Source organism: Pseudomonas sp. S2_F03, assembly GCF_054668335.1.
In genome coordinates this window covers 574,502-1,022,500 of record NZ_CP162759.1, presented here as the reverse complement: position 1 = coordinate 1,022,500, position 447,999 = coordinate 574,502, and the positions used below count along the sequence as shown (strand labels likewise).

Below are 447,999 nucleotides of genomic sequence, written 5' to 3'. Positions count from 1 at the left end.
TAACGGGGCTCAAACCATACACCGAAGCTACGGGTATCACTTAGGTGATGCGGTAGAGGAGCGTTCTGTAAGCCTGTGAAGGTGAGTTGAGAAGCTTGCTGGAGGTATCAGAAGTGCGAATGCTGACATGAGTAACGACAATGGGTGTGAAAAACACCCACGCCGAAAGACCAAGGTTTCCTGCGCAACGTTAATCGACGCAGGGTTAGTCGGTCCCTAAGGCGAGGCTGAAAAGCGTAGTCGATGGAAAACAGGTTAATATTCCTGTACTTCTGGTTATTGCGATGGAGGGACGGAGAAGGCTAGGCCAGCTTGGCGTTGGTTGTCCAAGTTTAAGGTGGTAGGCTGGAATCTTAGGTAAATCCGGGATTCTAAGGCCGAGAGCTGATGACGAGTGTACTTTTAGTACACGAAGTGGTTGATGCCATGCTTCCAAGAAAAGCTTCTAAGCTTCAGGTAACCAGGAACCGTACCCCAAACCGACACAGGTGGTTGGGTAGAGAATACCAAGGCGCTTGAGAGAACTCGGGTGAAGGAACTAGGCAAAATGGCACCGTAACTTCGGGAGAAGGTGCGCCGGTGAGGGTGAAGCATTTACTGCGTAAGCCCATGCCGGTCGAAGATACCAGGCCGCTGCGACTGTTTATTAAAAACACAGCACTCTGCAAACACGAAAGTGGACGTATAGGGTGTGACGCCTGCCCGGTGCCGGAAGGTTAATTGATGGGGTTAGCTAACGCGAAGCTCTTGATCGAAGCCCCGGTAAACGGCGGCCGTAACTATAACGGTCCTAAGGTAGCGAAATTCCTTGTCGGGTAAGTTCCGACCTGCACGAATGGCGTAACGATGGCGGCGCTGTCTCCACCCGAGACTCAGTGAAATTGAAATCGCTGTGAAGATGCAGTGTATCCGCGGCTAGACGGAAAGACCCCGTGAACCTTTACTATAGCTTTGCACTGGACTTTGAATTTGCTTGTGTAGGATAGGTGGGAGGCTTTGAAGCGTGGACGCCAGTTCGCGTGGAGCCAACCTTGAAATACCACCCTGGCAACTTTGAGGTTCTAACTCAGGTCCGTTATCCGGATCGAGGACAGTGTATGGTGGGTAGTTTGACTGGGGCGGTCTCCTCCTAAAGAGTAACGGAGGAGTACGAAGGTGCGCTCAGACCGGTCGGAAATCGGTCGTAGAGTATAAAGGCAAAAGCGCGCTTGACTGCGAGACAGACACGTCGAGCAGGTACGAAAGTAGGTCTTAGTGATCCGGTGGTTCTGTATGGAAGGGCCATCGCTCAACGGATAAAAGGTACTCCGGGGATAACAGGCTGATACCGCCCAAGAGTTCATATCGACGGCGGTGTTTGGCACCTCGATGTCGGCTCATCACATCCTGGGGCTGAAGCCGGTCCCAAGGGTATGGCTGTTCGCCATTTAAAGTGGTACGCGAGCTGGGTTTAGAACGTCGTGAGACAGTTCGGTCCCTATCTGCCGTGGACGTTTGAGATTTGAGAGGGGCTGCTCCTAGTACGAGAGGACCGGAGTGGACGAACCTCTGGTGTTCCGGTTGTCACGCCAGTGGCATTGCCGGGTAGCTATGTTCGGAATAGATAACCGCTGAAAGCATCTAAGCGGGAAACTAGCCTCAAGATGAGATCTCACTGGGACCTTGAGTCCCCTGAAGGGCCGTCGAAGACTACGACGTTGATAGGTTGGGTGTGTAAGCGCTGTGAGGCGTTGAGCTAACCAATACTAATTGCCCGTGAGGCTTGACCATATAACACCCAAGCAATTTGCGTCGAAAGGCCAGATTGCGGTGTGTGAAGACGAAACGAACCGAAAGTTCGAGATACTCACAAAACACCAAACTATCGCATACCCAATTTGCTGAAGCGCGGCCGACTGGCCACGATTCGGTACCCGAATTTCTTGACGACCATAGAGCATTGGAACCACCTGATCCCATCCCGAACTCAGCAGTGAAACGATGCATCGCCGATGGTAGTGTGGGGTTTCCCCATGTGAGAGTAGGTCATCGTCAAGATTAAATTCCGAAACCCCAATTGCGAAAGCAGTTGGGGTTTTGTTTTGTCTGCAGAAAGTCGGTATTGTCCTTTTGACGCTCAAGAACAACCGTTCGAGGAAATCGCACTCAAGTGACCGGGCAGTTTTTGGTATGGTGCAGCTCGTTTTTTAACGGACTGATTTCACGCCTACGGATCGGCACCCTTTTTTAGTCAAAGAGTTGCCGCAGAAATGCCCGAACCGATTCCGATCAAAGACCACGAAAAAGAAACGCGCCTGGTTAAGAAAAGGCTGATGGCTTGCGGCTTGTTCGTCGCCGCCATTACCTGCGCGCTGGTGGTGCGCATGTATGTCCTGCAGGTGGTCGAATTCGACTATCACTCAACCATCTCCGAAAACAACCGCGTCCACGTCCTGCCAATTACTCCCACCCGTGGACTGATCTACGACCGCAACGGCGTGGTGCTGGCAGACAACCGGCCAAGCTTCAACCTGACGATCACCCGTGAACGCGCTTCCGACGTGAAAGAAGAACTGGATGAGGTGGTAGACCTCCTGCATCTGCCGACAGAAGATCGAACACTCTTCGACAAGGCGATGAAGCAGGCCCGTCATCCGTTCGTGCCGGTCACCCTGTTCTATGAACTGAGCGAAGAGCAGATCGCGATACTGGCGGTCAATGAGTTCCGCCTGCCGGGAATCGATGTCGAGCCTCAATTCGTTCGCCATTACCCGATGGGCGCGCACTTCGCGCATTCGATCGGCTACGTCGGTCGCATCAACGAGAAAGAATCCAAAGCCCTGGATAACGTGGAGTACCGTGGCACTCAATCGATCGGTAAAACCGGCATCGAAAAATTCTACGAGTCCGAGTTGCATGGCCACGTCGGTTACGAAGAAGTCGAAACCAATGCCCAGGGCCGCGTTCTGCGTGTACTCAAGCACACCGACCCTATCCCCGGTAAAAACATTGTCCTGAGCCTGGACGTTAAACTCCAGGAAGCCGCCGAAGAAGCCCTGGGTGATCGTCGAGGTTCAGTCGTTGCGCTTGACCCCTCCACCGGTGAAGTGCTGGCAATGGTCAGCAAGCCAAGCTTCGACCCGAACCTGTTCGTTACCGGGATCAGTTTCAAAGAATACGCGGCGTTGCACGACTCCATCGACCGCCCACTGTTTAACCGCGTGCTGCGCGGTCTCTACGCGCCGGGTTCGACCATCAAGCCGGAAGTGGCCATTGCCGGCCTCGATGCGGGCGTCGTCACGCCCCAGACCCGTGTCTTCGATCCGGGTTACTACCAGCTCCCGGATTTCGATCACAAATACCGTAACTGGAACCACAGCGGCGACGGTTGGGTCGACATGGACGCCGCGATCATGCGCTCCAACGACACCTACTTCTACGACCTGGCGCACAAGCTGGGCATCGATCGGCTCCACGACTACATGGCGATGTTCGGCCTCGGAGAGAAGGTCTCGATGGACATGTTCGAAGAGTCTGCCGGCTTGATGCCGTCCCAGGCCTGGAAACGGGCTACGCGCCGACAGGCCTGGTTTCCTGGCGAGACGGTAATCCTCGGTATTGGTCAGGGCTACATGCAGGTCACACCGCTGCAGCTGGCCCAGGCCACTGCGCTGATTGCCAACAAGGGTGTCTGGAATCGTCCGCATCTGGCCAAGTCAGTGGACGGTGTTGCGCCAGTAGATGAGCATCCGATGCCCAACATCCTGCTTAAGGATCCACGTGACTGGGAACAGGTCAACCACGGCATGCAGATGGTGATGCATGACGCTCGCGGGATTGCCCGGGCGGCAGCGCTCGGGGCGCAATACCGCATTGCTGGCAAGAGCGGTACTGCGCAAGTCGTTGCGATCAAGCAGGGCGAGCGCTACAACCGGGCGAAAACCCTGGAACGTAACCGCGACAACGCCTTGTTCGTCGGATTTGCCCCGGCTGAGCACCCGAAGATTGTCATCTCGGTGATGATTGAAAACGGCGAGGCGGGTGGTCGCGTCGCAGGTCCCGTGGTGCGACAGATCATGGACGCCTGGCTGCTCGATCAGGAAGGTCACCTCAAGCCGCAATACGCCGCGCCGAGCAAAGCCCCGGGTGATCCACACGTTTAAGTGGTCGTTCTGAAACCACAGGTGCTGTAAGGCACTTGCCATCGCCCTGACGTTAACGTAAAGATTGCGGCAGGGCGCTGATTTTAAAAATAGCGCAGGGCGGACCGACTCGGAGCGCTTGATGACGCTAATAAAAACAACACCACCCAAACTGCACCGTGAAGCTCGCCTGGCCCGGGAAAAACTCCATCTCGAGGGCGAAGTTCCCGACGGCGTGTTGCGCGCAGAAATCGACGCCTCGTGGCGACGCAGTCTCAGCCACGGTGTGCATTTCAATGGCAAACACGAATTGGCGCTGGAATCGAGCGCGAGCCTCGACGTGTTGCTGGCGAGCAACCGACTGCTGATCGACGCAGCATTGCCAGCCATCGATTACCTGGCCGAACGTCAGGGCAAGGAAGGCCTGGTTATCCTCGCCAACTCCGATGCCACCATCCTCGCCGTCGAAGGGCGCGCCGATCGCCTCAAAGGCAGCGGCCTGCAAGACATCACCTTGGGTGCCTGCTGGAGCGAAGCCGCTCGCGGCACCAACGCGCTAGGCACCGCCCTGGTCGAAGCCCGGCCAACGATGATCGATTGCGGCGAGCATTATCTCGATCGCCTGACTGATTTCTCCTGTACCTCGGTGCCGATTTATTGCCCTCAGGGCGACATCCTCGGCGTGCTCGACCTGACCCGTGAAGGCCCGCTAGGCCGCGTCCATGACAGCACCGCGTTGTTAGCCATGGCGGTCAGCCAGATTGAAAGCCGCGTCTTCAACGCCAGCTACCCGGACGAAATCGTCCTGGCGTTCCACAGCCGTCGCCAATACCTCGAATCTCCATGGCAAGGCCTGCTGGCAGTGAGCCTTGGGGGCCAGATCCTTGCGGTCAGTGCCCAGGCCTGTCAGTTGCTTCACGCCGAACGCTCGGCGTTGGTGGGCCGACGTTGCGAAGAGTTTTTGGGCGTCGATGGCCTGCAATTGCTGGCTCGCCTGCACCAGGGCGGTGTCGGCAGCCTGCAAACTGCCAAAGGCGAATTCTTCTACAAAACCCTGCGTGCACCGCAACGCTCGATCAGCGTCAGCAGCCCTCCACGCAGCACCGTCAAAACCGCCAAACCGCAACCGGACCTGGAGTCCCTGGCCGGCAGTAACGTGCGATATGCCCGAGCGTTGCGCATGGCTCGTCAAGGCCTGGCCAATGAATTGCCGGTGTTGCTGCTCGGTGAAACTGGCACCGGCAAAGAAGTCATCGCCCGCGCTTTGCACCTGGCCGGTGCTCGCTGCGACAAACCCTTTGTGGCGGTGAATTGCGCCGCCATTCCCGAAGGCCTGATCGAGTCGGAACTGTTCGGTTACCGCGAGGGCGCGTTCACCGGTTCCCGTCGTGGTGGCATGGTCGGTCGCTTGCAACAGGCCCATGGCGGCACCTTGTTTCTCGATGAAATCGGCGACATGCCGCTGGCCCTGCAAGCGCGTTTGCTGCGGGTGCTGCAAGACCGCAAAGTCGCGCCATTGGGTGCTGGCGAAGAGCAGGACATCGACGTCGCGCTGATTTGCGCCACCCATCGTGACCTCAAGCGCCTGGTGGATGAAAAGCACTTCCGAGAGGACCTGTTCTACCGGGTCAACGGCATCAGCGTGATGCTTCCGGCCCTGCGCGAACGTGAGGACTTCAGTGGTCTGGTCGGGCGATTGCTGGCCAAGCTCGATGCGCCGGCCGTCGTGCTGCATGACGATTTGAGCCGCTTGCTCGGCGGTTATCACTGGCCCGGCAACATCCGCCAACTGGAGATGGTATTACGCACCGCGCTGGCCATGCGCGAACCGGGAGAGACCGTCCTCACGCTCGATCACTTGCCCGACAGCATGCTCGACGAGTTGAGCGCGAGCGAACGACCACAGGCTGGCAGCATCCGCGAGAACGAACTGGAGCTGATTCGGCAGTCCCTGGACACTCACCAGGGCAATGTCTCGGCGGCCGCCGACGCGTTGGGCATCAGCCGCGCGACGTTGTATCGCAAGCTCAAACAGTTGCGTTCGTGATGCAGCGCCTGATCGTCCGGCTGATCGACAGCCAGCACCCCGAAGCCTTGCAAGCGGCATTGCGCTGGCTCTACAGCTTCGTGCGTCCGCATCGTTTGGCCATTGTCGGGCTGCTCGGTTTATCGGTGTGCGCCTCGCTGCTGGTGTTGGTGCAACCGTGGCTGACCAAGCTGCTGATCGACGATGGCCTGCTAGCCCGCAATTTCCCGATGCTGGTGTTGATTGCCGGGTTGATGATCGTTGCCGGGCTGCTCGGCACGGCACTGTCGGGCATCAATCGCTACCTGCACACGCGGTTGTCCGGGCGGATTCTTTTTGCTTTGCGCGATGATCTCTACCGGCATTTGCAGACACTCTCACCGAGCTTCTACGGTCAACGGCGTATCGGAGACTTGATGTCGCGCCTGGATGGCGACGTCGCGGAGATCCAGCGTTTTGCCGTGGATTCATTATTCTCGGCCGTGTCGAGCGTGATCGGTCTGGTCTGCGCGGTGGCGATGTTGTTGACCCTGTCATGGAAGCTGTCGTTGCTGGCCCTGGTGCTGATTCCCCTCGACGTGCTCTGGCTGCGCTGGATGCGGCGCAAAGTCGAGCGCGACGTACGGCAATTACGCGAGCGCTCGGCGGACATGTCCTCGTTCATGGTCGAGACCTTGCCGGTGATGAAATTCATCCAGTCCGCCGGCCAGCAACAACGTGAATCGCGGCGTCTGCAGACGCTGGGCCAAGGCTACATGAGCCAATTGCTGCGCCTGCAAGTCACCGAGTTTTTCACCCAGGCCGTACCGGGCACATTGACCTCATTGTCCCGCGCCTGTGCGTTTTTGATCGGCGGTTACTGGGTGGTGCAGGGCACTTGGCAATTGGGTGCCTTGATTGCGTTTTCGACCTACCTGGGCATGGCCGTCGGACCGGTCCAGAGCCTGCTCGGCCTCTACGTCGCCATTCAACGGATGACCGTCAGTCTCGGACGCGTGATGGAGCTGCGCGGTGAAGAGCCCACAGTTTTGACGCCGGTCCAACCGCAACCGATGCCGATCTGCGGCGACCTGCGATTCGACGATGTGCACTTCAGCCATCCCGGCCGCCCGACGACTTTGCGGGGTATCGAAGCGCGAATTCCCTACGGCTTGAAAGTCGCCCTCAGCGGCGGCTCCGGGGTCGGCAAATCTACCCTTATCGATCTGCTGCAGCGTCATCACGATCCGCAGTCCGGTCGGGTGTTGCTGGGGGAGGTTGATCTTCGGGAGCTGGACCTGTTCCAGTTGCGGCAGCGGATTGCCGTTGTCAGCCAGGACATCGTGCTGTTTCGCGGCAGCCTCGCCGATAACCTCGCTTACGCGGTGCCGGACGCCAGTCGCGAGGCCATTGCCGACGTCGCGCGCCTGGCACAACTCGACAGCCTGATCGAGTCGTTGCCCGAGGGGCTCGACAGTCCGTTGGGCGAGCGTGGCCAGCAGTTGTCCGGCGGCCAGAAACAGCGCATCGCCATTGCCCGTGCACTGCTGCAGGATCCGTTGATTCTGGTGCTGGACGAGGCCACTTCGGCGGTGGATGAAGCCACCGAGCGCGAGGTCATCGAGGCCATCGACCGACTGTTTGCCGGGCGCACACGCATCTTGATCAGCCATCGTCCCTCAACCCTGGCCGATGCCGACCTGCGCTTTGAATTGCTCGACGGCGTACTCACTTCGAAAACGGTGCTGCATGAAGCCTGAACTACGCATCGGGGTGGTCGACAGCGGGCATTCGGCGGCGCAACGGGTGGAGGTCGTGGCCGGGCGACGATTTTCGTTGTTGGAGGATGGGCTGGCCGAAAGCGACTTGCGTGATGATCCATTGGGTCACGGTAGCGCAGTCATCGAAGCCATCGGACGTCGGGCACCCTCAGCGGTATTTTGCGTGGGGCAGGTGTTTGACCAGCGCGGCGTCACCAGCGCCTTGCAGATTGCCAGCGCCATCGACTGGCTGGTGGCACAGGACGTCCGGTTGATCAATTTGAGCCTCGGTTTGCGTCAGGACCGCAGCCTGTTGCGCGAAGCCTGCGCGGCGGCGGTGAGCCAGGGCGTTTTGCTCTGCGCCTCCAGCCCGGCGCAAGGTGAAGGTGTGTTCCCGGCGAATTATCCACAGGTGTTGCGCGTCACCGGCGACGCGCGATGCGCTGAGCAGGAGTGGTCATGGCTCAACAGCGCTCAAGCGGATTTCGCCGCGTGTGTGCATGGGACTTATCCGGGGCAGTCCGGCGCCAGTCTTGGCTGCGCAGCGTTGAGTGGACACATTGCCGGTTTCCTGGTGGCACACCCTGAGGCGAGCAACGAGCAGGTCATCGAGTGGCTGCGCGAAAACGCTCGTTATCGCGGTCCTGAACGGCGCGTTGGCCCATGATTGTGATTCTCGGCGCAGGACCGGCGGGGGCCGCAGTCGCCCTGGGTTTGCGCCGACTCGGCTATCCCGTCACGCTGGTCAGCGAGTGGCGCCGATTTGCGGCGCTGGAAGGCGTTTCGGTCCGTGTGCTGGAGGCCTTGCGCGGTGCGGGTGTGCATCAGGCGCTGGCGGACGCGGCGTTGCCTTCCCAGCGGCAGGTGTCGTGGAACGGCCAGCAGCACGCGCAGAACATTGAGTTTTTACTCGATCGCCCATGCTTCGACCGAGGCCTGCGCGAGGACCTGCGCCTGGCTGGCGTCGAGCTGATCGAAGGTCGAGTGTTGACCGTTGAGACCGACGCGACGGGCCATCGGATCGACATTGATGGGCGCGAAACGCTGCTCGCAGACTTTTTAGTGGAAGCCCGCGGTCGCCAGGCCCCGGCGCTCGGCAAAGGCCTGCGCGGGCCCGAGACGGTCAGCTTGCTCAATCGCTGGCAAGGCCCTCCGGGCACCACCGCCAGCGCCGTGGAAAGCCTTGAAGACGGCTGGGCCTGGATGGCGCGGCGGGCTGACGGCCAGTGTTACTGGCAATGGACGGTGGACGTGGCGAGCGCCGACCTGCCGGGCAAGGCGCAGTTGCTCGACTATTGTCGTCAGCGGCGCCAGGGTTCGGCGTTGGCTCAGGCGTTTTTCGCTGACCAGGCCGAAGTCGATCTGCAATTGCATGCCCGCAGCAGCACCGCGATTCTATGCCCGCAGGTGTGCGGCGATCACTGGATTCGGGTTGGCGATGCCGCCATGGCGGTGGACCCGCTGTCGGGCAACGGGATTTTTCAATCACTGTCTTCGGCGCTTCAGGCGCCGGCAGTAATCAACACGTTGTTGCGCAAACCCGAACGAGCGGCGTTGGCCCAGCGCTTTCATCAGCAGCGGGTCGAGCAGTTGTTTTTGCGCTTTGCACGAATCGGTCGGGATTTTTACGCCGATGAACTGCGTTGGCTGGATCAGCCATTCTGGCAAGCGCGGCGGCGTTGGCCGGATGCTGAAGTCGCCCATGCCGAGGCTGATTTTTCAGCATTGAGGATCGAGCGAGCACCGGTGCTCAAGGACGGATTTGTCGATGAGGCCGAGGTGGTGATCACGACGGATCAACCGTTGGGCATCTGGCATGTGCAGGGGGTTGAATTGGCGCCGCTTGTGCGGCGGTTGCGCACCGAGCCGGCGGAACGGGTATTGGCGGGGTTGACGGTGGAGCAGGGGCGGGTGGTTCGGGGGTGGTTGTTGGCTCAGGGTTTCAAACCTTGAGATTTGTAGTGGCCGGTCTGGCCCCTTCGCGAGCAAGCCCGCTCCCACATTGATTCTGTGTCGAGCACAAATTAAATGTGGGAGCGGGCTTGCTCGCGAAGGCGGCCTAACCAACGCAGACAATCACAGCTTGATCAACACCGACTTCAACTCGGTGTAATGCTCAATCGCCGCATACCCCATTTCACGCCCGACCCCCGACATTTTGTACCCGCCAAACGGCAGGGCCGGGTCCAGTGCGCTGTGGCAGTTGACCCACACCGAACCCGACTTGATCCGCGGAATCATCCGGTGCACCGCCGCCAGGTCATTCGACCAGATGCTCGCTCCAAGCCCATAAGGGCTGTCATTGGCCATGCGCAACGCATCGGCCTCGTCATCGAACGGAATCGCTACCAGTACCGGGCCAAAAATCTCTTCCTGCACCAGCGAGTGTTTTTGATCGACGTCGACAATCACGGTCGGCTTGACGAAAAATCCCGGTCCGAACTGCTCACCACCGCAGGCGATGGTCGCACCACTTTCCCGGCCCTTTTCGATATACCCGTAAACCCGTTCCTGTTGGCGCCGGGAGATCAATGGCCCCATTTCAACACTGGGGTCCAGCCCGTTGCCGAGCTTCATGGCATTGGCGATATCGCTGATGTCCGCCACCACATTGTCGAAATGTTTGCGCTGCACATACAGCCGCGAACCGGCGCAGCACACCTGTCCCTGATTGAAGAAAATTGCACTGGCGGCACCGGCCGCGGCGGTTTTCAGGTCGGCGTCGGCCATGACAATGGTCGGTGATTTGCCGCCCAGCTCCAGGGTTACGCGGGTCATCGAATCCATGGCGATCTTGCCGATCTCCTTGCCCACGGCAGTGGAGCCCGTGAAGGTCAGCTTGTCCACCAACGGGTTGTGCGTCAGGGCTGAGCCGGCGGTAATACCGGTGCCAGTGACCACGTTGAACACGCCTTCGGGGTAACCGGCTTCCAGCACCAGTTCGGCAAGTTTCAGCGCGGTCAGCGGGGTTTCATCGGCGGGTTTGAGCACCACGGTGCAGCCAGTGGCCAGGGCCGGGCCGAGCTTCCAGCAAGCCAGCAGCAGCGGGAAGTTCCAGGCGACGATGGCGCCGACCACACCCACCGCTTCGCGACGGATGAAACTGTGGAACTGATCGTTGGGCATCAACGGCAGCGACACTTCGACACTGGAGCCTTCAATCTTGGTCGCCCAGCCGGCCATGTAGCGCAGGAAATCGATGGCCAGTTGCACGTCCATCACTTGCGCCACCACCGCGCTTTTACCGTTGTTGAGGCATTCCAGCTGCGCCAGCAGTTCGGCGTCGCGCTCCATCAGGTCGGCGAGTTTCCACAACAGGTTCTGCCGCTCGCGTGGGCGGGTGCTGGTCCAGGTCGAATCATCAAAAGCCTGGCGGGCCGCGAGCACGGCGCGGTCGACATCCTCGGGCGTGGCCCGTGGCACCACACACAACACTTCGCCGGTGGCGGGGTTGTGCAGGGGCATGGTCTGGCCATCGGCGGCCTCGACCCAGTCACCGCCGATCAGCATGCGCGGGGCGCGCTGGATAAACGCGGAAGTGGCGGGAAGCAAATTAGGGAGCGACATGGCGAGGCCTCTTATTATTCGTGAGAACAGGGCTTTCGCAATGGCTGTGCCAAGTCGCCGCAAGGTCAGGCGAACCGTTGATTGGCCGGGGTTCGCCAGGTGAAAAGGGTTGGTAACGCCGGTGATTTTTTTCGCAAATTGCGACAACGGCTGAGACGACGAGCAACCCGGTTGCGCCCTTGAGACCCCTCGTGTTGAGGAATAGAATTTTCTGGCTCGGTGGGTGAAGTGATGGAGCACTCTCCCGGCCACACATCTCGCGCAAGGGAGGTACTGATGAACCTTTCAACCCTGGAGATTCAAAGCATCATTGAGCAGAGTTTTCTGCCTTCGGTATGCACCTGCAGTATGGCGCCGGATCAGTCGATGACGATTCGGGTCTGCGATTGCACCACCGGCAAAGTGGACCTGGTGAGCCACGTTGCAGTCTGGGAACTGGACACTGCCCATGCGATCACGGCGTTGGTGACGCAGATGCAGCAAGAGATCAGCGCACACAAAGGCCTCCTCCCTCCGACGTTTCCAGGCTGAACCGGCTAAGCCGCACCACCGCGCGTGGTGCGGCTCGCGTTGACACACTCATGACGGTACTTTTCGGTAAATTTCCTCGAACGTGTCGCTATCAACGGCAGCGAGTAGCTTTTTGTCATCCTTGAGCGTGGCCAGGAAGGTCACTTCGGTTTCCTTGCCTGCCAGCATGAACCCCGCAATCGCGCCGATTGGGCCCAGCAGCATGGCGCCGGCCACGCCGAACCCGATGGCGTCCTTGAAGTTGTTGATCGACTCCTCGTTAGCCACTTCCACACGCTTGAACGATGAGAGCGGAAGACTGAGACCGGGCCACGGGTGAAGCGGCGTCCTGAGGGTAAAAACGCCGTCCCTGTACTCTCCATCACCCTGCAGGAAGTCCCCCGCCAAGACAGTGATGTTTGCCATTTTTGATCCCCTGTCGGCAATCGGTGAACAACCATTTCGCCCCTTGATCCCGATGCCGTCAATCGTCGAGCGATGAGCTGTTCCGTGCGGGCATCTATGCTTGTCGCAGATTGCAACAACTGTCGCGATATTAGACGCAGGTGATCTGGTCGACAGCGCTTCGAACGCCATCTTTTTAACGCAACTGATTGATAGGAAAGGATATCGGCAAGCTGGCACGCTCCGTGTATTGCTCATCGCAGACGTTTCTCTTGCCTGCGTCGGTGGTTCGCCGCTGACGCTAGAAACCATAAAAACGATAAGCCACAAAAATAAGAAAGCACCGTGCGAGGTTCGACGTTGATGAAGAGAAAACTCCGATCAGGCCTGAGCGCCAGCCTGCTGGCCGTAGCCGCTTGTGTGGCGCTGCATGCGCCGGACAGCCAGGCAGCCCGAGACGCCCAGACCATCCTCAAGGAAACCTGTCAGGGCTGTCACACGCCCGAAGCCGGTAACGCCCTCAGTCGTATCAGCCACCAGCGCAAGACCCCGGAAGGCTGGCTGATGAGCATCGCCCGAATGCAGACCATGCATGGTTTGCAGATCAGCGATGAGGACCGCCGCACGCTGGTCAAGTACCTGGCCGACACCCAGGGCCTGGCGCCGAGCGAAACCGACGGTGTGCGTTATGCCCTTGAGCGCCGGCTCAATACCGTCGAAAAATTCGACGACCAGACCAGCCAGATGTGTGGCCGCTGCCACTCCGGTGCACGGGTTGCACTGCAACGCCGTCCGGCCCAGGAATGGGAGCGTCTGGTGAACTTCCACCTCGGCCAGTGGCCGTCGCTGGAATACCAGGCCCTGGCCCGCGACCGTGACTGGTTCGACATCGCCCGCAAAGACATGGTGCCGTTGCTGGCCAAGCGTTATCCGCTGGATAACCCGGCCTGGAAAAAATGGCAAAGCGTCGCGCCCAAATCCGATGCACTGGTGGGGGACTGGAGCTTCAGCGGTCACTTGCCAGGCAAGGGCGAACTGGCCGGCGTGATGACCGTCAGCGCCGATGGCAGCGACACCTTCAAGGTCAGCATCAAAGGCCAATACGCCGACGGCAGCCCGTTCAACGGCGACGGCAGCGCGATTCTCTACACCGGCTATGAATGGCGCGGCAACGTGACCATCGATGGCGTGACCCTGCGCCAGGTATTCGCCGCCCAAGGCAATGCCATGCAAGGCCGCATGTTCGAGGCCGAGCATGACGAGCGTGGCCTGGACTTCGTCGCCGCCAAGCAAGGCTCCAGTCGTTTGTTGGCGGTGCAACCGGGTTACGTGAAAGCCGGCAGCGAAACCGAAGTGACCCTGATCGGCAGTGGTCTCACCGGCAAACCGAACTTCGGCAAAGGTGTGGAAGTGCTCGAAGTCGTCGAACAGAGCCCGGACCGGATCAAGGTCAAACTCAAGGCCGCCGCCAATGCCCAACCGGGCCTGCGCACGGTGACGGTGGGCACGTTGAAAGGCCCGAGCCTGTCGGTCTACAACTCCATCGCCGAAGTCAAAGTCGTGCCGGAGTTTTCGGTCTCGCGGATCGGCGAGGGTGGTGGTTCGACGCCGAAAGTCCAGGGGCGTTTCGACGCCGAGGCATGGGGCAAAGGCGCCGACGGCAAGCCTTATCGCATCGGTGTATTCCCGGCGCAATGGAAAGTCGAAGCCTTCGATGATCGCGCCAAGGAAGACGAAGACGTCAAGTTCGCCGGCACCATGCAGGCTGACAGCGGCGTGTTCACGCCGGGCGATGCCGGGCCGAACCCGCAACGCAAAATGTCCACCAACAATGCTGGCAACCTCAAGGTGATCGCCGCCGTCGACGACGCAGGGAAATCCCTGACCGGCGAAGGCCACATGATCGTCACCGTGCAACGCTGGAACAATCCACCCATTCCGTGATTTGCCCTGAAACCCAAGGCTTCAGACACTTTCGGAATGACCGCAGGCCCCGTCGAACGGGGTTTGCACAGGAGGTTGCAATGGGCGCTATTTTGAATCTGGTCGAACGGAACCTGCACGAAGTGCACGTCGATGCCGACCGCATGCTGTTTCACATCCCCAGCAGTTCGCTGTTCGCCAGCGATGAGTTGACGGGCACCATCATCGATACCTTGCGCGGTCCGGGCTGTTCGTCCGATGACCTGATCCAGCGTCTGGCCGCGCGCTTCAACGGCGAAGAAATCACCGAGACGCTGCGTGAATTGATCTCGCTGGAACTGGTCAGCGACGGTTCGCCGCTGACCCCGGACATCGGCACCAAACGGGTCGAACGCACGGCGATCAATACCGTGGTGCTGAACGTCAACACCGGCTGCAATTTGAGCTGCACCTACTGCTACAAGGAAGACCTCGACAAGCCTTCGGCCGGAAAGAAAATGGACGTGGAAACGGCGATTGCCTCGGTAGAAATGCTGCTGCGCGAATCCCCCGACGAAGAGCGTTTCACCGTGGTGTTCTTCGGTGGCGAACCGCTGAGCAATCGCAAGCTGATCGAGTACATGGTCGACTACTGTGAGAAACGTTTTCGCGAGGCCGGCAAGTTCGTCGAATTCGTGATGACCACCAACGCCACGCTGCTCACCGAAGAAACCGTCGACTACCTGAATGCCCACCGCTTCGGGCTCTCGGTGAGTATCGACGGGCCGAAGACCGTGCACGACCGCAACCGCATCACCGTGGGCGGGCAGGGCACGTACGACGTGGTGCGGCGCAAGGCCGAGATGCTGCTGTCGCGCTACAACAGCCGCCCGGTCGGTGCCCGTGTGACGTTGACCACCGGCGTCACCGATGTCGAAACCATCTGGGACCACCTGTTCAACGAGCTAGGGTTTGCCGAAGTCGGTTTCGCTCCCGTGACCTCCGGCGATATCAGCACGTTCAACCTGACCAGCGACGAGCTGATCGAAGTGTTCGCCAACATGAAAAAACTCGGTCGTCGTTACCTGGAAGCCGCGCTGGAGCACCGCAACATCGGTTTCTCCAACCTGCACCAGTTGATCACCGATATCCACGAAGGCCACAAAAAAGCCCTGCCGTGCGGCGCGGGCCTGAAGATGCTGGCGGTGGATCACAAGGGCGAGCTGAACCTGTGCCATCGCTTTACCGGTTCCAGCCTGCCGACGTTCGGCAACGTCCACAGCGGTGTGAAGCAAGTCGAGTTGAACGACTTCTTGTCCCAGCGCCTGGACCGCACCAACACCGGTTGCGAAGACTGCCAGATCCGCAACCTGTGTTCCGGCGGCTGCTATCACGAGAGCTACGCCCGGTATGGCGACCCGACCCATCCGACCTATCACTACTGCGAACTGATGCGTGACTGGGTCGACTTCGGTATCGAGGTCTACACCCGGATCATGGCCAATAACCCTGCGTTCATCAGCAGCTACATCACTCCGCGCAAGGCTCACTGATATGAAACATCTCAAGGCAATCAATAACAAAGCGCTGAAAATGGATCAGGCCGCGGCCGAAAACCGCATCGAAGAAGTGGTCGCGATGAGTTCCGTGGCGGGCTGCGCCTCGACCACCGACCCGGGCTGGGAAATCGACGCGTTTGGTGGTGTGTCGTCGCTCTGCCAACCGATGGAAGCCGACCTGTATGGCTGCTCCGACCCGTGCTGGTGGCCGGCCCAGGTGCCCGACATGATGAGTACCTACCCGGACTGGAACAAGGATGCCCAGGCGTCCAACGAAAACTGGCGCAACCTCGGCACTGTCTTCCCGAAAGACAAGTGATCAGATAAGAAGAAGGATTCCAGCATGCACAGCATCAAAGCCTGCGGCCTGGCCGCATTCGCCGCCCTGAGCACGTGTTCGTTCACTGTTCTGGCCGATGAAAACACTGCATTGCAAGACGGTCACGAGTACATGTTGACCACCAATTACCCGAACAACCTGAACGTGATCGACCTGGCCACCGACACCTTGCTCAAGACCTGCAAGATGCCTGACGCCTTTGGCCCCGGCACCGTGCAATTGTCACCGGACCGCAAGACCGCCTACGTGTTGAACAATCACTATGCGGATGTCTACGGCGTCGAACTGGACAACTGCAAGCAGGTGTTCCACGCCAGCATCACGCAAAAAACGGGGGAGAAAGCGCGCTCGATGTTCGCCTTCACCCTTAGCCACGACGGCAAGGAACTGTACACCGTCGCCAACCCGACACTGATGCTCAACGACCGCTACGAAGTGCAGCAACCGCGGCTCGATGTGTATGCCACCGATGCCGGGATGGACGCCAAACCGGTGCGCAGTTTCCCGGCACCACGGCAACTGACCATCATGCAGAGTGGCGATGACGGCACGCTGTATGTGGCGGGGGCGGACGTTTACAAGGTCAATGTGAAAACCGGCAAGTTCGACGTGCTGATCCCCAGCCGTCACTGGAAACGCGAGAACTACAGCGCGCCGGACGTGCTCTACGTGTGGAACCAGCAGACCTATCGTCATGACTTCTCGCTGCTCTACACCGCCGCGAAATTCAAGGACAAGAAGCAGGACCCGGCCACTGCCGAGTACCTTTACGGACTGTTCAGCATCGACCTGAAAACCGGCAAGACCGAAACCACTGACTTCGGTCCTTTGACGGAAATCTACTTCAGCGGCATGCGCTCGCCGAAGGATCCGAACCTGATGTTCGGCGTGCTGAACCGCTTGGCCAAGTACGACATCAAGGAAAAGAAAATGCTGCAGGCGGCGACGCTGGATCATTCCTACTACTGCATTTCCTTCAACAAGGACGGCAGCAAGATCTACCTGGCCGGGACGTTTAACGACGTGGCGATTTTTGATGCCGACAGCCTGAAGCAGATCGGCAGCATCAAGATGCCGGGCGGGGACATGGCGATTACCACGGCACAGGTGTTTGTCCGGTAATCATTTTTGCCTGATCAGACGCCATCGCGAGCAGGCTCGCTCCTACGCACATCCAATGTAGGAGCGAGCCTGCTCGCGATGAGGCCCTTGAGAACGCTGGAAACCTTACTGTCCCGGCACCGGGCAGCCCAAATCCCCCTCCTGACACTTCAAGTAAGTCTTGAAGGTCTCGGCTCGCGCCTTGGTCAATTCAGTCACGCAATTGCTGTAGATCAGTGGATAAACACTCCCGCCTTCCACCCCGGACGCCGAAAAATTGCATTCGGCATCCCGAAACGCAATCCACGCACGCTGCGCACCCACTAGCGACTTCTTGCGCTCGGGCTCACTTTGAGTCGCGTGGTGATTTGCTGATACAGCGCATTCAACTCCTTGTCAGCCGCCGCATGCTGCTGCGCCGCGCACTGGTTCATCGTGGCCTGGTCGGCGGCATTGTCGCAGTCCAGAGCGAAGGCCATCGAGGTAAACAGCACGGGTGTCAGTGCCAGGAGAACGCGTGAGTACATGGAGGAAAACTCGCTGTGACAGAGGAGATTGAGGTGCAGTGTAGCGAATCGTTTTTGCCTTGCGCCGACAGAAGACCTGCCACCTGTGAGGCCCCGCCAGCCAACAGTCTCGTCCGTCTGTCAGAACTTATGCATGCAAATGCGGCCGAATATTGCGGGCAAGGTTGATCGCGGCAAGCGATTGATACATTTTAGGGTTGGTCTTGTGGTCTTACTGACCTACTGTTCAATACAGGAGGTGACTTATGAACGCAGCATCTGATCGCATCGAAAGGAAAGTCCTGCTCAAGGTCAAGCGTTCGCACGTCTGGCGCGTGCTGGCCAACGCAGAGGCATTCGGGCAGTGGTTTGGCGTGGCACTGGAAGGCAAGCGTTTCATCGCCGGTGAGTGGACTCAGGGGCAGATAACCTATCCCGGTTATGAACACTTGCGGTGGAATGTCCTGGTGGAGAGCGTTGAGCCGGAGCGGCTGTTTTCGTTTCGCTGGCACCCTTATGCCGTCAACCCGGACGTCGACTACTCCCAGGAGCCGACCACACTGGTGAAATTCGAGCTTGAAGACGGGGACGACGGCACGTGGCTCAAAGTGTCCGAGTCCGGTTTCGATCACGTCCCCCAAGCTCGTCGTGAAAAGGCTTTCCGTATGGACAGCCGCGGTTGGGAAGAGCAGATGAACAACATCGAACAGTATCTGATCGAAAACGCCAAGGCCCATGAGCGTGAGGGTGGCTGATTGGCTGGAAGTCTCTGTACCGAAGCTCTCCGGCGAGATGCCTGAGGCGTCTAGGGGTTTTCGGAAGGGTGGCTATAGCGAATGTCTTACACGCGGTGGTAGCTATGTCGACTATTGCAGATTGGATCCGACGCGTAATCTAGCTCCATCAACTGAAGCACAGGAAGCGCTTCAGGATCACGGATGATCGACCATCAGCAAGGATTGGCTACCGACAGGGAGTCGATAATGGTCTTGGGGAAAACCCGCTTCGGCGGGTTTTTTTTTGCCTGTCGAAAAGTCTGGCAGTGCTTAGAGCCTGGCCGCTGCCCGTTGGGTGATCAGTGCCCGTTGCTCAATCGAGGCGGCGGCACGGCGATGCGCTTCAGCCAGAACACTCTGCGGCGCGGTGTCAGGGCTGCCCGACTGGAACGGCGGTGCCGGGGCATATTCAAGCTGCAACTGCAGCAGTTGCGCCGTGTCCTTGTCGAACAACTCTGCCGCCAGGGTCAGGGCAAAATCGATCCCCGCGGTGATCCCGCCACCGGTCAGCAGATTGCCGTCGCGCACCACCCGGTCCTTGACCGGGATCGCGCCCAGCGGCTTGAGCAATTCGTGATAGGCCCAGTGCGTGGTCGCCCGTTTGCCCTGGAGTAAACCCGCTGCGCCGAGCACCAGCGCCCCGGTGCAGACCGACGTGACATACCGCGCGTTGACGGCTTGAGCCTTGAGGAAAGACAGGGTTTGCTCATCCTCCATCAACGGCCCGACGCCGCTGCCGCCGGGAACGCAAATCACGTCCAGCGCCGGGCAATCGTCGAACGTCGTGGTCGGTTTGAGCATCAGGCCGGTGCTCGCGGTCACCGGCACCAGGTCCTTCCAGATCAAATGCACCTTCACGTCCGACAATGAGGCCAACACATCGTAAGGGCCGGTCAGGTCGAGTTGCTGAACCTGGGGAAACAACAGAAAACCGATCTGCAACGTCATGGCTTATTTCTCCTGAAGTGGGTGGACGTCTTCACTGTAGGCTCGTAGGATTTGGCGTATCCGCCAATTACCCCACGAATTACGCCAACCATGCCGAAATCCATTCACGTGCTCGCGTTTGCCAATGTGCAACTGCTCGACGTCACCGGGCCGTTGCAAGTGTTTGCCTCGGCCAACGACATCTGCCGTCAGAAAGGGCTGCCACCGCCGTATGCACCCTCGGTGATTGTCAGCGGCGGCGGGGCGGTGATGTCGTCGTCGGGGTTGGCGTTGTTGGCTGAACCGTTACCCGAAAACGGCAGTGACACGTTGATCATTGCCGGTGGCAGGGGTGTTTATGCGGCGGCGGAAGACGCGTCGCTGGTGGCCTGGGTGCGTGAGCATGCGTCGGGTTGTCGGCGCGTCTCGTCGGTGTGTACCGGGGCCTTTTTGTTGGCGGCCAGCGGCTGGCTCGATGGTCGTCGAGTGGTCACGCACTGGACGCGTTGCGAGCAGTTGGCGCAAAAACATCCGCGCCTTCAAGTCGAACCCAATCCGATTTTCATCAATGACGGCCCGGTCTGGACCTCGGCGGGCGTCACGGCTGGCATCGACCTGGCGCTGGCCATGGTCGAAGAGGACCTGGGCCGCAACACCGCGTTGGAAGTCGCCCAGCAACTGGTGGTGTTCCTCAAGCGTCCGGGCGGCCAGTCACAGTTCAGCGTGACCTTGTCTTTGCAGAAGCACGGTGACCGTTTCGACGAGCTTCACGCCTGGATCAGTGAAAACCTCACCCAAGACCTCGGCATCCCGACCCTGGCGTTGCAGGCGGGCATGAGCGAACGCAGCTTCGTGCGCCACTACCGCGCCGACACCGGCCAAACCCCGGCACGCGCCATTGAGTTGATTCGGGTCGAAACGGCGCGACGGTTGCTCAGCGACACCGGCGTGCCGATCAAGCGGGTGGCGGTGCAGTGCGGGTTTGGCAGCGAAGAGACGCTGCGCCGTAGTTTTCTGCGAGCGATGGGGGTGACACCGCAGGCTTATCGCGAGCGTTTCAGCGTCAGTCCCCAAGCCGAGCCGGTCATGCTCTGATGTCAGGTTGGGGCGATTGGCCGCCAAGTAGTGGACGAAGCTCGTGATGCAAGTCGACCGTATGCCTCTCCCTAAGCGTCCACTTCCGCCATCTGATTAAAGTACTTCGACCGATCCGGTGTAAACGTCACCACCATTCCGGTCCTGGAGCAGGCCAACGCCCGCTCTTCGCCCAAATCAACATCCAGATCCTCCCCGCGCAACCCTTGCCATTGGGCGAGGTATTTGAGAGATCCGTATTTTTCGAGTTTTTTCAGGCTACGACTGACGCCACCCTTCCAGCCGAGCACCGGCAGTTCACCGGCTAGGCTGCGTCGGGCGAGTTCAGGGAAGCGGGTGGCGCGTTGACGGCCGATTTCCCAGCATTTGATCAGGCCCTTGTCCGGACCTTCCCACAATTCATCGCGGTTCAGGCCGGACCGGAGGGGGGGCGTCGATGCTGCGGTGGATGCGCTGGTTCATTCTGGTTCCTTGAATTCGGGTTTTGTTGGACAGCTCCGCTGTACCCGTTGACGCTGGATGTTAGGGGGCGATGTAACGACTGGCAACAAGGTATTTCCGAGTGTAGGAATGTGCTGTGCCGGAGGAGGACGGGGCTCATTGTTTGGGTTTTGTCGGCTACAAGACCACAGCGCCCGCCAGCATTAGGGTGTTATGCCTTTGGGGGATGTTTAAGTTCCTTGTAGGTAGGTCTCATTCCTACAATTGGCGGCGTAAAACGGGAAATTTCCTACGGGTTTTGTCGGTTGCAGGGGCCCCTGCAGCAAAGGATCTCCCACAGGGTTATCGGTACGCCTAATTCCAGGTGTGCTTCATCCGTTCTTCTATACAGACTAATTTTTTGAGGAAAGCCCGGTGACCCAGCTGACATTGCTGTGCTTGCCCTATTCGGGCGCCAGCGCCATGGTTTTCAGCCGCTGGCGGCGCAAACTGCCGCAGTGGCTGGCGCTGCAACCGGTGGAGCTGCCCGGCCGCGGCGCGCGGTTTGGCGAGCCGTTGCACACCGACATGCGGCGGCTGGCGCTGCAACTCGCACACGAACAAAAAGCCACGCTCAAAGCCCCTTATGCACTGTTCGGCCATAGCCTTGGGGCATTGCTGGCTTGTGAAATGGCCCATGCGTTGCGCTCGCTGGGCTGTCCGGAGCCCGTGGCGCTGTTCGCTTCAGGCACGGCCGCGCCGACAATGCGTGCTGACTATGATCGCGGTTTTGCCGAAGCGAAAACCGATACCGAGTTGATCGAGCAACTACGCACGTTCAATGGCTCCCGCGAAGAGGTGTCGGCCAACGAAGAGCTGATGAGCCTGACGCTGCCGGTCTTGCGCGCCGACTTTTTGTTGTGTGGACGCTTCGAGCCGCAGCAGCGCCCCTTGCTTAAATGCCCGGTGCACGTGCTGGGTGGCAAGGCCGACCGCGCCACCACTGAACAGTTGATCGGCTGGAGCAAGGAAACCCACGGCAGTTTCTCCGTGGACATGCTGGCGGGTGGTCACTTCTTTATTCATGAGCAAGAGGCCAAGGTGTTGCGCGTGATCAAGGACCATCTCGATGTTCACCATCGCCGACATGCCCTGGCCGCCAGCGCCTGAGCCTGCAAAAAAATCGGGCGCTTGCTCCGGCGGCGCTCCGACGAATAAGCCCTGAAGAACACGCCCCAACCTCAATGCTGAACCCTTCCTGAAGAACCCTGCGATTCCCCCGTCTCACGCCGTTCCTTCGTTTACTCTGAAAAAATCGGGGCGTAAGCTTCGCGCGTTTTCATCAATAGCGGAGACCCACAGTGGGTACGTGTTCGAGTGACAGTAGTCGGCCGGTTTCAGTAACCGGCACCTTCTCGGCAAGCTAACGCGCAGCTTTTTTTGTGCCGTTGTCTCGCCGTACAGCGAGTAGCGGCCTCCCGGTCGAGCCAGTCCTGGCCCGGCTCCCGATGTCCTCTCATCGACACACTATCGTGTGATGGCGACTGCCCTGTCGTCATCGCCGCGACTCGACACGCCTGCTCGAAGGTTTCCCGGCTGACCCTGGGGCAACGCCATGAACCTGACCCTGCTAAAGGAATTCTTCGCCGGATTCCTGCGCACCCGCCACATCGCCCGGCACTTCCGTCGCCTGGCATTGCTTGAATCCTTGACCGACACCACGGTCAGCCGTGAAGTGCCGCCGGCGCTGGCGCAAACCCTGGTAAGCGCGGCCAACAGCGACACCGGTCAACTGCTGGAAAAATTGGGTACGCACACCGATGGCTTGAGCGAACTCGAAGCCGACACCCAGCGCGAGCGTTTCGGCCTCAACGAGGTTGAGCATGAGCAGCCGCTGCCCTGGTGGACCCACCTGTGGCACTGCTATAAAAACCCGTTCAACCTGTTGCTGACGCTGCTCGCGGTCATCTCCTGGCTGACCGAAGACATGAAAGCCGCCATTGTGATTTTCTCCATGGTGGTGCTCTCGACCTTGCTGCGGTTCTGGCAGGAAGCCAAGTCCAACCAGGCCGCCGATGCGCTGAAAGCGATGGTCAGTAACACCGCGACGGTACTGCGTCGCGATGCACTGCGCACCGAGTTGCCGATCAAACAATTGGTACCGGGCGACCTGATCGTGTTGTCGGCCGGCGACATGATCCCGGCCGATTGCCGGGTTCTGAGTGCCAAAGACCTGTTCGTCAGTCAGGCCGCGATGACCGGTGAATCGATGCCGGTGGAGAAGTTTCCCGCCAGCAAGACAGCGACACTTACAATCCGCTGGACCTCGACAACATCCTGTTCATGGGCACCAACGTAGTGTCCGGCACGGCGATGGCGGTGATTCTCGCCACCGGCAACAACACTTATTTCGGTGCCTTGGCCCAACGGGTCGGTGCCACCGATCGCGCACCGACGTCGTTCCAGACCGGGGTCAACAAAGTCAGTTGGTTGCTGATCCGCTTCATGTTCGTGATGGCGCCGCTGGTGCTGTTCATCAACGGTTTCACCAAAGGCGACTGGTCCGAAGCATTGCTGTTCGCGCTGTCGATTGCCGTGGGCCTGACCCCGGAAATGCTGCCAATGATCGTCACCTCGACCCTGGCCAAGGGCGCGGTATTCCTGTCACGTAAAAAAGTCATCGTCAAACGCCTGGATGCGATCCAGAACTTCGGCGCCATGGACGTGCTGTGCACCGACAAGACTGGCACCCTGACCCAGGACAAAATCTTCCTCGCGCGCAATGTCGATGTCTGGGGCAACGACTCCGACGACGTGCTGGAAATGGCCTACCTCAACAGCTATTACCAGACCGGTCTGAAAAATCTGCTGGACGTGGCCGTGCTGGAACACGTGGAAATCCACCGTGAGCTCAAGGTCGGCACGGCGTTTCGCAAGATCGACGAGATCCCGTTCGACTTCACCCGCCGGCGTATGTCAGTGGTGGTCGCCGAGCGCGAGCATGCGCATCTGCTGATCTGCAAGGGCGCGGTAGAAGAAGTGCTGGCGGTGTGTACGCGCGTGCGTCACGGCGTTGTCGATGAAGCGCTGAGTGATGAACTGCTGGCGCGGATCCGTCAGGTGACTGCTGCCTTCAACGCCGAAGGGCTGCGGGTCGTGGCCGTGGCCGCGCGTCCCATGATCGAAGGGCGTGACACTTACAGCCTGGCCGATGAACAGGCGCTGACGCTGATCGGTTACGTGGCATTCCTCGACCCTCCCAAGGAAAGCACCGCACCGGCTCTAAAAGCGCTGGCGGCTCACGGCGTGGCCGTGAAAGTGCTGACCGGCGACAACGAGCTGGTGACCGCGAAAATCTGTCGCGAAGTCGGTCTTGAGCAGCAAGGCCTGCTGATGGGCAACGACATTGAGCGCATGAGCGACGCTCAATTGTCCGTGGCGGTCGAGACCACCAACGTCTTCGCCAAACTCACGCCGTCGCACAAGGAGCGTATTGTCCGGTTGCTCAAAGGGAACGGCCATGTGGTCGGCTTCATGGGCGATGGCATCAACGACGCCCCGGCGCTGCGTACCGCCGACATTGGTATTTCGGTGGACAGCGCCGTCGACATCGCCAAGGAAGCCGCCGACATTATCTTGCTGGAGAAAAGCCTGATGGTGCTGGAGGAGGGCGTGCTGGAAGGGCGCCGCACCTTCGCCAACATGCTCAAGTACATCAAGATGACTGCCAGTTCGAACTTCGGCAACGTGTTCTCGGTGCTGGTGGCCAGCGCGTTCATCCCGTTCCTGCCGATGCTGCCGATGCACCTGTTGGTGCAAAATCTGCTCTACGACATTTCGCAGATTGTCATCCCGTTCGATAACGTCGATGAAGAAATGCTCAAGCAGCCCCAGCGCTGGCAACCGGCGGACGTCGGGCGCTTCATGTTGTTCTTCGGGCCGATCAGCTCGATCTTCGACATCAGCACGTTTGCGCTGATGTGGTACGTGTTCGACGCCAATACCCCGGATCACCAGACCTTGTTCCAGTCCGGCTGGTTCGTGGTCGGGCTGCTGACCCAGACGCTGATCGTGCACATGATCCGTACCCCGAAAATCCCGTTCCTGCAAAGCCGTGCAGCGATGCCATTGATGGTGATGACCGGGATCATCATGGCCGTGGGCATTTTTCTGCCGATGGGGCCGTTGGCGCATTACTTCAAATTGCAGGCGCTGCCTTCGATGTACTTTGTGTTTCTGCCGGTCATCCTGTTGGCGTACATGGCGCTGACACAGGCTGTGAAGGGGTTCTACATTCGGCGGTTTGGCTGGTAGTAGTACCTGTCGTTGTGTTGCCCAGCGTCAGCAATTGCTGGCGCTGGGGTGCACGCCAGGGCAGGGCAGACCGGTATGCGCGGCCGATGAGCGGTGAGGATTTCATATGCTGGCTGCAACGACGCGATGATCCCGTGACTGAGCATTGAGCTCACGTTTACATCAGATTGAATGACGTGACATTTAGGAAAAGTCCTACATCAACCGTTATGGGTCTTCCGTAGTCTTTGCGCCTCACGAATACATCAGCCTACGCAGGCTTTATCATGAAGAACAAAGCTTTACGTATCCTGATCGCCGACGAACAACACTTTAACCGAATGAAAATCGAACGCCTGTTCAATCAGCTCGGTTACTACGGGGTGGCACCGGTTCAACACCTTGAAGAACTGCTGAGCCTGGTCGAGTACGGCTGTTTGCCATTCGATCTGGTGGTCATCAATGCTTCACTTACGCAGGGAGCCTTGGACCTGCCAGGTCTGTTTCTCGACAACCCGCAGGTTCGTCATACCCTGATCTTCAATGTGCCACGCGAGCCATCAGCGCCGATGCCTGCCCGCGGGCGACAGACGATTCATGTGAGCCACGCAGGGTATCCCGACCTGATGTGCATCCAGCAATTGATGTCCTCCCTCGACTCGTTGGTGCCTGCCGGTCAGCAAAAGGCCGGTTGATCGGGGGGTGACCATTCGTCGGAACTGTCATTTATGACAGGTAGTTTTCATCTGCCCGCCATGCAAGAGTTTTCTCGCACCTGCTGCGTGTATTCGGCCTTTTGTAGCGGGCATTCGTGGCGTCATCGTCGATTTTTGCACAGGGAGTTTCCATGAAGTCAGTGCTGATTGTGGACGATCATCCGGTGGTTCGCGCCGCAGTCAAACTGGTACTTGAGCAGGAAGGTTTCAAACAGATACAAGAAGCCTCCAACGCGGGCGAGGCGTGGTCGATACTGCGTGAGCACAGCATTGATCTGGTGATTCTGGATCTGGTGATGCCCGGCGGTAACGGGCTGGATGTGCTGGAGCGAATCCGGGTCGGCAACCTGTCGTGTGTGGTGCTGGTATTCACGTCGCTTGAACCGTTGTTTTTTCAAGAGCGCTGCATGCGTACCGGCGCCTTGGCCTATGTCGCCAAGACCAACGAGCTAAGTCAACTGCACAAGGCCGTACACGCCTTGAAGGCCGGATATACCTATTTCACGCAGCTGCCCAGCGGATCAATGAACACGCTGCAGCGCAGCGAAAAACAATTGATCGATCATCTCTCCAACCGCGAGTTGACCATCCTCCAGTACCTCGCCCGGGGAACTCCAAACAAGGAGATCGCCACGGCGATGCACTTGAGCCATAAGACGGTCAGCACCTACAAGATCCGGTTGATCGAAAAACTCGGCGTAAACGCGGCCGTGCATCTACGTGATTTCGCCAAGCGCAACCAATTGATCTGAGGGTGCCAGAACGTGCGTGTCCTGTTATGCGCCTTGATGTTGTGCCTGATGCCACCGGCGCAGGCGGCCTGGGGGGACGGGCCGAAGTCCTTGCAATTGCTGGGGCGTTCCACCGTGGAGGGTTACGAGGCCGCTCTGGATGACAAGCGACCGGCAATGGCTGCGCAGCAAGCGTGTCTTGCGCCTCGGAGTCAGTGGCGCGGACTACCCGCCCTTCGAAGTGACGCGCAGCATGGATGAGCTGGAAGGCATCACCGCCGATTACGCTCAACTGATCGCGCAACTGCTGAGCGTTCCGATTGAAGTGCAGCGTTATGCGACGCGGGAAGCAGCCATGGAGGCCCTGAAGTTCGGCGAGCTTGATCTTTGGGGACCTCGAACAGTTTCGAAGCGGCCGACCCTGAACTGACCCTGTCCAGCCCCTACGCTGAAGATCAACCCATGCTGGTGACCCGACTGGACGAGCGCATGCCCGAAGATCTGGCGGGTAAACGCATCGCCATGGTCGATGACTATCTGCCGGCGAAAACCGTTGAAACGTTTTATCCCAAGGCCAGCCTGCAGCGTTATCCATCGGCGCTCGATGCGCTGGGAGCGGTGGCCTATGGGCAAGATGACGTGTACCTCGGGGACCTCATCAGCGCCAATTACCTGATCAACAATAACTACCTCAATAACGTTCAACTGATGGGACCGTCCGGTCTCGACGCCAACCCGTTCGGCTTTGCTTTGGCGCGGGACAACCTGGTGCTCAAGGACATCATCGACAAGGCGCTGGCAGCGATCCCCATGGATCAGCGCGCAACCATCGACCTGCGCTGGAGCGCCGGCAGGGTCAACAGGCTGGGGCAGTCACGGGTCAATCTGAGCGCCGGCGAACAGGAGTGGCTGGACCGTCATCCACAGGTGAAAGTCGGGGTGGTCGAGAACTTTGCACCTCTGACATTCTTCAATGCCGAAGGGCAATTCAATGGCTTGACCGCGCAATTGCTGACACTGATCAGCCAGCGCAGCGGATTGAATTTCAATGTGCTGCGGGGCCGCTCTCTTGACCAGCAGATCGAGCGACTCAGGGCCGGCGAGATCGACCTCATACCCGCCATCATCCCGGCGACTGAAGGTGTAGCAGACCTGCATTTCACCAGCCCCTATGTGACCAATCCGTACACACTGGTCAGCGCCGACACCCCCGATAGCCCGAAGACACTGGGCGAGCTGACCGGTAAACGTCTGGCGATTTATCACAGCCACCCGGCGCGCGCGTTCATTCTTGCGCAGGTGCCAGGCGTGCGGACGGTGGATGTTGACAACCCGGCGCAAGGCCTGGAGTTGGTCATGAACGGACAGGCGGACGCGGCCGTCAGCTCATTATTCATGACCCGTTACCTGATTGCCCGGTACTACCCGGGACGTTTGCGCATCCGCAGTACCGTGGGCGATGAACCGGCGCGCATCGCCATGGCCTCCGATCGCGGTGCCGTGGAATTGCATTCGATTTTGAACAAAGCGTTGCTGAGCATTTCGCCTGAAGAAATGGACGGTCTGGTCCTCCGTTGGGGCAATGATGTGGTGGAGGATGACAACTATTGGCTGCGTTATCGCCCCACCATTTTGCGGGCGTTTGCCGCTGCTGCTGTATTGCTCACGCTGGCCCTGAGCTGGATCGCCTGGCAGCGCCGGCAGATCCGCCAGCGCCAACAATGGTTACAGCAATTGCAGGACGCCAAGGACGCCGCCGACGACGCCAATCGTGCGAAAACCACCTTCCTGGCCACCATGAGCCACGAAATCCGTACGCCGATGAATGCCCTGATCGGCATGCTTGAATTGGCCGAAATGCGGGCGAAAGAAGGGGTGGCGGACCGTTCCGCCCTGGAGGTGGCGTCCACGGCCGCGCAGCAGCTACTGGCATTGATCGGCGATATCCTGGACATCGCCCGCATCGAATCCGGACATTTATCCCTGACCCCCGAACGTGTCAATTTGCAGGCTCTGGTGGCATCGGTATGCCGGGTGTTCGAAGGCTTGGCCCGGGAGAAAAACCTGGTATGGCGTGTTGATCTGGACGCACGCAGTGACCGTGACGTGTTGATCGACCCCACGCGTTTCAAGCAAGTGTTGTCCAACCTCTTGAGCAACGCGGTCAAATTTACCGATGAAGGTGAAGTGAGCCTGACACTGCGGGTGGTACCAGGGATTTCAGGTCATCTGGCGGTGAACATACACATCGAAGACAGCGGCATCGGCATCAGCGCGGTTGATCTGCAGCGCTTGTTCAACCCGTTCGTCCAGGCTGGCAACAACCAGCAGTCGGGCCGCAAGGGCTCCGGGCTGGGGTTGGTGATCAGTCGTACCCTGTGCGAAATGATGGGTGGGCGGCTGGTGCTTGGCAGCGTCCTTGGACGGGGCACAGAGGCTGAAATCAGCCTGTCGCTGGTGGTGTTGAAAGCCTTGCCTGCCAGTGACGTGGCGGACACTGGGCTGGCGGTTTCCACCCGTCCCCTGACGATTTTGGTGGTCGATGACTATCCGGCCAATCGCTTGTTGCTGACGCGTCAGCTGAGCTATCTGGGGCACTATGTCCTGGAAGCCGAGGATGGCGAGCAAGGGCTCGAACAGTGGCGCGCGCAGACGTTTGATGTCGTCATCAGCGACTGCAACATGCCCCGGTTCAGCGGTTATGAACTGGCAGGTGCGATTCGTGATGAAGAGCGCGCCTACGGCATGCCGCCGACTCTGATACTGGGCTTTACCGCCAATGCGCAGCCTGAGGAAAGGGTTCGATGCCTGGAAGCGGGCATGGACGATTGCCTGTTCAAACCCATCCTGCTGGCGGATTTGAGTGCCTGGCTGGCATCGCGATTTACCGGTGAATTGCCGGCACCGCTTGAGCCGGTTGAAGCGCCACCAACAAGCGAAATCGACTTGAGCGGCCTGGAGCTATACGTCGGTGAAGACCGGACCCTAATCAATCAATTGTTGCGCGAACTGGCCGAGTCCAACCGTGAGGACCGAATTGAGTTGCTGCAAGCGCACGTTGGCGACAACCGCTTTCGTCTTGAAGAGTTGGCGCACCGCATCAAGCGGCAGTGCGCGGATGGTCCGCGCAGCGCGATTGATCGAGTGTTGCGAGGATCTGGAGCGAGCCTGCGCCGAAGGCTGTGCGGCACTGATCGATGAAGCGGTCGACCGGTTGCAGCGCGCCATGAAAAGTCTTGGGCAGCACCTTAAGCGCGACTGACGCTTAGTCCCAATGCGGTGCAATGCCTTTTGGGTTGGTCAGCCGTTGGTTGCGATCAAGACCGGCGATCAACGCCATGTCGGCCTCGCTCAAGATCAAGGTGCAGGCCTTCAAATTGCTTTGCAGGTTCGCGTGTTTGGTCGAGGAGGGGATCACCGAGTAACCCGACTGCATGGCCCACGCCAACGCGACTTGCGCTGCGCTAGCCTGAAGGCGTTCGGCGATCTGCTGGATGATGGGGTCCTTGAGCACTTCGCCATAAGCCAGGGTCATGTACGACGTGATGTGGATGCCCTGGCTTTGCGCGAACTCGACCACCTTGCGGTTTTGCAGGTACGGGTGCAGTTCGATCTGGTGGGTGGCGATGTGTTCGGCACCGACGGCGGCGATGGCTTGTTGCATCAGGTCGACGGTGAAGTTGGAGACACCGATCAGCCGGGTCAGGCCCAGTTGTTTGGCTTCGAGCAGGGCCCCCATGAATTCTTCAACCGGCACCTGGTTTTCCGGGGACGGCCAGTGGATCAGCGTCAGGTCCAGGTAGTCGGTTTGCAGTTTGCGCAGGCTCTCTTTGAGGCTGTCGATCAACCGCTCTTTGGCAAAGTTGGCGACCCAGATTTTGCTGGTGATGAACAGTTCGTCGCGGGCAATACCACTCGCGGCAATGGCCTCGCCGACCTCGGCTTCGTTTTCGTAGATTTGCGCGGTGTCGATCACCCGGTAGCCCAACGCCAGGCCTGTGCTCACCGAATCGATGAGCACCTGGCCTTGCAGGCGAAACGTACCGAGACCGAAGGCGGGAATAGACATCTATGACTCCAGGGGTTGCTGTAGGAATGGGCACGAGTATCCGCGCCTGCATCCGTGAGAAAAACCGCTGGAGCGGCAAAGCAATGTTTACCGGAAGTCATGAATCCGCGGAACCTACCCCCGCGCCTCAAGAATCATGCAAGTCGTCGACCCCGTGGCATACAACCGTCCATCCACATCATAAATGCGCCCTTCGGCCAACGCCGTGGAGCGTCCCAGATGCACAATTTTCCCCTCGGCCCGCACCGGTCCACTGGCGCCCGTCAGCGCACGAACATAGCTGATGCGCAGATCCAGCGTCGTATAGCCCTGGCCCTTCTTCAGCTGGGTATGAATCGCACACCCCATGCACGAATCCAGCAACGTCGCCGCATACCCGCCATGCACACTGCCCAACGGGTTGTAATGCCGTGCGTCCGGTGTGCCCTGAAAGATAAACAGCCCGGCCGACCATTCGATGGGGATGAAATCCATCAGCGCACCAATCGGCGGTGAGGGCAGTTCACCGCTGCCAATGCCTTCGAAGAATTCGGTCGGCGACAATGCGCTGACATCAGCCATGGACAGGCTGCCAGGGCCAGCGAGGCGGGCACGCATGGCCTGTTCCTGAGCGATCCATTGAGCGAGCGTGGCTTCGCGGGTGGGACTTTGCATGATCGTGTCCTCGGACGGGGCGGATATTATGGTTGTAATTCCGATCGATATTATGTCCGAAATAAAAACTCCGCCAGCCCCGCGTGTCGCGTCATTCAGGCAATGTCTGCGTGATTGAATTCCTCGCCCAGAAAATCGATCAATGCCCGCACCGAGGGCAGCAGCCCACGGCGAGACGGGAAGATTGCATGGATGATTCCGCACTTTGGCGCCCAGCCCGGCACCAGATCCACCAGCTTGCCGGCCGCAACGTCATCACGTACCACCACGCTGGGCAGGTGCACGACGCCAATCCCCGCGACGGCTGCGTGACGCAACGCGAGCAGATCGTCCGTCACCATGCGGGGCGCATGCCGAATCAGCGCGCTGGCGTCATCGGGGCCGAACAATTCCCACTGATATTCACGCTGCGCCGCGCCCCAATGCAGGCTGGGCAAACCGCTGAGATCAGCCGGGGAGGCGGGTGACGACAGGCGTTCGGCAAAGCTCGGGCTGCCCACCAGGCATTGAGTGCTGTTGCCCAGCACTTTCATCACCATGTCGGTGTTTTCCAGCGGTGGAAAGCGCACGCGCAAGGCGATATCAAACCCTTCGTGTATCAGGTCGACCCTTCGGTTGGTGCTTTCGATGAAGAGCTCCACCCGCGGGTACTTGAGCATGTACCGCGTCAACATCGGCCCTACCCAGGAGTTGAGCAGTGCCGTCGGACAACTGATGCGCACCAGGCCTTGGGGTTCGGAGCGATTGCGCTCGATCAGTTCGGCGGCGCTTTCCGCTTCCACGCGCATGGCCAGGCAGCGCTGGTAGTAGGCCTGGCCGATTTCGGTCAGTGAACAATGTCGGCTGGTGCGATGCAGCAGCCGGACCCCGAGGCGTTCTTCAAGCTCGGCAATTCGCCGGCTGAGCTTCGATTTAGGCATGTCCAGCGCGCGTCCGGCCGGGGCGAAACCGCCGTGTTCCACCACTTGGGTGAAGTAGTAGAGGGTGTTGAGGTCTTCCACCATCGTTCTCCAGATAGAACGCTAAGACTGATTTTTGCAGTCTAGTGCACTAATGGTTGCGGTTTTAAGCTTTGTCCATGGCTTCACTCACCTCATCAGGAGACACCATGAAAAACATCATCGGTATCTACACCAGCCCACGTGCCCATTGGGTCGGCGACGGTTTTCCGGTTCGCACGCTGTTTTCCTACGACAACCTGGGCAAGCACATCAGCCCGTTCCTGCTGCTGGATCATGCCGGCCCTGCAGAGTTCACCCCGACCACCGAGCGGCGTGGCGTTGGTCAGCATCCGCACCGTGGGTTCGAAACCGTGACTATCGTTTATAAGGGCGAACTGGAGCACCGCGACTCCACTGGCAGCGGTGGCAAGATCGGCCCTGGCGACGTGCAATGGATGACCGCCGCCTCAGGGATCCTGCATGAGGAGTTCCACTCCGAAGGTTTCGCCAAGCGCGGCGGCACCCTGGAAATGGTGCAGCTGTGGGTCAACCTGCCGGCCAAGGACAAAATGGCCGACGCCGGTTACCAGACGATTCTCGATGGCGACATCCCGAGCATCCCGCTCAAGGACAAGGCTGGCAGCCTGCGCCTGATTGCCGGTGAGTTCGATGGCTACACCGGCCCGGCGCGCACGTTCACCCCGATTGATGTCTGGGACCTGCGTCTTAATGGCGGCAAATTGCTGACTCTGGACCTGCACGAAGGTCGCAACACCGCATTGGTGGTGTTGCGCGGTACGGTTCAGGTCAATGGTCTGGAGTCGGTGCGTGAAGGGCAGTTGGCCCTGTTCGATCGCAAGGGTGACAGGCTGACGCTGCAAGCCAGCCAGGACGCCGTGGTGCTGTTGCTCAGCGGTGAGCCGATCGACGAGCCGATTGTCGGTCACGGCCCGTTCGTGATGAACACCGAGCAAGAAATTCACCAGGCGTTCGCCGACTTCCAGTCCGGTCGCTTCGGCCAGATGCACGGTTAACCCGTAGCGCCTCAACAACCCGCTCTACACAGGATGCGTAGGCCGGTTCTCAGGCCAGGGATGGCTGTTGCCCAAACGAAAGAGGAAACGCACATGAATACCGTCAACGCGGCTAACTTCAACGGCCTGAAACCGACCATCGACCCCAATGACAGCGCCATGCTGTTGATCGACCACCAGAGCGGACTGTTCCAGATCGTCAAGGACATGGATGTACCGCAATTGCGCGCCAACGCGATTGCCCTGGCCAAGGCCGCGACCCTGTTGAACATGCCGGTGATCACCACCGCCTCCGTCCCGCAAGGACCGAACGGACCGTTGATCCCCGAGATTCATGAAGCCGCACCGCATGCCCAATACGTGGCACGCAAAGGTGAAATCAATGCCTGGGACAACGCCGAGTTTCATGCAGCAGTCAAAGCCACCGGCAAGAAAACCCTGGTGATCGCCGGCACGCTGACCAGTGTTTGCCTGGCGTTTCCTTCCATTGCGGCGGTGCATGAAGGCTACAAAGTGTTTGCTGTGGTCGATGCCTCGGGCAATCACTCGAAACTGGCCACTGATCTGACTGTGGCCCGTTTGACGCAAGCCGGGGTGGTGCCGATCGACATCATGGCTACGCTCTCTGAGCTGCAAGGCTCGTGGAACCGTCCGGATGCCGAGCAGTGGGCCGCTGTCTACGCCCAGGCCATGCCGCATTATCAATTGCTGATCGAAAGCTACCTCAAGGCTCAGCAAGTGGCGAATGAACACGAAGTGCTGGACTCCCAGCGCTGAACGGCAACCCCACGCCGATTTCCACTCGGCATCGATAACACGCGAGGACTATTGCAATGACCACTTCCTACAAGCGTCTCGACAAGAACAACGCCGCCGTTTTGTTGGTTGATCACCAGGCGGGGCTGCTGTCACTGGTGCGCGACATCGAACCGGACCGTTTCAAGAACAACGTGCTGGCCCTGGCTGACCTGGCCAAGTACTTCAAGCTGCCGACCATCCTCACCACCAGTTTCGAGACCGGCCCCAACGGCCCGCTGGTGCCTGAGCTCAAGGCGCTGTTTCCGGATGCGCCGTACATCGCCCGTCCTGGCCAGATCAACGCCTGGGACAACGAAGACTTCGTCAAGGCGATCAAGGCCACCGGCAAAAAACAACTGATCATCGCCGGCGTGGTGACCGAAGTCTGCGTGGCATTCCCGGCACTCTCGGCGCTGGCCGAAGGCTTTGAGGTGTTCGTGGTGACGGACGCTTCCGGCACCTTCAACGAGCTGACCCGGCAATCGGCCTGGGACCGCATGTCGGCCTCGGGCGCGCAGTTGATGACCTGGTTCGGCCTGGCCTGTGAACTGCACCGCGACTGGCGCAATGATGTGGAAGGGTTGGGCACTTTGTTCTCCAACCACATCCCGGACTACCGCAACCTGTTTACCAGCTACAACGCGCTGACCAACAGCAAGTAAATCCGGCAACACCTATTCAATGTGGGAGGGGGCAAGCCCGCTCCCACATTGATTTTTGGTGTTTAGAAAATTGCATTCATCTTGCAGAATCAAACACTCCTACACTGTGGCCAATGTGTGCGATCTTTGCGCCATCGGTCCTTGATGGAGTTGCTCGATGCTGTCTTTTTCACCGATCATCCGTTGGTCTGCGCTCTGGTCCTGATCCTGATAGACCTTGGGCTGTGGCGTTTGATTACCGCCAGCGGCAGCAACTGGAAGCTGCTGGTCCGGCTGGTGATTTTCTCGTTGTTCAGCGTTCTGCTGTTCAACGAAGGCTTGAACCCACTCGAGATAGCCCCCTGGCCCGACAATGTGCCGTTGCACCTGGCGGCCACCGGTTTGCAGATCGGTTGGTGGCTGTTCGGCGCGCGGACCCTGACGGTGCTGATCGGTGCGGTAATGATGCAACGGGTCGGACACACCGGGCGCTTGCTTCAGGACTTGCTCGGGGCGGTGATCTTCCTGATCGCGATCATCGCGGCGTTGGCGTACGTGCTCGATCTGCCCGTCAAAGGCGTGCTGGCAACCTCCGGCGCCGTTGCGATCATCGTCGGCCTGGCCTTGCAAAGTACCCTTAGCGACGTGTTCTCCGGGATTGTCCTCAACACCACCAAACCGTATCTGCTGGATGACTGGATCTCCATAGACGGCACCGAAGGCCGGGTCACTGACATCGACTGGCGCGCCACGCGCATGCAAACCGCCCAAGGCAGCATGGCGGTGATCCCCAACTCGTTGGCGGCCAAGGCCAAGATCATCAACTTCAGCCGGCCGAGCGACATTTTCGGCGTGTCGATCAGCCTGCAACTGAGCCCGCACGCGCGCCCGCAAACGGTGATCGACGCGCTGGAACGAGCGATGCAGGGCTGTCGTTATTTTTTGAGTCATCCGGCACCGTGCGTAGCCCTCAAGGGCTCCAGCGCCGCGGGCGTGGAATATGAAATCAGTGGTTTCGTGGTCTCGATGGATCAAAAGCGCATGGTGCGCAATCTGCTGTATGACCTGGCCTACCGGCATTTGCAGGCGTCTGGTATCAACCTGTTGTCGAGCGTTGAGCCCAATGCGCCGGCGAACCTGTCGCGGGCACGCGCTTTGCTGGACAGCTCGAACATTTTTTCGACCCTGCGCCAGGATGAGAAAGAGACTTTCAGCCAGCACATGACCCTGCAAAACTTTCGTGCCGGGGACATGATTCTGCCGGCGGGGGAGATCAGCGACCATTTGTTCATCATCGAATCCGGGGTGGTTTCGGTGGAGATGAGCCGTGGCGGGGTCAAGTTCGAGCCGGGACGCATGGGGCCGGGCGAGGTGATCGGCGAGGGCGGGATTTTACTGGATGCCGCGATGCCGGCAGACTTCGTCGCCAAAACGGCCTGCAGCTTGTACCGGATCGAGAAGGAGTACCTCAAACCCTGCCTGGAGGCGCGGCATGACATCGGCGAGTCGATGAAGGCGCTGCTGGATTTCCGCTTGAACAAGGCGCAGACGTTGACTCAGGAAGTGCCGAAGGTGGTGGCGAGGAAGGGGTTTTGCAGTGGCTGCGTAACAGGGCTTAGAGGACTGCGGAGGATGGCAATTTCAGACCCGGCTAATTTCTCATTGGTCTCCAATGGCCTCCTCGACTTCTGGAATATTGGCTATTTGTCAGAAGGGCGGGTGGGATTAACTTAGCTCCACGCCCACTTGCTATTGGAGTCCACCATGAAACCTCGTATCGATTTCTACACCGCTTCCCCAGATGCGCTCAAAGCCATGATCGCCCTGGAGACCGCTGTTTCGAAGCTGCCGCTGGAAAAAAACCTGATCGAACTGGTCAAGCTGCGGACCTCGCAGATCAACGGCTGCGCCTTCTGCCTCGACATGCACAGCGCCGATGCCCGCAAGGGCGGGGAAGACGAGCGCCGTCTGTTCACGTTGTCGGCCTGGCGCGAAACGCCGTTCTTCACCCCGCGTGAACGCGCGGCACTGGCCTGGACTGAGTCCATGACGCTGGTGAGCCAGACTCACGCTCCAGATGAAGACTATGAACTGGCCGTGTCCGAGTTCAGCCCGAAAGAAATGGTCGACCTGACCGTGGCCATCACCACCATCAACGCCTGGAACCGCCTGGCGATCGGCTTTCGCAAAATGCCTCAAGCCTGATCAGTGAGCATCCGCTGACGGCGCGGCCGGTGGTTGCACCTTGCGCATCAAGGGCACCATCGCCGTGGCGATGATGAAGCAGACCATGATCATCAAGAACGCGTCGCCATAGGTTTGGGTCTGGGCTTCGCGGTAGGTCAACAGCCATAGCTGATGCAGGCTGGCGGTGACGCCCGTGTCGCCGCTTTGGCCGAGGGCAGTGAAGTTGTTGCCGACCTGTGACAGCCACTGGTTGAGCGCTTCGTTGCTGCTGTTCAGGTGTTCCGCCAGCCTTGTGAAATGCAGGTTGGTGCGGTCGTTGAGGATGGTTGCGCAGGCGGCGATGCCGATGGCGCCTCCCAGGTTGCGCATCAGATTGAACAACCCCGACGCATGCTTGAGCCGTGCTGGCGCCAGACCACCCAGGGTCAACGTCACGGCCGGCGGCACCGCCAGTTGCTGGGCAATCCCGCGCAATGCTTGCGGCAGCATCAATTCCCTGGCCCCCCAGTCATGGGTGATCGGGCTGAAATCCCACATCGATAACGCGAACAACCCAAGGCCGGTCATCATGATCCAGCGCAGATCGACGCGGTTGGCCAGAAAGGCATACAGCGGAATCGCCATGATCTGGAACACTCCGGTGGAGAAAACCGCCAGGCCAATGTCCAGCGCGCTGTAGCCACGCACCCGTCCGAGAAACAGCGGCGTCAGGTAAATGGTGGCGAACAGGCCGATGCCGGTGACGAACGAAAAGAAGCAGCCGAGGGCGAAGTTGCGGTCCTTGAGGGCGCGTAAATCGACGATCGGGTTGGCCACGTGCAAGGTCCGGCCGATGAAAGCGAGGCCGGCGAGGCCGCTGATCCATGCGGTGATAAGAATGGTGCTGTCGCTGAACCAGTTCCAGCGCGGGCCCTCTTCGAGGGTGTATTCCAGGCAGCCGAGAAACAGCGCCATAAACACCATGCTGAGGTAATCGGCGCCCTTGAGCAGCGACAGTTCTGGCTGGTCGATTTTCACCAGCATCGGCACTGCCACGGCAACGAAAATCCCCGGCACCAGGTTGATGTAGAACAGCCAGTGCCAGGACGAAATATCGGTAATCCAGCCGCCGATCACCGGCCCCAGGGTCGGCGCCAGCGAAGCCACGGCGCCAATGGTGGCGGCGGCAATGACGCGTTGTTTGCCGGTGAAGAAAAAGAACGCCGTGGTGAACACCAGCGGGATCATCGAACCGCCGATAAAGCCTTGCAGGGCGCGGAAGGCGATCATGCTCTGGATGTTCCAGGCCGCGCCGCACAACAGGCTGGCCAGGGTAAAACCTACCGCCGAAGCGCAGAACAGCCAGCGGGTGGAAAACACCCGCGACAGCCAGCCTGAAAGCGGAATCACGATGATTTCGGCAATCAGGTAGCTGGTCTGCACCCACGCCGTTTCGTCGGTGCCGGCCGAGAGCCCGCCGCCGATGTCACGCAATGAGGCTGAAACGATCTGAATGTCCAGCAGCGCAATGAACATGCCGATACACATGCTGGCGAAGGCGAACACCTTGGTCGCCGTCGCCATGTTGGCCGGGTTGAACGGTTGCGCCGGGACGGCGAGGGCGCGGCTCATGGTGCGCTGGCCACGTCTGGGGTTTCAGCGCTTTTGCGGGTGTCGACTTCAGCGGTTACGGACAGGCCGGGGCGCAAGTGGCCGAGCACACCGTCGGCCGGATCGAGGACGATACGCACCGGTACACGCTGGACGATCTTGGTGAAGTTGCCCGTGGCGTTTTCCGGTGGCAGCACGCTGAACTGCGAACCGCTGGCCGGCGCGAGGCTGCCCAGATGACCGTGGAATTCCTGCCCGGACAGCACGTCGGCATGAATGATCACGCGTTGGCCCGGAATCATCCGCGCCAGTTGATCTTCCTTGAAGTTGGCGTCCACCCACAAGCCACTGGAAGGCACCACTGAGAGTAATTGCGAACCCGCCTGCGCATACGCGCCGACCCGCGCCCGGCGATTGCCGATCACACCATCCACCGGGGCTTTCAGTTCGGTGTAACCGACATTCAATTGCGCCAGGTCCCGTTCGGCCCGTGCCTGCATCAGTGCGGCGCGGGCTTGCTGTTTCTGGGTTTCGATCACGTTCAACTGGCGCTGCGCCGCCAGCAACTCGGCCTGGGCTCGCGAGCTGAGCGCCTGAGCGGTCTTGAAGGTGGCATCGGCGCGCTGTGCACTTTCGACCGAGACGGCGTTGGTGCTTACCAGTTTTTTGTAGCGGGCATTGTCATCCCGCGAGCGCGCGGTTTCGGCACCAGCGGCCTCGATTCCGGCGCGGGCCTGGCCGATGACCGCGTACTGCAATTGTTCAGTGGCGTCGAGATTGGCCAGCAGGGCTTCTTCGGCGGCAACCGCGCCTTCGGCTTTGGCGAGATTAGCGCGATAGTCGCGGGAATCGAGGCGAATCAGCACATCGCCGGCCTTCACTGGCTGGTTGTCGGTGACCAGCACTTCTTCGATATACCCGGCCACTTTCGGGCCGATTACCGTGACGTCGCCGCCAATGTACGCATCGTCGGTTTCTTCGATGAAACGACCGGCCGTCCACCAGTGACTCGCATACAGCCCGGCAAACACCAGGGCTGCAATAACCGCCGTCAGCAGGATCAACCGTTTGAGCAGGGGAGGCTTGGGTGTGCTCACCGGGACTGCAAGGTCGGATTCAAGGCTGGGCATGCTGGTCATGGGGTTTACCTGTAGGAAACGGGTGTTTATTACGTAGGTAATATGACGTATGTAATATTTGGTGGCAATTGATTTTTGCTGCCGGTCGTCAGGATGTTCGCCGACCGGGCATCCACCATCGCCAACCCATCCTGCGCGTCCCGATTACCTCCCCTGTCAGTCAGTCCTGCAATATTGCTGGCTTTGTCATATCGACTATGTTGTTGTCATAAAGACTCCTTTATACGGAGTCCTTATGACAACGTTGTTTTGTAATCTGTTGATTTATAAGTATTAATAAGTTGGCATGCTTCATGAAATGACGAGAGCAACGTAATCGAAACAAGGAAGATGTCATGCCTCGTTCAATCCCGCTCAGCTTCACATTGTGTTTGTTGATCTCACCCTTTGCATGGCCGATCAGGTCGTGCGCGAAGTCCCTGATACCACCGCTGGCAAAGGTTTCGGTGCGCTCACTGGAATGATGGTCGGCGCGGTGGGCGGTCCTGCGGGCGCGCTGGTCGGCCTTGGGGCTGGATTCTTTGCCGGCAGCGCTGTGCAGCAAGCGTCCGGCCATACGGAAACCGCCTACGAAGTAAAAAACGCCCAAGGCGAAATCAGCACCGTGCGCTCGCCCAATGCGCGCTTCGAGGTGGGGCAGCAGGTCACGCGTAAAGGTCCGCGTCTGGTGGCTCAGGACAACTGAGTCGCCACTCCATAAAAAATAGAAATGCATAGACCGTGGGCTGGCCCGATTTGAATTTGATGTACCAACTTTTGATCCTTTAAGGGGGCAACACAATGCAAGCCATCAACGCCAAAGTATTGGGCGCGCTGGAAAACGTCATGGTGATTTCCACCACCGACTTGCAAGGCAACATCACCTACGTCAACGACCTGTTCTGCAAACTGACCGGCTACAACAAGGAAGAACTGCTGGGCCAACCCCACAGCATCGTCCGCCATGCCTCCGTGCCAAAAAGCACCTACAAGCAGATGTGGGACACCATCAAAAAAGGTGAAATCTGGACCGGCGTTATCCCAAATGTCGGCAAGGGTGGGGGTTCTACGTGGTCGACACCACGGTGCAACCGCTGTTCGACGAGCAGGGCAACATCGTTGAGTACATCAGCATTCGTCGTGTGATTAACGACTTGATGGGGGACTTCGAAGCACTGGAATTTTCCAAGGAGCAATTCGACGAACACTACGACAGGTAATCGGCCATGCCAGGGTTAATCGAACGCATCGTGATCGGTTATGGCTCTGAGTCCGGCAATGCACGCGGGTTGACGCAACGGTTGTTGCGTCTGCCCTGTGTGCAGCCGTATGCATTGGCCGTGCAGGATCTGAATGCACTTGAGCTTGAAACGCTGACCACTCGGGATCTGTTGATCGTTGTGTGCAGCTCGTTCGGCGACGGCGAACCGCCGGGCAACGCCGATCGTTTTCTGGATCAACTGATCCAGTGCGAACACCTCAGTAGTGTGCCTTACGCGATCTTTGGTCTGGGTGACACTGCTTACCCGACTTTTTGCGGTTTCACCAAAAGCCTGGACGCTGCACTGCTGCAAAAGGGCGCCGCGCCCTGGATCAATCGCGTGGACGCCGACACCGATTTCGAGGGCTTTTTCGAGACCTGGTGCGCCACCCTCGAAGCGGTCTTGAAGGGCGACCGCCGGGCCGGCACCACGTTGCAATTGCAAGTCACCGCCTACGGCGAAAACGCCGCGTGGCCAGCGCGGGTGATCTCCCGTACGCGGCTCAATGCGACGGCGCCTTATGCCTGGCAGGTGCGCCTCGATATCGAAGGCAGCGGCATCAAATACCGCGCAGGGGACAATCTTTATGTGCTGGCGCAAAACGATCCACAACTGCTGGCGCAGATCGGTCAATGGTTCGGTCGCGACGATGCCCATACGCTGCTGGCGACCAAGGAGCTGCGACAACTGGGCAAATCGCTGTTGCGCGACATGGCTCGGGTCAGTCAGCACGACACCTTGAAAACCTTGCTCAAAGTCAGCAACCGTAAAGAGCTCGAAGGTTATTTGTACGGCAAGGACTTGCTCGATGTGGTCAGCGACTTCTGTGAGCCAGGGCAAATGAGTCTGGAAGAATTGGCCGAGTGGCTGCCGGATGTTTTGCCGCGTGCCTATTCCATTGCCTCTCACGACCAGCCGCACTACGTCGACCTGTGCATTCGGGAAATCGCCTATCAATTGGCCGACCGCCCGCGTATCGGCACCGCGACCGGCCATCTGGCGGGCAAGCTTGCCCAGGTTCAAGTGTTTGCCCGCAGCAACGTGCGTTTTCACCTGCCACGACAGGCCGATCATCCCGTCGTGTTGATTGGCACGGGGACTGGCATTGCACCGTTGATCGCATTGCTGGAGCAGATAGAGCAACAAAGCAGCCCTGCACAAACGTGCCTGATCTTCGGTGATCGACGCCGGGCATCGGACTTTCTCTACCAGCCGCGCCTCGAAAAATGGCAGGAAACGGGCGTGCTGGATCAGCTCATCACCGCGTTTTCACGAGACGCTGACCGTCGCTATTACGTGCAGGATGCCATGCTCGAACACGGTGCCTATCTGTGGGCCTTACTCAGTCAGGGCGCGCATGTGTATGTGTGCGGCAATAAAAGCCACCTGGAGCGAGCCATCGATGAGGCGCTGGTGAACATTGCCATGAGGTACGGCCATTTGGCCGAAGAAGACGCGCAGCAGTTTGTGGCCGACCTGTCGAGCTCGGACCGGGTACACAAAGAGCTGTATTGAGGGCGTGGGGTTTGAAATGAACGAAGGCCGGTGATCTACCCGATCACCGGCCTTCGTTGTTTTAACGCTTAAACCCGCTCAAAAATCGCCGCAATCCCCTGGCCGCCACCGATGCACATGGTCACCAGCGCATAACGGCCGTTGGTGCGGTGCAGTTCGTGGATGGCTTTGGTGGCGATGATTGCGCCAGTCGCGCCGACCGGGTGGCCCAGGGAAATACCCGAACCGTTCGGGTTGACCTTGGCCGGGTCGAGGTCCAGTTCCTGGCTGACCGCACAGGCCTGGGCGGCGAAGGCGATGTTGGCTTCGATCACGTCCATGTCGGCGACGGTCAGGCCGGCACGCTTGAGCGCCAGGCGGGTGGCAGGCACCGGACCGAGGCCCATCAATTCCGGTTCAACACCGGCGTGGGCGTAGCTGACCAGACGGGCCAGCGGGCGCAGGTTGTTGCTCTGTACAGCGGCACCGGTGGCCATGACCAGCGCAGCGGCGCCGTCGTTCAGGCCAGAAGCGTTGCCGGCCGTCACCGAGCCATCTTTCTTGAACGCTGGCTTCATGCCCGCCAGTTGTTCCAGCGTGGTAGCGCGAGGGTGTTCGTCGACGCTGAACAGCTTGGTTTCCTTGCGATCACGGATTTCCACGCCAACGATTTGCTCGCTGAAGTAGCCATTGGCGATGGCGAAGGCCGCGCGCTTCTGGTCTTCCAGGGCCAGGGCGTCTTGCATTTCACGGGTGATGCCGTTGCGTTCGGCAACGTTCTCGGCGGTGATGCCCATGTGGATGCCGTGGAACGGGTCATGCAGGATGCCCAGCATGTAGTCGATGGCCTGGATGTTGCCCATGCGCGCACCCCAGCGGGCGGCTGGCATGATGTACGGCCCGCGGCTCATGGATTCGGCGCCGGCACCGACGACGATGTCGGCATCGCCCAGCATCAGGGTTTGCGCGGCATTGATGATCGCTTGCAGGCCGGAACCGCACAGGCGGTTGACGTTGTAGGCCGGGGTTTCTTTCGGGATGCCGGCGTTCATGGCGGCAACGCGGGAGATGTACGCGTCGCGGGTTTCGGTCGGGATCACGCTACCCATCACCAGATGGCCGACTTGCGCCGGGTCTACGCCGGAGCGTTGCAGGGCGGCCTTGACGGCCGTGGTCGCCAGGTCGGCCAGCGGAACGTCTTTGAGCGAACCACCAAAGGTGCCAATGGCGGTACGTGCGGCGCTGACAACAAAAATATCCGGGGTGTTCATTACGGCTTTCCTCTTGGTGAATGCTTTTCTGTACTGCGATTGAGTAGGGCGGTCAACGCTGTTTGCGCTTCAGGCGTGTTGACGCGCTCGATGAACAACAGGTTTTCCTGACGAATGGTGGCTTTGAGCTCCGGCAATGACGCCTGTTTGAGCAGTTGCCGGGTCTGGCGCAGGGATTCTTGTGGCAATGCCAGCAGGCGCCGGGCCAGAAATTGTGCGGCGGCGAGGCATTGTTGGCCGTCGTCGAACAGTTCGTTGGCCAGTCCACACGCGACCGCCGCAGCGCCGTCGAGGCTGTCGCCCCATAACAATAGACGCGCGGCGCGAGCGTGGCCGAGCAGGCGCGGCAACAACAGACTCGCGCCGAATTCCGGGCACAGCCCCAGGTTTACAAACGGCGTGCGCAGCTTGGCGTTACGCGTGACCAGCACCTGATCGCAATGCATCAGCAACGTGGTGCCAATGCCGATGGCCGCGCCGCAAACAGCAGCGATCAGCGGCTTTTGCAGATGAATGACGACATTCATCAAGCGAAACGCCGGGCTGTCCAGATGCGTCGGCGGATGTTCGAGAAAGTCCGCCAGGTCATTGCCGCTGGTAAAGCACGTAGGGCCACCGGTGAGCACAATCACGCCGACGTCGTCGTCTTCATCAGCGGCCAGCAAGCGGTCGGCCAACTGCGTGTACAGGCTGTTGTTCAGTGCATTGAGCTTGTCGGGGCGGTCAAGGGTGAGCGTCAAAACGCCTTCGTTTCGATCGTGTTTGATCAGCTCGCTCATGAAATGCCCCCGCCTGTTTTGTCCGGCAGCCACTCTAAGCGCCCGGCCCGCGCGGGAGCTATGACAAAACGAGTCAACGAATCTGCTGCTTTTTGCCATGTTGCACCACGGCGCCAGCGGTCAAACGGTTCACACACCCATTCGGGGTATGGTGCCGATTGCCCAATCGCTCAATAGTGGCGTCAACCGGTCATCCAGAACCGACTTCGCTTGATAAGGTGAATTTGCTATGCGCAAGGCCCTCATGGTGATTTCCAGTCTGTTGCTTGTTCCGCTGACATTGAATGCCCACGCCGACGACGTGAACGAGAGCAATACCCTGCGGCTTTATAATTGGGCCGATTACATTGGCGAAAAAACCATTGCCAATTTCGAGAAAGCCTCCGGCATCAAAGTGATCTACGACACGTTTGATGCCTATGAAACGGTGCAGGCGAAGTTGCTGACCGGGCACTCCGGTTACGATCTTGTGGTGTTGAATGCCTCCCTTGCGCCACCGCTGATCAAGGCCAAAGTGTTCCAGCCGCTAGACAAGAAGTTGCTGCCGGGCTGGACCAATCTTGACCCGAAAGTCTTGCAGGACTTGCAGGGTTTTGATGCCGGAACGGTGTACTCCGCGCCTTACACCTGGGGCAGCAACGGCATCACTTACAACGTCGACAAGATCAAGGAGCGCATGCCGGATGCGCCAATCGGTTCGCTGGCGATGATTTTCGATCCAAAAATCGTCTCACGCTTTGCTGACTGCGGCGTCACCCTGGTCGATGCGCCCACTGAAGTCATTCCCCTGGCCTTGAAGTACCTGGGACGCGATCCGCGAAGTGCGGCCCCGGAAGATCTGAAAGCCGCGCAAGAGTTGCTGTTGACGGTCAGGCCTTACATCAAGAAGTTCGATTCGGTGAACTACCTGACCAGCCTGCCCAATGGCGATGTCTGCATGGCCATGACCTGGTCTGGCGACTACGCGACGGCCATGGCCCGCGCCGAAGAAGCCAAGTTGAAGATCAAACTGGCCTATTTCATTCCCAAGGAAGGTTCGCTGATCTGGTTCGACAACATGTACATCCCCGCCGATGCCCCGCATGTCGCCAATGCCCACAAGTTCCTCGAGTACTTGATGCAGCCGCAGGTGATGGCCGACGTCACCGACTTCATTCATTACGCCAACAGTAACGCGGCGGCCACCCCGTTAGTGGATGCCGACGTGCGCAACAACCTGGCAATTTATCCCGATGAAGAAACCCGCCAGCGCCTGTTTCCGCAAAAGACTCAGGACGCCAAGGAAATGCGCGCCATCACCCGCGTCTGGAGCACGGTGAAGAGCGGGATTTGATCGTTTAACCCTTCGGTTTGAGGTTTTTGTATGGTTACTCCAACGTTGAAAGTACTGCCGACCGTGAATGACGCCCATTTGATCAAGGCTGATAAAGCCCATTACATGCACGGCTATCACATGTTCGACGAGCACGCCGAACAGGGGGCGCTGAACATTGTGGCCGGTGACGGTGCCTACATCTACGACGCTCAGGGCAACCGTTTTCTCGATGCGGTGGGTGGCATGTGGTGCACCAACATCGGTTTGGGCCGTGAGGAAATGGCCCTGGCGATTGCCGATCAGGTGCGGCAACTGGCGTATTCGAATCCGTTTTCCGACATGTCCAACAACGTCGCCATTCAGTTGTGCGAAAAACTCGCCAGCCTGGCGCCGGGCGATCTCGACCACGTGTTCCTGACCACTGGCGGCTCCACCGCTGTGGACACCGCGTACCGCCTGATTCAGTACTACCAGAACTGCCGTGGCAAACCGGAAAAGAAGCACGTCATCGCCCGTTTTAACGCGTATCACGGCTCCACCACGCTGACGATGTCGATCGGCAACAAGGCCGCCGACCGCGTGCCGGAGTTCGATTACGCCAACGACAAGATTCACCACGTGTCCAACCCCAACCCGTACCGCGCACCGGACGGCATGGACGAGGCGCAGTTTCTCGAATTTCTGATCAAGGAGTTCGAAGACAAGATTCTTTCCATCGGCGCGGACAAGGTGGCGGGCTTCTTTGCCGAGCCGATCATGGGTTCCGGCGGGGTGATCATTCCGCCCAAGGGTTACCTCAAGCGCATGTGGGAAGTCTGTCAGCGCTACGACATTCTGTTTGTGGCCGATGAAGTGGTGACCTCGTTCGGTCGCCTGGGCAAGTTCTTCGCGTCTTATGATCTGTTCGACGTGCAGCCCGACATCATCACCACGGCCAAGGGCCTGACCTCGGCCTACCTGCCGCTGGGTGCGTGCATTTTTTCCGACCGTATCTGGAAGGTTATCGCCGAGCCCGGCAAGGGCCGCTGCTTTACCCACGGTTTTACCTACAGCGGTCACCCGGTGTGCTGCACGGCGGCGCTGAAGAACATCGAAATCATCGAGCGCGAACAGTTGCTGGCGCATGTCGATGTGGTCGGCGCTTATCTGGAGGAACGGCTGGCGACGCTCAGCGACTTGCCGCTGGTGGGCGATGTGCGCTGCCAGAAGTTCATGGCGTGCGTGGAGTTCGTGGCCGACAAACGCACCAAGGCGTTGTTTGCCGACGAGGTGAATATTGGCGAAATGATTCACTCCCGTGCCCAGTCTCGCGGCTTGCTGGTGCGGCCGATCATGCACCTCAACGTCATGTCGCCGCCGCCTGATTCTGACGTGTGCCCAGGTCGATGAAATCGTCGAGATTCTGCGGGTGTGCATTCTTGAAGTGGCGACCGAACTTGAGAAAAACGGCCAGTACTTCGGGCAATGAATTCGCTCAATCTGCGGTTACCCGGTGCCGGTTCTCCCGCTAGACTGCGGGGCATGAGCAAACCCAACGACGAAACGCTGATCGCATTGCCCTTCGGGGCGTTGCACAAATGGCACGGCGACATGCGCGAAGCATTCGCCCATGTCGACAAGCCTGATGCGCTGCAATACCTGGCGTCGGCGTTCGGGCACCTGGTGTCCATCGAGTCGGTGATGATCAGCCTCGAACACAAGGACCGGCCGCCGCAGTTGCTGTATCAGCGCGGCATCCCGGAGGAGTATCGGGAGTCGATCATCGACCGTTATTTTTCCGGTGGTTACCTGCTCGACCCGTTTTGCCTGGCGGTGGAGCAGGGCTTGGCCGAAGGGTTTTATCACCTGGAGGAAATAGCCCCGGACAACTTCTTCGACAGCGAGTACTACAAGACTTATTACGTGAAGGCCGGGTGTTCGGAGGACAGTTTTTACCTGATCGATACCGGCCATGACAGCCAAGTCTCGGTCAGCCTGTTTCAGGGTTTTGGTGGGGAAAGCCTGCGGGCGGAACAACTGAACCTGTTGCGGGCGGTCGAGCCGTTGGTTCGCGAGTTCATCAGCGAGTTCGGCCGTCGAGGCCTGGCGCGCAGCACGGTGATTGAAAGTGTGCGTGATGATCTGAAGCAGCGCGTGCAGTGCGCCTTCGAAAACTTTGGCTGCGAGGTGCTGACCGAACGCGAGCGGGAAGTGGCGCACATGGTGCTCAGGGGGCACTCGGTGAAATCCACCGCGAGCCAACTGAGCATTTCCCCGGAAACCGTGCGCATGCACCGCAAGAACCTGTACCTGAAACTGCAGGTCGGGTCGCAGTCGGAGTTGTTTGCACTGTTTATCGAGTGGTTGCGCCAGCACTGACCCAAATCTACAACCCACCCGAAAAAACCTGTGGGAGATTCTATGTTGCAGGGGAACCCTGCAGCCTTAAATTTGGCTGGTATTCGCTCTGGTTTTTCATGAGAGCGAATGCCACCCGGCATAGCTTGCGGGCGAGGATCACCAGGGCTTGGGTTTTTGCCAAGCCTCTGACGAGATAGGACTCATAGTACGGTTTCCAGGTGGCAGACCGACAAGCCGCCATCGCCGCGTTGTGAGCCAGGCGCCGCAGCTCCGTATCGCCTTTTTTGGACAGGTGGCGAGGGCTGTTCTTCTTGCCTGAATCCTTTGCTCGCAAGTCCATCCCCAAAAAAGCAATGAATGCATCGCCGTTGGCGAAGTGACCGCGCATGAATGCGGTCGCCAAGCCCATAGCCGTAAGCTCACCGATCCCCTCAATGGCTTTGCAGCGCTTGATGTTTTCGGTGATGCCTGCCTTTTTGCTGACTTTGTGCAGTAATTTCTGGATGGCTTGCTCCGCTTGTTTGAAGGACTTCAATTGCCGGGCCAATTCATCCTTCAGAAGCGGTTCACCTGACCAACTCAGCGTCATGCCCACACGCACATTGATAAGCTCTGCGCGTCTATGAAGCAGACTTTTCAACACCTTGTAGGCCTGCGGAGGTGGACTCCAGAGGCGCAGTCGATCCTGCTCGCTAGACAGGTAACGCGCGAGCAGGCGCGCATCACAAGGGTCGGTTTTCGCCCGTTGGCCAATGCTTTCGCGGTAGTGGCTCAGACGATAAGCATCCACAACGTAAACCCGGTGTCCCATTTCATGGGCCAGTTCGACCGTGTCCAAGTGGTAAATGCTGGTGGCTTCCAAAGCAATTGAGCTTTGCGCAGGCAGAGCTTTGAGCCAACGCCCAAGAGTCTCTCGGTCGTTGTTGATGTGTTGAGTGGTTTGCATGTCTTCGCGGTAAGCGACGATTTCGGCCTTGGCTACATCGATACCGATTACCGTTGGCGAGGTAAGGATTGTCATGACGAATCCTCGGAGCTAGGGTTTAAGGGCTTGTCGGGGTTTACCCTTGCGCTGGCTTGCCTCTATCGTCGGTTTTACCGATGAATTCCTTATCGGCGCTTCGGGTAGAAGGGGCGGGACGAGAAGTCTCCCACGGTCCGTACTGGCTAGAGTCGGAATCGAGCTTTAGTCCCGCCCACCCCTTCAAGTCTAAACATACAAGCGAGCTTGCTCGCGATGAGGCCATGACATTCAACATCAATGCTGAATGTAAGTCCGCTATCGCGAGCAAGCTCGCTCCCACAGGGAGAGGGGTTGACCACAATATTTGTGGTCAGTCCTCGCGTTTAACGACAAGGGTCAGAATGTCGTAACTGGCCACCAGCTCTCCCAGCTGGTTAGTCACCTCAACATCCCACGCCACCACCCCTTGCGGAATGCCTTGCGGGCTCTTCTTCCCTTGGTCGATTTTGCGTTTGCAGGTCAATCGCGCCTGAATCGTGTCGCCAATCCCCACCGGATTGATAAAGCGCAATGTATCCAGGCCATAGTTGGCCAGCACCGGCCCCGGCGCTGGGGAAACGAAAAGCCCGGCCGCCGCCGACAACACGAAGTAGCCGTGGGCGATGCGTTTGCCGAATTGCGATTCCTTGGCGGCGATGTCATCGAAGTGCATGTAGAAGTGATCGCCGGACAGGCAACCGAAGTTCACCAGATCGGCTTCGGTCACGGTGCGACGGTGCGTCAGCAGCGACTCACCAATCTGCAGATCCTGGAAGAACCGGCGGAATGGATGCACCTCGGTTTCGATGACCTGGGCGCCGCGTACGTATTCACCGGTGACGGCGGCCAGCATGGTCGGCGAGCCTTGTACCGCTGCGCGTTGCAGGTAGTGTTTCACCGCGCGCAGACCGCCGAGTTCCTCACCGCCACCGGCACGACCCGGGCCACCGTGCTTGAGTTGCGGCAGTGGCGAGCCGTGGCCGGTGGACTCGGCGGCGCAATTGCGATCCAGCACCAGCAAGCGACCGTGCCACGCCGCTGCGACAGGGATGGCCTTGGCGGCGATCTGCGGATCCTTGGTGATCAGACTCGCCACCAGGCTGCCTTTGCCGCGTGCCGCCAGTACCAGCGCTTCGTCGAGATCGTCGTACGCCATCAGGGTGCTGACCGGGCCGAACGCTTCGATATCGTGCGCGCCACCTTCGGCGTGCGGATCGCGAGCTTGCAGCAAGGTCGGGGCGAAGAACGCGCCCTGGCTGACGTTCTCGCCGCGCGGTTCGAAACCGTCACGGGCGCCGAACAGCATGTCGCTGCTCTGCAACAGGCTTTCCAGGCGCTCGGCCACGTCTTTCTGCTGATCGTGGGACGCCAGCGCACCCATGCGCACGCCTTCCACTCGACGGGTCTCCGACCACGACTTTGGCCAGGCGATCACGCAAGCGGGTCGCGACCGCGTCAATGTGTTTGGCCGGCACGATGGCGCGGCGGATGGCGGTGCATTTCTGCCCGGCCTTGGTGGTCATCTCCCGGGCGACTTCCTTGATGAACAGCTCGAATTCTTCGTCGTCCGGGGTCACGTCCGGGGCGAGGATCGCGCAGTTCAGCGAGTCGGCTTCGGCATTGAACGGCACCGAGTTGCGGATCAGGTTCGGATTGACCCGCAGCTTGGCGGCGGTGTCGGCGGAACCGGTGAAGGTCACCACGTCCTGGCCCTGCAAGCGGTCGAGCAAGTCACCGGTACTGCCGATGATCAACTGCAAGCTGCCCGGTGGCAGCAAGCCGGATTCGTCCATCAGGCGCACCACGGCTTCGGTCAGGTAGCTGGTGGCGCTGGCCGGTTTGACGATGCACGGCATGCCGGCGAGAAAGCTCGGTGCAAACTTTTCCAACATGCCCCAGATCGGGAAGTTGAAGGCGTTGATGTGCACGGCCAGGCCACCCCGTGGCACCAGAATGTGCGTGCCGGCGAAGGTCCCGAGTTTGCTCAGCTGCATCGCCGGGCCTTCATGGACGATGTTGCCCGATGGCAATTCCCGCGAGCCCAGGCTGGCGTAGGTGAAGAGGGTGCTGTTGCCGCCTTCGATGTCGATCCAGCTGTCGGCACGGGTCGCGCCGCTGTGGTGGGAAATCGCGTACAGCTGTTCCTTGCGCTCGCTCAGGTACAAGGCCAGTGCCTTGAGACGCTGGGCGCGTTGCTGGAAGTCCAGCGCCATCAGGCCGCTGACGCCCTGGCGGCGGCCGTGCTCGATGGCTTCGGCGAAATCCGGGCGCTCTTCGTGAGTGCGGGCGATTTCATGGCCGTCGATGGCGCTGCGCAGGATCTGTGCGCCTTGTTGACCGATCCAGCGACCGGCGATGAAACTCTGCAGAGTAGGGGCATGCAGTGTAGGTGAAGAGGACATCACGATTGCTCCTGATTGTGAACGGTTGTGGCGCGGTCGCAACCGCGCCCTTTCGGAATTACCAAAGCGCCAAGGTGTAACCGACGATCAAGCGGTTCTCATCGATGTCGGTCGTCAAGCCATTGCCGGAACGGAATGTCACGTTGCGCCAGCGCAGGCTGACGTTTTTGAACGCACCGCTCTGGATCACGTAACTGATATCGGTGTCGCGCTCCCATTCGCTTCCGTTGTCGACCCCGCCCGCGTTGACATGGCTGCCGTCGGTGTAGCGGGTCATGAAGGTCAGGCCGGGAATGCCTTGCGCGGCGAAGTCATAGTCATAACGCAGCTGCCAGGAATCCTCGTCGGCGCGGGTAAAGGTGTTGAAGGTCACCAGGTTGACCACGTACGGATCGCCACCGTTGAGGAACGGAAAGGCGCTGTCGCCGGACAACTGCTGGAAGGCGGCGCTGACCTTGTGGGCACCGTGGGACACGGTGAACATGCTGTTGAAGTTACGGTTGTCGATACGTCCGGCCTTTTCGGCACCGTCGCCGCGGCTGTCGAAATAACGCAGGTCGCTGCGCAGGTTGAAACCGTTGCCCAGCGGCAGGGTATGCACTAGCCCGACGAATTGCTGACGATAAATCTGGTCGAGCTTGCCGTAGTAGTAGCTCACATTCAGTTGCGGACTGAACGCGTAGCCGCCGCCACCGAAGTCGAAGTGATCGCTGGTGGCGGCGGCGTAGCCGATGTCATCGTTGCTGGAGGAGTCCCGCAGGTTGGCCTTGGTCAGGCGCCCGGCATTCACCGTCAGGCCGTCGATTTCCTGGCTGGTCAGCAAGCCACCTTCGAAGGTAGAACCCAGAAGGCGTGTGTCGTTGTAGGTCACCACCGGTAGCAAGGGTTGCAGGGTGCCGAGCTTCAACAGGCTTTTGGACACGCGCAGTTTGCCGGTCAGGCCCAGCTCGCTGTACTCGTCGTCGGGCTCGTGGCTCTGCGGGCCGAAGGGCAGCAGCCCGGTGCCACGGCGATCCGGGCTGGAGTCGAGCTTCAATCCAAGCTCTCCCAAGGCGTCGAGACCGAAACCGAAGGTGCCGTCGGTGAACCCGGACTCGATGCGCGCAGTAAATCCCTGGGCCCATTCCTCGGCTTTGGATTGCGGCGCGTTGTTCTGCCGGAAATCACGATTGATGTAATGGTTGCGCATTTCAATCCGGGCCTTGCTGTCGTCGATGAAGTCGGCCATGGCGCAGGGCGCGACCATGGGCAGACTTAATGCGGCGGCGAGCGAAAACAGTGACTCGTAAGGTGCAGTACGTGCGGGTTGCATTATTTTTATTCCCTGCCAACTGATCGGTCGTTATTTAGTGTTTGCTGGCGCCGGAGGCACCAATGCCAGTCATCGATCGGATGAACTGCGCCAGATAACGGCCACGCTCAAGGGCTGCACGAGGTGACGTGTCGGTGACAGAAAATGCCCAGGCACTGAAGAACGCCAGGCTCATGGAAAACAGCGCCGGGTTGGAGTAGGGGAACAGTGCCTTGTCGTGATGCAACACGTTGACCCATACCGCCGGGCTCAGCACCAGCAACACAATCGCCGAGACCAGCCCGGACAAGCTGCCGAGGACGGCGCCACGGGTGGTCAGGCCTTTCCAGTACATCGAAAGGAACAGCACCGGGAAATTCACCGACGCGGCGATGGCCAGTACCAGGCCAGAGAGGAAGGCAATGTTCTGTGATTCGAACAACAGGCCGAGAATGATCGCCAGCACCCCGATGCACAGCGTGGCGATTCGCGAGACGCGGATTTCCTGCTGCTCGGTTGCCTGACCTTTGCGCATCACACAGGCATACAAATCGTGGGAAACCGCCGAGGCGCCGGACAGCGCCAATCCGGCAACCACCGCCAGAATGGTCGCGAAGGCAACCGCCGAAATGAAGCCGAGGAACAGGTTGCCACCCACGGCCTGAGCCAGGTGCACGGCAATCATGTTGCCGCCGCCGATGATCGCGCCGCTGGCATCGCGGAAGGCAGGATCAGTGCCGACCATGACGATGGCGCCGAAGCCGACGATGATCAGCAACAAGTAGAAGTAGCCGATGAAGCCGGTGGCGTAGAACACGCTTTTGCGCGCTTCCTTGGCATCGCTGACGGTGAAGAAACGCATCAGGATATGGGGCAGGCCAGCGGTGCCGAACATCATGCCCAGTCCCAGGGAAATCGCATCGATCGGGTTGGACAGCAAGCCGCCTGGCGCCATGATCGCACTGCCCTTGGCATGCACCGCGGTGGCGCCGGCAAACATCGCTTCGGTGCTGAAACCGAAATGCTTGAGCACCATGAAGGCCATGAACGTGGTGCCGAACAGCAACATCACGGCTTTGATGATCTGCACCCAAGTGGTGGCGAGCATGCCGCCGAAGGTCACGTAGAACACCATCAACACGCCGACCAGCATGACGGCGTAGAGGTAATCGATACCGAACAGCAATTCGATCAGCTTGCCGGCCCCGACCATTTGCGCCACCAGGTACATCAGGGCGACAGTCAGGGTGCCGAAGGCCGAAGTCAGGCGTACCGGGGTTTGTTCCAGTCGATAGGAGACTACGTCGGCAAAGGTGTATTTGCCCAGGTTGCGCAGGCGTTCGGCAATCAGGAACAGGATGATTGGCCAGCCGGCCAATACGCCCAATGCGTACAGCAAACCGTCGTAGCCATTGAGGAACATCATCGCGGAAATGCCGAGGAACGAGGCTGCCGAAATCATGTCGCCAGCAATCGCCAAACCATTCTGGAACCCGGTCATGCCACCGCCCGCGGTGTAGAAGTCGCTGGCGGATCGGGTTCGCAGTGCTGCCCAGCGAGTGACGCCGAGGGTGAACAGGACGAACACCAGGAACATGCCGATGGCGTTCCAGTTCAGAGGACGGGACACACCGTCGGCGGCTGCCGCAAAGTCAGCAACAAAAGCCAGGGGCAACAGGAGTAATCCAGGAAGACGGCTCATCGGGCGCACTCCTGCTTGAGTTTTTCATTCAGCGGATCGATCACGTTGTTGGCGCGATAGACATAGAAACCGGTCAGCGCGAACGCCAGCACGACAATCACCACGCCCACCAGCATGCCTACGGTGGTCACGCCACCACTGAGGGATTGACCGAGGGTGCTGGGAGAGAACGCAACCAGCAGGACGAAACCGAAATAAATCGCCAGCATGATCATCGACAGCGGCCAGTACAGGTTCTGTTTACGTCGTACCAACTGGATGAAGTCGGGATTCTGGCGAATGAGTTCTATGTCTTGGGGTGTCATGGCACGCTCTCTTTTGTTGTTTTTGTTGTGGGGTAAACGGTGTATCCGGGATTGATCACTGAAACTGTGGGCGCGGGCTTGCCCGCGATGAGGCCATCACCTTCAACATTGCCGGTGGTTGACCCATCGCTATCGCGGGCAAGCCCGCTCCCACAGGGGTTGGGTAGTTCCTGCAAACGGGGTTTCAGAGTTGATCGAAATCCAGCACCACTTTGTCGCTGATCGGGAACGCCTGGCACGACAGCACATAGCCGGCGGCCACTTCGTAGTCTTCCAGGGCGTGGTTGCTGTCCATTTCTACTTCGCCTTCGATGACCTTGCACTTGCAGGTCGAGCACACGCCGGCCTTGCACGAGTAGGGCAGTTCGGCACCCTGGGCGTTGCCGGCATCGAGGATGCTCTGGCTGTTGCGCGGCAGATCGAAGGCCAGCGCGCGGCCATCGCTGATGACGGTGATCTGGCTGACCGCCGCATCCACCTGGCGGGCCGCCTCGCGGGCTTCACGTTTCTGCTGGCTGCCAGCGGCGGCGAACAGTTCGAAATGGATACGCTCAGGCGCCATGCCTTTGGCCTTGAGGCTGTCGCGCACGGTTTCAGTCATCTCTTGCGGGCCGCAGATAAACGCGGCGTCGAGGGCTTTGACGTCGAGCCAGCGGGAGAACAACTGTTCGCATTTCTCGGCGTTGATCCGGCCGTTGTACAGGTCGACATCCTGCTGCTCGCGGCTGAACACGAAAATCAGGTTCAGACGCTGCAAGTAGCGGTTTTTCAGGTCCTCCAGTTGCTCGCGAAACAGCGCGCCGGAGCTGGAACGGTTGCCATACAGCAGGGTGACGCGGCTGTGCGGCTCGGTTTCCAGGGTGGTCTTGATGATCGACAGGATCGGCGTGATGCCGCTGCCCGCTGCTACGGCCAGGTACTGGCCGTGGCGCGCCGGGTCGAGTTCGACACTGAAGTGCCCGGCGGGCGGCATGACGTCCAGCGTGTGCCCTGCCTTGAGTTGCTCGTTGGCAAACGCCGAGAAGCGCCCACCCGTCACCCGCTTGACCGCGATGCGCAGCTCACCGTCATTCACGCCGGTGCAGATCGAGTAAGAACGGCGGACTTCTTCGCCGTCCAACTGGGTGCGCATCACCAGGTGCTGGCCCTGGGTGAAGTGAAAACTGTCCTGCAGGTGTTGCGGAATCTCGAAGGCGATGGACACCGCGTCACGGGTCTCGGTGCGCACGTCCTTGATGGTCAGGCTGTGAAATTTACTCATTATTGTTCTCCAGCTGGGACGGCCGATTGCCGCTCAGATGCACTTGAAATAGTCGAACGGTTCCCGGCAATCGATGCAGCGATACAGGGCCTTGCAGGCGGTGGAACCGAACTCGCTGAGCACTTCGGTGTGGGCGCTGCCGCATTGCGGGCAGACGACCACCGGGCTTTCGCCGAGCAGGCTGCGCTTGCTGGTGCTGCCCTCCGGCGGGGCGATGCCGTAGGCGCGCAAGCGTTCACGGCCACTGGCGCTGATCCAGTCGGTGGTCCACGCCGGGGTCAACTTGCGCTCAAGTTGCGGCGCCTTGAACCCGGCCAGTTCCAGTGCCTCGCGGATGTCGCTTTCGATCACTTCGGTGGCGGGGCAACCGGAATAGGTCGGCGTGACCACCACGTGCAAGTGACCGGCCTGCCAATCCAGGTCGCGGACGATGCCGAGGTCGACCACGCTGACCACCGGCACTTCCGGGTCCATGACCTGCGCCAGGGTTGCCCACGCAGCGGCCAGGTCGGTCGGTTGTACCGCCCGGGCGCCCAGGTCGCTGGCGATCAGCTCACCAGGTTGCATCGGGGTACGCTCGTGGCAGGCATTGCATCTCTGCCAGCAGGATGCCGAGGTGTTCGGTGTGCAGCCCTTTGCGTGCGTTCAGGTAGAAATAATTTGACGCGGCGGGTACGGGCAGGGTAGCGCTGGCGAAGATCGCGCTGACCCTGGCTTGCCACTGCGCGGCAACGCTGGCGATGTCCGGGGTGATGCCGGCTTCGCACAGGCGCTGCTCGCTGTCATCGGCGGCAATCAGTTCGACGGTGAAGCGCCAGACCTCAGGGATCGCCGCCAGCATGCGCCGATGGCTTTCCTCAGTGCCGTCACCCAGGCGCTCGACCCACTCGCCGGAGCGGCGCAGGTGATAGGTCACTTCCTTGACCGCTTTGGCGGCGATCCCGGCAATGCGCTCGTCGCTGGACTGGCTCAGGCCCTGCAACACCGGCAAATGCCAGGCGTCATAGAGGAACTGCTTGAGCATGGTCACCGCGAAGTCGCCGTTGGGTTGCTCCACCAGCAGCAGGTTGCGATAAGCGCGCTCGTCACGGCGGAACGCCAGGTCATCGGCGCTGCGGCCGTCGTTCAGCAGTTCGGCGGCGTATTCCAGCCAGTTACGCGCCTGGCCCACGAGGTCGAGGCCGACGTTCATCAACGCCAATTCTTCTTCCAGCGCCGGGGCCTTGCCGCACCATTGGCACAGGCGCTGGCCCTGGATCAGGGCGCTGTCGCCGAGGCGCAGCAGGTATTCGATCAGATCAGTCTGGTTGTTCATGGTCGACCTCACATGTGCCCGACTTCGGCCGGCAGCTCGTAGAAGCTGGCGTGGCGATACACCTTGTCGTCCGACGGATCGAACAGCGGGTCTTTTTCATCCGGCGACGAAGCGGTAATCAGTGCCGACGGCACCACCCACAGGCTCACGCCTTCGCTGCGACGGGTGTAGAGCTCGCGCGCGTTCTCGATGGCCATGGTGGTGTCGGCGGCGTGCACGCTGCCGACGTGCTTGTGGTTGAGGCCGTGCTTGCTGCGCACGAAGACTTCAAAAAGGGTCCATTCAGACATTTCAATGACTCCACATCAGGTGGCCGGATCAGGCGGCGTTCTTGTTTTGTTTTTTGCGGGCGTGGGCGACGGCGGCTTCGCGAACCCAGGCACCGTCTTCAATCGCCTTGCGGCGGGTGGCGACGCGTTCCTGGTTGCACGGGCCGTTGCCCTTGAGCACTTCGTAGAATTCGCTCCACTGGATCTCGCCGAAGTCGTAGTGGCCGGTTTCGGCGTTCCACTTCAAATCCGGGTCCGGGCAAGTGCAGCCCAGCAGTTCCAGTTGCGGGATGGTCTGGTCGATGAAGCGCTGGCGCAGTTCGTCGTTGCTTTGGCGCTTGATTTTCCAGGCCATGGACTGAGCGCTGTTCGGCGAGTGTTCGTCGCTTGGGCCGAACATCATCAGCGATGGCCACCACAGGCGGTTGATCGCGTCCTGGACCATGTCTTTTTGCGCCTGATTGCCGTGGCGCATCATGGTCAGGAGGATTTCGTAACCCTGGCGCTGGTGGAAACTTTCTTCCTTGCAGATCCGCACCATGGCCCGGGAGTAGGGGCCATAAGAGGTGCGCTGCAACACCACCTGATTGACGATTGCCGCGCCGTCCACCAGCCAGCCCACCGCGCCCATGTCGGCCCAGTTCAGCGTCGGGTAATTGAAGATGCTCGAATACTTGGCCTTGCCGCTGTGTAGCTTGGCGATTTCTTCATCGCGGTCGGCGCTCAGGGTTTCCATGGCGCTGTAGAGGTACAGGCCATGGCCGGCTTCATCCTGAATCTTCGCCATCAATTGCAGTTTGCGTTTCAGCGTCGGCGCGCGGGTGACCCAGTTGCCTTCGGGCAGCATGCCGACGATTTCAGAGTGAGCGTGCTGGGAAATCTGCCGAATCAGGGTTTGCCGGTAAGCATCTGGCATCCACTCTTGGCTTCGATCTTGATTTCTGAATCGATTTTTTCCTGGAAGGCGCGTTCCTTCTCGGACATCTCCGAGAGGTCTTTGATGCGCTTTACGCCGGTTTCTACGAGCTGTGCGTACATTTTTGGTCTCCCCCGCCGTGAATCTGTTTGATGGCATGGAGAACTTTATAAGCGATACAGAAATTAATATCAAACATAAAATGGTGTGTCGTATGTGTTTTTGTATCGCTTTGGGATGGGTGGTTGGTTTGGTCGGGGGCATATCCGTTTTTTTTGTGATGGCTTCTATTGGTTCCGCTCTTACAGCGGGTCACTTTGGAAGAGCGCCAAAGTAACCAAAGCGCGTTTGCCCCTTTCGTTCGGTGCCTCGCCTAGGCTCGGCATACCCTCGCTCCGGTCCTGCTCCGTGGGCCCGCCGCCATCGGCCATCCATGGCCGGGGGCGGCTAACCCGGCATCCTTGCCGGGTTGCCCACTGCGCAGAACCTGCGCTCGGCCTCTCGAGGGGGCGGTGCGTCAAGATCAAAGGCTGCAGGCGAGCTAACGCTCGGCCTTGAGTGGTGAGAAGCGAAAGCCTTGCGCCGATTTTTTGTAGGAGTGAGCCTGCTCGCGATGCTTTTGCTTGATCGTTCCCACGCTCTGCGTGGGAATGCATCCCCTGACGCTCCGCGTCACAGAGGCTCCGATTTCTGGACAGCCTGATGGCTACCTAGTAGCATCCGCCGCATACGGATTTTCTCCTGCGCGTCGACTGACGTGGGTCTATCAAGGAATCGAAATGCACACTTTCACCCATGGCGATAAATCGGTTGTTTTCACTGTCCTGAGCGGTGAAGTGGTGGGCAGCGAAAAGCTCAGCGAAACCCGCGTGACATCCACTGGCGGCGTTCATGTGAACGGCAAGGACAGTGAAGTGACGCCGGTGCGTGTCAGTTCGGTTTCGATCATTAATCATGAGTTCTGGGTCAAAACCCCGGACGGCGTCGAGCACGACGTGAAGTTGCGCGGTGTGGATATTCCGTTGCGCACCGGCCAGGACATCTCGTTGATCAGCGCTTTGAAAAGGATGGTTCGCCGCTGCATGCCATTTTGCAGAACCACACCGCCTCCAAACGCTGGGTGTTGCGCGACGGCAACGCGCTGCACACCGAGCTGGAGTTGGCGCCCTTCAACTGGAATACCGTGCTGATCGTGTCTGGATTGTGTGTCGCCGGTATTGCGACCGCAGGTCTGGGGCTTTTAGCGGCAGCGGGCTATTTGTTCTATGCGATTTATCAGGGCTCTCAGCGCAAGAAGCTGCTGGTCAGCGATTTGAACGCCTACCTCGAGAAGCTGGAAAATCAGGTCGCCAGTCGCATTCAGGGCACCAAGCCCTGCACAGGTTATGCAACCGGCCCAGACCGATCTTTTTGCCCTGGCAGAAGTCATTGTTCAGGAAGAAGAGGTTGTACAGGCAAGCGTCGAGGCTCCCGCAGAAAACGCAGTGCTCAACAGCGACAGCGTACGCCGGGCGCTGTCACGCAAACTCTGAGCAATAGGCCTTTGAGGGTTCTTGCGCAGACCCAAACCTCGCATCGATAACGGGACGCAGAGCATCCTCGGCGGCGTCTCCACGCGGAGCGTGGGAACGATCAAAGCAAAAGCATCGCGAGCAAGCTCACTCCTACAAAAATCGGGGTACGGCTTTGGCTTCTCACCACTCAACAGGCCGAGTGTTAGCTCGCCTGCCGCTTTTGATCTTGACGCACCGCCCCCTCGAGAGGCCGAGCGCAGGTTCTGCGCAGTGGGCAACCCGGCATGGATGCCGGGTTAGCCGCCCCCGGCCATGGATGGCCGATGGCGGCGGGCCCACGGAGCAGGACCGGAGCGAGGGCATGCCGAGCCTTAGCGAGGCACCGAACGAAAGGGGCAAAAGCGCTTTGGTTACTTTCGCGCTTTTCGAAAGTGACCCGCCGTAAGGGCGGAACCAATAGCCGCCGTAACCGCAAAAATGGATATGTACACCCGATAGAAAATGGCCGGCTGCCAGAAAGCTATCGCGAGCAGGCTCACTCCTACAGAGGGCGTACGCGTTCCAGCTAAAAAAAGCCCCGCAATTGCGGGGCCATAAAGGGTGCAGCAGTCATGCTTTAGGGCGTTTGTCCAGAACGTGGCAAGCCTTGCCCTCAGATCGCTTGATCGAGTGAAACGGCTGCAAGACGATCCGCGAACTGATCCCGATATACGTCTTGATGTGTTTGCTCAATTCACCGCAAACAGCCTTCTGCTGATCATCGGTCAGGTGCTGGTGCTCAGCCTTCAACTCGACATGCACATCAACACTGTCCATGTTGCCATTGCGATACAAATGGATCTCGTAACACTCGGCCAGTTGTTTAACTTTTAAAACCTGCTCCTCAATCTGCGTCGGGAACACGTTGACCCCACGAATGATCAGCATGTCATCGCTGCGTCCGGTGATCTTGTCGATACGACGCATTGGCCGCGCGGTGCCGGGCAGCAAGCGCGTCAGGTCGCGGGTGCGGTAGCGGATCATCGGCAAGGCTTCTTTGCTCAGCGAGGTGAACACCAGTTCGCCCATTTGACCATCCGGCAGCACTTCGCCGGTCACCGGGTCGATGATTTCCGGGTAGAAATGGTCTTCCCAGATCGTCGGTCCGTCCTTGGTCTCAGCGCATTCCATGGCGACACCCGGCCCCATGATTTCCGACAGGCCATAAATATCCAGTGCAGTAATGCCCAAGCGGTTCTCGATGGCGCTGCGCAGCTCGCCGGTCCACGGCTCTGCGCCGAAGATGCCCAGGCGCAGGGCCAGTTTGTGCGGGTCGATGCCCTGGCGCTCGATTTCATCGGCGATGTTGAGCATGTACGACGGCGTGACCATGATGATGTCCGGCTGGAAATCCTTGATCAGCTGCACTTGTTTTTCAGTCTGCCCACCGGACATCGGAATCACCGTGCAACCCAGGCGTTCGGCGCCGTAGTGGGCACCGAGACCGCCGGTGAACAGGCCGTAGCCATAGGAAATATGCACCTTGTCACCACGACGCCCGCCCGCCGCACGGATCGAACGGGCGACCACGTTGGCCCAGGTGTCGATGTCGTTCTGGGTGTAACCGACCACGGTCGGCTTGCCGGTGGTGCCGCTGGAGGCGTGCAGGCGCACCACCTCGTTCATTGGCACGGCGAACATGCCGTAGGGGTAGTTATCGCGCAGGTCGGATTTGGTGGTGAACGGGAACTTCGCCAGGTCGTCCAGTGATTTGATGTCGTCCGGGTGCACACCCAGCGCATCGAAACGCTGACGGTACAGCGGCACATTGTTGTAGGCGTGAGTCAGGCTCCAGCGCAGGCGATCCAGCTGATGTTGACGCAATTCGTCGATGCTGGCGGTTTCCAGCGGGTCCAGCACAGGATCAAGCACGGCTTTGGCAATTGGCATGTTCATGAGTTCACTCGAATTGTTTTTGTGTTCCGGCCCGGCCGCGGCAGGGCTTTGAGTGCATGCCCCAAGGATACCTCTGGGCGCCTTGGGAATCGCGGTTCTTTAGTCGGATATACGCTCAATGATCAGCGCGATTCCCTGGCCGACGCCGATGCACATGGTGCACAAAGCGTAGCGGCCCTGACGTTCTTCCAGTTCATGCAGGGCGGTGGTCACCAGGCGCGCGCCACTCATGCCCAGCGGATGGCCAAGGGCAATCGCGCCACCGTTCGGGTTGACCCGAGGATCGTTGTCGCCAAGGCCCAGTTCACGCAGCACCGCCAGGCCTTGCGCAGCGAAGGCTTCGTTGAGTTCGATCACGTCCATGTCGGCCAGGCTCAGGTTGGTCAGTTCCAGCACTTTGCGGGTCGCCGGCACCGGGCCGATGCCCATGATGCGTGGCTCGACACCGGCGGTGGCCATGGCGACCACCCGGCCGCGCGCTTTCAAACCGTGGCGTTTGGCGACTTCCGGGCTGGCCAGCAGCAGCGCACACGCGCCATCGTTGACCCCGGACGCATTGCCAGCGGTGACGCTACCGCCTTCGCGAAACGGCGTACCGAGTTTCTGCAGTTGCGCAAGCGTGGTATCGCCGCGCGGGTGCTCATCGTGCTCGACGATTTTGGCCGGGCCTTTGCGTTGCGGGATGTCGACCGCGACGATTTCCTTGGCCAGACGGCCACTGGCTTGAGCGGCACCAGCGCGCTGCTGGCTGCGCAGGGCGAAGGCGTCCTGGTCGGCGCGGGAGACATTGAACTGCTCGGCGACGTTCTCGGCCGTCTCCGGCATGGAGTCGATGCCAAAGGTTTTCTTCATCAGTGGATTGACGAAGCGCCAGCCGATGGTGGTGTCGTAAATCTGCGCATCGCGGGAAAACGCCTGTTCGGCCTTGCCCATCACCAGTGGCGCGCGGGACATCGATTCAACACCGCCGACCAGCATCAGGCCAGCCTCGCCACAACGAATCGCTCGCGCCGCGGTGCCGATGGCATCCAGCCCGGAGCCGCACAAGCGGTTGAGCGTGGTACCGGGCACGCTGACCGGCAAGCCGGCCAACAGCGCTGACATGCGGGCGACGTTGCGGTTGTCTTCGCCGGCCTGGTTGGCGCACCCGTAAATCACGTCATCCACGGCATTCCAGTCGACCTGCGGGTGACGGCGCAGCAGTTCACGCAGTGGCACCGCGCCGAGGTCGTCGGCACGTACGCTGCTCAAGGCTCCGGCGTAGCGACCGATCGGGGTCCGCACCGCGTCGATGATCAAGGCGTCATTCATTCGGGGTCTCCTGCGCCAGCACCGAGCCGCGCACTTTGTAGGATTTGCCATGGAACAGGGCGATCAACTGGCCCTGTTGGTTTTCGATACGTACGTCGTAGTTGCCGGTGCGCCCGGAACGGCTTTGCTCGGTGCACTCGGCAGTCAGGGTGTCGCCCAGGCGGGCTGGGGCGATGTAGTCGATGCTGCAACCGATGGCCACCGTGGCGTCGTTGTAGCTGTTGCAGGCAAAGGCAAACGCCGAGTCGGCCAGCGCAAACAGGTAGCCGCCGTGGCAGGTGCCGTGGCCTTGAAGCATGTCGGCGCGCACGCTCATGCCCACGCGGGCACAGCCGGGGGCCGCCGAGAGCAGGCGCATGCCCATCGCCTGGCTGGCGGCGTCGCGGTTGAACAGGGTTTTTGCGCAGTCGCTGGCCAGGTTCATCGCTTCGTGATTAGTCATGGAAAGTCCTCCCTTCGGCGACCCGACGGCGCAACAGCAGCGAGGGCCGATAACGCTCTTCGCCGTAACTGGCTTGCAGGTTTTCCAGCACCTTGAGCACGTGCGACAGGCCGACGGCATCCGCCCAGGCCAGCGGGCCTTGCGGGTAATTGACCCCGGCGCGCATTGCCAGATCGATGTCGGCGGCCGACGCCACGCTTTGCAGCACAGCGTCGGCGGCTTCGTTGGCGAGCATGGCGACAGTGCGCAGCACGGCGAGGGCCGGGCTGTCGCTGAGCAGGCTTACGTTGAAACCGGCCCGTTGCAGCAGGGCAACGCCTTGTTCGAGGGCCACCGGCTCAATGTCCGCTGTGCAACTGATCGCGATTCGGCTGGCGTTGCCGTAATCGAGCACGAGGTCGAGCAGGATCAGATTGCGCAACCCGTCTTCCCTGGCGCGCTGACAGGCCATGCGCCCATCGCTCAACGCCAGCACCGCGTCGCCCACCCGCAACAGGCCTTGGCCGTCGCGTTGAATGACTTCGATGTTGTGTGTGCGCAGGCGCGGGATCAGCGCATTGGCAGCGCCGAGATCACCTTCGATCACGCAGCTTTCAACGGTCTGCTCGCTGCTGATGGTGGTCGGCTGCGGGCGTTCGGCGTTCTCGGCGTAGCTGTAGAAACCGTGACCGCTTTTGCGCCCCAGACGCCCGGCGTCCACCAGGTCTTTCTGGATCAGCGAAGGCTGGAAGCGGGTGTCGGCGTAATAGGCGTCGAACACTGAGCAGGTCACCGCATAGTTGACGTCATGGCCAATCAGGTCGGTCAGTTCGAAAGCACCCATCGCAAAGCCACCGGCATCGCGCATCAGCGCATCCAGCGTCGAGCAATCGGCAACGCCTTCCTGCAGCAGGCGCAGGCTCTCGGCGTAAAACGGCCGGGCCACGCGGTTGACGATGAACCCCGGCGTTGAACGGGTGTGCACCGGTTTTTTGCCCCAGGCCTTGGCGGTGTCGTACAGGCAATCGGCCAAGGCTGGATCGCTGGCCAGCCCCGAGACGATTTCCACCAGCGCCATGATCGGCGCGGGGTTGAAAAAGTGCAGGCCCAGCAGGCGTTCTGGGTGATCCAGTTGTGCGGCGATGCTGGTGATCGACAGCGACGAGGTGTTGCTCGCCAGAATGCAGCGCTCGCCGCAGATACCTTCCAGTTGGCGGAAGAGGGCGCGCTTGACCTCAAGGTTCTCGACGATGGCTTCGATGACCAGTTCGCAATCGGCCAGCGCTTCGATGGCTTCCACAGGCAGCAAACGAGCGATGGTCGCGGTGCGGGCGTCGGCCGAGAGCTTGCCTTTCTCGACGCGTTTGCCCAGTTGGCGGTCAATGCCGTCGATGGCTTGAGCCGCGGCGCCGGGGCGATTGTCCAGCAGCAGCACGGTGTGGCCGGCCTGTGCCGCGACCTGTGCAATCCCGGCACCCATGGCGCCGGCGCCGATCACTGCGATGGGTGCGTTGGTGTTCAGTGCGGTCATGACTCAGCGCCCCTTGAAGCTTGGGCTGCGTTTTTCCATGAAGGCGCTGACGCCTTCACGGTAGTCCTCGCTGCGCCCGGCCAGGCGTTGCAAGTCTTTTTCCAGCTCGAGCTGCTCGTCGAAGGTGTTGCTCAGGCTGGCATTGAGGCTGCGTTTGATCAGTGCCAGGCCGTAGGTCGGTTGCGTGGCGAGGTGACGGGCCAGTGTCAGCGCTTCACTACGCAGTTCGGCGTCGTCCACGCAGCGGTAGATCAGGCCCCATTGCTCGGCCTGTTCGGCGCTCAATCGATTGCCGAGCAAGGTCAGGGCTTTGGCGCGGGCCATGCCGACCAGGCGCGGCAAGGTCCAGGTGCCACCGGAATCGGGGATCAGGCCAAGTTTGCAGAAGGCCTGGATGAAGCTCGCCGAACGCGCCGCCAACACCAGGTCGCAGGCCAGCGGGATGTTGGCGCCAGCGCCAGCGGCCACACCGTTGACCGCGCAGATCACCGGCATTGGCAGGTCGCGCAATTGGCGGATCAGCGGGTTGTAGAACTTCTCGATGGACTCGCCCAAGTCCGGCGCGGCATTGCCCGGCGCCACATTGCGATCGCCCAGGTCTTGCCCGGCACAGAAGCCGCGACCTTCACCGGTCAGCAGCAAAACGCGTACGTCCGGGTTTTGCCGAACCTGCTTCAGGGCTTCTTTGACTTCACCGTGCATCTGCGCGTTGAAGCTGTTCAGTTGCTCGGGGCGATTGAGGCTGAGCAGGGCGACACCGGCCTCGATGGAAAACAGGATGTGTTCGAAGTTCATGGTCATGGCGCTCTCTGGAGGTCGTTCGCTTTTTTGTAAAAAGGGCGGGGTGATTACTGGCCCGTGAAGTTCGGTGTGCGCTTTTCCTGAAAGGCCTGAATGCCTTCGTCGCGGTCGCGGGTGCCGGCCAGCACGGTGAAGGCATGGCGCTCGAAACGCAGGCCGCTGGCCAGGTCGGTGTCCATGGCCTTGAGCAGCGCTTCCTTGGCCAGGCGCACCGCCAGCGGTGCTTTGCCGGCAATGTTGTGGGCGATCTGCAAGGCGCGTTCGACGGTGAATTCCGGCTGGGTCACTTCGCTGACCAGGCCGGCGCGTTGCGCCTGGCGGGCGTCGATCGGCTCGCCGGTCAGGACCATTTGCATGGCCATGGATTTGCCGACGGCCCGCAGCAGGCGTTGGGTGCCGCCGGCGCCCGGCATGATCCCGAGGTTGATTTCCGGTTGGCCGAAACGCGCGTCTTCCCCGGCAATGATGATGTCGGCGTGCATCGCCAATTCACAGCCACCGCCGAGGGCGAAGCCGTTGACGGCGGCGATCAGCGGTTTGTTGAAGCGGGTAATGGTTTGCCACGACGCCTGGCGCGGGTCGTCGAGGATGCCGACCAGATTGCGCTCGGCCATTTCCTTGATATCGGCGCCGGCCGCGAAGGCTTTGCGGCTGCCGGTCAGGACCACGGCGCGGGTGTTGGCGTCGGTTTGCGCGGCGTTCAGTTCATCGGCCAGCTCACCGAGCAATTCGGTGGTCAGGGCGTTCAGCGCTTGCGGGCGCTGCAACGTAATCAGGCGAACGCCCGGTTCGATGATCTCGACAACAAGGGTTAGAGGCATGGCGGATGCCCTCACGGTGCACGCTCGGCTGTACTGCCGGCTCATTATTGGATCGGCGCGGTGGGCCGGTTTTGCCTGAGTATACCTACAACGTGATACGCAACAGCAACATAAAAGTTCATTTAATGTGTCTTATTGATGAGCGGTCGGTTTCTTTCAGTCCGCGGCTTAGGGAGCCTTGTGAACGAGTAATCACTGGTTTTTCTGGCTTTAATGCCCGGTTTACAGCGCGTGAGGTGCGGTTATTCGGCGCCTTGACTAAGTGATACGGATTTTTGTCTTTGTGCTGTTAAAAGTGATGTGATACAAAATGAGCCTCTATCGGCATCGCTTTGCGAAGATGCCCGGCACTGCGCTTGAAGGAATGTCCAATGACCTGCTACAGCCTCGATGGCTTGACCCCGGTGGTTGATCCCACCGCTTACGTTCATCCGTCAGCCGTACTGATCGGCGATGTGATCGTCGGTGCCCATTGCTACGTCGGGCCGCTGGCGAGTTTGCGCGGGGACTTCGGCCGGATCGTGCTGGAGGAGGGCGCCAATGTGCAGGACACCTGCGTGATGCATGGTTTCCCCGAGAGCGACACGGTGGTCGAGCGCAATGGCCACATCGGGCATGGCGCGGTGCTGCACGGTTGCCGCATCGGCGCCGATGCGCTGGTGGGCATGAACGCCGTGGTGATGGACAACGCACGGATCGGCCCGCGCTCATTCGTGTCGGCGGCGGCGTTCGTCAAGGCCGGGTTCGAATGCCCCGACCAGTCACTGGTGATGGGCGCACCGGCCAGCGTCAAGCGCGGCCTCAGCGACGAAGAAGTGGCGTGGAAGCAGGCGGGCACCCGCGAATATCAACAACTGGCCAAGCGTTGCCTTGAGCGGATGCAAGTTTGCGAGCCACTGACCGAGCCGGAAGCGGATCGACCGCGCATCAATGACAGCGGCTTTCGCCCAAAAGGCAATACCCTGTGAATGCCTCTGTAGCCGCTGCCGAAGGCTGCGTCCGGCTGCGAAGCAGTCGCCATCGGGTCGATACGATCTTCCTGAAACACCGCATGTTCAGGCTTTACGACTGCTTCGCAGCCGGACGCAGCCTTCGGCAGCTGCTACACGGGTACGTGTGAGTCATATGAAACCGGTATATTCCTTTTCTTTTTTCAGCCCGGTACGCCCATGTCGTCCCTGACACCCTTGAACCAATTGATCACCCGCTTCCAGGAGCAGACGCCAATCCGCGCCAGCTCGCTGATCATTACCTTGTACGGCGACGCCATCGAACCCCATGGCGGAACGGTCTGGCTGGGCAGCCTGATTCAATTGCTCGAGCCCATCGGCATCAACGAGCGGCTGATCCGCACGTCGATTTTCCGCCTGACCAAAGAAGGCTGGCTGACCGCCGAGAAAGTCGGGCGCCGCAGCTATTACAGCCTCACCGGCACCGGTCGCCGGCGATTCGACAAGGCGTTCAAACGCGTCTACAGCTCCACTGTTCCTGCGTGGGACGGTTCCTGGTGCCTGGTGATGCTCACGCAACTGACTCAGGACAAGCGCAAACAGGTGCGCGAAGAACTGGAGTGGCAAGGTTTTGGTGCGATTTCGCCGGCGGTGCTGGCGTGTCCGCGCAGTGACCGCAACGATCTCAACGCCACGTTGCTCGACCTCGGCGTTCAGGAAGAGACCATCGTCTTCGAAACCACCGTGCAGGACGTCCTGGCCTCCAAGGCCTTGCGTTTGCAGGTGCGCGAAAGCTGGAACATCGAAGAACTGGCGACCCATTACAGCGAGTTCATTCAACTGTTCCGACCGCTCTGGCAAGCGCTTCGCGAGCAAGAGAACCTGCAACCGAGTGACTGCTTCCTGGCACGCGTCCTGCTTATTCATGAATACCGCAAGCTGCTGTTGCGCGACCCGCAACTGCCGGACGAGTTACTGCCCGGCGATTGGGAAGGTCGGGCCGCTCGCCAGTTGTGCCGCAACATTTACCGGCTGATCTACGCCAAAGCCGAAGAATGGTTGAACAGTGCACTGGAAACCGCCGATGGTCCGTTGCCGGACGTGGGCGAAAGTTTCTATCGACGGTTTGGCGGGCTGAAGTAGCCCGTCATTGTGGTGGGAGTGTGTTGGTTAGGGAGGACCTGTGGATTGGCGTAGATAATAAAAATAAGCCTGCGTGAGGCCCGACATGATTTCTGCAAATGCACAGCGCCGTGATGGATTTGATCAGTGGATTCATCAGATCAACCAGATCTGCGGCGCCTTCAATGCGCAAACCCTGGGCGATGAGTTTTCCGGCCAGATTCGCGAATACCAAAGCGGCGCGCTGAAACTCAGTTTTGTCGACGCCTGCCAGGCGCGGTTGTACCGCACACCTGCCGAAGTCGCGGTGGGCGAGGGCGGTAAATACTTTGCGGTGTTCCAACTCGACGGTACGGCAGGCATGGCTCAGGGCGACGACAAGGTGTTGCTGTCGGCCGGTGACATCACCCTGATCGACGCCTCGCGCCCCAGCGACTTCACCTACAGCGAAAACTCCCGGCAGTTGTCGCTGATTTTGCCTGCGCCGTTGATTGAGCAATCCTTGCGCTTCAACCAGATCAAGTGCGGTCACCGGATCGCCGCAACGTCACCGATGGCGATGCTCTCTCACCATCTGATTCTCGATGCCTCGCGCCAGAGCAGCCTCAGCCTGCCCGAAAGTGAGGCGACGCTGGAGGCGATTGTCAGTCTGCTGCGCCCGGCCATCAGCCAAGCCGAAGACAGCAACGATTTGCACGAGCGCATCTTTCGCAAGACGCTGGAATGCATCGACGAGCACATTCGCTCCGAAGAGCTGTGTCCGGAATGGCTGGCGCGGGAAGTTGGCATGTCGGTTCGAGGGTTGTACCGGATCTTTGCCAAGAAGGGCCTGGTGGTCGCGAAATACATCAAGAATCGTCGGCTGGACTTGTGCGCCCAATCCCTGCGCCAATCGCGCACCGAACAGAAACTGTCCGTGCTGGGCTACTCCTGGGGCTTCTCCGATTCGAGTCACTTCTCCACGGCATTCAAATCGCGGTTTGGCATTTCCCCCGGTGAGTACCGAAAAAACCGCGCCTGAGATCTGCCTGAATCAACGCATACCCCCTGTGGGAGCGGGCTTGCTCGCGAAGGCGGAGTGTCAGTCGACATCACTGTTATCTGACACTCCGCCTTCGCGAGCAAGCCCGCTCCCACAGGCGATAAGTGTGTGTTCAAGGTTTGAGCATCTGGCTGAACGCCTCCAGCTCGCTTTTCTCCAGATCGGATACCAGCACAAACCGCATGTGATTCGCTTGCCAGGACACCACGTTAAAACCACGAATGGACTGACTCTGTAGTGGCTTGTCCACCTCCGGCGTGGGCAGGATAAACACGTTGATAATGTGTTTGGCCCGTCCATAACTCAGGGCCGCCGTGGTCTGGTGCTGCAAGTAATCCAGCCGTCCGCCCAACAGCACAAACCCTTGTGCCGAGTAATCGACGACCGGTGGCGAGAAGTCGAGTTTGCCGGTGAACCAAGGCTTCACGGTGTGACGGTCGGACGACACCACATCATTCAAATGCTCACCCATCAACGAGCGGACATGACTGGAGACAGCTTCGTCCATCAACGGCTGCTCGCTGGCCGGCGTAGCCACATAAAGCACCACCGCCAGGCCCAACGCTGCCGCAGAAAAGGCCGGTGCGAACCATGTTCGCCAGCGCCTCGACAATGTTTGGGCGCGGGGCAGCAGCGGCGAACACACTGGCGGTCAACGATGCCGGGGCCGTGTAATACGGCGCCTGGCGTTTAACGCCGAGCATCAGCAGCCTCGCCTGATCGTGCAAGCGCGCGCATTCGGCGCACTCGGCCAAATGCCCGGCTACCGTTGCCGTCGTCGGCGGGTCAAGTTCCTTGTCCAGATAGCCGTGCATCAACGTCTGGCAAACCGTGCAGTCGAGTTCATTCATGATCGTGCAACTTCAGTATTTCGAGCTTGAGCATGGCGCGCGCCCGAGCCAGTCTCGACATGACGGTGCCGATGGGGATATCGACCACCAGGGCGATGTCCTTGTAGGGCAGGTCTTCGAGTTCTTTCAGAACAATCACCTCACGAAATGCCGGCGGCAGGGCGCACAGGGCTTGCTGGATCAGCGCCGCATTTTCCGTATGAATGGCCAGCAGTTCCGGGGTTTGGCCATGACCCAGCGCGGCGTCCTCTTCGGACAATTCATCGCCGATCGCGACCCAATGGCGCCCGGCCGACGCCTTGAGCCAGGTGTAGCTTTCGTTGCGCACGATGGTCAGGAACCACGCCTTGGCGTTGCCATCGGCGAAGCGGTGTAAAAAGCGGAATGCGCGCAGGGCACTTTCCTGGACGACATCGCGCGCGGCGCTGTCGTTGCCGGTGAGCCAGCGCGCGAGGTTGTAGGCCGCGTCCAGGTGGGGCGCAAACAGTTCCTCAAATCGCTTCATAGTGGTTCCCGCACTGTCCCACCTCTATAACCGCGCTACTCCGCATTTTATTCCCGAAAAAAACAACTTTTCCAACACACAACTCAATTCCCCCCCCCCCCCCCCCTGTAGCCGCTGTCGAGGCACGAGGCTGCGTTGGGCTGCGTAGCGGCCCCCGAAGGGCGGTCCTGCGGACACGCAACGCAGCCTCGTGCCTCGACAGCGGCTACAGACGTTCAATGTCGTGGAATAAAACGCCGTCCTGATGGGTTGTACCTTGTGTCAGCACCATCACTGTAGTTCGCCAGCGAGGGAAAACCGATGGACATTCAATCAAGACACCCGCTTCGCACCGACGGCCCGCTCAACCCCGACCGCCGGACACTGCTGAAATGCTCGGCGTGGGCCGGAGCGGGGGTCATCTGGGCCTTGAGCGGCGGCATTCCCCGGGCCTTTGCCCTAGATGCGACGGGCAACGTTTCCGACCCCAAGGCACTGGCCAGCACCTTCCACTTCGTGCAGATCAGCGACTCGCACATCGGCTTCAACAAGGAGGCCAACCCGGAACCGGTGAAGACCTTGCAGGTGGCGATCGACAAGGTCATCGCGCTGCCAAAACCACCGTCGCTGATTCTGCATACCGGCGATATCACCCACCTGTCCAAACCCGAGGAATTTGACACGGCCGCGCAACTGCTCAAGGGCCTGCCGTCCACCGTGCACTACGTCCCGGGGGAGCATGACACCCTCGACGAGGGCGGCGGCAAGCTCTACCTGGAGCGTTACGGCAAGGGCACCAAAGGCAATGGCTGGTACAGCTTCGACGACCACGGCGTGCATTTTATTGCGCTGGTGAATGTCTTCAATTTCCAGGCGGGCCGTGAAGCGACCCTCGGCGCCGATCAACTGGCCTGGCTGGCCGATGATTTGCGCGCCGTGACCAGCAGCACGCCCATTGTGGTGTTTACCCATATCCCGTTGTGGACGGTTTATCAGCCGTGGGGCTGGGGCACCGAGGATGGCGATCAGGCGATTGCCATGCTGCGCAAGTACGGTTCGGTGACGGTGTTGAACGGGCATATCCACCAGGTCATCCAGAAAGTCGAAGGCAATATCACCTTCCACACCGCCCGTGGCACCGCTTATCCACAACCCGCACCGGGTGCGGCACCGACACCTGGGCCGATGACGGTGGCGGCTGATCAGCTGCGCAATTACCTGGGGATCACCGATGTGCGAGCGACGCAGGGTGATCATCCGCTGGCGCTGATCGATTCGACACTGGTTTAGGGGGAGGATACTCGGATGAAAAAGCGACTGTTGGCTGCGGCCTGCCTGATGCTGTCGATGCCGGTGTGGGCTCAGGAGGTGAAAATCGATATCAAGGAGTTCATGTTCGGGCCCAAGGATTTGAACGTGGCCGTGGGCACCAAAGTGACGTGGGTGAACGACGACCAGATTCCGCACACGGTGGCGGAAACCCACAAGGTGTTTCGCTCAGGGGCGCTGGACACCAATGACAGCTTTTCCTGGGTGTTCAATACGCCGGGAGAGTTTGAATATTTTTGTGCGCTGCATCCGCAGATGATTGGGAAGATTGTGGTTAGCCAGTGATGCTGCAAATACCTTGAACAACCCCGGACCCCTGTGGAGCGAGCTTGCTCGCGATAGCGGTGTGTCAGATTACGTAGATGTTGACTGACACTCAGCCATCGCGAGCAAGCTCGCTCCCACAAGTTCTGTGTGTGTAGTTACTGCGGGGCGTTGAGGTTCAACGTTGGCGTCTCGTCAAAGAAGTTCCACGGCTTCAACAGCACGTGAACCCACTCGGTCGGCATGATCGGCCATTCCTCGGCCCGCGCAATGTGCGTGGTGCCGGTGGTCAGCCAGACCACATCGTCCGAGTTTTCGATGGACTGGTTATCCGCGGTGAACTGCCCGAGCCCGGAGTCTTTATCCGAACGGTTCGGGTATTTGCCTTCCGGGTACTTCTCCTGCGGATCGTAGCGCGTCACCCACAGTTGTTTGTCCATGAAGCTGAGGCGGTGATAGAGCCATTCGTCCTTGCCGAAGTTGGCGCCCTTGGCCACCGGGTGCGTGCCGCCGGCATACGGAATCAACTGATAGGAAACCGGGTTGCCGACTTTGTTTTCCTTGCTGAAGTTGGTCATCAGGCGAACGGTCGAAGGGTCGAATTTCTGTGCAGCTTGTTGTTCGTTGCTGACCACGTTGTGCTCGGTCTGCATCGTGCTGGTGCGCGGGCCGCCACGGTCGTTGGGCAGCACCACCGGGTTCACCTCAACCAGCGAGTTGTTTTCGCCGTCGACGTCCATGTCCAGGCGGAAGTTGTAGATGTGCTGGTGCGTGGTGCCGACGATGTTGTGGTCCAGCAGGGTGCCGTAGCGCGTGTCTTCCTTGGCCGTGGCTTCGTGCATGGTCTTGGACTGCACGCCCTTGACCGCTTCGATCCCGGTGGCGCCGGCATCGATGCCGATGGTGCCGTTTTGCTGGAAGACCCAATCGACGATGTAGTCGTAGTTGCCCACGGTGCTGATCCAGCGCACCACCAGTTCACGCCGCTCGGTGCTGAGGTTGGGCTGGCCCATTTCCTGGTGTTTGTATTCCGGGCCGGCGTAGCGTTCGAACACCGCTATGGCGCGGGGAATCGACTGCGGCGCGCCGGTGTAGTCGGCGATTGTGGCGTCGAGCAGCACGGCGTTTTGCGGGGCGTCTTTGCCGCGGGCAATCGGCGAAGTCAGGGTACCCATGCCGTATTCGCCTGAGTCCAGGTAAGCCTTGAAGTACCAGCCGGCGTCGGGGTCGCCGTAAGGCACGATCATCCCGCCCAGCGAGCCTTCGTACATGATTTTGCGTTTCTTGCCCTTATCGTCGTACGTGACGGTGGACAGGATCGGGCCGACCCGCGAATCGAGGCGAACATGGAAGTCCCAGTTCTGCCAGTGAATGCTGTTGCCGGTGATGGTGTAGTTTTTCCCTTCCGGCTCGATGATTTCCAGCGGCTTGACCTGCACACCCTTGCGGCCACGGCCGTCGTACGGCGTCGGCTTCATCGGTACAGGAATCAGTGCCTCGTCTTCGATCTTGATCAGCTTCTTTTGCTCAAGGTCGACAATCGCCACCAGGCCCTCGATCGGGTGCGCCCAGTAGTTGCCGTCATCGGTGTTGAGGTAGCTGACGATTTTCAGCAGGCGTTTGTCCTGCGTCAGCCCGTCCTTGCCATCGAAGTAACCGACCGTCAGCGGCGTGGCGACGACCTTCTTCACATCATTGATGCCACGCTTGGCCAAGGCTTGCGCGTACTCGGGGCTGTTCTCGACGGCCGACTGCACGGTGGCGAAATCGTCCAGCAGGACCATGCCGTGGGCACCTTCGATCGGCTTCCAGGACTTGAGCGCCTTGGCGTCGAGATCGACCAAGGCTTCAATCACGTGCTTGCCGTCCAGCACCACGATGTTGGCCTGGCGCGGTTGCGTGACATTCTGGCCAGTGAAGACGAAGTTCCAGACCTGATCCTTGGGCGGCTCATTGACGGAGACTTCGGTGAAACGAAAACCGGGTTGGTAATGCTCGGACTGCTTGACGATGTCCACCGCTGCCTTGATTTCGTCCGCGCTCAACGGGTTGAGCGGGTTAGGGCGGGTTTCGACGACAAAGGTTTTATCCAGGCCGGACTGGAACACCTGATTGATGAAGTCCTTCGACATGTACGCGGTGTCGTGTTTGAACACCACCGGGACCGACAGCTCCATGCGCTTGCCGTTGAGCATGGCGACTTTGCTGTCCGGTTTGACCTTGAGGTAGACACCGTCCTTGGCAATCACGAACAGGTTGGCGTAACTGTCCCATTTGACCGTGGCGCCAAACTCTTCAAGCGTCGATTGCAGCGGCACCATCTCGGCAGCCCCGCCGTGGGCCTGTGCGCTAGACATCAAACCCGGCAAGCCGAAGGTACTCAGGGAAATGGCCAGCGCGAGCCGGGCCAATGGTTTTCTTTTTAACGAGACAATAGAGGTGAACATTTCTGAGTTCCTTGGTAAACCGGTGTCAGCACAGCACACTTTGCTACAGCCAGTGGATGGCTTCTTGTGAATTCCTGCCAGATTTCTGTTTCTGCGTGCCTAAATGAGCGGTTGACCAAGGTTAATCCACAAACAACAACGTGGCGTCGGCCAGCTTCCAGTTGGCCTGATCTGTCGCATAATGAATATGCGTGTCTTGGCTTCCAACGTTAACGTAATCAAGTGGGTCGAACATTGATCGAACGACGGCAATTCAGCGGCGGCATGAAAGGCAAAAATCTCCGCTACCTCAATGAGCATTCCAACGCGCCGGTGCAACTGACGCGAACCGGTTTTTTGCTGCTCGAACACTTTTCGCTGCCGGCGTTCACGCAAGCGCTGGACACGATTGTCACGTCCAACCTGCTACGCCCCGGATTGTTCTCGTCCCGCACGTTTGGCTTGAATGACGGGGAGGTGGTCAGCGATCTGGGGTTGGTCATTCGACCCGATGCCCGATTCAATGCGGGGGCGCTTCAACAGCTGGATCTGCTGGTCATTTGTGGCGGCTACCGGACTGAACTGAAGGCAAGCGATGAACTGATCAGCGTGCTCAAGGCTGCGGCAGAGCAGGGCATCACCCTGGCCGGGCTGTGGAACGGCGCGTGGTTTCTGGGCAGCGCCGGCCTGCTGGACGGCTACCGTTGCGCCATTCATCCAGAGCATCGGCCCGCGCTGGCGGAGGTTTCCAAGGCTGCTCATGTCACCAGCGAGCCCTTTGTGATTGACCGGGACCGACTCACGGCGTCCAGCCCTGCGGGGGCTTTCCATATGGCGCTGGACTGGATCAAGGGGCTGCACGATAAAGCGCTGGTCGAGGGTATCGAGGACATTCTGGCTTTCGAAGAATCTCGCTACCGGCGCATCAAACCGGCGGAAAACATCTGCGTGAGCGCGCCGTTGCGTGAGGTGGTCAAGCTGATGGACGCCAACCTCGAAGAACCTTTGGAGCTGGAACAACTGGCGGTCTACGCCGGGCGTTCACGTCGCCAGCTCGAGCGCTTGTTCAAGGAGCAACTGGGCACCACGCCGCAGCGCTATTACATGGAGCTGCGCATCACCGAAGCGCGTCGACTGCTTCAGCACACGGAGTTGTCCCAGGTGGACGTGTTGGTGGCGTGCGGGTTTGTTTCGCCGAGCCATTTCAGCAAGTGCTACAGCTCGTATTTTGGCTACCGGCCGTCCAAGGAAACACGGCTCGTCAAATAAACAGCCATGCCCTCTCCCCGGCAGGAGAGGGCGGTTGTTCACCTTAAGTGTGATGAATCTCGCGGTCCTTGGTTTCCGGCAGGAAGAACGTGCCGAGTACGGCCGTCATCACCGCGATCACGATCGGATACCACAGCCCGTAATAGATATCCCCCGTGGCCGCGACCATGGCGAAGGCCACCGTGGGCAGAAAACCGCCGAACCAGCCGTTGCCGATGTGGTACGGCAGCGACATCGAGGTGTAGCGGATGCGCGCCGGGAACAGTTCCACCAGCCAGGCGGCAATCGGGCCGTAGACCATGGTCACGTAGATCACCAGGATGGTCAGCAGCAGCAACACCATCGGGTAGTTGGTCTTCGCCGGGTCAGCCTTTTCAGGGTAACCGGCGTCCTTGAGGGCGGTGCCGAGGGTGGCGACAAAGGCATCGTTCCTGGCCTTGAAGTCGGCGGCCGGCAGGCTGGTGCCCTCGAAGCTCGGCAACACCTTGTCGCCGATGCGGACCTGCGCGACGGTGCCCGGTTCGGCCTTCTCGTTTTTGTAGGGGATGGCTTTCTTCGCCAGCACGCTCTTGGCGAGGTCGCAGGAACTGGTGAATCTGGCCTTGCCCACCGGGTCGAACTGGAACGAGCACTGGCCGGGATCGGCGATCACCGTCACCGGGTTCTTTTCCTGCGCGGCGAACACGTCGGGGTTACCGTATTGGGTCAACGCATGGAAGATCGGGAAGTAGGTCACTGCCGCGAGGATGCAGCCGGCCATGATGATGCCTTTGCGGCCGATGCGGTCGGACAGGCTGCCGAATATGACGAAGAACGGCGTGCCGATCAGCAGCGAACCGGCGATCAACAGGTTGGCGGTTTGTGGGTCGATCTTGAGCATCTGCAATAGAAAAAACAGTGCATAGAACTGCCCGGTGTACCAGACCACCGCCTGGCCGGCGGTACCGCCGAGCAAGGCCATGATGACGATTTTCAGGTTGCCCCAGCGGGCGAAGGATTCGGTCAGCGGTGCCTTGGAGGCTTTGCCTTCCGCCTTCATTTTCTTGAACACCGGCGACTCGCTCAGTTGCAGGCGGATGTACACCGAGACGATCAGCAGCAGGATCGAGAGCAGGAATGGAATCCGCCAGCCCCAGGCCTCGAACGCTTCGGTGCCGAGCAGGGTGCGGCAGGCGAGAATCACCAGCAGCGAAAGAAACAGGCCCAGGGTCGCCGTGGTCTGGATCCACGACGTAAAGTAACCGCGCTTGCCGGGCGGCGCATGTTCAGCCACGTACGTCGCGGCGCCGCCGTACTCACCGCCCAGGGCCAGGCCTTGCAGCAGGCGCAGGCTGATCAGGATGACCGGCGCTGCCACGCCGATGGTGGCGTAGCCCGGTAGAAAACCGACGATGGCGGTGGAAATACCCATGATGACAATGGTGATCAGGAAGGTGTGCTTACGTCCGATCATGTCACCCAGCCGACCGAACACGATGGCGCCGAAAGGCCTTACGGCGAAGCCTGCGGCGAACGCGAGCAGTGCGAAGATGAAGGCCGTGGTCTCATTGACCCCCGCGAAGAAGTGCTTGGCGATGATGGCGGCGAGGGAGCCGTAAAGGTAGAAGTCGTACCATTCGAAAACGGTGCCCAGGGAAGAGGCAAAAATGACCTTGCGCTCCTCCTTGGTGATCCCGCGTTTGGGCGTGCTGCCCGTGGTTGTGCTGTCGATTACGGCCATGAGTGTTCTCCGTCTTGCTCTTGTTATAGGCCGGAGTACCTCACACCATTTACCGCACCCAGGCCCTGGGGCTGATGTCGTCGGATTGCAAATTGCACGAAGTCTGGATGCAGCTGACCGCCTCGGATAGGTGCCGGGTTAGTTGAAGCATAATCACCTTCGCGCAGATATCCACTCGCCATCACGCAGACTACAAATCAGTGCCCCAAAAAAACCGAAAACCTTCGTAATGCTCAAGCCAAAGCGAACCCTGTAGCAGCTGGCGAAGCCTGCGTTCGGCTGCGCAGCAGTCGTAAAATCAGACGATGCAGTGTTTCAGGAAGTCCGCGCGCTCAGGATTTACGACTGCTTCGCCCGAGCGCGGACCGGCCGACGCAAGCTTCGCCAGCTGCTACAGATCGTGGGTTCCTTAAAGGGCGGTGCTTACAGCAGCGAAATCGTGTAATTGACGATAAAGCGATTCTGGTCGACGTTGCGCCCGGCGTCCGTATTGGACTTGGCGTTACGCACGGTAAAGCCCAGGCCCTTGAACGTGCCCGATTGCAGTACGTAGTCCAGGGTCATGTCGCGCTCCCACTCGGACTGGTCACTGGCGTTGCGGGCCTTGATGTCCGTGCCTTTGAGGTACGCCACAGAGGCTTTCAATCCTGGAATGCCCAGGGGCGCGAAGTCATAGGTGTACTGACCGAAATTAGTCTGCTCACCGGCGCGGGCAAAGTTCTGGATCATCTTGTCCGTGGGCAGGTAAACGCTGCCGCCACCGGCGCCCTTGTCCACCAGGCTGCCCTGGTTGGGCTGGACGAAGTTGCTGCCGTCGCTCACGCGTTGATGCCCCAAAGACACCGCATGACCCCCGTTCACATAGGTGATCATCGCGGACCAGGTGTTGTTGTCGATCTCACCGTTGTTGTTCTCGGTGAAACCGGACATGCCATAACCTTGCGCCCGGCCGGCGGCGGTGCTGTTGGCGCCGGTCGAGGTCGTGTTGAAGTAGCGCAGGTCGGTGGTGAGCGAGCTTTTGCTGTCAATCGGCAGGACGTGGACCAGCCCCAGGAAGTTCTGGTTGTAGAAGTCTTCCAGTTGCGCGAAGTAGTACTGGGCCTTCAAGTCTTTGGTGATGCTGTAGTCGCCACCGGCGTAGTAGAACGTGTTGCTGTCCTGAGTCGAGCCAGGCACTGACAAGCCGGTACGGTCGGTGGAGGCTCGGCCGACCGCGTGTTCAATCACGCCACTGGTCAGGGTCAGGCCATCGATGTCGTTCGAGGTGACTTGGGCACCGGTGAATGACTGCGGCAATACCCGGGCATCGTTGGCAATGAGGATCGGCAACTTTGGCAGCAGGGTGCCGTAGCGAAATTCTGTTTTCGAAATGCGCATCTTCGCCGTCGGGCCGAAGCTGCTCCAGGCGTCAGCCGCACCGTCGCCGTCAGTCGGGATCATGCCGCTGCCGACATGCCGGCCTGCGCCACTGTCCAGCGTGATGCCCTGCAGCGCCTGCGCATCCAGCCCGAACCCGACCGCGCCTTGCGTAAACCCGGATTCATAGCGCAGCACCAAACCCTGGGCCGCTTCTTCGGTTTTCGAGGGGGCGGCGGTGCCGTCGCGGTAGTCGCTGTTGAAATACAAAGTGCGCATCGAGAGGGTGGCTTTACTGTCTTCCAGAAAGCCGTGCGCGGCGGTGTCTGCTGCCTGCGCGCACATGGAACTGGCGGCCAGCAAGAGGGCGGTGGGGACTGCTCGTTGGTACATACGGTGCTCCTGGTGAATTCTTATGATTGTTCTGGAGGTTCACCGCCAACCCGAAACCGGCGCGCAACAGGGCGCATCCGATGAGCGACCCTGAACATCAGGCCGTCGGGATGACGTGTTTTTTGGTTCGACCGGAATACGGTTAAATCAGGCAGGAAAGTCCGAAGGACAGGGTCATGCGGTACTCCTCGAAAGGGTCACGTCGAATGGGTTGTGAAACTCTTTAAAACATTTCGAGAGGTGATTTTCAAACGAGGCGAAAGTAATTTTCGTGGAGGGATAAGGCTTGTCGTACAGAGGTATGGGGCGTCGGTGTTTTTGAAACTCGGCCGGGCGGATTTTCATCCATCTGCGCCTGCTGGCGTTCAGTCAGATGGGGAGGCCAACTGAACAGGAACGTTGCAGGCGATCGAGTGGGCCTCGGCGTAATCGGAGACTGAAATCGGCAGACCTGGATTGCTTCGCAGCGCTGTCTTCAAGCGCTCCTGACCCATTTATAGAGTCGTTTCAGGTTGTCCAGATAGTTCCAGGCCAAGGTAGACCCAATGACAACGCCAGCCAGGCCAAACTTGAACACGGTTTGCTGCCAGTCATGGGACTCGTCGAGTACCAAATGGCCAAGCCAGTAAGCGTCCAACGAATGGTGTGTTCTGTAAGTAATCAAAAAGGCGATCAGGCAAAGCCCTAAAGACAAACAGAACAGAATGAATCCAAACCTGTTGACCGGTTTTTCAAGTTTTTTCAGGTTCATGCGCGGGACTTCCTTATCGAAAAGCCCAGCATTCAATCAATCTCGACCCGCAAAATCAATCCGTTGCGAGAACAATGGCATTCACACTCCTTGATGGTAGTGTTTGCGTGATTTTATGGATTGCTACTCAACTGATGGAGTTGTCGCGATGGCCGAAAAGATTCTGAAGTCCAAGCTGGTCAATTTTCTGGTGGCCGACGTCGAGGTGAATTACGCCAACGTCAGCGATGTGTACGCCGTCGCCGAGAGTGGTGATGTGGACGTGTTGGCCGGGGTGCTGGAAGCATTCAAGGAAGCATACGGTGGGTTGTGGGTGGGCGGGAAACTGGAGGTGACCCCAACCGTGGTTCGCTTGAACGCCAATGCCATGAACCGCCTCGTTCAGGATGGCACGCTGGACATTGAGCTCCCGCTGGCATGGGTCCGAAAAGTCAGCGTTGAAGGCGGGTTTGTGACGAAGATCGTCCGTCTGGACACCGATGCCGGCAGCGTCAAATTTCGCTGTTTTGGAGCGAAGGACGTCGCCTCGCTGATAGAGAAGCTGACGTTTCAGTGAATGACGAGCCAAACCGGGCAGTTGGAAAAAGCAGGGACGAGCCGTCTCGATGCTTGAAGGGGTTTTATCAACGACAAGGAGTCCGTTCATGAAGATGAACATGTTGGTGCCAGAGATGATCGTCTCTGACTTGCAACGAAGCCTGGCGTTTTACTGCCAGGTTCTGGGTTTCCAGGTTGAATACGAAAGGCCTGAAGACAAATTCACCTTTTTGTCTTTTCAAGGCAGCCAATTGATGCTGGAACAAGATGATCTGCAAGCATCTCCATGGCGCGTTGGCCCTCTAATGGCACCCTATGGCCGAGGAATGAATCTGTCGATTCAGTGTTCTGACTCCAAAGCGTTGGCTAGAGCCCTCGAAGAGGCCGGTATTGAATTGCGCAGACCCATTCAAGAGTGCTGGTACCGAGATAACGAGCGCCTGCACGGTGAGCTTAATTTCCTGGTACTTGATCCAGATGGCTATCTATTGCGGTTCACTCAAAGCTTGGGAATCAGGGCGGTCGAGCATCATGTAACAGCCTGAGAGCATGATGTCGCGTAGCGTGAGGGCTGAGGATTTTAATGTTCATTTCTGGTCGTTTTCTGCCTGTCGTGACGGGCAGCAAACAACCCGAAGCGGCCAGTGGAAAAACGACTACTAGCTCCTCCTTGAGCTGCAGTAGCGATGGTGCGGCCTCTTGGCTAGCCCCGAATTACTTTACGCGGACCGTCCCCCATGCAGAAACGCCCCGCGCGATTTGCCAGCGAGAGACAGGGACTACCGCGCCGCGCTCTTGACCTGTTGCATTTTTTGATCGAAAAGCACCCCATTCTTCAGCAATCAGCTTAGGCGTCTCCAGCGTGATGGTCAGCTTGTCGAGCGTGCCGGTAAAGCGGAACGGCGGCAGCTTGGCGTCTCGGATGGTCTTGCTGTTGTCTTTTCCGAAGTTGGCGAATGGTTTAAACAGCCGGTGGGCCACATCAGCTCGACATTGCGTTGTGATTTTTGTTCCAACCGCCGACTCAATTGAATGCGGTTGAGCCAGTCGTAGATGTAGATCTTCATCAGGATCGCGAGAGGGTAAGCAGGTCGGCCAGTATCTGCTGGAATGACCCTTTCAAAACCCGACGAAGACGTCGACTACGCGCACAGGATTGGTATCGCTGATGTACTAACACTCGAATAGATGTACTACGCTGCATCATAGGCTGCAATTCTAGATACAAGCAGCGAGGCAAGATTCGGTGCCCTCCAACACATTCGAGCCTTGAGGAAGGCAACGCCAGGTTTCTGTTTCCGTTGCCAACGATGGAGAGGGAGACGCGTTGCCGGAGGAGTTGAGGGTGAAACGGGGCTCGACGGAGCTCAATGGTGAACGACATGCTGAGGTAACAGCAAATGCTCTCGCCCGTCCGCCCGTCCCGCTTCGCGTGTACATCGCGATGGCTACCCACTGTTGCAATAAGCATGCTGGCTGTTCTTGCGCAGAAGACGGCGTACGCCCAGCCAGTCGTGATCGATGGCGGCGAGACGGTCACGGTGCCGAGCACCACCCAACCGAGCCCCTGGATCGTAGGGGAGCAACTCATCATCGGTTTCGCCGGCCAGGGCAACCTGATCATCCAAAACGGCGGAAACGTGGTGAGTAGGACTCCTGGCAGCACGCCGGCCGGAAGCCTGGGAGCATTGCTGGGCAGCGTGGGGTCGGCCACGGTTACTGGCGTGGATTCCGCTGGCGTCCGTTCCACTTGGGACAACCTCAATGGCGAATTCCAGGTCGGTCAGTCGGGCCATGGAACCCTGCTGATTTCCGATGGCGGCCTGGTGAGAATGTTTGCCATCTTCGGCACCCGCATCGGCACCAATACACGGGGTGTGGGTGAGGTGACGGTCACGGGCTCCGGGACCAGCATGCAAATGCCCGGTGAGATGGATGTGGGCTTCAGCGGTCAAGGCCACTTGACTATTAGTGCTGGTGCCACCGTCAACAACGACGGCGGCCGCATTGCGCGCAACCCGAATTCGATCGGTGATGTAGTGGTAACCGGTTCGGGCTCGACCTGGACCAACACCGATACCTTGACGGTCGGCATCGGCGGCGCCGGCAGCCTCACGTTGGCCGACGGCGGTCGGGCCATCGCACCGCGTGTAGCCATTGCACAGGACGCGGGCTCCAGTGGCGTGCTCACCATCGGCGCTGCCCAAGGTGCGTCCCCCGTCGCGCCGGGCACCTTGTCGACGATAGGGCCCGTGACCTTTGGTGCCGGCGCGGGGCGTATCGTGTTCAACCATACCGATACCAGCGGCGCCTATACTTTTGCTCCCCTGATTGCAGGTGCTGGCCAGGTCGTCGCCTTAAGCGGCACCACCGTGCTCAGCGCCAACAACTCTTACTCAGGCGGTACCACCCTTGGTGGCGGCGTGCTGCAGATCGCCAGTGATGCGAACCTTGGGGCTACTTCGGGAGCACTGTCCTTTGACTCAGGCGCCTTGAGCACCACAGCTGACATTTCGACCACCCGGCAAGCGAATCTCGGTGCGGGTGGAGGCACATTCGAGACGCAGTCCGGCACAACGTTGAACTATGGCGGCGTGATCTCCGGCAACGGCGCATTGACCAAGGCAGGTGACGGCACGCTTGTATTGAGTGAGGTCAACACCTATGGCGGGGGCACCACCATCAACGCCGGCACTGTCTCAGTCGACAGCGACAGCAATCTTGGGGCCCCAGGCGGGTCGTTGACCATTGGTAACGGCACACTCATCACCAAGCAGACGTTCGCGACAAATCGCCCAGTAACCCTGACCGCAAACGCCACACTCATACAAGCTGTCGATACCGGTTTCACCTTGAATGGTGTGATCAGTGGCTCCGGCTCTTTGGCCCTGGACGGTGATGGCGGTTCCGGCGGGCTTGTCACCCTGAATGCCGGCAACACCTACACGGGGGCGACAAACCTGAACCGCGGATTCCTGTTCATCAATGGCTCAATCGCAACCTCCAGTCAGTTGATAACCAACCCGGGAACCTTCCTCGGTGGCACGGGTACGCTGCCGCAAACCACTGTCGGCGGTATCGTTTCACCGGGACCGGCCCGCGACACAACCGGCACCCTCAATATTGCCGGGAGCCTGACCACCGCCCCCACGGCCAATTACATCGTGGACTTCAACCTCCGGCGCGCATGACCTGATTCACGCCACCGGCGTCGCTACGCTGAACAATGCCGACGCCACCACCTTACTCAACGGCTTTATCCCGGTGGTGAACCAGCGGTACGCGATCCTCACCGCTGACGGTGGCGTCAACGGCACGTTCAATTACCCGACCCGAGAGCTGCCGCTGTCGACCGTCAGCCTCACCTACGACCAGAACAATGCCTACTTCCTCGTCGCCCGCAATCAGGTACCTATTGGCGGCACACCCGAACACCCGATCATCATCCCGCCACCGGGGGGCACACCAGACCCCCCGATAGCGATCACCCCACCTCAAGAATCAACAGGGGGCGCCGTGGATGAGTTACCGCCGGACAACCCGATCCTCGGCGGGATCATCCTGTTGCCCACCGTGGGTGAAATCCGGGTTGCTCTCGATCAATTGTCGGGTCAGATCAACCCATCGCTCATGACCGTGATGCTGGAGGACAGCCACTTCGTGCGGGACGCGGTCTTTGACCGTCTCGACACGCCATTGGGGGCGCCGGTCACCCCCCACCATGCAGCGGACAATACGGTGCAACTGGCTTCGAACCTGACCGCATGGATACAAGGTGTCGGCGCACACCGCGAACAAGGTGACCTATCGGTTGACACCGGCGGGACGTTCCTGGGGTTTGACTCGCGCATCACTGATACGACAACACTGGGCGTTTTGTTCGGCTACACGCGGTCCAATGCAGACGCGCGCTACGGCTCGGCCGATGGCGACAATTACACCGTGGGCGCGTACGTCGGGACGCTGCTCGGGCCGTGGTCGCTCAAGGCCGGCACCAGCTACACATTCAACGAGATCGATACGCGCCGGACCGTGAACTTCGGCGATTTCAGTGACTCCCCTCACGCCGATTACTCAGCCAATACCACTCAGGTTTTCAGCGATGTCGGGTACAGATTGAACGCGGGGCCCGTGGTGCTGGAGCCCTATGCCGACCTCGCATGGGTGAAGGTGAACGCCGATGGGTTTACCGAACACGGTGGGCCTGCCGCTCTCACAGTGGACAGCAGCGACAACGACGTGACGTACAGCACATTGGGAATACGGCCCAGCTACACATTTGTCGCCAACGAGATGCCCATGAGAGTGAAGGGCGGGTTGGGCTGGCGCCACACGTTCGGTGACCTCGAACCCTCCGACAAAAACGCATTCGCCCGGACCACAAATACATTCGCGATCCCCGGTTTACCGCTGGCCGAGGACGTGACGGTCGTCAATTTGGGGGTAGAAGCCGCCCTGACACCGAGTACCAACCTGAGCCTGATCTACAGTGGCCAGTTAGCCAGCGACGCGCATGAGAACGGTCTCGTGGGGTTGTTGCGGGTAACGTTCTAATTAGCCTCCCAAGTGTGCAGGTTGGCCGGCAGGTGGAGCGAGTGATCGACAACGGCTGATGAGCGCTCAACGTCTGGCCTCGTCACGTAGCGTTCATTGCGAGCCTCAATTACCACCACATGAAAATCTTCGACGGGCTGCTATTGGCCGATGGCGGTCTGTCACGAATGGCAGCTAATGGCTGTGACAGCCTCGGGCAAAGAGCTGCAAACAAACAGTCAGGACAGTGGCCATAAGTGTTGAATCGACCGGTTGAATCCACCCCCATCGCTACCACTGACCGGCGGTAAAACATCGTTCCGTCAAACTCACCCCACGGCGATATGAGCACTCTGATGTGCTCATATCGCCTGGCGGTGTCTCTCGTTACTTTTTCTGCAAATCGCCAGGTTTCCAGGCTTTATCGAAGAACGCCTTGGTCGGGCCGTACAAACGCAGGATGACGAAGAAGCCCTTGTCAGGCAGAGTCCGAATCCAGCTTTTTCCAGCCCCCGGTGACTCGGGGCCGAAGTGGACGTCGATCGAGCCGTCGGCGTTGGCCACTGGTTTGTCCATGGTGTTCAGCGATGGGAAGGGTTGCCCGTTATCCAGACCGGAGGCGGTCACCGAGTCATAGGCCGTGACCGACCAGAACAACGCCGCCGGAATGCCTTTTTGGCAAGTTCAGCGTGTAAACGTTGCTGCCCGACAGGAATTCCCCTTTGGCATCGACGAACGTCGCCGGGTACTTGGCCCCGACGTTCTCCATGTTCACCGCCATGCCTGGGCTCGCCGAATAGGCGTTGGTGAAGAAGCCTGTGCGCGGGTCGATGTAGTTGAAAGTGTCGGCAGTAAAAGTGGCGTTGCCGGGGAATACATTCAGCCACTTGCGATCCGGATACCAGGTGCCACCGGTGACAATGGTCTGCGGGGTATAGGAAATGGCGTGGCCGATCTTGCTGGCGGTTTTCGCGGCCTTGTCGAGCAGCTCCCGCGTTGCCGAGTCAGGCTGGAACGGTTTGCCCTTGACGATGCCCAGGGCGGCGAGCATGCCGCGCATTTCCATGTCTTGCGGGTCGACGTATTCGTGGTCGATAAAGCGCGAGAGCATGTCGAATGCGCTGCCATCGGTAGGGTAGAGCATGTTGACCGGAGTTTTCGAAGCGTTCGGGAACACCATTGCCTTGGCCGTGGCTTTTTTACCCAGCGGATAGATGCGCGTCTGTTCCATGACCTTCACTGGCCCCTCAAGCTGCTTCGGATCCTTGAAGAACCCGCGCCAGAACACGAACACGCCATAGGTGCGCGAGCGGTAAGTCAGGTAACCGGGCGGCACTTCACCTTTGAAGTCCGGTGGCAATACCAGGTACTTGGCGCCCTTGCCCTTGTCCGGTCCGGGCAAGCCGACATCGCCGCACCACTGGCGACCTTCAATCGGGCCCTCGGAGCAAATCGGGCGCTGGAAAAAATCGTCGAGAATGCCCTGCAAGCCCGGCGGAACCTCGATCACCATCGGACCTTCCTGCTTCAGGTCGAGATAGCCCATGGCATAGATCACGTCGGAGTTCGGCGTGGTCACGAGTGTCCTGGCATTGAGTCGGTCTTTCCAGATCGGCAACACGTTGTAGCCCGCGCCGAAGGTTTTCTCCGAGCCTTCTTTCATGGCGTACATGTTCAGCGCGGGCAAGGCCCAGATGTAAGACTGCACGGCGCGCTGGAACAACAGCTCGTTTTTCAGTTGCGCCACACCGTCGAGTGTTGGATAGCCGCCGGCAAACGGCAAACGGCAAACGGCAAACGGCAAACGGCAAACGGCAAACGGCAAACGGCAGATCGGCCAGTTGCTCGTAGTGCGTGGCGGCCTGGGCGCTGATGCTGATTGCAATGCCCAGGGTCAAGGCAGTCAGGGTTTTACCTGAGGTACTCATGATTGACGTCCTGTTCTGATTAATCGGCTTTGACTACGGCTGGCGGAACCCACTGGCCATTCAGTGCGGCGGGCTCTGGCCAATAGGCACGGATATACAACGAGTAGTCCGCATCTTTGGGCGAAGGCAGCCAGTTGCTTTCCTTGTCCTTGCCCGGCGATTCGCTCTGCACATAAATCGTCAGCGAGCCGTCGGCGTTGGCTTGCAGGGATTTGTTCTTGGTGCCGATGGAATAACGCTTCAGGTCATTGGGCGCGAAAAAGTGTTGTTCGTTGTACAGCGTCAGCGACCAGAAGCCTTTGACCGGGGGCAGCTTGTCTTTGGCGAAGGTCACGCTGTAGCCGTTCTGACCATTGAGACGCGCGCCTGCCTGATCCAGATCCTGATAGAAGTATTTGGTCTCTTTCTGCTGGTTAACGAAAATGTTCGAGCGTGCCACGGCCGTGCGGGTGAAATAGTCGGTACCGAACGCCGCGCCGTTACTGACGGTACTCCAGTGATCCGGCAATTGCAGGCCGTAGTTGCGGAACTGCAACAGCGGATCGATTACTTCGCTGTCGGCTTTTTTCGCCTCGTCGATCATCGCTGCCTTGAGCTGCGGATCTGCGTTGGCGATAGCACTCAGGGCGGCCATTTGCGCATAACGGGCTTCTTCACCCGGCAATGGCTTGGCATCTTTGAGAAGGGCAGGCAGTTCGTCGAAGAACTTCTCTGGCATCACCCACTTGGTTTCGGCGTTGCCTTGCGCTTGGGCGGGAAATTTCGGCAGCTTGGCCCAGTCACGTTTTTTGACCTTGCCGTCGTACTTGGACAACGGGTACATGTCGATCCCGGCCAGCGCCGGTTGCACGGTCTGGCGGTCGGCGGCGGTGTCGTCCTGGAACACGCGGGGAATCACGAAACCGGTGTTGGTGCGCGCACGAAACACTTTGGTAATGCCGGCCGGGACCTTGCCATTCCAGTCCGGCCCGACCAGCAAGTAGAAGCCAGGTTGAGTGCCGTACATTTTGCCCAGCTCGGCGAAGCTGTCCGAGCGCAGATCAACCACCTGATACACCCAAAACCGACTGCCGAAATCCGGCACTTGCAGCACCACGGGCTCAAGGTCCAGGGCAATGCTGCCGGCGCCGTACACGACGTCTTGATTGGGACACGCCACCAGCCGCTCGGCGGGGTCGATGTAGTCGCTCAACAGCGACAGCTGATTGATCGGTGCCACTGGCACAATGCCGCCCATCAAACCCGGCTCGGGAAGGTCTTTGAAGGCCTGGCGACGGTTGAAGATATTGGCCATCGGCCAACCCCAGAAGTACGCCTCACGCGCCATCATGCGCACGTACGGCTCAGTCACCTTGGTGCCGGCTACAGGCCCGACGAAGGTAGGCCTCGGCGGCGTAGCTCTGAGTGGCCAACAAAGCTGCAGTGGAGAGTGTCGTGATGAACCCAGTGCAAAGAGGGCGTGGCGATAGGGGGGGCGATTCATAAAGCATCCTTACTTGATGGCGATCACCTGATGGCGGTGAGTCGCCGACAAGATAGCTCATCTTTACCGAGTCATGATTTGGGTCTGTTTACATGCCTGCTATTGGCTGGATTCAACCGGCACCTCAATAGCTGAATGCTCGCTATGTCGCGATTTGTCATAGCGCTGGCGCGATTTTAAAAGTCCATTGCGGACGTAGCGAGCGACAGTGGCCTGCGAATGCCGTTACTCCGGCGTCATCATCAACGCGAGCGTTATCTTGATGAACTCTTCATTCTTGTCGATGGCTTCAAGAGCGCAGCGCACGTTGTCGGCGACATCAGCCGCACCCTGTAGCTCGACCCAGTTTGAAAGCTCCATGATGGCGGCTTCGAGTGCAAAGTTGGTTTTCGTTGATCTTGAACAGCAGGGAAGGGAGCAGGTCTGAGTTTGGCATCGCGATTTTTCCATGAAGACATCAGCTTGGCAGGAGAGATATTGGAAGGAACGAGGTGTCCCCGCCGGGTGAATTCTGTCACTCAAGAGTGCCTTCAGGGCGCGTCCTGTGTTTCTTTACTACGTTAGTTCAAGTCGCTCTAACGCATAGTCCTTGCCTGCCAAGGTAAGTTCAAAAATGGTGGCGCCGAACGTACCCCGTGTCACTTTTTGCTTAACAAGACGTTTGACCTGGAGTTGCTTAAGCCCTTCTTCAACTTCCAACTTGCTGAGTGACACAAGTTTGCAAACCGAGTCTAAGTTTGCAATTTTTCTGAAGTTTGCATGATAGGCCAACGCTTCCATCAACAGTGTTTGGTTCTCTGTCAGCTGTGGAAACTGAGGGTTGTTCGCTTTGTAAATTTTTCGCTCTATCTCATGTAGCTCGCCACAAGCTCCGTCAGTGGTGCGGTAGTAGTAAATTGCTACAGCCAGAGTGCTGATCAGCGCCGCGATAAACATCAGCAGCGACCAGTTCGGCATGGGCGTTTCTAACAGAAGCCAGTTCCACGCACGTAGCAGCCAGCCCTTGATAACGGCCAGCAACGTCAGCTCGAAGTAAGTGTCGAGCAGCTTTGTGGCAGCCCAAGCGACAAGGACGCCTCCAGCCGAGCCGGCCATAACCTTGAAAGTGAGCAGGGAATGCTTGCCTTCTGCTGCCATGCTGCTCGTCTCTAGTGAAGGAAAAAGATGCTATCAGCATAGCAGTGGAAAAGTGGCACTCCGGCATTGGCCTTTGCATTTGCATTTGCATTTGCATTGGGAAGTTATCCTGGGCGCGAATTTCGACCAGGTACTTTTGCGGTTCCAGGCATCGCCTAAGGATCCGGCTCGTGAATTCGGGAAACCTTGTCTAATCTCTTCACTGCCTTCTCGTCAAGGAGGCCGACGCGACTAACTGGCGACTTACTGCACTGCGGATGACGCAATCAGCCGCCCTGTCCCAGAGGTGAGCAGCGTGACACGATACCTCACCTATCCTGGTGCTCACGGTCGGATTGACGCAGGTGTCACCGGTACTCGCCGAGACGTTCACTTGGGCGGGGGCTAGTTGTTATACGTGCCCGGAGTCCTGGACGCCGCAAGGGGTCCCTGAAAATCAGGGTGACATCGCATCATTCACCAACGTCGGCAATGACAGTATTTCCGTGGACCTCCCAGTCAACCCCTCATCCTGGGAATTCGTAGACAGCGGCAACAAAGGCCACGATTACGCGATATCCGGGCTTCCGGTTGCTTTCGACGGCCCCGGCCTGATCGTCAATTCCCCCGAGCTGATCACTATCAATAACAACCTCGGCGGGATCGGGGGTGTCATTCAGAACGGCGCCGGCGGGACGCTGGTGCTGACCGGGGACAACACGTACACGGGTGGCACCACCATCAACGCCGGCACTCTCTCAATCAACACCGACAGTAATCTTGGGGCCCCTGGCGGGACGTTGACCATTGGTAACGGCACACTGAGAACCAAGCAGACTTTCGCGACAAATCGCCCAGTAACCCTGACCGGAAACGCCACACTCATACAAGCTGTCGATACCGGTTTCACCTTGAATGGTGTGATCAGTGGCTCCGGCTCTTTTGCCCTGGACGGTGACGGCGGTTCCGGCGGGCTTGTCACGCTCAATGCCAGTAATACCTACACAGGGGCGACAAACCTGAACGCCGGATTCCTGTTCATCAATGGCTCAATCGCAACCTCCAGTCAGTTGATAACCAACCAGGGAACCTTCCTCGGCGGCACCGGCATACTGCCGCAAACCACCGTCGGCGGTTTTGTTTCACCGGGCCCCGCCCGCGACACAACCGGCACCCTCAATATTGCCGGGGAGCCTGACCACCGCCCCCACGGCCAATTACATCGTGGACTTCAACCCCTCCGGCGCGCATGACCTGATTCACGCCACCGGCGTCGCTACGCTGAACAATGCCGACGCCACCACCTTACTCAACGGCTTTATCCCGGTGGTGAACCAGCGGTACGCGATCCTCACCGCTGACGGTGGCGTCAACGGCACGTTCAATTACCCGACCCGACAGCTGCCGCTGTCGACCGTCAGCCTCACCTACGACCAGAACAATGCCTACTTCCTCGTCGCCCGCAATCAGGTACCTATTGGCGGCACACCTGAACACCCGATCGTCATCCCGCCACCGGGGGGCACACCAGACCCCCCGATAGCGATCACCCCACCTCAAGAATCAACAGGGGGCGCCGTGGATGAGTTACCGCCAGACAACCCGATCCTCGGCGGGATAATCCTGTTGCCCACCGTGGGCGAAATCCGGGTCGCTCTCGATCAATTGTCGGGTCAGATCAACCCATCGCTCATGACCGTGATGCTGGAGGACAGCCACTTCGTGCGGGACGCGGTCTTTGACCGTCTCGACACGCCATTGGGGGCGCCGGTCACCCCCCACCATGCTGCGGACAATACGGTGCAACTGGCTTCGAACCTGACCGCATGGATACAAGGTGTCGGCGCACACCGCGAACAAGGTGACCTATCGGTTGATACCGGCGGGACGTTTCTGGGGATCGACTCGCGCATCACCGACACCACCACACTGGGCGTTTTGTTCGGCTACACACGGTCCAATGTGGACGCGCGCTACAGTTCGGCCGATGGCGATAATTACACCGTTGGCGCGTACGTCGGTACGCTGCTCGGGCCGTGGTCGCTCAAGGCGGGCACCAGCTACACGTTCAACGAAATCGATACGCGCCGGACCGTGAACTTCGGCGATTTCAGTGACTCCCCTCACGCCGACTACTCGGCCAATACCGGCCAGGTCTTCAGCGATGTCGGATACAGGTTCAATGTGGGGCCGATGATACTCGAGCCCTATGCCGACCTCGCGTGGGTGAAGGTGAGCGCCGATGGGTTCACCGAACACGGTGGGCCTGCTGCACTCTCCGTGGACAGCAGCGACAACGATGTGACGTACAGCACATTGGGAATACGGCCCAGCTACGCCTTCCTCGCCAATAACGTGCCCATGAGGGTGAAAGGCGGGTTGGGCTGGCGCCATACATTTGGCGATCTCGAACCTGTCGACACACAATCGTTCGCCCGCTCAGCAAACACATTCTCGATACCCGGCGTACCGTTGGCCGAGGACGTGACCATCGTGAATCTGGGGATGGAAGCGGCGCTGACCCCGAGTACCAACCTGAGTCTGATCTACAACGGCCAATTAGCCAGCGACGCTCATGAGAACGGCCTTGTGGGGTTGTTACGGGTAACGTTCTAATACCCTTCCATCTATGCAGGTTTGCCGGCAAACGGAGCGTACGATCGATAGCGGCTGATAAGCACTCGTCGTTTGGCATTGTTCACGTAGCGTTCATTGCGAGCCTCAATGAACGTTACAGGGATATCTTCGACGGGCCGCTATTGGCCGATTTCTGCCTGTCACGAGGGGCAGAAAACGACCCCAAGCGGACGGTTCGCAGAAAGTATAAAGCGAATGTTGCGCGCTTTTTACTGGGGCACTAGCTCCGACCACAAAATGCTGCGCCCGATTCCCCTCATTAGCGTTCCGTAGTCTTCAAACTTACCGACGTTGACTTCCTCTTGGCTTTTCCATGTCGCTTCACACTCCTCGCAGACCCACAGCAAGATATTCGTAGAACGGATACGCATAGCTTGGACTGAACCTTGACCGCACCTTTTGCACTCAACCGGCATTCTAATAATCTCGAATTATTTTGTGACGCAAACCAGGCCGACGTGTCCGCCTTTGGCCGTTTTTTGCCCGTCGCGAAGGACAGAAACCGACTCAGAGTTGTCTGTCAGGCTGAATCCTCTCCTATGCATCTCGCGACTAGAGTTTCACTGCCGACTATTCTAAAACCAGATTCTAAAATCAGGTCCTGTTTCAACGGTACAACGTCAGGACACGAGCGCTATTTCAGCCTCTGGGAAACCGGTATGACAAGTCCGCAAGATAAAACCGAACCTGAGGAGGATTTAGCTCAGATGGTTATAGGGCTAGGGCCCTGCACCTATCTATTGCTGCTCTTACTAGGGTTGATCCTTGTGTTTCCCTTCCTTGAGGAGGGCACGTTTGCTCGCACGTTGCTCGGCATTCTGTTTTCCATCGTGCTGCTCGTGGGTGCTTTCGCCACCAGGCAGACTCGGCAAGGGTTCATCCTCAAACTGGGCCTGGCATTGCTTGGGGTTGGCCTTCAATGGGCCGCTTTGTGGGCTGAGAGCATCGCCATTCTTAACCTCGCCGGAATATCTTATGCGGCGTCTCTTGCCGTCTCGTTTAGCGCAGTGCTTAGCTATATTCTCAAGCGCGGGCCAATTACAGCCGACAAACTGCATGGCGCGCTTGCGGGGTACATCATGCTGGCCTTCGTTTGGTCCTTCGTTTATGCCCTGGTCGAGATATCCAACGCTGGCTCATTCGGCCCTGGTCACCTCGATTTCGTACAGCCCGGCACTTTCTTCAAGCTGATTTATTTTAGCCTCACGACGCTCACAACCACCGGTTACGGTGATGTTATCCCGTTGACTAACCACGCCCGCTCACTTGTGATGGTCGAAGAGTTTTCAGGCGTCTTTTACGTTGGTGTTGTGATTGCGCGGCTTGCCGGTCTTTATCCATCGAATCAGATGAAGTGACTCTCGATTTGCCTGAGCCACCTCCGACCGAATGCAAATGGCCGGTTTCAGCCCGTCACCACCGGCGGCAAACAAACCCTGGTGGGTAAAAAAGAACGCATTTACAGCTCCAGTGAGGGGCCGATATCAGCCTTGAGAGCCGCTCTCAGAGGAAATGATGACGTCTTGACCGGACTCAGCCGCAAGCTTCAATCGGTCCGCTTTACTGATGTATTTAGAGGTGTTTCGTGGTGCCAGTTTGGCGCTGGCCTTTTTGGCGTGGGCCTTCAATAACTGCTTTATTTTTTTCTGGCGGTTCATCTTTTTCAACTCGGCTCGTAAATGTTTGAATGATATCAGCTTAAGGTATTGGGCCAGACTCCCGTGGCGCGCACCGAGTGCATAACGTTACACACCTTGCGATATGGACTGGCCGCGTCGGCAACTCAAGCGCACGAGGTAAAACAACGCAACGGATCGGCTTCATCACTCCTCTTCTCGAAGTGCATTAATCCGCCCTGATTTTTCTGCAGCGATAAGCGCGGCATGATCTTTCGCATTCTGATTGGCATAGGCGATGGCAAATTTGCCGATGACCTGGTCGAAGGAGTCCGTCTTGCCCAAGTAACCACTGATCAGTGCCGCATCCCCGGATTTGGCGTGGGCACGCGCCAGGTGGTGACCGCACCACTCGGCATACATTTTCATCCGTGCGGCGGACATGCCTTCAATGGGCGCTGACATTTTCATGTCTCGTAACTGGCGTACAAAAAAATGCCGGTCGTTTTTACCGCGTGTCCAGCCCAGAAAAATGTCGCTGGAAGACTGCATCAACCGTTGCTCCCGTGACCACGCCGTTGCCCTTGGTTCTCGTACTCGCTCTTGCCGGCATAGGGCGCCAGTACCGAGGGGCAGGCTTCCTTGAATTGCAGGAGCAAAGGGTGGTTTTCCGCGGAAAAGAACAGGCCGACGAAACAATAGGTGCCGACGCTGCCGATCCCGACCGCTTTGACTGCAATGTCCTCGAGGCGGTAACGATCGAAAAGCACGCGTCGTTCATGGGGCAGTGACAAGCGATAATCCAGCAGTGCCAAACGGACGCGCTGGTTGAAGCCTTTTTCATACACATGGAACAGTAAGGGCGGTTGATCGATCAGCCGTCGACGCCCACCCACTTCGCTGCTAATTTTTGAAAAGGTAATCGCCAAGACGCGTCTTGGCCTTGGCAGACCACCTGCTCACGAGTTTTCTTTATTTCAGCATTGGGCGCCATATCGATGATCGCTTGGGCATCCAGGCAGTCATACCAGACCTCCAGCGGCCCATTTTCGAAAATTTGCGCAGGCCTTCGCGGTAGGCACAAACGCATTTGGCAGCAATGGCCCGAGCGTCTTTGTCGCTGAGTCGGTTGTCGCGTGCGGCCACGGTAAAACTGATCGCCAGGCGTTTCACATCCCACTCCCAGGGGCCGGGGAGTGTTTCGTCGAAATCGTTGATGTCAAAAATCAGATTGCGCTCGGGTGTCGCGAACAACCCGAAGTTCATCAGGTGGCAATCCCCGCAGGCCTGCACCTCAATGCCAGTGGTCGGGATCGTGGCCAGGTCATGGGCCATCAAACCTGCAGAACCGCGCAAAAAGGTGAAGGGACTGCGCAACATGCGCCCGTAGCGCAGTGGCACCAGGTTGGGCAGTCGATAGCGGTTGGACTCTTCGAGAAGCTCTATGGGGTCGCGGTGTTTGCTCGGTGGTTTCCAGACGGAGTGGAACCGCATGTGGCAGACGCTCGCGTAATTGCTCACCCGCGTACAGACGCTCCTTGCGCGAGAGAAAGATTGACTCGTCACCGGTGTTCTTCCGATGGCCTTGCCAGGCTGCTGGCAGGCCTGCTTTTGCGGGGGGCATGTCCACTCCTTTGCTCAACGAAGTCAAACTTGCGCGGGCACAGGATCTGGTAATGCGACTGTTCCATCAGCCCACAGAGCGCGCGTGCACCGGTGTCCAGGAAAGCGCTAAAAGGCTATTTGTTTGAAGCGTAGCAGCTGGTAAAACCGGCGCCTGTAGAAATGAGGTGGTTGTTACAGCGGGTACTTCTGACAGTTATTCCTGCGCTCACCGACCAGCGGAAACCCGCTTCCTTGTAGGGCCGCCTACGTCGTCTATCGTTAAATTCCACCCCGTGAGGAGTGTTTCGGTTTGCACGCTACAACAGCTCCCGTCCGCCCTGTGCGATGAGTGATTGGGGCACAACGGGATCGATGACTCTGGAAGGAGGAACATCATGATTCGCAAACGTTATTTGCCTGTGTTGGTCACGCTGGCCATTGCTGCGGGCAGTTGCTGGGCGCCGACGCTGGCCTACGCGACCGACCAGGCTGACCAGCGCCGGGATTCGCGCGACACCAAGCAGGAAGGGCGCGACACTGCCCGGGAAACCAAGCAAGCCTGCAAGTCTGGCGATGAAAAGAGTCGTCCTGATTGCCGCCAGGACAAGCGCGACACCAAGCAGGACACGCGCGACACTGCGCGTGACATCAAATATTAATAATCTGGATCATGCCCCCGAGCATCGCTGGGGGGCTGAGAAGGTTGATCCTGCCGGCCATTGAATGCCGAGCAGGTCTGTAGCTACCGCGATCACTGGGCGCTGGCGTTGACTTCGTGCTCGTCTGCAAAGGCCATGAGCACCTCCAGATCGAGCACATCCAGCTTGATTCGGGAGATAAACGCCGAGAAGGCCAGGTTGGCGGCGAGCAGGCGCAGGTCGCTGGCCCAGGCCGGAAGATGGGTGGGGCCCTGAAGCCAGCCGGATTCGAACAGTGGCGCCAGACGCACGGTGTCACCCAGAGTGAGGCGCCCCGCAAACAAGTGGCTCACCAGTTCCGGACGGTTGTCGCGGATGGCAATGCGCAACAGCGTGTGGACCCCGATCAATCCGGTCAAGTAAGCGGCATCCTTGGTAAACGCCGAGCCGCCCTGCAGGTTGGCGCCCCGGAAAATCCGTTGGGTGGAACGGAAAGACTCCTCTTGGATTGCCCGGCCGCCAGAAAACCTTCGAATACCTGGATAAAATCGGCGCCATCCAGCGCTTGCTGAACCGCGAGCACGCGCAGGGCGAGGCGCCGCAAGCGGTTGATGTCCATGCTGCCGGTGAACAGTTCGGCCAGCGTGGCGATGCCCTCTTGAGTCTGGGTTGTACGTGGTGCTCCCAGGCCCAGGCTTCGAAGGTTGGGTTGGAGCGCGCCGTTTTGGGCCGTGGCGACATGCACGAAGGCCTCATGCTGCAAAAGCTGATGCTTGTCCAATTCGCTAAACAGAGCACTGGTACGCAGGCGGATGCGGCTTGAGCCGGCGATGGCCTTGGCGGCCAGACTCGAATCGAGCACCACCGTGATCCGGCCCGGGCCGAAAAACCGGTCCAGTTCCGGCTGCATCCAGGCGGCGAAAGCCTCGGCCGGGATGTCGGCCTGGCTCGCTGGAATTCGGGCATTGCCCAGCAGGGCGTCAGTGGTCTTGAGGAAAAAGTGGGCCGCGTCGAGCATGCTCAGGTTCAGGCGTGGGTAGTAGAAATCCGGCCGCCGGTACAGCGCTGATGAATACTGAGTAAACGCGGGAGTGCCTATGGCGCCCAACAGGCGGCCGGCCGTGGCATAGCTTTGCGCGGTCATGGCCAGGTGATTCCCGGCCGGATGCCCCAGGTCGCAACGGCTGACAAAATCTTCCAGGGCCGCAATGTCGGAGCTGTGGTCGCGCGGGTGCAATTCGACGACGGGCAGTTTTGCCCGTCCGCCGCGCCAATGCGCCAGGAAGCTTTCCTCGACGCCATCCGGCCAGGACAGCGCATCCAGCACGCGGATCTTGCGCGCCAGGCAGGGCAGGGCTGCATCGAGTTCGGACAGGGGCGCGGCGCTCATGGACGTCTCCTTGAGAGGCGAGGTTCAGTCGCTAAAGCTTAGTCGTTGTCGTCCCGGAATCATTTATTGTGGTCACTGCGTTTCTCGGCCACCAACAACAACGACTGCGGAACAGGACTTTGCGGGTGCTGCGGCTCTTGCAGCGCGGCCAGGCAAAAACCGGCCATGTCCAACGCATTGAACCAACTGGACAAGGTCCGCAAATACCACGGCATGGGTTGCCATTGCCCGTTGAACCCGGCAAAGGTTTCTTCGCGCCAGCCATCCTGATAGTCGCCCGCCGCGACGCTCCATGGATGCAACGTCTGGATCACCAGCGCGCCGCCGGGGGCGAGCAGTGCGTTCATGGCGGCAAGCAGCGCAATGATGTCCTGATGCAGCAGGGCGAAGTTGGCGCAGATCAGATCGTAGTCGCGGCCGACGTCCACCTTCGCCTCCACCAGATCTGCATAACTCGCCAAATACACTGGCGAAGCGCTCGCCGCCCGCGCGGCCTCCACCAGCGTCGCATCGCCATCCACGCCGACCGCGGTGATGCCTCGTTCAGTCAGCGCCCGCAACAACCAGCCCTCGCCACAGCCCAGGTCGAGCACGCGTTCGGGCTGGCGGCCCAGAACCGCCAGCACCATGGCCTGGTCGGTGACCTGAACGCGGCTTGCGAGGGTGCCGCTGCGAATGGCTTCGATCCAGGCGCGGGCGTTGTGGTGCCAACTCTGGAGGAGGGTGGATTCGGGATCGGGCATTTCATTGTTCGCATCGATGGGTTTGATGCAAGGATAGGACACATGCCGGTGGCGCGGGAGCCAGGGCCGGTTAAATGACGCTGCAGCAACCATAAACGAGTGCCAGCACCGCAGCGATGGCAAAGGCTCCCACTGCTTTTTCAATGGCATGGTGCGCGGGCTCGGACTCGGTCGATTGTTGCCAGAAGGGCTCCGAATACGCCGACTGTTGGGAGCGGCGTTGGGCGATGACCTTGTAGGCGTATCGCGAACCGATCAGCAGAAACAGAGCGATCAGGCTCAGCGACAATCCGGCGAGTGACAACCGGTTTGAGGTCTGACTGGTATTCGTGAAGGCAGGCAGCACTCTCGACTTCCACAACGCTGATTCGCCCTAAGGCCATTGGGGACTGCTGGGCGCCAGTGTGGATGATCGGCTGTTGTTCCATGTCCAGCGCCTGATACTTCCAGAGTGTTAACGAGCCTTCCCGGCAGTAGGTGAACGTCATGGGAGTCGCCGCCGCAATAATGCAAGCGTCGTTGATGTTCAGTTTTTTCAGCGTTTGGTCAGCTGACCTTGTGAAATCGAGATCGATGACAGGAATAACCCCGTTGGCAGAAACCATGGCCGAAAAGAGCACGCTGAACGCAAGGCACACTGTTGAAGCTTTCAAGGTTAGCTTTTCCTTGTTTTTCATCAACATAGGGGATGGCGTATGGAGCGGGGCTCCGCCTGATTCGATGAGTCTAGAAGACGGTTGGCCGCTGAATGAGTGATAGCAATTAAAGCGTCTAAAATGGCGTAAATGGCCTCAAGAGGGGGTGGCGGTCGGGCGACTCAATTGCTCATTCCATCTTCGATCGCGATCCCTTGCGCGCGCATTTCCTTGATCAACTCTGCCCGTGTGCCCGGCAGGTTCAGCATGGCTTTGTGGCGTAACTCCGCAACTTCCTCCGCGCTGTAAGGCTGGTAGTTTGCTGGCGTGCTTTTGCCCGCCAGGCCGTCTTCGCGCATCAACCAGTTGAGTAGATCGGCCAACTGCGCATTGTTCAGTGCCGATTGCGACATGCCGGGCACACGCACCAGAAACTCTCGGCCCCCGGCACCTTCAGAAAGTTGCCGACAAATCCGGTGAGCCGAGGCGTGTCATTGGCGGCCGAGCCCATGCCGTTGCCCAAGTGGCAACCAGCGCATTGCAGCTGGTAATTCACGCCAACGCCGTAGCCGGCCTCTGCGATGGGTTTTTGCGGTGCTTCGTTGCCCGGCGCATGTCGCTGCGCCGGGTCGGGAATGGCACGGGCATAGGCGAGCGGGGCGCTCATGACACAGACCAGACCGAGAAAGAGCAACTTACGCATGACAAGCACCTCTACGGTAAAACACACGTTTATGTAGCAGCTGGCGAAGCCTGCGTCGGCCGGTCCGCGCTCGGGCGCAGCAGCCGTAAAATCAGCGCACACGGTTTTTCAGGAAGACCTTGTTCACAGGGTTTACGACTGCTTTGCCCGAGCGCGGACCGGCTGACGCAGGCTTTGCCAGCTGCTACAGGGATTGCGTTGGGCAGTAAAAAGCCGTCGATTGCGTGAGCAACCGACGGCAATGCGCGTTAAACGGCGACGCCACGGATGACCGAAACGGTGCAGTGGTAGATGTGCGATTTGGCGGCCAGGCACCAGTTCACATCGTTGTTGTTGAACGGGCGATAAGCCGGTTCTTCACTGTCGTTACGGGTGCAGGCGCACTGGGCGCAGCTTTGCTTACCGCAGCAGTCGTTGTACGAAATGATGTAGTCCTTGCCGTCCGCCGGGTTGCGGCAGGTGCCGATCCAGGTCACTTGCGAGGCTTCGGTGCCCGGCGGGCAGGACGTTACCGATCCGCCGCAGCAGCTGCACAGAAAGCCGTCGATGGAGCAGTAACGCCAGTAGTCGCAGCTGTTCGGATCGCCCGGGTCACCGGCCTTCGGGTTATCGGCGGCCAGGGCTTTGCTGGTGCGGTCCAGCGGCAACAGTAGTGGCAGTGCGGCACCGGCGACCATCAAGGAACCCATGCGCGACAACAGTTTGCGGCGTGAGGTGGTGTCGGCCACTCGACGTGTCGAGCGCTCGAACAGCAGGTCTAGCAGTTTCATAAAATCTCCCTGCCTTAATCAGTGGCTATGGCCGTGGCTGTGGTCGTGTGGGTGCGGCTGGCTGTTGAGGTATTCCTGCAGCGTGGACTTTTTCAGGTGCTCGACTTCGAACAGGCTGTCCAGGTGCTCGCGGGAATTGACCAAGCCTTTGGCACGCAGAGTGCCGGACTTATCGATCAGGGCGGCGTAAGGGAGCTTGCCGATCTGATAGGTCATGCCGACTTCCGGCCCGACCACGTAGGTGGCGTCTTCCAGTTTGTGTTCGCGGATCAGCTTTTGCTGGGCGTCCATGTCGCCGTCACTGATAAACACCACGTCCAGGCGATCAGCCTGCTCCTTGGCAATGGACTTGATCGCCGGCAACAGCGATTTGCAGATCGGGCAGGTCGGCGAGAGGAAGAACAGCAGCTGATTCTTTTCGCCGGCATAACCGAAGTTCACCGGGCGACCGTTACGGTCGGACGCGGTGACTTGCGGCGCGGCTTCGCTGACCGCCACGCCTTTGTCCATCATCAGCGCCCCGGCCGGAGCCAGGCGGCCGTGCAGGACACCAATCTGACGCACCAGGCCCATGACGGCAAACGCCACGGCCGCGAGCAGAATCCAGAGCAAAACGTTGGAAACAATTAAGCCTTCCATTGATCACCTACCAATCAGTTTGAGCAGAAGAGGGGCGTTCGCCAGCAAGCCATCGGCTGCGGCGTACAGGAGCAGCGCAACGGCGCTGGCGGCAACGGTGACGAAGCCATCAAAAAAACCAAGGTCGCGAGCCATCGGCAGGGTGCTGGCCAACAGCGCCAACCCCACCAGCACGCTGTTGCGCAGCAGCAGGACCGGGCGCAGCGGTTGCGCCTGGTCCGGACCGGCACAGCCGCAGTCGATGTCGCGGCGACCGCGCCACAGGTTGATGCCAATGGCGGCGGCGTACAGCGCAATCAGGCTGGCTGCCGTCAACGCTGCCCAATGCCGGCTGACCGGCACCAGCAGCGCAAACGCGATCGCCAGTTCTACCACCGGGATCACACGGGCAACGGGACGCACCAGCGCGTCGGGTAGCAGTTGGTAGTCCGCCAACTGTTTGGCAAAGCGTGCCGGAGCGCGCACCTTGTGCGTCGCGGCACTGGCCAGCAACACCGCAATGGTGAGGGCGCAGGCAATGATGAAGATCGGATCTAAAAGCATGGCCGAACCTCGTTTAGTAGCTCATGACCTGAGTCGCGGTTTTGGCGACTTTTGGCATGCTGGCGGTGAGCTTGTTGGTCTTCAGATCAAAAATCTGCAAACCGCCCTCGACGTCGGCGCCCAGCAACAGCGGCTTGTCATCGCCAGTGGCTTGCATGCTCCAGACCGGCGCCGGCGCTTCCAGCGTCGCCACTTTTTTGTGGGTCTTGAGGTCGAACGCCCAGATCAGCGGGCTCGGGTCTTCCCACTTCATCGGTTCGTGCGCGTCATGCATCAGCACGTACAAACGGTCGAGCTTCGGCGCCACGGCCATCAACTGCCAGCCACCTGGCGCCCAACCGGCTTTCTTCTTCCGCGTCGGTGGTCAACGACCACGACGGCAGGATCTTTGGCGCATCGGCCGAGAAATCCACCGGGCGAACGGTGCCGGTCGTGGTGGTGAAGTAGTACGTATCGCCGACGTTTACCGCGCGCTCGATGAGCTTTTCAGCATTCGGGTCGAAGAACGGCGTGCGGCTGCGCGCGGTTTCCTGGCCCTGATCGTTCAGCGTGATCACCTGCAAACTGCCATCGCCGCACAGCGAAGCGAAGCGACGAGCGCCGACCGGGTAGTTGAGCACGCAGCCCGGAATCGCCAGTTCACCGGCGACCGACTTGGTCTGGGTGTCGACCACGGTCACCGACGTCGACGGCGTGAAGTTGTAGACGTAGACGAAGCGGTCATCGCTGCTGGTGCCCAAGCCAAAGCGCTGGGTCAGCGATTCGGCCCGCTTGGTCGGAATCAACAGCTCCCAGGCCGGCGCCAGGGTCGACGTGTCCCACGCGGTCAGCACATCGGTGCGCGTGCCGCGGGTGCCGCGCGAGTAAAAGATGTCGGCGCTGTAGAGGGTTTTCTTGTCGCGGCTGAGCGTCGAAGGCGCGGCAAAGCCCGTCGGCACCATACCGAGGATGCGTTTTTTGTCGGGGTCGACCACGGTGACGCGGCCAGCCACGAAACCGTCGAATTCGACGTCGACGATATACGCCCGGTGAGCTTCTGGCGGAAACGCCAAAACGGTCTGGCCGATGGTGTCAGCCGGCAGGTCCGCACGGGCGCTGGTCAAGCCGAGTACAAGCAGGCTCAGACCTAGCGCTGACTGTACGTTGATCCTGTTGGTTCGCATTAGGGGAACTCCCTGAATTGTTATTCACGCAGATCGCGGGTGCTTGGGCAGATTTTTACAATTCGATTCTGCCTCGCCGGGAACCCCCTGGAATTGCTGTGGCTGCCAAGTGTTTGTGTGTCTGTGCCAGTCGCGGAAAACCGGCGAAAAGCACTGCAAACGCGGCGCACCTGTGGCTTCTGCCGAAGCCTGCAACGCGGCATACCTGTAGCAGCTGCCGAAAGCTGCGTCCGGCTGCGAAGCAGTCGTAAACCCTGATGACACGGTCCCTCTGACACACCGCGCGCTCTGGTTTTACGACTGCTGCGCAGCCGGACGCAGCCTTCGGCAGCTGCTACAGGCCGGCGTGGGATTTGGGTGTCAGGCGAGGTTCGCGAGGGGAAGGGAGAAGGTAAACACCGCGCCGCAAGGCTCCAGGTTTTGCGCCCAGATATCCCCGCGATGGCGGCCGATGATGTTTTTGCACAGTGCCAGGCCAATGCCGTTGCCGCTGACCTTGGACGAGAAGAACCCGTCGAAGAGTTTCTCTTGCGCCTGGGCCTGGATGCCGCGACCACAGTCTTCAATGCGCACCAACGCAACCTCGTTGTCGGCGCTGGCATGAATGCGCAGCACCCGGCGTTCGACGGGCAGGTCGGCCATTTCTTCAATCGCGTTGAAGGCCAGGTTGAGAATGACCTGACCGATCAGCACCTTCTCGCAGCTCACCAGCAGCGGTTCGGGGCTGGTGACGATTTCCACGCGGATCAGGCTCGGGTCGGCACGCAGGCTGATGAAATACTGGGAATCGCGTAGCAGCTCATTGAGGTCGATCAGCTCTTCGGATTGCTCCAGCTTGACCACGTATTCACGCACGCTCTTGATGATCACCGACGCATGCTCGATTTGCCGCACCGCGTTCTGCAAACCCCAGGCCACGCCTTGCTCGGTGGTGTCAGCATGGCCCAGACGGATCACCGCGCCTTCGATGAAGTTGCGCGTGGCCGCCAACGGTTGACTCAACTCATGGGCAATCGCCACGGCCATTTCGCCCATGGCGTTATAGCGCGCCAGGTATTCAAGCTTTTGCTCACTAACCCGCCGCGCTTCTTCGGCTTGCACCTGTTCGGTGACGTCGCGAAACAGCAGCAGATGCCCGACCAGATCATCTTCAATTTCAATAAAACGACACGTTGCCTCATGCCAGCGCCATTCACCGTCACGTCGCTGCACGTGGTAGTGGACGCTGAAGGGCGCGTGCTCGGGTGTCTCGCCGGCCAACTGTTGCAACAGGCGCTGGTGCGAATCGTCGTCGCACCAGGTCAGGGAAATTTTCACCGATCAGCGCCGGCTCCTCGCTGTGCAGCAAGTGCGCACCGGAGTCGCTGATAAAACGAATCTCACCGTCCGGCCCGAGCACCGCCACCCCTTCGGCCAGGTCCTGCATAAAAGCCTTGAGGCGACTTTCGAAGCGCTTGAGGTCGCGCTTGACCCGGTCTTCCTTGGAAATGTCGCGGAACTGCACCATCAGTACATCGCGACCTTCCAGGTGCACCAGCGTCGCCACCGCCTCGGAGAGAATCTCCACGCCTTGCTTGAGCGATAACACCACCTCGATGGCGCGCTGACCCGTGCGCGCGGCGCCTTCGAGCCAACGCAAACCCACCGAGCGCCGGTATTTGGGCTCATTGCGGGTCATGTCCGGGGCCTTGAGCGGCGTCAGTTCTTCCAGGGTAAAGCCGAGCGCCGCCAGGGCCGCGGCGTTGGCCCACAAGATTTCCTTGCTCTGCGCGTCGTGAAGAATGATGCACAACGGCATGGCTTCGATGAGGGTGTAGAAGTCATTCGGTTTTGGCAGGTACATCGCGCAGCCCTTGACGACGGAGGGGTCCACTACGGGTGAGGTAGAAGTATGGCGTTTTATTACCGGCTTGCGCTTCGGGATGCGCTCAGAGGTAACCCGCCTGGGCCTAGGGGTTTTCTTTAGCAGGGAGGCTACACGCACCAATAGTGGCGAGCGGATGCGGTTTTTACACTGAACCCATCAACGGTCGCCTCGCCCCGAGGCAGGCTCCGTCTAATAACAAGTCAACGGAGAAGAAGCCCATGCTGCGTTCAGCTACCGCGCAGAAAGACCCTCTGCCAGGCGTCGACGACACCAGCGTCCACTGCCAGGAATTTCAGGCGGTGCTGGATGAAGTGCGCCAACGTCGCGATGAATTCGACGCCGGCTCCCATGTACCGCGGGACATGATCGAACGCTTCAAGCAAGTGGGCATCTACCGCGCCGCCACGCCGAAATGCTTCGGCGGCGATGCGCTGGCCCCCGCGCTGTTCCTGCAGATGATCGAACGCATTTCTGAAGCCGACGGGTCCGCCGGCTGGGTGGCGAGCTTCGGCAGTGCCGGTGTTTATCTCGCTGCGTTGCCGCCAGAAACCCTCGCTGAAATCTACGCGGACAGTCCTGATCTGGTGTTCGCCGGCGGCCTGTTCCCGTTGCAACCGGCGGAAGCGGTTGATGGCGGCTGGCAGGTCAACGGCACCTGGAAATTCGCCAGCGGCTGCAAAGGCGCCGACCTGCTCGGTGTCGGCATTGGCGCGGCCGGCGGCAAACCACGCACCGCTGTGTTCCGTGCGGACCAGGTCGACATCATCGAGAACTGGGACGTGGTCGGCCTCAAAGGCACCGGTAGCCACGACCTGCGCGTCACCGACAAACACGTCGATGAGCGCTGGACCTTCATCCGTGGCGGTGCTGCCACCATCGACGAGCCGTTGTTCCGCTATCCCTCGATTGCCTACGCTGCGCAAGTGCTGGCCGTGGTCAACCTCGGTCTGGCCCGCGCCGCCCTCGACGAAGTCAGCAGCATGGCCGCCGGCAGCGGCATCACTGGCGCGCCGAAGATGGCCGACCGCGCTTACGTGCGGATTGAAATCGCCAAGGCCGAAGCGCAACTGGCCGCCGCACGCGGGTTCTTCTACAACGCCACCGAGCAGGTGTGGAACTCGATCCTCGCCGGCAACCCGGTCACGCCAGAGCAAACCAGCCTGCTGCGCCTGTCCGCCATTCACGTGTCCCAGGCCGGTGCGGCCGTGGTGCAGAGCGCATACAGCCTGGCCGGCACCACCGCCATTTATCTGCGCCATCCATTGCAGCGCTACCTGCGCGATTCGATGGTGGTCACCCAGCACGCATTTCTCAGTGAAGGCCTGTACGACGGCGCCGGTTCGGTGTTCCTCGGCGTGCCGCCATTCCCTGGCTACATCTGAACCCTCTCTTTCAAGGATCAAGTCCCATGTCCCAAGCCACTCAAGAACCCCTGCGCGTCGTCTTTTGCATCGGCATCACCCAGAACTTTTTCGACCTGCCAACCGGCGAAGGCCTGAGCGTGTGGAAAGGCTTCAGCCAGATGATGGGCTCGCTCGGCGCCCTGCCGGGTATCACCGTGCTGGGCGCGATGGACGATGACCGCTTGATGGTCGGTCCGTCCACCACCTCGCCGTGGACCGTCTACATCATGGCCGACGTCGACTGCCATCAAACGGTGATCGACGCCTGCAACCTGTTCCGCACTACGCCGGTGAACGAATACAGCCTGTGGCGCTACGCCAAGGTCGAAGCGCGCATCGGCCGCCCACTGACCATTCCTGATGCAGCCAAGGTTTAAACCATGAACGAGGCCGTGCTGCAGCGTCTTGAAACGCTGGAAGGGGAGAGCCAGGTGCGCCGCTTGATGGCGCGCTACATGGACCTGTGCGATGTGCCGAGGGCACCGACGCAGGTGCGTGAACTGGCTGAGTTGTTCAGCGCAGACGCGATCTGGGAAGGCATCGGCAGCCAGACGGCGCAGACCTTTGGCCAGCATCGCGGGCGTGACGCCGTGGCGGCGTTTGTCGGCAGCTACTTGCCGCCGTCTGAACACTTTGCGCTGAACCTGCATTACCTCACCAGCGAGTCGATTGTGGTCGACGGCAGCACGGCCCAAGGGCAGTGGATCATGCAGCAGATTTCAACCTATGCCGATGGCCGCAGCGAATTGTTCGGCACGCGCTTGAACATCGATTTCCAGCGCGTCGACGGTGTCTGGCTGATCGCGCATTTCCGCACACAACGTTTGTTCAACACGGTGCTGGGCGCATGAGTACGTTTATCAGCGAATTTCTACTCGGTGGCAGCGGCAAGCGGGTCGCGATCAAGGATTCCATCGACATTGCCGGCCACCCGACCCAATCCGGCAGCCGCGCCTTTGCTCGCGCTTTGCCGGCCCTGAAAAACGCCGAGGTGGTCGATGCGATCCTCGCGGCAGGCTGGCAAATCGTCGGCAAGACCAACATGCACGAGCTGGCGTTTGGCGTCACCGGCATCAACGACTGGACCGGCACTCCGATTAATCCGCAAGCGCCGGACCGCGTGCCCGGTGGTTCTTCCAGCGGTTCGGCGGCAGCCGTCGCGGCCGGGCTGGCAGACATCGCCATCGGCTCCGACACGGGTGGTTCGGTACGTGTACCGGCAGCGTGCTGCGGCATTGCCGGGTTGAAACCGACCTATGGCCGTGTCAGTCGGGTCGGTGCGCATCCGGCTGAATCCAGCCTCGATTGCGTGGGCCCCTTCGCGGCGGACATGGCGGATTTGATCGCTGCGATGCAAGTGATCTGCCCTGGCTTTCAGGCTCAGGGTTTGCCATCGGCCAACGCCTCGGTGGGCTTTCTCGATGTCGCCTGCGATCCGCATTTGCAAGCGTGTCTGGGCGCTGCTGCCGACCGTGCCGGTTGGCGCCGCAGCACCGTGCAACTGAGTGAATTCGACGCCGCATTTGCCGCCGGCCTGACCGTGATCAATTTTGAAAACTGGGCCGCGTTCGGCCACCTCACCGGTCAAGGCTTGATCGGTGCGGACGTCGAACTGCGTCTGCTGGCCGCCAGCCGCACCAGCGCTGCCGAACTGGCAGAAGCCGAAAAGGTCCGTGAGCGCTTCACCCGGCAGGTGGATGCCGCGCTGGAAAACGTTGAAGTGCTGCTATTGCCGACGATGCCGGGTTTGCCGCCGACACTGGTCGAAGCCCGCAGCGCGAGCAAAGCCGTGGCCGGCATGACGCCGCTGGTACGGCCATTCAACCTCAGCGGCCATCCGGCGCTGACGGTGCCGGTGGAACTCGATTGCGGCGGGCTGAAAGTCGGCCTGCAAATTGTTGGCCGCAAAGGTCAGGACGAAGTGGTCTGCGCCTTTGGTGCGCAGTTGCAACAGAGCATGACCGGTGAACGGTCGATCCCTAACAAGAAGTCATAAAAAGCCATGAGGAGAACCGCATGAGCACTCATGAATACCGGCTGATCGCTACGTCGAAAAGCCCTGACGAACTGGTCGAGCACGACCGCGTCGACGTCTCGCTGTACAACGACCCGGCGCTGTTCGAAGCCGAGCTGGAAAAGATTTTCTACCGCACCTGGGTGTGGGTCGCCCACGAAAGCGAAGTGCGCAACAGCGGCGACTTCAAGACCGCCACCATCGGCCGTCGCCCGGTGATTGTCGTGCGCGACAAGAAGAACAACATCAATGTTCTTGAAAACCGTTGCCGGCACCGTGGCGCCACAGTGTGCGAAAAACACAAAGGCAACGCCACCGGTTTCACCTGCCCGTACCACAGCTGGTCCTATGGCCTGGACGGCAAACTGCGCGCGCTGCCGTACCCGGACGGCTACGAAGGCATTCTGGAAAAGTCCGAACTGCCGCTGACCAGCCTGCGCGTTGAACGCTACGCCGGTATGGTTTTCGCCAGTTACAACGACGAGATCGAACCGCTGGAAGACTTCCTCGGCGGCGCCAAACACTGGATGGACCTGTTCATGAAACAGGGCGCCGGCTACCCGATCAAAACCCAGGGCGAACACAAGTTCAGCTTCAAGGGCAACTGGAAGATCCAGCTGGAAAACACCACTGACGGCTACCACTTCCCGATCGTGCACAAGTCGTTCATGTCGTCGGTGGATGAAGAAACCTCGGAAATGCTCTCGTTCATGACCGACGAACACGCCGTAACCCATTCGCTGGGCAACGGCCACAGCGTGATGGTGATGGTGCCGGAACACGTCGATCTCGATCACGACGACGGCACCGAACAGCTGCAAGAGCGCTTTGCGCATGTGACTGAAGAACTGTCGAAAACCCTGCCGGCGGATCAAGTGCGCCGCATCGTGCGCTCGCTGCACGGCGCCGGGTTCAACTTGAACCTGTTCCCGAACGTGGCGATGTCGATGTCGTTCTTCCGCGTGCTGCGTCCGGTATCGGTCACCGAAACCGAGATCCGCCACGTCGCCCTCGGCATGGACGGTGGCCCGGAAATCGCCAACCGCGAACGCATGCGTATTCACGAACACTTCCAGGGCCCGTTCGGTTTCGGCAGCCCCGACGATGCCGAGGCCTGGGACCGCGTGCAGCGCGGCTCGTACGCCGGCGTCGATGCGCCAATCCTGGTCAACCGCGGCTTGAACCGCGAAATCATCGCTGAAAACGGCGACAAGGTCAGCCACGCCACCGATGAAGGCGGCATGCGCGGTGCCTACGACATGTGGAAAAGGATGATGAGCCAATGAGCAATCACGACACCCTGAACGGTTTTTCCGGCCCGTTGGCCCAGGCCATCGAATTCATCTGGCGCGAAGCCGAACTGCTCGACCACAAGAACTACGCCGAATGGGCGACCCTGTGGAGCGAAAGCGGCAAGTACATCGTGCCGATCGACCCGGACACCGAAGACTTCGAAGCGACCCTCAACTACGCCTATGACGATGCGCGCATGCGTGACCTGCGCATCGAACGCCTGACTGCGGGCTACTCGCCGTCGGCGGTGGACGCGGCGAAAACCATTCGCTCGGTCTCGCGTTTCCGTCTGGTGGAAGCGGCGGGGGATCTGGTTGAAGTGAATTCGGCGCAGGTGCTGTACGCCTACAAACGCGGCGTGCACACACCGTTCGTGGCCGACCTCAACCACCGGATTCGCTTCACCGACGGTGTGGCGAAACTGGAGCGCAAGGTCGTGCGCCTGATCAACTCCACCGACAGCCTGAGCGCGCTCGGCTTCCTGCTGTGAGGGCCAACACCATGAACCGAGTAGCCCTGGTGACCGGCGCTTCGCGCGGTCTCGGCGAATGCATCGCCCGTCGCTTGCACGCGGCGGGTTATCGCGTGGCCCTGGCCGACGTGCGCCTTGATGGCGTGCAGCGGTTGGCGGCGGAGCTTGATAGCAGCGGCGCGAGTGCCGTCGCCGTCGAACTGGATGTGCGTAACAAGGCCGACTTTGTCCGTGCCCGCGATCTGCTCGCCGAGCGTTGGGGCGGCACCGACATTCTGGTGAACAACGCCGGTCAATCGAAAGTGGCCGCGCTGATGGACATCACGCCCGAAGAGTTCGATGAGTCGATGGCGATCAACCTGCGCGGCACGTTCGTGGCTTGCCAGGTGTTCGGCGCGCACTTTGCCGAGCGCGGCTTTGGTCGCATCGTCAACATCGCCTCGCTGGCCGGGCAGAACGGCGGCACCGCCACCGGCGCGCATTACGCGGCGGCCAAGGGCGGCGTGGCGACCCTGACCAAAGTATTCGCCCGCGAACTGGCGCCACAAGGGGTGACGGTCAACAGCATTTCGCCAGGACCACTGGACTTGCCGATCGTGCACGAAACCGTGGCCCCGGAGCGTCTGGAGCAGATTCTGAAGGTGATCCCGGCCGGCACCCTTGGCGCCCCCGAATACATCGCCGACAGCGTCTTGCTGTTGGTCGCCGACCACGCCGCCTCCGTAACCGGCGCGTGCTGGGACATCAATGGCAGGTTGTTCATGCGCTGAAAAAGCGTTCGACGCAGCTTATGTAGCAGCTGTCGAGCAGCGCGAGGCTGCGTTCGGCTGCAAGGCAGTCGTGAAATCAGGCGATGCGGTGTTTCAGGAAGATCGCGTTTTCAGGATTGACGGCTGCTTCGCCCGAGCGCGGACCGAGCCGAACGCAGCCTCGCGGTGCTCGACAGCTGCTACAGGGCTGCTCATTTAACAAAATCAACCGAATTCAGGTGATGCAATGATGAAAGTGAGGATCGAAAGGATCGTCGACGAAGCGCTGGATATCCGTTCCTTTCGCCTCGTGCGCAGTGATGGTCAGCCGCTCGACGCTTATGAACCGGGGGCGCATGTCGACCTGACCGGGCCGACCGGCGTGACTCGTCAGTATTCGCTGTGCAGTCCGCCGCAGGATCGCCGTGCGTATCTGGTGGCGGTCAAGAAAGAAGCGCAATCGCGCGGTGGTTCCGCGGCCCTGCACGAGCAGGTGGAAGAGGGCATGGAGCTGGAAATGGGTGCCCTGCGCAACCTGTTCCGCCTCGACCCGACCGCCACCGAGCACGTGCTGTTCGCCGCCGGTATCGGCGTCACGCCGCTGTTGAGCATGGCCTATCGACTGGCAGAAAGTGGTCAACCGTATCGTTTGCATTACTTCGCCCGCTCGCCGCAGTACGCGGCATTTTCCGAATTGTTGGCCAGCACCTTTGCCGATCACGTTCAGTTCCATTACGGCGTCGAGCCGGGTGACATGGACGCTGCATTGACGCAAAGCCTGAACCAGGCCGGCAGCGATGCCCACGTCTACACCTGCGGCCCGGCGCCGTTCATGAACAAAGTGGTGGAAGTGGCCGCCCGCAGCCGTAGCGAAGACGCGATTCACCTGGAGCATTTCCAGGCCGACCCTGCCGCCAATGCCGGCCCGAGCGGCGGTTTTGAAGTGGAACTGGCCAGCTCCGGCGTGGTGCTGCAGATTCCGGCCAATACCAGCCTGGTCGACGTACTCCAGGCCCACGGTTGCGACATCGACACCGAGTGTCGCGAAGGTATCTGCGGCACGTGCATCGTCGAGGTCCTGGACGGGGTGCCGGAACACCGGGATAACTGCTTGTCGAGCAAAGAAAAAGCGGGCAACAAGCAAATTTGTGCCTGCGTTTCACGAGCGTTGTCCGCTCGTCTGGTATTGACCTGTAAGCGCAAATCCCTGGAAACATTGCGTGGGAGTCGATTAAATCGACGCCCCACGACCGTCTGAGGAGGCGACGGTCACGAAACCGGTATTCATCGAACCGCTCGACGAAGCGGTCGAAAAATAACAATAAAACTGACGTGAGGCCTTGCGGTCATGATTACTTCATCGGCACTGCGCAACGATGCATTTGAAAGTTGGTTAAGTCAGGTCAATCAGGCCTGTGGGCGCTTCGACGCCCGCGCACTGGACACGAATTTCTACGGTGAACTGGCGGAGTTTCGCAGCGGCGCGATCAACCTCAGCGTGGTCGACATGGCCCACGTGCATTTGTATCGCACCAGCAAAGACGTCAGCACCAGCAGCGACGGCCACTACTACGCAGTGTTCCAACTGCGCGGCAGCTCGCAACTCGAACAGGGTGACAACCGCGCCCAATTGGGCTGTGGTGACATTGCGCTGATCGACGCCTGCCAGCCCAGTGACATGACCTACAACGAAGACTCCCGGCAGTTGTCACTGATTTTGCCGCGCCAGGTGGTGCAGCGCGGTTCGCACTTCAACGCGCTCAACTGCGCCACGCGCATTGCGGCCACCACGCCACTGGCTGCGCTGGCCAACCGCATGGTCCTGGAAACGCGGCAGCATCAAAGCCTGGACATGCAGGAAAGCGAAGCGGTGCTCGACGCGCTGGTCAGCCTGTTGTTGCCGGGTATCAGCGCTCGCGATGCCAGCGTGGATGCCCACGAGCGGCAATTTCGTAAAACCATCGCTTACATCGACGAACACATCAGTGCTGAAGAACTGTGCCCGGAGCTGATTGCCCGTGAGGTGGGGATTTCGGTGCGCGGGCTGTACCGGATGTTTTCCAAGCGTGGTCTGGTGGTGGCGCAATACATCAAGCATCGACGCCTGGATTTCTGCGCCGAAAACCTGCGCCGTTCGGATGTCGAGCAGAAGCTGTCGGCGCTGTGCTACGCGTGGGGATTCTCGGATTCGAGCTACTTTTCCTCAGCGTTCAAGTCGCGCTTTGGCGTGTCACCAGGTGAATATCGCAAGCGCTACAGTCACTGACTAATTGTGACGACTTCATCGCGGGCAAGCCCGCTCCCACAGTGATTTTGTGAACGCCACAAATCAACTGTGGGAGCGGGCTTGCCCGCGATGGCGGCTTGAAGACCGCCGAAGATCCAGGCTCAGTGCCGGGCAGGTTCATCCACCGGCAAATGCAACACCTCGCGCACCAGCATCGCAATGCTGCTCACGCCCATCTTTTCCTTGATCTTGGTGCGGTGCACATCAACGGTTTTGACGCTGATGTTCAGCTCGCGGGCGATTACCTTGCTGGCCTTGCCATCGATCACCAGCATCAACACTTCCCGTTCGCGACTCGTGAGCAATGCCAGTTTGCCTTGCAGGTTCTGACGTTGCTCCTGATCGGCCTGGGCATGCACGGCGGTCTTCAGCGCCGCCTGAATGCGGTCGATCATCTGCTGCGGGTTGTAGGGCTTCTCGACGAAATCCAGCGCTCCGTTTTTCATCGCCGTGACCGACATCGGAATGTCGCCATGGGCCGACACGAAAATCGTCGGCAGGGTGCTGCCACGCTGGTTGAGGATTTCCTGCAACTGAAAGCCGCTGGTTTCCGGCATGCGCACGTCCAGCACCAGACACGCCGGTTGCTTGGGGTCGTACTGGCTCAGGAACTCTTTCAGCGCCGGCAAAGCATTGCGCCTGCACACTGACCGACTCCAGCAACCACGCCAATGAGGTGCGCAGGTCTTTGTCGTCATCGACGATATACACAATCGGTTTGCGGGTTTCCATCTGGGACTGCCACGAGAATTTCTAATTATTGTTTTCGCACGCGTGCACGCTGCGGCGGACATCAGCTCATCACGGAGCTTAGTAGCAGAATACTTCACTGCCGTGGGCCCTGACGATAAAGAAACCACCTAGTCGACTAGCGGAAAGCCTACCTCGCCATGGGGATCGTCAGAATGGTCGCGCGCCGCGCCGGGCCTTAATCTTGTTCCAACAACAAGGGGCCGCGCAACGACGGTCCTCCTGAAGGAAGGGGCATCGACATGGCCGACCTGAGCCAGCAGCAAATCGACTTTCGCAACGCCATGGCGCAGCTGCCTGCTGCGGTGAACATCATCACCACCAACGGCCCCGGCGGACAATGCGGCATCACCGCCAGCGCCGTGTGCTCGGTCACCGACTCGCCACCGACCGTGCTGGTCTGTGTGAACCGCAACAGCGCCACCCACGATGTGTTCCGCACCAACGGCCACTTGTGCGTCAACGTGCTGTGTGGCGAGCAGGAAGAACTGGCCCGACACTTCGCCGGCATGACCAAAGTGTCGATGGCCGAACGTTTTGCCCTGGGACCTGTGGGACGAAGGCGACACCGGCGTGCCGTTGCTGCGCGATGCGTTGGTGCAGTTGGAAGGACGGATCACCGAATGCAAGGAAGTCGGGTCGCATTCGGTGATGTTTGTTGAGCTGTCGAATGTCGGTGTGCGCGGGGAGAGGGACAGCCTGGTGTACTTCAACCGGTTGTTTCATCGCCTTGAGCATGCCGGGGCGCATTGCTGATACACCGCGTTATCGTTCATCGCGGGCAAGCCACGCTCCCACAGGGTTTTGCGCAATACACAAATTTGGTGTTCACGCTGACCACTGTGGGAGCGGGCTTGCCCGCGATGGCGGACTAACAGTCACCGCACCTGTTGCAGATACTCCTGAGCCAACAAGCAAGCCCGATCAATCAACATCGGTGCCATTTCGATCGCGGTCGGTGTGCCTTTGCGGGTATGAATCCAGCCCAGGTACGTGGAAGCCGCGCAGCATCAGAAACAGCGCCAGCGTCCCCCGGTCGGCGTCCGTCAGCGGTTTGACCGCGTGGATACCTCTCCAGCAACGCCGCTTTGATCTGCTCAGTAACGCGGGTCGTCCAGGCAGGAAGTAAAGCGCCGTCGCCAGTTCAAACATGTGCCAGCCAAAACCCGCATCGTCGAAGTCAATCAACCGAGGTTCTCGCCTTCGATCAGCAGGTTCTCTGGCACCAGGTCAGCGTGGATCATGCCGAAGTTGCCCAGCTGTCGACCGTATCGACGCAAGTCGCTGCGCGCACGGCGGCGGGCCTGTTGCAGCAGTTCACGTTGATCGACGCTGAGCTGTTCCAGGTCCCAGAACCGCCCCCAGAACGGATTGGCGCCGATCAAGCCATCCTCATCCCAGGCATGCCGGACAAACTCGTCCGGCTGTTGCCAATCCGCCGCGTGCAAATGAATACGCGCGGCGAGGGCGCCGGCTTCGGCAAACAAAAAGTCGATTTCGGTGTCCGCCTGCACGCCCGCTTCAGAGGTGCCCGCCGGCGCCGGGCAGCCAGGCGAGCATGTCGACATGGCGCGGTTCGCCGATGTCGGCATGCAGCACTTCGACCAGGTGGCGCTGGTTTTGCGCGCGGATGATCTGCGGCACGGTAATGCCGGCCGTGGCCAGCGCTTCCATCCATTGCAGCTCCGAACGCAGCGCCGCTTCGCAGTGATAGCCGTTGCGGTGGATGCGCAAGGCGACCCGTTGGCCAGGTCCTCACGGCGCGCCGAGAACACCGCGTTCTCGCGGAATTTCACCAGTTCGATCTCGGCAAAGGCGCCGTCCCACTGTTGCAGGGCGTGCCGGGCCAGATCGTGCAGTTTGGCGACTTGCTGGTCGTGGCTCAGGGTGTGGAAATCAGTCATGGCATGGCCTCAGATAGCGCTCAGGGCGGTGTCCAGCGTGTCGACGAAGAGGTCGGCGTGCTCGCGGTTGAACACCAGCGGCGGCCGTAGTTTGAGAATGTTGTCGCCGGCGCCGATCTTGCTGATAAGCACCCCCAGCTCACGCATGTGGTTGACCACCCGCCGCGCCTCCAGCCCGGCGGGCTCTTTGCTGGCGTGGTCGCGCACCAGTTCCATGGCGAAGAACAACCCTTTGCCGCGCACATCGCCAATGATCGAGTGCTTGCTGGCGAGCACCTGCAAGCGTTGTTGTACATAAGCGCCGACGGTGTGCGCATTGCGCAGCAACTGTTGCTCTTCAATGACATCGAGCACCGCCATGCCAACCGCCGCCGCCACTGGCGAGCCGCCGAAGGTGTTGAAGTACATCGCGCTACGACCGAACGACTCGACCAGCTCCTTGCGGGTAATCAACCCGGCCAGGGGATAACCGTTGCCCATCGGCTTGCCGAGGGTAACGATGTCCGGCACCACAGCGTGGGCCTGATGCCCCCACAAGTGTTCGCCGGTACGCGCAAACCCGGATTGCACCTCGTCGGCAATGAACAGCGCCGCCCGCCGCACGGATCAGCTCAGCGGCTTTTTTGACGAAACCTGCCGGCACCCGTGGCAAGCCTTCGTTGGCAAACAAGGTGTCGATCAGCAACGCGGCAGGGCGAATGCCTTGGGCTTGCATCGAGGCGATGGCGGCTTTGATGTTGGCGGCATATTGCTCCGCCAATTGCGCTTCAGTGGTGCCAGCGGGCGCGTGATAAAGACACGGGATCGGCACGGCGCGGGCATGCGCGCCGAACGGTTCCGGTGACGGCAACGCGGTGGTGACTTCGGCCAGCGACGCCGAGTTACCGTGGTAGTTGTAATCGCTGACGATAATGCCGGTGCCGCCGCTGGCGAAGCGTGCCAGGCGCAACGCCAGCTCATTGGCTTCGCTGCCGGTGCAGGTGAACATCGCGGTGTCCAGCGGGTCGCTGAAGGTTGCGGTCAGGCGCTCGGCGTAGCGTACGATTTGCTCATCCAGATAACGCGTGTGGATGTTCAGCGTTTCGGCCTGGCGGTGCATGGCCGCCACCACGCTGCGGGTTGCAATGGCCGACGCAGGGCACGTTGTTGTAGACGTCGAGGTAGCGCTGACCATCGACGTCATACAGCCAGACGCCTTCGCCGCGCACCAGGTGCAATGGCTTGTCGTAGAACAATGGTGAAGCGCTGCCGAGTACGCGATGGCGGCGCTGCAAGAGCGTGTCTTCAGGCATGGTCTGGGGTCTCGATCAGTGGCGCGTTGCCTTGCAGACGGGCACGCAGCAGGAAGTTGAAAGTGCTCAGCACGAAGGTCACCGCGAGGGCGATCAGCATCAGCATGTCGAGCTGGAAGCAGGCAGCGATCACCACCAGCGTCAGGGCCAGGCCCAACCAGGCGATCACTTTGCCGCCGGCCAGGCAAAACGGCGCCTGGCAGGTCCGGTTGACTGTTTTTGATGCGCAGGTAGGCGCCGAAAATGAACAGGTAGCAAACGTTGAGCAGCAGCACGACCGCGAGCATCACGGTGGCCGGGTCGACGGCGGACAGCGGCAGGCCGATGGCGCCGATCAACAGCAATGCCGGGAACGGCGTGCCGCGCTTGCCGGTTTTGCCCAACCACTGCGGGAACAAGCCGTCGCGGGCCATGGCAAACAGTTGTCGCGAGGCGGCGTAGATCAGCGAGAAGAAGGTCGCGATCAAACCGAACACCGCGCCGCAGCCAATCACCTTGGCCAGCCACGAAGCGTCGCCGTAGACATTGGTGCTGGTCATCGCGGCGTACAGCGGGTCGCCTGCCGAACCGACCAACTCCAACGCCACCGGCGCCCGGTGCGCACCACCAGCACCACCAATGCGGTCACCAGCAACGTGGCGATGGCGGCAAGAATTCCGCGTGGCATGCTGCGCCCGGGGTTTTGCGCTTCTTCGGCGGCCGAGCCGGTTTGCTCGACGGTGATGAACAACCAGATCGCGAACGGCACACAGGCGAAAATACCGCCCAGGCTGATCGATGGCCCAGCGATGGCCGCTGGCATTGTCAGCAGGTTGGCCAACTCGACATGCGGTGCCATGGCCACGCCAAAGGTCAGCAGGGCGACGACCGCGATCACGCCGGCAATCATCGTCAGGCCCATGGCCTCACCGACGCCGCGCATGTGGATGCCGATGATGATCGCGAACAGGGCGATTTTCACCGGCCAGCCACCGAGGCCGAACATCGACTCGGTGTAGGCGCAAATAAACGTCGCCGCCGCGCCGGTGCCGATGGTCAGTGCCAGCGCGCAAGCGACGCCGACCAGGTAACCCACGAACGGTCCGAAAGCGTTTTGCGCATAGACGAATACACCGCCGGCATTTGGCAACGCGGTGGACAGCTCCGCCACACACAACGCCAGACCGCCGCACAGCAAGGCCATCAACAACGTGGCGATCAGCATGTTCAGCCAGCCGCCGGCCATCAAGCCGAAATTCCAGCCGGAGAACTGCTCCGGCCACCACTAACGCAATTCCGAGGCCGGCAATCTTTGGCCAGCCCAACGCACTTTTCTTAAGCACAAGCGTCTCCCGCGACCCTGGGGTCGATTTATTGTTTTTGGGGGTTAAAAAAGGGATCGGTTTTGATACTACGCGGGGGTGGTGGTGGGGCTTGTTTGCGTGGATGCCATCCGGTTGTTTGTGGATGCCAGATTTAGTTGGGTGGAGGGCAGGGGGATCGCGTTATCGTTCATCGCGGGCAAGCCCGCTCCCACAGGATTTGAGGTGATCACAAAATGAGTGAGCACCACGCACACTGTGGGAGCGGGCTTGCCCGCGATGGCGCCCTCAAATCGAAGCACATGTTTAACGGCGTTTAAGGTTACTTCCTGAAAGCCACAGCACCTTGCGCCATTACCTACGACTACGCCAGAATCCGCCGGCTTGTGCGCTTCGGACGCCCTCGGTAACTTGATTCCCGTCACTGATTCCCAGTGATCGGGTTTAGTAGCCCGAGGGTTTGAAGGCTGCACAAGTGTCTGTCAGACAGGTATTCCAATGCCTGTATTTGATGGTGGTTGTGCGCAGGGCGCCCTCGGGCGCGCCGGCTTTGCCTTTTTTCCCGGTCTACTAACCTGCGTACAGCCGCCACCCCTCGTATTAGTAGCGAGGCGTGGCTGCCCGATAAGGAAGAAGGTAAGTATGTTCAAGGGTAACGCCAAACCCGCCAGACCCAGATCCGGCATCCCCCTACGAATCACTCGATTCAAAAAACTCCACGATGCCGCCGAGCGCGCGCTGAATCGACTACCTCAACCCCGCGGCCCTCAAATCACCCCGCTACCCGCAAACCCAGCACGATGTTCATGCTCGCACCGAATATCAGAGACGAAGACCTGCTCGCCCATACCAGTGAGTCATTGGCCCAGGCCAGTGTCATGGCCAGCGATTTCGCGGGGTACCTGGAAGGACCGCATCGGCACACGGCGATGGCGATTCAGCAGATCATCATGCTGGCGGAATTGGCGGCGAACCGGATGATGGATAACGTTGAGGTGCCGAAGTAACAATCAGAGACCGCGTCACGTTCTTCGCGGGCAGAGCCACGCTCCCACAGGTTTTGTAGTGTTCAGTCATTTTGTGATGACCTCAAAACCTGTGGGAGCGGGCTTGCCCGCGATGGCGGTGGGTCAGGCGACACCCATCTCAGATCCGAAAACTACCCACAAGCTGATTCAACCGATCCGCCTGCCGCTCCAGCTCGGTACAAGCCTGCAACGTCGAGTGCAGGTTTTCCACGCCTTGCTGGTTCAACGTGTTGATTTCGGTGATGTCGACATTCAACGCCTCGACCACTGACGTCTGCTCTTCCGTAGCAGCGGCGACTGATTGGTTAACGTTGTCGATCTCACCGATGCGCTGCGTCACGCTGCTCAAGCGTTTACCGGCCAGGCTGGCGATGCTCACGCTTTCCTCGCTGTGCTGTTGGCTCTCGGTCATGGTGGTGACCGAGTCCCGGGCGCCGATTTGCAGTTCTTCGATCATCTGCTGAATCTCCGCCGCTGACGTCTGGGTGCGCCCGGCCAGGCTGCGCACTTCGTCGGCGACCACCGCAAACCCGCGACCGGCTTCACCGGCGCGTGCTGCCTTCGATCGCGGCGTTGAGCGCCAGCAGGCTGGTCTGCTGCGAGATGCCTTTGATCACTTCGAGGATCTGCCCGATGTTCACGGTTTTGCCGTTCAGCACTTCGATGTTGACGCACGAGGCGCTGATTTTTCCGGACAGTTCGTTCATCAGTTCAATCGTGCGCTCCACCACTTTGCCGGCCATCCTCGGCTTGTTCCCGTGCAGCCGAAGCCTGTTGCGAAGCATCGGACGCGTTATGTGCGATCTCCTGCGCGGCGGCACCCAGTTGATTGATCGCTGCGGCGACGCTGTTGGTGCGGGTCGATTGTTCGTCGAAGTTGCTCATCGACGAATTGGAGGCGAGCAGAACACGCTTGGCCACTTCATTCACGCCAATCGCTGCCAAAGACACCTCGCGTATCGACTGGTGAATGCGTTCGACAAAGCGGTTGAACGCGGTCGCCAGTTGGCCGATTTCATCCCGCGACTGCACCTCAAGACGCCGCGTCAGGTCGCCTTCGCCTTCGGGGAGATATCTTCCATGACCCGCGTCAGCACTTGCAGTGGCCGGGTGATGCGAAACGCCGTGTACCAGATCAACAGCAAACCGAGCAGGGCGGAGCCGCCACCCACCAGCATTTCGAGTGCGGTGCTTTGCACGCCTTGGGCATCAAGTTCTTTTTGCAGCGTGGTCACCGGCGCCAACAGCACGTCTTGCGGCACGCCCACCAATACGCCCCACGGCGCGGCGCCGGCAATCGGTGCCAACGGTTCGAGGACTTTGATCTGCTGCTGATCGACAAAGACCTCGGTTGACCCTGACGCAAGGCGTCGATCACCTCGGCATTGTCCAACGGTTGCCCGAGGCGGCTGACGTCCTGGCTGTTCGCGGAAATGACGCCACGCGGGCTGACGATGCTGATTTGCCCATGACCATCGAACAGTTGATGGGCGCTGGCTTCGCTGTTCTGTTGCAGGGCGGCGAGGTTGATGTCGAGGCCGACCACGGCGATGACTTTGCCGTTGTCCATCAGCGGGAACGCGACGCTGGTCACCAGTTTGCGGTTGCCGGAGGCTTCATCGAAATAGGGTTCGAGTACACAGGCCTGACGGGTGTCGCGGGCGCAGGTGTAGAACGCGTTGTACGGTGCGCCGCTGGGGCCGGGTGAGGTGTTGGCCAGCAATGATTCATCGCCGATCACCGCTTGCAGTTCGCCGGGTTTGCTTTGCACCCAGTAGAGGGAGAAGCGCCCGGTTTCGTTGCTGCCCATGGCGGCCTGGTCGGTGAAACCGGCGTCGGCACCGTCGAGGGCATCGGGTTCGAAAATGACATAAAGCCCGAGCAGGTCGGGCTTGTCGATCAGGGCTTGATGAAGCTGGGTGCTCAGCTCCTGGCGCAGTTGCGAGCGGGTCAGATGACCCTGCTGTTGCAGCTGCCGGAGGTAGAGCAAATACCGCGACAACCCTTGGCCGTATTCGTGAGTCTGCATGAAGGTGCGTTGCACCTGCATCGCCTGCACGGTGCCCAGCGCTTGCATGTGTTCCCTGGCCGCGTTGGCGAGCATGTCGCCGCTGGCCTGGGCCACCTGCTGGCTGCTTTGATGGGTTTGGTACAGCGACAACCCCATCAACAAACCCACCACCAACAACAGGCAGAGGCCGGCGAGCAGGGCGATTTTGCTCTGAATCGTCAGAAATCTTGAGCGCATTGGAAACTCCGTTTCCGTTGAAGAACAATGTTTGCCTCAACCCGTTCCCTGTAGCAGCTGGCGAAGCCTGCGTCCGGCTGCGCAGCAGTCGTAAAACTTGAATGCGGGGCCTTCCTGACATGCCGCATTGTCTGTCTTGGCGACTGCTGCGCAGTCGGACGCAGGGCTTCGCCAGCTGCTACAGGGATCGTGTTGGGCTTACGAGATTTAGAACGAAGTGGCAAACACCACTTGGCTGTAGACGTTCTGGTCGTTGTTGCCCAGCTGGGTGCCACCCTGTTCGGCGCTCTTGTCCGGCTGGTAGATACCAACCAGCGGCATCACCGTCAGGTGGTCGTTGACGTGCCATTCGGCGTACAGGTCGACTCTCGTGGCCATCGGTGTTGCCGAGGTTGCGGGAGAGGGTGTCGTAGTTGAAATACATCACGCCGACGTTGAGGTTCTTCCAGTGGCGAAACCTTCATGGAAACGTTCTGGATGCGCGAGTTGCTGTTGAACGGCCCGGCATAGTTACCGGCCACTTCACCCTGGGAACCAGGTGCCGTAACCGCGACTGAAACCGTAGAACAACGTGTCGTAATTTTCCGAAAAACGGCTGTAGCGGTAGCTGACATACGGCGTCCAGAGGGCGTCGGAAAAGGTCCAGCCCGCTTCCAGGTACCAGGCGTCTTCGTTGCCGGTGTGCGGTTTGTCCTGCTCGGCGTATTCACCGGACAGGAACAGGTTTTTCACCCCGGCATTGCCGGTCGCGCGCAGGCTGTAGGTCTTCATGCCGTCGCGTTCAGCTTGCAACGGGGACGCGAATTGCTCGTCGACATCGGTGGTGTCGATGTAGGTCAGGCCGACGGTGCCGGCTTCGGCCACGTGCTCAAGCGGTGCCGACGTACATTTCGGTCTTGGCCTGGGCGCGGTTATCCGACTTCAACCACATCAGGTCGCTGCGCCAGCCTTGCTTGCCACCGAGGCGCAGCACGGCGGTTTCGTCGAAGGCTTTACGCGCGGCCAGGTAGTAGGCGCCGCCGCGGTTGAACTCACCGTCGGCCAGACCTTTGCCGATGTTCAGCGCGTCGCCATCAATCAGGAAACCATCGCCGACCACGATGTTCTGGCGACCGAAGGACAGGTCGACGCCGTCATCACCCATCACTTCAAACAACTTGCCCGAGCGCCAGCCGAGGTAGGCGTCTTCGAACTTGGTGGTGCGTTCCGAGCCGTCGGTGAAACCGGCGGCATCGCCATCACCCCGAGTGCCGGAGCTGAGCATGTTGCCGGCGCCATAAGCGGTACCAAAACCGGCCAGGCCTTTGTCGAAGCTCAGGCCGTACTTGATGTAGCCCTCTTGCCAGGACGAGGAACCTTTCACTGAGACGACCCGACAGCGCGTAGTTTTCCTGACTGTGGAAAGCTCCGAAGACGGCTTCCAGGGTGGCGTTCAAATGACTGTCGCTCATCGCGCATAGAGTTCGCTAGGCCTGGGTCGGCAACTGGATCATCAGCGCGAGCGTCGAGAGACGAAGCAAGGGGGACTCTGAGCATGGTGTGGCATCCATTCTTGTTCATGACCACAGGGTTGAGGTCTCGTTTCGATACTAAGGCGCGGAACTTTTTCGGCCTTTTGTGGTGGTTGCCAAAGAGTTGCCTGTGCTTGCCAAAAGCGTGGTTTGGCAGCCCGGCCAACACGACTGGCACGCAGGGCAAAACCTGTGCGTGAGTCAGCGCTGACAATCCGTTTCAACCCTGCTGCTGCTTCCCCCACGGATTTTCAAGGTCGCTTCTTATGTTCACTTCACACAAATGCCTCGCTCATTGGTTTGCTGACACTGGCGCTGGCGCAAACCGTCGTGGCCGCCGACTGCGCGCCGGATCAGCCCATGGCGCCCAGGTGTTCGCCAATGAGTGCGGGGTTTGCCACTCGGTGAGCAAGGGCATGGCCGGCATGATGGGGCCGAACCTGTCGGGCGTGGTCGGACGCAAATCCGGCTCGCTCGAAGGCTTCAGCTACTCCCAGGCCATGCGCAGCAAGGACGTGACTTGGCAAGCCGAAACCATCAGCCAACTGATCACCCAACCCCAGGCCTATGTGCCCGGGACCTACATGCCCTACATGGGGCTGGCCTCCGCCGATGATCGCCAGGCGGTCGTTTGCTATCTCAAAGAACAACGCTAATCAGCCGGACTTCCAGGCTGAACCACACGTTTGAATGACAGGTGAATTATGAGCAACGTTGAAATTCTGCCGCAGGTTGCTGCCTTCCTTGAACGCCGCCATGGCTGTTTCATTGACGGCCAATGGGTGTATGCCGACGGCCCGCAAATCGCCGTGGTCAACCCGGCCACCGGGCAAACCCTTTGCGAAACCCTGGACGCGCCGCTGGAAATCGTCGAGCAAGCCGTGCAGTCGTCGCACAAGGCGTTCAAATCCGGCGTCTGGTCGGCACTGCGCCCGGCGGACCGCGAACGCATCCTGCTGAACTTCACCGCACTGGTTGAGGCCCACGCCGAAGAACTGGCGCAGCTGGAGACCCTGAGCCAGGGCAAGTCGATCAACATGGCCCGCGCGCTGGACTTGAACGCCACCGTGGAATTCATGCGCTACATGTCGGGTTGGGCGACCAAGATTGAAGGCCAGACCTTTGACGTGTCGATCCCGCTGCCACCGGGCGCCAAGTTCACCGCGTTCACCAAGCGTAGCCAGTGGGTGTGGTGGTCGGGATTGTGCCGTGGAACTTCCCGCTGCTGATCGCGGCCTGGAAGCTGATGCCCGCGCTGGCCACCGGTTGCACGGTGATCATCAAGCCGGCAATGGAAACCCCGCTGACCGCCATGCGCCTGGCCGAATTGGCCTTGAAGCGGGCATCCCGGCCGGCGTGTTCAACGTTGTCACCGGTGGCGGTGCTCGCGTGGGTGGCGTGCTGACCGCGCATCCGCTGGTGAGCAAAGTGTCGTTCACCGGTTCCACTGCGGTGGGCAAAAGCGTCGGCGTGGCGTGCATGGAAAACATGACGCGGTTCTCGCTGGAACTGGGCGGCAAAAACCTGATGATCGTGCTCGCTGATGCCGACATCGAAAAAGCCGTGCAGGGCGCGATCCTCGGTGGCCTGCTGAACAATGGCCAGGTGTGCGCGGCGGCGTCGCGCTTCTATGTACACCGCTCGGATCCACGACCAATCTGTCGAAGCGCTCGCCGCAGCGGTATCGGCCATGCCGATCGGCGCGGGCATGAACTGCAATGCCGCGATCAACCCACTGGTGTCGCGCAAGCAACAGCAAAGCGTGCTCAAGCACATCGAACTGGCTCGCCGTGAAGGCGCGCGCGTGGTCTCGGGCGGGGAGTTGGTGGAAGGCGAGGGCTTCTATGTGCAGCCCACCATTCTGGCCGACATCGACCACAGCATGGCCGTGGCCCGTGAAGAAGTGTTCGGCCCCGTGCTGGGCGTGATGCCGTTCGACGACGAAGACGCCGTGATCGCGCTGGCCAACGACAACCGTTACGGTTTGGCCGCCAGCCTGTGGACCAACGACCTGGGCAAAGCCATGAACCTGGTGCCACGCATCGAAGCCGCACGGTGCGGGTCAACGCCCACGTGCTGCTCGACCCGGCCATGCCGTTTGGTGGCGTCAAGCAATCGGGCATGGGTCGTGAGTTTGGTCGTGCGGTGATTGAGGCGTATACCGAGCTGAAGTCGGTGTGTATTGCGCACTGATTGAGTGATTGGCAACGGCCCCTGCAATGGGGGCCGTTGGTTTGACTTGACTGGCGGCGACGTTGGCGACGTAGTATCCATTGCTTCCAGTTAATAGGAAGCATTACTATTCGCACCTCCGTCCCCACAGCACACCGCAATGACCCCCAAGCTGCCCCGCAGACACGGCTTTTTCGAGCATTACGAAGAGTTGGTTGGCACCTGGACCCGTCGCCTGAGAAATCGTCAGCAGGCCGAGGACCTGGCCCACGACACCTTTGTGCGGGTGCTTGAGTCCGATTCGGCGGTGGTGGAGCAACCCGGGCCTATTTGCACCAGACCGCGCGCAACATCGCGGTGGATGGTTATCGGCGTGAGGATCGGCGGGGCGCCATGGAGTCGCAGGCGAATGATCACAGTGTGTCGTCGTCCGGCGACCCGGAGCATTTCATGCAGGCGGTTCAGTTGGCTGATTCCATCGAACGGGCGCTCACCGAGTTGCCGATCAACTGCCGCAAAATATTCGTGTGGCAGAAGATCGAAGGCCTGACCCAGGCTGAAATCGCCGAACGCCTGGGCCTGTCCAAGAACATGGTGGAAAAGTATATGATCCGCACCCTGCGGCATCTGCGCGACCGCCTCGACGGACTGTACCCATGACTGGCCGCGCATTCTCATCCCCAGCCAAACAGGAACTTCCATGATGGATACTCGTGATTGTGCGTGTGGGCAAACAATCGTTCGCGACGAGGCGGCTCGCTGGTTTGTGCGTTTGCAGGAGCCGGCCGTGGACGACGAAGAGGTCCAACGCTTTGAAGCCTGGCTGAGCGAACATCCTCAACACTGCGACGAATTCAAGATTCTTCAGGGCTTGTGGACGGCTGCAGATAGGCTGCCGGTCAAACGCCTGCAAGCCTTGTGCGAAACCCCATCGACCCGCCGCAAACGCCAGCCATTGGTGCGTTATGCCGTGGCGGCCAGCATCGTCGCGGTAGCACTGGGGCTGGGATTGTTCAGCGGTTTGAATCATCCGCCAGCGTATACGGCTGAATATTCCACGGCGCTGGGCGAGCGGCGTCATGTGGCCTTGCCGGACGGTTCGGTGATCGACATGAACAGCCGCAGCCGCGTGCAGGTGCGCTAGAAAAGAATCGTCGGGCCATCGAATTGACGGAAGGCGAGGCCATGTTCAGCGTCGAACATGACACCAGCCGGCCGTTTGTGGTCGACGCTGGCAACGGCAAGGTCACGGTCACCGGTACGCGTTTCGATGTACGTCGCGACCCCACGCAAACCCGGGTGGCGGTGGAGCAGGGCACGGTCAAGGTTCAGGGGCAGGGCGCTGATTTCATCACCGTCACTGCCGGCCTCGGTACCCGCATCGATGCGCAAGGGGTGGTCGCAGCCGCCTATGCGATCAATCCCGAGGAACTGACCGCATGGCGCAGCGGCAAACTGGTGTTCAACAACGCCAGCCTCAGCGAGGTGGCTGCCGAAGTGTCGCGCTACCGGGCCAAACCCTCACGGTCGGCAACGATAAAGTGGGCAATTTGCGCTCGACCAGCGTGTTCAAATCCGACAACACCGATGCACTGCTCAAGGCCTTGCCGAGCATCCTGCCGGTGGCCGTGCGCACCCTCGATGACGGCAGTCAGGAAATAATTTCCAATTAATTTCAAACCGATTCAGGTTTTTTTCGAGTTCATCGTCTTCTTGTCCAACTGCAACTGGTTTGCATTAACAGACGCACACTCTTGCGATTCTCAGGACACTGTTCGACGTGAAGAAAACCACCGCTAAAAACAACAATTCCCCTTGGCAGCGGCTCGCGCTTGCCCTGGCCATCAGCTCGGCGCTGCCTCAGGCATTCGCCGCTGACGCGATCCGCATTCCGGCCCAGCCGTTGGGCGAGGCCTTGAGTGAACTGGGTCAGCAAACCCTCGCTGCAGGTTTTTTCAGTCCGGAACTGGTGGCCGGCAAAACAGCCCCGGCGGTAGACGGCAACTTCTCGCCTGAAGAAGCCTTGCGTCAATTGCTGCAAGGCAGCGGTCTGCAATACCAGATCGATGAAGGCTCGGTCACGCTGATGCCAGCACCGACTTCCGCCGCCAATGGCCCGATCGAACTGGGCGTGACCGACATCAACGTGGTCGGCGACTGGCTTGATAATGCCGATGCCGCCCTGGTGCAGAACCACCCTGGCGCGCGTACGGTGGTGCGCCGCGAAGCGATGATCGAGCAGGGCGCGATGAACGTTGGCGACGTGCTCAAACGCGTTCCCGGCGTGCAAGTGCAGGACGCCAACGGCACCGGCGGCAGTGATATTTCCCTGAACGTCGGCGTGCGCGGCCTGACCTCGCGCCTGTCACCACGCTCCACGGTGCTGATCGACGGCGTCCCCGCCGCGTTCGCCCCCTACGGCCAACCGCAATTGTCGATGGCGCCGATTTCCTCGGGCAACCTCGACAGCATCGACGTGGTACGCGGCGCCGGTTCGGTACGTTACGGGCCACAGAACGTCGGTGGCGTGATCAACTTCGTCACCCGCGCCATCCCGGAAAAGGCCACTGGTGAAATCGGCACCACCCTGGAAACGTCCCAGTACGGTGGCTGGAAAACACATCGACACCGCGTTCCTCGGCGGCACGGCGGACAACGGCATCGGCATGGCGCTGTTGTATTCCGGCGTCAACGGCAACGGTTACCAGCGAAAGCAACAACGGCAACGACATCGACGACGTGATCCTCAAGACCCATTGGGCACCCACCGATGTCGACGATTTCAGCCTCACTTTTCACTACTACGACGCCAGCGCCGACATGCCCGGCGGCCTGACCCAGGCGCAGTACGACGCCGATCCGTTCCAGTCCGACCGTGACCACGACAATTTCAGCGGCCGTCGTAAAGATGTGTCCTTTCGCTGGGCGCGCGCAGATCGACGACCGCACCCAGGCCGAAGTGCTGACGTATTACACCGACAGCTTTCGTGGCAGCAACATCGCCGCCCGCGACCAGAAAACCCTCAGCTCGTACCCGCGCACTTACTACACGTACGGCATCGAGCCACGGGTGTCCCATGTGTTTGATGTGGGCCCGACCACTCAGGAAGTCAGCGTCGGCTATCGCTACCTGAAGGAAGCCATGCACGAAGAATCGAGCCGCGTGGCGTTGGTGAACAATCAGCCGGTGATCACCAAGACCTCCGATGGCCACGTGTTCCAGGACCGTACCGGTGGCACCGAAGCCAACTCGGTGTATGTCGACAACAAGATTGATGTCGGCAACTGGACCGTGACCCCAGGCATTCGCTTTGAACACATCAGCACTGACTGGCACGACCGCGCCGTGCTCGACACCGCCGGCAAGCGTGTACCGGCGAAAAGCCGCAGCATCGAGAGCAACGAGCCGCTGCCGGCCCTGAGCGTGATGTATCACATGTCCGAAGCGTGGAAGCTGTTCGCCAACTACGAAACGTCGTTCGGCAGCCTGCAATATTTCCAGCTCGGCCAGGGTGGCATTGGCGACAACCCGGCCAATGGCCTGGAGCCGGAAAAGGCCAAGACCTACGAAATCGGTACGCGCTACAACGATGACGTGTGGGGCGGCGAAGTGACGCTGTTCTACATCGACTTCGACGACGAACTGCAATACATCAGCAACGATGTGGGTTGGACCAACCTCGGCGCGACCAAGCACCAGGGCATTGAAACGTCGGTGCATTACGACATGGCGGCGCTGAACCCGATGCTGGAAGGCCTGACGGCCAACGCCGGTTTCACTTACACCCGCGCGACGTATGAGGGTGAGATTCCGGGCTTCAAGGGCCGTGACCTGCCGTTCTATTCGCGCCAGGTGGCCACCGCCGGGTTGCGTTACGACATCAATCGCTGGACTTACAACCTCGATGCGTTTGCCCAGTCCAAGCAGCGCTCGCCGGGTACAGGCGTGAACGCCGATGGCAGTTTCAACGGCAATTACATCACCGAAGGGACTGCGGACGGCCAGTTCGGCGACATTCCGGGTTACGTGACCTGGAACGCGCGCGGCGGGTATGACTTCGGTGCGCAGTTGTCAAACCTGAAACTGGCGGCGGGGGTGAAAAACATCTTCGACAAGCAGTACTTCACTCGCTCCAGCGACAACAACTCGGGGATGTATGTCGGTGCGCCGCGCACGTTCTTTGTGCAGGCCAGCGTCGGCTTCTTGATAGAGCGAGGTGACTTCATCGTCGGAACGCCGCCCGACCAAGCCCGCTCCTACAGGTTTTGTGAACGACACAAAACAAATGTGGGAGCGGGCTTGCCCGCGATTGCTGTTTCAGGCTCTCAACACTTTCCCGCCAATCGCCACCGCCACCAGCAGCAATGCCATCAAGCCGAAGGCAAACTCAAGCTGCTGCCATGGGCGATAAATCCGATCACGGCCGGGCCGGCGAGGATGCCTGCATAGCCCAACGTAGTGATGGCCGGCACGGCAATGTGTTCGGGCATGACCGTTTGTTTACCGACGGCGGTGTACAGCACCGGCACAATGTTGGAACACCCCGCGCCCAATAACGCATAACCGGCCAGCGCTGCCTCCCAGGCCGGTGCGAACGTGGCCAACGCCAGGCCCATCGCGGCTGTCAGCCCGCCAAACACAATCACCCGCGTCGAACCCAGGCGTCGGACAATCCGGTCACCGGTCAAGCGCCCGGCCGTCATGGTCAGTGCAAATGCCGCATACCCAAGTCCCGCATACGCGGTATCGATCCCGCGTTCCTGCGCCAGAAATACCGCACTCCAGTCGAGCGCCGCGCCTTCGGCCAGGAACACGATGAAGCACATCCCGCCAATAAACAGCACGATGCCATGGGGCACGGCAAACGCAGGCCCTGTGCTTTCGCTGCCATAGGGCAACAGGTGGGGAGCCGCCTTGAGCAACGCCAGTACCAGCACCACAATGACCACGGCCATCGCGCCCAGCGGTGAAAACCCAAGGCCAAGCAGGCCACTGACACCGGCCGCGCCAACAATCCCGCCCAGGCTGAACATCCCGTGAAACCCCGACATCATGTTCTTGCCGCTGGCTCGCCTCGACGATCACCGCTTGCAGGTTGACGGTCGAATCCACCGTGCCGAGACCGGCGCCGAACATGAATAACGCGGCGATCAACCCCGGCATGGACGACACCGTCGCCAGCAGCGGCAATGCCACACAAATCAACAGCGTTCCCCCAGTCGCCACTCGCCGGCAACCGAAGCGCGCGGCCAGCAACCCGGCCATCGGCATCGCCAGAATCGAACCGACCCCAGGCTCAACAGCAGCAAACCGAGCGTCCTTCTTCAAGCCCGGCCCGTGCCTTGGCGTAAGGCACCAGCGGCGCCCAGGCGGCGATGCCGAGACCGGCGATGAAGAACGCGATGCGCGTGGACATCTGCTCCAGACGGCCGGGAACCAGCGGGGTTTGGGTGTGAAGGTTGGTCATATCAATCCTTGGCAAAAAACGTCGCGTCCCCAAAGGACACCGACTGACCCGCGGGGTTCGGTCAGTGTCCGCAGCGGTTCGCGGTCAGGCAGGTCCATCATCCTTGCACAGCCAGCGGTTGTTTCGCGATATCGTCGACACTTTGATTGCTCAGGCAGGAGGCGACATGGCGGGGATGTACGATGCGCGAGGCAATATTTATATCGTCGTGGCGCCTGACGCCGTGCGCGCAAGCGGTATCGAATTACCTGAACAGGCCGACCTTGCCGCGCAAACCCGTGAGAAATGGGGACTGGCGGCCATCGAGACGTTCTGCGCCTGGGCGCCCGGTACTCAACCGCCCGGCAGCAAAGATCATCGCAGCGACGGTTTGCTGGTCGGGCCGTTTCAATCGGCGCCACCTTATGACCCGCTGATCGTCAACACCGACGGCACACTGGCCGAACGCAGTGGCAATGGGCTGACGATCTTTTCCCAGTCACTGAGCGAGCAAGGCTTGATGCCGAAGGAGGGTGCCTGCCTGCTGCGGGTTCATCACGACAAGGCTGACGCGGTTTCGCCGGTTGAAACGACCGTCATACCGGCCGAGGTCGAGGGCGTGCACGGGTTCTGGCTGGATTTGGGCAAACCGTCGTTCGGGCCGCAAGCCGTGGGTGCGCAGGGGATTGAAGGCGAGTTGTTGAAGGGGTGTGATGTCAGCCATGTGGCGCCATTGGCCGCGCTCGAACCGGTGTGGAGCCGCAGCCAGTTTGTGCGCATCGGCAATCCTCATTGCGTGACGCTGGTGGCGGACGCTGCCGCGTTGCCGAGTAATGAGCAGATGCGTGAAGCACCGTTGGCGCAAGGACTGCTGCGCATTGCGTATGCCTTGCCGGACCGGGGCGGCGCCGTGTCCGGCGGGGGTGAACCTGCAATGGGCGATGCTTGAATCTGAAGGCCGGGTGGTTGCGAGGGTGTTTGAGCGCGGGGAAGGGCCGACGGCGTCATCGGGCACCAGTGCCAGTGCGGTGGCGTGCGCGGCGTGGTCGGTCGGTTGGGTGGCGGCGGGGGCAGTGAGTGTTGTGATGCCTGGGGGCACGGCGCCGATTTTGTTGGAAGAATCAGCAGGGGAATTGAGTCGGGTCAGGCTGTTTGGTACGGCTCGGTTGATGGGTTGAATTCAAGATTAGTATCAGGCAGCCACGCTCCTACATTTGGAATGCATTCCACTGTGGGAGCGTGGCTTGCCCGCGATGAGGCCATCAACGTCGACGCAGTTTTCAGCTCAGACCACTGAACTCGACCACGGGCATCGTCCGCTTCATCAGCAACTTGCCCCCGCGAACCGAATACAGTGGCAGGCCCTGACTGCGAATCACCTCATAATCGCTGTCCGCCGACAGCACCAGCAAGTTCGCCGGCCGCCCGGCTTCCAGGCCATAACGATCGCCGAGGTTCATCGCCCTGGCGCTGTTGTCGGTGACCAGGTCCAGTGCGCTTTGCAGGTTGCGATACCCGAGCATAGTGGCAGATGTGCAGCCCCGCTTCGAGCACCCGCAGGATGTTGCCATTGCCCAGCGGATACCACGGGTCAACGATCGAGTCCTGGCCGAAACACACGTTCATCCCCGCTTCGAGCAACTCGTTGACCCGTGTCACGCCACGGCGTTTCGGAAAGGTGTCGAAGCGTCCTTGCAGGTGAATGCTTTCGGTCGGGCAGGAGACAAAACTGATCCCGGAATGCCCGAGCAGGCGAAACAGCTTGGCGCAGTAAGCGTTGTCGTAAGAGCCCATCGCCGTGGTGTGGCTGGCGGTGACCCGCGAGCCCATGTCGCGACTGCGGGCTTCTTCGGCCAGCACTTCGAGGAAACGTGAATGCGGGTCGTCGGTTTCGTCGCAGTGCACGTCCACCAGGCAGCCGGTGCGTTCAGCCAGGTCCATCAGGAACTTCACTGAGCTGACACCCTGATCGCGGGTGTACTCGAAGTGCGGAATGCCACCGACCACATCGGCGCCCATGCGGATCGCTTCTTCCATCAACTCGCGGCCATTGCGGTAGGACTCGATGCCTTCCTGCGGGAACGCGACGATTTGCATGTCGATCAGGTGACGGCTTTGCTCGCGCACCTCGAGCATGGCCTTGAGCGCGGTGAGTTGCGGGTCGGTGACGTCGACGTGGGTGCGCACATGCTGAATGCCGTGGGCGGCGAGGGTCTGGATGGTTTTTGTGGCGCGGGTCCTGGTGTCTTCCTCGGTGATCGTGACCTTGCGCTCGCCCCAGCACTCGATGCCTTCGAACAGTGTGCCGCTCATGTTCCAGCGCGGCTCGCCGGCGGTCAGGGTGGCGTCGAGGTGAATGTGCGGCTCGACGAAGGGAGGCACCACCAGGTTGCCGCCGGCGTCCAGATCGTCGGGTCCCAGGGTCGGGGCTTCGGTCTGGCGGGCAATGGTACGGATCAGGCCGTTTTCCAGGTGCAACTCATGCAGGCCTTCTTGGTTGCGCAGGCGGGCGTTGATGATGTGCATGAGGTGAGTCCTTTGGGTTGATGACTCTAAATTAGCGCGGCAGTGGCGATCCTTGCTAGTGCCGCGTGACGAAACACAACACTGCTCTTGTAGGAGTGAGCCGGCTCACTCCTACAGGGGGATTGTGGGGTCATTGCGCCAGGGGCAAGAATTTCAGCAATGCGGCGACAATCGCTTCCGGCACATCTTCCTGCACCAGATGCCCGGCATTGGGGATCGGGTGAAATTGCGAGCCGGCAATTATCTGGTGCAAGGCCCGTCCTCGCTCGATGGGGATCCACTGGTCATCCTCGCCCCACAGAATCTGCACCGGGCATCGAATGGTCGGGTACAACCCTTCGACCTCGCGGGTATAGCGTTCGTCCATCTGCGCAATCTGCCGGTAAAACGCCGCTTGCCCCGGATCACCCAGCCACGGTTGCACGTAAGGCGCGAGTTCTTCATCGGTCATGTCGCGTTTGATCGCCCCGCGAATGTAGGCCGGCACGATGGCCTGCTGAATGTAATCGGGTACGCCACTGAACGCCGCTTCATGCTGACGCACATGCTGCACGAACGGCGAACCCCAGGGCGACAGCGCTACCGGGTCGATCAGCGTGAGGCTGCGGTAATCCTTGCCGTTCAACAGATGCGCGCGCAGGGCCGTGGCGCCACCGAAATCGTGGGCCACCACGTCTGGCCGTTCGATTGCCCAGTGATCGAGCAAATGCGCCAGCAACTCGTTCTGCACGCCCAGCGACACGTCACCGTCGACCTTCTCGGATTGGCCATAACCCAGCAGGTCAAAGTAATGCACGCGGTGTGTGGCGATGAAGTGCGGGGCGATCCGGTGCCACACATAAGAAGAGAAGGGGGTGCCGTGTAAGAACACCAGCGGTGGGCCGTCGCCGTGAACGGCGTAGTGAATCCGGTGCCCATTGAAGCGGTATTGGCGGTCCAGCAACCAGTCAGCCATGTGCCTGTCCTCTTGGCGGGGGCGAACCCGAAAAGCATAGGCATAAAAAAACCACCGCTGAGGGTGGTTTGATCATTCACTGACGAAACGCAGTTCAATGTGAGAGCGGGCTTGCTCGCGAAAGCGATGTGTCAGTCAAAATTATCGTTATCTGTCACACCGCCTTCGCGAGCAAGCCCGCTCCCACAAGGGGATTTGTGTCGGTCTTTAGGGCGGGTTACTCGCCGTGATAGATGCAGCCGCTGGTGCACGTCTCGTGGATACGGATCGCGCTCAGTTCCGGCAGCAGGGGCTTCAATTCATTCCAGATGAATTTGGCCAGGACTTCACTGGTCGGGTTTTCCAGACCGGGAATGTCGTTCAGGTAGTTGTGGTCCAGACGCTCGTAGAGTGGCTTGAAGATCGCCTTGATTTCCGAGAAGTCACGGATCCAGCCGGTGTGCGGGTCGATGTCGCCGCTCAAGTGGATCGCCACTTTGAACGAGTGACCGTGCAGGCGACCGCACTTGTGGCCTTCCGGTACGTGAGGCAGGCGGTGGGCGGATTCGAACGTAAACTCTTTGAAGATTTCCACAGTGATTTGAGCTCTGTCAGGTGGCGATCGCCGCGGCGATGTGGGCAGGTGGCGAGTTTAACAGAGCTCTGGGCAAAACACTGACTAAAGGGTCAGCAAGCGCTCGCCGAGGCGACCATTGGCGGCCAGTTCGAGGAACTCATCACCGAGGGCGACGGCTTTCATCCATCGCGGCACGCCAATATTTCTGCCGGCCCGGCGCGTCGCCCATGAAACTCTTGAAATCGTTACGGTCTGGCAGTTTGCCGTAGGGCAAGCGCGCCAGATAATCCTTCGACGGCGCCAGTAGCAGAACATCTTGCAACCGCGCGGGGCAGGCACGGCGCCACGGCAACGTCTTGTCGAACCAGCCGGGAATCACCCGGTCGGTGAAGTGCGGGTACAGCACGATGTCGTTGCCGCTGTAGGGCAGATCAAGGTGGTAATCCAGCAAGCCGCCATCGCGGAACGTCCCCTTGCCGGCCCCTGGCAAATCGCGCACGCCTTCCATCACCATCGGGATCGAGCCCGACGCGAGCAAGGCCTGGCGCAGGTTGCCGGCGTTCAATGCGACAAAGCGCGACGGGAAGTCATTCAGTGCATTGACCGGCGGGGCCAGGCGCGGGTCGTGGATGATCAGCCGTTCGAAATGCCGCGACAGCCGCGCGCGAGCACGCAAGTTGTCGGCGATCACTGAGCCGAGCGCCAACCCGAGCCGGCCACGATGATCGTCGGCCAGGCGTCCGTGGCTTTTGACCACCATGATGTTCAGCCGGTAATGGGCGTTGCTCAGGATCGAGGCGTCGCGGCCGTCGAGCAATTCATCGAGCATGCGCCGGGAACTCTGGCTGATCTGCGCCATGGTCACGCCCTTGGCAAAGTTTTGCTCGGTGTACAAGTGACCGAGGCGCCGGATGCCTTCGGCGGCATCCGGCAGGCACGCGCTGGCGAAGCGCCAGGAACCGACCGAGGCGCCAATCAGCGAACGCTCCCCGAGGCGCGGCCGGCAGCCATTCGCCAAACAACGCCAGGTCCAGACCTTGAATCCCCAGGGCCTTGGGGCCACCGGCGGCACCCGGCAGCGTGCCGACATCGGCGGCGCTCAAGCCGTTTTCACGGATACGCGCCATGGCACGCGGGCCGGCCTTGAGGGTCAGGGAGGGGAACTTGATGTGGATAGCGGTCATACCGGTCTCGATGGTTGGCAAGCGCAAGATTATAAGCAGTTCAGGCAACACCACCCATCCACTGTGGAGCGAGCTTGCTCGCGATTGCGGTCTCAAATTCACCACTGATGGTGACTGATACACCGCTATCGCGAGCAAGCTCGCTCCCACAGGGTTTGTGCAGATCTGCAATTTCGTGGTGTGTTGTTCCAATGATGGCCATTCAGTTTCAATTAAGTTCAGCTCGCTAAGGTGTCCGGTGCTGCAACACATAAAAACCCGGAGACACCCATGAACACCCAGACTGCCCTGTTCTGCGCCTCGATCATCGCCATGACCGCCAGCCTCGCCCACGCTCGCGACCTGGGCCCCGACGAAGCCCTGAGGCTGCGTGACGCTGGTACCATTGTGTCTTTCGAGAAGCTCAACGCCACGGCGCTGGCCAAACACCCCGGTTCGACCGTCACCCAGACCGAACTGGAAGACGCGTATGGCAAGTACATTTATCAGGTTGAGCTGCGCGACCCACAGGGCATCGAGTGGGAACTGGAATTAGACGCTGTCAGTGGCCAGGTTCTCAAGGATCATCAGGATACGTAATGAAGGTGTGTTCATTTTCACGCATGGCGCTGGTGCTTCTGGCGTTTTGTTCGGTGGCCCTGGCCCGCGACCTTGATCAGGACGAAGCCCTGCGCCTGCGTCAACAGGGTGTGATTCTGCCGCTGGAGCAACTGCTGCAGCAGGCACTGGATCGCTACCCCGGCTCGAAATTGCTGGAAGCCGAGCTTGAAGAAAAACACGACGTCTACATTTATGAAGTCGAACTGCTGACCGCCGAAGGTGTGGTCCGCGAACTGGACATCGACGCCACCACCGGGCGTTTACTCAAAGACAAGGAAGACTGGATCGATGCGATTGCTGCCGGTGGAAGACCACGTGCCGCTGGCCGACGAATTACTCGCCGGCCTCATTCGCCAGGGTTACGCCGTGGACTGGCTGGCCGACGGTCGCGATGCGGTGTATCAGGGCAGCAGCGAGCCCTATGACCTGATTATTCTCGACCTCGGCCTGCCCGGTTTGCCGGGGCTTGAGGTGTTGGAGCAATGGCGCACCGGCGGCTTGTCGACGCCGGTGCTGATCCTCACCGCGCGCGGGTCCTGGGCCGAACGCATTGAAGGCCTCAAGGCCGGTGCCGACGATTACCTGACCAAGCCGTTCCACCCTGAAGAACTGCACCTGCGGGTCCAGGCGCTGCTGCGTCGCTCCCACGGTCAGGCCAATCAACCGACGCTCAAGGCCGCCGGGCTGCACCTGGACGAAGGCCGCCAGTGCGTGACTCGCGACGGTGCCGACATTCAGCTCACAGCCGCCGAGTTTCGCCTGCTGCGCTATTTCATGCTGCACCCCGAACAGATCCTTTCCAAAAGCCACCTCGCCGAACACCTCTACGACGGTGAAACCGAGCGCGACTCCAACGTGCTGGAAGTTCACGTCAACCACCTGCGGCGCAAGCTGGGGCGCAGTGTGATCGAAACCCGTCGCGGTCAGGGTTACGTGTTCGGCGGGGCGGCTCAGTGAAGTCGATTCAGCGCAGCTTGAGCCTGGGCCTGATCAGCGTCATGGTCGTTGTCGGCCTGGTGCTGGCTCAAACCAGTTTGTGGTTGTTCGAAATGGGCTTGCAGCGTTACCTCGAAGCGGGGCTGCGCAATGACAGTGAAAACCTGCTGTTGGCGCTGGTACGCGGGCCGCAAGGGTTGCAACTGGAGGAGCGGCACCTGTCGCCAGCCTACCAACGACCGTTTTCCGGGCACTACTTTCGCATCGATTTCGACGATACCCACTGGCGCTCCCGTTCGCTGTGGGATCAGGAACTGCCCATGCTTGAACATCCGGGCCTGCACAGCAACTTGCAGCTGGGGCCCGAAGGCCAGCAGTTGCTCGTGTTGCGGTCAGACTATCGGCGCCTTGGCCAATCGATTTCCATCAGCGTCGCTCAGGACTACACCCCGGTGCGCGAGAGTTTCAAGCGCATGCAGCAGGTGGGGCTTGGCCTGGGATTGGCCGGGCTGCTGCTGATTTTGCTGCTGCAACGCTTCACTGTGCGCCGCGCCTTGCGTCCCCTGGAACAGGCCCGCGAACAGATCGCCCAGTTGCAGCAGGGCCAGCGCTCGCAACTGGATGATCAGGTGCCGGTGGAGTTGGAGCCGCTGGTGGCGCAAATCAACCATTTGCTCGCGCACACCGAAGACAGCCTCAAGCGTTCGCGCAACGCCTTGGGCAACCTCGGTCACGCCTCTGAAACCCCGCTGGCGGTGTTGTTGAGCCTGGCGTCCAGCGACAAACTCGACGCTCATCCAGCGTTGCGCAAGCTCCTCAAGGAGCAGTTGGAACAGGTGCAGCAACGCCTAAATCGCGAACTCAACCGCGCCCGATTGGCTGGCGACGCGCTGCCGGGGGCATTGTTTGATTGCGATGAAGAACTGCCGGGGTTGTTGGCGACACTGAACATGATTCATGGCGAGCACCTGGCGCTCAGCTACCGCGCGCCGACGGGTTTGCAGCTGCCGCGGGATCGTGAGGACCTGCTCGAACTGCTCGGTAACCTGCTGGACAACGCCTGTAAATGGGCGGATGCCGAGGTTCGCTTGAGTGTGGCCGAGACGCCGGGAGGGTTTGAACTGAGCGTCGAAGATGACGGGCTGGGGATTCCCGAAGACCAGCGCGAGCAGGTGCTCAATCGTGGCACGCGACTGGATGAACAAACGGATGGCCACGGGTTGGGGCTGGGGATTGTGCGCGACATCGTCGACACGTGGGGCGGGGTGATGCGATTGGAGGAGAGCGAGTGGGGCGGGTTGAAAGTGGTGATCGAGTTACCTCGGCACTGATCGTTCCCACGCTCCGCGACGCTGATCGTTCCCCCCCCCACGCTCTGCGTGGGAATGCATCCCGTGACGCTCTGCGTCACATCCCACAGCGGAACGCGGAGCGTCCCAGGCGGCATTCCCACGCAGAGCGTGGGAACGATCATGAGGGGCGGATCTCAGACGCGGAACTGATCCATCAAGCTCTGTTGCTGATTCGCCAGGCTGTTCAGCGATTGGCTCACCCGTGCCGATTCGTTGGCCTGCCCCGACAACGATTCCGTCACGTCCCGAATGGTCGCCACGTTGTTGTTGATCTCCTCGGCCACCGCGCTCTGCTCTTCCGCTGCCGACGCAATCTGCAGGTTCATGTCGCTGATCACCGTCACCGCATCACCAATCTGGCGCAGCGCGGTCACCGCCTGGCTGACTTGATCGACACTGCCCTGGGCCTGGCGATGGCTGTTGTTCATCGAACCGACCACGTCCTGGGTGCCGCTCTGCAATTGCTCGATCACCAGGCGGGTTTCTTCGACCGACTCTTGCGTGCGTCGCGCCAGGTTGCGCACTTCATCGGCGACCACGGCAAAACCGCGCCCGGCTTCACCCGCACGGGCAGCTTCGATGGCGGCATTGAGGGCCAGCAGGTTGGTCTGCTCGGCAATCGCGCGAATCACTTCCAGTACCGAACCGATTTTCTCGCTGTTCGCCGCCAGACCCTCGACTTGCACCATGGCGGCGCTCATGTCGGCGGCCAGACGGTCGATGCTGCTGGTGGTCTGGTCGATCACGGTCAACCCGCGACGGGTCGCCTGGTCCGCATCTTTGGCGGCTTGTGCCGCTTGCGCAGCGCTGCGGGCAACGTCCTGGGCGGTGGCGCTCATTTCGTGGGACGCGGTGGCGACCTGATCGACCTGGCGGTATTGCTGCTCCATGCCGGCGCTGGTCTGGGTGGCAATGGCCGATGATTGGTCTGCGGTGCTGCGTGCGTCCTGCACCGAGCGTTTTACCTCGGCAATGATCGGTTGCAGCTTGTCGAGAAAACGGTTGAACCAGCCGGCCAACTGGCCCAACTCATCCTTTTTGTCGTAGGCCAGGCGCCGGGTCAGGGTCACCTTCGCCGCTGGCGATGTCTTCGAGCATGTGCGCCACGCCGAGGATCGGATTGGTCACGCTGCGGGCCATCAGCCACACCAGCATCAGGCCAATCAACGCGGCCAGCACGCCGAGGCTGAGCTCAATCAGGGTGCCGGAGGTGTTGCTTTCATCGAGTTGTTTTTTCAGCGCTTCGGCTCGGCCGACCAGGACTTTTTCCGGCACGTCCAGCAGCACGCCCCAGGATTTACCCCCGGGAATCGGCTGGAATGGCGACAACACTTTCAACTGATGATCGTTGTGCAGGCTTTCGGTTTTGCTGCTGCTGGCAAGCATGCGAATCAGCTCGGCACCATTGGCTTTGTCCACGGTGTCCAGGCGCTGGCTGAGTTTGCTGGCGTCGGCGCTGTAGCCGGCGAGCAAACCGACCGGGCTGAGGATGCTGACATTGGTCTGGCCATCGTAGAGCTTTGCTCGCGCCCTGACTCATGGCTTGCAGGCTGTTGAGGTTGATGTCCACCGACAGCGAGGCGATGACCTTGCCGTTGACCATCAACGGGAAAACGATGCTGGTCATCAGCACGTTCTGGCCGTCGATCACGTAGAAGTACGGTTCGATCACGCACGGTTTGAGCGAGGTGCGCGGGCAGGTGAACCAGGCGTTGGCCGGTTCGCCGCTGGGGCCGGTGCTGGTGTCGGCCATGTCACTTTCCGGCAATGCCATGGAGGTGACCTTGCCCGGTGTCGGTTGCGACCAGTACAGGGCAAAACGGCCCTTGTCGTTGCTGCCCAGTTCCGCCTGACCGGTGAACAGTTCGTCCTTGCCGTCCAGTGCGTTGGCTTCGAACACCAGCGACAGGCCGAGCAGTTCCGGGTTGGCTTGCAGCGCCGACTTGACCTGGCGAGTCAGGTCTTCACGCAGGTCGAAGGCGTCCAGAAAACGCTTTTCTGCCTGATCGCGCAGGAACAACACCTGACGCGAGAAGCCGTGGCCATATTGATAGGCATCCATGAACTGCTGACGAATCAGCAGCGCCTGGTTTTCACCCTGGGATTCGATCCGTGCCTGAGCGGCTTCGGTGAGCATCTCCATGCTTGAGGCTTTCACCATCTCGGAGCTGTGCTCCATGCGATACAGCGAAAGACCCACCAACAGGGTCACGATGCCGGCCAGGCAGAGCCCGGCCAACAGGGTGATTTTCCATTGAATGGAAAGTTGTCTTAGCGACATGGAGACGTCCTTTATTCGATAAATATCTGAGACTTTGCACTGTAGCGGCCGTGATTTGGCTTTCTTTATCCATGCGCTCAAATAAGAAACGAAACAAAACTTGTAGCAGCTGGCGAAGCCTGCGTCGGCCGGTCCGCGCTCGGGCGTAGCAGCCGTAAACCCTGTGCTCTCGGTTCATTTGATTCACCGCGCTGCCTGATTTCACGACTGCTGCGCCCGAGCGCGGATCGGCTGACGCAGCCTTCCGGCAGCTGCTACAGGGACGGTGTTCACTTTGACAAGGCGCCGGTGCTGCGGCACAGTGCGCGCCCTCTAATAAAACCCATTCTTAACTTCGCTGGCGGCTCTTCGCAGACTGCCGGCTGAGCTCATTTCGCTTGCCCAGAGGTAACGATGATTAATGCTGTAATTGCCGCGGTCGGCATCATGCTGATCCTCAGTCTGTCGCGCGTGCACGTGGTCATCGCGCTGATCGTCGGCGCGCTGGTGGGTGGTTTGACCGGCGGCCTGGGCATCGACGCCACGCTCAAAGCCTTTAATAGTGGCCTCGGTGGCGGCGCAACAGTCGCGTTGTCGTATGCCTTGCTCGGTGCGTTCGCGGTGGCGATTGCCAAGTCCGGCATGGCCCATGCCCTGGCGGACAAGGCCCTGGCGATGGTTGATCGCCAGCACGCCAGCGGTGGGGGGCAAGTCAGTGGCTGCTGATCGGTTTGCTGTGGGTGGTGGCCATCGCCTCGCAAAACATTCTGCCGATACATATCGCGTTTATCCCGTTGCTGGTGCCGCCGCTTTTATATGTGCTGACCAAGCTGCAACTGGATCGCCGGTTGATTGCCTGCGTCATGACCTTCGGTTTGATCACCCCGTACATGTTCCTGCCGGTGGGCTTCGGCAACATCTTCCTCAACGAGATTCTGCTGGCCAACGTCGCCCGCAGCGGCGTGGACATCAGCGGCATCAACGTCACCCACGCCATGGGTATTCCGGCACTGGGCATGGTGTTCGGCCTGGCGGTGGCGTTTTTCAGCTACCGCAAGAAACGCGTCTACGACCTGGAGAAAATCGAGCAAGTCGAACAGGTCGCGGTGCAGTACAATCCGCTGAGCCTGATGGTCGCGGGCGTCGCCATCGTGGCGGCCTTCATTATTCAGTTGCTGCTGGACTCGATGATCATCGGCGCGCTGGCCGGGTTCCTGATTTTCTCGGTGTCGGGCATTGTGAAATGGCGTGAAACCGACGACCTGTTCACCGAAGGCATGAAGATGATGGCGATGATCGGCTTCATCATGATCGCCGCGTCCGGGTTCGCCGAAGTAATGAAAGCCACCGGTCAGGTGCAGACGCTGGTGGAATCCTCGGCCTCGTGGATCAACCACAGCAAAGGCATCGGCGCACTGTTGATGCTGTTGGTGGGGTTGCTGGTGACCATGGGCATTGGTTCGTCGTTCTCCACCGTGCCGATCCTGGCGGCGATATTCGTGCCGTTGTGCGTGCAACTCGGTTTCAGCCCGTTGGCGATCGTGTGCATCGTCGGCACGGCCGGCGCCCTGGGTGACGCCGGTTCGCCGGCCTCCGACTCGACCCTGGGCCCGACCTCGGGTTTGAACATCGACGGCCAGCACCATCACATCTGGGACACCGTGGTCCCGACCTTCCTGCACTACAACCTGCCGCTGCTGGCGTTCGGCTGGGCGGCGGCGATGATTCTCTAACCTGGCCCACCTGGAGGACAGGCTTGCCGGCGATGGCGTCCTGAAATCGCCATCGCCGGCAAGCCGTGCTCCTACAGTTTTTTGTTGGCGTGCCGTTAAAGCCTTTAACCACGCCAACAAAACCAAAAGAGTGAACCGTCATGCGCATGAGCCTGAAGGCTAAAGTCCTGTCCCTTGCCGTTCTCCCGGTGTTGCTCTTTGCCTTGGTTATCAGCCTGACCACGCTTTTCGTCCTCCAGGAACAGGCGCACAAGGAAGTCGAAGAAACCCGTCAGCGCCTGCTCAACGATGCCAAGGCCACGCTGCAAAGCTACGTTGCCGTGGCCATGACCACGATCAAACCGCTCTACGACGCGGCCGCCCCCGGTGATGATGCCGCGCGGGCGCAGGTGATCAAGTTGCTGTCGAGCATCACCTACGGCAAGGAAGGCTACTTCTTTGGCTACGACTCCAACACCGTGCGCCTGTTCAAGGCCAACAGCCCCGAAGGCGTGGGCCAGAGCTTCAAGGACAACCGCGACCCGAACGGCGTCTACGTCAACCGCGACCTGGTGAAAGTCGCCAAGGACGGTACTCACTACCTGCAATATAGCTCGCCGCTGCCCGGCAATACCCAGGTGCTGGTGCCTAAACTCGGCTACACCGAATACCTGTCGAAGTGGGACATGGCGGTGGGCACGTCGGTCAACCTCGATGGCATCGAAGCGCAAGTCGCGCTGGTGGAGGCCAAAGTCCAGGAACGCATGGAAGGCGTGGTGCTGAGCATTGTCGGGATTGCCGCGGTGCTGCTGTTGGTGATTGCGGCGGTCGGCCTGCTGCTGGCCAACACCATTCTGCGTCCACTGAACCTGATGAAAGCCAACCTCGATGACATCGCGGCGGGTGAGGGCGACCTGACGCGTCGCTTGTCCATCACCAGCCAGGATGAACTCGGTGAACTGGCCGGCTCGTTCAACCGTTTTGTCGACAAGATCCACAGCCTGGTGCGCCAGATCACCGAAATGACCTCGCAACTGACCGGTCTGGTGAATCAGGTCTCCGACCAGGCCCAGCGTTCGGACCAGGCCATGGAGCGTCAGCGCCATGAGACCGATCAGGTCGCGACGGCGATCAACGAAATGTCGGCGGCGGCTCAGGAAGTGGCCAAAAAGTGCGCAAAACGCAGCCGTGGCTGCGCAGCAAACTGGACGAGGAAGGCCAGGCCGCCAAGCGTGTGGTGGCCGGCAGTATCGTGAAGATTCATGCGTTGGTGGACGACATCCGCAGCAGCGGTGTGTCGTTGGACAGCCTGCAAAAAGACGTGTCGTCGATTGTCAGCGTCCTCGGTGTGATCCGTTCGATTGCCGACCAAACCAACTTGCTGGCACTCAACGCCGCCATCGAAGCGGCCCGTGCCGGCGAAGCGGGGCGCGGGTTTGCGGTGGTGGCCGATGAAGTTCGCGCGCTGGCCAGTCGTACGCAAATCAGCACCCAGGAAATCCAGGGCATGATCGACCGCTTGCAGGCCGGGACCCAATCGGCGGTGGAAGCCATGCGCCGTTCCAGCGAAGCCGGCGACGGCACGTCCGCGCAGGCCAACGAGGCGGGCGCCTCACTGGACACCATGGCGCAGTTGATCGGCACCATCAACTCGATGAACGCACAGATCGCCAGCGCCGCTGAAGAACAAACCGCAGTGGCCGAAGAGATCAACCGCAGCGTGCATCAGATCGCGGTCGCCGTGGACAATGTGGCGGATGAAACGCAACTCGGTGCGCAGACTTCGCGCAGCCTGGCTGACCTCGGCCAGCGCCTTGGCAAACTGGTCGGCCAGTTCCGTATCTGAGCCGTTAAGCATTCTTGTAGCAGCTGGCGCAGCCTGCGTTCGGCTGCGAAGCAGTCGTAAACCTTGAGTGCGAGGTCTTCCTGAAACACCGCATCGACTGATTTCACGACTGCTGCGCAGCCGAACGCAGGCTGCGCCAGCTGCTACAGATTTATGTTGATGCTACGGTCTGTCCCAATACGGCACAGCCCCAAAGCATTCAACAAAGAAATCAATCACCGTCCGCACCTTCACCGACAACCGTCGGCTGCCCGGCCACAACACCGCAATCTGCTGCGGCTCCAGGCTGTTGGATACCTGAAAGTCCCCCAGCACCGGCACCAGCGTGCCTTCGCGCACTGCCTCGCCAATCAACCATGACGGAAACATCACCAACCCCAACCCTTGTTCGGCGGCTTGAACCAGGGTGTCAGCGTGATTGCCGGTGATCGGCCCTTTGACCGAGTAGGGCGTCCAGTCCTGCTGATCCTTGCGGAAAAACCAGCGTTGCAGGCCTGTCGCGCCTTTGTAGGCCAGGCATTGATGCGCTGCGAGGTCTTCAGGGCGTTGCGGCGTGCCGTGGCGTTCGAGGTAGGCCGGGCTGGCGGCGACTTGAAAGCGGTGCGGCGCGAGGATCCGTGCCTGCATGCTGGAGTCGTGCAGCGGGCCGATGCGAAACAGCAGGTCGGCGCCTTCTTGCAGCGGGTCGATGTAGTGGTCGGTTTGCTGGATATCCAGTTGCAACTTGGGATAGCGCTCGCACAATTGTCCCAGCCACGGCGTCAGGTGCCGTTGGCCGAACACCACCGGGGCGTTGATCCGCACCAGTCCGCTCGGTTCGCTTTGCTGTTCCTGCAAGGCTTGCTCGGCTTCCTCCAGTTGCACCAGCACCAGTCGCGCATGATGACCGAGCATGCGCCCGGCTTCGGTGGGCGTGACGGCGCGGGTGTGACGGTAGAGCAATTGCTGGCTCAGGGCCTGTTCCATCAGTTGGATCTGCCGGGAAATCGAAGAGGGCGCCAGGCCCTCGCGCCGCGCCACTTCGGAAAAACTGCCGTGGTCGAGCACGGCGACAAACAGCCGAAGTGCCTTGAATCCGAGTTCGTTGAGAGCGTGCATGTTCGTCCTGCTGTGCGAGTTGCGCAAAAGTGTTGTCAGGATGCTCCCATTTATCGCAAAGCTCTGCCACTGGATAATGCCGGCCATTGTTTCTACAGGCAGGTTTCCCTTATGCAAGCGTCTTCAATTGACACCGCGGTCACACCCGCGACCAAACCAGGGCTGCGGCTATTGCTGTTGCCGCTGGTGATCCTCGCCGGCATGGGCCTTTCCGTGGAGGCCGGGCTGCTTGGGCCGCTCGGGGTTCAGGTCGGGCATTTGTGGGCGACGTTGAGCATCTTCGGGGTCGGTTCGGCGATTCTGTTTTTGCTGCTGTTGTTCAGCGGCCCGCAACAAGGCCCCGCGTTGAACACCTTGCCGCGCTGGCAGTTGATCGGTGGCTTTCTCGGGCCGATCTATGTGGTGGTGCTGACCCTGGCCACGCCGCACATCGGCATTGCGATGACCATGATCGCGATCCTCTGCGGGCAGGTCGGCAAAAGCGTGCTGATCGACCACTTCGGCTGGTTCGGCGCCGCCCGCAAAAAGGTCAACGGTGAACGCTGGCTGGCGTTGCTGTTGATTGTCGTGGCACTTGTTCTGATCGCTCGGGGTTGATGATGAATCTGATTATTTTGTTGGCCGTAATCGTGGCGGCCGGTGCGGTGTTGAGTGTGCAGGCGGCGATCAATGGCCGTCTGGGCGAAACGGTTGGCGTGTTGCGCAGCAGTTTGCTGACCTTCGTGGTGGGGGCAGTGGTTACCGGACTGCTGATCCTGTTTTTCGAACCGGCGCAGGCCGTGAGCTTGCTGGACGTGCCGAAGTGGCAACTCAGTGGCGCGCTGTTTGGGGTGGTGTACATGATGGTCATGGTCGGCGCGGTGCCAAGGGTCGGTACGGCGGTGGCGACTGTGGCGGTGATTGTCGGGCAACTGGGCATGGGCATGTTGATCGACAATTTCGGCTGGCTGGGTAATCCGGCCATCGACCTGTCGAACAGCCGGATCGTGGCGATGGTGTGTCTGGGACTGGCGTTGGTGTTCATGTATCGCAGCAGCAAGCGGCAGGCCTGACGCAAACTCCTACACTGGTAAGACGGGCCGCGCGTGCGGCACCCCGACGACCACACCAATGGAGTCTGACTCATGATCAGCAGTGACAGTATCTGCGATTGTCCCAAATGCTCGTGCAAGCTGGGCGAGCATCCGATAGCGCGCCACGGTAAACACTATTGCTGTGAAGCCTGTGCCAAGCACCATGAACATGGCGAAGAGTGTTCCCACAAGGAATGTAAGTGTGCTCATGCCAAATAGCGCAAGTCTGTTCAGATAACGTTGTGGCGCGGGAGCAAGCTCCCTCGCCACAGGGTGTTCATGCATTTCATCGTTAACTCGCTGGCCGCCAGGTCACGTTCTCGACGCCGAACTTCTCTGCCATCGGCTTGCTGGTCTTTTGCACCTTCTCCCGGCCGAAACGCGGGATCCGGCCCACCCCGGCGTCGCAGCTCGCCCAATGCCAGGCCTCCGCGTTGTCCATCTTGTCCAGGCGGATGATGAATGACTTGGGGGCGCCATGAAGGGTGTATTCAATGACGAAAAGTTTTGCGTTGTTCATAAAGCCCGTATTCCTCCCGGTGGTAATAGAGGGATCGTCGGTGTCGCGGAAAATTCAGTTGGATTGTCAGGTGGCGGCGACCAGTGGCGAGCAGACGTTGGGCTGGTTACCATGCAATGTCTCAATACCCCAATGAATGCTGCCCATGGCCCTTGCCGCACCCCCGACCTGAGTGATACCGATGTGCCTGTGCAACCACTGGCACGTACCTATCCGCGCGGCTTGTTCATCGAGCCACACGAGCATGTCTGGGGCCAGTTGCTGTATGCGATGAGCGGGGTGATGTGGGTCGAAACGCCCCATGAGGCGCTGGTCGTGCCGCCGCAACGGGCGGTGTGGCTGCCACCGGGCGTGCCCCATGGGATTCGCGTGGTCTCGGACTTGCAGATGCGCAATATCTACTTGCGGCCGGCACTGGCGGCGACGCTGGACGAAACCGTTCAGGTGATCGAGGTTGGCGGCTTGCTGCGCGAGCTGATCGTCGGGTTGGTGGAGCAGGGCGACAACGGCGCGCCCGAGTATTACGAGGCGCTGGTCGGCCTTGCACTGCTGGAACTCAGGCGCGCCAAGCGCTCCGAGTTGAAAATCCCGATGCCGGATGATTCCGACCGACGCCTGATCAACCTCTGTCAGGCCGTCATGGCCGCGCCATCGCTGGACATCTCTTTTGAACAACACGCCGAAAGCGCCGGTGCCAGCGTGCGCACCCTGGCGCGCTTGTTCAAGGACGGTCTGGGCATGGGGTTCGCCGAGTGGCGGCGACAGGTGCAACTGGCGACAGCCGTGGCCGAGCTGATTCAGGGTGTGCCGGTCAGTGCCATTGCGCGCGAATTGGGCTATTCGCCGAGCAGTTTCAGCGACATGTTCCGCCGGGAACTGGGCATTGCACCCTCACAATTTTCCAGCCATCACCAAACCCTGTAGCAGCTGGCGAAGCCTGCGTCCGGCGGCGAAGCAGTCGTAGAACCTACTAGCACGGTATTACTGAACGACCGCGTTGCCTGATTTTACGACTGCTTCGCCGCCGGACGCAGGCTTCGCCAGCTGCTACACGTCGTCTTGTATTCGGCATTAGTGCTTTGGCCGGAAAGCAGAAGCACTTGGCCGATGCCCGGCGCAACCTGCCATTAGACTCTGGCCTATCTTAATAGCCCACGGAGTCAGCCATGAGCTACCTCATCTCACTGGCCATCGGTCTGGGCGTCGGTTTGCTCTACGGCGCACTGGATTTTCGTTCCCCCGCACCGCCGGCTATCGCGCTGGTCGGGCTGCTCGGCATGCTGGCCGGTGAAAAGTTGTGGCCCATGGGGCGGCAACTGGTCGCTGGCTGGATCTCCTGAACCGTTTATTTACTCGATGGAAACGCTCATGAAAGCATTGCAGTTCGACAAAACCGGCGACCTCTCGGCCCTGCGCTACGTTGACGTGCCCACGCCGGTACCCGGCGCCGATGAAGTGCTGGTGCAGATCAAGGCCGCGGGCCTCAACCCCAGCGACGTGAAAAATGTGCTGGGGCGTTTTCCCTACACCACGTTGCCACGGATTCCCGGTCGGGATTTTGCCGGTGTCGTGGTTGAAGGTCCGCAGGCGTTGATTGGTCAGGACGTCTGGGGCACCGGGCGTGAGCTGGGGTTCTTTGCCGATGGCTCCCATGCGCAATTCGTCAAACTGCCGGCCAACGGTGTCGCGCTCAAACCGACCCACCTGAGTTTTGCCCAGGCCGCCAGCCTCGGCGTGCCGTACACCACGGCCTGGGATGCGTTGGAGCGCAGCCTGGTGACGGCGCAAACGCGATTGTTGGTGATCGGCGGCGGCGCGGTGGGCAGCGCGGCGTTGGCGCTGGCCAAGGTGCGCGGAGCTCAGGTGCTGGCGGCGGCGCGGCGACCGGAGCAGGTCAAGGAATTGCAGGCTCAGGGCTATCAAACCCTGCAACTGGATAATCCGGAAGACCTGGGCGCTCAGGTGAACACCGTGTACAGCGGCGGCGCTGACGTGATCTTCGACACCACCGGGTTCTGGCTGCCGGCCTCAGTCCCGGCACTGGCGACGTTCGGTCGTATCGCCATCATCGCCGCACCGGTGGACGGCATGGTGCAATTGCCGGCGCTGGCGCTGTATCGCAAGGGTGGCTCGGTGGTCGGGATCAACTCATTGTTGTACGGGGTTCAGGCGTGCGCGGCGATGCTCGATCAGTTCGGCAAGTTTTTCGATCAGGGGTTGTTGCCATTGCCCGAGGGCTTGTTTGAATCACCGCTGTCCCAAGGCCTGGAGCGGTATTCAGAAGTGAATCAGGGCAGTGGCGACAAAGTGATCCTGTTGCCGTAACGGTGATCGTTCCCACGCTCTGCGTGGGAATGCAGCCCGGGACGCTCCGCGTCACTAGTCGAACGCGGGAGCGTCCGTTGAGGCATTCGGAACGATCACCAGACACAATGCTAGAATCGCTCGCACTGACTTCCCAAGGTGCCTCCCATGAGCGAGCCGATTCGTCTGACCCAATACAGCCACGGCGCAGGTTGCGGCTGCAAGATTTCCCCCCAGGTGCTGGAGGTGATTCTGGCCGGCAGCGGGGCACAGAACCTCGACCCCAAACTCTGGGTCGGCAACGCCTCGCGCGATGACGCGGCGGTGTACGCCATTGATGAAGAACGCGGCGTAGTCTCGACCACTGACTTCTTCATGCCCATCGTCGACGACCCGTTCGATTTCGGCCGCATCGCCGCCACCAATGCCATCAGCGACATCTACGCCATGGGCGGCGACCCACTGATGGCGATTGCGATCCTCGGCTGGCCGGTCAATGTGCTGGCGCCGGAGATTGCCCGGGAAGTGATTCGCGGTGGCCGTTCGGTCTGCGATGAAGCCGGGATTCCACTGGCCGGTGGGCACTCCATCGATGCGCCGGAGCCGATCTTCGGCCTGGCCGTGACCGGGCTCGTGGAAAAGCGCCACATGAAGCGCAATGACACGGCCACCGCCGGCTGCCTGCTTTACCTGACCAAGCCGCTGGGCATCGGCATCCTCACCACCGCCGAGAAGAAGGGCAAGTTGCGTACCGCCGATATCGGCCTGGCCCGCGACTGGATGTGCACCCTGAACAAACCCGGCAGCCGTTTCGGCAAGCTCGACGGCGTGACCGCCATGACCGACGTCACCGGGTTTGGCCTGCTGGGGCACCTGGTGGAAATGGCTGACGGCAGCCACCTGACTGCCCGCATCGAATACGACCGCGTGCCGCGCCTGCCAGGGGTTGAGTATTACCTCGACCAAGGCTGCGTACCGGGCGGGACGCTGCGCAACTTCGACAGTTATGCCAGCAAACTGGGGCGGCTTCAGGAAATGCACAAACGCGTGTTGTGTGATCCGCAGACCAGCGGTGGCCTGCTGATTGCGGTCACGCCCGAGGGCAACGAACAGTTCCTGGCAGTGGCGGCCGAGCTGGGCCTGAGCCTTGAGCCGATCGGCGAACTGGTTGAGCGACAGACACACGCGGTTGAGGTGTTTTGATGTCGATCGACTTCACCGATTACCGCGACATCTTTCTCAACGACCGGCCGATGATGGATGCCCGCGCGCCGGTGGAGTTCAGCAAGGGTTCATTCCCGGGGGTGGTCAACCTGCCGCTGATGAATGACAGCGAACGCCAGCGCATCGGCACCTGTTACAAGCAGCACGGGCAGCAAGCGGCCATTACGCTGGGGCATCAACTGGTGTCCGGCGAGATCAAGGCTGAACGCATCCAGGCCTGGGCCGATTTCGCCCGGGCGCATCCCGAGGGCTATTTGTATTGTTTTCGCGGCGGCTTGCGTTCGCAGATCGTCCAGCAATGGCTCAAGGACGAAGCCGGCATTGACTATCCCCGGGTCGGTGGCGGCTACAAGGCCATGCGCACGTTCCTCCTCGACACGCTCGATCAGGCGGTGACCCAGTGCGATTTCGTCTTGCTGGGCGGCATGACCGGCACCGGCAAGACCGAAGTGCTGACGCAGTTGAGCAACGGGCTGGACCTTGAAGGCCACGCCAATCATCGCGGCTCCAGCTTCGGCAAGCGCGCGACCGGGCAGCCGTCCAACATTGATTTTGAAAACCGTCTGGCGGTGGATGTCCTGAAAAAACGTGCCCACGGCATCGAGCAGTTTGTGCTGGAAGACGAGAGCCGGGCGGTCGGCAGTTGCGCATTGCCGTTGCCGCTGTATCAGGGCATGCAGCAATTTCCGATGGTCTGGCTGGAAGACAGCCTCGAAGGGCGTGTCGAACGGATATTGCGCGACTACGTGGTGGACCTGTGTGCCGAGTTCATCGGCGTGCATGGCGATGAAGGGTTTGCGTTGTTTTGCGCACGTTTGCTGGAAAGCCTGAACAATGTCCAGAAACGCCTGGGCGGCGAACGCCATCGCCGGATGTTGATATTGATGGAAGAAGCCTTGGCCGAGCAGGGCCGAAGCGGTGCAGTGGATTTGCACCGAGGCTGGATTGAAGGGTTGCTTCGTGAGTATTACGACCCGATGTATGCGTTTCAGCGGGAGAAGAAAGGCGCGCGGATCGAGTTTGCTGGGGAGAGGGTAGCGGTACTCGAATACCTGCGCGAGCGAGTCAATCAGCAAGGTTGAGGTTGTAGTGACTGGCTCTAATCGCGGGCAAGCCCGCTCCCACATTGAATCTTCAGTGAACACAGATTGTGTGTACTTCCGAGATCCACTAATGAAATGGCTACCCCCGCTGCCCCCTGTGATCGCCCACTAAGCTTTCACAGGGGGCTCATCGGAGATCGTTGCCATGAACAAAGTAGCTATTGCCGCCATCGACTTGGGAAAACACTCCTTTCATCTGCATGCTCAAGATGATCATGGTCATGAGCTTTACCGCAAAAGTTTACGCGGGCAGCGCTCACCCAATATCTGGCGAAACTGGAGCCCTGCACCGTCGTGATGGAAGCCTGTGGCGGTGCCCACTTCATGGCACAGGAGGTCGCCAAGCTGGGGCATACGCCCAAGCTTATTGCGCCACATCTGGTACGCCCTTACGTGAAAAGCAACAAGAACGACTTCGCTGATGCCGAAGCGATCTGCGAGGCGGCGTCTCGCCCCACAATGCGCTTCGTGCCCCCAAAACCCAGGCTCAGCAGGCGCTGGCGATGCTCAATTCGGTGCGTGAGTCGTTCATCAAAGATCGCACCGCCACTGTCAATCGCATTCACGCCGCCCTGCTGGAGGTGGGTATCAGCCTGGCTCCCGGCTTCAAATCCATCAAAGAACTTCCAGCGTTGCTTGAGATGAGTTCATTTTCCGGCTCCATCAAAAAAATTCTGATGGGGCTGCATGAGCACTTCAACTATCTGGATGGGAAGGTCAAAGCGCTGGACAAGGAGGTGGAATGCCGGGCCGCTGAAGATGATCTGGCGGCTCGTTTGATGACCATGCCATGCGTCGGCCCGATCACCTCCAGCGCCCTGGCTGCCGAGTTGGGCGATGGCAAACAGTTCAAATGCGGCCGAGGTTATGCGGCGTCGATCGGGCTGGTACCCAAACAGCACGGCACGGGCGACAAGATCGTGTTGCTGGGCATCAGCAAGCGCGGCGATCGAAATCAGAGGCGCCTGCTCATCCAGTGCGCCCGGGTTTACTTGATACAGCTGGAACGACAGAAAGGCGCTCTGGCGGACTGGGTCCGTCAACTATTAGCCTCCCGCCATCACTCCAATCTCGTGGTCTGCGCGCTGGCCAACAAGCTGGCAAGAATCGCCTGGGCGATAGCCGCACACCACACTGAATTCGATGCGGGGCCAGCCGCGATGAACGCCTGACCCCGCTGTCACCCGAGCACCACCCACCTGGTTTTGCGATGCTGGATAACTGATGACGTGAACGGCCAACCGGCCTGACGACAACCCTGAGCTCCTACACGGCTGTAAGGCCGTTCCACTAATTAGGGTCGTTGGGCATCGATTCTCATCGAGGCGCGGGGTGACAGCCCCACTCAGACGCCGGATAGATGAAAGCAAGCCAAACACGACATCAAAAACAGTATTGCAGAAAAGGGGGTAACCATAGATGTAGGAGCGAGCCGCTCGCGAAGGCGATCTGACCGGTGTTACAAAACCTAGAGCAACGCCGCCCCGATCAACCCGCTGATCACACCAATTGCCATGGTCATCAGCGCCACGCTCACCAGCACCCGCGCATCGAAATCCTTGCGCAGCATCAGCAGCGACGGCAGGCTGATGCTCGGCAGGGTCATCAGCAATGCCACGGCCGGGGCGGTGCTCATGCCCAACGTCATCATGGTTTGCACGATAGGGATTTCTGCTGCGGTAGGAATCACAAACAACGTACCGATGATTGCCAGCGGCACCAGCCACAGCAGGCCGTTGGCCATGGCCCCGTCAATGTGCGGGAACACCCAGACCCGCACCGCGCCCAGCACCAGGACTGCCAGAATATAGATCGGGATGGTGCTCCAGAACAAACTCCACAGGGTTTTGGCCCAGCGTGTCAGGAATGGTTGGGTATCTTTTTCACTGACTTCGGCCACTGCCTCGACGGCGGCTTCAGGCAGTGTTTCCGGGCCGCTGATGCGTTGAGCGATCATCGACACCCCGAACACCAGCACAATCCCGGCGACCAATCGCAACGCGGTGAACCCCCAGCCCAGCACGAACCCCATGAACACCAGTGTCGCGGGGTTGAGCACCGGGTTGCCGATCCAGAAGGCCAGCGCTGCGCCGACCGAGACATTCGAGCGACGCATGCTCGCGGCCACCGGGGCGGCGCAGCACGAGCACATCATCCCCGGCAGGGCGAACAGGCCGCCACGCAAGGTTGAAGCGAAGCTGGCGCGACCGAACAGGCGCAGCAGCCAGTCTCGTGGAATCAGGACTTGCAGGAGGGAGCCGAGAATCACGGCCAGCACGGCGGCTTTCCAGATCGCCAGGAAGTACACCTTCGCGTACGTCAGCGCGGCGGCCAGCGGGGCGGTCTGTTCGTCATTGAGGATGGAGGCGCCGATGCTGTGATTGTCAGCGGCGATGAAGGCTTTCAGGTAGTAAGGCGACCACTTGACGTAATAGAGGCCGATACAGGCGACCAGGACGAAAAGGGCAGGTTTCCACCAGAACGACCAACCCCGGGCGGGGACAGCTGCGGATGAGAGTGACATGGAGAGAGTCCAGACAAGGGGAAGTTGCATACATGATAGCCCGCCCTTGGCTGTCGTGGTCTTCACCGGCTGTGGGATGTTGCCGACCGCTTAGGTCGGACAAGTCTGCGACCCGTTATCCAGCCCTTGTTTGTAGCTGTGACTGACGAGGCTGGCCTTGCCGTTTTGCCAGGTCAACGTGAGTACGAACACCGAATCGTAGTCGCTGGACGCCCAGTCTTCGGTGATGCTCTGCTTCTTGCCGACGGCGTCTCCAGCGACCTTGTTGATCAACTCTGGCAGGTAGCCATGGGACCAGGCGGTGTAGATGATGGAGTTGTGGTACTTGTCGTGCAGCAATTCTTCGGCGAGGTCGCTGGTGTCGTTGGCCGAAAATGAGATGTTCACCGGCAAACCGAGCTTGATCGCGCTGGGGCTGATGGTCATCAGTGGACGGATATAGCTGTAGGAGTTGTCCAGTTCACCTTCCTCGACATTGCGCGTCGGGTTGGCGGCAAACACGTAGTTGGCCTTGCCGAACTTTTCCGGCAACAAGGTGGCCAGGTCGATGGCGCGGTTGAGGCCCTGGCAATTGAGCTGGCCCAGACCGCCGGCGGGTTTCTCTGCGTGACGCAGGAACACCAGCGTCTGGGTGCCGTCCGCCGGTTGGGCACGGCTTTCGCGGGACTCCAGCAACAAAAACACTGCGCTTGCCGCCAGCAGCACCGGCAGAACAATAAACGCACGGTGCTTGAAGCGTTTAGCGAATTTAAAAAGTTTGGTCATTGGTATAAGTGATCTTCAGCGCATTCGGTTAAGGCTGACAAACCTTTACACCACGAGCTCCCAGCTTCGAGTGTTTTCCATGTCGTTGAGTCGGTCCGGGTCCGAAAGGGCATTGCTCAGAGTCCTCTGATGCCCATTTGGTTCGCGTCCGGTGGTTGCGCAGCACTGTATCGACAACCTAGAGCGGGTTGCAGCGAAGGTTATCGACAAGATGTTGCGAATTTGTGGACACCCTACACCTTGAGGCTCGGGCAAAGGCTGAGATCTTTCGATCGTGTTCATCAATGGTTTTGATAACGCGAAAAGATCGCAAGCAACGGGCGCTAATCCTGGATTATGCTCATCCCTTTCTTTAGCGACGGATGTTCCCGATGACCGATTTGTCCGCGTTCCCCATCACCCAAAAATGGCCAGCCCAATACCCCGACTGGATCCAGCTTTACCCTTGCCGACCCCCAATGGCGTCAAGGTGTCGATCATGCTTGAAGAGATCGGCCTGCCCTATGAACCGCATCGTGTGGGCTTCGACACCAATGATCAGATGTCGCCCGAGTTTCTGTCACTGAGCCCCAACAACAAGATTCCGGCCATCCTCGACCCCCATGGTCCCGGGGATAAACCCCTGCCATTGTTCGAGTCCGGGGCGATTCTGATTTACCTCGCCGACAAGAGCGGGCAACTGCTGGCTCAGGAATCGGCCGCGCGTTACGAGACGATTCAATGGCTGATGTTTCAGATGGGAGGCATCGGGCCGATGTTTGGCCAGCTCGGTTTCTTCAACAAGTTTGCCGGCAAGGACTACGAGGACAAACGACCGCGCGACCGCTACGTCGAGGAAAGTAAACGTTTGTTAAAGGTTTTGGATGGACGCCTTGAAGGGCGCGACTGGATCATGGGCGAGCGCTACACCATCGCCGACATCGCAACGTTCCCGTGGGTGCGCAACCTCATCGGTTTCTACGAAGCGGGCGATCTGGTGGGCATCAAGAATTTTGCGAATGTCACACGCGTGCTGGAGCGTTTCCTGGCGCGGCCGGCCGTCATGCGCGGGCTGGAAATTCCCAAATCGATCCTTTGATTTCTTCAAGACCAAGGCAGGCAATGAGTTCATTCGATTTCAAGCAAGTAGATGTCTTCAGCCGCGTCGCCCTCAAGGGCAACCCATTGGCAGTGGTGTTCGGTGCGGACGAACTCAGTGAGGAACGCATGGCCGCGTTCGCGACTTGGACCAACCTCAGTGAAACCACGTTCGTGCTGGAACCGCGCGATCCGCGGGCCGACTATCGGGTGCGGATCTTCACCACCCTGAACGAGTTGCCATTTGCCGGGCATCCGACCCTGGGCACCTGCCATGCGTGGCTTGAGGCCGGTGGCGTGCCCAAGGGCGAGGAGATCATTCAGGAGTGCGGCGTCGGACTGGTGCGTATTCGTCGACAAGGCGCGCAGTTGGCCTTTCTCGCGCCGCCCCTGATTAACGCCGGGCCGGTGGACGCCGAACTGGTGGAGCGCGTGCGACGCGGCCTTGGCCTGGAGGTTGGGGTGATTGTGCGGGCGCAGTGGGTGGATAACGGTGCCGGATGGCTGGCAGTCATGCTCGAAGAGCGCCAACAGGTGCTGGACTTGCAGCCGGATCATTCGCAAATGCTGGGCCTGGCCGTCGGCGTGATTGCGCCGTGCAATCTCGAGCGCGATGGTGATGACGCACAGTTCGAAGTGCGGGCGTTCATCTCGGGTGACGGCATGCCGGAAGACCCCGCCACGGGCAGTCTGAACGCAGGGATTGCGCAATGGTTGCTCGCTGAAGGGCTGGCGCCTGCCTCCTATGTGGTCAGCCAGGGTTTGACGATGGGACGAGCGGGGCGCATCCAGGTGGATCAGGTGGGTGATGAGATCTGGATTGGCGGTGCTGTGGTGACCTGCATTACCGGCACCCTGATGCTTTAACCGCCCTGTAGCAGCTGCCGAGCGTGCGAGGGCTGCGTCCGGCTGCGCAGCAGTCGTGGCCCGGTGAACGCGGTTTGACTGAAAGAATTCGGTTGCAGGTTTTGCGACTGCTTCGCAGCCGGACGCAGCCTCGCACGCTCGGCAGCTGCTACGAGGGATGTGTTACAGGCGCGGATTATTGCTGACCCGGTAAGGGTTTTTCCGCTCTTGAGGTTTGTGCCTGGCGCCTTGCAAGGCATAAGCTTCGCTCCCTACGACGTTTATCTTGTCCTCCGTTTTCAGGAATGCCCATGTCCAGTCAGTTCCCCGAAGCACGTCCACGCCGTCTGCGCCGCAATGCGAGCCTGCGCAGCCTGTTCCAGGAAACCGAATTCAGCCTGAACGATCTGGTACTGCCGATTTTCGTCGAGGAAGAAATCGACGACTTCGTGCCGATCAAAAGCATGCCTGGCGTGATGCGCATTCCGGAGTCGAAACTGGCCGGCGAGATCGAGCGCTACGCCCGCGCCGGCATCAAATCCGTGATGACCTTCGGCGTGTCGCATCATCTGGACAGCGGTGGCAGCGACACCTGGAACGACAACGGGCTGGTGTCGCGCATGTCGCGGATCGCCAAGGATGCCGTGCCAGAGATGATCGTGATGTCCGACACCTGCTTCTGCGAATACACCGACCACGGTCATTGCGGCGTGCTGCACAACCACGAAGTCGATAACGACCAGACCCTGATCAACCTCGGCAAGCAAGCCGTGGCCGCCGCGCGGGCTGGCGCCGATGTGATTGCGCCCTCGGCGGCCATGGACGGGCAGGTCCAGGCGATTCGCCGGGCGCTGGATGACGCGGGTTTCAGCCAGACCGCGATCATGGCGTATTCCACCAAATTTGCCTCGGCACTCTATGGCCCGTTCCGTGAAGCCGGCGGCAGCGCGCTCAAGGGCGACCGCAAAAGCTATCAGATGAACCCGATGAACCGCCGCGAAGCGGTGCGCGAATCGCTGATGGACGAACAGGAAGGCGCGGATGCACTGATGGTGAAACCGGCCGGTGCCTACCTGGACATCATCCGCGACATCCGCGAGGTGTCGCGTTTGCCGTTGTCGGCGTACCAGGTCAGTGGCGAGTACGCGATGATCAAATTCGCGGCGCAAGCGGGGGCGATCGATGAGGATCGCGTGGTGCGTGAAAGCCTCGGGGCGATCAAGCGCGCGGGGGCGGATTTGATTTTCACCTACTTCGCGATGGACCTGGCCCTGGCTGGCATCTGAACCCCATTGCCAATGTGGTGTTCTCAGGGGCAGCCAAAAAATGGCCGAATCCCGTGATCCCTGAAGTACCGCTCGATCACTTTCGGATCGGAACACGTCTCGGCAATCGCCACATACGTATCCGGCCGTAACAGGTAAAACCCGTTACGGCCCAGCCCCGCGGCTTCAAACGCGGGCCTCCAGCCGAACACCTGCAGCGGCAGGTGATGCTCATTACACCAAGCGATCATCTGGTCGCTGGTGTCGCCATACACATGCACTTGCCAGTTCGGATGCTTCAGCGATTCAAAATTGTCGCCCTCACCGTCGTGGGCCCAGGGCAGGCGATCACCGCCGTGAACGTGCCCGGCAACGCCAGTGCTCAGCGGCATGCCGCGATAATTGAGGGTGATCTGCGAGACCGTGCGAAACAGGAACTCGCGGGTCGCTTCAAACGAAGCCATTTTGGGAATCACAAACGGTGCCAGCCGTGTACGCAGCACATCGGCCAGGCGACCTTCGGCGGTGACGAACGTGAATACACGGTCGGTGGTGGCGACCAGTTTGCGGGCGAACGCGATACGCTCGGTTTCGTACGTGTCCAGCAGCTTGGCCGTAGCGCCGCCGCTTAACACCGCCGCGAGTTTCCATGCCAGGTTGATGGCATCGCCGATTCCGGTGTTCATGCCCTGACCACCCGCCGGGCTGTGCACATGGGCGGCGTCACCCAATAGAAACGCGCGTGCGGTGCGAAAGTGGTCGGCCACCCGATGATGCACACGGTAGGTCGAGAACCAGTTCACTTGTTCGATCTGCACCTTCAGATGTTCGATGGCCCGGCTGCTGACGTCCACAAACTGCAGGGTTTCAGCCTGCTCGGCACGTTCGTCGCGCACGGTGCCGATCAACCGGGCACGGCCTGTGCCGCCGAGTGGAAATATGGCGAGAAAGTCCGCTTCATCCAGATCCACATGCAGTTCGCCATTGAAGGTCGGCCCGCTGGCTTGTACGTCGGCGACATAGAAAATCTGCTGGTAGGTCCCGCCCGGAAAGCCGGTGTCCAGGGTCTTGCGCACAATTGACCGGGCACCGTCGCAACCCGCCAGATAACAGGCCTGACAGGTTTCCTGCTGGCCGTCGGGCAAGCGCAGTTGGGCGGTGATGCCATCGCCGGTGTCTGTGAAGCTTTCCAGTTCCGTGTTGCGCTCCACCTGAATGCCAAAGGCTTCGAGGCGTTTTATCAGCAGTCGCTCGTGCTCGTCCTGAGGGTATATTTCGAGGAAGGAGTAGGGCGTCAGTCCCTCGCCGACGCGGCTCAGGGGCAAGCGCGCCACCGGTTCGCCCTTGACCCAGAAATTCGCCGCCTCAACACGATGACCGTTTTGCACCACGGCCTCGCTGAGATCAAGCTGGCGATACAGCTCCAGTGTCCGCGCCTGGACCGCGAGTGCCCGCGACGTCGTGCCGGGTGCCGACGTCTTGTCGAGAATCCGCACGCGAACGCCCATTTTGCTCAACCACAGCGCGAGTACCAGCCCGGTCGGGCCGGCGCCGACGATCAGCACGTCACTACGATTCATCAACCTGTCCTCCTCGGTGACTGGCTCAAGTATGGTCCACTCGTACAGCGCAGGCAGGCTGACTGCCCAACGGAAACGGCCGTGCTGCTGCGACCGGGGAACGGGGGGCGGCGGCAGGAGTCATAGCCTGCGCCATGCCATTGGTCGTATGGTTAACCCGGTTCAACGGATTTGATGGAGCACCATGCAAGCCAATCGATTGCTCACGGGGGTTGCGGCGCTGTTGCTTTTGGCCGGTTGCGGCACTCAACGCTCGCAGGAACAGCCTGCGCGCACGCCCGCCGAGGTCAAGGCCGAGATCTTGCGGCTATTGCCGGTTAAAACCACCGATCGGCAGGGCTGGGCCACGGACATATACACCGCATTCGCTACCCGGAAACTTGATCCCTCCACGCAAAACCTGTGTTCGGTGATCGCCGTCACCGAGCAGGAATCCACGTTTCAGGTCGACCCGCCGGTGCCGGGCCTGGGCAAGATCGCTCGGGAAGAGATCGATCGTCGCGCCGCTAAAGCTCATATCCCCAGTCTGTTAGTCAGTGGCGCATTGCAGTTGCGTTCACCCAACGGCAAAAGCTACAGCGAGCGCCTCAAAGCAGCGCGCAGCGAGAAAGAACTCAGCGCGATTTTCGATGACTTCATTGGCATGGTGCCATTGGGCAAGACCCTGTTTGGTGGCTTCAATCCGGTGCACACTGGCGGGCCAATGCAGGTCAGCATCGATTTCGCCGAGCAGCAGGCGCGGGGCTATCCGTACCCGGTGAACGGCTCGATCCGGCATGAAGTGTTCAGCCGCCGAGGCGGCATGTACTTCGGCATCGCCCACTTGCTGGGTTACCCGGTGAGCTATACGCAACCGCTGTATCGCTTCGCTGATTTCAATGCCGGCTGGTATGCCAGCCGCAATGCGGCGTTTCAGAACGCGTTGAGTCGGGTGTCAGGCATTCCGCTGGCGCTGGATGGCGATCTGGTTCGCTATGACTCGATCATGCCCGGCACCACTGAAGTAGCGGCGCGCAGCCTCGGCAAGCAGTTGGGCATGCGCAATACGACCATTCGCGATCAATTGGAGGAGGGCAAAAGTCTGACATTCGAGGACACCGAACTCTATCGACGAGTGTTCGCGTTGGCCGACCAGGCCGAAGGTCGGTCATTGCCTCGTGCAGTGCTACCGGGGATTGAGTTGCAAAGCCCGAAAATCACCCGAAAACTTACGACCGCGTGGTTCGCCAAACGGGTCGATGAGCGTTATCAGCGCTGCCTGGTGCGGGCAGGCCAGTGAGCGGAAGCAAAAAACAGACGTAAAAAAACCCGGCGGGTGAGGCCGGGTTTTTCATTGAGTCCTGCGGTAAAACCCTGCATTTATGCCGCACGGCTTTCGATCAAACGGTCGGAGCCACCTTCGGCCACGCGGTTTTGCATCAGACGGTCGGAACCATCAGCGGCAACGCGGTTTTCGATCAGACGGTCGGAGCCACCTTCGGCCACGCGGTTTTGCATCAGACGGTCGGAACCATCAGCGGCAACGCGGTTTTCGATCAGACGGTCGGAGCCACCTTCAGCAACGCGGTTCTGCATCAGACGGTCGGAACCATCAGCGGCAACGCGGTTTTCGATCAGACGGTCGGAGCCACCTTCGGCAACGCGGTTCTGCATCAGACGGTCGGAACCATCCGCGGCAACACGATTCTCGATCAGGCGGTCGGAGCCACCTTCAGCAACGCGGTTCTGCGTCAGACGGTCGGAACCATCAGCGGCAACACGATTCTCGATCAAACGATCCGAACCTCCTTCAGCCACACGGCTTTCAATCAGGCGATCCGAGCCGCCTTCGGCGACGACAGGTTGAGCAGAGGTATCGGCAAAAGCGTTAACTGCAAAAACCGAGAAAGCGATGCTGAGAAGAGTTTGGCGTTTCATGAGGGTGTGCTCCGGGGTGTTATTGGTTGGTATGGAGCGGATGTTACGCCGACGATTTTTTATGAGAACTTCATTGCTGTGATTGTGAACATCGACGGTATTGATAGGTGATGAAAGTCACCCCACGCAGGCGTGATGGTTCAGTCGTCGGATAGCGCGGGTAGGGTTGAGCGGCACTTCTACACTGGTTAGCTGGCGCGTGCCCCCGAGGAGCCAATCATGAATACCAGTTCTTATGTTGCCGAACACACCGGCCTGCTGCTGGTGGACCCTACAACGACTTCCTCAGCGAAGGGGGCAAACTTCACGGTCGGGCCAAACCGGTGGCTGACAGCGTCGGCACGCTGGCCAATCTGAAGGCCGTGGTGTCGGCCGCTCGCCATGCCGGGATCCGGGTTTTCTATGTACCCCACCACCGCGCCGAACCGGATGACCTGGCCCACTGGCAGCATCCCAGCCCTTATCAACAAGGGGCCAGCAGCGCGCAAGTGTTTGCGGCGGGAGCCTGGGGCGGGGAATGGCACCCGGACTTCCATCCCGAGGCGGGCGACGTGATCGTCAAGGAACACTGGGGCGGCAGCGGTTTCGCCAACACCGACCTGGACTTTTTGCTCAAGCAACACGGGATCGACAAGGTCGTGGTGGTGGGGATGCTCGCCAATACCTGCATCGAAACCACCGGCAAGTTTGCCGCTGAACTGGGCTATCACGTGACGCTGGTGCGCGACGCCACCGCCGCGTTCAGTGCAGAAGCCATGCATGCCGCGCATGAGATCAACGGGCCGACGTATGCGCATTCGATTGTCACGACGGCCGAGTTGATCGCAGCGCTGGGCTAGTACGGCCAGCAGATGGCGCCTCTCTTGATCCTTCATTTTTGTCACGCCAGGAGGCCGCACCATGTACCAACTTTATGGACACCAGAATTCCGGCGCGGCGGCGATAGAGGCTGCCCTCGAACTCTGTGAAATTCCTTATCGCTTCATCGACGTCGAATCTTCGCTAGAGGCCGCCCACGCGCTGGAAAAACTCAACCCGCTCAAACAAATCCCAACCCTGCAATTACCCGATGGCAGTGTGCTGAGCGAAAGCGCGGCGATCCTGATTCATCTCGGGCTGACCTTTCCCGAGTCGAACCTGCTGCCGAAGCTGGCCGCTGATCGCGATCAAGCCATTAGGGGCCTGGCGTTCATCATCTGCAATTGCTACACCGCCATCGGCATTATCGATTACCCCGAACGCTGGTTGATCGAGGCGGATGAGTCGTCCAGACAAAATCTCATGGCCGGCGCCCGCACACGCTTGCACTGGAGCTGGGAGGTGTTTGCCGATCAGTTTTCCGGCGAGCTGTATCTGGGCGATGAGACGCCGGGAGCGCTGGATGTACTGGCGGCGGTGGTGTCGAGATGGGCGGGCAGCCGGGAGCATTTACGCCGCACCCGACCCGGTTTTTTTGCATGGCTTGAGCGTATAGACCGGCACCCAACCTTGGCACCGGTCTTCGCGCGGCATTGGCCAACCTGAACACAAAAGATCAACGGTGAGCTGTAGGCGCCGGGCTTGCCCGCGATGCAGGCGACCCGGTTTGACGTCGAACCGGGTTGATCCCATCGCGGGCAAGCCCGGCTCCCACAGGTTTTTGTAGTGTGTTCGGATTATTCGCCGCGGATGTACTGCTCCAGTTGTTGAATCAGTTCAGCCTGCTCGGCAATGGCCTCCTTGACCAGGTCGCCGATCGACAACAAACCGATCAACTTGCCGTTTTCCACCACCGGCAAGTGACGCAGGCGTCTGTCGGACATGATGCCCAGGCACGTATCGACGGTTTGATGGGTGTCCACGGTAATGACTGGGGACACCATGATGTCGCGCACCGGCGTGCCGACCGAGGAGCGGCCATGCAGCACCAGTTTGCGGGCGTAGTCGCGTTCACTGATGATGCCCAGCACTTCGTCATTTTCTACCACCAGCAAGGCACCGACGTTTTTCTCGGCCATCTTCATCAGTGCTTCCAGCACCATATGATCAGGCTTGATCTGATGCACTTCCTGATTCTTCTGATCTTTGAGCTTGAGCAGTTGAGCGACGGTTTTCATGGCGGTTTCTCGGGTGTTGTCGTTGTTCTTGAAGAATCGTAGACGCAAGCGCTGAGGGCAAGGGAGAAAGCGGCAGATAACACTCAAAAAACGTCATTCGGCGGTTTTTCTTTGGTAAAGCTTCGTCGAAAGGGGCGTGCCAAGGGAAATTCTCACCCCTGACCCGCTGGCCCTTGATGACGGGTAGAATTGCAGCCTGAACAAAACGTGAGGTTGCAGTGGTGGACTTACAGCAGGGCTTCGTCCTGACCCGGCATTGGCGCGACACCCCGGCCGGTACGGAAGTCGAGTTCTGGCTGGCGACCGACTCCGGTCCCCGGCGCATCCGCCTGCCTCATCAGCCGTCGGTGGGGTTCATTGCGGCGCAGCAGCGCGAGCAGGCTGAGGCAGTGCTGCACGGCGAGAAAAACGTCGAGCTCAAGCCCCTGGCCCTGCTGGATTTCGAGCACCGCCCGGTGCTCGGCTTGTATTGCCAGCAGCACGGTCAGTTGATGCGCCTGGAAACCGCGCTGCGCAAGGCCGGCGTCGAGATGTTCGAGGGCGACGTGCGCCCGCCGGAGCGCTACATGATGGAGCGGTTCATCACGGCGCCGGTGATTTTTGGCGGCACGCCCGATGCGCAGGGCCTGTTGCTCGACGCGCAGATGAAACCCGATCCAGACTACCGACCAACGCTGCGCCTGGTCTCACTGGACATCGAAACCACCGCGCAGGGCGAGTTGTATTCCATTGCGCTGGAAGGCTGCGGCGAGCGGCAGGTGTACATGCTCGGACCGCCCAACGGCGACGACAGCCAGGTGGATTTCCAGCTCGAGTACTGCGACTCGCGAACCGTGCTGCTGAAAAAGCTCAATGAATGGTTTGCCCGCCACGACCCCGACGCAATCATCGGCTGGAACGTCGTGCAGTTCGACCTGCGCGTGCTCCATGAACACGCTCGGCGCCTGGCGGTCCCGCTCAAGCTGGGGCGTGGCGGTGAAGAGATGCAATGGCGCGAGCACGGCAGTCGCAACCATTATTTCGCCTCGGCGGCAGGGCGGTTGATCATCGACGGTATTGAGTCCCTGCGCTCGGCGACCTGGAACTTCCCGTCGTTCAGCCTGGAAAACGTCGCGCAAACCCTGCTCGGTGAGGGCAAGTCAATCAGCACGCCTTACCAGCGCATGGACGAAATCAACCGGATGTTCGCCGAGGACAAACCGGCCCTCGCCACGTACAACCTCAAAGACTGCGAACTGGTGACGCGGATTTTCGCCAAGACCCAGTTGCTGACTTTCCTGCTGGAACGGGCCAGCGTCACCGGTTTGCCGGCCGATCGCAGCGGTGGTTCGGTGGCGGCGTTCACCCACTTGTACATGCCGCTGATGCACCGCCAGGGCTTTGTCGCGCCCAACCTTGGCCGCCAGTCACCGCAGGCCAGCCCCGGCGGCTTTGTCATGGACTCACAGCCGGGCCTGTACGAGTCAGTGCTGGTGCTCGACTACAAAAGCCTTTATCCGTCGATCATCCGTACCTTTCTGATCGACCCGGTCGGGCTGATCGAGGGCTTGCAACACCCCGACGACAGAGACTCGGTACCGGGTTTCTCGCGGGGCACGTTTTTCCAGAACCCGGCATTGCCTGCCCGCCATCGTCGCCCGGGTGGCCGAAGGTCGCGAGACCGCCAAGCGCGAACACAACGCACCGCTGTCCCAGGCGCTGAAGATCATCATGAATGCCTTCTACGGCGTGCTCGGTTCCAGCGGCTGCCGCTTCTTCGACACGCGCCTGGCTTCGTCCATTACCTTGCGCGGTCACGAAATCATGCTGCGCACCCGGCAGTTGATCGAAGCCCAGGGCCACACAGTGATTTATGGCGATACCGACTCTACGTTCGTCTGGCTGCGCCGGGCCCACGGACAGGAGGAAGCCGCGCAGATCGGTTTTGCGTTGGTCGATCACGTCAACCAGTGGTGGCGCGAGCATGTGCGGGCGGAGTACGGACTGGAAAGTGCGTTGGAGTTGCAGTTCGAAACCCACTACAAGCGCTTTCTGATGCCAACCATCCGTGGTGCGGAGGAGGGCAGCAAGAAGCGTTATGCCGGCCTGGTCACGCGCGCCGATGGCTCTGATGAAATGGTCTACAAAGGCCTGGAAACCGTGCGCACCGACTGGTCGCCACTGGCCCGGCAATTCCAGCAGGAGCTGTACTCGCGGATCTTCCATCGCAAGCCGTATCAGGATTACGTTCGCGATTACGTGCGCAAGACCCTGGCCGGCGAGTTCGACGACCGTCTGATTTACCGCAAGCGTCTGCGCCGCACCCTCGATGACTACGAGCGCAACGTGCCGCCCCACGTGCGCGCCGCGCGCATCGCCGATGATTTCAATGACCGGCAGGGTCGCCCGCGTCAGTACCAGAACGGCGGCTGGATCAGCTACGTGATCACCGTCGCCGGGCCCGAGCCGCTGGAGATCCGCAGCGCGCCCATCGACTATGACCACTACGTCACCCGGCAGCTGCAACCGGTGGCGGATGCGATCCTGCCGTTTGTGGACGACGACTTCTCAACGCTGATTGGTGGGCAAATGGGCTTGTTTTAGGTCCAGCAGAGACAGCGTCCAGTCATCCCGTATGCCGTGGAAATATTGCTCGAGGGCTCGATGGAAAACGCTGCCGTCGGGGGCGACCTGGGCAAACAGGGTCATCGAGGAGTGAAATTTCAGGTCATCAGGATGGCCGAAGATATCGGCGATCGAGCGTTGTTTGACGTTCAGGACCAATTGCGTGCACGTGCGTAGCCTTGGGCCCAGCAGTGGATGCTCCAGATACGCCGCGGCTTCCTCGTCGGAGCGTATGGCGAAGTGGCGGGACATCTCGCTTCCGCCTAACCCGGCAAGCTGCGGAAAGATGAACCACATCCAGTGGCGGCTTTTTTTCCGGCGTGCAGTTCTTCCTGTACCCATTTGAATACCGGGTCTTGAGCCTGGACGAAGCGTGGCAAATTAAAAGCGTCGAGCTGATCGGTGCTTCTCATGCACATGCCCTCTGGCAAATCGGCGATGGTTCAGACCATGGCCAACCGATGTTTGCGTTGTGGCGCGTGAAACGCGTGATCCAGCGCCTCCAGATCCCCGGGTTCGAGCCGCAACTGCGCGGCTTGCGCATTCAATTGCACGTGTTCAGGTTTGACCGCTTTGGGGATGGCGATCACGCCGCTCTGCCGCAGAATCCATGCCAGCGCTACTTGAGCCGGTGACGCCCCATGACGGGCGGCAACCTTTTTCAGCGCCGGATGGGCCAGCATTTGCCCGCCCTGACCGATCGGGCAGTAAGCCATCAATGGCTGGCGATGCTGTTGGCTCCAGGGCAGCAAATCAAATTCGATGCCGCGCTCTTCCAGGTTGTAGAGCACCTGATTGGTGGCGCAGGCCGGTGAGTCGAGTTCTTGCAGGTCGTCCACATCGAAATTGGACACGCCCCAACGACCGATCTTGCCGTCTTCACGCAGGCGTTCGAAGGCTTCGACGGTTTCCTCCAGGGAATACTGGCCACGCCAGTGCAGCAGGTACAAGTCGATGTAATCGGTGTTCAGACGCCGAAGGCTGCGCTCGCAGGCCTGGGGAATGCCTTTGCAGCTGGCGTTGTGGGGGTAGACCTTGCTGACCAGAAAGACGTTGTCACGCAGACCACTGATGGCTTCAGCGACCACTTCCTCGGCACCGCCTTCAGCGTACATTTCGGCGGTATCGATCAACGTCATGCCTAACTCGATACCCAGCCGCAGGGCGGCGACTTCATGCCGGTGCGCCGAGCGATCCTCGCCCATGCGCCAAGTGCCCTGGCCGATGACCGGGACCTGGGCGCCGGCCAATTCGAGGGTCCGCATGAAAACCTCCTGTCTGTAATTCGGTGGATATTAAATGGGCAGCAAAATGACCCGGTGGTTCCGCAGCGCACTAGATAGTTGGTGATAGCGAACACGACGAAATCTCAGCTGCAGATTGTCGGTATCGTTGCCCACGGACCACCGGCACTGCACTTTTCTGGTTTTGGTGGCTCTATCCTTGGGCAGCCGGCGGCGATCCCCACCGTCGGCCCATGCCCAAGTTCAAGAACCCATGGCTCGAGTTTTACCCCGTATCACCTCACCGATCCACCGCTGTTGCCTGCTTTCGGCCTGCCTGACAATGCTCTTTGTCAGCGGTTGCAGCCAGCAGCAGGGCAACGACATCGTCAGCCAGTTCCGTGAAGGCAGGCCGCAGGAATTCCTGCAGACCAGCGTCGACCGCATGGCCACGCTGACAATGCGTGACAACCTCGACAGCCTCTACCTGCTGATGAGCAAGCTTTACCTGCGCAACCCCGATGAGCTGAAGAAATCCGGTTTCCTCGATGCCCGAACCGCTGGCAAACAAGTGCGCATGGCCATCGAGCTGCAACAGCCGTTGCCCACCCTGGGCGGTAAAAAAGACCTGGCGGCCCTTCGGTATGCCATGAGCCCGGAATTTCTCGGTGACCGGGTCGGTGCCTTCATCTATGCCATCGGCAGCATGCTGGTGACCGCTCACGGCAATCGCCTGGAGTTCTACATGACGGATGCGATCAACCCGACGTTCGTCAGCAATGCCGCGCGCAACATCGAGATCGCCACGTGGATCCTCAGCCAACGGCAAAACAGCAATGGCGAGCCGTTGCTGTTTTCCAATGAAATTTCGGAGGAGGGCAGCAACCTGAGTTTTGCCGTGGAGTTCGGCAAAATCGTCGCACGCCTGGATTTGCTGACGCAGATGCTGGACGAACGCTACCGGCGCATTGGCTTGAACTACGCGCAGAGTCTGTTGTTTCTGAATTTCCTGCCGGTGCAATAAACCCCGACACAAACCCTATAGGAGCTGAGCTTGCTCGCGATAGCGGACTTTGAGCCACCACATATGTTGAATGTTATACCGCTATCGCGAGCAAGCTCAGCTCCTACAGGGGAATGGGGGATAGTTGTGTCTCGGGTATAACGATAGTTCGCATCGATATAAGTGGTTATAAGAAAAATCGCTATGCTGCGGGCCAGATTTCTCCTGCGATCTTTGTGGACGTATCAATGGAATTAGTGAACATCGGGTTGGTCATTGCCGGGTTGGTCGTTGGCTTTATTGTCGGCATGACGGGCGTCGGTGGCGGGTCATTGATGACCCCGATCCTGTTGTGGTTCGGTATTAACCCCGCGACGGCTGTCGGCACCGATTTGCTGTACGCGGCAATCACCAAATCCAGTGGCGTGCTGGTTCACCGCAAAAACAACAACATCGACTGGGCGATTACCGGCTGGCTGACCCTCGGCAGCGTGCCAGCAGTGGCGTTGACGTTGTGGTTCCTGAGCAGCTTGCACACCGCGCCTGAAACGATGAATGCCATCATCAAACAAGCGCTGGGGTTCGTCCTGTTCGCCACGGCGCTGGCGATTCTGTTCAAGAAACGCCTGCTCGATTTCGCGCACAAACGCGCGGGTGGCAACTATAACCCCAGCGGTTCGCGCCTCAATGTGATGACCGTCATCACGGGCCTGGTGCTGGGCACCATGGTTGCGTTGACGTCCATTGGTGCCGGCGCCCTGGGCACCGTCGCACTGTTCATCCTGTATCCGCTGTTGCCAACCCGCCGCCTCGTCGGTACGGAAATCGCCCACGCCGTGCCACTGACGCTGGTCGCCGGGCTCGGCCATGCGAGCATGGGCAACATGGATTGGCATGTGCTGGGTTACCTGCTGATCGGTTCGCTGCCGGGTATCTGGTTGGGCAGCCATTTGACCGGGCGCATCTCCGATGAACTGTTGCGCCCGTGCCTGGCAACCATGTTGGTTTTGATCGGTTACAAACTGGCGTTCTGATTCAACCCCATGCGCCAGCTTCACTCGCGGGTGAAAATTTCCAGCAGATGCCCGTCCGGGTCATCGAAATACACCCGCCGTCCCCCTGCGTACTCATTGATTTCCTTCGGCCGCTGCTTGCCCGGATCAGCCCACCAAGGCTGTCCGCATGCTTGCAGGCGCGCGAACGCGTTGTCGAAGTCATCGTCACCGATCAAAAACGCATAGTGCTGGGACGCAATCGGCGGCTCATTGTTGTAGAAATCCAGCGACACGCCGTTATCGAACTTGACGACCAGCATGGGGCCGAAAGGCTCGGGAGCGGGCAGGCCGAGGAGTTCGGCGAGGAAATTCGCGGAAACCTGTTTGTCGCGGCACCAGACGATGGTGTGGTTCAACTGAGCGCTCATGGAGTTGTCCTCACGGCGGTTCAGGTGGGTCGTTTTAAGTGATGAGAGTAGCTCAGCCTGTTGCGCAATGACCGCCCTGACCTAAGCTTGGGTCAAGGCGAAACACAATTGCGGTGCGTCACCGGAACGAACGCCGCGATGCGCAATCATTAGAGCGTGGTTATCAAAAGGAGATGCGCATGCTCATCAGGTTTTTGACCCTGACAACCTTGCTGGCTTTCGCCGGTCCCTTGTTCGCAGCCGAGGGCGATTCACCGCTGGATATAGACAAGGGCAGGTTTAGGCCATTGATTGTTATCGCGCCCAGTACCGTCGACCCGGTCTGGACGGGACTGAAAAAGTCGCTGGCTGATCCGGCCAACAAAGAGGGGATCGCTCAACGCAATATCAAGGTGTACAGCGTGCTGAACATGTTCGGGCAGCTTGACGGCAGGGACCTCGGTCAGCAGGACACCATGGCACTGATCCGCTCGCTGAAACTTGGTGCGGGGGCGTTGCCCAAAGTGATCCTGATCGGCAAGGACGGCGAGAAGAAGCTTGAGAGTTCGGGGGATGAGTCAAAGTCCGTCGATTTGAAGAAGATTTTCGACACCATCGATGCCCTGCCAGCGGCTGAAAAAGAAGCCACCGCGCCAGCGGTCGTAGCCCCCGGCTGAAGCCGAACCCGTCAATGGGGCCAAAGGCACCAAGGGCGCAAAGGCTGGCAAAGCGGGCAAACCGGCCAAGCCCCCGGAAATGCCGGATGACTGAAACGTTGAGGGCGTCTGTTCCTTTTGATGGGTGGGATTGAACGCCGATTTCAGTCACCGTCATGACAATGGGCGATCTAAACGATCGCCCATTTTTTTTGCAGGTGAAGTACCCGCCTTCACGGGCCTCGGACATTTCCTTCAAGTTGTGTAGCACTTGATGAACTGGTGCCCTACAGCGCGCACCGCTAGCCTTTGTTGAAGTCCGTGATATTGAGGGACCCAAGGACGAAAACCCCCGTGGAAAAAGGAGCCCCGCCTGTGAAAAAGATCAGTAAGCCTCAACAACCGCAAACGCCCACCGATGCCGATCATCCCGATTCTGTGAAGGTGTGTGGTACCGCAGAAGTGGCGGTCATTCCACGCCCCAGGCGTGTTCCCACTGCTCGGCAGATATTCGCCGTTGTCCCCGGCGTCGACACGCTGACGCTGCTAAGGCAAGCCAGCGAAACCCTCGCATCGCTGAATGCCCTGCTCGAGAATTTTGCGGCAAAACTGGACGCGCCGAACCGTGGTGAAATCTTTTCGATCCAGCAGTTGGCGATGATCGCTGAATTGTTGGTGACCCAGGTGCGGGACAACCTTGTTCCGCAGGACGATGCGTCTGACGGTTCGCCAGTGACTCGGCATTAAGCGAGCGACATAACGACAATGGGTGACCTCAAAGGGTCACCCATCCGTCTGTAGCTGCCGGGCCTGTGAGGGCTGCGTTCGGCGACGAAGTCGTCGTAAACCCGGCGGACGCGGTTTTCCTGAAAAACTGCATCGTCTGATTTCACGACGACTTCGTCGCCGAGCGCAGCCTCGCGGGCTCGGCAGCTGCTACAGGAGTCGCGTTGCTCTTGGTTATTCGGTCAGGGCACTCAATATCGTGTGGGCGATTTTGATGCGTTCCGGGTTTGGGTAATTTTTGTTGGCCAGGATCACGATGCCTATGTCCTTCGAGTGTACGAACGCGACATAGGCACCAAAGCCACCCGTTGAACCGGTTTTGTTGAACAACAGGTTTTCCTGTTGTGGCTGCGGCGGGTTCAGCCACTGGACCTTGTGAGCTTGCATGGCCATCTCGGTCGAATTACCGGCAAGCAGCCGATCCAGCGTGACCGGGTAGGGGTAGAGCTCCCAGGCCAGCCCCTGCGTCATGTTGCCCACGGTGTAATAACCGGTGTGGGTGGTGGCAATGGCTTGCTGTAGCGGCTTTTCCAGCCCTGCCGGTTTCATGTTCGCTTCGACAAAACGCAGTAAGTCCGAGGCGCTGGTTTTCACGCCGTAGGCTTCGGAGTCCAGAGCACCCGGCTCGACACGCACCGGCTTGTCGTCTTTGTTGTACCCCTGCGCGTAAAGCCCCATCTGGTTTTTGGGGACATTGAGGTAGGTGTGCTCAAGGCCCAGTTTCGGCAACAAGGACTTTTCCAACAGCGTATCGAACGGCTGGCCCATGCTGTAGGCGGCGAGGTAACCGGATAGCCCTATGCTTGGGTTCGAATACTGGCGATGGGTTCCGGCGGGATACACCGGGGTCCACTGCTTGAAATAACCCAGCATCTTATCCGCGTGGTATGCGTTGTCGGGGAACTGCAGCGGCAACCCGCCAGCGGTGTAAGTGGCCAATTGCAATACGCTGATGTGGTCGAACGCACTGCCGCGCAAGGCCGGTAAAACAGCGCTGGCTGTATCGGACAGGGACAGTTTGCCGCTGGCCTGTGCATAGGCGGCCAGCGTGGCAGTGAAGGTTTTGCTGACCGAACCGATTTCGAACAGGGTGTCCTGGCTGACCGGTTTGCCATCCTCTTTGGATGCTACGCCGTAATTAAAGTAATGCTGCTGACCATTTTGGGTGATCGCAACGGCGAGCCCCGTGATGTTCTGTTGCTGCATCACCGGGCCGACGGTGGCGTTGACCAAGGCTTCGAGCTGCTGGTCGGACGGTGTTGCAGCGAAACACGGCGCTGTGCCGAGCAGAAGTGCGAAAACGCTGTAGGTCGCTAGCCTTGGCAGTTTGTATTGATACATGTCTGATTCACTCTTCATGAGTTGTGATGATGTTAACCCGCTACACTCCATGCGCTCTTGCAAAACGGGCTAGCTAACAGGCGAGCAGAATCTAGGCAGTCTGCCGAACTTCGACAAACGACGAAATCTCGGGTTAGCCATTAGAAAAATTATGGAGTTGGCATGATTCGTCCTCACTTGCCGCTAAATGCATTGCGCGCTTTCGAGGCGTCCGCGCGTCATTTGAGTTTCACGCGGGCGGCGGTGGAGCTGTTCGTGACGCCGGCGGCGGTGAGTCATCAGGTCAAAAGTCTTGAGGCGCAACTGAACGTGACCCTGTTCAAACGCTTGCCACGCGGGCTGATGCTGACCAGCGAGGGGGAAACCTTGCTGCCGGTATTGCGCGAGTCTTTCGACCGAATCGCTGAAACCCTCGAACGCTTTGAAGGCGGGCATTATCGGGAGGTGTTATCGGTGGGAGCGGTGGGCACGTTTGCGGTGGGGTGGTTGCTGCCACGCCTGGCGGATTTTCATGTGAAACATCCGTACATAGATTTACGCCTGTCGACCAACAATAACCGTGTGGACGTCGCCGCCGAAGGTCTGGATTACGCCATTCGATTTGGCGCCGGCGCCTGGCATGGCGTTGAAGCGTTGCGGTTGATCGATGCGCCGCTGTCGGTGTTATGCGTTCCTGAACTTGCCCGGCAATTGCAGTCGCCTGAGGATCTGTTGCAACAAACCTTGCTACGTTCCTACCGTACAGACGAATGGTCCGAGTGGTTTCAGGCCTGCGGATTACCGGCCAATACACCGCCCGCCAAGAGCATCGTTTTCGACTCTTCACTGGCGATGATGGAGGCCGCGCTTCAGGGCGCCGGTATCGCACTGGCGCCGCCGCTGATGTTTTCCCGGCAACTGGCGGCAGGTGCGATCGAGCAGCCTTTCGCAATTGGTATCACTACCGGCAGCTACTGGCTGACCCGCTTGCAGTCCCGCACTGAAACGGCGGCCATGACGGCGTTCAAGGACTGGCTACTTCAGGTCGCGCAAGACCAACTCCCGCGCGACCAGTGACTCAGCGCACCAGGCTCGGCCGCTTGTTATCGAACTTCCAGCCCGGGATCAAAAACTGCATCGCCACGCTGTCATCTCGTGCGCCCAACCCCATGCTTTTGTACAGCTCATGGGCCTTGGCCAACTGATCCATGTCCAGTTCAACCCCTAGCCCCGGTTTCTTCGGCACTTGCACACAGCCGCCGACGATTTGCAGCGGAGCTTTGGTCAGGCGCTGGCCGTCCTGCCAGATCCAGTGGGTGTCGATGGCGGTGATGTCGCCCGGTGCGGCCGCCGCGACGTGGGTGAACATCGCCAGGGAAATATCGAAGTGGTTGTTGGAATGCGATCCCCAGGTCAGGCCCCATTCGTGGCACATCTGCGCCACGCGAACCGAGCCCTGCATCGTCCAGAAATGCGGATCGGCCAGAGGAATGTCGACCGATTGCAATTGAATGGCGTGGCCCATTTCCCGCCAGTCGGTGGCGATCATGTTGGTGGCGGTTTTCAGGCCGGTGGCACGGCGGAACTCGGCCATGACTTCGCGGCCCGAGTAACCGTTTTCCGCCCCGCATGGGTCTTCGGCATATGCCAGAACGTGGTGCTGATCACGGCACAAGCGAATGGCGTCCTTGAGCGACCACGCACCGTTTGGATCGAGCGTAATACGTGCATCCGGGAAGCGTTCGGCCAGCGCTGTGACCGCTTCGATTTCCTCGTCACCGCTGAGCACGCCGCCCTTGAGTTTGAAGTCCTTGAAGCCATAGCGGTCATGCGCGGCGACCGCCAGGCGTACCACGGCGTCGGCGGTCATGGCTTTTTCGTGACGGATGCGGAACCAGTCGTTGTCGGCCTCCGGTTCGCTGCGGTAGGCCAGGTCGGTTTGCTGGCGATCACCGACGTAAAACAGATAACCCAGCATTTTCACTTCATCGCGCTGCTGACCTTCGCCGAGCAGGGCGGCGACCGGCACGTCGAGGTGCTGGCCGAGCAAGTCGAGCAGGGCGGCTTCAAGTCCCGTGACCGCGTGAATGGTGATGCGCAGGTCGAACGTCTGCAAACCGCGACCACCGGCATCGCGATCGGCGAAGGTCTGGCGCACTTGATTAAGGATCTTCTGATAAGTGCCAATCGGGCTGCCGACGACCAGTGAGCGGGCGTCTTCCAGTGTCTGGCGAATCCGCTCACCACCCGGGACTTCGCCGACACCGGTGTGACCGGCGTTGTCCTTGAGGATCACGATGTTGCGGGTGAAAAACGGGCCATGGGCGCCGCTCAGATTGAGCAGCATGCCATCGTGGCCGGCCACCGGTACCACCTGCATGCTGGTGATGATCGGCGCTTTTGCAGTGTCTTGTGAGTGCATTTTCTTATCCTTCAAAACAAAAGATCAGGCGTGATTGGGCGCTGGATTGCCCAGTGCGGTGGTAGGCGCGGTTTTCGGTTTGTTGCGGGCGGCGAAGACAATGATCGCGGCGATGATTGAGGTCGCTGCCAACCCGTACAGCCCGCCCTGAATCGAGCCGGTGTGTTCTTCCAGCAGGCCGAAGGTGGTCGGTGCGACGAAACCGCCGAGGTTGCCGACCGAGTTGATCAGCGCGATCACGCCCGCGGCGATCCGCGCATCCAGATACGCCTGCGGGATTGGCCAGAACAGCGATGAAGCGGATTTGAAACCCAGCGCGGCAAAGCAGATCGCAACGAAGGCAAAGATCGGCCCGCCTGTGGTGGACATGAACATCCCGGCGGCGGCGATCAGCAGCGCGGCGGCGACCCAGGCTTGCTGGTGTTTCCACTTGGTCGATAGCGTTGCGAACGCGTACATGCCGACGATCGATAGCAACCACGGGATGGAGTTGAACAGCCCGACCTGAATGTCGCTGAGGTCGCCCATCTTCTTGATGATGCTCGGCAGCCAGAAGGTCGCCGCGTAAATGGTCAGTTGGATAAAGAAGTAGATCAGGCAAAACAGAATGATCTGGCGATCCTTGAGCAGCTTGCCCAGCGACGGTTTGATCGGTGTCGCGGCTTCGCGGGCCTGTTGCTCGTCGTCGATGGCATTGACCAGCGCATCCTGTTCTTCGCGGCTCAGCCATTTGGCGTCGTGGGGTTTGGAGTCCAGCCAGAACCAGACGAACACGCACAACCCGACCGAAAACATCCCTTCAATGAAGTACATCCATTGCCAGCCATGCAGGCCAAAGCCGCTGATTTGCAGGAGTAACCCGGACAGCGGGCCGGAGATCAGCGACGCGATCGCCGAGCCACTGAGAAAGATCGCAATTGCCTTGCCGCGCTCAACCCCCGGCAGCCAGCGAGTGAAGTAATAAATCACCCCCGGGAAAAATCCGGCTTCGGCCACGCCCAGCAGGAATCGCAGGATGTAGAAGTGGGTTTCGTTCTGGATGAACGCCATGCCAGCGGCCACCAGGCCCCAGGTCAGCATGATGCGGGTCAGCCAGATTCGTGCGCCGACTTTTTGCAGGAGGAGGTTGGAGGGGACTTCGAACAGCGCGTAACCGATGAAGAACAGCCCGGCCCCGAGGCCGTAGGCGGCAGCGCCAATCCCTAGGTCATGTTCCATGTGGGCGCGGACGAAGCCGATGTTCACACGGTCGATGTAGTTGACGATGAACATGATGACGAACAGCGGAAGGACATGTCGTTTCACTTTCGCGATGGCTGATTTCAAGGCGCAATCGATGCCATCGTTCATCCCGGGTATGGATGTATTCACTGGATTTTCTCCCACTCGTTATTGTTATGCGGGGTGTATCTGGTGTTGCGTTGTTGATAGACATCATACAACTAGGTTTTTTGGCTTCGCAATAGGGGTTGCTCAACAAAATGGCGCTTTTTTGGCAGGTGTGGCTTCTGTTTCAGGGTTGTGCTTGTGTCTTAAAAGGCGCTGTTTGGTTGTTTTGTTGAGTGTTGTCATACAAGTTGGCGAGGTTTTGTCGAGATTCCCGCCCGGCGCAGTGCTACGATTCAACCAGCCCTGTTTCTGGATGATCGCCATGCAAGAAGACTTCGACGCGCCTGCCCGCAAGCGCACTCACAACCTGGCCCATGACCTGGTGGCCAAGTTGACCCAGAGCATCCTGCTCGGGCAGATGTCGCCGGGCGACAAGCTGCCGTCGGAGAACACGATTGTTCAGGAGCATGGGGTGAGTCGCACCGTTGTGCGCGAGGCGCTTTCGAAGTTGCAGGCTTCAGGCTTGGTGGAAACCCGACATGGCATCGGCACCTTTGTGCTGGAGCGTGCCCCTGAGCAAGGGTTGCGGTTGAATGTCGACACTGCACTGGGGGTGCGCAGCATTCTGGAATTGCGCATGGGCCTGGAAACTCAGGCCGCCGCACTGGCGGCGACACGCCGTACGCCGGCGCAGTTGGCGCACATGCGTGAAGCGCTGGACGACTATCAAAGCCTGCTGGCCAATAACGACAGCTGCGTCGAGGCTGACAGGCGTTTTCACCTGTTGATCGCCGAAGCCACCGGCAATGTGTGTTTCACCGAAATCATGCAGCACCTGGGCAGTGCGATGATTCCCCGGACTCGCGTCAACGCCGTCGAGCGCGGTGCGGCAGATTTGAGCAAGCTCGGGCAGCTTGCCAACCTCGAGCACGAGGCGATTCTCAATGCCATCAAACGGCAAGACCCGGATGCGGCGCGTGCGGCGATGTGGCTGCACCTGACCAACAGCCGCGACCGGTTTTCACCGGGTGGCTGAAACTGTGTGGCGAAGGCGCTTGCCACAGGTTCTGTGTCAGTTCACTCGATAGCGAGCAAGGTCGTTCGCACATCCGTTATCGATCCAGCCTGATAGCGCGACCGGAAGAAGTAACCGTAATCCTGAAGGTAATACATCGTCACGCTCACTTTGAGCTCACCCCCTTCAATCGTGCACGCCAGTTCTTTTGCGCCGCCTTGCAATGAAGTGTTGACCTGTACGGCGTCAATCTGGCGCTCGACCACACACTCGAGTTTTTCGCTGTTGAGCGAGGTGCCCTTGAGCGTGCTGCGACGCTGTTGGGTGATGTGATAGCCCAACGATGAACCGACAGCCATCGTTCTCCAGTCGCCGGTGAATGTGAGGTTTTCGGTATCGATTGCGTATGACACGGGCAGTTTTCGGTCGGTGTATTGGCTGTCGAGGCGTAGCGTCAACAGCCCGCGGAAATTGACCGAGTAGGTGTCTATCACCTTGCCAGGCCACTGCAATTTCAACTGGCCACTTTGTGGATCGATTTCGTAGCGTTGCTCGCTTTGCGACGGCGCGCCACCCAGGTACCCGACGTTTTTCGAGTGTATCTCGACCTTTTTGATCGCCTTGGCCGGCGGTGCCAGGTTCAGGTCGGCAATCGACTTGAGCACGTTTGCCGCAACGGGTCTGGATTGATAGACCTGCGCCACTTTACGGCGGGGAGAGTAGGGCGCCAGGGTCGACAGTTGGGAGGCCGGGGCGCAGGCCGCTTTCAACAAAGGCCGGACATCCGCACCTTGCTCGAAGGTTGTTTGCGGGGCGTCGGCAAGCAGCGTTCCTCGGGTGATCTGGTCTTTTTCGTCCAGTTTGAACTCGCTCAATACGCGGTAGGTCTGGCCCTTGCAATCGACTTGATAACGGCCGCGAGTTTGTCCGAATAACACTTTATAGCTCGCGTCGGTGAGCAATGCCGGCTCATCAATCGCGCCCCAGAACAACACGGAACTGCCTTGTGCCTTGAAGCTGTTGCGGTCGATCAGCAGCCGGCGTTCCGTGTCGCCGCCCAAGGCCACACGCCAATCCGCAGGGGGCGTTTCCGCGCAGGCTTCGACGAAGCTCGGGTTCTGCGCCAGGCGAGCCAGCAGTGGCGCAGACAATGGAGTGTTCTTGGGCGACTTGTAGGACCCGGTGCTGGAACCGGAGACGATACGTGTGTCGAGGAACAGGGCGGTGGCACCGGTGGCGTCGCAGTTGGCTTGCATCTGCAAGGTCGATTGCGTGTTTTTCATGTTTCGCTCGGGAATGCTCACCAGATAGCTGAGCAGGTCTGCATCACGCATGACCGAGTGAGTCAGCAGTGGCTCGTCGAGCATTTCCTCCGTTGTCATGGGCGGTATCTTGGGCGCGGGGGCAGGTACTGGCTTGCTGGCGCAACCTGAAATCAACGTCAGCAAACCGATAACAACAAAGCGGGTCATAGGCAATCCATGGCGATAAGTGCCACATACATGTGAACTGAAAAGGTCGGCAGCCCCCAGTAATTCTTTAACCCGGCGCTACCGCCGTTCAGGGCGCACCGGGCCGCTCGCGGTAACGGTGGCGCGTCGTTCCATATTCAATGCCAGCACACTGATCAAAATCACGAGGGCGCCGACGCCGACCATCAGTGTTGGCTGTTCACCCAAGGCGTAAGCGGCGATGGCCATCGCGGTCGGCGGGATCAGATACAGCGTCATGGTTGCGCGGCTCAAGTCCACATGGGTCAGCACAAACGCCCACGCCAGATAGGCGAGCGCACTGGGAAATATGCCCAACGCCAGCACCGCCCACTGCACATGAACCGGTGCGCTGACGACCTCGCTGGCCAATCCCGGCAGGTAAATCAATAACAACGCCGTGCCCGACCAGACCGTGTAACACACCAGCGTCAGGCCGTCATAGCGCGTGGAATGATGCTTCTGCAAGGCGAAGTAAAAACTCCAGGACACTGCTGCCAGCAAGATCAACAAACCGTAAACATCGAGGCCGCCCAGTCCGTGATCACCGGCCACCACAATCACCACGCCAATCATTCCCGACACGATGCAGCCCCAGCGCCAGAAGCTGACCCGATCCTTGAACACAAAACGCGCCAGCAGCGTGCTGAACAACGGTGTCGATTGTGCCAACACGCTGGAAGCCCCGGCAGTGACATGCTGCTGGCCTATGTTCAGTACGACGTGATGCAGGCTCACCGCGAAAAAACCGAGAGCAACCAGCCACGGCAGGTCGCGAGGCCTGGGCAGGCGGATGCCTTTGAACGCGGCGACGACCGCCATGAACACCGAGGCCATCAGAAACCTCAGCAGTGCCAGGTGTCCGGGGTCATAGGCCTGCAATCCGATATGAATGCCGGTCGGTGAATAGCCCCAGCACGCGACGACAAAAGCCATCGCGAGGATGATTTTCCAGGGCGAGCGGGGAGCGTGCGTGCGTGAATTCATGGTCGTGCACCATCAGGTAGGTGCATTGAGTATCAGAACTCGGATTGCTCTCCACAACTGACTTATACTGCGTAGACCGTTCACTTTTGGTGAAGATTATGGAGCTGGCGCAGATTCGCATGTTCAAGACCGTGGCCGATGTCGGCAGCATCGCCCGGGCCGCCGAGTTGCTGCATTGCGTGCCATCCAATATCACGGCGCGGATCAAGGCGCTGGAGACGGAATTGGGGGTGGCGCTGTTTCTGCGCGAGGGTCGAGGGCTGCGCATCAGCGCGGCGGGGCAAACGTTTTTGTCCTACGCCTCAAAAATTCTGGCGCTGACCGTTGAGGCCAAGCGCGCATTGGACCCGTCAGCCGACCCCTCCGGGCCGCTGCGCATCGGCGCCATCGAGTCCTCGGCCACCGGTCGCTTACCGCGGCTGCTGGCGAAATTCCACAAGCGCTATCCCGCAGTTGCGCTGGAATTGACCACGGGCAGCTGGGGCCAATTGCTCGACGACACACTCAACCACCGGCTCGACGGCGCCATCGTCGCCGTGGATGTCGAGCGCGCTCAACTCAAGCGCACACCGATGTACCGCGAAGAGCTTTTGTTGATTGCCTCAACGTCGCTGGGAGCGGTGCACAGCATTGCGGATTTGCAGGACAAGACCGTCTTCATGTGGCCCCAGGGTTGTCCGTATCGGGCGGCGCTGGAACATTGGTTGTTGCGTCAGGGGCTGGCGCTGCCGATTGTCAGTCTGGCGAGTTATGGCGCGATTGTCGGGTGTGTCAGCGCGGGTGCCGGTGTCGCGTTAGTGCCCAAAGGGGTGTTTGATCAGTACGCCAAGGGGGCGGGGTGCGCGGGGTATGAATTTCCTGAGCTGACGGCTATCGACAATTTGTTTTACTGGCATGAAAACGCCGGGGTTCACCCGGCGCGCGAAGCGTTTGTGGCGATGCTGCGCGAGGAGTTCGCGTGACTGGCAAACTCGCTCCCACAGAGTTCCGTTCGTGTTTGGAGCTCAGGTCACGCGGACGTCGCGCATCAGCAATCCGAAGTTCAGATCCACCGCGTCCGGAATCGGCAAGTACACCGTGTGCCCATCCCCCGGCGCGACTTCAATCGGTTCGCCTTTGGCGTTCTGAAGCTGATGTAAATCGAAATGGAAGTTGCCCTTGGGGGTCATCAGTTCCATGTGATCGCCCAGGCCAAAGCGGTTTTTCACCTTGACCTCAGCCAGCCGATCGCGGCGCTCTCCGGTCAGTTCACCGACAAACTGCTGTCGTTCCGACACCGAGCTGCCGTTCTGGTAGTTCTGGTATTCGTCATGCACATGCCGTCGCAAAAATCCTTCGGTGTAGCCACGCTGCGCCAACGACTCCAGGTCGGTCATCAGGCTGCGGTCGAATGCTTGCCCGGCCACGGCGTCGTCGATGGCCCGGCGATACACCTGCGTAGTGCGCGCGCAATAAAAATGGGACTTGGTCCGGCCTTCGATTTTCAGCGAGTGCACGCCCATGTGCGTCAGACGCTCGACGTGCTGAACGGCGCGCAGGTCCTTGGCGTTCATGATGTAGGTGCCGTGTTCGTCCTCGAAGGCCGGCATCAGTTCGTCTGGCCGATTGGCTTCCTGCAACAGGAACACCTGGTCGGTGGGGGGGCCGAGGCCCAGGGTCGGTTCGGGTTGATATTGCTGGACGATTTCGCCGAGCTGATTTTCCGTGGCCTCCTGCGCCGAATATTTCCAGCGGCAGGCGTTGGTGCAACTGCCTTGATTGGCATCGCGCTTGTTCATGTAGCCCGACAACAGGCAGCGCCCGGAATAGGCCATGCACAACGCGCCATGGACAAACACCTCCAGCTCCATGGCCGGCACCTGTTCGCGGATTTCGCCGATTTCTTCCAGCGAGAGTTCCCGCGACAGGATGATCCGGCTCAACCCCTGTTGCTGCCAGAACTCGACACTGGCCCAGTTCACGGTGTTGGCCTGCACCGACAGATGAATCGGCATCTGCGCAAAGTGTCGCCGCACCAGCATGATCAGGCCCGGATCCGACATGATCAGCGCGTCCGGCGCCATGGCGATTACGGGTGCCAGGTCCTTGAGGAAGGTCTTGAGCTTGGCGTTATGCGGCGCAATGTTCACCACCACGTAAAAACGCTTGCCCTGGGCCTGGGCCTCCTTGATGCCGAGGGCGAGGTTGGCGTGATCGAATTCGTTATTGCGTACCCGCAAGCTGTAGCGCGGCTGGCCGGCGTACACCGCATCGGCGCCGTAGGCGAAGGCATAACGCATGTTTTTCAAGGTGCCGGCAGGGGCGAGCAGTTCGGGGGCGAGGGGAGTCATGGCAGTGTCGGTCGCAAAAGCCAAGGAGCGTAATCGGCTTGCCCGAGGGGTTTATTGATCTGGATCTATGCTTGATGAACAAACGGATGGCACTCGCGCGAACCGTGGCGGACTAAGTATCAGAAAGGCTCGTCAGTACAAGAGCCTGCGTCCCCCTGCGCACTGACACGGACCGGACATGAGCGAAGAAACCGTACACAACCGATCACTGGTGATCTTGCTATGGCTGGTGACCGCCGCCTTCATCTGGATTCTGCTGCCGTTTTACGGTGCGGTGTTTTGGGCGGTGATCCTCGGCATCCTCTTTGCGCCGATGCAGCGCCGACTGCAATTGAAACTGGGGTGGGAGCGCAACCTGACGTCACTGTTCACGCTCAGTATCTGTCTGGTGATTGCGATCCTGCCGGTGATCATCCTTGGCTTCCTGCTGGTTCAAGAGGGGACCACGCTGTACAAAAGCATCGAAAGTGGTGAACTGGATATCGCCGGGTTCGTCTCGCATTTCAAGCACAGCCTGCCGCCGTACTTCCAGCACCTGCTTGACCGGTTCGGGGTGGGCGAATTGAGCGGGCTGCGGGAGAAAATCATCAAGAGCGCGGTGACGGGCAATGAGTTTTTCGCCACTCAGGCGTTCAGCTTCGGCCAGGGCACGTTTGATTTTGTGGTGAGTTTTTTCATCATGCTGTATTTGCTCTATTTCTTTTTGCGCGACGGCGCCGAACTGGCACGCAAGGTTCGCGCGGCGGTGCCGCTGGAGGAGCACCAGAAGCGTCGCTTGCAACTCAAGTTCAATCGCGTGGTGCGGGCGACGGTCAAGGGCAACCTGCTGGTGGCGATCACGCAGGGCGCTTTGGGTGGGGCAATATTCTGGTTTCTGGACATCCCGAGCGCGTTGCTCTGGGCGGTGCTGATGGCGTTTTTGTCGCTGTTGCCAGCGGTGGGGGCAGGGATCGTCTGGGCGCCGGTGGCGGCGTTATTCCTGCTCAGCGGGGCGATCTGGCAGGGTGTGGCGTTGGGGCTGTACGGGGTTTTTGTGATTGGCCTGGTGGATAACGTCTTGCGACCGATCCTGGTGGGCAAGGACACCAAGATGCCGGACTACCTCATCCTCATCTCGACACTGGGCGGTCTGGCGATCTTTGGCCTCAACGGTTTCGTTATCGGGCCGCTGATCGCGGCCCTGTTCATGTCGAGTTGGGACATTTTCATCGAAACCAAACCGCGGGTGCAGTTGCCTTAGGCGCTGAGCAGGCCTTGGCCGATGCGCTGCGACAAGGCCTGGGCGGCGGGTAGCGAGGTGAGCGGACCGCTGATCGCTTCGCCGTCCTGCACCAGATACCAACAGGCAAGCAAACCCAGTTCTCTAAGCGATGAGGGAACGGCGCTGCCGATAACGGACATGATCTGAACCTGGGACATAAGTACCTCCATCAATCTATGGAGCTACCTTAAGGACCTCGCGCAGGAACGGACAATCAACACGTTCGATAGTGGTCATTGACGCCGATGAGTGTTCGCCTCAGTCGACGACCAGATCCAGCATGTGAACCACTTCGTGTTCGTTGAGCAGGCCCTTGCGTACCAGGTTTTCCGCCAGCAGCGAAAGAAACTTGGCGCTGCGATGGCCTTCCAGGTGCTTGAGTTCGGTCAAAGCGTTGTACACCTTGCTGGAAGTGCACAAACCGACAATGCGGTGCGGGTTTTGCGTAGGCATGAGGTCGTCCTTGTTGTTATCAACCTGTTGTTTGCGGACAGATCCAAGCTTGCGGACCTGATATGACAAAAATATGACCGTTTGGCGCAAGGCGAGGGCGGGTCATGTCAATCTTGCCCATTTGAACCACCCACTCTGTCCCCGCAGCGACCTTGACGCGATTTATCCAGACGTTCGCCGACGAACGGTCACAAAAAAGCCCCGCTGTTGAGGCGGGGCCGGGGAATGCTGTTACCAGTGGCCATAGCCACGGGGAGGGCCATAGTAACCGCGCGGCGGGCCGTAATAACCACGTGGCGGACCGTAGTAAACCGGTGCCGGGGCGTAGTAGACCGGCTGTTGCACGTAGACCGGTGCAGGCTGGTAATAAACCGGTGGCGGTTGTTGCATGTAAACCGGCGTCGGCTGAGCGTAAACCGGTTGTTGAACATAGACCGGCCGGTTGGCGTTGATCACGGCCGAACCGACAATGGCCGAGCCGACGAGCGCACCAAAAATCGCCGGACCTTGCCAGCAGTTACCACAACCACCGCCATGGGCTTGTGCCTGCCCTGCGACAGCGAGTGCGCCGATCAGCAAGGCCACTGTGGTGATTTTACGGTTCATGATAAATCCTCGTCTTTTCGACCCGGCGCTTGCGTCTGCAATAGACCCAAGGATTGTCGCGGGGATACCTCTAAGACAGCTTTTTTGAAAAACAGCACGGCCGATAGGTAAATTTTGTGTAAGGTCTGTACCGATTTCCTGACGGACCCGCGCTACCTCGCGCAGGCCTTTGATTATGATCGATCAGACCCGATGGATTGGCTAATCCCGTCCATCTGAAAGTGCTATTGAAGGAGAAAGTTTCATGCAGATGAACCCCAACCGAGACACTCAGCTGTGCATGTCGCTCTCCGGGCGTCCCGGCAACTTCGGCCTGCGGTTTCACAATCACCTGTATGAACAACTGGGCCTGAATTTCTATTACAAGGCCTTCAGCAGCCAGGATTTGCCCGGCGCTGTCGGCGGTATTCGCGCCTTGGGCATTCGTGGCTGCGGGGTGTCGATGCCGTTCAAGGAAGCGTGTATCGAGCTGGTTGATGAACTGGACGCCTCGGCGGCGGCCATTCAATCAATCAACACCATCGTTAATACCGATGGCCATTTAAAGGCGTACAACACCGATTACATTGCCATCGAACAACTGCTCAAGACCCACGAAGTGCCCAAAGAGTCGACCTTTGCCCTGCGCGGCAGCGGCGGCATGGCCAAGGCCGTGGCCAGCGCGTTGCGTGATGGCGGCTACAAAAACGGTTTGATCGTCGCCCGAAATGAACGCGCCGGACGCGCCCTGGCTGAGTCGCTGGGCTACCAATGGCAAGCGGAACTGGGCGCACAGCGCCCGCAAATGCTGATCAACGTCACACCGATTGGCATGACGGGCGGTCCGGAAGCTGATCAACTGGCGTTTGATGCGCACGCGATTGCCAGCGCGCAGACTGTCTTCGATGTGGTGGCGATTCCCTCGGAAACACCGCTGATCGTGAGCGGTCGTGCGCAAGGCAAGCGGGTCATCACGGGGCTGGAAGTGATCGCGATCCAGGCACTGGAGCAGTTTGTGTTGTACACCGGTGTAAGGCCCACGGATGAGCAGTTTCACAAAGCCGTGGAATTTGCCCGCAGCTAGGAGGTGCCTATGCACCCGCGCATTCTCAATCTGAACCAGGTCGATCTTGAACCGTTGCCCGAAGCCCTGGCTCCTACCGGCGACACGGCCGGTCGCTACCAGCAGCGTTTCGCTCGCGTTGGCCAGCAATTGGGCGCGCAAAAGCTTGGGTATCGGCTGTATGCGCTGGAACCGGGCATGCGTGGCAGCCCGTTTCACTAGCCATCGGGTCAACGAGGAGATGTTTTACGTCGTGGCCGGGGCAGGGGAGGTACGCCTCGGGACCGAGCGTTTTCCCATCCGTGCGGGCGACGTGATTGCTTGTCCGTCAGGTGGTCCGGAAGCGGCGCATCAGATCATCAATACCAGCAACGCTGAACTGCGCTATCTGGCGGTGAGCACTCAGCAATCACCGGAAATTTGCGAGTACCCGGATTCCGGTAAATATGCGGTGATGGATGATTTCAAGGTGGATGCCGAGGGCAAGGCTTCGGGCTTCGTTGCCATCGCCCGGCCGGGCGACGGCGTGGATTATTGGGACGGTGAGTAACCTGTAGCAGCGTGTAGCAGCTGTCGAGCAGCGCGAGGCTGCGTCCGACTGCGAAGCAGGCGCTGAACCAGAACTTGCGGTGTTTCAGACAGACAGCGTTAGCCTGACTCACGACGGCTTCGCCGCCGGACGCAGCCTCGCGCTGCTCGACAGCTGCTACAAGCCGGACGCAGCCTCGCGCTGCTCGACAGCTGCTACAAGCCGGACGCAGCCTCGCGCTGCTCGACGGCTGCTACAAGCCGGACGAGCTGCTACGGGTTATTCGAGGCGGGCCAGGCGTTCTTCCAGCGCGGCAATTCGCGCTTCAAGCTCTTCGATTCGCTCAACCGACACCCCGCTGGCATTGCCTCGCTCCACCGGATTGTGCCGTGCCGCCAGAATCACCTCGATGTCTGCCGGATCACCCAACGCATGCATATACCGGTCCTCCCGCTGGCCGGCCTGCTTTGGAATCAACAGTGCCAAGCCCCGGGCAATCAAACGTTCCAGCTGATGCACCACCTGTTCGGCGTCTTCAAACTCATGCATGCGCCCGCTGCGGGTCAGTAATTCATTGGTCGTCTGCGGGCCGCGCAAGAACAACAGGCCTGTCAAAATCACTTGTGCCGGCACCAGTTCCAGGGCTTTGTCGACCTTGTGCTCCCAGCGATCCGCGCGGCTGCCCATCACCAGTTTGGCGAAGCCGCGTCCTTCCAGCGCCCGCAGGCTCTGGCCGACCTGACCCTGGGTCAGGTTCATCACCGGTTCGCGGCTGGTTTTCTGGTTGCAGGCGATCACCAGGGCATTGAGGGTCAGCGGATACGTTTCGGGGCTGGTGGCCTGTTTCTCGATCAGCGAGCCCAAAATGCGGATTTCCGTGCTGCTAAGTCGCGGCTCGTCAGAGGTTGTTTCTTGCTCAGTGCTCATGGTTGCGAATCCTTGCCCGGTTCATGTTTTTCACGTGCCTGGATGCACTTTAGATTGGCGAGCGCCAATGGCAACTGAATTCGTCGTGCGCCCCGCAGTAACCATGACGAAACCTAGATGAAATATTAACGACTTTTTTACAAAAGCGCGGGCACCTTAGGCGGGCTCGCGCGACGTCGTGCGCGCCGTACAAGGCGTCGTGGCCTCTGGCCGCATCGCCCCGAACTTCTGCCCCATGCATCGAGTCACTCGGTGTACGACACCTTCATTCGCCTCTGCTTACAAAAAACCAATAAAGGCGAGAGAGACTCCATGAACCAAGACATTTTTGTATCTGTACTGATTCCAGCCAAAAACGAAGCAAACAACCTCAGGCCACTGCTTGAGGAAATCCGCGTGGCGTTGGCCGATGAGGCTTACGAAATCATCGTCGTTGACGATGGCAGCACCGACGCCACCTTGCACGAACTGCGGCAAATGCGGCACAACGGGCTGGACGCATTGCGTATCCTGCACCATGAACGTTCGCTGGGGCAGAGCACTTCGCTTTACCACGCGGCGTTCGAAGCGCGCGGACAATGGCTGGCCACACTCGATGGCGACGGGCAAAACGACCCGGCGGACATCCCCGGTATGCTGGCACTGGTGCGCGGTGAGCCGGGACGCGTCGATGTGCAATTGGTGGCTGGGCACCGGGTCAATCGCCGCGATACCGCGAGCAAGCGCTGGGCTTCGCGTCTCGCCAACGGCCTGCGCAGCCGACTGCTCAAGGATTCCACCCCGGACACGGGATGCGGCTTGAAGTTGATCGAGCGTGCTGCGTTTTTGCGCCTGCCGTACTTCGACCACATGCATCGCTATATCCCGGCGCTGATCCAGCGCCATAACGGCCGAATGATCGTTCATCCGGTCAACCACCGCCCGCGCACCGCCGGGGTGTCCAAGTACGGCAATCTCGACCGCGCCCTGGTGGGCATTCTCGACCTGATCGGCGTCTGGTGGCTGATCAAACGCACGCGCCTGAACACCCATGCGCAGGAGATTGAAGGATGAATCTTTCCCGCGAAGCCATGTGGCTGGCAGTCGGTTTTATTGGCCAGATCGCCTTTACCGGCCGCTTTATCCTGCAGTGGCTGTACAGCGAGTACAAAAAACGCAGCGTGATCCCGGTGAGCTTCTGGTACCTGAGCATCGTCGGCAGCACCCTGTTGCTCGCGTACGCCATTTACCGTGAGGACCCGGTGTTCATTGTCGGGCAGGCCTTCGGTTCAATCGTCTATTTTCGCAATTTGCAGTTGATCGCCAAAAGCAAAAGCCTGAAGGAGTAGGTCATGCGCGGATCGTTATCGACCCGGAATATCACGTTACTTGCGGCGATCGCCATTGCGCTGCTGTTTTTCTGGGGATTGGGTAGCGTGCCGTTCCTCAGTGTCAACGAGGCTCGTCGCGCTGTCACCGTGCGGGAAATGCGCGAAGCCGGGAGCTGGTTGCTGCCGTACATGAACGGCGATTTGTACCTGTCCAAACCGCCGTTTTTCTATTGGGCGGGCCTGGTGTCGACGGCCGTGCTGGGCAGTTTGTCCGAGTGGAGTGTGCGCCTGCCGTCGGCGCTGGCCGCGATGTTGTGCTGCCTCGGCACGTATTGGTACGGCGTCAGGCAGGCCGGGCGCCAGGTCGGTTTGTTCGCCGTGGTGTTTCTGGCCGCCAACGGTGCTTTCAGTCTGTTCGCCCGCCGCTCTGAAATCGAAATGCTGCTGACCCTGCTGTGCTTTGGCGCATTGCTGGCAGCGTGGCAGTTCATCTTCCTGCAGGGCCGGGATGTCTGGCGCCGCCTCAGCTACGTCCTGCTTGGCTGTGCACTGCTGACGAAAGGCCCGGTGTGCCTGTTGTGGGTGACGGCGCCGATTCTGACGTACGCCTTGATCTACCGCGATGCGCGGGCCAAGGCTTACCTGTGTGACGGTTGGGGCTGGTTGATTGCCGTGGTGCTGGGCAGTTCCTGGTACGTGGCGGTGTCGGTAAGTCAGGGCTGGGGCATCTGGGCGTCGATCATCAGCGAAGACATCGTGAAGAAGATTGACGGGCAGGGCGCCGAGGCCTGGTACGCGTATCTACTGTACCTGGCCGGTGATTTCTTTCCATTCTGGCTGATTGTGTTTGTGCAGCCGCGCAAGTTCTGGGCAATGATCCGATCGCGCCGTGAAGCGGCCATGCTGCTGTGTTGCACGCTGCTGCCGCTGCTGGTTTTCTCGATGTTCACCGAAAAGCACGGCAAGTACCTGTTGCCGGTTTACCCGTCCATGGCGTTGCTGCTGGCCATGCACTGGGCGGCAGTGCTCGATGATCTGAAGGGGCGCTGGCGCACGGTCCTGGCGGTTGTGCCCTACGTGATGCTGGCCGGGTTCGTTGTGTTCTACATGTTCGTTGAAGCGCGGGTACTGGCTCACCGGGTCGCTGGCCTGGAACAGGTCGCGACATTGGCCGCAGGGCAACCGGGCCAAAAAGCCTACACCCTCGGCGAGCCGGATATCCGTCTGGTCTATTACCTGGGCCGGCCGGTTGCTGCGTTGACGGTGGAGCAGTTGCAGGGAGAGTCCCGGCCCGCGGGGTTGTTGTTCATGCAGGAGCCGCTCCAGCCAGAGCTACAGAACCTGGTGTCGTGCGCCGTTGGCGCGGTCAAACCTTATCTGAAACCGGAACGGGGCGCGGTCCTTGTTCGTTTGGGTGGCGAGTGCCGTTGATCGCCGCTTAAAAAGAGCGGTCGGAGGAGGGCTGCGCATGGCTATAATCGGCCGACGTTTCCCTCCTGTCACCACACGAGACCTGCCATGACCATCGCCCTGTACGACGCTTCTGTTCCTGTTTTCAAGCAAATGCTCAATGCCCTGAGCGATGTGCTGAACAAGGCCGAAGCCCACGCCACTGCCAAGAACATTGACCCGAACGCATTCCTGCAGGCACGTCTGTACCCGGACATGTTCCCACTGGTGCGTCAGGTACAGATCGCCGTTGATTTCGCCAAAGGCGTTTCCTCGCGCCTGGCCGAAATCGAGCTGCCGAAGTACGACGACACCGAAACCACCTTCGCTGAGCTGCAAGCACTGATCGCCAAGGTTCTGGCCTTCATCGGCGAGATCAAGCCGGAGCAGATCAACGGCAAGGAAGGCATCGAGATCGTTACCCGTCCGGGTACCCCTAAAGAGAAGCGCTTCAGTGGCCAGGCTTACCTGCTGACCTACGGCCTGCCGCAGTTCTTCTTCCACGTCACCACCACTTACGCATTGCTGCGTCACAACGGTGTGGAAGTGGGCAAGCGCGATTTCATGGGCGCGTTCTAAACCGTCCAGGTACAAAAAAGCCCCCGGAGCCTTAAGCTGCGGGGGCTTTTTCATGTGTACGCATTTATCAGCTACACCACGGTTCCTGTAGGAGTGAGCCTGCTCGCGATGGTGGAGTATCAGGCGACATCTATGTTGAATGATTGAACGCTATCGCGAGCAGGCTCGCTCCTACAAGGGTTTGTGTCAGGCCAAACGTTCGGCTTTCTGTTCTTCGCCCAGGCACGCCGCGGCGGTAAACAGCACGTCCGTGGAGGAGTTCAGCGCGGTCTCCGCCGAATCCTGCAATACACCAATGATGAAACCGACCGCCACCACCTGCATGGCGATTTCGCTAGGAATGCCGAACAGGCTGCACGCCAGCGGAATCAGCAACAGCGAACCGCCGGCCACGCCCGAAGCGCCACAGGCACAGATCGCTGCGACGACGCTCAGCAGAATGGCCGTCGGAATGTCCACGGCGATGCCCAAGGTGTGCACGGCTGCCAAGGTCAGCACAGTGATGGTGATCGCCGCGCCGGCCATGTTGATGGTCGCGCCCAGCGGGATCGATACCGAGTAGGTGTCTTCGTGCAGGCCCAGGCGCTTGCTCAGCTCCAGGTTGACCGGAATGTTCGCCGCCGAACTGCGCGTGAAGAACGCGGTAATGCCGCTCTCACGCAGGCAGGTCAGCACCAGCGGATAAGGGTTGCGACGCACCTTCCAGAACACGATCAGCGGGTTCATCACCAGCGCCACGAACAGCATGCAGCCCAGCAGCACGGCCAGCAGGTGTGCGTAGCCGATCAAGGCACCAAAACCGGAGGTGGCCAGGGTCGAGGACACCAGGCCGAAGATCCCCAGCGGGGCGAAGCGAATCACCACGCGCACGATCACGGTCACGCCATTGGACAAGTCACCCAGTACTTCGCGGGTGGTGTCGCCGGCGTGGCGAATGGCGATGCCCATGCCGATCGCCCACGCCAGGATGCCGATGAAGTTGGCGTTCATCAGTGCGCTGATCGGGTTATCAACCACGCTCAGCAGCAGGCTTTGCAGGACTTCGCCAATACCGCCCGGTGCCGTCACTGCGACGTCCTGGGTGGACAGCACCAGACTCGACGGGAACATCATGCTGGCCACGACGGCGACCACCGCGGCAGCGAAAGTCCCCAGCAGGTACAGGAACAGAATCGGCCGGATATGTGTTTCCTGACCGTGTTTATGGTTGGCAATCGAGGCCATGACCAACACGAACACCAAAATCGGCGCGACTGCTTTCAATGCGCTGACGAAGACTTTGCCAATAAACGCCGTGGACTTCGCCACTTCAGGCGCGAACAGGGCCAAGGCAATACCGGCGAGCAGGCCGATAACGATTTGCGTCACCAGGCTGGTGCGTTTCAGGCGTTGCAATAGAGAAGGGGATGAAGCAGTCATAAACAGCATCTCTGATTTTTTATAAGTGCAAGGTTTCGCAGGTTTGCGGCAATAAACGGGGGCAGGCCACAGGCGGGAAACCGGAAAGGGGTGTAGTGCCGATCAGTCAGCCATCACACAAAAATTGCGTTTTGGTTTAACTGATCGGCATTAACCACAGGGTGTACATTTTGCAGGGCGCGGACTTTATCACAGCGCAGGACCGTTCTTTCAGACCTGTGAGCAACTGACGCTATGGCGTTCAACGAGATAGGCAGGTTCGTGCAACCCTGTTTTGAATCACTCTGTTAAGATTCGCCATCCTCACTTTCAAGTTGCCAGTGGGCCTTCGGGCTATCGCTGGTGTCGTCGTTTTCTGGAGCTCTGCATGCTGTTGCCCATTCTTCTGTTGTCCGCCGCCGGTTTTACGGTGCTGACCACGGAATTCGTCATCGTCGGCCTGTTGCCGGCCATCGCCCGGGACCTGGACGTCTCGATCCCGCAAGCGGGGTTGCTGGTGACGTTGTTTGCCTTCACCGTCGCCGCCTTCGGACCGTTCCTGACCGCCTACTTCGCCAGGTTTGAGCGCCGTAAACTGTTCATCAGCGTGCTGATCATGTTCGGTCTGGCCAATACCCTCGCGGCCTTTGCGCCCAATATCTGGGTGATGGCATTTGCCCGGTTGATTCCTGCGCTCGGGTTGCCGGTGTTCTGGGCCCTGGCCAGCGAGACGGCGGTGGACATCGTCGGCCCCGATTACGCCGGGCGGGCCATCGCCAAGATCGGTTTCGGGATTGTCTGCGCCACGGTGTTCGGCATTCCGGTGGGCACGCTGATTTCCGATGCATTCGGCTGGCGCAGTGCCTTCGGTATTCTCGCTGTCATTGCCTTTGCCAAAGCCTTGCTGCTGTTCATTTACCTGCCCAAAACCGATCTGCATCAGCATCAGGTGAGTTTCCGTTCGCAATTCAAAATCCTGCGCAGCCCGCTGATGCTCGGCCACGTGCTGCTGTCGATTGTGGTCTTCAGCGGGATGTTTACCGCGTACACCTACCTGGCGGACATTCTTGAGCGCCTGGCCGGTTTCAACGGCACGGTGGTCGGCTGGTGCCTGATGGGCTTTGGCGCGGTCGGACTGATCGGTAATTCGCTGGGCGGTCGCGCGGTGGACCGCCATCCGCTTATCGCTTCGATGATGTTCTGTGCCTTCATGATTTCCGGCCTGGTAACGCTGGTGCCAAATATCCATTCGCCCCTCGGTCTGGCGGCGGCGATGGGTATCTGGGGCGTGACTCAGGCGGCGCTGTTCCTGGTCAGCCACGTGCGCCTGATGAAGGCCGCGCCCGAGGCCCCGGCGTTCGCCGCGTCGCTGAACATTGCCGGGGCCAACCTCGGCATCGGCCTGGGCGCCATCGTTGGCGGCCGGGTTATCGACAGTGTCGGGTTGCAAGGCCTTGGTTTTGCGGCGGCCGGTTTTATCCTTGCTTCGATTCTGCTGGCCATTGCGCTGATGACCTTCAAGCCTCGTGAGATTTACGCCTGACGGTTGAAAGGTCGGTAAACAACTGGCGTCGGGCGCCTTCGGTAATCGCCACGATGCCGGGGTGCTTGACCTTGCGCTCCACTGAAATGGCGTAGAACGACTCGGTCACGGCGTCGGTCTGGCCAATCAACTCCACGCCACATTGGCGTTTCACTTCATCGGCAATCACGCTCGGGCCGATGAAGATCCCGCTGCCGGACTGACCGAAAGCCTGCATCAGCGCACTGTCGTCGAACTCGCCGACAATGCGCGGCTGGATTTGCTGCTCGGCGAACCAGCGCTGCAAGCGGTTGCGCACCACGGTTTCCGGCCCCGGAATCAACAGTGGCGCGCCGTGCAGGCCGCGGGGGAAATCCTGACCGTGCTGCGCGGCCAGTTCCGCCGTGGCAAAGAAGCTGATCCCGCATTCCCCGAGTTTCTGGCTATAGCCCTTGATGTCCAGATGCGAGGGCATCGGGCTGTCGGAAATCACCATGTCCAGGCGCTGGATTGCCAGGTCGGCGAGCAACCGCTCGAGCTTGTCCTCGCGGCAGGTGATGCGCAGCGGCTCGCTCAGCTCCATGGTCGGCGCGATCAGCCGATAGACGATCGACTTGGGCACGACGTCCGCGACCCCCACACGAAATTGAATCTGCTGCTCGTTGGGCTGTGCGCGCAGCATCAACTCCAGTTCACCGCCCAACTGAAACATCTGCTCGGCGTAGGGCAGGGCCTGACGGCCCGCCTCGGTGAGTTCAAGCTGTCGGCCGACCCGTCGAAACAACTCGATGCCGTAGGTTTGTTCGAGCAGGGAAATCTGCCCGCTGATGGTCTGTGGTGTCAGGTTGAGCTGCTCGCAGGCGCGCACGATGCTGCCGGTCTTGGCTACCACCCAGAAGTAATGCAATTGCCGATAGTTGAGCATCGCGGTCTACAGTTCGTAAAAATCGAAGTATAACCGCTAAAAATACGAATTTTCCTGAAGTGTTTGTCTCCCTAGAATGCGTCGCTATCAACGGGCCATCGTTTTGGTGCCGTTTGTTCTAATGAGGGAAACATCATGAAGCTTAAAACCACAGCTGTGCTGTTCGCGTCTTTACTGCTGTTGGCCGGTTGCGACCAGGCGGAAAAAAGTGCTCAGCAACTGATGGGCAAGGCTGCCGAAAGCGCCAAACAGGCAATTGACGAGACCCACAAAGCCGCCGAACAAGCGCTCAGCGACGCCACTAACGGTGTTATCAGCAAAAAAGAGTCATCGGGTGAAGAGAAAGACAAAGCCCAATCCCAGGAAATCTAACGTCTAATACGAGTCAGGACTGACCCATGGAATACCTTTTAGAACTTGCTGCAAGCCCTACCGCCTGGGTCGCCCTGGCTACTTTGGTGGTGATGGAAATCGTGCTCGGCATCGATAACCTGATCTTCATCTCGATCCTGACCAATAAGCTGCCTGAGCAGCACCGGCAGAAAGCCCGCCGTATTGGTATCGGCATGGCGTTGATCCTGCGCCTGGCACTGCTGAGCACCATTGCGTTCATCGTCCAGTTGACGGCGCCTGTGATCGAACTTCTCGGCCATGCGTTCTCCTGGAAGGACATGATCCTGATTGCCGGCGGCCTGTTCCTGTTGTGGAAGGCGACCACCGAGATCCATCACAGCATGGACCCGGCGCCGGAAGATCCGAAATCGGCGACGTCCACTGTGACCCTGGGCTTTGCGGCTGCGATCGGTCAGATCCTGATGCTGGACATGGTGTTTTCCATCGACAGCATCATTACCGCTGTCGGCATGACCGAGCATTTGCCGATCATGATCATTGCGGTGGTGGTGTCGGTCCTGGTGATGTTGCTGGCGGCTGATCCATTGGCCAAGTTCATCAACGACAACCCGACGGTGGTGATGCTGGCGCTGGGCTTCCTGATCATGATCGGCATGACGCTGATCGCCGAAGGCTTCGGCGCCCACGTACCGAAAGGCTACGTCTATGCGGCCATGGCGTTCTCGGCCACGATTGAATGCTTGAACATGATGTCCCGCCGGGCCAGGCAGAAGCGCGTAGCGACTGAAGCTTAATCGGCAATAAACGAAAAGGCCGCCTGAGTGTTCAGGCGGCCTTTTTTTTGAAGGCTGAAATAGGCCGATCAGTGCAAGGTGGCGTGATGCTCAGCTGGTTTTTCGCTTTTGGCCACAGGCGCTGATTGCACCGGGTGGTGATGATGCCGTCGGGTAATGCGCAGGACACCCCACAACATGGCGGCGGCAACGGCCAGCCAGCCGGAAATCAACATCACGATCGTCATAACAAGGCTCATCGTGCCTCCTCTTTGCCCTGCATCGGGCACACACGCTTTGCAACTGTCAGTCTAGTCGGTGCTGTGTGTCAGACAATTGACCAAAGGTCGCCTGTCACTAACGAGTTCGCTCTATCGAATGCGCGCAACTGCCGGTTAAAGCTATACCGGCACCGCGCGTCGTCCTATGATCGACGGCCAAGCCGGGAGTGTGGTGCCTGGCGCCTGAACAGAGAGTGAACATGGAGCGGGTATTTTCTCGAATTCGAACGGCAGCACTGATCGTTGGCTGCGTTGCCGGATTGGCGGGGTGCGCCGGGAGCGTCGCACCTGAGATCAAGCGTCTGCCGGAGCGGGTGGAGCTCAGTGGTACGTTCTACCGCGGGCAAGCCTTTCAAAGTGGACCGCAAGTGCTGGCCAGCCTGTTGGCGCAACAGGGCATAGTCATTACCCCTGGCTTGCTGGAAAAGCCCCTGCATTTGCCGGGCGCCGAAGACAAGTTACAGCAGAACATGCAGAACCTGGCCCGAGAGTACGGGATGGTGGTTTACCCCCTCGACAACACTTTGCCCGCGCTGCTGACTCAGGTCGCCGCCGGCTATCCGGTGATGGTGCGTTTCACCGAAGGTACGGCGCTCTGGGCTGAGCCGCGCTACGCCATTCTCGCTGGATACAACAGTAAGAAGCAGACCGTGTTGCTGCGCGCGGGGATGAATCGTCGGGACTTGATGAGTTTCAGTTCGTTTGAATCGTCATTCAAGGACGCTGGCGGCTGGGCCGTGCTGATCCTGAAGCCGGATCAGATTCCGGCCAACGTCGATCAGCAGCGTTGGCTCAAGGCGGCCAATGAGCTGGGGCAGGCCGGTCAGGAGCAAGCAGCTGCGCGGGCAAAAAGGCCCTGACGGCGCAGTAGGTCTCCGTTCGTCATTCTGCAGGGCACTGCCGTGCACAGCGGCTCTCTAAAGGACAGGGCCCGGATTTGTCCGGGCCGTACCAAGGAGGCGCCCATGGCACATTCCACTACCCCTGTCGGCCCGCATTCGTCTGAGCATTCTTCGGGCGATGAGCTGGGTTTCGATCCCGATTCGCCAGACCTCGCCGATCCCCAGGTCGATCCCATCGGTCCGGCCAAGGCACCCAGGGACGTGAAGCCGGGTGACAATCCCAAGGCACCAGCGAAGCCTTACGACCCCTTGGCTGATCTGAAACCCTGAGCCCTGATGAGGTGCCTATGTCTACCGATTCGAGTTTCGACGACAAGCGTCCGGACAGCGTTCCTACAAACCCCGAAGGGACCGCGACGGACCCTGTGATGGATCCGAACAGCCCGCTGCGCGATCCTTTGGCACGGCCGGTGTCGCCAAAAGCGCACCCTGAGGGCTGGAGAGACCCGAGCAAGGGGGACGGTATTCCTGACGACGATCAGATGCCGCTGCCCAACGATTAACCCTCAGACAAAAAAAGCCCCGATTTTTCGGGGCTTTGTTTTTGGGAGCGCTGGTTTACTTTGAGGCTTCAATCACACCGCTCTGACGTTGCTTGAGGTTCTTGTCAGACTTGTACTGCAAGGCCACCGACGGCACGTCTGCGCCTTTGCCGGTTTCGACCCAATTGCGAATACGGGTGGCGTCGGCAAAGTGAGTGTACTTGCCGTAAGCGTCGAGGATGACCAGCGCAACCTGGCGGTTACCCATGCTGGTGACCAGCACCAGGCAGTGACCCGCCTGATTGGTGAAGCCGGTTTTCGTCAGCTGGATGTCCCAATCGTCTTTGCGCACCAAGTGGTCGGTATTGCGGAACTGCAGGCTGTAGTTGGGCTTGCGGAACGACACGATTTTTTCTTTGGTGGTACTCAGTTCGGTCAATAGCGGTTGCTTGTGCGCTGCGACCAGCAGTTTGCTCAAGTCGCGAGCGGTGGACACGTTGTGCGGGGAGAGACCGGTCGGTTCGACGAAGTGGGTGTTGGTCATGCCCAGTGCCTTGGCCTTGGCGTTCATGGCGGCAATGAATGCCGCATAGCCACCCGGGTAGTGGTGGGCCAGGCTTGCCGCCGCGCGGTTTTCCGAAGACATCAGCGCAATCAGCAGCATTTCCCGGCGTGGCATCTCACTGTTGAGCTTGACTCGGGAAAACACCCCTTTCATCTCTGGCGTGTCACTGATGTTGATGTTGATGATTTCGTCCATGTTCTGGCGCGCTTCAACCACGACCAGGCCGGTCATCAACTTGCTCACGGAAGCGATAGGGACCACTACGTCGGGGTTGCTGGCGTAGATGATTTTGTTGGTCTGCATATCCATGACTAATGAACTGCCCGACGCGAGTTTGAGATGTGTTGCATCTCGAGGCGCAGCGGTCGTATCGCCAGCGTTGGCGATTGGCGTGATGAAAGTTCCTGTAACTGCAAAAAATAGGCTCAGGATCGAAAGACGGATTTTCACGCTGGCAGACTCATTATGTGTTGATAAGCCGTTTTGTAACGGGCTATTTCGTAAAAAGCGCGACATTCTGGAGTATGGCTGAATAACTGTCGATGGTTGTTCCAGTAAGAGATGAAAGTGTTTGGAAACATGAAAAATATGTCATTTTCCGGCGGGTGGTCGGGCTTTTTCTGCAGGCAAAAAAACCCCGCCAGTAGCGGGGTTCTTGATTGGCCATTTACGTCTGCTTTGTCACTTAGCGGTGCAGGGTTTCGGCCGCGTACAGCGTGTTTTCCAGCAGGCAGGCACGGGTCATCGGGCCAACACCGCCCGGTACGGGTGTAATCCAGCCAGCACGGGGCAGGGCGGTTTCGTAGATCACGTCGCCGACCAGTTTACCGTCTTCCTGGCGATTGATGCCGACATCGATCACGATCGCGCCTTCCTTGATCCATTCACCCTTGACCAGGCCTGGCTTGCCAGCGGCAACCACCACCAGGTCAGCGCGGCCGACATGGCCAGCCAGATCCTTGGTGAAGCGGTGGGTAACGGTCACGGTGCAACCGGCCAGCAGCAACTCCATCGCCATCGGGCGGCCAACAATGTTGGACGCGCCGACAATCACGGCATCCATCCCGTAGAGATCGGCACCGGTGCTTTCCAGCAAGGTCATGATGCCTTTAGGGGTGCAGGGGCGCAGCAGCGGAATACGTTGGGCCAGGCGACCGACGTTATAAGGGTGGAAGCCGTCGACGTCTTTGTCCGGACGAATGCGCTCCAGCAATTTGGAGGCGTCCAGGTGTTCCGGTAAAGGAAGCTGAAGCAGAACGCCGTCGATTGCCGGGTCGTCGTTCAGACGATCGATCAGATCGGTCAGTGCTTCTTGAGTGGTTTCGGAAGGCAGGTCATAGGCTTGGGAGATAAAGCCGACCTCTTCACAGTCTTTACGCTTGTGCGAGACATAAACCTGAGAGGCGGGATCGCTGCCGACCAGGATCACCGCGAGCCCCGGCGTGCGCAGACCTTGCTGGCGACGTTCGGTAACGCGTTTGGCGATCTGCTGGCGCAGGCTGGCGGCGATCGATTTGCCGTCGATTAGTTGTGCAGTCATTGCGCGTGATTAACCATCGAGAGGGGAAAAAAAGAGAACGCATTCTCGCATGTCATGAGGTGAGGGCAAAGGCGCTTGGTCTGCAAATTCCCCTAACTCCTTTAATTAAATGAATTTTTTTTAAAAAGGATTTGACGACCTCCGGGGGGCTCTATACTATTCGTCGCACTTGTCGGGCACAGCCTAGCACTGGTTGGGAAGGTCGAACGGAGTTACGATTCCGCAAGACTGGAAAGCACTTAGTTTGTAGTCCTCCAAGGTTACAGCTAACAAGGCGCCCGTAGCTCAGCTGGATAGAGCATCCGCCTTCTAAGCGGATGGTCGCAGGTTCGAGTCCTGCCGGGTGCGCCATTAGGCAGCTTTGGCACAAGTAGCGCAATATGGTGGGCGTAGCTCAGTTGGTAGAGCACGGGATTGTGACTCCCGTTGTCGTGGGTTCGATCCCCATCGTCCACCCCATATTTCGAAAGGCGCCAGATTAACAGTCTGGCGCCTTTGCTTTAAAGGCTTCAATGCGGATGTGGTGGAATTGGTAGACACACTGGATTTAGGTTCCAGCGCCGCGAGGCGTAAGAGTTCGAGTCTCTTCATCCGCACCAAATAAAGCTTCATTCATGCCGATTGGCGTGGTTGGGGTTTACAAAGAGGTTGTTTGGCTTCTTTGACAGGCAATATGGTGGGCGTAGCTCAGTTGGTAGAGCACGGGATTGTGACTCCCGTTGTCGTGGGTTCGATCCCCATCGTCCACCCCATATTTCGAAAGGCGCCAGATTTAACAGTCTGGCGCCTTTTTTGTTTCAGTGGTTCGAGTATTTGGCGGCTGCAGGTTCTGGGTCGCAGGGGTGGGGCGTTTCGTCGTATTTTTGTTTCTCGATGATGCCGCGCTGCCCGCCGACCTTGCTTGCAAGATCGGCTGTCAGGGAGATGATTGGCAGCCTCTTCTATATATAGAAGGGTTGGCGCAGAGCCCTGGCGTAATTGGCTGTATTTGCCATCGGGGCGAGGTGCATTCGTGCATTCGCACCTATAAATTGCCTGCTGCGTTTTTACCCGTTTTCAGTAGGGTGACTTCTTGAGTTTGACCCACTAGAATGCATGCCCTTGATTCTGGGGTCGGAAACGGCCGGCTAACGTCTGTGCAACGAGGAATATCCATGCAAGTTTCTGTTGAAAATACTACTGCTCTTGAGCGCCGCATGAGCGTCACCGTGCCGGCTGAGCGCATTGAGAGCCAGGTCAACAAGCGTCTGCAGCAGACTGCCCAAAAGGCCAAGATTGCTGGCTTCCGTCCAGGCAAAGTGCCAATGAGCGAAATCAAGCGCCGTTTCGGTGCTGACGCTCGCCAGGAAGCTGTAGGCGATGTGATCCAGTCTTCCTTCTACGAAGCTGTGGTTGAGCAGAAGCTGAACCCGGCTGGTCAACCTTCGATCGAGCCTAAGTCCCTGGAAGCGGGCAAGGACCTGGAATACGTTGCTGTATTCGAAGTGTTCCCTGAGTTCACTGTTGCCGGTTTCGAAGGTATCACCGTAGAGCGCCTGAGCGCTGACGTGGCTGATGCCGATCTGGACAAAATGCTGGAAATCCTGCGCAAGCAGAACACCCGTTTCGAAGTGGCCGATCGCGCTGCCCAGAACGAAGACCAACTGAACATCGATTTCGTCGGCAAAGTTGACGGTGAAGTGTTCGCTGGCGGTTCCGCCAAGGGCACTCAGCTGGTGCTGGGTTCGGGTCGCATGATCCCTGGTTTCGAAGACGGTCTGGTTGGCGCTAAAGCCGGCGAAGAGCGTGTTCTGAACCTGACCTTCCCTGAGGACTACCAGAACCTGGACCTGGCTGGCAAAACCGCCGAGTTCACCGTGACTGTCAACACCGTTTCCGAGCCAAAACTGCCAGAGCTGACCGAAGAATTCTTCGCTCAATTCGGCATCAAGGAAACCGGTCTGGAAGGCTTCCGCACCGAAGTTCGCAAGAACATGGAGCGCGAACTGCGCCAGGCGATTAAATCCAAGGTCAAGAATCAGGTAATGGACGGTCTGCTGGCCACCAACCCGATCGAAGTGCCTAAGGCTCTGCTGTCCAACGAAGTTGACCGTCTGCGCGTGCAGGCTGTTCAGCAGTTCGGCGGCAACATCAAGCCGGACCAACTGCCGGCCGAGCTGTTCGAAGAACAAGCCAAGCGCCGCGTAGTACTGGGCCTGATCGTTGCTGAAGTGGTCAAGCAATTCGACCTCAAGCCTGACGAAGCCCGCGTTCGCGAGATGATTCAGGAAATGGCTTCGGCCTACCAAGAGCCTGAGCAAGTCGTGTCCTGGTACTACAAGAACGAGCAGCAACTGAACGAAGTCCGTTCGGTTGTGCTGGAAGAACAAGTTGTGGATACTGTTCTGCAGAAGGCTAGCGTGACCGACAAATCGGTCTCTTACGAAGAAGCAGTCAAGCCGGTAGAAGCTCCACAAGCCGACTGATCGTTTTTGCGATAAGAAGTACACACCATAAGCCAGCCTTCGTGCTGGCTTATGCGTATTCAAGACATAACTATTTGGGAGTGACTGCAGAGCATGTTCCGTAATTCGTATATTCAGCAGAACTCTGATATCCAGGCCGCAGGCGGCCTGGTCCCGATGGTTGTCGAGCAGTCCGCTCGTGGCGAGCGCGCCTACGACATCTACTCGCGCCTCCTCAAGGAGCGAGTGATCTTTCTGGTTGGCCCGGTAGAGGACTACATGGCCAACCTGATCTGTGCGCAATTGCTGTTCCTTGAAGCGGAAAACCCGGACAAGGACATCCATCTCTATATCAACTCCCCGGGCGGTTCGGTGACGGCTGGCATGTCGATCTACGACACCATGCAGTTCATCAAGCCAAACGTGTCGACCACCTGTATCGGTCAGGCGTGCAGCATGGGCGCGTTCCTGTTGACCGCCGGTGCCCAGGGCAAGCGTTACTGCCTGCCGAACTCGCGTGTGATGATTCACCAGCCACTGGGCGGTTTCCAGGGCCAGGCTTCGGATATCGAAATCCATGCCAAGGAAATCCTCTTCATTCGTGAGCGTCTCAACACGCTGATGGCCAAGCACAGCGGGCGCACGCTTGAGGAAATCGAGCGCGATACCAACCGCGATAATTTCATGAGTGCAGACGCTGCACGTGAGTACGGGTTGATCGATGAAGTGATCAGCCAGCGCCCCGCTTAATATAAGCAACTCAAAATAGGGTTGGTCGGCTCGTCCGATCACCAGCGGGCTTGAAAAAGCCCGCAATAGCCTTCATCTTGTGTTGCAAGCCTATCGGATTTGGATCGAACGAATGACTGACACCCGCAACGGCGAGGACAACGGCAAGCTGCTCTATTGCTCCTTCTGTGGCAAAAGCCAGCATGAAGTACGCAAATTGATTGCCGGCCCCTCGGTCTTTATCTGCGACGAGTGCGTCGACCTGTGCAATGACATCATCCGTGAGGAGGTGCAGGAAGCCCAGGCCGAAAGCAGCGCGCATAAATTGCCTTCGCCTAAAGAAATCAGCGGCATCCTTGATCAGTACGTGATTGGTCAGGAGCGTGCGAAAAAGGTTCTGGCCGTAGCGGTGTACAACCACTACAAGCGCCTGAACCAGCGTGACAAAAAGAATGACGACGTCGAGCTTGGCAAGAGCAACATCTTGCTGATCGGCCCGACAGGCTCGGGTAAAACCCTGCTTGCCGAAACACTGGCCCGCTTGCTGAACGTTCCGTTCACCATCGCCGACGCAACCACCCTCACCGAGGCGGGTTATGTGGGTGAAGATGTCGAGAACATCATTCAGAAGCTGCTGCAGAAGTGCGATTACGACGTAGAAAAAGCCCAGATGGGCATTGTCTACATTGATGAGATCGACAAGATCTCGCGCAAGTCTGACAACCCGTCGATCACCCGGGACGTTTCCGGTGAGGGCGTGCAGCAGGCCCTGCTCAAGTTGATCGAAGGCACGGTCGCTTCCGTTCCGCCGCAAGGTGGCCGCAAGCATCCGCAGCAGGAGTTCCTGCAGGTTGACACCCGTAACATCCTGTTCATCTGCGGTGGTGCGTTCTCCGGTCTGGAAAAGGTTATTCAAAACCGTTCCACCAAGGGTGGCATCGGCTTCAACGCAGAAGTACGCAGCAAGGAAGAAGGCAAGAAAGTCGGTGAGTCCCTGCGTGAAGTCGAGCCTGACGATCTGGTCAAGTTCGGTCTGATCCCGGAATTCGTCGGACGTCTGCCGGTACTTGCCACGCTGGACGAGCTTGATGAGGCTGCGCTGATGCAGATTCTCACCGAGCCGAAAAATGCTCTGACCAAGCAGTATGCCAAGCTGTTCGAGATGGAAGGTGTGGACCTGGAGTTCAGGACTGACGCACTGAAATCAGTCGCCAAACGTGCCCTGGAACGCAAGACCGGTGCCCGTGGACTGCGTTCGATTCTCGAAGGTGTATTGCTCGACACTATGTATGAAATCCCCTCGCAGTCCGAGGTGAGTAAAGTAGTGATCGACGAAAGCGTTATAGAAGGCAAGTCCAAGCCACTGTATATCTACGAAAACAGTGAGCCTGCTGCCAAGGCCGCGCCAGACGCTTAAGCGTCATGCAGCCGGAACAAAGAAGGGGCCTTCGGGCCCCTTTGCTATTGTGGGCGCTGGATTGTCGGATCGCCGCACCGCAGCGAAAGCGACCTGACAGCCATCCATTCCCTTAGCTTCCTAAGGTTGCGATCTTTTACTGCTTTTATCCGCTTGTTTTTTTCCAGAGCAGCCCCCATCTTGGTTTCAAGCTTACTTCCATCTGTTTACGGCCTTATGGCCGCCGTAGAGGCGAAATCATGAAGACAACCATCGAATTGCCTCTCCTGCCATTGCGTGATGTTGTGGTTTATCCGCACATGGTTATCCCGCTGTTCGTGGGGCGCGAGAAATCCATCGAAGCCCTCGAGGCAGCGATGACGGGCGACAAGCAGATCCTTCTGCTGGCTCAGAGAAACCCTGCTGACGACGATCCCGGTGAAGATGCACTTTATCGCGTAGGTACTATTGCAACCGTTCTACAGCTGCTCAAGCTGCCTGACGGCACGGTCAAGGTTTTGGTCGAAGGCGAGCAGCGGGGCGCCGTGGAGCGCTTCAGCGAAGTGGACGGCCACTGCCGCGCCGAAGTCTCGCTGATCGATGAAGTCGACGCGCCTGAGCGCGAGTCGGAAGTCTTTGTTCGCAGCCTGCTGGCTCAGTTCGAACAATATGTACAGTTGGGCAAGAAAGTCCCGGCTGAAGTGCTGTCGTCGCTCAACAGCATCGACGAGCCAGGCCGCCTGGTCGACACCATGGCCGCGCACATGGCCCTGAAGATCGAGCAGAAGCAGGAAATTCTCGAAATCATCGATTTGTCGGCCCGTGTCGAGCACGTTCTGGCGCTGCTGGATGCCGAGATTGACCTGCTGCAAGTTGAAAAACGCATTCGTGGTCGCGTCAAAAAGCAAATGGAGCGCAGTCAGCGCGAGTACTACCTGAATGAGCAGATGAAGGCCATTCAGAAGGAGCTCGGCGACAGCGACGAAGGCCACAACGAAATCGAAGAGCTGAAAAAGCGCATCGATGCCGCTGGCCTGCCCAAAGATGCCTTGGCCAAAGCCCAGGCTGAACTGAACAAACTAAAGCAAATGTCGCCAATGTCCGCGGAAGCGACCGTGGTGCGTTCGTATATCGACTGGCTGGTTCAGGTGCCGTGGAAGGCCCAGAGCAAAGTCCGTCTGGACCTTGCGCGCGCCGAGGACATTCTCGACGCCGACCACTACGGTCTGGAAGAAGTCAAAGAGCGGATCCTCGAATACCTCGCCGTGCAAAAACGCGTGAAGAAAATTCGTGGCCCGGTGTTGTGCCTGGTCGGTCCTCCGGGCGTGGGTAAAACCTCGCTGGCGGAGTCGATTGCCCACGCCACCAACCGCAAATTCGTGCGCATGGCCCTTGGTGGTGTGCGTGATGAGGCTGAAATTCGTGGCCATCGCCGTACTTACATCGGTTCGATGCCAGGAAGATTGATTCAAAAGATGACAAAGGTGGGCGTCCGCAACCCGCTGTTCCTGCTTGATGAAATCGACAAGATGGGCAGCGACATGCGTGGCGATCCGGCGTCGGCGTTGCTGGAAGTGCTCGACCCCGAGCAGAACCACAACTTCAACGATCACTACCTGGAAGTCGACTACGACCTGTCCGATGTGATGTTCCTGTGCACCTCGAACTCCATGAACATCCCGCCGGCATTGCTGGACCGGATGGAAGTGATTCGTCTGCCGGGCTACACCGAAGACGAGAAAATCAACATCGCCGTCAAATACCTCTCGCCGAAGCAGATCACTGCCAACGGCTTGAAGAAAGGCGAGCTGGAATTCGACGCCGAAGCGATCCGCGACATCATCCGTTACTACACCCGCGAAGCCGGTGTGCGTGGGCTGGAGCGCCAGATTGCCAAGGTTTGCCGCAAGGCGGTCAAAGAGCATGCGATGGAAAAACGCTTCTCGGTGAAGGTCACTGCCGAGATGCTCGAACACTTCCTGGGCGTGCGTAAATTCCGCTACGGCCTGGCTGAGTCGCAGGATCAGATCGGTCAAGTGACCGGGCTGGCATGGACTCAAGTGGGTGGCGAGCTGCTGACCATTGAAGCCGCCGTGGTCCCGGGTAAAGGTCAATTGATCAAGACCGGTTCCCTGGGTGATGTGATGGTCGAATCGATCACTGCAGCGTTGACCGTGGTTCGTAGTCGTGCGAAGAGCCTGGGGATTCCCCTGGACTTCCACGAGAAGCGCGACACGCATATTCACATGCCGGAAGGGGCGACCCCGAAAGACGGTCCTAGCGCTGGCGTAGGCATGTGCACGGCCCTGGTATCGGCACTGACCGGGATCCCGGTGCGTGCGGACGTCGCCATGACGGGTGAAATCACCCTGCGTGGTCAGGTGCTGGCCATTGGTGGTTTGAAAGAAAAACTGCTGGCCGCTCACCGTGGCGGAATCAAGACAGTGATCATTCCTGAAGAGAACGTACGCGATCTGAAGGAAATTCCTGACAATATCAAGCAAGATCTGCAGATTAAACCGGTTAAATGGATTGACGAGGTCCTGCAAATTGCGCTGCAATACGCGCCGGAGCCCCTGCCTGATGTGGCTCCTGAGATAGTTGCAAAGGATGAAAAACGCGAGTCTGACTCTAAGGAAAGAATTAGCACGCATTAGTACGCATTTGGCCGGGTGGCTTCCTTGACAGCTTTTTAGAGCCCTTGTTATAAAGCGGCTCTTAAGTGTCTGTAGGCCATTCAGCACACGTTTTTGCTTTCACCAAAAAAACTTAGAATCATACTCAAATAGATAGATATAAGGGGACTTAGAGTGAACAAGTCGGAACTGATTGATGCTATCGCTGCATCCGCTGATATCCCGAAAGCTGCTGCTGGCCGTGCGCTGGACGCAGTAATCGAATCCGTCACTGGCGCTCTCAAGGCTGGCGACTCCGTTGTTCTGGTTGGTTTCGGTACTTTCTCCGTAACTGATCGTCCAGCTCGCATTGGTCGTAACCCACAGACCGGTAAGACACTGGAAATCGCGGCAGCCAAAAAACCAGGTTTCAAAGCCGGTAAAGCACTGAAAGAAGCTGTCAACTAAGCTCGATTCAGGTTTTTGCCTATCCGGGTCGGGGTCATGCCTGACCTGGCAGCGGAGCGGTAGTCCAGCCGGCGAATGCCGGTCTGAGACACTGAGGGTCGCAAGTTCGAACCCTCGGTCCGCTCCGCCAGTTACGAGAAGGCGCATCCCCGGATGCGCCTTTCTTCTATCCGGATTCTACCCACGCTCCACGGTTGCCTAATTTTTGAAGTTCAACCGTTTCTGGGGGACGCATGCTGCAGAATATCAGGGACAATTCACAAGGCTGGATTGCCAAGACCATCATCGGGGTCGTCGTTGCATTGATGGCTTTGACCGGTTTCGATGCCATTTTCAAGGCCACCACGCACAGCAATGATGCGGCCAAGGTCAATGGCGAAGAAATCAGCCAGAACGAGCTGAGCCAAGCGGTTGATATGCAACGCCGTCAGCTCATGCAACAGCTGGGCAAGGATTTCGACGCTTCCTTGCTGGATGAAAAAATGCTGCGCGAATCGGCCCTCAAAGGCTTGATCGACCGTAAATTGCTGCTGCAAGGCGCACAGAACTCGAAATTCGCTTTCTCCGAAGGCGCCCTGGACCAAGTAATCCTGCAGACGCCTGAATTCCAGGTCGACGGCAAGTTCAGCCCTGAGCGTTTCGATCAGGTGATCCGTCAGCTCGGTTACAGCCGTATGCAGTTCCGCCAGATGCTGGCTCAGGAAATGCTGATTGGTCAGCTGCGTGCTGGCCTGGCAGGTAGCGGATTCGTCACCGACGCCCAGGTGCTGGCCTTCGCTCGTCTGGAAAAACAGACCCGTGATTTCGCCTCCCTGAACGTCAAGGTTGACCCGGCGGCTGTGAAGCTGACCGACGATGAAGTCAAAGCCTACTACGACGAACACGCCAAGGAGTTCATGACGCCGGATCAGGTGGTCATCGATTACCTGGAATTGAAGAAGGCTTCCTTCTTTGATCAAGTCAGCGTCAAGGACGAAGACCTGCAAGCGGCGTATCAGAAAGAAATCGCGAACCTGTCCGAACAGCGTCGGGCTGCGCACATTCTGATCGAAGTGAACGACAAGATGACCGAGGCGCAAGCCAAGGCCAAGATCGAAGAAGTGCAGGCGCGCCTGGCCAAAGGTGAGAAATTCGAGGCCTTGGCCAAAGAGTTCTCCCAGGACCCGGGTTCGGCCAACAATGGCGGCGACCTTGGCTACGCAGGTCCAGGTGTCTACGACCCGGTCTTCGAAAAAGCCCTGTATTCGCTGAACAAGGATCAAGTCTCCGAGCCGGTTCGTACTGACTTCGGTTTCCACCTGATCAAGCTGTTGGGTGTGGAAGCACCTGAAGTGCCAACGTTTGCCAGCCTGAAAGACAAGCTGACCCGTGAGCTGAAAGCCCAGCAAGTGGAGCAGCGGTTCGTCGAGGCGACCAAACAATTGGAAGACGCCTCGTTCGAAGCGTCCGATCTGGCCCAGCCAGCACAAGACCTGAAGCTGACTGTTCACACCTCCAAGCCGTTTGGTCGTGAAGGCGGTGAGGGGATTGCAGCCAACCGTGCCGTGATCACCGCTGCGTTCAGTCCTGAAGTGCTGGATGAAGGTGCCAACAGCACCGCCATCGAGCTCGATCCGGAAACCGTGATCGTGCTGCGCGCCAAGGAACACCTCAAGCCTGCACAATTGCCGCTGGAAAGCGTGAATGTCGCCATTCGCACGCAATTGGCCAAGGAGCACGCCAGCTCTGCCGCCAAGACCAAGGCTGAACAGCTGATTGCCAGCCTGCGCGACGGCAAGACCCCACTGGACAAAGCCATTGAAGGCCAGAACTGGAAAGTGATCGAAGCGGCTACCCGCGCTCAGGAAGGGGTTGACCCAACCGTGCTGCAAGCGCTGTTCCGGATGCCAAAACCAGCCGCCAAGGACAAGCCGACTTTCAGCAGCGTGACCCTGGCCGATGGTAGCCTGGTGATCGTGCGCTTGAATAACGTGAACGAAGCGGCCGCGCCGACCGATGAAGAGAAGGCTCAATACCGTCGCTTCCTCGCCTCGCGCATTGGCCAGCAGGACTTCGCGGCTTACCGCAAGCAGTTGGAAAGCGAAGCTGACATCAAGCGTTACTGATGCCTGATTAGCTCATTGCTGCAAAAAGACCCCGGTCCAAAGGCTGGGGTTTTTTTTGCCCGCAGAAAAACAAAACGGTTATCCGTCGCCCAATGTGAGTACGGATCGACTTTTTACGTCAAAGGCAGTCTTTACACTTGTAACTGTTTTAAGACACTAATCGATACGCCGCTAAGCATCGATCTGTTGCACAATACGCCCCGGACCGTTTTCCTCAGGATGTTCAATGTTTAAATCAATTCCCATGCGCCTCGTCGGGTTGGCACTGGTGCTCGCTGCTGCTGCCGGCTGCTCGTCCAAGAAAGCCGCGATCTATGAGCATGAGAACTTCTCCGACTCCGGCACCTTTTCGCGCAATTACCCGGTGAGCGATGCGCAGACCTGCGAAGCCGCCCGTCGCGCCTTGCTCAGCCAGGGTTACATCATTACCAGCAGCGACCCCAAGTTGATCAGTGGGCACAAAAGTTTCCAGCAGACTGGCGAAACCCACATGGAGATCAGTTTCAGTGTGGTCTGTGCCGATGATGGCAGCGACGGGCACCACGCGACCATGTTTGCCAACGCCCTGCAGGACCGTTACGCGCTGAAGAAGACCAATAACTCCGCCAGCCTCGGTGTCGGTGTGTTGGGTTCGGTGTCGATGCCGATCGGCTCGTCCGACGACTCGATGGTCAAGGTCGCCAGCGAAACCGTTTCGTCGGCCAAGTTCTACGAGCGTTTTTTCACGCTGGTCGAATTGTTCCTGCCACCGGAAGCGAAGAAAGCCGCACACATCGTCGAGAAACCGAAGACTGACCTGGGCGTGCCTGAAGCCAAAGCGGCGCCTGCAGCGTTAGCGCCAACGCCTGCGGAACCGACGCCAGCGCCAGCACCGGCTGCTGAGCCTGCACCGGCCCCTACGGCCTCTGAACCTGTTGCACCGCCGGTCGAAACCGCTCCGATTACCCCGGCACAAAACAGCGAACCGGCACCGACCGCAGAAGCTGTCACGCCGCCACCACAGTCGGACCTGCCGCCACCTAGCGAGCCGATTCCGGCCATGCCCATCTCTGGTCATTAAGCGTTTATCTACGGGGTCGGGTCAGACGACATCGATCCCGTAGGCGCTTAACGTTGATCTGCGTCAGCCGGGCCGTAGTCCTACAGCCTGTATCGAAAAAACCTGTGATAAATTCCTGACCGCCTGCTACGTTTTATTGAGTAGCCGCTGAGCGGTGCACCTGCGTCATTTTTCTTTCACGGGGGCACTTTATGCTTGGGGTGTTGGTCATTTATTCAGGCATTTTTCAAGCGAGCGCTGGGGGATTCAAAAATGGACGATTATCAAGAAGAGCTGCTCGAGTACCAGGCGTTTGAACTGGATCCGCTGGAACCCGCCGAAGATGCTACCGAGCTGTAAGCGTCAGGCAGATTGGCGATGACTGCGGCGAAACTCGCCAGGGGTCTGGCCATTCCAGCGTTTGAAGGCCCGTTGGAAGGCTTCAGCTGAAGCGAAACCCAGCAGGTAAGCGATTTCTCCGAACGCCAGTTCAGTATCGCGAATGTAGGTCATGGCCAGGTCGCGACGGGTGTCGTTGAGAATTGCGCGAAATTGCGTGCCCTCTTCGGCCAGTTTGCGGCGCAAGGTCCAGGTGGGCAGCTTCAGGCGTGCCGCCACTTCTTCCAGGTCGGGTTCCCGACCACCATTGAGCAACGGCCCCAGTAACTGAGTGATGCGTTCACGCAGGCTGCGGGTGCGGGTCAGTTGTTCCAGTTCCCGTTCACAGAGTTGCAGTAAATGCCGCCAGGTACTCGGGCAATGCTGCGGGTTGCGTTGGGCGAGGCTGGGCAGGCTCAGGCGCAGTTGGTTGTGCTCGGCGCCAAACTGGATCGGACAGTCGCCCAGCAGGCCATACGCCTCGCGATAATCCGGAGCATCGAATTCGATTTCTATGCGCTCTGCGCGCAGCGGGGCAGGGCTCAGGCTGGACAACTGCTGCAACCAGCCGGCGATGATCGAATCCACCACGAAGCGGTTGTAGGCGTTGTAGGGGCTGATGGAATAGAAGCGCAGCCATGCACCCTGAGCGTCTTCATGAAAACTCGACTGGCCGCGATAGTTAGAGCCGTACAAGGCTTCGAAGCGAATCAGGCAACGCGCGGCTTCTCGAACGGTTGGCGCCTGGGCGGCCGTGACCCCGGCCAGACCCGCCTGGCTCAGGCGACTGACCTGGCCCATGCGCAAACCCAGAGCCGGGTCATCCGTCAGTTGAATTGCACTGTGGCCCAGGCGCATGTAACGCGGGATCGACAGCCGGGCACCGGCTCCGCCAGTCGGGCCGCATCCAGTCCGTATTGATCGAGCAACGGTTGAGGATCTACGCCATGGCTGTGCACGGCATCGGCCAGGCTATGGACGAAGCCCACCGACAAATCCCCGAGGCGCATCGGCTGCGGTTTCATGGGTTACAACCAGAGGTTCAACAACCGCGCGCCGCGGGCATTGCCGTCGGCGAACTGTTGACCGTTGTTGCTGAGAAAGCTTTGCCCGGCGCTGCCCCTGTCCCAGAACTGGCCGCGCAGGAACACGCTCATCCCGGCAATGGCCTGGCTGGAAGGCGATTGGCTTGTCAGTGTCAGGCGATGCCAGGCTTGACCTTCGCTCAGTTCGCCGGCCTTGAGGGTGACGGATTCGGGTGTCGGCAACCCTCGGTATCCCCGCCAAGGTTTATCCCAGGTGTCGCGCCCGATGACGTACGCCGGTACGGCCACTAGTCGCACGCCCTGAGCATCGAGCTTTCGGTAGTTTTCCGGGTACCAACTGTCGCTGCCGATCAACACACCCAAGCGTCCGGCGGGCGTATCGATGACGTTGAGTGCCTGCAGGTCATTGGCCTTGATGTCGTCATGTTCCTCGAACACCGGATGCATCTGGCGTTGGGGTTGGCCGATCGGCACGCCGTCGCGCCCGAATATCACGCTGCTGTTGTACAGCGCACCGCGTCCGATTTTCAGCGTACCGTCAATGATGCTGGGCTCCGGCAGCACGATGGTGCCCGCCACCAGCGTCACATGAAACTCTTTCGCCAGCCCCCGAACAGTGCCTGGTAATCCTTGGCCATGCCTTTGGCCTTCATCCGCAAATGAGCGTCGTCGAGACGGCTGCCGCCGTTGGCACTGATCAGTGCGCGGACAAACTTCAGGGGATTGCTCGCCGCCAGCCAGTTCATCGCTTCCTGGAGCGTGGTGGCCTGGTACAGCTCATCTTTTTCACCGCTGACCATCAGCCAGGTGCCGACGTGTTCAGGCAGCACGACGATGGTCTTGTCATTCAACAGGCCCTCATCCTGGGCCTTCTGAAGATAGGCCGCGAGTTTGCGATGCAAGCGTTCGGGGCTTTGATAGTCGGTAGGGAACAGCTCAGGCTGTATGCCCAGCAGATTGCCGCGATCGGCGGGTTCGCCTTGATCAATGGCCAGGTTGATGCGCAGGTCCGACAGGTAATGGCCCACCGGACGATCCGCGGCCCACATGGCGTAGGTTGTCAGGGTGGCAACGATGGCCATGGAAAAGGTCAGGTACAAAAGTTTGCGCATGGGGGAGCAATCAACAGCCGTGTTCAGGGCATGGCTTTTCACCAGGATTTGGATCGAGGATAAAGCGAATCAATGGGTTAATGGGCAATTTTCTTTTTTCTCCGGACAATTCTTCGCTTTTTGGCCGAATGGAATCGGTGCTGGTCATGCTGCCGCCAAGTTACATAACGTACAGCGACCCTTAGTAAAGATCATCGCGCCGAAATTGAGGCAAGTGATCGCTGTGGGTGTTTTTACTGCTTAAGTGTGTTTTAGCCCGCAGAGGCATTCGTTCTGCCTGGCCCCTACACTGCGCGTAATGTGCCCCATGAACACCGCCAGTTGATGGAGGCGGCGCTGGCCAAAGACATCGACAAGGCTTGCGAGTTGCTGGCCAGTCATTATCAGACCACGACCGATTCGGTGCTCAAGCATGCACTGCTGGGATAGCGGTGATGGCCTCTCGCTCAAGCTGCGTTGCAATGTTCGGGTTGGAAAGTAGCGGCGCATCACGACGTTGGCGCAACGCCTTGCGTGGTCATCGAGCATCTTTGTACGCGGCTTGACGCCGGGCAGCCCTGAAGAACTGCAGCTAAGCTCTCCTGCGCTGGGGCGGCGGTGGAAGTGTTGCCTCGGGATGTCTATTTCCGGCAAGGGAGCCCCCCGTCATGAGCGTCGAACAGCGTCATTACAGTCCGCCGACCCTGCTGGTGGTCGATGACACGCCCGATAACCTGATGCTGATGACGGATCTGCTCAAGGATCGCTACCGGGTCAAGGCCGCCAATAGCGGTGAAAAGGCTTTGCGCGTACTACAAGGCGACACACTCCCTGACCTGATCCTGCTTGACGTGATGATGCCCGGGCTGTCCGGCCATGAAGTGGCGCAGCAACTCAAGCGCGACCCGCGTACCCGTGACATTCCGATCATCTTTCTGACGGCCATGGCCGCCACCGAAGACGAGATCCATGGCCTGGAGCTGGGGGCTGTCGACTACATCACCAAACCGATCCGGCCGGCACTGGTCCTGGCGCGGGTGGATACCCAACTCAAGCTCAAGGCGGCGGCAGACTTCCTGCGTGATCACAGCGACTATCTGGAAAAGGAAGTAGCGCGCCGGACCCTCGAGGTGATTGCGATCCAGGATGTGGCCATCCAGGCCATGGCTTCACTGGCCGAGACGCGCGATAACGAAACCGGCAACCATATCCGGCGGACCCAGCATTACATCAAGGTGCTGGCGGAGCATCTGCGTGACCATCCGCGCTTCAGTCACTTTCTCACCGAGGACACCGTCGCCTTGTTGTTCAAGCTCGGCGCCGCTGCACGACATCGGCAAGATCGGCATCCCCGACCATATCCTCCTCAAACCGGGACGCTATACCGAGGAAGAGTTCGAGATCATGAAGACACATACTACGCTGGGGCGTGACGCCATACAGCATGCCGAGGACCAGCTCGGCATGCGCGCCGAGTTTCTCAGCCTGGCCAAGGAAATTGCCTACAGTCACCAGGAAAAATGGGACGGCAGTGGCTATCCGCAAGGGCTGGCGGGTGACGACATCCCGATTAGCGCCCGGTTGATGGCGGTGGCGGACGTCTATGACGCGTTGATCAGCCGTCGGGTCTATAAAGCGGGGATGCCCCACGGGCAGGCGGTCGAGATTATTCGTCAGGGGCGAGGCACGCACTTCGACCCGGACATCTGTGATGCCTTCCTGGATTGCCTCGACCAGTTCCAGACCATTGCCGAGCGTTTCGCTGATACCGATCAGGACATGGCCGTCCAGCGGGCGGCCCTGGAGCGTCTCGGCCAGACTCCGTGAACCCGCAATGGCCCCTTTGTCAGTAATTTCATCAGGTCCACGAGGATAGTCATGGCTGGATTGCGTACCCTGCTTGAGCGCCTCGCGCTACGGCACAAACTGATCCTGGGTTTTTCAGCGCTGCTGCTGTTGGTGTTGGTGCTCGGCGTGCAAAGCCTGCGCACCCAGCAATCGCTGAAGCAAAATATGCAGAACCTTTATCTGCAGGAACTGGTCGGCATGGAGCACTTGCAGGAAGCACGTGTGCAATTGCCGCATATGCTGCAAGCGCTGCAACGCGCGGTGGGCACCGACAGCGCGCAGATTCGCGTCGAATCCCTGCAGCAGTTGCACGAGATCCAGGAGCGCCTGCAACAGGCGGTGGCCCACGCCAAAGTGACCCTCAGGCGCGCGGAGAATCTGGCGCGACTCTCCGAGTTCGACCTGCTGCTGCAACAGTTGCAGCGTCAAAGCGACCAGGCCTTTGTAATGATCGACCAGGGCCAGCAGAACAAGGCGTTAATGCTGCTCAATAGCAGTGAATTCCAGCAACTGGCCCAGCAGGCCGATGGCCTTTTGTACGCGATCGCCCAGGTCAAGGAAGCCTCTATTCGCGACACGGCCAAGGACATTGCCGAGTTTGCCGAACGCAGTACCCTTCTGACCTACATCCTGTTGTTCGGTGGCTTGTCGCTGGCGTTGCTGTTGTCCTGGGTCGTCAGCCAGTCGATCCGCAATCCGCTCAACCGGGTGCGGGTGGCGGTAGACCAATTGGCCGCGGGGCAGCTCGATCAACCGATTCCCCACACCGACATGAACAACGAAACCGGCGATCTGGCGCGGGCCATCGCCAAATTGCAGACCGAGTCCCAACAACTTGAACGTCAGCGCTGGATCAAGGCGCATACCGCCCAATTGCAGGTCGATCTGCAGCAGGCAGAAACCCCGGCCGAACTGGCGCAGGTGTTCTTGCAATGCATGGCCGGCCTGCACGGAATCGGCCAGGGGGTGCTGTACAGCGCGCAGGAGGATTCTGGCACGCTGGCGCTGATGGGGGGTTATGCCACCGATTCCGAGCGGCCACCCGAAGCGCAGGTCAAGTTCGGCGATGGCCTGTTGGGGCAGTGCGCGGTGGATCGCGTGCCGCGTCAGTTTCAGGCGATGCCGGAGCAATACTGGCGGTTGCGCTCGCCGCTTGGCGAGGTCCCGGCCCGTTGCCTGCTGCTGCAACCCATTGTGCGTGGCGAGCGTTTGTTGGGCGTGCTCGAGCTGGCCGGGCTGGAACTCTTGGGCGAGCGTGAACTGCTGCTCTTGCAGGAAGCCACCCCGCGCCTGGCCGCGGCCATGGCGATTCTGGAGCGTAATCAGGCGGTCAAGACCCTGTTGGCGGAAACCCGGCGCCAGGCCAATGAAATGGCGGAACAGGCGCTGCAGCTGGAGCAGCAGGCGCAGGCACTCGAATCCCAGCAATCGGCGTTGCGCGCCACCGAGGCCTGGTATCGCGGGATTATCGAAGCGGCGCCGGACGGCATGCTGGTGGTGGATGCCGAAGGACAAATCCTGCGCACCAATCGCCAGTTGGATCAGCTGTTCGGCTATAGCGCCGGTGAGCTGCTCGGCGAAACCATCGATCGCCTGGTGCCATTGGCCAGTCGCGGGCGCCACGAGGCATTGCGCAAGGGCTTCATGGCCCACGGCGCCACTCGCCAGATGGGGGCCAACCTGGACGACCTGCAAGGCGTGCGCAAAGACGGCAGTCTGTTCTCGGCAGAGATCAGCCTGTCGCATCTGCCGAGCCTGGAAGGGGGCGGAGACTGCGTGTGCGCGTCGGTGCGCGACGTGAGCGAACGCCGTCATCTGCAGGCGGCACTCAAGGCCAGCGAGGCACAGTTGCGCGCAGTACTCGACAGCAGCCCGGTGGCCATGGAGATCAGGGACGTTGATGGCCGCCCGACCTACTGCAATCCGCAGTTCGACAGTTTGTTCGGGACTCGTCTGGCTGAACTCGAAGGCACGGATCCAGCGCAGTTCTGGGTCGACCCGCAGGCCCACCAGCGCTTTCTCGAAGCGGCATCGCAAGGTGCAGTGCTGAACTTCGAGACCACTCTGCAGCGCGCAGGAGGCGAGCGCTTCGACGTACTGGTTTCGGCCATCACGATGACGCTGGGGGAGCGGGGCATGGGGGCCAATTGGTACTTTGACATCACCGACCGCAAGACCGCCGAGGCCGAGGTGCAGCGCGCACGGGAGGCCGCAGAAGAGGCGACCCAGGCCAAGAGCAACTTCCTGGCCACCATGAGCCACGAGATCCGCACGCCGATGAACGCCATCATCGGCATGAGCTACCTGGCATTGCGCACCGAGCTCGACCACCGCCAGCGCAACTACATCGAAAAGGTCCATCGCTCGGCGGAATACCTGTTGGTGATCATCAACGACATCCTCGACTTCTCCAGGATCGAGGCCGGCAAGATGCACCTGGAGCACATTCCCTTCCACCTCGAGGCCGTGCTCGACAGCTTTGCGAGCATGATTGGCTTGAAAGCCGAGGACAAAGGCCTGGAGTTGCTGTTCAGCACCGATGCCGAGCTGCCGACCGCCTTGATCGGCGACCCGCTGCGTCTTGGCCAGGTGCTGATCAACCTGGGCAACAATGCGACGAAGTTCACCGAGCAGGGTGAGATCGTGCTCGGCGTAGAGCAGCGGGGCTCTGCGGGAGAGCAGGCGCAGTTGCATTTCTGGGTACGTGACACTGGCATCGGCATGAACGCCGAACAATGCTCGCGCCTGTTTCAACCCTTCAGCCAGGCTGATAGCACCACCACCCGCAAGTACGGTGGCACCGGGTTGGGCCTGGCCATCTCCCGGCATCTGGTGGAGTTGATGGGCGGGCGCATTTGGGTTGAGAGCGAGCCGGGCCAGGGTTCCACTTTCCATTTCGAGGTGAGTCTGGGCGTGCAGCGTGACAGCCAGTTGCGGCGCATGGTGACCGCCGACGAATTGCTTGGCAGCCGTGTGCTGGTGGTCGATGACAACGCCAGCGCGCGCGAGATCCTGTCCAGCATGGCGCGCAGTTTTGGCGTGGAGGTGGACGTCGCGCAAAGTGGCAGGGCCGCACTGGCCATGCTGGTGGACGCTGAAGCCAAGGCGCTGCCCTATGATCTGGTGCTGATGGATTGGCGCATGCCTGGCATGGACGGTGTGGAGACGGTGCGGCAGATGCAGGCCGCTAAACTGGCGCATACGCCGTCGGTGATCATGGTCACGGCGTTCGGTCGCGAGGAGGCCCGCGAGGAAGCCAGTCGGCACGGCATTCAATTGCCGGTGGTACTGACCAAACCGGTGACGCCGTCTACGTTGCTTGAGGCACTGGGTACGGTGCTCGGCAAGACTCCCCAGGCCGATACCCGGGCCAGTGAGCGATTGGGCCAGAGCGCCGGCGCCATGGCCCGCCTGCGTGGCGCGCGACTGCTGTTGGTGGAAGACAATGAGCTGAACCGCGAGCTGGCCTGTGAGCTGCTGGAGAGCGCCGGAATCGAGCTGTGCCTGGCCGTTCACGGCGCAGAGGCGCTCGACCAACTGGAACATGACGCAGACTTCGATGGTGTGTTGATGGACTGCCAGATGCCGGTGATGGACGGCTATACCGCGACCCGCAAGATTCGTGAGCAGCCACGCTGGGCGAATCTGCCGGTGATCGCCATGACGGCAGACGCCATGATGGGGGACCGTGAGCGGGCGCTGGCCTGCGGCATGAACGACCACATCTCCAAACCCTTGAACGTTGATGACATGTTCGCCACGTTGGCCAAGTGGATACATCCGCGCGCTGACCGTGGCGCGATGTCGGCCGACGTTTCGCCGGCCACCTCGGTGTCAGCAACGAGCCTGCCAGCCAGCCTTCCCGGTATTGATTTGAACGCGGGCCTGGGCACCTGCATGGGCAAGGTCGAGCTCTACCTGCGCCTGCTGCGCAAGTTTCGCTCCAGCCAGCAGGATTTTTGCGCTGAGTTCCTGGCTGCCCAAGGTCAAGGCGATCCGTTGGTGACGGTCAGGCTGGCCCATACCTTACGCGGTACGGCGGGCAACATTGGTGCCGTTGAAGTGGCGAACGCAGCCGCCGCGCTGGAGCAGGCGTGTCTGAACGATGGGGCGAGCGATGGAACGGAGCAGGTGCTGGCTGACCGGCTGGCGGAGGTTGAGCGCTGCCTGACAACAGTGCTGGAAGGATTATCGGTGATCGACGAACCGACATCGTCCGCAGACTCATCAATCGCGCCACCGGGCAGCGAATGGCATGCGCAGTTGGCCCAAGCCCGGTCGCTGCTGGCCGAGAGCGACACCCAGGCGCTGACGGCCTTGCTCAAACTGCAGGGGCTGGTTTCAGACCCGCGGATGACCGAGCAGCTGCTTCGGGTTGTCCGGCAAGCGGAGCGCTTCGATTTTGATCAGGCGCTGGAGTTGCTTGAAAACCTGTCCTGATAATTGAAGCGGATTGAGCCCGCTCCTGGTCATTCATCATGGCTAATCAATAAGTATGGGGACGAGGCTACGGTAGATCAAGGTGTTAGAAATGGATTTTTCACTCATGCTAAAAAATGCTGATCGCCTAAAATTGAATAAATGATCGCGTCTTCCATTTCCATTAAAATTTGACCTCGGGTGGGGAGAAAAAATTTGCACAGTGAAGGCGGGGACCAACCTGCGGGCCTACCTAACCGACTAAATTTGTGTTTTGAATTTACACGTGAAAGAGGGAAAATGCTGCAGTACCTGCGCTGTTATCCCAGAGTGTCGGTCAAGCCATCGCTATTTCATTTTATGAATACTTCAAGCACTGGCCTCGAAAGTGTTTTTCTAAGCCAAGAATGGATTTTCATCAGTCTGGGGATTTTTTTAAGAATCACCAAGTTCGAATTGTCTAGCAATAATTAGAGAGCCTACCTATGGATCGCTTACTCAGTATCGAAGCTTTTGTACGAATTGCTGAAACCAGTAGTTTCGCCAAAGCAGCCCTGCAGTTAGGGATCGCCCGTTCAGTGGTCACACACCGTATCCAACAATTGGAACAATTCATCAACTCTCCACTTTTTCACCGCAGCACTCGGCACGTTAGACTCTCCGAAGTCGGGGAGATCTACTATAAGAGTGTGCGGATATGGTAGCGAGTTTCAATTCGCTGACCGACAATATGCGTGAACTGCGTGCAAAACCTTCGGGGAAGCTACGCATACAAATGCTTCCGGGATTTGCCATCGGTCATTTCGGGGCATTAATGGCAGAGTTCAACAATATCTATCCAGACATCGAAATTGATGTTGTGGTTAACGATCGAGTAGTGGATCTCATTGAAGAGGGGTTCGACATTGCCTTCTAGATGTTTTTCGCTCTGGCTGAGACCCTGATTGAGAGACATCTGTTTTCGGTGCGTCGAATATTTTGCATGTCCCCGGAGTACGCGGAACAGTTTGGCGTGCCGCAGCATCCCAACGATTGCAACAGCACAAGATTGCTTTGTATGCCGGATATCCATTGCGCAATCGTTGGGTTTTTGCCCATAGCGATGAGCAAGTGGAGCTGAGCCTACCCGGCCAAGTCCGTTCGAACTCGGTGCATTTGCTGCGCGATTATGCGGCGACAGGGGTATGCCTTGTCTGTTTACCAACAATCGTGGCTAGCGATGATTTGTTGGAAGGACGACTCATTCCAGTTCTACCGGAGTATTCCCTGCCTTCATTCAATTTTTCCGCGGTGTTTCCGGCAACTCAGCGTAGAGCTCTGAAAGTTCGCACGTTAATCTAGTTTCTCGTCGATAAATTCCGCGAAGAGCCGCATTGGGATACACCGCTGCTTGAACGAGGATGGGTTCATCGCTAGTCTAACAATTTGAAAGAGACTACTGGAAGTTTAGTTGAAAAATAAACTTGTAGCTAACCTTTCAAATATTAGGTATGTGACGTAATAAATTATAGCGTCTACGTTCTCGATTTGAATTTGGACCGCGGCGCACAGAAAAATGCGTACCATCAAAGTCTCGCTCGACCACATTTGTTCTTTAGATTGCACGCGAAGGAGGCGGAGCTCACGGCGGGGAAAGGCCGAGGTACCAGGGCTGGTATTTCGATATGTCTTTCAAGCATTCGTTATCTTACTTTGATTGGTATCCTACGTGTTTTTCGGCAAAATACCGAGCGATAGCTTCTTCAGCATCTATCCGACGAAATAGAATTTGGCCATTGATGAAGTCGGGATGGTCTTTTGTGAGTGCATGAATTTTTGATTCTTCAATAAGTTTAGAAATCACAAAAATTGTGCAACCTGTTTCGCGAGCAAAAAACAGGTGGGTGGTAAAAACCTCGAAATGCCTACGGATTTTATCCACGGCCTCCAGACTGAAAAAAACGGTTGGACCAAACTGCTTGCACTCCACGAAGCCAGTGGAGATATACCTTGTATGAATGACACGCAGACTGCACTTCGCTTGAATGGCCGTTTCGCCCAGAGACATATAATGGTCACGCCATTGCATTGCTTTTTGGAGGCTGTCTCCTGTGCAATACTCTCGACCTGGCGAACCGTCTGGCGACTGCACTAGCATCTGATTCAATAAACCGGATTTTACCATGGGTCTGATACATTTTACATTGACAGATAGTTGCTTGGCTGCGTCTGCAAAGGTAACAAGACTGTCGGGTCCGAGTGGTTTTTGCATAATTGCAGTCACACTGTGGTCCAGCGCACTCAGTAGACTTTCAGGTACTTCATCCCTTTTATAGAGCAAAAAACCCGATGTGTACGCGTTGCTCCTGACTTCGATCGGATTGACACCTGTCAGGATGTAGTTGACTACATGACGATTGAGTCCGGCCCTCGAGAGTATTTCCGAGCGGAGGATGAATTTTTCATTGAAGTCTTTAATTGATGCCATAGGAATTAGAAGGCCCTGCGCTTTGCTAAATTGTTGCGTTTTTATGAGTCCTGCTCCTGCGAGTTTTTGAATTCGAGCGGGCGAGGTGTGCAGCATCATCGCCGCTTCGCTGCTCGTAAGTAATTCAAAGTTAGCAGACGGGCGAGCAAATGCGTTTGTGTGCTCCCATTGAATACTATCCAGATTTATCAGCGATCCACAGATGTCTGGGCATTGATAGAACGGGTTTGTGAGGTGATTTGGGTCTAGGGACGCTATGCCTTTCAGCTTTTTGGCATTCAGTTCCGCTAAACTTCCGGACGAGTTGAATATGTACCGCAGTTCTTTTTTTGTGAATAGTAGGGTGCCACAGCCACAACTTTGGTCGTGGTGGGACGGTTTTGATTGTTTGCAAGCGGTGAAGTATTCGATTCCATAATGGCTAAGCATTGCATTCGGGCTTAAAATAAAGGGCGCCAGCAGTGCGCGACGATGTAACGTAGGATATTTGTTTTGCAGCTTTCGAATTTCCTGAAAAAAAACGGTTTTTTGGGCGGTGGCGATGTTCACGCAACTTTCCATGATGGAGAGTCGATTATCTACGGTATGAAAATAGCGAAGCGCGGTCATCGATGCCATTAACAGCGTAAAAAAATCCCCTTTTTTTCTGACAGTGCGTGGTTAATTATTTCGCTAGAGCGCTTATCAGCCGAAATGCTACTGGCCTCGCGTAAGTCAAAACTGCAGGGGCAGTGATAATCCTCAAGCCTTAGCCAGTCGAACGGGCTGCCGCAGTGGGGGCACCGCTCGAGGTATATTTCTCCATGCAACGGACAGACGTCCGACCAGCGGTAAGCATGCATTCTATTTAAGCAGTCATTACGAATGCACGAAGGGCACAGCACCAATTTTTGGCGTAGCATGGATACCGGGTAGGGCACTTCATGTAAAAGCATGAAGTTGCTGCTGCCCCGTCTGATTTGCTTGGGAACGAGTTGAGAATCATTCGTTTGTCGGACATGGTGAGGCTACCATGCCGGATCAATAATTTAGACGCGGTTGAACCTCGCCATTGGCATGAGGCGAGGCTCGACCAATCAAGTTGGAACGCTTGACTAAAACTTTTTAAATTTTTATAGCCATTTGCTTTTGCGCAGCGGAAAAGAAGACTGGCGACACTTTCCTCGGGGAGAGGCAAAGGTGTATAAAGCAATTTGTTCATTTTTTGCTCTTTTTATAAACTATCTTGTGAAGCTCGCCAAGCTTCAACTCAAACGGGTTTTTAAGTGTCATTTTTGTGTTGACCTTGACGTGGTTTGCCGCAGTTTTAAAATCTTGTAATTGCAATTCGCCGTCACGTTCTAAGGCTTCATTGAGTGCTTGGAATAGCAAGGTCCGAATCGAGCGCATGTTGCCTGAGGAAAACGCATACATCGCCAAGGCCATTTTTTCATCGGTGAGTTCTGGGATTTCGCTAAATCCGAAGGTTTCCTTCATTCTTATGGAAAACGCCCGAAGAAGCTTTACGAAGTCTTCGTATGATTCAGGTGTGTTGAGATTGAAACACTCTAAACGCGCACTGTAGGGAAACCGTCCTGCAAGAGCCGAATGAGCTGTTATGATCGCTTCGCAGTCGGGGGTACCGGCCAAAATTACTTCTCCCGCAAAGATATCGGTTAACACTTTCACCCAGTCGCAAACCGTTTCTTTAGTCCTGGCAGCACCGCGGCTTAACAGATGTTGGAGCTCATCCAGAATGATTAGTTGAGTTTGGCAGTTTTTTAGCACCGTCATCAATCGGTACTCTAGCGCGCCCATAGACTGGTAAGCACTGAAAGTTTCAAAACAACTCAGTAAGCTGATCAGGACTCCCTTGATAGTCACCTGAGTAGGTATGCGGCAATAGACTGACGGACGAATGTCCTGGAGGCCGGCTTCGGTGCGAACATTTGATGGGCGTGCATATTCGGAAAGAATTTGGTGACAAACGCGCGTCTTGCCTGTTCCCGGATCACCTAATAGAACCGCACAACTGGGCTCGCCTCTTAATTTAGTGGCTTGGATGGAACGGTGGATGGTCTCGACTGCCTCACGATACTGTGGATGCAGTATCGTGAATGTCTTGAAATGTTTGAGTTTCTTTTCATTGGTCGGGTTCATCGGAATCACCTTCATCTCGGACGAAATGAGTCGGGAAATTGGTCTCATCGGAGGCGTGGGGAGCACCAGGGTAGGGGGCAGGTGTGTCTTCGGGTGGCACTGCGGACTTCGGGGAGCGTTTATTTTTAGCGCTGCGTTTGAATGACTCGATTTTCTCGTTCAGTTCGAACAGCATCTGATAGGCCTCAGTGTGATCAAAAGCCCGTTTCTCGTCTCTGAACGATTGAACCAGGCGTTCGTGATCGGTCAATGTCAAACCATTTTGATACGTCGGGTGCGTGGGGGATGCTGGGTGCCATTCCTTCGGAGTACTAGGATGGGCAACCCATACAGTGCCGAGGTCGCAGGGGTTAAAATAGACAATGGCTTTTTGGCTGGCCGTCAATCGCTGGGCCACTTCAGGCAACCCGGGGCCGGTCCAGATCAAATGTTTGGTTTTGACTCGTCCCCCCGAGATGCGCAATCGCCAAACACTTAGGCACAATTGCTGAAGCTCCTCTAAGGAATAACGTTCCGGTGGAGGCGCGACTTTCTCCAACTCTTCCTGCTTTTTATTGGGGCTCGTGAACAGCCCGTCGTGCCAGGTATTGTGATAAACCTCCAACCACAGGCCAAAGGCTTCTCGCAGGTTTTCCAGCGTCAGACAAGCACGCTGTTCCGAAGGATAGTCGCCGCGTGCTTTCGGCGAACCTTTGGTGGTCCCGGGGAGGTTATGGCAAAAGGTTGTATTGACGGTGCCAAAAAAACGCTCAATGAATGCTTTGGCATCGGGATCGCCGACAGGAACGTAATCGAGTGCAATGCCGAGCCGGTTCATAGCCGTTTGCGACCAAATGTTGAACACTTCCGCCCCATGGTCGCTGGTAATGCTGGCCATTTTCCCATCATTGACGATGGCTCGTATGGTCGCGCTCATCATCTTCTCTGCGCAGGGGGCGCCCATGGAGATATCCCAGCCAGGGCATTTGCGATGAGCTGGATTAAGATGTGCTGATAGGATTGGTCGGCCGGCGACGTCGCCATACGCGTCTATAACGTCAACGTCCATATATTGGGAGTCAAACTGGCTGTTGGCATGAGGGTCGTCATCGACGAATAAATGACCGCCAAACTTGTTCAATCGTTGCGCGGCTTTCAGGCCATGGCGTGCACGGGCTACCAGATGACGGTCCATGGCGAAGATTCTCCGCCAGAACGTTGCGTATGAGGGAATCCTCAGTGGCGCAGCGTCGTAAGTTCGACGCTCCTTATTTTCATAGGTTATGTGCGCGACCATGAGTTTATAGGCATGCGTCACCGTGGGACGCTCCCGCTGCAGGTAAGCCGTTTTGATGTAGTGCTTGATCAATTCTTCGGCTAAGTGATGCGTGCGTTTTGACTTGCTGGTCGGATAACGCTTGAGCAGCGCAAATGGGCTTCGGTTGCTTGCCAGGTAGCGCTTTTTCCACAACCACAAAGTTGAGATGCTTGGGGGTGGGGATCCCTAATTTTGTGGCCAGTTTTGCGACGAACACTTTCGCTGCTTTTTTGGGGAGCTTGCCTCCGAACTCCTTGTCGCAGGCGTTGAGGTAGTCCACGCGGTGGCGAACCAGTTTTTGTTCCTCTTCGGGCAACGATACCCACTGCGCCGCTTCGCTCATATCGATCGGGGCGCGTTGGTGCAGACAGAGGGTGCCGCGTTGTTCCATGGAGGCGAACAGGTCGAAGTTCACATGACGGCGGTATTGATGAATCAATGAACACATGGAAATTAATCCATCATTGATCGAAACCACCTCGTACACTTGATTGTCCAGCGTGTACTGGGCACCCACACTAGGCGTGGTGGTCATCACGTTCTACCTCCAGTTTAGTAGCAAATGTGAGTCGGCTGGAGAGATCAAATTTTAGAATTCGGTCGAACATTGCTTTATAGACGGACCTGGCGCTTGGTCCGTGAGTGCCAGCCATGAAGTCACCAAGGCAGACAGACCCAGTTAGAGCTTTGATTTGTCTTAAACAGTCACCGAATTCATCGTCACTCACGTTGAAAGAGTGCAAATAGAGGTGCTTTATATTTCTAAGCAGCTCGCCCTCTCGAATGTTTTTTTCGTCAGCGTATCTCAATGACCTATCAGATTCGTTAAAAAGGGTATTGGCCGCGTGCAGTTTGGCGAGAGTCAGCGGACTTAATTGTTTGAAATCGACTTTGACTTCCGTGTAGTAAAATTGATCCAGTGTTTCGATTAAAAAATCAGGGGTGTAGTGGATGACTTTTTGCTCAATCGAAAGATCAAACACGCCTGGCGTGCGCCAGTAGTTCACGACCGTGGAATCGTATTCCAGAAGCACGCAGTAGTCGGCTTCGAGCATGCTGTCGCAGATCAATTGATGTTGGTTTTTGCGCGACGGAAAATACACCGCATGTTTTCCGTAATAGCATTTTTTGTTGGGTGGATCTAACGAAGGAGGAAAGTTCATCGAAATCTCCTTTACGCATCGGCTGCTTTTAAGGGCGCTGGGGCGAGGATTACAGGGGCTCACCCTTGTCAGGCGTCGAAGCCCGTTTACCCGCTTTCAGCGATCGGGTGACGTTGCTTCGCTGTTTGATCTTGCGTTTAAGGGGCGCGCAACGTTGGCGGTCGTCAGCTGGCTGATCGGTCCTGAGATGGTGTTGTGAGCACCGATACGGGCGTTTCGTCACGAACATGTCAAATGTCACCGAGTGGCTCGTACGTTGGTCCGTGGTGTCCCCACCCATCATTGATGGAAACCACGTCGCCATCAGGTGTCGCATGCGCTCCGTGACTACGGTCCGCACAGCACCCAAGTGATGGGGCTGCGTGTAGGCGCCAACGTGGCGCACAGGTTGTCGCGGGAGATGTTCAGGTGCGGTTTTCAAGCAGGCACGACAAATTGCTAAGTCGTAGTAATACAACGCCGCGCGGCAAAGTGGGTGCACTGGCAAGAAGGCGAGGAGGGGGCTGCCGCTCAGGCCCCAGAGTGGCGCCACGGAAAAGGAGTGATCCACGGGCAGCCAAAGTCGCCGCAGGGCCTCGCGTGTTTGAGCCAGGTCATTTCGCCGACCAGGTTGGTGAAGCGTTGGCGTCCACCCCGTTGAGTCGCTGCGGGCTGCCTCGGGCGTGACAGGAGCGCGCGCCCTGTTTCCAAAGAGGGCGCAAGTCAACGGGTGCAGCGGTGCAATATCGTTGACGACGGTATAGGAGGTCGGCGGGTTCGTACGGTTCGCTGGGTGGCCACCCTCGCGCATCTTCGCACCAAAGGGTTGGGAGCTAAACCGCACGTTGTCACTTCCCGGCTGCCATTTGAAATGGGAGCAACGCGTAGATGATTGTTGCTCGAGTGTCATATTGGCCAGGATGAACCATGTCGTAGCGCTGCGCATAGCGAGATCACCTCCCATGTAGGTCGTCGCCAATGGGGGCGGTGACCGGAGCTGGTGTGTGCCTCGTTGCCAATCGTTCCTGGAACATCTTATTACCACGGCGATAGCCATGTTCAAGCGGTCGCAGCTTGGCTGGGGGCACGGAACGATTATTGACCCAGAGGCTGACGCAGGGAATGTCGAGTAGCGAATACGGGAATTATCAAGATCTGTGTGTAAGTCGTTCAGACGGTTGATATTTGCGCGGGTCGAAAGTTTTCGCATGCGCGAAATGTGGTTTATTCTGAACGTATCTGTTACTGAAACTGGGGTAATGGTGCAAGCGGCACAGCGGAGATTGAACTGAAAGTTGCGGACCTTTTGAGGATTCGTGATGGCTGCAGTGGATAACAAAAAGTGTCGACACTTGAAGATGCAGATCGCGACGCGGCTCGTGTGCCGCCTTCGCGGACTGGAAGAATCCGGTCCGGTGCTCGCCCGTTGGTTTGAAAGGACGATGGGGCTTGACCCTCTCAGTGAACGAGGCCATCGCCTGGACGCCGCCTTGCACGGCACCCTGTATTCACCCCGGCTTTTGGCCGGCATGGCCAGGCATGTGCCCGAAGTGCGCACCTTAGTGGATCATCCTTTTTGGCGCGTATTGGACTTGAAGGTCGCAGGTGCCCGCGCCAACACGTTGTTGGACCAATGTTTTCCTGGGTGGCTGGCCGTAGGTGCAGCCGAGCTGCATCGGCAGTTGGCGAGGCGCAGCGATCTCGACCGTCTGACCGTATTGCTGCTGTTATCGGTATGCAAACCGCATTGGTCACTGGCCCACCCCGGAGCCATCGCCGGAGCGTTGACTCGGCTGTGCGCGGGATGCGACTGGTACCCGGTGCGGTATCGGCTGGCTAGCCTGCTCCGGGCGTGGTTGGTGTACATGCACGGGCAGTATTGTTTAGCACACTGGTTTTGTCGGCTTCAGGAACTGGACGTGCAGATTCTGCAGTGGCAAGCGCTCCACGATTTGAGCTGGGCGACGCCGTTGGTACGGAACGAATTAGATTGGCGGGCCTTCAGCGAGGTGTTTAGCCGAGCCGCAAAAGTGCGCCAAGCGCAGATATATCGCGCGCTGGAAAGCCTGGACGATCAGCCGGGTTCCATCTTTCACGACGCTGATTTGTGGTCGGCTTATCGCTGCCGCTGCGGGCTGACGCGCCGTTGGTCTGCAGCGAATCAGCCAAAGCCGATTTAATCCGACTCGGTGTGTGCGTGTCCGGCGCGGCGCCGCTTGGCCACAGATGAACGCTGTCGGCCGATTGCAGTGGTTGCCTCGTCGCAACATCAAAATGAGACATAAACGGGTGGCCTAAAAGATGGCTACTTTTGATGCTCTCGAAGCCGAACTTGATCGGCAGCTAACGTCTCCTTTACCGCCTTCAAGCTTCGCCCATTCGCACGCGCTTCAAATCCTTCCTGTCCAAACAAAGGGGCTAAGTTCACCACACGTTTAGCTCCTTAGAGGAGCTGGAGTTATTGTGGGATACGCTGGCAGAAAAGAATTGGTTCCATGAATGGGATACCTTCAGTGTCACGATGCTCTGGTGCGTAGCGGCGGCCCATCGGTTGCTGATTTCGCGATTCGCCCAGGAGCAATATGACTGTCCTGCGGGGTTGTCGCAGCGGGTAAACCACACTCTTTCCTCTCACGCTAAAATGCCGATCACGCGTTGGATTAGCGCTGTGGCACGCGCGCTCTCGGTTCGGTCGAGGGCGCTTGCGTCCAGCGCCGCGGGCGGCGGGTCTCAACCAGTGAACGCTGGTGGTTCGCGTTTTGCTAAAGTTCCGAGGCCGCTGGCTGCGGCGCGGCTGTTCGATGATCTGCCGGCCGCAAGTCACCTCTCAGTCACTCGCCTTACTGTTGCCGTATACGCGACTGCGGGACTAACCATGCAGTGTCCCCGCTACCTCTTCTTCCGCCGCACGGCGCACACGCTCCGCTGACGATCGCAGCATGTCTTGCGGACGGTTGCCGCCCAAGCTGTGATTGCTCGAAGCGAACCAGAACGCTATGCCCCAGCTGTCCTTTTTTTCCGCAGCACATTGATCACGGCGCCGAATTCGGCGGTGGGCCGCAGCTCTGTTGCGTCGCCAAAGGCGAAAACTGGGAAGTACTCCTGGCTCCGGTCACTCACGCTGATGAGCGAGCCGTCGTTCAACCACGCCCGGAGCCCTGCCGCGAGCGCTGCAGGCTCGAGCCCGGTGACTTGGGACAAGCCCGCCGCAGTGACCCAGTCGCCGTTTTCTTGAAGGATCAACCGCCGCGCCTCTGCCAACATGGCCGCGTCCCTGAGCAAAATGTGCGGATTCAGCGTGCTGGGAGCGCTACGGCTTGAAGCTGGCGCCTCTGAATCGGCTGCCTGGGGCAGAGCGCCGAGAAAGACACGGTTCAAGACCTCAAGGCAATTGAGGTACACGTCTATTGCGTGCCCGCTCATTGTGGGCAGTTCGATGCGGAGGTGAATGCCATCCGCCTGTTCAGACGTGGGCGCGCCCCCGTTTGAACCGCGATAGACCTCTATTTTTTTTGTTGCCATGCTGCCTCCTTGTACGCCGGCGTTAAGGGCTTACCGAGCGTATTGAACGATAGGCCTTTTGGCCGTGTACGGGGCGTCGGCGCTGACACAAGGTCGACGCGGATCAAAGCGGCTCGGGAATGTGTCTATCGATGTTACTGCCTCAGCCGCCATAACGTGTTTTTTGTCTCTGTCCAACCGACGCCGTTTAATTTCGATCTGGTCTCACCTATCCACTGACGCTGTTACGCTGATCTGGCGGCCGTTTGATCCGAGCTGTGTTGCACGTCCATACCATTTGTCGCTTCGGAATCCTGTCTCTGGCCACTTTGCAGGCGCACGAGGGTTGACGACCAAGTGGGCCTTAGGGACGTATTGGTCTGTTATGGGACAGGGCCATATGTTTTTTAGCTCGAGGGCGAGCGAAAAAAGGTGAAGGCTTGAGTCTTACCAGTGTTGCACGCTGGCGTATAAGCCCTGCAGTTACTGGCGCGTGGTCAGAACAATAGGTTGAATAACACATGACGGGTGCGGCGCTTTCGAAGCGGTGCGTGCGTCGTAAATTCTCCAAGCGAGAGCGGTCGTTTCAGGGGTATGAACTTCCGAAATGTCAGCGGGCTTCCAGTCGTTTCCGCGGCCATTCGACCATCGGGCAACCCGACACTTCGTTGAGCGAATGCCTAGGATTTTAGGCGCAGCGACAGGCTTATCCCTGTAGCGCCTAGAATCCTGGACGTTATTAACTCGCGAACTCGTTGTTGCCCACCCCAAGTGTTGGGGGCGTGCATGCGTTGAGGTCGCAGCATGGAGTGAAAAGGCTACGCTATATCCAGATACAGTCAGGGGTATCTGCCATGCGTACCACCTACAGCAAAAGCCAGGTTCGCCGTCGGTTACGTCGTCTGCTGGTGTTAATTGCGCAAGGACATGCTTTCGTCATCACCCGGCAGGGCAAAGCGGCTTGCTTACTGGTACAGGTCGAGGCACAAGGGCGTACACCTTGAAAAAGTAACTCGACAATCCTCAACTCTCGAAGAGGTTGTATCTTGATGTCAACGCAACCCTTTCACAGCGCTTACGCTGATCAGGTAACAGCAGTCAGTGCAGGCGTAGATGGAGGGCGAGGCCCATCGTCGTCCTGCGGCAAGAGGCAGAGTGGCGCACACGAATTTTGAGCGATGTTGTTGCCCGTCTGGCCGACCGCTGATTAGACGGCGGAGGGGGCGGCTCGCTTCGCGCCTCAGTCGAGGACCCTCGTATTACCCACCCAACTTCCAGGCATCCCATTTCGTGCAAAAGCCCAACCTAGAACCGCTGCTCACCCAGACCATTGAGGTCGTTATTCGCGCCGGCCAGTTGCTGATTGCCGAGTGGGCGAGTGTGGGCGGGCCGCGGGGTCAAGGTGATAAGGCCGCCGTAGACGAAGAAATCGAACAGTTTTTGCGTCAGCACCTGCTACAGGTTTTCCCTTGCGACTTCTGGGGGAGAGGAAACCGGACATCGTCTAACCGGCCATCCATGGTGCTGGGTCGTTGACCCGAACGACGGGACCTCGGACTTCCTCAAGGGGCTCAAAGGCTCAGCCCTGTCCATCGGTCTGTTGCACAAACAAACGCCGGTATTAGGTGTGGTGTATGCCCCCGTCACCGTTGAGGGCGTGCCTGATTGCATTGCTTGGGCAGAAGGCATGGCCGAGGTGAGCCGCAATGGACAATCGGTGCCGTCACAGCTTTCTACCAAAACCTTGTCGAGCGACGAGTTCGTGATGGTCAGTGCCGCTGCGATCAACAAGCCTGAACTTAACAGCGCCCTCTGCCAACCCAGCACCTTTGTCGCAATGCCATCCATTGCCTACAGGCTCGCCAAAGTCGCCGCCGGTGAGGGGGTCTGTGGCATCTCGCTTTACCCAGTTTCTGCACATGACGTTGTCGCAGGCCACGCACTTTTGAGAGGAGCAGGCGGCGTTTTAGTCGATGAGCGTGGGCAAACGATTACCTATGCAACTGAAGCCAATATGCAAACGGTTTCACAACGCTGCTTCGGTGGTTCAGTGTCGGCGTGCCGGATCCTGCTCGCCCGAGAATGGGGCCGCATTTTCACGGACGTCTCCAACTGAGAGCAGTCGTCGGACTAAATTCGAGCGACCAGCATCGTCATCTCTTTGGCCGCCAACTGCGCACAGTCCGACGGGCGCTAAATTGGCAACTTCTGGACTTGCATTTTTCATCCTGTTTTCAAGCATGGAGCTTCAGGTCCGAAGCCAGCGTCTAAGAGCTGCGCGGCCCACCCTCAGCAGATAGTGCGTGGTATCTTTTGGACGACGAGAGTAGAGACTGCAGGAATCCAAGGCACTCTGCTCATTGCTCACGTCTGCCGGGGCATAGACAGGCGTGACTCACTACGAGAGCCGTGATGAAAGGTAAGCGCAAAGTCAAAATGAACCAATGGCTGCTCGCTGAGCAGTTTCAGGTCGAAGCACAGGCAGTGCTCAGGGCGCGCACGGCCCGTGCAAGTCGATTCTTGGACATTGCACTGGTGGCGGGTAGAGACGTGGAGCCGGTCGGATTGCTGGCAGGTGGCCGGACGGCCACATCGACCTGCATTCACCAGCGTAGTCAGCCAGCAAAAGACGTTTAACAATTAAAAAGGGGCCCCGGTCTGAGCATTGGAAAGGATGACCACCGTGGATTTCCGACCACCCCAACTTCACACTGAGTGAAGATAGCCAAAGAGCCCGATGCCAAACCCAAAAGGCGACTCATGTTTGCTGAAGTCATGCGCAATGATGTTTACCGAGCCTACCGGGTCCGGCTGGAAATGTTTTTGCCTATTCCCACCGATGCCTCTGACCTGGACATCCATGCGTTGATCGAGGCGGGGTTCTCGCCGGGGAGTATTAAGTCGCTCCGCGACTTGGGGTATTCAACCTCGACGCGTGCAACCACATCATTTCGCTCAAGACCCTTAAAACCCGCTTGACTCACGGTCAGCGCCTGAGCGTGGCTGAGAGTGATCGCCTGTTTCGTCTTGCGCATATCACGGCCATGGCCGAGGCGGTCTTTGGGGACACCCACAAAGCCCAGCGATGGCTGAACAAATCCAAGGCGCGCTTTTCAGGTGAAAATCCCATTGCACTGCTCTCCACCAGCCCGGGCACTCGCTTGGTTGAAGAAATGTTGATTCAGGTCGCAGAGGGATTGGCGTTTTAACGGTGTTGCTTGTCAGCGTTTTTTCAGGGGGCCACAGAGCCCGCCTCGGTAGCAACACCGCATGCGCCTGATCTCCGGCGCCAACCAATTTTCCGATAACGATCTTGTAGGCACCGGCTTCCGAGCGGAACCTCCGGTCCTAGCCGGTGGGCGTCAATTGGCGCAGGAGCGTTTGTAACGTTTCAATCTGGCGTGCCTGCTCCCGCATCTGCCGGCGGTTTTCGCGGTGTTGAAGCAGGTACGGTTTGACCCGTTCCCGTAATACGGCGTACTCGGTCTGCAATTGTTGCAGCTTTGTCGTCTGCGCGTCGTGGGCCTGCTGGGTATCGCGCAGGGTCTGGGATTGTTGACGCAATTGTGCGTTCAGCACCCGATGCTCGTTGCGCAAGCGTTCCTGCTCACGGTACACCGTGACCAATTCTTCCTGTTTGGCCAGTTGCGCATTTTGCAGGGACCGCAGTTCCTGGCGTAACTGATTAGTCTGCTCGTCATGCCGGCGCAGTTCCTGCCCGCGCTGAGCCAGTTGCTCTTGCCGATAGTGTTCGAGCCCCTCCCGAGCATGCTGATGTTTGTCCTCCAGTGATTGCAGTTGCTGGGCCCGTTCTTCGAGGATCTGTTGCTGGCCGGCCACTAGCTGTCGCAATTGCTGGCGTTCCCCCTCGCTGTCTTGTAACTGTTCGCGCAGCATACGTTCGCACTGCCGCTGCTGTTCCAGCTCGCCGGTGAGATGGGTGATGGTGGTTTGCGACTGCTCCAACCGCTCGCCTAGCTGCGCGTGCGCCTGCGCATAGCTGGCCTGTTGCCGCTCAAGCTGCTCTTGCTCGTCGGCTACGGCGTCCCGCGCCTCCTGCTTTAGTTGCTCGGCTAGACTACTCACCAAGGTAGTCAATTTTTCATTGAGGGTGGGCGGCGGCGCAGGATTGGCGGCCAGACTACCGTTAAGTTCTTTCAAGTAGCGCTGGATCGTACTCTTTGAACCGGTGTTGCCCAGCTCAACGCGGACCAGGTCGATGCTCGGATGCAGCCCACGCCCTAACAAGGCGTCACGCGCCGCGTGCACCAAGGCTTTGTTGATACCGCCACGGGCCATGTCGGAGCTCCTGTAGGATTTCCGGATCTTAAGCAGTATGACGCATGTCATTTGACTTGCCTGGTTTCTGATCAGGACGACAAGCCCGCCGGGCGAGGAGGGTAGGGATGACCACTGCCGCGGAGCGTTACCTGCAGGCGGCGCGGCGGGAAAGCACCACGCGCCGCTACCAACAAGCCTTGGCGCATTACGAGACGGACTGGGGTGGTTTTCTCCCCGCGTCGAGTGACAGCATCGTGCGTTATCTCGCCGAGCACGCGGAGTCCCTGGCGATCAGCACCTTGCGCGGCCACCTGGCGGCCTTGGCGCGTTGGCATCTGAAGCATGGTTTTATCGACCCAACCAAGGCCCCACAAGTGCGCGACGTGTTGCGCGGCATTCAGGCGCTGCACCCGCGGCAGGTCCGGCAGGCCGAACCGTTGCAACTGCGCGAACTGGAGCAGTGCGTGGCGGCATTACAAGTTGAGGCAGCGTCGCCGGACCGGGCCGTGCGCCTGCGTGCCGGCCGCGACTGTGCCTTGCTGTTGCTGGGTTTTTGGCGCGCCTTTCGCAGTGATGATTTGTGCCGCTTACGCGTTGAAACCAACCAGCTCGTGCCCGGCGAAGGGCTGAGCCTGTTCCTCTCCAGCAGCAAATCCGACCGTGAGCATCAGGGCCGCACCGTCAGCGTGCCGGCTTTGCAGCGCCTGTGCCCAGTGCAGGCCTATGAGGAGTGGTTGAGCCTCAGCCAGTTGCAGGCCGGGCCGGTGTTTTGTGGCATCGACCGCTGGGGCCATTTGTCCACCGAGGCCCTGCACCCCTACAGCGTGGCGCGGGTGGTGCGCCGGGCGCTGACGCGTGGTGGGGTCGCCGGCGAGCGCTACAGCGGCCATTCCTTGCGCCGCGGTTTTGCCACTTGGGCCAGCCGCAACAAATGGAGCCCGAAAGCCTTGATGGAGTATGTCGGCTGGCGTGACGTGCACAGCGCCATGCGCTACGTGGAGGCTGACGCGCCGTTCGGTGACTGGCGGCGTCATGCAGAAGAGTCAAAATGACTGCGTGGCGACGATTTCGTACTGGGCTACGGCCTACGTTATTACAGCCGTACAACCAGGCCAATTTACCCTTGAACTGGGCGATTCAACAGGTGTGAGAAACCAAGATTCTCAAACCTCAGGCAGTGGATGGGTGAAAACGCCAGGGTTGGCGGTACGCCAAGGGGAATGGCAGGCGTTATCTGGTTTTTGGTTGCATATGTAGGGCAGTGTAGAAGGGGACGTCGGTGCAGCTGCGCGGGCAGCACCTCTTCTAAGCACGGGGTTTGTGTAGACACCACAGCCCGAAAGTGCAGGCTAAGCAAAATGTCGCGATCAACTGCCAGACGATGCGTTGCTTAGTCGGTCTGGGCTAACGCAGCTTGGAGTGGGCGAGCGTGAAAGGCATCCACAAGCGCAGGCCCGATAGTACCCGTCCATTTACCCCCGGATTGCCTGGGGACGTATCATCGGTGGTTAACGAGCTTTGCCCCAACGCTTTCCTGCAATCTGCCACTGGCCCATCCTCAAGCGCTAGTAAACTGGGGTGGAATCTGGATTTTTCTCGGTCGGGCGGCCGCTTCAGGCAATCCTATGAAGGCGGCAGTCACATCGCTCGTCAGCCAAGAAAAAAGGCAGAGTTGCGTGAAATCAAGATTTCTTGATGTGCTGCAGAAAATTTGTGGATTCGGCCAGAAGTCAAGAATTGTCGCCATCAACGAAATGGGCGGCACAACCTCTTGGGGGGCGGCCTCTCCCTTGGCATCGACCGGCAACGGTTTAGTCGGTCATTCGGATCAAGCTGTTTGGGGCGTCGGGGGCACACCAGCCCTCATGCACCGAGGTGGGTGAGGAGCCGGTCATCGACAGATTTCGCTTAAGCAAAAGGGCGCGATTGCACTTACGCGGCGACTTGCACTGCCATGATGCCCAGATCAGCGACACAATAAACGCTGCATGGGGTAGGGTAGAGGTGTACGCGAATGTCACGCATACAGCATGATCAACTGTGAAGACAAAACGCGATCGGTGGGGCCGCTCGATTCGGCTGTTCTTACCTGCAGATTTCCCCGATCAGTTGCGGGCTTGGTGAGCACAACAGTGGATGCGGCACGCACACTGGCAACTCTGAAAGGTGATCCATGTTGGCTGAAGTGCTGGGCAAAGAGGCTCACCGCGCCTACCGGCGCCGGCTGGAAACGCTGCTGGGCATCCCCCTCGAGGCTTCGGATCTAGAGATCCACACGTTGATCGCCGCGGGTTTTCCGGCGCGAAGTATCAAACATCTCAGTGATGAAGGTATCGTCTGCGCGGCTGCGCTCAGCCAGATCATCGCACCCAACACCTTGAACAACCGCTGCGCGCGCAGCCAACGCTTGACCTTGGGCGAGAGTGATCGTGTGTTTTGGCTTGCGCACGTAACGGCAATGGCTGAAACGTTGTTTGGCGATAGCCAAAAAGCTCAGCGCTGGCTGAGCAAACCCAAACTGCGCTTTGCAGAGAAACCACCCTACGCTTTGCTCTCCACCAGTCTGGGTACTCGCCTGGTCGAGGAGTTTCTGATTCAACTGGCGGAAGGGCTGGCGTTGTAAGGCGGCGGATTCAAGGCTTTGAGTGTTGATCCGATTGACGCAGGTGTGAGCGAGTCATATCCGGCACAGCCCGAGCCGATGCTTGGTGAATCTCACTCTGTGCATGAGCAGTCTTCACCAGCCTATATCGGAACTGGCGACTGGCGACTGGCGACTGGCGCCGTCGCCCGTATAGCGTGCGAAAGCTCGTAGGGTAAAGCCGATTCGCTTGGTTGCACCGCGTGTTGTTTGGCCGCAGGGAGTCTTACCTCAAGTCTTAGCGATCTGACGACCCTTTAGTGGACTTCGGTCGGCAGAGGAATTGGCCTGCTTGCGTAGCCGGTATCGAGCTGCTGTTTTTGGTTACAGGTCGCCTTTTGCCGGGCCTGCCTACCACGCTGGCAGTGTACATCCCCAATCTCTTCGGGACCTTTATTCCTCAAGGCTTTAGGGGCCCGACCGCTTCTTTGTATACTCAATTCTCGGACGTTATCCTCGATTTCCTTACTGCTCATCGAGAGCTGAAGTATGAAACAGCCCGATTCGAATGTTCTAAGAGAAGCCCGAATTCTCGCCGCGGCCAAGAAAGCCGTCTGGGAAGGTTGTGACTGGCTTTCTGTAGCGGACATCGTGAGCCAAGGGGCGAATAATTCAAGCGCTAGCGATTCTATGCCCCGTGAATGGGAGCGTGCAGGTCGGATATTCTCCATTCGCTACCACGGCCGTGACTACATATGGGTATTCGAGGCAATTATCGCCAGATTGATAATATAGAGTTTAATGTCAGCGACATTGATCGAGCCAAGCGCTTCTACGGTGCTGCCTTCGGCTGGAGTTTTGTGAGCTATGGGCCTACTTACATGGAGTTCAGCGATGGCCGGTTGACAGGCGGGTTCACTACGGGTGAGCCAGTTCGACCAGGAGGCCCGCTGGTGATTTTGTATGCCGAGGATTTGATAGAGACGCAAAGTAGGCTAAAAGCAGCAGGAGCGACGATTAGTCCTGAGAATTTTTCCTTCCCGGGAGGAAAAAGGTTTCATTTTATTGATCTCGACGGTTATGAACTCGCTGTTTGGAGTGCTTCCAACTAAAACAATAGAAATTTCTCTTTGGTGCGCGATGATATTGCAACACAGGCTAGTGACAATGGGCGACCTCGGAACCATTTGCAGCTTTCCCCTAGATGCTCGGGAGTTGTTTTATATCTTCCCGAAAGCTACATATCCGCTAACTGAAAATCAGTTGTCTGAAGCTATCAATCAACGATTTAACTCCACAGTTTTCGAGGTTGGGGATTCCGCAGTCGGCTTTGCCAACTTTTATCGCGCTGAAAGAAAAGGGATTTGCTGTATTGGCAATGTCATCGTTGCCCAAGAAGCAAGAGGTATAGGTGTGGCGACCTTTATTGTGGAAACGATGACTGCTCTGGCGTTCAATCAATATGGCGCAACGGAGGTGCAGATCTCGTGCTTCAATGAAAACACAGAGGGCTTGCTGCTTTATTCGAAACTTGGTTTCTTTCCTTTTGCAGTCGAAGAAAGAAATTATGTGGACATTCGCAGATCGGCACTCATCCATATGACCCGCAGCAGGCAGTACGGAATTTAGCCAAGGCACGGGGTGTCCACGAAGCTCGGGTTAGACACAAGGCCTTGGTTGATGCATGTTAAGCATCCAGCCAAGTAGATAATCAGACGTTTCCTATAGGTGGATAATCGGCCATTAATTACAATCTGGAGAATTTCAAATTTAACTTCTGGATTGGAAAATCAGAAGTACATTGAATAATATTTATTTATTTATTTATTTATTTATTTATTTATTTATTTATTTATTTGTTTGTTTGTTTGTCTAGGATGTATCACGAGTATGAAGGTGTTTGTTCTTTGTTTGATTATTTTGAAGAATGGCACATTCTGTGTAGTTGACGCTAGCGCCGGTATAGCTATACCTGGGGCCGTACAGTGTACCCGCTATCTGAAAAAGAAATCAGCGTTCCGTTGCAGAATGTTGGTTTATCACCGGTGCTGGCACAAATTTGGATCGAGATGGAAGTTACGATTAAAAACCGAGTAATAAAAAAGCACCATTTTTGATTGCGCCGTCAATTTTCCGCATTGAAGTGCAGGCGTAAAAAACGTTTCGAATCTTTAAATTTAATACTTCACTTCCAGATGATCGCGAGTCGATGCTTTGGCTGAATGTCAATAGTATTTTGCCGGGTCTTGAGAGGCAAAATTCGGTGCGACTGGCATCCCGCACACGGTTAAAAATATTTGCTCGGTCAGCGGGGTTGGCAGGTCAACCTGAAAATATTGAAACGGTTCAAGAGGCTGTGTTGAATCAGTAATTTATTTGAGCCGAAAAAATCTCGACCGCAAAAAGATAAAAATTTGGCGTGATATGTCAAATTTTACTGCGAGGTGGATTGCATACTCAGCCGCCCCTTCCCGCCCGCGAAGCGTGGAATAAGTGCGTTCAGATGACACGAATCGTGGCAGGCGAATCAATGCCTAAGCATTTTTCGCACCGCGGATTTCGAATAGGCATCGATCTCTACAGGCGGCGGCAAACAATTCTAAAAAGCAGAGAAATTCGAGGGTCACGATGGAAGATCTAATGATGGCGGATCAATTGAATATCGCCATGATGATGCATCATGCGGAACAGATTGCGGCAGATGTAGAAATTGTTTCGGTGCTCAGCAATGGTTCTCGACATCGTTACACCTATATTGAAGCGTTTGCTCGCAGTCGCCGGCTTGCCAATGCCCTGGATCGTCTGGATATTGCGACGGGAGACCGCGTGGGAACGTTGGCCTGGAATGACTACCGTCACTTTGAGCTGTATTACGCCATCCCGTGTTCCGGGCGCGTGTGCCATACGATTAATCCGCGTCTTTTTGCGGAACAGATCATTTTCATCATTAACGACGCACAAGACCGTGTTCTGTTCGTCGACCCGCAGTTCGTACCGCTGCTGGAAAGTATCCAGACCCAGATATCAGGCGTGCGCCACTTTGTCGTTTTGTGCGATGAAGCCGAGCTGCCGAAATCGACCCTGCCGAATGTAACCAGCTATGAAAAACTGCTGGCTGCCGAAACCAGCGATTACGCCTGGCCAATGCTGGATGAGCGCACTCCCAGCAGTCTTTGCTACACATCGGGGACGACAGGCAACCCCAAAGGTGTGCTTTACAGTCATCGCAGCACGGTGTTGCACAGCTTGGCCGGCAACTTGGGCGAGGCAACCAATCTGTGCGCGCAAGACGTGGTGATGCCGATCGTGCCCATGTTCCATGTCAACGCATGGGGTGTGCCTTACAGTGCGGCGATGGTTGGCGCAAAGTTGGTATTGCCGGGGCCCAAAGCCGGTGATGGCGCCACTCTGGAAAGCTTGATCAATAATGAGCGGGTCACCTATGCATTGGGTGTTCCGACTGTGTGGCTGGCCCTCGTTAATTATCTGGAAAGCAATGGTTTGCACATTGCGAGTCTCAAGCGTGCCGTGTCAGGCGGCTCAGCATGTCCGCTTGCTTTGATAGAGAGTATGGCTCGTCATTGCGTGCGCCTAGAGGTCGGTTGGGGGATGACGGAAACCAGCCCGTTGGGCGCTTATAACCGCCATCAACCCTGGTACGAAACGCTGAGCCCGCAGGACCAGGCTCGCCAAAAAGTCATGGCTGGACGGCAGGTATTTGGAGTGAGTCTGCGAACCGTCGATGACGAGGGAAATATCTTGCCGCGCGACGGCAAAACCTCGGGAAGCTTGCAGGTCAGAGGTCCTTGGGTGTGCTGCGGATATTTTGGTGGGAAATCGACTGATGGCTGGTTCGATACGGGGGATGTCGCCACCCTGGATGCTCGTGGCTATTTGCAGATTACTGACCGTACCAAGGACGTGATCAAGTCTGGCGGGGAGTGGATCAGTTCCATTGAAATCGAGAATGCGGTGATGGCGCACCCTGGTGTGGCAGAGGCAGCGGTGATCGGTGTTTATCAACCTACGTGGGGAGAGCGCCCGCTGCTTTTGGTGGTGCCACGTTCGGGGCATTCCCCAACGTCTCCAGAACTCATTGAGTTTCTGGTTGGAAAAATCGCGAAGTGGTGGTTGCCCGATGCCTGCGAATTGATGTCCGAGCTGCCGCACACTGCCACGGGTAAAGTGAGCAAGAAAGATCTGCGCGAGCGCTTTGCACAATACCAATGGCCCAACATTCGCTGAAATCTATAGCTTGAAAGTCGCCCTGAGATAGCTGGAAGGGCCTGCCAGCCCGGACTGGCAGGCTGCTTTCATTTGAAATGCATTCAGGTCGTCGGGCGCCATCCTCCTCCCCTCCAAAATAGCTTAACGCCCTCCATCAATGATTCCCGAAGCGCTTACGGCGATACGCCGTGCGCTTTCAGTCGCCGCTGAAGGCCGCGGAGTTTTGTGACGCCAAATGTCAAATGTGCGGCACTTGTCGTCAAGAATACGTTGGGGCAGGCAAAGCAAGATGTAAGTGCTCGCGCAATCCGGTGAGCCCATGCGAACACTGGTCAGGCGGTGTTCGGCACTCCTTGAACAGCCCCTGAAGCGCTGCGTGGACGCTGTCGTGATGGGGCCGATTATTTGAAAAGCCGATTGCTTCATACAGCCATCCGATAGAGCGCCCAAGGACGACGCCTACGTGCATTGAACTCATTGACAAAGCTTTCGTGAATCACAGAGAAGGTGTGCAAGTTAGATGAATAAAAATAATAAGATCTGTCATCCAAATCTGCGTCGCGGATTGTTGGCATCCGCAGTGTTGACTGGTCTTGGGATGACGCCTGTGCAGGCGTTCGAACTCGATACAGGAAATGAGGACCTTTCGGTCCGTTTCGACAATACGCTGAAGTTCAACTACGCCCAGCGTGTCGAAGCCCCTAACAGCAAGTTGGCGAACTCGTGGAACAACAACGACGGCGATCGTAATTTCTCATCTGGCAGTCCCGTCTCCCAGCGCCTGGACGTGCTATCGGAACTGGATGTGGTGTACAAAAAGCAGCTGGGTTTCCGGGTCAGTGCCAATAGCTGGTACGACCATGCCTATGACGATGTCGGCAGTTTCAACCCGTCGACCAACCAGCTCAATAATGGTAAGCCCGACTCGAATCATCTGAGCGGTTACGCAGACCGTTATTACAACGGCCCGTCTTCGGAAATTCTCGACGCCTTTGTGTTCGGCAGTACGGAAATTGGCGACGAGTCGTTGCTCAGCGGCAAGGCCGGCAAGCACACCCTTTACTGGGGCGAGAGTGTTTGGCCTTTGCTCATGGCAACAGTTACGGACAGTCGGGACTGGATTTGTCCAAGGCGCTTGCAGTTCCAGGCACCGAAGCCAAAGAGCTGTTCATTCCGCGTAACCAACTGTCCGCCAGCTTCACCGTCAATCCTGAGTTAACCCTGGCCGCCCAGTACTTTCTCGACTGGAATGCATCGCGACTGCCGGAATCCGGCACGTACCTGGGCTTTAACGATGGTCTGCAGAATGGCGGCCACAACCTGTCGCTGGTCGCGGCACAGAACCCCCGTTTCGGCACGCCGGGTCCCTTGGGCGTCAATCAGTTCTTGCGTCTGAGTAATGGCCATACCTACACACCGGACAATCATGGTGATTTCGGCTTGATGGCCAAGTGGAGCTCGGAATGGCTCGACGGTACCCTGGGTCTTTACTACCGGAAAACCGCGGACACCTTGCCCAACGTGGTCTTGCAGCCGGTCTCTGTAGGTGCAGCCCAGTTGGCTTCCGGTAACGCCGGCAGCTACAACCAGTTCTACGTGGATGACATTGATATCTACGGCATCAGTCTTTCCAAAAAACATCGAAGGCGTGAGCGTAGGTTTCGACCTCAACTATCGCCACAACATGCCCCTGGCGAGCGTGGCGGCCACTGTCAACCCAATCCTGGGTTCGGCGACGGCTCCCGGCTTCATCAGCAGCTTTGATGGCGAAAACGGCGTGGCACGCGGCAACACCGTGCACGCAGTGCTTAACGGCCTGACCACGTTCGCCGAAACGCCGCTCTGGGACAGTGCGTCGTTGCTGGTTGAGCTCGGTTACAGCCGTTGGCTGGATGTGACCGACAACAAGCAACTGTTCAAGGGCGAGGACTGGTACTACGGCGTCGACAAGGTCACCAAGGACAACTATGTGCTTGGCGTGAACTTCAACCCGGTCTGGTATCAAGTGTTTCCCGGTATCGATATGTACCTTCCAGCCACTTACAACGCAGGTCTTGCGGGTCAATCCTCCGTGCAGCTGGGTGGTAACAAAGGCTCGGGCAGTTACTCGGTGGGCGTCGGCATGGACGTTCAAAACCAATACCGTTTCGACCTCAAGTACGTCGACAACTTCGGCGATTTCGATACCTGCGGGACTGCGGGCAACGCGGCGGCACACGGGGATGGGGCTGCTCCCGGCGCCAACGGCCAATATAACTGCGTCCCAGGTCAGACCACAGCATTTGCCGGGACACAACCCCAGCTCAAGGATCGCGGCATGGTCACTCTCACTTTTAAAACCACCCTCTGATCTTCGAGCTGTGAGTTAACTGGAGGCACCCCATGAACTTCGTAAAATCACTACTGACCACCACCGTAGCGTTGACGATTGCAAGCTCCGCATATGCAGCAGTCAGCACCGAACAAGCTGCGAAACTTGGCACCAGCCTGACTGCCATAGGCGCAGAAAAAGCTGCCAACGCCGATGGCAGTATTCCTGCCTTTACGGGAAGTCTGATCGCGATTCCGGCCGAGTTCAAACCCGGCGATTCATTCCGTCCCGACCCATTCGCCAGTGACAAGCCGCGCATGGTAATCACCGGTAAAAATGCTGCAGAGAATGCGGACAAGATGTCTGCTTCCACATTGGAACTGCTCAAGCGCTACCCGACTTATCGCGTGGATGTTTATCCAACGCACCGGTCTGTGGTGTTGCCGCGCAACGTGTTGGAAAACAGTGTGGCAAACGCCGTGGAGCAAAAACCGGTGAGGGCGGCCTGACGCTGGAAAATGCTCTGCCGGGTGTGCCGTTCCCAATTCCCTCCAACGGCTATGAAGCTATGTGGAACCACCTTTGCATTACCAGGGGGTGGCCATGAGTAATAAATACGATACCTGGATTGGCGATAGCTCTGGCGCCGTAAATCTCAGTTCCACGGGTGTCATCGATATTGAGTTCCCGCTGTTCGATCCCAAGCGTCCAGCAGGTCCGGCTGCCGTCGATGAAGCTATTTACAAGGTCAAGTTGCAACACACCGGGCCGCGCGCCGTGTCGGTGAAGCACTCTGCTCATCGACTCAGTGAATCCCTTGAAGCAGCCTCGTCGTGCCTGGCAATACCTGCCGGGGCAACGCCGAGTCAAGCTGGCGCCTGACCTGGCTTACGATACGCCCAATCCAGGCACCTCCGGAGTCATGACTTATGATGACGCGTTCCTGTTTAACGGCGCCATGGACCGCTACGACTTCAAGCTGGCCGGCAAAAAGGAAATGTATGTTCCCTACAACACCTACAAGCTGAACTATCACAAGAACGCTGCCGAGCTTGTTACCGCGAGCCATTTGAATCCTGATCTGCTGCGTTGGGAGTTGCATCGCGTCTGGGTGGTCGAGGCAACATTGAAACCCGGCAAGCGCCACATCTATAGCAAACGTACTTTCTATCTGGATGAGGACAGCTGGACTATTTTGGCCTCGGATGAGTACGACGCGCGCGGACAGTTGTACCGGGGAGGTTTCACTCACTTGGCTTACAGCTATGACGTGCAGGCCCCGGACTCGATCAACCACGTGATCTATGACTTTATCGCCGGCTCCTACAGCCTGAGTGGCTTCTACGGCCCTTATGGCGGCTTGAAATACACCGATCCATTGTCCAAGGCTCAGTGGTCCGCCGAGTCTTTGGCCGGCACCGGCATTCGTTAACCCCCGCGATCCCTGTAGGAGCGAGCTCACTCGCGATAACGATGTGACATTCAACATCTCCGCTGAATGCATTGGCCCCATCGCGAGCAGGCTCGCTCCTACAGGGGGATTTTGTTGATCGCGTACGTTGCACCCGAGATAACAATAATGACAAAGATCAAATGGTTTCTGCTCGCTGCCTTAGCGTCCGCCATCGCTGTTCCGTTTGCCCGTCCGGCGATCGCCGCTGAGTTCGCCGATGTGCTGGACACCCCAGCGGTGCGCAGCGAATTGGCGGTGCAATCGATGATGACCGGTTTGACCCGGGCGGGAGAGCGGCTGATTGCCGTAGGTCAGCGTGGGCACATTTTGTATTCCGATGATCGCGGCCAGCACTGGCAGCAAGCGCAAGTTCCAGTCAGTTCCGACTTGGTGGCGGTGCACTTTCCGACATCGCAAAAGGTTGGGCTGTAGGTCATGATTGTGTAGTGCTTCACAGCAGCGATGCCGGACAAACCTGGAGCCGGCAACTGGACGGGCGTGAAGTAGGTCCGATCCTGCTTAACTACTACCAGCATCAACTCGACAGCCATCCAGATGACTCCGACTTGCAGGCAAGGGTTAATGAAGCGCAACGCATGGTCGAGGATGGCGCCGATAAACCTTTCCTTGACGTCTGGTTTGAAAACGAGCGGGTCGGCTACATCGTTGGCGCGTTCAACCTGATTTTCCGTACCGATGATGGCGGTCAGCGCTGGATCCCGCTGATGGAGCGCACCGACAACCCTGGCGCACTGAATCTTTACGCGTTGCGCCCCGTCGGTGATGAGTTGTACGTCGTCGGCGAGCAAGGCCTGGTGATGAAGCAGGATCGCACGAGCGGTCGATTCAAGGCTATGCGGACGCCGTACAGCGGTAGCTTTTTCGGTGTGACCGGAAAACCTGGCGCCGCACTGGTGTTCGGTCTGCGCGGCAACATCTATCGCAGCACAGATGGCGGGTCGAATTGGAAAAAATCGACGTCGGTCTCCCCCTGAGCATTACCTCGAGCACCATCACTGCCGATGGGCGGATCGTCCTGGTCAGCCAGGCAGGTCATGTGTTGGTCAGCACCGACGACGGTTTCAGTTTTCAACTCCAGCCAAATACCTCACTGGCCCCGGTCGCCGCCGTGCAAGTTACCAGCGGCGGTTCACTGGTGCTGGCAGGCACCCGTGGTCTGCGGCAGTTGCCCCTCGAATAAGCACTGCATTACAAAGAGAACACCGATATGGGTCACTACGAACTCGAAACAATGCCAGTGGTTCGCGAGCTGAAGGGCTTCGATGTCCGCTCCGGCAACGGTCTGGAACGGCTGATTTTCAATAACCGCCTGTGGGTGGTGCTGGCCTGCCTGTTGGTGACGGTGTTGCTGAGTTACTTCGCGACCTCCCGGCTGACGCTCAACGCCAGCTTCGAAAAGATGCTCCCGCAAAGTCAGCCCTTCATTAAAAACTACCTGGAAAACCGCCAAGCCTTGCGCGGTCTGGGTAACGCAGTGCGCGTTGTGGTGGAAAGCAGCGATGGCGACATTTTCGATCCACGCTATCTGGACGCACTGAAGCAAATCAACGATGAACTGTTCGTTACCCCAGGCGTCGATCGTGCGTGGATGAAGTCTCTGTGGACGCCTGCGGTGCGCTGGACCGAAGTCACCGAGGAAGGCTTCCAGGGCGGTCCGGTGATGCCCGACTCTTACGACGGATCGGCCAGCAGTGTTCAGCAGTTGCGCCAAAACATCGCCCGTTCCGGGATTGTCGGCAGCCTGATTGGCAACAACTTCAAATCGAGCATGATCTTCGTGCCGTTGTTGGAAAAGGACCCGGTCACCGGCCAGAGCATCGACTATCACCAGTTCTCCAGGACCATCGAGGAGAAGTTGCGTGACAAGTACGAATTTGAAGGCCGCGTTCGCGTGGCGGGCGAGGAGGGCAAGGGGCCGCTCAAGATCCGGGTGATCGGGTTTGCCAAGCTCGTTGGAGATCTGATCGATGGTTTGATGCAGGTGATGTTGTATTTCGGCGCCGCCGCGCTGATTGCCACCGCCATCATTTTTTACTTCACCCGTTGTGTGCGCAGCACGGCACTGGTGATTCTCTGTTCAGTGGTCGCCGTTGTCTGGCAATTGGGGCTGGTCGCTTTACTTGGCTTTTCCCTTGACCCGTTTTCGATTCTTGTCCCGTTTCTGGTGTTCGCCATTGGTGTGTCCCACGGCGCACAGAAAATGAACGGGATCATGCAGGACGTCGGACGTGGCACCCATCAATTGGTGGCTGCGCGATACACATTCCGTCGCTTGTTTCTTGCAGGGCTCACAGCGTTGCTGGCCGATGCCGTTGGTTTTGCAGTGTTGATGTTGATTGACATCCCTGTCATTCAGGACTTGGCGATCACCGCCAGTCTGGGTGTTGCAGTGTTGATCTTCACCAACCTTGTGCTGCTGCCAGTTCTACTGTCCTATTGGGGCGTCAGTCGCAAAGCCGCGGAGCGCAGCCTGCGGGCCGAGAACAATGAGCTGCGCAGTAAAGGTATCGGCGCGGTCTGGACGTTTCTCGACAAGTTCACCGAGCGCAGATGGGCCACGTTCGCCATTTCCGTTGCGGTACTGTTGGCTATAGGTGCGGCCGTTGTCAGCCATCGCTTGAAGATTGGCGACCTCGACCCTGGCGCGCCGGAACTGCGCGCCGATTCGCGCTACAACCGCGACAACGCCTACATCACCGCCAACTATTCTCTGTCCAGCGACCAGTTCGCGGTCATGCTCCAGACGCCCAGCGAAGGTTGTCTGAAGTATGAAAGCCTTGTGGAGGCCGATCGTCTGGGCTGGCTGCTACAGAAGCTGCCGGGTGTGCAAACGACCGTTTCGCTGGTCGACGCTGTGCGGCAGATCACTGCCGGTTCCTATGAAGGCAACCCGAAGTGGCAAACCGTCGCCCGCAACCAGAACGTGCTGAACTACGGCGCACAGCAAGCTTCGGTCAATAGCCCGGACCTGTTCAACAACGATTGTTCGATGATGCCTATCGTCGCGTACTTGTCTGATCACAAAGCCGAGACCCTCGACCGGGTGGTTCAGGTGGCAGAGGCTTTCGCCCGCGAGCACAGCAATGACGAACGTCAATTCATGCTTGCTGCCGGTAGTGCCGGGATCGAAGCGGCGACCAATATCGTCGTACGCGAGGCTAATCGGACCATGCTGTTGTACGTGTACGGCGCGGTGATCGTGCTGTGCTTCGTGACCTTCCGTAGTTGGCGCGCAGTGGTAGTGGCGGTGGTGCCGTTGATGCTGACCTCGATCATGTGCGAGGCGCTGATGGTATGGCTGGGCATGGGGGTGAAAGTCGCCACCTTGCCGGTCATCGCCCTGGGTGTAGGGATCGGCGTGGACTACGCGCTGTACCTGCTGAGTGTGCAATTGGCGCAACAGCGCGCCGGGTTGTCGCTGACCGAGGCTTATCGCAATGCCGTGGCATTCACCGGCAAGGTGGTTGCATTGGTCGGCATCACCCTGGCAGCCGGCGTGATCACTTGGGCATGGTCGCCGATCAAGTTCCAGGCAGACATGGGCATCCTGCTCACCTTCATGTTCATCTGGAACATGGTTGGGGCACTGGTACTGATTCCGGCGCTGTCGCATTTCCTGCTCAGGAATTTCACCGGGCAAGAAACCCCTGAGGCTTCGCCCAACCGCAAGGAATACGCTACGAATGAAAGCCGTTAACAGCGTCCTGATGGCAGGCATCGGTTTGATGCTGGCCCCACAAATTGCCGTGGCTGACACCATGGATTGGCAAGTCGAACTTTCGTCTTATGGCTGGTTTCCCGAGACGACCAGTCACGTCAAGACGCCATTGGGAACGGTGAAATCGGAACTGAGTGCAAGCGATGCGCTGGACTCCCTTGATACCGCTTTCATGGGTTCGATATCTGCACGCAAGGGGCCATGGTCCGTTGTGGGCGATATCTTTTACCTCGACCTTTCATTCAAGGAGCGATCGCCCTTCGGTCGGTTGTTCTCGGAAGTTGAAACGACGACCACCCTGAAGTCCGTTGGCGGATACGGGCTTTACAGCGTGTTTACCAACAACTGGTTCGCGCTGGATGCTGGCGTGGGGGCTCGTTATCTATCGGGAGACATCGACGTTGTACTTCGTGGCATCTCTCGGCCCGATGTCAAATCCAGCGTGAACGACGCGTGGGTTGATCCGCTTGTTGCTGTCCGCGCAACTGCACGTCTGGGTAACAGTTGGCGAGTGGTTATTTGGATGGATGGCGGAGGATTCAGGGTCGCAGATGCCTCGGACAGAACGTGGCAATTGACGTCGGCGGTCTCCTATCGGCTAAACGACAAATGGTCCCTGAGTGGGGGTTATCGCTATCTGTATCTGGATAGGGAGACCGATGGCGTTCCCTACGATCTGAAGTTTTCCGGGCCGTTGGTGGGTCTGAGTTACCGCTTTTAGTCAAGTCGTCAGGGGTGTGGCGCTCCACACCTACCTGACCCCCTCTTTGCGTCCGAACAGCCCAGTCACTTCCATTCGTGGTGTTGAATGGATGTAGGTGCAAAGGATACGCCGCCATCTACACTTGCATCCTACGGCTATATCAAATTACATCACATCATGTCTGCCAAGCGTCCGTCCGGAGCTGAACTGGATCTGGATGCCGACGCCTTTGCAGGAACACGGAGGGGGAATCGTGAAATGGTCGAGTGATGTCTCCGTTGCGGATTGCGGTCCTGGACGATCATTCCTTGATCCGGGTTGCGCTGGAAATGAAGCTGTCCCGCGAGGCAGATTTCAAGGTCGTGGGGGTTTTTCCTACCGGTCAGGATCTACTTGGCGCGTTGCCTGAGTTAGAAGTGGATCTGTTGATCCTTGACTATGTGCTGGGTGCTGATGAGTTGGATGGGCTCAATCTGCTGCGGATGATTCGCCGGCTGCATCCGGATTTGCTCATACTGATTTCATCTTCCACGGAGAGACCGTCGGTTGTGAACCTTACGCTGAATGCCGGCGCTAATGGTTTTTGCGGTAAGTCGGAGGACGTCGCGCGGCTCGTTGAAGCTGTGCGCAAGGTGGCTGCCGGTGATACCTATATCACCTCTCCTGGCCTATGAATTGGGTCGTGACCCGGCGGAAGCTCGCGAAACTACGCTTGATGACTCTTCCCAAGGTGGGGAAATACTATTCAGCGATCCGATTTTGTCACCAAAGGAGCAAGAGGTTCTTCGCTGTTGCCTGGAGGGTATGTCTGTCTCACAGATAGCGAGGAAGTTTTCCAGAAGCATGAAAACCATCAGTGGGCAGAAGCAGGCGGCTTTTCGAAAGTTGGGTGTGCGCACGGATGCGGAGTTGTTCAAGCTGGAGCAGAGTCTTAAAGCTCTTTAGTTGCTGATTGAGTAATGGGGGCAGCAGGGCGCTTAGTTGTCCTGCATTACCGCAAAACCTTTGCCCTAATCTTCTTCACATCTGACGCAATGCGATGGCAATGACTTCCGAACTCGAAGTCTCTTTGCGTTTTTGCGCGGGTGGCATGTATTGAGTCTGTCGGTATCCAGCGAGTGATCCAGGCAGGCGTCTGTGGGTAGCCCACCTGTTTGGCCGGACAGCCTGACACTTTTCGATGCCAGTAGCATCTGGCTCAGACTCTACTCGACCCAGAAACTTATCAAGGCCATGGCCAATATCAAGGCTCAAAACGGAGCCTGACTGATCGCAATTTGCCAGTTGTTGCGCCGGGCCATTGGAGTCATGGGAGCTTTTTGGGACAGATCCTATGTCGATAGGACGGTACGAAATTTAGTCTGAGCGTGATTAGAAATTCCTACTGTTCCCGGCTGTTTCGATGACAGTTTCGCTTGGGCCGCGACTAGCACCTCTCAGAAAAGGTAATTCAGTGTGAAAATGACTAACGTTAGTGTTTCTGTCGTTGACAACGCAACTGTGACATTAACGCGTGATCTGTCACAGCCGTCCGATAAGCCTGTTCGAATTCAGGCAATCAAGGGGGGAATTACGTTCTTTCCGCCGGCGAGCATGGGTTTGCGCCGCAGAAGATTGTTGTCAAGCGTGTAGGCAAGGACTTGCACGTATCGCTTGAAGGGGAAGATCCGCAGGCACCTCGGCTCATTATCGAGGACTTCTATGAGTTCGAAGGTCAGCTCATTGGCATGTCTGAGGACTCCACCTATCACCAGTATGTGGTCGGCGGGCAGAGCGGTAACGATGTGGCGTTCATGCAGGATGGCGTGTCTTCGCCGCTCGCCCTGGATCGTGCAAGCCTCGCCGGATTTGAGCCGAGTTCGTTGCCTGCGTCAGGCGGTCTTTTTTTCGACTTCGGCGCTTGCGCTTGGGGCTCTAGGACTATTGGGCGTTGCTGCGGCGGCGGCCGGTGGTGGTGGTGGTGGTGGTGGTGGTGGTGGTGGTGGTGGTGGTGGTGGTGGTCAAGCGCCGGTGCCGGTGCCACAACCACCCGTAGCTCCTGCGCCACAGCCCCCATTGCCCCGATCACTCCGGGTGCTGTGAACATCAGTGATGCCTCCGGTAGCAACAATCAACCCATCCTGAGCGGTAGCGGTCGTCCGGGCGACACCGTGCAGATCCGCGACAATGGTGTGGTGATTGGTGAGGTCGTAATTGGTGACGGGGGCGAGTGGAGTTTTACCTCCTAGCGCTGTCCGACGGCGACCACAGTCTGACCGTGGTCGTTAAGGATCCGGCTGGAAACACCAGCAGCGAGTCTGAGTCGATCGACTTGAAGATCGACACCGTGGCTCCCGAGGCGCCGACGTTCAACACCTTGCCGGGTGCGACCAACGAGAACCCGACCCTGAGCGGTAATGGCACGCCGGGCGAGACCATCGTCATCCGTGATAACGGCACCGAAATCGGCAGCGTCGTAGTGCAAGAGGACGGCAACTGGTCGTTCACCCCGAGTCCAGCCCTGGGCGAAGGCGAGCACAGCCTGACCGTGGAAGCGGTGGATGCCGCGGGCAACGTCTCCGCGGCTTCGGACCCACAGCCGGTGGTCATTGACACCGCCGTGCCTGACGCGCCGACCTTCAACACCCTGCCAGGAGCGACCAACGAGAACCCGACCCTGAGCGGCACCGGTGCTCCGGGCGAGACCATCGTCATCCGTGATAACGGCAGCGAGATCGGTACCGTCGTGATTCAGCCGGACGGCAACTGGTCGTTCACTCCGAGTCCAGCCCTGGGTGAAGGCGAGCACAGCCTGACCGTGGAGGTAACGGACGCAGCGGGCAACGTGTCCGCTTCGGATCCACAGCCGGTGGTCATTGACACCGCCGTGCCTGACGCGCCGACCTTCAACACCCTGCCAGGCGCCACCAACGAGAACCCGACTTTGAGCGGTACCGGTGCTCCGGGCGAGACCATCGTCATCCGTGATAACGGCACCGAAATCGGCAGCGTCGTAGTGCAAGAGGACGGCAACTGGTCGTTCACCCCGAGTCCAGCCCTGGGCGAAGGCGAGCACAGCCTGACCGTGGAAGCGGTGGATGCCGCGGGCAACGTCTCCGCGGCTTCGGACCCACAGCCGGTGGTCATTGACACCGCCGTGCCTGACGCGCCGACCTTCAACACCCTGCCAGGAGCGACCAACGAGACCCCGACCCTGAGCGGCACCGGTGCTCCGGGCGAGACCATCGTCATCCGTGATAACGGCAGCGAGATCGGTACCGTCGTGATTCAGCCGGACGGCAACTGGTCGTTCACCCCGAGTCCCGCCCTGGGTGAAGGCGAGCACAGCCTGACCGTGGAAGTAACGGACGCAGCGGGCAACGTGTCCGCGTCGGAGCCACAGCCGGTGGTCATTGACACCGACGTGCCTGACGCGCCGACCTTCAACAGCCTGCCGGGTGCGACCAACGAGAACCCGACCCTGAGCGGTAATGGCAGCGCCGGGTGAGACCATCGTCATCCGTGATAACGGCATCGAGATCGGCTCTGTGGTGATTCAGCCGGACGGCAGCTGGTCGTTCACCCCGAGCCCGGCTCTGGGCGAAGGCGAGCACAGCCTGACCGTGGAAGCGGTGGATGCCGCGGGCAACGTCTCCGCGGCTTCGGACCGCAGCCGGTGGTTATCGACACCGCCGTGCCTGAAGCCGCCGACCTTCAACGCCCTGCCGGGTGCGACCAACGAGAACCCGACCCTGAGCGGTACCGGTGCTCCGGGCGAGACCATCGTCATCCGTGACAATGGCACGGAAATCGGTTCCGTTGTGATTCAGCCAGACGGCAACTGGTCGTTCACTCAAGCCCGGCTCTGGGTGAAGGCGAGCACAGCCTGACCGTGGAAGCGGTGGATGCCGCGGGCAACGTCTCCGCGTCCTCGAACCCACAGCCGGTGGTTATCGACACCGCCGTGCCTGACGCGCCGACCTTCAACACCCTGCCAGGAGCGACCAACGAGAACCCGACCCTGAGCGGCACCGGTACGCCAGGCGAGACCATCGTTATCCGTGATAACGGCACCGAAATCGGCAGCGTCGTAGTGCAAGAGGACGGCAACTGGTCGTTCACCCCGAGTCCAGCCCTGGGCGAAGGCGAGCACAGCCTGACCGTGGAAGCGGTGGATGCCGCGGGCAACGTCTCCGCGGCTTCGGACCCACAGCCGGTGGTCATTGACACCGCCGTGCCTGACGCGCCGACCTTCAACACCCTGCCAGGAGCGACCAACGAGAACCCGACCCTGAGCGGCACCGGTGCTCCGGGCGAGACCATCGTCATCCGTGATAACGGCAGCGAGATCGGTACCGTCGTGATTCAGCCGGACGGCAACTGGTCGTTCACCCCGAGCCCGGCTCTGGACGAAGGCGAACACAGCCTGACCGTGGAAGCGGTGGATGCCGCGGGCAACGTCTCCGCGTCCTCGGACCCACGGCCGGTGGTCATTGACACCGCCGTGCCTGACGCGCCGACCTTCAATACTCTACCAGGCGCGACCAACCAGAACCCGACCCTGAGCGGTACCGGCATACCGGGCGAGACCATCGTCATCCGTGATAACGGCGCGAGATCGGTACCGTCGTGATTCAGCCGGACGGCAACTGGTCGTTCACCCCGAGTCCAGCCCTGGGTGAAGGCGAGCACAGCCTGACCGTGGAAGCGGTGGATGCCGCGGGCAACGTCTCCGGCTCCTCGGACCCACAGCCGGTGGTCATCGACACCGTGGCTCCTGACGCACCGACCTTCAACACCCTGCCAGGCGCCACCAACGAGAGCCCGACATTGAGTGGTACCGGGTTCGCCGGGCGAGACCATCGTTATCCGTGATAACGGCACCGAGATCGGTACCGTCGTGATTCAGCCGGACGGCAACTGGTCGTTCACCCCGAGCCCGGCCCTGGGCGAAGGCGAGCACAGCCTGACCGTGGAGGTGGCGGACGCGGCGGGCAATGTGTCCGTGTCGGCCCCGCAGGTTATAGACATCGACACCATCGCCCCCCTGTCGGTGGCCACGCTCACTCACATCAGCAAGGACAGTGGCTTTGGAGATACCGATCTGGTGACCAACGATGGCAGCCCAGGGCGCCTGATGTCCGGTACGCTGAGCTCAGAGTTGAGCAAGGGAGAAAAGGTTCAGGTGTCCTTGGATAACGGTGCCACATGGATGGACGCAGAGGTGAATGGCACCAACTGGTTTGTCATGGACAACAGCTCGCACTCTGGGGACTGGACGATCTGCGCGCGCGTGGTAGACGCGACCGGCAATATGGGTGTCGAAAGCTCATCGACGGTCACGTTGCTAAACGCGTCAGCTCGCCCCTCGCCCCCCTTGTCTTGACCCCGACCGCTGATGGGAATGTAATTGTCAGATTCGACCCTCAGACCGTGAAGGTGGGAGATCGCATCGTATTGACGCACTATGGCGCGCGTTACGAGCATGTGTTGACCGAGGCAGAGGTTGCCGCGGGAGCCGCCGCTGTCAACGCTGCACATGTACCTGAACGCATTGACTTTAGCGATTTCAGTTACACCAGTACCGAAAACGCCAGTAGCGTCGATTTCCATGGCCTGACGATGCATTTCGAGGGGCAGGTCATCAAGAGCACAGGGCCCGTGCTCAAGGGCCCTGGGAGGCGGGCACCAAAGACCACCATCGACATCGATGGCGGAACGAACTCGGTGTTGATCAAGCTGGCTGGCCTGGATTCTACATCGCGTCAGACGATGTACAAGTTCTACGACGCAGAGGGCAACCTCATCGGCACAGTGGACAACTACAGTGAATGCTAATGGCCAGCATTCCGGGAGCCTGATCCAGGACTATGGACACGTAATGGAGTTCGTGGCCCCGGAAGGACATACCATCTACAGCTTCACGATTGAGACGCCTAATGATACGTCTGGCATTTACTCGGAGTTCCTGTCACTGGGCATGGGGGAGGCATTGATGTCATGTCGGCAGCTATTGTGGATTCGGCGGGCAACTCCTCGGACTTGCTGACACAAGCGCAGAGCACAATCGCTCAGGACTTTGAGGTGCTAATCTGCCCAGAGCCTCGCCATAGGCCAAAAGCAGGGATATCGGCTCCATGACGATTACGGCACTCTTGAAGGAGTTCGACCCGATTCTGAAACAGGTTGCTGGGGACGCCTCTTGGGGAGGCAAGGGCTACGGTTCCTGGCTGCAGGCGACCGCGGGAGCCGCAGTGGGCGTTGAACTGAAGGGAGCCTCAGGCACCCGTTTCACCGCGAATTTTGCTGATATCAACAACACCAAATCCGGACAGGCGCTGCGTTTTTACGATGCCGATAACAATCTGATCCTGAGCGTGGATCTGAATGCTATTGGCACCGGAGCGGAGTGGGGGATCTCACGGCGCCCACACTTGGGAGATGCCGGAGGGTAAGTCCTTTACTCGCTTCGAATTTCATGGGGGTACGGATCGGATTCTGATGGATAACATTCGCATAGACTGGGTTGGTGAGCAGGCAGTTATGCCGGTAGACGCTTATGCAGGAAGTGCATGGCGGAGCGGGCTATCAGGGTGGATGCGGCTGATAACGTCTTCAACCTGGCAGATGTCTCAAACTTGATGAACGTTTACTCCAATGTTGATGGTGGTGCTGGTGTGGACACGTTGGTGTTGAGCGGCGCCGATCAGATGCTGGATTTTTCCTTGTTGAGTGGCAAGATCGATTCGATGGAGGTGTTGGACATCACGGGCACAGGCAACAACGCGCTCAAGTTGTCGTTGGGCGATGTGCTGGACCAGGGTGTCAAGGATCTGTTCCACACCGACGGGAACGCCCAGATGATGGTGCGCGGCGATAGCGGCGATACCGTCACGCTCGACGACATACTGCCCAATGGCATCACGCCTGGAGAATGGGCCAGCAGTGGCACTGTGGACGTCGGTGGCGTGACCTACACCAGCTACCAGTACTCCACGCTGGATGCCGAGTTGCTGGTGCAGCAGGGGGTGACCGTCAATCTGGTTTGATGGTCGGCGTTGACCCTTTGAATGTTGCGGCTTGGCTCGTCGGTTCGTTGTTCTTCTCTCGCAGGCAAACAATGGGCGCCTGGTGCGTCCATTGTTTTTGGCGATAGGCAGGCAATCTTCACGGTGACCTGGCCAAATTTGTTCTGCCAAGGAAATTCCATCATGGAAATCTATTCAAATATCAGGGAAGTTATCGACGGACTGCAGGGGCTTCCTTGGGATGCCAGCCTCTTTGTCAACTATGAGCGATGGCTAGAAACCCCTGAAACCACGCCGATTTATTTGCTCAGTGAACTGGAGGCCCTGGAAGGGGCGCAGACCTGCATGAATCGCAGGAGCCACTCCTCGCACGGCAGTTGGGTGTAGAAGGATTCTTTGATGTGGTGACCTTCCTGCGCCTTATAGCTAATTGTGGCGGGGTATCGCCCGAGTCCAGGGCACTGTGCTGTATTGAAATGATTAATGAGGCGCTTGCCGAAGAGGCTCTCTCGATATTGGTAGATGCCAGTGGCCTTAAGGCCGCGCTGGCTCCGGCGGCGGTGAGTTGAGGTCGAGCCAACCATTGCGCAGACAACTGGCGTTTTGAGCGCGAAGAAAACCTCAGTGCTCTCACGAACACTGGGGTTCCCAACGGGACAGCTCAGCAGAGAAGAAACGTAGGCTAAGGTTCAGCCTCCGGTTTCGAGGGGTGTTTTCAATTTGGAGTTGTTGCCCAGCAAGTTATTTAACCTTCAGCAGCACAACTACAATCGCTTGCCAAACACAACCTACGATCATTATCGCAACGTCGATTTTCAGTAGACGTTTAAGATGAGGTGGGAGGTTTTCAAGATCGCCTGGATCCAGCTCCCCGATGTGAAGTGATGACCTTGGCATCGTGATCATCTGGGCGATTTTTGCTATCTCCAGGAGAGACCAAATTAAACCCCGCTTCCCCAGGCTCGACCCCCAAAGATAAATATATCGGCTGTTCTTCAAGGCCTCCTTTATGGCATTTAAGTGGCGGTGGCTCAGGTACAAACTGAATGCCAGGCCCGCTGCTGCAAGCAGAATTGGGCCACCAGTAACGATAATCGCAATCCAGGGAGACCAAGTGTCGATACTGGTCATTGTTGTGTAATTCCATAAATTCTCTCACCCATGTATTCACCGCCCGCACCACCGTATTCCGCCCCCATCCATGCGCCAGTCCCTACTATGGCCGCGACACAGGCAACACCAAAGATTCCTGTAGAGACGCCAATCGCCAGGCAGATCGGACCACCGGTAACTTGGCCAGCCCATCCACCAGCACCACCACCAAGGGTGGACCCGGTAAATTTCCCTCCTTGAGTAAACTGAACCTTCTCACAAACAGCCCCAGAGTCACCGTTACACACCTGCTGAATCGCCAGCAACGAGAACACACCGCCAATACCAATGCCGATATAACCACCTGTCGTCATATACCGAGCAGCACGACTGGTCGCATTCACATGAGTGGCATAACCCGGAATCTGACCCGGCGCACCGGCCTTGTCCCAATGATGCACTAGGTCAGCTTTGAGCAGGTGACACAATGAAACAGTCAAGTTATTGCCTATCAAGTTATTTTAACTTCAGCAGCACAACTACAACCGCAAGCCAAACCACAACCTACGATCATTATCGCAACGTCGATTTTCAGTAGACGTTTAAGATGAGGTGGAAAGTTTTCAAGATCACCTGGGTCCAGCTCACCGATGCGAAGTGATGCCCATGGCCACACCACCATCCGGAGATTTTTGATATTTCCAGGAGGGACCAGATTAAACCCCGCTTCCCCAGGCTCGGGCCCCAAAGATAAATGTAACGGCTGTTCTTCAATGCCTCCTTGATGGCATCCAGGTGACAATGGCTCAGGTACTGACTGTAGGCAATACTCACGAATCCAAGCAGACTTGGGCCGGCCAGAAGCCAGAAAGCGAGCCAGGACTTCCAAAACTCCTCCGCTGTCATGGCAAGGTTTTCTCGTACAAAATTTCACCTGCGCCTTCGCCAGCCTTACCACCGTATTCCGATCCCATCCATGCGCCAGTCCCTACTATGGCCGCGACACAGGCAACACCAAAGACTCCTGTAGAGACGCCAATCGCCAGGCAGATCGAACTACCGGCAGAACCGGCTATCCTTCCGCTCAAAGCACCTATACCTGTGGCCGCGGCGAATTCCCCCTTGAGTAAACTTAACCTTCTCACAAGCAGCCCAAGAGTCACCTTTACACACCTGCTGAATCGCCAGCAACGAGGACACACCGCCAATACCAATGCCGATATAACCACCTGTCGTCATATACCGAGCAGCACGACTGGTTGCATTCACATGAGTGGCATAACCCGGTATCTGACCCGGCGCACCGGCCTTGTCCCAATGATGCACCAGGCTTCGACTGGATATTCCGAGGGCCGTTTTCAACTTGGGATGATCGCCCAAGGTGGTCTAACCACGCAGACGAGTGGAGTTCAAAAGGTGTGCATCCAGCTTGGTGAGCAGGTGCTTGCGATCAGCGAAGAACTGCGGCGATTTGAGATGGCCATGCTGACGATAGTTTTCCTGGTGCAAGCGCTCCATGGCCTGGAGCGTGTCGCGCAGGTTGGTCAGGTGCTTTTCCATCACCACCGCGCTGATGCCAAGTCAGGTTGAGGCGTTGCTGGTATAGCTGGCGATCTCAGCACCGTGGCGGTGCATGAAGTCGGCCTGCTCCGGTGTCAGCAGGTCGAGGGACGCTTTGACTTGTTGAGCTGCCTGCATCAGTTGCGCTTCCTGGTAAGTACAGGAGGTGTTGTGCGGGTCGCTCAGCACGATCATCGAGCCGGCTTTAACCTCGCCTGGATCAGGGTTGAGCGCCTGAAACTTGCTCATCACGGCCGGGTCGCGTTTGGGGAAAAGTGTGCCTTCCAGTGCCTCACGGGTCATGCTTTTGGGCACTACAAAAAAGCCGGGTTCCTGCGCCGCTACGCTGTTGTATGCTGCTGGAGCTGGGTTGTTCGAAGGGGCAAACCCGGATTGTTGTGGCGCTACCGGGCGGCTGTTCGCAGTTGATGGGGAGTTGCAGCGGCCCGCCTGGCCGCTTTCGGTGGTGTGCTGCTGTTGCTGTAGGTGGCTGTGAACACCGAGGGAATAAAACGGGCTCTACAGGGGCAACCGCTGAAGCTATCCAGCGCGCCAGCCATGAGCCTGCCATGGCTCTCCATGTGCGAAATGCCCCCGATAATCTTATAGATTTTGCCGTCTACCCCACAAGAAACCATGTCCCCTGCGCGAGAGTGCAGAACACCAAATATGTTGATTCTGTTATCACCCTCCAGAACCTTCCTGCCGCAGGTGGTTTTGTCGCCCAAGCCAATGAAATAACCTTCGCTCATTGATTTTCCTTTCCATTTTTTCGGTTGTTCGAGGATGTGCCCGACCGCTGATTGCTGTTGTCAGCTTTGAGCAGGCGACACATCGAAACAGTCAAACGAACTTCGTTCGCTTCAATGTCCAGCGTTGGTGATCTGGCAGAAAGTCCTCAGCCGTAGGCACGCCATTACGCGCGATGACCAGGTAAGGAGGGGGAGGGTGCGGAGAGATTCAGGGGAAATTTCGTTGGTATACAACGGGGGCAATGATGCGTTCATTTGCATGAATCTGATCCATGATGGTTTTGGCCTTTGTCCCTCTTGTCACCTCAGCGAGAGCGATAGGCCCGACGCATAATTGACTTATGACAAGGAGTGGGGACTGGCAGGTGGCATCCTGGAAGATTGGTTCAAGAAAGTAAGTAGGACGTTTCCGAAAATACTCATCGCCAAGAGCTCGGGAAATCAGAAGGGCATGGGTTTCAGAACTGATGAATCGTCCGCTCAATGATGATGCTGTACAGGTGTAATGACATGACCTGTATCGCGGTACGAAATCGTCGAACCAGTAGTCATAAAGACTCTGTGTGGATGGGGGGCCGTTAACTACCCCCTCATCTTTTCTGCGGAAGGGCTTAGATATCAAGCTGAATCATTTAGCTTGACTCTGCAATCACTGTTGTGGAGATAGCTTGTCAATAGGGCCGCAGCCACCAATAATTTTGGAGATAGAGACTGTAGGTGTGAAGAGGTAATCATAGGAGCAGTTTTTTTGCTGGTTATATACTTGACCGGTACAGCCGGAAAGAAGAGCGGTGCCAGCAACTACAACAAGGGCCAAAGAAGCCTTGAGCTTATTCATTGTTCAGATCCTTCAATTTAAAGTCGCACCATCTGTGCCATTGAGAATCTAGAGATAGCCAACTATTAAATCTGTAGGAAACGTCTGAACTTTTTAAATTGGCGACCCCTGGCGTTTTAGTACTGAAGGCACAGCACCGTCATCGAGATAGCGCGTCAAAGACATTACACCGTCGGCAGTAGCGCGACGGTGCAATGTCCTGTGTGGACTCAGCGCTCCCAGAATGCCTCGCGAGCCTTGAACACAGGTTTGAGCAGATAGTCCAGAATGGTCTTTTCACCCGTACGAATTTCGACTGATGCGACCATCCCGGGGATGATCGGCAACTCCTTGTCTCCTGCCAGCAAGGAGTTTCTGTCGGTGAGCACGAGCACGCGATAGTAGGTGTCATCGGCGCGCCCGGATGCGACCTTCTGTTCATCCTTGAGCGTGTCGGGGCTGATATGTTGCACGGTGCCACTCAAACCACCGTAGATCGCATAATCGTACGCCGTGATCTTCACCGTTACTGGCAGTCCTGGACGCAGGAAGGCGACATCGGATGGACGAATCTTACCTTCTACGAGCAATTCATCCTCAAGAGGAACGATCTCCAGGATGTCCTGGCCCGGCTGGATGACGCCGCCAATGGTGCTGACCCGGATGTTCTTCACGGTGCCGCGCAATGGCGCGCGAATGGTCGTACGTTCAACGATATCGGCACGTCCGAGAAGGTTTTCCCGAGTCTGCGACGCTTCGAGCTCCAGTTTGACGAGTTCGGCGTTGGCTTCGGCGGTGAACTTGTTCTTTCTCTCAACCATCTGCAACTTTATATCGTTGGCCTGACGGCGCATGCGCAATAGCTCAACATCCGACAGGAGCCCCTTGGCGGCCAGAGGTTCTGCCGAGGCGATTTCCCTCGCGGAAAGGCTGTAGCTTTTCTCGAGTGCGGCGATGCTCTCCTCAAGCGCTTGCCTGCGAGCGTTGTAGGCCTTGGTCTCCAATTCGACCTCGGAAGGTACCTCTTGAACCTCGGGGCTGAATTTCAAGGGTTGCTGATAGGCCTCTGCACGAAGCCGGTCAATGGTAGCCATGAGGGCGACCATCTTGCTTTTCACTTCGCTATAACTTGAGTTTGCGCGAGTCGGATCGATTTTCAGCAGCACTTGCCCCTTTTCGACAATGTTGCCCTCGCGGATTTGCATCTCGGCCAAAATCCCGCCTTCCAGGCTTTGAATGAGCTGTTCGCGGCTCTTGGAGATGATTTTGCCTCGCCTTGCGTGATTTCTTCAACTTTGGCGAAGTATGCCCAAATCGGGCCCACGCAAAGCACCAGGAAACCCATGTACACAACCAGGCGTGAACCGGGCGTTGTCTGGGCAAGCAGGGACTCCTGAACGTCGTTCATGAAGGCTGCATCCGCGGCACTGACAGATTTCATTTGAGTATTTCTGAATATTCCAGCCGAGCATCACAGAGCCTCCTTCGAGGTTGTTCGGTATGCCGGACGCTCGTCGCAGCAGGTTTGATGATCGCTTCAGGGCTGGACGGCTCCGACGCGGAGGATTGTTTCGGCTGGCCGCTGAGGCGCTGTCAAAATATGGTCCTTAGGGCCATCTGCGACGATTTTCCCGCCTTCAATCACGATGATGCGGTCGACGAGGCTCAGCAATGTTGGGCGATGCGTTACTACTACCAGTGTCTGGCCTTCGGTGGCGCGCTTGAGGTGCTCCAGAAACAAGGTTTCGGTCTGACTGTCCATGGCGCTTGTTGGCTCGTCCATCAGCAGAAGCTGAGGGCGAGTGAGGAGAGGTGCGTGCCAGGGAAATCAACTGCCGTTGTCCCCCTGATACGCCTTCACCCATCTCCCCGATCGGCAGGTTGATCCCGCGTGGATGGGCCGCCGCCATCTGGTCAAGGCCCGTCAGACGCAGTACACGCAGGAACTCTTCGGCGCTTGCTTCGGGCTTGCCGATCATCACGTTCTCCCGAGGGGTTCCGTAGAACAGTCGCGCGTCTTGGGAGACATAGCCCACCGTCTTGCGCCAGTCGGCAGGATCAATCTGGCTGACATCCAGGCCATCGCAGAACATTTGTCCATCGACAGGCCGATAGAGGCGCGACATGACTCGCAGCAGGGTCGATTTTCCGCTGCCGATCCGACCCAGGATAGCCACACGTTCCCCCGGAGCAATGGACAGGTCGATGCCGATGAGTGCCTTTGGGTTCGGCTGATTGGCCGGGGACGGGTAGGCGAAGTCGACTTGTTTAAGTCTCAATTGTCCCTGCAGATTCGGGTTGTTCAGATAGTCCTGTTCGGCGTCACGGTCCGTCGGCAGGTCCATGAGATTGTTCAGGGATTTAAAGAGCTGCCTTTGCCTGTTGGAAGCGCACCGCCAGTCCAATGACCTGCCCAAGCGGGGCTGTAGCTCGGCTAGCGAGCATCACGGTGGCTATCAATGCGCCCATTGTCAGGTTGCCTGCGTCGATCAGATACACACCGGCAATGACCAGCGCGACGGTCTGAACTTGCTGCAAAAAGGCCACTGCGCCCGTGGCGGCACTGGAAAGACGACGCGACTTCATGGCGCTGGTGGCTTGCATGGCACTGAAGTTCTGCCAGCGCCGCTGCATGTGCGCTTCGCCATTGGTGGCCTTGAGTGTTTCCATGCCTTCGATCGACTCTACCAACACACCTTGCTTGAGGGAGTGACTCCTGCAGGTTCTCTTGCATGGTGCGAGCCAGAGGCCACTGGATGCATGCAGAAATGATGAGAATGAGCGGCAGTACGAGCAACGTGATCCAGCCCAATGGGCCGCCGATGGCAAAAATGACGGCAACAAAAAGGATCACGAACGGAAGATCGGAGATGGCTGCAAGAGTCGCGGACGTGGAGAAGTCGCGCACCGACTCAAATTCGCGCAGTTGGTTGGCGAAACTGCCCGAAGAGGCAGGCTTGTATTCCATTTGCACCGACAGTGCCTGGCGGAACAGCATCGAGCCGATGACCAGGTCGGCCTTCTTGGCAGCGATATCGAGCAAGTGCGCGCGAACGAAGCGAATGATTGCTTCGAATATCATGGCGACTACTACGCCGATGCCGAGCGACCAGAGTGTGACAAAGGCCTGGTTGGGTACCACACGGTCGTATACGTTCATCGTGAAGAAGATGCTGGCCAGCGCCAGAACGTTAGCCAGTACCGCTGCGATGGCGGCGCTCCGATAGTAACGACGATAGCGCCAGAGGGTACTGAACAGCCAGTGCCCTTTGGACTGAGGAAGTGTCTCACCGGCGCGTTGGTCAGTTTTGGCGCGCGGCTTGGCCAGGATGGCATAGCCGGCATATTGCGCTTCGATTTCCTGCTCGGGCAGTTCGACTACCTGGTCTGAGACTTCAGGAAGAATAACGAGATAGCTCGAGAGGGCCTTGCCGTTTTTATCCATGCTGTCGCGGCGCGAAACAAGCACGCAGGCTGCCTGCCCATGACGGATCAGGATCATCGGCATCACCTGTTGCGGCAGTTGCCGCAATGGGCGCTTGACCAGGCCTCCGGTCAGTCCTGCATTACCCAGCGCTGCCAGTGCAAGGGAAGGAGACAGCAGGCCGGCGCGGGGGAGGTCGGCGACAAGCGCCTCTTTACTTTTGCCCAGATCATAGTGTTCGCATACCCACGATACACATTGCAGTAACGAATCATCGACAATTGTTTCCTGCCTTGCGATTGCCGACGCGTGTTCAGCGAGACTCGGTGTCGTTAGGTTGGTCATTACTGGTTCCTGTTTGGGCCGTCCTTAGACGCGCTGGCTCTGCAGTCGGCGCGACGACAAGCTTTGGGATAAGTGTTGGTTGCCGCAGTTATTCTGGGGGTGGCGGGTTTCTGAATGAATAAGAGTTGTCTCAAAAATAACTTACTCACCAAGTAGAAGTGACATGCCTAATAGTGGTGGCAGGTCTTGATCGCAGATTGATTGCTTTTGAGACAACTCTTATTCAGTAGGGGCATTGAATTCAGCAAACTGGTTGCCATAGATGACATACAGCCGAGCGTGCCGATTTTAGGTATTTAACTTATATGCCGATTTGGCGGTTGCAGTCTTGTCAGTTACATGAATTCCTCTCCGGTAATGTCTGGAGAAGTTCGAGGTGATCATGAAGTTTGCCCTGAAACATAGAAGTTTAAACATTGGCTTTTGGAATAGACAATATCTCTCTGTTGTCGCTTCGCTGGCTATTGTGACTTTCGGCCTTTGTAGTGAGTCTGTTGTGGCCTCCGAGAACTTAAAGAAGTTTGAGAAGACTGCAGCGGTGGATAAAAAGGCCGGCAATATGTCGGGGGTTTCGGCGTTGGCCTATTACCGCGCACAGGAAATGGTTCTGGCCAGCCGGCAAACCATTCGGAAAGTGACTTGCGAGGGATTTTTTTGTCGGCTGTCGAACAAGCTGCGCAGCGCAGTCCCGTCGTCAAACGCGCACTGGCTGAGCAGTCGGCAGCTCAATCCGATATCGACGAAGCCAAAGGACAGCGGCTGCCGCAACTCGATATCGGCACCCGCAGCAAAGCTAAAGAGTTTGGCTCTGGCGGGCGCGGTAATTCGGGCGAGCAGGCGATCACCGTCGATATCGTGACACCTGTGTTCGATTGGGGGCGAATTCGCAAGACCATCGAGAGCCGCTCATATCTCGCCAGTGCCGCGGAAGCAGCCGTCCAGGCAGAGCTGGAAGCATCAGCATTCGATGTGACATCCGATCTGGTTGAGCTGGGTAAGCAACGCATCATCGTCGATATCGGCAACGCGTATGTCCAACGCATGGGCGAGCTGGTCACTATGCTCGAGGGGATTGTCGCGGTGGATACGGGGCGCGCAAGCGAACTGACTCTAGCCCGGGCGAGATTGCTTCAGGCTGAGGCTTCCCGCAGTTCGGCAGAGGCTGCGGTGCGAGACGTGGAAGTCAATCTGCGCAAAATGATCGGTGAACGCCCGTTGCCACCGTTGCCTCGCGCTTCCTATTGGCAACTCTTGAACCCCGATCAGGAATTGTTGTTGTCGCAAGCGGCAAACCACCCCGTTATTCAGCAGGCTCAAGCGCAAGCCAAGTCCTCTGAGTTGCAAGCTGACGTGGTTCGTTCATCTGCACTGCCACAGGTTAACTGGGTTGTGGGCAAAAGCACGGGGGAGGATGAATATGGACGTGAGCCGGCCTGGCAAACAAGTTTGACGATGTCCTGGAGTGCATTTCGCGGCGGCTCTTCCCGTGCGGCTGAGCGGTCCGCGCGTCAGCGGGCAGAGGCAGGGCGGCAGACTTCCGAGCAGCAAGCGCTGGACCTCGAATATCGTGTTCGTGCTGCGAATCAAGACGCTCGGGCAATGCTTGAACGCGCTGATCTGTACCGAGGACTTTCAGTCGAATCGAACCGAGTGCGTGAGGCGTTCTATGAGCAGTGGTATCACCTCGGGCGGCGTACCTTGCTCGATGTCCTAATCTCGGAGAGTGACCACTACAACAACCAAGTGAGCGAGATCGTCAATCGCTTCGATGGTTATTCAGCCATTGTTCGCCAGTACGCCAGTTCCGGAGCTCTGATTCGCTGGCTCAGTGCCGGGAAGTGACGGCTGAAGGTCTGAACCCGCACGGAGGCTGGGGTAAGTCTTGGTCAAAAGCAAAACGGGCGCTTCACAGTGCCCGTTTTGCGTTCTGCCCTTCACTTGGCAGGACAACTCATTCGACGCGTTTGACAGGTTGCGGCACCCAGCTCCCATTGAGGGCCTTTGCTTCTGGCCAATAAAGGCGAAGGTTCATCGAGAATTGTCCTTTGGCCGGGGTCGGGAGCCAGTTGGCCTCTTTATCTTTTTCCAGGTGATTCTCGCTGGATGTAAATTTCCAGGGAGCCATCAGGGCCGAACTGCAATTTGTCACGATCACCAATGGCATAGCGACCAATGGGGTTTTCGGTGAAGAGCTGGCGATCGTCGTACATTGTCAGCGACCAGAAGGCACGCACCGGCGGAATCTGGTCTTTATTGAATCGCAGGACATAGCGCTGGTCGCTGAGCAAAGCCTTACCTTCTGAATCGGTGAAAGCGGTAGGGTAAATGGCGTCTTCGATGACGTTGGCCCCCAGCCCTGCATAGGCCACCCCGGCGCGGTGCAAGTAATCCGCACCGTAGGTTCCAATGGCCGTCATGTTGGTGCGCCAGCCGTTGGCTAAGGTACCGGATTTGCGGAAGGCGCCCTTGATCTGCTCCAACGCAGGTTCAGGCGCTGCTTTCAATGCGTCCTGAACGAACTGAGGGGCAGCGGCATAGGAAAAGTTTTTGCCAGGCTCGATGCCGATCATTTTCATGCGATCGAGGATTGGATAGTCGTTTGCATGCGGCGGATTGTCTTTCATCAACTGCGAAAACAACTCGAAGAATGCAGGTGCACTCATCTTGTCGACTTGATCCACCGGCGGGGTCTTGTCTTGTGCTGCATTGACAATGCCTTTGGGCGGTACATAGCTCGTGCCCTCAGCGCTTAACGGGTAAGCGCGAATCGCATTCTGGAAACCATGCACGGCCTCGTAATCTGCAGGACCGTTGGTTTGTACACGACCAATCAGCAAGCCGTTTGCGGTGGGGCTTCGATACTCGGATACACCGTCAGGCAATTTCCCGTGCCAGTTGGGACCCGTGATGGCGAATTTCTGTGCGCCATTGCCGGTGGTGCGGGTACCGGATGATGCGAATACATCGGTCCAGGCATCCAGCCAAGGCATCAGATAGTAGCGACCCGCCGAGTCCGGAATGTCGACGATCAGCGGCTCCTTGGCGACATCAAAGCTCAATGACGTGTAGAGCGTATCGGCATTGGGTCGCACCACGACAGTGAGGTTGGGGTCCGGAAAGGCTCTGGAGTGTGCCAGTTGGTTGACCGGCGCCGTGAGCCCGAGCGGTTGCACAACGTTGGTGCTGACATCCTTGGTTGTTTTCATGATCACCAGGGGATAGGCGTAGATATACGCCTCACGGGCAATTTCTTGCGCGTCACTGGCAGAAAGCTGTTGCCGGGCGAAAGCCGAAAATGGCAGCGCCAGTGCTAAACCCACGGAGGCGATGGCGAATGTTTTCTTCATAGCGTGATCCCGACGGCGCTGCCCAACTGTGCGTTGGGCAGTCAGTTGATTGATGCTCAGTTGATCTTGCGAATGGCGGGCGGCTGCCACTTGCCGTTCGTTACCGCAGCCTGTGGCGAATACATACGAAGCATGACCTGGAAGTTGTCGTCGGGTGCCGGAAGCCAGTTTGCGTTCTGGTCCGTACCGGGCGACGCGTGCTGGATGTGTATCTCCAGCGAGCCGTCTGCTTCGCGCTTCAACGAATCGTAGCTGCCAAGGGCAAACCGATTGATTGGGTTGGCGACCTGGAAGCCTTCCTTGTCGTAGAGGGTCAAAGACCAGAAAGCCCCCACGGGTGGTAGCTGATCTTTTTCGAAGCGCAGCACATAGGCGTTTTTGCCAGACAATGGGTTGCCATCGCTGTCGGTAAAAGAGTTGGGATAAATGGCATCTTCCGGAAGGTTTGCGCCAAGTCCCACCAGCGCCACGGCGGCACGCGTGCGGTAAGCGCTACCGTACGAGCCGAGCGTGTCACTCCATACCCAGCCGTTGTGTACCTTTCCAAGCGAGCCGCTGCGAATGGCCTGTTGCATATCAACCAGTGCTTCCTTCGCGCTTGCGTTGATCACGTCCAGTTGCGCTGCGCTGAACGCGCCCGGGTTGAAATCCTTGCCAGGCACGATGCCAAGGCCGCGCATGCGATGGAGGATCGGGTAGTCGCTGGCATGAGGAGGGGAGCTTTTCAGCAACTGGGCAAATTGAGTGAGTAGCTCTACACCGGTCATCCGGTTGACCTGGTCCAGCGGCGGGGTCAAGTTGTCCACCTTTGGATCGACGGCCAGCCCGGTAGGGGCGTAGTTGTGTCCCCAGTGGCTCAGGGGCACCAGACGGAACTGATCCTGAACCTTGTGAACATTGTCGTAGTCGGCTGGGCCATTGGTTTGTGTGCGTCCGATTATCCAGAACATCGGTGTGGGTGAGCGGACCAGCTCCACACCTTTGGGAAGCTCGCCTTTCCAGTCCGCTGCGGCGAGTGCGAAGTTTCCGGCTTTGTTTCCGGTGGTGCGTGTTCCGGGTACTGCGAACACATCGGTCCACATGTCCAGCATCGGCGCGAGGTAATAGCGATCACCGGCTTCGGGTACGGAAAAGATGACAGGCTCCTTGCTGACATCCACCCACGCCATGGAATAGAGAGTGTCGAAGTTGATCCTCACCACTTCTTTGGAGTTGGCATCCGGATATTGGCGGTAATGAGCGAATTGATTCATAGGCGCGCGTCGGGGGGTGGTGACGGCGTCAGGCACGTTGGTTGTCTGTTGCCGTGTGATGTCCATCAACACCAGCGGATAGGCGTATTGGTAGACATCCCGGACCAGTGCCCGGAATTCATCGCGATTCTGAGCCTGAATTTCGGCAGCAGTTGGTTCGCTGGCAATGGCACTGTGCAGTGGGCTGAAGGCAAATCCAGCGAACAATAAAACACCTATGGCCAGGGTGTTTCTTCGCGGTTTGTTTCGGTTACTCATGTGCTCTCCTTGTTCTTGTAGGCGTTTGCCACCAGCGGAGGTGTGGGGGTTCCCGATGGGGCGCTCACCCTCATGATCTGGCTACGACCCCGATGAGCCTATGCGAGGCATTTGCCCAAAACTTGACAGAACCTGCCAAAAACACAGCCTTTTACGTCAATCCTCAAGGGAAGTTGCTGACCCGCTAATTAATAGGTCTGGCACGTTAAATAGGTTCGCGCAGCGCTGCGAAAGTTGACAGAATGCGCCTTCGAGTTGTCAGTTACTGCCACGGATGTGCGAAAGCTGTTTCTACGACTTAGCCCGACGGATATCAAACAAGATGATCCCCACAACCGATTTCGTACGCGCTTCTGCCCTGCATGGACTCGCAGAGTTTGCCGCCAGCCAGAACCTGCGCGCACAGGATTTGATAAAAGAGGTGGGCCTTCCGGATGACGTGCTGGAGCATCCCGAGAGTCTAGTTCCTTACCGCAAATTTGCGGCGCTGCTGGCGCTTGGCACGCAGCGCTCAGGGAATCCGCTTTTCAGCATGCGATTCGGTCTGCATCAGGGTGTCAGTTCTTTGGGGCCTCTGCTGTATCTCATCCGAAACGCAGGAAGCGTGGGTGCCGCCATCAACGAGTTGAGCCACTATTTCCATTTGCACGCGAGCGTGGCTCAGATACGACTGGAAGTAGAGGGAGATCACGCGCTATTCCACTACGACTCCGCCGACGTCAAGGATGTTGTCAGCCATCGTTTGACGGTGGAACTCGTCGTCGGCGCCGCCATGCAGCTGATGCGCACCTTGTTGGGTAGTCGCTGGCAGCCGCGAGCGTTGATGCTACGGGCGGCACCGCTTTGCGATACGCAGGCCTATACACGATTGATCGGGCTGACACCGCAGTTTAATGCCCCGTGCAACGCCTGGCTTTTTGACGCCAAGCTCCTCGACACCCCCTTGAGCTCCGGCGATCAAGAGTTGCACAGATTGATCCAGCACCACCTGGACGCGTTGGATCAAATGTCGGTGCAGGAGTTACCGGCATACATTCGCCAATTGTTGCGTAACCTGCTTCCGAGCGGTCGCACCACGATTGAGCAGATCGCAGGCTACATGGATCTCAATCACCGTACGCTGCAACGCTATCTGGCGGAGGAGGGCACTTCCTTTCAAGCGCTGCTGGATGAGACGCGACAATCCATGGCTCAGCGCTATCTGGGGGACTCGACCATCAATCTGACCCAACTTGCGGCCATGTTGGGGTACTCGGAGTTGAGCGCGTTTTCCCGTGCATTCCAACGCTGGTTCGGTTGCAGCCCGCGGGAGTGGCGAACGCAACAACACCCCACTGGCAAGTCTCGGCAACGACTGCGTGCGCATCTACAGCGTCGCCGATCACCAGAGGTTTGAGCGTTCAGGGTGTCAGGTTTCCCTGGCATCCTGGCTGCCGCCAAGGGTCTTGATCCAGTCAACGACTTGCTCGGCATGTCCTTGCCAGCCAGGCTCCCCTAACAGCCAGTGCCCCTGTACAGGGTATTCGCGATACTCGAGCCGGTTGCCGTACCAACGTGACATTCGACGACTCACCGAGCAGGGAATGATTCGATCTTTCCCCCCCTGCCAAAGCCAGCATTGGGCAACCGATCCGCTCCTTTTGTACCCGGTTGGTACGCGCCAGGTTGAGAACACCGAACCCCACTTCGTAGGCCACTTTTCCAGACTCGGCGATCAGCAGTTTGCGATAGCCCGCCCGTTCTGCCTGAGGCACCCGATTGAATATCAGGTAGTCCGCTTCCCAGGCGGATAAACGGAACGTCTTCTTCCACAATGCCCACTTGCAGAAGTGTCGAATCAATCCTGGAAGCATGCGCAGACGCATCGGAAATATCTGTGCGGGAGCCGCGCTGTTGATCAGTATCAACCCGGATAGGTCCAGGTGTTGGGCAGCCAGTTGACCAACGAGCCCGCCCAGGGAATGGCCGATCAGTACTGGACGTTTCTTGCCGTCCGCCGCCTTGACCACTGCATCGACGTAACTCTCAAGCGTAACTCTGACGAGTGTTGAATCCGAGCCATGCTCAACGTGGCCCGGAAGATCAAGCATCAAGCAATTAAGGCCTCGAGCCTTGAAGAAAATTTCCCATTCACGCCACACCGTATGGCGTGACCACATACCATGGATAAAGATGATGTCTGGATTCAATTGTTGACCGTCCGCCTGGCAGTTCAGAAGAAACCCGTCGCAACGTGCATTGGCGAGACGACGGTGATGGTTCGAAAAGGGGGGGCGGGGAGCCCCACTGATCACTTCAAACGCTTCTGAATTCCAGGCTCGGGTCCACGACTGATTGCTTGAGAAGCATCACTTGGTCGCTTTCAAAGTTATGCAATACGCGCCAGGGCAGTTCGCGCCCTTGGCGCGGTAGTACCGTTGCCGAACGTTGGATGTAGCCTGACTGCATCGACCCGAGGACCGTCTCGTCAGCTTGCATTTCTCCAGCGGGTGCCCGGGGAATCACCACGCCGATGTTGTTCTGCTTCATATGATTGAAAAGACGGCACAAATAGCTGGCGGTCATGTCGACCTTGAGCGTCCAGGGAGCGTTGGTATAACCGAAGACGAAGCCCATGTTCGGAACGTCTTGAAGCATGGAGCCTTTGTAGGTCATCAGCTCGTTGAGGTGCTTCTGTTTACCGTCCACCACCAGATCCATACCCCCGCAAGTTTGTAGTTTCAAACCTGTGGCAGTGATGATGATGTCCGCCAGTAGTTCCTGACCTGACTTCAGCTGGATGCCAGTCTCGGTGAAAGTGTCGATCTGGTCAGTGACAACTGAGGCTTTGCCAGCCTTCAGCGCCTTGAATAGATCTGCATCCGGTACCGCGCAGATGCGTTCGTCCCAAGGTTGGTAGCGAGGGGTGAAGTGGCGCATGTCGACGTGCTCGCCCACCTGCTTGCGCACGCCGGAAAGCAGCCAGGAGCGTACGAGTCCAGGCCAACGTTTTGACATTTTGTAGATGAAGCGCTGCAAGACAATGTTGCGCTTGCGAGCCAGGGCAAACACCGCTCGTTTCGGCAGGAACTTTTGCAGTACTTCAGACAGTCGATCGTGACCGGGAACGCTGAAAACATAGCTGGGAGAGCGCTGCAGCATGGTCACGTGTGCAGCGTCAGGCGCCATTGCGGGCACCAGCGTTACTGCTGTAGCGCCGCTGCCAATGACAACCACACGCTTGCCGCGGTAATCCAGATCTTCTGGCCAATGTTGTGGATGCACGCGCTTGCCCTTGAAGTGCTCTTCTCCTGGAAAGTCGGGCAGATAGCCTGCGTCGTAGTCGTAGTAACCGGTGCAACTGATCAAATAGCTGCAGGTGAAAGTATCGGTTTTACCGCTGGCTTCTTCCAGGCAACTCACGGTCCAGCGCTGCTTTTCACTGCACCAGGACGCGTTGGTGGTTTTAAGGCCGAACAAGACTTTTTTGTCGACCCCGTATTCGCGAGCAGTGTCAGTGACGTAGCGTCGAATTGATGGTCCATCGGCGAGTACTTTCAAGTCATGCCATGGACGGAATGAGTAGCCGAAGCTGAACATATCCGAGTCCGATCGGATACCCGGATAACGGAACAGATCCCATGTGCCACCGATGGCTTCACGGCGCTCAATTAGCCCGACTTTGGCGCCGGGCATTTCCATTGCCATGCGGCAGGCAGTGCCTATTCCCGAAAGGCCGGCACCGATGATCAAGACGTCGTAATGGTTCTGCATGGAATACTCTCATTGCTATTATTCTGAGCTCGAGAGTATTGCGAAGTGGAGGCAGGCATAACCTGACCTAAGATGACTCGAAGTTGACAATTTACGACAAGTTAATCGACGGTTTTTATCTGCAGAAAATCGCTTTTTCGAACTGTCGTTTTATGTCCAGTAATGGTCTGGAATTGTCCATTCCTTCACTGCGCCCCATACGATACTTGTACCGGTAACACACATCGATGCTGGGTGTGCGGGCCACGCACCAGCCCACTCAGCATCGGTGTTTCCCAAACTTTGTACCAGCGGCTACAGGCTACTGACCAGATGCCCTCCATCCACGGCCAGTACCTCACCTGTCATGAACGATCCCGCTTCGCTGGCGAGCAACAGGAAGGGGCCTTCCAATTCCCCAAGTTCACCCAGGCGGCGCATCGGCACGGCGTTGCGGATGTAGGTCTGCCCTCTGTCCCCGTCAAAGTAGGCGTCGTTCATTTCCGTCTTGAAGTAGCCGGGAGCGATGGCGTTGACGCGGATCCGGTGGTGCGCAAACTCCAATGCCAATGACTTGCTCAGATGCACGACACCCGCCTTCGCTGCGCAGTAGTGACTGTAGCCTGTGCCAACACGCAGCCCGAGTATCGAAGCGACGTTGACGATGCTGCCGCCACGACCGGCGTTGACCAGTCGTTGTGCAGCACACTGGGCAACGCGCCAGACACCGTCGAGGTTGGTGGACAGCATGCTGCGCCATTGTTCCTCGCTGATGTTCAGCGCGCCCATTGCGTTGCCGATTCCGGCGTTGTTGAGCACCACATCGACCACACCGAAACGCACTTCAGCCGCATCGAAAGCGGCTTCCACACTGGCGCGGTCAGTGACATCGAGAGCCACGACCAGCGCCTCGCCACCGAGCCATCGAATGTCCTGAGCGAGCTGTTCCAGGCGCTCAACGCGACGTGCCCCGATGACCACGCGCGCGCCTGCCTGGCTAGCGACCCGGGCCAGGTGTGCACCAATTCCGCTGGAGGCACCTGTGACCAGGATGGTTTTACCGGACAGCGAGAAAGTTGACCGAATGTCCATCAGAGCACCTCGAACAACCCGGCTGCGCCCATGCCGCCACCGACGCACATGGTCACCACCACATACTTGACGCCTCGACGCTGACCTTCCAACAGGGCATGGCCGACCATGCGAGCACCACTCATACCGTAGGGATGACCGATCGAGATAGCGCCGCCGTTGACGTTCAGCTTGGCCGGGTCGATGCCGAGTTTCTCGGCGCAATAAAGGACCTGGCAGGCGAAAGCCTCGTTGAGCTCCCACAAGCCGATGTCACTGACAGTCAGTCCGTGCTGCTTGAGCAATTTTGGAATGGCAAGCACTGGTCCAATACCCATTTCTTCCGGTGCCAGGCCGACCACGCTGATGCCACGGTACAAACCCAGTGGTTCGAGGTTGCGCTTTTCTGCCAGTTGCGCATCCATCATCACGCATGCACTCGCGCCATCGGACAGCTGGCTGGCGTTACCGGCGGTGATGCTGCCGCCCTCGATCACTGGCTTGAGCCTGGTCAGATCGTCCAGCACGGTACTTGGCCGGTTGCCTTCGTCCCTATCAAGAGTCACGTCGATGAAGTTGATCAAGCCGGTTTCCTTGTCGGCCACTTTCTTGGACGCAGTGACCGGCACGATTTCATTGGCGAAGAGCCCCGTGGCCTGGGCACGGGCGGTACGTTGCTGCGATTGCAGAGAGTAGGCATCTTGCGCTTCGCGGCTGATGCTATAGTGTTGGGCAACGATCTCTGCCGTCTGCAGCATCGGCATGTAGGCATGTTGCGCATGGCCAATGACCATGGGGTCTTTCTCGGTCATCGCCCATTCAAGATAGTGGCCCTGCACCAGGCTGATATGTTCCTGGCCTGCGCCAACGGTAACCTTCATGCCGTCGACCATGATCTGCTTGGCAGCAGTGGCAATTGCCATGAGCCCCGAGGCGCATTGACGGTCGATGGTTTGCCCGCTGACGCTCAGCGGTAGCCCGGCAGCCAATGCGCTCATGCGGCCGAGGTTCCAGCCGGCGGTGCCACCTGCCATGCCGGTGCCCATCACCATATCCTCAATTTCCGAGGCCTCGATACCGGCGCGTTCCACTGCTGCGCGTATCGCGTGGCTGGCCATGCTTGGCGAACTCAAGTTGTTGAATGCTCCGCGGAATGCCTTGGCGATCGGGGTGCGAGCAGTTGAGAGAATGACGGCTTCTTTCATTGTGTCGATGTCCTGTCAGTGGTCTTCAGGAGGGAATGCCCCATGGGGGACATCCTCCTTTTCTATGGGTCAGAGTTTTTCGATGCGGGTCTTGCCGGCAGCTACAAGGCGTTGGAGCATCGGCGCCGGTTGGAACCACATCTCACCGTGCGAGCCGAGCACTTGGCGGTAGTGTTGAAGGCGTGACAGCAAATGACTCAGTCCCATGCATTCGGCCTCATGCATCGGGCCGCCCCGCCAGGCAGGGAAACCGTAGCCATTGATGAACACCAGATCGATGTCGCTGCTACGCAAGGCAATGCCCTCGTCGAGCAGCTGTATGCCTTCATTGATCAGGCTGAACAGGCAACGCTCAAGGATTTCCTGATCCGGAATATGCCGACGTTGAATGCCCAGTTCAGTCGCAATGCGCGAGGCGAGTGAGATGACCTCGGGATCATCCAGGCGGTCCCGTTCTTCATAGCGATACAGCCCGGCGCCCGTCTTCTGCCCGTAGCGGCCCAACGCGTAGAGTTCGTCTCCCAACTTGCAGTAGCTGGGGTCGTGACTGATTTCGCTGCGACGCGATTCGCGGATCAAATAGCCGATATCAATGCCGGCGAGATCCTGCACCGCCAGCATGCCCATGGCTAAACCGTGATCGGTGAGTACTTTGTCGATTTGGGAGGGGGTAGCACCCTCCAACAACAGACGGTAGGCCTCGCGACCATAAGGCTCGAACATGCGATTGCCGATGAAACCGAAACACACACCTGAAACCACTGCAATTTTGCCGATCTGGCGCGCCAGCTTCAGCGTGGTCAACAGCACATCGGGTGCAGTCTCTCGGGCACGCACTACCTCGAGCAGACGCATGACATTGGCCGGACTGAAGAAGTGCAGGCCGATGACATCCTGAGGGCGTCCGGTGACGGCAGCGATGGCGTCAACGTCCAGTGTCGAGGTGTTGCTGGCAAGAATGGCGCCGGGCTTGCAAACCTTGTCCAGCGTGCGGAATACCTTCTGTTTGACTTCGAGTGATTCAAATACAGCTTCGATCACCAGATCGGCATCGATCAGATCACCATAATCAAGCGTGCCCTGGATTCGCTCCATGCGCCGTTCAAGCTGCAACTGGGTCATCTTTCCACGCTGTACGCTGATTTCGTAGTTGCCGCGGATCAGCATCAGTCCACGATCCAGCGCATCCCCCCTGGCTTCCAGCAAGATGACCGGGATGCCGGCGTTGGCGAAATTCATCGCAATGCCTCCGCCCATGGTTCCAGCACCGATGATTGCCACCTTGGAGACCGTCCGCAATGCGGTGCTGGCGTCTATTCCTGGAATTTTTCCCGCTTCGCGCTCGGCAAAGAACACGTGCCGCAGCGCGCTGGATTCGGCCGAAGCTTCAGCCTCTTTAAACAGCTCGCTTTCGCGAATCAGCCCTTCGTCGAGCGGCAGCAGGCAAGCTGCCTGGACTGCTGCAACGACACGTTGAGGGGCTTGGCGGCCCTTCCAGCGAGAGGCGTTTTTTGCTTGGAAATCCTTGAAAAAATCGACTTCGAGATGTTTCCCCGGTGCAGCGTACGGATCGATAGGGCGCACAGGGGCGCAGGTTTCGAGCAGTTCGTGGGCAAAGGCACAGGCATCTTCCAGCAGGCTGGCGGGGGCCTTGGACAAGCGATCGAGAATGCCCAAGCTGGCGGCTTTGTCCGCATTGATCGCTTGACCCGAGACGATCAGCTCAAGTGCGGCTTTGGCGCCAATCAGGCGCGGCAGCCGTTGGGTACCTCCGCCACCTGGCAGCAATCCAAGGTTGATTTCTGGCAGACCTACGCGTGCGTCAGACGCGGCAATTCGATAAGCGCAAGCCAGTGCCAGTTCGAGGCCGCCACCGAGCGCCATGCCTCCAATCGCAGCAACCAGTGGCTTGTCGAGATGACTCAAGCGCACCAGCATGTCAGGTAAGGAAGGGGTGGCGTGACTGGCGGCGCTGCCAAACTCGCTAATGTCCGCGCCAGCGCTGAATGGCGTGCCATGCAGGATTATCGCCCGCACAGCCGGGTCGGCGGCGGCGCGCTCGCAGGCATCATTCAAGGCTGCGCGAAGCGCTTGGCCGAGAGCATTGACCGGGGGGCGATTCAGCCCGATCAGGGCCAGGCCGTTCTCGAATTGGTAATGAATCAGATCGCTCATGGGGTTTCCTTCTGGTTATACCGTAGGCAGAGAGGTAGGGTCAGAACCAGTCGTTCTGCATGTCGAAGCACAGTCGATTACCCGTACTGAGTAGTCGGGCCTGGCCTTGCAAACCCGCTAATTCCCAGTCCATGAAGTAACGCGCTGCATGGATCTTGCCTTTGTAAAAGTCGGCCTCGCTGCCTACGGCACCGGATGTCAGGGCGTGGCTGGCAGCAAGTGCCTGACGCAGCCAGGTCCAGCCGACGACCAGCTTGCCGAACATATCCAGATAGGCAGTAGCATTGCTCAGACCAAGATCGGGGTTGGCGGATACCCTGATCTGCATTTCGATAGTGACTCTTTCGATGACCTGCATTGCGGTACGCAGCGCAGTGGCCAGCGAGGAGCAGTCCTTGCGGGTATGAGCCTCGTTTAGGCTGGCTTGGAGACGTGAGAGGAACAAGGCATAACCGTCCCCACCCCGCGGACCAAGCTTGCGTGCGAGCAGATCAATGGCCTGAATGCCTTCAGTGCCCTCGTGTATCGGGTTGAGGCGATTGTCCCGATAAAACTGTTCCAGCAGGTATTCACGGGTGTAACCAGAACCGCCGAGTACCTGGATGCCGATCTCTGACGCCAGCAGGCCGTAGCGCGAAGGCCAGGACTTGACCACGGGTGTGAGCAGGTCGAGTAGCTCGGCGGCCTGGCGGCGTTGTTCTGCGTCTGGAGCGGTGTGACTATCTTCGACCAGGGTGCTGGCATACAGACACAACGCCATGCTGCCTTCGGCATAGACCTTCTGTTGCAGCAGCATTCGCCGAACGTCGGCGTGCTCGACAATGCGCACCTGCGGCGCCAGCGGATTTTTGTTGCCGGGCAAGCGTCCTTGTGGCCGGTTGCGGGCGTAGTCGAGTGCATGGATATAGCTTTGATAACCGAGGCTTGCGGCACCCAGGCCGACTCCGATGCGGGCCTCGTTCATCATCTGGAACATATAGCCAAGACCCTTGTTGGCCTCACCCACGAGATACCCGACGGCCCCGCCTTTTTCACCGAAGTTGAGCACCGTGGAGGTGGTGTTGCGATAGCCCATCTTGTGTAACAAACCCGCCAAGGCCACATCGTTGCGTGCTCCGACGCTGCCATCGGCATTGACCAGGTACTTGGGCACGAGAAACAACGAAATGCCTTTTACGCCGGCAGGCGCACCTTCAATGCGGGCCAACACCAGGTGCACGATGTTTTCGGTCAGTTCGTGGTCGCCGCCGGAGATGAACATTTTGCTGCCGCTGATGCGATAGCTGCCGTCTTCGGCCGCACGAGCGCTGGTACGCAAATCTCCGAGTGCCGAGCCTTGCCCTGGTTCGGTCATCGCCATGGTGCCGCTGAAACGACCCTCCAGCATTGGCGGCAGGAAGCGCTGGCGCAGTTCTGCATTGGCAAAACTTTTTACAGGGTTGGCGGCGCCAATACTGAGGAACGAATAGCCGAGGGTCGCAATGTTGGCTGCATTGAAGTAGGCCATGCAGGCTCGCAGTACCACTTCTGGCAGCTGTTGCCCACCGTCTTCAAAGTCGTGATGAGCGGCGAGAAAACCTGCCGAGGCAAAAGCGTCCCAGGCAGCTTTGGTTTCAGGAATGAGGGTGACCTTCTCGCCATCGAAGGTCGGCTCGTTTGCATCACCTTTCTGGTTATGGGGGGCGAAGTACTGGGCGGCAATCTCGCGAGCCGTCTGCAGCGTGGCATCCAGCACTGTCAGGTCCAGCTCCGCGTACCGGGGTCTTTTCAGGAGGCCCTCGGTGTCTAGTATTTCAAAGAGCTGGAAGCGAAGGTCGCGGTCGTTGAGCAACTGGTCGGTCATAGCGTTCTCGTTTGGCGGAGTTAACCAGTTGGTTTTGTAACAAGGACCGATAGTCGTGCGCGCCCAACCGCGGGTGGATATTGGGGGACGAGCCAGGTGGGAAAAAAACGGGGAGGGTGGAGCACCGCGCTAAATCATCAATTGAATAGTTTCGACTCTCGCGCTACCTGTAGTGCGCCTTTGCGATCGACCACATCGAGTTTGCGGAACAGGTTATTGATGTGGCTTTTTTACGGTACTGAGGCTGATGTACAGGCTGTCGGCAATCTGCTGATTGCTTTGGCAATTGACCATGCGTTGAAGCACGTCTTGTTCACGGCGAGTCAACGGGTCGAGTAATGGCTGGCTGGTATGACTCTCCGGTGTCAGTCCTCGCAATAGCTCTGCAAGCTGCACGCGCGAGGGCAAGGGGGCCTCGATACCGTGTTGACGGCGGATCTGTGGAGATATCAGTTGGCGGAACAGTTCGAGAAGCTGACGCCCCTCCAAGTGCAGCAAGTGAGCAAAACCGTGCTTCGCTGCCTGCTGCAACGCCGAATCCAGGCTGCGCAGGGCGGCTGTGTGATTTGCAGCATCCAGATACAGGCTGGCATCGAGCAAATGCAGGTCGATGCCGAGTTGGAAATTATTCTCGGCAATGGCCCGCGTCCATAGGTGGTTGGAGATGCTTTTTGCTGAGGCGCGTTGGCCCAGATGACGTTGCACCCAGGCATAGGCTTGCCATTCTTCAGGCATCAGGTTCGTGTCGTAAAGACGATTGCACAAGCGCCATTCCTTGAGCCACTCATCGATGAAGACCTGATCGTGTTCGCGAACGGCCAGGCGCGCACGCGAGGCACCAGCCAGACGATAGAGGGTAAATAGTTTTAATTGACGGGCGAGTTTGCGGGCTTCATCCCAGCGCTCTCGTGCGCAAGAAAGTCGACCTTGGGCAGCGAGGCAAAGCGCTTGATAATGCAATACCCAAGGTAGACCGGCGCTGTGGGTAAAGTCGAAGGCAATGGTCTTGGCATGAGCAAGATGCTCCGCCGCTGATTGCAGTTTGTTTTGCTGCAACAGCAGGACGCCTTTGCCCAGGTATTGGAAAAGGTCGTAAAAACCGTGCGACGCCCCTGTGGCACGATTTTGAATCAACTGGGTAAAGCGCTCCTCGGCCTTGAGGAGTTGACCTTGAGCGAGCTCGATCATGCCCAGTTGTAAATGAAGCAGGTGGGTGTAGCCGCTGAAATTCAGAGCAGTGAGCTCGCAAAGTGCCAGCTGTGTGTCGTGTCGGGCCCGATGCAGATGGCCCAGGGAAAACAGGGCGCTGGCTCGATTGAACAGCAGCACCGTAGTGGCTGCATTCATCTGCGGGTATCGCCGCATAGCCTCATCGACAAGGGCGATACCGTGATCGAAATTGCCGCCGAGAAATGCCAGTCGGCTGCGCAGGAAAGCGAACGTCTGATGTGATCGCTCGTCACGCTGCTCGGGCGTCTTCTGGATCTCTTAACAGGCGTTGAAGTCGGCGCAGGCAAGCAGCAGCGCGGTCAATGTCGTTAGTGACGATGACAGTACTGGCTTCGGTAATTGCCAGGGTGAAATGGTCCTCCAGGTTTTGCCCAGGCACATCGGCGAGAAAATCGACCATCGCGTTGACTTGCCCTTCACGCAGCAGATCAAAACTGTGCCGGTCGATGGCAGCCAGCAGGGCGTCGAAGTCCTGGGCGCGTCCAAGTTGGTACACCGCCTCGGCGTAAGATTGCTTTTGAAGCAAATGCTCACCTGCCTTTTGATGCAGGTGCGTCAAGGTGCCGGGACTACGCCGGCGTAGCTGCTGATAGAGTGCCTGTTGCAGTTGTTTATGCAGCCGGTATTGCTCGAGTTCGTCGTCGCATTGCTGGACAAAAAGATGCTTCCGCACACACCGGTCGAGGAGCGTTGCGGCATCGGAGCGCCCCGTCAAGCAGGTGGCGAGTTCGACATCAAAGCTGTTGACCACGGACAGCTGTTCAAGGAAGCGCAGCATCTCGTGAGGTAGTGGACCTAAAACTTCTTCATTGAAAAATTGTGCGATGAGCGCATGAAAGCGCTGGGCGGTAGCGGCTGAAATCTGTGTGCCGGAAGACGGCGCAGGCGGCTGCTCGGTTTGTGCGCTCAGACCCAGCAATACACTGCTGATCCAGCCTTCACTGTTGGCACGCAGCAGGTACGCCGCCTCATCGCTGAGTTTCATTTCGCGAGCGGACGCGAGTGTCTTTATCTCACTGCTGTCTACTGCAAAGCGGTGCGTGTCCAGCAATTGCAGGCGTCCATCCCGGCGCAAATGGCTGAGCCGGAGGGCTGGCAGGCCCTCGCTGGCGGCAACAATGTGCAGATTTTCCGGCGCGTGGTGCAGGAGTTCGTCGAAGTATCGGCAGGCGGCTGGTGCGCGCAAGCAGTGCAAGTCATCAATGAACAGGGTGTAGGGCGTATTTCGTTTTTCTATCCCGCCAATGATTGCGGTCCACAGCGTTTCCTCATTGGCCGCGCTCATAGCGGGCACTGGCATCGCCAGACCAATGGCTTGATGCAAATGCAAGAGCAGATTCAGGGGACGGTTGTCGCCACTGTCGCAACGCAGCCAGGCCCAGGACGTCCTGAGACTTGCGGCGTACTGGGCCATCAAAATACTTTTACCGTAACCGACCGGAGTGCTGAGCAGGCTGAACAGGCAACCGCTGTCGGCTGCCTCGCGCAACATCTGCAGGAGTTGCGGTCGCGAAATGGCCGCGGTTGGTATCGCGGGAGGGCGCAACTTGCTCGGTTTTAGCGTCGGAAAATGCATGACGGCATTAAGACTCAGAGCCGTTTTGCCGCGCGAAGCGAGCGGCCAATTTCATGCCGAAGGTCACCAACGGTTGGTAGAGAACCGGAAGCAGCCGCAGCATTAGATCAATGCCCCTTGCATCCGATCCGATCAAAATGCGCCGATGGTTGCGCTGCACACCGCGCAGAATCACTTTGGCAGCTTTCTGCGCAGTGGTGCGAAGCAGCTTGTCATTGAATCTGTTGCGGGCGTCGTCCGCATCCTGCCCGGTGATGCTAGCCATGCTCTGGTTCATGCGGGCGTGTGCAGCGATTCCTGTCTTGATCCCGCCTGGGTGCACGCAACTGGCGGACACACCGCAATTCTCCAGATCCAGTTCCTGGCGCAAGGACTCAGTGAAGCCGCGGACGGCAAATTTGGTCGCGTTGTAGGCGCTCATACCAGGTTGGGCAAACAAGCCGAAGATGCTGGAGACATTGACGATGTGCCCATCGCCGGAGGTTTTCAGGTGCGGCAGGAATGCCTTGGTGCCGTACACCACCCCCCACCAATTGATGTCGGTTATCCAGACATACTCTTCATAGCTGCTACCTTCGACGGTGCCCGCCTGTGCAACGCCTGCGTTGTTAATGATCAGGTTGACCTTGCCATGGTCTTCGGCAACCTGATTCGCCCACGCGTACATCTGCTCGCGGTTGGCGACGTCCACTATCGAAGTGGTAACGCGAACGCCGAAGAACTCCAATGCCTGCCGTGTGCGTTCCAGCCCTTGCGCGTTGACATCGGACAGCGCCAGGTGGCAACCCCGCTCGGCCAGGGCCAATGCGAGTGCGCGCCCAATACCTGATCCTGCTCCCGTAATGGCTGCAACTTTATCTGTGAAGGATTTCATGCCGCGCGCTCCGGACAGCGGATAAATACTTCGACGAGCCTAATGAAGTTGGTAGTGGAATAATTGACATTCCGCGACATGAACAAGACCTTTAACGTCGCCGTGCCGAACTGGAGCGCTGTCCTGAGTGCTCCATTGGCCGCTGTCACCGGCGTTCAATAAAAGTTAATGACCGGTAATTTTTTTGATCTTTTCAGGGCTGCATTTGCCAGCCTAGTCTGAGCTTGAGCGCACATCAGATGGGCCCGTCAATTAAGTTGGGCGAGGCGCCGTCCAACCTCTCATGGGCAAGCTGTCGCGAAAGACGTTCGAGGATCCAGCTAATTTCCAGCTCCAATTTTTCCAGTCTTGCCAACAAGAACAACAAGAAGAAAGCAGGAGGCTCCATGAGTCATTTGGTGAAGAACGATTCGCACCTCAACGATGAGCGTAAAACCGAAATAAGCGCTCCTTCCAGGCTTCTTCTTGCGTTGGAAGGCCGCGCTTTGTTGGAGCTGGCGTCGCTTCCGTTCGCCATGCCCTGGTTGCGACGACGCGCACCTCTTGGCGACGGGCATGCGGTCCTGGTCATTCCCGGTTTTCTCGCGAGCGACCGCTCGACCGTTCCATTGCGACGATTTCTCGATCAATTGGGCTACGAGGTCAGTGGCTGGGAGCAAGGCCGCAACTGCGGGCCCCGCGAAGGCGTTGTGGAGCAATTGCAACGGCAACTGGAAGCAATGCATACACGTTCTGGCGGCAAGGTCAGTCTCATTGGTTGGAGCCTTGGTGGGATTTATGCCAGGGAGATCGCACGCATCAGGCCTGAATGTGTACGTCAAGTGATCACGCTGGGCAGCCCGCTGTATGGCGAGCCGGAAACCAGTACCAATGTCTGGCGCATCTACACGCGAGTGGTGGGTGCGCACAAGGACGCACTCATACGCGGCGAAAAAGCCCCACCGGTGCCTACCACCTCAATTTATTCCCGTGGCGACGGCATTGTTGGCTGGAGGGGGAGCGTTGAGCGCAACGGTCAGCAAACCGAGAACGTTGAAGTGAATTGCGCCAGTCACCTGGGGCTTGGTGTCAATGCCGCTGCCTGGTATGTCCTGGTTGACCGTCTGGCTCAGTTGGAAGGTGACTGGCAGCCTTTTGCATCTGGCGGCCTGCGCCGATTGTTGTGTTCTTCTGCAGGGTAGCCCGTGAGCTGCCGCCAATTTCATGCGCTCAAGTTTATCGAGACTTTTTCGGAGCAACTTCGGATCGCAGCAGACAACACCGCTGCAACGATGTGCTTCGGGGATAAATACATCCGTAAAAAAGAACATCCGGAACTGCCGCTAAAGCGTGTTGGAACACGCTGTTTCCTTTGGCGCGTTGAACAATGAGGGAAGTAATATGAACCACCTGAGCGGAATGGATGCAATGTTTCTTCACCTGGAGTCGGCCGAAATGCCGATGCACATTGGCGGACTCCATGTATTGGAACTTCCTGCGGGGCAGGGCGGTGACTTCTTCGAAGAAGTCAAAGCCTGCGTTGCTCAGCGCCTGCACCTGGCGGCGGTATTCAATCGCAAACTGGCAAACATGCCGTTCGATTTGTCCAATCCGGTTTGGGTGGATGATGAGGATATCGATCTGGATCACCATGTCCGCCATTTCACTTTGCCTAAGCCAGGTAGCAACCGGCAGTTGCAACAGGCGATAGCCCGTTTGCACTCGAGTCTGCTGGATCGCAGCCGACCGCTATGGGAGCTGTACATCATCGACGGACTCAAGAGCGGTGAAGTGGCGCTTTACACCAAGTTGCACCACGCGGGCGTCGATGGACAGGCCGGCATGGAGGTTGGGCGAGCGCTGTTCGATATGGAGCCCAGTGGCCGCAAGATCCGTCCGCCGCGACCTAAATTGCGGCGCAACCAGTATCAACTAGGTGTGGCGGAACTGATGGGAGCGGCTTTGTTCAATGGCAGCCAGCAATGTCTGAAACTGGTCAGAATGGTGCCTGAGATGGGGCGAGTGGCCGCAGACCTGTTGCTAAACCGGAAAAGCCCGTTGGTACGCCAGATGGCCTCGCTGACCAAAACCAGGCAACGGATGACACCACGTACTCCGTTCAACGAAGCCATTACTAACCAGCGCAGCTTCGCCGGTCGAACTGTTCCTTTGGCGGAGATCAAGCAGATCGCCAAGGCATTTTCGGTTTCGCTCAACGATGTCGTCATGGCCACGGTGGCTGGCACCCTAAGGCGCTACTTGAGCGAAAGCCGTGAACTACCGTCGCGCTCAATGAGCGCGGCTGTGCCTGCAAGTTTGCGCGAGTTGGGCGATGATACGGCGAACAACCAGGTCAGCGTGCTGATTGTGGACCTGGCCACGGACGAGGCAGACCCACTGCTGCGATTGCAGCGAATCAGTGCGTCGGCCACCCAGAGAAAGGATTCACTCAGCAATTACAAATCGTTGATTCCAACAGACTTTCCGATACTCGCAGCGCCATGGCTGATTTCGGGAGCGGCGTCCCTCTACGGTCGATCACGTATGGCCAACTGGATGCCGCCGCCGGCAAACCTGGTGATCTCGAACGTGGCGGGTATACCGGTGCCGCTGTATTTCGCCGGCACCAGGGTCATCAGCTATTACCCGGTGTCCATTCCCTGCCACGGGATGGCACTTAATGTCACGGTAGCCAGCTACAACGGGCGCATGGATTACGGGCTGATCGCCTGTCGCAGGACCATCGCGGACCTTAATGAACTGGGCGACTACCTTTTGGCCGAACACCGCCTTCTGTTTGAACTGGCGCAGGGTGAATCAAAAGGGGAGCCGGTCCTCGAGGACGCACCAGTTGTGAAGCCCAAAGCAGTACGAAATAGACCGCAGCACAAGACGGGCAGTTGATACCGCAATGCCGGACGATTTCTCCGAGTAACCTCGTTGAAAGTTGTCCGGCGTTTCTCTGTCTGGCAAGCCCTACGGGTTTGCCTCTACTCGAGTCGTTCGAGACAGAGGTTTATCAGTCGTTTGGCAGCGGTCGAACGCGAGCGACCTGCCAGTTCGATGATGCTGATATGGATATCGCCATTCAAATCGGGGATATCCAGCGTTAACAGCTCACTCTCTTTTACTTCGGCAGCAAAGTGCGACAACGGAGCCGGCATCCACGCATTTGTGCGTAGGAGAATTCGCTTCAACAACTGATAGTTGCTGCACATCACATAGGGCTCAGGAGCGGTGAGGTGCTGCTGGGCCAGCAGCCGATGTATTGGATGCGATGAGATCAATGGCGTGGCAGTGAGTATCGGAAACCCGAGTAGCTCAGCGAGCGAAACATTTTTCCTGCGTTCCAGGGGGTGGCCGCTTCGAATGAAGATAGCGGTGGCGGAGGTCTTCAGCGGTCGGGCTCTAAGCCCATCAACGTTGAGCGGGCTGCTGGTTCCGGCAATGACCAGATCGAGTTGGCGATTCTGCAACTTGAATATGATCTCTTGCGGATCGCCTTCGATGATGTGTGTTTGCACCTTGGGGTTGAGTGTGACGAAGTCAGGAACTATAGAATCGAGTACGGTTTCCCCAGCCAATCCTCCGATCCCAATGCTCAGCGTGCCGGCGTCCTGGTTGGAGTAGATCCTGGCTTCGCGCATCAGGTCTTCGGTATCGCAAATCAGGCGCGCGCAACGCTCCTGGATTCGAAGGCAGAACGCTGTGGCCTGCATGCCATTTTTGTTCCGATCGAATAACTGAATGTCCATATCCGTCTCGAGCACACTGAGGCTGCGGGTGAGTGCCGGCGGGGTGACGTGCAATGCCTCAGCGGCGCGATGGATACTGCCGTGGCGAATGATTGCTTGCAGGTGCCTGAGTTGTTTAAGCGTGATCATGGCCGCCTGCCGGGCTGCGCGTGGAAAATGGTGCGATGCAGGAGTACTCGTATGGTCGTTCGTTCATCCGCAGATCGCTCATCGGGACACTCGTCATATTGGGGGACATCGGAGGCGGGAGGTGCTGACGAGATGTTTATCAAATGGATGGCTCCTGGTGCATCCAACCGCGGGTGGATTTCAGGGTGGAAATAATGGGGGCGTGATGAGGACAAGAGGGGAGCGTGAGGCTGAGCTGGGGGTTTATTCCAGTTCGAACGATACCTTACGGTGCCGTTTAAAGGCCTTTGACGCGCTGAAACCGTTGGTCTGTGTGGGAAATTTCCTACCTCTGCTCCCTTCGTATCCTACAGATACGGTGGAAGGTGAAACCTAAGATGCGCCCGTCTTCCATTTTCCCGACGGGTAAGCCAGGTGCGTACTGTAAATCTCTTTGTTATCTCTTTGTTTGTTGCTGCTTTCACACAACAGTCGAAGTCTGACGACTTTGATGCCCCATCGTGGAGAAGTTACGAGCCCACGCTCTCGGTTCCAAACCTGTCACTGCTGGATATCAAGGCGACTAAGGTGCCGAAGGTGCAGGGCAATCGCCTGGCTAGCTCGGCACATCTCGAGCCGTCGCGCCCGGAGCAAAGTGATGATCGCGATTCCATCGAGCAGGTTATCCAGCGAGCCAACGAACTGATTGGTCGACCGTATCGATGGGGGGGAATGTCCGAAGCGACAGGTTTTGATTGCAGTGGCCTGTTGGTTTATCTGTTCAACACCGAAGCAGGCATAAAATTGCCGCGCACCACGTCCCTGATGGTGAAAGACGATTTCGAACGCGTGAGTAAGACCGGCCTGAGGCCGGGGGATGCAGTATTTTTCAGCCAAAACGGCAGTGATACCGTCAATCATGTGGGGCTTTACGTCGGCGATGATCGCTTCATCCACGCTCCGCGAACCGGCAAAAACATTCGCATAGACTCACTCGAGAGTGGTTACTGGAGTAAGCGTTACGTGACCGCCAGGCGGTTTGAGAGCGGCGTCGGCAACGCTGGCTGACTCAAGTGTGGCAGCGGCGTACAACTAGTCTGAGCAAAGCGGGACACCCTACATAGCCATCCGCAGCGAGTTGCGTTGTGCGGTCGGGAGAATGTGGCCGTGTCGCGCCCGCTTTGTCTTTCAGGTCTCCTGGCTCATGGTTTCGGCAGGTCCCACTGGCATTCCCTTCAGTTGGTCTATATCTGTGCCGCCATCCGTACTCATATCAATGTTTCCATCTGCGTCAAGATAGATGTCAGTGTTGGGCCACTTTGGTGTGATGTTGATGCAGTGCCAGCGGCCATTGTCGCTGTGCCATGAGAACTCCATGAAAAATTCACTATCAGTAGATAGAAACCCTTTGTCGCTGACGCTGCCCCCGGGGAAAAACGTCCTCTGTATATCTGATCCTTGACGTTCCAGACGTAGCGCAATTCTTCTCGACCGTCTTTCGGATAGTGGACAGTCGCAGTAGGTAGGGCACTCCGCCAGAAGACAAATGCCAGCAGTGGCAACAACAGAAACCATAACCATCGCATGCGTCGTGTTCGGGCTTTACTTACATACGTGGACACTGATTCCTTCTCCCCAATTTTCCGGAGCGACTGCAAGAACTTCACCCATGACCATCTGCGTTGTTATTCCACCCTATGGATATTGATTGGCAAGCTTTACACCATTGCTGATCGATACTCTGTCGGCAACGTCGTTCCAGGATCGAAACTCAGTCCAAGGACTGGCTGTAGGGTGAGGACCGGGTAGTTCGGTATAGACCACATCTCATCGGCCTTCCTTATGGAATCTGAGACAATCTGCTCAGCCCCGGCGCCATCCAGTAACAGGCTTTCTGAAAACCCCCCCTATGATTCCGACATACCCGTAATGGATGTTTGACCAAATGTCGTAGTAATAGTCGTACCGGCCTTGCTTGTGCTGTACGCCGGGGAACAGCTTGCGAAGCTTCGGCTTGTGGTCCCAATCCTGACCTTGACCCACTTTTTTAGTCCAGATCGCCGCCGCTGCAACTTTCTTCGCCATTGCGATGCTGTTGAAGTTCGGTGGTCCCGCTAACCTGGCATACCAAGGCAGCTCCATATACTCACGGATTTCTTCTGCGACGTCATAGCCAATGAGTCTTCTCATTTCCAATACAGCCGGGTCGTGGATGTTGTGATTCATTTCTTTAGCGATGTAACTGGCCAGGTCTTCCATTTGGTCGGGATGATTGCACGCGTTGAGACTCACTGTCGGGTTGCTTGACGAGTCAGGGTTGTTACCTGTTGGCTTCGAATCAACAAGTTTGGAATTTTTCGCTGCTGAACTACTGCTTTCCGTTAAAGGGGTTGGTTCAGCGGCTCGCCTGGCTGCTTGCGGTGGGGTGCTCTTGTTACTGTAGGTGGCTGTGAACACCGAAGGAATCAGACGGGCTCTACAGGGGCAACCGCTGAAGCTATCCAGCGTGCCAGCCATGAGCCTGCCATGGCTCTCCATGTGCGAAATGCCTCCGATGATCTGATAGATCTTGCCGTCTACCCCACAAGAAACCCTATCGGCCGCGCAAGAATGCAGAACACCAAATATGTTGATTCTGCTATCACCCTCCCAAACCTTTCCGCCGCAGGTGGCTTTGTCGCCCAGCCAATGAAATAACCTTCACTCATTGATTTTTCCTCTCCATTTTATCAGCCGAGTCCAGGATGTACCCGGCTGCCGATTGCTGCTGTCAGCCCAAAATATCGGGCAGAAAATCCTCAGCCATCGGCACGCCTTCACGAGCGATGAACAAGCAGGCGCTTTGGGGGTATTGATAATCACGTCACCGTTACCGAGATAGCTGCCTACCAGCGCAACATGGCAATTGCCTTCCCCGAGGCTGTTGCGATCTGGACCCTGGTGCCATCGGCGTACACAACGTAATCGCCTTTCTGCGCGGCGCGTACCTGCTGACCGTTTGCCAGCGTGAACTCCAGCGGCGCTGTCGCGTGTTGAATCACTCCTCCGTTACGGGCTTGGCTACCCTTGGTGGCCACTCGAAAAATAGCGATTGGGGGATGAGCCGCAGCGTAAGCCTGCTGTTGATTAACAACCGCCAAGGCTTGCTCGTTGAAGCCGGCAAGCTGCTGCTCTGAGAAGGAGGGCTTGTCCAGGGCGCGGAGAAACTCAGGGGAAACTTCGTTGGTATATAGCGGGGGCAATGATGCACTCATTTTAATGATCCTGATCCATGGGGCTTTGGGCTAGTTCCTCTTATCCCCTCGGCGAGCGCGCCATGTCCGGTGACGTTCCGACCGATAACAATGCGTGAGGGGAGGCGATTAGCAAGCTGTACCCTAGGAGCGATGATTCTCGAGCGTATGTAGGACGATTCCGAAAGCACTCTTTCCTGAATAATGTTCGACGGGCGAAGCTCAAGGTGAAGAACGCCAGCGGTGCGAAGCCCCTTGACGGTGATTAGTGCCACCCCTTCGCCCTAGCGCTTTACCAAAATCAACCGCATGTAACGAGCTGGGTCAGCACCAATCCAGCGTGCAATCATTTTATTGATCTGGGCGCATGGGAAGGCTCCTACACCTGTGTAGTCCGTTTCCTACAGAGAAAGGTAATTCGATTACTTATAGTTACTCCAGATCACGGATAGCTGCTCAGGTAGTTGGGTGATTCTCCTGCGGTGTTATTTAATTCGGTTCGGACTGATTGACATAGGGAATGTCATTCGATGATGGACTCTAAATACATCCGCTTACTATCGGATTAAACGGTGGTTGTATAAATGTTGCCACCGTCTTGCTTTCTACATTAACTTGAGAGATTAAAATGAAAAAGTTCGTAAAAGTATCTTTGGCTGCCTCCGTTGCTGGTGTAACTCTGTTCGGTGCAGTTAGTGCTTTCGCTGCCAGCAGCGCTATCCTAATTACCGGCAAAGTAGAAGATGCTATCTGCAACATCGAGGCCACTGGTAACGCTTCGGGTAACTCCCTGGTTCTGCCAACTGTTTTCAAAACGCAACTGAATACTGCTGGCGCTACTGCTGGTGCTACCGGCTTCCAATTCGCTCTGAGCGGCTGCCCAGCCACTGGTAGCGTAAGCGCCTACTTCGAAAGCTCGAACGTTGACCCTGCCACTGGCAACCTGCTGAACCGCGCTGTTGCCGGCACTGCTGCTGAAAACGTTCAAGTTCAGGTTCTCAATGCTGATGGTGAGGTCATTGACCTCAACACCAACACCAACAACGTTCCGGTAGCTCTGGATGCATCGGGTAATGGTTCGCTCAGCTACTCGGCTCAATACGTTGCCCAAGGCGCTGCTGCTGGTGCGGGTGATGTAGATACTGCGCTGGTCTACACCGTTCGCTATCAGTAATTGATGGTGCTGGCTACCGAACTTGTTCGGTAGCCATTCTATTTAGTTGCTGCGAATAGGGTGGATTATGAAGTTTTGGGTAAGAAATTGCGTGCTCGGTTTGGGGGCGACGCTGGCTACTCTGCCGGTAGTTTCCTCGGCCTCGGTGATCATTTCCGGTACCCGTGTTATTTATCCGGCTAATGAAAGTGAGGTGATTGTTGCTCTGCGTAATGAAGGTCAGACACCCATTCTTGCGCAGGTGTGGCTGGAAAAGAGTGCTGAAGGTGTCCGTCCGAATAAGGAGAGTGTGCCGTTCGTGTTGACGCCGCCTATGGTGCGTATTGAGTCCGGAAGCGGGCAATCAATCAGGGTCACACAGGTGGGGGCTAAAGAATTGCCTCAAGATCGTGAGTCCGTGTTTTGGTTCAATGTGCTGGAGATCCCGCCACGTGACCAAAAGGGAGAGGGGTTCAATCGGGTAAAGGTAGCTTTTCGCTCTGCGGTAAAACTGTTTTATCGACCATCAGGGTTGCCGGGAAATCCGATTGAGGCAGCGCGTGGTTTGCGCTGGTCGGCAGTGTCAACGGGGGGCAGTTATACCCTGCGAGCTACAAACTCCGCGGCTTATGCCGTGAGCGTCGGTCAAGTTTCCGTAACTGTTGGCGGTAAGACAATTAGCAACATAGAAGGTGCCGCGGTATTACCGATGCAATCTTATGATTTTAAATTGAAGGGTTTGTCCTCAATGCCGAATGAGGTCAGCTACAAGTGGGTCAATGACTATGGTGCAGGCGTGGATCAGACCACCCCGCTGAGTCGTTGAGGTGGTAAGAGTTGTAAGTGATGTTGTTTTATTGAAATAAATCATCTCGCAAGTTACGCTATTGCCGGCCAGGTCAAAGTTAGTCGGCAGGACATCAGTTATTTGTTGTTGTGTGCGTAGTTAAAAGCCGAATGTTTAATTTTCGATGTGGGAAATTAAATCCGCCAAGGTCGGCAGTCTTTATTCAAACTTTCCAGTGTGCCCTTTGGCTTTTTTCGATGGATTTTGTCTTTAGATACTAGTGATTTGAAGTGACCGCCTTTTGCTTCTTCTGCGAAATTTATAGCGTAAAAGCAGTTATTTGTAATCGGCTAGTGGAAGTTAATTCGTATTGATGAAGTGCAGTCTAAGCTGGCTGTAAGGAACTGGTTGACATTATGCCGTTGCACGTATCCTGCGCTAATACATCTAGAGCTCAATTTGCTGCTCACCCTTTAAGCATTGCATTGTGGCTGGCGGCCGGTTTGATGTCGGCTACTACTACCGATGCAATGGGTGCGGCTCAGGATGATTCGGTCCAGTTTGATAGCGAGATCCTGGACGTTTTGGGGCAGAAGGTTGATCTGTCGCGCTTCGAGCGTGCGGGTAGTGTGGAACCAGGCACTTATAAGCTTCAAATCTACATTAACTCCAGTGATTCAGTCAGTCAAAGCGTAGTCGTCAAGGATGGCGGTAAAGACAATGCTCTGAAGTACTGCTTTAAAGCGTCCCACGTGAAACAGTGGGGCGTCGACGCAAGCAAATTGCCAGACCAGGAAAAAGTGCAGAAGCTCCTGGCTAGCGACTGTGTTGAGCCGGGCGAACTTATTCCTCAGGCTGCTTTTGAAATGGACATTGGTTCGCTGAGTGGGCGCCTGAGCATTCCTCAGGCCTACGCGGGGAAAGTGTTGCGCAATTATGTCGCGCCAGAGGACTGGGACAGCGGCATCAATGCCGGTTTCGTCAGCTATAACGGTAACGCCTATCGTACGCAATCTGATCAGGGCAGCAGTAGCACTGAGTACCATGTTGGCCTCAACTCGGGTGTCAACATAGGTGAATGGCGACTGCGTCATAATGGTAACTATCGCAATACTGACTATGGCTCGAAGTACCAGGCTATGAACAGTTATGCGCAGACTGACGTTACTTCAATGAAGTCACAGCTGACTGTGGGCGAGTATTTTACACCAAGTGGTAGTTTCGATAGCTTCCCGTTCACAGGGGTGCAGATTGCCAGCGACGACAGCATGTTGCCAGATGCCGAACGTGGATTCGCTCCAGTCGTTCGCGGCACCGCCGACACTAACGCCAAGGTGACCATTCGCCAGGGAAGTAGCCTGATTTATGAAACGACCGTGGCGCCAGGTCCTTTCGCTATCGACGATCTCTACGCCACCAGTTATTCCGGCGATCTGGACGTCACTGTGACGGAAGCCGATGGCAGCGAAAAGCGCTTCACCGTGCCATTTTCTTCTGTGGTGCAGATGTTGCGCCCTGGCTCCTCGCGCATGAGTGTCACTGCCGGTCGCTATCGAGACGAAAATCTCAGTGAGCAGCCGCAATTCATTCAGGGTACCTATCGTCGGGGGGTGAGCAACGACCTCAGCCTATATGGCGGGGGTATCCTGTCTCAGGATTATTCGGCCGTGTTGGGTGGTGTAGCTATTAGCACTCCGTATGGCGGATTCGCAGTTGATACAACGCTGTCCCGTGCAACCAATTTGCCCGGTGGCGGTGCCAATGTTGGCGGAAACATGAGTTCCAATCAGCGTAAGCGTAGCGAGCTGGGCGAGCGAGCCACCGGGCAAAGTTACCGGGTCAGCTATAGCAAGTTGCTGGAAACCACCGATACAAACTTCGCTGTGGCTGCGTATCGCTTCTCCAGTGAGGACTACCTGGATTTCGCGGATTTTGTTGCATTGCAGAACAATAGCAACCAGGTCTATCGCGAGCGCAACCGCGTCCAGCTCAACCTGAGCCAGCCGCTGGGTGGCTATGGCGATTTGTATGTGAGTGGGCTTGCAAGCAGTTATTGGGATGAGCGCAAGGACGATGCCACCTACCAGCTGGGTTACAGCAAGACTTTCAACTGGGGAAGTGTCGGTGTTACGGCGAGCCGCACCCAGATGGATGAAGGTTATAACGACCAGTACATGCTGTCCGTGAGCCTGCCTTTGGGTTCCGGTTATGGCAGCCCCCGCTTGAACAACAGCGTCAGGTCGAACAGCCGTGGCGACTACAGCGCTCGTACCGACCTTAACGGCATGGCCGGTGCGGACCGCCGGCTTAGCTATGGCGTTTACGCCACCACGAGTTCGAACGACAGCGGAAGTGCGCAGGGTTATGGCGGCAGCGCGCAGTACGAAACTCCCGTGGCAGCAGTTGGGGGGAGCGCGAGTGTTGGTGAAGGTTATAAACAGTACTCGGCAACTGCCCGTGGTACCGCTCTGGCTCACGCCGATGGTGTTGTGTTCAGTCCAGCCCAGGGTGAAACCATGGCGCTGATCGAGGCTGACGGCGCTGCGGGTGTCAAAGTCGGTAATGGGGGGCAGTGGCAGGGTCAATAGTGGTGGGTACGCTATGAGTGCCGGACTCAGCCCCTACCGTAACAATGCGGTAAACCTCGACCCTAAGGGTTTGTCGGAGAATGTGGAGCTGCAAAGCACGTCGGAGACGGTGACTCCGCGTCGGGGTGCGATTGTTAAAGTCAAATACGAGACGGTTATCGGTAAGCCGGTGTTGCTGCAAATTCAGTCCTCCGCCGACCAGGAAATCCCTTTCGGTGCTGACGTAGTTAACGCCCAGGGCGAATCGGTGGCCATGGTGGGTCAGGGTGGCCTGGTGTTCCTGCGCGGCGAGCAGTCCGAATTGCGCGTGGTTTGGGGCGGCGATGCCGACCAAAGCTGCCTTCTGCTGTTCAACCTCCCTCAAGGGGATGGCAGTGGCCCGTATGAGCAGGTACCGGCACAATGTAAAGGCGGCGCAAGTGCAGTGGCTGCGCGCTAACCAGCACTGAACTCAGAATATTGACTATTCTGATTAACGTGTGTGGCATCAACTTATTAGATGGCAAGAGCAGAACCAGGCGTAGATCAGAAGTGTAGGCTGAACCAAAAAGTTAGAGGTTACTGCCTGATCTGCTCAGTGAGCCTGGATGGAGAGTCTCGTTATGATAAGGCTAGGCACCGCGCGAGTTGTGTTAGCGCTTTTAGCAGTACTGTTAGTTCTGCCCGAGCAGGCTCAGGCCGTCATAAATTTTTCAAAGTCCAGGTTTATATACCCGGCATCGGAAAAAGCCTGACGATAGAACTGAAAAACGGCGGCGTGGAAGATACGCTGGTGCAGGCCTGGATTGACACAGGTGATGTGACGGCCTCCCCCAGTAGCGTCAAGGCTCCGTTTTTAATAACACCCCCTATGTTTGTAATGAAAGGTGGGACTGAAAAGAGCATGTCTTTGCTCTTTGTTGGGCCCTCCCTTCCAGCAGACAGAGAGTCATTATTTTGGCTCAACGTTTTAGGTGTTTCCAAAGAGGCCGGGAAGACTGTGGGTGTCGAACCGGCACGAGTAAAGGTTGCGTATCGTAATAGGGTCAAGGTCTTGTACCGTCCCGATAAATTGGAAGGCACGCTGGAAACCGCCGTTAATGGGTTGATGTGGAGTGCGGTAAAAGTCGATAAAAAGTTGGTTGTCCGCGCAACAAATTCATCCCCTTATAATATTACAGTGCCTCAGGCAATTTTGAGGGTTGGAGAAAAAGAGTACACCGGCCCTGAAGTTAAGGTTATCCCTCCGTTTGGTGTTATGGACTTCGAAATGTCGGGGTTAAATTCTAAGCCCATGGAGGGGAGTGAGGTTGATTGTCGGTGGATAGATGATTTTGGAATATTTCGTCAGCAAAAATTCAAATTAAAGTAGTAGGGTTTTTTATGAATCTAAAATCCAGTTTTTTTCATCTCCTGGCCCTCACATCAGTGGGTGTGATGACAGTTTTTACATCTATTTTAGCTCAGGCCGCGGATGACCGTTCCTGCTGGAGTGATAAGGTTCACAATGTTAATTTATCAACTACCGTTCAAATTGGTAGTGGGTCTAAAGAAGTTGTTGAATATAATACGGGGTCCTCGCAGTACACGGGACAATGTTATTGTTCGCCTGAGAGCGCCAAGGCTGGAACAGGCCCATATTACTTTGCGGCGACCACCCCCCTTCCGGTAGAAGGTGAGTATCTGATCTTTAGTCCTGAAGTTAAGGCTGCTGTACGTATTAAGGTCTATGGTAGAGGTGATGCTCCTGTTCCATTTACTCCGCTTTCTAATATCGGAAGTTATAGCTGCATGGAAGGTATAAATGATGTACCTTTTTCTACAGGGGGTAGCGGTGTCGTTGGTTTAGTTACGACCAAAGGGGTGCTGGGGAATGTTCGTTTCAGTGGTTTGGTGGCCACGCTCTATGGTGCCTGGAATTCGCATCCAAAACTCAGTGGCGATCCGCTTTCGGTGGTTTATATGGATCTTGATGTTCAGGCGGCTGCTAATTGTACGTTTAATGCCGGTAGCCAATTGTCATTGGGCTTGGATTCCGTAACTTCTGGAAGTTTGCGAGAGGGGGGCACCGCCTGTTGGTTTTACTCCAAAAAGCCTGGATTTGTCGGTCACCTGTACGGGTATCCCTGAAGGATTTACCTCCGTATTGAGCTATTATTTTGACGGCATTCGCGCCACGCCGCGTTTTGTTCAAACTACCCTGCCTAGTATAGGGATTGGTATTCAGGACGAAAATGGAGCGCCTATTTTGCTTGGGGGCGAGAACACAATTAATGTGCCGTATATAAATAATGGAACCAGCTTTAGAGCGAAATTTTTTCCAGCGTTACTACCAGGTAAACCCATTCAGGCAGGCGACTATTCCGCTTCTGTTGTCGTAACAGTCAGCACGCCTTAAGCCGGGCCGCCGCTCTTGTGCGTTGAATGTTCAATGCTCGAAGAGCGGCGAGGCAACCTTAGGGGTAAATAACGGACACCAAGTAGGTGCGGTCGCTGGATAGGTCTACAGTCGGTTCGATGATCTGGTAGGTGCGAGTGAAATTGTGAGTATTGCTGTCTGTGGTAGTTTCCAACAACTGCAACTGAGTCGTGGAAGACGCTTTAGAGCTGACAGGGATTACTTCGATTCTCGCGCGGCTTGCCTGCTCCGGGCAGGCGTTGAGGTTGAACGAAGCAGGGTTGGCATGCTGCTCAGTGGCGCAGCTGCCAGGTAGGATATGCCCAGTGATGTAAAGGCCATCGGCATGAGCCAACGGGGTGGCTAATAACACGAGACCAGCAAACGTTGCGTGAATGGCTACTTGTGCAGGCATGAAATTAAACATACGCGCCTCTTTTTAATGCTTGAGCATTGTGAAAATATGAGTATTTGTCCGGTAGCAGGACGTTTGCGGATTAAGGGAATTCCAAAACGATCAGGTACCTTCCCTGGCTAACCAAGGTCCATTTCGACTCTGAAATAACATAATGCAGGGTGTCAGTTTTGTTACTTTCTCTATTGGTGGCGATCAGCGTTCCCTGCCGTGCCGAATGATCAACTGAGCTCACTATCAGCACAGGCTTCATGCCAGGAGCGCTCTTGCCAGTCGTTATATCGGGACACTCGCTGAGCAGGATCCCGCCGACGACACCAAAGGCAACGCATGGGGCATTGATGATGCCTCCCTGGAAAGTAACTACGCCCTTCGTAGCCACTGTTGACGCGAAACTGCCTGCGCTCCATGCGATAAGAAGGCTCGCTGTAAACAAGTGCTTTCTATTCATCCTGCACCTCAACTGTTAAGGCTCATCCCTTGAACTCAGTGTCGGCGAGGTTTGTGTTTTCTCAAGGGGGGACTGAATTTTTTTGCTGAATGTTTCCGGATCGCTCGAAAAACGAACTCTAGCGAATGCATGCGGAACCACTCGCGCACGCCCCCCTTGGCACTGGGCTTCAAACCAGTCATCAGGCTGGAGCTTCGATTCGTTGGCGACCGAGTCACTCTTGGTGGGTCGGGCCACGTTTATTACAGGCTGAAAGTTTGGTTTGCCGCCATTTCGTTCAGTGCAATGCAATTTATCAATGAAAATTTAAATTCAAGAATATGCTTATGTTTACTCGTACAACTCTAGGTGCGGCCCTTGTTGTGGCTGCTGGTTTGATGACAGGCTGCGCAAGCGTCGTTGGCGACACCAAATATGATGTCAGGGTTACCAGTACTCCGCCGGATGCATCCTTTGAAGTCGTCAACAAGGATGGGGATATTGTTCAAACAGGAAGTACTCCGAGCACGGTTACCCTAAAGTCGGGTAGAGGCTATTTCAAAGGGCAGACTTACGACCTGAAGTTCAAGAAGTCTGGCTATGCAGACAAAGTCGTGACACTGGATTCAAGTCTAAGTGGTTGGTATTGGGGCAATCTGCTGATTGGGGGGGTAATTGGCATGCTTGTTGTTGACCCGCTTACAGGTGCTATGTACAAGCTGCCGGAAGAGGGATCTACAGATCTCGGTGATCCTGTTGCCCAGAACTCGGAGCAAAAGACTTGCAGTTGGTATTAATCGACTCGCTGTCGTCAGAAGTACGTGCAAGGCTGGTTTTGGTTAACTGATTAAAAGTTACCCTGGTTTCACGTTATCGCACGCGTCGGCGAAGGTCATTTGCTTCACCAAAAAGCTCTCGAACATGATTTTTTATGGCTTTTCATAGGAAGTTTCCTACAGGTCGATGGGAGGGGTCCTACAGTTGTAAAAAATGGACACACTCATAATCCAAATGCCACAGAGATGTTGGACAACCTTAATCATCAATATCGAGCTTTCTCTCGTTAGTTGGCTGAGCACAAAAAACAATGCTAATGGCGTTCGCCGGAAGTATTGGAAAAGGGGGGCTGCGGCTGTTTGAGTGGGGGCAAACATTAAGTTGTCGATAGGGAAGAATTTGGAAGTCGCTCTCTGGGCGGAGCCAATAACTATAGAAAGGGATAGATGAGATGAAAAAAATTTTTGCTGTTACTGCCGTAACTGTAGCAATGGGCTTTATTTCCTTCGCCAACGCCGCTACGCCGGCTTCCGGTAACCCGGGAACAGTGCGTTTTATCGGTGAAATTGTTTCGGGTGCGTGTGGCATTGACGCCAACTCCATGGACCAGACTGTTTCCCTTGGCCAAGTACCTTCGAACAGCTTCAAGGCGATTGGTGATCGTTCGACCCCAGTCAAGTTCGACATCACTCTGACCGATTGCGATACTTCGACTCAGAAAACGCCCGTTTCACCTTTAGCGGCGTGCAGGACCCAGCTGTACCTGCGTTGTTCGCGACCACTGGCCTGGCCGAAAACGTTGGTATCCGTCTCCAGGCCAGTGCTGGTGAGATGCTTGAAAACGGCAAAGAGCAAGTTTCACCTGTAGTTCTGCAAAACGGCAACAACGTCGTATCGTTCGCGGCCATGTATGAGGCTACTGCTGCGACCGTGACCACCGGTGAAGCAGATAGCGTTGCAAACTTCACCGTAGCGTACAACTGATACACCCTTATCTAGTGTTGTAAAAAAAAGGGGGCGCCCCCCCCCTTTTTCTGTCTGTCACAGTGCTGATAAAAAAGGGTGACTCTCGTGGGCTGCCGCAAACTTCTTACGTCCTGCGTATTAGTCTCCTGTGCGCCTTATTCATTGGCGACGGAGTTTAATTCGGAATTTCTAAATATTTATAATAACGATGACGTCAGTCTTGGTCAGTTTGCGCGTGCTCAATACACGGTGCCTGGAAATTACTTGCTGGATATTGTTGTCAATCAACGGTATTTCGGTACGCGTTCAATCGAATTCAAGAGTGAGAATGACGCCTCTGACAGTTACGCGTGTTTGCCTCTTGAACTGGTCCAGATGTTTGGTCTGAAGCCCGATCTGCTGAAGAGTATGCCGCGTTTAGCGGGCGGCGATTGTCTGGATCTTCGCGCGATCGACAATGCCTCCATCAAATATCTGAAAAATCTGGGACGACTCTCAATCAGTCTCCCTCAGGCTTCATTAGAGTACGACGATCCTAATTACTTGCCGCCGGCTGCCTGGAGCGAAGGGCTGAACGGCGCGCTGCTCGACTACCGCGTGATCGCAAACCATCGCCAATCACTGGCCAATAACGCTTCGGGGGATTCTAAATCGCTGCGAAGTTACGGCACTGCCGGTTTGAACATTGATGCCTGGCGTGTCCGGGCTGATTATCAAGCGCAGCAAGCCAATGGTAGCCAGGAAGAAAGCATCAACAACGATGCGTTTCAACTGAATCGACTTTACGCCTATCGCGCATTGCCCGCCCTACGCTCGAAATTGTCGGTCGGCGAGGATTATCTGAGTTCAGATATATTCGATACGTTCGCTCTGCGTGGCGCCACACTGAGCAGCGACGATCGCATGTTGCCGCCCAATTTGCGTGGTTATGCGCCCCTGATCAGCGGATTAGCACGTACGAACGCGACAGTTACAGTGTCTCAGCAAGGCCGGGTGCTGTACTCGACAACCGTGACCCCAGGCGCGTTCAGCGTTCAGGATCTGAACAGTGGCGTACAGGGCGAACTGGACGTGATAGTGCGAGAGGAGGACGGCACTGAGCAGAAATTCACCGTCACCACAGCGGCAGTGCCTTTTCTTTCGCGTGAAGGAGAGCTGCGTTACAAAGTTACCGCAGGCCAGCCTCGGTTGACGGGCGGGAGTGAGCCAAATTTTATTGCCTCTGAAGTTGCTTACGGTTTGCCCCTGGATTGGACCGTTTACGGTGGATTGATCGCTGCCAGCGACTACATGTCAAACGCGTTCGGTGCCGGCAAGGACTTGGGCAGGTTTGGTGCAGTGTCGGCAGACATCACTACCTCTCGGGCGAGTTTGCGCCGCAACGGCGAGACGGTGGTGGGTAACTCCTACCGAATCAACTATTCCAAACGTTTCGATGCGATTGAAACGGATCTGCGTTTCTTCGGTTACCGATTTTCCGATAAAACTTTTACCAGTTTCTCCCAGTTCATCAGTGACCCTGATTACTCCTCGATCAACTCGGGTAAACAGCGTTATTCGGTAACACTGGCCAAGCGCTTTTCTTGGCTATCAACGAGCTTTTCTTACGATCACTCCACCTACTGGGATGCGCAGTCGTCCGATCGTTTCGGCCTTTCCCTAGCGCGCAGTTTCTCGGTGGGTAACGTAAAAAACATCAACGTCAACTTGTCTGTCTATCAGACGCATAACTCACAAGATGACGACTCCCAGATTTATCTCGGGGTGAGCATTCCGTTGGGGGGCAACTCGATGATGTCTACCAGTGTTCACCGCTCCGGCTCCGGAGAAACTTCGGTCAATGCCGGCTTCAGCTACGACGATAGCCAAGGCATGAACTATCAGGTCTATGGCGGAGTGGGCGACAACAAATACGTTAACGCTTACGTCGGTAAGAGGGGTCGACCTATCGGGCCAATGCATCGGCGACCACTGACGGCGACACCTATCGCTCACTCACTGGTGAACTGGACAGTTCGCTTGTCTTTACCCGTTACGGCGTCGCTGCCCATGGCAATGGTTCAAATGGCGATACCCGATTACTGGCGTCTACCGGTGGCGTGCCGGACGTGGCGTTCACCGGGCAGAGCCGCTCAAACAAAGACGGCTACGTCGTCATCGATGGCTTGCCGCCGTTCCAGGCTTATGAAGCCCGGGTCAACATTGAAAAGTTACCTCTGAACACCGAGGTGTCAAATCCGATTCAGCGGCTCGCATTGACTGAAGGCGCCATTGGCTACATCAACTTCGCTGCCTATCAGGGCCATAACGCGTTTGTCGAGCTGACCCTGGAAAACGGTCGACCGGTGCCTTTCGGTGCCTCTGTTCAGGACAAACACACCAAGAAGGAAGTGGGCATTGTCGGCGAGGCCGGGGTGACCTATTTGCTTGGTGCCAAGAGCGGGACCGAACTGGTAGCACGTTGGGACGACACAAAAAGTTGCGCACTGGCCTTTTTACCGAATGACGACATGGTGTCCAACATCGCTACGCCTGTGCGCTGCCTATAGGCCGGTTGTCGACTGCTGGCTTTCCCCACCTATTTTTTGGAGTTGTTGATGTACACAAATGCACGTTCTTTAAATCGCCTGCGGTTCAATCGTTTGGCGATGCTGGCGATACTTTTTGTGCCGCTGTTCAGCAATGCAGCGGTAGTACCAGACCGAACCCGGGTTATTTTCGAAGAAGGCGCGTCTTCGTCGAGTGTTACTGTCACCAATAAAAATCCCCAACTGCCCTTTGTGGTGCAATCCTGGATCGAGGATGGGAATGGACAAAAAGTCAGTTCACCCTTCATGGTTCTGCCGCCGTTGCAGCGCATCGAGGCCAATGAAAGTAGTGTGCTGCGTATTGTGAAGTTACCTGAGACGTCTTTACCCAAAGATCGTGAATCGGTGTTCTATCTCAATGTTCGCGAAATTCCACCCAAGACCGAAGCCGTCAATGCAATGCAGATTGCTCTGCAATCGAAGATCAAATTGTTTTATCGACCGGCTGCCGTAAAACGCGGGCGGGGCGAGGATCTGGCGTTCGGCCTCGACGTGAAAATCGACCCGGTGGGCAAGCAACTGGTGGTGAGCAATCTGACGCCATTCCACATTACCGTGGTGGGTCTACTGGTGGGGCGCGAGAAAACAGAGATGCCGATTGAGACCGTGATGATCGCGCCGCAAGGCGGTGCCCGGCTCGCACTGAGCAACACTCAGTTCACCGAACTGCGGGTGTCGAACATGAACGATTTCGGCGGGCAGACCGATACGTTGTTCAACTGTGCGGCCAACGTTTGCAAGGTTGTGAAGCCATGAATCGCGCGGCTCAAGGAATGCGCCGGCAATTGCTCAACTTATGCGTGAGCGCGTTGCTGCTTACTTTTTCCCAAGCCTCGTGGGCCTTGTTCTGTAAATCGATGAATGGCGGCAGCTACCTGAGCGAACACATAGGTTCTGTTTCGGTACCGGATGCCGTACCGGATGGCACGATCATCTGGCGCTCTAAAACACATGTCGTACCGGCTCAGTGCTGGAAAATTCGCGATGTTCACTATATTGAAGACGACCCAATTTATTTTTATGGTAACCCCGCAGGACTGAACGCTGTCCCTTGGGGCATCGAATTTGGTCTGGTTTACAAACAAGTGACTGCCTGGGACGGTGACTGGAGTTCTAACCCGGGTCGAGGCGTTTTCACCGGGTTTACTTCCCCTGCTTGTCCGAGTGCCATCGATCATGCGCAGATGAAGACTTGCTCGATCGTTTATCCCAGCATTGCCTTTCAGGTAGTGATTCGAAAACGAGGTCTCTTGCCGCTGCAGCGTCCGGCGGTAGATACCTACGATGTGTTCCAGCTAGACGGGATCTATGGTCTCAACCAGGGGCCGAGTAATCCGTTTGATAATTTTCGATTCCAACTCAGTGGTTTGCAGAACATAGTCGGTACGGCCTGTTCAGTGGATGTCACCGTGACGCCAGAGCCTGGCATTGTCGACTTCGGTACGATTCAGAGAACCACTACCGGCTTTACGCCGCCCAATCCGACCAAACCATTCAACTTATCGCTGGAAAAAAATGCAGCAGCGCTATCAATATCGGCGCGACTTTCGTGACGGCCAATCAGCAAGGTCTGCACACGATTCTGGCAGGTTCTAATAGCAAAATCGGCATACAAGTCCGGGATGCGCACAACAATCTGTTACCGATCAACGAACCTTTTCCACTGGCAAGTTTTCCGGCAGGCGAGTCGCATATCGATGTGCCTTTCCAAGCGACGGTCATAGCCGTGGGCGAGCCCGAAGTCGGGCCGTTCGAGGCGCTCATGGTAGTACAGGTAGTTTATTACTGACCTGTAGGGTTTCAAGTTGAGGAAATGCGCTGAGGACTCCTCAAACAGGAGGTCTCCTGCGCTTCGTGCCGGCTGTTCTGAAGCGATAACTCTGTACCTCTATGGTGAGGCGTCTGTTCTGTATGCGCTGCAAGTTTTTTGTTTTTTGTCTAAGCATTATCGCTATTGACATCCATGCCGCCGAAAGCACTTCGGTGCCCAAGCTATATTCACTCATGAGCCGATCACAAGTTGCACAACAGGAGTTATCGCTCAGTAATGATGACTGGCGTTTTTTGCGAAAGAAGAGAAACCTGGTACTAGGTACTTCAGCATCTGATTACGAGCCCTTCGATGTAACGCTTAATGGCAGCCAGTACGAGGGTGTTACCGCAGACGTAGTAGGGTTAATAAGCCAGTTAATTCATATGCCCGTGATCGTCCATCAGTTCCCCGACCGTGCCAGTGCTATCGATGCATTGAAAAACGGCGAGATTGATCTGTTGGGTTCTGCCAATAACTATGATGTCAATGTTCGGCCATTGAACCTGAGTTTGCCATACGCATCGGAGGAGTCGGCACTGTTCAGTCGCCTTAATGACAAGCGTGCGTTCGGTAAGTCCACGGCAGGAATGAAAGTTGCCATGGCCAACGACTACCTGCCATTAAACGTGATTCGTAAATCCCTGCCCGGCGCCATCATTCAGCTCTTCGATTCGCGACAACAAGCACTAGCGGCATTGGCGTTCGGGCATGCGGATTTATATCTGGGTGATACGCTTTCCAGCAATCTGTTGATCAATGAAAACTACTTCAATTATGTGAAATTCGAGCGCAGCCTGAAAATCCACTCTGGCGGTGTCAGCTTCGCGTTGAACAACGATAACCACAGATTGCTGGGGATCATCAACAAGGCGCTTATGGCGATTACACCGGAGCAACTGGGTGCCATCATCAAACGCTGGGGAGGGGGGACGGGAACCGCCGCTCATGCCGGACTGCACCTGACACCAGCGGAGAATAATTGGGTTCGCAAGCACCCAAGGCTGCGAGTACTCATCAGCAACGATCAGGCACCGCTGGCATTTGAGGATGGCAATGGCAATTTCAGCGGAATATCCGCAGACCTGTTGAAACTGGTCACACTGCGCACCGGCATTCATTTCGACATTGAGTACACCGAGCGATTGAATGACCTTGCGAGTGCACTTACCACCGGCGCAACAGACCTGGTGGTGCTGACCGCGAGTGAAGAACGAGAAAACTCCATGCGTTTTTCTCATCCGCTCTTGTCTACTCCGGTCGCCTTGATCACGCGTACAAACGATAACCCGCGCCCGGGCTACGATAGTTTGCGCGACAAACGCTTTGTCATAGCGCAGGGGATGACTTTTCTAGAGGCCTTGCGCAATGACTACCCTGATCACGCGATCATTGAAACCCCCTCATTACTCGATGCTTTGGGCATGGTGGAGCGTGGGGAGGCAGACGTCACTGTGGCAGGGCTCAGTGTCGCGCAGTATTACACCATGCGCCTGTCTGACAAAAAGCTGCGCGTGTTCAATGTACTGGGGGCTGGCACTGCGAATTACTCGTTCGCCATGTCGCGTGGCAATACTGAGCTGCAATCAATCCTTAATAAGGTTTTGCTGAGCATTCCTCCCGATGAAATGAATGTGATCAACACACGATGGCGATCCAATTCCATCAGTCGCGAATCTGCCTGGAAGGACCACAAAACGCTGATCTACCAGATCAGCGCAGCCGTGCTGATGTTGATTCTGGTGTCATTGATCTGGAACGCGAATTTGCGGCGCCAGGTGAAGCTGCGGGAGAAGGCCGAACGGGCGCTGGACAATCAGCTGCGTTTTAAACAAACACTGATCAACGGTACACCGCACCCGATCTATGTGCGTGATCGCGAAGGGCGCCTGGTCTCTTGCAATGACAATTATTTGCAGGTTTTTGGCCTTACCCGTCAACAAGTGATCGGCAAAACTGCGATCGAGGAGAGTAATAGCAATAGCAATAGCAATGCTGCCGAAGCCTTGAACTTCCATGATGACTATATGTTGGTGATGGCAGCAAACCAGCCTTTGGAGCAGGATCGAACCCTCACACTCGCGGGTAAAACCTTGAGTATTTATCACTGGATTCAGCCATACCGTGATGTGTCTGGAGAGATTATGGGGGTGATTTGTGGCTGGTTCGATATCAGTGAGCGACGCGTGCTCGTCGAGCAGTTGCAGGCGGCGAAGGAGGAAGCTGATGCGGCCAGTCGCGCCAAGACCACATTCCTCGCCACCATGAGTCATGAGATCCGAACGCCGATGAATGCGGTGATCGGTATGTTGGAGTTGTCGCTCAAACGAGCCGAGCAGGGGGATTACGACCGCGGCGCCATTGAGGTTGCTCACGACGCGGCTCGTGGCCTGCTGGAACTGATCGGTGACATTCTGGACGTCGTGCGTATCGAGTCCGGCCATTTGAACGTGAGCCCCCAACGTGCCAATTTGCAGGAGTTGGTGGCGTCAGTAGTGCGCGTATTCGACGGCCTGGCGCGGCAGAAGTCCCTGACCCTGGCGATGAATATTGACCCAAGCATTAACAAGGATGTGTTGATTGATCCTGTGCGATTCAAACAAGTGCTCGCCAACCTTATCAGTAACGCCATTAAGTTCACCGAGCAGGGCCGGGTTCAACTGCACATTCAGGGCAAACACGTGGGCGACGAATTGTTGCAAGTGCGCTTGCAGGTTGAAGACACCGGTATCGGTATTTCGAAAGAAGACCAGAAACGCCTGTTCGAGCCCTTTGTCCAGGCTGATCAGCCCGCTCAGACAGCGAGGCGAGGCACGGGCCTTGGGCTGGTTATCTGTCGGTCACTTTGCTCCATGATGGGCGGGGCGCTGAGCCTGCATAGTGAGCTGGGTAAAGGCACCGTGGTGAATGTCGAGTTGACGTTAAGTACGCTCTATCCATTGACCCACGAACATCTGGCTGAGCCTGCTCCAAGTGCCAGTGCGGGCCAGTCCTTGCGCATTCTGGTGGTTGATGATCATCCGGCGAACCGTCTGCTCATGGCTCGACAGCTGGCGTATCTGGGACATCAGACCGAGGAGTCGGTGGATGGGGCGCAAGGCTTTGAAGTATGGTCACAAGGACAATTCGATGTGGTGATCACGGACTGCAACATGCCGGTGATGAGTGGCTACGAATTGGCTCGAAAAATTCGTGAGTCTGAAAGATCGCACCAATTATCCAGCTGTACGATCGTGGGTTTTACAGCCAATGCCCAGCCAGATGCCGTGGAGCGATGCAAAGCGTCGGGCATGAACGGCTGTATGTTCAAACCCACTGGCCTGTCTGCTCTGAGCAGTACACTTTCCAGTGTGGTTGCACGCAATCTCCCCCTGCCTTCTGAGGCCGAATCCAGTAGTTCTGAAGCGTTATTGTTTAACCTGGAAGAGCCGGAGCGCCTGACGGGAGCTGACCCTGATTTGATAAATATGTTGCTGGGCGAGTTAATGAAAACCAACAGGAGTGACCTGGGGCAGCTGTCGCAGTTGGCGATGTCCTCCTGCGATGGTCAGGAAATTTCAGATCTCGCACACCGAATCAAGGGTGCTGCGCGCATGATTCAGGCTCGACAGTTGGTTCAGGCGTGCGAAGCATTAGAAGCGTTGTGTGACAGGCCCGACCCCGACGATGAGGAAATATCCGCGCAAGTGAAGCAGGTCGAACAAGCCATGAGTGAGCTTGAGACTGCCTTGAAACAGCACTTGAGCGTCGGCGAATAAGGCGGAACCTGTCTTGGAGTAATCAGTGGAAATCGTGTCGTTTCGCGAATTCGATCAGATCCAGAGTCGATTCAGCATCGAGCTTTTCCATCAGTCGGCTTTTATAGGTGCTGATGGTCTTGTTGCTGAGCAATAGATCGTCGGCAATTTCCTTGTTTGTCATGCCTTTAGCCAGCAAGCGCAAAACCGCTACCTCACGATTGGACAGCTTGCCAATCTGTTTTTCCTCGGTGAATTCCGGATTGTAATTTTGGACTGAGTTGTGCAATTCCCGGGGTACATGGTGGTACCCAGCCAATACAGCTTTGACCGCGTATTCGAGCTCATCGAGTTTTTCACCCTTGGTCACGAATCCGAACGCCCCGGCGGTTAGGCAGCGCGTCGCAAACTGACTCACCGAGTTGGAGGTGAGTACCAGGACACGTATTGGAAGCTCCATTGCCTTGAATCGTTTGATGACTTCCAGGCCATCGAGTTTGGGAATGCCGATATCCAGGATGACCAAGTCCGGCTTCAGCTCTCGAGCGATTTGTACTGCCTCGACGCCATTATCCGTCTCACCGACGACCTCATGCCCAAGCTGTTTCATCAGCATTGCGATAGCCATCCGGATCACCGGGTGGTCATCAACTATCATGATACGACTCATTTCACACTCCAAGGCATAGGGGGGATGTCAGACCGCGACCACCGGATTCCGAAGACGAGGCTTTTACTCCACTCGAAGGCAATTGGCATGGGTAGTTGTAGGAAAAATCCACTTATAGGAAGTTTCCTACAAAACAAGAGAAGCATTCCTGCATGAGGACTTCAAGTAAACCGCTAGGCTTCTGTGTTTATTTCGCTCTCTGGGGAACGTCGTGTCCGAACTCAAAGTGCTAGTGCTGGAAGACCATCCATTTCAAAAGGCCTTGGCGGTCATCGCATTGTTAAAGGCTGGGGTGACCCGTGTCATCGAGGCCTCGGAGGGGCAGGAGGCACTGAAGAAACTCAAGGTTTTTGGCCGTGTAGATATCGTCATTTGTGACCTGCGCATGCCTGGCATGGACGGGTTGGCCTTTCTGCGCGAAGCCTGCAAGAGAGACCTGGTTGGTTCGGTGATTTTGAGCAGCGATGTCGACGCTTCTTTGCGTCAAGGCGTGATCAGCATGATCGACTATCTGGGGTTGCCATTTATCGGGGATCTGGGAAAGCCGTTCAACCTGGAGCGCTTACGTTTGTTGCTCAACCGCTACGCCAGCATGCAGCAAAAACAACTGGCACCGCTTCAGCTGGATTCAATTCCGAGCCTTGCTGATATCCGGCGCGGGTTGGACGAAGGCGAGTTCGTCGCCTATTACCAACCTAAAATAGACCTGCGAACCCAAAAAATCGCGGGTGCTGAGGTCTTGGCCCGATGGCAGCACCCTGAGCGTGGATTAATGGCACCTGGTCATTTTTTGCCGGCCATCGAATCATTCGAGCTGCTGAATACGTTATTTTGGAAATTGATTGAGCAAGGTTTGACGCTTCAAAAGAAACTGCTCAGACAGAACAAAAGCCTTGAATTGGCCTTCAACCTGGATGCCTCTCAGCTGAGGTCGAGATGCCTGCCGGAACTTCTTCGGGAGCGATTGCAGCACTATCAACTTCTTGCGAATGGCCTGGTGTTTGAAGTCACTGAAGTCGGCTTGCTTGAGGCGCCTGCGGATAGTCTGGAAAACCTGGCGCGCTTGCGAATGATGGGGTGCGGCCTCGCCATGGATGACTTCGGGGCGGGGTATTCGTCCCTGACTAGGTTGTGCGAACTGCCTTTCAATCAAATCAAACTGGACAATACCTTTATCCGCAATCTGGAACATCGGCCGCAGAACCGAGCCATTATTCGTAGCGTGGCTGCCTTGGCTAAGGATATGGATATCTCGCTGGTGGTTGAAGGTGTGGAAACGCTCGAGCAATGCAACGAACTCCAGCAGATGGGGGGACACTTGCACAAGGTTTCTTTTTCGCCCGCCCCATGTCGGAGCAGGATTTATGCACGTTTATAGATTCAATGGGCTTGCCTGTCGCAAAGCCTTTCTTTAAGCGAGTCGCGGGTGATCGGATTATTGATACCTTTGATGGACATATTAATTCGGTGCTCGCTGATAAAGACTCGGTTAAAGACCTTGGTGATTATGAGCTTGAGAGAAAAACCTGATGTTGCATGAAGAAAACGCTAAGTAGGTTGTTGTTCGCTAGCAAAGCAGGAAGAAGAACTCTGTAGGAAACTTCCCAAGTTTTAGATCTGTGCTCAATTAAATTCAGAATAATTTAATAATTGTTCGGGTAGGGTTGCAACTTAAGAAATTTATGGTAAATATTCTCCATTCAAAATTTGTGGTTAGTGTTTCCGAGTGTTGGTGATGTCGCCTGTGTAGATATGTTGGTGCGCACATAGCGAATTTTCAGTGGGTATTAAAAACTCTGTTTTTTTGAAGAGTAGTGTTCGGCTATCTTCTGGGTGTGCGTATGTCTGTGCGGATTTGCTGTGCTATAGCGCCGTAAATGCGGAGATTTCGCCGTAAATGCGGTAGCGCATATGCCTGCCGCAGTTTTGAGAATGGTTTTATATTTCGTAGCTGACTCGCTATTGCGCTGGCAGTCAGGCGTATGAATTCGAATTTTACTTGGTGTTTACGATGGAGTCCTTCTGTCTCGAGGGGCTGCGTCTGGAGGATTTATGGCTTCAAACAGCTTTCAGAATGAAGTGCCCAAGGCACGGGTCAATATCAAGCTCGATTTGCATACTGGTGGCGCGCAGAAAAGAAATCGAGCTGCCACTTAAATTGATGGTGATGGGTGATTACAGCAGTGCCGTTATTGCGCAGTTGCCACATGGGACCGAAGTGACGGTTAGCGGTGAAGGGGCATTCAGAAAACTGGAGCGGGTGAACCAGTACGTTCATTTCAATTCGCTGGAAGGCACACGAGAACCCAAGACGGACCGCATCGTGGTCCTCGATCAGCCCGTAGCCATCAAGGCCGGCGATTTGATCGGTCACATCGGCAAGTATCAAGACAGCCGTGCCGAGCATCCGGAAAAGAAATTGCACCTGGAAGTGTTCAGCGCCGATGACGTGGAAACGTTCCTCTCCGACAGTCAGGATTGGGCACGGCAAATGCCCGCCACCGACAAGACCTGGTTGAAACTCGCCAAGGGCACCGCTGTGGTGTTCCATCAAAATCACTTCAATGCCGCGCAGCCGCCCAAACTGAGCGATGCCGGCACACGCAGTGATGCCGATCTTTTGGTGCCCAAGAGCATGCTCGATGGTATGTCTGCCGAGAGGAAAATTGCAGTTCCCGCGACGGCGCAGACCAACGCCTATAACTGGTACCGTCTTGATGAATTGCTCCACGACGCCAACAGCCAGTTTTGCAGCGGCTGGGTGCGTGAAGAGGTGGGGGTTACTTCTTGGGTCAATCCCTGGTCGTGGGAGGGTTACGACGTAATCTTCAACTACGACACTCCCCGGCAAGCTCTGGCCTACCTCCTGCGGGCGATCGGCCGCTTCAGTGAAGATGAACTCGAACGCCATGGGGCTTTGGCTGATACGTCGGACAGAGCGCCGGTGAGGAGTCGTTTGTACGACATCATTGATCGCGACAAGAATGGAACAATGACTGCTGAGGAGCTACGAGTAGCTATTGGTCTGCCGGCGCAGGCACAGTCGCTTTCACAGTTGATCATCCACTACGAAAGCGAGTGGCGCCATACGCCACAGAAGTGGGACGCGCTGGACGAAATCCTGGGCCATAGCGGCTCGACCCCGCTCCTGAACTCGTTGGCGGAGAAAGGGCGGATCAAGCAGATGAGCTGGTGGGATGAGGTGGCAACGAAGGTTGGGTTGCCGGCGCATGGGCAGGTGTATCACATGCACCCGGTGGGGCTGGTTGGAAGTTTTTGTGTAGGCGTTGATGATAATGATCTGAGGTGGCTTAAAGTGCCATATGGTCAATTAACATTTGATGTGGAAGTTAATGACATAGAAAATGAGTCGCATCCACTATATAGATATTTCAGTCGGGTTGTACATTGGCCGGGTGGGGCTTCTGGAATAACAATTGGTCGTGGTTATGATCTTGGGCAGCGTCCTGCCCCGGGCCTCGACCTCCGCGCCGCAGGCATTCCAGAGCCACTATTATCTTGGTTGATTGGGGCCAAAGGACTGCAGGGCGCCGTTGCAAAGACCTATCTTGACAATGCGCCTATGCTGATCAAAAAACATAAAATCACTAGAAGGCAGCAGTATGATCTGTTTTTGCCTGTATACGACTTTATGAAAAGTGAAGTAATTCGTATATCTGATAGGCAATCTAATCGAGCGGCGTATGGTTTGCTCAATTGGAACGCAGTTAACAGACGTATTCAGGATATCGTAATTGATTTGATTTACAGGGGTGATTACCATAAAGATACGAGGCCTTATATTCAAAAGCCTTTTGTAGAAAATGATCCTGAGAGAATGAGGGCGGCAATTTCAAATCAAAATATTTGGGGAGGAGTTCCTCCAGATAGATTTCAAAGGCGAAAGGATTATATGAATCAATGAAAATATCAATTTTTGTTATGTTGGCATTTGCTGTTACTGCCGCAGCAGAGGCGAGTGAAGTTGACTACAGTAAAGTACTTTACTCAGGTACCGGAGCTGTAGCGGGGATTCCTATTGTTCGATATCTCGCTTGGTCAGACGACTGTGTCGTGATTCAAAATCTAGTTCCTGGTGGCAATGGAACAGTCTCTGCAGAAAAAAATATTTGCTCTGTAAATGGAGAAAAAATTAGCAATGGTTACGCAGATGTTGATTTTAAAAAAGGAACATTTGTAGATGAAAAGCTTTTTATTGAGTTGGGTATAACTCCGTTGCAGCCTGTTGGCGAGAAAGTTATGACTTGCGAGGTTATATTTGATTCAGGGTTGGCAGATCATCTATCTTGTAAAGAAAAAATTGAGAAGGAATGATGCAGTATGTCGCCGCCTAGTGATTTTATGTCTGGTTGCTTTGATTTTGGGTGTGATGTTGGATTTCTCGTGTTCTTAAATGATGTCAATGGTCAACTTGAATGTCTCGATGTTCATCCGGTCAAATGACCCTATGACATTCCAAAGAGTGCAGGGGGGTCTAAAAGTTGTCGTGGGTAAATGTGATTAATGATTCTTTAGAAGTTTTGGCTCCCAATCTGCTAAGTGCTAAGTGCTAAGTGCTAAGTGCTAAGTGCTAAGTGCTAAGTGCTAAGTGCTAAGTGCTAAGTGCTAAGTGCTAAGTGCTAAGGAGTAAGGCGGTGAAGTATTTTTGGCAGGTATCTGTAACCCGCTCGTATTCGATCTCGTTAATGGGCTGCCCCGTAAACAGGTCATGCGTGCACGATGTGAGGCCTGGTCGCCGACAGAGCTCATCCTATAAGCAAGCTAGTTCGTTATGCCTTTCAAAGCTTTGCCTTTGTAGCTGAGAAACGAGCGCGACATAACTTTTACTGTCTTTACCAATCCAGAGCGGTAGAAATTGGATGGTTTGGGAAGTTTCCTACATCAATTCCTTTTTCGCCTTGTTACCGTCCGCAGCAATCTAAATTTCTCAGACTAGGAATGGGGCGAATTATTGCGCTTCTTTGAGTTGCCTCGTCTGCGAACCAATGCCCGTCGTAACAGGGCAAGAAAGGACTTTGGATGTTCAACGCTTTCCCTCTAAAGCGCGTCAGCTTGATGTGCAGGCATCGTCATGCGTTTCACCAACGTTTATCGTGCGGGTGAAAGGGCGCCGCAGCCAAGCAGGGTTCCAGAACCTGCGTTTGTAACCCCAGTGGTGATTCGGCCAGCCCACCCGATGCCAGAGGTGCCGCCTGAAGCCGCGAAAACCCGCAGGCGCCGTCTAGCGTGGTGGTTGATTGGCGTGACCGCCACAATCGCCTCGGTGTGCGGCCTCTGGTGGTGGAATCAGGTAGCGGTTGAAATCGCCCACCCGCATATGACCAGGGGCGACACGGTGCATCTGGACAGTCTGTCGTTGTTCGATCCGGGAAGTAGTGAGCTTAAGCCCAGCTCCGCCAAGGTGTTGGTCAATGCCTTAGTCAACATCAAAGCTCAACCTGGTCGGCTGATCGTGATCGTCGGGCACACTGACACCATGGGCGATGCCCAACAAAACCTCCAACTCTCATACGCATGCGCCTCGGCAGTAAGCAGCAGGATGCAACGAATGGGTGACATTCCTGACAGTTGTCTTTCCGTCCAGGGCATGACAGGTCGACAACCGATTGCCAGTAATGAAACCGCGACCGGGCGAGTGGCCAACCGTCGAGTGGATATCCAATTGGTACCGCAAGCGGGCTTTTGTGGGTAGTCCGTTATGAAGATGGGTGTGGCTTAATCGCTTGGTGTTTTAGGTCCACCTAAATCCTGATTATCCCCGAGCAAGTGCAGCGGTTGGCGAGGTGCTGGAGTGCTGTCTATCCTGTCACAAAGCTCTTGCGTCAGAGAAGTTTTCTGAATGCCTGCGAAAGGAGGTTAGGTAGTGCTTGATTTTGGGAATGGAAGTGATGCGAAGGCAGGGTGGCAGGTGGGCTGTGAAACATGCATTGTAGCGAAGCGCTGATTATTGAACCGCTGTCGAACTCTTCAACCCGGAATATGGCCAAGAAGGTTAGTTATGATGCGAAATCTCCCGGGGGTCAGAGTTAGTAGGGGCCTGATTTTATTGTACTGTTGCGTATTTTTTGTTTTCGTTCTGTCTGGGGGGCGAATTGCTCTAGCTTCTCCCGATCTTGAGGGAACTACCTTGCTGAAGTTGGTCGATCGCTCCGAGTTTGGAGATTCACGACTAGAGCTTGCAAGTAGCGATTGGGAGTGGATCCGTAATAAGCGTGTGCTCGTCGTTGGAACGGCTTCCCCGAATTTTGCGCCTCTTGAGTTGGTATCCAATGGCATGTATTACGAGGGGGTAACTGCCGACACACTGGGTGTGCTCGCCAAGTTACTTCATATTGATGTCAGGGTTATCCAGTTTCCCGATCGCGCCTCAGCTTTCTACGCCTTGGAGAAGGGTGTAATAGACGTGGTCGGTAGTTCTAATAATTATGAGGTCGATCTGTATCGTGTGCGCCTGACGCAAAGTTACATCAAAGATCAGCCGGTATTGTATGTGCGTAAATCAGAGCAGCGCTCTATTCCACCAGATCTGAATGGAATGCGCGTCGCTATTGCTGATGACTATCTCCCGCTCACACAGTTGAGTGAAGTATACCCGAACGCCCAGTTCGTGTTGCATCGTTCGAGAGAGCAAGCAGTTGCCTCTGTGGCTTTTGGTAATGCAGACCTTTATCTGGGGGATTCGGTTTCAAGTAACTATTTTGTCAATCTTAACTATTTTAATTTTGTGCGTATGTTGTCGCGTGTGGAAATTCCAAGCGGTGGCTTTTCCTTTGCCTTCAGCCCGAAAGATGGGCCTCTTGAGTCAGTGTTGAATAAGGCGCTGATTGTGGTGCGTGAAAGATATTCGGATGATATTCTCAAGCGTTGGTCGGGTGGGGGAAGCTCGATCAGCTTCTCAAAAGTGGATTTATCACCCTCGGAGCAGAGATGGATTATCAAACACCCAGTGGTGCGATTCATTGTAACTGGGGACACTGCTCCCCTTTCATATTTTGATTCTGCTGGGCAGTTCAGCGGTGTTGGTGCGGATCTGTTGAAGTCTATTTCGCTGCGCACCGGGCTGGTATTCGAGCCTGTTCAGGCGAATGAGCAGGATGATTACCTGAGTTATGTAGAAAGCGGTCAGGCGGATGTAACCTTCCTGGTTTCAACTGAAGAGCGGGAAGAAAAGTTTCTGTTTACCCGTCCGGCGCTATTTACTTCTTATGCCATCGTTACTCGTAATGTCCCCGGACAGCCTGCCAGTGTGACGGATCTTAAGGGGAAACGCTTGGCCTTGCCGCGAAATCATGCACTTCGCGAGTTACTTCAACCATCCACGGATTATAAATTTGTCGACGCAGATACGTTGCCTGAGGCCATGGAAATGGTTGCCAACGGGGAGGCAGATGCCACGGCTACTTTTCTCCCGGTTGCGCAGTACTATGTTATGAATTTTCATAGTGGCGATCTGAAAATTTCAAACATAGTCGATAATACACCGGCATCAGTCGCTTTTGCAGTGAATAAGAGAGATTTAGAGTTAGCGTCCATTCTGGATAAAGTCCTTCTCCAAATTCCCCCTGATGAGATTGATGTGTTTCAGAATCGCTGGCGCCCCAAGGTCGATGTTTCGCAGGGGGCTTGGTGGAATCATCGTGAATTGATATACAAGATCGCAGGGGCTGCTTTTGTTTTGATTCTGTTGTCCTTTGCCTGGAATTTTTACATCCGCTCTCAGTTCAAGCGTCGGCAGCTGGCAGAAAGTGCTTTAAACGAACAACTGATCTTCATGAATTCGTTGATCAATGGTACTCCGCACCCAATTTATGTCCGGGACCATGAAGGGCGCATGGTGACCTGCAACTCCAGCTACCTGGAGGTTTTTGATACCACTCTGGAGACGATAGTCGGGAAAACTGCGTTGGAGGGCGGCAAGATAAATCGCCAGGAGGCTTTGGAGTTTTATGACGACTACATGCGGGTCATGCGCTCCGGGGAACCGTTGGAAATCGATCGTCTATTGCACTTGCCGAGTCGGGTTCTGAACATATATCACTGGATTTATCCGTATTACAGTTCTCGGGGCCAAGTTAAAGGTGTGATCTGTGGTTGGGTAGACATTAGTGATCGCCGCCGTTTGACAGAGGAACTGCGAGCAGCATTGGACGCAGCGGATGAGTCCGGGCGTGTAAAGACCACGTTTTTGGCGACGATGAGTCATGAAATTCGCACGCCGTTGAGCGCAGTAATTGGCATGCTGGAGCTGGCACTGAAGCAGGCTGACCAGGGCAAGTTTGATCGGCCAGCGATTGATGTCGCTTACGATTCAGCCAGAGGGCTACTGGAATTGATCGGCGATATTCTCGATGTAGTCCGTATCGAGTCTGGGCATATTAACCTCAGTCCGAAACGGGCCAATCTCAGAGAGTTGGTTGAATCCGTTGCTCGGGTTTTTGATGGGCTGGCCCGCCAAAAAGCACTGATGCTAACTCTTCAGATTGATGCTTCAGTCAATTGCGATGTCCTGGTCGACCCTATGCGCTTCAAGCAAGTGCTATCCAATCTGGTCGGTAACGCCATCAAGTTTACTGACACGGGTGAAGTCAAAGTGGTGATCGCCGGCAGTCTCACCGAGGATGAACGACTGCGTGTACGTATGAGCGTAGAGGACACCGGCATTGGCATTTCCCCGGAGGAGTTGTCCAAACTGTTCCAGCCTTTCGTGCAGGCCAACCATGGCCGCACATCCAGAGGCGGAACCGGCCTGGGGTTGGCTATCTGTAAGTCGCTGGCCGAGCTCATGGGTGGAGAGCTTTCGACACACAGCGTTGTTGGCAAAGGAACCAGCGTGACTCTGGACGTATCGTTCAGTGTGCTGCCAGCTCTGGAAGGGGGGACGATTGTCGAAGAGAAAGTAGCGCAGACGGAGCATCCTTCGCTCAACGTATTGGTCGTTGATGATCAGCAGGCTAACCGTGTGCTCCTGACTCAGCAGTTGTCTTTTTTCGGGCAGTCGGTCAGTAGCGCTGAGAACGGTGAGCGCGGGCTTGAGCAATGGCAGGAGCATTCATTCGACGTCATCTTTACTGACTGCAACATGCCGGTAATGGATGGCTATGAGATGGTCCGCGCTATCCGTATGGAGGAGCAGAGGCAGTCATTGCCGCGTTGTACGATCATTGGGTTTACCGCCAATGCTCAGCCGGAAGAAAAAGCAAAGTGTCTGGATGCGGGGATGGACGACTGCTTGTTCAAGCCCGTTAGTCTGACATTGCTATCTGGCTTGTTGATGTCGCTCGGCAGCCTTCCGAAAAAAACTGCCATTCAGTCGGAGGAAGTGATTCTTCCCGTCAACGACAAAATTGAATCGATATTGCGTGACTTGACGGGCGGTGACCCGGAAATGATCCAGATGCTGGCTAATGAGGCGTCCAATAGTTACACCCAGGATCTCGCAGAACTGCGAACTATGACGCAAAACTTGATACCCGATGCCCTCATTGAACTGGCAGACCTCGCTCATCGCATAAAAGGTGCTGCTCGAATATTTCAGGCAAGGAAAGTGGTCAACGCATGCGACCACATCGAAAACCTGTGTACAGCAGTGCCATTCGATCGAGAAGCAATTTTGGCGCACTCGGTGATCGTAGAGGCACAGCTAGAAGAGCTGATTGTGCAGGTGCAAGCCCTTTCGAGCGCAAGTCGCAGTTAGGCTGCAGAGGCGATATGTCTGGCTACGGTTGGGTGATTCCACTCTTAATGAAAAGAATTCCAAACGTAGTGAAAAGTCATGTTCATGCGCTTGCGAAGTAAAGCGGCATTGCGAGATTAGTCATGGGGTGCTGCACATTTCGATCATTAAGTTGTAAGTTTAGGTCATTGAGTGGCATCGGCGCGACTCTTAGTCTGTCCACCATGACTGACGGGAGCCAAAGAGCTCCTGCACTTTTTCCGTGATCGCTCGATGTGGAGTTACAAATGGCCGCCGCTCACTACCCGCACCTGTTGGCCCCGCTGGACCTGGGTTTTACCACGTTGCGCAACCGTACCCTGATGGGGTCGATGCACACTGGCCTTGAGGAAAAGCCCGGTGGATTCGAGCGCATGGCGGCGTACTTTGCCGAACGTGCCCGTGGCGGCGTTGGCCTGATGGTCACCGGCGGTATCGGCCCGAACGATGAGGGCGGGGTGTATTCCGGTGCCGCCAAGCTGACCACCGAGGAAGAAGCGCTCAAGCACCAGATCGTGACTCGCGCGGTGCACGAGGCGGGCGGCAAGATCTGCATGCAGATCCTTCATGCCGGGCGTTATGCCTACAGCCCGAAACAGGTCGCACCGAGCGCCATCCAGGCGCCGATCAACCCGTTCAAGCCTAAAGAGCTGGACGAGGAAGGCATCGAGAAACAAATCAGCGATTTCGTCACCTGTTCGGTACTGGCGCAAACCGCCGAATACGACGGCGTCGAGATCATGGGCTCCGAAGGTTATTTCATTAACCAGTTCCTCGCCGCCCACACCAACCACCGCACCGACCGTTGGGGCGGCAGCTACGAGAACCGTATGCGCCTGCCAGTGGAAATCGTGCGCCGGGTGCGTGAAGCGGTCGGTCCGAACTTCATCATTATCTTCCGCCTGTCGATGCTCGACCTCGTGGAAGGCGGCAGTACCTGGGAAGAAATCGTGACGCTGGCCAAGGCGATCGAACAGGCCGGCGCGACCATCATCAACACCGGCATCGGCTGGCACGAAGCGCGGATCCCGACCATCGCCACCAAAGTACCGCGCGCGGCGTTCAGTAAAGTGACCGCCAAGCTGCGCGGCTCGGTGAGCATTCCGCTGATCACCACCAACCGTATCAACACCCCGGAAGTGGCCGAGCAGATTCTGGCCGAAGGCGATGCCGACATGGTGTCGATGGCGCGGCCGTTCCTCGCCGATCCGGACTTCGTCAACAAGGCCGCTGAAGGTCGCGCCGATGAAATCAACACCTGCATCGGTTGCAACCAGGCGTGCCTGGATCACACCTTCGGCGGCAAATTGACCACTTGCCTGGTCAACCCACGCGCTTGCCATGAAACCGAGCTCAACTACGTGCCGGTGCAGCAGATCAAGAAGATCGCCGTTGTCGGTGCCGGGCCTGCGGGCCTGTCCGCCGCGACCGTGGCCGCCGAGCGTGGTCATCAGGTAACGCTGTTCGATTCGGCCAGCGAAATTGGCGGTCAGTTCAACATCGCCAAGCGTGTGCCGGGCAAGGAAGAGTTCTACGAAACCATCCGCTATTTCAACCGCAAACTGCAGACCACCAACGTCGAGGTGTGCCTGAACACCCGTGTCGATGTGGCGAAACTGGTGGAAGGCGGTTATGACGAGATCATCCTGGCCACCGGCATCGCGCCAAGAACGCCGGCGATTCCAGGTGTTGAAAACGCCAAGGTGCTGAGTTACCTGGACGTGATCCTGGAGCGCAAGCCGGTGGGCAAGCGTGTGGCGGTGATTGGCGCTGGCGGTATCGGTTTCGACGTGTCGGAGTTCCTGGTGCACCAAGGCGTGGCCACCAGTCAGGATCGCGAAGCGTTCTGGAAGGAGTGGGGCATTGATACACACTTGGAAGCCCGCGGTGGTGTCGCCGGCATCAAGGCTGAGCCACATGCACCGGCGCGTGACGTGTTCCTGCTGCAACGCAAGAAATCCAAAGTCGGCGACGGCCTGGGTAAAACCACTGGCTGGATTCACCGGACCGGTCTGAAGAACAAGCAGGTGCAGATGCTCAACAGCGTCGAGTACTTGAAGATCGACGACGAAGGCCTGCACATCCGCATCGGTGAAACCGGCGAGCCGCACGTGCTGCCGGTGGACAACATCGTGATTTGCGCTGGCCAGGATCCGTTGCGTGAGTTGCAGGACGGACTGGTCGCGGCTGGCCAGAACGTGCATTTGATCGGTGGCGCCGACGTGGCGGCAGAGCTGGACGCCAAGCGGGCGATCAACCAGGGTTCGCGGTTGGCTGCCGAGCTGTAATCCACACACTCCTGTGGTGAGTGGCCAAGCCCTTTCACTACAGGGCTGCTGCTAAGATGCCGGATCTTCTCGTGGATCCGGCATCATGCTTTTTCCTTCCAGCCACTGGCTGCCCCAAGCCCCCCTCGAACCCCTTCATCTCGATTGGCTCACCACCGCCGGTATCGAGGTCGCGATCCTGCGCCTGGACCAGATCGATCCGCTGATCAGCGGCAACAAGTGGTTTAAGCTCATCGAACACCTCAACGCCGCTGACCTCGCGGGTGCCAACGGCATCATCAGCCTGGGCGGTGCGCACTCCAACCATCTGCATGCATTGGCTGCTGCGGGCAAACGCTTCGGTTTCCGTACCGTCGGGCTGCTGCGCGGGCATGCGCAAGACACGCCGACGGTGACGGATTTGCAGGCGTTCGGCATGCAATTGCATTGGTTGGGGTATGGCGGTTATCGAGCGCGGCATGAGCCGGGTTTCTGGCTGCCATGGACAGAACAGTATCCCGACCTGCAACCCGTGCCCGAAGGTGGCGGGGGGCTGCGTGGCGCGCTTGGCTGCATGCAACTCAAGGCCCAGGCCTGTGAGCGACTGAACGACCTGGGCTGGAGCGATTACGACGGCTGGTGGCTGGCCTGTGGCACCGGCACGACCCTGGCGGGTCTGGTGCTGGCCGAGGCCGGTGAACGCAAGGTGTATGGGGCGATGGCAGTGCCCGATGATCACGGCGTTGCGCAAAACGTCGAATCCATACTGCAAGAAGCGGACTTGCCGTTGCGCAACTATGAACTGCTGGACGCCAGTCGTGGCGGTTTTGCCAAAGTCGATCAGCCGTTACTCGACTTCATCGAACAGACCGAACTAGCCGGCGGCGTGCCTCTGGAGCCGTTGTACACCGCCAAGGCGTTGCTGTCGCTCAAGCAGAACGTCGAGGCTGGACGCTTCAAAAAAGGCATGCGGCTGATCTTCATCCACACCGGCGGCTTGCAGGGCCGCCGGGGATTTGTGTAGCAGGGCTGCGCTCAGCTGCGCTTGGGCATCATGCGCAGCAAGGTGTTATCCCGCACCACGTAATGGTGATAAATCCCGGCTACCGCATGCAGGCCAATCAGCCAGTAGCCGATGGTACCGCCGAGTTCGTGCCAGCCCTTAAGCTCATTGGCAAATTCCTTGTTTTCGGCCACCAGCAATGGCAGATCAAAGCCGTAGAACATCACTTGATTGCCCTTGGCGCTGGTCACCAGCCATCCCAGAATCGGCATGGCGATCATGAAAATGTACAGCGCCCAGTGCATCAGCTTGGCCAGCGTGGTTTGCCAATGAGGCGAGGCCGGGAAAATCTGCGGTGCCGGGCCGAAGCTGCGAGCGAACAGCCGCAGCCACACCAACACGAACACGGTCAGGCCGAGCATGAAGTGTGATTCAACGATCAGGGTCCGGCCGCCACTGCCTTTGGGAAAGATCCCGCGAAACTCGATAGAGGCGTAAACCAGCGCCAGCAAGACCAGCATCAACCAATGCAGCGTGATCGATACCGTGCTGTAGCGTGATTCGGAATTCTTCCAGGGCATACGGTGTTCCTCACAGGTCTGGTCTAAAGCCACCGTTCTTGTTCGACGGTGTTCCTTTACTGTAATCCGCTTTGATGGATTTGCCTGCGGCTATTTGTCGTTGCAACGCTCTGGATCAAGTGATTGGCCAAAAAAAGCGCCAGTTCCGTAAAGAACTGGCGCTTTGATCGGCAGCAAAAATTCAGTATCAACTGCTTTGCGGCATTTCGCCCTTGGCCAGACGCTTGTTGATGTCGGCGATGACTTCTGGCAAATCGGTGATGGTGTCGATCATGTAGTGCGGGCGCGAGCCTTCGAACATTGCATGGATGCGCTTGCGTTCGCTGTCCAGTTTATCGCTGCCCAAGGCGCGGTAGCCTTCGTAGTCCAGGCCCAGCGCGTTGCCCGAGCAGATCAGCGCCACGGTCCACATGCCGGCGCGGCGACCTTCGAGAATGCCCGGCACGGTGTCGTCGATCTTCACGCAAGCCGCGACATCGTCGATGCCCAGCGCAATCACGTTGGCCAGGGCTTGAGCCGGCCAAGGGCGGCCGTTGGGCACTTCGTCAGTGGCCACTACGTGATCGGCGACGTAACCATTGGTGGCCGCCAGCTCGACCACTTTGTCCATGACCTGTTTCGGGTAACCGGAGCAGGAACCGATCTTGATCCCTTGCTGGCGCAGGTTGGCGATGGTGTCCAGGGCGCCTGGAATCAACGCCGAGTGCTCGGCGATTTTTTCGATCTGCAGTGGCATGAAGCGTTGGTAGATGGCGGTGACGTCATCGTCGGTTGGCGTGCGGCCGAACACGGCGCGATAACGCTCCGCGACTTGCGGCTGATCGCACAGGGTGCGGATGTGGTCCCACTTGCCCATGCCCATCGGTCCACGGGCTTCTTCGATGGAAACCTGGACGTCGAATTCGGCGAAGGCTTCGACAAAAATCTGGGTAGGCGCGAAAGAGCCGAAGTCTACGACGGTGCCGGCCCAGTCGAGGATGGCGGCTTGCAGCTTGGTTGGGTTTGCGTAGTTCATGTCTCAAATCCTGTCTGTTGGAATGATGAGCAAATCTATGTAGCAGCTGCCGAGCTTGCGAGGCTGCGTTCGGCTGCGAAGCAGTCGTGAATTCGGGCGCTGCGGTCTATCAGGTAAACCCTGTGTAATGGGTTTACGACTGCTTCGCAGCCGAACGCAGCCTCGCAAGCTCGACAGCTGCTACAGGGTGTTTTTAATCAGATTTCGAGGACTTCCATCTCGCGCAGCACTTCGGCGACGGCCGCCACGGCCGCGTGCATCTCGGCCTGGTTGACGTGGCCGATGCAGCCGACGCGGAAGGTTTCAACCTGGGTCAATTTGCCCGGGTAGAGGATGAAACCCTTGGCCTTGACCCGTTCGTAGAATTCCTTGAACTGGTAGCGCGGATCTTTCGGTGCGTGGAACGTGACGATGATCGGCGCCTGGATCGCGGCGGGCAGAAAACTGCGCAGCCCCAGCTTCGCCATGTCATCGAGCAGCACCTGGCAGTTGTTGGCGTAGCGCTGATGCCGCGCCGGCAAGCCACCTTCTTCGTTGTATTGCAGCAACGCTTCGTGCAGCGCCGCGACCACGTGGGTCGGCGGGGTGAAGCGCCATTGACCGGTCTTGGCCATGTAGGTGTGCTGGTCGTAAAGGTCCATCGCCAGCGAGTGCGAGTTGCCGGCGGCGTTGGCCAGGGATTCTTTGCGGGCGAAGACAAAACCCATGCCCGGCACGCCTTCCAGGCATTTGCCTGAGGCGGCGATCAGCGCATCGAACGGCACCTGTTTGGCGTCAACCGGCAGGGCGCCGAACGAGCTCATGGCGTCGATGATCAGGCGTTTGCCGTGTTGCGCAATGACGTGGGCGATTTCCGGCAGCGGGTTGAGGATGCCAGTGCTGGTTTCGCAGTGAATCAGGGCGACGTGCGTAATGCTGGTGTCGGCGTGCAGCAGGCGGTCGACGTCGGCGGCGGTGGTGGGTTCGTCTTCAGCGGTTTCGAAGGTGCTGAAGGCGCGGCCGAGCACTTCGCAGATTTTCGCCAGGCGTTTGCCGTAGGCGCCGTTGATCAGCACCAGCACCTTGCCGTCACGAGGCACCAGCGTGCCGATCGCGGCCTCGACAGCAAAGGTGCCGCTGCCTTGCAGGGGCACGCAATGGTGGCTGTCGCCGCCGTTGATGATTGCCAGCAGTTGCTCGCACAGGCTAGCGGTCATTTGATTGAAGCGGTCATCCCATGAACCCCAGTCGACCATCATCGCCTGACGGGTGCGGGGCGATGTGGTCAGTGGGCCGGGGGTGAGCAGGATGGGTTCGGCAGTACTCATTCTCGTGTCCTCGCATTCGATGGGATGAAGCTACGGGACATAAATTGCAATTTGCGGTTGTATCAATCAAATTGTTTATTGTTATGCCAGTCATCAGTGAGAGTTATTCATGAACCTGTTCCAGCTTCGGGCCTTTGATGCGGTGGCCCGTGAAGGCAGCTTCACCCGTGCTGCCGCGCGGTTGTTCATCAGTCAGCCGGCGGTGACCGGGCACATCAAGGCCCTGGAGGAGCATTACCAGATCACCTTGTTGCGACGTACCGCTCGTCGAGTGGAACTGACGGAGGAGGGCACCAAACTGGCGGCGATCACCCGGGCCATGTTTGGCCTGGCGGAAGAGGCGCAAGTGATGCTCGAAGCGAATCGGCAGTTGCTGACCGGGCGCCTGGAAGTGGCAGCGGACGGCCCGCACATGGTGATGCCGATGCTGGCCAGTCTGCGCGCACGCTATCCGGGGATCACCGTGAACCTGCGGCTGGGCAATGCTCAGGAAACCCTGGCGGCGTTATTGTCCGAGCATGCCGACGTGGCAGTACTGACCGAGGTTGAACCGCGCAAAGGCCTGCATTTGCAGGCGTTGAATGAATCGCGAATTTGCGCATTGGTGCCGCAAAATCATCCGTGGGCCAAGGCACCCAGCGTCAAGCTCAAGGAGCTGGATCAGGTGATCATGGTGTTGCGTGAGCCGAGTTCGATTACGCGACGCACGTTCGATGACGCGTGTGCGACGGCGAAGGTCAATCCGCGGGTGTTGCTGGAGCTGGACAGTCGTGAAGCGGTGACCGAAGCCGTGGCCGCCGAGTTGGGGGTCGGTGTGGTGTCGTCGGTGGAAGTCAGCCATGACCCACGGGTGGCGGCGGTGCCGATCATCGGCGAGGGGCTGGTGAACCGGCACATGATCGGGTGCATGGAGCGGCGGCGGGATTTGCGCTTGATTCAGGCGTTTTTCGGGTTGGCGCCTGTCAGTTAGACCGCGGCGCGGCTATCGCGGGCAAGCCCGCTCCCACAGGATGCGCGGTGGAATCGGCTTCTGTGATCGACTCAAATCCCTGTGGGAGCCGGGCTTGCCCGCGATGGGGCCTGACCTGCCTACACCAGACTCTCGCGAACCATCTCCAGAAACGTCGCCACCACCCGCCGCGAACTCTGCTCGCGCAAGCACACCAGCGTCTCCGTCAGACGCCGCGTGCAATCGGTAATCGGCAACGCGCAAACCCTTGAGTCGGCACCGAACTCGGCGGCCGACACCACGCCAACCCCAATCCCCACGACCACCGCTTCGCGCGCCGCTTCGCGGCCTTCAACCTGAATCGCCGGGCGAATGCGGTACCCGGCGCGGGCCATTTCCTCTTCCAGTGTCTGGCGGGTCACCGAGCCGATCTCCCGCAGCACCAGGGGCGTGTCATCCAGGTCCGCGAGGCAAATCGACTCGCGATCTGCCCACGGGTGATTGCGCGAAACAAACGCCACCATCGGGTCATTGCGCAGGGGCAACGAGATCAGCCGCTCATCACTGACATCCCGACCCAGCAGCGCCAGGTCGGCCTGATAGTTGAACAGGCGAAACAGCGACTCATCGGTGTTGCCGGTTTCAATCTTTACGCTAATGCCGGGGAATTGTTCGCAAAACCGGGCGATCTGCGGCAACACGTGCACCGGCGCATCCACCGCGAGTATCAGGCTGCCGGTTTTCAACGCCTGGGAGTCGTGAAGCAACTCCTGCGCCTCGGCTTCGATGACGAACAACCGCTGGGTGATGCTCAACAATCGCTCGCCCAGGTCGGTCAGGCGTACCGAGCGTTTGTTGCGGTGGAACAGCAACACAGCAAATCGCTCTTCAAGTTTGCGCACCTGGTCGGAAATCGCCGGTTGTGTGAGAAAGAGCCGCTCGGCGGCTTTGGTAAAGCTTCCGTGGACGGCCACGGCGTGGAAGGCTTTGAGCTGGGCGTGGGAAACCGACATCGAAAACCTCCAGTAACAAGCTGATCTTATTTTTGAAATACGATAAATCGATTTCACTTATTATTCAGTAATTGTTTCTATCTGTTTCAACCCCGTGACTGCTCAGTCGATCAGCATCGGTGGCCATGAGCCTGTGCGTGTAACAGCAGGACTCATCTGACCGGTATCGCTACAGGGAATCCGCGATACCGCAGTGCTCAACAATAAAAACACAGGCGTTTTCTTCCAAATTCTGCCGGCACACTCATACCCTGAGGTCAGAACCACAATGAATAATCACATCGGCACCATCAAGCGCTGGCGCGTGCAGATCTTCGCGATCACCTGGCTCGCCTACGCTGCTTTCTACTTCACCCGCAAAGCGTTTTCCGTGGCAAAACTGGGGATCGCCGAAGACCCCACCTTCATGCTCGACAAAATGGCCATGGCCAACCTCGACGCGATCTACCTGGCGGCGTATGCCCTCGGGCAATTCACCTGGGGCATGCTTGCCGACCGCTTTGGCCCCCGGGTCGTGGTGCTTGGCGGGTTACTGATTTCGGCGGCGGCTGCGCTGGTGATGGGCAGCTTCGCGACACTGCCGATCTTCGCCACCTGCATGTTGATTCAAGGCTTGGCGCAGTCCACCGGTTGGTCGGGGCTGTGCAAGAACATCGGCAGTTTCTTCCTGCACAGCAGCGCGGAAGAGTGCTTGGGTTGTGGAGCTCCTGCTACGCCTTTGGCGGGTTGGTGGCCTCGCCGTTTGCCGGTTGGTGGGCCTACACGCTCATCGGCACCTGGCATGCGGCGTTCATTTCCAGTGCGGCGGTGGTTGGGCTGGTCGCCGTGCTGTTTTTTATTTTTCAACGCAACAAACCGCAAGACGTCGGTCTACCGGTGGTGGACATCGAACCTGAGTTGACGGCTGAAGAGGCTGACGCCCAAAGCAGGATCAGCGTTCTGCAACCCCTGAAGGAAATCCTGCGCAACCGCACGGTGCTGGTGTTGGGTCTGGCGTACTTTCTGCTGAAGCCGGCGCGTTACGCCATTCTGTTGTGGGGCCCGGTGATCGTTTTCGAACAGATGCCGACGGTGGGCAAGGTCGGCGCGGCGATAATTCCGACGGCGTTCGAACTGGCCGGATTGCTCGGGCCGATTCTGCTGGGGCTGGCCTCGGACAAACTGTTCGGCGCTCGCCGCATGCCGGCCTGCGTGATCAGTCTGTTGGCGCTGACTGTGTCCCTCGCCTTGTTCATGGGTGCCCTGCATACCGGCAGCGTCTTGCTAGTGGTGGCCTTGCTGTTTGTCATGGGCCTGACCCTGTACGGGCCGGACTCGATGATCAGCGGCGCGGCGGCGATTGATTTCGGCACCGCCAAGGCAGGCGCGACGGCGGCAGGTTTCGTCAACGGTTGCGGTTCGGTCGGGGCAATTCTCGGCGGGTTGCTGCCAGGCTACTTCGACTCGGTCACGGTGTTCATTGTCTTCGCCGGCTGCGCGTTGTTCTCGGCCCTGGTGTTGATCCCCCACTGGAACAGCCGCCCGGCTGGCCTGCGTGGCAATTACCCGTTCGTGCCCAATCGGGCGATGGCCATCAAACCCCTGCGTACCTGAACCCTGTCCCTTGCAGCCTGCTGCGCTGGCGGCAGGCTTGCGTGTGGGCATCTGACTAGAGATTTTCCCATGAGACCCTTTTGGCTGGACCAGGCCTTAAAGGCTGATACGTCCGACACCTGCCCGGCGCTGGAGGGCAACACCCGCGCGGATGTGTGCATTGTCGGTGGCGGCTACACCGGGTTGTGGACTGCGATCATGCCAAGGAGCAGAACCCGGAACTCGATGTGGTGCTGATCGAAGCGGACATTTGCGGTGCCGGCGCCAGTGGCCGCAACGGCGGTTGTGCGTTGTCGTGGTCGGCCAAGTACTTCACGCTGGAGCGGTTGTTTGGCGTCGAAGAGGCGGTGCGCCTGGCCAAATTTGCGGCGGCGGCCGGCAAAGCGGACAAGGGCTGAGGGCTTTAGCGACGGATCAGCCAATCGAGCAGCAAACGCCCGTCGCTGCGTGGTCGATAAGCGGCACCCGGTTTGGGCGGGCGGCCGGCGGTGGCGCACAACACCGGGCGATCCGGGTCGCTGTCGAGAAAACTGATGAGCACCTCGGTGCCCGCGATTGGCAGCCAGTGCGGATCCCTCCGGCCGTCCGGCAGGGTGAGGGCTACAGGCAGCCACAGGCCGGCTGATTCGTCCCCGTCGTCTTCGAGCGTTGGCCATAACCTGACGTGTATCCGGCCTTGGTCATCCAGCTGCACCGGCTGCCCGATCGGCCCTAGCACGCGCGCCGTCTGATACCCCGGAATGCTCGGCCGGGGCTGTGTGCGCGGGGGCCTGAATTCCGTTGACCAGGGAATCGCGGTGAATTGATTGCTGTAGCGCCGTGGACGTTGATCGGCAAGGATTGAAGGCTGCTGTCCCTGGTGCCGGACTTCTGTGATCAGCCACTGATCGTTGAAGCCCGCCAGTGGATGCCCCGTCACTTGTACGATGCTTCCACTGCGCAAGTCGGATTCATTGCATCGGCCTTCAATCTGCTGATGGTGGCAGCGCATTCGCTCCAGCAACCGCCGACTGAGCTGCTCACGGTGCGCCTGCTCGGGGGACGGACGAGCAGTTGAAGGAGATGTGGCTGCAATGGCGTGGTTGGCCGCGCCGTCATCGATTGCCTGAGTGCCGAGGTTGTGGGCGATGCGGCGTTCAGGTTGGGCGCGCGCGCCATGACGCTGGAACAGCTCATGGATTACCGGCGCAGAAGTCTGCTCAATCGAAGTGTCCTGGAAGGGCAGCCGTAGCGGTTCCTGCGGAAATTTCTGAGTGTCATCGGCCAGCACCAACACATGCCCGTCGTGCCGATGTTCGAAGTGATAGTGGATGCCTTCTTCTTCGCAAAGACGCTGCAGCAGTGCCAGGTCGGTCTCTTCGTACTGAATGCAAAAAGGTCGGGGCGGGTAGTGCCCGGTTGCCAGATCCAGGCGATAGCTGGTCTCGGGCAGTGCATGTTCCTGGAACAACCGATGCAGGATCGCCGGCACACTGAGGCGATCGAACACCCGACGTGAGCGGTGACGGTCGAGGTTTTGCAGGTAGGGCACCAGGACAAGGTGATAGCCAATGCGATGCGGGCCGCGATGTTCAAGGCTGGCGCTGTGAACAATGCCGTGAATGCCGCTGTGATCGCCCAAGTTCAGATAAGCCGGTTGTTGCAGCAGCCGGTCGAGGTTGATCGCCGGTGCCAGGCTGATCATTTCAATGCTGAACCGATAGGGCTGGTTCAGGCCTTCAGCGCCACTGAACTGCAACACCTGCAGGCGCAATCCGCTTTTGAGGAGGGTCAGGGTGTAGAGACTTTCCTTGTCGTTGTGCATTGAACACGCTTCTGCCATGGAATGGGACGCGAAGGGTACGAAACCAAGCCCCACAATGGTCACCGCAAATCGGCATTTCAGAATCGTCCTACGAGTGCTGGTGAATATGTCGATCGGCGAGGGCGCTGAATCAGTCCGCATTTTTTGGTCGATTGCCAACTTTAGGCCGTATAAACTTGCACAACGCGTCGGCCAATAGATGTCTCGGCGCCACAGATCAAGAGAGTGAGTAATGGGCGCACAGTGGAAGGTTAAACACAAAGAAGCGGCATCCAACGCCAAAGGCAAGATTTTCGGCAAACTGGTGAAAGAAATCACCATTGCTGCGCGCAACGGTGCCGATACCGCCACCAACGCACATCTGCGACTTGTGGTTGAACAGGCCAAGAAAGCCTCGATGCCCAAAGAAACCCTCGATCGCGCGATCAAGAAAGGCGCGGGCCTGTTGGGCGAAACCGTGCAATACCATCGCGTGACTTACGAAGGCTTCGCCCCGCACCAGGTGCCGCTGATCGTTGAATGCGTGACCGACAACATCAACCGCACCGTGGCGGAAATCCGCGTGGCGTTCCGTAAGGGCCAACTGGGTGCTTCCGGCTCTGTGGCGTGGGACTTCAACCATGTCGGCATGATTGAGGCGTCCCCGGACAGCCCGGACGCCGACCCTGAAATGGCGGCGATTGAAGCCGGTGCCCAGGACTTTGAGCCAGGTGAAGAAGAGGGCACGACCCTGTTCCTGACTGAACCTGCGGACCTCGACGCGGTGCAAAAAGCCCTGCCGGAGCAAGGTTTCACGGTGTTGTCGGCGAAACTGGGCTATCAGCCGAAGAACCCGGTCAGCGGATTGAGCGATGAACAAATGGCTGAAGTCGAAGCGTTCCTGGAAGGCCTCGACAACCATGATGATGTGCAGGATATGTTTGTGGGTCTGGCTGGGTAATTTGACTCTTCAGTAATACCGCTATCGCGAGCAGGCTCACTCCTACATTGGATCTCCGTCATACACAGATCCAATGTAGGAGCGAGCCTGCTCCGGGCGGCGTTCCGACGAATGACCGCGAAGCGGATCACCGATCCTGCAGCTCCCGCACAATCTCGCTGAACCCCGGTCGCTTCAGCACCTCTGGCTGACAGCAGCGCTCCTGCAACACTTGCAGCTCCTCGCGCGCGATCTCGCTCAACCCCGAGTCGATGCGTTCCAGCAGTTCCCCCAGCAACACACCAAATGCCCGCACCTCGATGCGCTGCAGCGACCGGCTTTCATGGCTGTCCACCGTCGCGTGGAAAGACGCTGCGCCAAAATCGCCCAGCAGGCAATCGCCGTGCTCGTTCCACAGGATGTTGTGGCCATAGAGGTCGCCGTGGGTGATGCCTTGGCGGTGCAAATGCCTGGCCGCCGAAGCAATGCCATGGGCAATGCGTAAGGCCACGCGCGCGCTGAAACGGGTGTTTTCGGTGTAGATGTCGCGGGTGCAGGACGCCAGGCTTGGCAGCGCGGCCAGGTTGCGATAACTCGGGTCGATCAGTTGCATCACCAGCCCGGCCTGCTGCTCGGGATGACCGACGATTCGGCCTTTGACCTGGATCAGGTTGGGGTGAAGGCCTGCGGTGATGCAGGCGTTCATTTCGTGCAGCGGTGAACCATCGCTGGTCATTTCACCCTTGTAGAGCTTCACCGCGACCGATGTCTGCGGATGCCCCTCCGGGCTCCAGGTCGCCCGATGAATCACCCCCGAAGCGCCTTCGCCCAGTAACTGTTCCAGACGCAATTGGTCCCACTGGATAAGCGGCGTGGCTTGCAGCGCAGCCGCATCGGCTTCGGTTTCCAGGGGGTTACCGGCGTACGCCAGCCAGGTCAGGCTGGGCAAGGTCAGCAGCCATTCGGGGAGTTCGCTGAGCTGATTGGCGGCGATGCGGATCAGCTCGAGCCGATGGCACTGGCTCAAGCTTCGCGGCAGGCGCTGCAAGCGGTTACCGGCGAGCATGAGTTTTTGCAGGTAGGGCCGCTCGCCCAGTTCCATTGGCAGTTCGGTGATGCGGTTGTCGGTCAGGATCAACCAGCGCAGCAACGGTGGCAGCGCGGCGGCCGGGACCGTTTCGATGGCATTGGCCTTGAAGCCGATCATCGTCAGCGCGGCGCATTGGCCCAGGCACGCAGGCAGCTCGGTGAACAAGTTGTCCGAGCAGAACAGCACGCGTAAACGGGTCAGGCGATGGAGGTCATCGGGCAGGCTGCTCAGGGCATTGCCGCTGAGGTTGAGCACTTCCAGCGAGTCCGCCAGGTCGAAGATTTCCCGGGGGAACTCTGTCAGGCCGCAGGCCAGGTCCAGGCGGGTGATGCCAGTCAGTTGGCCGGCGCGCAGTTGGGCGAGGGTATCCATGAGCGGGTTCGCTTTTGATCAAGTGAAGGCGCAGGGGCCCGGAAATGGGCGACATGATAACGGTAAAGGGTTCGCGCTTGTCAGGCCGTTGCGCGCACTTCCAGCAACTGCCCCAGACGGCTACGCGTGCGGGCCAGATCGATGGCATCGCCGCCCAGGCTTTCGCGCAGTGATTGCAGGCCGAGCAATGTCAGGTGCTTGTCCTGATCGTATAAAACGTCGATCAAATTGATGAAACGCTGCTGCGCGGCGATCGAACAGTCGGCCAGGTTGGGCAGTTCGTCGATGATCCAGTGATCGAAGCGCCGGCACAGCTCCAGATAATCCATGACGGCGGTAGGGTGTTCGCACAGGTCGCCAAAGGTGAACGCGATGGTCCGTTCTGCGCAGTGCTGCGCTTGCAGGTGGCGGGTGCCGACCGCTAGTTGCAATGGCGTGGGGTTGCGTTCGGGCAGGTTCAACGCCTGACGTTGTGCGACGCTGCCCGGCCAGACATACCGGCCCTGGGTGAACACCTGTTGCGCGTGCGTTCGCACCTGACTGCGGTAGTCATGCGGGCCGCCGACTTCCATCACGTGCATGCGGGCGTGGATCAGGTCGATGACCGGTTTGAAACGCGCATGGTAGAGCGGGTTGGGCAGCAAGCCTTCCGGCGGGTAGTTGGACGTCACCAGCAACAGGATGCCGCGACGAAACAGTGCCTTGAACAGTCGCGTGATGAGCATCGCATCGCCGATGTCATGGACGTGAAACTCGTCGAAACACAACACCCGGCAATCGTTCAGCAGCTCATCAAGGGTGAATGCCAGCGCATCGGGCTGATCGCGATGGATGAACATGCCCTGGTGCAATTGCGCAAAAAACTCATGGAAGTGCAGGCGCTGTTTTGCCTCAATAGGGATCGCCTGGAAGAAACCGTCGAGCAACCAGCTCTTGCCGCGCCCGACCGCACCATGCAAGTAAAGACCGGGCGGCGTTTTCGCCGACGCACCCAGCAGCGCCGTGGCGTGCTGTGCCATGCAGTCGATCACGCGCTGCTGGCTATGGCTGAGGGTATAACCCTGGGCATGGGCCTTTTGCCGAAAGTAGTCGTGGACGGCTTTACCTGCCGCCATCCCGCAGGCAGGGGCCGCGAGCGTCTTGCCGAACAGGCCGCGCAAGGAAGGCAAGCGCGGTGTGAGTCGCGAACGGTCAGGCGGTCGAGCGGCCATGGTCATGTCACCCCGAAATCGTCAGGCCGGCTCCCCGAGCAGCGGCGGCGTAGTGTAACCAGTTGGGGAATTTCCCTTCCAGTCATGTCGACGGACGCCGCGTTTTACACCCACCTGAAACGAATCAGAACTGCACCGTTTTCTTGAGCATCTGCGCTGCTGGCGTGTCGCTCGGGCTGACCATCGCATAGTTGTAGCCGCCGCCGGACCAGTACTCGGCCTGCAACTCGCCGTCGCTGCGACTGCCTCGTGGCAGCAAATTGTTTTTCGGGCCTGGTGGGCGCACGTAGAAGCTGATCTTGTGCCCGCCCTGATCCTCGTAAACCACCATGGCCGCCGGCCCTTGTTCGGTACTGAGCAAACGGCCGCTGACCGGTTTGAAGCCTGAACTCGACAAGTCAGGCAGGCGATGGGCCTGGGTGAAATAACGGTCGAGCCAACCTTGCATGTCGCCGTCGGCGACGGCTTTGTAGTCTGCCGGCAGGATGCCTTGCTGGGCGATCAGGCGATAAGCCTGCATGGCATCGGCCATCGGCGTCTGGGCGCTGGCCAGGGTCATCTCGCGCGCTTGCCAGCCGCTCAATCCACCCACGGCAACAGCGATCAACAGCACCGCCGCGCTGGCCAGATGACGACGGGACTGGTGTTTTAGGCGCTGGCGAATCAGCGCCGGGTCGAGGTCCTGATTGACGGGGAGTTGCAGCGTGCCGCTCAGGGCGGCGCGCAATTGTTGAGCATCCTGCTGCCAGGCGCGCACTTGCACGGCCACTTCAGGGTGACTGGCCAGATAGGTTTCCATCAGGTGTCGGTCGGCGTCGTTGAGCTGGTGATCGACGTAGGCGTGCAGGTCACGCTCGCTCGGGGGCATGCTGATCATTTGAGTATCCGCAGAGTAGGGCTGGTGATTTCGCCGTCGCTGAGCTGGCGCAAGGCCTGGCGTGCGCGGGACAGGCGGGACATCACGGTGCCGGTAGGGACGTTGAGAATCGCGGCGACCTCTTTATAACTCAAACCTTCCACCGACACCCAGAGCAGCAGCGCGCGCTGTTCGGTGGTGAGTTGATCGAAGGCTTTCAGTGTCGATTGGGCAATCACCGTGCGCTCGACCGATGGTTGTGCGTCGTCACGTCCGGTAAAGAATTCGAGCATCCGCGCATAGCGCCGGGAACGGCGGTGGGCATCCAGAAACTGGCGATAAAGGATCGAAAACAGCCAGGCGCGCAAGTCGCCCTCGGGGCGTTTGTCGCCCCAACTCGACAGGGCGCGCTCCAGGCTCGACTGCACCAGATCGTCGGCAGCGCTGGGATTGCGCGTCAGCGACACCGCGAAACGCCGCAGCCTGGGAATGATTTCTCTGAGTTGTTCGTCGATATCGTTCATGGGGAAGGGTGTGTCTTGAGTCAGTGAAGGGTGGCATTGACAAGGAAGACGCCGGCTACTGCAGGTTATTCCCTCTACTGGAAAAGAAAATCCCACGGTCCACTTTCTGTAGGACTGTTCCTATCTGGTTGTAATCCATGTAACGGCATCAACCGTCGTGGCTCAACCCTCATAACAAGCGCAACCGGCACTCAGTTCAGCCGGCCTTGAGCTTACACATTGAGCCCGTTGAGACTTTTTTCATGCAAGAGCACGCAATCACCCTCAAACCAGCATTAGCCTATTGTGCGATGCCTGTGTCCGCAGTCGATCAGGAGCTTTGGCAGCCTTTTGCTTGTGGACCGACGGTCAAGCCAGCGTTCTCCTTGATTCATCATGCAATCGAAGCGCAAGCCGTGACCAACCCGCAAGGTGTTGCGGCCCATTGCCTGGGTGAATCCATCACCTACCGAGAATTGAACAGACAGGCCAATCGACTGGCTGCCTTGTTGATAAAGGAAGGCGTCAATCCAGGTGATCACGTTGCCTTGTTCGTGGAACGGTCGATCCCCATGCTGGTAGGTATGTTGGCAGCGTTGAAAGCAGGCGCGGCCTACATTCCCCAGCACGTGGGGATCACCCCTGCGACGCAATTGCGCCACATCATGGAGGTTGCCGACACACGTCTGGTGCTGACGCTGTCGAACCTGCAGGCGCAGATTCCCCTGACTGCGGCGCAGCACTGCATTTGCCTCGATACGTTCATGTCCGAGGCGTCAATGCAATCGGACGAATTGAACGTGGCCTGTACGCCGTTAATGACCCCGGATCACCTGTGCTTCCTTTTGTTCACCTCCGGTACCACCGGACAGCCCAACGGGGTTCGGGTTACCCAGCGTAATGTCTGCAATATTCTGCTGACGGAACCTGGCAACCTCGGCATGAAGCCTGGGCTCAAGGTCGGGCAGATTCTAAACATCGCCTTCGATATGGCCGCCTGGGAGATTTTGGGTTGCCTGGCCCATGGCGCGACGTTAATGATCCGTGGCAAAGACATTGCTCAGACTGCCGAACAATGCGATGTACTGATCGCCACGCCGTCGATTCTCGGCACGCTCGATCCGGCACGTTGCCAGCAGGTCAAGGTCGTTGCCGTTGCCGGTGAGCCGTGTCCACAGCCGCTGGCCGATCGCTGGTCTTCGTTCTGCATTTTTTTCAATGCCTGCGGACCGACCGAAACCACCATCGTCAACACCATGCAGCGCTACCAGACCGGTAAGGCCCTGACCATCGGCAAACCCACGCCCAATAACACGGTGTACGTACTCGATGAAAACGGTCGACCTTGTGCCACAGGGATGCAAGGGGAGATGTGGGCTGGCGGGGATTGCGTGACGGCCGGATACCTGGGGAATGCCGCTCTCACTGCCGAACGTTATCGCCCCGATCCCTTTCTCGGTGAGAACCGGATGATGTTTCGCACTCGCGACCTGGGACGCTGGACAGAAGATGGCGAGCTCGAACACTTGGGGCGCGTCGATGATCAAGTCAAGGTGCGGGGTTTTCGGGTTGAACTCGATAGCGTGTCCGCGGTGCTGGAGTCGTGCGCCTCCTGCGAGAGGGCGGTCACGCTGAAACTCGACAGTCGTCATCTGGTTGCCTTCGTCAGCCCCGCGTCCACCGATGTCGAAGAGGCGAGACGTCTCTGCGAGGAGCGCCTCGCCTACTATTGCGTACCTTCGTTGATCATCGCTCTGGACCACATTCCCCTGACGTCACGGGGTAAAGTCGACAAGCGGCTGCTGCTGGAACAAGCGCAACAGGCCAAGCTTGATGTCAATGTTGTACCAACGGTGAGCGCATGAGCACCGCCGGCGGTCTACCCGCCAAGCGTGCGATTTGGCGACGGCTCGGAACGCTGTCGGTGTTCTCTCATTACAACCGCCTTGTGGCATTGGTACTGGTACTTAATGGTGCCGCGCTGGCGCATGGGTTGAACGCGGGGCAATGGTGGACCCCCTCCGGTGTTGCACTGGAAATGCTGGCGGGGTTGGTGTTGGCGAATCTGTCGTTGGCGATTTTGATTCGTCAGCAATACGTCATCAACCTGCTGTTCTGGCTAGCCACCTGGGCTCCCACCCGTTGGCCGCTGCCGATTCGTCGTTCATTGGCCAAGGTCTATCACTTTGGTGGGCTGCACAGCGGCGCAGCCTTGGCAGCCATTGGCTGGTTCGTGGCATTGCTAGGCTCATTGGGTTGGCATTGGATTGATGACAAGGGCGGCGTTTCGGCAACGCTTCTGTGGGTGAACGCAGCACTGCTGGGCGTGTTGTTGCTGATAGCGACCATGGCGCATCCCGGGATTCGCTCACGTTTCCACAATGGATTCGAACGAACACATCGCTTCGGTGGCTGGACGGCGCTCGCTTTGTTTTGGGTATCGACCTTTGTGTTTGCCCGTGATCAGAACCCGCAAGTGCCGTTGCAAGAAGTACTGGCCACTTCTGTTCCCTTTTGGATGCTGGTGGTCCTGACGTTCAGTATTGCGCTGCCATGGCTGCGTTTACGCAAAGTGCCGGTGCAGTTACTCAGGACTTCATCCCACGCTGTGATTGCCCGGTTCGGGCATGTCACGCCGTTTGCAGGTTCGTCAAACGCCATCAGTCTCAATCCGCTGCTGGAATGGCATTCGTTTGCCAACATTCCCGCGCCGGGGCAGGCCGGTTTCCGCCTGATCATTTCCCGTGCCGGGGACTGGACCGGCGAATTCATCGAGCAAATGCCGACTCACGTCTGGGTCAAAGGCATTACCACCGCAGGTGTGGCGCACATAGAAACCCTGTTCAAGTCGGTGGTGTATATCGCGACCGGTAGTGGTATTGGCCCGGTGCTGCCTCATCTTTCTTGCCAGGCAGGTACCGATACATCTGATCTGGTCGACCCGCAACCCACGCAAAACCTACGGTGACGAACTGGTGGAGGAGATTCTCCGGGCCGAGCCCGACGCCTTGATCTGGGACACCGATGTGCTTGGCAAACCCGATCTGGTGCAACTGGCTTATGACGCTGTTCAAGCGACCGGTGCAGAGGCCGTGATCTGCATTTCCAACCAGGCACTGACTCAACGTGTGGTCGAGGAAATGGAAGGTCGGGGTATTCCGGCCTATGGCGCGATCTGGGATTCCTGAGGTGTGAGTAAGTGCTCGCCATTCAACCATTATTCAACGAGGTCACCATGTACACATTGATCGAACGTCATGATCGAGTCGTATTGATTCGTCTCAACCGCCCGCAAGCCCGGAACGCCCTGAATGATGAACTCATGCGCGAATTGCTGGACATCCTGCAACGACTGGATCGGGACCCGCAGGTGGGGTGTTTCGTCCTGACGGGTACCGAGGATTTTTTCGCCGCCGGCGCCGATATCAAGGAAATGCAGCAAAAGTCATATCTGGACATGGTTCACGAGGATTACTTTGCCGGGTGGGAGGCCTTTGCCGCGTTACGTACCCCCAAACTGGCAGCCGTCGCCGGATATGCCTTTGGCGGCGGTTGTGAGTTAGCCATGATGTGCGACCTGATCTTTGCTGCCGACAACGCGCAATTTGCTCAACCGGAAATCAAACTGGGCGTGATGCCAGGCATCGGGGGCACCCAGCGTCTCACGCATCTGATCGGCAAATCCAAAGCCATGGACATGATCCTGACCGGACGTTCGATGTCTGCCCAGGAAGCCGAACGGGCGGGGTTGGTGTCGAGAGTGATTGCCGCCGCCGATCTGCTGGAGGAGTCCCTGGCAGCGGCGCAGACCATCGCCGGTTTTGCCAAGACCGCTACCATGGCGGCGCGCGAAGCGGTTGATCGTGCGCTGGAGTCTGGATTGCGCGAAGGTCTGCTGTACGAGCGAAGGGCGTTCCATGGGTTGTTTTCCACCCCTGGGCAACAAGAAGGCATGCAGGCTTTTCTCGATAAACGTGAGGCGCGTTTTAACCCCGTGTAACGGGCCTCTGGTATTCGTCGCTCGCGGTGATTTGAAAGAAACTACAGCTCAGGGGGAATAATCCTACGTGACGTTCGTCTCATAGGTCCTTCCCCCTATGGCCGATGGCCCTGGAGTCTTTCATGGTTGATCGCTCAACACCGCCCACACGGCCACCGCTGAGTGGCGCAAGCCTGACACTGCGTTTGACCGGCATCGCCGTGGTGGTCGCCGCGTTGGCCGGGGCCTTTGCCTACGTCAACGGCACCATTGACCCACAGCGTCTGACACCCAAAAAACTGATCAATGTGCTGGAAACCAACAACGGTGTGCACCCTGGATTCCGTCGTAACCACGCCAAAGGTGTGTGCGTGATCGGTCATTTTGAAAGCACCGCCGAGGCGCGCCCCTTTTCCAGCGCCCAGGTGTTCAGCGAGGCTCAGACCCCGGTGGTCGGGCGGTTCGCGTTGCCTGCCGGCAATCCTTACGCACCGGACAGCGCCGTGCCGATTCGTAGCCTGGCGTTGCGTTTCACTCAGGCCAACGGTCAGCAGTGGCGCACCGGCATGAACAGCATGCCGGTATTCCCGGTGGGCACGCCTGAGGCGTTCTACCAACTGCAGCAAGCCCAGTCGCCGGATCCCGCCACCGGCAAACCCAACCCTGCGGCGGTTCCGGCGTTTTTCGGCTCCCACCCGGAAGCGGCGCCGTTCCTGGCCTGGATCAAAACCGCCAAGCCGTCGGCCAGTTATGCGACAGAGTCGTACAACAGCGTCAACGCGTTTTACCTGGTGAATGCTGCCGGTCAACGCCAGGCAGTGCGCTGGAACATGGTGCCGGTGGCTCAGGATGTGGCGGGTGCCGCCGCGCCTGAGGGCAGTGATTTTCTTGAGAAAGACCTGGTTCAGCGCTTGTCGGCCGGGCCGTTGCGTTGGCAGTTGAAGATCACGCTGGCGAACCCGGAAGACCCGGTCAACGACGCCAGCAAGGCCTGGCCCGACGGTCGTAAAGTACTGAACGCCGGTACCTTGGTGCTGGAGCGCACTCAGCCACAGCTCAATGGCGAGTGCCGCGACATCAACTACGATCCGCTCGTGCTGCCCAGCGGTATCGAAGGTTCCGACGACCCGTTGCTCGCTGCTCGTTCAGCCGGTTACGCCAGTTCCTACTTGCGTCGCACCAGTGAAGTCAGTCAGTTGCCCGCCGCTAAACAGGAGGCTCGACAATGAGCGCTCAACCGAACCATTTCGCGCCATTGGCGCGGCTGCTGCATTGGCTGATGGCGCTGATGATTATTGCGATGCTGTTTATCGGTGCGGGAATGGTGGCCTCGGTGTCCGAGCGCCATGAGTGGTTGATTCATCTGCACAAGCCGTTGGGCATTGCGATATTGCTGCTGGTGATCGTGCGTGTGTTCGTGCGCTTTTCCACGCAACAGCCACCCTTGCCAGAAGACCTGCCGGGGTGGCAGGTGCTGGCGGCCAAGGCTTCGCACCTTTTGCTGTACGCATTGATGTTTGTGTTGCCGTTGCTCGGTTGGGCAATGATTTCGGCAGCGGGCGACCCGGTGATGCTGAGCCATTCAATCCAGCTGCCGTCGATCCTGCCGGCCAATGCTCAGGTGTTCGCGTTCCTGCGCAAGGCGCATGGGTACTTGGCGTATCTGCTGTTTTTGACCGTGTTGCTGCACTTGGCGGCGGCGTTGTTTCACGGTTGGGTGCGGCGTGATGACGTGCTGGACAGCATGTTGCGGGGTAAGGATCGCGGCTGATCCCTGTAGCAGCTGGCGTAGCCTGCGTTCGGCTGCGAAGCAGTCGTCATCAAAAACACCGCGGTTGATCTGAAACACCGCGGTGTTGGTTTTTACGACTGCTTCGCAGCCGAACGCAGGCTACGCCAGCTGCTACATGAGCCGGGTAATCAGCGCAGGGTGTCGATCATGTCGGCGACGGTGGTCAACACGTCTTTACCCAATTGCTTCGAGCGTTTTCCGGACCAGCCAGTGAGCGCATTCGGCGAATCGTTGTTGTCCTTGAACGGCATTTCCAGGGTCAAGGACAGGCAATCGAATTTCTGACCGACGCTGTTGCAGGCCAAGGTCATGTTGGCTTTACCCGGCTCATCACGGGTGTAGCCATGCTTGGTCTGGAAGTCCTTGGTCAGGTGTTTCAGATGGCTGCGGAAATGCTCTTCGAGTTTTTCGATTCGCGGCGTGTATCCAGGGTTGCCTTCACAGGCAGCGGTGAACACGTAGGGGATTTCTTCATCGCCGTGGATGTCGAGGAACAGGTCGACGCCATACTTTTCCATCTGCTGCTGAACGAACAGCACTTCCGGGCTGATTTCCTGACTGGCGCTCTGCCAGGCACGGTTCAGGTCCTGCCCCATGGCGTTGGTGCGCAGATGACCATGGAAGGCGCCGTCCGGGTTCATGTTCGGCACCAGGTACAGGTCGGCGCTGGCCAGCAGTTTGTTCAATACCGGGTCATCGTGTTTTTCCAGGCGTTCGATGACGCCCTCCATGAACCATTCGGCCATGTGTTCGCCGGGGTGTTGCTGAGCGATCATCCAGACTTTGCGCCGGCCTTCGGCACCCGTGCCTTTACGCAGCAATTGAATGTCACGCCCTTCGACGCTCTTGCCGGTGGCCAACAGTTCGGTGCCAGCTTTGGTCAATGCCTGTTCGATCAACCAGTCGTGACGGCCACGGCTATAGGGTTCGAAGTAGGCGAACCAGGCATGGGTCGCGGTGGCTTCGAGGCTGAAGCGCAGGCAGTCGCCTTCGAAGATGGTGGGTACGCGGAACCAGTTGACGTGGTCGTAGGACGCAACGGCCTGATAGCCGTCCCAAGCCTTGTTATAGGAGGACTTGCTGGCGTTGTTCAGGCGAAACCAGTGCTCCTGACCGACGTGAAGACCGCTGGCCTTGAAGTGGAACCATTGAAAGTGTTGGCTGCGGGTGTCGGGTTTGATGGCCAGCAATGCTTGAAGCGGATTGCTGATATCCAGCACTTCAATGTTGCCACTGTCGAAGTTTGCACTGATGTCGAAGGAAGATTTAGCCACGGTCATAATCGATATCCAGAATATGATTTTATGGCGGCTACTTTACACGCAAGACAGGGGGGGAAACCGAGGGAAATTGCGGGGTGCAGAGGGGGGCGTCCTCCTTGACGCCGACGCAGCTTAGAGACAGTGCGATTGATTCTCAAGTGCTATTTTTACATTGGTTTGGCCCAATGATGCCGGGCTTCTCTTGCCAACCGATATTCTTTTGATATTATCCGCGCCATCGAATTTGCAGCACCCAAAGACTTCATTAGCCTGAAGGTAAAAGCCAGAATAACTGGCAAAAAAAAGACCCGGCAAAAAGCCGGGTCAAAAACCGTGATTAGCCTGATGAGGAGATAGTCCAGAAGACCGACCTAAGGTCATTTGGACAATCGACTGATCTCGCGATCAGATGCATGCAATAATAATCATTCTCGTTTGCAAGTCAAATGAATTTATCTGCACGATGGGAAAATTCTTTCCCGTCTTCCCCAGAAGTACCTTCGCTTCACACGTTCTGATGCGCTTGCAATGACCGATCGATCATCGCCTTGGCCATGTCGATCATGTGCACCGTCGAAAACGCCAGGTCGCGGCTTGCACCGTGCAGGTTACTGGCGGACTCGTGTGCAGTCGCCGCAGCGCATCGCAACAAATCCGAGGCATGAACCAGTGCTTCTTCAGCACTGATACCCGGGTTCACATCAAAGAAACGCTCGACCGTCGCGGCTTCGGACACAGTTGGTTTCAAGTAGTAATCCAATGCTCGTTGCGCGGCAGCACTGCCTTTTGGCGAGGTCAGGGTGGTATCGATTTGCATGTCTGGCAGGTCGTTGCTGGGTAACGTCATGACGATGGCAAGCTCCGTGATAGATTCAGATCCGTGAATCCATCCTAGTACGAACTGTATTTGTGACAGGGATTTAAATACTACAATTTGTGTTTTGTTGGTCGGAGTACCCCACGTATCGTGCCGCACATGGATAAATGGATTGAGTTGGTCAAAGCCAAGATGAGTGAGCTCAAAGTCACTCAAGAGGTACTCGCCGACCGCCTCGGGATGTCCCAGGGTGGCGTGGGTCACTGGCTGAATAAACGCCGTTCGCCGAGCATCGAAGACATGAATCGTGTCTTGCGCGCGCTCGGGATGGATTTTCTGGAAGTGGCGATGGTGATTCGCGAGGTCTTGCAGGATGACGAGCCTTGCCTGGCACACAAGTACAACCCGTACTTCCGCTACCCGGTCAGTGACTGGCGGGAGCCCGCGCAAGTGCGTGACGGTGAGTTATCGGTCTACGGCAAGCCGCGTTTCGAACTGACCGATTACCACGCGCAGGGTGCTGCGTTCTGGCTGGAGGTGGTGGGCGATGCGATGACTGCGCCAACGGGCATAAGTATCGCCGAGGGCATGATGATCCTGGTCGATCCGGCCATTGTGCCAGAGCCCGGAAAACTGGTGATCGCGCAGTGGTCGGACAGCACCGAGGCGACCTTTCGCAAACTGATCGAAGAGGGCGGGCAGCGTTACCTGGTCCCGCTCAATCCGACGTATCCGAAAGCCCTTTTCACCGAGGAGTGTCGAATACTCGGCGTAGTGGTTCAGGCAACGGCCAAATTCTAATCAGATCGGTCCTCGCAAAACGTAGGACCGATCTTCATTTCACGCTTCTTCCAGTTCGACCAACGCACTGCCTTCGCTGACCATTTCGCCTTCCTGGCAATACAAGGCCTTGATCACACCCGCGTGGGGCGCACGAATGCTGTGCTCCATTTTCATTGCTTCCAACACCACCAATTGCGCCCCGGCTTCGACCGTTTGCCCGGCCTCCACCAGGACTCGCACGATGCTGCCGTTCATCGGGGCCGTGAGACCGCCCTGATGGCTGTGGCTGGCTTCGACGGCGCTGATCGGGTCGTAGGACTCGATACGGCGCAGTTCACCTTCCCATTGCAGATAGACAGAGTCGCCACGACGGAGGGTCCGATGCTGGCGGCGCACGCCGTTGTGCTCGGTCAGCAATTGCTCGCCTTTGAGTTGCGCCGTGCAGATGTCGCCCAGGGTCAACGCCCGGTCCTGGTTTTCGCAGCTCAGGTGCAGGGTGATTTCCTTCGGCAATCCGGCACGGAAACCATTACTGATCCCCCACGGCGAACTCACGTCATCAGCGCGCGGTGAAGCTGGCTGGCTCTGGGCGACCGCCTGCGCAGCGGCTTGCCAGAACGCGTCATCGAGGTCCGAGGGCGCTGGCAACAATTGCTCCTGAAAACGCGGGATAAACCCGGTGTCCAGCTCTGCCGCCGCAAACGCAGGGTGCGCGATGATCCGGCGCAGGAAGTTGATATTGGTCTTGAGCCCGCCAATCGCAAACTCATCGAGCATGCTCAGCAAGCGCAGACGCGCCTGTTCGCGGTCCTCGCCCCAGGCAATCAGCTTGCCCAGCATCGGGTCGTAGAATGGCGAAATTTCATCGCCTTCCTCGACACCGCTATCAACCCGACGTCCGGGGCCTGCGGCGGATTCGCGATACAGGTCCAGGCGGCCGGTGGCCGGCAGGAAGTCATTGGCCGGGTCCTCGGCGTACAGCCGCACTTCAATCGCGTGACCGATCAGCGGAACCTCGGCCTGAGTCATCGGCAGCGCTTCGCCACGAGCCACACGAATCTGCCAGGCCACGAGATCGAGCCCCGTGATGGCTTCGGTGACCGGGTGTTCCACCTGCAGGCGCGTGTTCATCTCCATAAAGAAGAACTCACCGCGCGAATCCAGCAGAAACTCCACGGTGCCGGCGCCGACATAACCGATGGCTTGCGCCGAACGCACAGCCGCCTCGCCCATGGCACGACGCAGTTCCGGGCTCAAGCCTGGCGCGGGGGCTTCCTCGACGACTTTTTGATGGCGACGCTGGATCGAGCAGTCACGTTCATTCAAGTACAAGCAGTTGCCATGCTGATCGGCGAAGACCTGGATTTCCACATGACGCGGTTTGAGGAGGTACTTCTCCACCAGCATCCGCGAATCGCCGAAGGACGATTTCGCTTCACGCTGGGCCGAGGCCAGGGCTTCGGCCAACTGGCTGACATCCTCGACCACTTTCATGCCTTTGCCGCCACCGCCGGCGGTGGCCTTGAGCAGCACCGGATAACCGATGCGTTCGCAGGCATCGCGGAAGGTGTCGAAGTCTTGCGCTTCGCCGTGATAGCCGGGGACCAACGGTACGCCGGCGGTTTCCATCAGCGCTTTGGCCGCGGATTTACTGCCCATGGCGTCGATGGCCGAGGCGGGTGGGCCGAGGAAAATCAGGCCTGCCTCTTCAATCGCGCGGGCGAACCCGGCGTTCTCCGACAAAGCCATAACCCGGATGAATCGCCTGAGCACCGCTGGCCTTGGCGGCAGCAATCAGTTTGTCGATTTGCAGGTAACTGTCGGCGGCTTTGCTGCCACCGAGGTCGACGCGGATATCCGCTTCGCGGCTGTGGCGCGCGTCGCGGTCAGTGGCGCTGTGCACGGCCACGGTGGTCAGGCCCAGGGCTTTGGCGGTGCGCATCACGCGGCAGGCGATTTCGCCACGGTTGGCCACCAGCAGGGTGGTGAGAACAGGTGCGCTCATCAACGCGGCTCCTTCGTGGTGGGGGCCTGCCAGCTCGGCGGACGTTTTTGCAGAAAAGCGCGCAGGCCTTCCTGACCTTCAGGGCTGACGCGGATACGGGCGATGGCATTTTCGGTGTAGCGGCGCAGTGCCGGAGTCAATTCGCCGTGACTGACTTCGCGCAGCAGATCCTTGCTGGCGCGCATGGCGGCCGGGCTGTTGAGTAGCAGGTTGTCGATCCACTGATCGACCTTTTGCTCCAGCTCAGTGGCCGGATAGCTCTCCGACAACAAGCCGATTTCCCGCGCCCGTTGCCCGCCGAAACGTTCGGCAGTCAGGGCATAACGGCGTGTCGCGCGTTCGCCAATGGCTTGCACCACGAACGGGCTGATGACCGCCGGCGCCAGGCCGATGCGCACTTCCGACAGGCAGAACTGCGCGTCATCGGCGCCAATGGCCATGTCGCAGCAACTGATCAGGCCCAGTGCACCGCCGAATGCCGCGCCTTGCACCACGGCCACTGTCGGGATTTTCAACTTGGCGAGGTTGTACATCAATTCCGCCAGTTCCCGGGCGTCGTCGAGGTTGGTGTTGTAATCGAGCTCGGCCGACTGCTGCATCCACGCCAGGTCTGCGCCGGCGCTGAAATGCTTGCCGCGCCCGCGCACCAGCAAAAAGCGCAGGCTGGTGTCGCTGGCCACGGTATCCAGCGCGAGGATCAGTTCGCGGATCATTTCAGCATTGAACGCGTTGTTCTTTTCTTCACGGCTGAGCCACAGGGTGGCGAAACCCCGTGGGTCGGTCAGCAGTTCGAGGGTATTGAAGTCGCTCATGGTTTTCTCCCGATCACATCCGGAACACGCCGAAGCGGCTCGGTTCGATAGGCGCGTTCAACGACGCGGACAAGGCCAGGGCCAGCACATCGCGAGTCTGCGCCGGGTCGATGACACCGTCGTCCCACAGCCGTGCGCTGGAGTAGTAGGGGTGACCCTGTTCTTCATATTGATCGAGGATTGGTTGCTTGATCTCGGCTTCCTGCTCGGCGCTGAAACCATGACCACTGCGCTCGGCCTGCTCGCGTTTGACCTGCACCAACACCCCGGCGGCTTGCTCGGCGCCCATCACGCCGATGCGAGCGTTCGGCCACATCCACAGGAAGCGCGGGTCGTAGGCTCGCCCGCACATGCCGTAGTTGCCGGCACCAAAACTGCCGCCAATGATCACGGTAAATTTCGGCACTTTGGCGCACGCCACAGCGGTCACCAGTTTCGCGCCATGCTTGGCGATGCCACCAGCCTCGTATTTCTGGCCGACCATGAACCCGGTAATGTTTTGCAGGAACAGCAACGGAATGCCGCGCTGACAGGCCAGTTCGATGAAGTGCGCGCCTTTCTGCGCGGCTTCGGCGAACAGGATGCCGTTGTTGGCGAGGATCGCGATCGGGTAACCGTGCAAGTGGGCAAAGCCGCAGACCAGTGTGGTCCCGAACAGTGCCTTGAATTCGTCAAACACCGAACCGTCGACCAGGCGCGCAATGACTTCGCGTACATCGAACGGTTGCTTGGCGTCCGCCGACACCACGCCGTACAGCTCGTCGTTGCGGTACAGCGGAGCAATCGGCGCACGTTGTTGCAGCTCGCCGAGTTTGCGCCAGTTGAGGTTGGCGACACTGCGTCGGGCAATGGCCAGGGCGTGTTCATCGCTCTCGGCGTAGTGGTCGGCCACCCCGGAAATCTTGCAATGCACATCGGCCCCGCCAAGGTCTTCGGCGCTGACCACTTCACCGGTCGCGGCTTTCACCAGCGGTGGGCCGGCGAGGAAAATCGTCGCCTGCTGACGAACCATGATCGCTTCGTCAGCCATCGCTGGCACATACGCGCCACCGGCGGTGCAGGAGCCCATGACCACCGCAATTTGCGGAATGCCCATGGCGCTCATGTTGGCTTGGTTGAAGAAGATTCGTCCGAAGTGCTCGCGATCCGGGAACACTTCATCCTGGCGCGGCAAATTGGCGCCGCCAGAGTCCACCAGATAGATGCACGGCAGGCGATTCTGCTGGGCGATGGTCTGGGCGCGCAGGTGTTTTTTCACCGTTAGCGGGTAGTACGAGCCGCCTTTGACCGTGGCGTCGTTGGCGACGATCATGCACTCGACGCCTTCCACGCGGCCGATCCCGGCGATTACGCCAGCGGCTGGAACGTCTTCACCGTAGACCTCGTAGGCCGCCAGTTGACTGATCTCAAGAAACGGCGAACCCGGATCGAGCAAGCGGTTGATCCGCTCGCGGGGCAGCAATTTGCCCCGCGAGGTGTGGCGTTCTTGTGCCTTCGGGCCACCACCTTGCTGCACTTGGGCGAGCAGGGTGTGCAGGGCGTCGACCTGTTTGAGCATCGCCGCGCTGTTGGCCGCGAACTCCGCCGAACGGGGGTTGAGCTGGGTATGCAGGATAGCCATGGACAGCTCCGTTTAGCGGGTTTCGTTGAACAGTTCGCGACCGATAAGCATGCGACGGATCTCGCTGGTACCGGCGCCGATTTCGTACAGCTTGGCGTCACGCAGCAGACGACCCGCCGGGAATTCATTGATGTAACCGTTGCCCCCCAGAATCTGGATCGCGTCGAGGGCCATTTGCGTGGCGCGTTCGGCGCTGTAGAGGATCACGCCGGCAGCGTCCTTGCGCGTGGTTTCGCCACGTTCGCAAGCCTGGGCCACGGCGTACAGGTAGGCGCGGCTGGCGTTGAGCTGGGTGTACATGTCGGCGACTTTGCCCTGGATCAACTGGAATTCGCCGATGCTTTGGCCGAACTGCTTGCGGTCGTGGATGTAGGGAACGATCAAGTCCATGCAGGCCTGCATGATGCCGGTCGGGCCACCTGAAAGGACGACGCGCTCGTAGTCGAGGCCGCTCATCAATACTTTCACGCCGCCGTTGAGCACGCCGAGGATGTTTTCTTCCGGCACTTCGACGTCATCGAAAAACAGTTCGCAGGTGTTCGAGCCGCGCATGCCGAGCTTGTCGAACTTGTTGCTGCGGCTGAAGCCTTTCCAGTCGCGCTCGACGATGAACGCGGTGATGCCGTGCGGGCCTTTTTCCAGGTCGGTCTTGGCGTAGATCACGTAGGTGTTGGCGTCCGGACCGTTGGTGATCCAGGTCTTGCTGCCATTGAGCACGTACTTGTCGCCACGTTTGTCAGCGCGCAGTTTCATCGAGACCACGTCGGAACCGGCATTCGGCTCACTCATGGCCAGGGCGCCGATGTGCTCGCCGCTGATCAGCTTCGACAGGTATTTGGATTTCTGTTCGTGGTTGCCGTTGCGGTTGATCTGGTTGACGCAGAGGTTGGAGTGGGCGCCGTAGGACAAGGCAACCGACGCCGAGCCGCGGCTGATTTCTTCCATGATCACCACATGGGCCAGGTAACCCAGGCCAGCACCGCCGTACTCCTCTGGCACGGTGACGCCGAGCAGGCCCATGTCGCCGAATTTGCGCCACAGGTCAGCGGGGAACAGGTTGTCGATGTCGATCTGAGCGGCGCGCGGTGCGATCTCTTTGGCGACGAAGGACTGAACCTGATCGCGCAACATGTCGATGGTTTCACCGAGGGCAAAATTCAGGGATGGGTAGCTCATGGGTCACCTTTTGGCTTTTTTGTAGGGTGGGGAGGGCAGTGATTCGGCTCTCACCTTTACGTTAACGTAAGCCTGTGACGAATGGCTGTCAATCACCCTTTACGTTAACGTCAACTTGAGCGAGAGTAGAGGCAGTTCTGAACGATCGGGGCTACTCATATGCCTCGGTCCAACAACCCACTAATAAAGACAATAGGGGTCGTCATGGATCAACCCAGTGCAAGCCCGCAGCGCAGCTATACCCGAGGTTCCCAAAACAAAGCCTTGCTGGCGATGACCATCGGCCAGGCATTTGATAACACCGTTGCGCAGTACCCGACCGGGGAGGCGCTGGTCGTGCGCCATCAGCAGTTGCGATACACCTGGCAGCAACTGGCCGACGTCGTAGACCTGCACGCCAGAGCGCTTCTGGCGCTGGGCCTGCAAGCGGGTGACCGTCTCGGCATTTGGGCACCGAACTGCGCCCAGTGGTGTATCACCCAGTTCGCCACGGCGAAAATCGGCGTGATTCTGGTCAACATCAACCCGGCCTATCGCAGCTCCGAACTCGAATATGTGCTCAAGCAGTCGGGTTGCCAATGGCTGGTCTGCGCCGGCGCGTTCAAAACCTCCAACTATCACGGGATGCTGCAAGGCCTCGTTCCCGAACTGGCCGAGCAATCCATCGGAAAGTTGCACAGTGAACGCCTGCCCGACCTGCGCGGTGTCATCAGTCTGGATGTGCAGCCGCCTTCAGGTTTCCTGCCGTGGTCACAATTGGCCGATCTGGCCGCTAGCGTTTCGACTGAGCAGTTGCAAGAACGCCAGGACAGCCTGCATTTCGATCAGCCGGTGAACATCCAGTACACCTCCGGCACCACCGGGTTCCCGAAAGGCGCGACCCTCAGTCACTACAATATTCTCAACAACGGTTACATGGTCGGCGAAAGCCTGGGCCTGACCGCCAATGATCGCCTGGTGATCCCGGTGCCGCTGTATCACTGCTTCGGCATGGTCATGGGCAATCTCGGCTGCGTCACTCATGGCAGCACCATGATTTACCCGAGTGATGCCTTCGATCCGCTGCTGACCCTGACCACTGTCGCTGAAGAAAAAGCCACAGCGTTGTATGGCGTACCGACCATGTTCATCGCCATGCTCGATCAGCCCAGCCGGGCCGAATTCGACCTGTCGAGCCTGCGCACCGGGATCATGGCCGGTGCAACGTGCCCGATCGAGGTGATGCGCCGGGTCATCAACGAAATGCACATGAACGAAGTGCAGATTGCCTATGGCATGACGGAAACAAGCCCGGTGTCGTTGCAGACCGGTCCGTCAGACGAACTGGAGTTGCGCGTAACCACGGTCGGTCGCACCCAGCCGCAACTGGAAAGCAAAATCATCGACGAGGCCGGCAACCTCGTGCCGCGCGGCACCATTGGCGAACTGTGCACCCGTGGTTACAGCGTGATGCTCGGCTATTGGAACAACCCGCAAGGCACGGCGGAAGCCATCGATCAGGCCGGCTGGATGCATACCGGCGACCTGGCGAGCATGAATGACGAGGGCTACGTGTGCATTGCCGGACGCAACAAGGACATGATCATCCGTGGCGGTGAAAATGTTTACCCGCGGGAGTTGGAAGAGTTCTTCTTCACCCACCCGGCGGTGGCTGACGTGCAGGTGATCGGCATCCCGTGCTCGCGTTATGGCGAAGAGATTGTCGCCTGGATCAAATTCCACCCTGGCCACAGCGCTACCGAGCAAGAGCTGCAAGCCTGGTGCAAGGATCGCATCGCGCACTTCAAGACGCCGCGTTACTTCAAGTTCGTCGAGGAGTTTCCGATGACGGTGACTGGCAAGATCCAGAAATTCCGTATGCGTGAGATCAGTATCGAAGAACTGCGCGGTAACCAAGACTGAAGGGAACCCCTGTGGGAGCGAGCTTGCTCGCGATAGCGGTAGCACATCCAGCAAAGATGTCGACTGACCCACCGCTATCGCGAGCAAGCTCGCTCCCACAGGGGATAGTGAAAACCTGAATGCCAGAAAGCACAAAGGGGAGCCGAAGCTCCCCTTTAATTTTGTCGTTGCGCGTGCTCTTTTTTTATTATTGAGGGGCAGTCTGTTTTTGTTTTTAGTGACCGTGACCCTTTACCGCTGTTTTTGTCGATCCCCATCCGGGATCAAGAGCAAACGTATTTTTTTGAGCGCTGATCTACTTTTTCGCTAAGCGATCCAACCAGTTCGGGAGCTACCTGAGGGTAGTTTTATTGTTCTCTGCCCGGTTGCGGGTGACTCCGAAAAGCACCCTGAAAAGCACACCTTCTCCAAAAAAATCTGTTAGCTGCGTCTCTGCCGTGTTGTTTTTGTTATGTCAGAGTCGTTACGTCTTATTTTTATTAGGTTTGCTGCTTTTTTTGTTCTTGTTATGCAGTAGAGATAGCAGAAGCCGTGCCAACTTTTAAAAACCCTTTAAAATCAAAGCTTTGTGATTTTGTAAGGTTTTGCGCCTCAGGTAAAACCCTAGAATCTGTTTCCGTGTTACTCGCTTGCGCCCACCATTGAGACCGCGCGGTAACACCCAGACACACTCACTGTGCGCTGCGAGCCTTGGCCACGCGCGAACCGGTCACACGCCCCAACACCGTGCAAATCTGCTGACCGGCCAGAATCAATGCATCCAGATTGATACCCGTCTCGATTCCCAGGCCGTTGAGCAGGTAAACCACATCTTCAGTGGCAACGTTACCGCTGGCGCCCTTGGCGTACGGGCAGCCGCCGAGGCCGGCGATGGAACTGTCGAACACCGAGATACCTTCCAGCAGGCTGGCGTAGATGTTGGCCATGGCCTGGCCGTAGGTGTCGTGGAAGTGCCCGGCGAGTTTTTCGCGGGGCACGCTGGCCGAGACCACTTCGAACAGCTTGCGGGTGGCGCCAGCGGTGCCCGTGCCGATCGTGTCGCCCAATGACACTTCATAACAGCCCATCGCATAGAGCTCGCGCGCAACCAGGGCGACTTGCTCGGGGGCGACGTTACCTTCGTAAGGGCAGCCCAGCACGCAGGACACGTAACCGCGCACGCTCACGCCGTGTTGTTTGGCCGCCTCCATGATGGGCACGAAACGCTCCAGGCTTTCGCTGATCGAGCAGTTGATGTTGCGTTGGGAAAACGCCTCGGAGGCGGCGGCGAACACGGCCACCTCCTTTACACCCGCCGCCATTGCGTCTTCAAACCCGCGCAGGTTGGGGGCGAGTGCGCCGTAGGTGACGCCCGGCTTGCGCTGGATCTGCGCGAAGACCTCGGCGGAACCGGCCATTTGCGGCACCCACTTTGGCGAAACGAAACTGCCGACTTCTATATAGCCAAGGCCTGCGGCGGTCAGCGCGTCGACCAGTTGCACCTTGTCGGCAACGCTGATGGGCTGGGCTTCGTTTTGCAGACCGTCGCGTGGGCCGACTTCGACAATGCGTACGTGGGTAGGAAGGGACATGGCGTTGGACCTGTTGTAATTGTCTGAATGTTCACAGAACCCTGTAGGAGCCAAGCTTGCTCGCGATAGCGGTATGGCCTTCAACATCGATGTCGACTGACCTGACGCTTTCGCGAGCAAGCTCAGCTCCTACACGACCTGTTGGCTCTTGATCGTTTGCTCCAGCGCCTGGACGCAACGCTCCTGCGCGGTATCCAGTTCCAGCTTCATCTGTTCGATGTCGAGCATTTGCTGCTCCAGCTGTTCGCGGCGTTCGGCGATTTTGGTCAGCATGGTTTGCAGCTGTTTCTGATTGCCGCCGGTGGGGTCATACAGCTCGATCAGCTCGCGGCATTCAGCCAGGGAGAAGCCGATGCGCTTACCCCGAAGGATAAGCTTCAGACTGACCTTGTCGCGGGGTGAATAGATGCGTTCCTGACCGCGACGTTCGGGGCTGAGCAGGCCTTGCTCTTCATAAAAGCGGATGGCCCGCGTGGTGATGTCGAGCTCGCGGGCGAGGTCGGAAATGCTATAGGTCTGGCTGCTCATGGAGGGGCTCGAAAAAGGTCATGGCGCTAAGCTAATGGCAGGTTGACGTTTACGTCAAGGGGCAGGGGCCATCAGTGTTCTTGCTGGCCTCTTCGCGAGCAAGCCCGCTCCCACATTGGATCTGCGTCGAACGAAAATGCTACGTTCACTGGAGATCTAGTGTGGGAGCGGGCTTGCTCGCGAAGGGGGCGCCTCGGTCTACAGTCCTACACTTTTTCGAGCTTCTTCTCATGCGCCGTCACCTGCTGGCACAACTCGATCATCTGCTCGCGCATCCAGCGGTTGGCCGGGTCCTGGTCGGTGCTTTCATGCCAGTAGAGGTGCGTTTCCACCGGTGGCACGTCGTTGACCGGCAGGCTGAAGGCGTGCAAGTCATTGCGACGGGCGAAGCGCTCCGGCACGGTCATGACCATGTCGGTCTGCTGTAACACTTGCGAGGCCATCAAATAGTGCTGGGACCGAAGCGCGATCTTGCGCTGGATGCCCATCTTCCCCAGAGCCAGGTCGACATGGCCCAGACCGCTGCGGCGGCTGGAAATGTGGATGTGGGTCAGCGACAGGTAATCATCCAGGGTGAATTTCTCTTTACCCGCCAGCGGATGCCCCTTGCGCATGGCGCACACGTAGCGGTCTTCCATCAACTTGACGTGACGCACCTGCGGGTCGGTGTTGAGCGGCGCATCCACCGCGAAGTCGAGACGCCCGGCCGCCAGTTCCTTGGTGGTCTCGCGGCGCTTGGACAGGAAGCTTTCGATGATCACTGTCGGGGCCAGACGGCGCAGGCGCTGGAACAGCGGCGGCAGGATCACCGCTTCAGTGAGGTCGGTCATGCTGATGCGGTAGGTCTTGACCGCCTGCAGCGGGTTGAATATGCGGCTTTCCTGCACCGATACGCGCAGTAGAGAGAGGGCGTTACGCACCGGCCCGATGATGTTCTGCGCCATCGGCGTCGGCACCATGCCTTGGGCGGTGCGTACAAACAACGGATCGTTGAAGGTCTCGCGCAGGCGAGCCAGAGCGTTCGAGACCGCTGGCTGAGTAATGCCGACAATCTGCCCGGCACGGGTCAGGTTGGCTTCGGTGTAGATCGCGTCGAAGACGATGAAAAGGTTGAGGTCGACCTTGCTCAGATTCATTGCGCTGCACTCTTATTGTTTGGGGCATTTCGTTGTGGCCGGAGGCCTTGGCGATCACCCGATCATATATCGGTGATGAATGTTAATACACGCCGAGAATAGGCTAGGTAAATTATCAGCGCTGTTCTAGCATCAATCGCATGACCTAAACAACCTCTGCCCAAGAAGGTAATTGCTCATGGATTTCGCTTATTCGCCCAAGGTGCAAGAACTGCGTGAGCGCGTGACCGCGTTCATGGACACTTACGTTTATCCCGCCGAAGCCGTGTTCGAGCGCCAGGTTGCCGAAGGTGATCGCTGGCAGCCGACCGCGATCATGGAAGAACTTAAACTCAAGGCCAAGGCTGAAGGTCTGTGGAATTTGTTTCTGCCTGAGTCCGAACTCGGTGCCGGCCTGACCAACCTCGAATACGCGCCATTGGCTGAAATCATGGGCCGCTCGTTGCTGGGGCCAGAACCGTTCAACTGCTCGGCACCCGACACCGGCAACATGGAAGTGTTGGTGCGTTACGCCAACGAAGAACAGAAACAACGCTGGCTCGAACCACTGCTGCGCGGCGAGATCCGCTCGGCGTTCGCCATGACTGAGCCGGATGTCGCGTCCTCCGACGCCACCAACATGGCCGCCCGCGCTGTGCGTGATGGTGACGAGTGGGTCATCAACGGCAAAAAATGGTGGACCTCAGGTGCCTGCGATCCACGCTGCAAAATTCTGATTTTCATGGGCCTGAGTAACCCGGATGCACCGCGCCACGCGCAGCACTCGATGATTCTGGTGCCGGTGGATGCCCCGGGCGTGAAGATCGTGCGTCCGCTGCCTGTGTTCGGTTATGACGACGCGCCTCACGGCCACGCCGAAGTGCTGTTCGAAAACGTCCGCGTGCCGTACGAAAACGTCCTGTTGGGCGAAGGGCGCGGCTTCGAAATCGCTCAGGGCCGCCTTGGCCCAGGCCGGATTCACCACTGCATGCGTTCGATCGGCATGGCTGAACGGGCGCTGGAATTGATGTGCAAACGCTCGGTTAGCCGTACTGCGTTCGGTAAGCCGTTGGCACGCCTGGGTGGCAATATCGACAAGATTGCCGACTCGCGGATGGAAATCGACATGGCACGCCTGCTGACATTAAAAGCGGCGTACATGATGGACACCGTGGGCAACAAGGTGGCGAAGAGCGAAATCGCGCAGATCAAGGTGGTTGCGCCAAACGTGGCATTGCGGGTCATCGACCGGGCGATCCAGATCCATGGCGGGGCCGGGGTGTCCAACGATTTCCCGCTGGCCTACATGTATGCGATGCAGCGCACCCTGCGCCTGGCCGACGGCCCGGACGAAGTACACCGCGCAGCCATTGGCAAGTTCGAGATCGGCAAGTACGTGCCTAAAGAGATGATGCGTAGCGGGCAGTAAGTTAGACCGCGTCATCGTCGGAACGCCATCGCGGGCAAGCCCAGCTCCCACAGGTACAGCGTGATCCTGTGGGAGCCGGGCTTGCCCGCCGCGTCAGCCAATTCAACACAGCAACATCAGGTTCAATACACCCAAACCTCAACCCGCCGATTCTTGATCCGCCCCTCATCGCCGCTATTGGTCGCCACCGGCATTTCGGCGCCAAAACCGCGGATCTCGCGAAACACCACACCGCTTTTACCAATTCCCGCCGCACGGCCATCGCCCGCAGCTTCGACAGCAGATCGGCACGCGCCGGGTCACTCTTGGCGTCACCAAACCCTACCAGCGTGACCTCGCGGTTGGTCTTGCCGTGCTGCTTTATATAGTCGAGCACCCGTGACAGGTCTTGCTGGGCCTTGTTGTCCAGCGTGGCACTGCCTTCTTCAAAGCGGAAATTCACCGACAGTCGCTGAGCATGGCGACTGAGCGCCTGGTAAGCCTCGGGCATCAGCGCGTTCGGCGTCACCGTGATGGCCTGGACGGTCTGGGCGATAAAACCGTTGGCCGCGACAATCGCCTGGCCTTTATTGCTTTGAGCGAACGTCGCCAAGGCCTCGGCCCAAGGGTTTTGGGCGTGGGGCGGCAGGTAAAAGAACAGCCGGCGCGACAGCGGATAGTCTTCCGTGGCGATCAGGCTATTGAGTGGCAGCATCGCCTGGGATTGGCCGTCGACGATGGCCACGGCTTTGGCCTGGCGCACATACGGCAGGCCGATGAAACCGATGCCTTGCGGGTCCAGACTGACCGCGTCGGACAATTGCTCACTGGATTCGAAGCGTTTCGCAGCGCTGTTGAGCGTTTTCCCACGACGGCTGAGGACTAATTCCTTGAAGGTGTCGTAGGTGCCCGATTGGTCATCCCGCGCATACAAATGAATGGCGCCGCCGCTGCCGCCGAGTTCTTCCCAGGTTTTGACTTCGCCACTGAAAATTCGCGCCAGTTGTTCGGTATCGAGTTGGTTCAGCGGGTTTTGCGGGTGCAGGATGATGGCCAGCCCATCGATCGCGATGACTTGTTCGGCGTCGGGGCTTTTGAAGTCGCCCAAGGGTTCGAGGTCGACCCGTTCGCTGTCCTTGATCGGGCGCGAAGACGCGGCGAGGTCGGCGGACCTGTTTTTCAGCGCGGTGAAACCGGTGCTGGAACCGTGGGCCGCGACCTCCACCACGACGCGATGGCCTTGGGCCGTTTCGCCGACAACTTGCAGTTCGTTGGCTTTGTCCGGTGCTTCGCTGTGAACCTTGAGCAGGCCCTGTTCGCGCAGCATGCCTTCGACCAGCGCCGGACCCAAGGCCGCACCGATGGTGTTGGAACCCTGGATGCGCAGCACCGGGCCATTGGCGGTTGTCGGTAAATCACCGGCCGATGCCGTCAATGGCAGGCCGGCGCACAGCATCAACACAAACAAAACGCGCAGCGTCATGCCCGCACCTTAAAAAACAAAGAAAGTGCGGGGACAATAAGTCAGCAAGGTTTCCGAAAGATGACAGTTAACTTATGTGGGAGCGAGCTTGCTCGCGATGACGGTGGCACTTCCAACATCTATGTTGGCTGAAAGTCCCCAATCGCGAGCAAGCTCGCTCCCACATTTTGATTTGTGTAAAGCCTGGGATCAGCTCAACTCAAGCCAGATCGGCGCATGATCGGAGGGTTTTTCCATCCCGCGCAGGTCGTAATCCACGCCGGCGTCCTTGATCCGTGGCAACAAGCCATGGGAGGCCATGATCAAGTCAATCCGCAGCCCGCGCTTGGGCTCGTCTTCAAAGCCACGACTGCGGTAGTCGAACCAACTGAAACGATCGGCCACGTCCGGGTTGAGGTGACGGAAACTGTCCACCAGGCCCCAGTTTTTCAGACGTGCCATCCATTCGCGCTCTTCCGGCAAGAAACTGCATTTGCCGGTTTTCAGCCAGCGTTTCATGTTGTCCGGGCCGATGCCGATGTCGCAGTCTTCCGGGGAAATATTGACGTCACCCATCACCACCAGCGGCTGATCGTTGCTGAACTGGCTTTCCAGCAATTGTTGCAGGTCGCTGTAGAAACGTTCCTTGGCCGGGAACTTGGTTGGGTGATCGCGGCTTTCGCCCTGTGGGAAATAGCCGTTCATGATCGTCACCGGCACGCCGTTGGCGTCGGCGAATGTGCCCCAGATGAAGCGGCGCTGAGCGTCTTCTTCATCGGTGGCGAACCCTTTGTGCAGTGCCAGCGGTTCTTTGCGCGAGAGCAGGGCGACGCCGTAATGGCCTTTCTGCCCATGGAAGTACACGTGATAGCCCAGCGCCTGAACCTCGGCCAGGGGGAACTGGTCGTCGTGAACCTTGGTTTCCTGCAGGCCGATGACGTCTGGCTGATGTTTTTCAATCAGCGCCGCCAGCTGATGTGGGCGAGCACGCAGCCCGTTGATGTTGAAGGAGACGATCTTCATGGTCGGCAGTCCTGGCAAAAGGGCGATGCTAGCTGACATGTAGGAATCGGGCCAGCGTGGGGTGAGGGGATTCGTGTCCGGAGGTAGGTCTTTCATCGCCAATGCGGGCCTCATCGCGAGCAGGCTCACTCCTACAGTCCGAGTCTGGTCTATACCTTTGTGGGAGCCGAGCTTGTTCCGGGCGGCGTTCCGACGATGGCGTCATCACAGTCAACACTGATATCGATCAGTAGGGAACTGTGTCAGCACCGATAGGCTCGTACCAAGAAGAGCACAGCCATTTGAGCTGTACCGGGGAGATTAACCGTTATGCCTGAAACCTCTACCGCCCTTGCCGATATCCACATGCTCGACAGCGGCTATGCCCACGAAGCGCGCTCCCTGCTTTACCACGCTTACCGCCACGAACCGACCTTCGGTTACCTGTTCGAGGCCGAACGCCCCGGTTATGAACATCGCGTGCGGGCGACCGTGCGTGAGCTGGTCAAGCAGCACTTTGTCCAGGAGTTGCCGGCCATTGGCCTGCTGGTCAACGACCGTTTGATCGGTATTGCGCTGATCGCGCCGCCGCAACGACGCCTGGGCATCACCGAAAGTTGGGCCTGGCGTTTACGCATGGTGCTCAGTGCCGGGTTTCGTTGCACCCGCCGCTACCTCGACTACCACGCCGCCGTCGCGGCCTGTCTGCCCACGGACTCGGTCCATGTGTTGCCGCTGCTGGGCATTCACCCGCAATTTCAGGGCAAACATTTTGGCGAGCAACTGCTGCAAGCGGTGCATAACTGGTGCGCCGTCGATGAAACCTCCGAGGGTGTGATCCTCGACACCGGGAATCCTCGCTACCTGGAGTTCTATAAACGTCAGGGTTACGAGGAAATCGGCGAGGTCGCTGTAGGACCCATCCGCGAGCACGTTTTTTTCCATGCCAATCCGCAGGTTTTGCACACCGCGACGGCATAAACGGTAGAACTTTAACGCCTCCCCCACGCTCTATCACGCTCCCAAGCTCGTGATAGCATCCGTGCCTATGAAGTTTCCAGGAAGATTTACCAGTGGCGTACTGATGCTGTTAACCAGCAGTGCGGCACTGGCCCAAAGTGAATTGGATGTGCGGATCAAACCGTCCAATGATGAGCTGAAAGCCAATGTAGAGGGCTATATCGGCAACCTTGGCGATCGTGACGAAGAAGCGCTGCTGCGCTTCAGTCGTGGCGCCGAGCAGCAGGCGCGCAAGGCCGCCCAGGCCTTGGGTTATTACCAGCCGCAGATCGACAGTAATGTGAAGGGTGGCAAGACGCCGCGCCTGGTGCTCAACATCGACCCCGGCGAGCCGGTACACCTGCGCAATGTCACGATTCGCGTCGACGGCCCGGCGGCAGACCTCAAATCCTTTCGTGTGCCCCAAGGCGCGTCGCTGAAAACTGGCGCGGTGCTCAATCATGGTCATTACGAAGACGCCAAGCGCCTGATCCAGAATCAAGCCTCGCGCTTCGGCTTTTTCAGTGGTCACTTCACCAGCCAGAAGTTGTCGGTGGACCCGCGCGCCGGCGTGGCCGATATCGAACTGATCTACAACAGCGGCCCGCGTTATGCGCTGGGCAAGGTCAGTTTCGAAGGCGACACGCCTTTCGATGAAGACCTGCTGCAACGCATGGTGCCGTTCAAGGCCGGCGCGCCTTATGACTCTGAGCTCATCGCCGAGCTCAATCAGGCGTTGCAATCGAGTGGCTATTTCGAAGGTGTGCGCGTCGATGCAGCACCCACGGCATCCAAAGATGACGTGATCCCGGTGGACGTCAAACTCGAAACGCGCAAGCCGCGAACCATGGGCCTGGGCCTGGGTTATTCCACGGACGTCGGTCCCCGGATCAAGGCCAACTGGACCCGGCACTGGGTCAATCCGCAGGGGCATAGTTATGGCTGGGAAGCCGAGCTATCGGCGCCCCGGCAAAACGTCGGGCTGTTCTACGACATCCCGCTGGACCTGCCACTGACCGACAAACTGCGTTTTGCCGGTGGTTACCAGAACGAAGACATCGCCGGCACCGACACCCACAGCAAGCTGCTGACCCTCGGCCCGGAATGGCACAGCAAGTTACCCAGTGGCTGGCAGCGCGTGGTGTCGTTGAAATGGCAGCGTGAGGATTACTCACTGGGTGACGACGCGGGTTTGAGTACGTTGCTGATGCCCGGCGTCAGCTATTCCTACCTGAAAAGTGACAACCGCATCGACCCGCACAACGGCTATCGCCTGCAATTCGAGTCCAAAGTGGCGAAAGAAGGCCTGGGTTCAGACAGCAACTTGCTATACGGCACCGCGTTGGTGAAAGGCTTGACCACGGTCTTTGACAAACACCGCTTTCTTGGCCGGGTGCAGGTGGGCGGCAGCGCCACCAATGGCTTCAGCTCAGTCCCGCCGTCGCTGCGGTTTTTCGCCGGTGGTGATCAGAGCGTGCGCGGTTACGACTATCAAAGCCTGTCCCCGGAAAACTCCGAGGGCGACCGCATCGGCGGCCGCTACATGGTCGCAGCCAGCGCCGAATACCAATATTCCGTCGCCGAAAAATGGCGGGTCGCGACCTTCGTTGATCAGGGCAACGCCTTCAATACACTCGAATTGCCGAACCTCAAGACCGGTGTGGGTATCGGCGTGCGCTGGGTCTCGCCGGTAGGGCCGATTCGTCTTGACCTGGCCCATGCGCTGGACGACGACGGCGGCATTCGACTGCACTTTTCCATGGGGCCTGAGCTTTGAATCGTGGTTTGAAAATAACGCTGCTGGCGATTCTGGCGCTGCTGATGCTGGTGCTGCTGAGCGTGGTGTCGGTGCTGGGTACAGCCACGGGCAGCCGCTGGGCTTTAGGGTTTGTACCGGGTCTGACCGTCGAGAATTTCCAGGGCCGTTTGGGCGGACAGTGGAGCGCCGATCATGTGCTGTGGCAGCAAGACACCCGCCGGGTTGAACTGAGCAAGGTGATTTTCGCCTGGTCACCGTTGTGCCTGACGCGCATGACCCTGTGCCTTGAGCAAGTGAAGGCTGACCAGGTCAGCCTGCAATTTCCCCCGGGCGCTGAAGAGCAAAGCAGCGGGCCGCTCAGCCTTCCGGAATTGAAGTTGCCCGTGGCGATCGAGCTGGGTGACGTCCAGGTCGGCAGCCTGCTGTTCAATGGCAGCGAAGCGCTCAAAGGCCTGCAATTGGCGGCGCACTGGACGGTGCAAGGCTTGCAGATCGACTCGGTGAAGTTGCAACGCGATGACCTGAGCCTGAACCTCTCCGGCCTGTTGCAGCCCAGCGGTAATTGGCCACTCAAGGCTGAAGGCAATCTGACCCTGGCGACCCCGGGGCCTTGGACACTGGCGTTGAAGGTTGACGGCGATCTGCTGAAAACCCTGAACTTGAAAGCCGACAGCAGCGGTTACTTGAACGGGCAACTGACCGGTGAACTGCAACCCTTGGTGGAAAACCTGCCGGCCAAGGTGCGGATCACCGCCGATGGCTTCAAGGCCAGTGCCGACCTGCCGGACACGCTGCAACTCAATCAACTGGAGCTGACCGGCGACGGCGACCTGAAAAACGGTTACCAATTGTCCTGCAAAGCCTCTTTGCCCGCCGAGCAAGGCCCGGTCGCGTTACTGCTGCAAGGCAAGGTCGACGCCAAGGGCGCGCAGATTGCCGGGTTGGATCTGACGGCCAACGACAAGCAATCCCTCAAACTCACCGGGCAGTTGGACTGGAGCAAAGGCCTGAGCGCCGATGCGAAGATCGACTGGCAGGATTTCCCGTGGCACCGCCTCTATCCGCTGATCGACGAACCGGAGGTCGCGTTGCACCGCTTCAATGGCGATATCTCCTATACCGACGGAAAATACCTTGGCAGCTTCAACGCTGCACTGGATGGGCCGGCCGGCGCTTTCACCCTGAACAGCCCGTTCAGCGGCGACCTGACGAGAATCTACCTGCAACAGATTGAGCTCCAGGCGGGGCAGGGCAAGGCCGAAGGGCATCTGAACCTGCAATTCGCCGACGGCATTGCCTGGGATACGGCGCTCGACCTCTCGGCGATCAACCCGGCGTATTGGGTGGCGGAACTGCCGGGCACCCTCGCTGGGCCCTTGCGCAGCAAAGGCGAGATGAAAAATGAACAGCTCAGCCTGACCGCCGACCTCGATCTGAAAGGCAAACTGCGTGGCCAGCCGGCGGTGATTCAGGCCAAGGCTGACGGTGGCGGCGAGCAATGGAACCTCAATGCGCTGCACGTTCGTCTGGGCGACAACAGCATCAATGGCAAAGGCAGCCTGCAGCAGAAACTCGCCGGGCAGATCGACATCAACCTGCCGCGTCTGGCGCAACTCTGGCCGCAACTTCGTGGGCAACTGAACGGGCGCATCGATGTCGCCGGTACGCTGAAGGCGCCGCAAGGCAAGCTAGGGCTGCAAGGTTCGCAACTGGCGTTCCAGGACAATCGCCTGCAAAGCCTGAACCTGGACGCGACCCTCGACAGTGCGCAACGGGCGAAAATCGAGCTCAAGGGCAGCGGCATCCAGGCCGGTGATACGTCGCTGGGAACGCTGACCGCCAGCGGTCAGGGCGACATCAAAAACCAGAAACTGACGCTCGACCTGCAAGGGCCGAAGCTCAAATTGGCGCTCGGCCTCGATGGCAATCTGAATCAGGGCAACTGGCGCGGGCGCTTGGCCAGCGGCGATATCCAGGCCGGAGGGCAAGACTGGAAGCTGCAATCCCCGGCGAAACTAGAACGACTGGCGGACGGCAAAATCACCTTCGGGGCACATTGCTGGGCGTCCGGCCCGGCCAGTCTGTGTGGTGAGGATTCGCGCCTGATGCCTGAGCCGAAGTTGCGTTATCACCTCAAGCAGTTCCCGATCGACAGCCTGGCGCAGTGGTTGCCGAAAGATTTCGCCTGGAAGGGCAGTCTCAACGCCGACCTGCAACTGGACTTGCCGGCCAGCGGTCCGAACGGCCAGATCAGCATCGACGCCAGCGGCGGTACGTTGCGCATGAAGGAAAAGGACCAGTGGCTGGACTTCCCGTACCAGACGCTGAAAGTCACCAGCAAACTCACGCCCAAACGCATCGACACTGACCTCAACTTCGTCGGCGGCAAGCTCGGCGAGCTGATGGTCCAGGCGCAGATCAATCCGCTGCCCAAGAGCAAACCTGTGAGCGGCTCGTTCCGCCTCAGTGGGCTGGACCTGTCGGTGGCGCGGCCATTCGTGCCGATGGTCGAAAAGCTGACCGGGCGTTTGAATGGCAGTGGCACGATTTCCGGTGGCCTGTTGGCGCCGCAGGTCAACGGCAGCCTGCTGCTCAGCGACGGTGAAGTCTCCGGGGCCGAGTTGCCGATGGCGCTGCAAGCCTTGCAACTGCGCGCGGTAATTGCCGGTGAAACCGTGCAATTGGACGGCGACTGGAAAAGCGGCAAGACCGGGCAGGGTACTCTCAGCGGCAACATCGACTGGGGGCAGGCACTCATGGTCGACCTGGCGCTCAAGGGCTCGCAATTACCGGTCACCGTCGAGCCTTACGCCAAGCTGGAAGTCGCGCCCGACCTGAAGATCTCGATGAAAGGTGACGAGTTGGCCATCGCCGGCAAAGTACTGGTGCCCAGAGGCGAGATCACCATTCGTGAGTTGCCGCCTTCCACAGTCAAGGTGTCCGATGACGTGGTGATCGTCGGTCAGCAGACCGAAGAGGGCAAACCACCCCTGGCCATGAAGATGGACATCGATGTGGTGGTCGGCGAAGACAAACTGAGCTTTGCCGGGTTTGGCCTGACCGCGAATGTGCAGGGGCATGTGCACATTGGCGACAACCTGGACACACGCGGCGAGTTGTGGCTCAACGACGGGCGTTATCGCGCCTACGGTCAGCGCTTGACCGTGCGCCGGGCGCGCTTGTTGTTTGCCGGCCCGCTCGATCAGCCTTACCTGGACGTCGAGGCGATTCGCCAGACCGATGACGTGATTGCCGGTATACGCCTGAGCGGCAGCGCCGAACAACCGACCACGCAGATCTTCTCCGAGCCGGCCATGAGCCAGGAGCAGGCCTTGTCCTATCTGGTACTGGGTCGTCCGCTGAGCAGCAACGGCGAAGATAACAACATGCTTGCCCAAGCTGCGCTTGGGTTGGGCTTGATGGGCAGTTCGGGAGTGACTGGCGGGCTGGCCAAGGACCTGGGGATTCAGGATTTCCAGCTCGATACCCAGGGCAGTGGCAGCACCACCAGCGTGGTTGCCAGCGGCAATATCTCCGAGAAGCTCAGTTTGCGTTATGGCGTTGGCGTGTTTGAACCGGCCAACACCATTGCCTTGCGCTACAAGCTGAGCAAGAAGGTCTACCTCGAAGCCGCCAGCGGCGTGGCCAGTTCGCTGGACATCTTCTACAAGCGGGATTTCTAAGACCCCGTCACTTTTTCAAACCGAGTCGCTGCCATCGCGGGCAAGCCCGCTCCCACAGGGGATTACACCGATCCTGTGGGAGCGGGCTTGCCCGCGATAGCGTCCGTGCGCGCGCCACAATATCCGACTCCTTTGGTCAACTAAATACGAAGCAACCTAACTATTGCGTTGACATTGGCTGCCTAGGCAGTAACATCTCGTCATACATTCTCTGCCTAGGCAGCTAATTGGTGGCCAGATGAAACATTTCTCTCCGGACGATTTCCAGAATTGCCACCTCGGGCTCCTGCTCGGGCGCGCCGCGCTGCTCAAGGACCGGATTCTCGACACCCATATGGAACCCCACGGCATCACCGCCGCGCAGTTCAAAGTGCTGATCATCATTGGCCAATACGGCGTCGATACGCCGGCCGAGCTGTGCCGTCATCTGTCGCTGGACAGTGGTTCGATGACCCGCATGCTCGATCGTCTGGAACAGAAGGGTTTCCTCGCCCGCCAACGCAGCGAGGCGGATCGCCGCCAGGTTCAACTGGTACTGACCGAAGACGGCCAGAAGCTCGCCGACCGCCTGCCGCACATCGGTGCAGAAGCGATGAACGAACTGGCCGGCGCCATCACCCCTGAAGAACTCAAGACCCTGGAACACATCCTCAAGAAAATCCTGGTGGCTGCCGGTGACTCGATCACCCTGCTGCGGGTAGGTGACAAATGAACAGTAAAACCCTGCGCACGAGCCTGAGTCTGGTGCTGTTGGCCATGACGCTGGCGGGTTGCGCCAGCTACAGCGGCCTGACCACCGAAGGCGTCAGCCTCGATGCGAAAAACCTGAAGGCCGGACAATCGTTGAACGGCGTCACGTTGTCGCCAGCGGCCTGGCCAAAAAACGATTGGTGGAAAAGCCTCGGTGATCCGCAGCTGGACGGTTTGATCCACGAAGCTTTGCACGACAGCCCGGACATGCAAATTGCCGACGCCCGTGCCCACCAGGCCAGCGCTGCCGCTTACGCCGCCGACGCCGCCCGCATGCCGACCCTCGACGCGAGCGCTGGCGTCAGCCGTTCGCGACTCTCCCGGGATCAGGACCCGAGCGGGCAGGGCGGTACTTACGCCACCGTGCGTAACATCGGTGCCAGCTTCAATTACAACTTCGACCTCTGGGGCGGTCAGCGTGACGCCTGGGAAGCGGCGTTGGGCGAAGCCCGCGCTGCCGAAGTCGATCAGCAGGCCGCCCAGTTGACCTTGTCCGCCGATGTTGCCCGCGCCTACAGCGATCTGGGTCAGGCGCACATCGTTTACGACCTGGCCAACGAGGACCTCAAGCGCACCCGGCAAATGCTCGATCTGGGCCAGCGTCGCTTGAGTTCGGGCATCGACAGCCAGTATCAGTTCCAGCAAACCGAAAGCCTGGAAGCCACTTCCGAAGCCAGCCTGATCGACGCTGAAAAACGCCTGAACAGCGCAAAAATCGCCCTGGCGGTGTTGCTCGGCAAAGGCCCGGATCGCGGCAACGAAATCGCCCGTCCAAAAATCCTCCAGGCCAGCGCCGTGGCATTGCCGTCGGTATTGCCCGCCGAGTTGCTGGGTCGCCGCCCGGACCTGGTGGCTGCACGCTGGCGGGTCGAGGCAGCGAGCAAGAACATTGCCGCCGGTAAGACTCAGTTCTATCCCAACTTGAACCTCAGCGCCGCCGCCGGTGCCGAATCGTTGTTAGGAGATGCCATGTTCGGGTCGGCCAGTCGCTTCTTTAATGTCGCGCCGACCATTTCGGTGCCGATTTTCGACGGCGGCCGGCTGCGCGCCGACCTCGATTCGCGCGATGCCGATTACGACCTCGCGGTGGCGCAGTACAACAAAAGCCTGGTGAAAGCGCTCGGCGATGTCAGCGACACGATCAACCAGTTACGCGATATCGGCCGGCAAATCGGTGCTCAGCAGCACGCCACCGACATTGCCCAGGATTCTTACAACACCGTGGTCCAGCGGTACGGTTCCGGCATCGGTAACTACCTGGACGTGCTCAGCATCGAGCAGCAATTGCTCCAGGCCCAGCGTCAGCTGGCCAACCTGAATGCCGAGCAGATCGACTTGTCGATCCAATTGATGCAAGCGCTGGGCGGCGGATTTCAGGGCGAAACCCTGACCGCAGCCAACGCCATCCCAGCCACGCAGCACAACTAATTCAAGGTATTTGTCATGGCCACCGTCGATACACCTCAAGCCCCGCATAACGCTCAAGACACGGGCAATCCGCGTAAACGCAAAGTCATGCTGGTCGCTCTGGCCATCGTGGTTGTCCTCGCCGGAGTCGGCGTCTGGGGTTATCACGAACTCTACGGGCGCTGGAATGAAAGCACCGACGACGCCTACGTCAACGGCAACGTCGTGGAAATCACCCCGCTGGTGACTGGCACCGTGGTCAGTATCGGCGCTGATGATGGCGACCTCGTCCACGAAGGCCAGGTGCTGATCAACTTCGACCCGAACGACGCCGAAGTCGGCCTGCAAAGTGCCCAGGCCAATCTGGCCCGCACCGTGCGCCAGGTGCGTGGTTTGTACAGTAACGTCGATGGCATGAAGGCTCAGGTCAACGCGCAACAAGCCGAAGTGCAGAAGGCGCAGGACAACTTCAATCGCCGGAAAAACCTCGCCGCCGGCGGTGCGATTTCCCAGGAAGAGCTGTCCCACGCTCGCGATGACCTGACCTCGGCGCAAAACGCCCTGGCCAACGCCAAACAGCAGCTGAAAACCACCAGCGCGCTGGTCGATGACACCGTGGTTTCGTCGCACCCGGACGTGATGTCGGCCGCCGCGCAACTGCGTCAGGCCTACCTCAACAACTCGCGCAGCACCTTGATCGCGCCGGTCACCGGTTACGTGGCCAAACGCTCCGTGCAATTGGGTCAACGGGTTCAGCCGGGCACTGCGCTGATGGCCGTGATTCCACTGGATCAGCTGTGGATCGATGCCAACTTCAAGGAAACCCAACTGCGTGACATGCGCATCGGTCAACCTGTGGACATCGAAGCCGACCTGTACGGCAGCGACGTGAAATTCAGCGGCACCATCGACAGCCTTGGCGCCGGCACCGGCAGCGCGTTTGCCCTGCTCCCGGCGCAAAACGCTACCGGTAACTGGATCAAGATCGTGCAACGGGTGCCGGTGCGGATCCACATCAACGCCGAAGAACTGGCCAAGCATCCGCTGCGGGTTGGTTTGTCGACGCTGGTCAATGTGAACCTGCGCGACCAGAGCGGCCCGGTACTGGCACAACAACCGCCGCAAAAGGCCTCGTTCAGCACCAATGTCTACGATCGTCAGTTGGCCGAGGCCGACGCAATGATCACCCAATTGATCCACGACAACAGCGCCGCGGTCAGCAAAACCGCGCAACGCTGATTCGCCCTGTGGGAGCGAGCTTGCTCGCGATGGCGCATTAACATTCAACAGCTTTGTTGGTTGACCCACCGCCATCGCGAGCAAGCTCGCTCCCACAAGGTCAGCTGCGTCAGTAACAGGCGCTGCGCCCACCCGGTTTCAAAGGATTCGCGATGAGCAATAACGCCTCTTTCACGCCGCCCAGCCTGTTGCTCAGCACCATCGGCCTGTCGCTGGCGACCTTCATGCAAGTGCTCGACACCACCATCGCCAACGTGGCGCTGCCGACCATTTCCGGCAACCTGGGCGTGAGTTCGGAGCAGGGCACCTGGGTGATTACTTCATTTGCCGTGAGCAACGCCATTGCGCTGCCGCTGACCGGTTGGCTCAGTCGGCGCTTCGGTGAAGTGAAGCTGTTTCTGTGGGCCACGGTGCTGTTTGTGCTGGCCTCGTTTCTCTGCGGTATCTCGACCTCGATGCCGGAGCTGATCGGCTTTCGGGTGTTGCAAGGGCTGGTCGCCGGTCCGTTATACCCAATGACCCAAACGCTGCTGATCGCGGTTTATCCGCCCGCCAGACGCGGCATGGCCCTGGCGTTGTTGGCGATGGTCACGGTGGTGGCGCCGATTGCCGGGCCGATTCTCGGTGGCTGGATTACCGACAGTTACAGCTGGCCGTGGATCTTCTTCATCAACGTGCCCATCGGCATTTTCGCGGTGATGGTGGTGCGCCAGCAGCTCAAGGCACGGCCGGTGGAAACCAGCCGTCAGCCGATGGATTACGTTGGTTTGATCACACTGATCATTGGTGTCGGGGCCTTGCAGGTGATTCTCGACAAGGGCAATGACCTGGACTGGTTCGAGTCGAACTTCATCATCCTCGGCGCGGCCATTTCAGTGATTGCGCTGGCGGTGTTTGTGATCTGGGAAATGACCGACAAGCATCCGGTGGTCAACCTGCGGCTGTTTGCCTATCGCAACTTCCGCATCGGCACGCTGGTGCTGGTGTTGGGGTACGCCGGGTTCTTCGGCATCAACCTGATCCTGCCGCAGTGGCTGCAAACCCAAATGGGCTACACCGCGACCTGGGCCGGTCTGGCCGTGGCGCCAATCGGGATTCTGCCGGTGATCCTGTCGCCTTTTGTCGGCAAGTATGCGCACGATTTCGACCTGCGATTGTTGGCTGGGTTGGCGTTTTTGGCGATTGGCCTGAGTTGTTTCATGCGCGCCGGGTTCACCAATGAAGTCGACTTCCAGCACATTGCCCTGGTGCAACTGTTCATGGGCATCGGCGTGGCACTGTTCTTCATGCCGACCCTGAGCATCCTGATGTCAGACCTGCCACCGCACCAAATCGCCGATGGCGCGGGCCTCGCGACCTTTTTGCGCACCTTGGGCGGTAGTTTTGCGGCGTCGTTGACCACCTGGATCTGGATTCGCCGGGCGGATCAGCACCACGCGTACCTGAGTGAAAGCATCACCACTTACGACCCGGCAACCCGCGATGCGTTGAACACGCTGGGCGGGGCGGGGAGTCCGGCGTATGCGCAACTCGATCATGTGCTGACCAGTCAGGCGTACATGCTTTCCACCGTGGATTACTTCACGTTGCTGGGGTGGGGGTTCATGGGGTTGATACTGATTGTGTGGCTGGCGAAACCACCGTTTGCGGCCAAAGCAGGGCCGGCGGCATCCGGGCATTGAGTGAAGATCGTTCCCACGCAGAGCGTGGGAACGATCAAATGATGTTGAATTTGAGTCCGCTATCGCGAGCAGGCTCGCTCCTACAGGGTGTGTGTCCGGCAGTCAGCTCGTGGGGGCTGCCAGTTGCGGCGGCGGGGCGAAGTCGAACGGTGCCAACGCAAACCCGTTCTCATCCACCTGCAACGCCCAACCCTGACGATCCCAATCCCCCAACACAATGCGCTTGGCCGCCTGCTCGCCAAGTTGCAGTTTATGGATGGCAGGGCGGTGGGTGTGCCCGTGGATCAAGGTCTTCACCCCGTATTCCTGCATGATTCGCGGAATTTCCTCGGGCGTGACATCAACAATGTCATTGGCCTTCATCCGCGTTTGCGTGCGGCTTTCACTGCGCAGCTTGCGGGCCAGTTTATGGCGCGTGCGCAGCGGCAAGTGACGCAGGATGAACAGGGTGACGGGGTTGCGCAGGTAACGACGCAGCTTCATATAGGCTTCGTCGCGGGTGCAGAGGCTGTCGCCGTGCATCAACAGCACCGGCTCGCCATAAAACTGCACGACACTCGGGTCCTTCAACAACGTGCAGCCGGCCTGTTTGCAGAAGGCCTGGCCGAGCATGAAGTCGCGATTGCCGTGCATCAGAAAAATGGCCGTGCCGCTGTCGCTCAATTCGCGCAGGGCCTGGCAGATGGAACGCTGAAAGGGCGTCATGGCATCGTCGCCAATCCACGCTTCGAAAAAGTCGCCCAGAATGTACAACGCACTCGCCGAGCGGGCGCGTCCGGCGAGCAAATCCAGAAACGCCCGGGTGATGTCCGGGCGCTCCTCTTCCAGATGCAAGTCTGAAATCAGCAATATCACTCAATGATCTCGGCTTTCTCGATGATCACGTCGTCTGCTGGAACGTCCTGGTGGCCGGACTTGGAAGTGGTGGCCACGCCTTTGATCTTGTCGACAACGTCGGTGCCGGCAGTCACTTTACCGAATACCGCGTAGCCCCAACCCTGGACATTCTTGCCGCTGTGGTTCAGGAAGCTGTTGTCAGCCACGTTGATGAAAAACTGGGCGGAAGCCGAATGCGGCTCCATGGTGCGGGCCATGGCAACGGTGTACTTGTCGTTGGAAAGACCGTTGTCAGCTTCGTTCTGGATGCTTGGGCGCTTGTCTTTCTTTTCTTTCATGCCTGGCTCGAAACCGCCGCCCTGGATCATGAAGTTACCGATGACGCGGTGGAAAACGGTGTTTTCGTAGTGACCGGCTTTAACGTATTCGACGAAGTTGGCCACGGTGATCGGGGCTTTCTCGGCGTTCAGTTCCAGGACGATGTCGCCATGGTTGGTGGTCAGTTTGACTTGGGTCATGATCGGTACTCTATCTGGGAATTCGTGGGTTTCGGGGCATTACAGCCCCCAACCGGTTTGGCCAGTAACAGCCAAGGTGCGCAGTTTAGCGTGCCGGACGCGAATTTCGAGGCTGTTTTTCATTTATGGCCTATTAAATACGACCGTTTGCAGGCGCGCTCTGTCAGGTGCTTGACAGCATCGGCTATGATAGCGGCTTTGTTTTATCTGGCCCTTCTTCTGGCCGCGCACTTGTGCGTTCAAGGATCCTATGAGCAAGCCCACTGTCGACCCTACCTCGAATGCCAAGACCGGCCCTGCCGTGCCGGTCAATTTCCTGCGCCCGATCATCCAGGCGGACCTGGACTCGGGTAAGCACACGCAGATCGTCACCCGTTTCCCGCCTGAGCCCAACGGCTACCTGCACATCGGTCACGCCAAGTCGATCTGTGTGAACTTCGGCCTGGCCCAGGAGTTCGGCGGCGTCACGCACCTGCGTTTCGACGACACCAACCCGGCCAAGGAAGACCAGGAATACATCGACGCGATCGAAAGCGACGTCAAATGGCTGGGCTTCCAATGGTCCGGCGAAGTGCGCTACGCCTCGCAGTATTTCGACCAGTTGCACGACTGGGCCGTCGAACTGATCAAGTCCGGCAACGCCTATGTCGACGACCTGAGCCCTGAACAGGCCAAGGAATACCGTGGCACCTTGACCGAACCGGGCAAGAACAGCCCGTTCCGCGAGCGTTCCGTGGAAGAAAACCTGGACCTGTTCGCCCGCATGAAGGCTGGCGAGTTCCCGGACGGCGCACGCGTGCTGCGAGCCAAGATCGACATGGCCTCGCCGAACATGAACCTGCGCGACCCGATCATGTACCGCATCCGTCACGCTCACCACCACCAGACCGGTGACAAGTGGTGCATCTATCCGAACTACGACTTCACCCACGGTCAGTCGGACGCCATCGAAGGCATCACCCACTCGATCTGCACCCTGGAGTTCGAAAGCCATCGTCCGCTGTACGAGTGGTTCCTCGAAAACCTGCCAGTGCCGGCCAACCCGCGCCAGTACGAGTTCAGCCGTCTGAACCTGAACTACACCATCACCAGCAAGCGCAAGCTCAAGCAACTGGTCGATGAAAAGCACGTCAACGGCTGGGACGACCCGCGCATGTCCACGCTGTCGGGCTTCCGCCGCCGTGGCTACACGCCGAAATCGATCCGCAACTTCTGCGAAATGATCGGCACCAACCGTTCTGACGGCGTGGTCGACTTCGGCATGCTCGAATTCAGCATCCGCGACGACCTCGACCAGAGCGCGCCGCGTGCCATGTGCGTGCTGCGCCCGCTGAAAGTCGTGATCACCAACTACCCGGAAGGCCAGGTCGAGAACCTCGAACTGCCGTGCCACCCGAAAGAAGACATGGGCATGCGCGTTCTGCCGTTCGCCCGTGAAATCTACATCGACCGTGAAGACTTCATGGAAGAGCCGCCAAAAGGTTACAAGCGCCTGGAACCGGCCGGCGAAGTGCGTCTGCGTGGCAGCTACGTGATCCGTGCCGACGAAGCGATCAAGGACGCCGACGGCAACATCGTCGAGCTGCGTTGCTCATACGACCCGGACACCCTGGGCAAGAACCCTGAAGGCCGCAAGGTCAAAGGCGTGGTGCACTGGGTGCCAGCGGCTGCCAGCGTCGAGTGCGAAGTGCGCCTGTACGATCGCCTGTTCCGTTCGGCCAACCCTGAGAAGGCCGAAGACAGCGCCAGTTTCCTGGACAACATCAACCCTGATTCGCTGCAGGTACTCACCGGTTGTCGTGCCGAGCCTTCGCTGGGCAACGCACAGCCGGAAGACCGTTTCCAGTTCGAGCGCGAAGGTTACTTCGTCGCGGATATCAAGGACTCGAAACCAGGTCAGCCGGTATTCAACCGTACCGTGACTCTGCGTGATTCGTGGGGCCAGTGATTTAGTGACAGGCCCTGACCGGCCTGTATAGAAAGGCAACTAACGTGCTTACGATCTACAACACGCTCACCAAGAGCAAAGAAGTCTTCAAGCCGCTGGATGGCAACAAGGTGCGCATGTACGTCTGCGGGATGACCGTGTACGACTACTGCCACCTGGGCCATGGCCGCAGCATGGTTGCGTTCGACCTGGTGACCCGCTGGTTGCGGTTCAGCGGTTACGACCTGACCTACGTGCGCAACATCACTGACATCGACGACAAGATCATCAATCGTGCCCGCGAGAACGGCGAGTCGTTCGAAGCCTTGACCGAGCGCATGATCGCGGCGATGCACGAAGACGAAGCGCGCCTGAACATCAAGAAGCCGGACATGGAACCGCGCGCCACCGGGCATATCCCCGGCATGCACGCGATGATCCAGACCCTGATCGACAAGGGTTACGCCTACGCCCCGGGCAATGGCGACGTGTACTACCGCGTCGCCAAGTTCATGGGCTACGGCAAGCTGTCGCGCAAGAAAATCGAAGACCTGCGCATCGGCGCGCGGATCGAAGTCGACGAGTCCAAGCAGGACCCGCTGGACTTCGTGCTGTGGAAGGGCGCCAAGCCGGGCGAGCCGAGCTGGGAATCGCCGTGGGGCGCCGGGCGTCCGGGCTGGCACATCGAGTGCTCGGTGATGTCGACCTGCTGCCTGGGCGAGACTTTCGACATTCATGGCGGCGGCAGCGACCTTGAGTTCCCGCACCACGAAAACGAAATCGCCCAGAGCGAAGCGGCCACCGGCAAGACCTACGCCAACGCGTGGATGCATTGCGGCATGATTCGTATCAATGGCGAGAAGATGTCCAAGTCCTTGAACAACTTCTTCACCATTCGCGACGTGCTCGACAAGTACCACCCGGAAGTCGTGCGTTACCTGCTGGTGTCGAGCCACTACCGCAGCGCGATCAACTACTCGGAAGACAACCTCAAGGACGCCAAGGCGCACTCGAGCGTTTCTACCACGCGTTGAAAGGCCTGCCGAGCGTGGCACCGGCTGGCGGCGAAGCCTTCGTCGAGCGTTTCACTCAGGTGATGAACGACGACTTCGGCACGCCAGAAGCCTGCGCCGTGCTGTTCGAGATGGTGCGTGAGATCAACCGCCTGCGCGAGAGCGATCTCGATGCAGCGGCCGGTCTGGCGGCGCGCCTGAAAGAACTGGCCAGCGTGCTGGGTGTGTTGCAGCTCGAAGCCGATGACTTCCTGCAAGCGGGCGCCGAAGGGCGTGTCGATGCCGCTGAAGTGGATGCGCTGATTGCTGCGCGTCTGGCGGCACGTGCTGCCAAAGACTGGGCCGAATCCGACCGCATCCGCGACCAGCTCACCGCCATGGGCGTGGTGCTGGAAGACGGCAAGGGCGGTACGACCTGGCGCCTGGCTGACTGATGATCGTTCCCACGCTCTGCGTGGGAATGCCTCATAGGACGCTCCGCGTCCGCTTCGGCATGGGACGCGGAGCGTCCCGCAGTGCATTCCCACGCGGAGCGTGGGAACGATCAAACAAAACCCGCCTTGTGCGGGTTTTTGTTTTTTGGGGGGGCATCTGGCGGGGATAATATTGCGGATAATGTTCCGCTGAAAGTTGAATACGATGGCCCTGCCGTGATGCATGTTTCATAACTTAAAAATATGTTTTTACTTGGTGTTCTTCGGCTGATTTCTAGTTTTAGGATGGCGAGTAAGTTGTTTTCGTTGGTATTGAATAAAACAGGTTGCGTTGTTTGAGGCGCCATCGAAAGTTGGCGTCTGAGTGATGTTTCTATGGTTGTAAGTGTTTTTTATATTTTAGAGTTTTCTTGGCTGCTGTGCCGGTGTTAAAAGCTCAAGCTATTGATGATTCAAGATGCTCAGGCTATTTAAAGAGTAGTAATTATTCCTTGTTTTTTTGGAGGTTTCAGTGTTTTGCAGTGTTGTTGGTGTAAGCCATCTGGTACAAAAAATGCGGTAAGTATTGGTGGGGAAATAATAGTAGGTGCCCGTGTTTTATGTAAGTCCGACCAGTGCATAAAAGTGCATGAGGGTGAGTCGCTTGAATTGTTAGTGTTCGTGTGTGATTAATGAATATAGCCTTGTTGTCATTAATGTCGGAACTTTCTGACAGATGAGTAGGATTTCGCCTTGTTCGCTATTTTGCCAATGGGGAGGTCGTAGCGACGTATGAGAGGTGTGGTTCAATGGATGATATTTCATGGAATTTGCACTTATCCGAACTTTTGGTGCAATCAATCGATAAAAGTTGAGTTTTCGCTTCCAGGAGGTAAAGGTGAAGATTACGTCTAAATATCCAGATCATCTGTGCATTAACCATTTATTCGAGGCGCAGGTTGCGCGCAACCCTGAGGCAACGGCGCTGGTCTTTGAGGGGGAGGTGCTCAGCTATGGCGAACTCAACGCCAGGGGCCAATCGGCTGGCGCATCGGCTGATTGCCTTGGGCGTCAGGCCTGACCAGCGCGTGGCGATTTGTGTCGAGCGCTCCCCTGCGACGGTCATTGGCCTGATAGCGATCCTGAAGGCGGGCGGCGCCTATGTGCCGCTCGATCCGGAATATTCGGGGGAGCGGCTGGCGTTCATTCTTGGCGATACGGCTCCGGTTTTGGTGCTGGCTGATGCGGCCGGGCGTCAGGCGCTCGGGGACGCTTTGCAGGCTCATACCGTCCTTGATCCCCGTGATGTCCTCGTTGACGCGGACGCCAATCCCGAAGTTATCGGCCTTACTCCCAGCAACCTCGCCTACATCATCTATACCTCGGGCTCGACCGGACAACCTAAAGGGGTCATGGTCGAACATGCGCAGGTGGTGCGTCTGTTCGACACGACACAGCCTGCCTTTGGTTTTGAGGCCCGTGACGTTTGGTGCCTGTTCCACTCGTTTGCCTTCGACTTCTCGGTCTGGGAACTGTGGGGCGCCCTTCGTTATGGAGGCACGCTGGTGTTGGTGCCGCATGCCATTACCCGCTCTCCGCAGGCGTTCTACAGGCTGATTTGCGAGCAGGGCGTCACCGTCCTGAACCAGACCCCGAGCGCCTTCACCGCCTTGATGGAATATGTAAAACCGTCTTCGGACCAGCTGCGCTATGTCATCTTTGGCGGCGAAGCGCTACAGCCGTCGACCCTACGCGACTGGTATGGGGGGCGTGGCGAGTCGGCTCCGCAATTGGTCAACATGTACGGGATCACGGAAACCACGGTCCACGTCACTTATTACCCGCTGACTTCATCGGATGCGCAACAAGCCGACAGCGTGATCGGTCAACGTCTGCCGGATTTGAATCTCTATCTTCTGGACGCGTTTGGTCAGCCTGTTCCGATGGGCTCAGTGGGTGAAATGTACGTCGGCGGCGCCGGTGTGGCGCGTGGATACCTGAACCGCCCCGAGCTGACGGCAGAGCGTTTCCTGCACGATCCCTTTGCAGGTAAACCTGAAGCGCGGATGTATAAAACAGGGGATCTCGCCCGTTATCTGCCGAACGGGAATCTGGCGTTTCTCGGGCGCAATGACGATCAGGTCAAGATCCGTGGCTTCCGGATTGAGCTGGGTGAGATTGCGGCCAAATTGGCCGAGCACCCCTCCATTCGCGAGGCGGTGGTGGTGGCACAAGGCGTAGACACCGACAAGCGCCTGGTCGCTACGTAGTGGTGCAGTCTGAGGTTCATGGCGCGTCGGTAGGCTCTGAGGCTGGGTTGGCACTGGCGGGAACGCTGCGTGATTACCTGAGCAGCCGTTTACCCGACTACATGGTGCCGTCTGCCTTTGTGCGAATGGAAAGCTTGCCGCTGACGGGTAATGGCAAGCTTGATCGGCGGGCGTTGCCGGTGCCAGAGGGCGATGCCTTCGCCCATGCGGGATACGAGGCGCCGTTGGGTGAGATAGAAGTTGCCCTTGCCAGGATCTGGTCAGAGCTGCTTGGCGTTGAACAAGTCGGTCGCCACGACAACTTCTTCGCCCTTGGCGGCCATTCGCTCATGGCCGTGCGGCTGGTCAGTCGCATAGCAGCCTTTGGGGCTGAATTGCCGCTCGTATCCTTGTTCGCCTCTCCAACGCCTCAAAGCTGTGGCTTTGGTGATTGAAGCCCAGCGCAGCGCTGGTGCTGTGGCGCGTGCATCGATCAGAACCCTCTCTCGCGATGAGTCCTTGCCGCTGTCTTTTGCTCAGCAGCGACTGTGGTTTCTGGCGCAACTCGATAGTGGAATCAGCGATGCCTATCACATTCCCTTGGCTCTGAGCTTACGTGGCCAGTTGAACGTGACGGCCTTGCAGCAGGCCCTTGATGCGCTGTGGTCGCGCCATGAGGCATTGCGCTCGGTCTTTGTCACCCAAGTGGGGGAGGTCGAAGTGCGTCTGCTGGCCTGTGATCAAGGTTTGCCATTGCGCCGGATTGATCTCCCTGGATCGGGCTCAAAGCCGAGCTTGCAAGGCTTTGTACCGAAGAGGCTCGCGCCCCCTTGATCTCGCTGCAGGGCCACTGATCCGGGCTTGCCTGATCCGGGTGTCTGTCCCCTCATCTGCTGATGAGCATGTATTGCTACTCACACAACACCATATCGTCTCGGATGGCTGGTCGCTTGGCATACTTTTGCCTGAGCTAAGTGCGCTGTATACGGCTTTCAGAAACCATCAGGCCAGTCCATTGCCGCCGCTTGCAATCCAGTATCCGGACTATGCCGCCTGGCAGCGGCAATGGCTGTCGGGGGAGCGCTTGAATGAGCAAGCGGCTTATTGGAAGCAGGCGCTGGCCGATGCACCAACACTGCTGGATCTGCCTACAGACAGACGGCGGCCTGAGCAGCAATCCCTTGTGGGCGCCTCTGTGCCGATCGAACTAAGTGCAGAGCTGACAACTGCCCTCAAGCATTTTAGCCAGCAGCAAGGGGTGACGCTGTTCATGACACTGTTGTCGGCCTGGGCGACTGTACTGTCACATCTGTCGGGGCAGGACGATATTGTGATCGGAGCGCCAAGTGCCAACCGGGGCCATCGCGACATCGAGCCGCTGATCGGTTTCTTCATTAACACACTGGCGCTGCGGATTGATCTTGGCGACAACCCGACCGTTGCCGACCTCATTGCTCGAGTACGCGAGCGGGCACTCAAGGCCCAGGATCATCAGGATCTTCCGTTTGAGCAGGTGGTGGAAATCACGCAGCCGCCAAGACGATTGAGCCATACGCCACTGTTTCAGGTGGTGTTTGCCTGGCAAAACCATGATGCAGGCCAATGGGCATTTCCCGGCCTTGAAGTCAGTCCGGTTGGTTCTTCCTATGATGTAGCGCGGTTCGATCTGGAGCTGGAGCTGGAGCTGGAGCTGGAGCTGGCCGAAGCGGGCGATCGAATCGTTGGTGCTCTTGGCTATGCGACTGCGTTGTTTGATTCGGCCACGATTGAGCGTCATGTAGGTTATCTGAAGACCGCCCTTGCCGAGATGACCAGGGATGCAAGCCAGACTGTAGCCACAATAGATCTGCTTGATGCGTCCGAGCGCACATTGTTGCTCAAGACGCGGAACTCGATGGAGGAGTTCTGCCCAGCTCATCTGTGCATGCATCATCTATTTGAGGAGCAAGTTGCACGCAGTCCTGAGGCAACGGCACTGGTCTTTGAGCAAGAATCGTTGAGCTATGGCGAACTCAACGCCAGGGCTAATCGGCTGGCAGCATCGGCTGATTGCGTTGGGCGTTCGGCCTGACCAGCGAGTAGCAATCTGTGTCGAGCGCTCCCCTGCGATGGTTATTGGCCTGATAGCGATCCTGAAGGCCGGCGGCGCCTATGTGCCGCTCGATCCGGAGTACTCGGGGGAGCGACTGGCGTTCATTCTTGGCGATACGGCGCCGGTCCTGGTACTGGCTGATGCGGCCGGGCGCCAAGCGCTGGGGAGTGCCTTGCAGGCTCATACCGTGCTCGATCTCGATGAAGTCCAGGCTGATACGTTGACAGGGGCGGACGTCAACCCTGAAGTTCCGGGGCTTACCCCCAGCAACCTCGCCTATATCATCTATACCTCGGGCTCAACCGGGCAGCCAAAAGGCGTCATGGTCGAGCATGCTCAGTTGGTGCGTCTGTTCGACACGACCCACGCCGCCTTTGGTTTTGCGAACAGCGACGTCTGGTGCCTGTTCCATTCTTTTGCCTTCGACTTCTCGGTCTGGGAACTGTGGGGCGCCCTTCGTTATGGAGGCACGCTGGTGTTGGTGCCGCATGCCATTACCCGTTCTCCACAAGCGTTTTACCAGTTGATTTGTGAGCAGGGCGTCACGGTCTTGAACCAGACCCCGAGCGCCTTTACCGCCTTGATGGAATACGTACAACCGTCATCGGACCGGCTGCGCTATGTCATCTTTGGCGGCGAAGCGCTGCAGCCATCGACCTTGCGCGACTGGTACGGGGGCGTGAAGAATCTGTCCCGCAACTGGTCAACATGTACGGAATCACGGAAACCACGGTCCACGTCACTTATTACCCGCTGACTTCATCGGATGCACAACATGCCAATAGCGTGATCGGTCAACGTCTGCCGGATTTGAATCTCTATCTTCTGGACGCGTTTTGGTCAGCCTGTTCCGATGGGCTCAGTGGGTGAAATGTACGTCGGCGGCGCCGGTGTGGCGCGTGGATACCTGAACCGCCCCGAGCTGACGGCAGAGCGTTTCCTGCACGATCCCTTTGCAGGTAAACCTGAAGCGCGGATGTATAAAACAGGGATCTCGCCCGTTATCTGCCGAACGGGAATCTGGCGTTTCTCGGGCGCAATGACGATCAGGTCAAGATCCGTGGCTTCCGGATTGAGCTGGGTGAGATTGCGGCCAAATTGGCCGAGCACCCCTCCATTCGCGAGGCGGTGGTGGTGGCACAAGGCGTAGACACCGACAAGCGCCTGGTCGCTTACGTAGTGGTGCAGTCTGAGGTTCATGGCGCGTCGGTAGGCTCTGAGGCTGGGTTGGCACTGGCGGGAACGCTGCGTGATTACCTGAGCAGCCGTTTACCCGACTACATGGTGCCGTCTGCCTTTGTGCGAATGGAAAGCTTGCCGCTGACGGGTAATGGCAAGCTTGATCGGCGGGCGTTGCCGGTGCCAGAGGGCGATGCCTTCGCCCATGCGGGATACGAGGCGCCGTTGGGTGAGATAGAAGTTGCCCTTGCCAGGATCTGGTCAGAGCTGCTTGGCGTTGAACAAGTCGGTCGCCACGACAACTTCTTCGCCCTCGGCGGCCATTCCTCTTGGCTGTGCGGTTGATCGAGCGGTTGCGCCGCCAGGGCTTGAGCCTCGCTGTGCGTGATCTATTCCAGACTCCCGTGTTGTCGGTGCTGACCAGCACGCTTGGCCAACACAGCGAGGTGGTGGTGCCGCCCAACCAGATCAGGCCTGAGACGTCCAGAATCACTCCCGAACTGTTGCCGCTGATTGAACTCAGCCAATCGGACATCGACCTGATCGTTTCACAGGTTCCTGGCGGGGCGGCCAACATCCAGGACATCTATGCACTCTCACCGATGCAGGACGGCATCCTGTTCCACCACATGCTGGCAAAAGAAGGTGACCCTTATTTGCTGGTGGCCCAGATGGCATTTGCTGATCGTGAAACATTGGAGCGGTACCTAGGTGCCGTTCAACAGGTTATAGACCGCCACGACATTTTGCGTACCGCTTTTGTTTGGGAAGGGTTGTCTCGCACGGCACAAGTTGTCTGGCGACAGGCGCCGCTTTCTGTCACTGATGTTTTTCTCGATTCGGCGGATGGCCCCATTACCGAACAGCTTTCCCGGCGCTTTGATTCATGCCGGCACCGAATTGACCTGACCCAAGCACCGGTGCTGCGCTTTATCGTTGCCCATGATCCTGTCGCAGACCGCTTTGTTCTGATGCAACTGCAGCATCACTTGATTGACGACGCTTCTTCATTGCAGTTTTTTTACAACGAAGTTCAGGCTTTCCTTGCCGATCGCGGTGAGAAACTGCCGTCGCCTCAACCGTTCCGCAACCTGATTGCTCAGGTGCGTTTCGGCAAGAGCGTGGAGGGACATGAACGTTTCTTCAAATCAATGCTGGCTGACATACAAGAGCCGACGCTGCCCTTTGGATTGGCGGAAGTGCATCTGGACGGCGCACAGGTGGGTCAGACTCACCGCATGGTTTCGGCGGAACTCAATGATCGGCTGCGGGCGCAGGCGAGGCGCTTGAATGTGAGTCTCGCAAGCCTGTGCCACGTTGCCTTTGCTCAGGTATTGGCACGCACCAGCGGCCAGGAGAAGGTCGTGTTCGGTACGGTGCTGTTTGGGCGCATGCAAGCGGGCCATGGATCAGATCGAGCCATGGGCATGTTCATCAACACGCTACCGATCCGCTTTGACTCAGGCGGCATTGATACAGCCGAGAGTGTCCAGCAGGCTCATGCCCGACTGGCTGAGTTGCTCGCCCACGAGCATGCCTCGCTCACTCTTGCGCAAAGGTGCAGTGGGGTCGCCACCGGTACGCCATTGTTTAGCGCATTGCTCAACTATCGCCACAATGATCCGGCTGGTGAGGACAACATTGTCCAGACCATGGGGGAAATGCCTGGCGTCGAGTTCTTGAGTGAACAAGAGCGGACCAATTATCCGTTCACATTGTCCGTGGAGGATTTCAGTCACTCTCTGGGGTTAACGACCCAAGTCGTCACTCCATTCGATTCCGATCGCGTGTGTGCCTATATGGAGCAGGCGCTGGACAGTCTGGCGCAGACCCTGGAACGCTCGACGCACCGCCCGGTTCGACAGCTGGACATTCTGCCTGCGTCTGAGCGTACATTGCTGCTCAAGACGTTGAACACGACGGATGCACCCTGCCCGGATCATTTGTGCATTCATCATTTATTTGAGGCGCAGGTTGCGCGCAGTCCAGAGGCGACGGCACTGATCTTTGAGGGGGAGGCGTTCAGTTACGGTGAGCTCAATGCCAGGGCAAACCGACTGGCACACCGGCTGATCGAACTGGGCGTTGGGCCAGACCAGCGGGTGGCAATCTGTGTCGAGCGCTCTGCGGCCATGGTTGTTGGCCTTATGGCAATCCTGAAGGCGGGTAGCGCCTATGTGCCGCTTGATCCCACCTATCCGGGAGACCGACTGACTTACATTCTTGCCGATACGGCTCCGGCCCTGGTGCTGGCCGATGGGGCCGGTCGACAAGTGCTGGGTGAGGCGTTGCAGACTCATATTGTGCTTGATCCCAACGAATCCCGGGCAGAGGTGTTGACGGAGGCTGATGCCAATTTCCAGGTTCCCGGCCTTACACCCCGCAACCTCGCTTATATCATCTACACCTCGGGTTCAACCGGACAGCCCAAGGGCGTCATGATCGAACATCGTGGATTGATTGCATCGACACTGGCAAGAACCACGGTCTATAAGCCGGGATCCAATGTGGTGTTTTTACTATTGTCATCGATGGCATTTGACAGTTCCGTGGCAGGCATCTTTGGAACGTTAACAACCGGTGGTGCATTGTGTTTGCCAGGCAGCAAAGCAGTCATAGATCCACAAATTATCAGCAGTCTTTTGATTGAAAACAGCGTCACGTCGGTGCTGCTTGTGCCGTCTCTCGCAAGACTGGTTCTGCCGCAAGTCGCCCAGCTCGGATATGGAAAACTCCGTCAGGTGATCGTGGCGGGTGAATTGTGTCCTGCGAAGCTGATTCAGGAAGTGACTTCAGCATTTACTGCCGTTGAATTATTCAATGAGTATGGCCCGACGGAAGCGACAGTCTGGGCTGCGGTCCATCGCTGTTCGTCTGATGATGTTGATCCTGTTCCGATAGGCCGTCCGATTTCAAACACCTGCATTTACCTTCTGGACGCGCATGGCGAGCCTGTTCCGATGGGGGCGGTGGGTGAGATGTATATCGGCGGGATCGGTGTTGCACGTGGATATCTCAACCTCCCCGAACTAACGGACGAGTGTTTCTTGCTCGATCATTTTGCAGGCAAGCCTGGCGCGCGTATGTATAAAACGGGGGACTTGGCCCGTTATCTGGCGAACGGAAACCTGGTGTTCCTGGGCCGCAATGACGACCAGGTCAAGATACGGGGCATGCGGATTGAGCCGGGCGAAATCGCGGCCAGATTGACCGAGCATCCCTCCATCAGCGAGGCGGTTGTGGAGGTGCAAGGCGTAGACACCGACAAGCGACTGGTTGCTTATGTGGTGGTTCAGCAAGAGGTCACGGAAAATGATACCTCTATATTCAAGGCCGACTCCGAGTCGGATTTACCGCTTGCAGGACAACTGCGTGATTATCTGAGTGAACGTTTACCCGACTCCATGGTGCCGTCTGCCTTTGTGCGAATGGAAAGCTTGCCGTTGACACCTAACGGCAAGCTTGATCGGCGGGCGTTGCCTGTTCCTGAGGGGGAGGCGTTTGCCCATGCGGCCTATGAGGCACCACAAGGTGAGACTGAGACTATCCTGGCAGCGCTTTGGTCAGAGTTGCTCGGAGTTGAGCAGGTGGGTCGCCACGACAACTTCTTCGCCCTTGGCGGCCATTCGCTCATGGCCGTCCAGCTGATGCAAAAAATCAGGAGTTATGGTTTGGAGTGTTCGCTGAGCGACATTTTTGAACACCCGCGTATGGCTAACCTTGCCTTTCAAATCGCACAGTCTCCGTTGCTTAATCGGCATGTCGGAGTGATCACGGTGCGCAGTGGCGGGACTGAGTCACCGGTCTTTTTTGTTCCTTCGGGATTAGCTGATTATTCGTATGCGATTTCTCTGGCACAACAAATCCGGGTGAGTTGCCCGATCCATGTGTTGCCGTGGTCGGCCATTGGCGAACCTTTTCCTCACTCAATGGAGGTTATGGCCGAAAGAATGGTACCGCTCATCCAGGCGATTCAGCCTGAAGGGCCCTATCGAATTGCGGGGTATTCTTCTGGAGGGATCCTTGCTTACGCCATCGCTCATGCGCTTATGTGCAAAGATGCCAGCATTGAGTTTTTAGGGTTTATTGATGTTCCGGCGCCGCATAAGTTGCTTTATAAGAATCAAGATATAAATCACTACTTTATTGAGCATGTTAAGGCCGTGGCTTCCGAGGCGGAGAGTCATGAATTCGATATATTAAGTGAGAGTGACGAGTTTGGTGAGCTGATAAAAAAAGCCCAAGATCTGAAAGGTTATGATTTAAAGGCAGGTGTCTCACTGGAAACAGTCAAATGGCAAGCCATTTATCAATTTTCACAAATTGCCGGCGCCTATAAGCCATTACCATTAGCGATCAATCTCTATCATTTTTACGCTGCGGATCGTGAGCCTGCCAGCCTGACTCAGGTTGATATGGTAGACGGATGGAGAGAACGATTACCTGATTTGGCTATTCGTTCTATTTCTGTTCCGGGCGGGCATCTGTCCATGATGGCTGATGCCAGTAATCGCAAGCACTTAGCTGAAGCATTTAATCGAGCACTTTTTCAAGGATGATTGAGCGTTAGCTTTACAGACACCACTAACCGGCATGCAAGTGGGGCTGTTGCAAATTTTGTAACTACCCACTTGTATGCTTGCTCAAATGGACATTTCTGTCGCCGGTAAACCGCACCCAATTACCTACGTCACGAGTAGGGGGATACGGAACAGCGTCGAATCATAAACTGGAGACTTCATGGCTAATCCCTATCGCGAGCTTCTGGCAACACCCGGCGTCATGGGGTTAGTCATCGCGAGCTCCATTGCCCGTTTGCCACAGGCAATGATCGGTATCGGCATCATTACTATGTTGGTGCAGCAAACGGGCCTTTATTGGCTGGCTGGCGCGGTCGCAGGTACATTTACATTGGCGAATGCGCTGATCGGCCCGCGAATATCGAAACTCGTTGACCAGCGAGGTCAGAGCCGGGTTCTGCCCTTTGTGACTGCCTTCAGCATTGGCATGTTGCTGGCGTTGATACTTGCTGTCTATTTGAGGGCGCCGGCCCTACTGCTTTTTATTCTTGCGGCACTGGCAGGGGCAATGCCCAGCATGCCCGCCATGATAAGGGCGCGCTGGACACAGCTTTTCCGTGGAAAACCGCAACTACATACGGCCTTTTCCCTGGACACTGTTCTGACTGAACTGGCTTTCATTATTGGGCCACCGCTCACCATTGGTCTGAGTACCAGCTTCTTCGCCGAAGCCGGACCTCTGGTTGCCGTGTTGATGCTGGTGATCGGCGTGACTGCTTTTCTGCTTCAACGACACACAGAACCGAAAATCGTCGTGGGCAGCAGGAGAAACGCACATTCGACATTACTTATCCCTGGCGTTCGCACCATCGTTCTGGCACTTCTAGCGATGGGCGTGATTGGAGGATCAATCGATGTGGCTGTTGTTGCTTTTGCGAACGCACAAGGCTGGCCTACGTCCGCCAGCTTCATCCTGGCAGCGTATGCGCTCGGCTCAATGATCGCGGGCCTGACGTTCGGTGCATTAAGGATTTCCTTATCAATTGAAAAGCAGTTCTTCATTGGCGTACTGATAACAGCATTAACAGCCGTATTGCCTATTCTTTCACCGGACGTCTACATTCTTTCGGGGATGCTATTTGTGGCAGGTATGTCATTTGCGCCAACGATGGTCGTTGTCATGAATCTCGGTACCATTATTATTCCACCGTCCAGGATCACCGAAGGACTGACGTGGATGACAACCGGTATCAGTATCGGCGTAGCGCTCGGTGGAATAGTTTCGGGCCTGATTATCGATGCTTATGGTGCACGAGCAGGGTTCGGTGTAGCCATTGCCGCAGGGCTCATAATGGTGGCAGTCGTGCTAATTGGTCTGCGTACACTGAGTGCCGCGTCAGCGACAATCGTTGAGCCGGCCTTTCAGTAATTGACACTCAGGTTTGGATATAAATGGACGTAGCGGCTGGAGTATTCAACTTAGCTATGGCAACGGTTAATACGCCTATTGTGAATTGTCCCCTCATTCGATCTGCCGCAACCGCTTGTAAAGCGTATTGCGGCTCACCCTAAGCCGACGCGCCAAGTGCGAAATATTCCCCCCCAGCCGCCCGCAATTGCCGATTCAAATCCTCTACATCATTCAAATCCACCTCCAACGCCTGCGGCGAATCCACCGGCTCCATCTCCAGATCGACAAAAAAATCATCCGGCAAATGTTCCGGTCGCACCGGTTGTTCCTCCGCCATGGCCAGCGCCACCTGCATCACGCTGCTGACCTGACGCAAATTCCCCGGCCACGGGTGGCGGCCGAACAACTCCAAAACTTCCCGGCTCAACCCGGCCCATTGCGTCGGTTCGCGATGTTGCTCCCACAGCCGCTTGAACAGTGCTTCCTTGTCACTGCGTTCCCTTAGCGGCGGCAGCTCCAGGGTCAGGCCGCCAATGCGGTAATACAGGTCTTCACGAAAGCGGCCGAGCTGCACCTGTTCACGCAACGCACGGTTGGTGGCCGAAATAATCCGGATATCGACCGGGAACAGTTCGCTGCTGCCCACTGGTTGCACGCAGCGCTCCTGCAAAACCCTCAACAACCGGGCTTGAGTCGGCAACGGCATATCGCCGATTTCATCGAGGAAGAGGGTGCCTTTGTCGGCCTTGCGAATAAGCCCGATGCTGCCTTTCTGATTGGCACCGGTGAATGCACCTTTCTCGTAGCCAAAGAGCTCTGATTCCACCAGTTCGGCGGGGATCGCCGCACAATTGACGGCAATGAACGGTTGTTTGCTGCGCGAACTGGCCTGGTGCAGGGCTTTGACGAAAACTTCCTTGCCGACCCCGGTTTCGCCGTGGATCAACAGCGGAATGTCTTTCTCCAGCAGGCGTTCCGCCTGACGCACAGCCTTTTCCACGCGGCTGTCACCGAAATGCAGGGTGTTGAGGCTGATGGCTTCGGGCGCCGCCACCACCGGCTCGGCGCTCTTGGGTTCAGAAAACAGTCGAGGTTGTATGGGCACTTGTTTCGGCCGCTTCAACAGGCACTGAAAGCGGTTGCGGCCGGAGGCTTGCAGGGCAAACGGCAGGCCGTCGGGTTGGTTCAGCAGTTCCAGCAACGAGACCTTGAACAGGCTTTCGATGCTGACCCGCGACAGGCTGATGCCTAACAGATTGTCGGCCCGGCGGTTCGCCGACAGCACCTGGCCGCTCTCATCAAAAATTAGCAAACCGGCCCATTGGCTGTCGAGGTTGTTTAGCCCGGTGTTGAAGGTCAGTTGAAAATGCTGGCCATGGAACAGGTTGAGGATCAGCCGGTTTTCCACGGTCTGGCTCATCATCTTGACCATGCCCAGGGTGTGCGATGGCGGCAGGTAGCTGTCGCTGGACACGTCCAGCACTGCGATCACCTTGCGCTCGGCATCGAAAATCGGTGCGGCGGAACCGGTCATGAAGCGGTTGGCTTTCAAAAAGTGTTCATCGTGTTCAATGTGCACCGCCTGCTCACAGGCCAGGGCGGTGCCGATGGCGTTAGTGCCGCTGCAACGCTCCATCCAGCTGGCGCCGGCGCTGAAACCACGGGCCAGGGTCGGCTCGATAAAGCGCTGAGTGCCCCACGACGTCAGCACCTGGCCCTGATTATCGGCAAGCATGATCAGGCAGTTGGAATTGCTCAGGATGTTTTCGTAATACGGCAGCACTTCCTGATGCGTGGTTTGCACCAATGAATGCTGGCTCTCCAGCAACTGCGCAATGCCTTCGGCCGGCAGTTGATCAAACGCCGGAGCGCTTTGGTGATTGAGGCCGAACGCGCGGCAACGGGACCAGGAGTCCTGAATGATGGCGTCGTGGGAGAGCGGCGTGGCGGGTGCGGCCATGGCTGTCGATCTCTAAGCATTTATTGTTTTTGTTTTGGGTAAACGCAATCTGCACGCATCTCGACATACCGCCGAACGCGATTTTGTAGCAGCTGGCGAAGCCTGCGTCCGGCGACGCAGTCGTCGTAAAACCTGTATTCGCGGTCTTTCTTATACACCGCGACACCTGGTCTAACGACGACTGCGTCGCCGGACGCAGCCTTCGGCAGCTGCTACAAGGTTGTGCGTAATTCGGAAATTTTCGCAGTAAAACTGTTTGTAGAGTGTTGTTCACTATTGTTCATTGTCAACCGGCGGATTGTTCAGTTGTTCAGTCCAGGTTGTTCATTTGTGTTCAGCAACGAAAGCGATGACGCCGTCCATTCGAGGATTTTCAAGCCAGATCAATGGCTTGTGATTTTTGGCACGAAAGTCGCTCTGTAGCTCCGGTCGCTTGACTCCAAATAATAAAAAAGGCCGAGCCATGTCATTAACCCTGGAGCACGTCAGCCGCACCGTCGAGGGCCAGACCTGGATCGATGATGCGTGCCTTAGTTTTGAACCCGGTTCCTTCAACGTTTTGCTTGGGCGAACACTGTCCGGCAAAACCAGCCTGATGCGCTTGATGGCAGGGCTGGACAAGCCCGACAGCGGCCGCATCCTGATGAACGGCGTCGACGTCACCCAGCGCCCGGTGCGCTTGCGCAATGTGTCGATGGTCTATCAGCAATTCATCAACTATCCGACCATGACGGTGTTCGAGAACATTGCTTCGCCGTTGCGCCAGGGCGGTGTTTCCAACGAACTGATCCAGAGCAAAGTGCTGGAAACCGCGAAGATGCTGCGCATCGAGAAGTTCCTCCAGCGCCATCCTCTCGAACTGTCCGGCGGCCAGCAACAGCGCACGGCCATGGCACGGGCGCTGGTCAAGGATGCCGAACTGATTCTGTTCGACGAACCGCTGGTCAACCTTGATTACAAGCTGCGCGAAGAGCTGCGCCAGGAAATGCGCGAGCTGTTCAAGGCGCGGCACACCATCGCCATTTACGCCACCACCGAACCCAACGAAGCCCTGGCGCTGGGCGGCACCACGACCATTCTTCACGAAGGCCGGGTGATCCAGAGTGGCAAGTCTTCCGAGGTCTATCACCAGCCGCAAACGGTGCTGGCGGCCGAGCTGTTCTCCGAGCCGCCGATCAACCTGATGCCCGGCCGGATTGCCGGCAACGAAGTGAGCTTTGCCAACTTCGTGCACTTCCCGTTGAACGTGGATTTGCGCCCGGTGGGCGAGGGCGAGTTCCGCTTTGGCGTGCGGCCCAGCCATATCTCGTTGGTGCCGAGCAATGACGATGACCTGGAGCTGGCCGTGACCGTCGAGGTCGCCGAGATCAGCGGTTCGGAAACCTTCCTCCACGTGCGCAACGAGCATTTCCTGCTGGTGCTGCACTTGCCGGGCGTTCATGAATACGACGTCGATGCGCCGATTCGCATCTATATCCCCACCCACAAACTGTTTGTGTTCGATGCGCAGGGGCGATTGGTCCAGGCGCCCGGTCGCCGTATCGCGAGGGTTGCCTGATGGCCGAAATTCGTTTGCAAAACCTCGCCCACAGCTACACCCGCACGCCAACCGGCCCTGAGGATTACGCCATCCGCGAGATGGACCACATTTGGGAGCAGGGTGGTGCCTACGCGTTGCTCGGGCCTTCGGGTTGCGGCAAATCCACCTTGCTCAACATCATTTCCGGATTGCTCAGCCCGTCTCAGGGGCATGTGTTGTTCGACGGCAAAGCGGTCAACGACCTGACCCCCGAGAAGCGCAACATCGCCCAGGTTTTCCAGTTTCCGGTGGTCTACGACACCATGACGGTGTTCGATAACCTGGCATTTCCGCTGCGCAACCAAGGCATGGCCGAGGCAAGAATTCACAGCAAGGTGCAGGAAATTGCCGAGGTGCTGGACCTTCAGGCGCTGCTGAGCAAGAAGGCCAGCAACCTCACCGCCGACGAGAAACAGAAAGTCTCCATGGGCCGTGGGCTGGTACGCGACGACGTCTCGGCCATCCTGTTCGATGAACCACTGACGGTGATCGATCCGCACTTGAAGTGGAAGCTGCGGCGCAAGCTCAAGCAGATTCACGAGCAGTTCAACATCACGATGGTCTACGTGACCCACGATCAACTGGAGGCCTCGACCTTCGCCGACAAAATTGCGGTGATGTACGGCGGGCAGATCGTGCAGTTCGGTACGCCGCGAGAATTGTTCGAACGCCCAAGCCACACCTTTGTCGGCTATTTCATCGGCAGCCCGGGGATGAACCTGATTGAGGTCACGCCGCAGGCCGGGGGCGTGGGGTTCGCTTCGACGCATCTGCCGCTGTCCGAGGCGCAGCAAAAACGCATCGCCGAATCCGAGTGGAAAACCTTGAAAGTCGGTATCCGTCCGGAGTTTGTGCATGTGTGGGAAGAGCCCTTTGATGACGCGATGAGGGCTCAAGTCGTACACATCGAAGACCTTGGCACCTACAAGATCCTGACCCTGAACCTCGACGGCGCCCCATTGAAAGTGCGCCTGGCCGAAGACAAGCCGGTGCCGGAAGGCACGGCGTACATCAGTTTTCCGGCGCAGTGGTTGATGGTGTATGCCGATGAATACTTGCTGGAGACACAGCCATGAACAAGGTGCAAAACAACAAGGCCTGGTGGCTGGTGTTGCCGGTGTTCCTGCTGGTGGCCTTCAGTGCGGTGGTCCCGATGATGACGGTGGTCAACTATTCGGTGCAGGACATTTTCGACCAGTCCAGCCGCTACTTCGTCGGCGCCGACTGGTACAAACAAGTGCTGCTCGATCCGCGCCTGCATGACTCGCTGCTGCGCCAGTTCATCTACTCCGCCTGCGTATTGCTGATCGAAATTCCGCTGGGCATCGCCATCGCACTGACCATGCCCACCAAGGGACGCTGGTCGTCGCTGGTGCTGATCGTCCTGGCCATTCCGTTGCTGATTCCGTGGAACGTAGTCGGCACGATCTGGCAGATTTTCGGTCGAGCCGATATCGGCCTGCTTGGGTCGAGCCTCAATGCCATGGGCATCAGCTACAACTATGCGGCGAACACCATGGACGCCTGGGTCACGGTGCTGGTGATGGACGTCTGGCACTGGACGTCGCTCGTGGCGCTGTTGTGTTTCTCCGGGTTACGGGCGATTCCGGACGTGTATTACCAGGCCGCGCGGATTGACCGAGCGTCCGCCTGGGCGGTGTTCCGCCACATCCAGTTACCCAAGCTCAAAAGCGTGCTGTTGATCGCGGTGATGCTGCGGTTCATGGACAGTTTCATGATCTACACCGAGCCGTTTGTGTTGACCGGTGGCGGCCCGGGGAATGCGACGACGTTCTTGAGTCAGACGCTGACCCAGATGGCGATTGGGCAATTCGACCTGGGGCCGGCAGCGGCATTCTCGCTGGTGTACTTCCTGATCATCCTGTTGGTGTCCTGGCTGTTCTACACCGCCATGACTCACTCTGACGCCAACCGCTGAGGCCCGCCATGAGTAAAAGAAAGCTCATCCCGTTGCTGATCTACATCCTGTTCCTGCTGGTGCCGATCTACTGGCTGCTGAACATGTCCTTCAAGAGCAACACCGAAATCCTCGGTGGCCTGACGCTGTTTCCCCAGGATTTCACTTTCCACAACTACAAGGTGATCTTCACCGATCCGGCCTGGTACACCGGTTACCTCAACTCGCTGTATTACGTGAGCCTGAACACGGTGATCTCCCTGAGCGTGGCGTTGCCGGCGGCGTATGCGTTTTCACGCTACCGTTTCCTGGGCGACAAGCACCTGTTCTTTTGGCTGCTGACCAACCGCATGGCGCCACCCGCCGTATTCCTGTTGCCGTTCTTCCAGCTGTATTCCTCGATCGGGTTGTTCGACACCCACATCGCCGTGGCACTGGCTCACTGCCTGTTTAACGTACCGCTGGCGGTGTGGATTCTTGAAGGCTTCATGTCCGGCGTTCCCAAGGAAATCGACGAAACCGCCTACATCGATGGCTACAGTTTTCCCAAGTTCTTCGTCAAGATTTTCATCCCGCTGATCGGTTCCGGCATCGGTGTCACGGCGTTTTTCTGCTTCATGTTTTCCTGGGTTGAACTGCTCTTGGCGCGCACGCTGACGTCGGTCAACGCCAAGCCGATTGCCGCGGTGATGACCCGCACGGTCTCGGCATCCGGCATCGATTGGGGCGTGCTGGCAGCGGCGGGGGTGTTGACCATTCTGCCGGGCATGCTGGTGATCTGGTTTGTTCGCAACCACGTGGCCAAGGGCTTTGCCCTGGGTCGGGTATGAGGAGCTGATGATGGAATGGATGAGTTGGACCGGTCCCACGGCGGCGTTCTTCTGTGTCATTGCCCTGATCCTGGTGGGCATGACGACCTGGGAGTTGCGCTCGCCGAGCATTCTCAAACGAGGTTTCTTGCCGATTGCCACCACCCGTGGCGATCGGCTGTTTATCGGTCTTCTCGGCAGCGCCTACCTGCATTTGCTGGTAATTGGCGTCACCGACTGGAGCATCTGGGTAGCGTCCGCGTTGTCCCTGGTGTGGCTGTTGGCTGTGATGCGTTGGGGCTAGTCGAATCGCTCGGCAATGTTGCTCCGAAAATCAAACAGGAGGTCTCTATGTTCGACAAAAACAATAAGCTGCGACATAGCATTTCATTGGCAGCCATGCTGGCACTCAGTGGGTTGAGCGCTTCGGCCTGGGCCGACGCCTATGAAGACGCTGCGAAGAAATGGATTGGCGACGAGTTCAAACCGTCCACCCTGACGGCCGATCAGCAACTCGCGGAGTTGAAGTGGTTCATCAAGGCCGCCGAGCCGTTTCGCGGGATGGACATCAAGGTCGTCTCGGAAACCCTGACCACTCACGAATACGAGTCCAAAGTGTTGGCCAAGGCCTTCACCGAGATCACCGGGATCAAAGTCACCCACGACCTGCTGCAAGAAGGCGACGTGGTGGAGAAGCTGCAGACGGTGATGCAGTCGGACAAGAGCATTTATGACGGCTGGGTCAACGACTCGGACCTGATCGGTACGCATTTTCGCTACGGCAAGACTGAAGCGATCACCGACCTGATGGCGAACGAAGGCAAGAACTTCACGTCGCCGACGCTGGACCTCAAGGACTTCATTGGCACGTCTTTCACCACGGCCCCGGACGGCAAGCTCTACCAACTGCCCGACCAGCAGTTCGCCAACCTCTATTGGTTCCGCGCCGACTGGTTCGAGCGGCCGGAGCTGAAAGCCAAGTTCAAGGAGAAATACGGCTACGAGTTGGGCGTACCGGTGAACTGGTCGGCGTATGAAGACATCGCCAAATTCTTCAGCGAAGACGTCAAGGAAATCGACGGCAAGCGCGTCTATGGGCACATGGACTACGGCAAGAAAGACCCGTCCCTGGGCTGGCGTTTCACCGACGCCTGGTTCTCCATGGCCGGTGGCGGCGACAAGGGCCTGCCCAACGGTTTGCCGGTGGACGAGTGGGGCATTCGTGTCGAGGATTGCCATCCGGTGGGTTCCAGCGTGACGCGTGGTGGCGACACCAACGGTCCGGCAGCGGTGTTCGCCACCACCAAGTATGTGGACTGGCTGAAAAAGTACGCGCCACCGGAAGCCGCCGGGATGACCTTCTCCGAATCCGGCCCGGTCCCATCCCAAGGCAACATCGCCCAGCAGATCTTCTGGTACACCGCCTTTACCGCCGACATGACCAAGCCAGGCCTGCCAGTGGTGAACGCCGATGGCACGCCGAAATGGCGCATGGCGCCGTCGCCGCGCGGCCCGTACTGGGAAGAGGGCATGAAACTGGGTTATCAGGACGTGGGTTCGTGGACATTCATGAAGTCCACGCCTGAGAAACAGAAACTCGCTGCCTGGCTCTATGCGCAGTTCGTGACGTCGAAAACCGTGTCGCTGAAGAAAACCATCGTTGGCCTGACGCCGATCCGCGAATCGGACATCAACTCGCAAGCGATGACCGACCTGGCACCGAAACTCGGTGGTCTGGTCGAGTTCTACCGCAGCCCGGCCCGTGTGCAATGGACCCCGACCGGGACCAACGTGCCGGACTATCCGCGCCTGGCGCAACTGTGGTGGAGCCACATCGCCGAAGCCGCCAGTGGCGACAAAACCCCGCAAGAAGCCCTGGATGGCCTGGCCAAGGATCAGGACGCCATCATGACCCGTCTGGAACGTTCCAAGGCGCAGCTCACCTGCGCACCGAAAATGAACCCGGAGCGCGATGCACAGTACTGGTTCGACCAACCGGGCGCACCGAAACCGAAACTGGCGAACGAGAAGCCGAAAAGGGGAGACCGTGAGCTACAACGAACTGCTGAAATCGTGGGCGGATGCGCGTAAGTAAGCTGTTGTGAAATGCAAACGGCACCGAAAGGTGCCGTTTTTTTGTTTGGGTCTGTTCCACCGTCTTCGCGGGCAAGCCCGCTCCCACAGGTTTCAGTGGTGTTCACACATTCCACGGACGACGGTGATCACTGTGGGAGCGGGCTTGCCCGCGAATGCGGTGGTTCGGGCAGCGAAAATCTCAAGTCTGATACCTCAGAGAGCTACACCCTTAACCGCAGGAAACCCCAGCTGAAACACCGTCATTCCCCCGGGCAAGCTCTTCACCTGTGCCACCCCCTGATGCAGGCTCATGATCGACCGCACAATGGCCAGCCCCAGTCCGGTGCTGCCCTGTGAACGCGAACGGCTGCTGTCGACCCGGTAGAAACGGTCAAACAGATGCGGCAGATGCTGCGCGTCGATTCCGGTGCCGGGGTTGCTGACCAGCAGCGAAGCCTGTGTCGTGTCTTGTTCAATCAGCAACGAAACCGTTTTCCCGGCGGGGCAGTGGCGCAGGGCATTGGACAGCAGGTTCGAGATCGCCCGTTGAATCATCAATCGATCGCCCATCACCTGGGCACTGCCGCTTACGTTCAATTTGATCTGCTTGTCCTGCGCCGACAGGGAAAACAACTCGGCGACTTTCCACGCTTCATCTTCCAGTGCAATCGACTCGAACGGTGCGAGCGCCGACGGATGATTGGCCTGCGCCAGAAACAGCATGTCGGAAACAATCCGTGCGACGCGCTCCAGCTCTTCGGTGCACGACACCAGAACGTTTTTGTACTCCAGCGTCGTGCGCTCCCGAGACAGCGTCACCTGTGCCTTGCCCATCAGGTTGTTGATCGGCGTGCGCAATTCGTGAGCCAGATCATCGGAGAACTGCGACAACTGCTGCACGCCGTTGTCGAGGCGGTGCAGCATGAAATTGATGCCGTGTGCCAGTTCACTGAGTTCCTGTGGCATGTTCACCACCGAGAGTCGATGGTCGAGGTCCTGTGTCGAAACCATCGCCGCCACTTTGCGAAACTCGCGCATCGGCGCCAGACCTCGCTGCACCGCCACCCAGGCACTGAGACCGATGAACATCAGCAGCAACGGCAAAGCGATCAGCGTCGAGCGCAGATAAGCGCTGAGCAACGCCTGATCGTGAGCATTGTCCATCGACAACAATACCGGGACACGGGTGCCGTCCTTCAGGCGGATCATTTTGGAGGCCGTGAGGAATTTCGCCCCCTGTGCATCGGTGCTGGTGGAGTAAGACAGCTGATCGGTGGCCGCCCGCACGGCCTTCAGCTCAAGGCGCGGATCGGCCATGCCGGTGCCAGACTTCAACAGTGGGGAGCGCAGATTACTGCGCTCGTAAATGCTCAGCGTGAGGTTGTCATGTCCCATGACTTGATCGAGCAAGATATGCGGCTTCGAGTTGATATCGCCGGTATCGGCGTACAGCACCAGACTGTGTTCAACCTGCCGCATTTTCTTATCCAGACTGTCCCTGGCTAACGTGTTCAGTTCGTGGGTGAGGGCGACATATGCCAGGATCGCCAGGAACACCACCAGTACCGCCCCGAGCGTGCTGACCGTCAGAGCGAGGCGTAGCGACAGGCTTGCCGGCTTCATTCCCGCGCCTCCAGCACATAGCCGACACCGCGCAGGGTATGAATCAACTTGCTGTCGAACGGGTCATCTATTTTCGCCCGCAATCGCCGGATCGAGACTTCGACCACGTTGGTGTCGCAGTCGAAATTCATGTCCCACACCAGCGAAATGATCTGGGTGCGGGTGAGCACCTCACCGGACTGGCGCATCAGCAGATGCAGCAGGGCGAACTCCTTGGTGGTCAGGTCGATGCGCTGATCGGCGCGAAAGGCGCGGTGGCGCCCCGGATCGAGTTCCAGATCGGCGACTTTCAGCACCTGCGGCACCGGGATGTTCTCGCTACGGCGCATCAGGCTGCGCACCCGTGCCAGCAACTCGGGGAACTCGAACGGTTTGACCAGATAATCGTCGGCACCCAGATCCAGACCGCGAATCTTGTCGGCCAGTCGACCCCGCGCGGTGAGCATCATCACCCGGGTTGCGCGAGTACGCCGCAGTTGTTCAAGAACCCCCAGCCGTCCAGTTCGGGCAAGTTAACGTCCAGTATCACCAGGTCATAAACCTGTTGTTGGGCCAGATGCAGTCCATCGGCGCCCGTTGCCGCGAGGTCAACGATATACCCACTTTCCGTCAACCCCTGATGTAAGTACTCGGCAGTTTTAAGCTCGTCCTCGACGACAAGGATTCGCATGATCAGTCACCACTTTCATTGAATGAATGTTTGATTAAGGTGGCCGGGAAAGTTGTTTTTTTATAGGTGGTTCCGGACAGGCTTTGATAACGGTTAAAGATGTGGATTGCTGTTTTGCTTCGGCGGCTTCTCCGTTTGAAGGCGTACAAGGTAAAGGCTGTAGTAGCTACAGGGTCAACCGAAAGCCTTGGGTTTTAGCCTTGAAATTGGGGCTCTGCGTCGCCTTGTCGCAGTGGTTGCGGCTTAAAGTTCATCCGCTGCATGAGAACTGAATTCGGGCAAGTATTGTTCGGCGGATAACGACAGGGTATTTGTTTCTATGTATTGCTATGTCGGTGTTTGTTCTTTGCATGTTAGAGCAAAACAACTTGCCAGGGGTGTGAATAACGGATTTGTAATGTTTCAGTCACCTTGTCGATAAGCTCTAAACCCTACCGTGGCGGCATCGAAGATTCTTGATTTAAAGAAGGAAGTATTCAATTGCCCGGGTTTAAAGAACTGACGGCGCGATCACGCCTGAAAAAAACAGCACGCGTGGCGACGACCACCTGCTTTTTGTTGCTGGCCGGCCCGTGTCTGGCGGCTGTCTCGTCCGGCACGACATTAACCCTCGATGAGGCCCTGAAAACCGCGTTCGCCGGCAATCCCGAGTTGGCGGCCGCCCAGTGGGAGATCGGCATTGCCGAAGGGGATCGACAGCAGGCCGGTTTGATCCCCAACCCTGAAGTGTCGTGGGAGGCCGAAGACACGCGGCGTGAGTCGCGAACCACCACGGTGATGCTCAGCCAGCCGATTGAACTGGGCGGCAAGCGCGGCGCGCGGATCGATGTGGCCAGTCGTGCGCAAGACGCCGCCGGGATTGATCTGGAGAGCAAGCGAAATGCATTGCGAGCGGACGTGATCCAAGCGTTTTCCAGTGCGCAGATCGCGCAGCAGCAAGTGCAACTGTCCCGCCAGTCGCTGGAACTGGCCGAGCAGGGTTTGCGGGTGGCGCAGGGTCGCATTCAGGCGGGCAAATCATCGCCGGTCGAAGGCACCCGGGCGCACGTGCAATTGTCCGAAGTGCGACTGGAGCTGAGCCGGGCCGAGCGCGATCAGGCCAATGCCTATCAGCAATTGGCACAGGTCATGGGCGCACCATTGCCGACGTTGGTCAGTGTGCAAACAGCCGCTCAAGGCATGCCCGTCGTACCGCCGCCGACCCGGTTGCTCGAGCGGCTGAATGAAACCGCCGAATTGCGTCTGGCCAAATTGCAGATCGACCAGCGTGAAGCCTCATTGGCACTGGAGAAGACGCAGCGGATTCCCGATCTGACGGTGAGTGTCGGCAGCCAGTACAGCGAGCTGGAGCGCGAGCGAGTGAATGTCGTCGGGCTATCGATGCCGATTCCTCTGTTCAACCGCAATCAGGGCAACGTGTTGGCGGCGGCGCGGCGCACCGATCAGGCGCGGGATTTGCGCAATGCCACTGAGCTGCGGTTGCGCACGCAAATCCAGACCACGCTTGCGCAATGGCAGACCGCCAACGGCGAAGTCAAAGCGTTCAACCAAACCATCCTGCCCGCCGCGCAGAGTGCCGTCGACAGCGCCACGCGCGGTTTCGAAATGGGCAAGTTCGGCTTCCTCGACGTGCTCGACGCGCAGCGCACCCTGATTAGCGCCCGCACCCAATACATCCAGGCCGTTGCCGAAGCGACGGACGCGCGGGTGCGCATTGAACGCATTTTTGGCGATCTCGGCGCGCTCACCGTCAGCCCTTGAATTTCACCTTTTAGATAACTGCGCGATGGCCTGGCGCAGAGGAGTTTCCATGGATAAAAAATTGATCGTTGTCGCTGTAGCGACGTTGGCCCTGGGCATTGGTATTGGCTCGTCGTGGGTGGGCAATTCGCCCATTGACGCCCACGCCGATGAAGCGTTGGAGCATGCCGATCATGCCGAAGGTGAACCAGAAGAAGGGCACCTGAGCCTCAATGCTGAACAGATTGCGGCGGCGGGCATTCAATTGGCCGAAGCCCGCACGCAGACCATCAGCCTCGGCTTACCGTTCCCCGGTGAGGTGCGTTTCGATGAAGACCGCACGGCGCATTTGGTGCCTCGGGTGCCGGGGGTGGTCGAGTCGGTGCAGGTCAACCTGGGGCAGTCTGTGAAAAAGGGTCAGTTGCTGGCGGTGATCGCCAGTCAGCAAATCTCCGATCAACGCAGTGAACAGGCTGCGGCGCAACGACGCCTGACACTGGCGCGTACCACTTATGAGCGTGAGCGGCAGTTGTGGCAGGACAAAATCTCTCCCGAGCAGGATGTCCTCCAGGCGCGGCAGGCGCTGGAAGAGGCCGAAATCGCCCTGAGCAATGCCCGACAGAAAATCAGCGTACTGAGTGGCAGCGTTGTCGCCAGTGGCGGTAATCGTTATGAATTGCGAGCGCCCTTTGACGGCGTAGTGGTGGAAAAACACCTGACGCCGGGGGAGGTGGTCAACGAAACCAGCAACGCGTTCACGCTCTCGGACCTGTCCCGGGTGTGGGTGACGTTCGGCGTTTCACCCAAGGATCTGAACAAGGTGCAGGTGGGCAAACCGGTTTCCGTCAGCGCCCCGGAGCTGGAGGCCGAAGTCGCCGGCACCGTGGCGTACGTCGGCAGTTTGCTGGGTGAACAGACGCGCACCGCAACGGTTCGCGTCACGCTGGAAAACCCGCAAGGTTCGTGGCGTCCCGGGCTGTTTGTGACGGCGTTGGTCGCTACCGACAGCCGGCAAGCCAAGGTCGCTGTACCTGAAGCCGCGATCCAGACGGTCGAGGACAAACCCACGGTGTTCGTGCGCACCGCCGACGGCTTCAAGGCGCAGCCGGTGGAGCTCGGCAGTCGCGCGGCGGGTCAGGTGGAAATCACTCAGGGCTTGGAGTCGGGCATGCAAGTCGCCAGCACCGGCAGCTTCATTCTCAAGTCGGAATTGGGCAAAGCCTCGGCTGAGCACTCCCACTAAAGACGCTCACCGATCCGCCCCTCGACGAGAAGGTCCTCATGTTCGAACGCCTGATCCAGTTTGCCATTGAGCAGCGCATCATCGTGCTGCTCGCCGTGCTCCTCATGGCCGGCCTCGGCATCGCCAGCTATCAAAAGCTGCCGATCGACGCCGTGCCGGATATCACCAACGTCCAGGTACAAATCAATACCGGCGCTGCCGGGTTTTCACCGCTGGAAACCGAGCAGCGCATCACGTTCCCGATTGAAACGGCGATGGCGGGCTTGCCGTCGCTGGAGCAGACCCGCTCGCTGTCACGCTCGGGGCTGTCGCAGGTCACGGTGATCTTCAAGGACGGCACCGATCTGTTCTTTGCCCGGCAATTGGTCAATGAGCGTTTGCAGATCGCCAGGGAACAATTGCCCGAGGGCGCAGAAGCGGTGATGGGGCCGATTTCCACGGGACTTGGCGAGATCTTTCTGTGGACGGTGGAGGCGCAGGAAGGCGCGCTCAAGGACGATGGCACGGCGTACACGCCGACCGATCTGCGGGTGATTCAGGACTGGATCATCAAGCCGCAGTTGCGCAACGTGCCAGGTGTCGCCGAGATCAACACCATCGGCGGGTTTGCCAAGGAGTATCAGATCGCCCCCGATCTGAAACGGCTGGCGGCTTACAAACTGACGCTTACCGATCTGGTCACAGCGCTGGAGCGCAACAACGCCAACGTCGGCGCCGGGTACATCGAGCGCAGCGGCGAGCAGTTGCTGATTCGTGCGCCCGGCCAGGTGGCAAGCACAGAAGACATCGCCAACATCGTCATGGCCAATGTCGACGGTACGCCCATCCGCATCAAGAACGTCGCCACCGTGGACATCGGCCGCGAACTGCGCACCGGTGCAGCGACTGAAAACGGCCGCGAAGTGGTGCTCGGTACGGTGTTCATGCTGATCGGTGAGAACAGCCGCACGGTCTCGCAGGCAGTGGCCGGCAAACTGGAGCAGATCAACCGGTCGCTGCCCAAAGGCGTGGTCGCCGTGCCGGTGTACGACCGCACACATCTGGTCGACAAAGCCATCGCCACGGTGAAGAAGAACCTGGTGGAAGGCGCGATCCTGGTCATCGCGATCCTGTTCCTGTTTCTGGGCAACATCCGGGCGGCACTGATCACCGCCATGGTGATTCCGCTCTCGATGCTGTTCACCTTCACCGGCATGTTCAGCAACAAGGTCAGCGCCAACCTGATGAGTCTCGGCGCACTGGACTTCGGCATCATTGTCGACGGCGCGGTGGTGATCGTCGAAAACACCCTGCGCCGGCTGGCGCATGCGCAGCAACATCACGGGCGTTTGTTGACGCGTTCCGAGCGTTTTCACGAAGTGTTTGCGGCGGCCAAAGAGGCGCGCCGACCGCTGATTTTCGGCCAGTTGATCATCATGGTCGTGTACCTGCCGATCTTCGCCTTGAGCGGTGTCGAAGGGAAAATGTTCCACCCGATGGCCTTCACCGTGGTCATTGCGCTGCTCGGCGCCATGCTGTTGTCAGTGACGTTTGTCCCGGCGGCCATTGCGTTGTTTGTCACCGGCAAGGTCAAGGAAGAGGAAGGCGTGGTCATGCGCGGTGCGCGGCAGGTCTATGCGCCGGCCCTGGCGTGGGTGATGAGCCATCGGGCCGTGGCCGTGAGCATGGCGCTCGGGGTGATCGTGCTCAGTGGCGTGGTCACCAGCCGGATGGGCAGCGAGTTTGTGCCGAGCCTCAGCGAAGGTGATTTTGCCCTGCAAGCGTTGCGGGTGCCGGGCACCAGCCTGACCCAGTCGGTGGACATGCAGCAGCGTCTGGAGACCCTGATTCTCAACAAAGTACCGGAAGTCGAGCGCGTGTTTGCCCGCACCGGCACCGCTGAAATCGCCTCCGACCCGATGCCGCCGAACATCTCCGACAGCTACGTGATGCTCAAGCCCAAAGAGCAGTGGCCGGACCCGGGCAAGTCCCGCGAAACCCTGTTGGCCGAACTCCAGCAAGCTGCCGCGACGTTGCCGGGCAGCAACTATGAACTGTCGCAGCCGATCCAGTTGCGGTTCAACGAACTGATCTCTGGTGTGCGCAGCGATGTGGCGGTCAAGGTGTTTGGCGATGACATGGCCGTGCTCAATGCCACCGCGACGAAAATTGCCGCCGCGATGCAGAAGGTCAATGGTGCGTCCGAGGTCAAGGTCGAGCAAACCACCGGCCTGCCGGTGCTGACCATCAACATCGACCGCGACAAGGCTGCGCGCTATGGGCTGAATGTCGGTGATGTGCAAGACACCATTGCGGTGGCGGTCGGCGGGCGTCGAGCGGGGACGTTGTATGAAGGTGATCGGCGTTTCGACATGGTGGTGCGTCTGTCCGATGCCATGCGCAAGGACATCGAAGGCTTGTCGGCGTTGCTGATCCCGGTGCCGGCGCCGCTCAATGGGGCTGCCAGTCAAATTGCCTTCATCGCCCTCAAGGACGTCGCCAGCCTCGATCTGGTGCTGGGGCCGAATCAGGTCAGCCGCGAAAACGGCAAGCGTCTGGTGATCGTCAGCGCCAACGTGCGGGGGCGCGATATTGGCTCTTTCGTTAAAGAGGCCGGCGAGGTGATCGAGCGTGAGGTTCAGGTCCCGGCGGGTTACTGGACCAGTTGGGGCGGGCAGTTCGAGCAGTTGCAGTCGGCGGCCAAGCGCTTGCAGATCGTGGTACCGGTGGCCTTGCTGCTGGTGTTCGGCTTGCTATTCATGATGTTCAACAACCTCAAGGACGGGCTGCTGGTGTTCACCGGGATTCCGTTTGCCTTGACCGGTGGCGTCATGGCGTTGTGGCTGCGGGACATCCCGCTGTCGATTTCGGCGGGCGTCGGGTTTATTGCGCTGTCGGGGGTGGCGGTGCTCAACGGTCTGGTGATGATTGCGTTCATCCGCAACCTGCGTGAGGAGGGGCGCTCACTCAGCGATGCGATCAACGAAGGTGCGCTGACCCGTCTGCGGCCCGTGTTGATGACGGCGCTGGTGGCGTCCCTGGGGTTCATTCCCATGGCGTTGGCGACCGGCACGGGTGCTGAGGTGCAGCGTCCGCTGGCGACAGTGGTGATTGGCGGGATTGTGTCTTCGACCATCCTCACGCTGCTGATCTTGCCCGCGCTGTATCAGCTCGCCCATCGCAGGGATGAGGACCCAACTGATCCCTTGTAGGCGTGAGCCTGCTCGCGATAGCGGTCTACCCGTCAGATTTGCATTGGCTGACCCACCGCCATCGCGAGCAGGCTCACTCCTACAGGTTTTGTGTCTTGAGTCAGCAGAGTTTCATGCACATAACGGATATGTAATTTGCGCGCCACCGTCACGAAAGGTTCGGATTGTTACCTTGATCCCGTCAGTTAATTAAATGAGGAATCAAAGATGAAACTTGTACAACTGAGTACCTTTGTAGCGGCGCTGGTGATGTCTTCTGTGGTGCTGGCCGCAGGGGGTGGCGACAAAACGTTCGCCAGGATGATGGCGGCCAAAGACCGCTCGATGGAGGCGTATGTCGCCAAAGAGCAGGCGCGTGACCCCGTTGTTGTGAATGAAAAGAAAGAGGACAAGAGCAAAGCTTTGTAAGCGTGTCGCACTTGAACAAGCCCGTCATCGAGTGCCGATGTCGGGCTTTTTTATGAGCCGGGTTTGAAGGAATCGGATATGAAAATTTTCAAGATGATGGCGTTCGCCGGGGTGATGGCGATGTCCTTGAATGCGCTGGCTGAAGGCGGCGGTGACCGTACTTTTGAGCGCGCCCTCAGCGCCAACACCAAAGCCATGGAACAGTACGCCGCCAACCAGGGCAAACCGGCGCCGGTGGTGAAGGATTACAAGTACGGGATGAAGCTGGATGTGGTGAAAGTGGTCAGCGTTGTGCGCCCGCAAGCGGTTTGCACTGTGGTGTCTGCGGCTATGACCTACGAAGACTCGAAAGGCCAGCTCAACACCATCAAATACAGCGTGGCGGGGGATTGCCGGGAGCGTGGAGGGTGAGGCTTACAGTTGGTATTTCAATTCGCGATGTTTAAGTCTGTGAATGAATAGCAGACCCTTCCCTCAGTGTTTTCAGGTTGTGCGTCGGACGTCCGCTCTCTAGCCTGTGAGCGTCGCTGCCAATTCAGCGATCGGGATTGGAACCCCGTGGCTCAACTGACGCAAAACGCACCTTTTATGACGTATGCTTGCGCACTTTCATGTGTGCACTCCGTTATGGCGGCTGTGCGCGGGAGACTTCGAGTCTGTCGGGTTTTGCTCAGTTGCCCGGGTTCCAACCTGCGTACAGCTGCCACCTATTCGCGTGGAACCGAATGGGCCAGCTCCACCGTCAAGCTGAGTGAAAACATCATGAAAAAGCCTACTCCCAATCCCCCCGAAGCAGACACCGTCGCGGACGCCGATTCAACATCCCCCTACGCCTTCATCGACACCAAAAAACTCCACGCCGCCGCTGAGCGCGCACTCGACTATTACCTCAATCCCGCCGCTCACATCATGGGAGCGCCTTACAAACCGAACGCGATGTTTCTCGCCAATCCCAAAGCCGATACCGAATCCCTGCTGGCAAACGCCAGCGAATCATTGTCCTCGGCGACGGTCATGCTCGGTGACTTCGCCGCGCTGCTGGAAGGCACCCATCGCAAGACCTTGCTAGGCATAACGCAAGTCGTCATGTTGGGCGAGTTGGCGGTCAATCAGGCACTGGATAACGTCGAGCCGGCTGCATAACCCTGTGGGAGCCGGGCTTGCCCGCGATAGCGGTGGGTCAGTCGGTGAGGATGCTGAAGGTGCCGGCGCCATCGCGGGCGAGCCCGGCTCCTACAGTTTTTCGTGGTGTGTTGAGTTCCGGACAAAAAAAGGCGCCCCGAAGGACGCCAAAAAATTCACCTCTTTCCAAAGGAGCAAGGAGCTTCTAAAGGTGAATGGTGTAGACGCGGTAAACCTAGAGAATCGCCAGCGGGTACTCGACAATCACCCGCACTTCATCCAGATCCGATTCATACGCCGTGGCGCGGGTAGTGGCCTGGCGCAAACGCAGCGACAGGTCTTTCAATGAGCCGCTCTGCACCACGTATTTGACTTCGATATCCCGCTCCCAGCGCTTCTGGTCGGTCAGCGGATTGCCTTCGGCATCGCGGCGCATGTACACGCTGTTGGCATTGGAATAGTCAGCGTCGGTGCCGCGGGCGTAGCGGGTCATGAACGACAATCCCGGTACGCCATAGGTGGTCATGTCGAAGTCGTAACGCGCCATCCACGAACGCTCCTTCGGCGAGTTGAAGTCGCTGTACTGGATGGAGTTGTCGAGGAAGATTGAATCGGACTGACGCAGGTAGTCGAAGTCGTCACTGCCGTTGTTGCGCTGGTGCGACAGCGCGACGGAGTGGGCGCCGAGTTTCACGCCAACCCGACCGCTCCAGATGTTGTTGTCGAACTGCCCGAGTAATTGTTTGCCCTCGTCGACGGCCTTGTAATAGTTAAGGCCGCCAAACAGCGACAGGTCATCCATCAACGGGTAAGTCCATGCGGTGCCGGCGTAGTATTGATTCCAGGCGTCTTTAAGGCGACTGGAGTACAGGCTGACACTGAGGTTCTGGTTCAGCGCGTAGTCGCCGCCACCGTAAGCGATCCACGGCGAATTGACCGGGCCGGCGTAAAACGTCGCGAAGTTCTCGCGCAGGTCGCTGGACACCGGTTGGCTCATGGCATGCAACCGACCGCCCTGAACCGATAAGCCTTCGATGCTGGTGTTGGTGGCCGTGACACCGCGGAAACTTTCCGGCAGCAATCGCGAGTCACCTGCCGCGACGACCGGGGTGGCGGGGAACACATCGCCGATTTTTATCTCCGTGTCAAAGGCCCGGACTTTGGCGGCGCCCCCCACCTTGGTGTATTCGTCCTGCGCTTGGCCGTCACTGTCGACCGGCAGCACGTCGAACGAACTGTTGCCACCGTTGCGACCGTCACCGGTATCGAGTTTCAAGCCGATCATCGCAAACGCATCGATCCCTAACCCGACGGTGCCTTGGGTGTAACCGGATTCGAACTTGCTGATGATGGCCTGGGCCCAGGCCTCGGAGTAGCCATTGCCGGTGGGGCTGGACTGGCCTTTGCGGTAATCACGATTAAAGTAGAAGTTGCGGTTGAGCACCGTCAGGCTGCTGCCTTCGACAAACCCCTCGGCTTTATCTTGCGCCAACACCATGGACGGCCCGGAGCCGATCACCACCGCTAAAGCGGCCATCGACATTTTTGTATGGTTAACCATCAATCACTCCTTGGGTTCGGCAGAACGGGAACGTGCTTCGGCGTGGGTTTTATTGTTCGGCGGGCAAAGGCCCGCCGGCATGGTCGCCGGGTGACATCGTTGCAAGCTGCGGATAACGCCAAGGTGATGGGGGAGTTACAATTTCGTCATGTGGGTCGGGGTGACGCCTCGGCGGGTCAGGTCAAGGCTGCGAGCTGCTCGATGGTTTGCGGGAAGCGTTCAACGAGGCGGATCAATGTCGTGGCTTGAGCATTGGGTGTTGCCCGTCCTTGTTCCCAGTTTTCGAGGGTGCGGGTGTTGGTGCGCAGATACATCGCGAACACCGACCTGGAGAGGTTGAGCTGTTGGCGGATGGCGACCACTTCCTCGGCAGTGTTCGGCATCAGTTTCGGCAATTGAACCTTGTGGCTTCGCAGCGTGATCTTGCCTTGGCGCTCGTCGGCCAAGGCGTCGAGGCCTTCGATCAGTTCGGAAAAAATGTCACGTTTCATAGTGGGTTCTCGTATTGATTTCTCTATTCAGCATTTGTCTGAACAGTTTTTTCTGGGCAGGCGACAGATCGTCGTGCTCGTTTTTGCTGTACACGGTGAACAGCCAGAACTGCTCGAAGCCTGACCACCAGTAATAAATCACCCGCAGTCCACTGCGCTTGCCCTTGCCGCGACGTTGATCGAAGAAGCGGATTTTGCGCAGCCCACCTGTACCCTCAATGAGATCTCCCACTGCTGGGTTTTTCAGCAGTTCCAGTTGAAAGCTGCGAAACAGATCGTCATCCAGATAGTCGTCTCGGTGTTTCTGAAACGCAGGTAATTCGATAAAAAGAGCATCCATGTTCTGTACGTTGCTTGCGTATAGTGTTGTCTCGATAACCGAATAGGTCAAGGCATAGAAGCCGTCCTTTTCGTCCCTGTTCTCAAGATAGATCCCGGTCGCAAAAACACCTGTAGGACGAGTCGACCGGTGTGGTGAGAACGTTCGATCAAAGAGAGGGAGACGTCGCAAATGAAGTGTCGGAACAATGCCTCCAGCGAGCAGCAAATGCTGGACTGGATCTAGGGTTCGGCTGAGGACGGTTACGGTGTACTCATGGGAACGCATTTTTATCTGGGGGGAGGAGCTTGCGATCTACCATGCCTCCTTCGGACTTCAACTGGCCTGCGTGCCCATGGTGAAGAAACTGTGAAGGTATAAACGCAAAAACGGCACCCGAAGGCGCCGTTTCTGTTTTCTACCGAGTGTCGCTTAAGCGATCAACCCGCCAGACCCGCCTGCTGAACCAGCACCAGCAATGGCTGCGGATACAGGCCCAGGAAGAACGCCAGTGCGGCGATGGCCAGCAGCATCACGCCGCCTGCACGTTGTTCCCAGTGCAGTTGTGCATCGTGGCGACGCAGGTTCGGCTCGATCAGGAACAGAGTGACCATCACACGCAGGTAGTAGAAAACGCCGATGGCGCTGCCCAGTACCAGGGAGCCGACCAGCCACCACTGATGCGACTCGACGCCAGTCGCGATGATGTAGAACTTGCCGATGAAGCCCGCGGTCAGCGGGATACCGGCCAGGGACAGCATCATCACGGTCAGCACGGCGGTCAGGTACGGACGGCGCCAGAACAGGCCGCGGTATTCGTACAGGGCATCCGCGTCACGGCCGTTGTACGGCGAGGACATCAGGGTGATCACGCCGAACGCGCCCAGGCTGGTGATCACGTAGGTGACCAGGTACACGCCGATGGCTTCCACGGCCAGCCCCTTGCTCGCCACCAGGGCGATCAGCAGGTAGCCGAAGTGCGCGATGGACGAGTAACCCAACAGACGCTTGAGGTTGCTTTGGGTCAGTGCCAGCAGGTTACCGAACAGGATCGACGCAATGGCGATGATGGTCAGTACGTCGCTCAGTACACCACTGCTTGCCGCTGGAGAGATCTGGAACAGACGCACCATCACGGCGAACACAGCAACCTTGGAAGCGGTAGCGAGAAACGCTGCAACCGGCGCCGGAGCACCTTCGTAAACGTCCGGGGTCCAGAGGTGGAACGGTACCAGCGACAGCTTGAACGCCAGACCGATCAGCATCATGCCCAGGCCCAGTTGTGCCAGCGAGCTTGGCAGACCGGTAGCCGCCAGGGCCTGACCGATACCGACGAAGCTCAGGGAGCCGGAGTCGGCGTACAGCAGGGCCATACCGAACAACAGGAACGCGGAACCGGCAGCCGACAGCACCATGTACTTGATACCGGCTTCCAGCGAACGCTTGTTGAAGAAGGCATACGCCACCAGACCGTAGACCGGTACCGAAAGCAGTTCCAGACCGACGAACAACCCGGCCAGGTGCTGCGCGCTGACCAGTACCAGGCCACCGGCGGCGGACATCAGAATCAGCAGGTAAAGTTCTTCACGGTTGCCCGGGTAACCCGAACCGCCATCGCCGAGGTAGGCGTGGGCGAGGGTTACACAAGCGAGGGTGGCGACCAGGATCAGCGCCATGTACAAGCAAGCGAAGCTATCAATCTGCAGCAGTGGGGTCACCGCCAGGGGCGCGACTTTCAAGGCTGGCAGGATCGACAGTAACGCCAGGTTCAGGCCCGCCACGGAAATCAGGAAGGTCTGCGAGTGGTTGCGGCGCCAGGCGATCGCCAGCATCACCACGATGATCGTGGCGCTGGTGATCAACAACGGCGCTAGCGCGATAAAGTGTTGAGTCGTGAATTCCACAGCGCTCTTACCGGGCCGAAGCGAGTTGAGTGAAGGCGGTGCCAAGCCACTGCTGCACGCCATGCATCGTCGCGGCAGAGGTGTCGAGGAACGGCTGCGGGTACACGCCGATGAAAATCAGCAACGCTGCCAGACCGACCACCATGATCAGTTCGCGACCATCCATGCCATGCAGCACCGCGTCCGATTTGGACGGGCCGAAGTAGGCACGGTGGATCATGATCAGCGAGTAGACCGAACCGAACACCAGGCCGGACGTCGCGAGGATAGTGATCAATGGAGCGCTCGGGAACGTGCCGATCAGGATCAGGAACTCACCCACAAAGTTACCGGTAGCCGGCAAGCCCAGGGACGCGGCGGCGAAGAACAGGCTGATGGCCGGCAGGTAAGCGATCTTCGACCACAGGCCACCCATTTCACGCATGTCGCGGGTGTGAGTGCGTTCGTACAACTGACCGCTGAGGATAAAGAGTGCCGCGGCCGACAGACCGTGCGCCAGCATCTGCATCACCGCGCCCTGCAGCGCCAGTTGGCTGCCGGAGTAGATGCCGATCAACACGAAGCCCATGTGGGAAACGGAGGAGTAGGCGATCAGACGCTTGATGTCGGTTTGGGCGAAGGCCAGGAACGCACCGTAGAAGATCCCGACCAGACCCAGGCTCATGGCAACCGGCGCGAACTCGGCCGACGCATTCGGGAACAGCGGCAGGGCGAAACGCAGCAGGCCGTAAGCAGCTGTCTTCAACAAGATACCGGCCAGGTCGACCGAACCTGCGGTTGGCGCCTGGGCGTGAGCGTCAGGCAACCAGGAGTGGAACGGTACGACGGGCAGCTTGACCGCGAAAGCGATGAAGAAGCCGAGCATCAGGATGTACTCGGTGGTCATCGACATCTTGGTTTTCAACAGGTCGGCGTAGTTGAAGGTAATCACGCCAGTGCTGTTGAAGTTGACCAGGACCAGGCCCAGGATCGCCACCAACATGATCAGGCCGGACGCCTGAGTGAAGATGAAGAACTTGGTCGCCGCGTAGATCCGGGTTTTCTTGCCGTCCGAAGAGCTGTGACCCCAGAGCGCGATGAGGAAATACATCGGCACCAGCATCATTTCCCAGAAGAAGAAGAACATGAACAGGTCGAGGGCGAGGAACACGCCGACGACACCGCCCAGGATCCACATCAGGTTCAGGTGGAAGAAGCCAACGTGACGTTGAATCTCTTTCCACGAGCACAGTACCGAGAGGATACCCAGCAGACCGGTCAGCAGGATCATCAGCAGCGACAGGCCGTCGAGGGCCAGGTGGACGCTGATGCCGAAGCGCTGGATCCAGATGTGCTTGAACTCAAGCGCCCAGGTCGGATCGGCGCCAGGCGCCGGTGCAAATGAGTAGTTACCGTGGGCCCACAGCCAGAGGCCGAGTGCGAGTTCCAGGGTCATGGTCAACAGCGCAATCCAGCGCGGGAGGGTAGAGCCGAAGCGCTCACCCATCCAGCACAGCAGGCCGCCGATGAAGGGGATCAGGATTAGCCAAGGCAGAATCGTGACGGGCTCAATTCCTTTCGCAAGTTCGCAAGGTTCATATTCAGACCGCTACCAGCACGATGGCGCCGATGACCAGCACGGAGCCGGCTGCCATCGATGCTGCGTACCAACGCAGTTGACCGGTTTCGGTACGGCTCAGGGCGGTGTGACCACCTTTGGCCATACGCGGGATCAGACCGATGGTCTGGTCGAGCGGGTCTCTGCGCAGTGCGTGGCTGATCGCCAGGTATGGCTTGACGAACAGTTTGTCGTAGATCCAGTCGAAGCCCCAGGCAGCGAACCACCAGGCCGAAAGGAAACGGCCGATGCCGCTGTTGGCGATGGCGGTGACGAAACGACGCTTGCCGAGGAACAGCAGCGCGGCCAGCAAGATACCGGCCAGGGCTATGGCGCCCGACGCGATTTCCAGACTGTGCTTGGCTTCGCCGCCGGCATGGCCGACGCTTTCTGGCAGTACACCGTGCAGCGGCGGAACGATCATCGCGCCGATGAAAGTCGACAACACGATCAGCACCGACAGTGGCAGCCAGTGAGCAATACCGTGACCGGCGTGCGCTTCGGTCTTCGCTTCACCGTGGAACGCGATGAAGATCAGGCGGAATGTGTACAGCGAGGTCATGAACGCGCCGACCAGACCTGCATACAGCAGACCGTGGTTGCCGCTGGCGAACGCTTCCCAGAGGATTTCGTCCTTGGAGTAGAAGCCTGCGGTCACCAGTGGCAGGGCAGACAGTGCCGCGCCGCCGACGATGAAGCTGGTGTAGGCCAGCGGCAGTTTCTTCCACAGGCCGCCCATCTTGAAGATGTTCTGCTCGTGGTGGCAGGCAACGATCACCGCACCGGAGGCAAGGAACAGCAGCGCCTTGAAGAAGGCGTGGGTCATCAGGTGGAAGATCGCGCCATCCCACGCACCAACGCCCAGCGCCAGGAACATGTAGCCGATCTGGCTCATGGTCGAGTAGGCGAGGATGCGTTTGATGTCGGTCTGGACCAGTGCGGCAAAACCGGCGAGGACCAGGGTCACGCCACCGACGATGCCTACCAGGTGCAGGATTTCCGGCGCCAGGGTGAACAGGCCGTGGGTACGGGCGATCAGGTAGACACCGGCGGTTACCATGGTCGCGGCGTGGATCAGTGCCGAAACCGGAGTAGGACCGGCCATCGCGTCCGCCAGCCAGGTTTGCAGCGGCAGTTGCGCCGATTTACCGACAGCGCCGCCCAGCAGCATCAGGGTGGCCATGACCATCCAGAAGTCGCCAGCCTGGAATTTCTGCGGTGCCAGCACCAGCAGTTCCTGGACGTTCAGCGTACCCAGTTGAGCGAACAGGATGAACAGGCCGATGGCCATGAACACGTCGCCGATACGGGTGACGATGAACGCCTTGAGTGCCGCGTTACCGTTGTTGCGGTTGCTGTAGTAGAAACCGATCAACAGGTACGAGCACAGGCCCACGCCTTCCCAGCCGAAGTACAGGAACAACAGGTTATCGCCCAGGACCAGAAACAGCATGCTGGCGATAAACAGGTTGGTGTAGGCGAAGAAACGCGAGTAACCGGCTTCACCGCGCATGTACCAGGACGCGAACAGGTGGATCAGGAAGCCGACACCCACGACCACACCGAGCATGGTCACGGACAGGCCATCAAGGTACAGCGCGAAGTTCGGCGTAAAGCCTTCCACCGCCATCCACTGCCACAACACCAGGGTGTAGTGACCGCCCTCAGGCGGGGCGACCTTGAATTGCCAGATCACGTAAGCCGTGACGATGGCCGACAGACCGATGGAACCGACGCCGATCAGCGCCGACAGGTTTTCCGAGAGGCGCCCGCGTGAGAACGCCAGCAGCAGGAAACCTATGAGAGGGAATACGAAAGTCAGATAGAGAAGATTCATCCGCGCATCTCGCTGGCAGCGTCGATATCGAGAGTGTGGAAGCGGCGATACAGCTGGAACAGAATCGCCAGGCCAATACTGGCCTCGGCGGCTGCCAGGCTGATCACCAGGATGAACATGATCTGTCCATCCGGCTGCGCCCAGCGGCTACCGGCAACGATGAACGCCAAAGCGGAGGCATTCATCATGACCTCCAGGCTCATCAGCACGAAGAGAATGTTGCGGCGGACCATCAGGCCGACCAGACCGAGGCAGAACAGGATGCCGGCGACCGCCAGACCATGCTCCATAGGGATAGCAGGCATCGTCATTGCTCCTTGGCTTCGTTGCGGCCCAAGTGGAACGCCGTGACAGCTGCGGCGAGCAGCAACATCGAGGCGAGTTCGACCACCAGCAGATAAGGACCGAACAGGCTGATGCCCACGGCCTTGGCGTCTACGGTGGTGTGGCCGACGGCCTGGCCGCTGGAATGGCTGAACAGCACGTACAGCAGTTCAACCAGCAGCAGGGCGCCGAGAGCAACCGGGCCAAGCCAGATACCGGGCTTGAGCCAGACGCGCTCTTGCTGGAACCGAGGCCGGGCCCAGGTTCAGCATCATCACCACGAACACGAACAGCACCATGATGGCGCCAGCGTAGGCGATCACTTCCAGTACACCGGCAAACGGTGCGCCGAGGGCGAAGAACGTCATGGCCACGGCGATCAGCGAAATGATCAGGTAGAGCAGGGCGTGCACAGGGTTGGTGTTGGTGATCACGCGAAGCGTGGACACCACAGCGATACCCGATGCGAAATAGAAAGCGAATTCCATCTTTCTTCCTTAAGGCAGCAAGCTCTTCACGTTGATCGGCTGGGCTTCGTTCTGCGCGGAGCCTTTCGGCTTCCCGGCAATCGCCATACCTGCAACACGATAGAAGTTGTAATCAGGGTTTTTGCCGGGGCCGGAGATCAGCAGGTCTTCTTTCTCGTAAACCAGGTCCTGACGTTTGAACTCGGCCATCTCGAAATCCGGTGTCAGCTGGATCGCGGTGGTCGGGCAGGCTTCCTCGCAGAGGCCGCAGAAAATGCAGCGCGAGAAGTTGATGCGGAAGAAGTCCGGGTACCAGCGACCGTCTTCGGTTTCAGCTTTCTGCAGCGAGATGCAACCCACCGGGCATGCCACGGCGCACAGGTTGCAGGCTACACAACGCTCCTCGCCATCAGGGTCGCGGGTCAGGACGATACGACCACGGTAGCGCGGCGGCAGGTACACGGCTTCTTCCGGGTACTGCAGCGTGTCGCGCTTGCGGAAGGCGTGGCCGAAAATCATCACCAGGCTGCGAAGCTGGGTGAAGAAGCCATGCACGATGTCAAATATGTACTTCATGATTCTCTATCCTCACTGAGCCGCGACGGCGGGCGTGTTGAGCAACACGATCGCAGCGGTCACCAGCATGTTGACGAGGGTCAGCGGCAGGCAGAACTTCCAGCTGAAGTCCATCACTTGGTCATACCGTGGGCGCGGAATCGAGGCGCGCAGCAGGATGAAGATCATGATGAAGAACGCGGTTTTCATTGCAAACCAGATGAACGGGATCTGCGGCAGGATGCCGAACGGGCCGTGCCAGCCACCGAAGAACAAGGTCACCAGCAGCGCTGAGATCAGCACGATGCCGATGTACTCACCGACGAAGAACATGCCCCATTTCATGCCGGCGTATTCAATGTGGTAACCGTCGGCCAGTTCCTGTTCCGCTTCCGGCTGGTCGAACGGGTGACGGTGAGTCACGGCCACGCCAGCGATGAAGAAGGTCAGGAAACCGAAGATCTGCGGAATGATGAACCACAGGTTCTGAGCCTGGTAATCAACGATGTCGCGCATGTTGAACGAGCCGACCTGGATCACGATGCCCATCAGCGACAGGCCCATGAACACTTCGTACGACACAGTTTGCGCCGAGGCCCGCAAGCTGCCCAGCAGGGCGAACTTGTTGTTACTCGACCAACCGGCGAACAACACCGCGTAGACCGACAGACCGGCCATGGCGAAGAAGAACAGGATACCGATGTTCAGATCCGCCACGCCCCAGGTCGGGGTGATCGGGATGATCGCGAAGGCAATCAGCAGGGCGCTCATGGCCACGACTGGTGCCAGGGTGAAGATCATCTTGTCGGCGAACGGCGGGGTCCAGTCCTCCTTGAAGAACATCTTGATCATGTCGGCCGCGATCTGGAACGCGCCGAACGGGCCGACGCGGTTCGGACCGTAACGGTCCTGCCAGAGGGCGAGCAAACGACGCTCGACCCAGCTCAGCAGCGCGCCGCACACCACCACGGCGAGCAGAATCACGATGGCCTGAATGACTGCGATGATCACGTCGATCACTTCAGGAGTGAACCAAGTCATTGCGCTGCCTCCTGCAGACCATCAACGGATTTGCCAAAGATCGCTGGCGGAATGCCGGCGATGCCCGCAGGCAATGCAACCAGACCGGCACCCAGCTCTTCGTTGATGCGCAGCGGCAGACGCAAGGTCTGGCCAGCGACGTTCAAGCTGAGCATGGCGCCGTCGTTGACACCCAGGCGGTCGGCTTCGGACTTGGCCAATGCGACGTAGGCGGCTGGAATGCGTTCCTGAACCGGCGCGGCTTTCGAAGAGGTCTCTTCGCTGCCCAGCAGGTGGAAGAACGGCACAACCTGCCAGGTGCCCGGAGCCGGGTTGAACGCGCGCGGAACACTGGCGAACCAGTTCAGCGAGTCACCGGTGCTTTCGATCAGGCGGGTGCCCGGGTCGCCAGCGCGGATGTGACCACCGACTTCGTCCTGGAACTTGTTCCAGGCTTGCGGCGAGTTCCAGCCCGGAGACCAGGCGAATGGCACTTGCTGACGCGGTTCGACCGAGCCCGAGTAACCTTCCATCGAGAAGTTGAACGCGGTGTCGTTGTCTTGCGGAGTACGCGGTTCGTGCACGTTGATGTCGGCGCGCATGGCGGTACGACCGGAGTAACGCAGCGGTTCGCGGGCCAGCTTCATGCCTTTGATGCGGAACGAGGCGGACGGTGCGGCATCGACGATGGGGTTCAGAATCGAGGTGCTGGACGCGACAGCGGCGGTGACGTGGTCCAGTTGGGTCCAGTCAATCGGCTGGTTCAACAGGGTTGCGCGCAGGGCATGCAGCCAGCGCCAGCCTTCGTGAACCAGGATGCTCGCGTCCATGTACTTCGGATCAAACACCTGGAAGAAGCGCTGGGCGCGGCCTTCCTGGCTGACCAGCGTACCGTCGCCTTCAGCGAAGCTGGCGGCTGGCAGAACCAGGTGCGCGCGATCGCTGGTGGCGGTCTTCTGATGGTCGGCCACGATCAGCACTTTGGCGGCGGTCAGGGCAGCATCGACCTTGGCTTTGTCGGTACGGGTATACAGATCGTTTTCCAGCACGACGATGGCGTCGGCTTTACCGTCGATCACGGCTTGCAGCGCGGCGTCGACCGATTCGCCACCGAGCATGGCCAGGCCGAGGCTGTTGGCCTCTGGCACGATCAGGCTGATGGAACCGTTCTTCTCGCGCAGCTTCAGAGCCTTGGCGATGTTCGCGGCAGCTTCGATCAAGGCTTTGGAGCCCAGGGAAGTACCGGCGATGATCAATGGACGCTTGGCGGCGAGCAGGGCGTCGGCAATGCGCTTGGCCAGTTCGAGGGCTTCAGCGTCCAGGCCTTCAACGGCCGGAGCGTTGGCGTCGAGGGCGTGAGCCACGGCGAAACCGATGCGGGCCAGGTCGTCGGGAGCGGCGTGAACGCACTCTTCGGCGATGTCGTCGAGCTTGGTTTCAGCCAGGCTGGCGATGAACAGCGGGTTCATCGCGTGCTGACCGATGTTCTTCACGGCGGCGTCGAGCCAAGGCTGAACGCGCATGGCGTCGGCCATGTCTTCGGCTTTGCCTTTGACCGATTGACGCAGGGACAGGGCCATGCGGGCTGCGGTCTGGGTCAGGTCTTCACCGAGGACGAACACGGCGTCGTGGTCTTCGATGTCGCGCATGTTCGGGATCGGCAGCGGGCTGTCTTTCAACACCTGCATGACCAGACGAATGCGCTCCAGCTCGGCCGCTTCGATACCGGAGTAGAAGTGCTCGGCGCCGACCAGTTCGCGCAACGCGTAGTTGCTTTCGAGGCTGGCACGTGGCGAACCGATACCGACGATGTTGCGACCGCGCAGCAGGTCAGCGGCTTTGTCCAGCGCTTCGTCGAGGCTCAGCTTGGCGCCGTTGGCCAGCAGTGGCTGACGCGGGCGGTCTTCGCGGTTGACGTAGCCATAGCCAAAACGGCCACGGTCGCACAGGAAGTACTGGTTTACCGAACCGTTGAAACGGTTTTCGATACGACGCAGTTCGCCGTAACGCTCGCCCGGGGAGATGTTGCAACCGCTGGAGCAGCCATGGCAGATGCTCGGCGAGAACTGCATGTCCCACTTGCGGTTGTAGCGCTCGGAGTGAGTCTTGTCGGTGAACACACCGGTCGGGCAGACCTCGGTGAGGTTGCCGGAGAACTCGCTTTCCAGGGTGCCGTCTTCAACGCGACCGAAGTACACGTTGTCGTGGGCGCCGAATACACCCAAGTCGGTGCCGCCGGCGTAATCCTTATAGAAGCGTACGCAGCGGTAGCAAGCGATGCAGCGGTTCATTTCGTGGGAAATGAACGGGCCCAGTTGCTGGTTCTGGTGAGTACGCTTGGTGAAGCGGTAACGGCGCTCGTTGTGGCCGGTCATTACCGTCATGTCTTGCAGGTGGCAGTGACCGCCTTCTTCGCACACAGGGCAGTCGTGCGGGTGGTTGGTCATCAGCCATTCAACAACACTGGCGCGGAAGGCTTTGGATTCTTCATCTTCGATGGAGATCCAGGTGCCATCGGTTGCAGGGGTCATGCAGGACATGACGATACGACCGCGGGTGTCGTTTTCGTCGGTGTACTGCTTGACCGCGCACTGGCGGCAAGCACCAACGCTGCCTAGGGCTGGGTGCCAGCAGAAATACGGGATATCGAGGCCTAGCGACAGACATGCCTGTAACAGGTTGTCTGCCCCATCGACTTCGAGCTCTTTGCCGTCTACGTGGATAGTGGCCATGGTTCAAAGTTCTTCGTTGGCCCGGTGTCAGCGGGCGTGGCTAATGGAATCTTGTTATTCGCGTGAATCAACACAGCCGTTCAAGGCGTCATCACACGAGAAGGCGAACGGCACGGACCGTTCACCTTTTTTAAGCGTTAAGCGCCGACTACGATCGGCCTTGCCAGAGGCGGGACGACGGCGCTGACAGGCGCGATGCCGGCTTCGAACTCATGGCGGAAGTATTTGATTGCGCTGCCCAACGGCTCCACGGCGCCCGGTGCGTGAGCACAGAAGGTCTTGCCTGGGCCGAGGAAGCCGACCAGACCCAGCAGGGTCTCGATGTCGCCGGCTTGCCCTTCACCGTTCTCGATCGCACGCAGGAGCTTGACGCTCCACGGCAAACCGTCACGGCACGGGGTGCAGAAGCCGCAGGATTCGCGGGAGAAGAACTCTTCCATGTTGCGCAGCAGGGAAACCATATTGACGCTGTCGTCGACCGCCATGGCCAGGCCAGTACCCATACGGGTGCCCACCTTGGCGATGCCGCCGGCGTACATTTGTGCGTCCAGGTGTTCCGGCAACAGGAAACCGGTACCGGCGCCGCCTGGCTGCCAGGCCTTGAGCTTGTAACCGTCGCGCATGCCGCCGGCGTAGTCTTCGAACAACTCGCGACCGGTGACGCCGAACGGCAATTCCCACAGGCCCGGGTTCTTGACCTTGCCGGAGAAGCCCATGAGTTTGGTGCCCATGTCTTCACTGCCTTCGCGGGCCAACGATTTGTACCAGTCCACGCCGTCGGCGATGATCGCCGGGACGTTGCACAGGGTCTCGACGTTGTTCACGCAAGTCGGCTTGCCCCACACGCCAACGGCGGCAGGGAAGGGCGGCTTGGAGCGCGGGTTGGCGCGGCGGCCTTCGAGGGAGTTGATCAGTGCGGTTTCTTCACCGCAGATGTAACGCCCGGCACCGGTGTGGACGAACAGCTCGAAATCGAAGCCGCTGCCCAGGATGTTTTTACCCAGCAGGCCAGCTGCCTTGGCTTCTTCCACGGCACGGTTCAGGTGCTTGGCGGCGGTGGTGTACTCGCCACGCAGGAAGATGTAGCCACGGTAGGTTTTCAGCGCGCGAGCACTGATCAGCATGCCTTCGATCAGCAGATGGGGCAGTTGCTCCATCAGCATGCGGTCTTTCCAGGTGTTCGGTTCCATTTCATCCGCGTTGCACAGCAGGTAACGGATGTTGATGGATTCGTCTTTGGGCATCAGGCCCCACTTCACGCCAGTGGGGAAGCCTGCGCCGCCGCGACCTTTGAGGCCGGAGTCTTTCACGGTCTGGACGATGTCGTCCTGAGCCATGTCGGCGAAGGCCTTGCGCGCTGCGGCGTAACCGTTCTTGGCCTGGTACTCGTCGAGCCAGACAGCTTCGCCGTCGTCACGCAGACGCCAGGTCAACGGGTGAGTCTCGGCCGAACGCTTGATGCGGTTGGCTGGACCGAAGGAAGTCAGGGTCATACGTAGCCCTCGAGCAATTTGGCAACGCCGGCAGGCTGCACATCACCGAAAGTGTCGTCGTCGATCATCAACGCCGGCGCCTTGTCGCAGTTGCCGAGGCAGCAGACCGGCAGCAGGGTGAAACGACCGTCGGCGGTGGTCTGACCCAGGCCGATGCCCAGCTTGCTCTGGATTTCGCTGACCACGGACTCGTGGCCGCCGATGTAGCAGACCATGCTGTCGCAGACGCGAATGATGTGACGGCCCACTGGCTGACGGAAGATCTGGCTATAGAACGTAGCCACGCCTTCAACGTCGCTGGCCGGAATGCCGAGGATCTCGCCGATGGCGTACAAGGCGCCGTCCGGCACCCAGCCACGTTCCTTCTGGACGATTTTCAGGGCTTCGATCGACGCCGCGCGCGGGTCTTCGTAGTGATGCAGCTCGTGCTCGATGGCCGAGCGCTCGGTTTCACTCAAGGTGAAACGGTCTGTCTGGATAAGCGTGCTATTCATGCTTAGCGGTCCACGTCGGCCATAACGAAATCGATACTACCCAGGTACGCAATCAAGTCCGCGACCATGCTGCCTTTGATCACCGAAGGGATCTGCTGCAGGTGCGGGAAGCTTGGGGTACGAATCCGGGTGCGGTAGCTCATGGTGCCGCCATCGCTCGTCAGGTAATAACTGTTGATGCCCTTGGTCGCTTCGATCATCTGGAAGGATTCGTTGGCCGGCATGACCGGGCCCCACGAAACTTGCAGGAAGTGCGTGATCAGGGTCTCGATGTGTTGCAGCGTGCGCTCTTTCGGCGGCGGCGTGGTCAGCGGGTGATCCGCCTTGTACGGGCCTTCCGGCATGTTGCGCATGCACTGCTCGATGATCTTGATGCTCTGGCGCATTTCTTCGACGCGCACAATGCAGCGGTCGTAGGCATCGCCGTTGGCCGCCAGCGGCACTTCGAATTCGAAGTTTTCGTAACCGGAGTATGGACGAGCTTTACGCAGGTCGAAGTCGCAACCGGTCGAACGCAGGCCGGCACCGGTGACGCCCCATTCCAGGGCTTCCTTGGTGTTGTAGGCGGCGACGCCGATGGTCCGGCCACGCAGGATGCTGTTGTCCAGGGCGGCTTTCTGGTATTCGTCCAGTCGCTTTGGCATCCACTCGACGAAGTCTTTCACCAGTTTTTCCCAGCCGCGCGGCAGGTCGTGAGCGACGCCACCAATGCGGTACCAGGCCGGGTGCAGACGGAAACCGGTAATGGCTTCGATCACCGTGTACGCCTTCTGACGGTCGGTGAACGTGAAGAACACCGGGGTCATGGCGCCGACGTCCTGGATGTAAGTCCCCAGGAACAGCAGGTGGCTGGTGATACGGAAGAACTCGGCCATCATGATGCGGATGACGTCGACCTTCTCGGGCACCTTGATACCGGCCAGCTTCTCGACCGAGAGCACGTACGGCAGGTTGTTCATCACACCGCCGAGGTAGTCGATACGGTCGGTGTACGGGATGAAACTGTGCCAGGACTGACGCTCGGCCATTTTTTCGGCACCACGGTGGTGGTAACCGACGTCCGGCACGCAGTCGACGATCTCTTCACCGTCCAGCTGCAGGATGATGCGGAACGCACCGTGCGCGGAAGGGTGGTTGGGACCGAGGTTGAGGAACATGTAGTCCTCGTTCGCACCGGAACGCTTCATGCCCCAGTCTTCAGGCTTGAAGCGCGCGGCTTCTTCCTCAAGCTGTTGCTTGGCCAGGTTCAGGGTGAACGGGTCGAACTCGGTGGCACGGGCCGGGAAGTCCTTGCGCAGCGGGTGACCTTCCCAGGTTGGAGGCATCATGATGCGGGTCAGGTGCGGGTGACCGGCAAAGTTGATGCCGTACATGTCCCACACTTCACGCTCGTACCAGTTGGCGTTCGGCCACAGACCGGTCACGGTCGGCACGTTGAGGTCGCCCTCGGACAAGGCGACCTTGATCATTACGTCACTATTACGTTCGATCGACATCAAGTGGTAGAACACCGTGAAGTCGGCGCCACTTGGCAGCCCTTGACGCTTGGTGCGCAGACGCTCGTCCACGCCGTGCAGGTCATAGAGCATGACGTATGGCTTGGGCAGGTTACGCAGGAAGGTCAGGACTTCGACGAGTTTGGCACGCGCAACCCAGCACCGGCATGCCGGTGCGGGTAGGTTGGGCGGTGAACGCCTCCGGGCCAAAACGGTTGTTCAGTTCGACGACCACATCCTGGTCGTCTGCCTTGTAAGGCGGGATGTACAGAGCACTGCCTGTAGTCATGGTTATTTATCGCTTTCGGTCAACGTAAAGAATGAAGCCAGGTTCTCGTTCTATAGAAAGAAGCAGATCTGGATCAGACTTCGTCGGGGCTGCGCAGGTTGGTGACTGCGATTCGCTGTTCGCGGCGCTTTTCCTTTTCGGAAGGCATCTCGGCGCGATACACGCCTTGATCACCAACGACCCAGGAAAGCGGACGACGCTCCTGTCCAATCGACTCTTGCAAGAGCATCAAACCTTGCAGAAAAGCTTCAGGGCGGGGCGGGCAGCCAGGCACGTAGACGTCCACGGGCAGGAACTTGTCCACCCCTTGAACGACGGAGTAGATGTCGTACATGCCACTGGAGTTGGCGCACGAACCCATGGAGATAACCCATTTAGGTTCGAGCATTTGCTCGTAGAGACGCTGAATGATCGGCGCCATCTTGATGAAGCAGGTACCGGCGATAACCATGAAATCCGCCTGACGCGGCGATGCCCGGATAACCTCGGCGCCAAAGCGCGCGATGTCGTGGGGCGCCGTGAAGGCGGTGGTCATTTCCACGTAGCAGCACGAAAGACCGAAGTTATACGGCCACAGGGAGTTCTTGCGCCCCCAGTTGATCGTGCCGTTAAGCACGTCTTCGAGCTTGCCCATGAAAATGTTTTTGTGGACTTGATCTTCTAACGGATCGGAAACGGTTTCCCGTTCGCCAATCGGATACTGCTCGTTAGGAGCATCGGGGTCGATCCTGGTGAGATTGTATTGCATTGCCAAAGCCTCATTGTTTCAGCTTCGCTTGTCGCTTACGACGAGCTTCCGGAGCCCAGTCAAGGGCGCCCACTCGGAATAGGTAGACAAGGCCTGCCAACAGAATTGCTATGAAAACGAGAGCTTCGACGAATCCGGTCCAGCCGCTTTCGCGGACGGACACAGACCATGCAAAGAGAAAGAGGGCTTCGATATCGAAGATCACGAAGAGCATCGCGACCAGATAGAATTTGGCTGAGAGCCGCAGACGGGCGCCACCTGTAGGCAGCATGCCGGATTCGAACGGTTCGTTTTTGCTGCGGCCCCAGGCTTTTGACCCGAGGAGGCTGGAAACGCCGAGCATGAAGGCGCAAAGGCCGACGACGCCCAGAAGGAAAATGGCAAAGCCCCAGTTGTGGGCCATGAGTCCTGTCGCTTCGGGCATGCTGGTAATCCTTAACAGAGAGCAAAGGTCTCTGAGCTTAAAAAAGTAACAACGCAGTGACGATATGTCGCAGCAATCAATCCCGCTGATTTTATGGCTAAACACCCAGCAAGTAAAATTCCTATAGCGAAATTATTTATAGGAATAAGGACATAGCGCACCTCCAAAGCCCCGCAGCCCATGCGCTTCGGGCATTAGCCGGGATTTCATTAATTATGTTTTGCGCAGCGCGTAACGAACATGGTTGCGGCTAAATGATAATCAATATTGTTTGCAGTGATTTTTAAACAGTTTAGCGAGTAGGCGATCAGGAAGTTGCCTTATATGCGCGTTACTGCAAGTAGCGAGCGGGGTTGTTTTACCCTGTTTTCCTAATCGGGAAAATGCTCAGGATCAATGATTTTCCGCACAAAATCCGGCGTGCACGATCCCTGTAGCAGCTGCCGAAGGCTGCGTTCCGGCTGCGCAGCCGTCGTAAAACCCGAGTGCACGGTGAAACAGGCACAACACGGTGGATGGTTTCGCGAGGACTTCGTCCTCGAACGCAGCCTTCGGCCGCTGCTACAGGGTTGTGATGGCCTACAAATCGTAGGCAAAAAAACGCCCCGAACCAGTCGGGGCGTCAGATGTGCAGCGTTGCGGTTAGCTTTTTACTCGGTCCGCAGCGGCCACTTGTTCAGGTGAAGCAGATCAGTGGAACTGTTCTTCTTCAGTCGAACCGGTCAGTGCGGTTACCGAAGACGAGCCGCCCTGAATCACGGTGGTCATGTCGTCGAAGTAGCCGGTGCCCACTTCCTGCTGGTGAGCCACGAAGGTGTAACCCTTGGCAGCGTCAGCGAACTCTTGCTCTTGCAGCTTCACGTAGGCAGTCATGTCGTTGCGGGCGTAGTCGTGCGCCAGGTTGAACATGCTGTGCCACATGTTGTGAATGCCGGCCAGGGTGATGAACTGGTGCTTGTAACCCATGGCGGACAGTTCGCGCTGGAACTTGGCGATGGTCGCGTCGTCCAGGTTTTTCTTCCAGTTGAAGGAAGGCGAGCAGTTGTACGACAGCAGTTGGTCCGGGTATTCCTTTTTGATCGCTTCAGCGAAGCGGCGAGCCTCGTCCAGGTCTGGCTTGGCGGTTTCGCACCAGATCAGGTCGGCGTACGGAGCGTAAGCCAGACCGCGAGCGATGGCCTGGTCCAGACCGGCGCGCACTTTGTAGAAGCCTTCCTGGGTACGTTCGCCAGTGACGAACGGCTGGTCGTACGGGTCGCAATCGGAAGTCAGCAGGTCAGCTGCGTTAGCGTCGGTACGGGCCAGGATGATGGTCGGAGTACCGGCAACGTCAGCGGCCAGGCGAGCAGCGGTCAGCTTCTGTACGGCTTCCTGGGTAGGAACCAGTACCTTGCCGCCCATGTGGCCGCATTTTTTCACCGAAGCCAGTTGGTCTTCGAAGTGAACGCCGGCGGCGCCTGCTTCGATCATGCTCTTCATCAGCTCGTAAGCGTTCAGTACGCCGCCGAAACCGGCTTCGGCGTCAGCTACGATCGGAGCGAAGTAGTCGATGTAGCCTTCGTCGCCCGGGCCTTTGCCGGCTTTCCACTGGATCTGGTCAGCACGACGGAACGAGTTGTTGATGCGCTTGACCACGGTTGGAACCGAATCCACCGGGTACAGCGACTGATCCGGGTACATCGATTCAGCGGAGTTGTTGTCCGCCGCAACCTGCCAGCCCGACAGGTAGATCGCCTGGATACCGGCTTTAACTTGTTGTACAGCCTGGCCGCCGGTCAGGGCGCCCATGCAGTTAACGAAATCTTTCTCAGGGCGGAAGGACGGCTTGGCACCCTGGGTAACCAGGTTCCAGAGCTTCTCGGCGCCCAGTTTTGCAAAGGTGTGCTCAGGTTGAACCGAGCCACGCAGGCGGACGACGTCAGCAGCGGAGTAAGCGCGTGTCACGCCTTTCCAGCGTGGGTTTTCAGCCCAGTCTTTTTCGAGGGCTGCAATTTGCTGTTCGCGTGTCAGTGCCATGGAGATAAACCTCGTCGCGTCTTTACGGAAAGTTGTGCTGCTGTGGAAAATTCATGCTGCGCGCTGACCAGAAGCTTTGGCGGTCAAGTCGGATTTGGCGGGGGTGGCGACGGGATGAACGATGGGCTCGAGGGGAAGTGAGCAGGTAAGGGCGAGCTGGCGAGCGCATTCGGGCATCGTGGGCCTTGGTGCGAACTACAGTGAGTAGCCGGGTTACCTAATTACGCTTCCGTCCCTCGGGACAACTTCGTTCCAGTCGGCAACCTCGTCAAACACACCTTGTGGGCGGTACAGACACGAAGCGGCTCGCGGGGTAGGTGCGAGCATCGCCTCGAAGGCCCTTGCCAGGGCCTCTGATTAGCGGGAGCGAGGCCATCATGCCTTTGCTTTTTTCGATCGTCAAACGTTTTGTAGTGCTTTTTTTCAAGCACTACATCTTTGGTCTAATAAGACTAATCAGTCAGTTATTGGTGCTTCAGTCCAAGGTGTCGACTTTCACCCGCAAAGTCATGTCGTTGCGACTCTGGGTTGAGTAGCTGCGGGTCATGGCCTGTTTGTCGGCCTGGGTCTGGCCGTTCATCCCGGCCAGCAGGATCCACTCACCGAGGCGTCCGGTGACAGTTGTGTCGGTACTTTGCACGTTCACTACATCGGGCCGTTCCTGGCTCATGCGGTCACGGTTTGTGCTGATTGCCAGGTGAACGATGTCGCCGGTGACGCTGGCGGTGACGTAGAAGCCTTGAGTGACGTTGCGGTATTCGGTCTGGCTGCGCAAATCACCGTAGGAGTCGGTTTGCGAGCTGATGAGTGGAACGCTCTGGCCCACCTGAATCAGTGCGGGAGTGCCTTCGCTGGCCTGGACCTGTTGGATGCCGCCGTCACGGCTGTCAGTGCTGTGATTGATGATTCGGGTCTGGCTCGGCTTGGCGCCGTTTACCGAGTAGCCCTGATCGCCCTGGAAGTTGTTTTCATTGGTGTCGACGGTGATCAGCAGGCGTTTGGGCTGGGTATCAAGTTGTGCGATCAGCGCTTTAAGTTCGTCGATTTTGCGTTGATCGGCATTGATGATCAGTTGATTGCCGTAGGCGCTGACCTGTCCTTCCTTGCCAATGAAATCCTGCGCCATGGGCAGCATGTCAGCACTGGTACGGAAGCTCAGCGGCACGATCTCGGTGGCCGCCATGGCCGAAAAACTGCAAGCCAACAGCAAGGTGGTGAGCAGGGTGCGTAGGGACATATCCGTTATCTCCGACATCTTGAAGTGTTGATAGTGCCAGTTTGTCGGCCCGGCGTGGGGCAAGTTGAATCTTAGACAGCAAAACGCCCCGGCATCCGAAGATGGCGGGGCGTTTTGTGTGTTCTTGCGGGCCTCATCGCGAGCAAGCTCGGCTCCTACAGGTATCGCGCTGAATCTGTAGGAGCCGGGCTTGCCCGCGATGGCAGCGCTTCGGTCTCACGCGGAGTGCCGCACCATGTCCACATGCGGAATCCCGGCTTCCAGGAACTCCTCGCTGACCATGCTGAAACCCAGGCGCTCATAGAACGCCGTGGCTTGCACTTGTGCGCTGAGCATTTGCTGCTTCAGCCCACGTTTTTCGGCTTCGCCGATCACCGCTTGCATCAGTGCATCGCCGACCTTCAAGCCGCGCCAGTCCTTGAGTACCGAGACCCGGCCAATGTGCCCATCGGGCAGCAGGCGGGCGGTGCCTATCGGAAAGTCGCCTTCGAAGGCCAGGAAATGCACCGCGGTTGCGTCATCAGCATCCCATTCCAACTCAGGTGGAACGGATTGCTCGGCGATGAACACCGTCTCACGAATGCGCCGGATCTCGGCGATATCCTTCTGCCAGTCTGCGACACGTACGTGAATTTTATTCATCAGCAAACCCCAGGCTGCCTTGCTTGATCAGTTCGCACAGCAGGCCACGACCGTCTTCATCGGTCAGCCACGCGCCGAGGTTGTCGATGTGCAGTGCGTCGGCAGCGCAAATCAACTTCAGCAGTTCGCGCAGCTTGCCTGGCAGGTAACGGCTTTGGCCGCTGGCAAACAGCAGCAGGTCGTCATCGACTTCGGACCAGGCCAGGCGCGCACTTGGGTTGCGGATCAGTACGGCACCTTGCTCCAGGCTGGCGAGCAGGTCGTCTTCTTCGATCTCTTCCGGGCCGACCACCAGTTCTGGATAGCGCGGCTCGGTCATGTACTGGCCAAACCAGGTCAGCAGCAGACGCTCGTCGCTCATGTGCTCGGCCAGAAGGCTTTTGAGGCGATCAAGGGCGTCATGCTGGATCTGGTGAGGATCAACCGCTGGCAGGGCGTCGGCGTCGGTGTAACGCTCTTCGTCTGTCAGGAACTGGCTGAGGAAGTCGGTGAAGTGGGTCAACACTTCAGCGGCGCTCGGCGCACGGAAACCCACGGAATACGTCATGCAATCATCGACGGCCACGCCGCAGTGGGCCAGGCGTGGCGGCAGATACAGCATGTCGCCCGGTTCCAGGACCCATTCAGCGGTCTCTTCGAATTCCGCCAGGATGCGCAGGTCGGCGTGTTGCAGCAGCGGGCTCTCGGAATCGCACATCTGGCCGATTTTCCAGTTGCGCTTGCCATGGCCTTGCAGCAGGAATACGTCGTAGTTGTCGAAGTGTGGACCGACGCTGCCACCTGGGGCTGCGAAACTGATCATCACGTCGTCAACGCGCCAGCTCGGCAGAAAGCGGAAGTGTTCCAGCAGCTCGCTCACTTCAGGCACAAACTGATCCACCGCTTGAACCAGCAGGGTCCACTCGCGTTCCGGCAGTTTGCTGAACTCGTCTTCGGCAAACGGGCCGCGACGCAATTCCCAAGGGTGCTCGCCGTGCTCGATCACCAGGCGCGATTCGACTTCTTCTTCCAGCGCCAGGCCGGCCAGTTCGTCGGCGTCGATCGGGCTTTCGAAATCAGGAATCGCCTGGCGGATCAGCAGCGGTTTTTTCTGCCAGTAGTCGCGCAGGAACTCGCGTGCCGTGATACCGCCCAGAAGTTGAAGAGGAATGTCAGGATTCATGTGTAACCTATTGAAAAAAAGCACTTTTGAGACAGGAATAAAAAACGCCCGGCGCTGCCGGGCGTCTCAAGCGGGGCAAGCGGTCAATCAGATGCGTTTGGCTTGCTCTACAGCGTTACCGATGTAGTTCGCCGGGGTGAGCAATTTCAGCTCGGCCTTGGCGGCGGCTGGCATGTCCAGGCCGTCGATGAAAGTCTGCAACGCTTCAGGGCTGATGCCCTTGCCGCGGGTCAGTTCTTTCAGTTTTTCGTACGGGTTTTCGATGTTGTAGCGGCGCATTACGGTCTGGATCGGCTCGGCCAATACTTCCCAGCACGCGTCCAGGTCGGCAGCGATCTTCTGGGCATTGAGCTCCAGCTTGCTGATGCCTTTGAGGCTGGCTTCGTACGCGATCACGCTGTGGGCGAAGCCGACACCGAGGTTGCGCAGCACGGTGGAGTCGGTCAGGTCGCGCTGCCAGCGGGAGATTGGCAGCTTGCTCGCCAGGTGCTGGAACAGTGCGTTGGCGATGCCCAGGTTGCCTTCGGAGTTTTCGAAGTCGATCGGGTTGACCTTGTGCGGCATGGTCGACGAACCGATTTCGCCAGCGATGGTGCGCTGTTTGAAATAACCCAGGGAGATGTAGCCCCAGATGTCGCGGTCGAAGTCGATCAGGATGGTGTTGAAGCGCGCGATGGCGTCAAACAGCTCGGCAATGTAGTCGTGCGGTTCGATCTGCGTGGTGTACGGGTTGAAACCCAGGCCCAGTTCGTCTTCGATGAAAGCGCGGGCGTTTTCTTCCCAGTTGATCTCAGGGTAGGCCGACAGGTGAGCGTTGTAGTTGCCGACAGCGCCGTTGATCTTGCCCAGCAGCGGAACGGCAGCGACCTGAGCAATTTGACGCTCCAGGCGGTACACCACGTTCGCCATTTCTTTGCCCAGGGTGGTCGGCGAAGCCGGTTGGCCGTGGGTGCGCGACAACATTGGCACGTCGGCAAAACGGATGGCCAGTTCGCGGATGGCTTCGGCGGTCTGGCGCATCAGCGGCAGCATCACGTCATCACGGCCTTCGCGCAGCATCAGGGCGTGGGACAGGTTGTTGATGTCCTCGCTGGTGCAGGCAAAGTGGATGAATTCGCTGACGGCAGCCAGTTCTGGCAGCTTGGCCGCTTGCTCTTTGAGCAGGTATTCGATGGCTTTAACGTCATGGTTGGTGGTGCGCTCGATCTCTTTGACACGCTCGGCGTGCTCCAGAGAAAAGTTTTCCGCCAGGGTGTTCAGTACAGCGTTGGCTTCGGCGGAGAACGCCGGTACTTCGCTGATGGCAGGATGAGCGGCCAGGCGCTGGAGCCAGCGCACTTCAACCAGAACGCGAGCACGGATCAGGCCGTATTCGCTGAAAATTGGGCGCAGGGCCTGGGTTTTGCCGGCGTAGCGGCCGTCAACAGGGGAAACCGCAGTGAGCGAAGAAAGCTGCATGGGGTGTTCTCGGACAGTCGGGCAACGAAATGGGGCGCGTATCATACATGAAAAAATCCGCCGGTCCGTCGCCAACTGACCGGCGTATTACGCGTAACTCGGTGTAAAGGTCTGCCGATGCGAGTTATTCGTTACGCATCAACGGGTAAAGCTCTTTGAGCAATTTGCGGCGGCTGATCACCAGCTGCCAGCGGTGACCGCCCAACTGTCGCCACAAGCGCGCCGAACGAATACCGGCCAGCAACAGGGCGCGGATCTTCGAGGCGTTGCTCGGTTGCTGCAGGTTGCGCATGTCGCCATGGACCTGGATGCGTTGGCGCAGTGTGCTCAACGTGTCCTGATACAACGCGCCGCACGCGGCGATCACGTTTTCATGAGCGGGGCCGAAGTGTTCGACCTGGGATTGAATCTGCGGCAAGCGCTTGCCGATCGCGTCCAGCATGTCGCCACGTTTGGCCAGCTGGCGCTCCAGCCCCAGCATCGCCAGCGCGTAACGCAACGGTTCGCGTTGCAGGGCGCTCGGGTCGCGCTCCAGGGCGCCGATCAGTGCGCGATAACCTTCGCGCAGATTGAGGTCGTCGCCGCCGTAGACTTCCAGCGTGTCCTTGGGGTCGCGAATCAGCAGGCTGCCGAGCATGCAGGTCAGGCCGGCTTCAGAGGTCTGGCCGCTCTTGGCAATCTTGTCGACGAGGACGGCGGCGAGAAACACGCCGCCCAGTGCCGTCAGTTGCTCCTGGGTCGGGCTCATTGAGGCTGGCCTTTGCTGGTCCACGGCTCTGCAATTTCGATCACGCCACCGCCGAGGCAGATTTCACCGTCATAGAACACCACGGACTGGCCTGGAGTGACCGCACGCTGCGGGTCATCGAAGGTGGCGCGGTAGCCGGTGGCGGTTTTCTCCAGCGTGCAAGGCTGGTCGCTTTGACGATAGCGGACCTTGGCGGTCAACTTGCGCGGCTCGGTCAGATCAATCGGGTTGACCCAATAGATGTCCGAGGCGAGCAGGGCGCGGGAAAACAGGTAAGGGTGGTCATTGCCCTGGCCAACAATAAGCTCGTTGTGTTCCAGGTCTTTGATCAGCACGTACCATGGCTCGTCACTGGCGTCTTTCAAGCCGCCGATGCCCAGGCCCTGGCGCTGGCCGATGGTGTGGTACATCAAGCCGTGGTGGCGGCCGATGACTTCGCCTTCGGTGGTCTTGATCTCGCCAGGCTGCGCGGGCAGGTACTGCTTGAGGAAGTCGCTGAAGCGGCGTTCGCCGATAAAGCAGATGCCGGTGGAGTCCTTTTTCTTCGCGGTCGCCAGCTCGTATTTCTCGGCAATTGCGCGTACTTCGGGTTTTTCCAGTTCGCCGACCGGGAACAGGGTCTTGGCAATCTGTTCACCGCCGACGGCGTGCAGGAAGTAACTCTGGTCCTTGTTCGCGTCCAGGCCCTTGAGCAGTTCGGTGCGGCCGTCGATATCGCGGCGGCGCACGTAGTGGCCGGTAGCAATCAGGTCGGCACCGAGCATCATGGCGTAGTCGAGGAACGCCTTGAACTTGATCTCACGGTTGCACAGGATGTCCGGGTTTGGCGTGCGGCCGGCCTTGTATTCGGCCAGAAAGTGCTCAAACACGTTGTCCCAGTACTCGGCGGCGAAGTTGGCGGTGTGCAGCTTGATACCAATTTTGTCGCACACGGCCTGGGCATCCGCCAGGTCGTCCATGGCGGTGCAGTATTCCGTTCCATCGTCTTCTTCCCAGTTCTTCATGAACAGGCCTTCCACCTCGTAGCCCTGCTCGATCAGCAGGAGGGCGGAAACGGAAGAGTCCACGCCGCCGGACATACCGACAATGACGCGCTTCTTTTGTGTGTCAGAAGGGGCTGGATCACGCATAGGGATTCAATGAGTGTCTTGAAAAAGGACGCGATTCTAACAGGCCGGAGCCCGCAAGGCTAAAGAGAAGGGCGGATCAGTTCGAGACTGAAGTGATTGCCGTCCAGATAATCATCGATACAGCGGATGATCAGCTCACTGCGCCAGTTTGCGCGCTGTTCCAGCAATTCGTCACGCGTCAGCCACTTGGCGCCGACGATGCCGTCGTCCAATTGATAGTCCGGGTGGTGCTTGAGCGGTTTTGCAATGAAGCAGACTCGCTGGTAAGTCACGCCATTGCTGGGGGCGGTATAGAGATAAATGCCGACGACGCCGGTCGGCTCGACGTCCCAGCCGGTTTCTTCGAGGGTTTCGCGGATGGCGGCTTCGGTCAGGGTTTCGTCCGGGTCGAGGTGGCCAGCGGGCTGGTTCAGTACCGCTCGTCCGTGTTTGAGTTCTTCGACCATCAGAAAGCGGCCGTTGTCTTCGACGATGGTGGCGACGGTGATGTGGGGTAGCCAATCCATGAGATGCCCTCAATTTGAATGTTGAAATACGGTCCTTGTGGGAGCTGGCTTGCCTGCGATGGCATCACCGCGGTGTGTCAGGCATACCGCAGTGATGCCATCGCAGGCAAGCCAGCTCCTACAGTTGATCTGTGTTTGTGCTGGAATTGAGGCCAGAAACAGAAACCCCGGCACTGGGCCGGGGCTTCTTGCTTCCTTACAACCTTAAACCAGCGCAGCAACCGCCGCGTTGAAGGTTGCGCTCGGGCGCATGGCCTTGCTGATCAGCTCGGCGTCGGCGTGGTAGTAACCGCCGATGTCCACTGGCTTGCCCTGAACGGCGTTGAGTTCGGCAACGATGGTTGCTTCGTTCTCGGTCAGGGTTTTGGCCAGGGTCGCAAACTGCGATTGCAGTGCAGCGTCTTCAGTCTGGGCGGTCAGGGCTTGAGCCCAGTACAGCGCCAGGTAGAAGTGGCTGCCGCGGTTGTCGATGTTGCCGACTTTGCGCGATGGCGACTTGTTGTTGTCCAGGAACTGGCCGGTGGCCTGGTCCAGGGTCTTGGCCAGAACCAGCGCCTTAGGGTTGTTGTAGGTCACACCCAGGTGCTCAAGAGATGCGGCCAGGGCCAGGAACTCGCCCAGGGAATCCCAGCGCAGGAAGTTTTCTTCCAGCAACTGCTGAACGTGCTTCGGAGCCGAACCACCGGCGCCGGTTTCGAAAAGACCGCCGCCGTTCATCAGTGGAACGATCGACAGCATCTTGGCGCTGGTGCCCAGTTCCATGATCGGGAACAGGTCAGTCAGGTAGTCGCGCAATACGTTGCCGGTCACCGAGATGGTGTCCTTGCCTTCGCGGGTGCGCTGCAGGGTGAACTTCATTGCGTCGACCGGCGACATGATCTGGATGTCCAGACCGGCAGTGTCGTGATCCTTCAGGTAGGCCTGAACTTTCTCGATCATCACGCCGTCGTGGGCGCGCATTGGGTCCAGCCAGAAGATCGCTGGCGTGCTGCTTGCGCGAGCGCGGTTGACGGCCAGTTTGACCCAGTCCTGGATCGGCGCGTCTTTGGTCTGGCACATGCGGAAGATGTCGCCGGCTTCAACCGATTGCTCCAGCAGCAGGGCGCCTTTGCCGTCGGTGACGCGGACAACGCCGTTGGCCTTGATCTGGAAGGTCTTGTCGTGCGAGCCGTACTCTTCGGCTTTCTTCGCCATCAGGCCAACGTTTGGCACGCTGCCCATGGTGGTTGGGTCGAAAGCGCCGTTTACCTTGCAGTCTTCGATGACGGCCTGGTAGATGGTCGCGTAGCAGCGATCCGGGATCACAGCCTTGGTGTCGTGCAGCTGGCCGTCAGTGCCCCACATTTTGCCGGAGTCACGGATCATCGCCGGCATCGAGGCGTCGACGATCACGTCGCTCGGCACGTGCAGGTTGGTGATGCCTTTGTCGGAGTTGACCATGGCCAACGATGGACGAACGGCATAGACCGCTTGAATGTCAGCTTCGATCTGAGCTTGCTGCTCGGCCGGCAGGGCCTTGATGCGAGCGTACAGGTCGCCAATGCCGTTGTTCAGGTTGAAGCCGATCTGTGCCAGCACGTCAGCGTGCTTGGCCAGTGCGTCTTTATAGAACTCGGCAACGATCTGGCCGAACATGATCGGGTCGGAGACCTTCATCATGGTGGCTTTGAGGTGAACCGACAGCAGCACGCCTTGTTGCTTGGCGCTTTCGATCTCGGCGGCAATGAAGCTGCGCAGAGCGTTTTTGCTCATGACTGCGCAATCGAGGATCTCACCGGCTTGTACGGTGGTTTTTTCTTTCAGGACGGTGGTGGTGCCGTCTTGAGCGATCAGCTCGATTTTTACAGCGTCAGCGGCATCGATCAGGGCGGCTTTTTCGCTGCCGTAGAAATCGCCGGTGCTCATGTGCGCGACGTGAGACTTGGAGTCTTTAGCCCAGGCACCCATTTTGTGCGGGTGCTTGCGAGCGTAGTTCTTGACCGACAGTGGTGCGCGGCGATCCGAGTTGCCTTCGCGCAGAACCGGGTTCACGGCGCTGCCCTTGATCTTGTCGTAGCGCGACTTGGCGAGCTTGTCGGCGTCGCTGGTCACGGTTTCCGGGTAGTCAGGAAGCGCGAAGCCCTGGGCTTGCAGTTCCTTGATCGCTGCTTGCAGCTGAGGAACGGAAGCACTGATGTTCGGCAGCTTGATGATGTTGGCTTCAGGCGTAACGGCCAGGTCGCCCAGTTCGGCGAGGTGGTCGGCTACGGCTTTGTCACCCAGTTGCTCGGGGAAGCTGGCCAGAATGCGTCCTGCAAGAGAGATATCGCGGGTTTCAACGGCGATATCAGCCGAGGCGGTGAAGGCCTCTACGATAGGCAACAGTGAATAGGTGGCGAGGGCTGGGGCTTCGTCGGTGAAGGTATAGATGATCTTCGAGCGGGTGGGCATATTCGGATTAACTCTCTCTTCTTTGCTAAAGCGTGCGCAGAAACTCGAGGTGCGCCGGGTAAGCGCGTTCGTTCAAAGTCATCCATGAGCCGAATATCGAGGTTTCGTTGCTGTGATGTTGGGTGCATCAGTAGGGCGTCAAGCGTTCGGGCTGCGGTAACAGACCGGCTTATCGGGCTGAAAGTCTCGTCATAGAGCCCCTCAGTCGTCGTGACCCTTTGGTCAGCGGCGGCATTATACATAGGTAGCTGGCAATCTGCCGATGGTTCATGAGTAACGATTCTCGTCCATTGGTCTAAAGGTCGCAGGGGCGAGTGCGGCGTAGAGTCGTTCGGCGTGCTTGAGTTTGGCGCTTTTCCCTTTGTTTTCAGGCTTGTAGCTCGCAAGTAATGCAGCTTTGCGGCAGATGGATGGAACATAGGGTTTGCGCGCCGATTTAACTGGGTTACGCTCGAACGAAGCCAGATGTTCAATCCAAACAATGGAGTTCAGCATGGGATACAAGAAGATTCAGGTTCCAGCAGTCGGCGACAAAATCACCGTCAACGCGGACCATTCTCTCAATGTTCCTAACAACCCGATCATCCCCTTCATCGAAGGCGATGGTATTGGCGTTGATATCAGCCCGGTCATGATCAAGGTTGTCGATGCTGCTGTTAAGAAGGCTTACGGCGGCGAGCGCAAAATTTCCTGGATGGAAGTCTACGCCGGGGAGAAAGCGACTCAGGTTTACGATCAGGACACCTGGCTGCCCCAGGAAACCCTGGACGCGGTCAAGGATTATGTAGTTTCCATCAAAGGTCCCCTGACCACTCCGGTCGGCGGCGGCATCCGCTCGCTGAACGTGGCGCTGCGCCAACAACTCGACCTGTATGTCTGCCTGCGCCCGGTGCGCTGGTTCGAAGGCGTGCCAAGCCCGGTCAAGAAGCCAGGCGACGTCGACATGACGATCTTCCGTGAGAACTCGGAAGACATCTACGCCGGTATCGAGTGGAAAGCCGGTTCGCCGGAAGCGACCAAAGTCATCAAGTTCCTTAAAGATGAAATGGGCGTCACCAAGATCCGCTTCGACGAAAACTGCGGTATCGGCATCAAGCCGGTTTCGCTGCAAGGCACCAAGCGTCTGGCACGCAAGGCTCTGCAGTATGTGGTCGACAACGACCGTGATTCGCTGACCATCGTGCACAAAGGCAACATCATGAAGTTCACCGAGGGTGCCTTCAAGGAATGGGCCTACGAAGTGGCGGCGGAAGAGTTCGGCGCGACCCTGCTCGATGGCGGTCCGTGGATGCAGTTCAAGAACCCGAAAACCGGCAAGAACGTCATCGTCAAGGACGCCATCGCTGACGCCATGCTGCAGCAGATCCTGCTGCGCCCTGCCGAATACGATGTGATCGCGACCCTGAACCTGAACGGCGACTACCTCTCCGACGCCCTGGCGGCGGAAGTGGGCGGCATCGGTATCGCACCGGGTGCCAACCTGTCCGACACCATTGCCATGTTCGAAGCGACCCACGGTACTGCGCCGAAGTACGCTGGCAAGGACCAGGTCAACCCGGGTTCGCTGATCCTGTCGGCTGAAATGATGCTGCGTCACATGGGCTGGACCGAAGCGGCTGATCTGATCATCAAGGGCACCAACGGCGCGATTTCCGCCAAGACCGTGACCTATGACTTCGAACGTCTGATGGAAGGCGCGAAGCTGGTTTCGTCTTCCGGGTTTGGCGATGCGCTGATCTCGCATATGTAAGAAAACGCAGGCACACAAAAACCGCCTGATTCAAGTGATTGAGTCGGGCGGTTTTTTTATGACTGGATGACGCTGCGGTCTTAGGCTGTCACGGTCTGTTGCACTGCAGGCGCGTCGGTATTCAAGACATCCACGGGGTTGCCGATGTTGATCGCGTGCAGGCCTTTGGGGCCCTGGATGATATCGAATACGACAGCTTGCCCGGCTTTCAGGGTTTTATATCCGTCCATCTTGATGGCTGAATAATGGGCGAAGAGGTCTTCGCTATCACCATCCTTATTGATGAAGCCATAACCCTTGGCATTGTTGAACCATTTGACCTTGCCTTTTACAGTGCCTTTGGCTGCTGGCTTGTCACCCTTGTTTTCTATAGTGCCTTTAGCAACCGGCTCATGACCCTTGACACCTGACATACCCAACTCCCTCTGCAACAGACTCCATCACTGGAGTATCATCCAGTACATCCGCAGTCTAATCTTGGAATTAAGATTGACTCCGCGGACCTTTTTACCCACTGTGGGCTCTATTGGTTGTAACACCGTTTTCCCGATAGTCAAGGTGACCGGGCGGTCGGTGTTGAAATCGTCCATAGCCGCCCCCACCACTGTATTCGCACAACTGACGAACCTTTCTTTCCATGCATGCAATCAGCCAGATTCGACTAACATTCAATCAGGATCGCCCTGATTCACACGACGACGATTCAGCGGGTATTGCTGTTCAGGAGGCAAAGCCTGCGTTACAGGCGCCGCCGATGTACAAGGTGGTTTTGTTCAACGATGACTACACGCCGATGGATTTCGTCGTCGAAGTGCTCGAGGTGTTTTTTAACCTGAATCGCGAGCTGGCGACCAAGGTCATGCTGGCCGTCCATACAGAAGGACGGGCAGTATGTGGAGTGTTTACCCGCGACATCGCCGAGACAAAGGCCATGCAGGTCAACCAGTACGCCAGGGAAAGCCAGCATCCGCTACTCTGTGAAATCGAGAAGGACGGTTAATCGCCGACCACTTGGGTATGAGGGTGAAGCTATGTTAAACCGCGAGCTCGAAGTCACCCTCAATCTTGCCTTCAAGGAGGCTCGTTCGAAGCGTCATGAGTTCATGACCGTCGAACATCTCCTGCTGGCCCTATTGGACAATGAGGCTGCCGCCACCGTTTTGCGTGCCTGCGGCGCAACCTCGACAAACTCAAGCATGACCTGCAGGAGTTCATTGACTCCACCACGCCTTTGATCCCCGTGCATGACGAGGATCGTGAAACCCAGCCAACCCTGGGCTTCCAGCGTGTACTGCAGCGTGCTGTGTTCCACGTACAGAGCTCGGGCAAGCGTGAAGTGACTGGCGCCAACGTGCTGGTCGCGATCTTCAGTGAGCAAGAGAGTCAGGCGGTGTTTCTGCTGAAACAGCAGAGCGTAGCGCGCATTGATGTCGTCAACTACATCGCTCATGGCATTTCCAAAGTGCCGGGGCATGGCGATCACTCTGAAGGTGAGCAAGATATGCAGGACGACGAGGGCGGTGAGTCTTCTTCTTCAGGCAATCCGCTGGATGCTTATGCCAGCAATCTCAATGAACTTGCGCGCCAGGGTCGAATTGATCCATTGGTAGGTCGTGAGCTGGAAGTCGAGCGCGTTGCTCAGATTCTGGCGCGTCGTCGCAAAAACAATCCGCTGTTGGTGGGCGAGGCGGGCGTGGGTAAAACCGCGATTGCCGAAGGCCTGGCCAAGCGCATTGTCGACAACCAGGTGCCGGACCTTCTGGCCAACAGCGTGGTGTATTCCCTCGACTTGGGCGCCTTGCTGGCCGGGACTAAATACCGTGGCGATTTCGAGAAGCGCTTCAAGGCGCTGCTCAATGAACTGAAAAAACGTCCGCAGGCGATCCTGTTCATCGACGAAATCCACACCATCATCGGTGCAGGTGCCGCGTCCGGTGGCGTCATGGATGCCTCGAACCTGCTCAAGCCGCTGCTGTCCTCGGGTGATATCCGTTGCATCGGTTCGACTACGTTCCAGGAATTTCGCGGGATTTTCGAGAAGGACCGTGCCTTGGCCCGGCGCTTCCAGAAAGTCGATGTGTCGGAGCCTTCGGTGGAAGACACCATTGGCATCCTGCGCGGCCTGAAAGGCCGTTTCGAGGCACACCACAACATCGAATACAGTGATGAAGCGCTGCGTGCGGCGGCTGAACTGGCTTCGCGCTATATCAATGACCGTCACATGCCGGACAAGGCCATTGACGTGATCGACGAGGCGGGCGCCTATCAGCGTCTGCAACCGATCGAGAAACGTGTGAAGCGCATCGAAGTGCCTCAGGTCGAGGACATCGTTGCGAAAATCGCGCGGATTCCGCCTAAGCACGTCACCAGCTCCGACAAAGAGCTGCTGCGTAACCTTGAGCGTGACCTGAAGCTGACCGTATTTGGCCAGGATGCCGCCATCGATTCGTTGTCGACGGCGATCAAACTGTCCCGTGCCGGCCTCAAGTCGCCTGACAAGCCTGTCGGTTCGTTCCTGTTCGCAGGGCCGACCGGTGTCGGTAAAACCGAAGCGGCGCGTCAGTTGGCCAAGGCGTTGGGCATCGAGCTGGTTCGTTTCGACATGTCCGAGTACATGGAGCGCCACACCGTATCGCGTCTGATCGGTGCACCTCCAGGTTATGTCGGGTTCGATCAGGGTGGCCTGCTGACCGAAGCCATCACCAAGCAGCCTCACTGCGTGCTGTTGCTCGATGAAATCGAGAAGGCGCACCCGGAAGTCTTCAACCTGCTGCTGCAGGTCATGGACCACGGTACGCTGACCGATAACAACGGGCGCAAGGCGGATTTCCGTAACGTGATCGTCATCATGACGACCAACGCCGGTGCCGAAACAGCTGCGCGTGCTTCGATTGGTTTCACGCACCAGGACCACTCGTCCGATGCGATGGAAGTGATCAAGAAAAGCTTCACGCCGGAGTTCCGCAACCGTCTGGACACCATTATCCAGTTTGGTCGCCTCAGTCACGAGGTCATCAAGAGCGTGGTGGACAAGTTCCTTACCGAGCTTCAGGCGCAGCTGGAAGACAAGCGCGTGCAGCTGGAAGTAACGGACGCCGCGCGCAGCTGGCTGGCAGCAGGTGGTTACGACACGGCAATGGGCGCTCGACCAATGGCGCGTTTGATCCAGGACAAGATCAAGCGTCCGCTGGCCGAAGAGATCCTCTTTGGCGAACTGGCCGACCATGGTGGCGTGGTGCACATCGATCTGAAGGACGGCGAGCTGACCTTCGAGTTTGAGACCACGGCTGAAATGGCCTGACGGCTGTAAAGCTAAAAGGCGCCTTCGGGCGCCTTTTTGTTGTCTGTTGGATTGGGTGTATATCCGTTGCTGCGGTAACGGCTGCTTAGGGTTTCGCCCTTACGGCGACTCACTTTTTTTTCAAACGCCAAAAAAAAGTAAGCAAAAAAAGGCTCGCCCCGAGCGTCCGGCCCCTCGCTTGGGCTCGGCGTTCCTTCGCTCCGGTATCCATCCGGGGACACTGCCCTCCGGTCTGCTTCGCTACGACCTACATGCAGCGTGTTCGACTGCGTCGAACGGCGCTACGCGCCACTCCCCGGATGCACACCTCACTCAGCCTCCCGAAGGGGCGGCCAGATCAAAAGCTGCAGGCGAGCTAACGCTCGGCCTGTTGACTGGTGAGGAACCATGGGTGTACACAGATTCAATGTGGGAGCGGGCTTGCTCGCGAAGGCGGCCTGACAGCCAACCAATCCCCATCAGATGTATCCAATCCAATTGTAGGAGTGAGCCTGCTCGCGAAGCTTTTCGCTTTGGCTTTGGCTTTGGCTTTGGCTTTGGCTTTGGCTTTGGCTTTGGCTTTGGCTTTGGCTTTGGCTTTGGCTTTGGCTTTGGCTTTGGCTTTGGCTTTGGCTTTGGCTTTTGACGTTGATCTTGATTTTGATTTTGATCTTTTGCCCCTTCGGCAGGCCGAGCGTAGGTGTTCATCAGGGGATCAGGCGCGTAGCGCCGTTCGGCGAAGCCGAACACATCGAGAGGAGGTCGTAGCGAAGCAGACCGTAGGCGATGTCCCCTGATGGATACCGTAGCGAGGGAACACTGAGCCTTAGCGAAGTGCCGTACGCCGGGGCAAAGCCTTTTGGTTCCTTTTTGGCGTTTGAAAAAGGGACTCGCTGTAAGAGCGAAACCCTAAGCAGCCGTTACCGCAGCAACGGATATACACCCAAAACCCAAGAACCCAAAAACCCACCAAATCGCAGACAAACAAAAACGCCCGGCATAAACCGGGCGTTTTGTATTGACTTGATTAGCGAGCGCGGTAAGTGATGCGCCCTTTGCTCAAGTCATAGGGCGTCAGCTCGACGCGCACTTTGTCACCGGTAAGAATACGAATGTAGTTCTTGCGCATCTTGCCGGAAATATGCGCGGTTACGACGTGCCCATTTTCCAACTCCACACGAAACATGGTGTTGGGCAGGGTGTCGACGACAGTGCCTTCCATTTCGAAGCTGTCTTCTTTCGACATGCAGTAAAGCCCTCGGTGTCCAATGAATGGCCCGGTGCAACTGCGCCAGGCAAAAGCGGCGTGCATTGTGCCCGAAAAATGGGGTTTAAGCCAAGGGGTTCTAGTTCAGGATGACCCAGCGTTGATTAATCAGCAGCTCGATTGGGCGATATTGGGTCTTGTAGCTCATTTTTTTGCAGTTTTTGATCCAGTAGCCGAGGTAGACGGCTTCCAGTCCGAGGCGTCGGGTCTCGGCAATCTGCCAGAGGATCGCGTATCGCCCCAGGCTACGGCGTTCTGCATCGGGTTCGTAAAAGGTATAAACCGCCGACAGACCGTTGGGCAGTAAATCGGTGACGGCTACCGCGAGCAGTCGGCCTTCAAGGCGAAACTCATAGAAGCGCGAGAACGGCAGGTCGCGAACCAGGAAGGTCGAAAACTGATCGCGACTCGGCGGGTACATATCGCCGTCGGCGTGACGCTGTTCGATGTAGCGCTGATAGAGGTCGAAATACTCTTCGCTGAACTGTGCCCTGGCGGGGCGGACCTGCAGGTCGGCGTTGCGTTTGAAGATACGTTTCTGTTGGCGGTTGGGGGTGAATTGCGCCACGGGGATGCGCGCCGGCACGCACGCATTGCAGTTTTGGCAATGAGGCCGGTAGAGATGATCGCCGCTGCGCCGAAAACCCATTTCAGACAAATCTGCGTAGACATGCACGTCCATGGGCTGGCTAGGGTCGAGAAACAGGGTCGTGGCCTGTTCATCTGGCAGATAGCTGCAAGAGTGGGGCTGAGTGGCATAAAACTTCAAACGCGCCAACTCGGTCATGATCAACCCTCGGAATAAGCTTGTGAATTAAGTGTAAGCCACACGCGCAAAAGCCGCTCAGGAAACCCATGTGGCGCGGTTGGGTTGATCCAGGTGTTGCGCCAGATAGCCGGCAAATTCACGGCGAGGAATCGCCCGGGCGCCAAGGCTGTGCAGATGGTCGGTCGGCATCTGGCAGTCGATCAGCACAAACCCCGAGTCTTTCAGGTGCCGTACGAGCGTCGCAAAACCAAATTTCGAGGCGTTATCGGCTCGGCTGAACATGGACTCGCCGAAGAACAGCTGTCCCATCGCCAGGCCGTAGAGTCCGCCGACCAGCTCGTCCTGATCCCAGACTTCCACCGAATGCGCATGGCCACGCCTGTGCAGTTCAGTGTAAGCGTCCTGCATGGCCTGGGTGATCCAGGTGCCGTCGGCGTAATCACGCGGTGCGGCGCACGCGCGGATGACGGCGGTGAAATCCTGATCGAAGGTCACGGTATAGCGCTGTTGACGCAGCAATTTGGCCAGGCTTCGGGAAACATGCAGTTCGTCGGGAAACAGCACGGTGCGTGGATCTGGCGACCACCAGAGAATGGGCTGGCCCTCGGAAAACCACGGAAAACAACCGTGGCGATAGGCTTGAATCAGACGATCGGCAGACAGATCGCCACCCGCCGCCAGCAGCCCGTTGGGGTCGCGCATGGCTTTTTCCAGCGGGGGGAAGGTCAGGGTATTGCGTTGTAACCAAGTCAGCATGGCATCCGGGCTTGCAGAAGGGGAGGGCGGTGGCGGGCTGGTAGGCCCGCCTTAAAGTGTGCCGTTAAACGGCGGGAATGTCGTCGAGGTATTTCTCGGCATCCAGCGCGGCCATGCAGCCAGCCCCGGCCGACGTGACGGCTTGGCGGTAAACGTGATCGGCGACATCGCCGGCGGCAAACACGCCGGGGATTTCGGTGGCGGTGGCGTCGCCGTCGTTGCCGCTCCTGACCCGCAGATAACCGTCGCGCATGGGCAACTGATCGATAAACAGATCGGTATTGGGTTTGTGGCCGATGGCAATGAATACGCCGGCCAGCGCCAATTCACGGGTTTCGCCAGTGAGGCTGTCGCGCAGTCGGGCGCCAGTCACTCCGCTGGCGTCACCCAACACTTCATCCAGATGCTGGTTCCAATGCAGGCGAATGTTGCCGTTGGCGGCTTTTTCGAACAGTTTGTCCTGCAGGATCTTTTCCGAGCGCAACTTATCGCGACGGTGAATCAAATGGACTTCCTTGGCGATGTTCGACAGATACAAGGCTTCCTCGACAGCGGTATTGCCGCCGCCGACCACCGCGACCACCTGATTGCGATAGAAGAAACCGTCGCACGTGGCGCAGGCTGAAACCCCTTTGCCGGCAAATGTCTCTTCCGAGGGCAGTCCCAGGTATTGCGCCGAAGCGCCAGTGGCGATTATCAGTGCGTCGCAGGTGTAGGTGCCGCCGTCGCCGATCAGTTCGAAGGGGCGTTGTTGCAACTTGGCGGTATGGATGTGGTCGTAAACGATCTCTGTGTCAAAGCGTTCGGCGTGACGTTGCATGCGTTCCATCAATACCGGGCCGGTGAGTCCTTCGACATCGCCGGGCCAGTTGTCGACTTCGACAGTGGTGGTGAGCTGGCCACCGGCCTGTATGCCGGTAATGACAACGGGTTTGAGGTTGGCGCGGGCGGCATAAACGGCTGCGCTGTAACCGGCAGGGCCGGAACCCAGAATGATCAGGCGTGAATGCTTCGCTTCGCTCATAAAAACACCTCATAAGCCTTTGTCACAAAAGAGAATGCATGCTCAAATTGAACGCATGTCATGGTGCTTTTGACTATGCTACACCTAGCGCCACAAGCATGGCATCGGACGAACAAACCCGTACAATGCCTGCCTGTATAGAGGGTTGTAACAAAATAAGCAGTGCGCGCCGTGTTTATAAAAGACGGGGTGCAGTGTTAAAAGTAGTCCCAGTTGCGCCTGTTAACTTTTTTACCTGCCTGGATTGGGCAGTTTTTTATAGTCTTTCAACAGATGGACGCGCCCCAGGCGCAGGAAAAGTAGCGTTTTGAAGAAATCCACCGCAGCACCCAAAACAGTCGTTCCGCTCTGGCGCCAGCATTTGCACTACCGGCTCAAGGAAGGTGCATTGATCGCCATCGGTGCCTTGTGCCTGTTCCTGATGATGGCCTTGCTGACCTACGGCAAGGACGATCCGGGCTGGAGTCATAACAGCAAGATTGATGACGTGCAGAACTTCGGGGGGCCGGCCGGTTCCTACAGCGCCGACATCCTGTTCATGGTGCTGGGTTACTTCGCCTACATTTTCCCGTTGCTGCTGGCGGTCAAGGTGTATCAGATCTTCCGTCAGCGTCACGAGCCGTGGCAATGGAGTGGCTGGCTGTTCTCCTGGCGCCTGATCGGCCTGGTGTTCCTGGTGCTGTCCGGCGCGGCGTTGGCGCACATCCATTTTCACGCTGCCACCGGTCTGCCGGCGGGTGCTGGCGGTGCTTTGGGCGAAAGCCTCGGCGATCTGGCCAGGAATGCGCTGAATATCCAGGGCAGCACACTGCTGTTCATCGCGCTGTTCCTGTTCGGCCTGACGGTGTTCACCGACCTGTCGTGGTTCAAGGTAATGGACGTCACCGGCAAGATTACCCTCGACCTGTTCGAGCTGTTCCAGGGTGCGGCCAATCGCTGGTGGGCGGCTCGTACCGAGCGCAAGCAACTGGTTGCGCAGCTGCGTGAAGTTGATGATCGCGTCCATGACGTGGTCGCGCCGACCGTCACCGACAAGCGCGAGCAGGCCAAGGTCAAGGAGCGCCTGATCGAACGTGAGCAGGCCCTGAGCAAGCACATGTCGGAACGCGAAAAGCAGGTACCACCCGTCATCGCGCCAGCCCCGCCGAAGCCGGTGGCACCGAGCAAGCGTGTGGAAAAAGAGAAACAGGCCCCATTGTTCGTCGACAGTGCGGTGGAAGGCACCTTGCCGCCGATCTCGATTCTCGACCCCGCAGAAAAAAACAACTCAATTACTCGCCCGAATCCCTGGCCGCGGTTGGCCATTTGCTGGAAATCAAGCTCAAGGAGTTCGGCGTCGAAGTCACGGTGGATTCGATTCACCCGGGCCCGGTGATTACCCGTTACGAAATTCAACCGGCCGCCGGTGTGAAAGTCAGCCGCATTTCCAACCTGGCGAAAGACCTGGCGCGTTCCCTGGCCGTGACCAGCGTGCGTGTGGTTGAGGTGATTCCCGGCAAGACCACCGTCGGTATCGAGATTCCCAATGAAGACCGCCAGATCGTGCGCTTTTCCGAAGTACTGTCGACGCCCGAGTACGACAACTTCAAATCGCCGGTTACCCTGGCCCTGGGTCATGACATCGGTGGCAAGCCGGTCATCACTGACCTGGCAAAAATGCCTCACCTGCTGGTGGCGGGTACCACCGGTTCCGGTAAGTCGGTGGGTGTGAACGCCATGATCCTGTCGATCCTGTTCAAGTCTGGCCCGGAAGACGCCAAGCTGATCATGATTGACCCGAAAATGCTTGAACTGTCGATCTACGAAGGCATTCCGCATTTGCTGTGCCCGGTCGTGACCGACATGAAGGACGCGGCCAACGCCCTGCGCTGGAGCGTGGCGGAGATGGAGCGTCGCTACAAACTGATGGCGAAGATGGGCGTGCGTAACCTGTCCGGCTTCAACGCCAAGGTCAAGGAAGCCCAGGACGCCGGCACGCCGCTGACCGATCCGTTGTACAAGCGCGAAAGCATTCACGACGAAGCCCCGCTGCTGACCAAGCTGCCGACCATCGTCGTGGTCGTCGACGAATTTGCCGACATGATGATGATCGTCGGCAAGAAGGTGGAAGAGCTGATCGCCCGTATCGCCCAGAAGGCTCGTGCCGCCGGTATCCACTTGATCCTCGCGACCCAGCGTCCGTCGGTTGACGTGATCACCGGCCTGATCAAGGCCAACATCCCCACGCGCATGGCGTTCCAGGTGTCGAGCAAGATCGACTCCCGGACCATCATCGACCAGGGTGGCGCCGAGCAACTGCTGGGTCATGGTGACATGTTGTATATGCCGCCTGGCACCAGCCTGCCGATTCGTGTTCACGGCGCCTTCGTGTCCGATGATGAAGTTCACCGCGTCGTGGAAGCCTGGAAGCTGCGCGGTGCACCTGAATACAACGACGACATCCTCAACGGTGTCGAAGAGGCCGGCAGTGGCTTCGAAGGCAGCAGCGGTGGCGGCGACGGCGACGATCCGGAAGCCGACGCGTTGTACGACGAAGCAGTGCAGTTCGTCCTGGAAAGCCGTCGTGCGTCCATTTCTGCGGTTCAGCGCAAACTGAAAATTGGCTACAACCGCGCCGCACGCATGATCGAAGCCATGGAAATGGCCGGGGTCGTGACGTCCATGAACACCAACGGTTCGCGTGAAGTCCTGGCGCCTGGCCCGGTACGCGACTGATTTGATTTGAAGCAGAGTGGCGCAGTGACGCGCCACTCGCATCCCCCACGAATATCAAGAGGACTCCCATGCGTCTTATCCGCATGCTGTTGCTGCCGGTACTGGCTTTGACCACGCTCTCGGCCCACGCCGATGACAAAGACGTGGCGCGTTTGACTCAATTGCTGGAAAAATCCCAGACCCTGACCGCACGCTTCTCCCAGTTGACCCTCGATGGCAGTGGCACCCAACTGCAAGAAACCGCTGGTGATATGTCGTTGCAGCGCCCAGGCCTGTTCTACTGGCACACCAATGCGCCGGCCGAACAAACCATGGTGTCCGACGGCAAGAAGGTCACGCTGTGGGACCCGGATCTGGAGCAGGTCACTATCAAGACCCTCGACATGCGTCTGACCCAGACTCCGGCGCTGCTGCTGTCCGGTGACGTGTCCAAAATCAGCCAGAGCTTCGACATCAGCGCCAAGGAAGCCGGCGGCGTAATCGACTTCACCCTGAAGCCGAAAACCAAGGACACCCTGTTCGACAGCCTGCGTCTGTCGTTCCGTAATGGTCTGGTCAACGACATGCAACTGATCGACAGCGTCGGTCAGCGCACCAATATCCTGTTCACCGGTGTGAAGGCCAACGAGCCGATCCCGGCATCCAAGTTCAAGTTCGATATCCCCAAGGGTGCGGACGTAATTCAAGAGTAAAACGCAAAACCTGTGGGAGCGGGCTTGCTCGCGAAGGCGGTGTGTCAGTTAACATTGATGGCGACTGACACACCGCCTTCGCGAGCAAGCCCGCTCCCACATTGTCCTGCGGTGTTCAAGTAGTGAGGTTTCGCAAGTAGTGATGGACCTGTTTCGCAGTGCCCCGATCGCTCAACCCTTGGCCGCTCGCTTGCGAGCAGCCAATCTGGACGAGTACGTCGGTCAGGAACACCTGCTCGCTCGCGGCAAGCCATTGCGCGAAGCCCTGGAGCAGGGAGCCCTGCATTCGATGATTTTCTGGGGCCCGCCAGGTGTGGGCAAAACCACCCTGGCGCGGCTGTTGGCGGAAGTCTCGGATGCGCACTTCGAAACGGTCTCGGCCGTGCTGGCCGGCGTCAAGGAAATCCGTCAGGCGGTGGAAATCGCCAAGCAACAGGCCGGGCAGTATGGCCGGCGCACCATCCTGTTCGTTGATGAGGTGCACCGCTTCAACAAGTCCCAGCAGGATGCGTTCCTGCCGTACGTTGAAGACGGCACATTGATTTTCATCGGCGCGACCACCGAAAACCCCTCCTTCGAACTCAACAATGCATTGCTCTCCCGGGCTCGCGTCTATGTGCTCAAGAGCCTTGACGAAGCGGCCCTGCGCAAGTTGGTGCAGCGCGCACTGACCGAAGAACGTGGCCTGGGCAAGCGGCAACTGAGCCTCAGCGATGAAGGCTTTCAGATGCTGTTGTCTGCCGCCGATGGCGATGGCCGGCGCCTGCTGAATCTGTTGGAGAACGCCTCGGACCTGGCCGAAGACAACAGCGAGATCGGCGTCGACCTCCTGCAAAGTCTGCTCGGCGATACCCGTCGACGTTTCGACAAGGGCGGCGAAGCGTTCTACGACCAGATTTCGGCGCTGCATAAATCCGTACGGGGTTCCAACCCCGATGGCGCGCTGTATTGGTTTGCGCGGATGATCGACGGCGGGTGCGATCCGCTGTACCTGGCGCGGCGTGTGGTGCGCATGGCCAGCGAAGACATTGGCAACGCCGACCCGCGCGCCTTGAGCCTGTGCCTGGCGGCGTGGGAAGTGCAGGAGCGTCTGGGCAGCCCCGAAGGCGAGTTGGCGGTGGCCCAGGCCATCACCTATCTGGCTTGTGCGCCGAAAAGCAATGCGGTGTATATGGGCTTCAAGACCGCACTGCGCGCCGCCGCTGAACACGGCTCGCTGGAGGTGCCGCTGCATCTGCGCAATGCGCCGACCAAACTGATGAAGCAGTTGGGTTATGGCGATGAATACCGCTATGCCCACGATGAACCGGACGCCTATGCCGCCGGCGAAGATTATTTCCCGGAAGAGCTGGACCCGATTCCGTTCTATCAGCCGGTGCCGCGTGGCCTGGAATTGAAGATTGGTGAAAAGCTCAATCACCTGGCCAAACTCGATCGTTTAAGCTCCCGGCAGCGGAGAAAATAGTGCTTCCAGTGATCGTTGCGGTTTCCGTCGGCGGGATGGCCGGTACGTTGTTGCGCTTTGCCACGGGCAACTGGATCAACGCTAATTGGCCGCGGCACTTCTATACCGCGACGCTGGCCGTTAATATCGTGGGCTGTTTGCTGATCGGCGTTCTATACGGTCTGTTTTTGATACGCCCGGAGGTGCCGTTTGAGGTGCGTGCCGGGTTGATCGTCGGCTTCCTCGGAGGGCTGACGACTTTTTCATCCTTTTCACTGGATACGGTGCGCTTGCTGGAAAGCGGGCAAGTGCCGCTGGCCCTGGGCTATGCGACGCTCAGCGTATTCGGCGGGCTGCTCGCCACCTGGGCCGGCCTGTCCTTGACCAAACTTTGATAAACGAGAAACCGACATGCTCGATTCCAAACTGTTACGTAGCAACCTTCAGGACGTAGCGGACCGCCTGGCATCCCGTGGCTTTGTGCTGGATGTTGCGCGCATCGAAGCGCTGGAAGAACAGCGCAAGACCGTCCAGACCCGCACCGAAGCACTGCAGGCTGAACGTAATGCCCGTTCCAAATCCATCGGTCAGGCCAAGCAGCGCGGTGAAGACATCGCGCCGTTGATGGCGGATGTCGAGCGCATGGCGAACGAATTGAGCGCTGGTAAAGTCGAGCTGGACGCGATCCAGACCGATCTGGATTCGATCCTGCTGGGCATCCCGAACCTGCCGCACGAGTCGGTGCCGGTTGGCGATGACGAAGACGGCAACGTCGAAGTGCGCCGCTGGGGCACCCCGACCGCCTTCGATTTCCCGGTTCAGGACCACGTCGCCCTGGGCGAAAAGTTCGGCTGGCTGGACTTCGAAACCGCCGCCAAGCTGTCGGGTGCGCGTTTCGCCCTGTTGCGTGGCCCGATTGCCCGTCTGCACCGCGCCCTGGCGCAGTTCATGATCAACCTGCACGTCACCGAGCACGGCTACGAAGAGGCTTACACGCCTTATCTGGTTCAGGCCCTGGCGTTGCAAGGCACCGGTCAGTTGCCGAAATTCGAAGAAGACCTGTTCAAGATCACTCGCGAAGGCGAAGCCGATCTGTACCTGATCCCGACTGCTGAAGTGTCGCTGACCAACATCGTGGCCGGCGAAATCGTCGATTCGAAACTGCTGCCGATCAAATTCGTTGCCCACACGCCATGCTTCCGCAGTGAAGCCGGTGCG

General features: G+C 58.4%; 336 protein-coding genes, 4 tRNA genes, 2 rRNA genes and 76 pseudogenes (2 of these 418 only partly in view). 226 read left to right on the top strand and 192 right to left on the bottom strand.

Annotated features, from left to right (window positions below):
* The 7 genes from AB4N76_RS04870 to qhpG all read left to right on the top strand — a co-directional run.
* Positions 1 to 1,770: ribosomal RNA gene (locus tag AB4N76_RS04870) — 23S ribosomal RNA — on the top strand; it begins 1,122 nt to the left of the window's first position.
* Between the two features lie 151 nt (positions 1,771 to 1,921).
* Positions 1,922 to 2,037 (top strand): 5S ribosomal RNA (gene rrf, locus AB4N76_RS04865).
* A gap of 212 nt (positions 2,038 to 2,249) precedes the next feature.
* Positions 2,250 to 4,142 carry a penicillin-binding protein 2 gene (gene mrdA / locus AB4N76_RS04860; protein WP_046032623.1) on the top strand — a complete coding sequence of 631 codons (1,893 nt, stop codon included), beginning with the start codon at positions 2,250 to 2,252 and terminating at the stop codon, positions 4,140 to 4,142.
* A 121-nt stretch (positions 4,143 to 4,263) separates the two neighbouring features.
* A complete protein-coding gene (locus tag AB4N76_RS04855) occupies positions 4,264 to 6,168 on the top strand; it encodes a sigma-54-dependent Fis family transcriptional regulator (RefSeq protein ID WP_046032624.1) in 1,905 nt (634 codons plus the stop codon).
* Complete coding sequence (locus tag AB4N76_RS04850) at positions 6,168 to 7,886, top strand: ABC transporter ATP-binding protein (RefSeq protein WP_046032625.1); 1,719 nt, start codon at positions 6,168 to 6,170, stop codon at positions 7,884 to 7,886. Before AB4N76_RS04855 ends, AB4N76_RS04850 begins: the two co-directional genes overlap by 1 nt.
* Positions 7,876 to 8,553, top strand: a complete 678-nt coding sequence (qhpE, locus tag AB4N76_RS04845) for a subtilisin-like serine protease QhpE (protein WP_046032626.1) — start codon at positions 7,876 to 7,878, stop codon at positions 8,551 to 8,553. Before AB4N76_RS04850 ends, qhpE begins: the two co-directional genes overlap by 11 nt.
* A complete protein-coding gene (qhpG, locus tag AB4N76_RS04840; RefSeq protein ID WP_046032627.1) occupies positions 8,550 to 9,839 on the top strand; it encodes a flavin-dependent monooxygenase QhpG in 1,290 nt (429 codons plus the stop codon). Before qhpE ends, qhpG begins: the two co-directional genes overlap by 4 nt.
* Positions 9,840 to 9,962: 123 nt before the next feature.
* On the opposite strand, the gene AB4N76_RS04835 is transcribed toward qhpG, so the two are convergent.
* The gene (locus AB4N76_RS04835; protein WP_460164228.1) at positions 9,963 to 11,453 is read right to left on the bottom strand and encodes an aldehyde dehydrogenase family protein; all 1,491 of its coding nucleotides are present in this window, start codon (positions 11,451 to 11,453) and stop codon (positions 9,963 to 9,965) included.
* A 276-nt stretch (positions 11,454 to 11,729) separates the two neighbouring features.
* Here AB4N76_RS04835 and AB4N76_RS04830 point away from each other — a divergent pair, with 276 nt between their 5' ends.
* A complete protein-coding gene (locus tag AB4N76_RS04830) occupies positions 11,730 to 11,984 on the top strand; it encodes a DUF1652 domain-containing protein (RefSeq protein ID WP_046032629.1) in 255 nt (84 codons plus the stop codon).
* A gap of 48 nt (positions 11,985 to 12,032) precedes the next feature.
* On the opposite strand, the gene AB4N76_RS04825 is transcribed toward AB4N76_RS04830, so the two are convergent.
* Positions 12,033 to 12,389 (bottom strand): hypothetical protein, encoded by a 357-nt coding sequence (locus AB4N76_RS04825; RefSeq protein WP_046032630.1) that lies wholly within the window; start codon positions 12,387 to 12,389, stop codon positions 12,033 to 12,035.
* 342 nt (positions 12,390 to 12,731) lie between these two features.
* Between AB4N76_RS04825 and peaA the strand changes: the two genes are divergently transcribed.
* The 4 genes from peaA to peaD all read left to right on the top strand — a co-directional run bounded on the left by peaA (position 12,732) and on the right by peaD (position 17,291).
* Positions 12,732 to 14,312: a quinohemoprotein amine dehydrogenase subunit alpha gene (gene peaA / locus AB4N76_RS04820; RefSeq protein ID WP_046032631.1), complete on the top strand. Its 1,581-nt coding sequence runs from the start codon at positions 12,732 to 12,734 to the stop codon at positions 14,310 to 14,312.
* Positions 14,313 to 14,392: 80 nt separating this feature from the next.
* A complete protein-coding gene (gene peaB, locus AB4N76_RS04815) occupies positions 14,393 to 15,823 on the top strand; it encodes a quinohemoprotein amine dehydrogenase maturation protein (RefSeq protein WP_046032632.1) in 1,431 nt (476 codons plus the stop codon).
* A gap of 1 nt (position 15,824) precedes the next feature.
* A complete protein-coding gene (gene qhpC, locus AB4N76_RS04810; protein ID WP_046032633.1) occupies positions 15,825 to 16,148 on the top strand; it encodes a quinohemoprotein amine dehydrogenase subunit gamma in 324 nt (107 codons plus the stop codon).
* 24 nt (positions 16,149 to 16,172) lie between these two features.
* Positions 16,173 to 17,291, top strand: a complete 1,119-nt coding sequence (gene peaD, locus AB4N76_RS04805) for a quinohemoprotein amine dehydrogenase subunit beta (RefSeq protein ID WP_046032634.1) — start codon at positions 16,173 to 16,175, stop codon at positions 17,289 to 17,291.
* 105 nt (positions 17,292 to 17,396) lie between these two features.
* Here peaD and AB4N76_RS04800 read toward each other — a convergent pair.
* A pseudogene (locus tag AB4N76_RS04800) lies at positions 17,397 to 17,704 on the bottom strand (lysozyme inhibitor LprI family protein).
* Between the two features lie 338 nt (positions 17,705 to 18,042).
* Here AB4N76_RS04800 and AB4N76_RS04795 point away from each other — a divergent pair.
* Complete coding sequence (locus AB4N76_RS04795) at positions 18,043 to 18,531, top strand: SRPBCC family protein (RefSeq protein WP_077431689.1); 489 nt, start codon at positions 18,043 to 18,045, stop codon at positions 18,529 to 18,531.
* Positions 18,532 to 18,822: 291 nt separating this feature from the next.
* Here AB4N76_RS04795 and inhA read toward each other — a convergent pair whose 3' ends face one another.
* Positions 18,823 to 19,500 (bottom strand): isonitrile hydratase, encoded by a 678-nt coding sequence (gene inhA / locus AB4N76_RS04790; protein ID WP_046032637.1) that lies wholly within the window; start codon positions 19,498 to 19,500, stop codon positions 18,823 to 18,825.
* Positions 19,501 to 19,590: 90 nt separating this feature from the next.
* On the opposite strand from inhA, the gene AB4N76_RS04785 reads away from it, so the two are divergent.
* Positions 19,591 to 20,574, top strand: a complete 984-nt coding sequence (locus AB4N76_RS04785; protein WP_460164227.1) for a GlxA family transcriptional regulator — start codon at positions 19,591 to 19,593, stop codon at positions 20,572 to 20,574.
* Positions 20,575 to 20,645: 71 nt separating this feature from the next.
* Here the strand turns inward: AB4N76_RS04785 and AB4N76_RS04780 are convergent.
* Positions 20,646 to 21,036: pseudogene (locus tag AB4N76_RS04780) on the bottom strand (hypothetical protein).
* A 393-nt stretch (positions 21,037 to 21,429) separates the two neighbouring features.
* On the opposite strand from AB4N76_RS04780, the gene AB4N76_RS04775 reads away from it, so the two are divergent.
* The 5 genes and pseudogenes from AB4N76_RS04775 (at position 21,430) to AB4N76_RS04755 (ending at position 29,996) form a co-directional block, all read left to right on the top strand.
* A complete protein-coding gene (locus AB4N76_RS04775; RefSeq protein WP_109788156.1) occupies positions 21,430 to 22,164 on the top strand; it encodes a thioesterase II family protein in 735 nt (244 codons plus the stop codon).
* A gap of 445 nt (positions 22,165 to 22,609) precedes the next feature.
* Positions 22,610 to 25,308: pseudogene (mgtA, locus tag AB4N76_RS04770) on the top strand (magnesium-translocating P-type ATPase).
* 266 nt (positions 25,309 to 25,574) lie between these two features.
* Complete coding sequence (locus tag AB4N76_RS04765; protein WP_046032642.1) at positions 25,575 to 25,982, top strand: ANTAR domain-containing protein; 408 nt, start codon at positions 25,575 to 25,577, stop codon at positions 25,980 to 25,982.
* 152 nt (positions 25,983 to 26,134) lie between these two features.
* Positions 26,135 to 26,755, top strand: a complete 621-nt coding sequence (locus AB4N76_RS04760) for a response regulator transcription factor (protein ID WP_046032643.1) — start codon at positions 26,135 to 26,137, stop codon at positions 26,753 to 26,755.
* A 36-nt stretch (positions 26,756 to 26,791) separates the two neighbouring features.
* Positions 26,792 to 29,996: pseudogene (locus AB4N76_RS04755) on the top strand (transporter substrate-binding domain-containing protein).
* Positions 29,997 to 29,999: 3 nt separating this feature from the next.
* Here AB4N76_RS04755 and dkgB read toward each other — a convergent pair.
* From dkgB to AB4N76_RS04740, 3 genes are all read right to left on the bottom strand, one after another.
* Positions 30,000 to 30,803: a 2,5-didehydrogluconate reductase DkgB gene (gene dkgB / locus AB4N76_RS04750; protein WP_460164226.1), complete on the bottom strand. Its 804-nt coding sequence runs from the start codon at positions 30,801 to 30,803 to the stop codon at positions 30,000 to 30,002.
* 114 nt (positions 30,804 to 30,917) lie between these two features.
* Positions 30,918 to 31,457, bottom strand: coding sequence for a PaaI family thioesterase (locus AB4N76_RS04745; protein ID WP_046032646.1), 540 nt, complete (start codon positions 31,455 to 31,457; stop codon positions 30,918 to 30,920).
* 95 nt (positions 31,458 to 31,552) lie between these two features.
* A complete protein-coding gene (locus AB4N76_RS04740; protein WP_080943069.1) occupies positions 31,553 to 32,461 on the bottom strand; it encodes a LysR family transcriptional regulator in 909 nt (302 codons plus the stop codon).
* Between the two features lie 104 nt (positions 32,462 to 32,565).
* On the opposite strand from AB4N76_RS04740, the gene AB4N76_RS04735 reads away from it, so the two are divergent.
* From AB4N76_RS04735 to AB4N76_RS04715, 5 genes and pseudogenes are all read left to right on the top strand, one after another.
* Complete coding sequence (locus tag AB4N76_RS04735; RefSeq protein ID WP_077431694.1) at positions 32,566 to 33,432, top strand: pirin family protein; 867 nt, start codon at positions 32,566 to 32,568, stop codon at positions 33,430 to 33,432.
* Between the two features lie 93 nt (positions 33,433 to 33,525).
* Positions 33,526 to 34,209: an isochorismatase family protein gene (locus tag AB4N76_RS04730; protein ID WP_046032648.1), complete on the top strand. Its 684-nt coding sequence runs from the start codon at positions 33,526 to 33,528 to the stop codon at positions 34,207 to 34,209.
* Between the two features lie 56 nt (positions 34,210 to 34,265).
* On the top strand, positions 34,266 to 34,892 hold the full coding sequence (ycaC, locus tag AB4N76_RS04725; RefSeq protein WP_046032649.1) for an isochorismate family cysteine hydrolase YcaC: 627 nt from the start codon (positions 34,266 to 34,268) through the stop codon (positions 34,890 to 34,892).
* A gap of 144 nt (positions 34,893 to 35,036) precedes the next feature.
* Positions 35,037 to 36,490 (top strand): annotated as a pseudogene (locus tag AB4N76_RS04720) (mechanosensitive ion channel domain-containing protein).
* Positions 36,491 to 36,635: 145 nt separating this feature from the next.
* Positions 36,636 to 37,076 (top strand): carboxymuconolactone decarboxylase family protein, encoded by a 441-nt coding sequence (locus tag AB4N76_RS04715; protein ID WP_046032651.1) that lies wholly within the window; start codon positions 36,636 to 36,638, stop codon positions 37,074 to 37,076.
* Here AB4N76_RS04715 and AB4N76_RS04710 read toward each other — a convergent pair whose 3' ends face one another.
* Both AB4N76_RS04710 and AB4N76_RS04705 read right to left on the bottom strand, forming a co-directional pair.
* Entirely contained in the window at positions 37,077 to 38,669 is a 1,593-nt protein-coding gene (locus AB4N76_RS04710; RefSeq protein ID WP_046032652.1) for a DHA2 family efflux MFS transporter permease subunit, read from the bottom strand. It abuts the gene before it with no gap.
* On the bottom strand, positions 38,666 to 39,787 hold the full coding sequence (locus AB4N76_RS04705; protein WP_077431696.1) for an HlyD family secretion protein: 1,122 nt from the start codon (positions 39,785 to 39,787) through the stop codon (positions 38,666 to 38,668). The genes AB4N76_RS04710 and AB4N76_RS04705 overlap by 4 nt, the downstream gene beginning before the upstream one ends.
* A 391-nt stretch (positions 39,788 to 40,178) precedes the next feature.
* On the opposite strand from AB4N76_RS04705, the gene AB4N76_RS04700 reads away from it, so the two are divergent.
* From AB4N76_RS04700 to AB4N76_RS04690, 3 genes are all read left to right on the top strand, one after another.
* Positions 40,179 to 40,472 (top strand): hypothetical protein, encoded by a 294-nt coding sequence (locus tag AB4N76_RS04700; protein WP_460164225.1) that lies wholly within the window; start codon positions 40,179 to 40,181, stop codon positions 40,470 to 40,472.
* Between the two features lie 95 nt (positions 40,473 to 40,567).
* Positions 40,568 to 40,912, top strand: a complete 345-nt coding sequence (locus tag AB4N76_RS04695; protein ID WP_460164224.1) for a PAS domain-containing protein — start codon at positions 40,568 to 40,570, stop codon at positions 40,910 to 40,912.
* Between the two features lie 80 nt (positions 40,913 to 40,992).
* Positions 40,993 to 42,543: a diflavin oxidoreductase gene (locus AB4N76_RS04690; RefSeq protein ID WP_109787297.1), complete on the top strand. Its 1,551-nt coding sequence runs from the start codon at positions 40,993 to 40,995 to the stop codon at positions 42,541 to 42,543.
* Positions 42,544 to 42,611: 68 nt separating this feature from the next.
* Here AB4N76_RS04690 and AB4N76_RS04685 read toward each other — a convergent pair whose 3' ends face one another.
* Complete coding sequence (locus tag AB4N76_RS04685) at positions 42,612 to 43,793, bottom strand: acetyl-CoA C-acyltransferase family protein (RefSeq protein WP_046032657.1); 1,182 nt, start codon at positions 43,791 to 43,793, stop codon at positions 42,612 to 42,614.
* On the bottom strand, positions 43,793 to 44,572 hold the full coding sequence (locus AB4N76_RS04680) for an enoyl-CoA hydratase (protein WP_046032658.1): 780 nt from the start codon (positions 44,570 to 44,572) through the stop codon (positions 43,793 to 43,795). Before AB4N76_RS04680 ends, AB4N76_RS04685 begins: the two co-directional genes overlap by 1 nt.
* Positions 44,573 to 44,801: 229 nt before the next feature.
* Between AB4N76_RS04680 and AB4N76_RS04675 the strand changes: the two genes are divergently transcribed.
* From AB4N76_RS04675 to AB4N76_RS04665, 3 genes and pseudogenes are all read left to right on the top strand, one after another.
* Complete coding sequence (locus AB4N76_RS04675) at positions 44,802 to 45,905, top strand: polyamine ABC transporter substrate-binding protein (protein ID WP_046032659.1); 1,104 nt, start codon at positions 44,802 to 44,804, stop codon at positions 45,903 to 45,905.
* Positions 45,906 to 45,935: 30 nt separating this feature from the next.
* Positions 45,936 to 47,355, top strand: a pseudogene (locus AB4N76_RS04670) (aminotransferase).
* Positions 47,352 to 48,245 (top strand): helix-turn-helix transcriptional regulator, encoded by an 894-nt coding sequence (locus AB4N76_RS04665; protein ID WP_109787292.1) that lies wholly within the window; start codon positions 47,352 to 47,354, stop codon positions 48,243 to 48,245. Before AB4N76_RS04670 ends, AB4N76_RS04665 begins: the two are co-directional and overlap by 4 nt.
* A gap of 40 nt (positions 48,246 to 48,285) precedes the next feature.
* Here AB4N76_RS04665 and AB4N76_RS04660 read toward each other — a convergent pair whose 3' ends face one another.
* The 10 genes and pseudogenes from AB4N76_RS04660 to paaA form a co-directional block, all read right to left on the bottom strand.
* On the bottom strand, positions 48,286 to 49,248 hold the full coding sequence (locus AB4N76_RS04660; RefSeq protein ID WP_046031124.1) for an IS110 family transposase: 963 nt from the start codon (positions 49,246 to 49,248) through the stop codon (positions 48,286 to 48,288).
* A 313-nt stretch (positions 49,249 to 49,561) separates the two neighbouring features.
* Positions 49,562 to 51,632: pseudogene (paaZ, locus tag AB4N76_RS04655) on the bottom strand (phenylacetic acid degradation bifunctional protein PaaZ).
* 58 nt (positions 51,633 to 51,690) lie between these two features.
* Entirely contained in the window at positions 51,691 to 52,944 is a 1,254-nt protein-coding gene (locus AB4N76_RS04650) for an OprD family porin (protein WP_460164223.1), read from the bottom strand.
* A 34-nt stretch (positions 52,945 to 52,978) separates the two neighbouring features.
* Positions 52,979 to 54,625 carry a cation acetate symporter gene (locus AB4N76_RS04645; protein WP_460164222.1) on the bottom strand — a complete coding sequence of 549 codons (1,647 nt, stop codon included), beginning with the start codon at positions 54,623 to 54,625 and terminating at the stop codon, positions 52,979 to 52,981.
* Positions 54,622 to 54,930, bottom strand: coding sequence for a DUF485 domain-containing protein (locus AB4N76_RS04640; protein WP_046032664.1), 309 nt, complete (start codon positions 54,928 to 54,930; stop codon positions 54,622 to 54,624). The genes AB4N76_RS04645 and AB4N76_RS04640 overlap by 4 nt, the downstream gene beginning before the upstream one ends.
* A 184-nt stretch (positions 54,931 to 55,114) precedes the next feature.
* On the bottom strand, positions 55,115 to 56,191 hold the full coding sequence (gene paaE / locus AB4N76_RS04635; protein ID WP_460164221.1) for a 1,2-phenylacetyl-CoA epoxidase subunit PaaE: 1,077 nt from the start codon (positions 56,189 to 56,191) through the stop codon (positions 55,115 to 55,117).
* Between the two features lie 33 nt (positions 56,192 to 56,224).
* Entirely contained in the window at positions 56,225 to 56,758 is a 534-nt protein-coding gene (gene paaD, locus AB4N76_RS04630) for a 1,2-phenylacetyl-CoA epoxidase subunit PaaD (RefSeq protein WP_046032666.1), read from the bottom strand.
* Complete coding sequence (gene paaC / locus AB4N76_RS04625) at positions 56,745 to 57,506, bottom strand: 1,2-phenylacetyl-CoA epoxidase subunit PaaC (protein ID WP_460164220.1); 762 nt, start codon at positions 57,504 to 57,506, stop codon at positions 56,745 to 56,747. The genes paaD and paaC overlap by 14 nt, the downstream gene beginning before the upstream one ends.
* Positions 57,507 to 57,514: 8 nt before the next feature.
* On the bottom strand, positions 57,515 to 57,796 hold the full coding sequence (gene paaB / locus AB4N76_RS04620) for a 1,2-phenylacetyl-CoA epoxidase subunit PaaB (protein ID WP_007943393.1): 282 nt from the start codon (positions 57,794 to 57,796) through the stop codon (positions 57,515 to 57,517).
* A gap of 28 nt (positions 57,797 to 57,824) precedes the next feature.
* Positions 57,825 to 58,813, bottom strand: a pseudogene (gene paaA / locus AB4N76_RS04615) (1,2-phenylacetyl-CoA epoxidase subunit PaaA).
* 657 nt (positions 58,814 to 59,470) lie between these two features.
* Between paaA and AB4N76_RS04610 the strand changes: the two are divergent.
* Together AB4N76_RS04610 and AB4N76_RS04605 are read left to right on the top strand one after the other, a co-directional pair.
* On the top strand, positions 59,471 to 59,881 hold the full coding sequence (locus AB4N76_RS04610; RefSeq protein WP_460164219.1) for a hypothetical protein: 411 nt from the start codon (positions 59,471 to 59,473) through the stop codon (positions 59,879 to 59,881).
* Complete coding sequence (locus tag AB4N76_RS04605; RefSeq protein WP_460164218.1) at positions 59,815 to 60,273, top strand: hypothetical protein; 459 nt, start codon at positions 59,815 to 59,817, stop codon at positions 60,271 to 60,273. Before AB4N76_RS04610 ends, AB4N76_RS04605 begins: the two co-directional genes overlap by 67 nt.
* Before the next feature lie 541 nt (positions 60,274 to 60,814).
* Here the strand turns inward: AB4N76_RS04605 and paaK are convergent.
* The 6 genes from paaK to paaF all read right to left on the bottom strand — a co-directional run bounded on the left by paaK (position 60,815) and on the right by paaF (position 67,025).
* Positions 60,815 to 62,140 (bottom strand): phenylacetate--CoA ligase PaaK, encoded by a 1,326-nt coding sequence (paaK, locus tag AB4N76_RS04600; protein ID WP_046032670.1) that lies wholly within the window; start codon positions 62,138 to 62,140, stop codon positions 60,815 to 60,817.
* Between the two features lie 99 nt (positions 62,141 to 62,239).
* Entirely contained in the window at positions 62,240 to 63,451 is a 1,212-nt protein-coding gene (gene pcaF / locus AB4N76_RS04595) for a 3-oxoadipyl-CoA thiolase (RefSeq protein ID WP_460164217.1), read from the bottom strand.
* A complete protein-coding gene (paaI, locus tag AB4N76_RS04590) occupies positions 63,444 to 63,893 on the bottom strand; it encodes a hydroxyphenylacetyl-CoA thioesterase PaaI (protein ID WP_046032672.1) in 450 nt (149 codons plus the stop codon). The genes pcaF and paaI overlap by 8 nt, the downstream gene beginning before the upstream one ends.
* A complete protein-coding gene (gene paaH / locus AB4N76_RS04585; protein ID WP_460164216.1) occupies positions 63,886 to 65,403 on the bottom strand; it encodes a 3-hydroxyacyl-CoA dehydrogenase PaaH in 1,518 nt (505 codons plus the stop codon). The genes paaI and paaH overlap by 8 nt, the downstream gene beginning before the upstream one ends.
* Positions 65,404 to 65,406: 3 nt before the next feature.
* Complete coding sequence (paaG, locus tag AB4N76_RS04580; RefSeq protein WP_046032752.1) at positions 65,407 to 66,198, bottom strand: 2-(1,2-epoxy-1,2-dihydrophenyl)acetyl-CoA isomerase PaaG; 792 nt, start codon at positions 66,196 to 66,198, stop codon at positions 65,407 to 65,409.
* A gap of 53 nt (positions 66,199 to 66,251) precedes the next feature.
* A complete protein-coding gene (gene paaF / locus AB4N76_RS04575; RefSeq protein WP_460164215.1) occupies positions 66,252 to 67,025 on the bottom strand; it encodes a 2,3-dehydroadipyl-CoA hydratase PaaF in 774 nt (257 codons plus the stop codon).
* 371 nt (positions 67,026 to 67,396) lie between these two features.
* On the opposite strand from paaF, the gene paaY reads away from it, so the two are divergent.
* From paaY to feaR (AB4N76_RS04560), 3 genes are all read left to right on the top strand, one after another.
* Positions 67,397 to 67,993, top strand: coding sequence for a phenylacetic acid degradation protein PaaY (paaY, locus tag AB4N76_RS04570; RefSeq protein WP_109787283.1), 597 nt, complete (start codon positions 67,397 to 67,399; stop codon positions 67,991 to 67,993).
* Between the two features lie 201 nt (positions 67,994 to 68,194).
* The gene (paaX, locus tag AB4N76_RS04565; RefSeq protein ID WP_077431709.1) at positions 68,195 to 69,118 is read left to right on the top strand and encodes a phenylacetic acid degradation operon negative regulatory protein PaaX; all 924 of its coding nucleotides are present in this window, start codon (positions 68,195 to 68,197) and stop codon (positions 69,116 to 69,118) included.
* 85 nt (positions 69,119 to 69,203) lie between these two features.
* Positions 69,204 to 70,118 carry a transcriptional regulator FeaR gene (gene feaR / locus AB4N76_RS04560; RefSeq protein WP_223522632.1) on the top strand — a complete coding sequence of 305 codons (915 nt, stop codon included), beginning with the start codon at positions 69,204 to 69,206 and terminating at the stop codon, positions 70,116 to 70,118.
* 133 nt (positions 70,119 to 70,251) lie between these two features.
* On the opposite strand, the pseudogene AB4N76_RS04555 reads toward feaR (AB4N76_RS04560), so the two are convergent.
* A pseudogene (locus AB4N76_RS04555) lies at positions 70,252 to 70,990 on the bottom strand (anti-sigma factor family protein).
* A complete protein-coding gene (locus tag AB4N76_RS04550; protein ID WP_460164214.1) occupies positions 70,983 to 71,495 on the bottom strand; it encodes a sigma-70 family RNA polymerase sigma factor in 513 nt (170 codons plus the stop codon). Before AB4N76_RS04550 ends, AB4N76_RS04555 begins: the two are co-directional and overlap by 8 nt.
* A 300-nt stretch (positions 71,496 to 71,795) precedes the next feature.
* Here AB4N76_RS04550 and AB4N76_RS04545 point away from each other — a divergent pair, with 300 nt between their 5' ends.
* Both AB4N76_RS04545 and AB4N76_RS04540 read left to right on the top strand, forming a co-directional pair.
* Positions 71,796 to 72,764 carry a metallophosphoesterase family protein gene (locus AB4N76_RS04545; RefSeq protein WP_077431711.1) on the top strand — a complete coding sequence of 323 codons (969 nt, stop codon included), beginning with the start codon at positions 71,796 to 71,798 and terminating at the stop codon, positions 72,762 to 72,764.
* 15 nt (positions 72,765 to 72,779) lie between these two features.
* A complete protein-coding gene (locus AB4N76_RS04540; protein WP_046032681.1) occupies positions 72,780 to 73,088 on the top strand; it encodes a cupredoxin domain-containing protein in 309 nt (102 codons plus the stop codon).
* A 137-nt stretch (positions 73,089 to 73,225) separates the two neighbouring features.
* On the opposite strand, the gene tynA is transcribed toward AB4N76_RS04540, so the two are convergent.
* Positions 73,226 to 75,514 carry a primary-amine oxidase gene (gene tynA, locus AB4N76_RS04535; protein ID WP_046032682.1) on the bottom strand — a complete coding sequence of 763 codons (2,289 nt, stop codon included), beginning with the start codon at positions 75,512 to 75,514 and terminating at the stop codon, positions 73,226 to 73,228.
* Positions 75,515 to 75,778: 264 nt separating this feature from the next.
* Here tynA and AB4N76_RS04530 point away from each other — a divergent pair, with 264 nt between their 5' ends.
* Positions 75,779 to 76,762 carry a GlxA family transcriptional regulator gene (locus tag AB4N76_RS04530; RefSeq protein ID WP_077432205.1) on the top strand — a complete coding sequence of 328 codons (984 nt, stop codon included), beginning with the start codon at positions 75,779 to 75,781 and terminating at the stop codon, positions 76,760 to 76,762.
* A gap of 43 nt (positions 76,763 to 76,805) precedes the next feature.
* Here AB4N76_RS04530 and AB4N76_RS04525 read toward each other — a convergent pair whose 3' ends face one another.
* From AB4N76_RS04525 to AB4N76_RS04515, 3 genes are all read right to left on the bottom strand, one after another.
* Complete coding sequence (locus AB4N76_RS04525) at positions 76,806 to 78,482, bottom strand: MFS transporter (protein WP_046032683.1); 1,677 nt, start codon at positions 78,480 to 78,482, stop codon at positions 76,806 to 76,808.
* Between the two features lie 423 nt (positions 78,483 to 78,905).
* Complete coding sequence (locus AB4N76_RS04520; protein WP_046032684.1) at positions 78,906 to 80,231, bottom strand: OprD family porin; 1,326 nt, start codon at positions 80,229 to 80,231, stop codon at positions 78,906 to 78,908.
* Positions 80,232 to 80,706: 475 nt separating this feature from the next.
* Complete coding sequence (locus tag AB4N76_RS04515) at positions 80,707 to 80,982, bottom strand: hypothetical protein (protein ID WP_077431714.1); 276 nt, start codon at positions 80,980 to 80,982, stop codon at positions 80,707 to 80,709.
* A 148-nt stretch (positions 80,983 to 81,130) separates the two neighbouring features.
* Between AB4N76_RS04515 and AB4N76_RS04510 the strand changes: the two genes are divergently transcribed.
* Both AB4N76_RS04510 and AB4N76_RS04505 read left to right on the top strand, forming a co-directional pair.
* Entirely contained in the window at positions 81,131 to 81,538 is a 408-nt protein-coding gene (locus AB4N76_RS04510) for a hypothetical protein (RefSeq protein ID WP_046032686.1), read from the top strand.
* 88 nt (positions 81,539 to 81,626) lie between these two features.
* On the top strand, positions 81,627 to 82,064 hold the full coding sequence (locus tag AB4N76_RS04505) for a bleomycin resistance protein (protein ID WP_046032687.1): 438 nt from the start codon (positions 81,627 to 81,629) through the stop codon (positions 82,062 to 82,064).
* 373 nt (positions 82,065 to 82,437) lie between these two features.
* On the opposite strand, the pseudogene AB4N76_RS04500 reads toward AB4N76_RS04505, so the two are convergent.
* Positions 82,438 to 82,692 (bottom strand): annotated as a pseudogene (locus AB4N76_RS04500) (transposase); the annotation flags it as partial.
* 296 nt (positions 82,693 to 82,988) lie between these two features.
* Between AB4N76_RS04500 and AB4N76_RS04495 the strand changes: the two are divergent.
* Together AB4N76_RS04495 and AB4N76_RS04490 are read left to right on the top strand one after the other, a co-directional pair.
* Positions 82,989 to 84,710, top strand: coding sequence for an autotransporter-associated beta strand repeat-containing protein (locus AB4N76_RS04495; RefSeq protein ID WP_460164213.1), 1,722 nt, complete (start codon positions 82,989 to 82,991; stop codon positions 84,708 to 84,710).
* Positions 84,711 to 84,786: 76 nt separating this feature from the next.
* Entirely contained in the window at positions 84,787 to 86,073 is a 1,287-nt protein-coding gene (locus AB4N76_RS04490) for an autotransporter outer membrane beta-barrel domain-containing protein (protein WP_460164212.1), read from the top strand.
* Positions 86,074 to 86,439: 366 nt separating this feature from the next.
* On the opposite strand, the gene AB4N76_RS04485 is transcribed toward AB4N76_RS04490, so the two are convergent.
* The 5 genes and pseudogenes from AB4N76_RS04485 to AB4N76_RS04465 all read right to left on the bottom strand — a co-directional run bounded on the left by AB4N76_RS04485 (position 86,440) and on the right by AB4N76_RS04465 (position 90,600).
* Complete coding sequence (locus AB4N76_RS04485) at positions 86,440 to 86,709, bottom strand: DUF1214 domain-containing protein (RefSeq protein WP_460164211.1); 270 nt, start codon at positions 86,707 to 86,709, stop codon at positions 86,440 to 86,442.
* Positions 86,684 to 87,877 carry a DUF1254 domain-containing protein gene (locus tag AB4N76_RS04480; RefSeq protein ID WP_460164210.1) on the bottom strand — a complete coding sequence of 398 codons (1,194 nt, stop codon included), beginning with the start codon at positions 87,875 to 87,877 and terminating at the stop codon, positions 86,684 to 86,686. Before AB4N76_RS04480 ends, AB4N76_RS04485 begins: the two co-directional genes overlap by 26 nt.
* 122 nt (positions 87,878 to 87,999) lie before the next feature.
* A pseudogene (locus AB4N76_RS04475) lies at positions 88,000 to 89,463 on the bottom strand (DUF1254 domain-containing protein).
* Between the two features lie 225 nt (positions 89,464 to 89,688).
* Positions 89,689 to 89,899 (bottom strand): annotated as a pseudogene (locus AB4N76_RS04470) (hypothetical protein).
* Positions 89,900 to 90,018: 119 nt separating this feature from the next.
* Complete coding sequence (locus tag AB4N76_RS04465) at positions 90,019 to 90,600, bottom strand: hypothetical protein (RefSeq protein ID WP_109787269.1); 582 nt, start codon at positions 90,598 to 90,600, stop codon at positions 90,019 to 90,021.
* Positions 90,601 to 90,944: 344 nt separating this feature from the next.
* On the opposite strand from AB4N76_RS04465, the gene AB4N76_RS04460 reads away from it, so the two are divergent.
* The 3 genes from AB4N76_RS04460 to AB4N76_RS04450 all read left to right on the top strand — a co-directional run bounded on the left by AB4N76_RS04460 (position 90,945) and on the right by AB4N76_RS04450 (position 94,574).
* Entirely contained in the window at positions 90,945 to 91,832 is an 888-nt protein-coding gene (locus tag AB4N76_RS04460; RefSeq protein WP_460164209.1) for an autotransporter-associated beta strand repeat-containing protein, read from the top strand.
* Positions 91,804 to 93,195 carry an autotransporter outer membrane beta-barrel domain-containing protein gene (locus AB4N76_RS04455; protein ID WP_460164208.1) on the top strand — a complete coding sequence of 464 codons (1,392 nt, stop codon included), beginning with the start codon at positions 91,804 to 91,806 and terminating at the stop codon, positions 93,193 to 93,195. The genes AB4N76_RS04460 and AB4N76_RS04455 overlap by 29 nt, the downstream gene beginning before the upstream one ends.
* A 680-nt stretch (positions 93,196 to 93,875) precedes the next feature.
* Positions 93,876 to 94,574 (top strand): ion channel, encoded by a 699-nt coding sequence (locus AB4N76_RS04450; protein ID WP_046032693.1) that lies wholly within the window; start codon positions 93,876 to 93,878, stop codon positions 94,572 to 94,574.
* 126 nt (positions 94,575 to 94,700) lie between these two features.
* Here the strand turns inward: AB4N76_RS04450 and AB4N76_RS04445 are convergent, their stop codons facing one another.
* The 4 genes from AB4N76_RS04445 to AB4N76_RS04430 form a co-directional block, all read right to left on the bottom strand.
* The gene (locus tag AB4N76_RS04445; RefSeq protein ID WP_077431725.1) at positions 94,701 to 94,874 is read right to left on the bottom strand and encodes a DUF2986 domain-containing protein; all 174 of its coding nucleotides are present in this window, start codon (positions 94,872 to 94,874) and stop codon (positions 94,701 to 94,703) included.
* A gap of 165 nt (positions 94,875 to 95,039) precedes the next feature.
* A complete protein-coding gene (locus tag AB4N76_RS04440; RefSeq protein WP_460164207.1) occupies positions 95,040 to 95,384 on the bottom strand; it encodes a DUF2252 family protein in 345 nt (114 codons plus the stop codon).
* Positions 95,384 to 95,761, bottom strand: a complete 378-nt coding sequence (locus tag AB4N76_RS04435; protein WP_460164206.1) for a DUF2252 family protein — start codon at positions 95,759 to 95,761, stop codon at positions 95,384 to 95,386. Before AB4N76_RS04435 ends, AB4N76_RS04440 begins: the two co-directional genes overlap by 1 nt.
* Before the next feature lie 43 nt (positions 95,762 to 95,804).
* Complete coding sequence (locus tag AB4N76_RS04430; RefSeq protein ID WP_460164205.1) at positions 95,805 to 96,326, bottom strand: DUF2252 family protein; 522 nt, start codon at positions 96,324 to 96,326, stop codon at positions 95,805 to 95,807.
* 506 nt (positions 96,327 to 96,832) lie between these two features.
* On the opposite strand from AB4N76_RS04430, the gene AB4N76_RS04425 reads away from it, so the two are divergent.
* Entirely contained in the window at positions 96,833 to 97,096 is a 264-nt protein-coding gene (locus AB4N76_RS04425; RefSeq protein WP_046032694.1) for a hypothetical protein, read from the top strand.
* 92 nt (positions 97,097 to 97,188) lie between these two features.
* On the opposite strand, the pseudogene AB4N76_RS04420 reads toward AB4N76_RS04425, so the two are convergent.
* The 3 genes and pseudogenes from AB4N76_RS04420 to AB4N76_RS04410 all read right to left on the bottom strand — a co-directional run bounded on the left by AB4N76_RS04420 (position 97,189) and on the right by AB4N76_RS04410 (position 99,554).
* Positions 97,189 to 98,465: pseudogene (locus AB4N76_RS04420) on the bottom strand (flavohemoglobin expression-modulating QEGLA motif protein).
* A gap of 59 nt (positions 98,466 to 98,524) precedes the next feature.
* Positions 98,525 to 99,208 carry a class I SAM-dependent methyltransferase gene (locus tag AB4N76_RS04415; protein ID WP_046032696.1) on the bottom strand — a complete coding sequence of 228 codons (684 nt, stop codon included), beginning with the start codon at positions 99,206 to 99,208 and terminating at the stop codon, positions 98,525 to 98,527.
* 70 nt (positions 99,209 to 99,278) lie between these two features.
* On the bottom strand, positions 99,279 to 99,554 hold the full coding sequence (locus AB4N76_RS04410) for a hypothetical protein (RefSeq protein WP_460164204.1): 276 nt from the start codon (positions 99,552 to 99,554) through the stop codon (positions 99,279 to 99,281).
* Between the two features lie 140 nt (positions 99,555 to 99,694).
* Between AB4N76_RS04410 and AB4N76_RS04405 the strand changes: the two genes are divergently transcribed.
* A complete protein-coding gene (locus tag AB4N76_RS04405; protein WP_460164203.1) occupies positions 99,695 to 99,964 on the top strand; it encodes a hypothetical protein in 270 nt (89 codons plus the stop codon).
* Positions 99,965 to 100,025: 61 nt separating this feature from the next.
* On the opposite strand, the pseudogene AB4N76_RS04400 reads toward AB4N76_RS04405, so the two are convergent.
* From AB4N76_RS04400 to AB4N76_RS04375, 6 genes and pseudogenes are all read right to left on the bottom strand, one after another.
* Positions 100,026 to 100,546 (bottom strand): annotated as a pseudogene (locus AB4N76_RS04400) (cytochrome C).
* Positions 100,547 to 100,794: 248 nt separating this feature from the next.
* Positions 100,795 to 101,316 carry a methylamine dehydrogenase light chain gene (locus tag AB4N76_RS04395; RefSeq protein WP_046032699.1) on the bottom strand — a complete coding sequence of 174 codons (522 nt, stop codon included), beginning with the start codon at positions 101,314 to 101,316 and terminating at the stop codon, positions 100,795 to 100,797.
* 18 nt (positions 101,317 to 101,334) lie between these two features.
* Positions 101,335 to 101,955: a methylamine dehydrogenase accessory protein MauD gene (gene mauD, locus AB4N76_RS04390; protein WP_460164202.1), complete on the bottom strand. Its 621-nt coding sequence runs from the start codon at positions 101,953 to 101,955 to the stop codon at positions 101,335 to 101,337.
* Positions 101,956 to 101,958: 3 nt separating this feature from the next.
* Positions 101,959 to 102,498, bottom strand: coding sequence for a MauE/DoxX family redox-associated membrane protein (locus AB4N76_RS04385; protein WP_223522645.1), 540 nt, complete (start codon positions 102,496 to 102,498; stop codon positions 101,959 to 101,961).
* A 13-nt stretch (positions 102,499 to 102,511) separates the two neighbouring features.
* Positions 102,512 to 103,661: pseudogene (locus tag AB4N76_RS04380) on the bottom strand (amine dehydrogenase large subunit).
* Between the two features lie 360 nt (positions 103,662 to 104,021).
* Positions 104,022 to 105,504: pseudogene (locus AB4N76_RS04375) on the bottom strand (sensor histidine kinase).
* Positions 105,505 to 105,746: 242 nt separating this feature from the next.
* Between AB4N76_RS04375 and AB4N76_RS04370 the strand changes: the two are divergent.
* The 9 genes and pseudogenes from AB4N76_RS04370 to feaR (AB4N76_RS04330) all read left to right on the top strand — a co-directional run bounded on the left by AB4N76_RS04370 (position 105,747) and on the right by feaR (AB4N76_RS04330) (position 113,725).
* Complete coding sequence (locus tag AB4N76_RS04370) at positions 105,747 to 106,910, top strand: acyl-CoA dehydrogenase family protein (RefSeq protein ID WP_460164201.1); 1,164 nt, start codon at positions 105,747 to 105,749, stop codon at positions 106,908 to 106,910.
* 26 nt (positions 106,911 to 106,936) lie between these two features.
* Positions 106,937 to 107,308, top strand: coding sequence for a hypothetical protein (locus AB4N76_RS04365; RefSeq protein ID WP_460164200.1), 372 nt, complete (start codon positions 106,937 to 106,939; stop codon positions 107,306 to 107,308).
* 3 nt (positions 107,309 to 107,311) lie between these two features.
* On the top strand, positions 107,312 to 107,782 hold the full coding sequence (locus AB4N76_RS04360) for a nuclear transport factor 2 family protein (RefSeq protein ID WP_460164199.1): 471 nt from the start codon (positions 107,312 to 107,314) through the stop codon (positions 107,780 to 107,782).
* A complete protein-coding gene (locus AB4N76_RS04355; protein WP_046032707.1) occupies positions 107,779 to 108,927 on the top strand; it encodes an amidase in 1,149 nt (382 codons plus the stop codon). Before AB4N76_RS04360 ends, AB4N76_RS04355 begins: the two co-directional genes overlap by 4 nt.
* Positions 108,928 to 108,947: 20 nt before the next feature.
* Positions 108,948 to 110,231 (top strand): aromatic ring-hydroxylating oxygenase subunit alpha, encoded by a 1,284-nt coding sequence (locus tag AB4N76_RS04350; RefSeq protein ID WP_460164198.1) that lies wholly within the window; start codon positions 108,948 to 108,950, stop codon positions 110,229 to 110,231.
* Positions 110,228 to 110,728, top strand: a complete 501-nt coding sequence (locus AB4N76_RS04345; RefSeq protein WP_046032709.1) for an aromatic-ring-hydroxylating dioxygenase subunit beta — start codon at positions 110,228 to 110,230, stop codon at positions 110,726 to 110,728. The genes AB4N76_RS04350 and AB4N76_RS04345 overlap by 4 nt, the downstream gene beginning before the upstream one ends.
* An 11-nt stretch (positions 110,729 to 110,739) precedes the next feature.
* A complete protein-coding gene (locus AB4N76_RS04340; protein WP_460164197.1) occupies positions 110,740 to 111,480 on the top strand; it encodes an SDR family NAD(P)-dependent oxidoreductase in 741 nt (246 codons plus the stop codon).
* A gap of 226 nt (positions 111,481 to 111,706) precedes the next feature.
* Positions 111,707 to 112,648, top strand: a pseudogene (locus AB4N76_RS04335) (PDR/VanB family oxidoreductase); the annotation flags it as partial.
* 159 nt (positions 112,649 to 112,807) lie between these two features.
* Entirely contained in the window at positions 112,808 to 113,725 is a 918-nt protein-coding gene (gene feaR, locus AB4N76_RS04330) for a transcriptional regulator FeaR (RefSeq protein WP_077431734.1), read from the top strand.
* A 122-nt stretch (positions 113,726 to 113,847) separates the two neighbouring features.
* On the opposite strand, the pseudogene AB4N76_RS04325 reads toward feaR (AB4N76_RS04330), so the two are convergent.
* Positions 113,848 to 114,478, bottom strand: a pseudogene (locus tag AB4N76_RS04325) (response regulator transcription factor).
* Between the two features lie 260 nt (positions 114,479 to 114,738).
* Between AB4N76_RS04325 and AB4N76_RS04320 the strand changes: the two are divergent.
* Positions 114,739 to 115,168, top strand: a pseudogene (locus AB4N76_RS04320) (flavin reductase); the annotation flags it as partial.
* A gap of 206 nt (positions 115,169 to 115,374) precedes the next feature.
* Here AB4N76_RS04320 and AB4N76_RS04315 read toward each other — a convergent pair.
* The 4 genes and pseudogenes from AB4N76_RS04315 to AB4N76_RS04300 form a co-directional block, all read right to left on the bottom strand.
* Positions 115,375 to 116,400 (bottom strand): annotated as a pseudogene (locus AB4N76_RS04315) (phosphotransferase enzyme family protein).
* Between the two features lie 9 nt (positions 116,401 to 116,409).
* A pseudogene (locus AB4N76_RS04310) lies at positions 116,410 to 117,692 on the bottom strand (aspartate aminotransferase family protein).
* Between the two features lie 257 nt (positions 117,693 to 117,949).
* Positions 117,950 to 118,231, bottom strand: a pseudogene (locus tag AB4N76_RS04305) (amino acid permease); the annotation flags it as partial.
* Positions 118,228 to 118,917: an amino acid permease gene (locus AB4N76_RS04300; RefSeq protein ID WP_460164196.1), complete on the bottom strand. Its 690-nt coding sequence runs from the start codon at positions 118,915 to 118,917 to the stop codon at positions 118,228 to 118,230. The gene AB4N76_RS04300 and the pseudogene AB4N76_RS04305, both read right to left, overlap by 4 nt.
* Before the next feature lie 725 nt (positions 118,918 to 119,642).
* On the opposite strand from AB4N76_RS04300, the pseudogene AB4N76_RS04295 reads away from it, so the two are divergent.
* Positions 119,643 to 120,000 (top strand): annotated as a pseudogene (locus AB4N76_RS04295) (DUF6124 family protein); the annotation flags it as partial.
* Positions 120,001 to 120,139: 139 nt separating this feature from the next.
* Here AB4N76_RS04295 and AB4N76_RS04290 read toward each other — a convergent pair.
* The 6 genes and pseudogenes from AB4N76_RS04290 to AB4N76_RS04265 all read right to left on the bottom strand — a co-directional run.
* Positions 120,140 to 120,617 (bottom strand): annotated as a pseudogene (locus tag AB4N76_RS04290) (methyl-accepting chemotaxis protein); the annotation flags it as partial.
* A gap of 24 nt (positions 120,618 to 120,641) precedes the next feature.
* Positions 120,642 to 120,728, bottom strand: a pseudogene (locus AB4N76_RS04285) (hypothetical protein); the annotation flags it as partial.
* A gap of 4 nt (positions 120,729 to 120,732) precedes the next feature.
* The gene (locus AB4N76_RS04280) at positions 120,733 to 121,053 is read right to left on the bottom strand and encodes a HAMP domain-containing protein (protein ID WP_460164195.1); all 321 of its coding nucleotides are present in this window, start codon (positions 121,051 to 121,053) and stop codon (positions 120,733 to 120,735) included.
* Positions 121,054 to 121,067: 14 nt separating this feature from the next.
* Positions 121,068 to 121,289 carry a hypothetical protein gene (locus tag AB4N76_RS04275; protein ID WP_460164194.1) on the bottom strand — a complete coding sequence of 74 codons (222 nt, stop codon included), beginning with the start codon at positions 121,287 to 121,289 and terminating at the stop codon, positions 121,068 to 121,070.
* Positions 121,253 to 122,269: a PDC sensor domain-containing protein gene (locus AB4N76_RS04270; protein ID WP_460164193.1), complete on the bottom strand. Its 1,017-nt coding sequence runs from the start codon at positions 122,267 to 122,269 to the stop codon at positions 121,253 to 121,255. The genes AB4N76_RS04275 and AB4N76_RS04270 overlap by 37 nt, the downstream gene beginning before the upstream one ends.
* 207 nt (positions 122,270 to 122,476) lie before the next feature.
* Positions 122,477 to 123,762: pseudogene (locus AB4N76_RS04265) on the bottom strand (alginate export family protein).
* 284 nt (positions 123,763 to 124,046) lie between these two features.
* On the opposite strand from AB4N76_RS04265, the pseudogene AB4N76_RS04260 reads away from it, so the two are divergent.
* The 5 pseudogenes from AB4N76_RS04260 to AB4N76_RS04240 all read left to right on the top strand — a co-directional run.
* Positions 124,047 to 124,436 (top strand): annotated as a pseudogene (locus AB4N76_RS04260) (c-type cytochrome).
* A gap of 48 nt (positions 124,437 to 124,484) precedes the next feature.
* Positions 124,485 to 125,973: pseudogene (locus AB4N76_RS04255) on the top strand (aldehyde dehydrogenase family protein).
* Positions 125,974 to 126,112: 139 nt separating this feature from the next.
* A pseudogene (locus tag AB4N76_RS04250) lies at positions 126,113 to 126,612 on the top strand (sigma-70 family RNA polymerase sigma factor).
* Between the two features lie 40 nt (positions 126,613 to 126,652).
* Positions 126,653 to 127,625 (top strand): annotated as a pseudogene (locus AB4N76_RS04245) (FecR family protein).
* A gap of 107 nt (positions 127,626 to 127,732) precedes the next feature.
* A pseudogene (locus tag AB4N76_RS04240) lies at positions 127,733 to 130,156 on the top strand (TonB-dependent siderophore receptor); the annotation flags it as partial.
* 114 nt (positions 130,157 to 130,270) lie between these two features.
* On the opposite strand, the pseudogene AB4N76_RS04235 reads toward AB4N76_RS04240, so the two are convergent.
* Positions 130,271 to 131,420 (bottom strand): annotated as a pseudogene (locus tag AB4N76_RS04235) (MFS transporter).
* Positions 131,421 to 131,586: 166 nt separating this feature from the next.
* Here AB4N76_RS04235 and AB4N76_RS04230 point away from each other — a divergent pair.
* Positions 131,587 to 132,577: pseudogene (locus AB4N76_RS04230) on the top strand (diaminopimelate epimerase).
* A 102-nt stretch (positions 132,578 to 132,679) separates the two neighbouring features.
* Here the strand turns inward: AB4N76_RS04230 and codA are convergent.
* From codA to AB4N76_RS04210, 4 genes and pseudogenes are all read right to left on the bottom strand, one after another.
* A pseudogene (gene codA, locus AB4N76_RS04225) lies at positions 132,680 to 133,925 on the bottom strand (cytosine deaminase).
* A gap of 130 nt (positions 133,926 to 134,055) precedes the next feature.
* Positions 134,056 to 134,880: an alpha/beta fold hydrolase gene (locus AB4N76_RS04220; RefSeq protein ID WP_460164192.1), complete on the bottom strand. Its 825-nt coding sequence runs from the start codon at positions 134,878 to 134,880 to the stop codon at positions 134,056 to 134,058.
* Between the two features lie 217 nt (positions 134,881 to 135,097).
* On the bottom strand, positions 135,098 to 135,454 hold the full coding sequence (gene queD / locus AB4N76_RS04215; protein ID WP_077431745.1) for a 6-carboxytetrahydropterin synthase QueD: 357 nt from the start codon (positions 135,452 to 135,454) through the stop codon (positions 135,098 to 135,100).
* Positions 135,455 to 135,538: 84 nt separating this feature from the next.
* Positions 135,539 to 136,620 (bottom strand): annotated as a pseudogene (locus tag AB4N76_RS04210) (patatin-like phospholipase domain-containing protein).
* Positions 136,621 to 136,890: 270 nt separating this feature from the next.
* On the opposite strand from AB4N76_RS04210, the gene AB4N76_RS04205 reads away from it, so the two are divergent.
* The 4 genes and pseudogenes from AB4N76_RS04205 (at position 136,891) to AB4N76_RS04190 (ending at position 139,487) form a co-directional block, all read left to right on the top strand.
* A complete protein-coding gene (locus tag AB4N76_RS04205) occupies positions 136,891 to 137,199 on the top strand; it encodes a PepSY domain-containing protein (RefSeq protein WP_046032734.1) in 309 nt (102 codons plus the stop codon).
* Positions 137,199 to 137,501, top strand: a pseudogene (locus AB4N76_RS04200) (PepSY domain-containing protein); the annotation flags it as partial. The gene AB4N76_RS04205 and the pseudogene AB4N76_RS04200, both read left to right, overlap by 1 nt.
* A gap of 7 nt (positions 137,502 to 137,508) precedes the next feature.
* Entirely contained in the window at positions 137,509 to 138,177 is a 669-nt protein-coding gene (locus AB4N76_RS04195) for a response regulator transcription factor (protein WP_460164191.1), read from the top strand.
* Positions 138,174 to 139,487, top strand: coding sequence for a sensor histidine kinase (locus AB4N76_RS04190; protein WP_460164190.1), 1,314 nt, complete (start codon positions 138,174 to 138,176; stop codon positions 139,485 to 139,487). Before AB4N76_RS04195 ends, AB4N76_RS04190 begins: the two co-directional genes overlap by 4 nt.
* A 155-nt stretch (positions 139,488 to 139,642) precedes the next feature.
* On the opposite strand, the gene AB4N76_RS04185 is transcribed toward AB4N76_RS04190, so the two are convergent.
* From AB4N76_RS04185 to AB4N76_RS04175, 3 genes are all read right to left on the bottom strand, one after another.
* Positions 139,643 to 140,209 (bottom strand): methyl-accepting chemotaxis protein, encoded by a 567-nt coding sequence (locus AB4N76_RS04185; protein ID WP_460164672.1) that lies wholly within the window; start codon positions 140,207 to 140,209, stop codon positions 139,643 to 139,645.
* 328 nt (positions 140,210 to 140,537) lie between these two features.
* Complete coding sequence (locus tag AB4N76_RS04180) at positions 140,538 to 140,846, bottom strand: HAMP domain-containing protein (RefSeq protein ID WP_460164189.1); 309 nt, start codon at positions 140,844 to 140,846, stop codon at positions 140,538 to 140,540.
* Positions 140,806 to 141,789, bottom strand: coding sequence for a cache domain-containing protein (locus AB4N76_RS04175; RefSeq protein ID WP_460164188.1), 984 nt, complete (start codon positions 141,787 to 141,789; stop codon positions 140,806 to 140,808). Before AB4N76_RS04175 ends, AB4N76_RS04180 begins: the two co-directional genes overlap by 41 nt.
* Before the next feature lie 396 nt (positions 141,790 to 142,185).
* Here AB4N76_RS04175 and AB4N76_RS04170 point away from each other — a divergent pair.
* The 3 genes and pseudogenes from AB4N76_RS04170 to AB4N76_RS04160 form a co-directional block, all read left to right on the top strand.
* Positions 142,186 to 143,501, top strand: a pseudogene (locus AB4N76_RS04170) (Na+/H+ antiporter family protein).
* Between the two features lie 140 nt (positions 143,502 to 143,641).
* Positions 143,642 to 144,736: a cache domain-containing protein gene (locus AB4N76_RS04165; RefSeq protein WP_460164187.1), complete on the top strand. Its 1,095-nt coding sequence runs from the start codon at positions 143,642 to 143,644 to the stop codon at positions 144,734 to 144,736.
* A gap of 95 nt (positions 144,737 to 144,831) precedes the next feature.
* Positions 144,832 to 145,326, top strand: a pseudogene (locus AB4N76_RS04160) (methyl-accepting chemotaxis protein); the annotation flags it as partial.
* 162 nt (positions 145,327 to 145,488) lie between these two features.
* On the opposite strand, the gene AB4N76_RS04155 reads toward AB4N76_RS04160, so the two are convergent.
* Positions 145,489 to 146,424: a LysR family transcriptional regulator gene (locus AB4N76_RS04155; RefSeq protein ID WP_077431750.1), complete on the bottom strand. Its 936-nt coding sequence runs from the start codon at positions 146,422 to 146,424 to the stop codon at positions 145,489 to 145,491.
* A gap of 111 nt (positions 146,425 to 146,535) precedes the next feature.
* Here AB4N76_RS04155 and AB4N76_RS04150 point away from each other — a divergent pair, with 111 nt between their 5' ends.
* The 3 genes from AB4N76_RS04150 (at position 146,536) to AB4N76_RS04140 (ending at position 147,716) form a co-directional block, all read left to right on the top strand.
* Complete coding sequence (locus AB4N76_RS04150) at positions 146,536 to 147,021, top strand: DMT family transporter (protein WP_077431751.1); 486 nt, start codon at positions 146,536 to 146,538, stop codon at positions 147,019 to 147,021.
* Positions 147,021 to 147,476, top strand: a complete 456-nt coding sequence (locus AB4N76_RS04145; protein WP_046032743.1) for a DMT family transporter — start codon at positions 147,021 to 147,023, stop codon at positions 147,474 to 147,476. Before AB4N76_RS04150 ends, AB4N76_RS04145 begins: the two co-directional genes overlap by 1 nt.
* A gap of 72 nt (positions 147,477 to 147,548) precedes the next feature.
* Positions 147,549 to 147,716, top strand: coding sequence for a metallothionein (locus tag AB4N76_RS04140; protein ID WP_077431752.1), 168 nt, complete (start codon positions 147,549 to 147,551; stop codon positions 147,714 to 147,716).
* A 73-nt stretch (positions 147,717 to 147,789) separates the two neighbouring features.
* Here the strand turns inward: AB4N76_RS04140 and AB4N76_RS04135 are convergent, their stop codons facing one another.
* Positions 147,790 to 148,017: a DUF6555 family protein gene (locus tag AB4N76_RS04135; protein WP_046032745.1), complete on the bottom strand. Its 228-nt coding sequence runs from the start codon at positions 148,015 to 148,017 to the stop codon at positions 147,790 to 147,792.
* A 111-nt stretch (positions 148,018 to 148,128) separates the two neighbouring features.
* On the opposite strand from AB4N76_RS04135, the gene AB4N76_RS04130 reads away from it, so the two are divergent.
* The 6 genes and pseudogenes from AB4N76_RS04130 to AB4N76_RS04105 all read left to right on the top strand — a co-directional run bounded on the left by AB4N76_RS04130 (position 148,129) and on the right by AB4N76_RS04105 (position 153,820).
* Entirely contained in the window at positions 148,129 to 148,941 is an 813-nt protein-coding gene (locus AB4N76_RS04130; RefSeq protein ID WP_460164186.1) for an AraC family transcriptional regulator, read from the top strand.
* Between the two features lie 242 nt (positions 148,942 to 149,183).
* Positions 149,184 to 149,357: a DUF1427 family protein gene (locus AB4N76_RS04125; RefSeq protein ID WP_077431753.1), complete on the top strand. Its 174-nt coding sequence runs from the start codon at positions 149,184 to 149,186 to the stop codon at positions 149,355 to 149,357.
* Positions 149,358 to 149,385: 28 nt separating this feature from the next.
* Positions 149,386 to 150,342 (top strand): quinone oxidoreductase family protein, encoded by a 957-nt coding sequence (locus AB4N76_RS04120; protein ID WP_046032747.1) that lies wholly within the window; start codon positions 149,386 to 149,388, stop codon positions 150,340 to 150,342.
* Between the two features lie 147 nt (positions 150,343 to 150,489).
* Positions 150,490 to 151,524 (top strand): selenide, water dikinase SelD, encoded by a 1,035-nt coding sequence (gene selD / locus AB4N76_RS04115; protein WP_046032748.1) that lies wholly within the window; start codon positions 150,490 to 150,492, stop codon positions 151,522 to 151,524.
* The gene (mnmH, locus tag AB4N76_RS04110) at positions 151,524 to 152,627 is read left to right on the top strand and encodes a tRNA 2-selenouridine(34) synthase MnmH (protein ID WP_046032749.1); all 1,104 of its coding nucleotides are present in this window, start codon (positions 151,524 to 151,526) and stop codon (positions 152,625 to 152,627) included. The genes selD and mnmH overlap by 1 nt, the downstream gene beginning before the upstream one ends.
* Positions 152,628 to 152,793: 166 nt before the next feature.
* Positions 152,794 to 153,820: pseudogene (locus AB4N76_RS04105) on the top strand (IS110 family RNA-guided transposase).
* A 296-nt stretch (positions 153,821 to 154,116) separates the two neighbouring features.
* Here the strand turns inward: AB4N76_RS04105 and AB4N76_RS04100 are convergent.
* Together AB4N76_RS04100 and AB4N76_RS04095 are read right to left on the bottom strand one after the other, a co-directional pair.
* Positions 154,117 to 155,172: a permease gene (locus tag AB4N76_RS04100; protein ID WP_460164185.1), complete on the bottom strand. Its 1,056-nt coding sequence runs from the start codon at positions 155,170 to 155,172 to the stop codon at positions 154,117 to 154,119.
* Positions 155,173 to 155,262: 90 nt separating this feature from the next.
* Positions 155,263 to 155,937 carry a histidine phosphatase family protein gene (locus AB4N76_RS04095; RefSeq protein ID WP_109786664.1) on the bottom strand — a complete coding sequence of 225 codons (675 nt, stop codon included), beginning with the start codon at positions 155,935 to 155,937 and terminating at the stop codon, positions 155,263 to 155,265.
* Positions 155,938 to 156,308: 371 nt separating this feature from the next.
* Between AB4N76_RS04095 and AB4N76_RS04090 the strand changes: the two are divergent.
* The 3 genes and pseudogenes from AB4N76_RS04090 (at position 156,309) to hemB (ending at position 159,146) form a co-directional block, all read left to right on the top strand.
* A pseudogene (locus tag AB4N76_RS04090) lies at positions 156,309 to 157,015 on the top strand (glutathione S-transferase family protein).
* Positions 157,016 to 157,038: 23 nt separating this feature from the next.
* On the top strand, positions 157,039 to 157,881 hold the full coding sequence (locus AB4N76_RS04085) for a PhzF family phenazine biosynthesis protein (RefSeq protein ID WP_046032610.1): 843 nt from the start codon (positions 157,039 to 157,041) through the stop codon (positions 157,879 to 157,881).
* 290 nt (positions 157,882 to 158,171) lie between these two features.
* Positions 158,172 to 159,146, top strand: a complete 975-nt coding sequence (gene hemB, locus AB4N76_RS04080) for a porphobilinogen synthase (RefSeq protein ID WP_046032609.1) — start codon at positions 158,172 to 158,174, stop codon at positions 159,144 to 159,146.
* Between the two features lie 23 nt (positions 159,147 to 159,169).
* On the opposite strand, the gene AB4N76_RS04075 is transcribed toward hemB, so the two are convergent.
* Positions 159,170 to 160,705, bottom strand: coding sequence for an FAD-dependent oxidoreductase (locus tag AB4N76_RS04075; protein ID WP_460164184.1), 1,536 nt, complete (start codon positions 160,703 to 160,705; stop codon positions 159,170 to 159,172).
* Positions 160,706 to 160,889: 184 nt separating this feature from the next.
* On the opposite strand from AB4N76_RS04075, the gene AB4N76_RS04070 reads away from it, so the two are divergent.
* Positions 160,890 to 161,984 carry a DUF1615 domain-containing protein gene (locus AB4N76_RS04070; RefSeq protein WP_046032607.1) on the top strand — a complete coding sequence of 365 codons (1,095 nt, stop codon included), beginning with the start codon at positions 160,890 to 160,892 and terminating at the stop codon, positions 161,982 to 161,984.
* Between the two features lie 80 nt (positions 161,985 to 162,064).
* On the opposite strand, the gene AB4N76_RS04065 is transcribed toward AB4N76_RS04070, so the two are convergent.
* Positions 162,065 to 162,622 (bottom strand): phage infection protein, encoded by a 558-nt coding sequence (locus AB4N76_RS04065; RefSeq protein WP_460164183.1) that lies wholly within the window; start codon positions 162,620 to 162,622, stop codon positions 162,065 to 162,067.
* 219 nt (positions 162,623 to 162,841) lie between these two features.
* Here AB4N76_RS04065 and AB4N76_RS04060 point away from each other — a divergent pair.
* A pseudogene (locus AB4N76_RS04060) lies at positions 162,842 to 163,461 on the top strand (cysteine hydrolase family protein).
* A 61-nt stretch (positions 163,462 to 163,522) separates the two neighbouring features.
* Entirely contained in the window at positions 163,523 to 164,146 is a 624-nt protein-coding gene (locus AB4N76_RS04055) for a glutathione S-transferase N-terminal domain-containing protein (RefSeq protein WP_046032604.1), read from the top strand.
* 131 nt (positions 164,147 to 164,277) lie between these two features.
* Here AB4N76_RS04055 and AB4N76_RS04050 read toward each other — a convergent pair whose 3' ends face one another.
* Positions 164,278 to 164,718 carry a CBS domain-containing protein gene (locus AB4N76_RS04050; protein ID WP_046032603.1) on the bottom strand — a complete coding sequence of 147 codons (441 nt, stop codon included), beginning with the start codon at positions 164,716 to 164,718 and terminating at the stop codon, positions 164,278 to 164,280.
* A gap of 221 nt (positions 164,719 to 164,939) precedes the next feature.
* Between AB4N76_RS04050 and AB4N76_RS04045 the strand changes: the two are divergent.
* A pseudogene (locus AB4N76_RS04045) lies at positions 164,940 to 167,301 on the top strand (DNA polymerase II).
* Here AB4N76_RS04045 and AB4N76_RS04040 read toward each other — a convergent pair.
* Both AB4N76_RS04040 and AB4N76_RS04035 read right to left on the bottom strand, forming a co-directional pair.
* Positions 167,266 to 167,735, bottom strand: a pseudogene (locus tag AB4N76_RS04040) (DUF1810 domain-containing protein). The pseudogenes AB4N76_RS04045 and AB4N76_RS04040 overlap by 36 nt on opposite strands.
* A 30-nt stretch (positions 167,736 to 167,765) precedes the next feature.
* Complete coding sequence (locus AB4N76_RS04035) at positions 167,766 to 168,587, bottom strand: aldo/keto reductase (RefSeq protein WP_046032600.1); 822 nt, start codon at positions 168,585 to 168,587, stop codon at positions 167,766 to 167,768.
* 232 nt (positions 168,588 to 168,819) lie between these two features.
* On the opposite strand from AB4N76_RS04035, the gene AB4N76_RS04030 reads away from it, so the two are divergent.
* Complete coding sequence (locus tag AB4N76_RS04030) at positions 168,820 to 169,569, top strand: hypothetical protein (protein WP_077431760.1); 750 nt, start codon at positions 168,820 to 168,822, stop codon at positions 169,567 to 169,569.
* Between the two features lie 227 nt (positions 169,570 to 169,796).
* A complete protein-coding gene (locus AB4N76_RS04025; protein WP_077431761.1) occupies positions 169,797 to 170,582 on the top strand; it encodes a sulfite exporter TauE/SafE family protein in 786 nt (261 codons plus the stop codon).
* A 20-nt stretch (positions 170,583 to 170,602) separates the two neighbouring features.
* Here AB4N76_RS04025 and AB4N76_RS04020 read toward each other — a convergent pair whose 3' ends face one another.
* Positions 170,603 to 170,971, bottom strand: a complete 369-nt coding sequence (locus AB4N76_RS04020) for a VOC family protein (RefSeq protein WP_046032597.1) — start codon at positions 170,969 to 170,971, stop codon at positions 170,603 to 170,605.
* 179 nt (positions 170,972 to 171,150) lie between these two features.
* Between AB4N76_RS04020 and AB4N76_RS04015 the strand changes: the two are divergent.
* Positions 171,151 to 171,721 (top strand): annotated as a pseudogene (locus tag AB4N76_RS04015) (DUF4174 domain-containing protein).
* 260 nt (positions 171,722 to 171,981) lie between these two features.
* Positions 171,982 to 172,353 (top strand): DUF6124 family protein, encoded by a 372-nt coding sequence (locus AB4N76_RS04010; protein WP_046032595.1) that lies wholly within the window; start codon positions 171,982 to 171,984, stop codon positions 172,351 to 172,353.
* 213 nt (positions 172,354 to 172,566) lie between these two features.
* Here the strand turns inward: AB4N76_RS04010 and ampC are convergent, their stop codons facing one another.
* Positions 172,567 to 173,733 (bottom strand): class C beta-lactamase, encoded by a 1,167-nt coding sequence (gene ampC / locus AB4N76_RS04005; protein ID WP_460164182.1) that lies wholly within the window; start codon positions 173,731 to 173,733, stop codon positions 172,567 to 172,569.
* 162 nt (positions 173,734 to 173,895) lie between these two features.
* On the opposite strand from ampC, the gene AB4N76_RS04000 reads away from it, so the two are divergent.
* A complete protein-coding gene (locus AB4N76_RS04000) occupies positions 173,896 to 174,789 on the top strand; it encodes a LysR family transcriptional regulator (protein WP_109786656.1) in 894 nt (297 codons plus the stop codon).
* 1 nt (position 174,790) lies between these two features.
* On the opposite strand, the gene gudD is transcribed toward AB4N76_RS04000, so the two are convergent.
* Both gudD and AB4N76_RS03990 read right to left on the bottom strand, forming a co-directional pair.
* On the bottom strand, positions 174,791 to 176,134 hold the full coding sequence (gene gudD, locus AB4N76_RS03995; RefSeq protein WP_460164181.1) for a glucarate dehydratase: 1,344 nt from the start codon (positions 176,132 to 176,134) through the stop codon (positions 174,791 to 174,793).
* A 24-nt stretch (positions 176,135 to 176,158) separates the two neighbouring features.
* Positions 176,159 to 177,505 (bottom strand): MFS transporter, encoded by a 1,347-nt coding sequence (locus AB4N76_RS03990; protein ID WP_046032591.1) that lies wholly within the window; start codon positions 177,503 to 177,505, stop codon positions 176,159 to 176,161.
* Between the two features lie 280 nt (positions 177,506 to 177,785).
* Between AB4N76_RS03990 and AB4N76_RS03985 the strand changes: the two genes are divergently transcribed.
* A complete protein-coding gene (locus AB4N76_RS03985) occupies positions 177,786 to 178,499 on the top strand; it encodes a FadR/GntR family transcriptional regulator (protein WP_077431764.1) in 714 nt (237 codons plus the stop codon).
* 41 nt (positions 178,500 to 178,540) lie between these two features.
* On the opposite strand, the gene AB4N76_RS03980 is transcribed toward AB4N76_RS03985, so the two are convergent.
* Together AB4N76_RS03980 and AB4N76_RS03975 are read right to left on the bottom strand one after the other, a co-directional pair.
* Positions 178,541 to 179,860 carry a hypothetical protein gene (locus AB4N76_RS03980; RefSeq protein ID WP_460164180.1) on the bottom strand — a complete coding sequence of 440 codons (1,320 nt, stop codon included), beginning with the start codon at positions 179,858 to 179,860 and terminating at the stop codon, positions 178,541 to 178,543.
* A 168-nt stretch (positions 179,861 to 180,028) separates the two neighbouring features.
* Positions 180,029 to 180,955: a DMT family transporter gene (locus AB4N76_RS03975; protein ID WP_460164179.1), complete on the bottom strand. Its 927-nt coding sequence runs from the start codon at positions 180,953 to 180,955 to the stop codon at positions 180,029 to 180,031.
* A 98-nt stretch (positions 180,956 to 181,053) separates the two neighbouring features.
* Here AB4N76_RS03975 and AB4N76_RS03970 point away from each other — a divergent pair, with 98 nt between their 5' ends.
* Complete coding sequence (locus AB4N76_RS03970) at positions 181,054 to 181,917, top strand: LysR family transcriptional regulator (RefSeq protein ID WP_046032587.1); 864 nt, start codon at positions 181,054 to 181,056, stop codon at positions 181,915 to 181,917.
* A gap of 42 nt (positions 181,918 to 181,959) precedes the next feature.
* Here the strand turns inward: AB4N76_RS03970 and trhP are convergent, their stop codons facing one another.
* A complete protein-coding gene (gene trhP / locus AB4N76_RS03965; protein ID WP_046032586.1) occupies positions 181,960 to 183,285 on the bottom strand; it encodes a prephenate-dependent tRNA uridine(34) hydroxylase TrhP in 1,326 nt (441 codons plus the stop codon).
* Positions 183,286 to 183,463: 178 nt separating this feature from the next.
* On the opposite strand from trhP, the gene AB4N76_RS03960 reads away from it, so the two are divergent.
* The gene (locus tag AB4N76_RS03960; protein WP_077431768.1) at positions 183,464 to 184,525 is read left to right on the top strand and encodes an AI-2E family transporter; all 1,062 of its coding nucleotides are present in this window, start codon (positions 183,464 to 183,466) and stop codon (positions 184,523 to 184,525) included.
* On the opposite strand, the gene AB4N76_RS03955 is transcribed toward AB4N76_RS03960, so the two are convergent.
* From AB4N76_RS03955 to AB4N76_RS03945, 3 genes are all read right to left on the bottom strand, one after another.
* Positions 184,522 to 184,704 carry a hypothetical protein gene (locus AB4N76_RS03955; RefSeq protein ID WP_046032584.1) on the bottom strand — a complete coding sequence of 61 codons (183 nt, stop codon included), beginning with the start codon at positions 184,702 to 184,704 and terminating at the stop codon, positions 184,522 to 184,524. The genes AB4N76_RS03960 and AB4N76_RS03955 overlap by 4 nt on opposite strands.
* A gap of 100 nt (positions 184,705 to 184,804) precedes the next feature.
* The gene (locus AB4N76_RS03950; RefSeq protein WP_007944773.1) at positions 184,805 to 184,999 is read right to left on the bottom strand and encodes a hypothetical protein; all 195 of its coding nucleotides are present in this window, start codon (positions 184,997 to 184,999) and stop codon (positions 184,805 to 184,807) included.
* A gap of 231 nt (positions 185,000 to 185,230) precedes the next feature.
* Positions 185,231 to 185,605, bottom strand: coding sequence for a hypothetical protein (locus AB4N76_RS03945; protein WP_077431769.1), 375 nt, complete (start codon positions 185,603 to 185,605; stop codon positions 185,231 to 185,233).
* A 244-nt stretch (positions 185,606 to 185,849) separates the two neighbouring features.
* Here AB4N76_RS03945 and AB4N76_RS03940 point away from each other — a divergent pair, with 244 nt between their 5' ends.
* Together AB4N76_RS03940 and AB4N76_RS03935 are read left to right on the top strand one after the other, a co-directional pair.
* A complete protein-coding gene (locus tag AB4N76_RS03940; RefSeq protein ID WP_046032581.1) occupies positions 185,850 to 186,668 on the top strand; it encodes a shikimate 5-dehydrogenase in 819 nt (272 codons plus the stop codon).
* A gap of 9 nt (positions 186,669 to 186,677) precedes the next feature.
* Positions 186,678 to 187,197: pseudogene (locus AB4N76_RS03935) on the top strand (cupin domain-containing protein).
* 258 nt (positions 187,198 to 187,455) lie between these two features.
* Here the strand turns inward: AB4N76_RS03935 and AB4N76_RS03930 are convergent.
* Positions 187,456 to 188,103: a YceH family protein gene (locus AB4N76_RS03930; protein WP_046032579.1), complete on the bottom strand. Its 648-nt coding sequence runs from the start codon at positions 188,101 to 188,103 to the stop codon at positions 187,456 to 187,458.
* Positions 188,104 to 188,415: 312 nt separating this feature from the next.
* Between AB4N76_RS03930 and AB4N76_RS03925 the strand changes: the two genes are divergently transcribed.
* From AB4N76_RS03925 to AB4N76_RS03910, 4 genes are all read left to right on the top strand, one after another.
* Positions 188,416 to 189,156 carry a glycosyltransferase family 2 protein gene (locus tag AB4N76_RS03925; RefSeq protein WP_046032578.1) on the top strand — a complete coding sequence of 247 codons (741 nt, stop codon included), beginning with the start codon at positions 188,416 to 188,418 and terminating at the stop codon, positions 189,154 to 189,156.
* Positions 189,153 to 189,431 carry a lipid-A-disaccharide synthase N-terminal domain-containing protein gene (locus AB4N76_RS03920; RefSeq protein ID WP_109786648.1) on the top strand — a complete coding sequence of 93 codons (279 nt, stop codon included), beginning with the start codon at positions 189,153 to 189,155 and terminating at the stop codon, positions 189,429 to 189,431. Before AB4N76_RS03925 ends, AB4N76_RS03920 begins: the two co-directional genes overlap by 4 nt.
* Positions 189,432 to 189,434: 3 nt before the next feature.
* Complete coding sequence (locus AB4N76_RS03915; protein ID WP_109786647.1) at positions 189,435 to 190,844, top strand: ArnT family glycosyltransferase; 1,410 nt, start codon at positions 189,435 to 189,437, stop codon at positions 190,842 to 190,844.
* Between the two features lie 87 nt (positions 190,845 to 190,931).
* On the top strand, positions 190,932 to 191,441 hold the full coding sequence (locus AB4N76_RS03910) for a DUF1993 domain-containing protein (protein WP_046032575.1): 510 nt from the start codon (positions 190,932 to 190,934) through the stop codon (positions 191,439 to 191,441).
* Positions 191,442 to 191,627: 186 nt separating this feature from the next.
* Here AB4N76_RS03910 and sstT read toward each other — a convergent pair whose 3' ends face one another.
* Positions 191,628 to 192,860, bottom strand: a complete 1,233-nt coding sequence (gene sstT / locus AB4N76_RS03905; protein WP_109786668.1) for a serine/threonine transporter SstT — start codon at positions 192,858 to 192,860, stop codon at positions 191,628 to 191,630.
* A 367-nt stretch (positions 192,861 to 193,227) separates the two neighbouring features.
* Between sstT and AB4N76_RS03900 the strand changes: the two genes are divergently transcribed.
* A complete protein-coding gene (locus AB4N76_RS03900; protein ID WP_046032574.1) occupies positions 193,228 to 194,382 on the top strand; it encodes an MFS transporter in 1,155 nt (384 codons plus the stop codon).
* Here the strand turns inward: AB4N76_RS03900 and nhaR are convergent.
* On the bottom strand, positions 194,357 to 195,286 hold the full coding sequence (gene nhaR / locus AB4N76_RS03895; protein WP_046032573.1) for a transcriptional activator NhaR: 930 nt from the start codon (positions 195,284 to 195,286) through the stop codon (positions 194,357 to 194,359). The genes AB4N76_RS03900 and nhaR overlap by 26 nt on opposite strands.
* A 135-nt stretch (positions 195,287 to 195,421) precedes the next feature.
* On the opposite strand from nhaR, the gene AB4N76_RS03890 reads away from it, so the two are divergent.
* Positions 195,422 to 195,658, top strand: a complete 237-nt coding sequence (locus AB4N76_RS03890; protein ID WP_046032572.1) for a hypothetical protein — start codon at positions 195,422 to 195,424, stop codon at positions 195,656 to 195,658.
* Between the two features lie 26 nt (positions 195,659 to 195,684).
* Entirely contained in the window at positions 195,685 to 196,434 is a 750-nt protein-coding gene (locus AB4N76_RS03885; protein ID WP_046032571.1) for a TerC family protein, read from the top strand.
* Between the two features lie 68 nt (positions 196,435 to 196,502).
* On the opposite strand, the gene AB4N76_RS03880 is transcribed toward AB4N76_RS03885, so the two are convergent.
* Positions 196,503 to 196,673 (bottom strand): hypothetical protein, encoded by a 171-nt coding sequence (locus AB4N76_RS03880; RefSeq protein ID WP_460164178.1) that lies wholly within the window; start codon positions 196,671 to 196,673, stop codon positions 196,503 to 196,505.
* A gap of 166 nt (positions 196,674 to 196,839) precedes the next feature.
* Between AB4N76_RS03880 and AB4N76_RS03875 the strand changes: the two are divergent.
* The 3 genes and pseudogenes from AB4N76_RS03875 to AB4N76_RS03865 all read left to right on the top strand — a co-directional run bounded on the left by AB4N76_RS03875 (position 196,840) and on the right by AB4N76_RS03865 (position 198,099).
* Positions 196,840 to 197,554 (top strand): annotated as a pseudogene (locus tag AB4N76_RS03875) (cysteine peptidase family C39 domain-containing protein).
* Between the two features lie 105 nt (positions 197,555 to 197,659).
* Positions 197,660 to 197,866 carry a DUF6021 family protein gene (locus AB4N76_RS03870; RefSeq protein WP_027925384.1) on the top strand — a complete coding sequence of 69 codons (207 nt, stop codon included), beginning with the start codon at positions 197,660 to 197,662 and terminating at the stop codon, positions 197,864 to 197,866.
* A gap of 17 nt (positions 197,867 to 197,883) precedes the next feature.
* Positions 197,884 to 198,099 (top strand): hypothetical protein, encoded by a 216-nt coding sequence (locus AB4N76_RS03865; RefSeq protein ID WP_046032569.1) that lies wholly within the window; start codon positions 197,884 to 197,886, stop codon positions 198,097 to 198,099.
* A gap of 55 nt (positions 198,100 to 198,154) precedes the next feature.
* Here AB4N76_RS03865 and pbpG read toward each other — a convergent pair whose 3' ends face one another.
* The gene (pbpG, locus tag AB4N76_RS03860) at positions 198,155 to 199,093 is read right to left on the bottom strand and encodes a D-alanyl-D-alanine endopeptidase (protein WP_046032568.1); all 939 of its coding nucleotides are present in this window, start codon (positions 199,091 to 199,093) and stop codon (positions 198,155 to 198,157) included.
* A gap of 235 nt (positions 199,094 to 199,328) precedes the next feature.
* Positions 199,329 to 200,183 carry a bifunctional methylenetetrahydrofolate dehydrogenase/methenyltetrahydrofolate cyclohydrolase FolD gene (folD, locus tag AB4N76_RS03855; protein WP_460164177.1) on the bottom strand — a complete coding sequence of 285 codons (855 nt, stop codon included), beginning with the start codon at positions 200,181 to 200,183 and terminating at the stop codon, positions 199,329 to 199,331.
* A 274-nt stretch (positions 200,184 to 200,457) separates the two neighbouring features.
* On the opposite strand from folD, the gene AB4N76_RS03850 reads away from it, so the two are divergent.
* The 11 genes from AB4N76_RS03850 to AB4N76_RS03800 all read left to right on the top strand — a co-directional run bounded on the left by AB4N76_RS03850 (position 200,458) and on the right by AB4N76_RS03800 (position 211,000).
* Positions 200,458 to 200,534, top strand: a tRNA-Arg gene (locus AB4N76_RS03850).
* A 32-nt stretch (positions 200,535 to 200,566) separates the two neighbouring features.
* Positions 200,567 to 200,642, top strand: a tRNA-His gene (locus AB4N76_RS03845).
* A gap of 55 nt (positions 200,643 to 200,697) precedes the next feature.
* Positions 200,698 to 200,782: transfer RNA gene (locus AB4N76_RS03840), tRNA-Leu, on the top strand.
* A gap of 77 nt (positions 200,783 to 200,859) precedes the next feature.
* A tRNA-His gene (locus AB4N76_RS03835) sits at positions 200,860 to 200,935 on the top strand.
* Positions 200,936 to 201,337: 402 nt separating this feature from the next.
* On the top strand, positions 201,338 to 202,648 hold the full coding sequence (tig, locus tag AB4N76_RS03830; protein WP_460164176.1) for a trigger factor: 1,311 nt from the start codon (positions 201,338 to 201,340) through the stop codon (positions 202,646 to 202,648).
* A 93-nt stretch (positions 202,649 to 202,741) separates the two neighbouring features.
* Positions 202,742 to 203,377, top strand: coding sequence for an ATP-dependent Clp endopeptidase proteolytic subunit ClpP (gene clpP, locus AB4N76_RS03825; RefSeq protein WP_015094302.1), 636 nt, complete (start codon positions 202,742 to 202,744; stop codon positions 203,375 to 203,377).
* Positions 203,378 to 203,489: 112 nt separating this feature from the next.
* Positions 203,490 to 204,773, top strand: a complete 1,284-nt coding sequence (gene clpX / locus AB4N76_RS03820; RefSeq protein ID WP_046032565.1) for an ATP-dependent Clp protease ATP-binding subunit ClpX — start codon at positions 203,490 to 203,492, stop codon at positions 204,771 to 204,773.
* Between the two features lie 239 nt (positions 204,774 to 205,012).
* Positions 205,013 to 207,409, top strand: a complete 2,397-nt coding sequence (gene lon / locus AB4N76_RS03815; protein WP_046032564.1) for an endopeptidase La — start codon at positions 205,013 to 205,015, stop codon at positions 207,407 to 207,409.
* A gap of 153 nt (positions 207,410 to 207,562) precedes the next feature.
* Entirely contained in the window at positions 207,563 to 207,835 is a 273-nt protein-coding gene (locus tag AB4N76_RS03810; RefSeq protein WP_002552737.1) for an HU family DNA-binding protein, read from the top strand.
* A 233-nt stretch (positions 207,836 to 208,068) separates the two neighbouring features.
* The gene (locus AB4N76_RS03805) at positions 208,069 to 209,940 is read left to right on the top strand and encodes a SurA N-terminal domain-containing protein (RefSeq protein WP_077431772.1); all 1,872 of its coding nucleotides are present in this window, start codon (positions 208,069 to 208,071) and stop codon (positions 209,938 to 209,940) included.
* 226 nt (positions 209,941 to 210,166) lie between these two features.
* Positions 210,167 to 211,000, top strand: coding sequence for a DUF2242 domain-containing protein (locus AB4N76_RS03800; protein ID WP_046032562.1), 834 nt, complete (start codon positions 210,167 to 210,169; stop codon positions 210,998 to 211,000).
* A 342-nt stretch (positions 211,001 to 211,342) separates the two neighbouring features.
* Here AB4N76_RS03800 and AB4N76_RS03795 read toward each other — a convergent pair.
* The 3 genes and pseudogenes from AB4N76_RS03795 to AB4N76_RS03785 all read right to left on the bottom strand — a co-directional run bounded on the left by AB4N76_RS03795 (position 211,343) and on the right by AB4N76_RS03785 (position 213,663).
* A pseudogene (locus AB4N76_RS03795) lies at positions 211,343 to 212,382 on the bottom strand (AraC family transcriptional regulator).
* A gap of 3 nt (positions 212,383 to 212,385) precedes the next feature.
* Positions 212,386 to 213,515 (bottom strand): annotated as a pseudogene (locus AB4N76_RS03790) (carbon-nitrogen hydrolase family protein).
* A gap of 10 nt (positions 213,516 to 213,525) precedes the next feature.
* Positions 213,526 to 213,663: a hypothetical protein gene (locus AB4N76_RS03785; protein WP_158283926.1), complete on the bottom strand. Its 138-nt coding sequence runs from the start codon at positions 213,661 to 213,663 to the stop codon at positions 213,526 to 213,528.
* A gap of 152 nt (positions 213,664 to 213,815) precedes the next feature.
* On the opposite strand from AB4N76_RS03785, the gene AB4N76_RS03780 reads away from it, so the two are divergent.
* From AB4N76_RS03780 to AB4N76_RS03765, 4 genes and pseudogenes are all read left to right on the top strand, one after another.
* The gene (locus AB4N76_RS03780; protein ID WP_256577208.1) at positions 213,816 to 213,944 is read left to right on the top strand and encodes a hypothetical protein; all 129 of its coding nucleotides are present in this window, start codon (positions 213,816 to 213,818) and stop codon (positions 213,942 to 213,944) included.
* A 218-nt stretch (positions 213,945 to 214,162) separates the two neighbouring features.
* A pseudogene (locus AB4N76_RS03775) lies at positions 214,163 to 215,321 on the top strand (HD-GYP domain-containing protein).
* Positions 215,322 to 215,372: 51 nt separating this feature from the next.
* On the top strand, positions 215,373 to 219,782 hold the full coding sequence (locus AB4N76_RS03770) for a response regulator (protein WP_046032557.1): 4,410 nt from the start codon (positions 215,373 to 215,375) through the stop codon (positions 219,780 to 219,782).
* A 464-nt stretch (positions 219,783 to 220,246) separates the two neighbouring features.
* A pseudogene (locus AB4N76_RS03765) lies at positions 220,247 to 221,177 on the top strand (LysR family transcriptional regulator).
* Between the two features lie 271 nt (positions 221,178 to 221,448).
* Here the strand turns inward: AB4N76_RS03765 and AB4N76_RS03760 are convergent.
* The 6 genes and pseudogenes from AB4N76_RS03760 to AB4N76_RS03735 form a co-directional block, all read right to left on the bottom strand.
* Positions 221,449 to 222,777 carry a hypothetical protein gene (locus tag AB4N76_RS03760; RefSeq protein WP_460164175.1) on the bottom strand — a complete coding sequence of 443 codons (1,329 nt, stop codon included), beginning with the start codon at positions 222,775 to 222,777 and terminating at the stop codon, positions 221,449 to 221,451.
* A gap of 648 nt (positions 222,778 to 223,425) precedes the next feature.
* Positions 223,426 to 224,367, bottom strand: a complete 942-nt coding sequence (locus AB4N76_RS03755; RefSeq protein WP_059182502.1) for a TniB family NTP-binding protein — start codon at positions 224,365 to 224,367, stop codon at positions 223,426 to 223,428.
* Positions 224,351 to 225,541: a hypothetical protein gene (locus tag AB4N76_RS03750; protein ID WP_460164677.1), complete on the bottom strand. Its 1,191-nt coding sequence runs from the start codon at positions 225,539 to 225,541 to the stop codon at positions 224,351 to 224,353. The genes AB4N76_RS03755 and AB4N76_RS03750 overlap by 17 nt, the downstream gene beginning before the upstream one ends.
* Before the next feature lie 3 nt (positions 225,542 to 225,544).
* Positions 225,545 to 225,715 (bottom strand): annotated as a pseudogene (locus tag AB4N76_RS03745) (hypothetical protein); the annotation flags it as partial.
* The gene (locus AB4N76_RS03740) at positions 225,648 to 226,202 is read right to left on the bottom strand and encodes a hypothetical protein (protein WP_460164174.1); all 555 of its coding nucleotides are present in this window, start codon (positions 226,200 to 226,202) and stop codon (positions 225,648 to 225,650) included. The gene AB4N76_RS03740 and the pseudogene AB4N76_RS03745, both read right to left, overlap by 68 nt.
* Entirely contained in the window at positions 226,183 to 226,827 is a 645-nt protein-coding gene (locus tag AB4N76_RS03735; protein ID WP_059182504.1) for a hypothetical protein, read from the bottom strand. The genes AB4N76_RS03740 and AB4N76_RS03735 overlap by 20 nt, the downstream gene beginning before the upstream one ends.
* A gap of 1,331 nt (positions 226,828 to 228,158) precedes the next feature.
* On the opposite strand from AB4N76_RS03735, the gene AB4N76_RS03730 reads away from it, so the two are divergent.
* Positions 228,159 to 228,986, top strand: a complete 828-nt coding sequence (locus AB4N76_RS03730; protein ID WP_460164173.1) for a hypothetical protein — start codon at positions 228,159 to 228,161, stop codon at positions 228,984 to 228,986.
* An 814-nt stretch (positions 228,987 to 229,800) separates the two neighbouring features.
* Here AB4N76_RS03730 and AB4N76_RS03725 read toward each other — a convergent pair.
* Positions 229,801 to 230,328, bottom strand: a complete 528-nt coding sequence (locus tag AB4N76_RS03725; protein ID WP_460164172.1) for a hypothetical protein — start codon at positions 230,326 to 230,328, stop codon at positions 229,801 to 229,803.
* An 833-nt stretch (positions 230,329 to 231,161) separates the two neighbouring features.
* On the opposite strand from AB4N76_RS03725, the gene AB4N76_RS03720 reads away from it, so the two are divergent.
* The 4 genes and pseudogenes from AB4N76_RS03720 (at position 231,162) to AB4N76_RS03705 (ending at position 233,516) form a co-directional block, all read left to right on the top strand.
* On the top strand, positions 231,162 to 231,311 hold the full coding sequence (locus AB4N76_RS03720; protein ID WP_172825936.1) for a hypothetical protein: 150 nt from the start codon (positions 231,162 to 231,164) through the stop codon (positions 231,309 to 231,311).
* A 286-nt stretch (positions 231,312 to 231,597) separates the two neighbouring features.
* A pseudogene (locus AB4N76_RS03715) lies at positions 231,598 to 232,423 on the top strand (inositol monophosphatase family protein).
* Between the two features lie 296 nt (positions 232,424 to 232,719).
* Positions 232,720 to 232,944 carry a hypothetical protein gene (locus AB4N76_RS03710; protein WP_231986498.1) on the top strand — a complete coding sequence of 75 codons (225 nt, stop codon included), beginning with the start codon at positions 232,720 to 232,722 and terminating at the stop codon, positions 232,942 to 232,944.
* Between the two features lie 362 nt (positions 232,945 to 233,306).
* A complete protein-coding gene (locus AB4N76_RS03705) occupies positions 233,307 to 233,516 on the top strand; it encodes an antitoxin Xre/MbcA/ParS toxin-binding domain-containing protein (RefSeq protein WP_460164171.1) in 210 nt (69 codons plus the stop codon).
* A 139-nt stretch (positions 233,517 to 233,655) separates the two neighbouring features.
* Here the strand turns inward: AB4N76_RS03705 and AB4N76_RS03700 are convergent, their stop codons facing one another.
* Positions 233,656 to 234,606: a DNA-binding protein gene (locus AB4N76_RS03700; RefSeq protein ID WP_059182509.1), complete on the bottom strand. Its 951-nt coding sequence runs from the start codon at positions 234,604 to 234,606 to the stop codon at positions 233,656 to 233,658.
* Between the two features lie 107 nt (positions 234,607 to 234,713).
* Here AB4N76_RS03700 and AB4N76_RS03695 point away from each other — a divergent pair, with 107 nt between their 5' ends.
* From AB4N76_RS03695 to AB4N76_RS03585, 23 genes and pseudogenes are all read left to right on the top strand, one after another.
* A complete protein-coding gene (locus AB4N76_RS03695; protein WP_460164170.1) occupies positions 234,714 to 235,640 on the top strand; it encodes a site-specific integrase in 927 nt (308 codons plus the stop codon).
* Positions 235,641 to 236,761: 1,121 nt separating this feature from the next.
* Positions 236,762 to 237,211, top strand: coding sequence for an antitoxin Xre/MbcA/ParS toxin-binding domain-containing protein (locus tag AB4N76_RS03690; protein ID WP_460164169.1), 450 nt, complete (start codon positions 236,762 to 236,764; stop codon positions 237,209 to 237,211).
* Between the two features lie 713 nt (positions 237,212 to 237,924).
* Complete coding sequence (locus AB4N76_RS03685) at positions 237,925 to 238,281, top strand: VOC family protein (protein WP_460164168.1); 357 nt, start codon at positions 237,925 to 237,927, stop codon at positions 238,279 to 238,281.
* Between the two features lie 28 nt (positions 238,282 to 238,309).
* Positions 238,310 to 238,798 carry a GNAT family N-acetyltransferase gene (locus AB4N76_RS03680; RefSeq protein WP_460164671.1) on the top strand — a complete coding sequence of 163 codons (489 nt, stop codon included), beginning with the start codon at positions 238,310 to 238,312 and terminating at the stop codon, positions 238,796 to 238,798.
* A 580-nt stretch (positions 238,799 to 239,378) separates the two neighbouring features.
* Positions 239,379 to 239,540, top strand: coding sequence for a hypothetical protein (locus tag AB4N76_RS03675; protein ID WP_460164167.1), 162 nt, complete (start codon positions 239,379 to 239,381; stop codon positions 239,538 to 239,540).
* A 269-nt stretch (positions 239,541 to 239,809) separates the two neighbouring features.
* The gene (locus AB4N76_RS03670) at positions 239,810 to 241,414 is read left to right on the top strand and encodes a long-chain fatty acid--CoA ligase (RefSeq protein ID WP_460164166.1); all 1,605 of its coding nucleotides are present in this window, start codon (positions 239,810 to 239,812) and stop codon (positions 241,412 to 241,414) included.
* A gap of 502 nt (positions 241,415 to 241,916) precedes the next feature.
* Positions 241,917 to 243,746, top strand: a pseudogene (locus AB4N76_RS03665) (DUF1302 domain-containing protein).
* Between the two features lie 32 nt (positions 243,747 to 243,778).
* A pseudogene (locus tag AB4N76_RS03660) lies at positions 243,779 to 245,139 on the top strand (DUF1329 domain-containing protein).
* Positions 245,140 to 245,286: 147 nt separating this feature from the next.
* Positions 245,287 to 246,361: pseudogene (locus AB4N76_RS03655) on the top strand (WD40/YVTN/BNR-like repeat-containing protein).
* 27 nt (positions 246,362 to 246,388) lie between these two features.
* Positions 246,389 to 248,878 (top strand): efflux RND transporter permease subunit, encoded by a 2,490-nt coding sequence (locus AB4N76_RS03650; RefSeq protein ID WP_460164165.1) that lies wholly within the window; start codon positions 246,389 to 246,391, stop codon positions 248,876 to 248,878.
* Positions 248,865 to 249,620, top strand: coding sequence for an outer membrane beta-barrel protein (locus AB4N76_RS03645; protein ID WP_460164164.1), 756 nt, complete (start codon positions 248,865 to 248,867; stop codon positions 249,618 to 249,620). The genes AB4N76_RS03650 and AB4N76_RS03645 overlap by 14 nt, the downstream gene beginning before the upstream one ends.
* A 251-nt stretch (positions 249,621 to 249,871) precedes the next feature.
* Positions 249,872 to 250,276 (top strand): response regulator, encoded by a 405-nt coding sequence (locus tag AB4N76_RS03640; protein WP_460164163.1) that lies wholly within the window; start codon positions 249,872 to 249,874, stop codon positions 250,274 to 250,276.
* Complete coding sequence (locus tag AB4N76_RS03635) at positions 250,167 to 250,547, top strand: LuxR C-terminal-related transcriptional regulator (RefSeq protein WP_460164162.1); 381 nt, start codon at positions 250,167 to 250,169, stop codon at positions 250,545 to 250,547. The genes AB4N76_RS03640 and AB4N76_RS03635 overlap by 110 nt, the downstream gene beginning before the upstream one ends.
* A 695-nt stretch (positions 250,548 to 251,242) precedes the next feature.
* Entirely contained in the window at positions 251,243 to 251,830 is a 588-nt protein-coding gene (locus AB4N76_RS03630) for a hypothetical protein (protein ID WP_460164161.1), read from the top strand.
* On the top strand, positions 251,812 to 253,089 hold the full coding sequence (locus AB4N76_RS03625) for an Ig-like domain-containing protein (protein WP_460164160.1): 1,278 nt from the start codon (positions 251,812 to 251,814) through the stop codon (positions 253,087 to 253,089). The genes AB4N76_RS03630 and AB4N76_RS03625 overlap by 19 nt, the downstream gene beginning before the upstream one ends.
* Positions 253,073 to 253,471, top strand: a complete 399-nt coding sequence (locus tag AB4N76_RS03620; protein ID WP_460164159.1) for an Ig-like domain-containing protein — start codon at positions 253,073 to 253,075, stop codon at positions 253,469 to 253,471. Before AB4N76_RS03625 ends, AB4N76_RS03620 begins: the two co-directional genes overlap by 17 nt.
* Before the next feature lie 2 nt (positions 253,472 to 253,473).
* The gene (locus AB4N76_RS03615; RefSeq protein WP_460164158.1) at positions 253,474 to 254,214 is read left to right on the top strand and encodes an Ig-like domain-containing protein; all 741 of its coding nucleotides are present in this window, start codon (positions 253,474 to 253,476) and stop codon (positions 254,212 to 254,214) included.
* The gene (locus tag AB4N76_RS03610) at positions 254,211 to 254,456 is read left to right on the top strand and encodes an Ig-like domain-containing protein (RefSeq protein ID WP_460164157.1); all 246 of its coding nucleotides are present in this window, start codon (positions 254,211 to 254,213) and stop codon (positions 254,454 to 254,456) included. The genes AB4N76_RS03615 and AB4N76_RS03610 overlap by 4 nt, the downstream gene beginning before the upstream one ends.
* Positions 254,416 to 254,967: an Ig-like domain-containing protein gene (locus AB4N76_RS03605; protein WP_460164156.1), complete on the top strand. Its 552-nt coding sequence runs from the start codon at positions 254,416 to 254,418 to the stop codon at positions 254,965 to 254,967. The genes AB4N76_RS03610 and AB4N76_RS03605 overlap by 41 nt, the downstream gene beginning before the upstream one ends.
* A gap of 53 nt (positions 254,968 to 255,020) precedes the next feature.
* On the top strand, positions 255,021 to 255,419 hold the full coding sequence (locus AB4N76_RS03600) for a hypothetical protein (RefSeq protein WP_460164155.1): 399 nt from the start codon (positions 255,021 to 255,023) through the stop codon (positions 255,417 to 255,419).
* A gap of 299 nt (positions 255,420 to 255,718) precedes the next feature.
* A complete protein-coding gene (locus AB4N76_RS03595; protein WP_460164154.1) occupies positions 255,719 to 256,036 on the top strand; it encodes a hypothetical protein in 318 nt (105 codons plus the stop codon).
* Between the two features lie 117 nt (positions 256,037 to 256,153).
* Positions 256,154 to 256,630: a hypothetical protein gene (locus tag AB4N76_RS03590; RefSeq protein ID WP_460164153.1), complete on the top strand. Its 477-nt coding sequence runs from the start codon at positions 256,154 to 256,156 to the stop codon at positions 256,628 to 256,630.
* A gap of 162 nt (positions 256,631 to 256,792) precedes the next feature.
* Positions 256,793 to 256,996: a hypothetical protein gene (locus AB4N76_RS03585; protein WP_460164152.1), complete on the top strand. Its 204-nt coding sequence runs from the start codon at positions 256,793 to 256,795 to the stop codon at positions 256,994 to 256,996.
* A 354-nt stretch (positions 256,997 to 257,350) separates the two neighbouring features.
* On the opposite strand, the gene AB4N76_RS03580 is transcribed toward AB4N76_RS03585, so the two are convergent.
* From AB4N76_RS03580 to AB4N76_RS03535, 10 genes and pseudogenes are all read right to left on the bottom strand, one after another.
* Complete coding sequence (locus AB4N76_RS03580; protein ID WP_460164151.1) at positions 257,351 to 257,740, bottom strand: hypothetical protein; 390 nt, start codon at positions 257,738 to 257,740, stop codon at positions 257,351 to 257,353.
* Entirely contained in the window at positions 257,737 to 258,201 is a 465-nt protein-coding gene (locus tag AB4N76_RS03575; protein WP_460164150.1) for a hypothetical protein, read from the bottom strand. The genes AB4N76_RS03580 and AB4N76_RS03575 overlap by 4 nt, the downstream gene beginning before the upstream one ends.
* Before the next feature lie 886 nt (positions 258,202 to 259,087).
* Positions 259,088 to 259,261: a hypothetical protein gene (locus AB4N76_RS03570; protein WP_460164149.1), complete on the bottom strand. Its 174-nt coding sequence runs from the start codon at positions 259,259 to 259,261 to the stop codon at positions 259,088 to 259,090.
* A gap of 21 nt (positions 259,262 to 259,282) precedes the next feature.
* Positions 259,283 to 259,564 carry a hypothetical protein gene (locus AB4N76_RS03565; protein WP_460164148.1) on the bottom strand — a complete coding sequence of 94 codons (282 nt, stop codon included), beginning with the start codon at positions 259,562 to 259,564 and terminating at the stop codon, positions 259,283 to 259,285.
* Between the two features lie 101 nt (positions 259,565 to 259,665).
* Positions 259,666 to 260,013: a PAAR domain-containing protein gene (locus AB4N76_RS03560; protein ID WP_460164147.1), complete on the bottom strand. Its 348-nt coding sequence runs from the start codon at positions 260,011 to 260,013 to the stop codon at positions 259,666 to 259,668.
* 649 nt (positions 260,014 to 260,662) lie between these two features.
* Positions 260,663 to 260,851 (bottom strand): DUF4223 family protein, encoded by a 189-nt coding sequence (locus AB4N76_RS03555; protein WP_210691339.1) that lies wholly within the window; start codon positions 260,849 to 260,851, stop codon positions 260,663 to 260,665.
* Between the two features lie 209 nt (positions 260,852 to 261,060).
* Entirely contained in the window at positions 261,061 to 262,035 is a 975-nt protein-coding gene (locus AB4N76_RS03550) for an HlyD family type I secretion periplasmic adaptor subunit (RefSeq protein ID WP_460164670.1), read from the bottom strand.
* A gap of 432 nt (positions 262,036 to 262,467) precedes the next feature.
* On the bottom strand, positions 262,468 to 263,175 hold the full coding sequence (locus tag AB4N76_RS03545; RefSeq protein ID WP_460164146.1) for an ATP-binding cassette domain-containing protein: 708 nt from the start codon (positions 263,173 to 263,175) through the stop codon (positions 262,468 to 262,470).
* A 16-nt stretch (positions 263,176 to 263,191) separates the two neighbouring features.
* A complete protein-coding gene (locus AB4N76_RS03540; RefSeq protein WP_460164145.1) occupies positions 263,192 to 263,500 on the bottom strand; it encodes an ABC transporter transmembrane domain-containing protein in 309 nt (102 codons plus the stop codon).
* Positions 263,501 to 263,642: 142 nt separating this feature from the next.
* A pseudogene (locus AB4N76_RS03535) lies at positions 263,643 to 263,990 on the bottom strand (6TM ABC transporter family protein); the annotation flags it as partial.
* A gap of 1,263 nt (positions 263,991 to 265,253) precedes the next feature.
* Between AB4N76_RS03535 and AB4N76_RS03530 the strand changes: the two are divergent.
* Entirely contained in the window at positions 265,254 to 266,441 is a 1,188-nt protein-coding gene (locus AB4N76_RS03530) for a TolC family protein (RefSeq protein ID WP_460164144.1), read from the top strand.
* A gap of 109 nt (positions 266,442 to 266,550) precedes the next feature.
* Here the strand turns inward: AB4N76_RS03530 and AB4N76_RS03525 are convergent, their stop codons facing one another.
* From AB4N76_RS03525 to AB4N76_RS03515, 3 genes are read right to left on the bottom strand one after another with little or no spacing between them, the layout of a single operon-like run.
* Positions 266,551 to 266,724 carry a DUF1214 domain-containing protein gene (locus AB4N76_RS03525; RefSeq protein WP_460164143.1) on the bottom strand — a complete coding sequence of 58 codons (174 nt, stop codon included), beginning with the start codon at positions 266,722 to 266,724 and terminating at the stop codon, positions 266,551 to 266,553.
* The gene (locus AB4N76_RS03520; protein WP_460164142.1) at positions 266,675 to 268,036 is read right to left on the bottom strand and encodes a DUF1254 domain-containing protein; all 1,362 of its coding nucleotides are present in this window, start codon (positions 268,034 to 268,036) and stop codon (positions 266,675 to 266,677) included. The genes AB4N76_RS03525 and AB4N76_RS03520 overlap by 50 nt, the downstream gene beginning before the upstream one ends.
* On the bottom strand, positions 268,003 to 269,406 hold the full coding sequence (locus AB4N76_RS03515; protein ID WP_460164141.1) for a DUF1254 domain-containing protein: 1,404 nt from the start codon (positions 269,404 to 269,406) through the stop codon (positions 268,003 to 268,005). The genes AB4N76_RS03520 and AB4N76_RS03515 overlap by 34 nt, the downstream gene beginning before the upstream one ends.
* Before the next feature lie 373 nt (positions 269,407 to 269,779).
* On the opposite strand from AB4N76_RS03515, the gene AB4N76_RS03510 reads away from it, so the two are divergent.
* The gene (locus AB4N76_RS03510) at positions 269,780 to 270,853 is read left to right on the top strand and encodes an AraC family transcriptional regulator (protein ID WP_460164140.1); all 1,074 of its coding nucleotides are present in this window, start codon (positions 269,780 to 269,782) and stop codon (positions 270,851 to 270,853) included.
* A 58-nt stretch (positions 270,854 to 270,911) separates the two neighbouring features.
* On the opposite strand, the gene AB4N76_RS03505 is transcribed toward AB4N76_RS03510, so the two are convergent.
* The 9 genes from AB4N76_RS03505 to AB4N76_RS03465 form a co-directional block, all read right to left on the bottom strand.
* Positions 270,912 to 271,646: an alpha/beta fold hydrolase gene (locus AB4N76_RS03505; protein ID WP_460164139.1), complete on the bottom strand. Its 735-nt coding sequence runs from the start codon at positions 271,644 to 271,646 to the stop codon at positions 270,912 to 270,914.
* Between the two features lie 106 nt (positions 271,647 to 271,752).
* A complete protein-coding gene (locus AB4N76_RS03500; protein WP_460164138.1) occupies positions 271,753 to 273,210 on the bottom strand; it encodes a flavin-containing monooxygenase in 1,458 nt (485 codons plus the stop codon).
* 294 nt (positions 273,211 to 273,504) lie between these two features.
* On the bottom strand, positions 273,505 to 274,281 hold the full coding sequence (locus AB4N76_RS03495; RefSeq protein WP_460164137.1) for an SDR family NAD(P)-dependent oxidoreductase: 777 nt from the start codon (positions 274,279 to 274,281) through the stop codon (positions 273,505 to 273,507).
* Complete coding sequence (locus AB4N76_RS03490) at positions 274,281 to 275,465, bottom strand: acetyl-CoA C-acyltransferase (protein WP_460164136.1); 1,185 nt, start codon at positions 275,463 to 275,465, stop codon at positions 274,281 to 274,283. Before AB4N76_RS03490 ends, AB4N76_RS03495 begins: the two co-directional genes overlap by 1 nt.
* Positions 275,466 to 275,534: 69 nt before the next feature.
* Positions 275,535 to 277,640, bottom strand: a complete 2,106-nt coding sequence (locus tag AB4N76_RS03485; protein ID WP_460164135.1) for a 3-hydroxyacyl-CoA dehydrogenase NAD-binding domain-containing protein — start codon at positions 277,638 to 277,640, stop codon at positions 275,535 to 275,537.
* 40 nt (positions 277,641 to 277,680) lie between these two features.
* Positions 277,681 to 279,483, bottom strand: a complete 1,803-nt coding sequence (locus tag AB4N76_RS03480) for an acyl-CoA dehydrogenase (RefSeq protein ID WP_460164134.1) — start codon at positions 279,481 to 279,483, stop codon at positions 277,681 to 277,683.
* A gap of 213 nt (positions 279,484 to 279,696) precedes the next feature.
* A complete protein-coding gene (locus AB4N76_RS03475) occupies positions 279,697 to 280,869 on the bottom strand; it encodes a LuxR C-terminal-related transcriptional regulator (RefSeq protein ID WP_460164669.1) in 1,173 nt (390 codons plus the stop codon).
* 73 nt (positions 280,870 to 280,942) lie between these two features.
* On the bottom strand, positions 280,943 to 282,127 hold the full coding sequence (locus tag AB4N76_RS03470; RefSeq protein ID WP_460164133.1) for a MalT transcriptional regulator family protein: 1,185 nt from the start codon (positions 282,125 to 282,127) through the stop codon (positions 280,943 to 280,945).
* Positions 282,128 to 282,296: 169 nt separating this feature from the next.
* Positions 282,297 to 283,163, bottom strand: a complete 867-nt coding sequence (locus AB4N76_RS03465; protein WP_059182525.1) for an SDR family NAD(P)-dependent oxidoreductase — start codon at positions 283,161 to 283,163, stop codon at positions 282,297 to 282,299.
* Between the two features lie 386 nt (positions 283,164 to 283,549).
* Between AB4N76_RS03465 and AB4N76_RS03460 the strand changes: the two genes are divergently transcribed.
* Together AB4N76_RS03460 and AB4N76_RS03455 are read left to right on the top strand one after the other, a co-directional pair.
* Positions 283,550 to 284,344: an esterase/lipase family protein gene (locus tag AB4N76_RS03460; protein ID WP_460164132.1), complete on the top strand. Its 795-nt coding sequence runs from the start codon at positions 283,550 to 283,552 to the stop codon at positions 284,342 to 284,344.
* 199 nt (positions 284,345 to 284,543) lie between these two features.
* Positions 284,544 to 286,046, top strand: coding sequence for a WS/DGAT/MGAT family O-acyltransferase (locus AB4N76_RS03455; RefSeq protein WP_460164131.1), 1,503 nt, complete (start codon positions 284,544 to 284,546; stop codon positions 286,044 to 286,046).
* Positions 286,047 to 286,132: 86 nt separating this feature from the next.
* Here AB4N76_RS03455 and AB4N76_RS03450 read toward each other — a convergent pair whose 3' ends face one another.
* Entirely contained in the window at positions 286,133 to 287,026 is an 894-nt protein-coding gene (locus AB4N76_RS03450) for a LysR family transcriptional regulator (RefSeq protein WP_460164130.1), read from the bottom strand.
* Positions 287,027 to 287,440: 414 nt separating this feature from the next.
* Here AB4N76_RS03450 and AB4N76_RS03445 point away from each other — a divergent pair, with 414 nt between their 5' ends.
* Positions 287,441 to 288,073, top strand: a complete 633-nt coding sequence (locus AB4N76_RS03445; RefSeq protein WP_460164129.1) for a C40 family peptidase — start codon at positions 287,441 to 287,443, stop codon at positions 288,071 to 288,073.
* A gap of 120 nt (positions 288,074 to 288,193) precedes the next feature.
* Here the strand turns inward: AB4N76_RS03445 and AB4N76_RS03440 are convergent, their stop codons facing one another.
* The 3 genes from AB4N76_RS03440 to AB4N76_RS03430 form a co-directional block, all read right to left on the bottom strand.
* Complete coding sequence (locus AB4N76_RS03440) at positions 288,194 to 288,382, bottom strand: hypothetical protein (RefSeq protein ID WP_460164128.1); 189 nt, start codon at positions 288,380 to 288,382, stop codon at positions 288,194 to 288,196.
* Between the two features lie 486 nt (positions 288,383 to 288,868).
* Positions 288,869 to 289,522, bottom strand: coding sequence for a polymorphic toxin type 44 domain-containing protein (locus AB4N76_RS03435; RefSeq protein ID WP_460164127.1), 654 nt, complete (start codon positions 289,520 to 289,522; stop codon positions 288,869 to 288,871).
* 368 nt (positions 289,523 to 289,890) lie between these two features.
* Positions 289,891 to 290,259, bottom strand: coding sequence for a hypothetical protein (locus AB4N76_RS03430; RefSeq protein ID WP_460164126.1), 369 nt, complete (start codon positions 290,257 to 290,259; stop codon positions 289,891 to 289,893).
* A gap of 607 nt (positions 290,260 to 290,866) precedes the next feature.
* On the opposite strand from AB4N76_RS03430, the gene AB4N76_RS03425 reads away from it, so the two are divergent.
* The 7 genes from AB4N76_RS03425 to AB4N76_RS03395 all read left to right on the top strand — a co-directional run bounded on the left by AB4N76_RS03425 (position 290,867) and on the right by AB4N76_RS03395 (position 297,143).
* Positions 290,867 to 291,412 carry a fimbrial protein gene (locus AB4N76_RS03425; protein ID WP_460164125.1) on the top strand — a complete coding sequence of 182 codons (546 nt, stop codon included), beginning with the start codon at positions 290,867 to 290,869 and terminating at the stop codon, positions 291,410 to 291,412.
* A 67-nt stretch (positions 291,413 to 291,479) separates the two neighbouring features.
* A complete protein-coding gene (locus tag AB4N76_RS03420) occupies positions 291,480 to 292,217 on the top strand; it encodes a fimbria/pilus periplasmic chaperone (protein WP_460164124.1) in 738 nt (245 codons plus the stop codon).
* A gap of 467 nt (positions 292,218 to 292,684) precedes the next feature.
* Positions 292,685 to 294,766: a fimbria/pilus outer membrane usher protein gene (locus AB4N76_RS03415; RefSeq protein WP_460164123.1), complete on the top strand. Its 2,082-nt coding sequence runs from the start codon at positions 292,685 to 292,687 to the stop codon at positions 294,764 to 294,766.
* Positions 294,767 to 294,779: 13 nt separating this feature from the next.
* The gene (locus tag AB4N76_RS03410) at positions 294,780 to 295,205 is read left to right on the top strand and encodes a FimD/PapC C-terminal domain-containing protein (protein ID WP_460164122.1); all 426 of its coding nucleotides are present in this window, start codon (positions 294,780 to 294,782) and stop codon (positions 295,203 to 295,205) included.
* A 138-nt stretch (positions 295,206 to 295,343) separates the two neighbouring features.
* Positions 295,344 to 296,117, top strand: a complete 774-nt coding sequence (locus AB4N76_RS03405; protein ID WP_460164121.1) for a fimbrial biogenesis chaperone — start codon at positions 295,344 to 295,346, stop codon at positions 296,115 to 296,117.
* A gap of 11 nt (positions 296,118 to 296,128) precedes the next feature.
* Positions 296,129 to 296,875, top strand: a complete 747-nt coding sequence (locus tag AB4N76_RS03400) for a fimbrial protein (RefSeq protein WP_460164120.1) — start codon at positions 296,129 to 296,131, stop codon at positions 296,873 to 296,875.
* Positions 296,876 to 296,891: 16 nt separating this feature from the next.
* The gene (locus tag AB4N76_RS03395) at positions 296,892 to 297,143 is read left to right on the top strand and encodes a hypothetical protein (RefSeq protein WP_460164119.1); all 252 of its coding nucleotides are present in this window, start codon (positions 296,892 to 296,894) and stop codon (positions 297,141 to 297,143) included.
* A gap of 58 nt (positions 297,144 to 297,201) precedes the next feature.
* Here AB4N76_RS03395 and AB4N76_RS03390 read toward each other — a convergent pair whose 3' ends face one another.
* Complete coding sequence (locus tag AB4N76_RS03390) at positions 297,202 to 297,570, bottom strand: hypothetical protein (protein ID WP_210689187.1); 369 nt, start codon at positions 297,568 to 297,570, stop codon at positions 297,202 to 297,204.
* A gap of 765 nt (positions 297,571 to 298,335) precedes the next feature.
* Between AB4N76_RS03390 and AB4N76_RS03385 the strand changes: the two genes are divergently transcribed.
* The 9 genes and pseudogenes from AB4N76_RS03385 to AB4N76_RS03345 all read left to right on the top strand — a co-directional run bounded on the left by AB4N76_RS03385 (position 298,336) and on the right by AB4N76_RS03345 (position 307,887).
* Entirely contained in the window at positions 298,336 to 298,785 is a 450-nt protein-coding gene (locus tag AB4N76_RS03385; RefSeq protein WP_460164118.1) for a hypothetical protein, read from the top strand.
* Positions 298,786 to 299,216: 431 nt separating this feature from the next.
* Positions 299,217 to 299,749 (top strand): annotated as a pseudogene (locus AB4N76_RS03380) (fimbrial protein).
* A gap of 78 nt (positions 299,750 to 299,827) precedes the next feature.
* A pseudogene (locus AB4N76_RS03375) lies at positions 299,828 to 301,579 on the top strand (fimbria/pilus outer membrane usher protein); the annotation flags it as partial.
* A 158-nt stretch (positions 301,580 to 301,737) separates the two neighbouring features.
* A pseudogene (locus AB4N76_RS03370) lies at positions 301,738 to 301,959 on the top strand (fimbria/pilus outer membrane usher protein); the annotation flags it as partial.
* Complete coding sequence (locus AB4N76_RS03365; protein WP_460164117.1) at positions 301,960 to 302,280, top strand: FimD/PapC C-terminal domain-containing protein; 321 nt, start codon at positions 301,960 to 301,962, stop codon at positions 302,278 to 302,280.
* A gap of 48 nt (positions 302,281 to 302,328) precedes the next feature.
* The gene (locus AB4N76_RS03360; protein ID WP_460164116.1) at positions 302,329 to 303,075 is read left to right on the top strand and encodes a fimbrial biogenesis chaperone; all 747 of its coding nucleotides are present in this window, start codon (positions 302,329 to 302,331) and stop codon (positions 303,073 to 303,075) included.
* Entirely contained in the window at positions 303,072 to 303,872 is an 801-nt protein-coding gene (locus AB4N76_RS03355; protein ID WP_460164115.1) for a fimbrial protein, read from the top strand. Before AB4N76_RS03360 ends, AB4N76_RS03355 begins: the two co-directional genes overlap by 4 nt.
* Complete coding sequence (locus tag AB4N76_RS03350) at positions 303,869 to 304,108, top strand: fimbrial protein (RefSeq protein WP_460164114.1); 240 nt, start codon at positions 303,869 to 303,871, stop codon at positions 304,106 to 304,108. Before AB4N76_RS03355 ends, AB4N76_RS03350 begins: the two co-directional genes overlap by 4 nt.
* Before the next feature lie 122 nt (positions 304,109 to 304,230).
* Entirely contained in the window at positions 304,231 to 307,887 is a 3,657-nt protein-coding gene (locus AB4N76_RS03345; RefSeq protein ID WP_460164113.1) for a transporter substrate-binding domain-containing protein, read from the top strand.
* Positions 307,888 to 307,909: 22 nt separating this feature from the next.
* On the opposite strand, the gene AB4N76_RS03340 is transcribed toward AB4N76_RS03345, so the two are convergent.
* Entirely contained in the window at positions 307,910 to 308,536 is a 627-nt protein-coding gene (locus AB4N76_RS03340; RefSeq protein ID WP_460164112.1) for a response regulator, read from the bottom strand.
* A 211-nt stretch (positions 308,537 to 308,747) separates the two neighbouring features.
* Here AB4N76_RS03340 and AB4N76_RS03335 point away from each other — a divergent pair, with 211 nt between their 5' ends.
* The 7 genes and pseudogenes from AB4N76_RS03335 to AB4N76_RS03305 all read left to right on the top strand — a co-directional run bounded on the left by AB4N76_RS03335 (position 308,748) and on the right by AB4N76_RS03305 (position 321,560).
* Positions 308,748 to 309,914, top strand: a complete 1,167-nt coding sequence (locus AB4N76_RS03335; RefSeq protein ID WP_460164111.1) for an EAL domain-containing response regulator — start codon at positions 308,748 to 308,750, stop codon at positions 309,912 to 309,914.
* Between the two features lie 674 nt (positions 309,915 to 310,588).
* Positions 310,589 to 310,721: pseudogene (locus AB4N76_RS03330) on the top strand (type VI secretion system contractile sheath small subunit); the annotation flags it as partial.
* Between the two features lie 1,736 nt (positions 310,722 to 312,457).
* Complete coding sequence (locus AB4N76_RS03325; protein ID WP_460164110.1) at positions 312,458 to 312,871, top strand: hypothetical protein; 414 nt, start codon at positions 312,458 to 312,460, stop codon at positions 312,869 to 312,871.
* A gap of 757 nt (positions 312,872 to 313,628) precedes the next feature.
* Positions 313,629 to 314,249 carry an OmpA family protein gene (locus AB4N76_RS03320; protein ID WP_460164109.1) on the top strand — a complete coding sequence of 207 codons (621 nt, stop codon included), beginning with the start codon at positions 313,629 to 313,631 and terminating at the stop codon, positions 314,247 to 314,249.
* A gap of 435 nt (positions 314,250 to 314,684) precedes the next feature.
* Positions 314,685 to 318,251, top strand: coding sequence for an ATP-binding protein (locus AB4N76_RS03315; RefSeq protein ID WP_460164108.1), 3,567 nt, complete (start codon positions 314,685 to 314,687; stop codon positions 318,249 to 318,251).
* Positions 318,252 to 318,517: 266 nt separating this feature from the next.
* Positions 318,518 to 320,557 carry an oxidoreductase gene (locus AB4N76_RS03310; protein ID WP_046032556.1) on the top strand — a complete coding sequence of 680 codons (2,040 nt, stop codon included), beginning with the start codon at positions 318,518 to 318,520 and terminating at the stop codon, positions 320,555 to 320,557.
* 85 nt (positions 320,558 to 320,642) lie between these two features.
* Positions 320,643 to 321,560: a 1-aminocyclopropane-1-carboxylate deaminase/D-cysteine desulfhydrase gene (locus AB4N76_RS03305; protein WP_077431849.1), complete on the top strand. Its 918-nt coding sequence runs from the start codon at positions 320,643 to 320,645 to the stop codon at positions 321,558 to 321,560.
* An 11-nt stretch (positions 321,561 to 321,571) separates the two neighbouring features.
* On the opposite strand, the gene AB4N76_RS03300 is transcribed toward AB4N76_RS03305, so the two are convergent.
* The 3 genes from AB4N76_RS03300 to AB4N76_RS03290 all read right to left on the bottom strand — a co-directional run bounded on the left by AB4N76_RS03300 (position 321,572) and on the right by AB4N76_RS03290 (position 324,442).
* The gene (locus AB4N76_RS03300; RefSeq protein WP_046032554.1) at positions 321,572 to 322,120 is read right to left on the bottom strand and encodes a cytochrome b; all 549 of its coding nucleotides are present in this window, start codon (positions 322,118 to 322,120) and stop codon (positions 321,572 to 321,574) included.
* Positions 322,121 to 322,307: 187 nt separating this feature from the next.
* The gene (gene phnX / locus AB4N76_RS03295) at positions 322,308 to 323,135 is read right to left on the bottom strand and encodes a phosphonoacetaldehyde hydrolase (protein WP_046032553.1); all 828 of its coding nucleotides are present in this window, start codon (positions 323,133 to 323,135) and stop codon (positions 322,308 to 322,310) included.
* A gap of 197 nt (positions 323,136 to 323,332) precedes the next feature.
* On the bottom strand, positions 323,333 to 324,442 hold the full coding sequence (locus AB4N76_RS03290) for a 2-aminoethylphosphonate--pyruvate transaminase (RefSeq protein ID WP_460164107.1): 1,110 nt from the start codon (positions 324,440 to 324,442) through the stop codon (positions 323,333 to 323,335).
* A gap of 109 nt (positions 324,443 to 324,551) precedes the next feature.
* Here AB4N76_RS03290 and AB4N76_RS03285 point away from each other — a divergent pair, with 109 nt between their 5' ends.
* On the top strand, positions 324,552 to 325,412 hold the full coding sequence (locus tag AB4N76_RS03285; RefSeq protein ID WP_046032551.1) for a LysR substrate-binding domain-containing protein: 861 nt from the start codon (positions 324,552 to 324,554) through the stop codon (positions 325,410 to 325,412).
* Between the two features lie 119 nt (positions 325,413 to 325,531).
* Here AB4N76_RS03285 and AB4N76_RS03280 read toward each other — a convergent pair whose 3' ends face one another.
* Positions 325,532 to 326,404: a LysR family transcriptional regulator gene (locus AB4N76_RS03280; RefSeq protein ID WP_046032550.1), complete on the bottom strand. Its 873-nt coding sequence runs from the start codon at positions 326,402 to 326,404 to the stop codon at positions 325,532 to 325,534.
* Between the two features lie 268 nt (positions 326,405 to 326,672).
* Here AB4N76_RS03280 and AB4N76_RS03275 point away from each other — a divergent pair.
* Together AB4N76_RS03275 and AB4N76_RS03270 are read left to right on the top strand one after the other, a co-directional pair.
* Positions 326,673 to 327,997: pseudogene (locus AB4N76_RS03275) on the top strand (MFS transporter).
* A gap of 69 nt (positions 327,998 to 328,066) precedes the next feature.
* Positions 328,067 to 328,359, top strand: a pseudogene (locus AB4N76_RS03270) (FAD-dependent oxidoreductase); the annotation flags it as partial.
* A gap of 41 nt (positions 328,360 to 328,400) precedes the next feature.
* On the opposite strand, the gene AB4N76_RS03265 reads toward AB4N76_RS03270, so the two are convergent.
* Positions 328,401 to 329,801, bottom strand: coding sequence for a type VI secretion system Vgr family protein (locus AB4N76_RS03265; protein ID WP_046032547.1), 1,401 nt, complete (start codon positions 329,799 to 329,801; stop codon positions 328,401 to 328,403).
* A gap of 232 nt (positions 329,802 to 330,033) precedes the next feature.
* Between AB4N76_RS03265 and AB4N76_RS03260 the strand changes: the two genes are divergently transcribed.
* Positions 330,034 to 330,741: a YebC/PmpR family DNA-binding transcriptional regulator gene (locus tag AB4N76_RS03260; RefSeq protein WP_046032546.1), complete on the top strand. Its 708-nt coding sequence runs from the start codon at positions 330,034 to 330,036 to the stop codon at positions 330,739 to 330,741.
* 127 nt (positions 330,742 to 330,868) lie between these two features.
* Here the strand turns inward: AB4N76_RS03260 and AB4N76_RS03255 are convergent, their stop codons facing one another.
* From AB4N76_RS03255 to AB4N76_RS03240, 4 genes are all read right to left on the bottom strand, one after another.
* The gene (locus AB4N76_RS03255; RefSeq protein ID WP_046032545.1) at positions 330,869 to 332,182 is read right to left on the bottom strand and encodes a protein kinase; all 1,314 of its coding nucleotides are present in this window, start codon (positions 332,180 to 332,182) and stop codon (positions 330,869 to 330,871) included.
* A gap of 80 nt (positions 332,183 to 332,262) precedes the next feature.
* Entirely contained in the window at positions 332,263 to 333,393 is a 1,131-nt protein-coding gene (gene zapE, locus AB4N76_RS03250; RefSeq protein WP_077432213.1) for a cell division protein ZapE, read from the bottom strand.
* A gap of 124 nt (positions 333,394 to 333,517) precedes the next feature.
* Positions 333,518 to 334,270 carry an anti-sigma factor family protein gene (locus tag AB4N76_RS03245; protein WP_046032544.1) on the bottom strand — a complete coding sequence of 251 codons (753 nt, stop codon included), beginning with the start codon at positions 334,268 to 334,270 and terminating at the stop codon, positions 333,518 to 333,520.
* Positions 334,267 to 334,773 carry an RNA polymerase sigma factor gene (locus AB4N76_RS03240; protein ID WP_460164106.1) on the bottom strand — a complete coding sequence of 169 codons (507 nt, stop codon included), beginning with the start codon at positions 334,771 to 334,773 and terminating at the stop codon, positions 334,267 to 334,269. Before AB4N76_RS03240 ends, AB4N76_RS03245 begins: the two co-directional genes overlap by 4 nt.
* A 290-nt stretch (positions 334,774 to 335,063) precedes the next feature.
* On the opposite strand from AB4N76_RS03240, the gene AB4N76_RS03235 reads away from it, so the two are divergent.
* From AB4N76_RS03235 to AB4N76_RS03215, 5 genes and pseudogenes are all read left to right on the top strand, one after another.
* Complete coding sequence (locus AB4N76_RS03235; RefSeq protein ID WP_460164668.1) at positions 335,064 to 336,617, top strand: amino acid adenylation domain-containing protein; 1,554 nt, start codon at positions 335,064 to 335,066, stop codon at positions 336,615 to 336,617.
* A pseudogene (locus AB4N76_RS03230) lies at positions 336,614 to 337,940 on the top strand (ferredoxin reductase domain-containing protein). The gene AB4N76_RS03235 and the pseudogene AB4N76_RS03230 overlap by 4 nt, the downstream one beginning before the upstream one ends.
* Before the next feature lie 47 nt (positions 337,941 to 337,987).
* Entirely contained in the window at positions 337,988 to 338,752 is a 765-nt protein-coding gene (locus tag AB4N76_RS03225) for an enoyl-CoA hydratase-related protein (protein ID WP_046032540.1), read from the top strand.
* Positions 338,753 to 338,874: 122 nt separating this feature from the next.
* Positions 338,875 to 339,960, top strand: a complete 1,086-nt coding sequence (locus AB4N76_RS03220) for a catalase family peroxidase (protein ID WP_046032539.1) — start codon at positions 338,875 to 338,877, stop codon at positions 339,958 to 339,960.
* A complete protein-coding gene (locus tag AB4N76_RS03215) occupies positions 339,957 to 340,502 on the top strand; it encodes a cytochrome b (protein WP_046032538.1) in 546 nt (181 codons plus the stop codon). Before AB4N76_RS03220 ends, AB4N76_RS03215 begins: the two co-directional genes overlap by 4 nt.
* A gap of 149 nt (positions 340,503 to 340,651) precedes the next feature.
* Here AB4N76_RS03215 and AB4N76_RS03210 read toward each other — a convergent pair whose 3' ends face one another.
* Both AB4N76_RS03210 and AB4N76_RS03205 read right to left on the bottom strand, forming a co-directional pair.
* Positions 340,652 to 341,803: a M14 family metallopeptidase gene (locus AB4N76_RS03210; protein ID WP_046032537.1), complete on the bottom strand. Its 1,152-nt coding sequence runs from the start codon at positions 341,801 to 341,803 to the stop codon at positions 340,652 to 340,654.
* A 487-nt stretch (positions 341,804 to 342,290) separates the two neighbouring features.
* A complete protein-coding gene (locus AB4N76_RS03205) occupies positions 342,291 to 342,632 on the bottom strand; it encodes a DUF6124 family protein (RefSeq protein ID WP_046032536.1) in 342 nt (113 codons plus the stop codon).
* A 129-nt stretch (positions 342,633 to 342,761) separates the two neighbouring features.
* Here AB4N76_RS03205 and AB4N76_RS03200 point away from each other — a divergent pair, with 129 nt between their 5' ends.
* On the top strand, positions 342,762 to 343,403 hold the full coding sequence (locus AB4N76_RS03200) for a LexA family protein (protein ID WP_460164105.1): 642 nt from the start codon (positions 342,762 to 342,764) through the stop codon (positions 343,401 to 343,403).
* A 39-nt stretch (positions 343,404 to 343,442) separates the two neighbouring features.
* Here AB4N76_RS03200 and AB4N76_RS03195 read toward each other — a convergent pair.
* The 4 genes and pseudogenes from AB4N76_RS03195 to AB4N76_RS03180 form a co-directional block, all read right to left on the bottom strand.
* Positions 343,443 to 345,390, bottom strand: a pseudogene (locus tag AB4N76_RS03195) (acetyl/propionyl/methylcrotonyl-CoA carboxylase subunit alpha).
* The gene (locus AB4N76_RS03190) at positions 345,390 to 346,202 is read right to left on the bottom strand and encodes a gamma-carboxygeranoyl-CoA hydratase (RefSeq protein ID WP_046032533.1); all 813 of its coding nucleotides are present in this window, start codon (positions 346,200 to 346,202) and stop codon (positions 345,390 to 345,392) included. The pseudogene AB4N76_RS03195 and the gene AB4N76_RS03190 overlap by 1 nt, the downstream one beginning before the upstream one ends.
* 13 nt (positions 346,203 to 346,215) lie before the next feature.
* Positions 346,216 to 347,823: a carboxyl transferase domain-containing protein gene (locus tag AB4N76_RS03185; protein WP_046032532.1), complete on the bottom strand. Its 1,608-nt coding sequence runs from the start codon at positions 347,821 to 347,823 to the stop codon at positions 346,216 to 346,218.
* 12 nt (positions 347,824 to 347,835) lie between these two features.
* Positions 347,836 to 348,999 (bottom strand): isovaleryl-CoA dehydrogenase, encoded by a 1,164-nt coding sequence (locus AB4N76_RS03180; RefSeq protein WP_460164104.1) that lies wholly within the window; start codon positions 348,997 to 348,999, stop codon positions 347,836 to 347,838.
* A 204-nt stretch (positions 349,000 to 349,203) separates the two neighbouring features.
* Between AB4N76_RS03180 and AB4N76_RS03175 the strand changes: the two genes are divergently transcribed.
* On the top strand, positions 349,204 to 350,901 hold the full coding sequence (locus tag AB4N76_RS03175; protein WP_046032530.1) for an AMP-binding protein: 1,698 nt from the start codon (positions 349,204 to 349,206) through the stop codon (positions 350,899 to 350,901).
* Between the two features lie 671 nt (positions 350,902 to 351,572).
* Here the strand turns inward: AB4N76_RS03175 and AB4N76_RS03170 are convergent.
* The 3 genes from AB4N76_RS03170 to AB4N76_RS03160 form a co-directional block, all read right to left on the bottom strand.
* Complete coding sequence (locus AB4N76_RS03170; RefSeq protein WP_109786620.1) at positions 351,573 to 352,472, bottom strand: hydroxymethylglutaryl-CoA lyase; 900 nt, start codon at positions 352,470 to 352,472, stop codon at positions 351,573 to 351,575.
* A gap of 129 nt (positions 352,473 to 352,601) precedes the next feature.
* A complete protein-coding gene (locus AB4N76_RS03165; protein ID WP_046032528.1) occupies positions 352,602 to 353,000 on the bottom strand; it encodes a MerR family transcriptional regulator in 399 nt (132 codons plus the stop codon).
* A 206-nt stretch (positions 353,001 to 353,206) separates the two neighbouring features.
* Entirely contained in the window at positions 353,207 to 354,136 is a 930-nt protein-coding gene (locus tag AB4N76_RS03160) for a LysR family transcriptional regulator (protein ID WP_046032527.1), read from the bottom strand.
* 178 nt (positions 354,137 to 354,314) lie between these two features.
* On the opposite strand from AB4N76_RS03160, the gene AB4N76_RS03155 reads away from it, so the two are divergent.
* A complete protein-coding gene (locus AB4N76_RS03155; protein WP_046032526.1) occupies positions 354,315 to 355,544 on the top strand; it encodes an acyl-CoA dehydrogenase in 1,230 nt (409 codons plus the stop codon).
* A gap of 122 nt (positions 355,545 to 355,666) precedes the next feature.
* On the opposite strand, the pseudogene AB4N76_RS03150 reads toward AB4N76_RS03155, so the two are convergent.
* Positions 355,667 to 357,006 (bottom strand): annotated as a pseudogene (locus AB4N76_RS03150) (substrate-binding domain-containing protein).
* Between the two features lie 189 nt (positions 357,007 to 357,195).
* Positions 357,196 to 358,008, bottom strand: coding sequence for an exodeoxyribonuclease III (gene xthA / locus AB4N76_RS03145; RefSeq protein ID WP_046032524.1), 813 nt, complete (start codon positions 358,006 to 358,008; stop codon positions 357,196 to 357,198).
* Positions 358,009 to 358,317: 309 nt separating this feature from the next.
* Here xthA and AB4N76_RS03140 point away from each other — a divergent pair, with 309 nt between their 5' ends.
* The 7 genes from AB4N76_RS03140 (at position 358,318) to AB4N76_RS03110 (ending at position 369,506) form a co-directional block, all read left to right on the top strand.
* On the top strand, positions 358,318 to 358,968 hold the full coding sequence (locus tag AB4N76_RS03140; protein WP_046032523.1) for a GNAT family N-acetyltransferase: 651 nt from the start codon (positions 358,318 to 358,320) through the stop codon (positions 358,966 to 358,968).
* 67 nt (positions 358,969 to 359,035) lie between these two features.
* On the top strand, positions 359,036 to 360,763 hold the full coding sequence (locus tag AB4N76_RS03135) for an autotransporter assembly complex protein TamA (protein ID WP_460164667.1): 1,728 nt from the start codon (positions 359,036 to 359,038) through the stop codon (positions 360,761 to 360,763).
* On the top strand, positions 360,760 to 364,428 hold the full coding sequence (locus AB4N76_RS03130) for a translocation/assembly module TamB domain-containing protein (protein WP_460164103.1): 3,669 nt from the start codon (positions 360,760 to 360,762) through the stop codon (positions 364,426 to 364,428). The genes AB4N76_RS03135 and AB4N76_RS03130 overlap by 4 nt, the downstream gene beginning before the upstream one ends.
* A gap of 238 nt (positions 364,429 to 364,666) precedes the next feature.
* The gene (locus tag AB4N76_RS03125; protein WP_046032520.1) at positions 364,667 to 365,140 is read left to right on the top strand and encodes a MarR family winged helix-turn-helix transcriptional regulator; all 474 of its coding nucleotides are present in this window, start codon (positions 364,667 to 364,669) and stop codon (positions 365,138 to 365,140) included.
* Entirely contained in the window at positions 365,137 to 366,606 is a 1,470-nt protein-coding gene (locus AB4N76_RS03120) for an efflux transporter outer membrane subunit (protein WP_077431859.1), read from the top strand. Before AB4N76_RS03125 ends, AB4N76_RS03120 begins: the two co-directional genes overlap by 4 nt.
* A 15-nt stretch (positions 366,607 to 366,621) precedes the next feature.
* Entirely contained in the window at positions 366,622 to 367,824 is a 1,203-nt protein-coding gene (locus AB4N76_RS03115) for an HlyD family secretion protein (protein ID WP_046032518.1), read from the top strand.
* 152 nt (positions 367,825 to 367,976) lie between these two features.
* Positions 367,977 to 369,506, top strand: a complete 1,530-nt coding sequence (locus AB4N76_RS03110) for a DHA2 family efflux MFS transporter permease subunit (RefSeq protein WP_109786612.1) — start codon at positions 367,977 to 367,979, stop codon at positions 369,504 to 369,506.
* Between the two features lie 102 nt (positions 369,507 to 369,608).
* On the opposite strand, the gene lpxH is transcribed toward AB4N76_RS03110, so the two are convergent.
* On the bottom strand, positions 369,609 to 370,361 hold the full coding sequence (gene lpxH, locus AB4N76_RS03105; RefSeq protein WP_460164102.1) for a UDP-2,3-diacylglucosamine diphosphatase: 753 nt from the start codon (positions 370,359 to 370,361) through the stop codon (positions 369,609 to 369,611).
* The gene (locus AB4N76_RS03100) at positions 370,358 to 370,861 is read right to left on the bottom strand and encodes a peptidylprolyl isomerase (RefSeq protein ID WP_034146890.1); all 504 of its coding nucleotides are present in this window, start codon (positions 370,859 to 370,861) and stop codon (positions 370,358 to 370,360) included. The genes lpxH and AB4N76_RS03100 overlap by 4 nt, the downstream gene beginning before the upstream one ends.
* Before the next feature lie 250 nt (positions 370,862 to 371,111).
* On the opposite strand from AB4N76_RS03100, the gene AB4N76_RS03095 reads away from it, so the two are divergent.
* The 8 genes and pseudogenes from AB4N76_RS03095 (at position 371,112) to AB4N76_RS03060 (ending at position 385,683) form a co-directional block, all read left to right on the top strand.
* On the top strand, positions 371,112 to 372,809 hold the full coding sequence (locus AB4N76_RS03095) for a glutamine--tRNA ligase/YqeY domain fusion protein (protein ID WP_046032515.1): 1,698 nt from the start codon (positions 371,112 to 371,114) through the stop codon (positions 372,807 to 372,809).
* Between the two features lie 44 nt (positions 372,810 to 372,853).
* A pseudogene (cysS, locus tag AB4N76_RS03090) lies at positions 372,854 to 374,235 on the top strand (cysteine--tRNA ligase).
* An 895-nt stretch (positions 374,236 to 375,130) separates the two neighbouring features.
* Positions 375,131 to 376,891: pseudogene (locus tag AB4N76_RS03085) on the top strand (amino acid adenylation domain-containing protein); the annotation flags it as partial.
* Positions 376,892 to 376,910: 19 nt separating this feature from the next.
* Positions 376,911 to 377,297: a condensation domain-containing protein gene (locus AB4N76_RS03080; RefSeq protein ID WP_460164101.1), complete on the top strand. Its 387-nt coding sequence runs from the start codon at positions 376,911 to 376,913 to the stop codon at positions 377,295 to 377,297.
* Positions 377,200 to 378,279, top strand: a pseudogene (locus AB4N76_RS03075) (condensation domain-containing protein); the annotation flags it as partial. The gene AB4N76_RS03080 and the pseudogene AB4N76_RS03075, both read left to right, overlap by 98 nt.
* Positions 378,280 to 378,387: 108 nt before the next feature.
* Positions 378,388 to 380,168, top strand: a pseudogene (locus AB4N76_RS03070) (amino acid adenylation domain-containing protein); the annotation flags it as partial.
* 168 nt (positions 380,169 to 380,336) lie between these two features.
* On the top strand, positions 380,337 to 384,293 hold the full coding sequence (locus AB4N76_RS03065; RefSeq protein ID WP_460164666.1) for a non-ribosomal peptide synthetase: 3,957 nt from the start codon (positions 380,337 to 380,339) through the stop codon (positions 384,291 to 384,293).
* A gap of 181 nt (positions 384,294 to 384,474) precedes the next feature.
* On the top strand, positions 384,475 to 385,683 hold the full coding sequence (locus AB4N76_RS03060; RefSeq protein ID WP_046032513.1) for an MFS transporter: 1,209 nt from the start codon (positions 384,475 to 384,477) through the stop codon (positions 385,681 to 385,683).
* Between the two features lie 93 nt (positions 385,684 to 385,776).
* On the opposite strand, the pseudogene AB4N76_RS03055 reads toward AB4N76_RS03060, so the two are convergent.
* A pseudogene (locus AB4N76_RS03055) lies at positions 385,777 to 387,625 on the bottom strand (sigma-54-dependent Fis family transcriptional regulator).
* Between the two features lie 463 nt (positions 387,626 to 388,088).
* On the opposite strand from AB4N76_RS03055, the gene AB4N76_RS03050 reads away from it, so the two are divergent.
* The 6 genes and pseudogenes from AB4N76_RS03050 to AB4N76_RS03025 all read left to right on the top strand — a co-directional run bounded on the left by AB4N76_RS03050 (position 388,089) and on the right by AB4N76_RS03025 (position 394,026).
* Positions 388,089 to 389,183: an ABC transporter ATP-binding protein gene (locus AB4N76_RS03050; protein ID WP_046032511.1), complete on the top strand. Its 1,095-nt coding sequence runs from the start codon at positions 388,089 to 388,091 to the stop codon at positions 389,181 to 389,183.
* Positions 389,183 to 390,280 (top strand): ABC transporter ATP-binding protein, encoded by a 1,098-nt coding sequence (locus tag AB4N76_RS03045; protein ID WP_046032510.1) that lies wholly within the window; start codon positions 389,183 to 389,185, stop codon positions 390,278 to 390,280. Before AB4N76_RS03050 ends, AB4N76_RS03045 begins: the two co-directional genes overlap by 1 nt.
* Positions 390,277 to 391,143 (top strand): carbohydrate ABC transporter permease, encoded by an 867-nt coding sequence (locus tag AB4N76_RS03040; protein ID WP_046032509.1) that lies wholly within the window; start codon positions 390,277 to 390,279, stop codon positions 391,141 to 391,143. Before AB4N76_RS03045 ends, AB4N76_RS03040 begins: the two co-directional genes overlap by 4 nt.
* Before the next feature lie 8 nt (positions 391,144 to 391,151).
* Entirely contained in the window at positions 391,152 to 391,952 is an 801-nt protein-coding gene (locus tag AB4N76_RS03035) for a carbohydrate ABC transporter permease (RefSeq protein WP_046032508.1), read from the top strand.
* Between the two features lie 10 nt (positions 391,953 to 391,962).
* The gene (locus AB4N76_RS03030) at positions 391,963 to 392,235 is read left to right on the top strand and encodes a DUF2160 domain-containing protein (protein ID WP_046032507.1); all 273 of its coding nucleotides are present in this window, start codon (positions 391,963 to 391,965) and stop codon (positions 392,233 to 392,235) included.
* Positions 392,236 to 392,282: 47 nt separating this feature from the next.
* A pseudogene (locus AB4N76_RS03025) lies at positions 392,283 to 394,026 on the top strand (ABC transporter substrate-binding protein).
* A 194-nt stretch (positions 394,027 to 394,220) separates the two neighbouring features.
* Here AB4N76_RS03025 and AB4N76_RS03020 read toward each other — a convergent pair.
* Complete coding sequence (locus tag AB4N76_RS03020; RefSeq protein WP_077431868.1) at positions 394,221 to 395,630, bottom strand: heavy metal sensor histidine kinase; 1,410 nt, start codon at positions 395,628 to 395,630, stop codon at positions 394,221 to 394,223.
* Positions 395,627 to 396,300 (bottom strand): annotated as a pseudogene (locus tag AB4N76_RS03015) (heavy metal response regulator transcription factor). Before AB4N76_RS03015 ends, AB4N76_RS03020 begins: the two are co-directional and overlap by 4 nt.
* Positions 396,301 to 396,780: 480 nt before the next feature.
* Here AB4N76_RS03015 and AB4N76_RS03010 point away from each other — a divergent pair.
* The 6 genes from AB4N76_RS03010 (at position 396,781) to AB4N76_RS02985 (ending at position 404,025) form a co-directional block, all read left to right on the top strand.
* On the top strand, positions 396,781 to 398,061 hold the full coding sequence (locus AB4N76_RS03010) for a TolC family protein (protein ID WP_460164100.1): 1,281 nt from the start codon (positions 396,781 to 396,783) through the stop codon (positions 398,059 to 398,061).
* 49 nt (positions 398,062 to 398,110) lie between these two features.
* Entirely contained in the window at positions 398,111 to 399,283 is a 1,173-nt protein-coding gene (locus AB4N76_RS03005; protein ID WP_046032502.1) for an efflux RND transporter periplasmic adaptor subunit, read from the top strand.
* A 38-nt stretch (positions 399,284 to 399,321) separates the two neighbouring features.
* Positions 399,322 to 402,474: a CusA/CzcA family heavy metal efflux RND transporter gene (locus AB4N76_RS03000; RefSeq protein WP_460164099.1), complete on the top strand. Its 3,153-nt coding sequence runs from the start codon at positions 399,322 to 399,324 to the stop codon at positions 402,472 to 402,474.
* Positions 402,475 to 402,681: 207 nt separating this feature from the next.
* Positions 402,682 to 402,882 carry a co-regulatory protein PtrA N-terminal domain-containing protein gene (locus tag AB4N76_RS02995; protein WP_046032500.1) on the top strand — a complete coding sequence of 67 codons (201 nt, stop codon included), beginning with the start codon at positions 402,682 to 402,684 and terminating at the stop codon, positions 402,880 to 402,882.
* A gap of 78 nt (positions 402,883 to 402,960) precedes the next feature.
* Positions 402,961 to 403,293: a DUF2790 domain-containing protein gene (locus tag AB4N76_RS02990; RefSeq protein ID WP_077431870.1), complete on the top strand. Its 333-nt coding sequence runs from the start codon at positions 402,961 to 402,963 to the stop codon at positions 403,291 to 403,293.
* 351 nt (positions 403,294 to 403,644) lie between these two features.
* Positions 403,645 to 404,025, top strand: a complete 381-nt coding sequence (locus AB4N76_RS02985) for a DUF6124 family protein (RefSeq protein WP_077432214.1) — start codon at positions 403,645 to 403,647, stop codon at positions 404,023 to 404,025.
* A gap of 214 nt (positions 404,026 to 404,239) precedes the next feature.
* Here the strand turns inward: AB4N76_RS02985 and AB4N76_RS02980 are convergent, their stop codons facing one another.
* The 26 genes and pseudogenes from AB4N76_RS02980 to AB4N76_RS02855 form a co-directional block, all read right to left on the bottom strand.
* Positions 404,240 to 405,565 (bottom strand): OprD family porin, encoded by a 1,326-nt coding sequence (locus AB4N76_RS02980; RefSeq protein WP_077431871.1) that lies wholly within the window; start codon positions 405,563 to 405,565, stop codon positions 404,240 to 404,242.
* A 176-nt stretch (positions 405,566 to 405,741) separates the two neighbouring features.
* Positions 405,742 to 406,056: a helix-turn-helix domain-containing protein gene (locus AB4N76_RS02975; RefSeq protein ID WP_460164098.1), complete on the bottom strand. Its 315-nt coding sequence runs from the start codon at positions 406,054 to 406,056 to the stop codon at positions 405,742 to 405,744.
* On the bottom strand, positions 406,046 to 406,396 hold the full coding sequence (locus tag AB4N76_RS02970; protein ID WP_460164097.1) for a type II toxin-antitoxin system RelE/ParE family toxin: 351 nt from the start codon (positions 406,394 to 406,396) through the stop codon (positions 406,046 to 406,048). The genes AB4N76_RS02975 and AB4N76_RS02970 overlap by 11 nt, the downstream gene beginning before the upstream one ends.
* A 419-nt stretch (positions 406,397 to 406,815) precedes the next feature.
* Positions 406,816 to 408,279 carry an NADH-quinone oxidoreductase subunit NuoN gene (nuoN, locus tag AB4N76_RS02965; protein ID WP_046032495.1) on the bottom strand — a complete coding sequence of 488 codons (1,464 nt, stop codon included), beginning with the start codon at positions 408,277 to 408,279 and terminating at the stop codon, positions 406,816 to 406,818.
* A gap of 7 nt (positions 408,280 to 408,286) precedes the next feature.
* Positions 408,287 to 409,765 carry an NADH-quinone oxidoreductase subunit M gene (nuoM, locus tag AB4N76_RS02960; RefSeq protein WP_460164096.1) on the bottom strand — a complete coding sequence of 493 codons (1,479 nt, stop codon included), beginning with the start codon at positions 409,763 to 409,765 and terminating at the stop codon, positions 408,287 to 408,289.
* A 94-nt stretch (positions 409,766 to 409,859) separates the two neighbouring features.
* A complete protein-coding gene (gene nuoL / locus AB4N76_RS02955; RefSeq protein WP_046032493.1) occupies positions 409,860 to 411,713 on the bottom strand; it encodes an NADH-quinone oxidoreductase subunit L in 1,854 nt (617 codons plus the stop codon).
* A complete protein-coding gene (gene nuoK / locus AB4N76_RS02950) occupies positions 411,710 to 412,018 on the bottom strand; it encodes an NADH-quinone oxidoreductase subunit NuoK (RefSeq protein ID WP_460164095.1) in 309 nt (102 codons plus the stop codon). Before nuoK ends, nuoL begins: the two co-directional genes overlap by 4 nt.
* Before the next feature lie 2 nt (positions 412,019 to 412,020).
* Positions 412,021 to 412,525: pseudogene (gene nuoJ / locus AB4N76_RS02945) on the bottom strand (NADH-quinone oxidoreductase subunit J).
* 9 nt (positions 412,526 to 412,534) lie between these two features.
* Entirely contained in the window at positions 412,535 to 413,080 is a 546-nt protein-coding gene (gene nuoI, locus AB4N76_RS02940) for an NADH-quinone oxidoreductase subunit NuoI (RefSeq protein WP_007946418.1), read from the bottom strand.
* A gap of 12 nt (positions 413,081 to 413,092) precedes the next feature.
* Positions 413,093 to 414,100 (bottom strand): NADH-quinone oxidoreductase subunit NuoH, encoded by a 1,008-nt coding sequence (nuoH, locus tag AB4N76_RS02935; protein WP_007946419.1) that lies wholly within the window; start codon positions 414,098 to 414,100, stop codon positions 413,093 to 413,095.
* Positions 414,097 to 416,811: an NADH-quinone oxidoreductase subunit NuoG gene (nuoG, locus tag AB4N76_RS02930; protein ID WP_460164094.1), complete on the bottom strand. Its 2,715-nt coding sequence runs from the start codon at positions 416,809 to 416,811 to the stop codon at positions 414,097 to 414,099. The genes nuoH and nuoG overlap by 4 nt, the downstream gene beginning before the upstream one ends.
* Positions 416,812 to 416,948: 137 nt before the next feature.
* Positions 416,949 to 418,304: an NADH-quinone oxidoreductase subunit NuoF gene (nuoF, locus tag AB4N76_RS02925; RefSeq protein WP_046032490.1), complete on the bottom strand. Its 1,356-nt coding sequence runs from the start codon at positions 418,302 to 418,304 to the stop codon at positions 416,949 to 416,951.
* On the bottom strand, positions 418,301 to 418,798 hold the full coding sequence (nuoE, locus tag AB4N76_RS02920; protein ID WP_008020715.1) for an NADH-quinone oxidoreductase subunit NuoE: 498 nt from the start codon (positions 418,796 to 418,798) through the stop codon (positions 418,301 to 418,303). Before nuoE ends, nuoF begins: the two co-directional genes overlap by 4 nt.
* Before the next feature lie 2 nt (positions 418,799 to 418,800).
* Positions 418,801 to 420,583, bottom strand: a pseudogene (gene nuoC / locus AB4N76_RS02915) (NADH-quinone oxidoreductase subunit C/D).
* A 73-nt stretch (positions 420,584 to 420,656) separates the two neighbouring features.
* The gene (locus AB4N76_RS02910) at positions 420,657 to 421,331 is read right to left on the bottom strand and encodes a NuoB/complex I 20 kDa subunit family protein (protein WP_460164093.1); all 675 of its coding nucleotides are present in this window, start codon (positions 421,329 to 421,331) and stop codon (positions 420,657 to 420,659) included.
* A 10-nt stretch (positions 421,332 to 421,341) separates the two neighbouring features.
* Positions 421,342 to 421,755: an NADH-quinone oxidoreductase subunit A gene (locus AB4N76_RS02905; RefSeq protein ID WP_003223812.1), complete on the bottom strand. Its 414-nt coding sequence runs from the start codon at positions 421,753 to 421,755 to the stop codon at positions 421,342 to 421,344.
* Between the two features lie 690 nt (positions 421,756 to 422,445).
* A complete protein-coding gene (gene aceA / locus AB4N76_RS02900) occupies positions 422,446 to 423,771 on the bottom strand; it encodes an isocitrate lyase (protein WP_008032724.1) in 1,326 nt (441 codons plus the stop codon).
* A 475-nt stretch (positions 423,772 to 424,246) separates the two neighbouring features.
* Positions 424,247 to 425,008 carry a secretin N-terminal domain-containing protein gene (locus AB4N76_RS02895; protein ID WP_223522553.1) on the bottom strand — a complete coding sequence of 254 codons (762 nt, stop codon included), beginning with the start codon at positions 425,006 to 425,008 and terminating at the stop codon, positions 424,247 to 424,249.
* 216 nt (positions 425,009 to 425,224) lie between these two features.
* Positions 425,225 to 425,650 (bottom strand): GNAT family N-acetyltransferase, encoded by a 426-nt coding sequence (locus AB4N76_RS02890; protein ID WP_046032487.1) that lies wholly within the window; start codon positions 425,648 to 425,650, stop codon positions 425,225 to 425,227.
* On the bottom strand, positions 425,643 to 426,812 hold the full coding sequence (locus AB4N76_RS02885; protein ID WP_046032486.1) for a ribosomal protein uL16 3-hydroxylase: 1,170 nt from the start codon (positions 426,810 to 426,812) through the stop codon (positions 425,643 to 425,645). The genes AB4N76_RS02890 and AB4N76_RS02885 overlap by 8 nt, the downstream gene beginning before the upstream one ends.
* Positions 426,813 to 426,899: 87 nt before the next feature.
* Positions 426,900 to 428,270, bottom strand: a complete 1,371-nt coding sequence (gene purB / locus AB4N76_RS02880) for an adenylosuccinate lyase (RefSeq protein WP_046032485.1) — start codon at positions 428,268 to 428,270, stop codon at positions 426,900 to 426,902.
* Between the two features lie 124 nt (positions 428,271 to 428,394).
* Positions 428,395 to 429,018 (bottom strand): high frequency lysogenization protein HflD, encoded by a 624-nt coding sequence (gene hflD / locus AB4N76_RS02875; RefSeq protein WP_046032484.1) that lies wholly within the window; start codon positions 429,016 to 429,018, stop codon positions 428,395 to 428,397.
* Complete coding sequence (mnmA, locus tag AB4N76_RS02870) at positions 429,015 to 430,148, bottom strand: tRNA 2-thiouridine(34) synthase MnmA (protein ID WP_046032483.1); 1,134 nt, start codon at positions 430,146 to 430,148, stop codon at positions 429,015 to 429,017. The genes hflD and mnmA overlap by 4 nt, the downstream gene beginning before the upstream one ends.
* 59 nt (positions 430,149 to 430,207) lie before the next feature.
* Positions 430,208 to 430,654 (bottom strand): NUDIX hydrolase, encoded by a 447-nt coding sequence (locus AB4N76_RS02865; protein WP_046032482.1) that lies wholly within the window; start codon positions 430,652 to 430,654, stop codon positions 430,208 to 430,210.
* Between the two features lie 204 nt (positions 430,655 to 430,858).
* Complete coding sequence (locus AB4N76_RS02860; protein ID WP_109786597.1) at positions 430,859 to 433,084, bottom strand: NADP-dependent isocitrate dehydrogenase; 2,226 nt, start codon at positions 433,082 to 433,084, stop codon at positions 430,859 to 430,861.
* Between the two features lie 267 nt (positions 433,085 to 433,351).
* Complete coding sequence (locus tag AB4N76_RS02855; RefSeq protein ID WP_077431873.1) at positions 433,352 to 433,579, bottom strand: hypothetical protein; 228 nt, start codon at positions 433,577 to 433,579, stop codon at positions 433,352 to 433,354.
* On the opposite strand from AB4N76_RS02855, the gene icd reads away from it, so the two are divergent.
* Positions 433,578 to 434,834, top strand: coding sequence for an NADP-dependent isocitrate dehydrogenase (icd, locus tag AB4N76_RS02850; protein WP_017339594.1), 1,257 nt, complete (start codon positions 433,578 to 433,580; stop codon positions 434,832 to 434,834). The genes AB4N76_RS02855 and icd overlap by 2 nt on opposite strands.
* Before the next feature lie 80 nt (positions 434,835 to 434,914).
* On the opposite strand, the gene cspD is transcribed toward icd, so the two are convergent.
* Positions 434,915 to 435,205, bottom strand: a complete 291-nt coding sequence (gene cspD / locus AB4N76_RS02845; protein WP_046032618.1) for a cold shock domain-containing protein CspD — start codon at positions 435,203 to 435,205, stop codon at positions 434,915 to 434,917.
* 266 nt (positions 435,206 to 435,471) lie between these two features.
* On the opposite strand from cspD, the gene clpS reads away from it, so the two are divergent.
* The 3 genes and pseudogenes from clpS to AB4N76_RS02830 all read left to right on the top strand — a co-directional run bounded on the left by clpS (position 435,472) and on the right by AB4N76_RS02830 (position 438,911).
* The gene (gene clpS / locus AB4N76_RS02840; RefSeq protein WP_046032480.1) at positions 435,472 to 435,834 is read left to right on the top strand and encodes an ATP-dependent Clp protease adapter ClpS; all 363 of its coding nucleotides are present in this window, start codon (positions 435,472 to 435,474) and stop codon (positions 435,832 to 435,834) included.
* A gap of 31 nt (positions 435,835 to 435,865) precedes the next feature.
* Positions 435,866 to 438,135, top strand: a pseudogene (clpA, locus tag AB4N76_RS02835) (ATP-dependent Clp protease ATP-binding subunit ClpA).
* 485 nt (positions 438,136 to 438,620) lie between these two features.
* Positions 438,621 to 438,911 carry a hypothetical protein gene (locus tag AB4N76_RS02830; protein WP_460164092.1) on the top strand — a complete coding sequence of 97 codons (291 nt, stop codon included), beginning with the start codon at positions 438,621 to 438,623 and terminating at the stop codon, positions 438,909 to 438,911.
* Between the two features lie 230 nt (positions 438,912 to 439,141).
* Here the strand turns inward: AB4N76_RS02830 and infA are convergent, their stop codons facing one another.
* The 4 genes from infA to trxB all read right to left on the bottom strand — a co-directional run bounded on the left by infA (position 439,142) and on the right by trxB (position 441,930).
* Entirely contained in the window at positions 439,142 to 439,360 is a 219-nt protein-coding gene (gene infA / locus AB4N76_RS02825; protein ID WP_002553999.1) for a translation initiation factor IF-1, read from the bottom strand.
* 100 nt (positions 439,361 to 439,460) lie between these two features.
* Positions 439,461 to 440,168 carry an arginyltransferase gene (locus AB4N76_RS02820; RefSeq protein ID WP_046032478.1) on the bottom strand — a complete coding sequence of 236 codons (708 nt, stop codon included), beginning with the start codon at positions 440,166 to 440,168 and terminating at the stop codon, positions 439,461 to 439,463.
* Positions 440,169 to 440,225: 57 nt separating this feature from the next.
* Entirely contained in the window at positions 440,226 to 440,906 is a 681-nt protein-coding gene (gene aat / locus AB4N76_RS02815; RefSeq protein ID WP_046032477.1) for a leucyl/phenylalanyl-tRNA--protein transferase, read from the bottom strand.
* Between the two features lie 64 nt (positions 440,907 to 440,970).
* Complete coding sequence (gene trxB / locus AB4N76_RS02810; protein ID WP_077431876.1) at positions 440,971 to 441,930, bottom strand: thioredoxin-disulfide reductase; 960 nt, start codon at positions 441,928 to 441,930, stop codon at positions 440,971 to 440,973.
* A gap of 307 nt (positions 441,931 to 442,237) precedes the next feature.
* Here trxB and AB4N76_RS02805 point away from each other — a divergent pair.
* From AB4N76_RS02805 to serS, 5 genes and pseudogenes are all read left to right on the top strand, one after another.
* Positions 442,238 to 444,645 (top strand): annotated as a pseudogene (locus AB4N76_RS02805) (DNA translocase FtsK).
* A gap of 68 nt (positions 444,646 to 444,713) precedes the next feature.
* Positions 444,714 to 445,337, top strand: a complete 624-nt coding sequence (lolA, locus tag AB4N76_RS02800; RefSeq protein WP_027925132.1) for an outer membrane lipoprotein chaperone LolA — start codon at positions 444,714 to 444,716, stop codon at positions 445,335 to 445,337.
* A 142-nt stretch (positions 445,338 to 445,479) separates the two neighbouring features.
* Positions 445,480 to 446,802 carry a replication-associated recombination protein A gene (locus tag AB4N76_RS02795; RefSeq protein ID WP_460164665.1) on the top strand — a complete coding sequence of 441 codons (1,323 nt, stop codon included), beginning with the start codon at positions 445,480 to 445,482 and terminating at the stop codon, positions 446,800 to 446,802.
* A complete protein-coding gene (gene crcB, locus AB4N76_RS02790; protein WP_046032473.1) occupies positions 446,802 to 447,176 on the top strand; it encodes a fluoride efflux transporter CrcB in 375 nt (124 codons plus the stop codon). The genes AB4N76_RS02795 and crcB overlap by 1 nt, the downstream gene beginning before the upstream one ends.
* Before the next feature lie 16 nt (positions 447,177 to 447,192).
* Positions 447,193 to 447,999, top strand: partial view of a serine--tRNA ligase gene (serS, locus tag AB4N76_RS02785; protein ID WP_460164091.1) — the 5' portion only. Its footprint extends 474 nt past the window's final position; the window shows 807 of its 1,281 coding nt (coding positions 1-807); the start codon lies at positions 447,193 to 447,195; its stop codon lies beyond the right edge, outside the window.

What these genes read in the sequence shown, in the direction of transcription:
- mrdA (WP_046032623.1), top strand. Translation starts at nt 2,250, where the DNA reads ATGCCCGAACCGATTCCGATCAAAGACCACGAAAAAGAAACGCGCCTG.
- AB4N76_RS04855 (WP_046032624.1), top strand. Translation starts at nt 4,264, where the DNA reads ATGACGCTAATAAAAACAACACCACCCAAACTGCACCGTGAAGCTCGC.
- AB4N76_RS04850 (WP_046032625.1), top strand. Translation starts at nt 6,168, where the DNA reads ATGCAGCGCCTGATCGTCCGGCTGATCGACAGCCAGCACCCCGAAGCC.
- qhpE (WP_046032626.1), top strand. Translation starts at nt 7,876, where the DNA reads ATGAAGCCTGAACTACGCATCGGGGTGGTCGACAGCGGGCATTCGGCG.
- qhpG (WP_046032627.1), top strand. Translation starts at nt 8,550, where the DNA reads ATGATTGTGATTCTCGGCGCAGGACCGGCGGGGGCCGCAGTCGCCCTG.
- AB4N76_RS04835 (WP_460164228.1), bottom strand. Translation starts at nt 11,453, where the DNA reads ATGTCGCTCCCTAATTTGCTTCCCGCCACTTCCGCGTTTATCCAGCGC.
- AB4N76_RS04830 (WP_046032629.1), top strand. Translation starts at nt 11,730, where the DNA reads ATGAACCTTTCAACCCTGGAGATTCAAAGCATCATTGAGCAGAGTTTT.
- AB4N76_RS04825 (WP_046032630.1), bottom strand. Translation starts at nt 12,389, where the DNA reads ATGGCAAACATCACTGTCTTGGCGGGGGACTTCCTGCAGGGTGATGGA.
- peaA (WP_046032631.1), top strand. Translation starts at nt 12,732, where the DNA reads ATGAAGAGAAAACTCCGATCAGGCCTGAGCGCCAGCCTGCTGGCCGTA.
- peaB (WP_046032632.1), top strand. Translation starts at nt 14,393, where the DNA reads ATGGGCGCTATTTTGAATCTGGTCGAACGGAACCTGCACGAAGTGCAC.
- qhpC (WP_046032633.1), top strand. Translation starts at nt 15,825, where the DNA reads ATGAAACATCTCAAGGCAATCAATAACAAAGCGCTGAAAATGGATCAG.
- peaD (WP_046032634.1), top strand. Translation starts at nt 16,173, where the DNA reads ATGCACAGCATCAAAGCCTGCGGCCTGGCCGCATTCGCCGCCCTGAGC.
- AB4N76_RS04795 (WP_077431689.1), top strand. Translation starts at nt 18,043, where the DNA reads ATGAACGCAGCATCTGATCGCATCGAAAGGAAAGTCCTGCTCAAGGTC.
- inhA (WP_046032637.1), bottom strand. Translation starts at nt 19,500, where the DNA reads ATGACGTTGCAGATCGGTTTTCTGTTGTTTCCCCAGGTTCAGCAACTC.
- AB4N76_RS04785 (WP_460164227.1), top strand. Translation starts at nt 19,591, where the DNA reads ATGCCGAAATCCATTCACGTGCTCGCGTTTGCCAATGTGCAACTGCTC.
- AB4N76_RS04765 (WP_046032642.1), top strand. Translation starts at nt 25,575, where the DNA reads ATGAAGAACAAAGCTTTACGTATCCTGATCGCCGACGAACAACACTTT.
- AB4N76_RS04760 (WP_046032643.1), top strand. Translation starts at nt 26,135, where the DNA reads ATGAAGTCAGTGCTGATTGTGGACGATCATCCGGTGGTTCGCGCCGCA.
- dkgB (WP_460164226.1), bottom strand. Translation starts at nt 30,803, where the DNA reads ATGTCTATTCCCGCCTTCGGTCTCGGTACGTTTCGCCTGCAAGGCCAG.
- AB4N76_RS04745 (WP_046032646.1), bottom strand. Translation starts at nt 31,457, where the DNA reads ATGCAAAGTCCCACCCGCGAAGCCACGCTCGCTCAATGGATCGCTCAG.
- AB4N76_RS04740 (WP_080943069.1), bottom strand. Translation starts at nt 32,461, where the DNA reads ATGGTGGAAGACCTCAACACCCTCTACTACTTCACCCAAGTGGTGGAA.
- AB4N76_RS04735 (WP_077431694.1), top strand. Translation starts at nt 32,566, where the DNA reads ATGAAAAACATCATCGGTATCTACACCAGCCCACGTGCCCATTGGGTC.
- AB4N76_RS04730 (WP_046032648.1), top strand. Translation starts at nt 33,526, where the DNA reads ATGAATACCGTCAACGCGGCTAACTTCAACGGCCTGAAACCGACCATC.
- ycaC (WP_046032649.1), top strand. Translation starts at nt 34,266, where the DNA reads ATGACCACTTCCTACAAGCGTCTCGACAAGAACAACGCCGCCGTTTTG.
- AB4N76_RS04715 (WP_046032651.1), top strand. Translation starts at nt 36,636, where the DNA reads ATGAAACCTCGTATCGATTTCTACACCGCTTCCCCAGATGCGCTCAAA.
- AB4N76_RS04710 (WP_046032652.1), bottom strand. Translation starts at nt 38,669, where the DNA reads ATGAGCCGCGCCCTCGCCGTCCCGGCGCAACCGTTCAACCCGGCCAAC.
- AB4N76_RS04705 (WP_077431696.1), bottom strand. Translation starts at nt 39,787, where the DNA reads ATGACCAGCATGCCCAGCCTTGAATCCGACCTTGCAGTCCCGGTGAGC.
- AB4N76_RS04700 (WP_460164225.1), top strand. Translation starts at nt 40,179, where the DNA reads ATGGCCGATCAGGTCGTGCGCGAAGTCCCTGATACCACCGCTGGCAAA.
- AB4N76_RS04695 (WP_460164224.1), top strand. Translation starts at nt 40,568, where the DNA reads ATGCAAGCCATCAACGCCAAAGTATTGGGCGCGCTGGAAAACGTCATG.
- AB4N76_RS04690 (WP_109787297.1), top strand. Translation starts at nt 40,993, where the DNA reads ATGCCAGGGTTAATCGAACGCATCGTGATCGGTTATGGCTCTGAGTCC.
- AB4N76_RS04685 (WP_046032657.1), bottom strand. Translation starts at nt 43,793, where the DNA reads ATGAACACCCCGGATATTTTTGTTGTCAGCGCCGCACGTACCGCCATT.
- AB4N76_RS04680 (WP_046032658.1), bottom strand. Translation starts at nt 44,572, where the DNA reads ATGAGCGAGCTGATCAAACACGATCGAAACGAAGGCGTTTTGACGCTC.
- AB4N76_RS04675 (WP_046032659.1), top strand. Translation starts at nt 44,802, where the DNA reads ATGCGCAAGGCCCTCATGGTGATTTCCAGTCTGTTGCTTGTTCCGCTG.
- AB4N76_RS04665 (WP_109787292.1), top strand. Translation starts at nt 47,352, where the DNA reads ATGAATTCGCTCAATCTGCGGTTACCCGGTGCCGGTTCTCCCGCTAGA.
- AB4N76_RS04660 (WP_046031124.1), bottom strand. Translation starts at nt 49,248, where the DNA reads ATGACAATCCTTACCTCGCCAACGGTAATCGGTATCGATGTAGCCAAG.
- AB4N76_RS04650 (WP_460164223.1), bottom strand. Translation starts at nt 52,944, where the DNA reads ATGCAACCCGCACGTACTGCACCTTACGAGTCACTGTTTTCGCTCGCC.
- AB4N76_RS04645 (WP_460164222.1), bottom strand. Translation starts at nt 54,625, where the DNA reads ATGAGCCGTCTTCCTGGATTACTCCTGTTGCCCCTGGCTTTTGTTGCT.
- AB4N76_RS04640 (WP_046032664.1), bottom strand. Translation starts at nt 54,930, where the DNA reads ATGACACCCCAAGACATAGAACTCATTCGCCAGAATCCCGACTTCATC.
- paaE (WP_460164221.1), bottom strand. Translation starts at nt 56,191, where the DNA reads ATGAGTAAATTTCACAGCCTGACCATCAAGGACGTGCGCACCGAGACC.
- paaD (WP_046032666.1), bottom strand. Translation starts at nt 56,758, where the DNA reads ATGCAACCTGGTGAGCTGATCGCCAGCGACCTGGGCGCCCGGGCGGTA.
- paaC (WP_460164220.1), bottom strand. Translation starts at nt 57,506, where the DNA reads ATGAACAACCAGACTGATCTGATCGAATACCTGCTGCGCCTCGGCGAC.
- paaB (WP_007943393.1), bottom strand. Translation starts at nt 57,796, where the DNA reads ATGTCTGAATGGACCCTTTTTGAAGTCTTCGTGCGCAGCAAGCACGGC.
- AB4N76_RS04610 (WP_460164219.1), top strand. Translation starts at nt 59,471, where the DNA reads ATGCACACTTTCACCCATGGCGATAAATCGGTTGTTTTCACTGTCCTG.
- paaK (WP_046032670.1), bottom strand. Translation starts at nt 62,140, where the DNA reads ATGAACATGCCAATTGCCAAAGCCGTGCTTGATCCTGTGCTGGACCCG.
- pcaF (WP_460164217.1), bottom strand. Translation starts at nt 63,451, where the DNA reads ATGAATGACGCCTTGATCATCGACGCGGTGCGGACCCCGATCGGTCGC.
- paaI (WP_046032672.1), bottom strand. Translation starts at nt 63,893, where the DNA reads ATGACTAATCACGAAGCGATGAACCTGGCCAGCGACTGCGCAAAAACC.
- paaH (WP_460164216.1), bottom strand. Translation starts at nt 65,403, where the DNA reads ATGACCGCACTGAACACCAACGCACCCATCGCAGTGATCGGCGCCGGC.
- paaG (WP_046032752.1), bottom strand. Translation starts at nt 66,198, where the DNA reads ATGAACTTCGAACACATCCTGTTTTCCATCGAGGCCGGTGTCGCCCTG.
- paaF (WP_460164215.1), bottom strand. Translation starts at nt 67,025, where the DNA reads ATGCCTCTAACCCTTGTTGTCGAGATCATCGAACCGGGCGTTCGCCTG.
- paaY (WP_109787283.1), top strand. Translation starts at nt 67,397, where the DNA reads ATGACCTGCTACAGCCTCGATGGCTTGACCCCGGTGGTTGATCCCACC.
- paaX (WP_077431709.1), top strand. Translation starts at nt 68,195, where the DNA reads ATGTCGTCCCTGACACCCTTGAACCAATTGATCACCCGCTTCCAGGAG.
- feaR (WP_223522632.1), top strand. Translation starts at nt 69,204, where the DNA reads ATGATTTCTGCAAATGCACAGCGCCGTGATGGATTTGATCAGTGGATT.
- AB4N76_RS04550 (WP_460164214.1), bottom strand. Translation starts at nt 71,495, where the DNA reads ATGAAGCGATTTGAGGAACTGTTTGCGCCCCACCTGGACGCGGCCTAC.
- AB4N76_RS04545 (WP_077431711.1), top strand. Translation starts at nt 71,796, where the DNA reads ATGGACATTCAATCAAGACACCCGCTTCGCACCGACGGCCCGCTCAAC.
- AB4N76_RS04540 (WP_046032681.1), top strand. Translation starts at nt 72,780, where the DNA reads ATGAAAAAGCGACTGTTGGCTGCGGCCTGCCTGATGCTGTCGATGCCG.
- tynA (WP_046032682.1), bottom strand. Translation starts at nt 75,514, where the DNA reads ATGTTCACCTCTATTGTCTCGTTAAAAAGAAAACCATTGGCCCGGCTC.
- AB4N76_RS04530 (WP_077432205.1), top strand. Translation starts at nt 75,779, where the DNA reads ATGAAAGGCAAAAATCTCCGCTACCTCAATGAGCATTCCAACGCGCCG.
- AB4N76_RS04525 (WP_046032683.1), bottom strand. Translation starts at nt 78,482, where the DNA reads ATGGCCGTAATCGACAGCACAACCACGGGCAGCACGCCCAAACGCGGG.
- AB4N76_RS04520 (WP_046032684.1), bottom strand. Translation starts at nt 80,231, where the DNA reads ATGTACCAACGAGCAGTCCCCACCGCCCTCTTGCTGGCCGCCAGTTCC.
- AB4N76_RS04515 (WP_077431714.1), bottom strand. Translation starts at nt 80,982, where the DNA reads ATGAACCTGAAAAAACTTGAAAAACCGGTCAACAGGTTTGGATTCATT.
- AB4N76_RS04510 (WP_046032686.1), top strand. Translation starts at nt 81,131, where the DNA reads ATGGCCGAAAAGATTCTGAAGTCCAAGCTGGTCAATTTTCTGGTGGCC.
- AB4N76_RS04505 (WP_046032687.1), top strand. Translation starts at nt 81,627, where the DNA reads ATGAAGATGAACATGTTGGTGCCAGAGATGATCGTCTCTGACTTGCAA.
- AB4N76_RS04495 (WP_460164213.1), top strand. Translation starts at nt 82,989, where the DNA reads ATGCTGGCTGTTCTTGCGCAGAAGACGGCGTACGCCCAGCCAGTCGTG.
- AB4N76_RS04465 (WP_109787269.1), bottom strand. Translation starts at nt 90,600, where the DNA reads ATGGCAGCAGAAGGCAAGCATTCCCTGCTCACTTTCAAGGTTATGGCC.
- AB4N76_RS04450 (WP_046032693.1), top strand. Translation starts at nt 93,876, where the DNA reads ATGACAAGTCCGCAAGATAAAACCGAACCTGAGGAGGATTTAGCTCAG.
- AB4N76_RS04445 (WP_077431725.1), bottom strand. Translation starts at nt 94,874, where the DNA reads ATGAACCGCCAGAAAAAAATAAAGCAGTTATTGAAGGCCCACGCCAAA.
- AB4N76_RS04440 (WP_460164207.1), bottom strand. Translation starts at nt 95,384, where the DNA reads ATGCAGTCTTCCAGCGACATTTTTCTGGGCTGGACACGCGGTAAAAAC.
- AB4N76_RS04430 (WP_460164205.1), bottom strand. Translation starts at nt 96,326, where the DNA reads ATGCGGTTCCACTCCGTCTGGAAACCACCGAGCAAACACCGCGACCCC.
- AB4N76_RS04425 (WP_046032694.1), top strand. Translation starts at nt 96,833, where the DNA reads ATGATTCGCAAACGTTATTTGCCTGTGTTGGTCACGCTGGCCATTGCT.
- AB4N76_RS04415 (WP_046032696.1), bottom strand. Translation starts at nt 99,208, where the DNA reads ATGCCCGATCCCGAATCCACCCTCCTCCAGAGTTGGCACCACAACGCC.
- AB4N76_RS04405 (WP_460164203.1), top strand. Translation starts at nt 99,695, where the DNA reads ATGGGAGTCGCCGCCGCAATAATGCAAGCGTCGTTGATGTTCAGTTTT.
- AB4N76_RS04395 (WP_046032699.1), bottom strand. Translation starts at nt 101,316, where the DNA reads ATGAAACTGCTAGACCTGCTGTTCGAGCGCTCGACACGTCGAGTGGCC.
- mauD (WP_460164202.1), bottom strand. Translation starts at nt 101,955, where the DNA reads ATGGAAGGCTTAATTGTTTCCAACGTTTTGCTCTGGATTCTGCTCGCG.
- AB4N76_RS04385 (WP_223522645.1), bottom strand. Translation starts at nt 102,498, where the DNA reads ATGCTTTTAGATCCGATCTTCATCATTGCCTGCGCCCTCACCATTGCG.
- AB4N76_RS04370 (WP_460164201.1), top strand. Translation starts at nt 105,747, where the DNA reads ATGCTGCGTTCAGCTACCGCGCAGAAAGACCCTCTGCCAGGCGTCGAC.
- AB4N76_RS04365 (WP_460164200.1), top strand. Translation starts at nt 106,937, where the DNA reads ATGTCCCAAGCCACTCAAGAACCCCTGCGCGTCGTCTTTTGCATCGGC.
- AB4N76_RS04360 (WP_460164199.1), top strand. Translation starts at nt 107,312, where the DNA reads ATGAACGAGGCCGTGCTGCAGCGTCTTGAAACGCTGGAAGGGGAGAGC.
- AB4N76_RS04355 (WP_046032707.1), top strand. Translation starts at nt 107,779, where the DNA reads ATGAGTACGTTTATCAGCGAATTTCTACTCGGTGGCAGCGGCAAGCGG.
- AB4N76_RS04350 (WP_460164198.1), top strand. Translation starts at nt 108,948, where the DNA reads ATGAGCACTCATGAATACCGGCTGATCGCTACGTCGAAAAGCCCTGAC.
- AB4N76_RS04345 (WP_046032709.1), top strand. Translation starts at nt 110,228, where the DNA reads ATGAGCAATCACGACACCCTGAACGGTTTTTCCGGCCCGTTGGCCCAG.
- AB4N76_RS04340 (WP_460164197.1), top strand. Translation starts at nt 110,740, where the DNA reads ATGAACCGAGTAGCCCTGGTGACCGGCGCTTCGCGCGGTCTCGGCGAA.
- feaR (WP_077431734.1), top strand. Translation starts at nt 112,808, where the DNA reads ATGATTACTTCATCGGCACTGCGCAACGATGCATTTGAAAGTTGGTTA.
- AB4N76_RS04300 (WP_460164196.1), bottom strand. Translation starts at nt 118,917, where the DNA reads ATGGCCGGCGGCTGGCTGAACATGCTGATCGCCACGTTGTTGATGGCC.
- AB4N76_RS04270 (WP_460164193.1), bottom strand. Translation starts at nt 122,269, where the DNA reads ATGCGCTCAAGATTTCTGACGATTCAGAGCAAAATCGCCCTGCTCGCC.
- AB4N76_RS04220 (WP_460164192.1), bottom strand. Translation starts at nt 134,880, where the DNA reads ATGGCTGACTGGTTGCTGGACCGCCAATACCGCTTCAATGGGCACCGG.
- AB4N76_RS04205 (WP_046032734.1), top strand. Translation starts at nt 136,891, where the DNA reads ATGAACACCCAGACTGCCCTGTTCTGCGCCTCGATCATCGCCATGACC.
- AB4N76_RS04195 (WP_460164191.1), top strand. Translation starts at nt 137,509, where the DNA reads ATGCGATTGCTGCCGGTGGAAGACCACGTGCCGCTGGCCGACGAATTA.
- AB4N76_RS04185 (WP_460164672.1), bottom strand. Translation starts at nt 140,209, where the DNA reads ATGAGCGCCGCCATGGTGCAAGTCGAGGGTCTGGCGGCGAACAGCGAG.
- AB4N76_RS04175 (WP_460164188.1), bottom strand. Translation starts at nt 141,789, where the DNA reads ATGTCGCTAAGACAACTTTCCATTCAATGGAAAATCACCCTGTTGGCC.
- AB4N76_RS04165 (WP_460164187.1), top strand. Translation starts at nt 143,642, where the DNA reads ATGCGCATGAGCCTGAAGGCTAAAGTCCTGTCCCTTGCCGTTCTCCCG.
- AB4N76_RS04155 (WP_077431750.1), bottom strand. Translation starts at nt 146,424, where the DNA reads ATGCACGCTCTCAACGAACTCGGATTCAAGGCACTTCGGCTGTTTGTC.
- AB4N76_RS04150 (WP_077431751.1), top strand. Translation starts at nt 146,536, where the DNA reads ATGCAAGCGTCTTCAATTGACACCGCGGTCACACCCGCGACCAAACCA.
- AB4N76_RS04145 (WP_046032743.1), top strand. Translation starts at nt 147,021, where the DNA reads ATGATGAATCTGATTATTTTGTTGGCCGTAATCGTGGCGGCCGGTGCG.
- AB4N76_RS04140 (WP_077431752.1), top strand. Translation starts at nt 147,549, where the DNA reads ATGATCAGCAGTGACAGTATCTGCGATTGTCCCAAATGCTCGTGCAAG.
- AB4N76_RS04135 (WP_046032745.1), bottom strand. Translation starts at nt 148,017, where the DNA reads ATGAACAACGCAAAACTTTTCGTCATTGAATACACCCTTCATGGCGCC.
- AB4N76_RS04130 (WP_460164186.1), top strand. Translation starts at nt 148,129, where the DNA reads ATGCAATGTCTCAATACCCCAATGAATGCTGCCCATGGCCCTTGCCGC.
- AB4N76_RS04125 (WP_077431753.1), top strand. Translation starts at nt 149,184, where the DNA reads ATGAGCTACCTCATCTCACTGGCCATCGGTCTGGGCGTCGGTTTGCTC.
- AB4N76_RS04120 (WP_046032747.1), top strand. Translation starts at nt 149,386, where the DNA reads ATGAAAGCATTGCAGTTCGACAAAACCGGCGACCTCTCGGCCCTGCGC.
- selD (WP_046032748.1), top strand. Translation starts at nt 150,490, where the DNA reads ATGAGCGAGCCGATTCGTCTGACCCAATACAGCCACGGCGCAGGTTGC.
- mnmH (WP_046032749.1), top strand. Translation starts at nt 151,524, where the DNA reads ATGTCGATCGACTTCACCGATTACCGCGACATCTTTCTCAACGACCGG.
- AB4N76_RS04100 (WP_460164185.1), bottom strand. Translation starts at nt 155,172, where the DNA reads ATGTCACTCTCATCCGCAGCTGTCCCCGCCCGGGGTTGGTCGTTCTGG.
- AB4N76_RS04095 (WP_109786664.1), bottom strand. Translation starts at nt 155,937, where the DNA reads ATGACCAAACTTTTTAAATTCGCTAAACGCTTCAAGCACCGTGCGTTT.
- AB4N76_RS04085 (WP_046032610.1), top strand. Translation starts at nt 157,039, where the DNA reads ATGAGTTCATTCGATTTCAAGCAAGTAGATGTCTTCAGCCGCGTCGCC.
- hemB (WP_046032609.1), top strand. Translation starts at nt 158,172, where the DNA reads ATGTCCAGTCAGTTCCCCGAAGCACGTCCACGCCGTCTGCGCCGCAAT.
- AB4N76_RS04075 (WP_460164184.1), bottom strand. Translation starts at nt 160,705, where the DNA reads ATGAATCGTAGTGACGTGCTGATCGTCGGCGCCGGCCCGACCGGGCTG.
- AB4N76_RS04070 (WP_046032607.1), top strand. Translation starts at nt 160,890, where the DNA reads ATGCAAGCCAATCGATTGCTCACGGGGGTTGCGGCGCTGTTGCTTTTG.
- AB4N76_RS04065 (WP_460164183.1), bottom strand. Translation starts at nt 162,622, where the DNA reads ATGAAACGCCAAACTCTTCTCAGCATCGCTTTCTCGGTTTTTGCAGTT.
- AB4N76_RS04055 (WP_046032604.1), top strand. Translation starts at nt 163,523, where the DNA reads ATGTACCAACTTTATGGACACCAGAATTCCGGCGCGGCGGCGATAGAG.
- AB4N76_RS04050 (WP_046032603.1), bottom strand. Translation starts at nt 164,718, where the DNA reads ATGAAAACCGTCGCTCAACTGCTCAAGCTCAAAGATCAGAAGAATCAG.
- AB4N76_RS04035 (WP_046032600.1), bottom strand. Translation starts at nt 168,587, where the DNA reads ATGCGGACCCTCGAATTGGCCGGCGCCCAGGTCCCGGTCATCGGCCAG.
- AB4N76_RS04030 (WP_077431760.1), top strand. Translation starts at nt 168,820, where the DNA reads ATGGCTCGAGTTTTACCCCGTATCACCTCACCGATCCACCGCTGTTGC.
- AB4N76_RS04025 (WP_077431761.1), top strand. Translation starts at nt 169,797, where the DNA reads ATGGAATTAGTGAACATCGGGTTGGTCATTGCCGGGTTGGTCGTTGGC.
- AB4N76_RS04020 (WP_046032597.1), bottom strand. Translation starts at nt 170,971, where the DNA reads ATGAGCGCTCAGTTGAACCACACCATCGTCTGGTGCCGCGACAAACAG.
- ampC (WP_460164182.1), bottom strand. Translation starts at nt 173,733, where the DNA reads ATGTATCAATACAAACTGCCAAGGCTAGCGACCTACAGCGTTTTCGCA.
- AB4N76_RS04000 (WP_109786656.1), top strand. Translation starts at nt 173,896, where the DNA reads ATGATTCGTCCTCACTTGCCGCTAAATGCATTGCGCGCTTTCGAGGCG.
- gudD (WP_460164181.1), bottom strand. Translation starts at nt 176,134, where the DNA reads ATGCACTCACAAGACACTGCAAAAGCGCCGATCATCACCAGCATGCAG.
- AB4N76_RS03985 (WP_077431764.1), top strand. Translation starts at nt 177,786, where the DNA reads ATGCAAGAAGACTTCGACGCGCCTGCCCGCAAGCGCACTCACAACCTG.
- AB4N76_RS03980 (WP_460164180.1), bottom strand. Translation starts at nt 179,860, where the DNA reads ATGACAACGGAGGAAATGCTCGACGAGCCACTGCTGACTCACTCGGTC.
- AB4N76_RS03975 (WP_460164179.1), bottom strand. Translation starts at nt 180,955, where the DNA reads ATGAATTCACGCACGCACGCTCCCCGCTCGCCCTGGAAAATCATCCTC.
- AB4N76_RS03970 (WP_046032587.1), top strand. Translation starts at nt 181,054, where the DNA reads ATGGAGCTGGCGCAGATTCGCATGTTCAAGACCGTGGCCGATGTCGGC.
- trhP (WP_046032586.1), bottom strand. Translation starts at nt 183,285, where the DNA reads ATGACTCCCCTCGCCCCCGAACTGCTCGCCCCTGCCGGCACCTTGAAA.
- AB4N76_RS03960 (WP_077431768.1), top strand. Translation starts at nt 183,464, where the DNA reads ATGAGCGAAGAAACCGTACACAACCGATCACTGGTGATCTTGCTATGG.
- AB4N76_RS03955 (WP_046032584.1), bottom strand. Translation starts at nt 184,704, where the DNA reads ATGTCCCAGGTTCAGATCATGTCCGTTATCGGCAGCGCCGTTCCCTCA.
- AB4N76_RS03950 (WP_007944773.1), bottom strand. Translation starts at nt 184,999, where the DNA reads ATGCCTACGCAAAACCCGCACCGCATTGTCGGTTTGTGCACTTCCAGC.
- AB4N76_RS03945 (WP_077431769.1), bottom strand. Translation starts at nt 185,605, where the DNA reads ATGAACCGTAAAATCACCACAGTGGCCTTGCTGATCGGCGCACTCGCT.
- AB4N76_RS03940 (WP_046032581.1), top strand. Translation starts at nt 185,850, where the DNA reads ATGCAGATGAACCCCAACCGAGACACTCAGCTGTGCATGTCGCTCTCC.
- AB4N76_RS03930 (WP_046032579.1), bottom strand. Translation starts at nt 188,103, where the DNA reads ATGAGCACTGAGCAAGAAACAACCTCTGACGAGCCGCGACTTAGCAGC.
- AB4N76_RS03925 (WP_046032578.1), top strand. Translation starts at nt 188,416, where the DNA reads ATGAACCAAGACATTTTTGTATCTGTACTGATTCCAGCCAAAAACGAA.
- AB4N76_RS03920 (WP_109786648.1), top strand. Translation starts at nt 189,153, where the DNA reads ATGAATCTTTCCCGCGAAGCCATGTGGCTGGCAGTCGGTTTTATTGGC.
- AB4N76_RS03915 (WP_109786647.1), top strand. Translation starts at nt 189,435, where the DNA reads ATGCGCGGATCGTTATCGACCCGGAATATCACGTTACTTGCGGCGATC.
- AB4N76_RS03910 (WP_046032575.1), top strand. Translation starts at nt 190,932, where the DNA reads ATGACCATCGCCCTGTACGACGCTTCTGTTCCTGTTTTCAAGCAAATG.
- sstT (WP_109786668.1), bottom strand. Translation starts at nt 192,860, where the DNA reads ATGACTGCTTCATCCCCTTCTCTATTGCAACGCCTGAAACGCACCAGC.
- AB4N76_RS03900 (WP_046032574.1), top strand. Translation starts at nt 193,228, where the DNA reads ATGCTGTTGCCCATTCTTCTGTTGTCCGCCGCCGGTTTTACGGTGCTG.
- nhaR (WP_046032573.1), bottom strand. Translation starts at nt 195,286, where the DNA reads ATGCTCAACTATCGGCAATTGCATTACTTCTGGGTGGTAGCCAAGACC.
- AB4N76_RS03890 (WP_046032572.1), top strand. Translation starts at nt 195,422, where the DNA reads ATGAAGCTTAAAACCACAGCTGTGCTGTTCGCGTCTTTACTGCTGTTG.
- AB4N76_RS03885 (WP_046032571.1), top strand. Translation starts at nt 195,685, where the DNA reads ATGGAATACCTTTTAGAACTTGCTGCAAGCCCTACCGCCTGGGTCGCC.
- AB4N76_RS03880 (WP_460164178.1), bottom strand. Translation starts at nt 196,673, where the DNA reads ATGAGCCTTGTTATGACGATCGTGATGTTGATTTCCGGCTGGCTGGCC.
- AB4N76_RS03870 (WP_027925384.1), top strand. Translation starts at nt 197,660, where the DNA reads ATGGCACATTCCACTACCCCTGTCGGCCCGCATTCGTCTGAGCATTCT.
- AB4N76_RS03865 (WP_046032569.1), top strand. Translation starts at nt 197,884, where the DNA reads ATGTCTACCGATTCGAGTTTCGACGACAAGCGTCCGGACAGCGTTCCT.
- folD (WP_460164177.1), bottom strand. Translation starts at nt 200,183, where the DNA reads ATGACTGCACAACTAATCGACGGCAAATCGATCGCCGCCAGCCTGCGC.
- tig (WP_460164176.1), top strand. Translation starts at nt 201,338, where the DNA reads ATGCAAGTTTCTGTTGAAAATACTACTGCTCTTGAGCGCCGCATGAGC.
- clpP (WP_015094302.1), top strand. Translation starts at nt 202,742, where the DNA reads ATGTTCCGTAATTCGTATATTCAGCAGAACTCTGATATCCAGGCCGCA.
- clpX (WP_046032565.1), top strand. Translation starts at nt 203,490, where the DNA reads ATGACTGACACCCGCAACGGCGAGGACAACGGCAAGCTGCTCTATTGC.
- lon (WP_046032564.1), top strand. Translation starts at nt 205,013, where the DNA reads ATGAAGACAACCATCGAATTGCCTCTCCTGCCATTGCGTGATGTTGTG.
- AB4N76_RS03805 (WP_077431772.1), top strand. Translation starts at nt 208,069, where the DNA reads ATGCTGCAGAATATCAGGGACAATTCACAAGGCTGGATTGCCAAGACC.
- AB4N76_RS03800 (WP_046032562.1), top strand. Translation starts at nt 210,167, where the DNA reads ATGTTTAAATCAATTCCCATGCGCCTCGTCGGGTTGGCACTGGTGCTC.
- AB4N76_RS03785 (WP_158283926.1), bottom strand. Translation starts at nt 213,663, where the DNA reads ATGACCAGCACCGATTCCATTCGGCCAAAAAGCGAAGAATTGTCCGGA.
- AB4N76_RS03770 (WP_046032557.1), top strand. Translation starts at nt 215,373, where the DNA reads ATGGCTGGATTGCGTACCCTGCTTGAGCGCCTCGCGCTACGGCACAAA.
- AB4N76_RS03755 (WP_059182502.1), bottom strand. Translation starts at nt 224,367, where the DNA reads ATGAACCCGACCAATGAAAAGAAACTCAAACATTTCAAGACATTCACG.
- AB4N76_RS03750 (WP_460164677.1), bottom strand. Translation starts at nt 225,541, where the DNA reads ATGGACCGTCATCTGGTAGCCCGTGCACGCCATGGCCTGAAAGCCGCG.
- AB4N76_RS03735 (WP_059182504.1), bottom strand. Translation starts at nt 226,827, where the DNA reads ATGAACTTTCCTCCTTCGTTAGATCCACCCAACAAAAAATGCTATTAC.
- AB4N76_RS03725 (WP_460164172.1), bottom strand. Translation starts at nt 230,328, where the DNA reads ATGGCAACAAAAAAAATAGAGGTCTATCGCGGTTCAAACGGGGGCGCG.
- AB4N76_RS03720 (WP_172825936.1), top strand. Translation starts at nt 231,162, where the DNA reads ATGCGTACCACCTACAGCAAAAGCCAGGTTCGCCGTCGGTTACGTCGT.
- AB4N76_RS03710 (WP_231986498.1), top strand. Translation starts at nt 232,720, where the DNA reads ATGAAAGGTAAGCGCAAAGTCAAAATGAACCAATGGCTGCTCGCTGAG.
- AB4N76_RS03700 (WP_059182509.1), bottom strand. Translation starts at nt 234,606, where the DNA reads ATGGCCCGTGGCGGTATCAACAAAGCCTTGGTGCACGCGGCGCGTGAC.
- AB4N76_RS03695 (WP_460164170.1), top strand. Translation starts at nt 234,714, where the DNA reads ATGACCACTGCCGCGGAGCGTTACCTGCAGGCGGCGCGGCGGGAAAGC.
- AB4N76_RS03690 (WP_460164169.1), top strand. Translation starts at nt 236,762, where the DNA reads ATGTTGGCTGAAGTGCTGGGCAAAGAGGCTCACCGCGCCTACCGGCGC.
- AB4N76_RS03685 (WP_460164168.1), top strand. Translation starts at nt 237,925, where the DNA reads ATGGGTATTCGAGGCAATTATCGCCAGATTGATAATATAGAGTTTAAT.
- AB4N76_RS03680 (WP_460164671.1), top strand. Translation starts at nt 238,310, where the DNA reads ATGATATTGCAACACAGGCTAGTGACAATGGGCGACCTCGGAACCATT.
- AB4N76_RS03675 (WP_460164167.1), top strand. Translation starts at nt 239,379, where the DNA reads ATGCTTTGGCTGAATGTCAATAGTATTTTGCCGGGTCTTGAGAGGCAA.
- AB4N76_RS03670 (WP_460164166.1), top strand. Translation starts at nt 239,810, where the DNA reads ATGATGGCGGATCAATTGAATATCGCCATGATGATGCATCATGCGGAA.
- AB4N76_RS03650 (WP_460164165.1), top strand. Translation starts at nt 246,389, where the DNA reads ATGGGTCACTACGAACTCGAAACAATGCCAGTGGTTCGCGAGCTGAAG.
- AB4N76_RS03645 (WP_460164164.1), top strand. Translation starts at nt 248,865, where the DNA reads ATGAAAGCCGTTAACAGCGTCCTGATGGCAGGCATCGGTTTGATGCTG.
- AB4N76_RS03640 (WP_460164163.1), top strand. Translation starts at nt 249,872, where the DNA reads ATGTCTCCGTTGCGGATTGCGGTCCTGGACGATCATTCCTTGATCCGG.
- AB4N76_RS03635 (WP_460164162.1), top strand. Translation starts at nt 250,167, where the DNA reads ATGCCGGCGCTAATGGTTTTTGCGGTAAGTCGGAGGACGTCGCGCGGC.
- AB4N76_RS03620 (WP_460164159.1), top strand. Translation starts at nt 253,073, where the DNA reads ATGGCAGCGCCGGGTGAGACCATCGTCATCCGTGATAACGGCATCGAG.
- AB4N76_RS03595 (WP_460164154.1), top strand. Translation starts at nt 255,719, where the DNA reads ATGACGATTACGGCACTCTTGAAGGAGTTCGACCCGATTCTGAAACAG.
- AB4N76_RS03590 (WP_460164153.1), top strand. Translation starts at nt 256,154, where the DNA reads ATGGCGGAGCGGGCTATCAGGGTGGATGCGGCTGATAACGTCTTCAAC.
- AB4N76_RS03585 (WP_460164152.1), top strand. Translation starts at nt 256,793, where the DNA reads ATGGAAATCTATTCAAATATCAGGGAAGTTATCGACGGACTGCAGGGG.
- AB4N76_RS03580 (WP_460164151.1), bottom strand. Translation starts at nt 257,740, where the DNA reads ATGACCAGTATCGACACTTGGTCTCCCTGGATTGCGATTATCGTTACT.
- AB4N76_RS03570 (WP_460164149.1), bottom strand. Translation starts at nt 259,261, where the DNA reads ATGGAAAAGCACCTGACCAACCTGCGCGACACGCTCCAGGCCATGGAG.
- AB4N76_RS03565 (WP_460164148.1), bottom strand. Translation starts at nt 259,564, where the DNA reads ATGACCCGTGAGGCACTGGAAGGCACACTTTTCCCCAAACGCGACCCG.
- AB4N76_RS03560 (WP_460164147.1), bottom strand. Translation starts at nt 260,013, where the DNA reads ATGAGCGAAGGTTATTTCATTGGCTTGGGCGACAAAACCACCTGCGGC.
- AB4N76_RS03555 (WP_210691339.1), bottom strand. Translation starts at nt 260,851, where the DNA reads ATGAATAAGCTCAAGGCTTCTTTGGCCCTTGTTGTAGTTGCTGGCACC.
- AB4N76_RS03550 (WP_460164670.1), bottom strand. Translation starts at nt 262,035, where the DNA reads ATGCAAATCCGCGAGGGCAACATTGTCGAAAAGGGGCAAGTGCTGCTG.
- AB4N76_RS03545 (WP_460164146.1), bottom strand. Translation starts at nt 263,175, where the DNA reads ATGGACCTGCCGACGGACCGTGACGCCGAACAGGACTATCTGAACAAC.
- AB4N76_RS03540 (WP_460164145.1), bottom strand. Translation starts at nt 263,500, where the DNA reads ATGGAAACACTCAAGGCCACCAATGGCGAAGCGCACATGCAGCGGCGC.
- AB4N76_RS03525 (WP_460164143.1), bottom strand. Translation starts at nt 266,724, where the DNA reads ATGGCTCCCTGGAAATTTACATCCAGCGAGAATCACCTGGAAAAAGAT.
- AB4N76_RS03510 (WP_460164140.1), top strand. Translation starts at nt 269,780, where the DNA reads ATGATCCCCACAACCGATTTCGTACGCGCTTCTGCCCTGCATGGACTC.
- AB4N76_RS03500 (WP_460164138.1), bottom strand. Translation starts at nt 273,210, where the DNA reads ATGCAGAACCATTACGACGTCTTGATCATCGGTGCCGGCCTTTCGGGA.
- AB4N76_RS03495 (WP_460164137.1), bottom strand. Translation starts at nt 274,281, where the DNA reads ATGGACATTCGGTCAACTTTCTCGCTGTCCGGTAAAACCATCCTGGTC.
- AB4N76_RS03490 (WP_460164136.1), bottom strand. Translation starts at nt 275,465, where the DNA reads ATGAAAGAAGCCGTCATTCTCTCAACTGCTCGCACCCCGATCGCCAAG.
- AB4N76_RS03485 (WP_460164135.1), bottom strand. Translation starts at nt 277,640, where the DNA reads ATGAGCGATCTGATTCATTACCAATTCGAGAACGGCCTGGCCCTGATC.
- AB4N76_RS03480 (WP_460164134.1), bottom strand. Translation starts at nt 279,483, where the DNA reads ATGACCGACCAGTTGCTCAACGACCGCGACCTTCGCTTCCAGCTCTTT.
- AB4N76_RS03470 (WP_460164133.1), bottom strand. Translation starts at nt 282,127, where the DNA reads ATGGCCCAGTACGCCGCAAGTCTCAGGACGTCCTGGGCCTGGCTGCGT.
- AB4N76_RS03465 (WP_059182525.1), bottom strand. Translation starts at nt 283,163, where the DNA reads ATGAAATCCTTCACAGATAAAGTTGCAGCCATTACGGGAGCAGGATCA.
- AB4N76_RS03460 (WP_460164132.1), top strand. Translation starts at nt 283,550, where the DNA reads ATGAGTCATTTGGTGAAGAACGATTCGCACCTCAACGATGAGCGTAAA.
- AB4N76_RS03455 (WP_460164131.1), top strand. Translation starts at nt 284,544, where the DNA reads ATGAACCACCTGAGCGGAATGGATGCAATGTTTCTTCACCTGGAGTCG.
- AB4N76_RS03450 (WP_460164130.1), bottom strand. Translation starts at nt 287,026, where the DNA reads ATGATCACGCTTAAACAACTCAGGCACCTGCAAGCAATCATTCGCCAC.
- AB4N76_RS03440 (WP_460164128.1), bottom strand. Translation starts at nt 288,382, where the DNA reads ATGGAGTTCTCATGGCACAGCGACAATGGCCGCTGGCACTGCATCAAC.
- AB4N76_RS03435 (WP_460164127.1), bottom strand. Translation starts at nt 289,522, where the DNA reads ATGGCTGGCACGCTGGATAGCTTCAGCGGTTGCCCCTGTAGAGCCCGT.
- AB4N76_RS03430 (WP_460164126.1), bottom strand. Translation starts at nt 290,259, where the DNA reads ATGAGTGCATCATTGCCCCCGCTATATACCAACGAAGTTTCCCCTGAG.
- AB4N76_RS03425 (WP_460164125.1), top strand. Translation starts at nt 290,867, where the DNA reads ATGAAAAAGTTCGTAAAAGTATCTTTGGCTGCCTCCGTTGCTGGTGTA.
- AB4N76_RS03420 (WP_460164124.1), top strand. Translation starts at nt 291,480, where the DNA reads ATGAAGTTTTGGGTAAGAAATTGCGTGCTCGGTTTGGGGGCGACGCTG.
- AB4N76_RS03415 (WP_460164123.1), top strand. Translation starts at nt 292,685, where the DNA reads ATGTCGGCTACTACTACCGATGCAATGGGTGCGGCTCAGGATGATTCG.
- AB4N76_RS03410 (WP_460164122.1), top strand. Translation starts at nt 294,780, where the DNA reads ATGAGTGCCGGACTCAGCCCCTACCGTAACAATGCGGTAAACCTCGAC.
- AB4N76_RS03400 (WP_460164120.1), top strand. Translation starts at nt 296,129, where the DNA reads ATGAATCTAAAATCCAGTTTTTTTCATCTCCTGGCCCTCACATCAGTG.
- AB4N76_RS03390 (WP_210689187.1), bottom strand. Translation starts at nt 297,570, where the DNA reads ATGTTTAATTTCATGCCTGCACAAGTAGCCATTCACGCAACGTTTGCT.
- AB4N76_RS03385 (WP_460164118.1), top strand. Translation starts at nt 298,336, where the DNA reads ATGTTTACTCGTACAACTCTAGGTGCGGCCCTTGTTGTGGCTGCTGGT.
- AB4N76_RS03360 (WP_460164116.1), top strand. Translation starts at nt 302,329, where the DNA reads ATGTACACAAATGCACGTTCTTTAAATCGCCTGCGGTTCAATCGTTTG.
- AB4N76_RS03355 (WP_460164115.1), top strand. Translation starts at nt 303,072, where the DNA reads ATGAATCGCGCGGCTCAAGGAATGCGCCGGCAATTGCTCAACTTATGC.
- AB4N76_RS03345 (WP_460164113.1), top strand. Translation starts at nt 304,231, where the DNA reads ATGCGCTGCAAGTTTTTTGTTTTTTGTCTAAGCATTATCGCTATTGAC.
- AB4N76_RS03340 (WP_460164112.1), bottom strand. Translation starts at nt 308,536, where the DNA reads ATGAGTCGTATCATGATAGTTGATGACCACCCGGTGATCCGGATGGCT.
- AB4N76_RS03325 (WP_460164110.1), top strand. Translation starts at nt 312,458, where the DNA reads ATGAAAATATCAATTTTTGTTATGTTGGCATTTGCTGTTACTGCCGCA.
- AB4N76_RS03320 (WP_460164109.1), top strand. Translation starts at nt 313,629, where the DNA reads ATGCGTTTCACCAACGTTTATCGTGCGGGTGAAAGGGCGCCGCAGCCA.
- AB4N76_RS03310 (WP_046032556.1), top strand. Translation starts at nt 318,518, where the DNA reads ATGGCCGCCGCTCACTACCCGCACCTGTTGGCCCCGCTGGACCTGGGT.
- AB4N76_RS03305 (WP_077431849.1), top strand. Translation starts at nt 320,643, where the DNA reads ATGCTTTTTCCTTCCAGCCACTGGCTGCCCCAAGCCCCCCTCGAACCC.
- AB4N76_RS03300 (WP_046032554.1), bottom strand. Translation starts at nt 322,120, where the DNA reads ATGCCCTGGAAGAATTCCGAATCACGCTACAGCACGGTATCGATCACG.
- phnX (WP_046032553.1), bottom strand. Translation starts at nt 323,135, where the DNA reads ATGAACTACGCAAACCCAACCAAGCTGCAAGCCGCCATCCTCGACTGG.
- AB4N76_RS03290 (WP_460164107.1), bottom strand. Translation starts at nt 324,442, where the DNA reads ATGAGTACTGCCGAACCCATCCTGCTCACCCCCGGCCCACTGACCACA.
- AB4N76_RS03285 (WP_046032551.1), top strand. Translation starts at nt 324,552, where the DNA reads ATGAACCTGTTCCAGCTTCGGGCCTTTGATGCGGTGGCCCGTGAAGGC.
- AB4N76_RS03280 (WP_046032550.1), bottom strand. Translation starts at nt 326,404, where the DNA reads ATGTCGGTTTCCCACGCCCAGCTCAAAGCCTTCCACGCCGTGGCCGTC.
- AB4N76_RS03265 (WP_046032547.1), bottom strand. Translation starts at nt 329,801, where the DNA reads ATGCACAACGACAAGGAAAGTCTCTACACCCTGACCCTCCTCAAAAGC.
- AB4N76_RS03260 (WP_046032546.1), top strand. Translation starts at nt 330,034, where the DNA reads ATGGGCGCACAGTGGAAGGTTAAACACAAAGAAGCGGCATCCAACGCC.
- AB4N76_RS03255 (WP_046032545.1), bottom strand. Translation starts at nt 332,182, where the DNA reads ATGGATACCCTCGCCCAACTGCGCGCCGGCCAACTGACTGGCATCACC.
- zapE (WP_077432213.1), bottom strand. Translation starts at nt 333,393, where the DNA reads ATGGCCGCTCGACCGCCTGACCGTTCGCGACTCACACCGCGCTTGCCT.
- AB4N76_RS03245 (WP_046032544.1), bottom strand. Translation starts at nt 334,270, where the DNA reads ATGATCAGCATGCCCCCGAGCGAGCGTGACCTGCACGCCTACGTCGAT.
- AB4N76_RS03240 (WP_460164106.1), bottom strand. Translation starts at nt 334,773, where the DNA reads ATGAACGATATCGACGAACAACTCAGAGAAATCATTCCCAGGCTGCGG.
- AB4N76_RS03235 (WP_460164668.1), top strand. Translation starts at nt 335,064, where the DNA reads ATGCCTGTGTCCGCAGTCGATCAGGAGCTTTGGCAGCCTTTTGCTTGT.
- AB4N76_RS03225 (WP_046032540.1), top strand. Translation starts at nt 337,988, where the DNA reads ATGTACACATTGATCGAACGTCATGATCGAGTCGTATTGATTCGTCTC.
- AB4N76_RS03220 (WP_046032539.1), top strand. Translation starts at nt 338,875, where the DNA reads ATGGTTGATCGCTCAACACCGCCCACACGGCCACCGCTGAGTGGCGCA.
- AB4N76_RS03215 (WP_046032538.1), top strand. Translation starts at nt 339,957, where the DNA reads ATGAGCGCTCAACCGAACCATTTCGCGCCATTGGCGCGGCTGCTGCAT.
- AB4N76_RS03210 (WP_046032537.1), bottom strand. Translation starts at nt 341,803, where the DNA reads ATGACCGTGGCTAAATCTTCCTTCGACATCAGTGCAAACTTCGACAGT.
- AB4N76_RS03205 (WP_046032536.1), bottom strand. Translation starts at nt 342,632, where the DNA reads ATGACGTTACCCAGCAACGACCTGCCAGACATGCAAATCGATACCACC.
- AB4N76_RS03200 (WP_460164105.1), top strand. Translation starts at nt 342,762, where the DNA reads ATGGATAAATGGATTGAGTTGGTCAAAGCCAAGATGAGTGAGCTCAAA.
- AB4N76_RS03190 (WP_046032533.1), bottom strand. Translation starts at nt 346,202, where the DNA reads ATGAGCGACTTCAATACCCTCGAACTGCTGACCGACCCACGGGGTTTC.
- AB4N76_RS03185 (WP_046032532.1), bottom strand. Translation starts at nt 347,823, where the DNA reads ATGGCTATCCTGCATACCCAGCTCAACCCCCGTTCGGCGGAGTTCGCG.
- AB4N76_RS03180 (WP_460164104.1), bottom strand. Translation starts at nt 348,999, where the DNA reads ATGAGCTACCCATCCCTGAATTTTGCCCTCGGTGAAACCATCGACATG.
- AB4N76_RS03175 (WP_046032530.1), top strand. Translation starts at nt 349,204, where the DNA reads ATGGATCAACCCAGTGCAAGCCCGCAGCGCAGCTATACCCGAGGTTCC.
- AB4N76_RS03170 (WP_109786620.1), bottom strand. Translation starts at nt 352,472, where the DNA reads ATGTCCCTTCCTACCCACGTACGCATTGTCGAAGTCGGCCCACGCGAC.
- AB4N76_RS03165 (WP_046032528.1), bottom strand. Translation starts at nt 353,000, where the DNA reads ATGAGCAGCCAGACCTATAGCATTTCCGACCTCGCCCGCGAGCTCGAC.
- AB4N76_RS03160 (WP_046032527.1), bottom strand. Translation starts at nt 354,136, where the DNA reads ATGAATCTGAGCAAGGTCGACCTCAACCTTTTCATCGTCTTCGACGCG.
- AB4N76_RS03155 (WP_046032526.1), top strand. Translation starts at nt 354,315, where the DNA reads ATGGATTTCGCTTATTCGCCCAAGGTGCAAGAACTGCGTGAGCGCGTG.
- xthA (WP_046032524.1), bottom strand. Translation starts at nt 358,008, where the DNA reads ATGAAGATCGTCTCCTTCAACATCAACGGGCTGCGTGCTCGCCCACAT.
- AB4N76_RS03140 (WP_046032523.1), top strand. Translation starts at nt 358,318, where the DNA reads ATGCCTGAAACCTCTACCGCCCTTGCCGATATCCACATGCTCGACAGC.
- AB4N76_RS03135 (WP_460164667.1), top strand. Translation starts at nt 359,036, where the DNA reads ATGAAGTTTCCAGGAAGATTTACCAGTGGCGTACTGATGCTGTTAACC.
- AB4N76_RS03125 (WP_046032520.1), top strand. Translation starts at nt 364,667, where the DNA reads ATGAAACATTTCTCTCCGGACGATTTCCAGAATTGCCACCTCGGGCTC.
- AB4N76_RS03120 (WP_077431859.1), top strand. Translation starts at nt 365,137, where the DNA reads ATGAACAGTAAAACCCTGCGCACGAGCCTGAGTCTGGTGCTGTTGGCC.
- AB4N76_RS03115 (WP_046032518.1), top strand. Translation starts at nt 366,622, where the DNA reads ATGGCCACCGTCGATACACCTCAAGCCCCGCATAACGCTCAAGACACG.
- AB4N76_RS03110 (WP_109786612.1), top strand. Translation starts at nt 367,977, where the DNA reads ATGAGCAATAACGCCTCTTTCACGCCGCCCAGCCTGTTGCTCAGCACC.
- AB4N76_RS03100 (WP_034146890.1), bottom strand. Translation starts at nt 370,861, where the DNA reads ATGACCCAAGTCAAACTGACCACCAACCATGGCGACATCGTCCTGGAA.
- AB4N76_RS03095 (WP_046032515.1), top strand. Translation starts at nt 371,112, where the DNA reads ATGAGCAAGCCCACTGTCGACCCTACCTCGAATGCCAAGACCGGCCCT.
- AB4N76_RS03065 (WP_460164666.1), top strand. Translation starts at nt 380,337, where the DNA reads ATGCAGGACGGCATCCTGTTCCACCACATGCTGGCAAAAGAAGGTGAC.
- AB4N76_RS03060 (WP_046032513.1), top strand. Translation starts at nt 384,475, where the DNA reads ATGGCTAATCCCTATCGCGAGCTTCTGGCAACACCCGGCGTCATGGGG.
- AB4N76_RS03050 (WP_046032511.1), top strand. Translation starts at nt 388,089, where the DNA reads ATGTCATTAACCCTGGAGCACGTCAGCCGCACCGTCGAGGGCCAGACC.
- AB4N76_RS03045 (WP_046032510.1), top strand. Translation starts at nt 389,183, where the DNA reads ATGGCCGAAATTCGTTTGCAAAACCTCGCCCACAGCTACACCCGCACG.
- AB4N76_RS03040 (WP_046032509.1), top strand. Translation starts at nt 390,277, where the DNA reads ATGAACAAGGTGCAAAACAACAAGGCCTGGTGGCTGGTGTTGCCGGTG.
- AB4N76_RS03035 (WP_046032508.1), top strand. Translation starts at nt 391,152, where the DNA reads ATGAGTAAAAGAAAGCTCATCCCGTTGCTGATCTACATCCTGTTCCTG.
- AB4N76_RS03030 (WP_046032507.1), top strand. Translation starts at nt 391,963, where the DNA reads ATGGAATGGATGAGTTGGACCGGTCCCACGGCGGCGTTCTTCTGTGTC.
- AB4N76_RS03020 (WP_077431868.1), bottom strand. Translation starts at nt 395,630, where the DNA reads ATGAAGCCGGCAAGCCTGTCGCTACGCCTCGCTCTGACGGTCAGCACG.
- AB4N76_RS03005 (WP_046032502.1), top strand. Translation starts at nt 398,111, where the DNA reads ATGGATAAAAAATTGATCGTTGTCGCTGTAGCGACGTTGGCCCTGGGC.
- AB4N76_RS03000 (WP_460164099.1), top strand. Translation starts at nt 399,322, where the DNA reads ATGTTCGAACGCCTGATCCAGTTTGCCATTGAGCAGCGCATCATCGTG.
- AB4N76_RS02995 (WP_046032500.1), top strand. Translation starts at nt 402,682, where the DNA reads ATGAAACTTGTACAACTGAGTACCTTTGTAGCGGCGCTGGTGATGTCT.
- AB4N76_RS02990 (WP_077431870.1), top strand. Translation starts at nt 402,961, where the DNA reads ATGAAAATTTTCAAGATGATGGCGTTCGCCGGGGTGATGGCGATGTCC.
- AB4N76_RS02985 (WP_077432214.1), top strand. Translation starts at nt 403,645, where the DNA reads ATGAAAAAGCCTACTCCCAATCCCCCCGAAGCAGACACCGTCGCGGAC.
- AB4N76_RS02980 (WP_077431871.1), bottom strand. Translation starts at nt 405,565, where the DNA reads ATGGTTAACCATACAAAAATGTCGATGGCCGCTTTAGCGGTGGTGATC.
- AB4N76_RS02975 (WP_460164098.1), bottom strand. Translation starts at nt 406,056, where the DNA reads ATGAAACGTGACATTTTTTCCGAACTGATCGAAGGCCTCGACGCCTTG.
- AB4N76_RS02970 (WP_460164097.1), bottom strand. Translation starts at nt 406,396, where the DNA reads ATGGATGCTCTTTTTATCGAATTACCTGCGTTTCAGAAACACCGAGAC.
- nuoM (WP_460164096.1), bottom strand. Translation starts at nt 409,765, where the DNA reads ATGGGTGAGCGCTTCGGCTCTACCCTCCCGCGCTGGATTGCGCTGTTG.
- nuoL (WP_046032493.1), bottom strand. Translation starts at nt 411,713, where the DNA reads ATGAATCTTCTCTATCTGACTTTCGTATTCCCTCTCATAGGTTTCCTG.
- nuoK (WP_460164095.1), bottom strand. Translation starts at nt 412,018, where the DNA reads ATGCCTGCTATCCCTATGGAGCATGGTCTGGCGGTCGCCGGCATCCTG.
- nuoI (WP_007946418.1), bottom strand. Translation starts at nt 413,080, where the DNA reads ATGAAGTACATATTTGACATCGTGCATGGCTTCTTCACCCAGCTTCGC.
- nuoH (WP_007946419.1), bottom strand. Translation starts at nt 414,100, where the DNA reads ATGACTTGGTTCACTCCTGAAGTGATCGACGTGATCATCGCAGTCATT.
- nuoG (WP_460164094.1), bottom strand. Translation starts at nt 416,811, where the DNA reads ATGGCCACTATCCACGTAGACGGCAAAGAGCTCGAAGTCGATGGGGCA.
- nuoF (WP_046032490.1), bottom strand. Translation starts at nt 418,304, where the DNA reads ATGACCCTGACTTCCTTCGGTCCAGCCAACCGCATCAAGCGTTCGGCC.
- nuoE (WP_008020715.1), bottom strand. Translation starts at nt 418,798, where the DNA reads ATGAATAGCACGCTTATCCAGACAGACCGTTTCACCTTGAGTGAAACC.
- AB4N76_RS02910 (WP_460164093.1), bottom strand. Translation starts at nt 421,331, where the DNA reads ATGCAATACAATCTCACCAGGATCGACCCCGATGCTCCTAACGAGCAG.
- AB4N76_RS02905 (WP_003223812.1), bottom strand. Translation starts at nt 421,755, where the DNA reads ATGCCCGAAGCGACAGGACTCATGGCCCACAACTGGGGCTTTGCCATT.
- aceA (WP_008032724.1), bottom strand. Translation starts at nt 423,771, where the DNA reads ATGGCACTGACACGCGAACAGCAAATTGCAGCCCTCGAAAAAGACTGG.
- AB4N76_RS02895 (WP_223522553.1), bottom strand. Translation starts at nt 425,008, where the DNA reads ATGTCCCTACGCACCCTGCTCACCACCTTGCTGTTGGCTTGCAGTTTT.
- AB4N76_RS02890 (WP_046032487.1), bottom strand. Translation starts at nt 425,650, where the DNA reads ATGAATAAAATTCACGTACGTGTCGCAGACTGGCAGAAGGATATCGCC.
- AB4N76_RS02885 (WP_046032486.1), bottom strand. Translation starts at nt 426,812, where the DNA reads ATGAATCCTGACATTCCTCTTCAACTTCTGGGCGGTATCACGGCACGC.
- purB (WP_046032485.1), bottom strand. Translation starts at nt 428,270, where the DNA reads ATGCAGCTTTCTTCGCTCACTGCGGTTTCCCCTGTTGACGGCCGCTAC.
- hflD (WP_046032484.1), bottom strand. Translation starts at nt 429,018, where the DNA reads ATGAGCCCGACCCAGGAGCAACTGACGGCACTGGGCGGCGTGTTTCTC.
- mnmA (WP_046032483.1), bottom strand. Translation starts at nt 430,148, where the DNA reads ATGCGTGATCCAGCCCCTTCTGACACACAAAAGAAGCGCGTCATTGTC.
- AB4N76_RS02865 (WP_046032482.1), bottom strand. Translation starts at nt 430,654, where the DNA reads ATGGATTGGCTACCCCACATCACCGTCGCCACCATCGTCGAAGACAAC.
- AB4N76_RS02860 (WP_109786597.1), bottom strand. Translation starts at nt 433,084, where the DNA reads ATGCCCACCCGCTCGAAGATCATCTATACCTTCACCGACGAAGCCCCA.
- icd (WP_017339594.1), top strand. Translation starts at nt 433,578, where the DNA reads ATGGGATACAAGAAGATTCAGGTTCCAGCAGTCGGCGACAAAATCACC.
- AB4N76_RS02855 (WP_077431873.1), bottom strand. Translation starts at nt 433,579, where the DNA reads ATGCTGAACTCCATTGTTTGGATTGAACATCTGGCTTCGTTCGAGCGT.
- clpS (WP_046032480.1), top strand. Translation starts at nt 435,472, where the DNA reads ATGCATGCAATCAGCCAGATTCGACTAACATTCAATCAGGATCGCCCT.
- infA (WP_002553999.1), bottom strand. Translation starts at nt 439,360, where the DNA reads ATGTCGAAAGAAGACAGCTTCGAAATGGAAGGCACTGTCGTCGACACC.
- AB4N76_RS02820 (WP_046032478.1), bottom strand. Translation starts at nt 440,168, where the DNA reads ATGACCGAGTTGGCGCGTTTGAAGTTTTATGCCACTCAGCCCCACTCT.
- aat (WP_046032477.1), bottom strand. Translation starts at nt 440,906, where the DNA reads ATGCTGACTTGGTTACAACGCAATACCCTGACCTTCCCCCCGCTGGAA.
- trxB (WP_077431876.1), bottom strand. Translation starts at nt 441,930, where the DNA reads ATGAGCGAAGCGAAGCATTCACGCCTGATCATTCTGGGTTCCGGCCCT.
- lolA (WP_027925132.1), top strand. Translation starts at nt 444,714, where the DNA reads ATGCGTCTTATCCGCATGCTGTTGCTGCCGGTACTGGCTTTGACCACG.
- AB4N76_RS02795 (WP_460164665.1), top strand. Translation starts at nt 445,480, where the DNA reads ATGGACCTGTTTCGCAGTGCCCCGATCGCTCAACCCTTGGCCGCTCGC.